The sequence below is a fragment of the Micromonospora sp. HUAS YX12 genome, assembly GCF_040215685.1.
GTDB classification, from domain to species: domain Bacteria; phylum Actinomycetota; class Actinomycetes; order Mycobacteriales; family Micromonosporaceae; genus Micromonospora; species Micromonospora tulbaghiae.
In genome coordinates this window covers 4184279-4645651 of the sequence record NZ_CP157974.1, presented here as the reverse complement: position 1 = coordinate 4645651, position 461373 = coordinate 4184279, and the positions used below count along the sequence as shown (strand labels likewise).

The following is a 461373-nucleotide window of genomic DNA, read 5'->3' as shown; positions in this document are numbered from 1 at the left end:
GCGCGGAGTCGAAGAACTCCTCGTACGGCCGCCCGGCCGCCAGCGACACCGCGTCCGGGTAGTGCTGCGCCACCTCGTTGAGGAAGTTCATCGAGTTCAGCGCCGGGTCGCCGACGCTGCCGTGCAGCGCCGTGACGGCCAGGTCGACGCGCTCCACGTCAGCCTCCGATCCGGGTACGCAGCCGCCGGGCCGAGGCCGGGTCGGGGCAGCCGCTGAGGATGAGGGCGTCGCGCAGTTCCGCCGCGAGCAGCGCCAGCGCCGCCTCGGCGCCGGCCCGGCCGCCCGCCGCCAGCGCCCAGAGCAGCGGCCGGCCCAGCAGCACGCCGTCCGCGCCGAGCGCCAGCGCGCGCAGCACGTCGACACCGCTGCGGATGCCGCTGTCCAGCAGCACCGCGCACCGCCCGTCCACCGCGCCGGCCACCTCGGGCAGCATGGTCGCGCTGGCCGGGGCCGCATCGAGCTGCCGTCCGCCGTGGTTGGAGACCACCACGGCGTCGACGCCGGCGTCCGCGGCGCGGACCGCGTCGCGCGGGTCCAGGATGCCCTTGACCAGCAACGGCACCCGGGTACGCGCCCGCAGCCAGTCCAGGTCCGCCCAGCTCAGCGCCGGGGCGAACACCGCGCCGGTGTGCACCGCCACCGCCGAGACGCCCGGGGTGCCCTGGTGCGCCAGGTCGTCCCGGCCGCCGGGCAGGTTCGCGGCGGTGACGTGCGGCGGCAGCGCGAAGCCGTTGCGCGCGTCGCGCAGGCGCCGCCCGAGCACCGGCACGTCCACAGTCACCATCACCGCCGCGCAGCCGGCCGCCTCCGCCCGGTCGAGCAGGTCGGCCACCAGTGCCCGGTCGCGCAGCCAGTAGAGCTGAAACCACACGCTCGCGCCGGTCGCCGCGATCTCCTCGATCGGGGTGCTGGACAGCGTGCTCGCGACGTAGGGCACGCCCGTCGCGCGGGCCGCCGCCGCGAGCGCCGGCTCGCCGTCGGGGTGCAGCAGCCGCTGGTACGCCATCGGCGCCACCGCCACCGGCAACGCGGCCCGGCCACCGGGCAGCGTCGCCTCGGTGGACGGGTCGTCCACCCCGGCGAGCATCCGGGGCAGCACCGCCACCCGGTCCAGCGCGGCCCGGTTCGCGGCCAGCGCGGTCTCGGTGCCGCTGCCGCCGTCGACGAAGTCCCACACGTCGGCGGGCAGCACGGCCCGGGCCGGCGCGGCGAACTCGGCCAGGCTCGCCGGCGGCACGAACCCGCCGGGGGCGTCACCCATGATCGGCACCCGTCGCCGCCTCGGCGTGCGCCGGGTCGAGACCGAACCGACGGCGCAGGAAGGCGGCGGCCCGCTCCTGGGCCTCCCGGCCCGCGTCGAACACGCCGGGCATGGCGAAGAACCCGTGCACCATCCCCGGGTAGTGGGCCGTCTCGGTGGGCACGCCCGCCTCACGCAGCCGGGACGCGTACCGCTCGCCCTCGGCGCAGAGCGGGTCGTGTCCGGCGGTGACCACGAGCGCCGGAGGGAGACCGCTCAGATCCTCGGCGAGCAGCGGCGACGCGAGCGGGTGGGCCGCGTCACCGGGGTCGGCCAGGTAGTGGCCGCGGTACCACCCCACCGAGTGCCTGTTGAACAGCATCGGGTCCTCGTCGTCGCCGGGCCGGTGCCCGGGCCGCTGGTCGGTGTTCGGGTAGACCAGCAGCTGGGCGGCGAGCCGGGGACCGCCGTCGGCGCGGGCCAGCAGCGTGACCGCGGCGGCCAGGTTCCCGCCCGCGCTGTCCCCGCCCACCGCCAGCCGGTCCGGGTCGGCGCGGAACTCGGCGGCGTGCGCGGCGAGGTGCCGCAGCGCGGCGTGGCAGTCCTCCACCGCCGCCGGGAACGGGTGCTCCGGCGCGAGCCGGTAGCCGACCGTCACGGTCTGGGCGCCGGTGAGGTTGACCAGCCGGCGGCAGATCCCGTCGGCCGTGTCGACGCTGCCGAGCGTCCAGCCGCCACCGAAGAAGTAGACGAGCGTGGGCAGCGGTCCGTCGCCGTCCGGCCGGTGGATCCGCACCGGCAGCGGCCCGGCCGGGCCGGGCACCGTCGTGTCGCGTACCTCGGCGACCGGCTCGACCGCGCCGGAGCCGGCGCGGATCGCGGCGAGGTCGGCGGCGCGGGCCTGGGCGAGGGTCTGGGTGTAGAGCGGCACGGTGCCGGCGGCGGCCCGCGCGGCCCGCCACGCGACCACCTGCGGATCGAGTGTCATCCGGCCTCCCCGGTGGTGACGAAGAGTTTGTCGATGCCGCGCAGGAACAGGCTCCCGCTGTACGTGTAGGGCTGGGTGACGGCGAGCCGGGGGAAGCGCGCGAACAGGCGCGGCAGCGCCAGGCGGCCCTCCAGCCGGGACACCGCCGAGCCGAGGCAGAAGTGCAGCCCGACGCCGAAGGCGAGCGACGGCGGCCCGGCGCGGCGCGGGTCGAAGCGGTCCGGTTCGGGGAACCGGGCCGGGTCGCGGTTGGCGGCGGCGATCAGCAGCAGCACGTTGTCGTCGCGGTCGATCGGGACGCCGCCGAGGTCGACGCCGGCCGGCGCGGAGCGGGCCAGGAAGTGCACCGGGCTCTCCATCCGCAGCACCTCCTCGACGCAGCCGCGGGCGAGCGCGTCGTCGCCCGGCAGCACGGCGGTCACGTCCGGGTGGTCCAGCAGCAGCGGCAGGCCGTTGCTGAACATGTAGACGGTGGTGACGAAGCTGGCGTTGAACAGCACGATCAGGTTGCTGATCAACTCGTCCTCGGTGAGGTCGACGCCGCCCGCGTCGAGCACCTCGACGAGCCCGCTGATCAGGTCGTGGCCGGGCGTACGGCGACGGTGGGCGATCAGATCCCGGTAGTAGACGCGCAGTTCCTCGGCGGCCTGGTTGGCCCGGGCCAGCCGCTCCGGCGTCTTGCCGGAGACGTCCATGTACTCGTCGATCCAGTCGACCCGCTGCCGGTACCAGGACAGGTCGGCCGCGGGCAGCCCGATGAACTCGGCCATCACCAGCGCCGGGACCGGGTACGCGAAGTCGGCGACGAAGTCCACCTCGTGGCCGTCCGCGCCCGCCTCGGCCATGTGGTCCAGGCGTTCGGCGACGATCCGCTCGATCACCGGCTCCAGCGCGCCGAGGCGGCGCGGGGTGAACGTCTTGGCGAACACCGCGCGCATCCGGGTGTGGTCCGGCGGGTTGACGAACATCATCGAGGTGAGGAACGTGCGCAGGATCTCCTGCTCCTCCCAGCCGGGCGGGAAGCCCTTGTACCAGCCGGGGTCGCGCAGGATCTGGTCCACCACGTCGTACCCACCGGCCACCGCGCTGACGGTGCTGTGCTCGGCCCGGGCCGGTACGGCGTTGATCGGCCCGTGCTCGTGCAGGGCCGCGTAGAAGGGATAGGGGTTCTGCCGGCCCTGCTCGCTGTAGAGCCCGGTCAGGATCTCGCTGACGTCCACTGTCTTTCCTCCCCAGGAAACGGCGGCGGGGGCGGCGTCGTGTCGACCGCCGCCCCCGCCCGGTGTCACAGTCCGAGCAGCTTCAGTGGCACGGCGTTCGCCATGACCTGAGCACCCGTGTCGTTCGGGTGGATGTGGTCACCCGAGTCGTACGCCGGCAGCAGCCGGCTCGGCTGGGCCGGATCCCGCATCACCGCGTCGAAGTCGACGACGCCGTCGAACTCGGCCCGGCCGGGCCCGCGCAGCCAGGTGTTGACGGCCTGCCGCGTGGCGTCCTTCTCCGGGGTCCACACGCCCGGCCCGCCGTTGCCCTCGTACGGCATGAGCGTGCCGGCGATGCTGGTCAGGCCGCGCGCCTGGACCTGCCGGTTGAGCTGGCGCAGCGTGGCGATGATCGCCTCCGGGCTGTCGCCGTTCATCCAGATGTCGTTGATGCCCAGGTGGGTGACGACCGTACGCACCCCGGTCTGCGGGAACACGTCCTCGTTGAGCCGGGCCAGCGCGTTCGGGCCCAGCTCGTAGTAGCCGGGGAACCCGCCCGCGCCGGGCTCGGTGCCCTCGTGGTTGAGCCGGTTGCCGGCCAGGCTGAGGTTGAGCACACCCGGGGTACGCGGCTCCGGGCGGGCGTCGATCAGCCGCTCGGCCAGCAGGTCCGGCCAGCGGCGGTCGGCGTTGACGGTGCTGCCGTTGCCGTCGGCGATGGAGTCGCCCAGCACCACCACCGAACCGGGCGTGACCTTACGTTCCACGTCGATGCCGGACAGGAACATCCAGCAGCAGTTGGGCCGGATGGTGAAGCCCGTGCCGTCGGCCGCCGAGGTGAGGTCGGTGGCGCCGATGAAGTTGGTGACCCGGGACTGGCCGTGGAACGTCACCGGCCCGGTGAGCACCGGGAAGTACAGGGTGACCACCAGGTCCTCCTGCTCGGCCACCGGGAAGGCCACCGGGTCGCTGAGCAGCTCGGCGCCCTTGTTGATGGTCGCCGAGCCGGCGCCGGAGAACGTCAGCTGGCGGACGCTCGCCGGGACGATGTCGGACAGGTCGTCGGGGGTGGCGGTGTTCGGCCGGGCGATCGTGGCGCGGCCGACCTGGACGGCCTGCTCGCCGTACAGGTTGGTCAGCCGCACCCGCAGGCGCGGGCCGCCGACCGAGGTCTGCACCGTCATCCGGATGCTCTGGTTGTTCAGGCCGGTGTTGGTCAGGCCCACGGTGTTCCCGCGGGTCACCGCCGCGGCCCAGGTTCCGGCCCACTCGGCGCGCCCGTGCCCGGCGCGGTCGTTCCCGGTCGGGCCGGCGCTCGCGGTGACCGCCGGGGTGGCGGCGATCAGCAGCGTTACGGCGGAAGCTATGACGTGCCATCTCTTCGGGGTCGGCATCGATCCTCCATGGTCGGCAGCCCCGGGCGTGACGCGGTCGGCGGCACCGGCCCAGGCGATGGACCGGAAACTAGCTTCCGGCCGTGACGAGCGTCAATCAACCTGATCGACATGATCCAATGCCCGGGGGACGTGACGCAGCGACGATCGGCTCTGTCCCCCGTGGACCGCGGCTGCCTACGCTCGGGACTGGCGGCGGTGCGGTCGCCGACCCTGGCACCTGCCGTCTTGTCCCGGCCCTGACCTGGCCGGACGCCGCTCGCGGACCATGATGGGGGCTGCCCGATGACCGACCGGCCGAACTACGTGCACGAGGCGCTGGAGCTGTTCGCCGGGTTCGGCGACCGGGAGGCGCTCGTCGGCGGCGGACGCCGCCTCACCTACCCCCGGGTCGCCGCGCAGGTACGCGGCCTGGCCGCCGCGTTGCACCACCACGGGGTACGCCCCGGCGCGGCGGTGCTGGTGATGCTCGGCAACACGATCGACGGTCCGCTGCTGCAACTGGCCCTGCATCTGCTGGGCTGCCGGAGCATGTGGGTCGCCCCGGTGACCTCGCGGCGGGAGGTCGACGAGTTCGTCGCGCTGTCCGCGCCGGAGGCGTTCGTGTACGACCCGCGCGACGCGCAGGCGGTCGACGTCGCGGCGGGCCTGTCCGGCGTACCGGTGCTCTGCCTCGGCCCCGGCGGCGCCGGACCGGACCTGACCGCCGGGGCCGCCGGGCCGGCGGCGGAGCTGCCCGCCGACGTGCCCGCGCCGGAGTCGTTCCTGCAGACCAGCGGCACCACCGGCACGCCGAAGCTGGTGCACCACCGGGAGAGCTTCTACCGGCAGGTGCTCGCGCTCGCCGCCGGCTTCCGGGGCGCCGGGTTCCCGCTGCTGCGGCACCTGTCGCACTCACCGATGTGGCTCGCCAGCGGCCAGATCACCACGCTGTTCAACCTGTTCACCGGCGGCGTGCTGTTCCTGCGCGAACGGTGGGATCCGGCCGCGTTCATCGCCACCGTGGACGCCGAGCGGCTGACCTCCACGTTCGTCACCCCGCCGATGCTCTACGAGGTGCTCGACCACCCCGACCTGCCGGGCGCCGACTTCTCCGCGATGTTCATGTTCAACGTGGGCGCCGGGCCCGCCGCGCCGGCCCGGCTGCGCCAGGCCATCGCCCGCTTCGGCCCGTGCCTGCGCATCGTGTACGGGCTCAGCGAGGCGGTGGTCATCTGCGCGCTGCCCGGGCTCACCGAGGATCCGGAGCACCCGGAACGGCTGCGGTCCTGCGGCCGCCCGTACGGGGACGTGACGGTGGAGATCCGCGACGCCGGCGGGCGGGTGCTGCCGGCCGGCGAGGACGGCGAGGTGTGGGTACGCACCGAGCTGAGCTTCGCCGGCTACCACGGCGAGCCGGAGCTGACCGCCGAGACGCTGGTCGACGGCTGGGTCCGCACCCGCGACATCGGGCACCTCGACGCCGACGGCTTCCTCTACCTGGTCGACCGGTTGCAGGACCGCATCCTCACCCGGCAGCGCAGCTGGCCGATCTACTCCCGCCCGATCGAGGACGTGCTCGCCGGCCACCCCGAGGTACGCGCCGCCGCCGTCATCGGCGTACCGGACCCGGTGGCCGGGGAACTGCCGCACGCGTACGTGGTGCCCGCGCCGGGCGCGTCGGTGACCGGCGAGGAGCTGATCGCGCTCGTGGTCCGGGAACTGAGCGAGACCTGGGCGCCCGGCGCTGTCGAGTTCGTCGACGCGCTGCCGCTGAACCGGTCCGCAAAGGTGGACAAGCGCGCGTTGCGGGCCCGGTACGCGGCCGGACACCCGGCCGGCGCCGACCCGATCGGCAGTCCGGCGTGAACCCGCGCCGGGAGTTGTACACCCTGGTCGGCGCCGACCTGCTGTCCAACCTCGGCACCCGGATCTCGGTGGTCGCCATCCCCTGGCTCGTGCTGGAGACCACCGGCAGCCCCACCAAGATGGGGCTCGTCGCGGCGGCGGAGACGCTTCCGTACATGCTCTCCAGCGCGCTGGCGACCCCGTGGGCGGACCGGTTCGGGGTACGCCGTACCTCGGTGTTCGTGGACGCGGCGAGCGCCGTCGCGATGGCCGTGGTGGCGCTGGCGCCCTGGCTCGGGTTCGGCACGCTGCTGGTGCTGGTGGCGATCGCCGGCGGGCTGCGCGGCATCGGCGACCGGGTCAAGCACGTGCTGTTCAAACCGGCGGCCGAGCGGGCCGGGGTGCCGCTGATCCGGCTCACCAGCGCCTACGACGGCCTGGCCCGCGGCATGACGCTGTTCGGCGCGGTGCTCGGCGGGCTGCTCATCGACTGGGTCGGGCTGACCCGGGCCATCTGGATCGACGCGGCCACGTTCGCGGTCTGCGCGCTGCTGATCGGCGTGCTGGTCCGGCCGCCCGCGCCGGCGCAACCGGCGCCCCGGGAGTCGTACCTGCGGGCGCTGCGCGGCGGCTTCGCGTACCTGCGCACCGACCGGACGTTGATGACCATGCTGATCGTGGTCTCGGTGTCCAACATGTTCGCCAACGCCAGCGTCGCGGTCTGGATCCCGCTGTGGGTCAACGAGGTGCTCGGCGACCCGGCCGGGTTCGGTCTGCTGCTGGGTGTCTTCTCGGCCGGCGCGCTGCTGGGCAACCTGCTGTTCACTGTGGTCGGCACGCGGCTGCCGGCCGGGACGACGTTCGCGCTGGGGCTGACGCTCAGCGGCGCGCCCCGGCTGCTCGCGCTGGCGCTCAGCGACGACCTGGTCGTGGTGCTCGTGGTGACGTTCCTGTCCGGCATCGGCATCGCGGCGGTGAACCCGCTGCTCGGCGCGGCGCTCTACCAGCGGGTGCCGGGCGAGTTGCAGACCCGGGTGCTGGGCATCTCCGGATCGGTGGCGTTCGTCGGCCTGCCCGTCGGCGCGCTGCTCGGCGGCTGGTCGGTGGCGCTGCTCGACCTGACCCCGGCGCTGCTGGTGATGTCGGTGGTCTGCCTGGTGCTGACCGTCGGGCCGCTGCTGCTGGCCCGCGCGTCCCGGCGCCCGGCCGCGGAACCGGCCACGCCCACGCCGGTCTGAGCCGTCGTGTCGGGGGGCGGCGGTAGGGTCGGGGCCATGGCGACCTGGGACGACGTGCGGCGCATCGCGCTGGCCCTGCCCGAGACCACCGAGCGCGGCTCGCACGACGACCTGCCCGCCTGGCGCGTACGCGACAAGATGTTCGTCTGGGAACGGCCGCTGCGCCGCGGTGACCTCGATGCGCTCGGCGACGCCGCGCCGGACGGCCCGATCCTCGGCGCGCGGGTGCCCGACCTGGGCGCCAAGGAGGCGCTGATCGCCGACGACCCGGCCGTCTACTTCACCACGCCGCACTTCGACGGCTACCCGGCGGTGCTGGTGCGGCTCGACCGGATCGCCGCGGACGAGCTGACCGAGCTGATCACCGAGGCGTGGTACGCGCGGGCCCCGAAGCGGCTCGCCACGGCGCACCGGGCGGAGAACGCGTGACCGGCCCGGTGGACGCGATCGTGTTCGACATGGACGGCACGCTCGTCGAGTCGCACGCGGTGGTGCCCGCGGCGTACCGGGCGGCGGTGCGCGCCGGAGGCGGGCCGTCGTACACCGACGCCGAGGTCATCGCCGGCTACTCGATGGGCTCCCCGGTGGACCTGCTGACGCACCTGCTGCGGCGGCCCGCCTCCGGCGACGACCTGGACCGCTACCACGCCGAGCTGGATGCGCTCGCCGGGCGGGTACGCGTCTACCCCGGCGTCGCGGACGCGCTCGCCGAGATCGCCGCCCGGGTGCCGGTGGGCGTGTTCACCGGCGCGAGCCACCGGGCCGCCGAGATCCTGCTCGACCGGGCGGGCCTGCTCGGTCACTTCGAGGTCGTCCTCGGCGGCGACCAGGTCGACCGCCCCAAACCGGCGCCTGACGGCGTGGAGGCGGCCTGCCGTCGGCTCGGCGTGCCGCCCGGCCGCGCCGCGTACGTGGGTGACTCGCCACTGGACGTACGCGCCGCCCGGCACAGCGGCGCGGTGGCGGTGGCCGCGGCGTGGGGTCACCAGTACGACCCCGACGAGCCGGCCGACCTCAGCCTGTCCCGGCCCGGGGAGCTGCTGGCCCTGCTGCCCTGAGCCTCTATCCCCGCGCGGGACGCTCGGCTAGCCTGCCGGGCATGCCATCGACGTTGACCGAGGCGACCGACCCGTGGTGCCTGCGGCCGGGCGAGGCCGCCGAGCTGCTGCGCGGGCACCCGTGGCGCCGGTTCGTGGTGCTGGGTGACAGCGTCGCGGAGGGGCTGTGCGAGCCGGCCGACGGCTACCCCGACCTCCAGTGGGCCGATCGGATCGCGGCCGAGCTGCGCGCGATCCGGCCGGAGCTGGCCTACCTGAACCTGGGCCGGCGCGGGCTGCGCGCGCACGAGGTCCGGGCCACCCAGCTCGCCGGCGCGCTGGCCTTCGAACCGGACCTGGCCCTGGTGGTGTGCGGCGGCAACGACGCGTTCCGGTCCGCCTACGACCCGGACGCGGTCGACGCCGAGCTGACCGCCATGGTCACCGCGCTACGGGAGGCGGGGGCGGACGTGATCACGGTGGGCATGTTCGACGTGTCGCACAGCCCGGCGGTGCCGGACGCGCTGCGCGCGGGCCTGGGCGAGCGGATGCGCCGGCTGTCCCGGCACACCCGGGCCGTAGCCGAACGGCTGGGCACGCTGCACGTCCACCTGACCGACCATCCGCTGGTGGCCGACCCGTCGCTGTACAGCAGCGACGGCCGGCACGGCAGCGCCCGCAGCGACGCCGTGGCCACCGCCGAAACCCTCCGGGTTCTCTCCACCCACCTCCCCCACCCCTGACCCGCCCTCCCCTGCCCTGCCCGACGATCATGAAGTTGACGGCACTGAGCGTCCGTTTTGTCCCCGCCAACTTCATGATCGACAGGATCAAGCCGGCCGGGGACCAACCCGCGGCCCGGATTCGCTCCGTTGACCAAGGAGTTTGTGTCGGCGACGCGCCCTGGTCAGGACACAAACTCCTTGATCAACGCGCTGGGGGCGGGCGGAGCAGGGAGCGAGAGGGAGGGGGCGGCGGTCAGTCGGTCAGGAGGATGCCGGTCAGGAGGACGCCTCGGGCCAGGTTGAGGACCTCGTCGCAACCCGGGTACCCGACCCGGGCGAGCGCGCCGGAGCCCGTACGGGCGAACAGGTACGGGGCGAGGCTGTACGGGACGTCGGCGGTGACCGTCTCGCCGGTCTCGATCTGCACGAAGTCCATCGCCACCCGGTCCGCCTCGTGGTAGCGCTGCAGGATGTTGCCGCCCTCGGCGATCGCCGCGCGTACCCCGTCCGCCCACGCCACCGCTGTCATCTCCCGGCCGATGAGCACGCCGTGCCCGGCCGAGCCGCCGGCCGGCTTGGCGACCAGGTCGGCCTGTTCGGCGAGCGCCCGGTCGAGCTGGTCGGCGGTGAGCGCGACGGTGTGCGGCACGTACCGCCGGATCAGCGTCCGGTCGGCCGCCGGCAGCAGGTCCAGGTCGTCCCAGAGCCAGGCGTAGTTCAGCTTGTTGCTGAGCAGCCAGGCGGCGCTGCTGACGAACATCGGCAGCGTGCCGGCGGCGAGCGCGCCGGCGACCGCGTCCAGCCCGGGGCTGGGGGTGACCCGGTTGGGTACGAACAGCCGGAACAGGGCGTCCACCGGGGCGCCGCCGACGACCAGCCGGTTCTGCGCGTCCAGGGTGGCGGTGGCGACCGGGGCGATGACCAGGTCGATGCCGAACGGGCGGGCCTGGTCGATCAGCGGGGACAGGATCCGGATGAACGTCTCCGGGTCGTCCAGTCCCGGGTAGTCGGCGTCGAAGTCCATCAGCAGCGCCACCCGCGCGCCGTCGGGCAGGCCGAGCGTGTCCCGGATGGCCACGAACCGCTGGTCCAGCAGTGAGGGCGCGGGCCGCGACCCGTCGAGCAGGCCGTGCGCGCGGTACAGCTCGGCGTACCGCTGGATCACGGTGTCGGCGTCGAAACCGCCGCCGAGGCTGCTGTCGATGTTGTACTCCACGATGCACGGCACGCCACCGGAGAACAGCACGTCCGGCCGGTACGCGGCGAGCAACCCCTCGTGCAGTTCCTCGTCCGGGTCGAGCAGCCGGGTCTCCCCGTCCGGCACGTCGAGCAGCAGGCGCAGCTCACCCGCGGTGCGGGCGCGACGCCGGCACGCCTCCAGGATGAGCTGGGCGATGCGGTCGCAGACCTCGTTCAGCTCGCGGAACGCGTCGGCGGTGAACACCGGCGGGCGGGCCAGCCGCCACTGCTTGTTGTACGTGGCCCGGCCGTGGAAGATCTTCTCCCACGCTTCGCCGCCGGTCGTCACCATCGCGGTACGGGTGGACTCGGGCAGGTCGGTCCACGCCTGGCCGAGCGGCGGCCACGTGTAGTTCGGGTCCATCGTTCATCCGTCCTTGAGGGTCAGTTGGATGGCGGCGGTGAGCTGGTCCCGGCCGGGTTGCACGGCCCGGTCCAGGGCGGGCGCGAAGGGCAGCACCGCGCCGTCGGGGCGGGTCACGCGCCGGGGCGGCGCGGCCAGCCGGACCCGCTCGACCACAGTGGCGATGATCTCCCCGGCGATGCCGCAGGAGCGGTTGCCGTCGTCGACGACCACCAGCCGCCCGGTGCGGCCCACCGACTCGACCAGCCCGTCCCAGTCGAACGGGTAGAGCGTGCGGGGGTCGAAGACCTCCACCGACGCCTGTCCGGCGAGTTCCTCGGCGACGGCGAGCGCGTCGTGCACCAGGTGCCCGACCGCCACCACCGTCACGTCGGCGCCGGGGCGGCGGACGATCCCCCGGCCCAGCGGCACGGGCGCCGGGTCGGTGACGTCGGCGCGCAGGTCCAGGGCGCCGGCCGGGGCGAAGACCACCACCGGGTCGTCGCAGCGGATCGCGGAGACCAGCAGCCCGTACGCGTCGGCCGGGGTGGCCGGTACGACTGTGGTCACCCCGACGTGGGCGAACAACGCGTACGGGTGGTCGGAGTGCTGCCCGGCCCAGCCGGTGCGGGAGCCGGAGCCGGGCACCACATAGGTGACCGGCACCGCGCACTGACCGCCGGTCATCAGCGGGAACTTGTGCGCGTGGTTGACGATCTGCTCGAAGACCAGGAACAGCAGCGACGGGATCTGGAACTCGACCACCGGGCGGGCCCCGGCCAGCGCCGCGCCGGTGGCGAAGCTGGTGAACGCCTGCTCGGACAGCGGTGTGTCGCGGACGCGTTCCGGGCCGAACTTCTTCAGCAGGCCGGTGGTGACGTTCGCGGCGGCCACCCGGATGTCCTCGCCGAGCACCACGACCGACTCGTCGCGGGTCATCTCGTCGGACAGCGCCCGGGTGAGCGCCCTGCGGTAGGAGAGCCGGGGCATCAGCCACCTCCGGTCCGGGCGGTGAGCCCGCTGGCGTACAGGTGGTCCAGGGCGGTCGCCGGGTCGGGGTGCGGCCCGGCGAGCGCGTACTCGACGGCGGCGTCCAGTTCCGCCTCGACGGCGGCGTCCACCTCGGCCCGTGCCGCCGGGTCCAGCCGTGCTCCGGCGATGTCGACCGGATCGCGGGACCGGCCCTCGGCCACCTCCTCCGGCGGCCGGTAGTCGAGGCGTACCTGATGTTCGAAGGTGTGGTGGGCGTCGAAGCGGTAGGTGCGGGCCTCGACCAGCTCGGGGCCGCCGCCGGCGCGCATCCGCGCGACCGCGGCGGCGGCGACCTCGCGTACCGCCTCGGGGTCCTGCCCGTCGACGACGGCCGCCGGCATGCCGAAGGCGGCGGCCCGCCCGGCGATGGTGCCGGCGACCGCGCCCTCGACCGGCATGGTGGTGGCGTAGCCGTTGTTCTCGCAGACGAACAGCACCGGCACCCGCCAGAGCGCGGCCAGGTTGAACGCCTCCAGGAGCATGCCCTCGTTGACCGCGCCGTCGCCGAAGAAGGTGGCGCCGACGATGTCGGCGCCGCGCCGCCGGCGCTCCCACACCGCCCCGGTGAGGATCGCGCCGGCGGCCCCGACGATGGCGTTGGCGCCGAGGACGCCGACGCCGAAGTCGGCCGCGTGCATCGACCCGCCCCGGCCCCGGTTGAGCCCGGTGACCCGGCCGCACAGTTCGGCCAGCATCCGGGCCGGGTCGGCGCCCTTGGCCAGCACGTGCCCGTGCCCGCGGTGGGTGCCGGTGACCAGGTCCCCGGCGGAAAGGGCCGCGCAGACGCCGGCCGCGATCCCCTCCTGACCGAGGTACGGGTGGATGCCGCCGACGATCTCCCCGGCGCGGACCAGCTCGATCGCGCGCTCCTCGAAGCGGCGGATCAGCCGGACCGTCCGGTAGAGCCGGAGCGGGTCGGAGCCGGTCACGCCGGACGGCCCTCCTTGACGGCGGCGAGGATGTCGTCCCAGAGGCGGGCGCGGGCGGCGAGCGCGGCGTTCACCGTGTCGGCGCACTCCTGCCACTTGGTGTCGTCGTCGCCGCACAGGTCGGCCAGCATCTGCATGGCCATCGGGGTGTGCTGCTCGCCGTCGACCTCGATGTGCCGCTCCAGATAGTCGACGAACTTGTTCAGCCGGTTGCTGCGCTCGTTGACGGCGACGACCTGGGTGAACATCTCCGGGATGAGGTCCTCGCGGCCGAACGCGAACGCCGCGGCCTGGCAGTGCACCGGGGTGGTCTCGATGATCCGCCAGGTGGTGCCGGCGAACGCGGCGGACGCCGCGGGGACGCCGGCGGCGCCGAGCGCCTCGGTGACCGGGGTGCCGTCGCGCAGCAGGTCGACCAGCTTGTTCACGGCGGTGGTGTCGGCGCCGGCCTCGGTCATGCCCTGCACGTACAGCTCGAAGTGGCTGATGTAGCCCTCGCCCAGCTCGTCGCTCTCCTCGACCATGACGATGTCGTTGATCAGGCGGCGGCTGCCGGTCGGGCCGGTCGGGATCCACGGCACCGTGACGCAGGTGAGCTGCCGCTGCAGCGACTTCAGCAGGGACATGAAGTCCCAGACGGCGAAGACGTGGTGCTCCATGAACGTGACGAGCGCGTCGTGGGTGTCGAGGTTGGCGTAGAGGGGGTGCTTGACCACCACGTCGCGGCGCTCGGTCACCGCCCGCTCCAGCCGCTCGATGCCCGGGTGCGTCTTACCCCAGTCGTACCGTGACATTGTCAGCCTCCCTGCTGGGCGCGGTCGCGCCAGATGACCGGGCAGTAATCGGGGTCCGCGTAGTCCGGCCGGCCCTCGTGGGTGCGGCGGACCAGCACGTCGTGGTTGTACGCGGCGAGCGTGCCGTCGGAGAGCGGATACTCCCGCCAGGCGTTGCCGCCGTCCTGCAGGTGCAGCGAGACGGCCCGGCGGGGCCGTCCGCTGACGTTCGCACCGCTGCCGTGGTAGGTGCGGCAGTGGTGGAAACTCATGTGTCCCTTGGGGATCACCATGGGAATCTTGCGGATCTCGGCGCCGTTGTACGCCGCGTTCTCGGCGAGCATCGCCTCGAGCTGGTCGCGGTCCCGGTCGGCGAAGTGCCGCACCACCGTGTCGTCGGCGCCGATCTCCCGCCAGCGGTGGGAGCCGTCGACCATGGTGATGGTGCCCATCTCCTCGCCGCAGTCGTGGAACGGGATGAACGCGGTGAGCATGTTCTCCGACGACGAGGACGCCCAGTAGTGCTTGTCGAAGTGCCAGGGCACGATGTTCGACGGCTCACCGGCGATCGGCGGCTTCCAGATCAGCGTGGACTGGAAGATCCGGATCTCGGCGGCGCGGGCCAGACGGGCGGCGACCGCACCGATCAGGGGCTTGCGCAGGATGCGGGCGATGCCGTCGTGCTCGTGGTGGACGTAGTCGTTGTGCCGCTGCACGTCACCCTTGGACGGCTCCCAGTAGGCCAGCTTCGGCGGCCGTACCGGCAGTCGCCGGTCGCGTTCCCCGGCGTAGTAGCCGTCGGTGGCGGCGACCAGTTCGTCCACCTCGTCGTCGGTGAGCAGCTTCTTCGACAGGTACCAGCCGTGCTCGGCGTAGTGCCGGACGTCCTCGTCGGAGGGCAGCAGCGCCTCCTCCTCGGCGGTCAGCCCGGGATCGATGGCGGTCATGCGCTCACCCCTCCGGCCGCGGCGGAACTCGCCCCCGCCGCGGCCAGCTCGCGTTCCTTGGCCTCGTAGAGCGCCTTGATGTTGCCGCTGCCGAAGGTGCGCGCCCCGCGCCGCTCGATGAGTTCGAGGAAGAGGGTGCGGCGCACGTGCATCGACTCGGTGAAGATCTGCAGCAGCTGCCCGTCGTGGTCGGAGTCGACCAGGATGCTCAGCTCGCGCAGCCGGTCCACCGGCGCGTCCAGCCGGCCGACCCGCTGCTCCAGCCCGTCGTAGTAGGCGCCGGGCGTGCTGGCGAACCGCACCCCGCGCCCGGCGAGCGCGCCGACGGCGGTGACGATGTCGTCGGTGCGCAGGCCCAGGTGCTGCACCCCGGCGCCGGCGTGCCAGCGCAGGAAGTCCTCGATCTGCCCCGGCCGGGCGCCGGTGTCCGGCTCCAGCAGCACGAACGTGACAGTCCCGGACGGGCTCTGCACCACCTTGGAGTTCATCGCCTGACCGGCGACCTCGATGTGCTCGGTGAAGATGTCGGCGAAGCCGAACACCTTCTCGTAGTGCGCGACGGTCTCGTCGAGCTGTCCCGGCGGCACGCAGATCGCCAGGTGGTCCACCTCGGCCAGCAGCGTGTCCGTCCCGCCGGGCGCGGTCACCGGCTCGATCGCCCCGGGCAGGAACACGCCCGGGTCGCCGCGCCGCTCGACCAGGCGGTGCACCACGTCGCCGAAGCCGCCGACCTCGGCGACCACCACCTCGGCGTCCGCGCCGGTGAGGGTGCGCGGCGGGCTCAGCGCCGTCGCGCCACGGTCCACCAGCTCCGCGTACGCCCCGGCGGCGTCGTCGACGGCGAGCGCCACCACGGCGATGCCGTCGCCGTGCCGGTGCACGTACGTCGCCGCCGGGTGCTCGGCCGACAGGCCGGTGGTCAGCAGCAGCCGGATGCCGGCCTGGGCCAGCAGCAGGGAACGCTGCCCGTCCAGCCCGGTCTCCGGACCCCCCTGCCCGCACAGCCGGAAACCGACGGCGTTGTCGAAGTAGAAGGCCGCCTGCCGGGCGTCCCCCACGTACAGTTCGAGATGGTCTATCCCGTTGATGGTCATGGGCTTCCCCTGTTCCCCCCCGTGATCGCGACCCGGACGGACGCCCGGGACTGGAGTCCGGTCAGCCGGCGTCCGGGGTGGCGGCCCGGCGGGCCGGCCCGGAGAGCCGGCGCAGGAGCAGACTGACGTTCTGGCCGCCGAACCCGAACGAGTTCGTCAGCGCGTGGCCGGCCCGGGTGGGCCGGGGCACGGCGCGGACGTGGTCCGCCTCGCACTCCGGGTCCGGGTCGTCCAGGTGGTAGGTGGGTGGCAGCAGGCCACTGTCGAGCGCCAGCGCGGTGGCGGCGGCCTCCAGCACCCCGGACGCGCCGAGCAGGTGCCCGGTGAGCGCCTTGGTGGAGCTGACCGGCACGCCGCCGGTACCGAACACCTCGGCCAGCGCGATCGTCTCGGCGACGTCACCGAGCTTGGTGCCGGTGCCGTGCGCGTTGACGTACCCGACGTCGGCAGGTCCGACCCCGCCGGCCGTCAGCGCCCGGCGCATGCACGCCGCCGCTCCGGCGCCGTCCGGCCGCGGCGCGGTCGGGTGGTACGCGTCGGTGTTCGCCCCGAAACCGGCGACCTCGGCGTAGCCGCGCACACCCCGGCCGTCGGCGTGCCCGGCGCGCTCCAGCACCAGCAGCGCCGCGCCCTCGGCCAGTACGAATCCGTTGCGCCGCTTGTCGAACGGGCGGCTCGCCTCGGTGGGTTCGTCCCAGCCCCGGGCCAGCGCCCGGGCGTTGCCGAACGTGTCGGCGAACGTGCCGAACAGCGGCGCCTCGCTCGCCCCGCACACCACCACGTCGGCTTCGCCCGCGCGGATGAGGCGTACCCCGTCGGCGACGGCCTGGGCGCCGGAGGCGCAGGCCGTGCCGACCGACGAGCTGTAGCCGCGGATGCCGTGCGCGATGGCGATCCGGGCCGAGGGCATGTTCGGCAGGATGCCGGTGAGCAGGTACGGGCTGACCGCAGCCCGGCCCCGGGCGGCCCGCGCGAGCACCTGGCCCTCCAGCGTGGACATGCCGCCCACGCCACCGACGATCACCGCGATGCGCTCCGGATCGACGTCGCGGCCCACCTCGATGCCGGCGTCGGCGAGCGCCTCGGCGGCGGTGATCAGGGCGAGCAGCACCACCCGGTCGAGCACCTTCGTCTCCGGTCCGGAGGCGACGCTGCGCGGGTCGATGTCCGGCAGCACCCCGGCCACCTCGAGGCTGCCCGCCGCCGGGTGCCCCTCGGGCGGGCGGCGCAGCCCGGACCGGCCGGTGAGCAGCGCGTCGAACGTGTCCGTCACGCCGCGCCCGGCCGGGGTGAACAGGCCCATGCCGGTGATGACGGCGGTCACGACGGCGCCTCGGTCAGGTAGCGCTCGCGCAGCGCCACCTTGCGCACCTTGCCGGTGACGGTGACCGGGATGTCGTCGGCGCGTACCGGGACGATCCGGCGTAGCGTGGCGGCCACGTCCGGGCCGAGCGCGGTACGGATGCGCTCGGTGCGGTCCGCGTCCGGGTCGGCGCCGGCGGCCGGCTCCAGCAGCACGTCCGTGGTGACCGTGCCGTCGTCCGCCTTGACGATCACCACGGTGCAGTCGGTCACGTCGGGGCAGGCGGCGAGGATGCGTTCCTCGGACAGCGCGGTGAAGAACCGTTTCCCGTCGCCGGCCTCGACCGAGTCGACCGCCCGGTCCAGGTGGTAGTAGCGGCCGTCGTCGTCGGCGTACACCAGGTCGCCGGTGAGGTACCAGCCGCGCAGCCGGAACCGGTACGTAATGACCGAGTCGTTCCAGTAGCCGCGGAACAGCGACGGCGAGTCGATGCCGAGCCAGCCGACCTGCCCGGGCGGCAGCTCGTTGCCGTCGGCGTCGAGCACGGCGACCCGGGTGAACCGGTACGGGCGGCCCACGCAGCGGCCGTACCGGTCGGTGCCGGTGGTGTGGGTGATGTGGAACATCGAGTGGCCCATCTCGCTGGAGCCGAGGCCGTCGATGAACACCGACCCGGGTACCCGGGTCACGCCGCCGCGGGTCACCACGTCCCGCGAGCCCACCGCGACCAGCCGCCGTACGTGCGGCTCGTGCGAGCAGTCGCCGGTGTTGAACCACAGCCGCACCGAGTCCAGGTCGTAGCCGGACAGGTCGAAGCGGGCCAGCTCGGCCCAGGTGACCGAGAATCCGAACACGCCGTCCGGGCGCCACCGCTGGATCGCGTCGAGCACCCGCTCGCCGCCCTGCTCGGAGAGCAGGAACATCTCCGCCCGGTTGCCCAGCGCCTGGTTGACCATGAGCACGGTGGCGGTGTGCGGGGCGGGCAGCGCGTTGAGGATGCGTGTGGTGCCCTGCGCCTGCGGCATGGACAGCAGGTGGCGGGTGGCGGCGAACAGGCTGGCGTGCGAGTGCAGCACCGCCTTCGGCACGCCGGTGGTGCCGGAGGTGTGGGTGATCACGATCGGGTCGTCCGGGTGGTGCCGGTAGTGCGCGGGTGCGGCGTCCGGGCCGCCGGTCCCGGCCTGCGCGGGCTCGCCGAGCATCGGCGCGCCCAGGTCGTGCCCGGCCAGCGCCTCGGCGTGCGCGGCGTCGGCGAGCACACCGGCGGCGCGCAGCCGGCGGATGTACTCGGCGGCGATCTCGGGGCGCAACCTGCCGTTCATCAGCGCCGGGATGGCGCCGAGGCGGGTCAGCGCCAGGAACGACAGCACCATGTCGGCTGCGGTGCCGGCCCAGACCGCGACCGGGTCACGTGGCTTCACCCCGCGCTCGTGCAGCCAGGCGGCCCGGGCGGCGACCATCCGGTCGAGCCGGCCCAGGGTCAGTGGGGTCTCGGCCGGGTGGCCGTCGACCTCGGTGTCGAACGTGAGCCCCGGGCCGTCCGGGTCGGCGCCGTGGGCCAGCACCCGGGCGAGCACGTTGCCCGCCCCCAGATCCGCGTCGGCCGCGAGCGCGCCGCGCAGTCCCTTCGTCCTCATTGACGTGTTCCCTCCCCCAGCAGCACCGCGGTCGCCTCGCCCGGCGTACCGTCCGGTGCCAGTTCGATCAGGATCAGCAACGCCTGTGCGGCGTCGCCGTCGTACAGCAGCAGGTCCGCCTCGGCCTCGCCCTCGGCCCGCGCGTCGCCGGCCGGGCTCAGGCACACCACCGGCCCGTCCAGTCCCCAGCGCGCCGCGACGTGCCCGGCCACGCTGTTCGGCACCGACTGGAAGAAGAACAGCGGCCCGATCCGCCCGCCCGCGGCCACCGTGGCGCGTACGTGCGCCGCACCGGCGGAGTCCCCGCCCGCGCTGACCAGCACCACAGCCGTCCGGTTGCCCGGCGGCAGCGGCCCGTCGGAGTACCGCCGCGCGAGGCACCGCTGCGCCACCGCCGCCACCAGCGGCGCGAACGGCGAGTGCACGAACCCCGCCACCCCCGCCGGCGCAGTACCGCCCTCCCCCGCCTCGGGCCACCGCGCCTCCGCGAGCACCACGACCCCGTTGCGCGATCTTGCGGTTGGTGCCCCGGGCGCGGGCGTTGTGCCCGGTTCGCCGGGGCCGTGAGTGCAAGATCGCGGGGGGCCGGGGTGGGGGGCGGGCGTGAGGGGGGTCATGAGGTGCTCACCAGGAGTGCGGTGTCGGCGCCGCCGAAGGCGGCGTTGAGGGTCAGCGCGTGTCCGGTACGGGCGGGGCGGGGGGCGTCGCGGATGACGTCCAGCGGGCACTGCGGGTCGGTGCCGAGCCACCCGGCGGTGACCGGCAGCTTGCCGTGCCGCAGGGCCAGCACGGTGACCAGCAGTTCCAGCAGCCCGGACGCCTCCAGCGCGTGCCCGTGCACCGACTTGGTGGAGCTGACCGGCAGCCGCCCGGCATCCTCGCCGAACACGCCGGTCAGCGCCGCCGCCTCGGAGGCGTCGCTGAACGGGGTGCCGGTGGCGTTGGCGTTGACGTAGCCGATCGCGTCCGGGGGCAGCCCGCCCCGGCGCAGCGCCGCCTGGACCGCGCGGGCCAGCCCGAGCCCGTCCGGGTGCGGCTGGCACGGGTGGTACGCGTCCCCCGCCCGGCCCCACCCGGCCACGCTCGCCAGCGTCTCGGCGCCCCGCCGGGCGGCCGCTCCCGCCGACTCCAGCACCACAGCGGCCACCCCGTCACCCAGCAGCAGGCCCTTGCGGCCGGCGCTGAACGGGCGTACCGCGCCGTCGGCGGCGAGCGCCCGGCCGGCGTCGAACAGCGCGTACTGGTCCGGTTCGACCAGGTAACCGGCCGCGACCACGACCCGCTCCAGGTCGCCCCGGCGGATCAGCGCCGCCGCGTCGGCGACCGCGCTGCTCGCCGACACGCAGGCGGTGGTGTAGATCCGGGTATGCCCGCGCAGGCCGCACCGCGCGGCCAGGTGACCGGCGAGCGCCGGCACCGTCGGCTCGTCCCACCCCGCCGGTACGGGCAGCGAGTACGGCCCGCCGTGGGTGGCCAGGAACAGCGCCGACTCGGCCCGCCCGGCCCGGTCCAGTCCGGCGGCCCGGGCGGCGGTGTCGATCGCGTCGGCCAGCTCGCCGGCGAGCGTGCCGACGTCCGGCAGGGTGGCCGCCACCGTCACCCGGCGGCCGGTGGTGTCGAAACGGCGCACCGGCGCGAACGCCGGGGTGCCGGTGAGCACCCCGGCCAGCAGCGCGTCGGCGCCCCTGCCGAGGGCGCTGAGCGCGTACGTGCCGGTGATCCGTACGGTCTCCCGCTCAGCCATCTGCGGGAGCGGTGAGAGAGCCACGGAGCACCGCGAGCGCGTCGTCGACGGTGCGGATGCCGGCGAGCTGGTCGTCGCTCAGGTCCAGCCGGCGGTCGTAGCGCTGCTCGACCATGTGCACCAGCCAGGCCAGCTCCATCGAGCCGAGCCGGTCCGGCACCTGGTCGGCGGGTCTCGCGGTCAGTTCGGCGAGCATGCTCACCAGGTCAGCTCGCCCCAGGTCGGGCTGACCGGACATCAGGACTTGTCGCTGTTCGCGGCCACCCGGTCGGCGACCATCGTGGTGAACTCGCCGACCGTCATCAGCGCCAGCTTCTCCGACTCGTCGTCGGCGAACTTCAGGCCGTAGCGGTCCTCGACGCGGACCGCGAGGTCGGCCAGGGCCAGCGACTCCAGGTCGACGCCGGAGGGGCCGAGCGTGGTCTCGTCGTCGAGCTCCTCCACGTCGTAGTTCATGTCGGCGAGCTGTTCGACGACGAAGGTGCGGACCTCGTCTCGCATGGGTTCAGACCTCTTCTCCGTGTACCGGCTGACGGTGCCCGGTCGGGACACCGTGTGCGTGTGAACCGGCCGGGTCGGGCGCGCGGGTGGCGCGTTGCCCGGCCGGTCCGGGGCGGGATTCGGGGTGGACCGGACGTCCGGCGGGCGTCCGGTGGGTGTGCGGCTCGTACAGGGGGCCGGTCACGACGCCGCGTCCCGCAGCGCCGGGACGGACCGGACCAGCTTTCCGGTGGTGGTGCGGGGCATCTGGTCGAGCAGGCGCAGCGTGCGGGGACGTTTGAACCCGGCCAGCCGCTCGGCGATCAGCTTGTCGAGCGTCTCCTCGGTCAGCGAGCCGTCGGTCTGGACGTACGCGGTGATGCCGTCGTCCCAGACCACCACCGCGGCGGTGACGCCGGGCAGTGCGGCGACCGTGGCCTCCACCTCGGTCAGGTCGACCTTCAGGCCGCCCACCGACACCTGCGAGTCCAGCCGGCCCTTGATGGTGACCAGACCGGTCTCCGGGTCGACCACGCCCGCGTCGCGGGTGTGCAGCCAGCCGTCGGCCCACCGGCTCGGGTCGGCCGGCCCGACGTACGGGTTGGCCGGGCAGCTCACCCACAGCTCGCCGTCGCGCTCGCGTACCTCGATGCCGGGGGCGGGCGCGATGGCGGGGCGGTGCCGCCCGTACAGGTCGGTGCCGATGACGCCGACCTCGGTCATCCCGTACATGTTGCCCAGCGGCACGCCGTAGCGGTCGGTGAACGCGTTCGCGACGGCGGCCGGCACCAGCTCGCCGCCGGTGGTCATGCGCTTGAGCTGGGGCAGCGGCCCGGCGGGTGTGGTGGAGGCGAGCAGCCCGATGTGGAACGGGACGCCGAGCACGGTGGCCGGGGTGTCCTGGGCGGCGACGGCGGCGAGGATCGCGTCGCCGCTGAGCCGCTCCGGCGGGCACAGCTCGACACCGGCGTGCAGCCCGTAGAGCAGGCCGCCGACCAGGCCGAGCACGTGCACCATGCTGGGCAGCAGGATGATCCGCTCGCCGGGCAGCGCGACACCGTCGATGCGGGTGTAGCGGTGCACCTCGGCGACGAGATCGGCGGCGGTGCGGCCGATCACCTTGGACGGTCCGGTGGAGCCGGAGCTGAGCTGGATCACCGCGTGCGGGCTGCCCGCCGGGCGGCCGGAGTACGCGCTGACCCCGGCGGTGACGTCGACGAAGATCCGCAGCGCGCCTGCGCCGGAGCGGACCGGGGCGACCACCACCTGCGGGCTGAGCCGGCGCAGCGCCTGGTCGACCTCGTGGTCGGTGAGCCGGTGGTCGAGCAGGATCGCCTGGGCGCCGGTACGCCAGGTGGCGAGCAGGTGGGCCACGTACGCCGGCGAGGGCGGCAGGCGCAGCGCGGCGGCGCCTCCGGCGCGCAGCCCGGCCTGGGCGAGCCGGTCCTGGGCCTCGCGGACGAGCCGGCGCAGCGTGCCCTTGTCGACCGGGTCGGGCAGGCGCAGGCAGACGTCGGTGTCGCGTCCGGTGAACAGGATGTCGTCCACCCAGTCCGCCGTCGTCAAGGCAGGATCCTCCGCCACGGGATGTGCAGTCACGACCAGCCACCGTTCCACTGAGGAACTGGGCGGATCCGCCCAGCGGGTACGTCGTTTCGGGGTATGGCGGAACCCTACGACGCCCCTCTTACGCATCGCCAGATGCAAATGGCTAGATCCAAAGCAGCGGCTGGGTGGATTGCTCAGGCTCGATCGGACAGGCAGGATCGGAGCCACGCCGGCAAGGTAGTCCGCCGGCCGCCGGATGCTGTGCGCGCGGGACTCCGCGCGGACGGCGGGGACGGCTACGCTCAGGGCATGTTCCGCGCGGCCCGGCCCGACGACTTCCCGCAGGTCATCCGCCTCTACCGGCAGCTGAACCCGGACGACCCGCACCTGAGCGACGGCTCCGACGAGCGGGCCTTCGCGCGGATCCTGGCCACCGAGGGGCTGCACCTGTTCGTGCTCGACCTGAACGGCGCGGTGGTCGCCACCACGTACCTCAACGTGATCCCCAACCTGAGCCGGTCGGCGTCGCCCTACGCGGTCATCGAGAACGTGGTGGTCGACGAGTCGCGGCGCGGCACCGGCCTCGGCAGGCAGATCATGGCCGGCACGCTCCGGGCCGCCTGGGACGCGGGCTGCTACAAGGCGATGCTCATGACCGGGTCGCGCTCACCCGCGACCCACGCCTTCTACCTGGCCTGCGGGTTCTCCGGCGACGCGAAGACCGCGTACCTGGCCCGGCCGTCGTAACCCGGCCCGGTCAGCGCTCGCCCGCCGGCGGGGGCGCGGCGCCGCGCAGCACCAGCGCGCTGTTGAACCCGTCGAAGCCGCGCGCGCCGACCAGCGCGATCCGGCTGCGCGGCGGGCGGGGCTGCCGCAGGAACGTCAGCTCGCAGCCGGGCGCGGGCTCGTCCGGGGCGGCCGAGGCGGGCAGCATCCCCCGGCGGAACGCCAGCAGCGCGGTGGCCGCGTCCAGCGCCGACCCGCCCTGGTGCGCCCGCCCGGTCAGTGGCTTCTGCGTGGTCACCGGCGGGGTCCGGTCGCCGAACACGGCACGCAGCGCCACCGCCTCGGCCCGGTCGTACGCGGGCACGCCGAGCGCGTCCGGCCAGATCACGTCCACGTCGTGCGGGCGCACCCCGGCGCGCTCCAGCGCGAGCCGCAGCGCGCGGGCGTAGTGGGCCGGGTCGGGGCCGGTGGCCGGGTCGGTGGGCGCGGCGTCGTGGGTGGCGGCCCAGCCGGTGATCTCCCCGTAGACGCGGGCGCCCCGGGCCAGCGCGTGGCCCAGTTCCTCCACCACGAAGACCGCGCCGCCCTCGGCCGGCACGTATCCGCTGGCCGCGACGTCGAACGGCCGGTACGCCCGCTCCGGGTCGGACACGTCGCTGAGCAGGCCGGAGCGGAGCTGGCAGGCGAGCGCGTACGGGCTCAGCGGGCACTCGGTCGCCCCGGCGATCACCACTGGGGTGCCCCGGCGGATGGTGCGCACCGCGTGCGCCAGGCTGTCCAGCCCGCCGGCCGACTCGGACACGGTCACCCCGGACGGGCCCTTGAACTGGTGGCGGATCGACAGCTGCCCCACGCTCGCGGCGTAGAACCAGGCGATCGACTGGTACGCCCCGACGGTGCGGCTCGGCCCGCCCCAGAGCCGTTGCAGCTCCCGCTGCCCGAACAGGTTGCCGCCGGAGGAGCTGGCGAGCGTGACCGCCCACTTGTACGGGTCGGGCGACACCTCGGGCAGCCCGGCGTCGGCGAGCGCCAGCTTGGTGGCGGCGAAGCCGAGGTGGGTCCACCTGTCGGTCTGCACCCGCTGCCGGGTGTCGCTGAACCCGGCCGGGTCGAAGCCGGCCACCTCCCCGGCCACCCGGGTCGGGTACCGCTCCGGGTCGAACAGCGTGATCGGCCCGGTGCGGCGGGTGCCGGCGAGCACGGTGTCCCAGTGCGCCTCGGCGCCGACGCCGCTGGGCGCGACCACGCCGATGCCCGTCACCACGGCCCGCGCGGTCATGCCGGCGTCACCGCCAGACGGCGGAACACCATCGCCGACTGGAAGCCGCCGAAGCCGCTGCCCACCGACAGCGCCACGTCCACCGGCACCTCCCGCGCCTCGTTCGGCACGTAGTCCAGGTCGCACTCCGGGTCGCGGGTGCTCCAGTTCGCCGTGGGCGGCACCACGCCGTACTCGATGGCGAGCGCGCAGGCGGCCATCTCGATCGAGCCGATGGCGCCCAGCGAGTGGCCGACCATCGACTTGATCGAGCTGATCGGCACCCGGTACGCCGTCTGACCCAGCGCCCGCTTGAACGCGGCCGTCTCGTGCCTGTCGTTCTGCCGGGTGCCGGAGCCGTGCGCGCTGACGTACGACACGGCCGACGGGGCGAGCCGGGCCTGCCGCAGCGCGTCGCTGATGGCCACCGCCATCTCCGCGCCGTCGGGGCGCAGCCCGGTCATGTGGAAGCCGTTGCTGCGGCCGGCGTACCCGGCGACCTCGCAGTAGACGTGCGCGCCCCGGCGGCGGGCGTGCTCGGCCTCCTCCAGCACCAGCACCGCCGCGCCCTCGGCGAGGACGAACCCGTGCCGGTCGGCGTCGAAGGGCCGGGAGGCGTGCTCCGGGTCGTCGTTGTCCGGGCTGGTCGCGCCGATGGCGTCGAACGAGGCGACGGTGACCGGGGAGATCGGCGAGTCGGCGGCGCCGGCCAGCACCACGTCGGCCTCGCCGTCGGAGACGAGCTGGTGGGCGTACCCGATGGCGTCGATGCCGGAGGTGCAGCCGGTGGAGACCACCTGCGCCGGGCCGTGCAGGCCGTGCCGGCAGGCCACGTCGGCGGCCAGGCTGCTGGGCACCAGCGCCTGGTAGAGGTACGGCCCGCCGAGCGCGTGGTCGACCAGCCAGTGCCGGCCGGAGTCGCTGACCCGCACGTACTCCTGCTCCAGCGCCATGGTCCCGCCGACGGCGGTGCCGAGCACCACCCCGGCGCGTTCCCGCTGCGCGTCGGTGAGGGTCAGGCCGCTGTCCGCGAGCGCCTCGGCGGAGCAGGCGAGCGCGAACTGCACGTACCGGTCGGCGCGCTGCCGTTCGGCGAGCGTGATCCCGGCGGCGTCCGGGTCGAAGTCGCACTCGGCGGCGATCTGTGAACGGAACGGCGACGGGTCGAAGAAGCTGATCCGCCGGGTCGCGGTGCGCCCCTCGGTGATCGTCTTCCAGAAGCGGTCCCGGGTGGCGCCGCCGGGTGCGACGACGCCGATGCCGGTGACCACTGTGCGCCGGCCGGTCACGACGGCTCCCGTGGCGGCGGTGCCGCGCTCTCGGTGTCGACGTGGCCGAGTTCCGGGCGCGGAGCCAGCGGTCCGAGGTGGAACACCACCTCGGCGGGCTCGTCGCCGGTGTTGCGCAGCCGGTGCCGGACGTCCTTGGGCACGTAGAGCCCCTCCCCGGCGGCGACCGGCACCGGCACGTCGTCCAGGTCGACGGTGATCGCGCCGCGGGCGACGTAGAGGAACTCCTCGCTGTACGGGTGGTAGTGCTCGGCGATCCGCTCCCCCGGCGCGAGCGTGGCCACCCCCATGAAGCCGGAGGTGCTGCCGACTGTCTTCGGGCCGAGCAGCACCCGCAGTTCCCCGCCGCGGCGGCGGTCGGCCGGTACGTCGTGGACGGAGACCCGGGCGGTGGTGGTGTCGGTCATCGCGCGCCTCCCGCGTGCGCCCGCTCGATCTTCTCCTTGATCACGGCGAGCTGGATCGTGCTGTTGGTGTTGATCCGGTTGGTCATGCCGGCGTTGTCGACCGGTGCGTCCGGCTTCATCGCGAAGTCCTGCGTCCAGGTCATCCGGGTGCCGCCGGGGATCTCGTCGTAGCGCCAGTGGATGCGCATGTACTCGAACGGGCCGGTCTCGACGCGCCGGGCGTGCACCTCGCGGGTGGCCGGGTCGGCGGTGCGCTCGCTGACCCAGCTCCACGACACGCCGTTCTCGTCGGGGTGCATGGTGAGCCGGAAGCGCACGGTGTCGCCGTCGCGGTGCAGGATCTCCGCCACCGCGTACTCGGTGAACAGCTCCGGCCACCGGGCCACGTCGTTGGTGATCTCCCAGACCAGCGGCAGCGGCGCGGCGATCTCGACGGCGTTCTCGGTGTGCCCGGGCGGGTCCGCCTTGCGGGCCACCAGATCGGCGACGCCGGCGATGCTGAGCTGCCCGGCCTGTTCGGGGATCTTCACCCGCCACCGGTCGGCCACCACCGCGGACAGTTCGAGCAGCGCCAGCGAGTCCATGCCCAGTTCCTCCAGGCTCGCGGCGGGCGCGCCGGCGGCGGCGTCCGGGTCCAGGCCGCAGTGCGTGACCAGGATGTCGGTGATCTCGCGGGCGAGCGGGCGGTCGGGGGCGACGGTCATCGGTTCCTCCAGGTGGTCGGGCCGGCGGCGGGCGCGGCGCTGACGGGGGTACGGCCGCCCGGCTCGGCGCGCGGATCGGGCACGACGGCCCGCGCCGGGGACGCCCCGGCCGCGCCGTCGGCGGGCGGGGCGCCGGTCGGCGGGGCCTCGCCGGACGGCGGGGTGTCGTCGGCGGGCGGGGCGTCGTCGGCGGGCGGGGTGAGCAGGCGTTCCACCAGGGCGGTGGTGTGCCGGGCGGCGCGGAACGCGGGGTCGCGCAGCACCCGCCGGGCGAACGGAATCGTGGTACGCACGCCGGGGCCGGCCACGTCGAACTCGGCCAGCGCCCGGTCGAGCCGGTCCAGCGCGGCGTCCCGGTCCGGCGCCCACACCGCCACCTTCGCCAGCAGCGAGTCGTAGTGCGGGCTGACCAGGTAGCCGACGTGGCCGTGGGTGTCGACCCGGGTGAACGGGCCGCCCGGCGGCCGGAACCGGTCCAGCCGGCCGGGCGCGGGCGCGAAGCCGCGGTCCGGATCCTCCACGTTGACCCGGCATTCGATCGCCACGCCGTCCAGCCGTACGTCGGACTGGCGCAGCCGCAGCGGGGTACCGAACGCCACGTGCAGCTGTTCCTGCACGAGGTCGATGCCGGTGACCATCTCGGTGACCGGGTGTTCCACCTGGATCCGGCAGTTGATCTCCAGGAAGTGGCAGCGCTCGGCCTCGTCGACCAGGAACTCCACGGTTCCCGCACCGGTGAAGCCGACCGACAGCGCGCCACGCAGCGCCACCTCGGCGACCGTGTCCAGGGTGGCCTGCCGCAGCGCGGGCGCGGGCGCCTCCTCGATCAGCTTCTGGTGCCGGCGCTGCACCGAGCAGTCCCGGGTGCCCAGGTGCACGCCGTTGCCGTGGCCGTCGCAGAGCACCTGCACCTCGACGTGACGCGCGTCGGCGAGGTACCGCTCGACGTACACCCGGTCGTCGCCGAACGCGACCTGCGCGGCGGCGCGGGTGCGGGCGTACGCGCGGGGCAGCTCGGCGGCCGAGCGCACCACTGTCATGCCGCGCCCGCCACCGCCCGCGGCGGCCTTCACGATGACCGGATAGCCCACCTCGGCGGCCACCTCCTGCGCCTCGCCGACGGTGGGCAGCGTCCGTACGCTGCCCGGCGGCAACGGCAGCCCGGCCCGGCTCATCAGCGCCCGCGCCGTCGACTTGTCCGCGAGCGCGGCCATCACCTGCGGCGGCGGGCCGACGAAGACCAGCCCGTTCCCGGCGCAGATCTCGGCGAAGTCGGCGTCCTCGGACAGGAATCCGTAACCGGGGTGGACCGCCTGCGCGCCGGTCTGCCGGGCCGCCTCCACGATCGCGGCCGCGTTGAGGTAGCTGCGGCGGCTGGCCGCCGGGCCGATCCGTACCGCCTCGTCGGCGAGCCGCACCGGCAGCGAGTCGGCGTCGGCGCTGGAGTGCACCACCACCGTACGCACGCCGAGTTCCCGGCAGGCGCGCAGCACCCGCAGCGCGATCTCGCCCCGGTTGGCGATCAGCACCTTGTCGAACATCAGGAGTCCTGTCCGGTGACCGGTTCCAGGGCGATCAGCGGCTGGTCGTACTCGACGGGCTTGCCTTCGTCGACCAGCACCTCGACCACCCGTCCGGCCTGGCCGGCGGTCACCTCGTTCATCAGCTTCATGGCCTCGACGATGCCGACCACCTGACCCGGGCGGACCAGGTCGCCGACCGCGACGAACGGCATCGCCCCGGGCTCGGGGGCGCGGTAGAACGTGCCGACCACGGGTGAGCGCACGGCCGGCCGGTCGGTCGCCGGCGCGGGACGCGCGGCGGGTTCGGCGGCCCGCGCGGGGAGCACCTCGGCCGGTTCGGCGGCGCGCTGCGCCGGGGCCGCCGGGTCGTGCCACTCGACCTCCAGCACCGACTCGCCGCTGCGCAGCCGCACCCGGCGTACCGGCCCGGCCAGGTCGGCCACGAGCTTGCGGGCCTGCCGGCGCAGCCCGTCCAGCACCTGCTCGGCCTCGGCGTCGGCCATCACGCCACCTCCGCCCGGCTACCCGCGGGTGCGGCCGCGGACGGGCCGGCAGCGGCCGAGCGGGCCGCGCCGAAGCGGCGGAAGCGCTGCCTGCGGCGGCGGACCAGGGTGGCCGGGGGCACGGTGAGCAGCGGGGCGAGGTTCGCCGCGACCGCCCGGCGCAGCAGCTCGGCCGCGCCGCCCGGGTCGGCGTGCGCGGCCGGGCGCGGCTCCGGCACCAGCTCGTCGACCACGCCGAGGCGGCACAGGTCGGCGCCGGTGAGCCGCAACGCACGGGCCGCCTGCGGGGCGGCCGAGCTGTCCGGCCAGAGGATCGCGGCGCAGCCCTCCGGGCTGATCACCGAGTAGACGGCGTGTTCCAGCATGAGCACCCGGTCGGCGACCGCGAGCGCGAGCGCGCCGCCGCTGCCGCCCTCCCCGGTGACCACCGCCACCACCGGCGTGGGCAGCACGGTGAGCGCGAGGATGTTCTCGGCGATCGCCGCCGCCTGACCCTGCTGCTCGGCGCTCACCCCCGGGTCCGCGCCGGGCGTGTCCACGAGCGTCACCACCGGCAGCCGCAGCCGCGCCGCGAGACGCATCAACCGCAGCGCCTTGCGGTGCCCGGCCGGGCTGGCCATGCCGAAGTTGCGGGTCACCAGCTCGGCGGTGGTGTGTCCCTTCTGGTGGCCGATCACCATCACCGGCCGGCCGTCGAGGCGGGCGATGCCGCCGACGACCGCCGGGCAGTCCGCGCCGAGCCGGTCGCCGTGCAGCTCCACGAACCCGTCGAACGCCGTCTCCAGATAGTCCAGTGTGGTCGGCCGGCCCGGGTGCCGCGCCGTGCGTACCGTCTCCCAGGGGTCGCGGTCCGGGCGCGCGGTCGCGGCCGGCGCGGTGGCCGCCGGGCGCGGGGCGGGCGGGGTCTCCGGCGCCCGGCGGCCCGCCTCGGCGGCGGCGAGCAGCGCGGCGAGCCGGCCCCGCAACGCGTGCCGGGGCACCACCATGTCGACCTGGCCGTGCCGCAGCAGGTACTCCGCGGTCTGGAAGCCCTCCGGCAGCGTGGCGCCGGTGACCTGGCGGATCACCCGGGGCCCGGCGAAGCCCAGCCGGGCGCCGCTCTCGGCGAGCACCAGGTCGGTGTTGGTGGCGAAGGAGGCGGCCACCCCGCCGTACGTGGGGTCGGTGACCACGCTGACCGTGAGCAGGCCCGCCTCCCGCATCCCCGCGAGGGCCTGGCTGACGGTGGCCATCTGCATCAGCGACAGCGCGCCCTCCTGCATCCGCGCGCCGCCGGACGCGGTCACCAGCACCAGCGGGACGCCGTCGGCCAGCGCCCGCTCGGCGGTCCGGGTGATCAGCTCACCGACCGCGCAGCCGAGGCTGCCGCCGAGGAAGCGGAAGTCCATCACCGCCAGCGCGACCGGGTGCCCGCCCAGCCGGGCGGTGCCGCAGAGCACCGCCTCGTCCAGGCCGGTCGCCGTGCGGGCCGCGCCGAGCCGGTGCGGGTACGGCAGCTCGTCGACGAACTCGATCGGGTCGACGCGTACCGCCCGGTCGGGCAGCGGGACGAACGAGTCCGGGTCGGCCAGCTGAGCCACCCGGTCCGGCGCGTCCAGCCGGGCGTGCGAGCCGCACTCCGGGCAGACGTCCAGGTTGCGGCGCAGCCGCTTGCGGTAGAGCAGCGACGCGCACCCGTCGCACCTCGACCAGAGCTGCTCGTCGCGCGGGGCGGTCGTGGTCACGGTCGCCGCCCGGCGATGTCGTGGGCCGGCGCGTCGTAGCGGTAGAAGCAGTGCGCCATCGCGTCGCGGGGCGAGCGCCAGGTCGGCAGGTACGGCGAGATGTACGGCCGCAGCCGCTCGCTGATCCGGACGAACTCCGGATGCCCGCGGTTGTCCTCCACCGCGCCCTGCGCCGGCGTCTCCGTCTCCAGCAGATGGACGTAGAGGTCGTGCAGCCGGTACAGCGAGCGGTGCCGGACTCCGACCAGGCCGGGCAGCTCGGTCGCGTCGGACTCGGCGAAGATCTCGGCCACCCGGTCCTCGGCCGTCGGCACCACCTTGGCGACGATGAGCGAACGGTCCATTCGCGCCTCCTGCACGTCCCGGTGCGCGGCGAACCGGTCGCGCCGCACGGATTGCCACACGGTCGCGCCGACTGCGTCTACCGGGCGTCAACCGGGCCCCATCGCGCCACAAACATGGTGACGCTGCGTTGACGCAAGCTGTGCGCGAGCTATGGGAAGATCGCCTTCCGGTTTTCGGTTGACGACACTTTTTCGCAGATCACAGGCGTATTACCGAGCCCACTACGGACAGTCAGGTGACCGACCGGCCGTTGACTGAGAGTAACAGGCATTGATATTCTGCGTCTCGGTCAGCCCGGCCACGGTGGAGGTTCCCGACCGCGGCGGAGGCGTTCCGACACCGGCGTCGCGGGCGACGGGCCGGGAGACGGATGTCGGGACGAAGGTTCCGGTGCTGGGGGGTGCGCCGTGTCGGGTGGATCGAGAATGCCGACGGCGGGCGAACCCGCGCCCCGGGTGTCACTGCACCTGCTCGGCGGCTTCCAGCTGCTGCACGACGACACGCCGGTGGTCGTACCCCGGGGGTTGCAGCGCGTCATCGCGCTGATCGGCCTGCGCCCGGCAGCGACCCGCAGTCACCTCGCCGGGCTGCTGTGGCCCGAGACGCCGGAGGAGCGGGCGCTGTCGTCGCTGCGTACCGCGCTGTGGCGGCTGCGGCAGGATCCGTGCTGTCCGCTGCGCACCGACGGCGACACCGTCCGCCTCGGACCCACCGTCCGCCTCGACGTGGACGACCTGGTGGAGACCGCGGCGCTGGTCCGCGAGGGCGCCGTGCCGCGCGGCGCCGCCGGCGCCGGCCGCCACGACCTGCTCCCCGGCTGGTACGACGACTGGGTGCTGCTGGAACGCGAACGGCTGCGCCAGCTGCGCCTGCACATGCTCGAGGAACTCGCCGGCAACCACCTCGCCGCCGGACGGCACGGCGAGGCGCTGGAGGCGGCGCTGGAGGCGATGGCCGCCGAACCGCTGCGGGAGACCCCGCACCGCCTGGTGGTCCGCATCCACCTGGCCGAGGGCAACGCGTTCGAGGCGGTCCACTCCTTCTACGTCTACCGGGATCTGCTCCTGCGCGAACTGCGCCTGGAACCGTCCCCGGCGATGACCGCGCTGCTCGACGACACCCTCGCGCCGATCCGCCGGGCCAGCCGCCCGGAGCCGCCGCCGCGCCGCACGGACCGGACCGCAAAACCGGCACCGCGCGCCCCCACCGCGCCGTCGCCACCACCATCAATGCCCCGGAGTACGCGGTGACGGCGAGGTGACAGCACGACCGGCACCGTGAGGCCAGCACCACGGCGGCGAGAGGGGTCACGATGAGTCGACTGTTGGTGGTCAGCCGGATCGTGCCGGGCGCACAGGGACGGGTGGCGCAGATCTTCGCCGAGGCCGACGCCACCGAACTGCCCCACCTCACCGGCGTCCGGCACCGGTCGCTGTACTACCTGCACGACCTGTGCGTCCATCTGATGGAGACCGTCGACGTCGTCCCCGGGCTGACCGCGGAACTGCGCGACAACCCGCTCTACGAGCAGGTGAACAAGCGGCTCTCCGCGCACACCTCCCCGTACCTGCCGACCTGGCACTCCCCCCGCGACGCCGTGGCCGGCTGCTTCTACAGCTGGGACGCCGCCGCCACACCCGCGCCCGACCGGATCCACTGACCGGCCACGGGCGACGGACGGGGCGCCCCGGAACCACGCACGGCACCCAGGTTCCGGGGCGTCTCCCTGCCCTCCGAAGCCGCTCGACCCCGGTCTCCGGCACACGCTCGGTCATCCTCCGGCCACCGGCCGACACCGCCGGTCCCACCGTCGCGGCCCGGCGCCGGGCTGCCTGTCGTGCGCCGCGCACGTGTGCGAAGCTGCCCCGAGTCTTTCGCCACCGTCGTGCACGTACATAGAAGGAGGTTGGCCATGCCGTCGAGCTTCGGGCAGTGGCTGTTCGTGATACTGGCCCTGCTCATCGGAGTCGGCGCCGGCTGGGTGTTCTTCGGCCGCCGGCCCGGCGCCCCGGTGACGCCCACGGTGGAGAACGCACCCGAGGTGACCGCCACCGTGGACGAGCCGCGCCCGGTCGCGGTGGTCGACGAGCCCCCGGCGACCGCCACGGTGGCCGAGCAGCCCGCGCCCACCGAGACGGCGGCCGCCGAGCCGGCCGTCGCCACCGCCGCCCGTACCGCGGACGAGCCGGAGGCGCCCTCGACGACCGCGTCCGAGCCGGTGTCCTCCCCCGCCGTGTCCGAGTCCGCCGACTCCGAGCCGGCGCTCGTCGCCGAGTCGGAGCCGTTCGCGGTGGAGCCGGAGCGCGCGCCCGTCGCCGTGCCGGCGCAGTCGACGCCCGCCGGCGAGCCGGAGGCAACGACCTCGGCTGCTGATTCGGCCACGGCGGAGGCAGCGCCGTCGCCGGTCGAGACCGCCGAGCAGGTCGAGACGGCCGAGCCGTTCAAGGTGGCCGAGCCGGTCGAGACGGCCGAGCCGGTCGAGGCGGCCGGGCAGGTCGCGCCGGTCGAAGCCGCTGAGACCGCCGAGCCCGGCACGACGGCCGAGCCGGTCGCCGCCGCGCCCGCCGTGGTGCCCGCGCCGCGGACCTCGGCCGAGAACGACGTGCCGGCGGACGCGGCCGGGGACGCGCCGGACGACTTCCGGCGTATCCAGGGCATCGGGCCGAAGATGGCCGCCGCGCTCCAGGACGCCGGGATCCGCACCTACCGGCAGCTCGCCGAGCTGGACGAGGCCGCGCTGCGGCAGACCGTGAAGGCCGCCGGGCTGCGCGCCGCGCCCGGTGTCGCCTCCTGGCCGCAGCAGGCCAAGGTGCTCGCGGGTGCCCCGGCCGACGCCGAGCGGGTGCTGCCGGCGAGCGCCGAGTAGTCCGCAACCGCGTTCCGGGCCGGTGGTGACTGTGGTCGCCACCGGCCCGGCGCGTTCCGCGGGCCGGCCCGGAGCCACGGCAGAGGTGACCGGCGGGGCGTTTATGCCGGAAAGCCGACCGGGCGGGGACGGGCGTCGTTACCGTCGGTGAGGGGCCGGGACGGCCCGCCGCGCGTACCGCCACCCGCAGGAGCATCTCGTGCCCACCGCAGCGCCGGAGCCCGCCGGCCGGCGACCGCCGGTTCGCGATCCGGAGGCGCCGCGCCGGGTGACGCTGCTGGAACTCTTCTTCGACCTGGTCTACGTGGTCGCGCTCGCGTTGATCTCGCGCAACCTGATCGGGTCGGTGACCTGGGAGCGGGCCGCCGAGTCCCTGGTCATGCTGATGGCGATCTGGTGGACCTGGGCGATCACCACGCTGGTCACCGATCTCTACGATCCGCAGCGCACCGAGATCAAGCTGCTGATCGTGGCCGTGATGTTCGGCGCGCTGCTGATGACCACGGCCATCCCGGAGGCGTTCGGCTCCCGGGGGCTGGTGTTCGCCGGCACCTACGTGGCGATCCATCTCGGACGCGGGCTGTTCCTGATGCCCGCCGTGCGCCGGCACACGCAGACGAGCCGCCGCGCCATCCGTATCTTCGTCTGGTTCGCCGTGTCGGCGGTGCCCTGGCTGGCCGGCGCGCTCGCCGCGCACGGCACCGCCCGGCTGTGGTTCTGGGCCGGTGCCCTGGCCATCGACTATCTGGGGTTCCGGCTGGCGTACCCGGTGCCCGGGCTGGGCGCGGTGCCCGACGCCCAGCGCAACGTCACCGCCGAGCATCTGTCGGAGCGGTACCAGCAGTTCTTCATCATCGCGCTCGGCGACGCCGTGCTGGTCGCGGGCACCGTGTTCAGCGCGCACCACTCCGAGGCGGAGAACCTGGCCGCCTTCGCCACCGCGTTCGCCACCACGCTGCTGTTCTGGCGCATCTACGTGCACAAGTCCGGTGAGCTGCTGCCGAACGCCATCGCCCGGTCCGCCCAGCCGGGCCGGTTCCTCAACACCGCGCCGTACACCCATCTGCTGATGGTGGCCGGCGTGGTGACCACCGCGGCGGGCTTCGACCTGGTCCTGCTGGAGCCGACCGGCCACACCCCGCCGGCCTGGCTGGCGGTGATCCTCGGCGGCCCGGCGCTGTTCCTGACCGGCCGGGCCGCGTTCGAGTACGAAGTGTTCAGCCGGGTGTCGTCGTCCCGGCCCGGCGGGGTGCTGGCGCTGCTCACGATCGCCCCGGCCGGGTTCTTCCTCGCGCCGGTCTACGCCTCGGCCGGGGCGATGCTGGTGCTGGCCGGGGTGGCGTGCGCCGACTACCGCCGCAGCCGGGGCCGCCCGCCGGAGGAGCCGATGCCGCCGCACTGAGGTAATCGGAATCGGCCGTGCCGGAGCGGCTGCGCCGTTTGGCGGATCACCCGCACGGGGTACATGGCCTCCACCTCGAATCCACCACAACCCCAGTGGAGGCAACTGATGCGCGGCACCTCGATAGTCGGCGTCCTGGTCGTCATCTGGCTCATCATCGGCGCCATCGCCGCCGGTCAGCGCGGCTACTACGGCAACGACGAAACCAACTGCGCGGAGGCGGGCACGATCCTGGTCACCATCGTGGCGGGCCCGTTGAACTACATCGGCGCCAACCCGAAGGTGGACTGCAAGCTCCCCGAGCCGTCGAAGTAGGCCACCACCCCCGTACTCCTTCCCGGCCCGCGCCCGCCCCGGCGAGCGCGGGCCGTTCCGTGCCCGCGGCGCGTGCGTCACGACCGCTGCGGCGTCCTAGGAGGCTGGGTTTCGCGTGGTTTGCGTGCCGGACCGGTGGGAACGGCAGCGGTTCGCCGACGACGGAACGGAGAACCGGGCATGCGGATCGGCTACAAGCTCGCCTCGGAGGCGTTCGGGCCCCAGGAACTCATCCGGCAGGCGGTCCGGGCCGAGGAGGCCGGCTTCGACTTCGTCGAGATGAGCGACCACTACCACCCCTGGCTGGAGGTGCAGGGGCACTCCTGCTTCACCTGGAGCGCGCTCGGCGCGATCGCCGCCCGCACCACCACCCTCGGCCTCGCCACCGGGGTCACCTGCCCGTCGGTCCGCTACCACCCGGCGATCGTCGCGCAGGCCGCCGCCACCATGGCGCTGATCTCCGGCGGGCGGTTCACGCTCGGGGTGGGCGCCGGCGAGCGGCTCAACGAGCACGTCGTCGGGCAGGGGTTCCCCAGCATCCGGGGGCGGCACGAACGGCTGCGCGAGGCGTTGGAGATCATCCGGCTGCTCTGGCAGGGCGGATACCGCTCGTACGACGGCCGGCACCTGAAGCTGGAGGACGCCCGGATCTGGGATCTGCCCGACCAGCCGCCGGTGATCGCCGTGGCCGCCAGCGGCCGGGAGTCGGCCGGTCTCGCGGCCGAGCTGGGCACCGGGCTGTTCGCCACCGAGCCGAAGGCGTCGATCGTCGACCAGTACCGCAACGCCGGCGGCCAGGGCCCGCGCTACGCCGAGGTGCCGATGGCCTGGGCCGCCGACGAGGAGTCGGCGGTCCGGGCGGCCCGGGAGACCAGCCGCTGGGCGATCACCGGCTGGAAGGTGATGAGCGAGCTGCCCAACCCGGTGAACTTCGACGCCGCCACCGCCTGGGTCGAGGACCACCACATCCGGCAGCAGTTCTCCGTCGGTCCGGACGCGGCGCCGCATGTGGAGAAGGCGCGGACGTACGTCGAGGCCGGCTTCGACCACATCGTGCTCCAGGACGCCGGCCCGGACCCGGACGGCTTCCTGGACTTCTGCGCCCGCGACCTGCTCGCCCGGGTCCGCGCGCTCGGGTCGTAGCCCGCGCCTCAGCCGCCGACGTGGATGCCGGGGCGGCGGGTCGGGTCCGGCTCGGACTTGCGGATGATCTCCCGCACCACGGGTGGGGTGTCGCCCCGGCCGAGGATGAGGTAGCGCAGCAGGTGCGCGATCGGGTTCCCCTCCGACCACTCGAAGTGGCAGTGCGGGCGGACGCCCGTCGCGTCGCGCAACGCCAGCAGGATCGCGGCTATCGCGTTCGGCGCGGCCGGGCTGCTGGCGCGCAGGATCCGGTATCCGCCGGACTCCACGCCGTGCACCCGCAGCACCTGGCTGAACTGGGACGGGTCGCTCACGTCGATCTCCAGGAACAGCACGTCGGCGGCGCCGGGCACCGGGTTCATCGACCGTTGCGCCCGCTCCTTGACCCGGTACTCCTTGACCGACCCGCTCTGCCGCTTGTTGGCGATGAGGTGCAGCCGCCCGTCCCGGGCCACTGATTCGTCGACGAAGCGGCGGGCCGCCCCGTCGAACTCGATCCGCTCGGCGCGCAGCTCGGTGGTCCGGGTGACCCGGGAGATCAGCGACACCGCGACGATCCCGGCGATGAAGAACCCGGAGATGGTGATGCCGTCCGGCTTCTCCACCACGTTCTCCACCAGCGCGTACAGCAGCACGGCGGTGAGCAGCGCGAACCCGGCCGCGGCGGCACGGTTGCGGGCGCGCAGCGCCGCGATGGTCACCGCTATCGCGCCGGAGACCATCATCGCGAGGATGCCGGTGGCGTACGCGCCGGCCTGGGCGTTCACGTCGGCGGCGAAGGCGATCGTGATGGCGATGCTGATCGCGGTGTAGACCAGCACCACCGGGCGCACCGCCCGCCCCCATTCCGGCGCCATGCCGTACGACGGCAGGTAGCGGGGCACGATGTTGATCAGCCCGGCCATCGCCGAGGCGCCGGCGAACCAGAGGATGAGCACACTGCTGATGTCGTAGACGGTGCCGAACGCCTCGCCGAGGTGCTCGTGGGCGAGGAACGCCAGCGCCCGGCCGTTGGCCGGCCCGCCGGGCTCGAACGCCTCGGGCGGGATCAGCACGGTGGTCACGAACGTGGTGGCGATCAGGTAGACCGACATGATCAACGCGGCGGCGGTGAGCAGCCGCCGGGTGTTGCGGATCCGGGCGTCGAGCCGCCGCTGCGCGTCCTCGCCCTCGCCGCGCACCAGCGGCATCATGCTCACCCCGGTCTCGAACCCGGACAGGCCGAGCACCAGCAGCGGGAACGCGAGCACGCTCGTGGCCAGGACGTCGCCGGGCCCGCCGGTGTCGGCCAGCCGGCCGGTCCAGTCGCCGAGCAGGCCCGGGTCGGCCACGACCTCGGCCACCCCGGCGACCACCACCACCGCGTTCAACGCCAGGAAGGCCACCACCAGCGGGATGGCGACCTGCACGGCCTCGCTGAACCCGAGCAGGAACACGCCGCCGAGCACGAGCAGCAGCGCCACGGTGACCAGCACCGCCGCGGTGTCGCCGTGCGGGAACGACGCGGGCAGCACCGGGTTCTCCAGCAGGTGCACGCTGGCGTCGGCGGCGGAGAGCGTGATCGTGATGATCCACGAGGTGGCGACGAAGCCGAGCAGCACCAGCACGAAGACCTTGCCGCGCCAGAACGGCAGCAGCCGCTCCAGCATGGCCACCGAGCCCTGCCCGTGCGGGCTCTCCCGGGCCACCCGGCGGTACATCGGCAGCATCCCGAGCAGCGTGAGCGCCACGATCAGCAGCGTGGCCAGCGGGCTGAGCGCGCCGGCCGCCACGGCGGCGATGCCGGGCAGGTAGGACAGCGTGGAGAAGTAGTCGACGCCGGTCAGGCACATCACCTGCCACCAGGGGTGGGACCGGGTCTGGTGCTCGCGGATCTCCGGGCCGACCGGCTCGACCCGGTGCGCGAACAACCACCGGTGCAGCCGGCCCGCCGGCGCCGTCGGCCGCGTCGGGGCCGCCACCCGTTCCGGCAGCTCCGGTACGGTACGGCCGGCCCGCTCGGCGTGCTCGCCGTGCCGGCCGGCCCGGGCCGCCGCGGCCGCGTGTGCCTCCCGGCGCCGCTCCCGCGTACGCCTGGGCTGTTCCGCGTCCCCCGCCTGCCCCATCTGCTCCCCTTCGTCCCTATGAAGACGGTAGGGGTTGTCCCGGGCGCGACCTGGCCGAACCGGTCAAAGATCCGGTCCGCGGGCCAGCGCGTCGCGCACCGCCGCCGGGTCGGCCACTGTGACGGTGACCGCCGGGTGCCGCGGCCAGGGGCCGGGGGCCAGCGCCGGCACCGGCTCGGCGAAGCGCAGGCAGAGCCCGCCGGCCACGCTGGCGCCGAAGGTCACCCCGCCGTCGGCCAGCGACAGGTGCGGGCCGATCGCCCGCCACCAGCGGTACGGCCCGCCCAGCTCGGCCCCGGTCACGTTGCCCGGTGTGGTGCGCAGCCGCCACGGGCCGAACCGGACGACGAGCGCGTCCGGGCCCCAGTCGAGCCAGGCCGTGGCGGGCCGTACCCCGAGCAGCGCCAGCGGCAGCCGGAACGCCGGGTCGAAGCGGAACGGGAAGCGGAACGGGAAGCGGCGGACCGGGCCCGGCGGGAGCGCCCCGGGGCCGGCCGGTTCGTCTCGCGGCACGGCGGCCACGTACCCGGTGCGGCGGGCTCGACACCCGCGGGCGGCGTTCCCGCGTCCCGCGCCCGGACGGCGGGACGCGGGAACCCCCCGTCCCGGCTACTGCAGGAACGCCCCGAGGGGTGACAGCAGCAGCCGGCCGAGCAGCGCGGCGTTGTCGTCCAGCCGCGTCCGCTCACACTCGCGGGCGTCCGGGTCGTGCCGGCAGCGCCAGATCTTCTGCGCGTTGCGCCAGGCCACGTTCCGGGTGTACTCCACCAGTTCGCCCTGGTACCAGTCGTCGATGTCGCCGTTGACCATGTCGAGCATGAGTTGCCAGTTGTCCAGGTAGCCGCGGCGCAGCTCCGGGATCCGCTCGGCGAAGATCTTGTTGATCTCCAGGTAGTCGCGGTGCTGGTCGCTGCCGTCGATCGGCTCGGACTCCAGGCTGTCGAACGTGGTCACCAGCGCGAACGGCAGGTCGTAGTTGATGTGCGCGTTGACGCCCGCGGCGGCCGACGGCAGCGGCCGGGCGTCCGGGCCGCGCATCCGCTTGAACAGGCACGACCACGCCTTCGGGGTGCTCGGGCTGGAGTCGGTCCAGAACCGCAGCGCCTCGAAGTAGCGGGCCGCGAACTCCACGTCCAGCCGGGCCAGGAACGCCGGGTCGCAGAACCGGTCGTCGTACAGGCCGTCGAGCACGGTGCTGGTGATGACCAGGTAGAGCTTGTTGAAGTCGGCGAGCGGGCAGCTCTCCTCCAGCGGCGGCAGCCGGACCAGCAGATCCTGGAGCTTGGTCAGATGGTCCACGACCGCCGGCACGTCGGCGGGGTGGTCGGCGAGCAACCCGACGATGTCCTGGTGCACAGGCCCCCAGACCGGTTCGGTCATCTCTCCTCCACAACGGCCGGCGCCCCCACGACGCCACCACCCCTGTCCGCGGGACAGCCTGCCAGCCGCCGCCCGCACCGCGGATCCGTCGAACGACGTATTGCCGGCGTACGTCTACTCCGCGCCGTTGCGCAGGAAGATGGCGCTGGCCTGCACCCGCGTGCGTACCTGGAGCTTGTCGAAGATGTGCGAGACGTGGACGCCGATGGTCCGCTCGCTGATGAACAGCCGCTGGCCGATCTCCCGGTTGGTCAGCCCCTCGGCGACGGCGGCGAGCACCTCCCGCTCCCGCGCGGTGAGCGTCGCCAGCTCGTCCACCGCCGGCCCGGCGGGCGCCGCCGCCCGCTGCCGGGGCACCGGCGCGGGGTCCGGCGCGGCGTCCAGGGTCACCCGGGCCCGCGAGGCGATGGTACGGATCTCCGCGGTCAGCGGCACCGCGCCGAGCGACTGGGCCATCGCGTACGCACGGTGCAGCAGCTTGCCCGCGGTGGCCACCCGGCTGCGGCGGGCCAGCAGCGCCTCGGCCTGCCGCAACCGGGAGTACGCGGCCGGGTAGGGGTGATTGCGCCGGTCCCACTCGAGCGCGGAGCGCTCCCACAGCGCGGGATCGCCCCGGCCGTCGTCGAGCCGGCTCAGCTCGGCGTCGCAGAGCGCCAGGAACCCCTCGGCGACGTAGCGCACCGGTGCGCCCGCCTTGGCGCTCTTGCCGGTCACCCGGTCGACCACCTCGCGCAGCCGGCGCACCGCGTTCGGGTCCACCTCGATCGTGCGGCTGGCCGCCGCCTCGGCCTCCGCGCGCAGCCCGTGCCAGGCCAGCGTGGCCAGCACGATCACGTCGTCGGAGCGGCTCTCGGTCAGGCCCCGCTGCACCGCCTGCCGGGCCAGGTCGTGCCGGCCCTGCCACATGGCCAGGCCGGCCCGGAGGATGAGCATCGGCAGCACGTGCCGGGCGCCGCCGCCGGCGAGCACCGTCGCGACCGCCTCCAGGTCACGGTCGGACGCCTCGACGTCGCCGTACCCGACGGAGAGCCGGCACCGGGCCAGCAGCAGCTCGACCGCGTCGGCCCCGGACGGGCGGTGCCGCAGCGCGGCGGCGACGACCTTCTCCGCCTCGGCCCACTGCCCCACCCGGAACAGCCCGTTGGTCGCCACCGCCAGCAGCCGGGTCTCCCAGGTGCGGCCGAGCCCCAGCTCGGCGACCCGGTCGGCGCCCCGGCGGGCCACCACCACCCCCTCCTCGAGGATGTTCAGCGGCCCGGTGAGCAACTCGGCCAGGTGCAGGTACGCGCAGGCCACGTCCTCCGGCCGGCCGGACCGCTCGGCGGTGTCCAGCGCCTGGCGCATCACCGCCAGGCCGGCGGCCGGATCCTCCAGGAACGCTTCGCTGAACCCGAGCGCGGCGCTGGCCATCACCACCTCGGAGGTGGTGCCGGGGACGTCGGCGGCGAGCGCGAGGGCCTCCCGGGCCTGGTCGCCGGCCTCGGCGTAGCGGCCCAGGTGCAGCAGCAGCTCGGCCAGCCGGGCGGCGGCGGTGCACCGCTCCCGCGGCGTGCAGTCGGGCGAGTCCAGCACCCGCCGGTACTCCTGCTCGGCGGGGGCCGAACGGCCGGCCGCGGCCAGGTAGCGGGCCCGGCGGATGCGCAGCGCGCAGACCGGCGGGCCGGACGGGTCGTCGGCCAGCTCCTCCAGCAGCGTGAGGGCGCGGGCGTGCTCACCGCTGTGGTGCGCGGTCTCGGCGGCGTGGCTGAGCAGCTCGGCCCGGTCCACCTCGACCGGCTCGGGCCGCGCCCCGTCCGGCAGGACGCCGGCCGGCTCGGTGGCCAGGGTCAGCGCCGCGGACCAGTGGCGGTGCGCCTCGGCGTACCCGTGCAGCCGTTCCGCCTCGCGGGCGGCGGCCATCGCGGCGGGCAGCGCCCGGGCCGGCTCGCCCGCGTGCCGCCAGTGGTGGGCCAGCCGGGCCTGGTGCAGCTCGGCCGGTACGGCGGTGAGCGCCTCGGCGTATCGGCGGTGCAGCGCGGCCCGCTCGGCGGGCAGCAGCTCGTGGGCCAGGACCTCGGCGACCAGCCGGTGGCGCAGCCGGTAGCCGTCGTCGGCGCCGACGAGCAGGCGGTGCGCGACCGCCTCGCGGACCGCGTCGAGCAGCTCCTCCTCGGGCAGCCGCACCACCTGGGCCAGCAGCCAGTGCTCGACCGGCTCGACGCCCACCGCCACCGCGTGCACCACCGCGTGCGCCGGCTGGGGCAACGCGTCGACCCGGTCGAGGAACACCTCGCGCAGCGTGTCGGACAGGCCGTCGCGGCCGTCGCGCCGGTCGCGGGCCAGTTCCTCCACCACGAACGGGTTGCCGCCGCTGCGCTGCCAGAGCTGGTCGGCGGCCTCCGGCGGCAGCGGCGCGCCGACCACGGCGGCGGCCAGTTCGCCGGTGGCGGACCGGTCCAGCGGCAGCAGGTCGATCACCCGCACCGAGCGCAGCCGGCGCAGCTCGGTGAGCACCCGGCGCAGCGGGTGCGCGCCGCGCAGCGATTCGGCCCGGATCGCGGCCAGCACCGAGAGCTGGAGGTCGCCGAGCCCGGCCAGCAGGTAGAGCAGGAGCTGCCGGGTGCTGCGGTCGACCCACTGTAGATCGTCGAGGACGAGCACCAGCGGCCGTCCGCCGGCCACCACGTGCAGGCCCTGAGCGACGCGTTCCAGCAGTGCGCCCGCGCCGTCCGGGCCGGGGGTCTCCTCGTCGAAGACCTGCAACACCCCGCGGATCGCCGACGTGGTGCGCGCCTGCGCCTGCTCGGTGTCGAGCCGGCGCAACGCCTGCCGTACCGGGTGCAGCGGCGAGGCGTCTCCGATGTCGAGGCAGGTGCCGGTGAGCACCAGGGCGCCGGCCTGCCGCAGCTGCTCGCCGACCTCGGTCAGCAGGCGGGTCTTGCCCACCCCGCTCTCTCCGGTGAGGAACACCGCGCCGGTCTGCCCGGGCCGTAGGTCGTCGAAGAGCGCCGACCGCAGCGTCGCCATGGTCCCGGTACGGCCGACGAGCGGTGCCGTGTCCACGTCGCTGGCCATGGCACGCAGCCTAGTCACAGCTCCCCGCACCGTTCTACGGCCTCGGGGCCGGACTCGTACCTCTCGCGTCGACTACACGACTAATGGTTGCGGGTGCCCGACATACGTCGTCCTACCGATCCCCCGAGGACCCGGTGGTGAAAGTCTGCTGAGGTCGTCGGGCACCACGATCGGGAAAGGGTGGGTGCGATGTTGATCACCACGCCCGCAGGGAGTCGGGAAGCCGTCATCGCGGCGTGCCGGCCGGTGCCCGAGGAACGACGTACCGTGACCGTCCTCTTCGTCGACATCGTCGGCTCGACCCGGCTGGTCGAGCGGCTCGACCCGGAGGACTTACGCGCGTTGCAGCGCGCCTACTTCGGCACCGTCGCCGCCGTGCTGCGCCGCTGGCGGGGCGTGGTGGAGAAGTACGTCGGCGACGCGGTCATGGCGCTGTTCGGCGCGTCCGGTTCGGACGGTCTCGACGCGTACCGGGCGGTGCGGGCCGGGCTGGACATCCAGGCCGCGCTGGAGCGGCGGCATCCGGCCGGCGTCCGGCTGCGCGTGCGGGTCGGGGTGGCGACCGGCGAGGTGCTGCTGGACCTGGCCGGGGTCCGCGACGGCGGCCACGGTGCGGCCAGCGGCGCGGTGATCACCACGGCGGCCCGCCTCCAGGAGCACGCGCCGCCGGGCGGGGTCGTGGTCTGCCCGGTCACCCGGACCGCGGTGGCCGGCCTGGTCGAGCAGCGTCCACTCGCCACCATGACGCTCGCCGGCAAGGCGCTCCCGCTGGACGTGTGGCGGGTGACCGGGGCGGCCGGGAGCATGCCGGCCCGGCACCGCGTCCCGCTCGTGGGCCGCCGCCGCGAGCTGGCGAGCGCGGCCGACGAGGTGACCCGGGCGCTGCGCGAGCGGCGTGCCCGGTGGATCTCACTGGTCGGCCCGCCGGGCAGCGGCCGCAGCCGCCTGCTGCACGAGGTGACCCGCGCGGTGTCGCAGGTGGACGGCGTGCCGGTGCGCCGCCGGGTGACGGCCTGCCCGCCGTACCCGTGCGGGGAGCTGGCGCCGCTGGCCGACCTGGTCCGTCCCCGGCCGGACGGGACGGTCGCCGACGGTCCGGGCGGCGTGCTCGCCGCGTTCCTCGCCGCGCCGGACGACGACACGGTGGCGGCCCGCGCCGTGGTCGCCTGCCGCGAGGCGCTGCTCGGCCTGGCCGCCGGCGCGCCGGTGGTGGTCGCGGTGGACGACCTGGACCGGGCCGCCCCGGCGCTGCGCCGGTTCCTGCACCAGCTCCACGTGGCGGCGGGTGAGCGGGGACTGCCGCTCGCGGTGGTCACCACGTGCGGCTCCGGCTCGGCCGACCCGCTGCCCGCACCGGCGCGGCGGATCCCGGTGGAGCCGCTGGACCCGCTGGACACCGGGCGGCTGCTGCGGCACCTGCTCGACCGGGCCGGGCGGCCGGCCGCGCTCGCCGCGCGGCTGCTTCCGCTGGCCGGCGGCAGTCCGGCGGTCGCGACCGCGTACGCGTCGGCGGATCCGTCCGGCGAGCCGGGTGGCGTACCGGCCGCCGTGCGCCGCCTGGTGGACGCCCGGCTGGACCGGCTCGACGGTACGCACCGGGCGGTGCTGCTGGCCGGCGCCGCCCGGAGTGGCCCGGTCGTGGCCGCCGTGGTGGAGGCGATGCTCGGCTGGCCGGCCGGCCGGGCCGAGCCGCTGCTGCGGGCGCTGGCGGCGGCGGGGCTGGTACGCCCGGTCACGGCCGGCGGCTGGGCGATCGACGCGCTGGTGGCGCGGGTGGCCGCGCTGCGGCTGTCCCGTGCGGTACGCGCGGACTTCGCCCGCCGCCTGCGCGCCGCGAGGGACACCGCTGCCGGCCGGGTGCCGGGAGCGGGAGCCGGCGTCCCGTCCCGGGTCGCCGGCGAGCGGGAGGTCTGCCCGCTCGGGGCGGGACGGCCGCGCCGGTCGGGTGGAGGGGCCCGACCGGCGCCCGTCCCGCCGGACCGGCTCGATCGCTCCGACCCGCTCCGTCCGGTGCCCGGGGATCCGGTCCTCGCCCAGCCCGGACGGGCCGGCGCGGTCCGGGCGGTGCCCGGGCAGCCGGGGCAGCCGGCGCGCGCCGGACCGGCGACGGCCGGCGCGACGCGGACCGTCGCGGACGCGGCGGAGCGGCCGGGGTGGCGGAGCGGCCCGTCACCCGCGGTCACCGGCCCGCCACCTGTGGCTCCGGAGTGGCCCGGGCAGCGGACCGGCCCGCCACCTGTGGCTCCGGCCTGGCCCGGGCGGACCGGTCCGCCCGGGCGGGCGGGCCGGAACCGGCGAAGAACCGAGCCCGGCGGGCACGCGCTCGGGCTGGCCGCATGAGCGTGACGTCCGGGCCGGAGCGGGCACGGGGCCACTCCGGCCCGGACGTCACCCGGCGGGCGGGACGGGCGGGCGGATCAGTCGCGGGCGATGGTGCGGCTGCGTCCCCGGAACTCGGCCACCACCTCGTCGCCGCGCCGCACCGTCACGTCGTAGATGCCGCTGCGGCCGTGCCGGACCCGTTCGGTGGCGTACGCCTCCAGCAGATCGCCCTCGCGTACCGGGCGCAGGAAGCTGATCTCGCCGCCGGCCGCCACGGTGGCCGGGCCGTGGCTGTTGCAGGCGAGCGCGAAGGCGGTGTCGGCGAGCAGGAACACGAATCCGCCGTGCCCGATCGCGTGCCCGTTGAGCATCGACGGGGTGACCCGCATCCGGGCCACGGCCGCGCCGTCACCGGCCGAGACGAGTTTGATGCCGAGCCCTTTGGACGCCACGTCGGCGTCGAACATGTCGTGCGCCGCGGTACGGCCGCCGTCACCGGCCATCTCAGGACTCCCGCCGCTGGTCGACGATGCGGCGCATCTTGCCCATCGAGCGTTCCACCCCGTCCGGCTCGATCACCCGTACCGCCACCGACACCCCGATGGTGTTCTTGACCTGCTCGACCAGCGTCGCGCCGGCCCGCTGCGCCTCGTCGGCGGCGGCGCCCGCCCGGCGCTCCACGTGGACGGTGAGCGTGTCGAGCCGTCCCCGCCGGTCGAGCACGCACTGGAAGTGCGGCGACAGGGCCGGGGTACGCAGGATCAGCTCCTCGATCTGGGTCGGGAAGACGTTCACCCCCCGGACGATCATCATGTCGTCGGTACGCCCGGTGATCTTCTCGATCCGCCGCATCGGGCGGGCGGTGCCGGGCAGCAGCCGGGTCAGGTCGCGGGTGCGGTAGCGGACCACCGGCATGGCCTCCTTGGTCAGCGAGGTCAGCACCAGCTCACCCCGCTCCCCGTCGGGCAGCACCTCCCCGGTGACCGGGTCGATGATCTCCGGGTAGAAGTGGTCCTCCCAGAGGTGCAGGCCGTCCTTGGTCTCCACGCACTCGACCGCCACACCCGGCCCCATCACCTCGGACAGGCCGTAGATGTCGAGCGCGTGCATGTCCAGGCGCTGCTCCAGCTCGCGGCGCATGTCCTCGGTCCACGGCTCGGCCCCGAAGATCCCCACCCGCAGCGAGGTGGCGCGCGGGTCGACGCCCTGGCGTTCCATCTCGTCGACGATGGCGAGCATGTAGCTCGGCGTCACCATGATGACCTCCGGTTCGAGGTCGCGGATCAGCATCACCTGACGCTCGGTCATGCCGCCGGAGACCGGGACGACCGTGCAGCCCAGCTCCTCGGCGCCGTAGTGCGCGCCGAGGCCGCCGGTGAACAGCCCGTAGCCGTACGCGACGTGCACCCGGTCGCCGCGGCGGCCCCCGGCGGCCCGGATCGAGCGGGCCATCAGCTTGGCCCAGGTGTCCAGGTCGGCTCGGGTGTAGCCGACCACTGTGGGACGGCCGGTGGTGCCGGAGGAGGCGTGCAGCCGGGCGACCCGCTCGCGGGGCACCGCGAACATGCCGAACGGGTAGTTCTCCCGCAGCTCCGCCTTGGTGGTGAACGGGAAGAGGCCCAGGTCGGCCAGCTCACGCAGGTCGTCCGGGTGCGCGCCGAGGGCGTCGAACGCGCGCCGGTAGTGGGGCACGTTGTCGTACGCGTGCCGCAGCGAGTGCCGCAGCCGGTCCAGTTGCAGCGCACGCAGCTCGTCGACGCCGATCCGCTCGACGGGATCCAGCTCCTCCGGACGAGGGGTGCGGTCCTGCACGGTGACCTCCTGGTACGAGGGTGGCCCGACGCCGCCCACCGTACGCCCGCCCCCGCCCGCTCCCCCGCGCCTCCCCCCGCGATCTTGCGCTTGCTGCCCCTCGGATGCCGGGAATGTCCGGTCCGCCGGGGCGGAACCTGCAAGATCGCGGGGGCGGGGGCGGGGGCGGGGGCGGGAGGGAGGGGGTTATGCTCCCGGTGGCGGTGGGGCCCGCCGTTCCGGCGGGTGCCGGGAGAACCGCGACGTCGCCAACGGTTCCTGCCAGTGACGAGTCCTGGTGGGAGGTGCCGTGTCCGATCCCCGCGTCGATCCGGACGTCGACCTGCGCGTACCGGCGGACCGGACGGAACTGTCCGCGCACCCGGCGGCGGTGCTCGGCGTGATCGCCGCCGGTGGCGTGCTCGGCGCGCTGGCCCGGGCCGGCACCCAGGCCGCCGTGCCGCACCAGCCCGGCGGCTTCCCCTGGGCCACGTTCGCCGTCAACGTCACCGGCTGCCTGCTCATCGGGGTGCTGATGGCGGTGCTCGCCGCCCGCCCCGCCCGCCCGCTGACCCGGCCGTTCCTCGGCGTCGGCGTGCTCGGCGGGTTCACCACGTTCTCCGCGTACGCGGTCGACGCGCAGCGGCTGCTGACCGACGGCGCGGCCGGTACGGCGGGCGCATACCTGGCCGCGACGGTGCTCGCCGCGCTGGCGGCGGTCGCGGCCGGGGACACGGTGACCGCCCGGCTGCTGGCCGCCCGGGACGGGAGCCGACGGTGACCGTCCTGCTGCTGCGCGTCCGGAAAGCGGCGGACCGATGACGGTCCTGCTGATCGCGCTCGGCGCCGCGATCGGCGCCCCGCTGCGCTACCTGACCGACCGGGCGGTGCAGGCCCGGCACGGCTCGCCGTTCCCGTGGGGCACGCTGGCCGTCAACGTGGCCGGATCGGTGCTGCTCGGCGGCCTGCTCGCGGCACCCGTCGGCGCGGGCGTGACCGCGCTGGCCGGCACCGGCTTCTGCGGCGCGCTGACCACCTGGTCCACGCTCAGCTACGAGACGTTGCGCCTGGCCCGCACCGGGCAGCGCCGCCTCGCGTACGCGAACGTGGCGCTCAGTGTGGTCGCGGGGCTCGGCGCGGCGTTCCTGGGCTACGCGGCCGTCACCGCGCTGAGCGGCTGACCGCGCCGGTCAGCCGCTCAGCGGGCCCGGCGCTCCGGGTGGGCCCGGTTCCACGCCCGCATCCGCTCCGGGTAGCCGGTGCGGGCCGCCTCGTACAGCGGCACCGCGTGCTTCTGGGCGATCTTCCCGGCGACCCGGGGCGAGCCGGTACGGCGGCGGATCCACTCGCCGTCGTGCGCGATGGCGACGACAGTGGTGTCGGTGGCGGTGGTCTCCGGTTCCAGGTAGAACTCGACCCCGCGCCGGCTGGTGACGAACGCCTCCAGCTGCGCCAGGTCCTCCTTGTCCGCCTCGCGGTCGAGCTTCGTGGGCGTCGCCGGGTCGGCGGCCCGGCGGCTGAACCAGCCCATGCCCGCCTCCTCTCCTCGCGTTCGCTCCAGTGCAGCACGCCCGCCTGGCAGGCGGCTGGGGAGCGCGGTGGGAGTCGGCTGGACCGGCTCAGCCGGCCTTCGCCGCCGGGGCGCCGGCCTGCGCGTCCGGGGCGGCGGGACGCTCCCGCAGCACCGGCACCAGCGCGAGCGTGGGCAGCAGGAGCAGCGGCACCACGCCGAGCGCGGACAGCACCCCGAAGTGGTCGCCGAGGAAGCCGAGCAGCGGCGGCCCGGCGAGGAAGGCGGTGTAGCCGATCACGGCCACCACGCTCACCCGGGCCGGTGCCTTGTCCTCGTCGTCGGCGGCGGCGCTCATCCCGACCGGGAAGCCGAGCGACGCGCCGATGCCCCACAGCGCCACGCCGGCCACGGCGAGCGGGCCGGAGCCGGCCAGCACGGCGAGCGCGGCGCCGGCGGACGCCATCGCGATGGTCGCGAACAGCACCGGCACCCGTCCCCACCTGTCGATGGCGATCGTGCCGACGGTGCGGCCGAGCGTCATGCCCACCACGAAGACGCCGAACACGGCGGCGCCGACGGCCTCGTCGACCCCGTACCCGTCCACGAACGCGACCGCGAGCCAGTCGTTGGCGCTGCCCTCGGTGAACGCCATGACCAGCACGAGCAGCCCGATCAGCAGGGTGCGGGGCTCGCGCCAGGCGGCCAGCAGCGCCCGCCGCCGGGCCGCCGGCTGCCCGTCGCCGGCCGCCTCGGCCGGTGCGGCGAGGAACGCCCGGGCGCCGACCAGCGTGCCGGCCAGGACCAGCACCGACAGGACCGGCAGGTGCACCCCGACGGGTACGCCGAAGTGCGCGGCGCCCGCGCCCAGCCCGGCCCCGGCCACCGAGCCGAGGCTCCAGGCGGCGTGGAACCGGGGCAGGATGGTGTAGCCGAGGCGCTTCTCCACCGCCGCGCCCTCGACGTTCATCGCCACGTCGCACATGCCGGAGCCGAAACCGAACGCGGCGAGCCCCAACCCGACGCCGACGACCGATCCGGCCAGGCCGGCGGCGAGACCGGCCCCGGTCAGGCCGAGCGCGACGAGCACCACCGAGACGGCCACCGTGCGCGTCGGCCCGAGCCGCTGGGTGACCAGGCCGGCGGTCGGCATGGCCAGCAGGGAGCCCGCGGACACGCAGAGCAGCAGCAGGCCGAGCCGGCCCGGGCTGAGGTCGAGCGCGTCCTGGGCCGCCGGGACGCGGGAGAACCAGCTCGCCACCGCGAGCCCGTTGAGGGCGAAGACGACGGCGACGCCGTTGCGGGCGGTCAGCACCGCCCGGGGCGCCGGTGGCCGCTTCCCGGCCGGCGCGTCGATGGTGCTGCTCACGGTGCGGTGATCCCTTCCCCCGTCTGGTCCCGACGACAATCGCACACCTGAGAGCGCTTCCACCACAAGCGCCGTCACGGCTTCGCCCATCCGCGCCGGAGCAGGCATGATGCGGACATGGGTACGCCGACCGCACGTCCCGCCACCCTCGACGACGTGGCCCGCGACGCCGGGGTGTCCCGGGCCACCGCCTCCCGGGTGCTCGGCGGCTACGGGTTCACCTCGCCGGACGCCCGCGCCCGGGTGCGGGCCGCCGCCGAGCGCCTCGACTACGTGCCGGACCTCGCGGCCCGGGCGCTGGTGCGCGGGGCCGGGGTACGCCTGGTGGTGGCGGTGGTGGGCCGCGACGGCACGGTGCTGGACGACCCGTACGTGCACCGGGTGGTGAGCGCGGCGTCGCGGGTGTGCGCGCCGCACGGCGTCGGCGTGGCGCTGGAGTGGCTGCCGCTGGCCGACCCGTCCGGGCTGGCCCGGCTCGGCGCGGACCGGGGCGTCTGCGGCGTGATCCTGGTCAACACCACCCAGGCGGCGCTGGACGCGGTGCCGCCGAGGCTGCGCGGCCGGGTCGCCTCGATCGGCCAGGGCTCGGCGACGGTGCCGTCGTTCGACGTCGACAACGCCGGTGGGGCGGGCGAGGTGCTGCGTCACCTGTACGCCACCGGCCGTCGCCGCATCGTCATGGTCACCGGGCCGCGCTGGCTGAGCTGCGCCGAGCGCTCGGTCACCGCGTACCGGGAGCTGATGCGGGAGTCCGGGTCGCCGGAGCGGCTGGTCACCGGCGACTTCACCGCGGCACGGGGCGGCCGGGCGGTGCTGGAGGCGCTGCGCCGGTGGCCGGACGCCGACGCGATCTACGCGGCCAGCGACGCCACCGCGTTCGGGGTGATCGCCGCGCTGCGCGGGCGCGGCGTGGGGGTGCCGCACGACGTGGCGGTGGCCGGGTTCGACGACCTGCCGTACGCGGCGATCAGCAGCCCGCCGCTGACCACGGCGACCCATCCGGTCGACCGGATCGCCACCGCGGCGGCCACGGCCGTGCTGACGCACGCGCCGGTGGCCCCGAGCACCGCGTTCCCGTCGACGCTCGTCACCCGGGAGAGCGCCTGACCGGCCGCCCGGCCCGGTCCCGTCCGGGCCGTCCGGCCCTGGCCGTCGCCCCCGCGCCGTCCGCTAATGGAGGGCGGGGAAGGGAGTTCCGATGCGACGGTGGCGACCCACGAGATGGATGTACCGGGGCGGCCGGCCGAACCGGCTGGCCCGGATGTTGAACGCGCTGTCGGCCTGGCAGTACGGCGCCGGCCTCGCCCCGCGGCACTGGGTGACGATGGAGGTGCCGGGCCGTCGCACCGGCCGGACCGTCTCGGTGCCGATCGTGGTCGCCGACCTCGACGACGAGCGGTACGTGGTGTCGATGCTCGGCGCGGGGGCCAACTGGGTGGCGAATGTGCGCGCCGCGGACGGTCGGGTGGTGCTGCGCCGTCGCGGCCGCGAGCCGGTCCGGCTGGTCGAGGTGCCGGTGGCGCAGCGGCCACCGGTCCTGCGCCGGCACCTGGCGCTCGCCCCGGGCGCCCGGGCGCACGTGCCGGTGGACCGGCACGCCCCGCTCGCCGACTTCGCCCGGGTCGCCGCCGGGATTCCGGTCTTCCGGATCGTGCCGGCGGGGACCCGGTGAAAGCGCCCGGGCACAAAACTCCAGAATATCGAGCGCGACGGTTTCCCGGGGTCGGCCGAATGGGAGCGACGGCCGGTAAGATCGGCGACACGAAGGCGGCTGATCGCTGACTGTCGCGCCCGCCGCGGTCGCCCACACTTGCCGCATGAATACGAGACTCCGCCGCAGCCGGGCATTCGGCCTCGCGGTGTGTCTCGCCCTCGTGGCGATATTGAGCGGCTGCATGCAGCTCAACCTCGGGCTGACCGTGAACGACGACGACACGGTCTCCGGTCAGCTCCTGCTCACCGCGCCGAAGTCCGTGCTCAAGCAGCGGAACCCGGACCCGGCGGTGGCGTTCGCCGAACTGCGGCCGAACATTCCCTCACTTCCGCCCGGAGCGGAGACCCGGTACGAGGACGCCACCTCGTACGGCATTCAGATCACGTACCGGAAAACGCCGCTGGCGCAATTCACGAGCGAAAGCGTGAATCTTGTCCGGGACGACGATCTCTATCGCTTCTCGCTCCCGCTGGACCCGAAGAAATACGGCGGCAAGTTCGGGCAGCAGGATCCGCGCCAGCAGCAGGCGTTCATGACCTTGATGGCGTTCGAGATCTCGGTGACGTTCCCCGGCCGGGTGCTCGACACCAACGGCACCGTCACCGGACGCTCGGTCAGCTGGAAGGTGGTCGCCAACCAGCCGAAGCCGGCCGAGTTGCGCGCCGTCGCCGAGGCGCCCCCGCCGCCCGCCACCAGCCCGGCCGCCGTGGTGACCGGGAACGGTTCCTTCCCCTGGCTGCCGGTCGTCGCCGGCGTGGTCGTCCTGCTGCTGGTCGTCGCCGTGGCGGTCGTGCTGCTGCTGCGGCGACGCTCCCGCGGAGCCGTTCCACCCGCGGCAACGACCACCGGCCCGGCCCCGGCCGGCACCGGCGCCCCGCCCGCACCCGACGCCCCGGCCGCGCCGGCACCTCCCGCCGGTCCGCCGGCCTGAGCCCACCGACCACCGACGGCGCCCGGCGCCGGCGGCCCACCAGCACACCGGGCGGAACCCGGGGTCAGTGACCCGGACGCCGCCGCACCATCCCACCCCGACCGCACCACCGCACCGTGGAAAGAGGGGGATCGCCGTGAACGATCTCTTCACCTGGGCCGCCCTGGGCAGCCTCACCGGCGCCAGCGCCGCCACCCTGCTCGCCACCAACGTCATCGGCGGGCTGATCGGCCCGAGCGGCGACAAGGCCCGCAAGTGGATCGCGCTGGGCGTCGCGCTCCTGCTGTCGTACCTGACCGCCGCGTTCGCCACCGACGCCGGACCGGAGAAGTGGGTCATCGCGTTCTTCAACGGACTGGTGATCTTCTCCGCCGCGCTCGGCGTCAACCAGCTCCCCCCTGGCAACCGGCAGGCGACGCAGGCGTCGCCGACCCAGCTCGCCCAGGGGCACGAGCCCCGCTTCGTCCGCTCCTGGGTCTGAGAGAGGTGACCCCATGATCTTCGGCATCCTCAGCGCGGCCGTCCAGGTCGTCTTCGGCGCCGTACTCGGGCAGCTCGCCGCCGGCACCGTCGGCCTGCTGGTCGGCGCGGTCGTCGGGCTGCTCGTCGGCGCGCCGTTCGGCTGGGCGTCCGCGTCCGCCGGCACGTACGGCGCCGACCCGAAAGGGATCTTCCTCTTCGTCGTCGACCACACCTGGAGCCTGCTCAACACGTTCGCCGGGGCGCTGTTCCTGGCGCTGCACCTGGTCTTCGGTCACCAGCTCGACCGGGTCGTCTCGGCCGGCAGCGGCCGGGTCAACGTCGTCGAGGGCGTCTCCCCCCGGTACGCGACCACGATCGGCACCGTGTGCGCCGGGTCCAGCCCCGGCATCCAGCGGCACGAGGACGTGCACGTGTTCCAGGCCCGGCTGCTCGGGCCGTTCTACCTGCCGCTGGTGGCGCTCAACTACGTGCTGTTCACCATCGCCCCGGTGTGGCTGCTCTGGCACGACCACACCAACGCACCGATCAACCGGTTCACCCGCTACTTCGAGATCGGCGTCTACCCGCACGTCTGGAACGAGGCCATCGCGTACCGGATCCAGGGGACGCCACCGCGATGACCGGCGCGATCGAGGCGGCCGTCGCGGACGTCGCGAGCTGGCTGGCCGGGGCCGCGGGTGAGCCCGTACCGGTCGGTCCGCCGCGCGACGACCCCGGCGGCGGCCTCACGGTCTGGCCGCTGGAACTACGGCCGGCCCGGCAGACCGCGACCGGCGGCGCGACCCGCGAGCCGTACCGGTTCGTGGTCCGCCTGCTGGTCGCCGGCGGCGGGCCGGCGGCGCTGCCCGCGCTGGACCGGGTGCTCGCCGCCGCCACCACGGCGGGCCGGCCCGAGCTCGTGCTGGCCGCCGGCGACCCGGCGCTGTGGCGGGCGCTCGGCGTGGCGCCCCGGCCCGCGCTGCTGCTGGACGCGCCGGCCCGGGTGGACCGGCCGGTCCCGGTCGCGCCGCCGGTACGGCAGCCGCTGCGGCTGCGGCAGCTCGGCATGCGCACGCTCGACGGGCGGGTGGTCGGGCCGCAGGACCAGCCGCTCGCCGCCGTCCGGGTGGAGCTGGTGGGCGCCGCCCAGGCCACCGAGACCGACACCGCCGGCCGGTTCCGGCTGGTCGGCGTCCCGCACGACCCCGACGCGCCGGACGCCCCGGTGCGGATCCGGCTCACCGGCGCGGGGCGCGTCCACACCGCCGAGCTCGACGCGCACGGCGACGGCCTGATCGTCGTCCGCGCCCCCGACTGACGTCCCGAGGAGGACCGATGCCCACCTACTTCTCCCCCGGCATCTACGTCGAGGAGGTGCCCAGCGGGGCCCGCCCGATCGGGCCGGTCGGCATGAGCACCGCCGCGTTCGTCGGGGTGGCGCCCGACCGCGCCGCCCACGTCGGCGAGGCGCTGGCGGTGAACAGCTGGACCGAGTTCCTGCGGCTGTACGCCGACGGCGAGCACCTGGAGAGCACCCCGCTGGCCCGCGCCGTGTTCGGCTTCCTGGACAACGGCGGCACCCGCTGCTGGGTGGTCAACGTCGGCGAGGGCGGCCAGCTCACCGGCACCGGCGGGCGGCGCGGCGGCCTGCAACTGCTGGAGGCGATCGACGAGATCTCCATCCTGGCCGCGCCCGGCTACCACGACCCGGTCTCGCACGAGGCCCTGATCAGCATGGCCGAGCGGCTGCGCACCATGGTGGCGATCTGCGACCCGCCGCCGGAGGTCACCGACGTCTCCCGGCTCACCCGGGTCGCCACGCCGGGCAAGCCGGCCAGGTCCGGGTCGGCCGCGTCGTCCGGGTCGGCCGCGTCGTCCGGGTCGGCCGCGTCGTCCGACAAACCCGCCGAGGGTACGGACGACGGCGAGCCGCCCGGCACCGGCGGCGACCGGCCCCGGCAGTCGGACTTCGCCACCTTCTACTTCCCGTGGATCCGGGTCCGCGACCCGCTCAGCGGCGACCTCGTGCTCACCCCGCCGAGCGGGCACGTCGCCGGCATCTGGGCCCGCACCGACGCGCTGCGCGGCGTGCACAAGGCGCCGGCGAACGAGCCGGTACGCGGCGCGGTCGACCTCGCGTACCGGGTGACCCGGCCCGAGCACGACGTGCTCAACCCCAAGGGCGTCAACGTGATCCGCTTCTTCGCCGGGGAGGGCATCCGGCTGTGGGGCGCCCGTACGCTCGCCGCCGAGGCCAGCGAGTGGCGCTACCTGAACGTGCGCCGGCTGTCCATCTCCATCGAGCAGGCCATCGCGGGCGGCACCCGCTGGATGGTGTTCGAGCCCAACGACTTCACGCTGTGGCGCTCGATCCGCCGCGACATCGGGGCGTTCCTCACCCGGGTGTGGCGCGACGGCGCGCTGCTCGGCCGTACGCCCGAGGAGGCGTTCTTCGTCAAGTGCGACGAGGAGACCAACCCGGCCGACGTACGCGACGCCGGAATGGTGGTGGCCCACATCGGCATCGCGGTGGTCAAGCCCGCGGAGTTCGTGGTGTTCAAGCTGAGCCAGTGGGCCGGCGGCACCGAGACCGAGACGATCGGAGGCTGACATGCCCACCACCGCGACGCCGCAGCCGGGAGCACCCGTCGACCCGTACCGGGCGTACCACTTCAAGCTGCTGATCAACGGCATCACCAACGGGCACTTCACCGAGGTCAGCGGCTTCGAGGTGGCGATACCGGCGCTGTCGTACCGGGAGGCGGGCAACGAGCGCATCCGGGCCGTGCCCGGCCAGGTCGAGTACGCCCCGGTCACCCTCCACTTCGGCCTGACCAGCTCACGCGAGTTGTGGGACTGGGTGAACGCGGCGGCGAAGGGCACCGTCAACCGGCGCAACGTGTCGGTGGTGCTGCTGGACCCGGCCGGCACCGCCGAGGTGCTGCGCTGGAACATGATCAACGCCTGGCCGACCCGGTGGCGGGGCGCGCACCTGAACACGCTGTCGCAGGAGATCGCCATCGAGGCGCTGACCCTGGCGTACGAGGGCCTGGAGCTGGAGGCCGGCGGTGCCGCCGCCCCGGCGACCGCGTGACCGGCTGGCCCGCGCGCTGCGGGCCACCGCCGATCGCCTGTCCGTACCGGGTCCACCGGGCGCACCAGGTCCAGCGGACGACGTGCCGCGCCCTCCCGGTCAGCCGCCCGAGCACTGGCGACGCCTGGTGGCGGCGCACGCTCCCGGCCTCCTGCGCGACCTTCCCCCGCACCCGTCCCCCGTCGAGCACGGACCTCTCACCGGCCCGTCCGCGAACGGCGGCTCGAACCAGACGCGGGTGCGCCGGAGTCCGGCGGGCCGGCGCGCGGTGGGGCGGTTGTGGCGAGGGTGGAAGGCGCTGTTGACCGGCCGCTTCGGCACCTCCCGCTCCCGAACGCGCTTCCCCCACGAGGCCGGTCCCGGTTCGCCGCCGAGATCTTGGTACGAAAGGGCCCCCATAGGGGCCGTTTCCTACCAAGATCCTCAAAGCGTCCCGGTCGGCGGGACGGGGGTTCCGGCAGCTGGGAGCCGGGAGCCGGTGCGGGTCTGTGCCCACTGTGGTGGAACGAGTCGTGACGGTGGCGGTGGGTGGGGCAGCTCGCCGCTAGGCCGCGTCGCCAGTCTGGCGGCGGAGGCCGGCGGCGGGCTGCCGGGATCGGCAGGACCGGACATCGCATCGAACCGCGCCGACGCAGGATCGACTCGGGTGGCGTCCACATGGACCGGCCCGGAGAGCGGATCGGCCCGGCCGGGGAGCGAGCCGGCCGGTGCCGGGTTCAGCACCGGCTACAAGGCAGGGCTGGACGCTGCCTCGGCGCCTGCCCTCTCGCCGGCATGCCGGTGCGTGACCGGATCGCGCGGTCCGGCGGGATCGCCGGGCCGGCCGACGACGGCAGGCGACGCGGACGCGACCGGATCGGCGGACACGCCGGGAAGGGCACGAACGCCGGGCGCAGCACCCAGGTCGGACACGGCCGGATCGACCGATGCAGCCGGGTCGGCGGGCACAGCGTGCACCACCGGCGGCACGGAGACGACGGGATCGCGCGCCACGGACAGGGCCGGATCACCCGGCACACCGACGCCGGGCGGACCGGACCGGCAGTCACCGCCCACGCGGTGGCCTGGCCTCGGCGCGGATCGGGCGGACGCCCTCACCAGGCGCGCTCGGGCCGACCGGAGCCGGGAACGGCACCGGGCCGACGACCTCGGGACGGAACCGTCGCCCGCTCGGGACGACGTACTCCCGCTCCTGTTCGCGGCCGCGTCACCGCACGGGCGGCAGAGACGGGCCGGCCGCGGCGGGACCGGGGACGGATCCGTAGACCACCACCCGGGGCGGGCCGCCGGCTCGCCGTACCCGGACGGGCGCGACCCCGGCGGCGAGTCCCGGGCGCGACAGGGGCAGCGACCCGCGCGGCCCACGTCCGGCAGCCCGTGGCCGGCCCTGCCGGACGACGCCGGCCCGGCCCGGACGCCGAACCCGGCCGGCGCGGGCCGGGCGACCGGCGGCGGAGCACACGCGGACCCGTGGCCGGCACTGCCGGGCGAACCGGTGTGGTGGAGCCCGGCGACGCGGGCCACCTTCTGGGGTGACACGGCCCGGCTGGACCGGGAACAGGCGGGTGACTGATGGAGCGTGTCGCCTTCCTCGTGGACGAGTCCGGCACCCGGGTCGACTGCCTGCTCAACCCGGAGACCGTGCAGGTGACGCGGCTGGCCGGGGTACGCCCGCGCGGCGGGCCGGACGGGCCGCTCACCGGCGCCGGGCTGGCCGACGACCCGCTCGTCTTCACCGGCGGCGGGCGTACCGAGCTGGTGCTGGACCTGCTGTTCGACGTCGACTTCGTGGAGTCCCCGGCCCGGCCCGAGGACGTCCGCGCGCTGACCCGGCCGCTGTGGATGCTCGCCGAGAACTCGGCGGTCGAGCACGGCTGGCTGCGCCCACCGCTGGTGCGCCTGGTCTGGGGCAAGACCTGGAACGTCCCCGGCGTGATCACGGCCATCGCGGAACGCTTCGACGCGTTCACCCTCACCGGTACGCCCCGGCGGTCCTGGCTGCGGTTGAAGCTGGTCCGCGTCGCGGAGGGCGCGGAGGCGGCGCGCGCCGGGTTCGAGGAGGAACTGGCCGCGGCGAGCACACCCGCTGTCGCGCCCGGATCGGCGGTGGTCGCCGCCGCCGACGGCGCGGCCGAGCCGGGCTGGTCCGGGGTGCGCTTCGACCTGCTCGCCCACGACGCGCTGGGCTCGCCGCTGCGCTGGCGGCTGCTCGCCGAGCACAACCGGATCACCGACCCGCTCACCGTGCCCGCCGGCACCGCGCTCGCCGTTCCTGCGGTCGGCGCCGCCACGGCCCCGCCCGACGCCGTCACCACGGGAGGCACCCCGTGACCCGGGCCGCACTGGTGACGGTCGACGGACGGCCGCTGGCCGATCCGGCCCGGCTGCGCGGCATCCGCGTCGCCGCCCGGCTGGACCGGCCGGCCCAGTGCGAGCTGACGCTCACCGCCGCTCCCGGCGCGGGCCCCCTCGACCCCCCGGTACGCCCCGGCGCCACTGTCGACGTCCGCCTCGACGGGCAGGCGGAGGCGCTGTTCACCGGCGAGGTGACAGCCGTCGAGCGGGAGTACGCCGGTGACGGCGCCGCGCTGGCCCGGATCCGGGCGTACGACCCGCTGCACCGGCTGCGCAAGCGGCAGGAGCTGCGGGTGTTCGAGTCGGTGACCGCCGCCGAGCTGGCCGGCGAGCTGTGCGCCGGGCTGGGGTTGACCGTGACGGCCGAGGACGACGGGCCGCGCCTGGACCGGCTGCTGCAGCACCGGCACACCGACCTGGACCTGCTGTGCGAGGTGGCCGGCCGGGCCGGGCTGCACCTGGGCGCCGACGGTGGCCGGTTGCGGCTGTTCACGCTGGACGGATACGGGGAGCCGCTGCCGTTGACGCTCGGCGAGACGGTGCACGCGCTGCGGGTCACCGAGAACCTGGACCGGGCGGGCGGGGAGTGCGCCGTACTCGGCTGGCATCCGCAACGCGCCGAGCCGCTGGGCCGGCGGGCGGACGAGGCGCGCAGCGGGCGGCGGATCCCGCTGCGCCCGGACCCGGGCGACGTGGGCGCGGACGGCGTGCGCACGGCTGTGGACCAGCCCGGGCGCAGCGACGACGAGCTGGCCGCGCTGGCCCAGGCCGGGCTGGACGCCCGGGTGGCAGCGCTCGTCACCGCCGAGGGCACGACCGAGGGCGATCCGGCGCTGCGGCCGGGCCGGCGGATCACGCTGGCCGGCGTCCCGGAGCCGGTCGCCGGGGTGTACGTGCTCACCGAGGTGGTGCACACGGTGGACGCCGACGGGCACCTGACCCGGTTCTCCACGGCGCCGCCCGGCCCGCCGCCGTCCGCCGCGCCCCCGGCGGCCACGGTCACGCTCGGCACCGTCACCGACGTCGACGACCCGGACGGGCTGGGCCGGGCCCGGGTGACGCTTCCCGCTTACGGCGATCTGGACGCCGGCTGGCTCTCGGTGCTCTGCCCGGGTGCGGGCCGGGGCAAGGGGATCGTCGCGCTGCCCGATCCGGACGACACCGTGCTGGTGGCGCTGCCCGGCGGCGAGCCCGCCTCGGGCGTGGTGCTCGGTTCGCTGTTCGGCGCGGTCGAGCCGTACGACGCGGGGATCGTCTCCGGGCGCTCGCGCCGCTGGTCGATGCGGACCGGCACCGGCCAGTCGATCGTGATCGACGACGACGGGCGCACGCTGCGGCTGGCCACCGACGCGGGCAGCTTCGTCGAGCTGCGTCCCGAGCTGACCACCGTGCACGCGGCGGGTGACCTGGTGCTCTCCGCGCCCGGCCGGGCCGTCGTGGTGCGCGGCCGCACCGTCGACTTCCTGCACGCCCCGGCGGCCGAGGACGCCGAGACCGCCGCCGCGCAGGCCCGTACGCTCGCCCGTTCCGCCGGAGGTGGCTGATGCGCTGGATCCACCGCGACTCGCTGATCACCTGCGGCCACGACGGGCGGGTGCGGAACCGCCCGTCCCAGGACTGGGTCACGGTCCGGGGCGTGCCGGTGCTGGTGCGGCCCGACCCGGAGGGGCGCGACATCACCGCCTGCCCCAACTACGGCCCGACGATCAAACCGTGCCTGCAGACCCGCACCGTGACAGTGGGTTACAGCTCGTGGGTCCGGGTGGACCGGCAGCCGGTGGTGCTGTCGCACCTGGACGGCCTCACCGACGGCACCCCGCCGGGCACCGTGCACCACCAGGTCCGCGACGTGCGGCAGGGATTCCTGGGGGCGGACGCATGAGGGCCTTCCGCTTCGTCGGCGCCGGCTTCGACGCCGGCCGCGCCGGTGGTCTCGCGCTCACCGCCGCCGGCGGGCTCGCCATGACCGACGGCGACGAGACGGTACGCCAGGCGCTGTACCTGCTGCTGTCCACCACGCCCGGGGAGCGGCTGATGCGTCCCGGGTACGGGTCGCGGCTGCACCGGCTGGTCTTCGCGCCCAACGACGACACCACCGCCGGGCTGGCGATCCACTACGTGCGGCAGGCGATCCGGCGCTGGGAGCCCCGGGTCGAGGTGCTGGACGTGGACGCCGGTCCCGACCCGGACGACCCGTGGCGCCTGGTGATCCGGCTGGACTACCGGGTCCGGGCCAGCCTCTCCCCCGGCCACCTGGTGTTCTCCGTCGACCTGCTCCCCGCCGACGAGGAACCCGGCGACACCGAACCCGGCGACACCCCTGACGAGGAGGGCCCGTCATGACGCTGCCGGTGCCGCACCTGGACGACCGCGCCTTCCTCGACCTGGTCACCGAGGCGCGGGAACGCATCGCCCGGTCCTGCCCGGACTGGACCGACCTGTCCGCGCACGACCCGGGCATGGCGCTGCTGGAGGCGTTCGCGTACCTGACCGAGGTGATGATCTACCGGCTGAACCAGTTGCCGGAGAAGGCGTACGTCGCGTTCCTGAACCTGCTCGGCGTCACCCGGCACCCACCGGCGGCGGCCTGGGCGGACGTGCGCCTGACCCGCACCGGCCCGGACCGCGGCCCGGTGCGGGTGCCGGCCGGCACCCGCGTCGCGGCGGCCCGCGGCGCCGACCCCCGGCCGGTCGTCTTCGTGACCACCGAACCGGCGGTGCTGCCCGCCGGGGAGACCAGTGTGACGGTACGCGTGCACCACTGCGAGCCGGTCGAGGCGGAACTGCTGGGCACCGGGACCGGGCAGCCCGGTCAGGTGTTCCGGGCCGCCCGCGCGCCGCTGACGCGGACCACCGAGGCGCTGGACCTGCTGCTCGGGGTGGAGGTGCCGGCCGGCTCGGTGGAGCTGGGCGCGGCGGCCCGGGAGCACGAGGGGCGCACGTACGAGATCTGGCGGCCGGTGGCCAGCTTCGCCGGTGTCGGCCCGCAGGCGAAGGTCTACCTGGTGGACCGGGCCTCCGGGGTGGTCACGTTCGCCCCGGCGCTGGACCTGCGCCCGGACGGGGGCGCCCCGGCCGTCGAGGGGGCGGCCGGGGCGACCACAGTGGCGGCGGTGCCGCCGGCCGGGCGGCAGGTGCGGCTCTGGTACCGCTGCGGCGGCGGGCCGGCCGGCAACGTCGCGGCGGGCGTGCTCACCAGCCTGCGCGACCCGCTGCCGGGGGTGAAGGTGGACAACCCGGAGCCGGCCACCGGCGGCCGGGAACTGGAGTCGCTGGAGTCGGTGCTGGCGCGCGGGCCGTACGAGTTCTTCGCCCAGCAGCGCGCGGTGACCGCCCGGGACTTCGAGATCCTGGCCACCGGCTCCGGGGCGGTGGCGCGGGCGCGGGCGTTCACCCGGGCCGCCGTCTACAGCTTCGCCCGGCCGGGCGAGGTCGAGGTGGTGCTGGTGCCGTACGTGCCGGAGGCGGCCCGGCCCGGCGGGCGGCTGCCGGTGGCGGTGCTGCGCGAGCACGAGGTGGAGGAGGCCCGCCGCCGGGTCGAGGCCGACCTGGAGCGCCGCCGCGCCCTCGGTACGGCGGTGCGCGCGGGCTGGGCCCGGTACAAGGCGGTGTCCATCCAGGCCCGGGTGGTGGTGCGCCGCGAGGAGGACGTGGACGCGGTGCGCCGCCGCATCCACGACCGGCTGCACCAGACGCTCAGCCCGCTGCCGACGCCGCTGAACCCGGCCGGCTGGGCGTTCGGCGAGCCGCTGCGCGCCTCCAACGTCTACCGGATGCTGGAGCACGCCGAGCCGGGCGTGCGCTACGTCGAGTCGGTGCGGTTCGTGGTCGACGAGGCGCCCGACGCGCGGGTGCGCACCGTGGCGGTGGACCAGTACCAGGCCGACACCTGGTACGCGGGCGGCGGCCCGGTGCTGTTCCGCTCCACCAACGCCGGGGCGGGCTGGGAACCGGCCGGCCGGTTCGACGACGAGACGGTGGTCCGGGTGGTTCCCGCGCCCGCCCCGGTACGCCCCGGCGTGGTGCCCCGGGCCGGTTCGGTGGCGGTGGTGACCACCCGGGACACCGGAGGCTCCCGGGTCCGGCTGAGCACCGACCTGGGTGAGACGTGGACGCTGCTGACCGACCTCGACTCCGGCGTACGCGATCTGGCCTGGATCGACCGGGACGGCACCGGCGCACTGCTGCTGGCCACCGACACCGGCCTGTACGAGGTGCCGCTGCTGCCCGGCGCGGTGCCGTTGCAGATCCTGGTCGACCCGGCCGACGCCGACCGGGGCTTCTACGCGGTGCGCTCGTTCGTCTCCGAGCGCGGCGCACCGGGGGTGGCTGTCGCCGCGCAGGCCGGATTCGGGGTGTACCTGTCCACCGCGGCCGGACGGCCCGGCACGTTCGCCCACGTCGGTCTCGCCAACGTGGACAACCGGGTGCTCGCCGTCCAGTACGACGGCCCGGCCACGCTGCTGTGGTGCGGCGCGGGCGAGCCGGACCCGAAGAAGCCCGGCCAGGGCTGCCACCGCACCCGGCTGTTCGAGTCGGACGTGAAGTGGCAGTCGATGGCGTCCGGCTGGATCGGCGGCACCTGCCGGGATCTGGCGTTCAGCGGCCCGCTCGCGCTCGCGGCCACGCAGAGCGGCGGCGTGGTCCGGCTGGACACGCTCGCCGGGCAGCCGCAGTGGTCGCCGGTGATGGTCAACTGCGGCCTGCCGCTGCGGGACCGGACCCGGTTCGTCCCGGTCGACGCCATCGCCGCCACCGCGCCCACCGGCACGTCGGGCGCCGGGCGGCTGGTGCTCGCGGGCGGCGAGCGCGGCGTGTTCCGCAGCGGCGACGGCGAGGACTGGACGGCCAGCGCCAACCAGGCCACCGCCGACGTGGTCACCGTCCCCGGCACCTGGCTGCTCTGCTCCGGCGAGCACGACATCGAGGTGGTGCGGCAGGATGCGCCGAGCGGCGATTGAGCGGCTGCTGCCGGCCGCGTACCAGCGGGCCGCCGGCCCGGGCAGTGTGCTGGGCGCGCTGCTGGACGTGATGGAGGCGCTGCACGCCCCGGACGAGGCGGTGCTCGCCGACGTCGACGCGTTGTTCGGGCCGTACCGGACGCCGGACGGGTTCGTGGCGTACCTGACCCGCTGGGTGGCGATGGACCACGTGGTCGCCGCGCCCCGCGCCGACGCGCCGCTGCCGTTGCCGGTGGGCCGGCTGCGGGATCTGGTCGCGCACGGCGCGTTGCTGGCCCGGTGGCGCGGCACCCCGTACGGGATGCGTACCGCGCTGGAGCTGGCCACCGGCGTGACCGGGTTCGTGCTGGACGAGCCGCCGGATCGGCCGTTCCACCTGGTGGTGCGGGTGCCGCCGGCCGCCGCCGACCGGCTCGCGCTGGTCACCCGCATCGTCGAGGCGGAGAAACCGGCAGCGGTCACCGTCGAGGTCGTCGCGTCCCCGGCCGACCCGGAACCCGCCGACCCGGGACCGGCGGATTCGAGCCCGCCCCCCGACTCCGGGCCGTCCGAGCCGGACGATCCCGGGCCCGCCGCCGGGGTGGCGACGGTGCGCGCGGTCGGCCGGGCGCACGTACCCGCACCCCTGCCCCACGATCCGCCCGAGGAGCCGTCATGACCACCGAATGGACAGTCGTCGCCGCCGCCGAACAGTTCACGCTTGATGCCCGCAACGCCGGTGAGCTGACGTTCACCGTGTCGAACCCGGGTACCGCGCCGGACACCGTCGTCTTCGACGTGGCGCCCGGTGAGGGCAGCCAGCGGGCCTGGTTCACGGTGGCCGAGCCGCAGCGGGTGGTGCCCGGGCAGGGGTCGGTGTCGTTCCTGGTCCGGCTCGCCGTGCCGCCCGGCACGCCGCCCCGGCGCTACGACATGACGGGGTTCGCGTACTCGGCGAACACCGCACCGGAGGAGAGTTCCCGTTCCAGCGGCCGGGTCACGTACGACGTGCGGGCCGTCGTACCCCCGAAGCGCGCGCCGTGGCCGTGGATCGCGGCCGCCGCGGCGCTGGTGCTGGTCGTGGCCGGGGTGGTGGCCTGGCTGGTGACCCGCGGACCGGACACCCCGCCCCCGCCGCGGGCCGACGCGGTGACGGTGGAGGCGGAGACGCTCGTCTCCGGCGCCGTGGTGCAGTCCCCCACCGGCGCGAAGGCGGAGGTGGTGGCGCAGGAGAACTGCTGCGACGTGGTGTGGTCCGGCGACGCGCAGCTGTTCTTCCTGGGCCGGGGCGTGGGCGACCGGGTCACCGTGCAGGTGGACGTGCCGTCCGACGGCACCTGGCGGTTCTCCACGGTGCGCACCACGTCGTTCGACTACGCGAACACGATCTGGCTGGTCGACGGCCGGCAGGTCGGCGACACGTTCTTCGGCTTCAGCCCGACTGTGGTCCGCACCGGCGAGGTGGACGTGGGCACCGTGGAGCTGACCCGCGGGCCGCACACGCTGACGCTCGTGGCGGTGAGCAAGACCCAGGGCACCGACAGGTACTTCGCCGGGGTGGACGAGATCCGCTTCACGCCCGTCGTCCGCCCATGAGCACCAAGCAGAAGGTGCTCCTGGTGGCGGTGGCCGTGCTGCTGGTGGCGCTGTACGTGGTGGCGGTGGCCGGGCGCCGCGACGACCCGGGTGACCCGGCGGCCGGGCCGGGGGCGCTGGCCCGGCTGGGGCGCGGGACCGGGACGGTGGACCCGGCGACAGTGACCGTGACGTGCCTGCCGCCGGCCGCCGACCCGGCCCCCACCGCCGACGGGGTGGCCCTCGCGTTCGGCACCGCGTGCCGGCTGCGGGTGGCCGACCCGGGCGCGCTGCGCACGCTGGTGCTGCGCGGCACGACGCCGTTCGAGGTGACCGCCCCCGCACCCGGCGACGCGGACGTCACAGTCACCGACGAGGTCGCCCCCGACGCGGACGGCCCGGCGGTGGCGAAGGTGGCCGTGGACCGGGAGACCGAGGTGCTCCTGCGCTGTCCGGGAGGTGGCGGATGTTCGGTCACGCTGGCCCGGTCCTGACCGGGACGGAGGCCCGGAATGGGTGAGTTACGCAAGCCGTTCCTGGTGCTGGCCCTGCTCGCGGTGGCGCTCGTGGTCGGCGTGGAGCTGGGCGCGGCGGCGCTGACCGGCGGCGGGGACGCGAGCGGCGCGCTGCGGGAGCGCGCCGGGCAGCTCGGCGTCGAGCTGGGCGACGTCGGCGCGGTGTCCGAACCGTCCGGGCGGGGCATCGGCTACCTGGCGCTGATCGACGTGGTGGCGCTCTGGACGACCGGGCTGTTCTGCCTGAGCCTGGTGCTGCCGGACCGGGTGCAGGGCCGGGTGCAGGGCGTGGCCACGCTCGTCTTCTCGATCGTGCTGCTGCTGGTGTCGCTGGTCCTGCTGATCGTCGCGTTCGTCGAGCTGACGGTGATGGTGTCGCTGTTCCTGGCGCCGCCGTTCGGCACGCTGGCGTACCTGGCGGTGTGGGGGTTCTTCCCGGTCGGCGACGCGGCGGTGCTGCTCGGGCTGGCGCTGCTGCTCAAACTGGTCTGGGCCGGGCTGCTGCTCGCCGCCCAGCCCCGGTTCCTGCGCAACAAGGGCCTCGTCACGCTGGCGCTGACCACGCTGCTCTGCACAGTGGTGCTGCAGTTCCTGCACGGCCTGGTGCCGGTGATCCTGGTCAGCATCCTCGACGACCTGGGCGCCGTGGTGTTCGCGGTGGTGGCGCTGATCTGGGCGCTGGTGCTGCTGATCGGGTCGATCCCGGCGATCGTCAAGGCGATCCGGACCACCGCTACCACGTCCGGCCGTACGGTCAGGTGACCGGCCCGCCGGCCGCGAGCGTCGCCAGCCGCGGCAGCTGCTCCGGGTCGGTGAGCGCCGACCCGACCGCCACCACGCGCGCCCCGGCGGCGAGGAAGTCACCCGCGTTGCCGGCGTCGACGCCGCCGGTCGCCACGAACCGGGCCTCCGGCAGCGGCCCGGCCAGCGCGCGGAACCAGGCCGGGCCGAGGCTGACCGCCGGGAACGCCTTGAGCCACACCAGGCCGTGGTCGAGCGCCCGCTGCGCCTCGGTCGGCGTCGCCACGCCCGGCAGGTGCGGCACGCCGAGACCGGCCGCCGCGTCGGCGACAGCCAGATCCAGGCCGGGCGCCACCGTGAACGCCGCCCCGGCCGCCACCGCGTCGCGGACCTGCGCCGGGGTACGCACCGTGCCCGCGCCGACGATCCGGTCCCGCCGCCGTCCGGCCGTCACGGCGGCGCGCAACGCCGGCACCGCCTCCGGGGTACGGATGGGCACCTCCACCACGGCGATGCCGAGATCCCAGGCCAGCTCCGCCAGCCGGACCGTCTCACCGGCCGGCAGGTCGCGCAGGATCACCATCACCCGTGCGTCGCCGAACAGGGACTCGAAGTCGTGCCCGCTCATCTCCCGCTTCCTCCCCTGATTCGTACCGGCGCCTGCTCGGTCCACGCCTCGTCCGGCAACGCCAGCGCCCGCGCGATCGTCCCCGGGTCCGGTGGCGGCGCGGTGTCGCCCGGCACGGCCAGCACCGGCGCGGCGGTGAGGTGACCCAGCCGCAGGCAGGAGCGCAGGTCGAGATCGCGCAGCAGCCCGGAGAGGAACCCGGCGGCGAACGCGTCCCCGGCGCCGACCGGCTCCACCACGCGCACCGGCAACGCCGGCACGAACACCGCCGGCCCGGTACGCGGCAGCGCCGTCGCGCCGACCGGCCCGTCCTTGACCACCACCAGCTCCGGGCCGGGCAGCAGGTCACGGACGGCCGCCGGATCGGCCGCCGACCAGAGCGCGGCCGCCTCGTCCAGGCCGACCAGCACCACGTCGGCGCGGTCGGCCAGGTCGCGCAGGACCGGTGCGGCCCGTCCGGCGGGCCAGAGTGCCGGGCGGTGGTTCACGTCGAAGCTGACCCGGGCGCCCGGCAGCGCACGCCCGGCCAGCGCTGACACGAGCAGGTCACGGCAGGTGCCGGAGAGCGCGGCGGTGATCCCGGACAGGTGCAGCAGCCGTGCCCCGGCCGGCCCGGGACGCCGGAGGTCCGGCACGCCGAGGCGGCTCGCGGCCGACCCGGCGCGGTGGTAGTGGACGCGGGTGCCGTCCGGCCCGGGATCCTTCAGGTAGAGCCCGGTCGGCGCGTCCGGATCGACGGTGACCAGGGAGACGTCCACGCCCGCGGCGGCGACGTCGGCCACCACCCGCCGCCCGAACGGGTCGTCGCCGATCCGGCTGACCCACGCCGCGCGGTGCCCGAGCCGGGCCAGCCCGGCCGCCACGTTGGACTCCGCGCCGCCGACCCCGACCGTCAGCCGCGCCGCGTGCTCCAGCGGCCCGCCGCCGTCCGGGGCGAGCACCACCATCGTCTCGCCCACGCAGACCACCTCCGGCCCGCTCACGGCGCCACCTCGGCCGGCGGCCCCGGCACCGGAGGCAAGCAAGTCGCTCACCGGGTGACCGCCGCGTCCAGCCGGGCCGCCACCTCGACCGGGTCGAGGTGGCCGTCGGCGACGAGCACGCGGTGCCGGTTGCGCCGGGGTTGTCCGGCGGCGACCACGGCCGGGCGGTCGAACGCGTACGCGACGCAGACGCCCGGGTACATCGCGGTGCGCACGAACCACCTGTCGCCCGGCCCCAGACCGGTGAACACGAGCGTGTACGCGCCACCGCCCGGCGCGGTGGCGGACAACGCCAGCCAGGGCGCGGCCGACCCGTTCACCGCCTCCTCGCCTTCCGCCTCGGCGGTACGCACCAGGGGTTCCCCGTCGGCCACCGCCCGCCAGAAGAAGCCGCCGTACCCGGCGCCGCCCGGGCGGCCGTTCGTGGCCGGGCTGCCCAGGTGCACGTCAGCACCGGTGGCGGCGGTGAGCGTGGCGGACAGGTCCAGCCACCAGGCGTCGTCCCCGGCCGGGGTGGCGGTGATCCGCCGGTGCTCGCGCAGCAGTACCCGGCCGTGCCGGTCCCGCCACTCCAGGTCGTGGTCGAGCCGGTCGGCGGCCCGCTCCCGCCAGCCGGTGTGCGCGATCACGCCGTGGTCGTCACGCCAGGTGTAGCCGGTGCCGCGCACGTAAGTCCGGCCGCCCCACAGGTTGACGCCGTCCACGTCCTGCACGGCCAATGACACGCCGAGGTGCCAGACGTGGTCGGCCGGGAGCGCGTCGGTGACCGGCGTGCCGGCCCGGGTCCGCACCGGGTGCAGGTAGGGCCGGGGTCCGTGACGCGGGTCGAGGTCCGGCCGGACCACGTACCGGGCCACCTCGACGCCGCCCACGACCAGCCGCGACTCGGCGCCGGTCCCGGCACGGCGCGGCTCGGCGCCGGTCCCGGCAAGGCGCGGCTCGGCGTCGTCACGGCGCGGCCCGGCAGCGGCGGAGCGGGGTTCGGCAGTCACGACGGGTCCGGGGCGGGGACCGGGTGGCGGGCGTCCAGCGCGTGCAGCGCGGCGAGGGCGTACCCGCCGAGGATCGGCACCGCGACCGGCGTGACCAGCACGCCCAGCAGCACGGCGAGCGTGCAGACGCCGGAGGCGGCGGCCCAGGTGCCGGGACGCTGCGGGCAGGTGCGGGCCACCTCACGGGCGGCCGTCCGCCAGCCCCGGCCGCCGGTTCGCCCGACCGCGACGGCGACCAGGCCCGCGTACCCGAGCAGGACCGCCACCACGACGGCGGTGAGCGCGAGCGCGGGCCCGCCGCCGGGCACCCGGCCGGTGGCGAGCGCGAGCAGGTCCGCGGCAAGCAGCGCGACGGCGGCGAACGCGACGGCGCTCACCGCCAGCCCGGCGGGCAGCGCGCGGCCGAACCGGCGCAGACTGGTCCGGGCGCCGGGCCAGGAGCCGGTGAGCGACCGGTCGTGCAGCGCGGCACTGGCGGTGGCGAGCGCCGGGGCGAGCGTGAGCACCGGCAGCGCGGCGAGCGCCACGGCGAAGCCGAGCAGCGCCAGGTCGGTCGCCTCGCGCAGCGTGTCCCGCCAGTCGGTGGGGGCAGGCACGGCGGTCATCCCTTCAGCCCGCTGGTGTTGATGCCCTCGACGAGCATCCGCTGGAAGGCCAGGAAGAACAGGAACACCGGCAGCAGGGACAGCACCGACATGGCGAACATCGGCCCGACAGCGCTCTGGCTGGTCGAGTCGATGAACAGGGTCAGCGCCACCGGGACCGTGTAGTCCTCCAGGCTGGACAGGAACACCAGTTGCCGGAAGAAGTCGTTCCAGGTCCAGATGAACGAGAAGATCGCTGTGGTGACCAGCGCCGGGCGGCTCAGCGGCAGGATGACGTGCCGGAACACGCCGTACGGGGAGGCGCCGTCGATGGTGGCCGCCTCGTCCAGCTCGCGCGGGATGCCGCGCATGAACTGCACCATGAGGAAGACGAAGAACGCCTCGGTGGCCAGGAACTGCGGCACCAGCAGCGGCAGGTACGGCCAGTCGCCGCCGACGAGTCCGAGGCTGCGGAACAGGATGTACTGCGGCACGATCAGCACGTGCCCGGGCAGCAGCAGCGTCCCGATCATGACGGTGAACCACAGCTTGCGCAGCCGGAACCGCAGCCGGCCCAGGGCGTACGCGGCCAGCAGGCAGGACAGCGCGTTGCCGGCCACCGTCAGCACGCTGACCACGGCGCTGTTGAGGAAGAACCGGCCGAAGCTGATGTCGAAGTTGGTCCAGCCGTCGAGGTAGTTGCCGGGGGTGAACCGTTCCGGCAGCAGGCCGACGTTGTTGACGATCTCGGCCTGCGACTTGACCGAGGTGCCGAGCATCCAGAACAGCGGGTAGAGCACCACCGCGACGATCGCCACGAGCACGACCAGCCGCAGGACGTTCCGGCCGCTACCAGGCCGGCGGCGGGTGGCAGCGAGCGCCGTCACAGCGCCTCCTTTGTTCGCGACTGCGGGGCTCGCAGAACCGGCTCACTCCTCGCGCTCACGCGTCGTCTCCGTCCGAGTAGTGCACCCAGAACCGGCCGGTGCTGAAGAAGACGGCGGTGATCACGCCGATCGCCACCAGGAACACCCACGCCATCGCCGAGGCGTAGCCCATCTCCAGGTCGGTGAAGCCGGAGATGTAGAGCTTCAGCGTGTACATCAGGGTGGAGTCGACCGGGCCGCCGGTGCCGTTGCTGAGCACGAACGCGGCGGTGAAGCCCTGGAAGCCGTTGATGGTCTCCAGCACCAGGTTGAAGAAGATCACCGGGGAGAGCATGGGCAGCGTGACCGCGCGGAACCGCCGCCACCTGCCGGCGCCGTCCACCGCCGCCGCCTCGTACAGCTCGGTGGGCACCTGCTTGAGCCCGGCCAGGAAGATCACCATGGGCGCGCCGAACTGCCAGATCGCCAGCACCATCAGCGTCTGCAGCGCCCAGTCCGGGTCGCTGACCCAGGGCAGCCCCTCGACGCCGAACAGGGCGAGGAACGAGTTGAACGCGCCGTCCCGGTTGAACATGTTCACCCAGACGATGGCCAGTGCGACGCTGCCGCCGAGCAGCGAGGGCAGGTAGAACAGGCTGCGGAACAGCCCGACGCCGCGCCAGGCGCGGTTGAGCAGCAGCGCCACCCCGAGCGCGGCGGCCAGCTTCAGCGGTACGGCCACAAGCGCGAACGTCAGCGTGACGCGGACCGCGTGCCAGTACGACGGGTCCGCGGTGAACATCCGCTCGTAGTTGGCCAGCCCCACCCACCGCACCTCGGACAGCGGGGTGAGGATGTCGTAGTCGGTGAAGCTCAGCCAGAGCGACAGCAGCATCGGGATCGCCGTGACGCCCATCAGTCCGATGAGCCAGGGCGAGAGGAAGACGTACCCCGCCAGACCCTCGCCGAGCCGGGCCCGGCCGGCCCCGCGCCGCGTGCGGCGAGGGCCGGCCGGCCCGGTCCGGTCGGTCCGGGCGGGCGCCGTGGTGAGGGCCACGGGACCGGTCCTTTCGTCGGGTCAGGCGATCGCGGACTTGCAGGCGGTGACGAACTGCTCCGCCGCCTGGGCCGGGGTGGCCCGGCCGTACTGGGCGTTCTCGGCGGCCTTGACCAGCTCGGACTTGACCTTGCTGTGCCCCTTGATCGGCACCTGGGGCGAGGCGCCGAACTTCTGCGCCAGCTCGGACTCGACCTGGATGGACTGCTTCATGGCCGGGTCGGTGGCGGTCTCGCTGACCTTGGCGCGCAGATCCATGTTCGACGGCAGACCGCGGTCGGTGCCGAGCAGCGCCACCGCCTCCGGATCGTTGGCCAAGAAGTTGATCACATCGACGGCGACGTCCTTGTGCTTGCTGCCCTTGAACACCGACCAGTACATCGAGGCCCGCGCCCACTGTGCGCTCGGATCACCCGGGTACGCGACCACGCCCAGCTCGTCCTTGGTGTTCTTCTTCAGGTCCGGCATCTGGTTGACCCACACCCAGGAGGTGGCGGACTTGCCGGTGACCACGAGTTGCTTGGTGATGTCGCTGGAGTTGCCCTCGTGGATGACGTCAGGGGTCGGGGTGGCGCCCCGGTCCCGCGCGCCCTTCCACAGCTCGAACCACTTCGTCACGTCCTCGGCGGTGAAGCCGAGCTCCTTGCCCTTGTACAGGTCCTTGCCCTGCTGGCGCAGCCAGACCCAGAGCGCCTTGTAGTCGGCGCTCGGATCCTGGGTGCCCGGGATCTTCGTCTTCTTCGCCACCTGCTCGGCCCAGGCGATGTGCTCCTCCCAGCTCATCCCGGTGGTCGGCTCGGGCAGCCCGTTCTTGGTCAGCAGCGTCTTGTTGTAGACCAGGCCCTGGGTGTTCTCCCCGGCGGCGACCCCGGCGAGCTTGCCGTCGACCACGCCGTACTCCAGCAGGCTCTTGGGGAACTTCGACACGTCGAGCTTGCCGGAGTCGCGGTAGCTGCTCAGGTCGAGCGTGGTGCTGCGGCCGGCGTACTCGGCCAGGTAGTTGTCGTCGATCTGGAACAGGTCCGGCGGGTTGCCGCCGGCGGTCAGTGTGGCGAGCTTGTCGAAGTAGCCCTGGTTGGCCTGCCAGGTCTTCTCGAACGTCACGTCCGGGTGCTTCTTGGTGTAGAGGGCCAGGGCGTCCTCGGTGAGCTTGGCCCGGGCCTCTCCGCCCCACCAGAAGACGGAGAGCTTGACCGGGCCGCCGTCGCCGCCGGCTTCGTCGTCGCCGCAGCCGGCCGCGCCCAGGGCGAGGGGCACGGCGAGCGCGACGGCGGCCAGGCCGCGGACGAGTCGGCGTCGGGTCAGGGGGGTACGGTGATCCCGCCCGGCGGGTGCGCCGGCGGTGGGGGACGTTGCGGGGTGCATCTGCGCTCACTCCTCGGCTGTGGGAGGCGACGACGTCACCGGCGGCCGTCCGCGGGCCGCCCGGGTCCGCAAGGCTGTGCGGGCCCGGGCCACCTGCTCAGGCTCCGGTGCCGTCCCGGCCGGGCGCGGGGACGGGCCCGGTCGAGTCGCGGACGACCAGTTCGGTCTGGAGCATTACCTGTGCGGTGGTGCGACGGTCGCCGGCCGCCGCGCCCCGGCCCCGGGCGCCGCGTGGCGCGTCGGAGTCGAGTTGCAGCAGCATGTCGACGGCCGTCCGGCCGGCGGCCGCGGTCGGCGTGGCCACCGTCGTCAACTTGGGGCGGGTGAGCCGGCTCAGCGCGATGTCGTCGACGCCGACGACGCTCACGTCGTGCGGCACCCGCGCCCCGATCGCGTCCAGCCCTTCGATCAGGCCGATCGCCATCAGGTCGTTGTAGGCGAGCACGGCGGTGACGCCGCTGCGGCGTACCTGCTCGGCGAGCGCGCCGCCGCCGGTCTCGGTGGGCTGGTTGGGTCCGAGGACTGTCAGTTCCGCTCCCCCGCCCCGGGCGGCGGCGGTCGCGGCGCGGCGCATCTCCCGGGCGGTCCAGGAGCCGCGCGGGCCGCCGAGCAGCGCGATCCGGCGGTGACCGAGCCCGAGCAGGTGCTCGATCGCGGCCCGGGCGCCCTGCCCGACGTCCATCATCACGCAGGGCAGGCCGGCGATCTGGCGGTTTATCACCACCACCGGAACCTCGCGGCTGACCTGCTCGATCAGGCTGTTGCTCATCCGGGGGCTGCACAGCAGCACACCGTCGACCTGCTTGGCCAGGGCGTGGACCAGGTCCTCCTCGGCGACCGGGTCCTCGTTGGTGTCGGCCACGAACACGTGGTAGTCGCGGTGCCGGGCCTGCCCCTCCGCCGCCTTGATCAGCGGCGGGAAGAACGGGTTGGCGATGTCGGCCACGATCAGGCCGATGTTGTGCGTACGGCCGGTGATGAGGGCCCGGGCGGCCCGGTTGGGCCGGTAGCCGAGGTCCTCCGCGCAGGCCAGCACCCGGACCCGGGTCTCCGGGTTGACCAGGTGCGGGGCCGAGAACGTCCGGGACACGGTGGAGATGTGCACACCGGAGGCGCGGGCGACGTCCCGGATGGTGGCTGGCACGGCGGGCTCCCTCGTCCGATGTGGTGGGCGTCACGGGTGCCGCCCATTAATGCAAACGGTTGCGCCCGTGTCAACGGCCCATTGTTGCGGCTCGATTGCGCCGGCGTTCCCGCCACGTGCATGAATGCCCATCAATGCGGATGGATAGGACGGCTTGGGCGGCAACCGTTGACGACGCATCCACCGTCATGGTTTCTTCGGCTGCAAACCTTTGCAGCCGACTGCCGGGGAGGCCGACGTCATGTCACCACCGGCCCGGAAACGGGTCCGCCACGCCCTGGTGGGTGCCGGGGCACGCGCCGAGATGTTCGTCCGTGCCCTCGCGCTCGACCACGCCGACACCGCCGAGCTGGTCGCGCTCGCCGACGTCAACCAGATCCGGATGGACGCCCACAACCGCTGGCTGGCCGAGCTGGGCCACCCGCCGGTGCCCACGTACGCCGCCGCCGACGTCACCGCGATGCTCGCCGAGGAGCGGGTCGACGTGGTGCTGGTGACCAGCGTCGACGCCACCCACGACGAGTACGTGACGGCGGCGCTGCGGGCCGGCTGCGACGTGGTCGTCGAGAAGCCGATGACTGTCGACGCGGAACGGTGCCGGCGCATCCTGGACGCGGTCGCCGAGACCGGCCGGCGCGTCACCGTCGCGTTCAACTACCGCTACAACCCGCTGCACGAGCAGTTCCGGCGGCTGCTGGCCGACGGCGCGGTCGGCGAGATCGGGTCGGTGCACTTCGAGTGGCTGCTCGACGTGCGCCACGGCGCCGACTACTTCCGCCGCTGGCACCGGGACAAGTCCGTCTCCGGCGGCCTGCTCGTGCACAAGTCCGGCCACCACTTCGACCTGGTCAACTGGTGGCTGGACGCCCGCCCGGTCGAGGTGCACGCGTACGGCCGGTTGTTCTTCTACGGCGAGGACGGCCGCCGGCACGGCTACGCCCGCGACTACGACCGGGCGCACGGCTCCCCCGCCGCCGACGGCGACCCGTTCGCGCTGCGCCTGGCCGACCACCCGAGGCTGCGCGAGCTGTACCTCGACGCCGAGGCCGAGGACGGCTACCACCGCGACCGCAACGTCTTCGCCCCCGGCGTGACCATCGAGGACGACCTCGCGGTGCTCGCCCGCTACGACACCGGCGCGACGATGACCTACCACCTCACCGCGTACGCCCCCTGGGAGGGCTACCGGGTCATGGTCAACGGCAGCCGGGGCCGCCTCGAACTGGAGGTGACCGAGAGCGACCACGTCAGCCCGTCCGTCGCCGGTGCCCTCAAGGGCGCGGCGCTGCACGGCGACGAGGCCGCCGTGGAGCAGGGCGCGGCCCGGCTCACGCTGCGCCCGTTCTGGGCGCCGCCGCAGGAGATCCCGGTCGAGGGCTGGACCCGGCGCGGGCACGGCGGCGCGGACGCCCGGATGACCCGGGTGCTGCTCGGCGGCGAACCCGACCCGCTCGGCCGGGCCGCCACCGCCCGCGACGGCGCACTCGCCCTGCTCACCGGCCTGGCCGCCAACCGCTCGCTGGAGACCGGCGCGCCCGTCCGGGTCGCCGACCTGCTCACCCTGCCCTGACCGAGGAGCCCTCGCTGTGCCGATCATCCCCCGCGGCGACCTGCTGCTGCCCGCCGAGCCCGGGCTGCGCGCCCTGGCCCGCGAGCTGTACGCGCTCGCCGCCGAGCAGCCGCTCATCTCCCCGCACGGGCACGTCGACCCCGGGCTGCTGGCCGAGGACCAGCCGTTCCCCGACCCGGCCCGGCTGCTCATCGTGCCCGACCACTACCTGACCCGGATGCTGCTCAGCCAGGGCGTACCCCCGGCCGACCTGGGCGTGCCGAGCGTCGACGGCAGCCCGGTGGAGACCGACGGGCGGACCATCTGGCGGCGCTTCGCCGCGCACTGGCACCTGTTCCGCGGCACCCCGTCGCGACTGTGGCTGGAGCAGACGTTCCGGCACGTGTTCGGCGTCGACACGCCGCTGAGCCCGGCCACCGCCGACGCCGTCTACGACGCGCTCGCCGCGCGCCTGGCCGAGCCGGGCTTCCGGCCCCGGGCGCTGTTCGAACGCTTCGGCATCGAGGTGCTCGCCACCACCGAGTCACCGCTGGACGACCTGGGCCGGCACGCCAAGCTCGCCGCCGACGGCTGGGGCGGGCCGGGCGGCCGGGTGGTCACCACGTTCCGCCCCGACGACGTGGTGGACATGGAGTTCGACAACTGGGCCGCGAACGTGGACCGGCTCGCCGAGGTCTCCGGCGAGGACACCGGCACGTACGCCGGATACCTCGCCGCGCTGCGGGCGCGGCGGGAGGCGTTCGCCGCCGCCGGGGCCACCTCGTCCGACCACGGGCACCCCACCGCCCGTACCCTCGATCTCAGTCCGGCGCAGGCCGCGGCGCTGTACGACAAGGGCCGGCGCGGCCTGGCCGACGCCGCCGACGCGGAGGCGTTCCGGGCGCACATGCTGCTGGAGTTCGCCCGGATGTCGCTCGACGACGGCCTGGTCATGCAGCTGCACCCCGGCGCGGTCCGCAACCACAACCGGTGGCTGCACGCCCGGCACGGCCGCGACGTGGGCGGCGACGTGCCGCAGGCCACCGAGTACGTGCACGGCCTCGCGCCGCTGCTCGACGCGCACGGCAACGACCCCCGGCTCACAGTGGTCCTCTACACGCTCGACGAGGACACGTTCACCAGGGAACTCGCGCCCCTCGCGGGCGGGTACGCGGCGCTGCGCCTCGGCGCGCCCTGGTGGTTCCTGGACTCCCCCGAGGTGCTGCGCCGGTTCCGGGAGGCGGTCACCGAGACGGCCGGCTTCTACAACACCGCCGGGTTCGTCGACGACACCCGCGCGTTCTGTTCCATCCCGGTACGCCACGACGTGGCCCGCCGGGTCGACGCCGGTTTCCTGGCCCGCCTGGTCGCCGAGCACCGCCTCGGCGAGGACGAGGCCGCCGAGACCATCGTCGACCTGGCGTACCGGCTGCCGAAGCAGGTCTTCAAGTTCGGAGGCGGGCCCGCATGACCACAATCGTCGACGTCGAGGTGCACGACGTGCGCTTCCCCACCGCCGCCGGCGGAGACGGCTCGGACGCGATCAACAGGGGCGACTACTCGGCCACGTACGTGGAGCTGACCACCGACGGCGGGCCGACCGGCGCCGGTTTCACCTTCACCAACGGCCGGGGCAACGAGATCACCTGCGCGGCGGTACGCGCGCTGGCCCACCACGTCCGGGGACGCACGGTCGCCGAGATCGCCGCCGAACCGGTGGCGTTCTGGCGCTCGCTGACCGCGGACGTGCAACTGCGCTGGCTCGGCCCGGAGAAGGGCGTGATCCACATGGCCACCGGGGCGCTGGTCAACGCGGTCTGGGACCTGCGCGCCAAGCTGGCCGGCAAGCCGATGTGGCGGTTCCTCGCCGAGGCCCCCACCGACGAACTGGTCGCGACTGTGGACTTCCACCACATCACCGACGCGCTCACCCCGGACGAGGCAGCGGCCATCCTCGACAAGGGACGCGACGGCATGGCCGGCCGGCTGGCCGGGCTGGAACGCGCCGGGTTCCCCTCGTACACCACGTCGGTGGGCTGGCTCGGCTACCCGGACGAGCAGGTGCGCGCGCTGACCCGCGACGCGTACGCGCAGGGGTGGCGCGCGATGAAGATGAAGGTCGGCGGGCGGATCGAGGACGACCTGCGGCGGGCCCGGATCATCCGGGCCGAGATCGGCCCGGACGCGCTGCTGATGATGGACGCCAACCAGGTGTGGGACGTGGACGGGGCGATCGCCGCGATGGGCGTGCTCGCCGAGGTCGACCCGTACTGGATCGAGGAGCCCACGCACGCCGACGACGTGCTCGGGCTCGCCCGGATCGCCCGCGCGGTCACCGAGCTGACCGGCGGACGCTGCCGGGTCGCCACCGGCGAGGTCGCCGCCAACAAGGTCATCTTCAAGCAACTGCTCCAGGCCGAGGCGATCGGTGTGATGCAGATCGACGCCTGCCGGGTCGGCGGCGTGGACGAGGTGCTCGCCGAACTGCTGCTGGCGGCCAAGTTCGGCGTGCCGGTGTGCCCGCACGCCGGCGGCGTGGGCCTGTGCGAGTACGTGCAGCACCTCGCGATCTTCGACCACCTGCGGGTCGGCACCAGCCTGGACGGCCGCATGGTCGAGTACGTCGACCACCTGCACGAGCACTTCACCGACCCGGTCCGCACCCGGGGCGGGCGCTACCTGCTGCCCACCGTGCCCGGCTACAGCGCCACCATGCGCCAGGAGTCGATCGCGCGGTTCCGCTTCCCGGACGGCCCGGCATGGCGCTGACCTCCGACCGGCTCGGCCTGGCCACGCTGCGCCACCTGCCGCCGGAGTCCCGGCCGCTGCTGCGCCCCGGCACCGTACCGGCCGGCATCGTCCACCTCGGCCTCGGCGCGTTCCACCGCGCCCACCAGGCCGTGCACACCGAGGCGGCGGTCGGCGCGGCCGGCGGCGACTGGGGCGTCATCGGCGTCGCGCCGCGCAGCACCGACGTGGTCGACGCCCTGGCCGCGCAGGACTGCCTGTTCAGCGTCACCACGCTCGCCGCCGACGGCGCGGCCACCCGGGTGGTCGGCGCGCTCGCCGGGGTACGGCACGCCGCGAGCGACCCGGACGCGGTGGCCGCCCTGCTCGCCGACCCGGCGATCCGGGTGGTCACGCTGACCGTGACGGAGAAGGCGTACCGGCTGGACCCGGTGACCGCCGCGCTGACAGTGGACGCGGACCTGACCGCCGACCTGACCACCGGCCGTCCCCCGCGCACAGTGCCGGGCCTGCTGGTCCGCGGGCTGCTCGCCCGCGCCGCCGCCGACGCCGGGCCGCTCGCGCTGGTGAGCTGCGACAACCTGCCCGCCAACGGGCGGCGGCTGCGCGGGCTGGTGGAGCAGTGCCTCGCGCTGGCCCGGGTGCCGGACGCGACAGCCGAGCGCGTGCTCACCGCCGTCACCTGCCCCGGCACCATGGTGGACCGGATCGTGCCGGCCAGCACCGACGAGACCCGGGACGCCGCCCGGCGGGCGCTCGGCGTCACCGACCTGGCGGCGGTGGCCGCCGAACCGTGGTCGCAGTGGGTGATCGAGGACGACTTCCCCGGCGGGCGCCCGGCCTGGGAACGCTCCGGCGCGGTGCTCACCGGCGACGCCGGCCCGTGGGAGCGGCTGAAACTGCGGGCGCTCAACGGCGTGCACTCCGCCACCGCGTACCTGGGGGCGCTGGCCGGCGCGGAGACGGTGGCCGAGGCGCTGACGCTGCCGCACCTGGACGCGGTGCTGCGGCGGCTGGTCACCGAGGAGATCGCACCCAGCTTCACCCCGCCGCCCGGCGTGGACGTGACCGCCTACGGCGAACAGGTGCTCGCCCGCTTCGGCAACCCGGCGATCCGGCACCGCACGGCGCAGGTCGCCATGGACGGTTCGCAGAAGCTGCCGCAGCGGGTGCTGCACACCATCGCCGACCTGCGCGCGGCCGGCCGGTCGGCGCGGTGGAGCGCGCTCGTGGTGGCCGCGTGGCTGCGGTTCCTGCTCGGTTACGCCGACGACGGCCGGCCGCTGCCGCTGGACGACCCGCTCGCGGACCGGCTGCGCGCCGCGCTCGCCGCCGGAGCGCACACCCCGGCCGGGGTGGTGGACGCGGTCTTCGCGCTGCGCGAGGTGTTCCCGGCCGACCTGGCCGCCGACGACGAGGTCCGCGCCGACGTGACCGGCTGGCTCACCGCGCTGGAACGGCACGGCGTCCGGGCGACGCTGGCGGACGCCCGGTGACCGGCGGCGGGCTGCCGCGGGTGGCGCTGATCGGGGCGAACGGGCACGGACGCTGGCACCGCCGGACCATCGCGGAGCTGCACGCCGCCGGGCGGCTGCACCTGGTCGCCCTCGTCGACGTGCGCCCGCCGGAGGCCGAACCGGACGCGCCCATCCCCCCGGAGGCGGCCGTCTTCACCGACCACCGGACCATGCTCGCCGCCTCCCTCCCCGACGTGGTGGTGGTCTGCACGCCGCCGCACACCCACCTGCCGATCGCGCTCGACTCCCTCGCCGCCGGGGCGGACCTGCTGCTGGAGAAGCCACCGGTGCTCGACCTCGCCGAACACCGGACGCTCGCCGCCGCGGCCGACGCCGCCGGCCGGGCCGTGCAGGTCAACTTCCAGGCGCTCGGCTCGGCCGCGCTCACCGAGCTGACCGGCGCGCTCGGGCGGCTCGGCCCGGTCACCGGCATCGCCACGCTGGCCGCCTGGCAACGCCCGGACGCCTACTACGCCCGCTCCCCCTGGGCCGGACGACGGTCCGTCGACGGCCGCCCGGCGCTGGACGGCGCGCTCGCCAACCCGCTCGCGCACGCGCTGATGCAGTGCCTGGCGGTCGCCGAATCGGTCACCGGCTCGCCGGTACGCCCGGCCCGGATCGCCGTGGAGCGCTACCGGGTCCGCCCGATCGAGGTCGACGACACCACGGTGCTGCGGCTCACCCCGCACGCCGGGCCGCCGGTGCTGGCCGCGCTCACCCTCGCCGCCGAGGAGCACGTCGCCGGGGAGGTGCTGGTCACCGGCGAGCACGGGCGGGCGGTGCTGGAGTACCCGACCGACCGGCTGCGGCTACCCGGCGACGACGCGCCCCGCCTGGTGCCCGGCCGCCGGGGGCTGCTGGCGAACCTGCTCGACCACCGAGCGGACGGCACGCCGCTGATCGCGCCGCTGGTGCGTACCGAGCCGTTCACCGCGGTGCTGGACGCGCTGCGGGACGCACCCGTTCCGACGCTGCTCGACGGGGACCTGGTGCGCGAGGCGGGCGACGGCCCGCAGCGGGTGCGGATGGTGCGGGGCGTCGGCGCGGTGCTGGCGGCCGCCGCGGAGTCCGGCGCACTGCCCTCCGAGGCGGGCGTGCCGTGGGCGGTCCGCCCGTACGTGGTGGACCTGCCAGTGCAGTGAATGTCCCTCGAGGAGAACGGAACGAGTCATGCGTACCCGAACCGCAGGCGTCGCGGCGCTGACCGCCGCGCTCGTCCTCACCACCGCCGCGCCCGCGCCGGCCGCACCCGGCGGGCCGTCCCGGGCCGCCGAACTGCTCGGCCGCCAGACCCTCGCCGCGAACGACGGCTGGGCCGCCGCGGGCACCGGCACCACCGGCGGGTCGGCCGCCGCGCCGGACCGGGTGCACGTCGTGCGTACCCGGGCCGAGCTGGTCGCCGCGCTCGGCGGTGACAACGCCACAAACGCCGCCGACGCCACCCCGAAGATCGTGTACGTGGCCGGGACAGTCGACGGTTTCGAGGGCCCGGACGGCACGCCGCTGGACTGCGCCGACCTGGCCGACCCGGAGTACTCGCTGCCCGCCTACCTGGCCGCGTACGACCCGGCGACCTGGGGCCGGGTGAACCCGAGCGGGCCGCTGGAGGCCGCGCGCGTGCGGTCGGTGGCCGGCCAGACCCGGCAGACCCAGATCAACGTCGGCTCCAACACCACGATCATCGGACTGCGCGGCGCGCGGCTCACCGGCCTGACGCTGATGATCGACCGAGTGGACAACGTGATCGTGCGCAACATCGAGTTCGCCGACGCCCGGGACTGCTTCCCGGCCTGGTCCCCGGCCGACGGAGACACCGGCAACTGGAACTCCCAGTACGACCAGATCTCGGTCCGGCGCAGCGAGCACGTCTGGATCGACCACAACACGTTCACCGACGGCGACAACCCGGACAGCGCGCAGCCCGTCTACTTCGGGCGGCCCTGGCAGGTGCACGACGGCTCGCTGGACGTCACGCACACCGCCAGCCTGGTCACCGCCTCCTGGAACCGGTTCACCGGCCGGGACAAGGTGATGCTCATCGGCTCGTCGAACACCGTCGGACCGGACGTCGGACGGCTCAACGTCACCGTGCGGCACAACCTGTTCGACGGCACGCTGCAACGGCTGCCCCGGGTACGGTTCGGCCAGGTCGACGTGCACGAGAACCACTACCGGCTCGGCGGTGCCGGCTTCGCGTACGCCCTCGGCGTGGGCGTGCGGTCCGCCCTGTACGCGGAGAACAACTTCTTCACGCTCACCGGCGACACCGGCCCCGCCGACCTGCTGTACGACTGGGGCGGCACCGCCCTCACCGAGCGGGGCAACTGGGTCCGGCAGGGTGACCGGCTGCCCCGGCCGGTGGACCTGCGCGCCGCGTACAACGAGGCCCACGACCCCGACCTCGGCGGCGACGCCGGGTGGACGCCCACGCTGCGCGCCGCCCGGCCGCTGCCGACCCCGCTGGTCCCGTTCGTCGTGGACGCCTGGGCCGGTGCCGGCCGGCTGCCGCTCTGACCTCCGCCGGAGCCCAGCCCGGCGACCGGGCCGGCGTCCCCCCGGGGAGGCCGGCCCGGCGCCGTCACCGGCCCGCCGGCTGACACGCCGCCCCCGATGCGCAATGATCACGTTTGACGGACACCGCCGCCGGGGGAATGAACCGGCGGCCACCGGGGACAACAGGGTCAGAATCAGGCGGTGACAGCGCGAGTGGGCGCCCAGGTCCGGGGACTGGCACGGGACGGAGGGCCGGACGTGACGGGTGGGACATCCGCCGGCGTCGGCCCGGTCCTCACCATCGACCTGCCGGCCGACCCGGCCCGGCTCGCCGCCACCCGGGAACGGCTGCGCGGCTGGCTGCACGCCCAGGGCGTGAGCGAGTGGGACGTCGACACCGTCCTCATCGCCACCGGCGAGGCGTGCGCCAACGCCATCGAGCACGGCTACCGCTTCGCCCGGGAGGGCATCACCACGCTGCGGGCCGAGCTGCGCGGCGACCGGCTGGAGATCGAGGTACGCGACCACGGCGGCTGGCGCGCGGCCGGCGGCGACGACACCGGCGACCGCGGCCGGGGACGGCTGATCATGGCGCGGGTGATGGACGAGGCCACCATCGTCGGCACGCCGGAGGGCACCTGCGTACGCCTGGTCAAGCGCCTCACCGGCGACGTGAGCGGCCCGGCGGCCGCCGGATCTAGCGAAGATCAGCTATAAGGTACGCATGGAGTTCCCCGCCTACCTCGCCACCATGCCGATGCACGCGATCACCGAGATCCACGGTGAGCCCGGCCTGCTGGCCCGGTTCCGGCTGGAGATCGAGGCGTTCGACGAGGCCGCCCGCGACCGGCTGACCGAGGCGCTCGACCTGGCCGCCGACCTGCACCGCGACGACCGGCGGGTACGCGAGCCCTACCTCAACCACCTGCTGCGGGTGGCGATCCGGCTGATGCACCACTACCAGGTGCGGGACGTGGACGTGATCGTCGCCGGGCTGCTGCACGACGCGGTCGAGGACCACCCCGCCGAGCTGGCCGGACTCGACCCCTCGGCCGCCGGGTGCGACGTGACGTCGGCGGCGCTCGCCGCGCTGTCGGACCGGTTCGGGGCGCGGGTCGCCCGGCTGGTCGCGGCGGTCACCAACCCCACGTACGACCCGGACCGGGACCGCGACGAGCAGTACCGGGAGCACGTGGCGGCGAGCCTGGAACGGGAACCCTGGGCGCGGGTGATCAAGGTGTCCGACTTCACCGACAACGGCGTGGGCGTGATCCACACGGTCGGGCCGAAGGTGGCCCGCTCCGCCGCCAAGTACCGCCCGCTGGTGCCGGTCTTCCGCGACCTGGTCGCCCGCCCGGACACGCCGCTGTCCCCTCCGGTCAAGGAACACATCCTCGCCCAGCTGGACCTGGCCGAGGAACGCTTCAGCGCCATCCTCGACCACCCCACCTGACACCTCTCCGCTCCCCTCCTCCCCCTCCTCGCCCCGCCCCGCCCCGCCCCGCCCCGCCCCGCCCCGTCGATCATGAAGTTGACCGCCCAGAGAGCGCTCCCCAATGCCGCCAACTTCATGATCACCCCCTCTCCGGCCCTTGGGCCGCCCTCTCCCGGGCGTTGATCAAGGAGTTTGTGTCGCTGCGGCAGCCTGATCCGGACGCGAACTCCTTGATCACTCGCCCGTTCCGCGAGGCCTGGCCGGGGCAAACGGAGGGGGTGGATTCGCGTCTGGGGGCTGGTCGACAGGACGCCCGAGGGAGGCGCGGGTGGCGGGGTCAGCCGGCGGAGGGTGGTGTGCCGACCCGTCGGCCGAGCACCGCGGCTACCCGGTCGCGCAGGGCGGGCAGCCGGTCCGGGTGGTCGCGCAGCACCACCCGCAGCGTCTCGTGCCCACCGGCGGCGACCGCGCCCAGCACGTCGAGCAGCGTGCCGAGCTGGGCGGGCGGCTCGTCGGCGAGCAGGTCCGCCGCGTCGGTCACGACCACTGTCAGCGGACCGGCGTCGAGGCGGTCGGCGAGCGCGTCGGCGAGGGCGTCCCAGTTGCGGCCGTACCAGCCGGGCAGCTCCAGCGCCCCGGCCAGCGTCTCGTGCAGCCCGGCCCGGGCACGCGCCTGCGTGCCGTGAATCAGCACGCCGCCCGGCAGCGCCCCGCCACCCGCCAGCGCCCCGCCGCCCGGCTGTGGGCCACCGTCCGAGCCGGGTACGACCGCGCCGCCGTCCGGCTCGGGCGGCAGGCCGTCGTACACGAGCCAGGCTGGTGCCTGCGGGGACGCCGCACCCATGGATCCGTCCTTTCCCGACGGCGCCGGCCGGGCGGGGGAATGCCCGGCCGGTGCCGAGGCGGCTCAGAGCCGGTAGAAGTTGGCGTAGTGGTCGGGTGAAAACCAGGTCGCGCCGGTGCTCTTGTTGACCACGATCCGGTACGCGTCCCGGGAGGCGTTGCAGGCGCGCGGGTAGACGTCGTACTCGTAGTAGGTCGCGCCGGAGGGCAACTGGCCCTCGTAGTTGTAGAACCGGCCGCCGGCGAAGTTGCACTGCCCGCCGCTCCACGAGTACCAGCCACGGCTGGTCGGGAAGCTCTTCGCCGACCAGCCGGAACGGGCGGTGCGCGCGTCGGCGCAGCGGGACTGCGTGCAGGAGCCGTAGACGGCGGCCGCGGCGGGCTCGGCGAGCCGGGTGGAGACAGTGGACGGGGCGACGAGCGCGGCGGCGGCCACGGCGGTGACCAGGAAGGACGCGGCGAGGGCGCGGCGTATGCGGGTGACGGCGGCGCGGAACGGGGTCAAGGGATCCTCCTTGAGCGAGCCGGCATGACATCGACCAGCATCGTTTCCTGGTCGCCGCTCAGTCTGTCGAGGATCCTGCCCGCCGTACAGCCCCGATCCGGCGACGGCGCCCCGAACCCCGCGTGAACACACGATGGCGGGTGCGGACGGGCGACCCGAGCCGCCCGTCCGCACCCGCCGCGTGGATCAGTGCGTGAACGCCTGGAACTCGGCGATCCGCACGTTCTGCGCCTGCGGGCTGGCGGTGGCGCAGTCGGTCGCCGCCCGCGGGTCGTCGTCCTGCTCACCGGCGTAGTCCGGCGCGCCGGTGCACTGGTTGGTCAGCACCTCGACGCGCAGGTGCGTGGCCTTGGTGCGCGGGATGTCGAACGACCGCATGATCAGCTCGGGCGCCCGGGGACGCGGCGCCACAGCCGGGAACGCGTCCGGCCGGCTGGTGTAGACCGGCCGGAAGTCTGCCGCGTCGGCGCAGGTCACCGGCCCCGTCGCGGTGCACGCCAGAACCCGGAACTGCCGCACCGCGGAGTACCGGCTCTGGGTGCCGGTGTCGGCGTCACCGGCGACCGCCGGGCGCAGCATGGCGCTCACCTGCACCCGGCGTACCTGCTGGACGTCGCCGGCCAGGTCGACTGTGACCTGCCGGCCGGCGACCGGCGCGCCCAGCGAGGCCCAGTTGGTGGCCTCGTCGTCGTCGGCGATCCGCGGCAGGTTGATCCCGTCGCCGGTGACCGTCGCGCCCGCGGTGGCCGAGGCCAGGTTGGGTCGCAACGACACCGCCAGCGTCCGGCTCTGGCCCGCCTTGACCTTCACCGGGCCGATCCGGGTGTGGCCGTAGCCGGGCGCCCGCACCACGAACTCGTACGTGCCGGGCACCAGGTCCACCCGGTCGGTGAGCGGGGTGGCCGCGTCGGTGTCCGCCACCGGCACGGCCCGCGCCTGGTAGCGCCCGACGAACAGCTGCGCGCCGGCGACCGGCCCGCGCTCGCCGACCGGCAGGAACCGCAGCGCGCCCTCCCGCGCGTACGGCGAGGTGAAGCCCGGCGTGGGGTCGGCGTCGGTGTGGCCGACGCTGGCCGCGGTCTCGCCGAGGCCGCGCCCGGCGAACGCGTTCCAGAGCAGGTCCTGGTTGGCCCCGCCGAAGCGGATCCGGTCAGCGGCGAGCATCGCGTCCCGGGCGTCGACCATGCTGACCTGGCTGACCGACATCAGCAGGAACGAGTCGAAGACCAGCTGGATCCAGCGCCGGTTACCCGGGCAGGCGGTCACGTCGCGGGCGCCGGTGGCGCACGCCTTCTGCACGGCCGGGGTGCCGCTGCCCCACCGGCGCATCATGGCCGCGCGGATGTCGGTGTTGGTGGCGCTCCACAGCTCACCGGAGGCGTGCACCTGGAGGCCGACGAAGTCGTAGTCGACCGAGCTGTAGTTGAGCGGGCTGTCGCTCATGTTGTAGTTGCGGATGCCCGCGTTGGGGTCCTGGGTGCTGTACTCGCCGATGGTGAAGCCGCGCCGGCCGGGTGCGGCGTACCCGTGCTCGAACAGGTACTCCATGGCGAGCTGGTCCGACCAGCTCTCGCTCATGCCCTGCGGCGAGCTGACCCCGGCGCTCGGGCCGGCGATCATGCGGTTGGTGACCGCGTGACCGTACTCGTGGGCGATCACCGACATGTCGAAGTCGCCGTCGACGCAGGGCGCGTAGAACGAGCCCGCCACCGGCTGCCACAGGTACATGTTGGTGGTCGGCGCGACGCCGTCCGGCGGGGTGATCTGGTTGGCGTTGTTGCGCGCCGCGAACGTGGGCGGACCGCCGCTGATACCGCCGGCCTGCGCGTTGCCCTGCTCGGGGTCGTTACCGAGCCCGCCCCGGCCGAGGTTGTCCTGCTGCATGTTCCAGGTCTCCTCGGTGAACCCGAGGTGGTAGGTCCAGTCGTGCATCCGGTTGTGCATGGCGAACAGGTTCGCCCGCGCCGCGTCGATGTCGTTCGCCTGCGGCGAGGTGAACACCTCCGGGTTGCAGCGCTGCTCCTGCCACTGGTTCGTCCACGGGTAGTCGTACCTGCGGTCCGGGCGAGGCGTCGCGGTCTCGGTGCCGACGCTGAACGGGTCGTTGCTGTTCCAGTTCTCCACCGCGATCGCGTTGTTGCCCTTGGTCGTGGTGGTGGACTGACCGGTGGCGGGGTCCACGTCCCACGCCGGGTGGCCGGGCACGCCCACCACCTCGGCGCAGCCGCGCGCCGGCACGGCGCACCACCGCTTGCGGGTGTCGACCGAGGACCTGTCGACACGCGGCGAGTTCGGGAAGACCTCCCACGAGGGGTGGTCGGCGTCGTGGTCGATCAGGTCCTCGCGGACCAGCACGGCGCCGTCGCGGGCGTCCACGTAGGTGGAGTAGGCGGCCGGGTCCGCGCCGGTGGTGTCCGCGCCGAGGATCACCTCCCACGCCGCGCGCGGCCCACGGTCCGCGGTGGGGACCGCGACCAACGAGGTACGCACGACCCGCGCGTCGGCACGGCCGGCGTCGGCGACGGCGGCCTCGCGGGCCTGCTCGGCGCTGATCGTCGCGGGGGCCGGCGTGCCGGCGTCACGGGCCAGCGAGGAGCTGACGTGCCACACCGCTCCGTCGCGTACGCCGATCGACAGCATGCCGTCGACGGCGGCCGGCAGGTCGCCGAAGCGCTGCCGGAACAGCACCGTCGCGCCCTGCCCCATCGGCGCCACCGTCAGCAGCTCCAGCGCGGCGGCGCCCTCGGCGGTCAGCCCCAGCACGTCCCGGTTAGCGGCCACGTACGCCCGCGCGGCCGCGGCCGGGTCGGCGGGCAGGCCGGTCGCGAGCGGCTTGCCGGTCGAGGTGAGCGTGGCGGGCGTACCGAAGCCGGTCCAGCGCACACGCGCGCCGAGCGCGGCGGCCCGGTCCCGCTGCCGCTCGGTGGCGGCGACGCGGCCCTTGCGGTTGTCCTTCGCCTTGGTGTCGTGCCGGTCGCCCGGCAGGTGGTCGGGTGGCGCCTGGGTACGGGTCTGTTCCCGGGGTGCCGCCTGGCCGCCGCCAGCGGCGGTCAGGACCAGACCGGCTGCCAGCAGCAGCGCGGTGGTCCCCGTCAACGCACGGGATGGTGTGCGCACGGTCCCTCCTGTCATCGTCGAACGGCGATGTCCGTTCCGCCATCCGACCAGGACGATCAACCGTCCGACACCATCCGAACATCCATAAATGTTGCTGCGTCGATGAGCCTCCCTGCTCGGCTAGTTCTGAGCTAGGCCAGGTGCGCCGTGCGTACCGGCTCTGCGAGCACCGCGTCGGCCGCGGCCACGTCAGCTAGACGGGTCGCCAGGGTCGCGACGGCGAGCCGATGTGGCAGTGCGACGCTGAACTTCAGGCCGTCCAGCGCCCTGTCGTTGACCTCCGGCAGGCAGACCCGTCCGGCCGCGCCGGGCAGCGCCGCTCGCAGCATGTCGCGGCTGAGGTCGGGGCGCAGCCGGATCGAGGCGTCATCCCAGCGCTGGGTCGGGTCGGCCAATTCGCTGAGCGTGGAGGTCAATGTGGCATTGGCTCGGAAGCCGGCCCAGGTCCACCACCGCACCTCGCCCTCACGATCTCGCACCACCAGCGTGCCGCCCGGATGCACCTGTGAGGCGAAGTCCTCGCGCAGACCGGCCAGCCGGTTGGCGGCACGGCCGGTGAGCGCGACCGGCGGGTCGGCCCCGAGCAGCACGTCCCGCATGGCCCGGACCATCCGGTACGAGCGTCCCTGCGGCACTCCCCCGGCCATCCAGAGCGCCTTCCCTCCGCCTTCCGCCGGCTCGACGAAGCACCGGTGGCGCTTCCAGTCGACGTAGGTGACCCGCCAGCTGCGACCGCCCAGCAACAGCAGTCGCGGTCCCTGCACCTTCGCGGTGAGCAGCGCCGGGTCGGTGCGACCGATCTCGCTACGCCCCGACAGCACGGTGAACTGGGGTGGTGCGGTGAACACCGCCAGCATGTCCATGAAGTGTCGTCGGCCGAAGCGGGCTTCCGCCTCGGGACCGATGAAGAGCATGCCGGAGTCCGAGTCGAGGTAACCCTGGTCCACGAGGTGGCGCACGACGACGTCGGCGGTCTTGTCGAAGGGCGGCAGGTCATTCCACTCCTGCGTCCACGTCTGGTCGCCGATCCGGTGCTCCTGTAGCGATAGGGCCAGTAGCTGCTGGGCGACGATGTGCCGCGGCTCGGGCGGCGGCACTACCTCCTCGACCCACCCCTGACCCCACAGATGGAGCAGGCCGGCCGCCTGCAGGAGTCCATCGCCGTCGAGTGCGAGGAAGAGGCAGTTTCGGCTGCTTCCGGGGCGGCGGCCTGTCCGGCCGATCCGCTGCAGGAAGGCAGCCACACTACGGGGGGCATCGACCTGGATCACCCGGTCGAGGTCTCCGACGTCGATACCCAGCTCAAGGGTGCTGGTGGCGACGATGACGCAGTCGCGTTCCTGCGCGAAAGCCTCCTCCGCGCGACGCCGCTCGTCGACCGAGAGCGAGGCGTGCGACAGGAACGTGGTGACATCGAGCGCCCGCAGCCGCTGGCCGAGGTCCTCGACCAGTGCCCGGGATTCGCAGAAGACCAGCCGCTTCTCGCCTCGGTGCAGTGCGGCGATCACCTTCGCGGCGTTGTGCACCGAGCCGACGTAGTCCAGCTCGACCTCTCCCGCCGGCCGCGCTGTAGCCGTGGTGGGTGCAACGACGCGCGCCGGCCGCCGGTCGCGGCCGGATCCCTGCAACCAGGTCAGCAGGGCCTCGGGGTTGCCGACGGTCGCGGAGAGTCCGACTCGCTGGACCGGCCGGCCGGTGACCCGGCTGAGGCGTTCCAGTACGGCAAGGAGGTGCCAGCCCCGGTCGTCGCCGGCGAAGGCATGTACTTCGTCCACCACCAGGGCCCGCAGGCCGCGGAAGAACTCGTCGTGGTCGACGGTGCTGCTGACCAGCATTGACTCGAGCGACTCGGGGGTGGTGAGCAGGACGTCCGGTCGCTCCCGGAGGATCCGCCGCCGCCGCACCGCCGTCACGTCACCGTGCCAGAGGGCCGCCTGCCGCCCCAACCATCCGGTGTACGTCTCGAGCCGGGGCAGAAGGTTGTTCAACAGGGCCTTGAGCGGGCAGACATAGAGCAGTGAGGTCCCGGACCAGTTCTCCTGCGCCATTCGGGACAGCAGCGGGAACATCGCCGCCTCCGTCTTGCCGCCCGCGGTGGGGGCAAGGAGCAGGGCGTCCTCGCCGTCGAGGAGTGGCCGCACCGCCGCCTCCTGCAGGGGCCGCAGCCCCGGCCACTGCAGCGAGTTCACCACGTGGTGCAGGACGACCGGGTGCAGCAGTTCGGCGGACACCTAGACGTCCAGGGCGATCTCGTCGGCGCTGGTCGCGTTGCGCTCCACGTCGGTCATCTCGGTGGTGGAGAGGGTCAGAGCGTAGTGCTTTCGCGGGTCGAAGTCCGCGAACTGGTCGACGCGGTCGAGCACGTCCCCCACCAGCTTCTTGAGGAACAGCCGCGGCCCCACCCCGACCTTGCCACCAAGCCCGCCGGCAACCGCCCGCGCCAACTCCCCCAGGTAGGCGTCGTCCACCAGGGCGCACACCCGCTCGGGTGCCGCGGACCCGTCCGCGAACAGGTCGCGCACCCGGCCACCCAGCTCCACCAGCGAGTCGACGGTGAACCCGGACAACCGGATCTGTACCGCCCTCGGGTTGTCGAAGCGGGGATCCGTGGTGAAGTCGACCGCGAGCCGCTGGGCGAGCGGAGCGAGCCGCTGCACACCCTGGGGCCCCTCGTAGAAGGCCGGAGTGCCGGTGATCAGGAGGTAGAGGCCGGGGAAACGACCGGAGTGCACCTCGTCGATGAGCTGACGCAGGGCGTTGAGCGCCTTGTCCCGGGCGTCGGAGCGGACCCGCTGCAGCGTCTCCACCTCGTCGAGGACCAGCAAGAGTCCGGGGTGACCGCTGTCGCGCAGCACCGCGAGCAGCCCTTGCAGGAAGCTGAGCGCCGCGAAATGGTCGAGGTCCCCCCGTACGCCGGCGACCCGGCGTGCCGACGCGGCGACGTGCGGCTGGCCACCGAGCCAGGCGAGCACGGCGTCGGCCGTCGCCGGATCACCCCCGAGGCTCGCGGTGCGGTAACCACGCAGCGCGGCGGCGAAGGCGGGTGCGCTGCGGCTGACCTCGGCCAACCGCTGGTCGAGCAGCACCCCCACTGCCCGGTCCAGCGCCTGCGCATCGTCGGGTGGCACCTCCCCTGCCGCGAGGACGTCCTCCTCGAGGGCGTAGAACCAGCCGTCGACGACCGGCCGCAGCGCGCTCGGCGGGAACGTGGCGGTGGTCAGGCGCTCGGTCAGCCGCCGGTAGACGCTCTCCAGCTTGTGCAGCGGTGTCTCGTTCTCGGAGATCTGCACCTCGGCGGTGGCGAGGTTGGCCCGCTTGGCCCGCTCGGCGATCCAGCGCGTGAAGAACGTCTTGCCGGATCCGTACTCGCCGCGGATCGCCTTGAACACCGAGCCGCCTGCGGCGACCGTCTCCAGATCCTCACCTACCGCGCCGACGAACCTGTCCAACCCGACCGCGAAGAGATCCAGACCGGCCGAGGGCACCGCCCCGCGCCGCAACGCGTCGATGACCTCGCGCCGCCGAGCCGGACTGACGCCGTTCACGCCACCCCTTCCGGCAGCCCGAACTGGGTCCGCAGCAACGCGACGTCGAGCCGGACGGTGCGTCCGTCGTCGATCACCGACAGCACCGGGTAGTTGTCGACGTTGAAGATGCGCTGCAGGGTGTTGACGAAGCCGCCGGCACGGGCCGGCAACTCCCCGGCCCGCTGAGCGAGCACGGCGGCAGACAGAACGCCCTTCGCCTCGACGAGTGCCCGCATCGCTGCCGCGATCTTCGCGCGGTCGACCTTGCGGGGGGTCAGGCTGTGCTGTGCCGTGAAGAGTTCGGTCCCGAGCAGCGCAGTCACGAGATCGCCGCCGTCGGCTGCGGGTGCCGCGGAAGGTGACGCCGCTACCGGCATGTCGAACAAGGCCGCCTCTCCCGCGACCGCCGGCGCCTTGCGGCGGGTTTTCACGGGCGGAACCGCAGCGGACGCCGATTTGGCGACAGGTGCGCTCGCCCGCCACCACTCGGGTCGACTCCCCTCCACCGGAGCCCAGCCCTGAGGAACATCGGCCACGTGGGGCAGCAGGTAGGCCAGCAGCGGGATGGTCACCTCGGCCAACGAGGCCCCGCCGTGATAACCGGCCTTGGTGGGACGGTAACGCCGGAGCGGATCCCAGAGCGCGATGATCCGGTTCCCCTCGGCCACCACCCGGGGGCCGCTCAGTTCCACCTCGCCGGCGTCCGCAGGCCCGGGGCCGGTGCGGTGCCGGGCCGAAGCGGCGTCGCCCGCTTTGACGTACTCGCCGCCGCGTTCGAGCACGTGGCCGTGGTCGCTGGTGATGACGACGGCCCGGCCGGAGGATCGGGCGAGGTCCAGCAGGCTCCGCAGGAAGCCGAGGTCGCCAAGCTGCCAGCCGGCCTCGTCGCCCTCCCGGCCGTGGGCCAGCGCGTCATCCACCGTGTTGATCACCACGGCGACCAGGCGCGCCGCGCCGGCCAGCGCCTCGCTCAGGTCGCCGGCGAGCACCTCGCCGGCGCCGCCCCGGGCCGGGCCCTTGTGGAAGATCCGGGCGTCGTCGCCCCACCGCCCCTTGGCGAAGATCTGCTGCTCGGTTGCCTGGGTGCCGAGCCGGAGCGCACCCGCGAACAGCGAGGTCCGCGACACGGCCGTCAGCGTCGGCAGCGCAGCCATGACACCCCGGCGGCGGCCGGCGCCTCCGTGAGCCAGCGGGTCGTACTCGACCCAGTGCTGGGACAGTTCGTCTGCGAGTTCGACGCCGACTGCCGCACTCATTCCGTCGAGCACGACCAGCAACACCGGCCGGTCCGCGCGAACCAACGGATCGATGACCCGGTTGAGCAGATTCTCCACCGTCAGAAGGTCGCCGTCGTTGCCCGGCCCGGCAGTAGCCCAGGCCGCGAGCCGGTTGGCGAAGGCAGCGTCCAGGTCCCGGCGTCGCTGCTGCGCCCGCTCGTGGACCGCACGGAAAGCGCGCTGCAGCTCGGGGTGCACATCTTCGCCGGCCCAGACGTGGTTGAGCGCCAGGTCGACCCAGCCCCACTCCGCGATCTGCCGCTGCACCCCGTCTGCGACGCTGGCCGGTGGCTCGACAGTGGTCCCGAGCCACCGGACGAGCCGCTGGGCCATCCGTACCCGCCGCACCCGCTCCGCCTCCGCCTCCGCAAGGCGGTGCCCGGCCAGTCGGTCGACGGCGATGTCCAGGGTCGGGTCGGCCGGATCCGTAAGGCCGGCGAGGAGCGCCCGCGCCGCGTCGCCCACCCGCCGAGCGAAGCCCGTACGCAGGACAGGGCTGTGAGCGGCACTGCCGGTGGCGTTGAACAGGATGAGCAGTTGCTCGGCGCGGTCCAGGACGGCATGCCCCTGCCGCCGGACGTCCGCGTCGCGGTCGGCCAGCATGTCGCCGACCACCTGCACGGCCGACTCGGCGAGCCCGCGCACCGCCCGATCGTCGTCGAGGTTGCCGACGTACTGTTCGATGCGGCCCTGGGCCCGCACGGCGTCGGGCGTGTCGGTGGTCCAGAGCGCATCGCAGACCAGGCCCAGCGGCAACGCGTCCGCGCCACGGCCGGCAGCGACGAGCGCGAAGAGCGCCCGTGCGGGGCTGCCGAACTGCTCGACCAGCCAGCGCACCAGACCGTCGCGCTCCTCCTGGCGGATCAGGCCGAACGCCTCGACCGCCCCGGGCTCGACGCTCCACCGGAGCAGGGTCGCCACATCGAGATCGTCGGAGGCGTTTCCCCGCCGCTCCAGGCCGAGACGCACGGCGGCCAGGTGACGGAGTGCGACGTCCCGCGTCAGCACCTTGGTGGTGAGCCGGGGCCACCCGCCCGGCGGCATCGCGTCGAGCAGCGCCGGACCGGCCCATCGCTCCGCCTCCAGAGCCATGTCCGGCACCTGGGCCCCGAACGCGTCGACGACCAGGTCCCATGGCTCGACGGTGATCACCTGTTGCCGGAAGATGCGGCTGCGCACCCCGGGGCCGAGAACGGTCCCGGGAATGTCGGTGAGCACCACGAGCACCTCGTCACCACGTTCGGCGACGAGACGCTCCCAGACGGCCAGTGGCGAGACGCACGGCACGACGCGGGCCTGGCGGCCGCCGGGCAGCGGCAACACCGATTCGTGCGGCCAGGCCGGCTCCGCGCGGACCAGCATGATCGGGTACGGGTCTCCGTTACGGTGCCGGTCGAGTTGCTGCGCCACCTTCTGAGCCAGGGCGGCGGGGCTGATCCGCAGCGCCTGGGCGAGCGCCGGTGCCTGCGTCACGACGGCACTCTCCAGGTGACCTCGATAACGGCGCCGGCGTAGTCCCTGGCGAACGCTTGCAACTGCTCCACAGCCCGGTCCATCTCGCTCGCCGAAACCAGGATCCGGCCGTTCGGCAGGGCGTCGCCACCCTTTGATACGTCGCGGACGTCCTCGTCCGTCCCGGAACGGATCTTGCGTCTGTCGTCGATGATCCCCGGCGAGGTCTTGCTGGTGGCGCGCTTGAGCAGTGCCGTCGCCTCGGTCTGAGCGCGGCGCAGCGCCGGGGCCAGAGGTGCGGTCAGTTCATCTGCCTGAGCGACCCGACGGAGTTCGGCGAGAATCGCCTCTGCTTCGGCCGAGTAGGGTTCCGGCAGACCGGCGACGATCTCGAACGTGTCCCAGGGCGCGGCGGCAAGCGCGGCCGCCACCTGGCCGGCGCTGCTGATGCTCTTGCCGGTCCGGTCCGCCGGACCGGCAAGTTCACCGCGCGCGAGCCGTTCGACGGCTTCCTTCGCCGACCGCCCTGTCGCCAGCGCCTCGAGCAGATCCGTTGCCGCACGAGCCGCGGCGAAGCGGCCGGTCTCCCGATCGAGCCGCAGCCAGTTCGCGTGCTGTTCGAGCCGGTTCGCCAACGTTTGCGCGGCCTCCCGGTGCCGGGATGCCGCAGTGGCCAGATCCCGGCCGAAGATCGCCACCAGCCGGCCCCGGCGCAGGGCGAGCGGCTGAAATCCGAAGATGGCTGCGGCGCGTTTCCGGGCCTGGTCCCAGTCGTCCTGGCCGGGCAGGCTCTCCTCCCGCAGGGTGTGATCGGCGCTCACCTTGCCCGGCTCCGGTGCCGGGATCACCTGACTGCCGTGCAGATGGAACGCCCGGTCGGTCTGCTCCGCGAAGGCCGCCACCACGAGCTGTGCGACGACGGGGTCGAGGCCACGCGGTTTCGGCTCGTCGATCCAGCGAAGCAGGTCAGCCACGCGCAACTCGCCGGTGATGCCTTCGGCGGCGGCCTTGTGCTGGAAGTGCTGGACCCACTCCCCCTCGATGACGAACGCCGCCTCGTGCATGGTGCCGAGCCGCAGCGGGTTGGCGATCCGGCGCATGGTCTGCCGGTGCGCCCGCTCCACCTCCACCCGCCCCTCCGGCGACTCGACCGCCCGCTGGACGTACCCGAAAACGGTCTTGACCTCGGGGAGCCGCACCGGCTCGCCCTTGCGGTCGGGGTCGAAGTCCGGGTGGGCGGGGTACTGCTGCTTGAGCATCTGGTCGCCGATGCTGCGCAGGGCGTCGTCGAACGTGGCGCCCATCGGCAACTTCGGTTCCAGCGCCCGGGTCAGCGAGTGCAGGTGATCGTCGAAGCCGAGTTGCACGTCGGTCGGCTGCTTGGCGGCCAGCCCGTACGCCTGGCGCAGAACGCCCTGCATCTTGGCCAGCAGCGCGCTGCGCTGGTTGGTGAGCGCCGCGTGCGCGCGCCGCCGGTCGTCGGGGTTGAGGTGCTCGGCGTGGCTGTCGAAGCGCTGCCCCTCGAGCAGCTTGTCGATGATGACGAGCTTGCCCAGTTCGTTGCGGCGCTCGACGGTCAGCGCGGCCGGGATCCAGCAGACGGTGCGGGCGTTGCTCCGGCTGAGCAGGTCCTGCACCCGTTGCCGGTCGTCGGCCGGCCCGTGACTGCCGTCGTCGAACGGGTAGTCGACGATCATCCGCCAGCCGGACGGGTCGGCCGGCTGGAACGCCTCGTCGCGGATGTCGTTGGGGTCGCGGACGTTGCCGTAGACCAGCTCGATGACGCGCCTGCTGCCCCGCCAGGTCAGCCCGGCCTCGGCGAAGAACGAGTCGCTCCACGGCACCCCGAGCTGCTTCCAGAGCAGCCGCTGGACGATGTGCTTGCGCGCGCCCTCGTTGTCGTAGTGCTTTGCGGTGGCGAGCACGCTGTCGACGTCGACGCCGACGAGTTCCAGCGACACCACCGGGTCGTCGCCTTCTCCGATCCGGATCTCGGGGAACTGGCCCGCCCAGTCGGCTAGCTTGCGGTTGACCTGCGCGACCTCACCACCGGGGATCGGGCTGGTGATGCTGCCGTGGTTGAGCGCGGAGAGACGCCGGCCGGTGAGGTTGCGCAGGGCCGGGACGCTGGGCGCCAGGGCAGCCAGCAGCAACGTCTTGATGAGTCGGTCGTCGCCGGTGAAGGCGCGGACGCGACCGGTTACCTCCGGGCTGAGCTGGTTTCCCCGGCGGGCGGCGTCGAGGTCCTCCTCGGTCAGCCCGTGCTGGCCCAGCAGATGGGGGCGCAGCTTCAGGTCGTACAGCTTCTGGGCCATCTCGAACTCGGCCTTGAGCTTCTCGGTGAAGGGCTGGTCGCCCCCGCTGCTGATCACGTCGTAGAGGTCGCCGAGCGGGACGAGCTGGCCGAGGCGGAGCGTCTCCCGCCGGTCGACCAGAAGCTGCCGCATGAGCTTGAGCGCGGTGCGAGACCGCTGGAGCGCGCTGGAGACGTGCACCAGGGTGGAGATGAAGGCCGGGCTGAACGGGTACGTCGACCGGAACGCGTCGATGTCGGCGCCACTGCCGGAGTCGCTGCCGAGCAGGGTGTCGAAGACCTCCCGGCGTACCTTGGTGGTGCTTTCGAAGGCGCGTGAGATCGCCTCGCCGGCCTCGGCCGTGACCGGCTTGAGCAGGCGCCGGCGAGCGATCTCGGGGAGGTTCCGGTCCTCCAGTCTGATCACGTCGAACCGGCCGCTGGCCAGGTTGAGGGTGTCCTGGTAGCTCAGCTCGTTCGCGCCGACCACCTCTTCGCCGACCAGTTCCCGCAGGTCCCGCTGGCGAGCGATGAAGCTGATCACCGGGATGGGACGGCGGGTGTCGCCACCCTCGACGAAGTTGGTGATCTTCTGAATCTCCCGGGAGACGAACTGCTGGTCGCCGATGGAGTTGGCCAGCCAGAGGATCAGCTCGTCGAGGAAGAGGATCAGGCCGTGGTAGCCGAGTTCCTTGGCGTGCCGGCTGATCTCGGTGAGGCCTCGGTCGAGCGAGATGAAGGCCTCGGCGTCCTCGCGGGCATTGCTGAAGAAGCCCTTGTTCCAGCTGGTCAGCAGGTCGTTGACGAGCTTGCGGCGCAGCTCGTCGCCGTACGCGCCGGCGAACGCCTGGTCCAGCCGCTCCGGTGTCCAGAACGCCTCGGTGTCGCCCCACTCGTCCTCGGCGTCGTCGCCGGGAAGCCCGGCGACGAACTGGGCGTCGCCGATCTTCTCGCGCAACGAGGCGGCCTGCTCGAGCAACGCGTCGGTGCGGTGGACCGCCGGGATCGGCGCCTCCGGGTGCAGCGTCCGCACCCGGTCGACGTAACCGCCGAGCACCCGCTGCTCCAGCGACCGAGCGTCGAGCAGGTGGTAGGGGATGAGCAGGAAGTTGCGGCCGTCCAGCCAGACGCTGTACTTGGCCACGAGCGGGGCCAGCTCGTCGCGGCCGCGGGCGGCGGGCTCACCCCGCAGCAGCGCGTGCAGCACCGCCATGAAGTGCGACTTGCCCGAGCCGAATGAACCGTGCAGGTACGCCGCCTTGGAGGCGTGTCCTTCGACCGCGGAGCGGATCAGCCCGAGCGCCTCGTCGAAGTTGGCCAGCAACCGCTCGGTGACCACATAGTCACGAAGGGTGGTATTGGCGTCGTCGACACTGTCGGAGAGCTTGAGCACGAAGTCGCTCACGCTCGTGCGCTCAGGGATGTCGATGAACTCCCGGAGCAGCGGCGCTGGGGTGGGCGAAGACATGCTGCATACCGTACCGAGCAACCCGGATACGCCTCATCCGGCCACGCAGCGCAAACGACGAGATGGCCCAGATGGCGGATCAATTCGCAACCGGACAACCCCTGCAAGCCAGCATGGGCGCAGGACGGAACAACTGATCATGGGGTGGACAGCCGAAAGCAGACAGGGTAGGACATCTTCAGGGTCTATCGACGCCGCCCGAATCCTGCCCCGCCACAGATGGGGCCCAGGCTCGGCTATTCACGTTCTCACCATGAAGAGGTTGCTGACTGATGCACGTCGACAGGATCGAGCGGTCCATCGGGAAGCTCATCGAGGAGATCTCGAACGGCGAGATCCTGCTTCCCGAGATTCAGCGGGAATATGTCTGGAAGCCGACACAAGTCGCCAAGCTGATGGACTCCATCTATCGCGGCTATCCGTTCGGCTCCCTGCTGTTCTGGGAGACCGACGAGGCCCCGGAGACACGGGACATGTTCATCAGCGGGCCCGAGGCTGCGCCGACGAAGCCGCCGCTGTTCCTTCTCGACGGCCAGCAGCGCCTGACCTCGCTGCACCGGGTGTTCACCGACCACCCGGAGGCGCAGGTCGTCTTTCACGTGGAGAACCAGAAATTCCAGAACCAGAGCGCGGCCACCCGGCGGGACCCGAAATGGGTCAAGGTGTCGAAGGTCCTCGACCAGAAGACGTCGATAATGCGCCTGACCCAGCAACTCCTCGACGCGAAGTCTGCCCTGCCGGACCACGAGATCGAGGAACGCCTGGGCAGGATAAAGGAACTGCGCAACCGCCGTTTCGTCATGGAGGTCCTCAAGGGATTCCCCTACGAGGAGGTCGCGGAGATCTTCGTCCGGGTCAACAGCGGTGGCCGCCGCCTCGGCACCCTCGACCTGGCGATGGCCACCCTGTCCACGCGGTGGAAGGGCGTGCTGGCCGAGCTGCAGAGCGAGTCGGAGTACTGGCTGCGCCACGGCTATGGCCACATCGACGTCAACTTCCTGTCCCGGGCACTGGCCGGGGTAGTCCTCGGCAGAGGTCTGTCCGTGTGGTCCCACAGCAAGCTGCGGCAGACCAATGACACCGACCTCGAGCGGGGCTGGGAGGTCGTAAAGCACGGACTGCGGCGGCTGGTTCCTCTGCTCCAGTCCGAGCTCAAGCTGACCCGTTCCGACCCGCTGCCGTCGATGATCGTGCTGATTCCGCTGGTGGTGCTTCTCGGCGAGCGCAGAGACGACACCATCGACCCGGAAACCTCGAATGGAATCATCTACTGGCTGTTGCTGGCCACCATCCGAACCCGCTACAGCGGTTCCACCGACACCCGGCTCAGCCAGGACATCCGCGCCGCTCGGCAAGAAGACCCGGTCCGTTCCCTGCTGGAAGGGCTCAACGTCGAAAGCTCCCGGGCGGAGGTGACCGAGCGGGCGCTGCGCGGCCGGACCAAGGAGAGCCCCTACTTCTTCCTGAGCCTGCTGGTGGCCCTGGCAAGAGACGCACATGACTGGTGGCATGACGCCGGGATCCTGCCGGATGTCGAGCACGCGCCGAGGCTGGAACACCATCATGTTCACCCGCCGTCGACCCTCGACGACGCCCGGTTCGACAAGGCGATGATCAATGATTTGGCGAACCTCGTGTTCATCTCGGGCCAGGCGAACAAGAAGATCAACGGACGGAGTCCAGCGGAGTACTTCCCCGATCTGAGCGAGGAGGACCTGCGGGCCCACCTGGTGCCCCTCGATGAGCCGCTGCGAACCCCCGACGGGTACCAGCGGTTCCTCAACGCCCGCCGGGCTCTGCTTGTCGATGCCATGAACTCGCTTCTGGACCGGTTCCGTCCGTCCTTCCTCGACGAATTGTCCACGGAGGGTGCCGACCCGAGTGCCGGCCTGTCGCTCGACCTGGCGCTGTACGGCGGGATGCGCGACGGAGGGCGGATCGTCTTCACCGCCTCCGGGGAGGGCTTCGCATGGGTCGGTTCGGCAAGCATGGCAGAGTTGGACAACGCGATCGAGTCCGCGCGGGTCTCGGGGATCGACAGCGACGTGACGATCGCCGACGAATCCGTGCCGGTGGAGATGATCGAGGATTCGTTGCAGATATCCATCGGCCCGTTCCTGGTCACCGGGACGCCGGAGGAATGGCGAGCCGTCTTCGACCGGGAGCTCGACACCTCGCAGCCGCTGTCCCTCCTGCCGCCGATCGATGCGAAGCAGTGGGACGGCAAGCTGATCAGGTTCGCCATCACGAGCACCGACTGACCGCGTCCAGACTGAACTGAGGAACCACATGGCACAGGCGTGGATCGTGCGGGCCGGCCGCGACGAGAACTACGACGCTCTCGCCCTCGACAAGGACCTGATCGCGGTCGGTTGGGCCGCAGCGGGCGATCTGACCGACGCGGACAGTCCCAATGACGTCAAGGCGCGTGTCCGGGCGGCCTACCCGGACGTCGAGAGACGCGCGGTGGAGAGCTATGCGATCCAGCTGATCGCCTTCCGCTCGCGCATGGCTGAGGGGGACGTCGTCCTGTTCCTACGCGCCACGAGCCCCGACGTCGCGATCGGCCGCGTGGTCGGGCCTTATGAGTACCGGACCGACCTACCCTCCGGCATCCGTCACGTGCGCGCCGTGCGGTGGTTCCGCACGGACGTTCCGCGGACGTCCGTAGAGCGTGAGGTTCTCGGTCTGCCGTCGCTCACCACCATCTACCGCATCAACCAGGCGGACAGCATCGCCCGCCTCGAACGACTCCTGGGATCTGCGGCCCCGGTCTCCACGCTGCCGGAACAGCCCGTTCCCACCGACCTCGACCACGACGACATGCCGTTCACGAGCCTCAAGCGCAACCTGAACTACGCGCGTAGCCTGGCCACGGCCGGTCAGCATCTGGCACAACTCAAGGTGGGTGCCTTTGAGGTCTCCGACGTCTTCCGCGCCGCCTGGGTGCAGAGCGTGGCCGCCCTCGACCACTGGGTGCGCCAGGAGATCCGGGCCAGAATGCTCAAACTCGTCGCCCAGCCTTCGCTGCCGAAGCCCAGGGGGTTCGCCGCCTTTCAGATCTCACTCGGTCTGATCGAGGAGGTGCAGCTCGGAAAGAAGACGTGGGTGCAGGCGCTCGATCAGCAGCTACGCGACCAGGGCCACCTCGTCTACCAGAACCCGGACAAGATCCGGGACGGCTTCGCGCTCGTGCACGACGTGAAGGGTTTCTGGGATCGCGTGGCCAAGGTACTCACGCAACAGGGTGGGGACGGTGTCTCGTTCACCGGCAAGGAGGTCCAAGAGCAGCTCAAGCAGATTGTGCAGCGCCGGCACAAGATCGCCCACGAGTACGACGACGACCCGGACACCCCCGGGGGGAAGCGGCCGATCGACGGCGCCGAAACCACCCGGACGATCGACTACATCGAGCAGGTGGCGGCTGCGATCCTGGATGTTCTCAACAACTCCGCCGACCAGCCGTAAGGGTGGAGTCCGCAGCGAAGTGGGCCGCTCGGCGGGTGGACAACCAGCCGCGCGTTCTACCGGGTGCCGGGGCTTCTCGCCTGCCCGGCAGCGCATCTCATGCAGAGACGGTCGAGCCGCCCGTTCTCATCTTGGGGATCTTGACGCTCGAGCCGTTCGCGTACACGACTCGGAAACCGAGGTGACTGGCCAGGGGCGCCCAGCGCGCGGAGGAGGCCAGTTGCTCGGCGCTGTCGACCCTGCCGCTGTTGACCAGCCGATCCAGGATCACCATCTCGAACGCGGCGGACTCGATCCAGTCCACCTGCTTCGTGAAGCCACACACCAGCGATGCGCCGGTCTCATACAAAAAGTCGGTCAGGTACGAGTCGGATCCACGCAGCACCGAGCATCCGCCGATGTAGATGCGCTTTCCGTGCCATCGGCCCGGGATCCATCCAGCGACCTCGTCGAGACTGGTCGAGTGGGACCGCGACAGCCACATGTGCCTGGGCGAACCGTGCAACGCGAAGAAGCCGACCTGGTAGGCCGCGTAACGGGCCGTCAACCATTTCTCCAGGTGGTACCTCAACTGATCCCGCGTGACGGCGCTGCGATGAATGTGCCTGAGACTCCCCAACCGCTCCAGCATGTCCAAGGTCGGCAGCACCGTGCGGCGCTTGGTGAGGTCGTGGTCCCACTCACCCTCGATGCAGAACACGCCCTTCGGCTGCGGCACGCGAATCCTCCTCGCAGAGATCGGAGTCGCTACGCTACGAAACAATTCCGACGAGCGCCATCCTGGAAAGGGTCCGAAATAATTGTCCGGGATCCTCTACAGTGCCGCGATGATCCCCTCTGTCGGCGGTTGCGTCTGCGTCCGCTCCCTACACTGCCCAGCCCGTCCCCGGGGGAGCCTGAAGATCAAGCGGGTTGGCGGCCGCCAAGGCACTGGTCGAACCGAAACCGCAGTTCTTCGACGCGGCCACCACCGCCAAGGCCGACGAGCCCTTCTTGTTCGAAGTCGATCTCTCCAGCTCGCGACCCGTCGCCCCGTGATCAGACGCTGCGTCAACCGGTGAGCGTACGGCCGGCGCACATATGAAAGGGCAGAAACGTGTCGAAGTACGACGGCCTGCGCGATCACCTTCGGACCCGTGCCGGCACGGTCACCTACAGCCTGGACGAGGTGTCGGACCTGGTGCCCGGCGGCTTGCCACCCTCCGCCTACCGCTACGCGGCCTGGTGGGCGAACGGTGACCGCACACACTCGCACAGCCGCTCATGGCAGGATGCCGGCTACACGGCGCACCCCGACCTGACGCTGCGGCGGGTCCGCTTCGTGCCGGCGCCGCGCATCGGCCGCTAGATCTCGATCACCGCGTTCGGGTCCGCCCACACCGAACGCAGTTCCACGATGTCGTTGAGCGGCGAGTGTTTGGCGACCTCGACGATTCCTGTCACACAGGCGCGGATGGTTTCCGGGTCGCGGTCCTCGATGGCCTTATCGAGCCGGGTGAAGAAGCCCTGATGCAGCTCCCGGCGCTCGGCGAAAACGCGGTCCAGATAATCCCGCAGGCCCTGACTCGCCGCGCTGATCCTGGCGATCTCCTTGTCGCGCTCCGCTTCGATGCGGGTGCGTTCGGTCATGTTCGCGTCGACGCGCTTCGCCACGTCGACGATCGCCATGAGGAACTGCGCGGCGTCCGGTGCTGCAGCGACCCAGCCGACCTTTTCACCGGCAGTTCCGCGGGTGTCAGGCATGTGCACTCTCCGGGTCGTAGTCGCGGTACTTGACGACAAGGAATTCACCGCTGGGGTCGAGCGTCAGATCCTCGTTCACGACGGGCGCCGCGCTGACCTCGGCGACGCCCTTGACGACGAGCAGCGCCGTCTGGAGGAGGTGCGCGTGGTCGTCACGAGCGAGATCGAAGCCGCCGGGCTCGCGTTCGGCCTGCTCCAGGCCGTCGATGGTCTCGCCTGCGCGCCGTACGAGATCGGCCAGCACGTCCTGCATCTCGTCGACTCGCTCGTCGATGCCCCGAAGGAGTTCGTTCTGGTGGTGGTATTTGGCGATCGCCGCCTTGACGTCCGCGTCGTACTTGGCGATCGCCGTGTCGGCGTCGGACTTCGACTTGATCATCAGCCCGACGGTGAGCGCGACCGCCGGCACCGCGGTGATGATGTTGAGCCGGAGCGCACCCGCCGCGATCCCTCCGCCCCCGACGACCTTGGCGCCGCCGCCGATCGCTGCGAGGGTGGCCTTCTTCGCCGCGGCACCGCTCAACGCGTTGATCGCCGTGCCGGTGGACGACGTGGCCACCTTCGCCACCGTGGCGTAGGTGGCGGCAGCGAGGCCGTTGCCCGTGGCGGCGGATACGATGCCGGCCATCGCGGCCGCGACCTCACCGGGGCCGGCAACCTCGGGGGACGCCTCGATCTCGCGATTCTCGGGCGCCTCACCATCCTCGACGATTTGGCGTCCACGCATCCGCAACTGGCGCTCGTTGCGTTCGGCGAACGCCTTCATGCGGGGAATCACGGAGTCGAGGGCCGCCTGCTGGTGCTCGCCCAACCCTCTGAGCCTTTCCGAGGTGGAATCGGCGGCGGCCCGGTGCTTCGCGTACTCCTCGTCGTGCTCGCTGGTTATCTCTTCGAGTTTGCCCTTCGCCTGATTCTCGATGATCTTATTTCCGATAAGACTGACCGCCGTCGTTCCCGCAGCGACGGCGATCAGGACTAAAGGGAGCGGCACGGGTCCACCTCAACATTCATCGTTACTTCCGCGGGCGACACCGTAACAAGCACTCTCCGCCAAGCGCACCGGCCGACGGTCCCGACATATTCATCCATCTGGTGCCGTCGTGAGCGTCGCTCGCCACGCCGGCTCGTCATCGCCGGTCAGCAGGAGCACTCCGCTGCCAACGCAGACGGCCGGCCAGACCGGGTCCGTGCAGCGTGACGTCAGCAGGACCGCGGTCACGGCGACACCCCTGGTGGCGAGCCGGTGCCGGTACTCCAGCACCTGCCCGAGGCCGAGCCGGAGCTGATCGGCCTCGTTGTCACCGACCACGCTCTTCGCCTCGGCGATGAACTGGCGTCCGTCCGCGTCCCGCCACGCCACGTCGACGCTCACCCCGGCCAGACCGGCTCCCGCTGCCAGGTCCGAACGGGCCAGGTGGGCGATCAGCGCCCGGCAGAGGCGGTCGTGCTCGCTCACCCCGGCCCGGTAGGCGTCGGCGTCGAACGACCGCTGCGCCGGCAGGTCACCGGTCGGCGCCGCACCGGTGTACGGCCGGTCGAAGCCGTTCCCGCCACCGGTCGGCGCGTCCAGGCCGTCGCCGTCCAGCAACTGCGACGCCCGCCACGCTCGTGCGACGACTTCTGGCCGGTACCGGCCCTCGAACGAGTACGGTCCGGCGGCCACCCAGCAGGACAACAGTCGCATGCCGGCGACGACCGGCGGCTGCCGCAGCAGCCAACGCGCCGTGGCGAGATCTGGACAGGTGACGAGGACCTTGTCCTCCGCAAGAGTCCTCGTGCTGTCGTCCGCCACCTCGATGCCTCGGCGCTGCCACTCCTCCAGATCGACCGCGCCGGCGTCCATTGCCGACACGATTGGCGCGGCGTGCGACCGGAGCCAGATCTCCTCGCCCGTCTCGTACAGTCCGAAGATCTCCAGCACCCCGACCGTCAGCCGCAACATGGCGGGTGCGGCATCGTCCAGGTGGGACAGAATCCAGTACCTGCCGGCGGTGCCGGCGGCTTCCGGTACGACAGTGCGGGCCACCCAGCCGGCGAGCGCCCATGCCTGACGGCCGGTCTCGTCGAGGCCGGCCGTCCAGTCACCGTCGACAGCGCCGGGCACCGGGTCGAGCGGCGACGGCGCGGGAGCCCGGAAGACCCAGGCGGCCAGGTCGGCGGGGAGTCGTGAGCTGCCAGAGACGGGAGCGGCGCACGGCGAGCATCTCGGTCACGTCCGCCACGTCGTCCGCGTTCCACCATCTTCCGCCGGCGTCGGCCTCGGCCAGTTCGGTCATGGGCGACCTCGGGTCCTTCCGGATACATCGGTCAGCGCGTGCGGCGGTGCCGCCGTACGTAGGTGAAGCCATCGGGGAGGGGCCTGTCGACGATAGCGGCGGCGCGTACCGCTTCGCGGTGTGCCTGGATCATGTCGGCGGAGGCACGGGCACCCGCGGGGAGGCGTCGTACGAAACCGTCGACCCAGTGGTCGCGGCGGGAGCGTCGGTCGCTGGTCCGATGGTCGTGCTCGGGGGTGACGCTTGTGACAGTCGGCGTGTATCGCAGCAGGTCCACCGGTTCCTGACCTCGTCGGGGCGGATAGCTCGGCATGCCTTCGTGGTCCAGGCTCCCCGGGATCCGCGTGATGCGCCGGTCGCGGATCAGGTCGTGCACGGCCCGCCGGATCCTTTCGGAGCGGTCCGGCGGAAGACCGAGTTCCACGCAGTTACGCACCAGGGCGTCCTCCGCCAGCACGGCGCTCCCGTCGGGGCTGAGGTGCCCGAGCTTCCGGAGGGTGCGCAGCACCCAGCCGGAATCCGAGAGGTCGGGCACCTTGCTCGTGGATTCCGAGCCGGGGGCGTTCTCCCGCACGACGACTTGGAGGTTGTAGTGGTGGCGGTAGGTGTCTCCGTCGACCCTCTGGGGCTTGTGTAGAAGGTGTGTGCGTGCCGTCAGTGCGCCGTCGGCTGAACCCCATTCGAGGGTCATCTCGGTGCCCGGCAGGAGCGCCGTGGGCCAGACGACACCGTGCAGTTCCCAACGCGGCCCGACCTGCCGGATCAGTACCTCGCTCTCCACCCGCTCGGATCCGGCGTGGTCGACGGTGAGCGCGATCCGCCCACCCGCAGCGGGCATGCCGTTCAAGGGGCCCGGCAGGGGGCACCAGCCGCCGATGATCTGCGCCCGCCCGAGCGCCAGCGTCCAGCGTGGTCGCCGGTCGTCGGGTCCGTCGGGTGGAGCGGACGCGGTAGTGACGTTCGTTGTGTCGGCCAGGCGCTGGAACTCTTCGGAGACCTTGTCCGCGAGCGCCTTCACGTGCGCCGCGCGTCCCTTGCCCCGCCCCGCGGCGAGGGCGGCGACCGCCAGGCGGTGCGCTGCCTCCGCGCCCCGATGCCGTTCCGCGCAGTCGTCACCGGTGGCGAACAGCTTGCCGCGACGCCTGAGCAGCGCGCGGAGGAGGTCCCGGGTCCGCGCCGACACCGGGAAACCGAGCGCCTCGGGTACGAGTTGACGGTCCACGACATACGTGGCGACCGACGCGGCCCGCTGATCGCGGCACACGATCTGGACGTTCGACAGTTCGCCGCCGAGGTCCAGCGCGGCATGGCAGATGGCCTGTAGCCACGCGTCGTGCTCGTTGAGAGCTTGGTCCGCCCCGATGCGCAGCTCGCCGTGCTCGCTGATCCAGGCGAACCCGAACCGCTCCTCAGTGAATGCGATGGAGACGACGCCGACCATGCGTGCCAGCTCGGTCGGTATTTCCTTGAGCAGATCCGGGCAGAGGAAGGTATCGCGTGGGTGGTCGCACGCCGAGACCGTGCTCGGGTCGGTGGCCGCGTCTGCCTCCGTGCATCCGGTGTCGACTGGCGGCGTGGTGGTCGGGCCGGGCAGGTCGACCGGCGGCGCGGTGATCGGCGTGCCAGCCGGGCTCGGCTGGTCGAGCGGTTGCAGACGTTCGCGTACGGCTTGGACGATCGTCGCTGTGCAGGTGACGTGTGACCGCTTCGCACCTGGGTTACGGCACTGTCGCTTGTGTTCTTTGATCGCCCGGTCGACCTGACGGGCCAGTGCCGGATCGGCCCGGCGGACCGCATCAACCGCCTCGGCCAGCGCGTCTACGCGTCCGTTCACGGTCTTCCCGTCCCGGTGGGGGCGCCGCGACCGCCACTCCAGCACCGTGAGTTGAGCCTCCAGGCATCGGGCGCTTCCCCGGGCGTACGATTCGCCGGCACGGCGTAGCCGGGCGATGGTGCTCTTGCCTTCCTGCGCCCGCGTCGCGGCTTCCGCCGACCGGCGGGCTACGACGAGTTCCGTGACGATGTCCTCGGTGGCTGCCGCCCACTGCTCCGCCACTGCCGGATGGGCGAGCGACTCGTCGTGATTCCAGCGGCCGACGTCGGCGACGGCTTCCCGCACGAAGTGAGCACGGTCGAGCTTTCTCAGCCGCTGGACCTCACCGGACAGCTCGGGGAGCGACTCCCCGCGGTGCGTGTAAAGCCAGGACCAGACGTTTTCGGTGGGCGGGCTGGGCTCCGCGCGCTGCTCACCGCGACGGCGACGCGCTTCCGCGAACGCCTTGTCGAAGGCGGAGCGGGCGATTTCCCGCACGACCTGAGCCTTGACGGGCTCGCTGGGCGACTCGCCGCTGACGGGCGCGCCGCGCGCGTGGCAGGCGGCCCGGAACGTCTCGACCGCTTCCTCCCGACGGAGAGCCAGCTCGTCACGAAGCCGCGCCAGGTCGTCCACCTTGCCGCCGGTGACCTCAGCGATGCGTACCTCGATGTCGACCAGCATCTCCGCATACCTGATCGCGGCGATGCCGGCTGGTTCACCGGCCCGCCCCCGGATGAGCTCCCGGTCGGCGGCGGAGAGGGTCTTGCCCTCGGCGACCGATCGATGCAGTGCGGAGAGCCACACCATGTCCCGGGGCAGCGGGCTGACGGCGGACGCGCGTTCCGAGCGCGGCTTGGGCACCTTCACCGCAGGTGTCAGCTCCTCGGACGCCGACCACGGGTGGTCTTGGGCGGACGCCACGAGCGGAGCGCCTCGTCGGTGAGGTGCAGCCGGTTGGTGGTCTCGGCGAGGAACCCGGCGTAGATGTCCGCTGGCGAGGACCCCCACATCGGGTCGAACTCGCCGTGCCACTGGCGTACCCAGGGAAGGATCTCGCGCAACCCCGCGACCAGCGGCAACAGCCGGTCGGCGGCCCAGCCGTCCTCCTGCTCGCGGGCGACGATCAGGGTGGCGAGGGCCTGGGCCTGCTCGCGGTGGTCCCAGCCGGCCCAGCCGACCAGCAGCGACGGGTCACCGTCGCGGCCGGCACCGGGGTACGAGACGAAGCGTTCCTTGGGTACGTCGAGCTTGCCCCGGTGCTTCCAGTAGCTGCCCTTGAGGAAGTCCGCCGAGGTGTACTTCGGCGGCACCGGGATCTGCTTGCGGAACTCCCGCTGCGCCGCCTCGTCGGCCAGCGCGTCCTCGGCCCGCTGCAGGTCCCACACCTCCTCCCAGTCGGCGCGCTTGGCCAGGCCGGAGTCCTTGTAGCGCAGCGCGGCCAGGTGCGGCACGTGCTCGTCGGCGACCAGGTCGGCGATCACCTTGCCGAGGTCCTGGCCGGGTGCGTAGAGGCCGGCGACGGTGAGCACGTCGGCGTCGCGGCGCAGCTCGTCCGCGAGTTGCGCGGTGGTCAGCGGGCGCGGCTGCTCCAGCCCGTCGACGTGGTGATACCACAGCTCCCGCGCCTCGCACCGGTCCAGCAGCCAGTCGCGCAGCGCCTTACGCTGCATCACCTCCCAGCCGTCGGTGGCCCACCGCCGCTTGCACTCCGGCCGCTCGATCAGCCCGATGTTGCGGTTGCCCTCGATGACCGCGATCCGCCGCTCCACGATCGCCCGATATTCGGGCGACCAGTGCGCCGGCAGCTCGGTGATCGGCGTCGACCCGTGCCGGGCGAACCACTGCGTTTCCACGCCCTCGTCGCGCATCTTGCGGGCGAGCACGATCTCGAACGCCCGCTCCCCCAGCTTCAACTCCGGCACCGAACCGGCCGGGGCTGTCAACTCCTCGTCCAGCAGCCCGTAGAGCGAGTAGACCTGCCAGTCCAACTCCTCCTGCAACGCGATCATCCGCGCCCGGACTGAGTGCCACTCGTCGCAAGCGGCGATCAGCCGCTCGCGGGTGGTCACCCCGGAGGCCGCGACCGCGGCCGCGGTGACGGTGGCGAGCCGCTGTGCCAGCCCGTCGATCTCCCGGCTCAGTTCAAGAGGGTACGCCGAAGGCAGTGGAAGATTCTGCAGCTTCGTCCCAGTGAACTCGTAGAACCGTTCCCAGTCCTCGCTAGCAATACCACCACCGATTCCCCCGTTTCCTCGATCAAAGCTGACTCGCTTCAGCCAGAAGCAGCCGGTCGAACTGTTGAGCACACCGAGGATTTGCAGGTGCTCAGCCTCCGACGACGCGTCCGCGAGTTTGATGATAGGGGCGGTTCGGTTAAAAACCTTTCCACCACGGTCCAATACAAAGTGGTTATGCGTACCAACAAATGCAAATGCAATCGATACTGGCGTCCGATGCCGCGCCGCAAAGTACATACCCAGGTCGTACCAGCGAAGCCCCCGCTCGCTGGGCACCTTGCCGAAGTAGAGGCGACGCGCCAAGTTTGTTCGCATACTCCACAGGTAACGCAAAGTCAAAGGCAGGAGAGAACGCTGGGTTCCTTCGACCCGATACGGCATAACGGTGGAGGCTGGAGTTACTAAGAGGAAATCCCGGACGTCATCCCCATTGACTATCGGGACGACATCGACATCCAGCCGCATGCGGCGAAGAAAAGCGTCAGGTAGGAGGAATGCGTCGTCCTCAAGAGTGAGAACTGTCATCCCAACGTCAACACCTTCTCCCGCGAGTGTTTTGGGCGCTGCCTCCAGCAGTCTCATGACGTCGTCTGCACCGCCCCCATACAAGCTCCAGGGATGGGAGGCGAGATCTGCCCGCACCGTGTCAGCGACACTGACCCATTTACTCTGAGAGCCAGGGGAGTTGACCTGTCGAACGATGGCTTGCCAGACGACACCCCGGCGTGGGTCGGCCGGGGCACTTGGTTCGCCGCGGATGCCCATCACGGCGCGGATGGTGCCGGCCCGGCCACGGTTGGTGTTGCGGCCGACCAGGATGACCGTCGGGGTGCCGTGGCCGGGGATGTAGGCGCCGGAGGTGTCGATGACGTGGGTTAGGTTGACCTCGATGGCGAAAAGCTTCTCGATCATCTTTTTACCGAACTCGCGCTTCATGAACGAGTTGGCCGTGATCTGCCCGACGTGCCCCGCACCCTTGCCTTCCCCGTCGCCGGGCTTGGCGAGTTGGAAGAACCGCTGCGCGAACGGCACCGACAGGGCGTACTTGCCGGAGCAGGCGTCGTACATCTCGCGGTATGCCTCATTGAGGCCCTTGTCCTTGACCGTGATGTAGGGCGGGTTGCCGACCACGACGTGATAGCGGCCGGGGCTGAGGATTCCGGAGTGCTCCTGCACGTCCTCGGTCGTGTAGGCGAACTCAGTCATCGAGTCCTCGCCGAACAGCATGGCCTGCCGTCGCTTGATCAGCGAGTCGCCGACGGCGAGGTGCATCGGAAAGGTGTAGCCGGCCGAGTCGGCGAGCGTCTTGACGTTACAGGCGCGCAGGGCTGCGACCAGCAGGCGGAAACGCGCGATGGCGACCGCGAAGGGGTTGATGTCGACGCCGTGGACGGCGTCGAGGGCGAGGCGTACCCGCTCGTGGGGGTCACGGTTGGGGGCGTGCTGCTCCCACTCATTCAGGAGACGGTGGAAGGCGCCGAGGGCAAAGTGGCCCGAGCCGCAGGTCGGGTCGATCATCTTGACCACGTCGTGGCCGAACTCGGCGATCGCCGGGGTGAGGGTCAGGTCGAGGATGAACTCCTCGACGAACTCCGGCGTCTGCAGCAGGGCATAGGTCTTGCGGGCCGCCTCGGAGAGGTCCTGGTAGAGGTCGCCGAGGAAGCGAGTGTCCCACTCCGAGTCGGTGAAGTCGTGGACCAGGCTGCCGGTCTCGCCGCGCTGACGCCAGAAGCCGATCAGTTCCTTGGCCGCGTCGTGGGACAGCGGGATCTGGTAGAGCGCATTGTGCCGCTTGTCGAACAGCGACTTGCCGGCTTGAGTGCTGGCGATGACTTCGAAGCCCTGGTGGAGCCAGTCGCGCAGGGTCTTGTCGGGCTGGTCGCGGAAGAACTGCGCCTCGGCCTCCTCGGCGAGGACCAGGCGGTCCCCCGGGCCGGCGAGGTAGGGGTCGGGCAGCAGCCCGTTGTCCTCGCAGAAGCGTACAAAGACGGTGCCGAGCACCCAGGCGACGGCGGCCTGTGTCACCCGCTCGTCGCGCCACGCCGTCCAGGTGGCGGCGGTGCGGCCGACCTTGAAGGCGTGGTCGTACTCGCCACGCAGCTTGAGGCGCACCTCCTCGACCGACTCGGCCTGCTCCCGCAGGTCCTTTTCCAGGTTCTTGACCTGCTTCTGCAGATCGGACAAGAGCAGCTTCCGGTCGATCACCCGAAGACTCTAACCGTCCCGTCGACGGGACGGGGGCACCCGTAAGTACCGATCTGGTCGACAGGCCGCTACCGAATCAGGCTCGGACGACGGCTCACATCGTCGCGTCGAGAAAAGTGACCACGGCCCGACGGAAGTCGTGCGGGTTCTCTACCCACGGCAGATGACCGGATCCGGGAAGGCTGACCCGCTCGCAGTTCGGCAACGCCTTCGCCAGCGAATCGACGCCCCAGCGGGGACGGATGTCCTCGGGGCCGTCGATGATCAGCACGGGCAGGTCGAGCGCCCGGCACCGCGCGGCGATGTCGGCTTCCCTCAGCTCCCGTTTCACCTCGGCGTTGACGGCCTGATTGCAGTCGCGGTTGATACCCAGCCACGGCGTGGCCATGTCCTCGGCGTGCATCATGGCCGCGTCGGGGTCGGCGAAGTCGGCCGACCACTGCAGGATCGCCCGTTCGCGTTCCTCGGCAGGAGTGAGGGTGCGTGTACCCAGCGCCTCCCACCGGTTCAGATGGGGCCCGAGCCGCCGCCTGAGATTCCGCTCGTAGTGCGGATGCCAGCCGCGATCGGGGTCGATGCCGGTGCCGGAGACGTAGATCAGGTGACTGACCCGCTCCGGGTGTTCGATCGCGTACCGCAGCGCCAGGTGCGCGCCCCACGAATGGCCCAGCACTGCCGTTCGCGGGCCGGCCAGGCGCTCGCGTACCGCGTCGAGGTCGGCGACGAACGGCCGACCGAGTACGGACCGCGCCGCTCGGAACGCCCGCAACCACGCTGGTCCCACCGGATGACACGGGCGCGCCCGTCGAGCAGCCGGGCGACCGGGCCGAGGTAGTCCCACATGCCCGGGCCGCCGTGGCAGAGCACCAGCGGCGACCCGGTGCCGGCCTGGCCGGCCCACAGGCGACAACCGTCTTCGGTACGCACGTCCGCAGTCATCACCGACAGTATGGCGAGTCGCGCGCCGCCGGTGGAGTCTGGACTGACGCCGGGTTACGGCTCGCGCATCCAGAGTTTCGGATCATTCACGAAGACGCCCTTGCCTTGGTGCCGCCAGATCACCCGAAGCGCTTCGAGCCGCACGTAGACCTGCTTCACGGTAGACGGGCTGACGCTGTGCGTCGCGGCGAGCTGCGAGATCGATGGCAGCTTGTCGCCCGGCTTGAGCTTCTTGGCTCTGATGTCGGCGACGATCTGGTCGGCGATCCGGATGTAGTCGGCGGTAATCGGCATGGCTCCCCCTGCGTGGCACGCCAATTCGATCACGCAACGACACCTTGCAACAACTCAACGTTTGGTTCAGGTGACTGGGACAGCTAAGTTGGCAACGCCCCTCCCCTTGCGTGGCAACAAGGAGCAGGGGCTCCCCCGGTCGGGGCGGGTGTGCGTACCCGTCCCGACCCTCCGGACTGTTCCGCCTTCGTACCGCCGATCTGGGCTGCGGGGGCGGAGCGGGCGGGTCGTCCGCGGCCGGCGTGCGGACGGCCCGCCCTTCCAGACCCACCACACCGACCCGCCGCGTCTCCGCCTGCCCCGGAAAGGACCGAAGTGACGCAGTATCGAACCGGCCAGCTCTACGGGACCGGTCTACCGGCCCGGATGACCCCGCACGAGGTGCGCACCCATGCCTTCGATCCCCGTCGGCGGGGCGTCGACCCCGATCAGGTACGCGAGTTCCAGGCCCGGGTCGCCGACGAGCTGACCGAGCTGCACCGGCAGGTACGCCTGCTCGCGCAGGAGAACGACAGGCTCAAGCGCGCCCTGCGGGACTGGCAGACCATGCACGCCCGGGAGTGCCGCCCGCCGAACGACGGCCCCTGGTAACGGTGCGCCCGCAACCCGGCGACCTGCTGCGGGTCGACGGTCGCGCCTCGGTGCAGTTCGGCGGCGACCGCGGCCTGACGTTCCGGGTCGTGTCGGTCGGCCCGGAGGTGCCGCACACCGGCTGGATCTGGCTGACCGGCTACGTGCTCAACCGTCGTGGCACCGCGACGGTCAAGCGGGAGATCTTCGTCCAGACGACCGGCCTGCGTCGTCATGTCGACATCCCGACCCCGGGCCGCGCTCGCGCCGCCCGCCCCTATGCTGCTCGGAATGACCAGGGTGACGGCGAAGCAGCTCGCCACGGCGAGGGGCTGCGTGCTCGGGCTGATGCTCGGTGACGCGGTGGGCGTGACTGGCGGCCATCTGCCGGCCGAAGGCCCGTTACGGGCGACGAGCGCCGGCCAACTCGCCTGCTTCACCATCGAGGGCATCATCCGCGCCGACGTCCGGGGAACACACAAGGGAATCTGCCATCCGCCCAGCGTCGTGTGGCACGCCTACACGCGCTGGGCATCGGTGCAGGGCATCCCTGGGATCAGACCTTGGAGGGACGAGAATTGGCCGGACGGCTGGCTTGCACAAGTCCCCGCATTGGGTCTTCGCCGGGGGTCCGCCCCGGCCACCGTGTCCGCCCTGCAAGCCAGGCCGGTGTTGGATCCCGACGACGACCGTGTCTGGACCAGTCTCGGGGCGCACGGGCTCACCCGTACCCTGCCCGCCGGCCTGATCGAGTGGTGGCATCCGGAGCCCGGTCGGTTTGCTGCGGAGGTGGCTGCTACTACGCACGGTCCCGAGGCGGTGGACGCCGCCGCACTGGGCGCGACGATGATCAGCGCGGTGGCCAAGGGCCATGGTGTCGAGGAGTCGGTGGAGCGGGCGCAACGGGAGTGCCAGAGTTTCCTCCGGGTGCTGACCGGTCGGCCGTTCGCCGAGGCGGCGCAAGCAGCTCGGGAGCATCCGCGTGACCCGGAGGCGCTGACACGGCTCGTCCCCGACGGCCGCGCGCTGTCAGCGCTCGCGGGAGCCGTCTACGTCGCCCTGTCGTTCCCCGACCGGGGGCAACTGCACGACGCCCTGCTGTTCGCCGCCTCCGCACCGCACGGTCGGCATGCGGCAGCGACCGTAGGAGCGCTGCTCGGCGCGCGGCACGGCGTGAACGCGCTCCCGGTCGGACTGGTGTCCCGGCTGGAACTGGCCTGGGTCGCCGATGTGCTGGCACGTGACCTGCTCGCCGAGTTCGTTGACAGGCCGTCAGGCACCGAGTACACCGACGGGAGCGATCCGGACTGGTGGGACCGCTACCCCGGCTGGTGACCCGGACTCCGCAGCGCCATCCACGACGATCATCCCCGCACGAACCGGGCCGAGACGGTAGGAAGGTCGCATGGAGTTCGCCGTCGAGGTTCAACCGCCTGACAGTCCTGGCGGGCTGTCCACCCGCCACCTCGCAGACGGCTCCCGGGTGGTGGAACTCGCCGCCGCGATAGCGGCGATCAGCAACCGGCTGACCGCCGAACTGGAAGGCACGCCGAGTTCCGGACAGGACTGGCTGCTTGACGAGGTGGAGATGACGTTCCACCTCGATTTCCTGCCCGGAACCGGAGTCGTGCTCGTGCGTGACGACACCCGCCACGCCGTCTCGGTGAAATGCAGGTTCACCCGTGCGTCGGAATCCTCGGAGGAGCCGACACAAGCGCCATGAAACGTACGCGTCTCTGGCTGGGAATCCTCGGCCTCGTCAGCACCAGCTACCTGATCTTCGAGCCGGTCGAGCGCCTCACGTTGGCTTGGGCGAGGTTGACGGAGTTCGGGCCGTACGCCTTGATCGCTCTCGCGATCCTGAACCTGGGCCGGGCGGTGACACGATCGGCCCTCGTCCTCGTGGGTCCCGCCATCCTGGTCACGATCGCCGTCGCGCTGGCGTACCGGCCGGAGGTCGGCTCAGCGGATGCCGTCGACCTCGCCGTCGCGCTGGCGTTCTTCGGCGCCGTCGCGTTGGTGATGTCGGCCGTGACGGACGAGCAGTTGTGGACCCGCGTGATGTGGACCGGTCGGGTCGCGGCGCTGGCCGCTCTGCGCGGGCGACTGCGAGCGGTCGCGGTTCTCGGTGAGATACGCGTCGACATGCTTCAGTCACAGCCCCACGGAAAGCCTGTCCTCACCGCGGTGGCAGTGGGAGGCCGAGTGGTAGTGGATGTCCCACGCGAATGGCGCATTCTGGCCCGGCCCCCTGCCGGGCCGCTTCTCCTCGTGCGCGAGATGGGCCGCCGCGATCTACCGGACATGGGCGACGCAGACTTGGAGGTTCGGCTGGTCGGCCTGGGTGGCGCACTCGAGCTGCGCCGCAGCTAATCCCGGCCGGGATGCACGTAGTTCAGGGTCAGGTGCTCCTCCGCTGACGGCGGATCCGGCATGCCGTCGCTGATCTCGAAGAAGTGCGAGAGTTCCCGGTTGCGCGCTGCCTCGTTCTTCGGGGTGGCGGGAAGACCGAGGTGAAGGCTCTGGAGAAGGTCGAAGCGATGCAGGTCGTAGGCGACCGACATGGCCACCCCTTGATTGGCTGCCGCCGCGATGGCGGCCCGGTAGGCGGCCACAGCCAGCAGGAGCAGGGTGAACGGCACCAGCAGCATCCAACGGTCGTTGGCGAAGGCCACGAAGCCCAGCGCACTCATGATCAAGAAGGTGACCGCAAGGTTCGCCGAGGCGTCGACGCCGTCGCTGTCCGAGTCGAACTCGCCAGCGATCTTCTCGTTGAGCAGCGGATAGAGGCGGGGCCACGTCCGGAGTGTGTTCAGGGCGTAGCGCTCACCCGCCACCCGCTCGTTGCGCCGGAGGGTGTTGCCGAGCATCGTCGGCAACACCGGCTCAGCCCCGGGCGGATACGCCATCAGCTTCGCCTCTGCCCGCTCGAGTCGCATCTCTTGGCTCCGTACACGCCGCTGCTCCCGGATCTGCTCCGCGATCGGCATGTTGGCGAGTCGTGCGTCGTCGACGCTGTCGATGCGCTCGTTCACCACCCGGCGCAGCCGGTGCCGACGCCGGGTGTGGAACGCGGTGGCGGCCCGATACGGGAACGCACCCAACCGACTACGCCAGTAACCCTCCATGATGCGGACCAGGCGTATCTGGAACGGCTGGATCACTGTGGTCAGCGTGATCACCAGGAGTGCGAACATCAGCAGACCGCCGGCGTCCGTCTTGAACCTGACGTTCGACAACGCCTCGGGGAACAGCAGCGGGCCGTTGTTGGTGAACGCGTCGATCGTCACGAGCACCCACACGTACGCGACCAGGATGGCATTCGGCAGCAGTCCGACGATCAGCAGACGGCCGAAGTTCGCGGCCGTCGAGGTGAACAGGGCGCCCAGCCACATGTCTCCCCCCTCAGTCCGTACGCAGTGGAGGAGGAGCATGCACGCCCGGCTGGACATGTTGACTCAGGTCCGGGTCGAACTCACGGGGATATACCAGGATCTGCCCGCAGCCGGGGCAAGAATATTCGTTGACGAACACCTTCCGCGTTCCCGCCCCCGCATGCTGCGAACACCGGATGTGGCGGTCGTCCGCGAGCATCAGATCACTCACCCACTGACAACCGGGCGCCCGACAGAGATAGACGAATCGAGGACGACCATTCGGCTCGCCCCTGAGCGACAGCCGAAACCTGGACCAGGCTAGTGGCAGCCGGGAAATGAGGATCAGCAGCAGCCATGATCTCACCCGGCTCCTCCTCGAGTGAGGCTGTCGTGACAGCGAGTTTGCCACGGCGCCCACACCCAGAGGAACGAGCCGATCGGTCGGGTAGCTGACTCGCCTGTCGCAGGGTGACCGCTGTCAGGCGACCGCGGCGCTGCGGTGTGCGTTGACGACCCAGGCGTCCGGCAGCCCGATCCACTCGTTGTCGCCCACCCGCACCACAGTGCCGTCGAGCTTCGGGAGCATCGCCGGGTCGTCCATCGGGCACAGCACCCACACACTCCCCGTCCCGGCGCGCGCCGCGTCGGCCAGCTCGTGCAGCCCGTCCATCGCCCCGTAGCGGGCCAGCACCGCCGCGTCGTGCAGCAGCACCGGCCCGGCGTCGGCGCGCAACTGCGCGCGCAGACGCGGCAGGACGAGCCGCCACGCCTGCTCCACGTACTCACCGAGCTTGATGGCCGCCCGGGAGTTCTCCGGCGCGTTGTCCGCGCCCACCACCGTCTCCCAGGTGGGCTTCGGCCGGGCGTCGACCAGTCCCCGCAGTTCCCGTACGAACTCGGCGGCCACGCTGACCGGCCGGGCGTCGAAGCGGCGGACCAGCTCGTCGCGCGCCGGCACGGCGCGGTTGAGGCGTACCGTCAGGGCCCGGAACCCGCCCGCGGACCGCGCGCCGGTCAGGCGTTCCTCGGCGCGCATCGCCTGGGCCAGCTCCGGGGACTCGGCCGCCCACCGGCTCGGCAGGGCGCTCGCCGACGAGTGCCGCTGGATGATCGACATCGACGACGAGCCGGTGCGGGGTCGCGGCACGAACCGGTCTCCGACGCGGCGCAGGTCGAAACCCGCCTCGGTGAGGAGGCTGTCCAGCCTGTGGTCCATCGGCAGGGGGTCCAGCTCCGGGAAGCGCGCCGAGACGCGCTGCTGCACCTGCTCGGGACTCAGGGCCCGCTGGTTGCCGGCGCCGGGGGACACCACGCCGGCCTGGGCGAGCCGCAGCGCGCGTACCGGGTCGAGGTCGCGCGGATACAGCTCCAGCCGCGCGGTGGCGGCGGCGCGCTCCGACGCCACGGCCGCGAGCTGCACCCGTCGCCGCTCGTCGATCACGTCGGCGGCACCGCCGGGAGCGGTCACCGTGGCTAGGGTACGCATCACGGTGGCCGCGCTCGGCAGCACCTCACTGGCCGCGAGCCGGTCGGCGGCCTTGCCCAGCGCGTCGGCGTAGTCAAGCAGGGCCGGCGCCGCCGGGGTGTCCGGGGCGTCGTCGTCACCGGCCTCCAACGCGACGAGCAGGCGGTCACCGTGCGGGTGCGGCCGGCCGTCGATGTCGGCTCGGCCGTGCCGGCGCAGCAGGAGGCGGGGCTCCTCCTCCAGCGCATCGATCTCGACCGCAGCCCGCACCGCGGCCACCGCTATCGCCAGGCGCAGCTTATGGCCGGTGCGGACCGAACCACGGCTGGTGAGCAGCGCCGCCGCCAGCTCAGCGACGCCCATCACCCGGCCGCCGTCGCGCAGCAGCTCCACCACCTGGGTACGCACGCTGCGCACCACCGGCAGCTCGTGCCAGCGCTTGCGCTGCTTGCCGAGAATCTGCGCGATGCGGCCGGGGGTCACCCCGACGGCGGTGGCCACCAGCGGCTGCTGCGGCCAGAGCGGCAGCGCGGACAGCGTGCCGGTGGCGTCGGGCAGGTTCAGCAGCAGCCGCGTCGCCTCGATCTCGGCGGTGTTGCGCCCGTTGGACGCGGGTACGAGCAGCGTGGCGATCGCGTCGAGACCGACCCGCACCAGGTCGGCGCCGCCGCCGGTGGTCTCGGTCGCGGCCTCCGCACCGGCGGCCCGCCGCGCGGCCGGGGACGTCGGGATGGTCTCCCGCTCCCCCAGCCGGTTGCGCCACTCCTTGACCCGCCGCTGCAGCTCCTTGCGCGTCTTCGCGCCAAGGCCGGGCAGCGTGGCGAAGGTGTTGTTGCCCACCGCGAGCAGCTCGCCGACGGTTGTCGCCTCCACCCGGTGCGCGGCCGACACCGCCCGTGGGGTGAGCCCGGCCGCCTCCAGGACGGTCGCGCGGGTCGCCTTCGCCGCAGCTTCCTCACGAGCCTGCTCCGCGAGCTGCTCGTCCGGCTCCTCGGTCACGGTCTCCGGATGCTCGGAGCCGACCGGGGCGCTGGCGTCGGAGCGGCGGAACACCTGCTGCCACGCGTCGCGCATGTCCTTGAGCGAACCGAAGCGGCGACGGTGGTCGCGGTGCAGCGCCTGCTGGAAGAACTCCACCAGACCGTCGCGCACCGCCGGGTCGAACGCCTCGACCGCGAGCACCGGAGGCCCCTCGGTGAGCTGCGGTTCGGTGCCCCCGTCGCCCCACACCGGCAGCTCACCGGAGGCCATCTCGTGCAGGGTGACCGCGAGCGCGTACCACTCGGCGTGCTTGTCGTAGACCTGCCGGTTCGCCGCACCGAGGAACGGATCCAGGTAGCGGGGTGTGCCGGCGGACAGCTCCTTGACCGAGACTCCGGCCAGGGAGAAGTCGAAGAGCACGAGCTGACGGGTACGGTTCGGCCGGATCCGCACCGCGATGTTGTCCGGCTTGATGTCCCGGTGGTAGACGCCCTCGCCCTCCAGGTAGTCGAGCGCGCCGAACAGGTAGTCGCTGTAGGTCTCCAGCTCGTCGACGGTGAGCCGGCCCTCGTCGCGGAGCTTGCGGGCCAGCGTCAGCTCGCCGGCGTGCTCCAGCACCACCACAGTACGGTCGGCGATGCGCAGCGGCTCCGGCCGGGCCAGCCGGATCACCCGGGAATCGGTCAGCGGGCCGAGCACCTTCGCCTCGTGGGCGAGCCGGGCCGCCTTCTCGTCGGACAGGCCGACCTTGAGCACCTCGTCACGGCCCGTGCGCTCGTTGCGGGCCAGGAACGCCCGGCAGGTCGAGCCGGTGCCGAGCTGCTTACGGACCGTCCACTCGCCGACCCGGTCGCCACCGCGCGCCTCCAGCGGGTCGGTCTGCTCCGGCTCCGGGTCGCCCGGGGGCGGGGCGGTCAGCTCGTTCTCGACCTCCTCCAGCATCTCCACGAAGTCGGCGACGGTGGTGAGCCGCTGCGCCGGCACTGGGGCGGTGGCCGCCTGGATCAGCTCGTCGGCGAACTCGCTTATCGCGTCGGTCTCCGACGAGGGCCGCAGGCCGTTGTCGCGGGCGAGCCGGGACAACAGCTCCTGGCGCTTCGCCGCGGGCGGCTGGCCGGTGAGTATGAGGTAGGCGAGCGCGCCCAGCCCGAACACGTCCATCGCGATCGGGTCGGGTCGTGGTGCGCTCAGCTCGGGCGCGAGATACGCCTCTGCCGACAGCTCGATGTGTGCGGCCGCGTGCGAGGAGAGGGTGACCGGATCGCCGCTGCTGCCCGCGTTGGTGTCCACCGCCCGGGTGGCGGCCTGCCAGTCACTGATCTGAAGCTGGGGGGTGAGCCACGCCTCCTCCTCGCTGCCTCCACGTCGCCGGCGGCCCGGCACGACCAGCACGCTGCGGGCGGACAGCGCACGGTGGTGCAGGTGCCGCCGGTGCGCGTAGGCGATCGCGTCGGCGAGCTGGCGCACCATGGCCACCCGGGTCAGCGGGTCGAGCCGGTCGCCGTACTGCGCGACATAGTGGTCGAGGCGGACGGCGCGAGGATCGTGGCGGAAGATCAGCGCCGGTCCCGCCTCGTGCGACTCGAGCGAGTCGACCCGCACGATTCCCGGGTGGTTGATGCCGTGCAGCACTGTCATCTCACGCCGGGCCGCGCGCTCGATGCTGGCCCGGTCGGCCTGGACGGCGTTGCGTTCCACCAGGTAGATGCGGATCCGGCGGTGCTCGCGTTCCAGCTCGCGGTGCCGGGCGTGGTGATCCTGCCAGGTCGGGCCGAGGTCGTACGGCCGCGACTCCAGCTCCCATGCCCCGACCTGGTAGTGCTTGCGGCTACGCGCTATGCCCACGGCTTCGAGAAGACCGGGCAGGGCTGCGGAGACCTCCTTGCTGAGCCGTTGCCGCTCGTCCTGCGGGGGGCGTTGCAGAAGCGAGCCGATGGTGGGTAGCGACCCCGGCTGGTGCCCCGGGGCGGGCTCGGGACCGTAGACGTTGTGCAGGTGGTGCTCGGACAGCGCGATGTGCAGGCCGGGCTTGGACAGGAACACCGCCGCTTGGACGAACGGCACCCGGATCGGGGCGCCGGGGCGACGGGCGGCGGCGGCCTGGAGCAGACTCTTGAGCTTCTTGGCCTTCTGATCGGCCAGGTGCAGCGGGTTGTCGAAGGTCCGGGTGCGGCTCGGGCTGGTCTGAATCCAGTTCGAGCCGCTGGACGTCAGCCGCCCGGTCAGGCTCTTGATCTCGATCAGGTAGAGCCCACCGGGGCCGGCGACCAGGAGGTCCACCTCGTAGGGGTGCCCGGTCTGGGCGGTGAAGGTGAAGTTCGACCAGGCGCGGTAGGGCTCGGTGTCGGGTAGCAGCGCTTGGACGTGCGCCAGCGCCTCCCGCTCGTGCGCGAACTGCGACGGGGTGATCGTCGTCCACCGGCCTTCCTGCATGCAGGAGATCCTAGGCCCCCGGCTGACCGACCTCGGCCTGCCGCTCGACGGCCACGTGGAGCCCGGCCCTGCCGGTCTCGAGGACACCTGTCAGTCCTGGGTGCCGGCGAACAGCGTCCAGGCGTCGATCTCCGTCGGCGCCAGCGGACGCGCCGGCAGGTAGGACGTCAGGTCGCGGAAGTCCGCCACCGCGTTGTGCACGCACACCGCGAGCGAGAAGTGCAGCAGTTCCCGCACCGCCTGTGCGTCGGGCGCCGTGACGTCGTCGAGCAGCGAGCTGCGGACATCAAGCGCGAACACCACGTGGCAGGCGCCCTGGTCGGCCTTCACGACGCAGTAGTAGCGCCCCGCCTCCGCCAGCCGGTTACGGATGTTCGCCCAGGCCATCGCCCCGGAGATGTCCGGCACGTCGGCGCCGGCCACGCAGGCCATCCGCAGGATCCAGCGGGCCGGGTCGTCCGGCGACACCGCGCCGTAGACCAGCACCAGGCCGCCGCGATGGAAGACGGCGAAGCCCTGCACGTCCGGGGTGAGGTGCAGGAAGTCCGGGGTCCAGACCCGGTCGTACTGCCGCTCGGCGAGGGACCGCAGGAACTGCACGGCCCGGCCGGTGGCGTGGCGAGCGTCAACACCCATGCGTTCTGGTCCTCCCCCGAAGGATCACGGAAGCTCACGCTATGGAGCGGCACGGACACGGATCAAGGCGTGCCGATCGAGTCTGGATGGTCGGTCCCGTGAACGGGACCGAACCCACTCCGAGTCCCACGGATAGGACTACGAGGCGGCTCGTCCGATCGGTCAGCACCGAGCCGCGCGCCGGGCGGAACCACCGTGCGCGCGGCTGCGCGCGTACACCGGCCGGGGTTGTTAGCGTGGATCGCGGACCGCCACGGCGGTCCGGCCACCCCTCGCCCGACGGCCCGCGCGTCCGTTCGACAACGCGGGACGCGGTGCTGCCGTCCGGCGTGGAGGGGGTGCGATGACCGCGGTGCCGGAGGAGCCCGAGCCGCCCGGCGGCCGGCCGAAGCCCGGCGCGCCGGTCGACGGCTGGCGGCGGCGCTGGGCCGGGCGGGCGCGGGCGCTCGGCGAGGCGGCACGCGTGCGGACCCGGCGCTTCTGGGACGGCGCGCAGCCGACGCTGCGGCAGCTCTGGTGGACCGAGGAGCCGGCGACGCCCGTCAGCACGGTCGACCGGCGCGTCCCGGAGCCGCTCGCGGTGCCGGCGCAGGGCCAGGTGTACGTGTTCCTGGTCCGCGCCACCTACACCTGGTCGTCGGACACCGCCCGGCCGGAGCTGTTCGGCTGGTACGTGGACTACTTCCAGCAGCAGGCCACACAGCGCCTGCACCGGCTGGCCGTCCGGTGCGCGGCGGAGGTGCCGCCGAACCGGCCGCGTGACCTGCACGCGGCGTTGACCGCCGCGCTCGCCGACGACGACCCGCCGCCCTGGACGTACGCGCGCGGTGAGGTGACGTTCGCCTGCGAGCCGGACGTGACTGTGCACCTCGACGAGCGGGTGCGCAGGCTGCTCCAGCCGTACTGGGAGCAGCGCATCGCGCTGGAGTGCGAGCGTGACCTGGCCCGGCGCCGCGCCGAGTACGCCGAGGAACGCGACCGGCGCGACCACCGGGAACCGCCGTCCGCGACGCGAGCGGGGGACGAGGACGAGCCGGCCGCCACGACACCGTCGGCCGACGGGCGCGAGCCGACGAGAGCGGCACGAGACGCGCGAGGGATGCCGGGCGAGGCGCGGCGGGCGCGGCGGGGATCACGGCCGGACGGGCCGGTGGAGTCGTTCACCCCGCTGGAGCCGCTGCTCCCCCCACCCGCACCGCGCCCGGCCCCGGGGCAGCGGCCCCGCCCCGGCGAGCCGGAGCCGCCGGCGATCTAGGGCCTGTCCATGAGAGCCGGCGGGCCGGCGACGGAGGTCAGCCCGGGACGGCGGCCGGGTCGGGGCGGGCCTGCCGGGCGGCCAGGTACGCGGCGAGCCCGGTGCCGTCCTCGGTGGCCACGAACGCGCCCCGTGCGTGGACCAGTGTCTCGTCGGCGTGGGTCAGACAGCCCCACACCGTGTCGCCCCACGAGTCGGCGAGCTTGACCTCGGCCGGCTCGGCGCAGGGCTCGCCGCGCGGCCCGCCGATCTGGCAGTGGCCGGGAGCGCCGTCGCGCCGGGCGGCGACCTGGGCGGCCCGGCGGACCGGCGCGGGCCGCCCGTCCGGCTCGACCCGCGGGGCGGGCACGCGCGGTGAGCGGGCGAACAGGATCGTGTTGCCGCCGGGGTCGACGGTGCGGCACTCGCCGCCGGGAGCGTGCTCGACCCGGTGACCCGCAGCGACGAGGCGTTCGGTGGTCGCGGCGACGTCGTCGACGTGGAGGCAGAGCGTGGCCGGGGCGGCGGCGCCCTCGACCAGCAGCAGGGTCAGGTCGCCGCAGCGCAGGCGCGACCGGCCGTCCTCGCCGGGCTGCCCGGTGTAGCCGAACAGCGCGTAGAACCGGCCGGCCGCGTCGGCGTCGCCGACGTTCAGCACCGGGACCTGAGCCTGAACTCCGCTGCGCACCGCGTCACTCTACCCATCAACGATGCCGAAATCACGTCTTGTGGATCAGGTGTTCAGCCGACCAGTGCGGCGTACCGGCCGCGCCGGTCCAGCAACGCGTCGTGGGTGCCGGACTCGACGATCCGCCCGTGGTCGAGTACGGCGATGCGGTCGGCGTCGCGGACGGTGGAGAGCCGGTGCGCGATGGTCACCACGGTCCGTCCTCGGGCCAGCTCGTCGAGGGCCCGCTGGACCGCGCGCTCGGTCTCGGTGTCCAGCGCGCTCGTCGCCTCGTCGAGCACCAGGATCCGAGGGTCGCGCAGCAGGGTCCGGGCGATCGCCAGGCGCTGCTGCTCGCCACCGGAGAACCGGTGACCGCGCGAGCCGACCATCGTGTCGTACCCGTCGGGCAGCGCGGCGACGAGGTCGTGGATGCGGGCGGCGCGGGCGGCGGCCTCGATGTCGGCGTCGGTGGCGTCCGGGCGCGCGTACCGGAGGTTGTCCCGCACGGTGCCGTGCAGCAGGTACGTCTCCTGGCTGACCACGCCCACGACGGCGGCCAGGTCGGCCGGGCGCAGGTCGCGCAGGTCGATCCCGTCGATGGTGATGCGGCCGGCGTCCGGGTCGTGCAGCCGGCTGATCAGCGCGGCGAGCGTGCTCTTGCCGGAGCCGGTCTCCCCCACCAGGGCGAGGCTAGTGCCGGCCGGGACGTCCAGGCTGACGCCCGCGAGGGCGGCGGTGTCGCTGCCCGGGTAGCTGAAGGTGACGCCCTCGACGCGCAGGTGGCCGCGGGCGGTGGCCGGGTCGAGCGGGACCGGGCGCGCCGGCTCGGCGACCTCGACGGGCAGGTCGAGGTATTCGAAGATCCGGGCGAACAGGGCGAGGGACGCGGTGAGCGTGACGCCGACGTTGAGCAGGCCCATCAGCGGCCGGAACAGGTTGCCCTGCAGCGCGGTGAACGCGACGAGCGTGCCGATGGTGAGCGTGCCGGCGGTGCCGGGCAGGCCGGCGCCCAGGTAGATCACCGCGGGGATGGCGGCGAAGACGATGCTCATGGCGGCCATCCGCCAGCGTCCGGCCAGTTCCGAGCGCAGTTCCAGGTCGACCAGGCGGGCCGAGGAGGCGGTGAACCGGTCGACCAGGGCCGGGCCGGTGCCGAGCGTCTTGGCCAGCCGTACGCCGCTGACCGACAGCCCCTCCTCGATGGTCACGGCGAGGTCGGCCAGTTCGCGCTGCCGCTGGGCGGTGATCTCCCGGCGCAGCCGGGCGACCCGGCGGGTGAGCCAGAGCGCGGGCGGCAGCACGACCGCCGAGACGAGCGTGAGGCGCCAGCTCAGCGCCAGCATGGCGATGGTGGTGGCGACCACAGTAGTGAGGTTGGCGGCGATCGAGGTGGCGGTGGAGGTGACCACCGCCTGCATGCCGCCGATGTCGTTGGTGATGCGCGACTGCACCTCGCCGGTGCGGGTGCGCACGAAGAAGCCGATCGACTGCCGCTGGAGGTGGGCGAAGACGTCGGCACGCAGCCGGTGCATCACCTCCTGGCCGACGCGGGTGGAGATCCAGGTCTGCGCGACGCCGAGCACGGCGGTGACCGCGGCCACCGCGACCATGCCCGCGACCAGCCAGGCAAGCAGCGTCAGGTCACGCTCGGGCAGGGCCCGGTCGATCACGGTACGCAGGAGGAACGGCGTGGCCATCGCGATGATCGAGGACGCCACGATGATCGCCACCACGGTGGCGAGCGGGCCGCGGTGGGCGGTGAACAGGCCGCCGATCCGGCGCAGGGACACCTCGCGGGCCTGGGCCCTCTCGGCGGGAGAGACGGTTCGGCCGTCACGGCGGCCGTCGGGGATGCGATCCAAGGGTGCTCCTCATGCGGGGGACGATACTGAGGTTACCTCAACATGAGGGAACAACACGAAAGCCTGTTACCGTATTCCGGTGAACGGCAGCGACGAGAGCCTGGCCGAGACGTTCTGGGCGGTGACCCGCCGGCTGCGGCACCAGACCAAGCGCGCGCTGGAGCCGTGGGAGATCAGCCCCGGGCAGGCGCGGGCGCTCGGCGTGCTGATGCGCCACGGCGCGCTGCGGCCGGGCGCGCTCGCCGAGCACCTGCACATCGCGCCGCGCTCGGCCACCGAGGTGATCGACGGGTTGCAGGAGCGGGGCCTGGTCGAGCGCCGGCCCGACCCGGGCGACCGGCGGGCCACGCTGGTCGCCCCCACCGCCGAGGGCGAGCGGGTCGGCACCGCGATCCGGCAGGCCCGGGCCACCGAGGCGCAACGGTTCTTCGGCGCGCTCCCACCGGAGGACCGGGCCGAGCTGGCCCGCATCCTGCGCCTGCTGCGCGAGGACTGAGACGGACCCGCGACCTGGACCGGCGAGGCCGGGAGGCGGCGGGCGGAAGGCGACTGTCCGCGCCGGAGGCGGCCGGAAGACCGGGCGCGCCGGGAGCGTCAGCGCAGGCCGGCGGCGATCGCGTCGACCAGCAGCGCGCCGAGCGTGCGGGCCATCACGGCACGGGCGGCCTCGACGTCGAGCCCCATCGAGTCGCGCATCATCGACCACGCCGACCAGGTGCCGGCCACCGTCAGCGCATCGAGCAGCTGCTCGCGGTCCGGCCCGGCATGCGCCAGCTCCGGGCCGAACACCGACTCGATCTCCTGGCGTACCCGGGCGATGGCCGTCTCCCGGTTGCGGCGCAACTGCGGGGAGAACGGCTCCCGCAGCGCCGACGCGCGGGCCGAGGGCGCCAGCACCTCCAGCAGCCGGGCGCGCTGGTCGCAGAACGCGGCGATCCGGCCGGTCAGCGGCAGCTCCGGCGGCACCGGCCGCCAGAGCGCGGCCTGCCGCTCGCCGACCCGCCGCCCGGTCGCGGCGAACAGCGTCTCCATGTCCTTGAAGTTGGTCCAGAGCGTGCGCAGCGACACCCCGGCCCGCTCGGCGATCCGTTCCCCGGTGGGCCGCAGGTCACCGGAGTCGATCAGGGCCAGGTGCGCCTCCACGATCGCGGCCCGGGTCCGCTCGGCCCGCGCCGCCCGGCCGTCCACCCGCGCCGGCGGATCGGTCTCCAGCTCGATCATGGGTACGGGCTCTCCTGTTGCTCGTCTGCCGGCGGCCACTCTACGTGCGTGCCGCCGGGCGGCCGGCACCCGGCCGCCCGGCGGCAGCACGGCGGTCAGGACGTCGGCACGGCGTCCGCCGGCGGGTTCGTCGGCGGCTCGGTGAACTCGGTGACCGCGCCGTCGCCGTCGTCGGTGGTGTACGCGGGACCGAAGTACACCTGCGCGCCGTTGCTCACCTTGGTCAACCGGACGCCGCCGTAGCCGGCGTGCACGCCCTCGGCGTACCGGAAGGGGGTCAGGCCCGGCCCGCGGAAGCCGCCCTTGCGCACGGCCTCGACCAGCTTCTCCCGGGTGGGGTCGGGCCCGGCGGCGAGCATCGCCTGGATGAACGTGTACGCCATCGAGTAGCCGTAGATCGCGTTGCCGTCGACCGGGTTGCCCGCGTTGTACCTCTGGTGGATCTTGGTGAACTCCTGGATCCACGGGTTCGCGGTGTCGCCCGCCATCGGCAGGTAGTTGTCGGCGACCATGCCCTCGAGGATCACCTTCTTGTCGCCGAGCTGCGCGGAGAGCGTGGTGTAGTCGGCGCCCACGTTGGACACCACCCACTGCGCCTTGAAGCCCTGCCCGGCAGCCTGGCCCATGGCCAGCGCGGTGAAGCCGGGGATGGTCGCCGAGATGACCACCTGGCAGCCGGCCGCGCGCAGCGCGCCGATGGCCGGGCCGACCTGCTGGTTGGTGGTGGTGTACGTCTGCTTCGCCGCGACCGGGCCGAGGACCTGCTCGACGCCGGCCAGCGAGTCCCGCCCGAAGTCGTCGTTCTGCCCGAAGTGGCAGACCTTCGCGCCGGGGAACTCCCGCTTGACGTAGCTGGCCAGGATCTTGCCCTCGACGGTGTAGTCGGGCTGCCAGCCGAACGTCGTCGGGTACTTGTCCGGCTGGTTCCAGTTGCGGCTGCCGGAGGCGACGAACAGGTCCGGCACCTTCTGCGTCTTGACGAACTCCAGCACGTTCGTGTGCGTGGGCGTACCCAGGCCGCCGAGCAGCGCGAAGACCTTGTCGTCGAGCACGAGCTTGCGGACCACGTTCTCGGTGTTGGCGGGATTGTAGCCGTCGTCCATGACCTTGTAGACGATCTTCCGGCCGTGCACGCCGCCCTTGCTGTTGACGTGCTCGAAGTACGCCTTCGTGGCGGCGGAGATCTTCGAGTAGCCGGGCGCGGCCGGTCCGGTGAGCGGTTGGTGGGTGCCGATGACGACCTCGGAGTCGCTGACGCCGGGGACGTTCTCGGCGGCCTGCTTCTCGTCGTCGGCGCAGGCCGGCAGCGCGGCCAGCAGGGCCAGGCCGGCGGCGGCCGCGAGAACGCGGCGGGTGGTGGGGCGCATGGTTCTCCAATCCGGTGCGACGGTGCGAACGGTGGGTGGAACCGGTGGGTCAGCGGTCCGGCGACCGGCGGCTGGTGCGGCCGCGGCGGACGGCCGCGCGCAGCCGGGCGCCGACGGCGCGCACGCCGCCCTGGAGGCCGCCCGGGGCGGCGAGCATGACGACGATGAGGATCAGGCCGAACACGGCGAGCGCGAGGTTGCCCTCCAGCCGCTGGGCCAGCCCGGCGGAGAGGCTGAGGTGTTCGGTGAGCAGGCCGGGCAGGTCCTGGAGCGCCACCAGCAGCACCGCTCCCCAGACCGCGCCGGCCAGGCTGCCCAGCCCGCCGATCACGATCGCCATGAGCAGGAACAGCGACAGGTCCAGCGGGAACTTGCCGGGTGCGACGGTAGCGGTGAGCATGGCGTACACACCGCCGCCCAGGCCGGCGCAGGCGGCGCTGACCACGAACGCGAGCACCTGTGTGCGGGCCACCGGGATGCCGGCGAGCCGGGCGGCGACCTCGTCGTCGCGTACCGCCCGCAGGGACCGGCCGAAGCGGCTGCGTACCAGGTTGGCCAGCAGCAGCATGGTGAGCAGCGCGGCGGCCAGCGCGATCCAGGCCAGCCAGCGTTCCGGCTGGAAGTAGGCGCCGAGCGCCGCCGGCGGGGTCTGCGCCGGGAACCGCAGTCCCTGTTCGCCGTTGAACACGCCGGTGAAGATCGTGGTGACCGCCGGCACGAGCGTCGCCACGGCCAGGGTCACGCCGGCCAGGTAGGGGCCGCGCAGCCGGGCCGCGGCGAGCCCGACGACGAGCCCGCCGAGCGCGGTCACCGCGACGGCGGCGAGCAGCGACGCGGGCAGCGTCCACCAGCCGCGTACGGCCCGGTCGTCGAGGGCCTGCTGGGTCAGGGCCACCGTGTACGCGCCGGTGGCCATCAGCGCGCCGTGCCCGAGGGAGAGCTGGCCGTTGAGCCCGACCAGGACGGTGTGCCCGGCGGTGACGCAGAGGAACGCGCAGACGCGCGCGACCTGGAGGTTCTGGTACGGCGCGAGCTGGTTGGTGACCAGCACGACGAGCGTGCCGGCGAACACGGCCACGGCGAGGTGGCGCAGCAGCGTGGAGCCGCGCGCCTCGCGTCCGGCGGGCGCGCCGGGGAGCAGCCGCCGCAGCGGGGACGGCGCGGCGGGCGCGACCTCGGTGGGGGTGCTCGTCACACGTGCCTCGCTCTCGCCGTGGAGAAGAGCCCGCCGGGGCGGACCAGCAGGACGGCCAGCAGCAGCACCAGGACGGCCAGCGGGGTGGTGTCCGGTCCCAGGTAGCCGGTGACGTAGGACAGGATCAGCCCGACCAGCAGGCCGCCGACGACGGCGCCGACCGGGCTGTCCAGGCCGCCGACCACGGCGGCGGTGAACGCGACCACGAAGACCAGGTCCATGGCGTGCGAGTGCAGGCCGAGTCCGGTGGGGACGACGAGCATCCCGGCGAGCGCGCCGACGCCGGCGGCGAGCGCCCAGCCCAGCGTGAGCATCCGGCCGACGCTGACGCCGAGCAGCCGGGACACCTCGGGGGCGAACGCGGCGGCCCGCATCCGCAGGCCGACCGGGGTCCGGGTGAACAGCAGCGCGAGCAGCGCCACCACGGTGAGCGCCGCGCCGAGCACCCACAGGTCGTACGGGGACAGCGCGGCAACCCCGCCGATGGTGAGCGCGTCGGTGTCGAACGGCGCCGGGGCGGGCCGGTAGTCGTTGCCGAAGACCATGCCGAGCACCGCCTGGATGACGAGCACCAGGCCGAGCGCGACGATCACCTGGTTGAGCGGGCCGCCGGGGCCGGCGAACCGCATCAGCACCCGCTCCACCAGCGCGCCCAGGGCCAGTCCGGACAGGATCGCGGCGGCCAGGCCCAGCCAGTACGAGCCGGTGGCGGAGACGACTGCGTACCCGACGTACGCGGTGGCCACGGCCATCGCGCCCTGGGCGAAGTTGACCACGCGGGCGGCCCGCCAGATGAGCACGAGCGCGAGCGCGAACGCCGCGTAGACCGCCCCGGCGGCGAGCCCGTCGAAGGTGAGGAACCAGAACCGCTCCATCCGCGCCCCTTCCTAGAATCCGAGGTACGCGTGCCGGAGCTGGTCGTCGTCGCGCAGCCGGGCGGCCGGCGCGGCCGTCACCACCTGCCCGAGCGACATGACGATGCCCTGGTCGGCGACGGACAGCGCAGTGCGCACGTTCTGCTCGACGAGCAGCACGGTGAGCCCCTGCTCATCGCGCAGCCGCCGCAGCAGCGCCATGATCTGCGCGGCGACCTTGGGCGCCAGCCCGAGCGACGGCTCGTCGAGCAGCAGCAGCCGGGGCCGGGCGATCAGCGCGCGGCCGATCGCGAGCATCTGCCGTTCGCCGCCGGAGAGCTGGTGTCCGGCGTGGTCGCGGCGGCGGGCCAGGGCGGGGAACAGCTCGTACACCTCGTCGAGCGCGCGCCGGGCGTCGGCCCGGTCGCGCCGCCACAGCCCGCCCAGGCGCAGGTTCTCCGCCACGGTCAGCTCGGTCACCACGCCGCGCCCCTCCGGCACGTGCGCCAGGCCGCGCCGGACCAGGTGTTCCACCCGGACGCCGCGCAGGTCCTCGCCCGCGTACCGGACCCGGCCGCCGGTGGGACGGAGCAGACCGGAGAGGGTACGCAGCAGCGTGGTCTTGCCGGCGCCGTTGGCGCCCAGCACGGCGGTGACGGTGCCGGCCGGGACGGTGAACGCGACGTCGCGCAGCACCGGCACCGGTCCGTAGCCGCTGCTGAGCGCCTCGACCTCCAGCACGGCGGTCACGACGCGCTCCCCTCGGCGGGCACGTCGGCGCCCAGGTACGCCTCGGTGACCCGGGGGTCGTCGCGGATGCGCTCCGGCGGGCCGGCCGCGATCACCTTGCCGAAGTCGAGCACCACCAGTTCGTGGCAGACGGACATGACCAGGTCCATGTGGTGTTCGACGAGCAGCACGGCGCAGCCGTCGTCCCGTTCGGGCAGCGCGCGGACCAGGTCGGCCAGTTCGGCCACGTCGTCGGCGCCGAGACCGCCGGCCGGTTCGTCGAGCAGCAGCAGCCGGGGCCGGGCGATCAGCGCGCGGGCCAGCGCGACCCGCTTGCGTACCGCGTACGGCAGGGTGGCCGGCGGCGCGTCGGCGTACTTCCCGATGCCCAGCTCGGCGAGCAGGTCCAGCGCCCGGGTGCGCAGCCGCCGCTCGTCGTCGTCGCTGCGGGGCAGGCCGAACAGCGCGGCGGCGAAGCCGGCGCGGGCGGTGTGGCTGGCGCCGGCGACCACGTTCTCCAGCACGGTCAGCCCGGCGAACAGGCCGACGCCCTGGAGGGTGCGGGCGATGCCGAGCCGGGTGAGGGCGTGCGGGCGGGGCCGGAACGGCCGGCCGTCCAGGGTGAGCGAGCCCTCGGTCGGCCGGACGAAGCCGCAGACCACGTTGAACAGGGTGGTCTTGCCGGCGCCGTTGGGCCCGATCACGCCGACGACCCGGCCCGGTGGCACCCGCAGCGAGACGTCGTCGAGGGCGACCAGGCCGCCGAAGCGTACGCCGACGTGGTGCAGCGCCAGGCCCGGTTCGTCGGCGGGGGCGGCCGGTGGGCTCATCGTCACCTCGTGCCGGTCGACGGAGCGCGGAAAAACTAATTACACCGGGAGTGTACTTTTCTCTGCCACCGCGTCAATGCCCCGACGATCACGGCTACCTTCCCCGGGTCACCGGGCTCCTACGTGCACGGTCGATGCGATCATCCCGGCACGCGGTCGCGGGCGCGGCGCAGGAACGTCTGCTCCGCCGCGTTGCCGGTGCCGGCGATCGCCGCGTCGTACGCGGCCCGGGCCTGCGCCGGGCGGCCCAGGCGGCGCAGCAGGTCCGCCCGGATCGCGTGCCACACGTGGTAACCGCCCAGGTCGAGACCGTCCACTGCGGCCAGTCCCGCCGCCGGTCCGCGTACCTCGGCCAGCGCGACCGCCCGGTTCAGCGCCACCACCGGTCCCGGCGCGACGGCCGTCAGCTGGTCGTAGAGCGCGAGGATCTGCCGCCAGTCGGTGGCGGCGGTGGTGGGCGCGTCCGCGTGCACCGCGCCGATCGCGGCCTGGATCTGGTACGGGCCGGGCAGCCCCCGTCGCAGGCACCGGCGGACCAGCTCCTGCCCCTCGGCGATCAGCTCCCGGTCCCACCGGCCGCGGTCCTGCTCGGACAGCGACACCGGCACCCCGTCCGGGCCGGTCCGGGCGTCGCGGCGCGCCTCGGTGAGCAGCATCAGCGCGAGCAGGCCGAGCGCCTCCGGCTCGTCCGGCATCAACGTCACCAGCAGCCGGCCCAGCCGGATCCCCTCGGCGCCCAGCTCGGCGCGGCCCAGCCGCTCCCCCGCGCTGGCCGTGTGCCCCTCGTTGAAGATCAGGTACACCACGGCGAGCACCCCGCGCAGCCGGTCCGGCAGGTCCGCGTCGCGCGGCACCCGGTACGGGATACCGGCGTCGCGGATCTTCGACTTGGCCCGGACCAGACGCTGGGCCATCGTCGGCTCCGGCACCAGGAAGGCCCGCGCGATCTCGGCGGTGCTCAGGCCGCCGAGCAGCCGCAGCGTCAGCGCCACCCGGGCGGGAGCGGCGAGCGCCGGGTGGCAGCAGGTGAAGATCAGGCGCAGGCGGTCGTCGGGCACGGGCCCCTCCTCGGCGGGCGGGCCGGCGGCGTGCAGCAGGGCGGCCTCGGCGTGCCGCGCCTCCCGGGTCGCCTCGCGCCGCAACCTGTCGATCGCCCGGTTCCGGGCGGTGGTGATGATCCAGCCGGCCGGGCTGGGCGGCGGCCCGTCGGCGGCCCAGCGCGTCACGGCGATCGCGAACGCCTCCTGGACCGCCTCCTCGGCGAGGTCGATGTCACCGAGGAGACGGACCAGGACCGCTACCGCGCGGCCGTACTCGGCCCGGAAGACCCGTTCGACGTCGGTCATCCCTCGCCCTGGAACGGGCGGACCTCGATCGGCAGCGTGGTGGCCAGGGCGTAGCGGCGGCCCCAGTCCAGCGCGGCGTCCAGGTCGGGCGCCCGGATGATGGTGACGCCGCCCAGGTACTCCTTGCCCTCGGCGAACGGCCCGTCGGTGACCAGCACCTCGTCACCGGCCGGGCGCAGCACGGTGGCGGTCTGCGGGTCGTGCAGGCCGTTGCCGAACACCCAGCACCCCGCCTCCCGCAGGTCACGGCCGACGGCCTCGACCTCGCGCATCACCCCGGCCAGGAACTCCGGGTCCGGACGGCCCTCACCGGCCGGCTGGTACATGCTGATCAGGTACTGCTTCATCGGCTTCTCCTCGTCACCGGACGGCACCGCGCCGTCCCTTCACCCTCCACACGAACGACTGACGCCCGTTTCGACACGCCGGGCCGGGTGAATCCGGCCGGGAGCGGGGTACGCCCTCGCGTGCGCCGCCACCGGGTCGTCGTCGTGGGCGCCGGGTTCTCCGGTCTGGCCTGCGCGCTCGCGCTGGACGCGGCGGGCGCCGAGGTGCGGGTGCTGGAGGCGCGGGACCGGGTGGGCGGCCGGGCGCTGAGCCGCCCGCTGGCCGGCGGCGGCTGGCTGGATCTCGGCGCGCAGTGGATCGGCCCGGCCCAGGACCGGATGTACGCGCTCGCCGCCGCGTACGGCCTGACCACCTTTCCCTCCCCCGCGCACGGCGCGCCGACGCTGCTGCTCGGCGGACGCCCGGCCGCCGGGGAGCCGCCCGGGCTGTCCGGGCTGCTCGGGACGCTCGACGAGATGGCGGCCGGGCTCGACCCGGCCGCACCGTGGCGGGCGGACGACGCGGTCCGGTGGGACCGGATCACGCTGGGCGGGTGGCTCGACGCGAGCACGGCCGACCCGGTCACCGCCCGGTACGCGGGCCGGCTGCTCGCCGGTGGGCTGCTGGCCGCCTCGCCGGACGAGGTCTCGCTGCTGCACATGCTGTTCTACCTGAACAGCGGCGGCGGCACCGGTTCGCTGCTCGGCATGGCCGGCGGCGCCCAGCAGGACCGCGTCGTCGGTGGTCCGGCCGTGCTGGCCGAGCGGATGGCCGCCGCGCTGCCGCCGGGGAGCCTGTGCCTGCGCGCGCCGGTGGACGGCGTCGCGCAGGACGGCGACGGCGTACGGGTGCGCGCCGGCGGCGAGACGTACCGCGGCGACGCGGCGGTGGTCGCGCTGGCGCCGACGCTGGCCGGGCGGATCCGGTACGACCCGCCGCTGCCACCGCTGCGCGACGGGCTGACCCAGCGGATGCCGATGGGCGTGGCGCTCAAGGTGCACGCGCTCTACCCGGAGCCGTTCTGGCGCGCCGACGGCCGCTCCGGTGTGTCCACCACCGACACCGGGCCGCTCACCGAGACGGTGGACAACTCGGTGCCGGACGCGCCGGGCGGGGTGCTCACCGCGTTCAGCTACGGCGCGCAGGCCCGCGCGCTGCGCCGGCTCCCGGACGACGCGCGCCGGGACGCGCTGTGCGACGCGCTCGCCGCGATCTTCGGCCCGGCCGCCGCGCGCCCCGACGACCTCGTCGAGTACGACTGGTCGGCCGACGAGTGGACGCGCGGCTGCTTCTGCGGCGTCCTGCCACCCGGCGCGTGGTGCGCGTACGGCCCGGAGCTGCGGACGCCCGTCGGCCGGGTGCACTGGGCGGGCACCGAGACCGCGACCCGGTGGAGCGGCTACCTGGAGGGCGCGGTGACCGCCGGCGAGCGCGCCGCCGCCGAGGCGTTCGCCCAGCTCGGCTGAGCACCCTAAGCAGCGATTCTTCGATGCGATCTATTGCAAGACGGGGGTACGCGGGGCGCCCGGGTGCGAGGGCGCCCTACGTTTACGTCAGCGCTAGCTTATATAAGCTCAGTCTGATACAAAGTCGTTGTGCACGCCTTCGACGTCCTCGGCGACCCGGTCCGCCGCCGGATCCTGGAACTGCTCGCCGACGGTGAGCAACCCGCCGGCGCGCTCGGCGAGACCGTGCGGCGCGAGTTCGGCATCAGCCAGCCCGCCGTCTCACAGCACCTCAAGGTGCTGCGCGAGCACGGCTTCACCACAGTGCGGGCCGAGGGCACCCGCCGGCTCTACGCCGTGGATCCCGGCCCGCTGCGCGAGATCGACGCGTGGCTGGACGGGTTCCGCCGCTTCTGGACACCGCCGCTGGCGGCGCTCGCCACCGAGCTGGCCCGGGGCCGCCGCGAACGACGGCTGCGCGAGGACACCACTGACGACGAGAGGACCGATCCATGATCGACGTGACCGGACAGATCAGCGCCGTCGAGCGCCGCATCGGCGCCCGTACGCTCCCCGCCGGGCAGGCGCGGGTGCTCACCATCGCCCAGACGTACGACGCGCCGGTCGCCGACGTCTTCGACGCCTGCACGAACCCGGAACGGATCCCCCGCTGGTTCCTGCCGGTCTCCGGTGACCTGAGCCTGGGCGGCCGGTACCAGCTGGAGGGCAACGCCGGCGGCACCGTCGAGCGCTGCGACCCCCCGCACGGCTTCGCCGCCACCTGGGAGTTCGGCGGCGAGGTGAGCTGGATCGAGGTGCGGCTACGCGAGGCCGGTGCCGGTCGTACCCGATTCGAGCTGGAACACGTCGCGCACGTCGACGACCAGCGGTGGGCCGAGTACGGTCCGGGCGCGGTCGGCATCGGCTGGGATCTGGCGCTGGTCGGCCTGGCCTCCCACTTCGCCACCGACGGCACGGCCGTCGACCCGGCCGCCGCGCCCGAGTGGACGGCCTCGCCGGACGGCCTCCGCTTCGTCACCGAGTCCGGCAACAGCTGGACGAAGGCGAGCATCGAGGCGGGCACCCCAGCAGACGAGGCACACGCAGCAGGCAACCGAGTGACCGTGTTCTACACCGGCACCCCCACTCCCTGACCCCTCCGCCGCCCCTCCCCGCCCTCTCCTCGTCGATCTTGCGGTTTGGGCCCTCAGGATGTCCGGTTGACGGAGTTCGCGGGGTACCGATCCGCAAGATCGACGGGATCTCGCGGCGGCGGTGGGATGTCGGTGGGGTGGGGCAGACTGCGGGGCATGCCGATCCGTTCCGTTGCCGACCTGACTGCCGCGCTCGACACCGGCGAGACGGTCAAATACCTGCACTTCTGGGGGCACCGGCCACGGCGTGACGGCAGCATCGGCGCGAGCTGCCTGAGCCAGTGGTGGCCGGCGGCGTTCACAGTGGACGGCCGGGAGTTCGCCACCGCCGAGCACTGGATGATGTGGCACAAGGCCACCCTCTTCGGTGACCACGCGATCGCCGAGCGCGTGCTGGCCGCCGGGCATCCGCACCGGGCCAAGGCGCTCGGCCGGCAGGTCCGCGACTTCGACGAGGCGACCTGGGCGGCCCGCCGCTACGAGATCGTGGTGGCCGGCAGCGTCGCCAAGTTCGCCCGGCACGAGCCGTTGCGGCGGTTCCTGCTCGGCACCGGCGACCGGGTGCTGGTCGAGGCCAGCCCGACCGACCGGGTCTGGGGCATCGGCCTGACCGCCGACGACCCGCGCGCCGCCAGCCCGGCGACCTGGCGGGGCGACAACCTGCTCGGGTTCGCCCTGATGGAGGCGCGCGCCGCGCTCGCCGGCCGAGGGGGTGACGCCTGACCACGGGCCGGGGGTGCGGGTAACGTGCTGCGGCGTGACCGCGTACTCGCACTGCTCGTTCTGCGGCGTGGCCTATCCGGCGGGCACCGGGTGGCCGCGCGTCTGTTCCTCCTGCGGCGAGACGGTGTGGCGCAATCCGCTGCCGGTGGCGGTGGCGGTGCTGCCGGTCCGCACGCCGCAGGGGCTCGGCGTGGTGGTGGTGCGCCGCGACATCGAACCGGCGCGTGGGCAGCTCGCGCTGCCGGGCGGCTTCATCGAGTACGGCGAGGAGTGGTCCGAGGCGCTCGTCCGCGAGCTGCGCGAGGAAACCGGGCTGCGGGCCGAGGCCGGCGAGGCCCGGCTGTTCGCGGTGCACGGCGCACCGGCGGGCGGCACCATGATGGTCTTCGGCGTGCTGCCCGAGCGGCCGGTCGGTGACCTGCCGCCGTCCGCGCCGACCGAGGAGGCCACCGAGTGGCTGGTGCTCACCGACCCGGTCGAGCTGGCCTTCTCCACGCACACCCGGGTGCTCGCCGACTTCCTCGCCGGGCAACGCCCGCTCTGACCAGAACCCAGGGCGGGCCGCGGAACGGACCGGGCGCGACCAGCCCTGAGATGGGCCGGGTGCGGTCAGCCGCGGGCCGGGACCGGCTGGGGTGAGAACGGCACGGCGGCCGGCGCCTCGGTCTCCGGCTCACCGGCCGGGTGCCGCCACAGCCCGCGCCGCCGCAGGATCGGCAGCACGCCCTCGCCGAACCAGTACGCCTCCTCCAGGTGCGGGTGACCGGAGAGGATGAACTCGTCCAGGCCGAGCGCGTGGTACTCGGCGATCCGGTCGGCGACCTCGGTGTGGCTGCCGACGAGCGCGGTGCCCGCACCGCCGCGTACCAGCCCGAATCCGGCCCACAGGTTCGGCGAGACCTCCAGCCCGTCGCGGGAGCCGCCGTGCAGGTCGAGCATCCGCCGCTGCCCCTCGGACTCGCTGCGCCGCAACCCTTCCTGCACCGCGCGCACGCCGGCCTCGGGGATGCCGTCGAGCAGCTTGCGCGCCTGGGCCCACGCCTCCTCGGCGGTGTCCCGGCTGATCACGTGCAGGCGGATGCCGTACCGCAGCTCGCGACCGGCCTCGGCGGCGAGCCCGCGAATCCAGTCCAGCTTGCCGGCCACCTGCGCGGGCGGCTCGCCCCAGGTCAGGTACACGTCGCTGTGCCGCACGGCCACCGGCCCGGCCGCGCTGGACGACCCGCCGAAGTAGACCGGCGGCGCCGGGTCGGGCACCCGGCCGAGCCGGGCGCCCTCGACCCGCACGTGGACGCCGTCGTGGTCGACTGTCTCACCGCGCCACAGCGCCCGCACCACGTGCAGGAACTCGTCGGTACGCGCGTAGCGGGCGTCCTTGTCCAGGAAGTCGCCGTACGCGCGCTGCTCGGCGGACTCGCCGCCGGTGACCACGTTGAGCAGCAGCCGCCCGCCGGACAGGCGCTGGAAGGTGGAGGCCATCTGCGCGGCGAGGGTGGGTGAGAGCAGGCCGGGCCGGAACGCGACGAGGAACTTCAGCCGCTCGGTCACCTCGGTGAGCATGGCGGTGGTCAGCCAGGCGTCCTCGCACCAGGCGCCGGTGGGGGTGAGCGCACCGGCGAAGCCGAGCTGCTCGGCGGTGCGGGCGATCTGCCCCAGGTACGCCACGCTGGCCGGTCGCGCGCCACCCGCGGTGCCGACCGGTACGCCGTGACCGCCGCCCACGATGTCCCGGCTGTCGCCGTAGACGCCCCGGCCCGGCACCGAGCCCCGACGACCCGGCCCTCGGCGCGCTGCGCCGCCACCTGCTCGACCGCCTCGGCGTACCCGCCGGCTGACCGCGATGGAGCCGCCGCCCACCTGCGATGGATCGACGGCAAGTCCTACTGATTGAATAGGAAAGGCAGCGTCGCCCACCCCGGAGGTCAGTCGTGAGTCAGTCCCCGTCCCCCGCCGAAGCCGTCCACGACGCCGACCGGAGCCGGCAGTGGCTCGCCGGGCGGGCGCACGGGCCGGGTGTCGACCGCGACCGGCTGCTGGAGGTGGGCGCGGCGATGGCCGCGGTGACCGCCGCCGCCACGGAGCGCGAGCCGGTCGCGGTGGCGTCCGCACCGGTCGGCGTCGACCCCGGCGCGCCGATCGTCAAGCCGCTGCCGCCGGAGCTGCTGCGCCCGCTGGACACCAATGCCGAGATGCGCTGGCCGTCGATGGCCGGCCAGGGGTACGTGGTCCCCACCGACCGCTTCTTCGTCCGCAACCACACGCTCACCCCGCACCTGGACGCGACCACCTGGCGGCTGCGGCTGTTCGGCGACGGCCTGCGCGGTGCGCCCACCCGCGACCACCCGGTGGAGTTCGACCTCGACGAGCTGCGCCGGCTGCCCGCCGAGGAGCACGCCGCGCTGCTGGAGTGCGCCGGCAACGGGCGGCGCTACTTCGCCGAGCAGCAGGACGAGCCCGCCCCGGGTGTGGCGTGGGGGCTGGGCAGCGTCGGCGTGGCCCGGTGGCGGGGCGTCCGGCTCGGCACGGTGCTGCGCCTGGCCGGGCTGCACGACGAGGCGGTCGACGTGATGCCCGAGGGCCTCGACCCGGACTACGTCAGCGGCGGGGTCAACCTCGGCCGGGTACGCCGCCCGATGCCCGTCGCCAAGGCCCTGGACGACGTGCTGCTGGCGTACGAGATGAACGGCGAGCCGCTGCCCGCCGACCACGGTTTCCCGGTGCGGGTCGTGGTGCCCGGCTGGGTCGGCATCTCCTCGATCAAGTGGGTGGGCGCGATCGAGGTCTCCACCACCCCCCTGTTCTCGCCGTGGAACACGCAGTTCTACCGGATGTTCGGCCCCGGCCACCCGGCCGACGGCACCGTGCTCACCGCCCAGCCGGTGCGCAGCGCGTTCGAGCTGCCCTGGGACGCCCGGGTGCCGGCCGGTGAGGAGGTGCTGCTGACCGGCCGTTCCTGGTCCGGCAACGGCCCGATCGAACACGTCGAGGTGGACACCGGCGACGGGTGGCGCCCGGCCGAACTGGTCGAGGCCGACCGGGGCGGCGCCTGGCAGCGCTGGACCGCGCGCTGGCGCCCGCCGGCCGCCGGCCGGCACGTCCTGCGCGCCCGCGCCACCGACCGTACCGGCGCACGGCAGCCCGACCGGGCCGCGCCGAACGACCTCGCGTACCTGTTCGACGCCGTGGTGGCCCACCCGGTGACCGCCTGCTGAGGCCGCTCAGGTGGTGCTGAGGTAGGGCGGCGGCACGGTGTCGGTGAGCCACACCCCGTTGGCCGAGCGGTAGAACAGGTACCCGGCCTCGGCCATCGCCGCCGCGTCCACAGTCAGCACCACCACCGCGCCACCCCGGCGCGCGCCGACGCGCCGGGCCGTCGCCACGTCCGGCGACAGGTGTACGTGGTGCCGCCCGCCCCGGCGCAGCCCCTGCGCCCGGATCGCGTCCAGCACGGCCTCGCCGGTGCCGTGGAACAGCCGGGGCGGCGGCGCGGCCGGGGTCAGGCCGAGGTCCACCGGCACGGAGTGCCCCTGGTTGGCGCGGATCCGGTCGGTCCCGTCCGGGCCGCCCTCCACCGCGAACCGCTGCTTGTCGTTGCCCGCGACCACGGCGTCCAGCTGGGCGCGGCTGATCCCCAGCCCGGCGAGCACGTCCGCGACCGGCACCCAGCCGGCCCGGTCGAGTCGCAGCCCGAACGCGTCGGGCCGGTGCCGCAACGCCAGCGACAGCCGCTTGCTCACCCGAACGAGATCCCGGTGTTCCACCCGCCCAGTGTGGAGCCACACCCCTCCCCTGTCGACGCAGTTCCCCCGGCACCCCTTGTCCTCGCCGATCTTGCGGTTTCCGCCCCTCGGGTGCCGGATTCGCGCTCTTTGCCGGGGCCGGAATTCCATGATCGACGAGCTGAGGGGCGGGAAGGGCGGGGAGAGCGGGGGTCAGGCGGCGGCTCGGTCCGGGAGGGGGCGGCGGCGGTGGGACGGGTCGGTCAGGGTGGGCGGGGACCAGGCGCCGTCGGGCTGGTAGAGGTTCGTACCGGGCGGGACGATCCCGTCGATGCGGTCCAGCACCGCGTCGTCGAGCGTCAGCTCCACCCCGGACAGCAGCGCATCCAGCTGGTCCATCGTGCGCGGTCCGATGATGGTCGAGGTGACCGCCGGGTGCGCGGCGGTGAACGCCACGGCGAGCTGCGGCAGCGTGCAGCCCACCTCGTCGGCGAGCGCGACGAGATCCTCGACGGCGGCGTACTTCGCGGCGTTGCCCGGCAGCGCCGGGTCGAACCGGGCCGGGGTGAGCGCCGGCCGGCCGGCGCCGAGGTCGACGGGCCGGCCCTGCCGGTACCGGCCGGACAGGAACCCGGAGGCCAGCGGGCTCCACACCAGCACGCCCATCCGGTAGCGGCGGCAGACCGGCAGCACCGACGCCTCGATGCCGCGCGCCAGGATCGAGTACGGCGGCTGCTCGGTGCGGAAGCGGCCGAGCGCACGCCGCTCGGCGACGTGGTGCGCCTCCACGATCTCCTCGGCGGGGAAGGTCGAGCAGCCGAACGCGCGGATCTTCCCGGCCCGGACCAGGTCGGTGAGGGCGCCGAGCGTCTCCTCGACGTCGGTGGTGTGGTCCGGATGGTGCACCTGGTAGAGGTCGATCCAGTCGGTGCCCAGCCGGCGCAGGCTGTCCTCGACCGCCCGGACGATCCAACGCCGCGAGTTGCCGCCCCGGTTGGGCCCCTCACCCATCGGGAAGTGCACCTTCGTGGCGAGCACCACGTCGTCGCGCCGGCCGCGCAGGGCCTTGCCGACGATCTCCTCCGACTCGCCGGCCGAGTACATGTCGGCGGTGTCCACGAAGTTGACTCCGCGGTCGAGTGCCGCGTGGACGATCCGGGCACAGTCGTCTTGGTCGGGGTTGCCGACCGCGCCGAACATCATGGTGCCGAGGCAGTGGACGCTGACCTCGATGCCGGTGCCGCCGAGGACGCGATAGCGCATGTGAACTCCCTGGGTCGCACCGCGCCGGCCGGGTGGCGCGCGGTCCGGTCACGGTAGGAGTTCGAGTGCGCTGGAGGTCAACCGTCGGCTGGTTCCGCGCTGCCGGCGAGGTAGCCGGCCGCCTGCAACTCGAACAGCTCGCGGTAGAGCCCGCCCTGGGCCATCAGCGTGTCGTGGTCGCCTGCTTGCACGAGCCGGCCGTGGTCCAGCACGAAGATCCGGTCGGCGTGCCGGACGTTGGCGAGCCGGTGGGTGATCAGCACGACGGCCCGGTCCGGGTGCCGCCGCAGGTGCTGGAAGAGGGCGTGCTCGGCACGCGCGTCCAGCGCGGCGGACGGTTCGTCGCAGATCAGCAGCCGGGCGTCGCGGTAGAGGCCGCGGGCGGCCACCAGCCGTTGCCACTGCCCGCCGGACAGGTCCTGCCCGTCCTTGAACTGCCGGTCCAGCAGTGTGTCGTACCCGAACGGCAGCTCGCTGATCATGTCGTGCGCGGCGGCGTCCCGGGCGGCGGTCTCCACGCTGGGGCCGGGCCCGCCGGCGCGGTCGTGGCGGCCGGCCCGGATGTTCTGCCGGGCGGTGAACGGGAACTTCCACCAGTCCTGGCTCATCACCGCGACCTGGGCGGCGGTCTGCCGTGGGTCCAGCTCGGCGGCGTCCACGCCGTCCCAGCGGATCGTGCCGCCGGTGGGCCGGTAGAGGCCGGCGATCAGCTTGGCGAGCGTGGTCTTGCCGGAGCCGTTCTCCCCCACCAGCGCGATCACCTCGCCGCGCCGCACCGTGAGGCTGACCTCGTCGACAGCCGCCGTGTCGGTGTCCGGGTAGCGCAGGCTGACCCGCTCGACGTCGATGCGCTCGAACCCGTCGACCGGCAGGTGCCCGCCCGCCGGGATCCGCCGCGTCGCCCGGTCGAGGAAGTCGCGGTAGTCCTGGTAGTAGAGGGCGTCCTCGTAGAGCGAGTTGGTGGCGAAGACCGCCGTGCGCAGGCTCGTCCGCGCGGACTGGAGCGCGAGCAGCGCGGTGGCCGCCGCCGCGAGCGCCACCACACCGCCCACCAGCAGCGCGCCCAGCACCACGTAGAGCCCGAACGTGGCGATGCCCGTGATGGACAGGCCGATCGCCCGGGTGACCGTCTGTGCCCGGGCCAGGCGCAGCTCGGCGCGGGTCTCCAGGCGCGTCATGAGGTGGTATTCCGAGAGCAGGAAGTCGCGCATCTGGTAGGCGCGGATCTCGGCCGCGGTGTGCCGGTTGGCCATCAGGTCGCCCAGCATCCACTTACGTCGCCGCCGGGTGATCCGGGCGAGCCAGTCGACGTGCTGACGGCGGGCCATCCGCACCGCCGTCACCGCCTCCGGCGCGGCGGCGACCACCAGGCAGGGCAGCAGCAGCGGGTGGATGATCGTCACCGCGGTAGCCGTGGCGATCACGCCGACCACGCCGGTGACCAGGTTGACCGTGTCGTTCACCAGGGAGCCCGCCTCGGCCAGTCCCCGGTCTCGGGCGCGGTCCATCTCCTCGGCGAAGCCGGCGTCGTCGAAGGCCGCCAGTTCCACGGCGGACGTCGTCTCGAACAGCCGCCGCTCCACCGTGAAGTTGATCTGCGGTACGAGCCGGGCCTGCGCCCATCCGGCGACGATGGTCAGCGCGCCGCGCCCGGCGACGGCGGCCGCCGCCAGCGCCAGGGCGGGCAGCGCCGCGCGGATCCGGTCCGGTGTCGGGCCCGCCGCGAACAGCTGGTGGAGCACCCCGGTGGTGGCGAGCAGGCCCAGCGTGGTGAGGACACCGGCGGCGACGTTGAGACCCAGCGAGGCGGCGGTGTCCCGGCGGCTGGTCGCCCAGGCGAGACTGATCGCCTCGCGGATCAGCGCGGGCAACCGGCGCGCCACCGACCAGAAGCCGGTGTGGGCCAGTTCGGTGGCCCGGTGCATCCAGTGCGGATCGACGAGCTCGGGCAGGGTCGTCTCCCCGGCCGGCTCCTCCGGATCGGACGGTGGACGAGGACGGACCGCCCCGGCCATGGCACCCCCTCGACGCGTTCGGGCAGCAACGCTGGATACTACGTTCCGCTGTCGAAAGATGTCATTCAGTGACCGGCGTGTCGTACAGATGTCCCAACGGCGTGTCCCCCAGCGGTGGCCGGAAACACCCCGCACGGTGATCGCCGCCGGGTCGCGTCGCGCGCGACCGGTCCGGGTGGCAGGCTTGTGGGGTTCGCCGGGCGCAGGCCGGCCGACCGCCCGTCGTGAAGGAGAAGATCGACCCGATGGCTGTGGACGTCACCACCACCGACGAATGGCAGGCGCTGCGCAAGCACGCCGAGGCGATGCGCGGCACGCACCTGCGCGACCTGTTCGCCGCCGACGGGCAGCGGGGTGAGCGGCTCACCGGTGAGGTCGCCGACCTGCACGTGGACTACAGCAAGAACCTGGTCACCGACGAGACGATCGCGCTGCTCGGCGCGCTCGCCGAGCGGGTCGGGCTGACCGGCCGGATCGCGGCCATGTTCGCCGGACGGCACATCAACACCACCGAGGACCGGGCGGTGCTGCACACCGCGCTGCGCCTGCCCCGGGACGCCTCGCTCACCGTGGACGGGCAGGACGTGGTCGCCGACGTGCACGCCGTGCTGGACCGCATGTCGGCGTTCGCGCAGCGGGTGCGCTCCGGCTCGTGGCGGGGCCACACCGGCGAGCGGATCACCACAGTGGTCAACATCGGCATCGGCGGCTCCGACCTCGGGCCGGTGATGGCGTACGAGGCGCTGAAGGCGTACCGGGACGCGGGCATCAGCTGCCGGTTCGTGTCGAACATCGACCCGACCGACATCCACGACAAGACCGCCGACCTGGACCCGGCGAGCACGCTGTTCGTCGTGGTGTCCAAGACGTTCTCCACCCAGGAGACGCTCGCCAACGCCGACCAGGCGCGGCGCTGGCTGCTCGCCGGGCTGGACGCGGACGACGACGCGGTGGCCCGCCACTTCGTCGCGGTCAGCACCAACGAGCAGCGGGTCCGGGACTTCGGCATCGACCCGGAGAACATGTTCGGCTTCTGGGACTGGGTGGGCGGACGCTACTCGCTGCCGTCCGCGGTCGGCCTGTCGGTCATGCTGGCGATCGGGCCGGACCGGTTCCGCGAGATGCTGGCCGGCTACCATGCGGTCGACGAGCACTTCCGGTCCGCCCCGGTGGAGCGCAACCTGCCGGCGCTGCTCGGCCTGCTCAACGTCTGGTACACCGACTTCCTCGGCGCGGAGACCCACGCGGTGCTGCCCTACTCGCAGTACCTGCACCGGTTCCCCGCCTACCTCCAGCAGCTCACCATGGAGAGCAACGGCAAGTCGGTACGCCTCGACGGCTCGCCCGTGACGTACCCGACCGGGGAGATCTTCTGGGGCGAGCCGGGCACCAACGGCCAGCACGCCTTCTACCAGCTCATCCACCAGGGCACCCGGCTGATCCCGGCGGACTTCATCGCGTTCAGCCGGCCCAACCACGACCTGGGCGACATGCACGACCTGTTCATGTCGAACTTCTTCGCCCAGACCGCCGCGCTGGCGTTCGGGCGGACCCGTGAGCAGGTGGAGGCCGAGGGCACCCCGCCCGAGGTGGTGCCGCACCGGGTGATGCCGGGCAACCACCCGTCCACGTCGATCCTGGCGCCGAAGCTCACCCCGGCGACGCTGGGCCAGCTGATCGCGCTCTACGAGCACATCACGTTCACCGAGGCCGCGGTCTGGGACATCAACGCCTTCGACCAGTGGGGCGTGGAGCTGGGCAAGGTGATGGCCAACCAGCTCGCCCCGAAGCTCACCGGGCCGGACCCGGACCTGACCGACGTGGACACCTCGACCGCCGAGCTGATCCGCCGCTACCGGGCCGAGCGCGGCCGGAGCTGACCGTATGCCCGTGGCGTCCCGCGTACACCGGGCGGGACGCCACGGGTCAGCGGCGCAGCAGGTCGGCGTGGGCGGCGCGCAGGCGGCTGAGCGCCGGGTCGCCGGCCGGTGCGCGGCGGTCGAGTTCGGCCCACGCCTCGGCGAGCGCGTCGGCCAGCGCCCGCAGCTCGGCGGCGTGCCGCCGGCTGGACTGCCGGTGCAGCTCCTCCAGGCGGCGGGCCCAGCCGGCGCTGATCGCGGCGACGCGTTCGGCGTCGGCGCGTGCCTGGGCGCCGGTGCGGGCGGCGGGCGCGGGCACGATCGCGGCCACCGGCCGGGGATCGCCGTCGCGGGTGACGAGCGTGACGGTGTCGGTCAGCTCGGCCAGGGAGACGAGCTGGGTGAGCCGGGTGCGGACCTCGCGCAGCGGCAGGGCGCGCGGCTGGGGGTACCGGTCGGCCAGGGCGGGGACAGCCATGGACACATGTTCACGTCCGGGTACGACAAATTCCCGGTCAGGCGGTCCACTCCGGTGCCAGCACGGACCAGACCTCCAGGTCGGCGCGGCCGTCGGGCGTCGGTGCGGCCCCGCGCATGACGCCGTCGCGGCGCATGCCGAGCCGTCGTGCGACGGCGACGCTGCGGTCGTTGCCGGCCTTCGTGATCCACTCGACGCGGTGGATGCCGCGCTCCCGCACCGCCCAGTCGATGATCACGCGGGCGGCGCGGGTGACCAGGCCCTGTCCCTCGGCGCCCGGTTCCAGCCAGCAGCCGGCCTCGCACACCCCGCGGGTGGTGCTCAGCGACACGAACAGCACGCCCCCGACGAGCGTCCCGCGCTGCCAGATGCCCCAGATGCCGCCGTCGTCGCGGGCCCAGCGGTCGGCGTACGCCTGGAGGACCTTGCGGGCCGACTCGGCGTCGGTGGCGACGAAGGACGCGCCGACCCAGGGTGCGATGTGTTCGCGGCAGCGGTCGAGGTTGGCCAGGAACTCGTCGGCGTGCCAGGGCGACAGTGGACGCAACTCGGCGTCGTCGGTGAGGGCGTGGGCGAACATCCGAGGAAGCTAGCAGGACCGTCGCGCTTTTGTCGGTCGGTCCCTCTACGGTCTGCGCCGTGAACGCCGTCCAGACGTACCGATATCTTCAGCCGTCCGCGCTGCGCGCCGCCGGTCTCGACCTGCAGACCTGCGGCGGCCCGGCGGCCAACCCGCGCTTCTTCGCCGGGTTCCTCACCGCCCCGGCCGCGGCGGCGGCCGGGCTGCTCGCCGTCGCCGAGGTGGCCCGCACCCGCTACCACCAGCCGGTCAGCCCGGCCAGCCTGGACCCGGTGGTGACCGGCAGCCGGGGCCGCCTGCGCTTCGAGTCGTTCTCCGGCTGCTGCGGGGTGTACGCGCGGATGGACGTCCTGCCGTCCGGGCTGGACGGGGAGATCAGCGGCCACGGCACCACGAACGTGGACGTGAACCCGCCGCTGCGCGAGGCGCTGGCCCGGGTGGGCGGCATCGAGCCGCTGCACGTGGCGGTCGGCCCGGACGACCTGACCGTCTCCACCATGGACGGCGCGGTGGTCGAGCGGAAGGTGCCGCTGCCCGGCCGCTGGCTGCGCGGCTTCGCCGAGGTGCACGTGCTCACCGCCGGCTTCGAGCCGCGCGCCGAGATCGCGGCGGCGGAGGCGGCGGCGTTCCTGCGGCGGCTGCCCGCCGCCGGCGACCGGAGCGTGCTGTGGGCGGTGCCCGCCGGGCGTACGCTGCGGCTGACCTCCCGCCCGGCGCCGGGCGCGGTCTGCCTGGCCGGCGCGGGCCGGCTCGCGGCTCTGCGCGGCGTGCTGCGCCACGCGCGCTCCCTGCGGGTGTACGGCCCGGCGGTGCGGGCCGGCTCCCCCGCCGTGCCGAGCACGTGGGAGCTGGACACCGGGGCGCTGCGGCTGTCGCTGACGCTGTCCCCCGAGCCCTACCGGGGCTTCTCCGGTGAGGGCGCGGCCCTGGCGGCGCTCGCGGGCGACGACGTGGTCGACGACGCGGAGCTGGTCGGTGCGCTGCTCAACTGGGATCCGACGATCGACGTGGCCGCGCTCGCCGACGCCGCCGCGCTGCCCGACGAGCGGGTGCGCGCCGCGCTCGCCCAGTTGGGCACCGCCGGGCGGGTCGGGTACGACGTGGCGGACGGGGCGTACTTCCACCGGGTGATGCCCTACGACGCGGGCCGCGCGGAGCGGGACAACCCGCGGCTGGTCGGCGCACGTGTACTCGTCGAGCGCGGCGCGGTCGAGGGCGACGGCGAGCACGCGACGGTACGCACCGACGCCGAGACCTACCGGGTACGCCGCCACCCGGACGGCGCGTACTCCTGTTCCTGCCGCTGGTGGGCGCGGCACCGGGGCCAGCGGGGGCCGTGCCGGCACGCGCTGGCCGTGTCGATGGTCGCGGCGCCGGTGGAGGCGCTGTCGTGACCGGCTTCGTCGAGGCGGCGGTGCGCGGCCGGATGTCCGAGGTCAGGTCGGCCCTGGCCGGGTTGGACGAGCCGGCCCGGCGGGCGCTGGGCGACGAACTGGTCGCCGTCGTCCGTCGCAGGCGGGACGACTGGTGGTGGCGGGGCGAGGCGGCGACGCTGGCGGTGGCCGCGGTGGGGACGCTGAGCACCCCGACGAAGGTGGCCGCGCTGCTCGGCCGCCGCTCGGTCTGGCTGGCCGGCGTCGACGCCGCGCCGGTGGTCGACGCCGCCCGGGAACGCGGGGTGACCTGGCTGGCCGACGTGGCGCACAAGCTGGCCGACCGGCTGCCCCGGGACCGGATGGTCGCGGGCTGGCCGTTCGTCGCCGGTCTCCTGCTGGCGGAGAAGGCGCCGCCGCCGACCGGGGACGACTTCGTGCGTGGCTGGGCCGCCGCGCAGGGCTCGCCGGCCCCGCGCGGGACGCGCCCACCGACTGTGGACCGGCTGCGCGCGGACCCGTTCCTGGACGCGCTGCTGCCGCGCCTGTTCGAGGTGGACGGCGTGGGCACCGAGCTGGCCCGCGGCGACGGCACGGGCGCGGAGGCGCTGCCACGGGCGCTCGTGGCGCTGGCGGCGGAGGGCCGGCTCGACCGGGCGGTCCTGCTCAACGGCGTCCTCGGCCGGCTGCTGCGCGGCGACCGGCCGGGCGCGCTGCGCCCGTTCCTGGTCCTGCACGACCTGCTGGCGCCGACCCCGGACGAGGTGGCGCTGCGGTCGAACGCCTACCTGCGGCTGCTCGCCGACGGCCCGGGGCCGGTGGCCCGCACCGCCCAGCGGACCTTGCGGGAGGCCGGTGACGCCCCCGAGCCGGAGGCGCTGTGGGAGGCCGCCCGGACGGTGCTGGCCCGGCCGGAGAAGGCGCTGGTCCGGGCGCAGGTGTCCTGGCTCGACCGGCTGGCCCGGCAGCACCCGGATCAGGCCCCGGAGATCGGCGCGGTGCTCGCCGTGGCGGCCGACCACCCGGACGCCGGCCTGCGCGAGCGCGCGCTGACGCTGGCGCAGCGGCACGGCCACCGGCCGGTTGCCGTGACCACAGTGGCCGAGGCCCGCGACGACCTGCCGCCGCCGCTGCCGGCAGCGGCCGCGCCGCCGCCGATCGCCGGGGTGGAAGAGCTGGTGGAGGAGATCGCGGCGTCGCTCGGCCGGCGCTGGCCCGCGCTGACGGCGGAACGCGTCATGGACGGCCTGGTCCGGCTCGGCACCGCCGACCGCGAGCGGCTCGCGGCGGCGCTGCTGCCGGTGGTACGCCGGGAGCGGGTCGGCGCGTACGACCATCCCTGGTCGGTGTTCAACCGGTCGGTGCAGATGCACGGGCTCCTGCTGGCCGTCTGCGGCGAGGCCGAGGCGGCGACCCGCCGCGACCAGTGGAGCACCCTGCTGGCCGAGTCCCGCCCACGCGCGCCGCTGCCGTTCCGGGGTGGTCCGCCGGTTCCGGCCACGCGCCGGCCCGCGCCCGTCCAGCTCGCCTGCACCCGGCTGGCCGAGATCGGGCAGCGTCTGGACGGACGCGACGATCCGGGCCTGCTGTCGGCGCCGACCTCGGTCACCGGGGCGATCGAGCCGGTGGCGCTCTACGAACGGCTGGCCGCGCTGGGTGACCGTCCGGTGTGGCGCTGGGATCTCGCGCAGGCCCTGCTGCGCCTGCCGGCCGGCGTGGACGAGCCGCTGGCCGGACGCGCCGCGGCGCTGCGCACGCCGGCCGGTGACGAGCTGGCCCGCTGGCTGCGCGGCGATGCCGTGCCGGCCCCGGCGCAGCAGGTGGTGACAGTGGGCCGGCGGGCGCGGTCGGCCGGGTACGACTGGGGCTACGACCAGCTGCCCGAGGGGCGGACGCTCGTCGCGCTCACCCCGCCGGACGGCGTCGAGGACCGGCTCGGCCTGCTCACCCTGAAGCCCACGCCGATCGGCCGGTGGACCGACGGCTGGGGCGACGTCTGGCCGGCCGTCCTGCCCGGGCACCGGGGCGTGGTCGCCGCCCACCTGCTGCCCGAGGTGGCCGGCGCGGCGCAGGAGGACACCCTCGGGCACAGCGCGGTCCTGCCGGTGCTGGCCGAGTGCACGGGCGCGGGCGGCCCGGCCCTCGATCTGGCGCTGGCCTACGGGTTGTGCGCCCGCCATGAGGCGGACCGGGTGGCCGCGCTCGACGCGGTGCTGATCCTCGCCGCCGCCGACGACCTGGACGCGCCCGCGACCGGCGGGCATCTCGGCGCGCTGGCGGCCGGCGGGCAGGTGACGCTGACCCGGGCGGTCACCCCGCTGCGCGACGCGGTCGCGGCGGGTGCCCGGCTGAGCGTGTGGCGGCTGCTCGCCGCGGCGTTGCCGCCGCTGCTGGCCGCCCCGACGCCACCCCGGGGCACGCCGGACCTGCTCGCGCTGGCGGCGGAGACGGCGACCGCGACGGGCGTCCGGATCGAGGTGCCCGGCCTGGCCGACGTGGTGGCCCGGGGCGGTGGCAGCCGGCTGGTGGCCGAGGCCCGGCGACTCGCCGGCGCCCTGGCCGCCTGAACCGGCACCCGCCGGCCGGTCATCCGCCCATTCTGCGGCCCACCCGGCCGTCCCGCCGGACAGCGCCCACGGCCGTGCCGACCGCGACCGCCGAGGCTACGGCGGTCAGATGATCAGGTGGGTCCAGTAGGTGAGCCACACCGCGAACAACGCGCCCTGCAGCAGCGCCAGCGCGGCGGTGAGCCAGCCGTCGAGGCCGGGCCGCCGCGCCCAGCGGGCCAGGACGAACGCGACCGGGAAGGCGGCGAGCAGGTAGCGCAGCAGGCTCTTGTACACCGGTGGCCCCATCGACAGCGGCACCAGCACCACGACGAGCGTGTAGAGCAGGTACGGCCAGTCGGCGCGGCGGCGCAGCCCGACGGCCGCCACCGCCAGCATCGCCACGGCGATCCAGACCCGCAGCGCGTCGGCGGAGTGGCCGCCGAACAGCGCGGAACCGGCCACCGCCAGGGGGTTCTGCAGCCGGATGCCCCAGCCGGTCTCCTGGGTGTGCTGGTAGGCGAACCAGTCGCCGCTCTGCCAGCGGCAGAACGCCATGAACGTCAGCCAGCCCGCCGGGACCAGCAGCAGGGGCCAGCCCTGCCGCAGCAGGCGCGGCCACGCCCGGGGTCCGGCCCGCCAGCCGTGCTCGCGCAGCAGCACCAGCGCCAGCGGCACCACCACGAGGAAGCCGACCGAGCGGCTCATCGCCAGGAAGTAGCCGACGACGCCGACGAGCAGCCAGCGGCTCCGCTCGGCGTACCAGAAGGCGGCCAGCGCGAGGCAGACGAACAGCGACTCGGTGAGCGCCGCCTGGAACAGGAACGCCGTCGGCAGGAGCAGCAGGTACCGGACCGCTCGCCGGCCGTCGTCCGGTCCCGCGCCGCCGAGCAGCCGGCCCCCCAGCCGGTACGCGAAGTAGAGCTGGAACACCAGCGCCACGTTGCTGACCAGCAGCAGCGCCCAGGCGGTGTGCCCGCCGAGCAGCGGCGCGAGCGGCCGGGCCAGGAACGGGTAGAGCAGCGGGAAGCCGAAGTCCGGCCAGGGCCGGTCCAGCGGCAGCCGGGCGAGGTGGTCGTAGAGGAAGGAGTCCCAGGCGAACCAGAGCGAGAACCAGCGGTGCGACGAGATCGCCTCCTGCTGGGCCCGCATCCCCGTCTCGTCGGCCGGTGGCGCGCCCGGCACCCCGTCCCACGCGGCGAGCACCAGCACGCCGACCAGGCTGAGTACGAGCTTCGAGCCGACGAAGACGACGAACACGAATCCCCACGGTTCGGGCAGCCTGCGGGCGACCGACGCTGCGCGCGACCACCACCGGGTACGCCCGGAGCGGGCCGCGCCACCGGGGTCGGCCCGCCGCTCGTCCGCCATCGCGCTCCCACCGTTGCGCCGTCGACCGACTCGCCCGGCCGGAAAACCCGGTGGGCGTTCCCCGTCCGGGCCGGCTCACACCCGCCGGGCCGGGACGGATCGGTGCAGCCCGGCAGGTGAGGACGTCGTCAGGGTGGGTAAGCGCGCTGCCGCATCGGCAGGCGGGGGGCGCGTACGGCATGGGTGACGGCGACGGAACCGTGATCATCGGGGCGGGGCCGGCCGGGCTGACCGCCGCGTACGAGCTGCTGCGGCACGGCGAGCCGGTCCGGGTCTACGAGGCCGACGACGTGGTGGGCGGGATCAGCCGGACGGTGGAGCGCGACGGCTGGCGGTTCGACATCGGGGGGCACCGCTTCTTCACGAAGGTGTCCCGGGTCGAGGACTTCTGGCACGAGATCCTGCCGGACGAGGACTTCCTGCTCCGGCCGCGGATGAGCCGGATCTACTACCGGGGCGCGCTGTTCGACTACCCGCTCAGCGCCGGCAACGCGCTCCGCAACCTCGGCCTGCTGGAAGCGGTTCGCTGTCTGGGCTCGTACGGCCGGGCCCGGCTGCGCCCGCCGAAGGACCAGTCGCACTTCGAGGGGTGGGTGTCGGCGCGGTTCGGCTGGCGGCTCTACTCGATCTTCTTCAAGACGTACACGGAGAAGGTCTGGGGGATGCCGGCGGACCGGTTGCAGGCCGACTGGGCGGCCCAGCGGATCAAGAACCTGTCGCTGGCGGCGGCGATGCGCAACGCGCTGCTGCCCCGCCGCAACCGCACGGACGTGACCAGCCTGATCGAGGAGTTCCAGTACCCGAAGCACGGCCCGGGGATGATGTGGGAGCGCTGCGCCGAGGAGGTCGCCAAGCGCGGCGGCACGGTGCGTACCGGCGCCTGGGTGACCGAGGTGCACCGCGATCCGGCCGCGCGGCGCGCCACCGCCGTGACCGTTGCCGACGCCGGAGGGGAGCGCACCGAGCCGGCCGCGCACGTGATCTCCTCGATGCCGATCTCCGCACTGGTGCGGGCGATGCGCCCGGAGGCGCCGCCCGAGGTGCGGGCCGCCGCCGACGACCTGCGGTACCGGGACTTCCTGACGGTGGCGCTCGTGGTGCCGGAGGAGTTCTCGTTCCCGGACAACTGGATCTACGTGCACGACCCGGCGGCCCGGGTGGGCCGGATCCAGAACTTCGGCTCGTGGTCGCCGTACCTGGTCAAGGACGGGCGGACCTGCCTGGGGCTGGAGTACTTCGTGTTCGAGGGCGACGAGATGTGGCGGACGCCGGACGCCGAGCTGGTCGCGTTCGCCACCGCCGAGCTGGAGCGGCTGGGCCTGGTCAAGCCCGGGTGCGTGGAGGCGGGCTACGTGGTCCGGATGCCGAAGGCGTACCCGGTCTACGACGAGCGGTACCAGCGCAACGTCGACGTGATCCGGGGCTGGCTGGCAGCGAACGTGCCGAACGTGCACCCGGTCGGCCGCAACGGCATGCACCGGTACAACAACGCCGACCACTCGATGCTCACCGCGATGCTGACCGCGGAGAACATCGCGCACGGCGCGGAGCACGACGTCTGGACCGTCAACGTGGAGCAGGACTACCACGAGCAGCGCAGCCCGTCGCGGCACGGCACCGGCCGGGACGCGCCGGTCGTCCCGGCCCGGCGGTGAGGCGCCGCGCGTGAGGGTGGTCATAACGGCTGGACGGCAGCCACGGCGGTGCTGCTAGCCTTCTGGGCAGGTCATGAGCGCCAGCGCGAAGCCCCGGCTCGCTGGCCGGCAACCCTCCTCCGCGGTGGGGTGCCCCGGGTGAAGACCAGGCACCGGCAGCCGCCGGTGCAAGCGTGGCCTGGCACCCAGGTCAGCAACAGACCAGGGAGACCGATGTCCGCACCACCTTCCACCCCGTCCGGCGACGTCGCCGCGTACTCGGCCCGCTTCGCGCTGGTCAAGCGCCGTCACGTCGACCTGATGCGGGTGTGCAGCGACGCCTGTCGCCTCGCGCGCTGAGCGAACGCCACCCTCCTTTCCCCGATCCACCCTTCTCCGGCCCGGCCGTCTGTCCGGCGGGCCGGCGCCGACGCGCGCCGCGCGTCCATCCACTCTGGAGAGACATCGTGCGTTTCCGTTCCGTCCTGACCCGTGCCGCCGCCGTCGGCGCGGCGGCCCTGCTCGCCGTCACCGCGCTCACCGCCTGCGGCAACGACGACACGGCCTCGGCCGACAACCCGTACGGCCTGCTCCAGCCCGGTGTGATCCGCGCCGGCACGCTCACCGACGCCCCGCCGAACGTGTTCCTCAAGGACGGCGAGTTCACCGGCTTCGACAACGAGCTGCTGCGCGCCGTGGCCGCCAAGATCGGCCTGAAGGTGGAGTTCGTCGGCACCGACTTCTCCGCCCTGCTCGCGCAGGTCAACAGCGGCAAGTTCGACGTGGGCAGCTCCTCGATCACGATCACCGAGGCCCGGAAGAAGACCGTGGACTTCGGCAACGGCTACGACTTCGGCTACTTCGGCCTGGACGTGCCCGCGGGCTCCCCGATCACGGGCTTCGACCAGCTCGCCGGCAAGCGGGTGGTGGTGGTCCAGGGCACGGTGCAGGACGACTACGCCACCAGGCAGAACCTCGACCCGGTGCGGGTGCCCGACTACAACAGCGCGATCAACCAGCTCAAGGCCGGCACCGCCGACGCCTGGATCGCCCCGGCCGAGATCGGCGACAAGTCCGCCGCCGACAGCAACGGCAAGATCAAGGTCGCGGCGAAGCAGCTCAGCCCCGCCCCGACCGCGTACGCGGTGGCCAAGGGCGACGACAAGCTGCGCGAGGCGCTGAACAAGGGCCTGGACGAGGTGATCGCCGACGGCACGTGGAGCCGCCTGCAGGCCGAGTACTACCCGGGGCGGCCGATCCCGGCCGACTTCAAGCCGGGCAGCGGGTCGGTGGCGGTGCCGTCGCCGTCGGCCGCCTCCTGAACCGGTAACCGAGCACGAGCGGGGCGGACGGAGCGGACATGGATCCACTGAGCACCCTCTGGGAGACGTTCTTCGACTGGGACTCGATGCGCGAGGCGCTGCCCGAGATGCTCACCGTCGGGCTGCCCAACACGCTGACCCTGGCGGTCTCCGCCGCCCTGCTCGGCTCGGTGCTGGGCATGCTGCTGGCCGTCGCCGGCATCTCGCGTACCCGATGGTTGCGCTGGCCGGCGCGGGTCTACACCGATGTGTTCCGCGGCCTGCCGGCCGCGGCGACCATCCTGCTCATCGGCGTGGGCCTGGCGCCGCTCGGCATGCAGGTGTGGGGGCCGAACCCGTATCCGCTGGGCGTGCTGGCGCTGTCCCTGATCGCCGCCGCCTACCTGGGTGAGATCTTCCGGGCCGGCATCCTTAGCGTGGAGGCCGCCCAGCTGGAGGGCGCGCGGGCGCTCGGCTTCTCCTGGGGCGAGGCGATGCGCCTGGTGATCATCCCGCAGGGCGTACGCCGGGTGCTGCCCGCCTGGGTCAACCAGCTCATCGCGCTGATCAAGGACTCCAGCCTGGTCTACTTCCTCGGCCTGCTGGCCAGCCAGCGGGAGCTGTTCCGGATCGGGCAGGACTACGCGGCGAACACCGGCAACCAGTCCGCGCTGCTGCTGGCCGGGTTGTTCTACCTGTTGCTGACCGTGCCGCTGACCCACGCGGTCAACTGGCTGGACCGGCGCCTGCGGCAGGGCCGCCCGGCCGCGCCGCCCGAGCCCGAGCCCGACGCCGAGCCGGCCGACGTCACCCCGTCCGGGAGGGAACCGCGATGAGCACCACCACGACGACCTCGGTCAGCCTGGCCGTCCGCGACGTGCACCTGGCCTTCGGCGCGCACCGGGTGCTGCGCGGCGCGGACCTCGACGTGGCCCGGGGCCGGGCGGCCTGCGTCATCGGCCCGTCCGGGTCCGGCAAGTCGACGCTGCTGCGCACCATCAACCGGCTGATCGAACCGGACCGGGGCGACGTGCTGCTGGACGGGCGCAGCGTGCTGCGCGACGACCCGGACGCGCTGCGCCAGCGCATCGGCATGGTGTTCCAGCAGTTCAACCTGTTCCCGCACCTGAGCGTGCTGCGCAACATCACGCTGGCGCTGCGCAAGTTGAAGAAGCTCGGCGAGGACGAGGCGGTGGCGCTCGCCCGCGCCCAGCTCGACCTGGTCGGCCTGGCCGGCAAGGCGGACGCGCGGCCGGCGCAGCTCTCCGGCGGCCAGCAGCAGCGAGTCGCCATCGCGCGGGCGCTCGCGCTGCGCCCGCAGGTGATGCTGTTCGACGAGGCGACGAGCGCGCTGGACCCGGAACTGGTCAAGGGTGTGCTCGCGGTGATGGCGGACCTGGCCGCCGCCGGGATGACGATGGTCGTGGTGACGCACGAGATGGGGTTCGCGCGCAGCGTCGCCGACACGGTGGCGTTCATGGACGCGGGCGTGGTGCTGGAGGCCGGGCCGCCGGAGGCGGTGTTCGAGGCGCCGGAGCATCCCCGGCTGCGGCGCTTCCTGTCCCAGGTGCTCTGACGCGCCCGGGCGCTTCACCGCGCCCCGGGCGCGGTGAAGCGCCGCCTCAGCCCTTCACCGCGCCGATCAGCACGCCCTTGACGAAGTGCCGCTGGATGAACGGGTAGACCGCGACGATCGGCGCGACGGTCAGCACCACCACGGCCATCTTGATCGCCTCGGTCGGCGGCATGGTCACCCCGCTGCTGGCGCCGGAGGTGTGCGGGGCCTGCCCGGCCAGCAGGTAGCTCTGCAGCACCCGCTGGATCGGGTACATGTCGTTGCGGTCGATGAACAGCAGCGCGTCGAACCAGACGTTCCAGTAGCCGACCGCGTAGAACAGGCCGACCACGGCGATCACCGCGCGGGACAGCGGCAGCACGATGCGCGCGAGCGTACGGAAGTCACTCGCGCCGTCGATGCGGGCGCTGTCCAGCAGCTCCGACGGGATGCCCTGGAAGAACCCGCGCACCACGACCAGGTTGAACACGCTGATCGCCGGCGGCAGGACCAGCGCCCAGATGGTGTCCTTCAGGCCCAGCCCGGTGACCACCAGGTAGCGCGGCACCAGCGGCGGGTAGACCAGGAACGGGATCAGGAAGTACGCCAGCAGCCAGCGGTGTCCCAGCGTGCCCGGCCGGGACAGCCCGTACGCGGCGAGCACGGTGACGGTCAGCGCGATCGCGGTGCCGATCACGGTGACGAGCGTGCTGATCCACAGTGCCCGGGTGACCGCCCCACCGGCGAAGATCGTCTCGTACGCGGACATGTCGACGCCGCGGGGTACGACCACCAGGCCGCCGGCCCGCGCGATGGTCTCCCGGGAGGAGAGGCTGGTCACCAGGATCACCCAGAGCGGGAACAGCACGCCCGCCACCAGCACGGTGAGCGCGACGGCCTTGAGCCCCTGCCCGAGGCGGGTGGGCGGTTCCTGCCACACCGGCCGGCGGGATCGGTCGCCGGCGGCCCGGCGGATGAGCGTGGTCATGACTTCGAGTAGATCCCTCGTTCGCCGAGCATGTGCGCCACCCGGTTCGCGGCCAGGATCAGCACCAGCCCGATGACGGCCTTGAACAGTCCTGCCGCCGCGCCGTATCCGTAGTTCCCGGTGGCGATGGAGAAGTGGTAGACGAACGTGTCGAGCACCTCGGCGGCCTGCCGGCCGACGGCGTCGCGTTGAAGCAGGAACTGCTCGAAGCCGACCGAGAGCGCGTCGCCCAGGCGCAGGATGAGCAGCAGCACGATCACCGGGCGCAGGCCGGGCAGCGTGATGTGCCACAGCCGCCGCCACCGGCCGGCGCCGTCCGCGGCGGCGGCCTCGTAGAGGTTCTGGTCGATCGTGGACAGCGCGGCGAGGAAGACGATCGTGCCCCAGCCGACGTCCTTCCACACCGCCTCGACGGTGACCAGGACGATGAACGTGTCCGGGTCGGTCATGACGTTCCACGGTTGCAGCCCGGCCTCGCGCATGCTCTGGGCGAGCAGCCCGGCGCCGCCGAGCATCGCGACGAAGAACGTGACCACGAGCACCCAGCTGAAGAAGTGGGGCAGGTAGACGATGGTCTGGATGAGCCCGCGCAGCCGGCTGGACAGCAGGTTGTGCAGCGCTATCGCCAGCAGGATCGGCAGCGGGAAGAAGAAGACGAGCTGGAACGCGGTGATCGCCAGCGTGTTGCGGAACGCGTCCCAGAACGCCGGGTCGTCGAACAGCAGCTGGAACTGCCCGAAGCCGATCCAGTCGCTGTGCAGGAACGCCTGCCACGGGTTGTCGCCCAGGTAGGGGTTGTAGTCCTGGAAGGCGATCACGTTGCCGGCGATCGGCAGGTAGCTGAAGATCAGCAGGATGAGGAAGCCGGGCGCCACCATGGCGAGCAGTTGCCAGTCCCGGCGCAGCCGGGTGCGCAGCGGCACCCGGCGGCGGGACGGGCGGCGGCGGGGCGGGCGGCCGGGTGGGGCCGGCGCGTCCGGCCGGGCCCGCTCGGGCCCGGCCAGGACGGCCGGCTCGTTCACCGGCCCGCCTTGGGCAGCGAGTCGGCGAGCAGCTTGCGGGCCTCCTCGCCGCCGTTCGCCTTCCACTCCGCGACGATGGCGTCCACGTCGGCGAGCGGGCGGCGGCCCCGCAGCACGTCGGTGAACTTGTCCTCGGTGGGCACCTGGTTGGCCTTGTAGGCGGCGGGCATCTCCAGCTTCACCCCCGCCCAGGGGTTGGGCTCCAGGTGCTTCACCATCTGGTTGGAGTAGGCGAGCGCGTCCGGCACGAAGCGCGGGGTGTCCGGGAACGGCCCGATGGTGGGGTTGCGGCCGCTGATGAAGAAGTACTGGTTGGCGATCTCCTTGAACGCCAGGTCGGTCTTCACCGGCCCGTTCGGCGACGGGGTGTGGTGCTTGCCCGCGACGCCGAAGTCCCGTAGCTGGGCCTCCTGGCTGCCGAGCGGCGCGGAGCACCAGTTGATGATCCGCAGCAGCTCCTGGACCCGGTCCTTGCCGAGACCCTTCTTCACGAACGTGTAGGAGATCGGCTCGTCGTCGCCCCAGACCAGCGGGTCGCCGCCGGTGGCGGAGAAGATCGGCACCGGCTGGATGTCCAGCGCGCGGTTGGTCTTCTGGTGCTCGGCCTGGGCGCCCTGCCAGAAGCCGAAGCCGTCCTGGAGGAACACGATCGCGCCGTTCTTGGCGAACAGCTGCTTGGCGTCCGCGCCCCTGCTGGCCACGATGTCCGGGTGGACCAGGCCGTCCGCGTAGATCTTGGCCATCACCTCCAGCGCGCGGCGGAACTCCGGGGTCTCGTACTTGAACTCGGGGGTGCCGTCGGACTTGACCCGCCATCCGCCCTTGTGGCCCGGTACCCGGTGGAACATCTGGATCATGGCGAAGACGTCGTTGAACGCCCACACCTTGCGTGCCGGGTCGGTCACCTGCCTGGCCGCGGCGAGCAGGTCGTCGAGGTTCGCCGGCACGGCCAGGCCGCGCGCGTCGAGCAGGTCCTTGCGGGTGAACAGCGCCCAGGGGAACGGCCCGTCCGTGGGGTTGGGCACGGACATGATCCGCTCGTTCCAGACCGCACGCCGCCAGGCCCCGGTGGGGAAGCTCGCCAGCATCGGGTACGCCGCCGCGGCGTCGCCCTTCAGGTGGTCGGTCAGGTCCTCGAAGAGCACCTTGATCGCCTCGGCGAAGCGCGGGATCTTCTCCACCTCCCACCCCGGCACGCACAGCAGGTCCGGCACGTCCCGCGCGCCGAGCATCGCGTTGAGCTTGTCGGCGTACGTGACGCCGTCCTGGATGGTGAAGTTGACCGGCGTGCCCAGCTCGGCGTTCACGGCCTGGAGGTAGGCGCTCTGCGCCACGCCGGGCGGCGCCGGGCCCCAGGCCGGGGTCATCGCGGTGACCTGCTTGCCGCTGGTGCCGGGCTTGCCGGTGACGGCGTCGACGAGGCTCGCCGGATAGCGGGTGTAGCCGTCCGGCACCGGGCGGGTGCCCACGATGTCCGGCTTGACCGCGCCGGGCAGATCCTGGCGGGTGGGCAGCAGGCCGGAGACGGCGTCGAGGTTCTGGGCGGCGCCGGAGCCGGCCGGCTTCTCCGAGCAGCCGGCGAGCAGCGGGCCGGTGGCGGTGGCGGCCACGCCGAGGCCGACCAGGCCGAGAAAGCGGCGGCGGGAGGAGCCCGGGTCGGGGTGGTGCGCGGTCATTGGTCCCCCTTCGGGAAGGGAAGCGCATCGGATTAGTTCGTATGGATGGTCAACAAACTAATCACGTCGATGAGCTTGCACAAGGGCGGACCGGATCGACACGGCGGTCAGGCCGGGCAGCGGTCGGACAGCGCGTAACGGGTGAGCACCACGTCGCCGATCTGGCGCACCTCGACCACCCGGGCCCGACGGCCCGGGTGCCACGGGAAGCGGCCGTCCCCGACGAAGCGCGGCGCCCGCCGGTCCCCCACGAAGAACGGCGCCACCACCAGGTGCAACTCGTCGGCCAGGCCGGCGGTCAGGAACTGGCGGTGCACCGAGCCACCGCCCTCCACCATCAGACGCGTCACCCCACGCCCGGCCAGGTCGGCCACCACCGCCTCCGGAGTGGCCGGGTCACCGGCGTCGACCACAGTCGACACCGCGCCCACCTGCTCGCAGGCCTTGTCCACCACGCCGCTCGGGCAGTACACCAGCTTGAGCCCGTCACCGGCGGTGAAGAACCGGGCGCCCGGATCGAGGTCGCCGCTGCCGGTCACTGTCACCTTCACCGGCGACGGCGGCAACCCGCGCGCCACCCGTTCGGCGCGCCGGCGCTCGCTGCGCACCAGCAGGCGGGGATCGTCGCGGCGCACGGTGGCCGCACCCACCATGATCGCGTCACACCCGGCCCGTGTCGCGTCGACCCGGTCCAGGTCGTCGTCGTTCGACAGCAGCAGCCGCTCGGCGGTCGCGTCGTCGATGTAGCCGTCGATCGACATCGCGCAGCTGAGCAGCACGTACGGGCGGGTGGTCACGGCACGAACGGCAGGTCGAGGGCATGGTCGGCGCGGGTCACCTTGGCCGCCAGATAGCCCGCGTTCGCCGGCGACAGGTGCACGCCGGTGGAGACCCGGCCGGCCACCGTCACGCCCAGCCGTTCGAGCTGGGCCGCCTTGTCCGGGTTGTTGCTGAGCAGGGACACCCGGTCCACGCCCAGCGCGGCGAGCATCTGCGCGGCCACCGTGTAGTCGCGCTCGTCCGCGCCGCGCCCGAGCGCCAGGTTCGCCTCGTACGTGTCCAGGCCGCCGTCCTGGAGGGCGTACGCGTCGAGCTTGGCGTACAGGCCGATGCCGCGCCCCTCCTGCCGCAGGTAGAGCAGGTAGCCACCGGCCTGCGCGATCCGCTCGACCGCCTCGCGCAACTGCGGCCCGCAGTCGCAGCGCTGACTGCCGAACACGTCCCCGGTGAGGCACTCGCTGTGCGGGCGGACCAGCGGCGGGTCGGCGTCGGCGTACTCACCGAGCCCGAACGCCAGGTGCTCGCGGCCGTCGACGAGACCGTGGAAGGTGTGCACGCGGGCCGTGGTCACATACCCGTCGGGGAACCGGAGCGGAACCGTCACACGGGTCCGGACCGTCGCGGTGGGCAGCGTTTCGTCCATGGTTCTCCTGTCTTCCGGTCGCCGGGCGGACCCGGCGACGCACACCTCGCTCCCCACCGTAGGCGGGATCACCGACGGTTGCCGGGCTCGCGCCGCGGCATCCGCCGGGCCAGCAGCACCGCGGCGCCGGGCAGGCTGGCCACCAGGACCAGCGCGCCGTACACCGTGCCGGTCGCCACACCCTGCGCGGCGGTCAGCCCGGCCGAGGCGAACGCCCACGCGGCCACCCCCTCGCGCGGCCCGAATCCGCCCACGTTCAGCGGCACCGCCATGGCCAGCAGCGCCAGCAGCGTCAGCGGCAGCAGGTGCGACAGCGGCGCGTCCGCGCCGGCCGTGCGGGCGGCCACCACGAACGTCGCCAGGTGACCGGCGAACACCACCGTCGAGGCGATCACCACACCGAACCAGGTCCGGCGGCCCAGCACCCCGGAGCGGACGTCGGCGAGCGCGGTCCGGGCCGCCCGGGCGAAGCGGGACGCCCCGGATCGGGGCACCGCGCGGGCGGCGAGCACCAGCGCCAGCGCGACCACTGCGAGTACGGCGGCCAGCACCGGCAGGTACTGGCGCACCGGCGACGGGAACGCCGCCAGCAGCGCCACCGCGATGACCACCTGCACCACCTGTCCGGCGGTGCGCTCCCACACCACCGCCCGGACGCCGCGGGCCACGTCCCCGGCGTCGCGGCCGTGCCGTACCGCCCGGTGCACGTCGCCGAGCACGCCACCGGGCAGCGTGGAGTTGAGGAAGACCGCCCGGTAGCAGTGCGCCACCGCGGCGCGCATCGGCAGCCGTACGCCCAGCCCGCCGGCGACGAGCGACCAGCGCCAGGCGCAGCAGACGGTGGTGATCACGCCGATGCCGAGCGCGGCGGCCAGTGCCGGCGCGTCGATCAGCCGCAGCCCGGCCAGGAACGGTCCGGTGCCCACCGAGGCGACGAGCGCGGCGAGCACCGCGAGCCCGAGCAGCGGGCGTACCCATGCCCGGCCGGTCCGGGCCCGGCGCGGGGCGGGCGTGACGGCCGGTACGGGTCCGGCGACGGCGACGTGTGACAAACGGTCCTCCCTTGGTCCCACCGGTTGTCACGTGCCGACGGCCGGTACGGTTCAGCCGGCGAGCAGGTCGGCGTGATGCAGCACCACCTCGAGCCGGCCGGCGGCGGCCTCGATGAGCCGCCACTTCTGATACGTCGCGGCGGGCCCGGACAGATGCGGTCGTTCCTCGACCGCTGCGTCGACCCAGCCGGTGAGCCATTCGGCGGCCAGTTCCGCCTGCTCCGGGCCGAGCCGCCACGGGGTCGGCCGCACGAGCGTCTCGACGCCGTGGCGGCGGAACGCGGCCACCGTGACGTCCACGGCGTCGGGTCCGAGCAGGATCCGGCCGTCGACGGTGCGGCGCTGGTGGGCGTTGAACGCGGCGGTCAGCTCGGCGTCGAGCGGGTCCGGCGGGGTGAACTCGGCCCGTCCGGTCACGGTGAGCGCGAACAGCGTCGGGTGGCCGGCGCAGGCCGCCACCATCCGCTCGACCTCCTCGGCGGTGAGCATGTCCAGCAGCGCGGACGCGGTGACCAGGTGGGCGTCGGCCAGGTCGGCGGCGGTCAGCCGGGTGATGTCCGAGCCGAGCGCCGTCACCGTGACCTCGGCGCCGTCGGCGGCGGTGAGCCGTCCGGCCCGGGCCAGCGCCAGCAGGTCCGCGTCGCGTTCGTGCAGCACCCAGCGTTGCGGACCGGGCAGCCGGGGCGCGAGCCAGCGGGCCATCGAGCCGGTGCCGCTGCCCAGGTCGTGCACGACGAGCGGCCGGCCGGCGGGCAACCGGTCGCGGACCGCGTCGGCCAGCTCGGCGCTACGGGCCGACGCGTCGGCGGGCTCGCGCAGCCGCAGCCAGTCCGCGAAGCCGGGCGGGAGTGAGGTGGTCATGCCGCAGTCGCCTCCTTGAGCGCCGTCGCCAGCCGGTCCACTGTGGCCGGCCAGCCGGTGAGGGTGTGCCGCCGCTGCCGGGCGGCGCGGCGCAGCCGATCCCGCAGGCCCGGATCGGTGAGCCAGCGGCGCAGCGCCGCGGCGGTCGCGCCCGGGTCGCCCGCCGGCACCAGCAGGCCGGGCCGGTCGCCGCCGGGGGCGTGCCCGAGCGTGTCCGGCAGGCCGCCGGTGTCGCTCGCCAGCACCGGTACGCCCCGGGCCAGCGCCTCGGTGACCACCATTCCGTACGTCTCCCGCCGGGAGGGCGCAACCAGCAGATCGGCGGCGGCGTACGTGGCGGCCAGGTCGGGGCCGGTGCGCGGCCCGGTCAGCCGCACGCGGCCGCCGAGACCGGTGGCGGTGAGCCGCCCGCGCAGCCGGTCGGCGAACGCCCGGTCCCGGTCCGGCGGACCCACCCAGTCGCAGGTCCAGTCCAGGTCCGCCACCTCGGCGAGCGCGGCGGCGAGCACGTCGTGGCCCTTCACCGGGGTGACCGCCGCGACGCAGAGCAGCCGTCCCCCGCCGGGCGTGCCGGGGGCGACGGGCGCCGGGTCGACGCCGGGCGGGGCGACCGTCAACCGTTCGGGGCGCAGCCCGTAGCGGCCGAGCAGCCGATCGCGGGTCCACTCGCTGGTGGCGACGACGGCGGTGGCCGCCGCCAGCGACCGCGCCTCCGTCTCGCCCTCGATCGGCAGGTGCACCAGGATCACCAGGCGCAGCCGCGCGGCGTGCGGGGCGAGCACGTCCGGCACGGTCGAGGCGACCAGGCCGTCGAGCAGCACCGGCACGCCGTCGGGCAGCCCGCCGAGCAGCCCGGCCAGGCCGGCGCGTTCCCGTGGTCCCGGGTGCGGCCAGCCGCCGGGTACCTGGTGCTCGCGTACCGTCCAGCCGCGCGCGGCCAGGCCCCGGCAGACGTGGCGGTCGTAGGCGTTGCCGCCGCTGGGGTCCGCCGGGTCGTCGATGTCGCCCGGCAGCACCACGTGGACGACTGTCATCCGGTCAGAGCGACCGCTCGTAGCTCGCCCACGCGATGTGCGACTCGTGCAGGGTGACGGTGATCCCGGCCAGACCGCGCGCGCCCTCCCCCAGCCGGCCGGCCGCCACGGCGTCGGCGAGCCGGTCGGCGATCGTCCGCGCGAGCACCTCGGTGGTGGTGTTCACCCCGGCGAAGGCGGGCTCGTCGTCCAGGTTGCGGTAGTTCAGCTCGGCGAGGACGGCCTTGAGCTGCTCGGTGGCCAGCCCGATGTCGACCACGATCCCGTCGTCGTCCAGCTCGGCGCGGCGGAAGCCGGCGTCGACGACGAACGTCGCCCCGTGCAGCCGCTGCGCCGGGCCGAACACCTCGCCGCGGAAGCTGTGGGCGACCATCATGTGGTCCCGGACGGTCACGCTGAACACGTTCACTCCTCGCCGTAGGTGATGAGATGACACAGCGCCGGCAGCTCACCGGAGGCGAGCCGGTCCAGCACGTCGGGCAGGTCGTCGAAGCGGGACCGGCCGGTGAGCAGCGCGTCGAACGCCGGGTCGGCCAGCAGGTCGAGGGCGAGCGCGAGCCGGTCGGCGTAGCTGCGGCCGGCCCGCCGGGGTGACACGGTGCCGACCTGGCTGCTGCGGATGCCCAGCCGTCGGGAGTGGAACGCGCCGCCCAGCGCCAGCGTGACCGGCCGGTCGCCGTACCAGCTCAGCTCCAGCACGGTGCCCTCCGGGCGCAGCAGCTCCAGGCCGCGTTGCAGCCCGTCGGCGGTGGCGCTGGCGTGCACCACCAGGTCGCGCTCACCGGTCGCGCCGGCGGGCACGGCGAAGCCGGCACCGAGCGCCGCGGCCACCTCGGCGCGGGCCGGGTCGGCGTCGACCAGCTCGACGTGTACGCCGGGGAAACGGGCCAGCAGCGCGGTGACCGCGCAGCCGACCATCCCGCCGCCGATCACCGTGACCCGGTCGCCGACGAGCGGGGCGGCGTCCCAGAGCGCGTTCACCGCGGTCTCCACGGTGCCGGCCAGCACCGCGCGCTCCGCCGGCACACCGTCCGGCACGACAGTCACGGCGCCGGCCGGGACCACGTACGCGCTCTGGTGCGGGTAGAGACAGAAGACGGTACGCCCGAGCAGCCGCTCGTCGCCGGCCTCGACCGTGCCGACGCTCAGATAGCCGTACTTGACCGGGGCCGGGAAGTCGCCCTCCTGGAACGGCGCCCGCATGGCGTCGTGCTGGTCGGCCGGGACGCGACCGGTGAACACCAGCGTCTCGGTGCCGCGGCTGACGCCGGAGAAGCGGGTGCGGACCAGCACCTCACCGGGGCCGGGCGCGGCGAGCCGGACCGGCCTGATCTCGCCCTCGCCGGGGGCGCGGAGCCAGTACGCGTGGGCGTCGACCGTCACGAACTCTCCTCTTCCCCGCATTCCGACCGAGTTGTCGATCATAAACACGGAAGCGGGGCGTCCACGGTTCGAACCGCCCGCGACCTGATGCTCAGGCGGCGCGCCGGCGCTGTTCCGTACGCCAGGTCTCGGGCTCGGCCCGGCCGGTGTGCCGGTCGCCGGCCAGTTCCATGGCGCGGTGGGCCGCGGTCAGCGCGTCACACGGCGCGGTCTGACCGTCACACAGCAGGCTCTCGCACCGGCCGGACTCGTCGGTCCGGTGGGCGGCGGCCACGTCGTACGCGGCCCGCCAGAGCAACGGGTCGGTGACGCCCCGTGGCAGATCGGCGTCCTGACTGGACCGGTTGCGGATCGTGTCGGGCACCGCGTCCCCCTTTGCGTCGTCGCTACCGTCCCAGTGACCGGTTGAGCGCAGATCAAACCTCTCACCTGCGCACACGTCGCGGCCAGCGGTGTACGTCACGCCGGATAGGAGCGCGTCTCGGCTGCCTTGACCGCCGCCCAGACCGGCCGGCCGGGGATCAGTCCGAGGTGGGCCGCGGCGGCGGGCGTGACGTCGGCGGCGACCTCCACCGGCCCGGCCAGTTGCACGCGCAGGTTGTCGCCGTGGCGTTGCACGCCGGTCACGGTGGCCGCCCAGACGTTGCGCGGACTGCCCTCCGGCCGGGACGGGTGCAGCGCGACGGCGGACGGCGGGTACGCGACGAACGCCTCACCGTGGACGGTGTCGGCGGTGGTGAGGGTCAGCTCACCGACGGTGACGGCGTGTCCGTCGGCGCGCCCGCGGTGCAGGTTGAGGCCGACCAGCCGGGCCACGTAGTCGGTGCGTGGCCGCGCCGTGACGGTGGCCGCGTCACCCTCCTGCACCACTCGTCCGTGCTCCACGATGACCAGTCGGTCGGCGAGCACCAGGGCGTCGAGGGGGTCGTGGGTGACCAGCAGTGTCGCGCCGGGGTGTGCGCCGAGGTGGCGCTGGAGTTCGGCGCGGGTGTCCAGCCGGGTCCGCGCGTCGAGCGCGGCGAGCGGCTCGTCGAGCAGCAGCAGCGCCGGGTCGACGGCGAGCGCGCGGGCCAGCGCGACCCGCTGCGCCTGCCCGCCGGAGAGCTGCCGGGGCCGGCGCCGGGCCTGGTCGCCGAGGCCGACGCGGTCCAGCCACTCCTGGGCACGGGCGCGGGCGGCGCGCTTGCCGGCGCCCCGGCGGCGCGGCCCGAACGCCACGTTGTCCAGCGCGCTGAGATGCGGGAACAGCAGGTAGTCCTGGAACACCACGCCGACCGGCCGCCGCTCCGGTGGCGTCCACACCCGGCGGCCGGGCCGGTCCAGGTCGGCGCCGTCGAGCGTGAGGTGCCCGCCGGTGAGCGGGTGCAGCCCGGCGAGCACCCGCAGCGCGGTGGTCTTGCCGGCACCGTTCGGGCCGAGCAGCGCCACCACCTCACCGGCGGCGATGCGCAGCCGCACGTCCAGGGCGAACCCGTCCCGCTCGGCGACCAGGTGCGTGTCCAGCAGCGCGGTCATGTGCTGCCGGCCCAGCGGTCGCGCAGCGCGGCGAGGATGACCACGGAGACGGTGAGCAGGATCAGGCTCAGCACGATCGCGGCCTGGAGGTCGGTCTCCAGCGCCAGGTAGACCGCCAGCGGCATGGTCTGCGTGCGGCCGGGATAGTTGCCGGCGAACGTGATGGTGGCGCCGAACTCACCGAGCGCGCGAGCCCAGCAGAGCACCGCGCCGGCCGCCACGCCGGGGGCGACGAGCGGCAGCGTGACCCGGGTGAACGTGGTGAACCGCCCGGCGCCGAGCGTGGCGGCGGCCTCCTCGTACCGGGGGTCGGCGCCACGCAACGCGCCCTCGACGGCGATGACCAGGAACGGCATGGCCACGAACGCCTCGGCCAGCACCACCCCGGCGGTGGTGAACGGCAGCGTCACGCCGAACGTCTCGTCCAGCCACGACCCGATCAGCCCGCGCCGGCCGAAGACCAGCAGCAACGCCACGCCGCCGACCACCGGCGGCAGCACCAGCGGCACCGTGACCAGCGCCCGGACCAGCCGCCGCCCGGGGAACTCCACCCGGGCCAGCAGCCACGCCAGGGGTACGCCGAGCGCCACGCAGAGCAGCGTGGCGACGGTGGCGGTCTCCAGCGACAGCCGCAGCGCGGTCAGCACACCCGGTTCGGTCAGCCGCCGGGGCAGCGTGGTCCAGGGCGCCCGGAGCAGCAGACCGGCGAGCGGCAGGACGAGGAAGGCCAGTCCGAGCCCGGCGGGCACGAGCAGGGCGATCGGCACCCGCTGCCGGCGTACCGTGCGGCTCATGCGCCGGGCGGCGCCTGGAACCCGGCGGCGGTGAGCACGGCGAGCCCGGCGTCGGAGCGGACGAAGTCGACGAAGGCGCGGGCGCCGGCCGGGTTGCCGGCGGCGCGCAGCACCACGATCGGGTAGTCGTTCACGGCACGCGCGGACTCGGGGAACTCGACCGCGTCGAGCCCGGGTGCGGCGCGCACGTCGGTGCGGTAGACCAGCGCGGCGTCGACCTCGCCGAGGCGCAGCTTGGCCAGCGCGCCCTTGACGTCCTGTTCGAGCGTGGCGGGCGTGAGCCGCACACCCGCCGCGTCGAGCGCGGTGCGCGCGGCGGCGCCGCAGGGCACCTGTTCGGCGCAGAGCGCCACCTTGACACCGGGGCGGGCGAGGTCGGCCAGGCCGCCTACCCGGGCCGGGTTGCCCCGGGGCACGGCGACGACGAGCTGGTTACGGACCAGCACGGCCGGGTCGCCGGCGGCGTCACCGGCGTCGGTGACCGTCTTCATGGTGGCCGGGGAGGCGGCGGCGAACACGTCGGCGGGTGCGCCCTGCGTGATCTGGGTGGCGAGCCCGGAGCTGCCGCCGAAGTTGAACGTGACGGTGCTGCCCGGGTGGGCGGCCTCGTACTCCTCGCCGAGCCGGGTGAACGACTCGGTGAGCGAGGCGGCGGCGAACACTGTCACCGGGCCGGCGCCGCCGGGCCCGGCCGGTTCGTCCGCGCCGCCGCACCCGGTCGGGCCGAGTGCCGCCACCAGCGCGGCGGCGAGCGCGACGCGGATCCGCCGTACGGTCACGGGCTGGTCCTTCCCCTGGGGGTGGAGGCGCGCTCGACCACGACGGTGGTCGACTTGATCACCGCGACGGCGACGGAGCCGACCTGGAGGCCGAGGTCGTCGACGGCCTCGCGGCTCATCAGCGACACCACCCGGAACGGCCCGGCCTGGATGTCCACCTGGGCCATCACGGTGTCCTTGACGACGGCGGTGACGATGCCGCGCAGCCGGTTGCGGGCCGAGGACAGCTCGGGGTGGCCGGGGGCGCGGACGAACGCGGCCACGTCGGCGCCGTCGAGCACCCGGTGACCGTGCTCGTCGCGGGTGGCCGGCAGCTTGCCGGCGTCGATCCAGCGGCGGACCGTGTCCGCGCTGACCCCGAGCAGCTCGGCCGCCTCGCCGATCCGGAACACCGTCACGCGCTCACCCTAGCGGGCCGCAGGTGCGGGCCGGAAGGGGCATTCTCGCTCGCAGCCGCGAGCCTCCGGGCGGATCGTGGCCCGGAACTGCGGCTCAGCCGGCCGGGGCGATCCGGACCCGGCGCAGCAGTTGGGCGTTGAGCGCCACCACGATCGTGGAGGCGGACATCAGCACCGCGCCCAGCGCCGGGCTGAGCGCGATCCCCGCCCACGAGAAGACCCCGGCGGCGAGCGGGATCGCGACCACGTTGTAGCCGGCCGCCCAGGCCAGGTTCTGCCGCATCTTCCGGTACGACGCGCGGGACAGCCGGATCACACCGCCGACACCGCGCGGGTCGGAGCCGGCGAGCACCACCCCGGCGGACTCGATCGCCACGTCGGTGCCGGCGCCGATGGCCAGCCCGACGTCGGCGCGAGCCAGCGCCGGGGCGTCGTTCACGCCGTCGCCGACCATCGCCACCGTGAGTCCACGACCGCGCAACTCGGCCACCGCCTTGTCCTTGTCGGCGGGAAGCACCTCGGCGAAGACCTCGTCGACGCCGGGCCGGAACCCGAGGTCGGCGGCCACCGCCTCGGCGACCGGGCGCGCGTCGCCGGTGATCATCACGATCTTGCGTACGCCGAGATCGCGCAGCTCGGCCACGGCGGCCCGCGCCTCCGGGCGGACCTGGTCCTCCATCCCGAACGCGGCGACCACCTCCGGCGGGCCGCCCTCGGGCAGGCGGACCAGGTGCAGCACCGCGGCGCCCCGGCCCGACCACTCCTGCGCGGCCCGGGCCAGGTCGTCCGGCACCGGGGCGTCGAGTTCGCGCAGCAGCGCCGGCCCGCCGACCGCCCAGTCCACGCCGTCCACCGTGGCGCGCACACCCCGGCCGGTCAGCGCGCGAAAGCCGTGCGCCGCCGGACGCGCCGTCCCCGCGTCCCGGCCGGTCGGACCCGCCTCCTGCGCGTCCGGGTGCCGGGCGGGGCCGGCCGGGCGCGTCGCGCGCGCGTCGGCGGCGGCGACCAGCGCCCGGGCCAGCGGGTGCTCGCTGTCGGCCTCCACCGCGGCGGCCAGGGCCAGGGCGGCGCCGGAGTCCATCCCGCCGGCGGTGGCCACGCCGGTGACCGTGTGCCGGCCGGTGGTGAGCGTGCCGGTCTTGTCGAACAGGACGGTGTCGACGGTGCGCATCCGCTCCAGCGCGAGCCGGTCCTTGACCAGGATGCCGGCGCGGGCCGACAGCGCGGTGGACAGCGCCACCACCAGCGGGATCGCCAGGCCGAGCGCGTGCGGGCAGGCGATCACCAGTACGGTCACGGTCCGTACCACCGCCTGGTCGGGGTCGCCGAGCAGCGCCCAGACCGCGAACGTGGCCAGGCCGGCGAACGCCGCCAGGTAGAACAGCATCGCGGCGAACCGGTCGGCGAGCACCTGCGCGCGTCCGCCGGAGGCCTGCGCCTCGGCCACGAGCCGCCCGATGCCGGCCAGCGCGGTGTCCGCGCCCACCGCCTCGACGCGTACCCGCAGGGTGGAGTCGGTGGCGACGGTGCCGGCGACCACCCGGTCCCCGGCGGCCCGGGCCACCGGCCGCGACTCCCCCGTGATCATCGACTCGTCCAGCTCGGCGGCGCCCTCGACGATCCGGCCGTCGGCCGGCACCCGCCCGCCGGGACGCACCAGCACCAGGTCGCCCACCCGAAGCTCGCCGACCGGCACCGGATGCGGCCGCCCGGCGTCGTCCAGCCGCTCGGCTTCGTCGGGCAGCAGCGCGGCCAGCGCACCCAGCGCGCCGCGCGCCTGCCCGACCGCCCGCATCTCCTGCCAGTGGCCGAGCAGCATGATGGTGACCAGCGCGGCCAGCTCCCACCAGAAGTCCAGGTCGAACAGGCCGATGCTGGTGGCGGCCGAGGCGAGGTACGCGACGACGATCGCCATCGAGATCAGCAGCATCATCCCGGGGGTGCGCTCGCGCAGCTCACGCAGGCCGCCGGTGAGGAACGGCCAGCCGCCGTACGCGAACACCACGGTGCCGAGCACCGGGCCGACCCAGCGCACGCCCGGGAAGTCCAGCGAGTAGCCGAACCAGTCCATCACCATGTGGCTGGTGGCGACGATCGGCACGGTGAGCGCCAGGCTCAGCCAGAACCGGCGGCGGAACTGCTCCGGGTCGTGGCCCGCGTGCGCGCCGTGCCCGCCGCCGTGGTCGCCGCTGTCGTGGCCGCCGTGGTCGCCGGGTGCGTGCTCCATCAGGCGTCACCTCCGCCGACCACCATACCCCCTGGGGGTAATCGGTGGCATCCGGTCGAGGTGTGGTCAGCGCTGAGGGTGGGCGCCCACGCTCGGCCGGTCTGCCGGAGGGCGGCCCTGCCAGGGCCAGCGGCCGTCCAGCTCCACCTCCAGCGAGAAGCTGAGGAACGTGCGGACCAGCACGATCAGCGCCAGCACGCCGACGCTCGTGAACGTGGGCGACACCGCGACCGTACGGATGATGTCGCCGCCGACCAGGAACTCCAGGCCGAGCAGGATGGCCCGGCCGACCCCCTGCCGGTACGCCCGGTAGTGCGCGACCACCTCGCGGGTCCGGGCGCAGCGCACCGCGAACACCGCCGTGGCGACCGCGACGCCGACCGCGATGACGAGCACCCCGGCCAGGTCCAGCAGCGCCCCGACGTGCTGGACGATCTCCTTCGTCGGCACCCGGCACCCCCGCACCAGCCTGGCGTACGGCCGGTCGCGGGGGCGGGGTTTCCGCGCCCCCGCCACCCGGTGGGCGGGAGCGCGGACGGGGTCAGTCCTGGGCCTGCCAGCGGTAGAAGACGGTGGCGACCGAGTCCTGCGGCCCCTGCCACCGGTCCGGCCGGTACGGCTCGATGTACGGACCCAGGTCCTGCATCACCTTGCCGAAGGCCGGCTTGTCGCCGTGCCGGTCGCGGGTGGCCTCGGCCGCCGACGACTCCTGTTCGAGCAGGTGCACGTAGACGTCGTCGATCGAGTACAGCCAGCGCCCGGTGACGCCGAGGTCGGCCGGCAGCGACCCGGCGTCGGACTCGGCGAAGACCCGTGCCACGTCGGGTTCGGCGCCGGGCTTGATCCGCCCGACGATCACGGTGAGCGTGGTGTCGGCGGGCGGCTCTCCCTCGGGCGCCCAGTGGTAGAACTCCTTCGCGACCGAGTCCGACGGGTTCTTCCAGTAGCGCGGGTACGGCGTCACGTACGGGCCGATCTCCTCGGCGATCTTCTGGAAGGCGGGCAGGCCACGGGTCTGCCCGGAGATCCGCGGATCCTGCTCCCGCTCGATCACGTGGATGTAGAGGTCGTGGTGCGACAGCAGGTACCGGCCGATGACACCCAGGTCCTGCGGCCGGGTGGCCTGGTCGTAGTGGCCGAACACGCCGCCGACGATCTGCTCGCTGCCGGGGACCATGTGACAGACGATCACGTTGCGGAAGACCATGACTGCTCCTTGGTGGTTGCGACGGGGGCGGCGGCGCGAGGCGGCGGCGCCGTCAGGCGGTGAAGGTGACCGGCAGTTCCAGCAGGCCGCGGAACGGCGAGGCGGCCGGGAGCCGGCGCACCTGCGCGAGCGGTACGCCGAGACGCAGTCCGGGCAGCCGCCGCAGCAGCGCGCCGAGCGCGAGTTCGGCCTCCATCCGGGCCAGCGAGACGCCCAGGCAGTAGTGGACGCCGTGGCCGAACCCGAGGTGCGGGCCCCGGACCCGGCGCAGGTCCAGCCGGTCCGGGTCGGCGAAGTGCGCCGGGTCGTGGTTGGCCGCGTTGATCGCCACCCCGACGATCGCGCCGCGCGGGATGCATACGCCCTGGTAGTCGACGTCCTCGGTGGCGATGCGCGGACTGGCCACGGGCAGCGGCCCGTCGAACCGGAGCAGTTCCTCGATGGCGGCGGGCAGCAGGCGGGGCGTGGCGCGCAGCAGTTCCATCTGTTCGGGATGCGTCAGCAGGGCCAGCACGGCGTTGCCGAGGAAGTCGGCGGTGGTCTGGTGCCCGGCGAACAGCAGCAGGAACGTGGTGGTGACCAGTTCCGCCTCGGACAGCGTCCCGTCCTGGTCGACGGCCTTGATCAGCGCGCCGATGATGTCGTCGGCCGGGTCGTCGCGCTTGGCGCGGACCAGCCCGGCCAGGTACTGGTGCAGCCGGAGCTGGGCCTCCTGCACCGCCGCCCGCTCCTGCGCCGGGGGGCGGCTGGTGGAGCCGGAGGTGCGGATGACCTGGGTCCAGTCGAGCACCCGATCGTGGTCGGCCGGCGGCACGCCGAGCAGCTCGCAGATGACTGTCATCGGCAGCGGGATGGCGAAGTCGTGCATCAGGTCCGCCTCGCCGTGCGGCGCCATCTTGTCGATGAGCTGGTCGACGATCGACGCCACCCGGGGGCGCAACGCCTCGATCCGCCGGGGCGCGAACGCCTGCGACACCACCCGGCGCAGCCGGGTGTGCTCGGGCGGGTCGGAGTTGAGCATGTTGCGGTTCAGGCCCTCGGAGTTCGGGCCGAAGATCTTCAGGTAGTGCTGCTCCGGGCCGTACAGGTCCTTGGACAGGCGCGGGTCGGTCAGCGCGGTGCGCGCGTCGTCGAAGCGGGTGATCAGCCAGGAGTCGAAGCGCGGCGAGCCGACCGGGCAGACCGGCCGGTCCGCGCGCAGCCGGGCCAGCGTGGGGTACGGATCGGCCGCGAACGCGTCGGTGTAGAGCTCGCTCGCGGGCACCACGTCGTCGGTCATCGCCCCTCCCCCGGTTCGCCGGCCACGCTGTGCAGTACCTGGTAGGTGTGCCGGTCGGCGGACTCGCGCAGCTCGCGGATGATGCTCAGCAGCCGGTCCCGGTGCGCGCTGCGGCCGAACGCGTCGAGCCGCTCGCGGTCCGCCCAGTCGCTGATGATCAGATAACTGCGCGGGTCGTCGGCGTCGCGGACCAGGTCCTGGTGCAGGCAGCCGTCCAGCGTGCGGATCTCCTCGGCGGCGGTGAGCCACTCCGTCTCGAAGCGCTCCTCGCAGCCCTCCCGGGTCCGCATCGACAGCACGGTCCGGACCCGGCTCACCTCGCGCTCCCGAACACCAGGTGCAGGTGCTTGCGCAGCGCGTCGGGGTCGACCGGCGCACCCCGGAACCCGACGTGCCCGTCCGGCCGGATCAGGTACAGGCCGGTGCCGTCCAGCCCGTACGCGGCGCGGAAGCGGCGTTCGGCGTCGCGCACCACCGGCGGGTCGAGCAGGCGCGGTTCGCCGGCGTCCGGGTCGAGCAGCAGGTACGCGTCGAGTTCCCCGCCGGCCAGCCGGCGCGCGTCGGCGCACAGCCCGGTGAACGCGGCCAGATCCCCCGCGCCGGCCGTGCGGTCGGCGTAGAGCAGCAGCGTGTGCCGGGTGCCCCGGGTCAGGTCGCGCAGCCGCAGCGGGTGGCCGACGCCGCGCCGGCGCAGCCCGTCCACGTCGGGCGCACGGTCGCCGGGGCGGGGTGCGTCACCGAGCGCGGCCGGATCGGCGACCGTCTCCCCGACGAGCGGGCTGCCGGCGTAGCTGAGCAGCATGGACATCTCCTGGAGGAACTGGCGTTCCAGGTCGGCGCGGTCCACCTCCTCGGTGCCGGCCATCCGTACCGCCCGGCCGACGATCTCCTCGCCCTCCGGCCGCCGCTCGGTCTCGTAGCTGTCCAGCAGGCCGGGCGCGGCGAGCCCGCGTACCGCCAGGGCCAGCTTCCAGGCCAGGTTCCAGGTGTCCTGGATGCCGGTGTTCATGCCCTGGCCCCCGGCGGGCGGGTGCAGGTGGGCGGCGTCCCCGGCGACGAACACGCGGCCGTCGCGGTAGCGGTCGACGATGCCGTGGCTGATCCGGAACACCGAGGACCAGCGCAGGTTGCTCGCCCGGGTGCCGGGTGGCGCGAGGCGGTCCAGCGCGGCCTGCACGTCGGAGATGGTCGGTTCGTCGAGTTCCTCGCTGAACCCGGGCGGGGCGTCGCGCCCGCCGGTCTGGGCGAAGAACCGGGGCGGCGCGAGGGTGGCGATGCGGTAGCGGTGCTCGCCGCGCAGCGGTACGCAGACGAGCATCCCGTCCATCTGCCCGTCGGTCATGTGCAGGAACCGCAGCAGGTGCCCGTCCGGCATGTCCCAGTCCACGTCGACGTCCACCAGCATGAACAGCTGCGGGAACCGGCCGAGCCCGCCGGTGAAGGTGAGCCCGAGCCGCTCCCGTACCCGGCTGTGCGCGCCGTCGGCACCGACCAGGTACGCCGCGCGTACCGTCTCGGTGCCGCCGTCGGCGGTCCGGACGGTGGCGGTCACGCCCTCGGCGTCCTGGGTGAAGTCGACCAGTTCGGCGCCGCGCTGCGGGCGCACCCCGAGGGTGGCCAGCCGGGCGGTGAGGATCCGCTCGGTCTCGTACTGCGGCAGCCCGAGGTGGGCGTACGGCAGGCCGGGCAGCTCCCAGCTCATCCGGTGGGTCTGCTCGCCGTTGACGAAGACCATGTTGCCGGTGAGCCAGATGCCGGCGTCCATGGCCTCCCGGACGACGCCCTGCTCCTCCCAGATCTCCATGGTGCGGCAGTGCACACCGATCGCCTTGTCGGCGTGGCCGGGCGGGGTGACCTGTTTGTCGATCACCAGGCAGTCGATGCCCCGCCGGGCCAGTTCGACGGCGGCGGTCAGCCCGGTGGGCCCCGCCCCGACGACGAGTACGTCTGTTGTCCTGTGCACGTCGGCCTCCCAGCCCGTGGTGGGGTGTCGGCGGTCGTCCGCGTCGGGCACGACGTGGAACAGCCGACGCCGGATGTCGAGAAGGAACGGTGCGATCGGTCCGGCCTGCGCCGAGGCGTGGGCCGGGTCGCCGATCCAGGCGAGGAACGGCGCGGCGCCGTCCCACTCGGCGAAGATGTGGTGGATGTCCGAGCCGGGCCGGCGCAGCAACTGTTCGCGGCGGTAGCCGGGTATCGCGGTCATCCGCCGGACCACCTCGGGGTAGCCCCGGTGGAACTCGGCGAGCCGGTCGAGCGGCACTGTGAGCTCGACGTCCACGTAGACCGGGCCCGTTCCGTCCCGGGTCTCGCGCATCAGCGGGTACTCGGGGCCGTCCGCCGGCTCGGTCAGCGGCCGGAGCAGGCCGGCCAGGCGGGCCGCCACCGGCCCGCGCCGGTACGCGCGCAGCGCCGCCTCGTCGGCCCACTCGGTGACGACGACGAAGCCGCGCGGGTCGAGGGCGTCGCGCAGCAGCTGGTGCCGCAGGTTGCCGGCCAGCGCGCCGATCTGCCCGGCGACCGTCTCGAAGGCCGGTCCGACCGCGGGCTCGCAGCCGGTGCGCGCGCGCAGCCGGAGCATCGTCCTGATCATGCAGCCCCCTCGAACGGTGCCGTCGTCGTGCCGCGACCCTGCCGCAGCGCGCGTCACCCGCTCGTCACCGTCGACCCGCCGCAGGTCCGGTCCCGGTGACGCCGCCGGGACGGCGCACGCTTATTGCAAAAGTTTGGCAACAAGCCTCGACAGGACCGCCTAGCGGTAACTATCGTGAGCGGCATGGCTCCTTACGACTTGCATGTGCGCGCCTGGCAGGAGAGCTGGGACCGGCAGCAGGCGGCGTACCTGCCCGACCGGGAGCACCGCTTCGCCGCGATGCTCGACGCCGTCGAGGCGGTCGCCGGCGACCGGCCGCCACGCGTACTCGACCTCGCCGGCGGCACCGGATCGATCAGCCTGCGGACGCTGGCCCGCCGTCCCGACGCCGAGGTCACGGTGCTCGACCTCGACCCGGTGCTGCTCACCCTGGCCGAGTCGGCGCTGGCCGGGCGGGCCACCGTGGTGACCGCCGACCTCAACCGGTCCGGCTGGGCCGCCGCGCTGCCGCACCGCGACTACGACGCCGTGCTCACCGCCACCGCCCTGCACTGGCTCGACGGTCCACGCCTGACCGAGCTCTACCGCGAGATCCGCGACGTGCTGCGCCCCGGCGGCGTGTTCGTCAACGCCGACCACATGCCCGACGACGCGATGCCGACGCTCACCGACCGGCTCGGCGAACGCGCGCGGGCCCGGCGGGACGCCCGGCACCGCGCCGGCGCGGCGCTGTCCTGGTCGGAGTGGTGGGCGCGGGCCGCCGACGACCCGGTGCTCGGGCCGCTGGTGGAGAAGCGGCGGCAGATCTACCCGACCGGGCACAGCCCGGAGTGGAACCCGCCGGCGGCGTGGCACCTGGACGCGCTGCGCGCGGCGGGCTTCGCCGAGGCCGGCGTGCTCTGGCGCGGCGGCGGGGACGCCGCGGTGGCCGCGCTGCGCTGACCCCGGCCGGCAAGCGGCGCGGCGGTCAGGCGAACAGCCGGGCCAGTTCGGTACGCGAGCGCACGCCGAGCCGGTGGAAGACGTTGCGCAGGTGGTGGTCGACGGTCCGGGTGGACAGGCACATCCGGGCGGCGATCTCCCGGTTGGTGGCCCCTTCCGCCACCAGCCGGGCGATGTGCAGTTGCTGCCCGGTCAGCAACTGCTCCGGGCCGTGCCGCACCGGCCCGACCGACTCCCCCGCCGCGCGCAGTTCCTCCCCCGCCCGGTCGGCCCAGACGGTCGCGCCGAGCAGCGTGAACGCCTCCCGGGCACGATGCAGGTGTGCGCGGGCGTCCCGGGGCCGGCGCCGGCGGCGCAGCTCGCGGCCGAACAGCAGCTCGGTGCGGGCGCGCTCGAACCGGTCGGTGTCGGCCGGGTGCAGCCGTAGCGCCGCGTGGAACTCCCGTTCGGCCTCCGGGCCGCCGCGCGGCGCGAGCAGTGCCCGGCAGCGCGCGGCGAGGGCCCGCCGCGACGGGCTCGCCGTGCTGCTGGCCCAGTGGTCGAACACGGCCAGCGCGGCGGCCGGCCGCCCGCAGTCGTGGGCGGCGGCCTCCACCAGGTACGGCGTGGCCATCACCTGGACCAGCACCTGTCCCCGCCCGGTGCCGGTACGGGCCAGCGCGGACAGCCGGGCCACCGCGTCGGCGTACCGGCCGTCGATCAGGTCCAGCACGCCGAGCGCCCAGCGAGCGTACGCGTCCGGCCGGCTCCCCGGCGCCGCCCCGTCACCGATCTCGGCGATCCGGGCCAGCGCGGCGTCCCGGTCGGCGCGCACCGCCGCCAGCACGGCGAGGATGCCGAGGTGCACCTGGGCGCAGACGTGCTGGCCGCCGGCGCGGGCGGCGCGCACGCCCTCGCGGGCGGTCTCCGCCGCCGCCTCGTGCCGGCCCAGCCAGTATTCGGCGACGGCCCGCAGCTCCAGCGCCCGGGGCAGCAGGGACAGCTCGCCGCGCGAGCGGGCCACCTCCACCGCCCGGCCGGCGAGCCGGTGCGCGGGACCGTCCACTGCGACCAGCAGGGCGGCCGCGGCGGCGCAGACGAGCGCGCCGGGGGTGAGCGCGGGCCCGGTCAGCCGGCCGCCGAGGACGACGACCCGGCGCAGCGCCGGACCGCCGCGCGCGTGGTCGCCGCGCAGCGTCGCCCCGACGCCCGCGGCGAACGTGGCCAGCAGGTCGAGCTCGGGCGGGTCGCCGGGCCGCCGCAGCGCCTCGGCCCGGCGCGCCACCTCGGCGTACCGGTACTGGTCGCCGGTGACGCAGATGGCCTCGCCGGCCCGGACCAGCGCCAGCAGCGCGGCCCGCCGGTCGGCCGGCGCGACCGCGTCGGCGGCGGCCAGCAGCGTGGCGACCGCTGCGGCGGGCGCGTCGCAGCGCAGTTGCATGTCGCCGCGGAGCAGGTCGGCCCGACCGTGCGCCGGTCCGGCGGTCAGGCGGCGCAGCAGTCCCCGGGCCTGGTCCGGGTCACCGGCGGTCCAGGCGCACCGCGCCGCCGCGACGGTCAGCTCGGCGGCGCGGCCGGGGTCGGGGCTCAGTTCGGCGGCGCGGCGCAGCACGACAGCGGCGGCGGCGCGGTCCGGCACCTCGTCGACCGCCGCCGTCAGCTCGGCGGCGAGTACGTCGGACGGACAGTCGGCGGCGGTGGCGTGGCGCAGCGCCCGGCCCAGCGCGCCCTCGGCGAGCGTGCCGGCCAGCAGCAGGTGGGCCGCGCGCAGGTCGGCGAGCGGCGCGACGGCGGTGATCATCGTGCGGGCGAGCGGGTGCGGGAACGTCACCCCGGCGGGCCCGGTGCGCAGCAGGCCGGCGGCCTCGGCGGGGGCGAGCGCCTCGACGGTCAGGCCGGCCGCCCACGCGGCGCGGACCAGGGTGCCCGGGTCGTCGCCGGGGTCGAGCGCGGCGAGCAGCACCATCCGCCGGGTCGGGACCGGCAGCCGGTCCAGGCGGGCCCGGTACGCGGCGGCGAGCGCGCCGTCCACCGGCGGCGCGTCGGGCAGCGGCGCCTCGCCCCGCCACTGGGCGGGGGTGAGCGTGGCCGCCAGGTCGGCGAGCGCGGCCGGGCTGCCCCGGCTGAGCGCGGCCAGCGCGGCGGCCACCGCTGCGGGTGGCCGCTCCCGGAGCCCGGCGAGCATCGTGTGGCACTCGTGGGCGTCCAGCGGTCGCAGACCGTGGGCCGGTACGCCGTCGACAGTGGCCGGGGCGGTCGCGGTCAGCAGCAGTGCCACCGGCAGCCGGCGCAGCCGGCGCGCCACCACGGCGAGCGTCCAGGCGCTCTGCGGATCGCCGGTGTCGAGGTCGTCCACAGTGCAGAGCAGCGGGCGGTTCCCTGCTACGGCGGCGAGCAGGGAACGCACCGCCGCGGCCAGGGCCAGCCGCTGCTCGGCCGGGCACCCGTCGCCGCCGAGCGCGCGGCGCAGCAGCCGGCGCTGCCGCACCGGGAGCGCCGCGTCCGCGTCCAGCACCGGGTCGAGCAGGCGGTGCAGCCCGGCGTAGGGCAGTGTCGCCTCGTCGGCCAGGCCGGCGCCGGCGAGCACCGCGCGCTTCCCGGCCCACCTGCGGGCGTACGCCAGCAGGGCGCTGCGCCCGGAGCCGGGCGGCCCGTGGAACAGCAGCGCGCCGCCGTCGTCGCGGTCGAGGAGGCGGCGGATCGCGTCGCACTCGTCGTCCCGGCCCCACAAGGCTATATGCACTGTCGATGCAGAAACCATGCATGCAGTGTCACCTATGGGCAACCCGTCGGAAAAGAGGCGGACACGCTTCCGGGGTGGTCGCCGCGGCGACCACCCCGGAAGCGCAGGGGCTCAGGAGCTGGGGCAGGTGTTGCGGTACTCCTGGATCGCCGACCCGGTCGGGCCGGGGCAGAGGAACTGCTCGTAGCGGGTGTCGTCGTCGACGAACCGCTTCAGCCAGGCCACCATCTGCTTCGCCGTCGGCGTGTTCGTCGTCTGCGGGAAGAAGTGGCTCGCGCCGTTCAGCTCCAGGTACGCCTTCTCCGACGAGGCCGGGATGCTGTTGTAGAACGGGATCGAGTGGGTCGACACCGGCGCGACGCTGTCGGTCTCGCCGCCGATGATGAGCGTCGGCACCCGTACCTCGGACCAGGTCTTGTCCAGGTTCCACGGTGCGAGCGGGACGGCGGCCTGCAACGACGGCCTCGCCGCCGCGGCCTCCAGGCTGCCGCCGCCACCCATCGAGTGCCCGGCCACGGCGAGCCGGGAGGAGTCGATCCGGCCGCGCACCGAGCTGCGCTGGGTCAGGTAGTCCAGCGCGGCCAGGAGCTGGCGGCCCCGGCTGTCCGGCTGGTCCAGCCGGGTGTTGGTCTCGATGCCGATCACCACGAAGCCGTGCGAGGCGATCCGCGGTCCGAGCCAGCTCAGGCTGGACCAGGAGGCGGTGTAGCCGGGCGAGATGGCGACTGCGCCGAAGGTGCCCTCGGCGGTGCTGGTCGGGTAGTAGATGACGCCGCCGCCGAAGCCGGTCACGCTCAACGAGGAGACGTTGATCGACGAGGTGGCGAACGGGCCGCGGCTGGCCTCCAGGATGGCGCTCGTGGGCGCCGGGCCGCGCTCGTAGGGGCTGGCCGCGCTCGCCGCGGCCGGGACGGCGAGGGCGCCGCCGGTGGCGAGCAGTGCCGCCACGGCGAGGCGGGCGAGGGCACGGACGGGGGTACGGGAACGGGTGGTGGTGGGCACGTCGGTCACTCCTTGCGCCGGAATTACATCGACATGCGTCAGCATCCGCGTCCGGGTCGCCGGTGCGCATCGGCGAAATCACCGGTCCCCGGGCGGTGACCGGGCCGTGACATGCGCGGCGGACGATTGGCCCCATGCACTCGACCCGACGGCGCCTGACCCGGCGGCACCTGCTCGGCGCGACCGCGGCGGCAGGTGCCGCCGGACTGGCCACCGGCTGCGAACCGGAACGCCCGGCGTCCGACGACGCGCCCGCCCTGGATCCGGCCAGTTGGGACAGCGTCCGCGCCCAGTTCGCGCTCGACCGCTCCCGGGCGCACCTGGCCACGTTCGTCTTCGCCCCGCACCCGGCTCCGGTACGGGCCGCCGTGGCCACCCACCGGGCCGGCCTCGACCGGGACGCCTCCGGCTACCTGGCCGCGAACGAGCAACGGCTGGACCGCGCGGTGCTCGCCGCGGCGGCCGGGCACCTCGACGCCCGCTCGGACCACATCGCGCTCACCGACTCCACGACCATGGGCCTCGGCCTGGTCTACAGCGCGATCCGGCTGCGACCGGGTGAGGAGGTGCTGACCACCGAGCACGACTTCTACGCCACCCACGAGTCACTGCGGTTGCGCGCCGAACGCGACGGCGTCACCGTGCGCCGGGCCCGCCTCTACCGCGACGCGGCCACGGCCGGGGCGGACGAGATGGTCGCGGGCCTGACCGCGGCGCTCACCCCCCGTACCCGCGTGGTGGCGCTGACCTGGGTGCACTCCAGCACCGGTGTGAAGCTGCCGGTCCGCCGGCTGGCCGAGGCGGTACGCGAGCGCAGCCCGGAGGCGTTGCTCTGCCTCGACGCGGTGCACGGCTTCGGCGCCGACGCGTCCACACCGGAGCAGCTCGGCTGCGACGTGCTCATCTCCGGCTGCCACAAGTGGCTGCTCGGGCCGCGCGGCACCGGCCTGGTGTGGGCCGCCGAGCGGGCATGGGCACGGATGACGCCGGTGGTGCCGACCTTCGACGGGCGGGCCATCGGGCGTTGGCTGGCCGGCGGGACCGGCGGAGCGCCGGTCCCGCCGGGCCCGGCGCACACGCCCGGCGGCTACCACAGCTTCGAGCACCGGTGGGCGCTCGCCGACGCGTTCGCGTTCCACCGGAGCATCGGCCCGGCCCGGGTCGCCGACCGGACCCGGGAGCTGGCCGGCCGGCTCAAGGAGGGGCTGGCCGGGATCCGGGCTGTCCGGCTGGTCACGCCGCGCGCCGCCGACCTGTCCGCCGGGGTGGTCTGCTGCGAGGTGCCCGGCGTGCCGGCGGACGAGGCGGTGGGCCGGCTGCGTTCGGCGGGCGTGGTCGCCAGCAGCACCCCGTACCGGCCGTCGTACCTGCGCTTCGGCGCGACGATCGCCAACGGCGAGCAGGACGTGGAGGCGGTGCTGCGGGCGGTACGCACGCTGGTCTGAGGCGGCCGGTCAGGGGCCTTCGCGTGGCCGTACCGCCGGCGTCCAGGTGACGTCGTAGCGCTCGGCGGCCACCGCCTCGGCGAACGCGGTCGCGGCAGCCGGTGAGCCGGCGATACGCCAGTCCTCCTCCTTGTCCACCTCGAACCAGATCAGCCCGATCAGGTTCGGATAGCGGGGCAGGGCGCGGAACGTTTCCCGGATCCACCGCGCCTTGTGCACGGCGGCGTCGGCGGCGCCGGTCTCGGTGACCACGAGCGGCTTGCCGGTGAACTTGCGGATCTCGGCGATCGTCGGGCCGAAGATCTGGTCGAACGACCAGTACGTCTTGATGAAGGCGCCGGTGCCGTAGTAGCCCGTGACGCCGACCCAGTCGACGTACTCGTCGCCCGGGTAGAGGCCGGTGAGCCCGGCGGTCGTCTTGTCCCAGCGGGCGTTCGGGCTCCACACCCAGGTGACGTTCGTGGCGCCGGCCTCGGCGAAGACGTCGTGCACGTGCCGCCAGGCCCGGACGTAGTCGCCGGGGCGGTTGCCGTTGGCCCGCTCGCACCAGGGGTACCAGTCGCCGTTCATCTCGTGCGCGAAGCGGATCGCCACCGGGTAGCCCAGCGACCGGACGCCGTCGGCCCAGGAGCGCAGGTAGGCGTCGAAGTCGCCGCGCGCGATGCGGGCCAGCCGGTAGTCCGGCTGGGTGGCGCGCAGCCGGTCGATCTGCCGGTCGGTCAGGCCGGTGCGGCGGGCCGCCCGGTCGATCGTGTGGTCCCACGGCTCCCAGCCGAGCATCGGCATCATGCCCCGCTCGGCGATCCGGTCGAACAGGCTCCGATCGAACGCGGCCGACTCCCAGTCGGCGCCGAAGAGCATCACCTGCGGCGAGCGCCCGGCCGCCTCGGCGAACCGGTCGACCGGCGCGAAGTCGTACGGTCCCTCGTCGGTCATCACCCCGAAGAACGCCTGCCCGTCCGGGGGGAACGGGCCGCCGCGCGGGCTCGGCACGACGGCCGCCGGCACGTCGGCGGTCGCCTGCGGCGTCGCCGGGGCGGGCCGCTGCGCCGAGGCGTCCGTGCCCGGCTCACGCCACGCGCCCGGCGCCACCACGAAGGCGTACGCGAGCAGCAGCAAACCGGTCAGCGCCAGGCCCACCCGGGGCAGCGTCGGCCTCAGCACGGCACACCGCCGTCGGTCACGGGCCGGGGCACCACCTGGGGCTCCCGGGCCAGGTCTGCGGTCCGGTCCCGGCGGGCCCGCAGACTCTCCACCCAGGAGATCAGCGGCGGCGCGAGCCCGGTCAGCAGCGTCAGCACCGGCCAGACCCGCAGCAGGGGGTAGTCGTGGTCGAACGCGAAACTCGCCGCGAGCAGTCCGGCGGCGGCGAGCGCCCAGCACAGGTGCAGCCGGAACGTGCGCGGCGACTCGACGGTGCGCAGCGCGCCCTTGGCGGTGACCACGAAGCCGAGCTTGCGGCGCAGCAGGGCGCCCACGGCCGCGGCCACGTAGACCGGTCCGGCGAACAGCGCGAGCGCCATGCCGGCCATGCCCACCTCCTCCCGCTCGTGCGGGGCGATGTTGAAGCGGCGCAGCCACAGCCAGAGCAGGAACCAGGCGCCGATGGTGGAACCCCACAGCGTCGCCCAGACCTGCGGGTCGAGGCGACCCGCGTCGACGCCGGTCAGCAGGTACAGCGCGGTTGCGGCGTTGCCCAGCAGCAGGCTCACCGCCACGCTCGGGTAGTAGAACTGGAGCAGCCGGTACTGCCAGCGACGGCGGGACGGCAGCTCGCGCGGCATGCGCAGCTCGCGCCGGAGCAGGATCTCGCAGATCCCGGCCGCCCAGCGCTTCTGCTGGTTGAAGTAGTCCGCCCAGGAGGTCGGCCCCTCGCCGAGCGCCACCACGTCCGGGGTGTAGACGCCCTTCCACCGGTTGCCGGTGGCCGGGTTGACGGCCGCGTGCACCCGGATGCTGGTGAGGTGGTCCTCGATGATCGAGTCCTGGTAGCCGCCGATGGTCCGCCAGGCCGCCGGCCGGTAGAGGTGCCCGGTGCCGGTCAGCAACGGCGCGTCCAGGCCGTTGCCGCCCCGGGCGATCAGCCCGTTGTAGAGGTACTGCTGGACCGAGGCGCCGTGGGCGACGAAGTTCTGGTGCATGTTCCCGTACACCTGGGGGGTCACCACGAACGCGACGTCCGGGTCGCGGAAGTAGCCGAGCGTGCGTTCCAGGAAGTTCGGCAGCGGCACGTGGTCCGGGTCGACGTTCGCGACCACGTCGTAGCGGTGTTCGTGCTCGGCCCGCCAGGCGTTGTGGTTGCCGGACTTGGTCCGGGCCCGGAACTCGCCGCCGGGCCGGTTGTACTCGGGCCGGCCCTTGCGGGTGAAGTGCCGTACGCCCACCCGCGCCGCCATCGCCCGTACCGCCGGGTCGTCGCCCTCGTCGAGGATCCACACGTCGACGTGCCCGCAGTAGACGATCTCGCGGAGCCGGCGCAGCGTCCGCTCGGCGACCTCGAGCGGCTCCTTGCTCGGCACGATGGTGGTGAGCAGCGCGACCCGCAGGCCGACCGGCGGGTCGACCGGCACCGGATCCCGGGCGTGGAAGGCGAAGACCCAGACCACCACGTTCTGCGCCAGGCGGATCAGCTCGACGCCGACGACGACGCAGAACGCGAGGCGAGCGGCGACGGTCTGCCAGCCGCCGAGCCCGACCACGCCGGGGCCGGGCACGTGCTGGGGCAGCAGCAGCCAGCCGACGAAGACCAGTCCGGCGGCGCTGTTGACGAGCACCAGCAGCGTCAGCACCAGCCGCGCGGCGACCGAGGCGGTCGGACGGAACTCGACCGGCGCGTCGGGGCGGCGGGGCGGGCGCAGCGGGCCGGCGGTGGCGCCGCAGCGCGCGTAGGCCAGGCGGGCGCGGACGTTGCGCTGCCGGCGGTCCGGATCGGCCGGTGCCCCGGGCGGGGCGGGCGCGATCGGGCGGGCGCCCGGTGTCCCGGCCGTTGTGGCGCGGGACGGGCGTGTGTCAGCGGCGACGGCCACGTTTCCCCCCATGGTCAGCATCCGGCTCAAAAGCCGAACTGAATGCTAAGCCGACAATCAACTACAGAAGGTGTGAATCAGGCAGAGATCGCCCGTTCGTCGACGGTCACGACGGGAGCTGCGCCGCCACCCCGAGCAGCGCGACGAGCGCCAGCACGGCGAGCGTGCCGGCGGCACGCGCCCGGGACAGGGCGACCCCGCCGAGCACCGCCCACGCCGGCACCGTGAACAGCAGGTTCGCCGCCGACCAGACCGGCACTGCCTGCGCCAGCGCCAGCAGGGCGAGCGCCGGCACCAGCGCCCAGGCGGTGCAGATCGCCGCGGGGTACCGCAGCGGGAGGCTGAACAGGGCCAGCCCGGCCAGCACACCGCCGAGCGCGGCGACGCCGAACAGTTCCCCGGGCGTGGCCGCGAGCACTGCGGCCACGGGCCGCGCGCCGGACGCCAGGTGCCCGCCGCCGCGCAGGGCGGAGCCGAGCAGCGCGGCCACCGGGAGCAGCCCGAGGGCCACGGCGGCGAGCCACCGGAGAGCACCGCGGCGACGGAACGCCAGCACGACCCAGCCGTGGCCGGCGAGCAGCAGCAACGCCACCGGCTGGCACAGGCCCAGCAGCAGCACCGCGCCCGCGTAGGGCACGAGCCGGCGCGCACACGGCCGGTCGAGCGCGGGCACCAGCAGCCAGGTGGCGAGCACGGCGGCGAACATCGCCGGGGCGTACGGCTGCGCCTCCTGCGCGTACCGGATCGAGGTCGGCAGCACCGCGAAGACCACCCCGGCCGACAGGCCGGCGGCGGGCGTGGCGATCCGGGCGGCGAGCGCGCCGACGAGCGCCGCGGCCCCGACCATGGCCAGCAGGGACGGTACGCGCAGCGCGAGGTCCGCCGCGCCGAACAGCGCCGCCCAGCCGCGCATGAGCAGGTGGTACGGCCCGAGCGCGACCTCGTCGCCGGCCAGCGCGGCGCCGATCCCCGGCCAGTGCGACGTGGCCGCGCGCCGGGTCGCCAGTTCTCCGGTGCTCGGCCCGGATGTCGTGATCCGGGCGGCGCCGAGCGCGCCCATCAGGACCGCCGGCACCAGCCACGCCGCGATCCGCCAGCGGCGCCCGCCGGGCGCGGCGCGGCCGGCGGCCCGGCGCGGCCGGTCCTCGCCCCACGGATCCTCGACCGCTGCGTCCCCGAGCCGGGGCAGGACCATGGTGTCCGCGTCCATCATCGTTGACTCACGCATCCCTGTGGGTGCCGGCGACCGGGATCCAGCCGGCCGGGCGGCGAGACGCGACCCGCGCGTGGCGGGCGGCACCGTCCCGGGTCACGGGCTGGATGACATCCTGGAGCCTACTGAGTCAAAAACGACATAACGCCAATATGAGCCGAAAGGGTCCGCCGACCGCCCCGTGGACGACCGGCGGACCCGGCTCAGCGGAGGCCGGTCGTCGTCCAGCGGGGCGAGTCGGCGGTGATCGCGGCGGTATCACCGGTCAGCGTCGTCCGAGCCTGGGCGTCGCGCCGGGCGCTCGTGCCGACCCAGACGTCGACCTCCCCGGGCTCCACCACGCGGGTGAGCGTGCGGTCGGTGAACGCCAGCCGGGTGGTGGGGACGGTCAGATCGACAGTGACCGAGGCGCCCGGCTCCAGGCGCACCCGCCGGTAGCCGAGCAGCTGCGCGACCGGCCGGGTCACCGAGGCGACCAGGTCGCGGCCGTAGAGCTGCACCACGTCGTCACCGGCGACCGGGCCGGTGTTCGTCACGCGCACCGACACCCGCAGCGCCCCGTCGGTCGGCACCTCGGCCGGCACGGTCAGATCGGTGTACGCGAACGTGGTGTAGGACAGCCCGTGCCCGAACGGCGCCACCGGCGTCGCCGGCAGGTTGGTGCCGTTCATGCCCTCCCCCAGCTCGGGGTGCAGGTACGAGTACGGCTGCGCGCCGGCCGAGCCGGGCAGGCTGACCGGCAGCCGGCCGGACGGGTTGACCCGCCCGGAGAGCACACCCGCGATCGCCCCGGCGCCCTCCTCGCCCGGGAAGAACGTCTGCACCACCGCCGCGCACCGGGAAAGCGCCCAGCCGAGCGCGTACGGGCGGCCGGTGAGCAGCACCAGGACGACCGGGGTGCCGGTGTCCAGCACCGCCTCGACGAGCTGGCGCTGCACGCCGGGCAGCTCCAGGTCGTCCCGGTCGCAGCCCTCGCCGACGGTGCCGCGGCCGAACAGGCTGGCGTGGTCCCCGACGACGAGGACCGCCACGTCGGCGGCGGACGCGGCGGCGACCGCCTCGTCGAACCCGGACCGGTCCGCCGAGTCCACCTCGCAGCCGGCCGCGAAGGTCACCCGGCCGGCGCCGAACTCGGCGCGCACCGCCTCCAGCACGGTCGGCACCTCGAAGCCGGTCTCCACACCCGGGTGGTGGGCCAGCACGTGGTTGAGGAAGGAGTAGCAGCCGAACAACGCGCCCTGCCGGTCGGCGTTCGGCCCGACGACCGCCACGCGGCGGCCCGCCGGCAGCGGGAGCACGCCCTCGTTGGCGACCAGGACGACCGACTCCTCGGCGAGCCGGCGCGCGATCGACCGGTGCTCCGGCGAGTCGAGGTCGACCGCGCCCGGCGGCTCGTCGTCGAACGTCGCGTCGAGCAGTCCGAGTTCCTGCTTCTGGCGCAGGACGCGCAGCACCGCCCGGTCGACCAGCGCCTCGTCGACCTTGCCGGCCCGCACCGACTCGGTCAGGGTCAGGTAGGCGTCGCCGGTGGGCAGCTCGATGTCGAGGCCCGCGCTCAGCGCCTGCACTGCCGCGTCCGCGTTGTCGGCCGCGACGTGGTGCAGCAGGTTGAGGAAGGCGACCCCGTAGTAGTCGGCCACCACCGTCCCGTCGAAGCCCCACCGGTCCCGCAGCAGGTCGGTGAGCATGGTCGGGTCGGCGGCGACCGGCACGCCGTCGATCTCGGCGTACGAGTGCATGACGCTGCGCGCGTCGCCGTCGAGGAGCGCCATCTCGAACGGCGGCAGCAGCACGTCGGCGAGTTCCCGGGGACCGGCGTGCACCGGGCCGAAGTTGCGCCCGGCCCGCGAGGCGGAGTAGCCGGCGAAGTGCTTCAGTGTCGCGAGCACGCCCTGCGACTGGAGTCCCCGCACATACGAGGTGCCGATGGTGCCGACGAGGTACGGATCCTCGGCGATGCACTCGTCGACCCGGCCCCAGCGCGGATCCCGGATCACGTCCAGCACCGGGGACAGTCCCTGGTGGATGCCGAGCGCGCGCATCGAGGCCCCGATCGCCGCCGCCATCTCGGTGACCAGGTCGGGGTCGAACGCGGCGCCCCAGGCCAGCGGCGTCGGGAAGGTGGCCGCCTTCCACGCCGACAGGCCGGTCAGGCACTCCTCGTGCACGATGGCCGGGATGCCCAGCCGGGTGCCCGTCACCAGATCCCGCTGGAACTTCCACAGCCAGGCCGCGCGGGCCGCGGCGTCGACCGGGCGGGTGCCGTAGGCGCGGGTCAGGTGACCCAGCCCGTGGCGGGAGAAGTCCTCGAGCCGGCCGGTGTCGGCGAACTCGCCCTGCAGGGGCGCGACCGCCTCACCGTCCTCCTTCTCCCAGAACCCGACGAGCTGCGCGACCTTCTCCTCGATCGTCATCCGAGCGAGCAGTTCCCGTACGCGCGTCTCGGCGTCGTGCCCGTCCGGCCGGTCGTGGTCCGAACCTGCCTGAGCCGGTACCGGCCCGTCCACCACCGCGTGGACCTCTGTCATGGTGTGCCTTTCCACTGGTTGTGCTGGTACCGCTGCCGCTCAGCCCTTGACCGCGCCCTGGAGACCGCCCACGATCTGCTTCTCCGCCAGGGTGAAGAACAGCAGCGCCGGCAACATCGCCAGCGACGTGAAGGCGAGGACCCCCGCGGTGTCGGTGGTGTACTGGCTGGAGAAGTTCTGCACGCCCAGCGGCAGGGTGTGCAGGTTGACGTCCCCGAGGACGAGCAGCGGCAGGAGGAACGCGTTCCAGCTCGCCACGAACGCGAGGATGCCGACGGTGACGACCGCGGGCCGCGACAGCGGCAGCACGATCCGCCAGAGGAAGCCGAGCCGGCCGGCGCCGTCGATGGCGGCCGCGTCCTCCAGCTCCCGCGGGATGGCCGACAGGAACGGCCGCAGGATGACGATCGTCAGCGGCAACGAGAAGGCCACCTGCGGAAGGATCACCGCGTAGTAGGAGTTGATCAGGTTCAGGTCGCGCAGCATGAGGTACAGCGGCAGGATCGCCGCGCCGGACGGGAACAGCAGGCCGAGGGTGAAGAAGGTGTAGAGCCCCTCGCGGCCCCGGAACGTGTACCGGGCGAGCACGAACGCGGCGGCCAGGCCGAGCACCACCACGCCGAGCGTGGTGCCGAGGGCGACCACGGCGCTGTTGAACGCCTGCTTCCAGAAGTCGCTCTGCGTCAGCACCCGGTAGTAGTTGTCCCAGACCCACGGGTCCGGCAGGCCGGCCGGGTCGTCCACGATCTGCGGCGTGGTCCGGAAACCACCGACGATGACGTACACGACGGGTGCGATCGACACGGCCGCGACCGCGAGCGCGAGCGCGTACGTCAGCGGCGTGTTCCACTGCACCGGCCGGCGCCCGGCCGAGGGGGCGGGTACGGAGTTCACGGCCACTGTCACTTCCCCTTCCGGGTGATGGCGCCCTCGATGTCACGGCGGAGCAGGAAGCGCTGGAACAGCAGCGCCGCGACGAAGGAGACGGCGAACAGGATCACGGCCACCGCGTTGCCGTAGCCCCACAGCCGGGCGAAGAAGCCGTTGTCCACCATGTACGTCGCCATGGTGGCCGAGGCGCCGAGTGACCGCACCGCGGGCACCGAGGTCACCCAGATCATCTCGAAGGCCTGCAGTGATCCGATCATCGACAGGAACATCCAGATCCGGATGGTGGGGCCCAGCAGCGGAAGCGTGACGTGGCGCTGGATCTGCCACCAGCTCGCGCCGTCGATCTCCGCGGCCTCGGTCAGCTCGGGCGGGACGTTCGACAGGCCGGCGAGCAGCAGGATGATGGCGAAGCCGACGTACTTCCAGGTGAGGACGAACAGGATCGTCCAGATGACGATGTCGAGGTCGGCGAGCCACGCCTGCACCAGGCCGCCCAGCCCCAGTGACCGCAGCAGCGCGTCGACCGTCCCGTTGTCGGTCAGCAGCAGCTTCCACATGATGCCGACGGTGACCTCGGCGAGCACGTACGGCACGAACACCAGCAGGCGGAACGCCGAGCGCCCGCGGAAGCGGCGGTTGAGCAGAAGGGCGATGCCCAGCGCGATCGGTCCCTGGATCAGCAGCGACCCGAACACGATGATCGCGTTGTTGCGCAGCGCGTCCAGGAAGATCGGATCCTGGAAGGCGAGCGTGTAGTTGCGGAAGCCGACGTACTCGGTGGGCGGGCCGACACCGCGCCAGCGGAACAGGCTGTAGTAGAACGCGAAGCCGATCGGCACCAGCACGAACATCACGTAGATGACGATCGCGGGCGTGGTCAGCCCGATGATCTCGTACCACTTGCGACGGGTCTCGGCGCGGCGGGAGGCGGCCCGTGCGCCGGGCCGGAGGCCCGCCGGCGGCGCGGTCACGCCGCCGGCGGGCATACGGGTCTGCGATGCGGACGTCACTTGCTTGCGGCCGCCTTCATGGCCGAGACGACCTTCTCAGGTGTCCCGTTGCCGGCGAAGATCGCGACGATCGCGTCGTTCATCGCGTTGCCGACGGTGCTGCCGAAGGCGGTGTCGAGCCAGAGCTGCACGTAGGTGGCCGAGGAGGTGGACTCCAGGATGGACTTCAGGGCCGGGTCGGTGACGCCGTCGGCCGCGCCCTTGGCGACCGGCAGGCCGGTGCCGGTGGCGGCGTAGCCCTTCTGCACCTCGGGGCTGACGAGGTACTTGAGGAACTCGACGCACTCGGCCGGGGCGTTCTTGGAGCAGGCGAACCCGTCGCCGCCGCCCAGGGCGGCCTTCGGGTCACCGGCGGAGCCGGAGATCGCCGGCACCGGGAACCAGCCGAGGAACTTGCCCAGGGCCGCCTTGTCGGTGGCGACGGTGTCCAGGGTGCCCCGGTTCCAGTCGCCCATCAGCTCCATCGCGGCCTTGCCGTTGGCGAGCAGGCCGTTGGCGCTGGTCGGGTCGTTCTGGCCCGGCGTGGCGATGAAGTTGTTCTGGAACGGCTTGGTGTCGATGAACGCCTTCAGGTCCTGGCCGGCCTTGACGAAGCACGGGTCGTCGAAGGTCCGGTCGGTGCTGGCCTTCTTCAGCGTGTCGACCGAGCAGGCACGCAGCGCGAAGTTGTACCACCAGTGCGCGGCGGGCCACTTGTCACCGGCGCCGAGGGCGATCGGGACGACGTTGATGGCCTTGAGCTTGGTGACCGCGGTGTTGAGTTCCTCGAAGGTGGTCGGCGGCGCCGTGATGCCCGCCTTCGCGAACATGTCCTTGTTGTACCAGATGCCCTCGATGCCCATCCGGTACGGCAGGCCGTACTGCTTGCCGTTGACCTGCCAGATCTCCGAGGCGCTACCGATGTCGGCCACCTCGTCCTTCACCTGGTCGGTGATGTCCTTGAGGTAGTCGGCCTCGACCTGCTCGCGCATCTCGCCGCCGCCCCATGCCTGGAAGACGTCCGGCGGGTCGTTGCTCAGCAGCGCGGCGGGGAGCCGGGTGCGCTGGAGCTGGTTCGTCTCGATCGCCTCGATCTCGATCTTGACGGTCGGGTGGGCTGCGGAGAAGTCCTTGGCGACCTTCTCCCAGTACGTCTTGCCGGGCCCGTCCTGCGAGGCGTTGTGCCACCAGGTCAACGTCACCGGGTTCTTGTACAGCTCGCTCTCGGCGGCCTTCTCCTCCTCGCCACCGCCACTGCACGCGGAGGCCAGCAGAGCGCTTGTCACAAACAGTGCCAGGACGGCACCAGCACGGCGCTTCATCGCCATAGATGTCTCCTCGACCACTTAGCCGGGTTACCTGCGGGGGAGTTTTACAGGGCCGTAACGTGAAGTCAATCGGTATCGATAACGTTTTCGACATCGTCTTCGATCGCCCCGGGAGAGCCCTCTATCATCGTCGGCGTGGTGTTCGAGCAGCGCGTCAAGATGTCGGACGTGGCACGTACGGCCGGCGTCTCGGTGGCAACCGTATCGAAGGTTGTCAATGGCCGGTACGGCGTCGCGCAAGCCACCGTCGAGCGCGTCCAGCAGGTCATCCACGAACTCGGGTACGAGGCCAGCCTCGGGGCGCAGAGCCTGCGCAGCCACCGCACGAACGTGCTGGGCATCCTGGTCGCCGAGTTCGAGCCGTTCTCCACCGAGCTGCTCAAGGGCGCGTCCCGGGAGGTCGCCGGCAGCGGCTACCAGCTGCTCGCCTACTCCAGCGGTGACGGCGAGGGCGCGGCCATAGGGTGGGAGCGGCGGTCCCTCGCGCGACTGTCCGGCACCCTCATCGACGGCGCGGTGATCGTGACGCCGACAGTGGTAGAGACCAAGCACGGCTTCCACGTGGTGGCCGTCGACCCGCACACCGGCCCGTCCGGCCTGCCCACCGTCGACTCCGACAACTTCGCCGGCGCGGTGCTGGCCACCGACCACCTGCTGTCACTCGGCCACCGGCGGATCGCGCACATCAGCGGCCGGCCCGACCTGGAGTCGGCCCGCCTGCGCGAGGCCGGGTTCCGCAAGGCGATGGCCGACGCGGGCGTGCCGGTGGACGAGCAGCTCGTCCGGGTCGGCGGCTTCCGCACCGAGACCGCCGCCAGCACGGCCGCCGAACTGCTCGCGCTCCCCGACCGGCCGACCGCGATCTTCGCCGGCAACGACCTCTCGGCCATCTCCACAGTCGACGTCGCCCGCGGCCTCGGCCTCGGCGTACCGGACGACCTGTCGGTCATCGGCTTCGACAACATCCCGGAGTCGGCGCTCGTCGACCCACCGCTCACCACGATCCGGCAGCCGCTGCAACGCATGGGCGCCGAGTCGCTCCGCCTGCTGATCGACCTCATCGCGGGCGTCGAGCGGGACACGCACATCCAGCTTCCCACCGAGCTGGTCATCCGCGCCTCCTGCCGCCCGCTGCGCTGAGGCGCCACCTCACCCTTCCGATCCGGGTGATTGACGGACTGCTATCGACGTCCGTAATGTTTCGGGCTACTTCCGGAAGGCAGACCGGAAGTTTCGGAAGCCCGCACCGTCCGTCCACCCGGGCGCCCGCCGGTCCGTTCCACGCCGCGGCGTTCCCGGCACCGCCACCGCCGGCCCCCGGCCGCGCGCACCCTCCCGAAAGGAACGACCATGAAGCTGAGACGCTGGCTCGCCGCCGGCGCTGTCGCCGTCGCGACCGCCACCGCCCTCAACGTCGTCCCCGCGACGGCCGGACGGCCGTACGACCCGGCCGCGCAGAGCCTGCGCGAGCTGGCCAAGCGCCACGGCCTGTACGTGGGCACCGCCGTGGACATGGCCGCCCTCAACGACACCGCCGAGCCGCGGTACCGCGAGCTGGCCGCGTCCGAGTTCTCCACGGTCACCGCCGAGAACGTCATGAAGTGGGAGAGCCTCGAACCCACCCGGGGCACCTACAACTGGGGTCCGGCCGACGAGCTGATCGACTTCGCCCGCAAGAACAACCAGCGGGTCCGGGGCCACGTGCTGGTCTGGCACAACCAGCTTCCCGCGTGGCTGACCAGCGGCGTCGCGGACGGCTCGATCAGCAAGGCCGAGCTGCGCCAGATCCTGCGCAACCACATCACCGCGGTGGTCACCCACTTCAAGGGCAAGATCTGGCAGTGGGACGTGGTGAACGAGGCGGTCAGCGACCCCTGGGACACCCCGTCCACCCTGCACTACAAGGGATTCTGGGCGCAGAACCTCGGGCCCGGCTACATCGCCGACGCGTTCCGCTGGGCCCGCGCCGCCGACCCGAAGGCGCTGCTGTTCTACAACGACTACAACATCGAGGCGTTCGGCTCCGGCAACCCGGCCGACGACAAGACGCAGTTCGTCTACGACATGGCCCGTGACCTGCGGGCCAAGGGCGTGCCGATCGACGGCGTGGGCGCACAGGGCCACCTGGGCACCCAGTACGGCAACTTCAGCACGCTCCAGGTGGCCGCGGCCCTGCGCAAGTTCGCCGGGCTCGGGCTGGCCACGGCCCTCACCGAGGTGGACGTGCGCAGCCAGATCACCGAAGGGGTGGAGGCCGGCGACTCCGCGGAGATCAACCCGAGGTTGCAGGCGTCCGCGGCGAACTTCAGCGTGCTGATGCAGGCCTGCCTGGCCGAGCGGCACTGCCTGTCGTTCACCCTCTGGGGCTTCACCGACAAGCACTCCTGGGTACCCGGCGCGTTCTCCGACCCGCCGGAGGGCCTGGCCACCGTCTACGACGAGAACTACCAGCCGAAGCGGGCGTACCACGAACTGAAGGCCGACCTGATCTTCTCCGGTCCGCCCTACGTGCTGCCGCGCATCCCGCAGCACCCGCGCCGCTGACCGTCGCGCGGAGGGGCCGGCCTGCGGGCCGGCCCCTCCGTCGCGGTGCGCCACCGGGGTGCGCGCTCACGCCGCCCGGCGCCGGCCCAGTTCCGACTCCAGCCGTCCGATGAGCGTCTTGCGGGCCTTGCCGCCGCGCTCCCGGCGCAGCGCCGCGCCGAGCTGACGGGTGTCGAGGTCGCGGACCAGCTTGACCGCCTCGGTCACCGGCAACTCGTTGATCTGCTCGGCGGCCGTGGCGTCCCGGCGGGCCCGCTTCGCCGGGCCGGTGTTCGGCACGTACTGGCGGCCGGAACGCGAAGCGCGGCGCTTACGGGTGTCGGTGGCGCGCCGCTCGTTCTCCGACAGCTCCTCCCACGCCTGCTTTGGCAGGTAGCGGCGCGTTTCGCCGCCGTTGCGGGCGCGCGTGTCACCGCTGCGGGTCTGCCACTTCTCGCCGCCCCAGCGTTGCAGCGAGCGCTGCCGTGCGTCCTTCGGGCCCTCGAATCCCCCGCCGGCCTTCTTGTACTCGTTCGTCAGCAGCTGCGACTTACGGGCCGACCACTGCCCCGGCCGTCCGCCCTTGTCGGAGGCGCGGATCTCGGCCTTGAGGCGCTCCCGCAGTTCCGGCTCGGTGTACTTCGCCATGACGCAGCGTTACCCGGACCGGCAGCGGCCATGCCGGTCAGCCGGAGGCCGGCCGATAGACCAGATCCATCGTGTCGGTGCGGCCGGACCAGTCCAGTCGCAGCCGCCAGCACCCGGCGGCCGGCAGGTCGACGATGGACGGCCCGGGTCCACCCTCCACCCGGCGGACGACAGGAGCATCTGTCCCGTCGAGCGTCGCGGTGATCACCAGGGGCGTCCGCTGCGCCGGCTCGGACCGGCCGGGCTCGGGGCGGGCCACCCAGAGGATCTTGTTGTTCGCGCCGTCGCCGCGCGCGTGCACCAGCGGGTACGCGAACAGGATCGCGACGATGCCGCCCCGGGCGCCGAAGACGTGCCGCACCCGGGTGTCACCGGTGAACCCGGCGTCCGCCCAGTCCGGCAGCCGGCCGGTCTCCAGCCGCTCGGCGCAGGCGGCCGGCCCGGCCGGTTCCGTGGCGGCCGTGGTGGCCGGGCCCGTGGCCGGCGCCCCGGCCGGGACCGCGGCCGGGCCGGTGCAACCGGCCAGCAGCAGGACCGGCACCAGCAGGACTCTTCTCGGAACGGACATCCGGCCTCCCCCGTCGACGACTCTCGTCATCAGGACACCGCCCGGCGCCCCGAGGTTCCCGCCGCGCTCACTCCACCGAGGACGCCACGTCCAGCGCCTGCTCCCGGGTGAGGGCGCCCTCCAGCCGGTAGCTCACCCCGGACCGCTCCCAGATCAGCGTGGCGGCGGACAACCGCGCGGTGGCGACGCGTTCCGTCCCCGACCGGTCCACGTACGCCAGCGCGTGCGGACCGCCCACCCAGATCGCGAACTCGCCGCCGACCTGGGTGAGCGTCACGTCCGCCCCGGCGGAGCGCTTGTGGAACACGATGTCGAGTGAGCCGTCGAACGCGTCCAGCCGCACCGTCCCGCCCCGGTAGAGCAGGCTGACGACCCGGTGGGCGCCGGCGCCGTCCGGATCGGCGACGAGCACGCGTTCCGGCGGGCCGAGGCGGGCCGGCACCCGGATCGGGAAGCGGACCTGCCGCTGCGCCTCGGCGAGCGCGACCTCGTGCTGCGCGGGCAGCGGCGAGGGCGTACCGGTGGGTGGCGGCGCGGGCGCGGTGTCGACGACGACCCCGGAGATCCGCAGCAGCCCGGTCACCGCACCGGCGAGCGCGGCCCGCCCCGGCGGCAGCGCCGCCACGAGCAGGGCGGCGAGCGCGGCGGCCAGCACGTACCGCCACCGGCGGCGCGGCGCGGGCGCGTCGAGCCGGGCGCGGACCCGCGCGGTGAGGTCGGGCGTACGCGCCGGCTCCAGCCAGCCGGTCAGCTCACGCAGCTCCCGTTCCAGATCAGCCACGGTGCGCCACCTCCCGGTCCAGCAGGGCACGCAGCTTCGCCAGCGCCCGGTGGGTCCGTGACTTCACGGTGCCCCGGGGCAGCCCCAGCACGGTCACCGTCTCGTCCTCGCCGAGGTCGAGCAGATAGCGGCAGACGATCACCTCGCGGTCGCGCCCGGGCAGCCGGCGCAGCGCCTCGACCAGCGCGGCCCGGCGCTCGGCCGCCAGCACGGCGTCGAGCCCGTCGTCGGCGGTGACCGTCGCGACCGGGTCCGCCGCCGCGCGCAGCGTCAGCCCGTCGCGCCGGGTGCGCGTCCGGTGCAGGTTCCGGGTCTCGTTGGCGACGATCGCGAGCAGCCAGGACCGGAACGACGCCTCGCCCCGGTAACGGGACAGCTTCCGGTACGCCTTCACGAACGCCTCCTGGACCACGTCCTCGGCGTCCGGGCCGGCGCCGAGCAGCACCGCCGTCCGGTACGCGGACGCGGTGTGCCGGGCGACCAGGGCGTCGTACGCCTCCCGGTCGCCGGCGCGTACGCGGGTGACGAGTTCGTCGTCGTCCAGGGCAGCCTCCGTCGGTCCGCTTCCATGACACCGCTCGCGCCGCCCGGGTTCCACCGGGAGTTTGGCCGGGTGCCGGGGCGGAAAGAGTGGCGGGATGAGCTGGGCGAAGAGAGCCGTACCCGCAGCCGTCGCCGCCGTCGCCGCGCTGGCGGCGCGGGACCTGCTGCAACGCGACCACGCGCTGCGCCGCAACTTCCCGGTGCTGGGCCGGGCCCGATACCTGATCGAGTCGATCGGCCCGGAGCTGCGGCAGTACATCGTGGCCGGCAACGACGAGGAGCGGCCGTTCACCCGCGACCAGCGGCGCTGGGTGTACGCCTCGGCCAAGCAGGAGAACAACTACTTCGGTTTCGGCACCGACAACGACATCGAGCACACCTCCGGCTATCCGATCATCAAGCACCGCACGTTCGGCCGGACGGTCCCGCCGTCGGCGCCGACCGCCGGGCACGACGTGACGCTGCCCTGCGCCAAGGTGCTCGGCGCGGCACGCGGCCGGGCACACGCGTTCCGGCCGGAGTCGGTGGTGAACATCTCCGGGATGAGCTTCGGGTCGCTGTCCGGCAACGCGGTGGAGGCGCTCAACCGGGGCGCCGCGCTGGCCGGCTGCCTGCACAACACCGGTGAGGGCGGGCTGTCGCCGTACCACCGCAACGGCGGTGAACTGGTCTTCCAGCTCGGCACCGCGTACTTCGGCTGCCGGGACGAGCAGGGCCGGTTCAGCCTGGAGCGGCTCAAGGACCTGGTGGCGTCGGCGCCGGTCCGGGCGCTGGAGATCAAGCTCAGCCAGGGCGCCAAGCCGAGCCTCGGCGGTCTGCTGCCGGCGGCGAAGGTGTCCGCCGAGATCGCCGCCACCCGGGGCATCCCGGAGGGACGCGACTGCGTCAGCCCGTCCCGGCACGCCGAGTTCTCCGACTGCGACAGCCTGCTGGACTGGGTGGAGCTGCTCGCCGCCGAGACCGGGCTGCCGGTCGGCATCAAGTCCGCCGTCGGCGACCTGGGGTTCTGGGAGGAGCTGACCACGCTGATGCGCGACACCGGCCGCGGCGTGGACTTCGTGACCGTCGACGGCGGCGAGGGCGGCACCGGCGCCGCGCCGCTGATCTTCAGCGACTCGGTCTCGCTGCCGTTCCAGCAGGGCTTCTCCCGGGTCTACCGGACCTTCGCCGAACGCGACCTGCACGAGAGCGTGGTGTTCGTCGGCGCCGGCAAGCTCGGCCTGCCGGACAACGCGGTGGTGGCGTTCGCGCTCGGCGCCGACATGGTCAACGTCGGGCGGGAGGCGATGCTGGCGATCGGCTGCATCCAGGCGCAGAAGTGCCACACCGACACCTGCCCGACCGGCGTCGCCACGCAGAACGCCTGGCTGGCCCGGGGTCTGGACCCGGCCCGCAAGTCGGTCCGGGCCGCGAACTACATCCGTACGCTGCGCCGCGACCTGGTCAAGGTGGCCGAGGCGTGCGGCGTCGAGCATCCCGGGCTGATCGGCACCGACTCGGTGGAGATCCTCGACGGCCGGACCTCCTCGATCCCGCTGGACCGGGCGTTCGGCTACCGGCCGGAGTGGGGGATGCCGTCGGCAGCCGACCGGGCGGAGATCGTCCGGCTGATGACGGCCGAGGCGCCGCAGGGCGGCAGCGCGCCGCCCTCCCCCACCGCCGTCGGCTAGTCCGGGCGGCGGAAACTCGGTCGGCCGCCGCACCGCCGCCGCGTACAGTCCGCCGCATGGCTGTGGACACGAGGCCGGCGGTACGCGCCGGCCGCTTCCGGCTGCTCCCGCTGGGTGTGGTGTTCCTGACCGTCGGCCTCTCCACCGCCGTGGTGCTGCCGTTCCTGTCGCTGTTCCTCGACCGCGAGGTCCGCGCCGACCCGGTGCGGGTCACCGTGTTCCTGGTCGTCGCGCCGCTGTCCGGGGTGGTGGCCTCCGCGCTCGTCGGCCGGCTGTCGGACCGCCTGCCGATCCGGCGCGCGCTGCTCGTCGGCGCCGCGCTGGCCGGCGTGCTGGGCGCGGGCCTGACCGCGTACGTCCGCGACTACTGGATCCTGCTGGGACTCACCGCGACCGCCACGGCGCTGGCGAACTCGCTGTTCCCGCAGTCGTTCGCGTACACCCGGGCACTGTTCGACAGGGACGATCCGGCGCGGGCGGCGTTCGGCGTCAGCCTCATGCGTACCGTGTTCTCGCTGGCCTGGGTGGCCGGGCCGGCGCTGGCCGCGGTGCTGCTCGACGTCGGCGGTTTCCGCTTGGTCTACGGCATGGCCGCCGTCATGTACGCGCTGGCCGCGCTGGTGGCCGCGTTCCGGCTGGAGGAGCTGCCGCTGCCGGCGCGGCCGGTCGCGGGCGATCCGGACGGCGCCGCGCCCGGCCCGCCCGGCGCGTCCCGGCTGCGGCTGGCGTCGACGGCGCTCGCGTTCGTCCTGCTCCAGTGCCCGCTGACGCTCGCCGTGCAGGCGTTGCCGCTGTTCATCGACACCGAACTGGACGACGACCCGGCCCGCGCCGGGCTGGTGCTGGGCCTGTGCGCGGCGCTGGAGATCCCGCTGATGCTCGGGCTGGGCGCGCTGACCGCGCGGGTCCGGCTGCGGACGATGGTCCTGCTCGGCGCCGTGTGCGGGATCGCCTACTACGCGACCGCCGCGACGGCGCCGGGCGTTCCGGTCCTGTTGCTCGCGCAGCCGGTGAACGCGCTGTTCATCGCCGCGGTGTCCGGCGTCGGCATCGCCTACGTGCAGGATCTGCTGCCGGGCGAGCCGGGCCGGGCCACCACGCTGTTCACCAACACGTTCCCGATCGGCGCCATGCTCGCCGGGCCGCTGCTCGGGATCTCCGCGCAGGTCGGCTACCGGTGGGCGTACGGCATGAGCACCGCGCTGTGCGCGGCCGGGCTGCTGGTGCTGCTGGTGACCCGGCCGCGGCCCCGGGCCTGACCGGCGCGGCGGTCAGCGCCGCCGCACCAGCACCACGTGGTCGATCAGCTCGCCGGTCTGCCCGTCCGGGCCGGTGGCGGTACGGCGCGCCGCGCCCAGCCGCTCGGTGTCCCAGCCGTCCGGGTCGAGGTTCATCGCGGCCAGGATCTCCTCCGGTTCGGCGAACCGGTGGTGGCCGGTGTCGGGCCCGGCCCAGGGCGGCGGCGCGCCGTGCTCGACGACGAGCAGCCGGCCGCCGGGCGCGACCGCCTCGGCCGCCGGCGGCAGCACCTTCTCCCGGGGCAGCACCAGCGGCGACTGGAAGAACTGCGCGGACACCAGGTCGTACCGGCCGGGCGGGAAGCCCTGGGTCAGGTCGTGCCGGACGGCGGTGATCCGCTCCGCCACCCCGGCCCGCCCGGCCTCCACGGTGAGTCGGTCCAGCGCGACGGACGAGATGTCCACGGCGGTGACCCGCCAGCCCTTCGACGCGAGCCACACCGCGTCGCCGCCCTCACCGCTGCCCAGGTCGAGCACGGTGCCCGGCGTCAGCGCGCCGGCCACCTCGGCCAGGACCGGGTTCACCCGGCCGCTCCAGATCCGGTCCCGCTGGCCGTACCGCTCGTCCCAGAACCGGGCCGGGTCGGTGTCCGCCGCCGGATGCTCGTGGTGGTGCCCCGTCATGTCTGCCTCCTCGCCGCCGGGCCTCTGGTGTCCGGGCCCCGCCATCGTGCGCCGCCGCCCGCCGGACAGCAAGGAACCTTGCCGTTCCGGCAAATCACTGAGCGACCGCAGGATTAGCACACCGCGCCCGTGGGCAGACATTTGTCATCAGGCACACGAACGAGGGAGCTGACGGCATGGCGAAGGGCGACATCGACACCTACCAGCAGGACGGGCAGTGGAAGAACCGCCCGGAGGGCAACGAGCGCGCGACCAGCCGCCACGACACCAAGGCGGAGGCCGAGGCGGCCGGCCGGGAGATGGCGGCCGAGCGCGGCACCGAGCACGTGATCAAGAAGCAGGACGGCACGATCGGCGAGAAGAACACGTACCCCCGCAGCCGCGACCCCCGGGAGATCCCGGGCTGAGCACGCAGCGCAGGCGATTCACGGCGCCGGATCCGCTCGGGTCCGGCGCCGTATCGCGTACCGGCGGGTAGTGAGTGGCTGGCTAAAAACTTTTGTTCGGTTCCTACAACGGTCCCCGCTCAGGCTTCGGCCGTTACGACATGGCGCCGCCCGCGCACAGGCGGAAAGGTGAGGCGAGCCGGGGGCATCGCCGCGCCCGGCGCGCAGGAGTGGGTCAACCGAAGGGGACGGTCACGTGTTCACCCGTGTCGCCATCGTCAACCGTGGTGAGGCCGCGATGCGGCTCATCCACGCGGTCCGGGAACTGGCCGCGGAGACCGGCAGCCGGATCGAGACCGTCGCGCTGTACACCGACGTCGACCGTACCGCCACCTTCGTCCGCGAGGCGGACGTCGCCTACGACCTGGGCCCCGCCTCCGCCCGCCCGTACCTCGACCTCAAGGCCCTGGAGCGCGCGCTGGTCGAGACCGGCGCGGACGCCGCGTGGGTGGGCTGGGGTTTCGTGGCCGAGGACCCGGCCTTCGCCGAGCTGTGCGAGAAGATCGGCGTGACGTTCGTCGGGCCGAGCCCGGACGCCATGCGCAAGCTCGGCGACAAGATCGGCGCGAAGCTGATCGCCGAGGAGGTCGGCGTGCCGGTCGCGCCGTGGAGCCGCGGCGCGGTGGAGAGCCTGGAGGACGCGCTGCGCGCGGCGGCCTCGATCGGCTACCCGCTGATGCTCAAGGCGACCGCCGGTGGCGGCGGGCGCGGCATCCGGGTGATCCGCAGCGACGCCGAACTGGCCGACGCCTACGAGCGCACCAGCCAGGAGGCGGCGCGGGCGTTCGGCAGCGGCGTGGTGTTCCTGGAGCGCCTGGTCACCGGCGCCCGGCACGTCGAGGTCCAGGTGATCGCGGACGGTCAGGGCACCGCGTGGGCGCTCGGGGTACGGGACTGCTCGGTGCAGCGGCGCAACCAGAAGGTGATCGAGGAGTCCGCCTCGCCGGTGCTGAGCCCGGAGCAGACCGCGGAGCTGAAGGCGTCGGCGGAGCGGCTGGCGGTCGCCGTCGGTTACCGGGGCGCGGCCACAGTCGAGTTCCTCTATCACCCGGGCGACCGGCTGTTCGCGTTCCTGGAGGTCAACACGCGCCTTCAGGTCGAGCACCCGATCACCGAGTCGACCACCGGGTTCGACCTGGTCAAGGCGCAGCTGCACGTGGCCGGCGGCGGCCGGCTGACCGGTGAGCCGCCGGTCGAGCGCGGGCACGCGATCGAGGCGCGGCTCAACGCCGAGGACCCGGACCGCGACTTCGCCCCCTCCCCCGGCCGGATCACCCGGCTCGACCTGCCCGCCGGGCCGGGTATCCGGGTCGACACCGGGGTCAGCGAGGGCGACACCATCCCGGCCGACTTCGACTCCATGATCGCCAAGATCATCGCGTACGGCCGGGACCGCGACGAGGCGCTGGGCCGCCTGCGCCGGGCGATGGCGAACACCACTGTGGTCATCGCCGGCGGCGCGACGAACAAGAGCTTCGTGCTCGACCTGCTCGACCAGCCCGAGGTGATCGACGCCAGCGCGGACACCGGCTGGATCGACCGGGTACGCGGCGAGGGCCGCCTGGTCGCGCACCGGCACTCCGCCGTGGCGCTCGCCGCCGCCGCGATCGAGGCGTACGAGGAGGACGAGACCGCCGAACGGCAGCGGCTGCTGTCCACCGCGGCTGGTGGACGCCCGCAGGTGCAGCACCGCAGCGGCCGGCCGCTGGACCTGAAGCTGCGCGGCGTGACCTACCGGATGCGGGTGGCCCGGGTCGGCGCGCACCGGTTCCGCGTCGGTGTCGAGGCCGGCGGCGACGTCCGCACCGCCGACGTCGAGCTGGACCGCTTCGACCGGCACACCGGCCAGATCGCCGTCAACGGCGCCCGGTTCCGCCTGCTCACCGACACCCACGGCCCGGTCCACCTGGTCGAGGTGGACGGCGTGACGCACCGGATCAGCCGCGACGAGGGCGGCGTGCTGCGCTCCCCCATGCCGGCGCTCGTGGTCGCCACGCCGCTTCAGGTCGGCGCGGAGGTCGAGGCCGGCGCGCCGGTGCTGGTGCTGGAGGCGATGAAGATGGAGACGGTGCTGCGGGCGCCGTTCCGGGCCCGCCTCAAGGAGTCGTCGGTGGCGGTGGGCACCCAGGTGGAGGCCGGGGCGCCGCTGCTGCGCCTGGAGCCGATCGCGGAGTCCGGCACCGAGGCGGCCGCCGGCCCGGCCGGACCGGCGGTCGAGCTGGACCTGCCCGCGGCGCCCGCGGACGTGCCGGCCCGGTCCCGGGCCGAGCGCGGCCAGGAGGACCTGTGCGCCCTGCTGCTCGGCTACGACGTGGACCCGCACGACGAGCGCCGGGTGCTCGACGACTACCTGGACGCGCGGCGGGCGGCCACCGAGGCCGGGCACCGGCCGCTGGCCGAGGAACTGGAACTGGCGAACGTCTTCGCCGACCTGGCCGAGCTGAGCCGTAACCGGCCCGGCGACGACGGGCCGGGCGGGCACGTGCACAGCGCCCGGGAGTACTTCCACACGTACCTGCAGAGCCTCGACGTCGAGCGGGCCGGTTCCCCGGAGTCGTTCCGGGCCCGCCTGGCGAAGGCACTCGCCCACTACGGCGTCACCGAACTGGACCGCTCCCCCGAGCTGGAGGCCGCGGTCTTCCGGATCTTCCTGGCCCAGCAGCGGGCCGCCGCCGATGCCGCGGTGATCGCCGCGCTGCTGCGCTCCTGGCTGCGCGAGCCGCCGCCGGACGAGGCGCTGCGCGAGCCGGCCGGGCTGGCGCTGGAGCGGCTCGTCGCGGCCACCCAGGTCCGCTTCCCGGTGGTCGCCGACCTGGCCCGGGGCGTGGTGTTCGCCTGGTTCGCCCAGCCGCTGCTGCGCCGCAACCGGGCCCGGGTCTACGCCCAGGTCCGCACCCACCTGCGGCACCTCGACGCACAGCCGGACGCGCCGGACCGCGCCGAGCGGATCGCCGAGATGGTCCGCAGCACCGAACCGCTGGTCCGGCTGCTCGGCCAGCGCCTGGTCCGCAACGACGTGGACAACGCGGCCATGCTGGAGGTGCTGACCCGCCGCTACTACGGCAACAAGGCGCTCACCGAGGTCCGTACCCGCACCGCCGGTGGTTGCACGTTCGTGGTGGCCGGGCGGGACGGGTCGAGCGTGGTCTCGGCCGCCGTACGCTTCGACGCGCTCGGCGACGCGCTGCGCGGCCTGGCCGAGGTGGCCCGGGACTGCGAGGCCGTCGACGCGGACGTCTACCTGGCCTGGGAGAACCAGCCCGAGGACCTGGACGCCACCGCCGCCGCGCTGCTCGACGTGGTCAACGCGCACCCGCTGCCGCAGCAGGTACGCCGCCTCACCACCACCGTCGCCGGGCGCGGCGGCGCGGTGATGCACCACCACGTCACGTTCCGCCCGGCCGAGGGCGGCGGGATGGCCGAGGAGCGGCTGATCCGCGGCCTGCACCCGTACATCGCGCAGCGGATGCAGCTGGAACGGCTGCGCGAGTTCGACCTGACCCGGCTGCCGTCGCTGGACGAGGAGGTCTACCTGTTCCAGGCGGTCGCCCGGCAGAACCCGTCCGACCAGCGGCTGGTGGCGTTCGCGCAGGTACGTGACCTGACCGAGCTGCGGGAGCAGGACGGCCGCCTGGTGGCGCTGCCGACCACCGAGGACACGGTGGCTGCCTGCATCGACTCGATCCGCCGGGCGCGGTCGCGGCGGCCGTCGAAGTCGCGGTTCCCGACCAACCGGATCGTCGTCTACGTGTGGCCGCCGAGCGAGCTGACCCGCGAGGAGATGGAGCTGATCGCCGGGCGGGTACGCCCGACCACTGTGGGCGCCGAGCTGGAGGAGATCCTGTTCATCGCGCGGCAGCGCGACCGCCGTACCGGCGAGCTGACCAAGGTGGGCGTGCGGATCACGTTCGACGTGACCGGGCACGCGCGGCTGACGGTGGGCGAGCCGCCGGCCGAGCCGGTCGAGCCGCTGGACGACTACCGGCTGAAGGTGCTGCGGGCGGCCGGGCGCAACACGGTCTACCCGTACGAGCTGACCGGCCTGCTGGGCGACTTCGCCGAGCACGATCTGGACGCGGACCACCGGCTCGTGCCGGTGGACCGGCCGAAGGGCCGCAACACCGCGGCGATCGTGGCCGGCGTGGTCACCACGCCGACGACACGGCATCCGCAGGGCGTGACCCGGGTGGTGCTGCTGGGCGACCCGACCAAGTCGCTGGGCGCGCTGTCCGAGCCGGAGTGCCGGCGGGTGATCGCCGCGCTGGACCTGGCGCAGCGGATGGGCGTGCCGCTGGAGTGGTACGCGCTGAGCGCCGGCGCCCGGATCTCGATGACCTCCGGCACCGAGAACATGGACTGGGTGGCCGCGGCGCTCAAGCGCATCGTCGAGTTCACCCAGGACGGCGGTGAGATCAACATCGTGGTGGCCGGCATCAACGTCGGCGCCCAGCCGTACTGGAACGCCGAGGCGACGATGCTCATGCACACCAAGGGCGTGCTCGTCATGACGCCGGACTCGGCGATGGTGCTCACCGGCAAGCAGTCGCTCGACTTCTCCGGCGGCGTCTCCGCCGAGGACAACTTCGGCATCGGCGGCTACGACCGGGTGATGGGCCCGAACGGGCAGGCGCAGTACTGGGCGCCGGACCTGCCGGCCGCGCGGGACGTGCTGATGGCGCACTACGACCACACGTACGTCGCGCCGGGCGAGCACGCCCCGCGCCGGGCCGTCACCATGGACCCGGTGGACCGGGACGTCTGCGGCTACCCGCACGCGGTGGCCGGCAGCGACTTCGCCACGGTGGGCGAGATCTTCTCCGCCACCGCGAACCCGGACCGCAAGAAGCCGTTCGACATCCGTACCGTCATGCGGGCCCTCGCCGACCAGGACCACCCGGTGCTGGAGCGGTGGGCCGGCATGGCCGACGCGGAGACCGCTGTGGTGCAGGACGTGCACCTCGGCGGCATCCCGGTGTGCCTGCTCGGCATCGAGTCCCGCTCGGTGCCCCGGCACGGCTTCCCGCCCACCGACGGCCCGGACACCTACACCGCGGGCACGCTGTTCCCGCGCTCGTCGAAGAAGGCCGCGCGGGCGATCAACGCGGCCAGCGGCAACCGGCCGCTGGTCGTGCTGGCCAACCTGTCCGGCTTCGACGGCTCACCCGAGTCGATGCGCAAGCTGCAACTGGAGTACGGCGCGGAGATCGGCCGGGCGATCGTCAACTTCCGCGGCCCGATCGTGTTCTGCGTGATCTCGCGCTACCACGGCGGCGCGTTCGTGGTCTTCTCCAAGGCGCTCAACCCGGACATGACGGTGCTGGCGATCGAGGGGTCGTTCGCCTCGGTGCTCGGTGGCGCGCCCGCCGCCGCCGTGGTGTTCGCCGGCGAGGTCGCCGCCCGCACCGCCGCCGATCCCCGGGTACGCGACCTGGAGGCGATGGTCACCGCCGCGGCCGGCACCGAGCGGGCGACGCTCACCGCCGAGCTGGACGAGCTGCGCTCGTCGGTGCGGGCGGAGAAGCTGGGCGAGGTGGCCGCCGAGTTCGACCGGGTGCACAGCATCCAGCGCGCGGTCGAGGTCGGTTCGGTCGACGCGGTGATCCGCGCCGCCGAGCTGCGTCCCCGCGTCATCGAGGCGATCGAGGCGCGCCTGCGCTGACACGTTCCACCGCCGGACGGCGGGCGGGCCCGCGGGTCCGCCCGCCGTCTCGCGTGCGCCGGTGCTTGACGGCCACCGGCCGCGTGACGTCCTCAGTTGGTAATGGGAGCCGTGCCCGTCAGCGCGCCGGAGGCGGCGCGGCGGCTCAGGCGGCGCAGCGGTCGCAGGTGCCGAAGATTTCCAGGGTGTGCCCGACGTCGGTGAAGCCGTGCTGCGCGGCGACCTGGTCGGCCCACCGTTCCACGGCCGGTCCGGCCACCTCCACGGCCCGGCCGCAGCGGCGGCAGACCAGGTGGTGGTGATGCCGGCTCTGGCTACACCGGCGGTAGAGGTGCTCGCCGCCGGGCAGCCGGGCCGAGTCGATCTCGCCGTTGTCGACGAGCATCTGGAGCGTCCGGTACACCGTGGTGAGGCCGACCTTCGCCTGCCGCTGGACGAGCATCTGGTGCAGTTGCTGCGCGCTGTGGAAGCCGTCCAGCTCCCGCAGCAGCGCCAGCACCTCGGTGCGCTGACGGGTGTTGCGGGTCGCCCCGGTCGTCGCCTGGGTCACCGTCGCCTCCCTCGTCCGGGCGCCCGCCCGGGACCTCGTCCGGCCGTGGCCGCGCCCGGCGCGCCACCTGACACCCGGAACCATTATGCCTTCCGGGCGCACCGCCGATCCCGGGTCCGCGACGGTCCGCGCGGGCCGGGGTGTGACGTGCCCGACCGCCCCGGCCGGAACTATCCGGCGTACCGCGCCGACAAACGGTACGAACACCGGATCTTCGAGGGGACGACGTCATGCCCAGCACCACCAGCCGCCGCTTCCTGCGCGCGGCGGCCCTGATCGGCGTCGCCGTGCTCGCCGCGTCGGCCACCGCCTGCGGATCCTCCGGCACGCCGTCCGCCGCCCCGCCGGCGTCGGACTCGGCATCAGCCTCGGCGTCGCCGAGCGCGGCGGCGGGCGTGCTCACCGTCCGCGACCCGTGGGTGAAGGCCGCCGACAAGGGCATGACCGCCGCGTTCGCCACGCTCGCCAACGACGGCGGCACCGACGTCACGATCACCAAGGCGGCCACCGCGATCTCTCCGATGGAACTGCACGAGATGACCATGAAGGACGGCAAGATGGTCATGCAGGCCAAGGAGCGCGGCATCGTGATCAAGGCGCGCTCCAGCATCACGCTGGAGCCCGGCGGCGACCACCTGATGCTGATGAACCTCGCCAAGCCGGTCAAGGCCGGCGACGAGCTGAGCTTCACGCTCACCTTCGCCGACGGCCGGACCCAGACGTTCACCGCGGTGGCGAAGCCGTTCACCGGCGCCCAGGAGTCCTACGCCCCCGGTCACGGTGAGTCCCCGATGCCGGAAATGAGCATGAGCCCGGCGTCATGAGCGACAGTCCCGCCACGGCCCGCCGGCTGAGCCGGCGTGGCCTGCTCACCGGCGGCGCGATGGCCGCCGGGGGCGCGCTGGCCGGCGCGGGCGCCCTCGCCGCCGTCCGCCCCGACAACCCGGGGGTACGCCCCGCCGAACCGGTTCCGGTGGCGCAGGTCGGCGGCGCGGTCGAGCCGTTCCACGGCGCCCGGCAGTCCGGGGTCACCACCGACCCGCAGGCGCACGCGGCGTTCGTCGCGTTCACGCTGCGCCCCGGCACCGACCGGGCGGCGCTCGGGCGGATGCTGCGGCTGCTCTCCGACGACGCGGCCCGGCTCACCCAGGGCCGCCCGGCGCTGGCCGACACCGAGCCGGAACTGAGCGTGCTGCCGGCCCGGCTGACGGTCACGTTCGGCTTCGGTCCCGGTCTCTACGCCGCCGCCGGGCTCGACGACCGCCGGCCCGCCTCGGTGGCCGAGCTGCCCGCGTTCGGCATCGACCGGCTGCAACCACGCTGGTCCGGCGGGGATCTGCTGCTCCAGATCTGCGCCGACGACCCGCTCACCGTCGCCCACGCGCAGCGGGTCCTGGTCAAGGACAGCCGTCCGTTCGCCGCCGTCCGCTGGGTGCAGCAGGGCTTCCGCCGGGCGGCCGGCGCCGAGCCGGGGCGTACCCAGCGCAACCTGTTCGGGCAGCTCGACGGCACCGCCAACCCGAAGCCCGGCACGCCGGCGGACACCGCGGTGTGGGTGACCGAAGGACCGGACTGGCTGCGCGACTCGACGACGCTCGTGGTGCGGCGGATCAGCATGAACCTGGAGACCTGGGATCTGCTGGGCCGCACCGACCGGGAACTCGCCGTCGGGCGGCGCCTCGACACCGGCGCGCCACTGACCGGCCGGGCCGAACACGACGAGCCGGACTTCGCCGCGCTCGGCCCGGACGGGCTCACCGTCATCCCCGACTTCTCGCACCTGACCCGGGCCCGCGTCACCGACGACCGGCAGAAGATCCTGCGCCGGCCCTACAACTACGACGGTGTGCCGACCGCCGAGGGGAACGCGGACAGCGGGCTCGTCTTCGCCTCCTACCAGGCCGACATCGCCCGCCAGCTCCTGCCCGTCCAACGCCGGCTCGCCGAGCGCGACCTGCTCAACGAGTGGACCACCCCGATCGGCTCCGCCGTGTTCGCCGTACCGCCCGGCTGCCCCGAGGGCGGCTGGATCGGCCGGCAACTGCTCGGCTGACCACCACAGGAAGGCGCGTCATGCGTACCCGTTCCGTCACCGCGCTGCTCGCCGCGGTCCTCACCGCGCTGCTGCTCGTCCCGGCCACGCCCGCGGCGGCACACAACTCGCTCCAGGAGGCCACGCCCGCGCGCGACGCCCGGCTCACCGCCGCGCCCACGCAGGTCACGCTGCGGTTCCTGCAAGGGCTGAACCCGTCCTTCACCACCATCACGGTCAGCGACGCGGGCCGGCGCACGGTGGCCACCTCCGCACCGGCGGTGGACGGCGCCACCGGCACGGTGACGATCGACGAGCCGCTGGGCAACGGCACCTACACCGTCGCGTACCGGGTGGTGTCCCGCGACGGCCACCCGGTCCAGGGGTCGTACCGCTTCACCGTCGCCGACCCGGCCGCGCCCGCGCCGCCGGCGGCGGCTCCCCCGTCGACCGGCACGGACACCGCAGCGGGCGCCACCGCGTCGAGCGGTCCGTCGGACGCGGGCCGGCCGGAAGCGTCCGGCCCCAAGTCCGGCGACGGCGGCCCGCCGGTCGCGCTGCTGGCCGGCGGGGCGGCCGCCGGTCTGCTCGTGGTCGCCGGGATCGTGCTGCTCGTCGCGCGCCGAGGACGCGCTCGCGCCGGTTCCGGCGGCGTTCGCTGACGCCGGTACGGCGGAGCGGGCCGCTGCACCCGGTACGGCGGACCGGGCCGGGCTGAACGGGCCGCGACCGGCTCAGCGGGCCGGGCCGGCTCAGCGGGCCGGGCCGGCTCAGCGGGCCGGGCCGGCTCAGCGGGCCGGGCCGGCTCAGCGGGCGGGCGGCGGGCCGACGCTGCGGCGCGGCACCAGCGTCGGCGCGATCGTCTGCCGCAGCGGCCCGGCGGTCTGCGACTCGATCTGCGCCAGGAGCAGGTCCAGGCTGGCCGCGGCGACCGCGTCGAAATCGGGCCGCACGGTGGTCAGCGGCGGGATGAAGTACGCCGCCTCGGGCACGTCGTCGAACCCGACCACGCTGATGTCGTCGGGTACGCGGCGGCCGTGCTCGTGCAGCGCCCGCAGCACGCCCAGCGCCAGGTGGTCGTTGGCGGTGAAGACGGCGGTGACCTCCGGCATCCGGGCCAGCATCTGCCCGCACCGGTAGCCCGCCGCCGCCGACCAGTCGGCCGGGACCAGCGGCGGGATCTCGGCGCCGGCCTGCCGCAGCGCCTCGCGCCACCCCTCGATCCGGCCGGCGCTGTCGAACCAGTCCGACGGGCCGGACACGTGCCACACCGTGCGGTGCCCGGCGGCGAGGAGGTGCTCGGTGGCGGCCCGGGCGCCGGCGACCTGGTCGACTGTGACCAGCGGGATCGGCCGGCGCGGGTCGCCGTCGACTGTCACCAGCGGTACGTCCTGAGGCAGCCGTTCCAGCGCCTCCCCGGCGGACTCGACCGGCGCGATGACCACTATGCCGGCGACCCGGTGTGCCAGGTGCCGTTCCACGGCGGCCGAGATGGAGCGGTGGTCGAGGTCGCGGACGCTGCCGACGCTCACCGCGAAACCGGCCTCGGCGGCGGTCTGCTCCAGCGCGGCCAGCAGCGACGCCGGGCCGTAGAGCGTGGTGTTCTGCGCGACCACGCCGATCACCTGGGACCGGCCGGTCACCAGCGCGCGGGCCGCGCGGTTTGGCCGGTAGCCGAGTTCGGTGATGGCGGCCTGCACCCGCAGCCGGGTCTGCTCACGCACGTTGGGATGCCCGTTGAGCACCCGGGAGACCGTCTGGTGCGACACCCCGGCGAGGCGGGCCACGTCCGTCATCGCAGGACCGCGCACGGCCACCTCACTTTCGCCACTGCCCGCGGCCACACCGGTCGATCTCGACCGGACCGGCCCGGGTGGCGACAGTCTACGCCAGCGGTCCCATCGGTATCGGCACCGTCGATCGACCGTTCCCGCCGTGGCGCGGCGATATCGCGGAATCGGCCGACGGCTCATTCCCTTCCGTTACGCAGCGGCGTGAACAGGCAGCTCGGAAGCGGTGGAATTGAGCCCGGGGTGCGGCATTTCCGGCGATTGCCGGTGCCCCACCCCGGGCTATTGAAGATGTGTCAACGGCCGCGAATGGTGACCGTTGTCACGGTGTTGTCAGCGAGAACTGCCGCACCGTCACCGCGCCACCGAGCGATTGGGTGGCGTAGTTGAAGAAGCCGAACCGGTACCCCATGAAGAACTGCCACGCGTTGTTGAGTGTCAGCGCGTTCCCGAGCGGTACGAAGTTCACCCCGTCCGTGCTGTAGGAGAACCGCGCCTGCCGCCCCGAGCCGGGCCGGATGTCGGCGTTGGCCCGCAGCCAGATCCGCCCGCCGGACACCGCCGCGCCGGCGATCTCCGTACCGGTGCTGGTGGTGTTCCAGTTGTTGGAGCCCATGGTCAGGCCGTTCGTCATCACCACCCGGGTGGCGCCGTTGTCACGCCGTACGCCGATCCAGGCCGAACTGTCCCGCAGCATCGCCAGGCCGGCCCGGTCACCGTCGCGCATGCCCGAGTAGTCCAGCTCGATCGTGCCGGTCGAGGTGGGGCCCTGGATGCGGTGGGTGAGCGTGTTGCGGGCCCGGTACAGGTCGTTCGTCACGCTGGCGGTCTGCAATCGCAGGCCGTTGTTCACCGACCACCGGCTGTTGTCCGGGTTGTGGTTCCACTCGTACTGCACGCCGAGCGTGGTGCCGGAGAACGTGTCGGTGCCGGTGAGCGGCTTGACCGGGCGGGTCGGCAGCGGGTTGGGGTAGCTCGCGCCCCAGGCGCCGTTGACGGTCTGCACCTGGGGCCAGCCGTCGGAGGTCCAGGTGATCGGCGCGAGCGTCGGCATCCGGCCGCCCGGGTACGCGTCGGTGAACGCCATGTAGTACCAGGCGCCGGTCTGCGTCTGCACCAGCCCGCCCTGGTGCGGCACGCCGCCGCCGGAGATCGGGCCGGGCAGGTTGAGCAGCACCTGCCGCTGCTCGTACGGGCCGAACGGGCCGTTCGTGGACTTCAGCACGTACTGGCCGTTGGCCGGACGGGTCAGCCAGATGTAGTACGCGCCGTTGCGCTTGTAGAAACGCGCGCCCTCCAGCGTGCCGATGCTCGACGGCGTCTGGTAGACCTGCTGGGCCCGGACCTGGCTGCGCCCGTCGGCGGAGAGCTGGGCCACGCTGATCGTGCCGTTGCCGTACGCGACGTACATGGTGTCGTTGTCGTCGATCAGCATGCCGGCGTCGTAGTAGCAGTTGGGGATGGTGGCCAGGCGGCTCCACGCGCCGTCGACGGCGCCGGCGGTGTAGATGTGGGTCTGCGCGAAGTCGATGCAGCCGGCCCAGTAGAAGGTGCGGTTGCTCGGCCGGTAGTTCAGCGTCGACGCCCAGATGCCGTCCACGTACGCGTGCTCGCTGCCGCTCAGGTCGTACTTGGAGCCGAAGTCCAGCCGCGGTACGGAGTGCCCGGCGAACTCCCAGTTCACCAGGTCCCAGGAGCGCAGCACCGGCGCGCCGGGCGAGTAGTGCATGGTGGAGGCGGACATGTAGTAGACGTCGCCGACCCGGATGATGTCGACGTCGGCGAAGTCCTGCCAGACGGCCGGGTTGGTGAAGTTGCCGCCCGGGTTGCCCGGGTTGTCGCCGACGCGGACGAGCTGCCACTGCTGGTTCGCGCCGTTCCAGTCGTCGTACTGGACGATGTTGCCGCCGTCGGCGGTGGAGGCGTTCTGCACCTCCATCACCTTGTTCGAGTTCCGGTTGATCAGCCGGACGTACCCGCTGTCGGAGTCGGCCAGCCGGAACTGCTGGTTGGTGCCGCCGTGGTCCGTCCACTGCACCACGGCCGCGCCGTTGGCGGTGGACGCGCCGGTCACGTCGAGCACCTTGCCCGAGTGCCGGGAGCGCAGCCGGTAGTAGCCACCGCCGGAGTCCACGAACTGCCACTGCTGCCAGGCGCCGTCGTTGCGCGTCCACTGGGTGATCCGCGCGCCGTCGTTGGTGGCCTGGTTGTACAGGTCCAGCGCCTTGCCGCTGTTGCGGTTCACCAGCACGTAGTACGCGCCGGTGTCCACTGTGGCGGCCGATACCGGCGCGGGCACGGCGCCCACCACCACGCCGCCGACAAGCAGCGCCACCACCCCGGCCAGCAGCCGGGACAGGCTTCCACGTCCACGGGACAGTCGAGCCGTCACCACGATCCTCCTTCGTCGACCGGAGCCCGGGCGCGGCGGCACGCGCCGACGACGGCAGCGTTATCGCTAACAGCGATGCCCACCCAGGCGGGAGTCGGATCCCAGGCAACTGCGGCGCAGATCGCGCCCGGAACGGCCCGCGAGCGGTGCCGGTGACCCTATCCATCGACTGTGAGCGATAACATGCCGTTCGTCAAGGCGTAACACGCCGCCCGCCGAGCGGGCCGGCCCGGGCGGCCGGCAGCGGCTCAGAAGCCCCGGGCGAGCCGGTAGTACGCCTGGTTCCAGCGCAGCTCGTCGGCGAAGCGGTGCGGGCGCGTCTCGGCGTCGATGACCACCAGCTCGGTCCGGGCCATCGCGGCCAGGTCGCGCAGCTCCTCCACGCCGACGGCCTGGGAGAGCACCGTGTGGTGCGGCGCGCCGGCGGTGATCCACGCCTCCGCCGAGCCGGCCAGGTCGGGCTGCGGGCGCCAGACCGCGCGCGCCACCGGAAGGCGGCGCAGCGGGTGCGGCGGCGGCACCACGTCCACCGCGTTGGCGACCAGCCGGAACCGCTCCCCCATGTCCGCCATGCCCAGCACGACCGCCGGGCCGGGCGCGGCGTCGAAGACCAGGCGTACCGGATCCTCCCGCCCGCCGATGCTCAGCGGGTGCACCTCCGCGCTCGGCACGTCGGCGGCGATGCTCGGGCACACCTCCAGCATGTGCGCGCCGAGGATCAGCTCCTGACCGAACGTCAGGTCGTAGGTGTAGTCCTCCATGAACGAGGTGCCGCCCGGCACGCCGACGGCCATCGCCTTGAGCGTGTGCACCAGCACCGAGGTCTTCCAGTCCCCCTCGCCGCCGAAGCCGTAGCCGTCGGCCATCAGGCGCTGCACCGCGATCCCGGGGAGCTGGCGCAACCCGCCGAGGTCCTCGAAGTTCGTGGTGAACGCCCGGAACCCACCGGCGTCGAGGAACGCGCGCAGGCCCAGCTCCTGGCGCGCCGCGTACCGCAGCGAGTCGTGCCGGTCCCCGCCGGGCCGCAGCTCGGGGGCGACGCGGTAGGTGTCGTCGTACTCCTTGACCAGGTCGTCGACCTGGGCCTCGGGCACCTGGTCGACGGCGGCGACCAGGTCGTTGACGCCGTAGGTGTTGACCGAGACGCCGAAGCGCAGCTCGGCCTCGACCTTGTCCCCCTCGGTGACCGCGACGTCGCGCATGTTGTCGCCGAAGCGGGCCAGCCGCAGCGTCCGTACCGCCGACCAGCCGATCGCGGCGCGGGCCCAGGCCGCGACCCGCCCGACGACCCGGGGGTCGGTGACGTGACCGGCGACGGTCTTGCGCGCCACCCCGAGCCGGGTCTGGATGAACCCGAACTCCCGGTCGCCGTGCGCGGCCTGGTTGAGGTTCATGAAGTCCATGTCGATCTCGTCCCACGGCAGCGCCACGTTGGCCTGCGTGTGCAGGTGCAGCAGCGGCGTGCGCAGCGCGTCCAGCCCGGAGATCCACATCTTAGCCGGGGAGAACGTGTGCATCCAGGCGATCACCCCGACCGCGCCCTGCGCCGCCGCGTCCCGGCAGGCCGCGAGGATGTCCGCGCTGGAGGTGAGGACCGGCTTCCAGACCACGCGTACGGGGATGTCCGGCGACTCGTCCAGGCGCGCGGCGATCTGCCGGGACTGCTCCGCGACCTGCCGCAGGGTGTCCTCGCCGTAGAGGCCCTGGCTGCCGGTGAGGAACCAGACCTCGGGCTGTGGGTGAGTTGCCATGTTGTTGCCTTCCGCGCTAGGAACCGTCACTTGAACCGGATGCCGATGAGGCGCTGGAGGAGGATGAACGCGAAGAGCAGGCCGCCGATCACGATCTTGGTCCACCAGGAGTTGAGGCTGCCGTCGAACGTGATCAGGGTCTGGATCACGCCCAGCACCAGGACGCCGAGCACGGTGCCGAAGACGTACCCGGAGCCGCCGGTGAGCACGGTGCCGCCGATCACCACGGCGGCGATCACGTCCAGCTCCATCCCGACGGCGATCAAAGGCGCGCCGGAGAGCGTGTAGAACGACAGCAGGATGCCGCCGATCGCCGAGCAGAGCCCGCTGATCGTGTAGACGGCGATCCGGGTCCGTGCCACCGGCAGGCCCATCAGCAGCGCCGACTGCGCGTTGCCGCCGACCGCGTACACGTTGCGGCCGAACCGGGTGTACGCCAGCACGTACGCCGCGATCAGCACCACCGCGAACGCGATCAGCACGCTGATCGACACGAAGTTGCCGGCCGGGTCGCCGATGCGCTGCTGCGACATCGAGGTCCAGAAGCCGTCGGTGATGGAGATGGAGGCGTCGCTGATGAACGTGCACATGCCCCGGGCGAAGAACATCCCGGCGAGGGTCACGATGAACGGCTGGATCTCGAAGAAGTGGATCGCGCAGCCCATCAGGAAGCCGAGCGTCGGGCCGATCAGCAGCGCGATCACCAGCACCAGGGCCGCGGGCAGGCCGTCGCGCAGCAGCGCGGCCGACACCATCGCGGTCATCGCCACCACCGAGCCGACGGACAGGTCGATGCCGCCGGTGAGGATCACGAACGTCATGCCGACCGCGACGACGAGCAGGAACCCGTTGTCGATGAAGACGTTGAAGACGACCTGGACGTTGGAGAAGGCGCGGTACTGGGACACGCCGATGCCGTACATGACCAGCAGCAGGGCGAGCGTGGCCAGCACCGGGACGTGCCGGCGGGGCAGGCTGGGCCGCCAGGAGCGGCCGGTGGTCAACGACGTGCTGCTCATGCCGGCACCTGCTCCTTCTCCCGCTGCGGGGCCGCCGGGCCGGGTTCGTCCCCGCGCCGCCGCCGGCGCAGCCGGGCCCGGAACGCCGGGGCCTGTACGAGGCAGACGGCGATGACGACGACCGCCTTGAACAGCAGCGACGTCTGCGGCGAGATGTTCATGGCGTACACGGTGGTGGTGAGCGTCTGGATGATCAGTGCGCCGAGGACGGTGCCGCCGAGGGAGAACCGGCCGCCGGCCAGCGAGGTGCCGCCGATGACCACGGCCAGGATCGCGTCGAGTTCGATCCACAGGCCGGCGGCGTTGCCGTCGGCGCTGGAGACGTTGGCGGTGACCATGAAACCGGCGAGCGCGGCGCAGACGGCGCTGATCACGTAGACGAGGAAGACGATGCGCCGGGACCGGATGCCGGCGAGCCGGCTGGCCTCGGCGTTGCCGCCGACCGACTCGACGATCAGCCCGAGCGCGGTGCGCCGGGTGAACGCGGCCACGAGCAGCGCGGCGGCGAGCGCGATCAGGATGGCCAGCGGCAGCGTCAGGAAGTGCCCGAGCCCGATCGCCCGGTACGGACCGGAGTTGATGGTGATGATCTGGCCCTCGGTGACGAGCTGGGCGATGCCCCGCCCGGCCACCATGAGGATCAGCGTGGCGATGATCGGCTGGATGCCGATGACCGCGACCAGCACCCCGTTCCACGCGCCGAGCACGAGCGCGGCGCCGAAGGCCAGGGCGAGCGCGGTGGCCACCGTGGCCGGGCTGTTCTGGTCGGCCGCCCCGCTGATGTACAGGCAGGCGATCGCGCCGCTGATCGCGCAGAGCGAGCCGACCGACAGGTCGATGCCGCCGGTGGCGATGACGAGCGTCATCCCGAGCGCGACCAGGATCAGCGGCGCGCTCAGCCGGAGGATGTCGATCGGCGTGCCGTACAGGTGGCCGTTCTTGACCTCGACGGCGAGGAAGCCGGGACGGTAGACGGTGTTCGCGGCGATCATGACCACGAGCACGAGCGCCGGCCAGAACAGGCGGTGGCCGGTCAGCGGGCGGAGGCGGTCGGCGACGGCGGTCATCGGGTCACCTCCTCCCGGGGCGTTCCACTGGCGATGGTGCGCATGACGCGGTCGGCGTCGAGCGTGTCGTCGTTGTCGAGCTGGGCGACCATCTCCCGGTCGCGCATGACCGCGACCCGGTGGCTCAGGCGCAGCACCTCCTCCAGCTCGGCGGAGATGAACAGCACCGCCATGCCGCCGTCGGAGAGCTGCACCACCAGCTTCTGGATCTCGGCCTTGGCGCCGACGTCGATGCCGCGGGTCGGCTCGTCCAGGATCAGCAGGCGCGGTTCGGTGATCAGCCAGCGGGCCAGCAGCACCTTCTGCTGGTTGCCGCCGGAGAGGTTGCGCACCGGCAGCTCCGGGTTGGCCGGGCGGATGCTCAGCGCCTCGACGTACTTGCGGACCAGCTCGTCCTGGCGGCGGCGCGGGATCGGCCGCAGCCAGCCGCGCGCGGCCTGCATCGCCAGGATCATGTTCTCCCGGACCGACAGCTCGGGGACGATGCCCTCGGCCCGGCGGTTCTCCGAGCAGAACCCGACGCCCTGGGCGATGGCCTGGATCGGGTTGCGCACCGGCGCCCGGCCGCCGCCGAGCCGGACCTGGCCGTGGTCGGCCCGGTCCGCGCCGAAGATCAGCCGCGCCACCTCGGTCCGGCCGGAGCCGAGCAGGCCGGCCAGGCCGACCACCTCACCGGCGTGGATGCGCAGGCTGAACGGGGCGACGGCACCGCGCCGGCCCAGTTCGGCGGCGTCCACGAGCGGGGCCTTGCCGCCGGCGTCGACGGTGGCGCGCTTCTGGTGCTCGTCGAGCCGCTCCAGCACGTCCAGCTCCTGCCCGATCATCTTTTCGACCAGGCTGAACTGCGGCAGCTCCTCGGTGCGGTACTCCCCCACGAGCCGGCCGTTGCGCAGCACCGTGATCCGGTCGGCGATGCCGTAGACCTGGTCGAGGAAGTGGGTGACGAACAGGATCGCGATCCCCTCGTCGCGCAGCTGCCGCATGATCCGGAACAGCTGGGCGACCTCGCCGGCGTCCAGGCTGGACGTCGGTTCGTCCAGGATCAGCACCCGGGCCCGCACGTCGATCGCCCGGGCGATGGCGACCATCTGCTGCACCGCCAGCGAGTACGAGCCGAGCGGCGCGCTGACGTCGAGGTCCAGGTCGAGGCGGGCCAGCAGGTCACGGGCCCGGCGGCGCATCTCGCCCCAGCGCACGGCGCCGAACCGGCGGGGCTCCCGGCCGATGAAGACGTTCTCCGCCACCGACAGGTTGGTGCAGAGGTTGACCTCCTGGTACACGGTGCTGACACCGGCCGCAGCGGCCTGCATCGGGCCGGTGAACGAGACCTGCTCGCCGCCGAGCGTGACGACGCCCGCGTCGGTCCCGTAGACGCCGGTCAGTACCTTGATCAGGGTGGACTTGCCGGCGCCGTTCTCGCCCATCAGGGCGTGGACCTCGCCCGGGAACAGCCGGAAGTCCACGTCGTGCAGCGCGCGGACCCCGGGGAAGGTCTTGCTGATACCGGTCATGGTCAGGACCGGACGGCTACCCGTCATCCCATCGGACCTCTTCTTCGGCGGTGGTGGTACGGGGGCCGCCGTCGGTTGCGACGGCGGCCCCCGGGTGACTCAGTACTTGCGGTTGGGCAGCGCCTCCTTGGCCTGCTCCTGGGTGAACGTGGTCTCCTCGGTCTCGATCCGGGCGGGCACCTCCTCGCCGGCCTTGACCTTCTTGACCAGCTCCATCAGCTGTGGGCCGAGCAGTGGGCTGCACTCGGCGATGAAGTTGAACTTGCCGTCCGCGAGGGCCTGCATGCCGTCCTTCACCGCGTCGACGGTGATGATGGTGATGTCCTTGCCGGGCGTCTTGCCCGCCGCGGTGATCGCCTCGAGCGCGCCCAGGCCCATGTCGTCGTTGTGCGCGAACAGCACGTCGATCTTCGGGTTGGCCTTGAGGAACTGCTCCATGACCTGCTTGCCGCCGGCGCGGGTGAAGTCACCGGACTGCGAGGCGACGATCTTCAGGTTCGGGTTGGCGGCGATCGCCTCGGCGAAGCCCTTCTTCCGGTCGTTGGCCGGCGCCGAGCCGGTCGTGCCCTGCAGCTCCACGATGTTGACCGGGCCGGACGCCGCCTTCTTCTGCTCCACCAGCCACTCGCCGGCGAGGCGGCCCTCCTTGACGAAGTCCGAGCCGAGGAACGTCTTGTAGAGCGACTTGTCGGCCGAGTCGACCGCGCGGTCGGTCAGGATGACCGGGATCTTCGCGTCCTTGGCCTCCTTGAGCACGGTGTCCCAGCCCGACTCCACCACCGGCGAGAAGGCGATTACGTCGACCTTCTGCTGGATGAAGTTGCGGATCGCCTTGATCTGGTTCTCCTGCTTCTGCTGCGCGTCGTCGAACTTCAGCTCGATGCCGGCCTCGGCGGCCGCTTCCTTGATCGAGGTGGTGTTCGCGGTGCGCCAGCCGCTCTCGGCGCCCACCTGGGAGAAACCCAGGACGATCTTGTCGTTGCCGCCGCCGGCGTCACCGCCGGTGTCGCTGTTGCCGCAGGCCGCCATGCTGCCGGCGAGCAGCACGCCGGCGAGCGCGGCGATGACCCTGCGGGCCGTGCTCCTGGTACTCATCGGTTCTCCTCCGGGGTTGGAAGTTCCGGACGCGCGGCGGGAGCCGGTGCGGCCGGGTGTGGTGGTGGGGTGGACGCGCGGCGCCCGGTCCGGGGTCAGGGCGCCGGCGGGCGTTGGCCGTAGACGTTCTGGTAGCGGTCGTAGAGCGAGTCGATGTCGGCCGGCGCGATCGGCACCGGCTGGCCGAGCGCCCGGGCCAGGTGTGCGGTGCGGGCGACGTCCTCGCACATCACCGCGGCCTTGACCGCCGCCCGCGCGTCGCGGCCGATGGTGAAGACGCCGTGGTTGCGCATGAGCACCGCGGGCGAGCGGTGCCCGGACAGGGTGCTGACGATGCCCTTGCCGATGTCGTCGCCGCCGATCAGCGCGAACGGCCCGATCGGGATCTCCCCGCCGAACTCGTCGGCCTGCGCGGTCAGCCAGCACGGGATCGCCTCGCCGCGGGCCGCCCAGGCGGTGGCGTATCCGCTGTGGGTGTGCACGACGCCGCCGACCTCGGGCATCGCGCGGTAGACGTAGGCGTGCGCGGCGGTGTCGCTGGACGGGGCGCCGTCGCCGTCGACCACCGCGCCGTTGAGGTCGCAGACCACCATGGCCTCGGCCGTCAGGTCGTCGTAGTCGACACCGCTCGGCTTGATGACCATCAGGTCCTGACCGGGTACGCGGGCCGACACGTTGCCGGCGGTCCAGGCCACCAGGTCGTAGCGGGTCAGTTCGCGGTGCAGGCGGGCCACGGTTTCGCGCAGCGCGGTGACCTGGCTGTTCATCCGACCACCTCCAGGGTCGCGGCGGTGCGGTCCGCGGCGGCGTCGGCTGCCGCGTTGCGGATCGCCCGCAGGCGGAGCATGACGTCGTTCGCGCCGCGACCGAAGTGGTCGTGCAGGGCGCGGTACTCGGCGTACAGGGCGTCGTACGCCCGCACGTTGCCCGGGACGGGCCGGTAGACGGCCTCGTCGATGCGCCCCATCGCGGCGGACGCCTCGTGGATCGTCGGGTACGCCCCGGCGGCCACCGCCGCGTGGATGGCCGAACCGAGCGCCGGGCCCTGGGCGGAACCGATGATGCTCAGCGGCCGGTTCGTCACGTCGGCGTAGATCTGCATGAGCAGCCGGTTGGAGGTGAGCCCACCGGCCACCACCAGGTCGTCGACCGGCACCCCGGCCTGCGCGAACGCCTCGACGATCATCCGGGTGCCGTACGCGGTGGACTCCAGCAGGGCGCGGTAGACGTCCGGCGGCCGGGTGGCGAGCGTCAGCCCGACGATCATCCCGCTCAGGTCGTGGTTGACCAGCAGGGACCGGTTGCCGTTCCACCAGTCCAGCGCCACCAGGCCGTGCGCGCCGACCGGCTGGGCGGCGGCGGCCTCGGTGAGCCGCTCGTGCGAGTCGAACCCGGCCGGGGCGGCGTGCCGCACGAACCAGCCGAAGATGTCCCCCACGCCGCTCTGCCCGGCCTCGAAGCCCCAGGCGCCGGGGCTGATGCCGCCGTCGACCACGCCGCACATGCCCGGCACCTCCGCCGGGTGGGTGCCGTTGAGCACGTGGCAGGTGGAGGTGCCCATGATGGCGACCAGCCGGCCCGGCCGCAGCGCCTGGGCCGCGGCGGCGGTGACGTGCGCGTCGACGTTGCCGACCGCGACCGCGATGCCCTCGGGCAGACCGGTCCAGGCGGCGGCGCGGGCGCTGAGGGTGCCGGCCCGCGCGCCCAGCGGCAGCAGCGGACCGTCCAGCTTGGTCACGAAGTCGGCGAAGCCGGGGGCGAGCGCGGCCAGGTAGTCCGGCGACGGGTACCGGCCGTCCTGCCGGATGCCCTTGTAGCCGGCGGTGCAGACGTTGCGCGTCTCGGCGCCGCACAGCTGCCAGACGATCCAGTCGGCGGCCTCGACGAAGCGCTCGGCGCGCCGGTAGACCTCCGGGTCCTCCTCCAGGATCTGCAGGCCCTTGGCGAACTGCCACTCCGCGGAGATCTTGCCGCCGTAGCGGCCGAGCCACGACTCGCCGCGTTCGGCCGCCAGCGCGTTGATCCGGTCGGCGTGCGGCTGCGCGGCGTGGTGCTTCCAGAGCTTCACCCAGGCGTGCGGCCGGTCGCGCAGGTCCGGGATCTCGCACAGCGGCGTGCCGTCGGCGAGCGTCGGGAGCACGGTGCAGGCGGTGAAGTCGGTGCCGATGCCCACCACCCGGGACGGGTCCACGCCGGCCTCGGCGAGCGCGGCCGGCACCGCGTGGCGCAGCACGTCGCGGTAGTCGTCCGGGTCCTGGAGGGCCCAGTCCGGGGGCAGCGCCGGGCCGCCGTCGGGAAGCGCGGTCTCGATGACCCCGCGCCGGTACTCGTGCACCGCCGTACCGAGTTCGGCGCCGTCACGGACGCGGACCACCAGTGCCCGCCCGGACAGCGTGCCGAAGTCGATCCCGATCACGTACCGGTCGGACGCGTCCACTTCGCTCATTTGCACCTCCGCCGTGTCACGGAGATAGTGTTAGCGCTCACATATACATCCGTCAAGACACCTCCGGGCAACAGCTGCGTAACGAGGATCGGCCCCTCCCGGACCGCTCCGACCCGGCGGCACGGACCGGCACGACCGCCGCCGGAGGAGATCCACACGGGCGCGTCGCACGGTCGGCCACAGGGACCGGACGGACGTCGTGTTAGCGACAACAATCGATGCCTTAGTCGATCGCCGAGCGGGCAAGGTCGACGCGGTGGGCCGGAGAGCCGGGAGGGCACCCGGCGGGCTCGTACAGGGCCGCTCAGCGGCCCTTTTCCCGGCCTCGGCACCCACCCGGACGAGTGCAGGCAGAGCCGGGGCGGCCACGCTTGCTATTTACAGCGTTTGATGTCAGCGATAACATTCTCGCCATCCCTGCTTCGTGGCGCCGCCGTCCGGGAAACCCCGGCGCCGCAGCCGGGCGGCGACGCGGACGGCGACCCCGTCGACCGCCGGACCCACCACCCACGAGCGCCCGCCGGTGACCGGCCGGCCCCTCTCCACTGCCGTGCCGCGTACGTCCCCGTGCACCACGGGCGACGCCGCGCGATCGGCGGGCCGCTCCCAACCGGACGCCGGCACGGCCGGCGCCCGGCGACCGAGGAGGATCAGTGCGCAGATGGACCCGACGGACGCTCGCCGTCCTGGGCGTCGCGGCGGTGGCGCTCGCCGCCACAGTCACCGACCAGGCCGTGGCCCCGCGTCCCGCCCGGGCGCTGGACAACGGCGTCGCCCGTACCCCGCCGATGGGGTGGAACACCTGGAACACCTTCGGCTGCAACATCAACGAGACCCTCATCCGCCAGACCGCCGACGCGATCGTCAGCAACGGGCTGCGCGACCTCGGGTACAAGTACGTCGTCGTGGACGACTGCTGGTTCGACCCGAACCGGGACGCGCAGGGCAACCTCCAGGCCCACCCGCAGCGGTTCCCCAGCGGGATGAAGTCGCTCGGTGACTACCTGCACGCCCGCGGCCTGCTGTTCGGCATCTACCAGGTGCCGCTGGACAAGACCTGCGCCCAGGTCGGCGGCGCGTTCCCCGGCGCCACCGGCAGCCTCAACCACGAGTACCAGGACGCGCGGCAGTTCGCCGCCTGGGGCGTGGACTACCTCAAGTACGACTGGTGCTCCGGCACCGGGACGATCAACGACCAGGTGGCGCGGTTCGGCATCATGCGCGACGCGCTGGCCTCCACCGGCCGGCCGATCGTCTACAGCATCAACCCCAACAGCTACCACGCCAAGACCGGGCCGCAGCGCAACTGGAGCGACGTGGCGAACCTCTGGCGGACCACCGAGGACATCACCAACGCGTGGAACACCGGCCAGACCAACGGCTACCCGATGGGCATCCAGAACATCGTCGACGTCACGGTGCCCCTGGCCGGGTACGCCGCGCCCGGCGGGTTCAACGACCCGGACATGCTCGAAGTCGGCAACGGCGGCATGAACGACACCGAGATGCGCAGCCACTTCGCGCTCTGGTCGATGCTCGCGGCACCGCTGATGATGGGCAACGACGTACGCTCGGCGAACGCGGCCACGCTGGCGATCCTGCGCAACGCGAACCTCGTCGCGATCAACCAGGACACCCTCGGCCGCCAGGCGGTCCAGGTCTCCTTCGACGGCACCCGGCGGGTGCTGGCCAAGCCGCTGGCCAACGGCGACGTGGCGGTCGCCCTGTTCAACCAGGGCAGCTCGACCACGACCGTCTCCACCACGGCGGCGGCGGTGGGCAAGAGCGGCAGCTCGTTCACGTTGCGCGACGCGTGGACGAACGCCACCTCCACCAGCACCGGCGCGATCTCCGCCAGCGTGCCGGCGCACGGCACCGTGGTCTACCGGGTCAGCGGCGGCGGCACCACCACCCCGCCGCCGGTCCCGACCACGTTCCGGCTGCGCGGCGAGTCGTCCGGCCGGTGCCTCGACGTCGACAACGCCGGCACCGCGAACGGCACCGGGACGCTGATCTGGGACTGTCACACCAACGCCAACCAGCAGTTCACCGCCAACGGGCAGGCGTTGCAGGTGCTCGGCAAGTGCCTGGACGTGCCGACGAACGCGACGGCCGGTACGCGGGTGCAGATCTGGGACTGCAACGGCGGCACCAACCAGCAGTGGACGATCAACGGCAACGGCACGGTGAGCAACGTGCGCTTCCCGTCGATGTGCCTGGACGTCGACAACGCGGGCACCGCGAACGGCACCCGGGTGATCGTCTGGACCTGCCACGGCAACGCCAACCAACGGTGGAGCCGGGCGTGAGCGGCTACGGCCGGTGAACGGCGGTCGGCCGGACGAAGGGGCGAGCGTCCGGCCGGCCGTCACCGGGCGCCGGCGGCCCGGCGCTTGTTCCAGATGTCGAACGCCACCGCGACGAGCAGCACCAGGCCCTTCACCACCGACTGGACGGACTGGTCGACGCCCATGAGCTGCATCCCGTTGCTCATCACCGCCATGATCAGGCCACCCACCATGGCGCCGACCACGGTGCCGACGCCGCCGGTGACGGCCGCGCCGCCGATGAACGCCGCCGCGATCGCGTCCAGCTCGAACATGTTGCCCGCCGCCGGCTGGGCCCCGTTGGACCGGGACGAGTAGATCACGCCCGCCACGGCGGACAGGAAGCCCATGTTGACGAAGATCCAGAAGTTGACCCGCTTCACCCGTACGCCGGACAGCATCGCCGCGGGCAGGTTGCCGCCGATCGCGTACACCTGACGGCCGAACACCGTACGGCGGGTGAGCAGGCCGTAGACGAGCACGAGCACTGCCAGCACGATCAGCACGATCGGCAGGCCCCGGGCGTGGGCGAGCTGCCAGGCGAACCACATGACCACGGCGCCGACCACCACGATCCGCAGGACGAACAGCGGGAACGACTCCACCGGCTGCTCGTGGCGCACCCGGGCGACCCGGGTCCGGAACACGCTCACCGCGTACCCGGCCACGGCGAACGCGCCGATGAACAGCGTGAAGGCGTCGTAGCCCTGGCCGCCCAGCAGTCCGTTGAGGAAGCCGGCGGCGACCCGCTGGTACTCCTCCGGGAACGGCGACAGCGAGATGTTGTCCAGCACGCGCAGCGTCAGGCCACGGAACAGGAGCATGCCGGCCAGGGTGACGATGAACGCCGGGATGCCGGCGTACGCGACCCAGAGCCCGTGCCACGCGCCGACCGCGACGCCCACCGCGAGCGCGGCCAGGACACCGGCCCACCAGGGCATGCCCTCGCGGATGACGAGCACCGCCGAGACCGCTCCGGTGAGCGCCACCACCGATCCCACGGACAGGTCGATGTGCCCGCCGATGATCACGATGACCATGCCGATCGCGAGCACCAGGATGTAGGAGTACTGCAGGACGATGTTCGTCAGGTTGCCGGGGCTCAGCGAGACGCCGTCGGTGAGGACCGCGAACAGTGCCACGATCACCACCAGGGCGATGTAGATGCCGCTCTGCCGCAGGTTGCCCAGGATCAGCGCGCGCGGGTCGCTGGTGCCGGTGTGCAGGGTCGCCGCCGCGCCGGTGTCCGGGGTGGCGATCTTCGAGGCGGGGGGAGGCTTCGTGCTGGTCATCGGACGAGATCCCTGTCCTTGGTCATGAGTTCCATCAGGTTCTCCTGGGTGGCCTCGGCCACCGGCGTCTCCCCGGTGATCCGGCCGGCTGCCAGGGTGTAGATGCGGTCGCACATGCCGAGCAGCTCGGGCAGTTCGGAGGAGATGAGCACGACGGCCTTGCCGTCGGCCACCAGCCGGTTGACGATCGTGTAGATCTCGAACTTCGCGCCCACGTCGATGCCCCGGGTCGGCTCGTCGAGGATCAGCACGTCCGGGTCGGTGAACAGCCACTTCGCCAGCACGACCTTCTGCTGGTTGCCGCCGGAGAGCTTGCCCACCACCGACATCACCGTCGGCGCCTTGATGTTCATGTCGCGCCGGCCCCGCTCGGCGACCTGGATCTCACGGTTGCCGTCGATCCAGCCGCGCCGGGCCAGCTTGCCGAGCGCGGCGGCCGAGACGTTTGCCCGCACGTCGTCGATGAGGTTGAGGCCGTAGTGCTTGCGGTCCTCGGTGGCGTACGCGATGCCGTTCGCGATCGCCTCGGCCACCGTCCGCGCCCGTACCTCGCGGCCCCTGACGAACAGCCGGCCGCTGATGTCCCGGCCGTACGCCCGGCCGAACACGCTCATCGCCAGCTCGGTGCGCCCGGCGCCCATCAGGCCGGCGATGCCGACGACCTCCCCGGCGCGCACGTGCAGCGAGGCCCGGTCGACGACCAGGCGGTCCTGGGTCGGGTGCCGCACCGACCAGTCCTCGATGCGCAGCACCTCGTCGCCGGGCGTCACGCTGCGGGTCGGGTAGAAGGCGGCCAGGTCGCGGCCGACCATGCCGCGGATGATCCGGTCCTGGGTGACGGCGCCGTCGGACATGTCCAGCGTCTCGACGGTACGGCCGTCGCGGATCACGGTGGTCGAGTCGGCGACGGCGGTGATCTCGCCGAGCTTGTGCGAGATCATGATGCAGGTGATGCCCTGGTCGCGCAGCCGGCGCATCAGGTCCAGCAGGTGCGCCGAGTCGACGTCGTTCAGCGCCGCGGTCGGCTCGTCGAGGATCAGCAGCCGTACCTTCTTGGACAACGCCTTGGCGATCTCCACGAGCTGCTGCTTGCCGACACCGAGCTGGATGACCGGGGTGACCGGGTTCTCGTGCAGCCCGACCGACCGCAGCAGCGCCGCGGCCTCCGCGTTGGTCCGGTGCCAGTCGATGAGACCGCCGCGGCCGCGGCGCTCGTTGCCGAGGAAGATGTTCTCGGCGATCGACAGGTAGGGCACCAGGGCGAGTTCCTGGTGGATGATGACGATGCCGCGGGCCTCGCTGTCCTGGATCCCCCGGAACCCGACCGGCTCGCCGTCGAAGACGATCTGGCCGTCGTAGCTGCCCGCCGGGTAGACGCCGGACAGCACCTTCATCAGGGTGGACTTGCCGGCGCCGTTCTCACCGCAGATCGCGTGGATCTCGCCGCGCCGTACGGCGAGCGAGACGTCCTGGAGCGCGGTCACGCCCGGGAAGGTCTTCGTGATGCCACGCATCTCGAGGATGTGATCGCTCATGGGTATCCGTCCTGCTCGTGGTCGTGGTGTCCGGAGCGGACGGGCCCGGTGGCGCGGGCGGCCGCCGGGCCCGTCGCCGCGGGTCAGCCGGCCCGGCCCGCGGCTACCTCCTGCTCGGTCAGGTAGCCGGAGTCGATCAGGACGGACTTGATGTCCTCCTTGTAGACGGTCTGCACCGGTAGCAGGAACGCGGGCACGACCTTGACGCCGTTGTTGTACGCCTTGGTCTCGTTGGCCTTCGGCTCCTCCTTGCGCAGGAACGCCTCGGCGGCGATGACCGCCTGCTCGGCCAGCAGCCGGGTGTCCTTGAACACCGTCGAGCCCTGCACGCCGTCGTTGATGAGCTTGACCGAGGCGACCTCGGCGTCCTGGCCGGTCACCACCGGCATCTTCTTGGCGCCGCCGCGGTAGCCGGCGTTCTGGAGCGCGGTGATGATGCCCCGGGACAGGCCGTCGAACGGCGACAGCACGCCGTCGACCTTCCTGCCGTCGTTGTAGCTGGAGGTGAGCAGATCCTCCATCCGCTTCTGCGCGGTCTCCTGCTGCCAGCGCAGGATGGCGGCCTGCTCGATCTTGGTCTGCCCGGACTTGACCTTCAGCGTCCCGGCGTCGAAGTACGGCTTGAGCGTGTCCATCGCCCCGTTGAAGAAGAACCCGGCATTGTTGTCGTCGAGCGAGCCGGCGAACAGCTCCACGTTGAACGGGCCGGTCGCGGTGCCCTTGGCGCCGTCCTTGGTGAGCAGGCCGAGCCCGACCAGGAGCGCGTTGGCCTGCGCCACGCCGACCTTGTAGTTGTCGAAGCTGACGTAGAAGCTGACGTTCGGGCTGTTGCGGATGAGCCGGTCGTAGGAGATGACCGGGATCTTCGCCGCCGCGGCGGCCTGGAGCTGGCCGCTGAGCGCGGTGCCGTCGATCGGTGCGATGACCAGCACGTCCGCGCCCTGGGTGATCATCTGGTCGATCTGCTGCGACTGGGTCGGGATGTCGTCCCCGGCGTACTGGAGGTCGACCTTGTAGCCCTTCGCCTGGAGCTTCTCCTTCACCGAGTTGCCGTCGGCGATCCACCGCTCCGAGGTCTGCGTCGGCATCGAGACGCCGATCGTCAGGTCGCCGGGCTTGGCCGAGCTGGTGTCTCCGCCGCCTCCCGCGCCCTCGCCGCTGCAGGCGGCCAGGCTGATCGCGAGCGCGGCACCGCTGAGTGCGGCCAGAAGTCGTCTGCGCACGAGCGTCCTCCCTGTCGTGGCGGTCCCTGTGACACAGGTAACCCTCACGGGGAGTGTTAACGCTCACAAGTTGCCCCGTCAACCAATCGCGCGAAATGCGCATGTCTCTTTCTCGTAACAGAGACGGCAGTCCAGGTCGGACGGGACGACGTGGCGGGGGCACCGCGGGGGCGACGTCGCGTCGCCCCCGCGGTGGCAGGCTCAGGTCGCGGAGCAGGTGGGCGTCATGCCCGATCCGCTGCCGTTGCCCTGGAATCCGAACTCGGTGCTCTGACCGGCGCCCAGCTGGCCGTTGTAGCTCACGTTCGCGAACCGCACCGTGCCGCTGCTTCCGCTGGCCGTCGCGCTCCAGGTGTTGGTGATGCTCGCGCCGCCCGGCAGGGTCATGGTGACGGTCCACCCCCGGGTGCCCGACGAGCCCGCGGTCACCTTCACCGTGGCGACGAACCCACCGGTCCAGGAGTTCAGCGACACCGAGGCCGAGCACCCGCCCTGCCCCGGCGGTGGCGTCGTCGGGTTGTTCGGCGGCGGGGTCGTGGTCGGCGGCGGGTTGTTGCCGCCGGCGTTTAGCGCGTCCAGCACCGCGTTGTACGCCGCCTTCTTGTTGCCCGCGCAGTCGAACAGCAGCGCGTTGTCCGAGCCGCGCCACGAGTCGCAGTCCCGTACGCCCCACACCGTGATGCCGGTGCAGCGCGACACCGCCAGGCAGGCGCGGGTCACCGCGGCGTAGATGTTCGCCTGGTTGCCGCCGGTCATCACGTCCAGCTCGGTGATCTGCACCTCGACGCCCAGGTCGGCGAAGCGCTGGAGGTTGGCCTGGTAGTCGCCGGGGATCGTGGTGCCCAGGTGCGACTGGAAGCCGACGCAGTCGATCGGCACGCCGCGCGACCTGAAGTCGCGGACCATGTTGTAGATGCCCGTCGACTTCGCGTTGATGCCGTCGGTGTTGTAGTCGTTGTAGCAGAGCTTCGCGCCCGGGTCCGCGGCGCGGGCCGCCCGGAACGCCGCCTCGATCCAGTCGTTGCCGGTGCGTTGCAGGTTCGAGTCGCGGCGCCCGCCGCTGCCGCCGTCGGCGAACGCCTCGTTCACCACGTCCCAGGAGTGGATCTGCCCGCGGAAGTGCGTGGCGACCTGGGTGACGTGGTTGATCGCGGCGTTACGCAGCGCGCTGCCGGTCAGGCTCTGCGCCCACGACGGCTGCTGGGCGTGCCAGAGCAGCGTGTGCCCGCGTACGGACATCCCGTTCGCGCGGGCGTGGCTGACCAGCCGGTCGCCGCCGCCGTAGCTGAACCGCCCCTGCTGCGGCTCGGTGGCGTCCCACTTCATCTCGTTCTCGGCCACCACGGAGTTGAACTCACGGTTCAGCACCGTGGCGTACGTGTTGTCGGACAGCTTGCCGGTGGCGACCGCGGCGCCGAAGTAGCGGCCCTTCTCGGCCGCCGCCGCGCGCAGCGTGGTGCCGGCGCTCGCGGCCGGCGCCAGGGCCACCGCCATCCCGGCGGCGAGCGCGCCGGCCAGGATGCCGGTGGTCAGCAAGGCTCTCTTTCGTCTCATGCGGATTCCTCTTCCGGGGGTTGCGCGATGGTGGTGGTGCGACTCCTCGACCCCCGCCTCCGGTGGCGGTGGTGTCGAGGTACGACCAGCGCGGCTCGCCCGGTGAGCCTTGCGGCGCTCATGCCCTGCCATCGACTGTGAGCGATAACATCCCCCGGCGTCAACCCCTGCGGGGCACCCCGGTCCTAGGGGTACACGTCCTCGTGCGCCTTGCGGTAGTCGACGATCTCGCCCAGCCGGCCGGCGGCGGCGTGCGTCACCCACGCCGGGTTGCCCAGCAGCGCGCGGCCGAGCGCGACCAGGTCGAACTCCCCGTCCGCCAGCCGTGCGGCCAGGCCCGCCACCGACTCCGGGCCGTCCGGGCGCAGGAACTCCCGCCGCAGCCCGACCGAGCCCACGGTGATCGACGGCAGGCCGGTGAGGCGCTTCGCCCAGCCGGCCAGGTTCAGCGCCGAGCCGGCGAACGCCGGCTGCCAGAAGCGGCGTTGCGAGGCGTGCAGGACGTCCGCGCCGGCCTCGGCGAACGCGGTGAGGATCTGCGCCAGCTCGGCTGGGGTCTCGGCGATCCGCGCGTCGAACGCCCGCTCCTTGAACTGGGAGAACCGCACGATCACCGGGCGGCCCGCCGGCACCTGGGCGCGTACCGCACGCACCACCGCTGCCGGGAACGCCGCACGCCGCGCCGGTGAGCCGCCGAACGCGTCGGTCCGGCGGTTCGTGTACGGCCACAGGAACTCGTCCAGCAGGTAGCCGTGCGCGGCGTGGATCTCGATCGCGTCGAACCCGGCCCGCACGGCGACCCGGGCCGCGTCCGCGTACGCCGCCAGCAGCACGTCCGCGTCGGCGGCGGTCATCGCGTGCGGCGCCGGGCGGCCCGGCTCGCGTACCCCCGAGGGGGTCCACGCCGGACGGCCGTCCACCGGTTCGCGCAGGCTGCCCAGGTGCCACAGCTGCGCGGCGATCCGGCCGCCGGCGGCGTGCACGGCCTCGACCACGCCCCGCCAGCCGGCCTCGGCCGCGCCGGCGGTCATCCGGGGCACGGTGTCCTCGTGCCCGGCGCTGGGATGGTCGACCAGCACGCCCTCGGTGACGATGAGGCCGACGCCCGCCGCGGCGCGGCGCCGGTAGTAGCCGGCCATCTCCGGCGTCGGCACGCCACCCGGCGCGCGGTTACGGGTCATCGGCGCCATCACGAAGCGGGACGGCAACGGCAGTCCGGCGACGGTGACGGGTTCCAGCAGCGGCGCCACCGGCGATCCGGTGTCCAGGGTCGCGTTCATGACCCGACGCTAGGAGTTGACACCGGTGTCAAGGGCAAGCGCTCAGGCGGCCGGATCCCGGGTGTCCTCGGTCACCGTCATGTCGGACACCACGTCGTCGAGCACCGCGACGGCGTGCGCGAGCCGTGCCATCTCGGCGGTCATCCGGGCCCGCTCCTCGCGCAGCCGGTCGGTGAGCCACGAGGTGCGGATCTCCGGATCGGTCACGCAGGGCAGCAGCTCGGCCATCCGGCGGCTGCTCAGCCCGGCGTCGAACAGACGCTGGATGAGCCGGACCCGGTCCACCGCCGACTCGGCGAAGACCCGCTGCCCGCTCGCGGTGCGCACGGCGGCGAGCAGGCCCTGCTGCTCGTAGTACCGGATGGACCGGGCACTGACCCCGGTACGCGCCGACAGCTCCCCGATCCGCATCGCGCCTCCCCCGCTCGCCGCACGTCCATCATCGAGCATGCCGCGCCGGTCAGGACAGCAGCTCGACGTACCCGTCGGTGCCGTGCACCCGGATCCGCCCGCCGTCGCGGATCAGCCGGGTCGCGTCCGGCACCGCCACCACGGCCGGCAGGCCGTACTCCCGGGCGATCACCGCGCCGTGCGTCATCAGCCCGCCCACCTCGGTCACCAGGCCCGCGGCGCCCACGAACAGCGGCGTCCAGCTCGGGTCGGTGTGCGCGGTGACGAGGATGTCGCCCGGCTCCAGGCCTGCGTCGGCCAGGTCCGTCACGACCCGCGCCCGCCCCTCGACGACGCCGGCCGAGACCGGCAGCCCGACCAGGGCGCCCGTGGGCACGTCGTCGCGCCGGTACGAGCCGTTCAGCGCCTCGCCGTCGCAGGTGAGCACCCGGGGCGGAGTGAGCGCCTGGTGCGCCCGGAACTCCTCCCGGCGCCTGCGGATCAGCGCGGCGTCGACCCGGCCGGTGGCCGCGACCTCGCGGAACTCGTCGAACGTCAGGTAGAAGACGTCCTCGGCAGCGGTGAGCACACCTGCGCGCGCCAGCCGCCCGGCCTCGGCCATGAGCGCCTGCTTGTAGACGGCGTACCGGCTCACGATGTCGTACTTCGGGTACTCCCGGTAGCCGGCGAACGTCCGTACCCGCTCGATCATCGCCCGCGTCTCGGCGGCCCTGCGCTCACCGCCGGGCAGCGCGCGCAGGCGGTCGAGCACCTCCCGGGCCTTCGCCTCGGCCCGCTCCCGGCCCTGCGCGAAGCGGCGCGCGGCGGCGCCCGGGGCGAAGTTGCGGACGTTGTCCAGGATCAGCGGCACGAGCGTGGCCGGGCGCTCGCTCCACCGGGGCCGGGTGATGTCGATCTCGCCGACGCAGCGCATGCCGTACCGGTCGAGGTAGCCCTCGATGGCCTCGCGCGCCTCCGGGCCGCCCGGCAGTTTCAGCAGGTCGTCCAGGAACCCGTCGTCGGCGGCGTCCCGCAGGAACGCCACCACGTCGGGGTACGCGCGGATCACGTCGGCCACGTCGAGCAGCGCCAGCCCCATCTCGGAGGTGACGTTGCCGGGCGCGGACAGCGTGAGCATGTCGGCCGCGTCGCGTTCGCCGAGCCACTCCCCCAGCTTGTCGTCGAGCCACCAGGTGGCCTGCATCCCCGCCATGATCGCCTGGCCGCTCAGCGGATCGGTGAGCACCCGCTTGTGCTCGGCGAACGCCTCGGTCAGGAAGTCGAACAGCTCGGGTCCGGACCGGGTGCCGAGGTCGCGGCGCAGCGCGGCGACGGACGCCTGGCTGCGCTCGACGAGCGTGGTGACGATCGCCGGGTCGGTGTCGATCGGCTGTGGCGGCCCGCCCGCTGGCGGGCCGGCCGGGGCCGGGTCCGGCGCGGCCGGCACGACGTCGCGGGCGAGGACCGTCTCCAGCGCGTCCCGGGTGAGCGGGTCGGTCCGGCCGATCATGTCCAGGAACGCGGCACGGCCCGCCGGCGTGGCCAGGTGCGGCGTGGCGTCGACGAACAGCCGGCCGCCCGCCTCGTGCATCGGCGCCATGGCGGTGAGCCGCCACATCGACCGGCCCAGCGGCTTCATGGCGTCGGTCATCATCTGCTGGTGGCCGACCGACAGGTAGACGTGGAACCGCCCGTCGGCGGCGGCCGCCGGCACCGGGAACAGCGTGGTGATCGGCCGGCTCTGCAGGATGTGGACGTCGTCCCCGGTCAGGGCCCACTCGATGTCCTGCGGGCGGCCGAAGCGCGCCTCGATCCGCCGGCCCAGCGCGGCGAGGCGTACCGCCTGCGCGTCGGTCAGCGCGGGAGACGCCTGCCGGGCCGGGTCGACCGGCGCCTCCCGGGTGCCGCCGCCGGGCGCCGCGTGCACCGCCCGCGACTTCGCGCCGATCGTCCGGCCGACCACCGCGCCGTCGCGCACCGTGAAGACGTCCGAGTTCACCAGGCCGGAGACCAGGGCCTCGCCGAGACCGAAACCGGCCTCGACCGAGACCACCGTCCGGTTCCCGGTGACCGGGTCGGCGGTGAACATGATCCCGGCCGCGTCCGGGAAGACCATCCGCTGCACCACCACTGCCATGTCGACGGCCCGGTCGTCGATGCCGTGGCGCCGCCGGTAGGTCACCGCCCGCTCGGTGAACAGCGAGGCCCAGCAGCGGCTGACGTGCCGCAGCACCTCGGCCGTGCCCACCACGTTCAGATAGGTGTCCTGCTGGCCCGCGAACGAGGCGGCCGGCAGGTCCTCCGCGGTCGCGCTCGACCGCACCGCGTACGCGGCGTCCGCACCGAGCCGGGACAGCGCGGCGGTGACCGCCGCCGCGACGTCGCCGGGCAGCGCGGCCCGCTCGACGGCGCGGCGCACCTCGGCGGCGGCCGCCCGGATCGCCGCCGGGTCGTCCGCGTCCGCGCCGGCGAGCCGGTCCAGCGGACCGGCCAGCGACGGCGTCCGCGCCACCAGCCGGAAGGCGTCCGTCGTGACGCAGAAACCACTGGGTACGCGCACCCCGTCGATCCGCGTCAGCGCCCCCAGATGCGCGCCCTTGCCGCCGACCGCGCCGATCCGCGTCTCGTCGGCTTCGTGCAGTTCCCACACGTACCGCCCGGTCATGCCGTGCCCCCGTTTTCGCAGCTCAACCCGCATCGGCCGATGATTCTGCGGCATGACCGGGGGCCTTGCGGCAAGACCCGGGATGCGATATATATTGATGCTGGCGAGGAGATCTTTCTCCTTGCCTTTCGTTTTGTGGTCCCACGACCCTGCTCGATCCGCTGCCGTCACGTGAGTCAGATCTCCCCGCTCCGGGTGGAGTGCCGGGGGCGCGACGGGGCAAGAAGCGACCACGGGGCCGCGGCACGTCGCGGCCTGGACGAGCGGGATCGGGTGGGTTGGGGGAGACTCGGGCGATGAGCGGCGCTGACACCGACCCGCGTACGGGCGCCGACGTCTTCGCCGTCGACGGTGAGATCGGGCCGGACCTGGCGCGGATCGACTGGTCGGCGCACCCCCTGGGCCCGCCGGACACCTGGCCGCAGAGCCTGCGGACCGCGGTACGGATCCTGCTGTCCTCCCGGTTCTCGATGTGGATGGCCTGGGGGCCGCAGCTCAGCTTCTTCTGCAACGCCGCCTACCGGCGGGACACCCTCGGCCGCAAGTACCCGTGGGCGCTGGGGCGTCCGGCGAACGAGGTGTGGGCGGAGATCTGGGACGACATCGGCCCCCGCGTCGACACCGTGCTGCGCACCGGCGAGGCGACCTGGGACGAGGGCCTGCTGCTGTTCCTGGAGCGGGCCGGCTACCGGGAGGAGACGTACCACACGTTCTCCTACAGCCCGCTGCGTGCCGACGACGGCAGCCTGGTCGGGATGCTCTGTTTGGTCAGTGAGGACACCGAGCGGGTCATCGGTGAGCGGCGGATGGCCACGCTGCGCGACCTCGGCTCGGACCCGAGCGTCATCCGCACCGAACAGGAGACGCTCGCGTTCGTCAGCCTCCAGCTGGCCCGCAATCCGCAGGATCTTCCGTTCACGCTCACCTACCTGTACGACGGCGACGGCGGCGCCCGGCTCGTGGAGGCGACCGGGCTGCCGGTGGGCCACCCGGCGGCCCCGGCCACGCTGTCCCTCGGCGACCCCGCCGCCCCGTGGCCGGCCGGCGCTCCCACCGAGGGCGAGTCGGTGCGGGTCGCGCTCGACGGCCCGGCCTTCACGGACCTGCCCGCGGGTGTCTGGCCCGCCGCGCCGGCCGAGGCGCTCCTGGTGCCGCTGCGGCAGCAGGGCGGGGCGCCGTACGGGTTCCTGGTCGCCGGGCTGAACCGCTACCGGGCGCTGGACGACGGGTACCGCGGCTTCGTGGAGCTGACCGCCGGGCACCTGGCCACCGGCATCGCCAGCGCCCGCAGCTACCAGGCGCAGCAGCGGCGGGCGGAGGAACTCGCCGAGCTGGACCGCGCGAAGACCGCGTTCTTCTCCAACGTCAGCCACGAGTTCCGTACCCCGCTCACCCTGATCATGGGACCGCTGGAGGAGCTGCGCGGCCGGTTGCAGGGCGCCGACGAGCGGGTCCGCGCCGAGCTGGACGTCATCCGGCGCAACGGGCTGCGCCTGGGCAAGCTGGTCAACAGCCTGCTCGACTTCTCCCGGATCGAGGCCGGGCGGATGCAGGCCCGCTACGAGCCGGTGGACCTGGCCGCGGTGACGGCCGACCTGGCGAGCGCCTTCCGGTCGGCGATCGAGCGGGCCGGCCTGTCCTTCGAGGTGGACTGCCCGCCCCTGCCCGAGCCGGTGCACCTGGACCGCGGCATGTGGGAGAAGGTGGTGCTGAACCTGCTCAGCAACGCGCTGAAGTTCACCTTCGACGGCACGATCCGGGTGGAGCTGCGCGACGAGGGCGACTCGGCGGTGCTGCGGATCTCCGACACCGGCGTCGGCGTACCCGCCGACGAGATGCCGCGCCTGTTCGAGCGGTTCCACCGCATCGAGAACGCCCGCTCCCGTTCCGACGAGGGCAGCGGGATCGGCCTCGCGCTGGTCAAGGAACTGGTCACGCTGCACGGCGGCGACATCGACGCGGACAGCACGGTGGGCCGGGGCACGACCTTCACGATCCGGCTGCCGTTCGGCGCCGCCCACCTGCCCGCCGACGCGCTCGCCCCGGCGGGCGCCGGCCGGACGCCGGCGTCGGCCGAGCCGTTCGTGCAGGAGGCGCTGCGCTGGCTGCCCGCCGACCCGGGCGCCGCCGCCGGCGGGGACGACCCGGCCGACGGGCCGGTCCAGCCGCCGGCCGTCGGGACGCCGGCCCGCGTCCTGGTGGCCGACGACAACGCCGACATGCGGGAGTACCTCACCCGGCTGCTGCGCTCGGCCGGGCACGAGGTGCAGGCGGTCGCCGACGGGCGGGCCGCGCTGGACGCCGCCCGCGTGCACACCCCCGACCTGGTGGTCAGCGACGTGATGATGCCCCGCCTGGACGGCCTGCAACTGGTCGCCGCGCTGCGCGCCGACCAGCGTACGGCCGGCACTCCGGTGCTGCTGCTGTCCGCCCGCGCCGGTCAGGAGGCCTCGATCGAGGGGTTGGAGGCCGGCGCCGACGACTACCTGGTCAAGCCGTTCCCGGCCGCCGAGCTGCTGGCCCGCGTACGGGCGAACGTGGAGCTGGCCCGGCTGCGCAACCACCACGCCCGCTGGCGTACCGCGCTCGTCGACTCGTTGCAGGAGGCGTTCTTCGTCTGCGACGAGGACGGCGCGGTCGTCGAGATCAACGCGGCGTTCACCGGCATCCTCGGCTACGGGACCGAGGGCCTGCCCTATCCGGCCGTGCACCCGTGGTGGCCGGACCGGGAGGCCGAGCCCGAGGCGCACCGCCAGGTGGCGGCCGCGTTCTCGACGCTCGTGGGGCAGACCCGTGGCACCTACACCGTGCCGGTGACCCATCGCGACGGGCACCGGATCTGGATCTCGGCCGCGTTCAACCAGGTCGACGACCCGGACAGCGGCCGCCGGATGATCGTCGGCACGTTCCGCGACGTCACCGCCGAGCACTACGCCGTGCAGCGGGAGACCGCCCTGGCCGCGCTCAGCATGCGGCTGTCGCAGGCGGACGACCTCACCGACGCGCTGCTCGGGGTGCTGGACGAGATGCGCAGGCTGTGGCGGGCCGCCGGGGTGCTCACCGCCGTCTTCGGCGACCTGCCCGCCCCCGACGTGACCGCCACCGACCCGGCGGCACGCTGGGACACGTTGCCGCAGGAGCGCCGGCAGGCGTTGCTCGCGCTGCGGGACACCCCGCTGCTGACGCCGGTGGCGACGCGTACGCACGGCGCCGGCATCGCCGTCGAGCACCCGCACGGCACCATGGCGCTCTGGATCGACCTGGGCGAGAAGCGGCCCTTCACCGAACAGGACCAGACCCTGCTGGCGCTGCTGGCCGGCCACATCGGTCAGGGGCTGCACCGGGTGCACCAGCTCGACCCAGCAGCGGGAGACCGCGCTGGCCCTGCAACGGGCGATCCTCGGCCCGGCGCAACTGCCCGCCGGATTCGCGGTCCGGTACTCCCCCGCCGCGATGCCGCTCAAGGTCGGCGGCGACTGGTACGACACCGTCGAGCTGCCGGACGGGCGCATCGGCATCGTGGTCGGCGACTGCGTGGGGCACGGTCTTCGGGCCGCGACGGTGATGGGGCAGCTGCGCAGCGCCTGCCGCGCCCTGCTGTTGCAGGATCCGAGTCCGGCCCGCACGCTCGTGGCCCTGGACCGGTTCGCCGCGCTGCTGCCGGGCGCCTCCTGCGCCACCGTCTTCTGCGGCGTGCTGGACCCGGCCACCGGCCAGATGCGCTACTCCAGTGCCGGTCACCCGCCGGCCATCGTGGTACGCGCCGACGGCACTCCCGAACTCCTGCAGCACGGCCGGTCCCGGCCGCTGGCCGTGCGTCCGGGCCAGGAACGCCCGGAGGCGGAGGCGGCGGTGCCGCCGCGCGCCACCCTGATGCTCTACACCGACGGCCTGGTCGAACGCCGCCGCCAGCCGATCACCGCCGGGATCGCCCGCGCCACCGACGCCATCCAGCAGGGGCACCACGCGCCGGTCGAGGTCCTGGCGACCGAGATCATGGACCGGCTCACCCCCGACGGCGGCTACCACGACGACGTGGCCCTGCTGCTCTACCGCCATCCCGGGCCGTTGGAGCTGGAGTTCCCGGCCGAGTCGACCCGGCTGGCCGAGGTCCGCACCGCGCTGCGGGGATGGCTGGACCGCTGCGGGCTGGCCCCGGCCCACGCCTACAACATCCTGGTGGCGGCCGGTGAGGCGTGCGCCAACGCGGTCGAACACGGGCACCGCGACGATCCGGGCGGGCGGATCCGGCTGCGCGCCGCCGCCACGGCCGGTGACCTGCGCCTGAGCATCACCGACAGCGGCCGGTGGCGGGACCGGAACCGGCCCCCCGACCCGCACCGCGGCCGAGGACTCGTGCTCATGCGCGCACTGAATGACAGCATCAGCGTCACCCCTGGGGCCACCGGCACCACAGTCGACATGCAGGCGAGGATCAGGCCATGAGCACGTCCCTGACGCTCACCACGAGCGACCGTCCCGACGGCGCCCGCGTGCTGGCCGCCGTCGGTGAGATCGACATGAGCAACGCGTCCGCCTTCGCCGACGCGCTGGCCGAAGCGGTACGCCCCGACGGCGAACCTCTGGTCGTGGACCTCACCAAGGTGGAGTACCTGGACGGCGCCGGGCTGGCCGCGCTGTTCCCGCACGCCGGCCGGATCGCGCTGATCGCCGGCCCGCTGCTGGAGCCGCTGCTGACCATCTCCGGGCTGGCCGATCTCACCACGGTCCGCAGCGCCTGACGCCGCGGCGGCGTCAGGCGCAGTCGCGGCGTCAGGCGCGGTTGCGCACGATCACCAGCGGCGAGTGGGCGTGGTGCAGCACCGCGTGGCTGACCGAGCCGAGCAGCAGCCCGCCCAGCGCGCCCCGGCCGTGCGCGCCGACCACCACCAACTGGGCGTCCTTCGACTCCTCCACCAGCACCCGGGCCGGGGCACCGCGCATCGACCGCTGCCGCACCGGCACGTCCGGGTAACGCTCGGCCCAGCCGGCGATCGACTCGGCGACGACTCGCCGGGAATCCTCGGCGAGCGCCTCCGGGTCGTACACCAGCGGCAGGATGTCGCCGGGGCCGATCGGGGTGGGGTACAGCCAGGCGTGCACCACGATCAGCGGCGCGCCCCGGCGGGCGGCCTCCTCGTACGCGAACCCGACCGCCGCGGTGGACAGCTCGGAGCCGTCCACGCCGACCACGACCGGGCCGTCGGCGCGCGCCTCGCCGCGCGTCACCAGCACCGGGCAGTGCGCGCGGGCCGACACCTGGAGCGTCACCGAACCGATCAGCAGGCCGGCGAACCCGCCCAGACCGCGGTGGCCGAGCACGGTCAGCGCCGCCTCGCGGGACTCGGCGACCAGCACCGCCGCCGGCGCGCCGTCGACCACCACGCCGGTGACAGGTACGTCCGGGGCGACCTTGCCGGCCTCGGCGACCGCCTCGGCGACGACGCGTTCGGCCTGGTTGCGCAGGCCGGCGCCGGCGGGCGCACCCGGGGCCGGGGTGAGCGGCGCGCGGGTCAGCGGCCAGATGAAGGCGTGCACCACCCGCAGTGGCCGGTTCCGGTCGGCGGCCTCGCGGGCGGCCACCCGGACCGCGTCCAGCGAGGCGGCGGAGCCGTCCACGCCCACCACGACCGGGCCCTGCGAGTGGATCGTCATGACGTCCTCCTTCACTCGTCCTCAGCCTGCCCGTCCGGCGGCCGGCCCGGCAGGGCCGGCGGTCCCGGCCCGGGGGCCGTTGGTCCCGCGAAAGCGGCGGGCCAGCCGCAGCACCAGACCGGGCAGCACGCCGATCGCGGCGCAGGCGAGCAGGTCGGGCGCGCTGAGCGGGGACGTGCCGAGCAGCTCCCGCAGCGGCGGCAGCAGCACGCCCGCCACCTGGAGAGCCGCGGAGACCGCGACCGCCACCGGCAGCGCGAGGTTGCGTTCACGCGCGCCCGGGGTACGGGTGGCGCGTACCGCCAGCGCCACGCCGAGCTGGGCCAGGCCGAGCACCACGAACACCACCGACTGCCACGGCCGGTCCGCCGCCGCGGCCCACACGCCGGCGCCGAGCGTCGCCGCGGCGATCAGCGCGCCGGTGAGCAGCACGTCCCGGCCCAGCCCGGCGCCGAGCACCGACTCCTGCGGCGAGCGGGGCGGCCGGCGCAGCGTGCCCGGCTCGGCCGGTTCCGCGCCGAGCGCCACACCGGGAACGCCGTGGGTGAGCAGGTTGATCCAGAGGATCTGCGCCGGCAGCAGCGGCACCGGCAGGCCGAACAGCGGGCCGAGCAGCATCACCGCGATCTCGGCGACGCCACCGGCGAGCGCGTACCGCAGGAACCGGCGGATGTTGTCGTAGATCCGGCGGCCCTCGCCGATGGCGGTCGCCACGGTGGTCAGGTCGTCGTCGACGAGCACCAGGTCGGAGGCCTGCCGGGCCACCTCGGTGCCGCCGCCCATCGCCACGCCGATGTCCGCGCGGCGCAGCGCCGGGGCGTCGTTGACGCCGTCGCCGGTCATCGCCACCACGTGCCCCTGGGTCTGGAGGCCGGCGATGATGTCGAGTTTCTGTTCCGGCTGGGTCCGCGCGTACACCCGGGTCTCGGGGTGGGCGCGGCCGGGGTCGCCGTCGTCGCCGTTCGCCAGCGGGTCGCCGTCGCGCCAGAGACCGAGCCGCCCGCCGATGGCGGCGGCGGTCGCCGGGTGGTCGCCGGTGATGAGGACGAGCCGGATGCCGGCCTCCTCGAAGCCCGCGGCGATGCCGGGCGCCGCCGCGCGCAGCGGGTCGCCGACCGCGACCAGCCCCAGCGGGCGCAGGCCGGTCGGCCGGGCCGGGTCCGGCAGGGTGTCGGCAACCGCCGACGCCACCGCCAGCACCCGCAGCCCTTCGGCGGCGAGCCGGTGCGCGGCGTCGGCCAGCTCGGCCAGTTCCCCGGCGTCGGCGTCCACCAGCGGCGCGGCCAGCAGGTTCTCCGGCGCGCCCTTGCAGACCACCAGGTAGCGCCCGTCGCAGCGGCGGTGCACCGTGGTCATCCGGCGCAGATCCTGGTCGAACGGGGCCTCCGCCACCCGGGGCCAGGCGTCGCGGGTGGTGTCCGGGTCCAGGCCGCAGCGGGCGCCGAACGTGACCAGCGCCGCCTCAAGCGGGTCACCGATCGCGGTCCACTCCGGCCGCTCGCCGGTCGGCGGCGTCACGGTGGCGTCGTTGCAGAGCAGCCCGGCGCGGGCGAGGGCGCGCAGCTCGTCCGGGGCGCTCACCGGTTCGCCCCGGTGGTGCACCTCGCCGTCGGGCGCGTAGCCGGTGCCGGTGACGGCGTAGCGGTCGCGGCCGGGTACGACGGCGTACTGCACCGCCATCCGGCCCTCGGTGAGCGTGCCGGTCTTGTCGGAGGCGATCACGGTGACCGAGCCGAGGGTCTCCACCGCGTGCAGCCGGCGGGGGATGGCCCGGCTGCCGGCCATCCGGCGCGCGCCCAGGGCGAGCGCGAGCGTGACGACAGCGGGCAGCGACTCCGGCACGGCCGCCACCACGAGGCTGACGGCGGTGACCGCCATCTGCGTGACCGGCCGCCCGTCGAGCACGCCGATCGCGAAGACCAGCCCGGAGAGCACCACGGCGGTCAGGCCGAGCACCCGGCCGAGCGAGGACAGGCGTCGCTGCAACGGAGTGGGCGCCGGTCGGGTCGCCGCGACCAGGGCGCTGATCCGGCCCAGCGCGCTCGCCGCGCCGGTGCGCACCACGGTCCCGGTGGCGCGTCCGGTGGTGACCACGGTGCCCGCGCTCGCCTCCTCCCCCGCGACCCGGGCCACCGGCACCGACTCGCCGGTCAGCGCCGACTCGTCCAGGTTGAGGCGTACCGCGTCGGTGAGGTCCAGATCGGCGGGCACCACGTCGCCTGCTTCCAGCCGGACCAGGTCGCCGCGAACCAGGTCGGCGGCGGGCAGCACGAGGTCACGGCCGTCGCGGACCACGCGCGCGGTCGGTGCGGCGAGCCGGTCCAGCGCCGCGACGGCCCGGTCGGCGCGTACCTCCTGCACCACGCCGATCGCCGTGTTGATCAGGACGACCAGCACGATCACCGCGGTGTCCGGGTAGTCGCGCAGCAGCGTCGTCACCACGGCGGCGGCCAGCAGGAGCGCCACCAGCGGGTCGGTGAGCTGGCGGAACACCCGGCCGGCCAACCCGCGCTTGCGCGGGGCGGCCACGGTGTTCGGCCCGTCGGCGCGCAGCCGGGCGGCCGCCTCGGCCGAGCCGAGCCCGGTCGCGGGGGCCGGAGAGATCTCGGTGGGCGTCGTCGCTGTAGCGGGCCCGCCGTTGATCACCACATCGTCCTCCATGTCGTCGCCGCCCGCGCCGGGCAACCTCAGCATGCCGCGCGAGCGGGCCCGGTTCGCAGGGCCGAGGGCCTGTCGGACCCGGGACCAACGGCCCCCGCGGTACGGGGCAGCGCGGCGCCCGGCTCGCCGGTAACGTCGGCGCGGTGAGCCGGACACACAGCGCCACCGGGCCGAGACCTCCGTCCCGTCACCGGTGGATCCGCTGGGCGCTCGCGGTGCTCCTCCTCGCATCGGCCGGATGCGGGAAGGGGTTCGGCGAGGAGAGCGGCGACACGCTGGCGCGCGACGCCGCGGCGGTGGAGGCCAAGCAGCTCAACACGGACCTGGGGCACCGCAACCGGGTACGCGACGCCGGGTCGATCGCGGCCACGGAGATCGTCCGGGAGGCGGGGGACGCCACGTCGGGCGGCGACACGACCGTCCGGCGGGAGGCGCTGGCCTGGTCCGGCCGCACCGCCGGGGACGAGCGGGCCACTGTCGACGTCCGGTTCGTGGTGACAGTGCCGGAGCGGCCGCCGGTGTCGATCGGCGGCGCGAGCAACACCGCCGGCGAGGCCACCCGCTGCTACCGCTACGAGTTCCAGCTCTACCGCTACACGACGTACCGCGAGATCGGCTGTCCGAGTGGCGCCGCTCCCCCGCCACCCACCGCCGCGCCGGTGCCGAGGGTGCCCGAGGACGGGCGGCAGCGGCTCACCGCCGTGCTGCGCACCGCCACCCCGGACACGCTGGCCGGCGCCGTGCGGGCGGCCTTCCCGCAGGACTGGATCACTGTCGACACGACGGTGCACGAGGGCGCGCTCGTCGCCGCCGTCGGCGTACCGGCCGAACGGGACTGCCTGCTGCTCGTCCGCACGCCGGCCGGGAAGATCGAGACCCCGGGGTACGACCGGATCTGGCTGGAGCCGGGCGAGACGGGCTGCAGGACGGGCCTGTACGTCTCGCCGCCGCGCTGACGGACCGGTTTGCCGCACGGCGGCCGGGGCACCTGACGGTCATGACTGATCCGGAGCAGTTCCAGCGGCAGCAGGAGGACGCGCTCGAGCGCGGGCAGGTGTTCCAGGACGCCGAGGGGCGGCGTACCCGGGATCCGGGCGCCGGGGCGGAGAACGCGGAGAGCGAGGCCGACCGCAACGCCGAGCACCTGGCGCGCGGCGAGGTGGGCCCGGGCGTCCCGGAGGACTGACACCCGGCGAACGGGTGTCAATGTAGCGTTGACGGATGACCCTGGCCCGACTGTCCGAGATCGCCGCGGCCCGGGTCCGGCTGGACGAGCGCGAACTGGACCTGATCGACCGGGCCCGGCACGACGGCGCCACCTGGGCCGAGATCGCGCGGGCGCTGGGCCTGGGCAGCCGGCAGGCCGCCGAGCAGCGCCGGCAACGCCTCGTGGCGGCCCGGCGGGACCGCCTGACCCGGCTCGACCCGGCCGGCTCCCCCGACGTGCCGGCGCTCCGGGCGGCAGTCGCCGACCTGCACCGCTGGATCGAGACGGACCGCTCGTGGGACGGCCGTCTCCCCCGCGCGGCGTTGACGCGCCGCACCTGCGCGCTCGCGCTCGACGCCCCGGCCGGACCGCTGTACGCGCTGGCCGCGCACCTCGCCGACGACCTGGCCGGGGCCGGGCGCCGGCTGCCGGTTCCGGTGCGCGACGCCGCCCGCCGGATCACGACAGCCCTGTCAACAGCGCATTGACGCAAGGCTGAAGTGTTGCCTCGGTCCGGCTCATGTCCCGAGGATGAGTCCTCCAGGCTCAACTCTCGGGGGACTCATGCGCCGCAACGCGTTCCTGTTCGTGGCCGTCTCGCTGCTGTCCGGCCTCGGAGGCAGCGCCATGGCCCTGGTCTCCGGCATCTGGATCCTGGACCTCACCGGCTCCACCGGCCTCGCCGCGCTGGCCGGTCTCTGCGTCTACGCCCCGACGCTGGCCGGACCGTGGCTCGGCGGCCTGCTCGACCGGGTGCCCCGGCGCCCCCTGGTGATCGGCGTCAACCTCGCGCTCGCCGCCGCGCTGCTGAGCCTGCTGGCCGTACGAGGGCCCGGCCAGACGTGGCTGATCTACGCCGTCTCGCTCACCTACGGCATCGGCTACGTGCTCGTCGACGCCGGCGAGACCGCCCTGCTGCCCGCCGCGCTCCCCCCGGCCCGGCTGGCCGACGTCAACGGCTGGCGATCGAGCGCGCAGGAGGGCATGAAGCTGGTGGCGCCGCTGGCCGGGGCGGGTCTGTACGCGTGGCGGGGCGGGCACGTCGTCGCGGTGCTCGCCGCCGCCGTACCGGTGCTCGTGGCCGCCCTGTACGGCGCGTTGCGCCTGACGCGGACCGTTCCCGCTCCCCCGGCCGCACGCCCGGCGGGAGTACGGGACGGGCTCGCCGCGCTCCTGGCCCGGCGGGCGGTACGCGTACCCGTGGCGCTCGCGGCGGTGTCCATCGCGATGTCCGGCTTCACCACCGCGGCGCTGTACGACGTGGTGGTGACGGACCTGGCGCTGCCGTCGACGTTCCTCGGTGTGCTCGCGAGCGCACAGGGCGCCGGGTCGCTGCTCGCCGGGCTGGCCGTCGGCCGGCTCGTCCGCCGCCGCGGCGAGACCGCGGTCGGTGTCGCGGGCGCGGTCCTGTTCTCGGCCGGCTGTCTGGGTCGCTGCCTGCCGTGGTGGCCGGGCACCGTGGCCGCCTCGGTGGTGGCCGGAGTGGGTCTGCCGTGGACGCTCGTCGCGGCGGTCACCGCCGTGCAGACGTACACGCCACAGGCGATGCTGGGGCGGGTCGCCGGGACGGCGAACACGGCGATGTTCGGCCCGATCACGCTGGCCATCCCGCTCGGGTCGGCGGCGGTCACCGCCGGCGGCCGGCCGCCGCTGGTGGTCGCCGCCGGGGTGTGCCTGGCCGCCGCGCTGGCGGCGACCAGGGGTGGAGGCCGCCGAGGCGCCACCACCACCGCGCCGGAGGCCGGGGCCCGGGTCCGGGCCTGACCGGATGCGGCCCGTCCCCAGGGTGACGGGGACGGGCCGTTTTTCGAAACCCGCAGGCAACACGGATGGGCGCGGATTCCCGGCCACCAGCGGCGATCCATGCCGGATCCATCGGGCTGCGGCCGGACGGGATTCCCGCTCTCGGGACACCGCGAACCGCTTGGCGGGACGACCGCAACTTCCGAGCAGATCTTCCAACGTTTGCGGATCCGGAACAACGGCCGTCAGCCCGCCCTCGGCGGGCATTGGGAGGGCAACCACGGCGACCGGTGACCCGCCCTGGTGTGGGGCGGCCGGTTCCGGGTAGGAGCGGGCGTGGGCGACTGGCGGCGGCTGCTGATCCCCGACACCCCGCTGTGGGAGATCGCGCTTCGCGGCAGCGTGGTCTACCTGACGATCTTCGTCCTGCTCCGCGTGCTGCTCAAGCGGGAGAGCGGCGGCACCGGCGTGACCGACCTGCTGGTGATCGTGCTGATCGCCGACGCGGCGCAGAACGCGATGGCCGACGACTACCGTTCCATCACCGACGGCGTGCTGCTGGTCGCCGTGATCATCGGATGGGCGTACCTGCTCGACGTGCTGTCCTACCGCTGGCCCGCGGTCGCGCGCCTGGTCAACCCCGGTCCCCTGCTGCTCGTCCGCGACGGCCGCATCCTGCACCGCAACATGCGCCGCGAGCTGATCACCGAGGACGAGCTGTTCAGCCAGCTCCGTCGGCACGGAGTCGAGCGCCTGGACCAGGTCAAGGAGGTGCGGATGGAGTCGCAGGGCCAGTTCAGCGTGATCATTCGCGCGAAGCGGCGCGGCGGCTGAGCCGGGCCACGGGCGAGCCCCGGCCCGTCGCGGCGCGACGGACCGGGGCTCGGGAAGGTACGGCGGATCAGGCCAGGTCGAAGCGGTCCAGCTCCATGACCTTCGTCCAGGCGGCCACGAAGTCGCGGACGAACTTCTCCCGCGCGTCGTCGCTCGCGTAGACCTCGGCGAGCGCCCGCAGCTGCGAGTTGGAGCCGAAGATGAGGTCGACCGCGGTGGCGGTCCACTTCACCTGGTCGGTCGCCAGGTCCCGGATCTCGTACACGTGCTCCTCGGACTCCGCCGCCTTCCACCGGGTGCCCGGGGAGAGCAGGTTGACGAAGAAGTCGTTGGTGAGCACGCCGGGCCGGTCGGTGAGCACGCCGTGCGCGGCGCCGCCGACGTTGTTGCCGAGCGCGCGCAGGCCGCCGACCAGGACGGTCATCTCCGGCGCGGTCAGGTTCAGCATGTACGCGCGGTCGACGAGCAGCACCTCCGGCTGGGTCTTCTCGCCCGGCCGCAGGTAGTTGCGGAACCCGTCGGCGCGCGGCTCCATCACCCGGAACGACTCGACGTCGGTCTGCTCCTGCGTGGCGTCGGTACGACCCGGGTGGAACGGCACCGTCACCTCGACACCGGCGTCCCGCGCCGCCTGCTCGACCGCGGCCGAACCGGCCAGCACGATCAGGTCGGCGAGCGAGATCTGGGCACCTCCGGCGGAGTTGAACTCCTGCTGGATGCCCTCCAGGGTGGCCAGTACGGTGGCGAGCTGCTCCGGCTGGTTGACCTCCCAGTTGCGCTGCGGCTCCAGCCGGATCCGCGCGCCGTTGGCGCCACCGCGCTTGTCGGTGTAGCGGTAGCTCGCGGCCGAGGCCCAGGCGGTGGAGACCAGCTGGGCGGTGGTGAGGCCGGACTCCAGCACCTTCGCCTTGAGCGCGGCGACGTCGGCGTCGTTCACCAGCTCGTGCGCGACGGCCGGCACCGGGTCCTGCCAGAGCTGGGCCTCGGGCACCCACGGGCCGAGGAAGCGGCTGACCGGGCCCATGTCACGGTGCAGCAGCTTGTACCAGGCCTTGGCGAACGCCAGCGCGAACTCGTCCGGGTTCTCCAGGAAACGGCGGGAGATCTTCTCGTACGCCGGGTCGACGCGCAGCGACAGGTCGGTCGTGAGCATGGTCGGCTTGTGCTTCTTCGACGGGTCGTGGGCGTCCGGGACGATCGCCTCGGCGTCCTTGGCGACCCACTGCTTGGCTCCACCCGGGCTGGTGGTCAGCTCCCACTCGTAGCCGAAGAGGATCTCGAAGAACCGGTTGCTCCACTGGGTCGGACGGTCGGTCCAGGTCACCTCGAGACCGCTGGTGATCGTGTCGCCGCCCTTGCCCTCGCCGTACGTGCTCAGCCAGCCCAGGCCCTGCGCCTCCAGCGGCGCGCCCTCCGGCTCGGGGCCGACGTGCCCGTCGGCGGGGCCGGCGCCGTGGGTCTTGCCGAACGTGTGGCCGCCGGCGATCAGCGCGACGGTCTCCTCGTCGTTCATCGCCATCCGGCGGAACGTCTCGCGGATGAAGTGCGCCGCGGCGAGCGGGTCGGCGTTGCCGCGCGGACCCTCCGGGTTGACGTAGATCAGGCCCATCTCGGTGGCGCCGACGCCGGCCACCATCTCCTTCTCGGAGGCGTAGCGCTCGTCGCCGAGCCAGGCGTCCTCGGGGCCCCAGAAGATCTCCTCCGGCTCCCAGACGTCCTCGCGGCCGAAGCCGAAGCCGAAGGTCTTGAAGCCCATCGACTCCAGGGACACGTTGCCGGCGAGCACCAGCAGGTCGGCCCAGGAGATCTTCTGGCCGTACTTCTGCTTGACCGGCCAGAGCAGCCGGCGGGCCTTGTCCAGGTTGGCGTTGTCCGGCCAGCTGTTCAGCGGGGCGAACCGCTGCCCGCCGTCGCCGGCGCCACCGCGGCCGTCCTCGATGCGGTAGGTGCCCGCGGCGTGCCAGCTCATGCGGATCATCAGGCCGCCGTAGTGGCCGAAGTCGGCCGGCCACCAGTCCTGCGAGGTGGTGAGCACCTCGGTGATGTCCCGCTTGAGCGCCTCGACGTCGAGCTTGGCGAACTCCCTGGCGTAGCTGAACTCCGGGCCCAGCGGGTTGCCCTTGGAGGAGTGGGCGTGCAGCACCGACAGGTCGAGCTGGTTGGGCCACCAGTCGCGGTTGGTGCGCGGACGACCGCCGGTCTTCGGGGTCGGCGAGTCGATCGCCGGGTTCTCGCTCTCGCTGCCGTGCGCGGTCACGGAGTCGTGCGCGACCGGGCAGCCGGCCGCCTCCTTGGCGTCCACGCCCTGCGGGCTGACGGGCCGGTTGTCCTGGCTGTCGCTCATCTGCTTCCTTCCGAACTGGCGGATCACTGGGCGGTGCGGTCGGCCGCGCAGCCGGGGCAGGTGCCCCAGTAGACGACCTCCGCCTCGTCCACCACGAAGCCGTGGTCGTCGGAGGCGGTGAGACAGGGGGCGCGGCCGACGGCGCACTCGACGTCGGCGATGGCGCCGCAGGAACGGCACACGACGTGGTGGTGGTTGTCCCCCACCCGCGACTCGTAGCGGGCCGTGGCGCCGGCCGGCTGGATGCGCCGGATCAGCCCGGCGTCGGTGAGTGCCCGGAGCACATCGTAGACCGCCTGGTGGGAGACGGTGGGCTGCTCGGCGCGGACCAGGGCGATCACCGTGTCGGTGTCGACGTGCGGGTGGTCACGCAGCGCGGCCAGCACCGCCAGGCGGGGCCGGGTCACCCGCAACGAGACCGCCCGGAGCTGCGTCTCGAAGTCGGCCGTCATGCGACGACCTTAGTCCGGTCTTTTGGAATGAATCAAGTTTTTGCCCGGGTGTGTCGGCAGTCACACCACCGCGGTCCGGGCACGCGAAAACGGGGGTGCCGCGCGCCTGACGCGCGGCACCCCCTCCCCGGAAAAGGGTTCAGGCGGCGGAACAACTCGCCGTCGGTGTGTTGCTGTTGCCGTTCTTGTAGAGCGTGATGCCGAAGTTGTTGCCGTTGCCGTTCGGGCGCGCGGTGAGCGTGCCGCTGGTGCCGCTGACGGACGCGTTCCAGCTGTTCTGGAGGCTCTGCCCGCCCTGGGTCTGGATGCTGACCACCCAGTTGCTGGTGCCGCTGACCGAGAAGGTCACGTTGAACCGGTCGCCCCACTCCTCGGCCCGGCTGACGCTGACCGTGCAGCCGCCGTTGTTCGGCGGCGGGGTGGTCGGGTTGCCGCCACTGGTCCCGCCGACCGTGATGTTGGAGTTGCCGCTGCTCTGGAAGCCCTCGGTGGCCATGATCTGGTAGTCGTGCGTACCGAGGTTCATGCCGTAGCGCGACCAGGCGTCGAAGTGGTTGCCGGAGGTGATGGTGCCACCCACGCGCTTCGACTGCCGGACGCTCCAGTACTGGTAGAACGTCCGGGTGCCCTCGATCGAGGGAGCGTTGACCCGCTGGGTCCGGTAGACGTCGTACGTGCCGCCGTCGGAGGACACCGAGCCCATGTAGCCGCTGCCCGGCGGGCGCCAGCTGCCCCAGCTGTCCACGATGTAGTACTCGACCAGCGGGTTGCGCGTCCAGCCGTAGAGCGTCAGGTACGCGTTGCCGGACGGGTTGAAGCTGCCGGAGTAGCTGACCGTGCGGCGCGAGCCCGGGTTCCAGCCCTTGCCGGCCACGAAGTTGTTGATGTTGCTCCACTGGGTGCTGTACTGACCGCCGTTGCCCATGGTCATCGAGACGTTGCCACTGTCTTTCCAGAAGGAATAGAAGTAGCCGTTGTGCGTGCCGGTCGAGTTCGACGTGACGGTCTGCGCGTACGCCGGACTCGACACGACAGCCGTCGTCCCGGCGGCGATCAGCGCCACGGCGCAGGCGCCGCCGAGGACCATCTTGAGGCGTCCGCGCCTGCGGATGCCCGTACGGACGGGGGCGTCTTTCATGGACGGGTTTCCTCCCTGTGACGGCTGGCGGGCGGCCAGCCGGGTGGCGCGAGCAGCGGTGCTCGCCCGCCCGCGGACGGCGGGACCGGGGCGACAACCGCGCCACGGTGGTGGTCGGACATCGACGTCAATCGAGATGCGCCGATGGCCACAGTATTGGAGGCCCGGTTCATCCTGTCAACAAGTTCCGGAAATGTTGTGGTAACCGCGCACCGAGCCCTGAACGGGCGTTCCAGCTGCCGGAAAGGGCGTCCGATCAGCACGGACGGGCCGGCGACAGCGGCTCTGCCACTGCGTGAAGCGATGGATTACCGAAACTTTTCGGGCTTGTTCCGGACCAACATCCTCGCCGTGTCCGGGATGCCGCCACGCGTTCGTCCGCGTCGACGCCGACGGTGGGCAGCGGCGTACGCGTCGTCCTGCGGGCCTGCCGCCAGGAGCGGTGGGAGTGGATCGAGAGCCAGGTTCGCCGCCCGGACCGGGTCAGGGAGTCGTGCCCATGGCCACCCCGAACGCCCCGCAGCAGACCACGCCGAGGACGGCCAGCAGGACCAGCATGACGCTGTAGTTGGACCACAGGCCGAACCGGGTGACGTCGGTGCCGTACCCGTCGTGGACCCGGTTACGCCACCCGCCGAAGCGGAACGCGAGGTGGTGCACGGCCCCCGGCTGCACCGCGAGCGTCGTGGTGACGAGCGGGACGCCCATGAAGTCGGTGTAGCGGACGTCGCGTGAGCCGGCCGGCACCGCGACGTGCCATGTCCCCTCGCCGGGGATCGCGACCACCTGGCGGTCGATCTTGAAGCGGCTGGTCACCGGCACGGGGACCAGGTACGGCCCGCGGTTCACCGAGACGACGAGCACTCCGCAGCCGGGCGGCGGGGCGATCGGATGCGGGTAGGCGATCAGCGGGCTGACGCCGCCCGGCATCGGCGGGTACGGCTGCGAGGGGAGGTAGGACACGGCTGGATTCTGGCACGACCAGACCAACCGTCGATCTCCCCCGGTCAGCCCGCCGCCGCGAGCACGGTGCAGTCGCGTACGTCCGGGCAGTGCCTGAGGATGCGCTCCTCGGACAGCGCGGTGTAACCGGAGATCTCCCGTTCGGGCGCCGACGGGGTGCCCTCGGCCACATCCGGACCCGGCTGGGCGGGTCCAGCCCGGCGTTGGGCTCGTCCGGGACAGTGGTGGCACCTGTCGGCGCGTGTCAAAGTGACGGCGCACGGCTACGCTGCCGTCCATGCGGGACGCCGTCCGGGTCTGGATCGTCGCGGCGGCGGCGCCTGCGGACGAGCTGGCCCGGTATCGGGCGGTGCTCGACGCGGACGAGCGGGACCGGGCCGCGCGGTTCGGCACCGGGGCGCTGCGGGACCGGTTCACGGTGGCGCACGGCGCGCTGCGCGTCCTGGCCGAGCGAGCCACCGGCGCGCCACCGGCGGCCCTGACCTGGCGCCGTGGCCGGTACGGCAAACCGGCGCTGACCGGCCCGTGGAGCGGCCTGCACACGAGCCTGTCGTACTCCGGCGGTCTCGTGGCGGTCGCGCTCAGCGAGGGCCGTCCGGTCGGGGTGGACATCCAGCACGTCGCGCCGGGCGGGGATCCGGTGTCCGCGTCCGCGCGCTTCTTCCACCCGTCGGAGGCGCGGCATGTCGCCGCCGGGCCGGACCAGGCCGGGTGGGCGCTGCGGTTCACCCGGCTGTGGGCCCGCAAGGAGGCGGCCGTCAAGGCGGCCGGCGGCCGGCTGTGGCCCAACCTCGGCGTGCCGGTGCACCGGGGTGACCTGGTCGAGTGCACCGAGCCGGCCGGTCCGCACCGGCTCACCGACCTGCCCACGCCCGCCGGGTACGCGCTGGCGGTCGCGCTCGCCGGTGACCGGCCGTACGCCGTCGAGTGCCGCACCGGCCTCGATCCCGATCGGTGACGATCGCCGTACCCGTCGACACTCGACGATGTCCCCTGCTCTGATGACCCCATGCCGACGCGCATGATCGACTCGTGGGACGCCCGGTGCTGGAGCACGACGCGCCGGCCGGACGCGCCGGTCACCGAGCAGCTCGTCGAGGGAGATGGTGACGCGCGTGGCCGCTCCTCGCGGGATACCGGTTGCCGCGACCCTAGACTCACCGCCGCCGATGTGTCCACGTGCGACGGTCGCGGTCACCCCTCGGGCGCGCCGCAGCCGTCCTCGCGTACACCGGCGAGCATGTCGGTGGTGGTGTGTGCCCGGATGCCGGGCGGCACCGGGTCGGCGAACCGCGCGACGACCGCCCGGACGTGGCTCTCGGCGGCCTCGGCCAGGCCGTCGTAGACGGCCGCGAACAGATCCCGGGCCGCCCGGCGCGGCCATCCGGCGGGCAGCAGTTCCAGTGGCAGCCGCGGGTCGAGCGTGGGAAACCGCCGGTACGTGTCCATCACCTCGGTCCGCGCCCGTACGGCGGCGGCGCCGCCGACGGATCCGAGCCGCGACACCAGCGGCGTCCACCGGCGCAGGAACGCCTCGTAGTGCCCGCTGATCGCGTCGACGTCCCAGGCGTCCACCGGAGCGCGCTGGCCGATCGCGTCCAGCGCGTCCTGCCGTCCCCGGAACACAGTGACCGCGCCGAGGGCGAGCTGCGCGAGCCGGGCGCGCGCGGGCCCGGCCAGCTCGTACGGCGAGATCCACAGCCCGTCGTAGAGCGGCGCGAAGCCGAGCCAGCGCAACTGGCCGCGCAGCGCCCGGCGCTGCGTCCCGTGGTCCTGCGGCAGCGAGAAGGCGACGATCGTCCAGCATCCGTCCCACGCCTGCGTCTCGGCGGTGGAGGCGATGATCCAGTTCCCGCCGGCGGACAGGTCGGCGGCGGCGGCGCGGCTGAGCCGGTAGAAGCTGTTGCGGCCCTGCCGGGCGCCCTCCAGCACGCCGCGGCGGGCCAGCCGGCTGATCGCGGTACGGGCGCCGGCGCTGGTCACACCGGCCTCGCCGAGCAGCGCGACGATCGCCGCGGACGGCAGCGCGGCGCGGGTGCGCAGCGTGTAGTCGGTCAGGAGCGTCACCGCGACGCTCTGCGGCGAGGTGCCGGCCTGCCGCCGGGGCAGCCGCGGCGCCGGCCCCTCGTCCGGGTAGATCTCCTCGATGTCGAACGGGCTTGCCACACGCGCTCCGGGCTCGGCTCAGGGACGGTGCACCGACTGTAGACGAACGCCGCCGCAGCTCATTGGAGCGCGTCGATTGACACTTCGCCGTCCGGCCGGAACACTATGTGCCACACGAGGGAGCCGGGCCGGGCGAGCCACGTCAGTGGGTGAGGCGCGACACCGCGGCGGCCCGGGTCGCCGGCGCGGGGCGCATCCGCCCGATCCCGCCCGCACAGGGCGATCGAAGGAGTCTCCGTGAGAATCAGAGCCAAGATGGTGGTGGCCCTGGCCGCGTCGCTGGCGGCGGCCGGCCTGGTGATCCCCGCCGTCCAACCCGCGTACGCGGCGTCGCTGACCGAGGTGACCAGCTTCGGCGACAACCCCGGCCGGATGCGCATGCACGTCTACGTGCCGGACGCCCGCCCGGCCCGGCCGGCCACCGTGGTGGCCATGCACGGCTGCGGCGGTTCCGGCCCCGGCTTCTACTCCGGCAGCGAGTTCGCCGGGCTGGCCGACCGGTACGGGTTCATCGTGATCTATCCCAGCGCGACCCAGCAGGCCGGCTTCGGCAACTGCTTCGACACCTGGTCCGACGCGGCCAAGCGGCGCGGCGGCGGCAGCGACCCGGTGTCGCTCGTCTCGATGGTCCGCTATGTCCAGCAGCAGTACGGCGCCGACCCGGACCGGGTCTACGCCACCGGCAGCTCGTCCGGCGGCATGATGACCAACCACATGCTGGCGCTCTACCCGGACGTCTTCAAGGCCGGCGCGGCGTTCATGGGCGTGCCGTTCAACTGCTTCGCCGGCGCCGCCGACTATCCCCCCGGGTCCAGCCAGTGCACCGGCGGGAACATGAACCGCACCCCGCAGCAGTGGGGTGACGCGGTCCGCCAGGCGTACCCCGGCTACACCGGGCCCCGTCCCCGGGTGCAGTTGTGGCACGGCACCAACGACACGCTGGTGCCGTACTCGCTGCTGCAGGAGACGATCGAGCAGTGGACGAACGTGTTCGGCCTCAGCCAGAACCCCACGTCCACCGACACGCCGCAGTCCGGCTGGAACCGGAGGCGCTACGCCGACGGCACCGGCACCGTCCAGGTCGAGGCGTACAGCATCCAGGGCGCCGGGCACAGCCTGCCGTCGGGCGGCATGGCCGCGGCGGCGGTGGCGTTCTTCGGCCTGACCACCTCGCCCAGCCCGACCGTCTCGCCGAGCCCGACCGTCTCGCCGAGTCCGACCGTCTCGCCGAGCCCGACCGTCTCGCCGAGCCCGACCGTCTCGCCGACGCCGGGTCCGACCACACCGCCGCCCGGCACCGGCGCCTGCTCGGTGCGCATCGAGCTGAACGCCTGGAACAACGGGCTGACCGAGAACATCACCATCAGCAACACCGGCACCGCCGCGGTGAACGGCTGGTCGCTGGTGTTCACGCTGCCCGGCGGCCAGACCATCACCTCGGGCTGGAACGCGTCCTACTCCCCCGCCTCGGGTCAGGTGACCGCGCGCAACCTCGCGTACAACGCGGTCATCCCGGCCCGCGGCTCGACCACCATCGGCTTCCAGGCCACGCACACCGGCAACACCGCCCGGCCCGGCTCGTTCAGCCTCAACGGCTCACCCTGCACGATCGCCTGACCGGCACCCCGCACTCCGGCGTTTCTTCCCACGGCGCCGGGGACGGCCCCGCGACCCGAGAGGTCGCGGGGCCGTTTCACGCGTACGCCACGCCTGCCACGGCATAACGTTGAACCGAACGGTTCAGTGTCGTACGGTGAACCTCGTGGTTCAGCAAGAGACGCTCGACAGGGTGTTCGCCAGCCTGGCCGACCCCACCCGACGCGACATCCTGATCCGGCTCGGCGCGGGCCCGGCCACCATCAGCGAGCTGACCGAGCCCACCGGGATGAGCCTCACCGGCATGCGCAAGCACGTGCGCGCGCTGGAGGACGCGGGCCTCGTGGTGACGCGCAAGGTCGGCCGGTCCCGGCAGTGCCGGCTCAGCGAGGCTCCGCTGGACTCGGCGATGGCCTGGATCTCCTTCTACCGACGGCTCTGGGCACGTCGCCTCGACGGCCTCGACGCCTATCTCACACTCACCACGGAGGACCGCGACCATGACGCTCCACATGCGGGTGACACGACACCTTCCGGGCACCCCTGACGAGGCGTTCGACGCCTACACCGACGCCGGCAAACAGAAGATCTGGTTCGGCATCCTCGACGAGCAGCCCGGCGTCGTGGAGATCGACGTCGACCTGCGGGTCGGCGGGAGGCAGACCGCGGTCTGGGGCCCCTCCCCCGACATGCTGTTCCGTGAGACGCAGACGTTCCTGGAGATCGACCGCCCGCACCGGCTGGTCACCGAGTCGGCGGGCACCGGCCCGGACGGCACGACCATGACCACCCGCATCGAGGTCACCTTCGAGGCGCGCGACGGCGGCACGCTGATGACAGTGGTGCAGAGCGGCTTCCCGACCCCGCAGCTGCGCGACTTCTTCGTCGGCGAGGTCTGGACCGGGGCGTTCGCCCGCATCGAGGCGTACCTGATCCGAGAGCACGCAGCGGAGACCTCCCGTGGCTGACCTGTCCCGCACCGCCGTCGTCGCGCTCGCCACCGCCGTCGCGGTGGTCGTCAACCTGATCGTGTACGCCATCGGCCGGGCGGCCGGCGGCAGCTTCCTGTTCACCGCCGACGGCCGGCAGGTCGAGGTCGACGCGGTGACCGTCGCGGGCTTCAGCGCGCTGCCGCTGGCGCTCGGGCTCACCGCCGTCGCCCTGCTGGCGTCCCGGTTCGCCTGGGTGGTCCGGGCGGCGCTGATCGTCGGTCCGGCGCTCGCGGTGCTCACGATCGCCACCATGACGCTGCCCGCCGACCTGGACACCACCAGCACCATCACGCTGGCGGTGTGCCACCTCACGCTCGCCCCGATCATCGTCGTCGCGGTGACCGCTCTCAGCCGGCGCGCGCGCCGCGCCACCGCGGGCCCGGTCGCCGCCTGACGCCGGTCGCGCCCGCCCCGCCGGCCGCACCAGCTCTCCGGCGGCGAGCGCCAGCGCGTCGGCACCGCCCGGGCGCTGATGACCGAGCCCTCGGTGCTGCTCGTGGACGAGGCCAACCTGCAACTGGTTGCCCGGGGCGACCACGCGCTGGCCCGGGCGCTGGCGTCGGCGGGTAACAGCGAGACGCCGGCGACCTCCAGCCGGCTGCCACACGACAGCCTTGAGGCGCCGTTGCGCGCCGCGCTCACCGAGCACGGGGCGAGCGACCCGGACCGGATGGCGGAGCTCGTCCAGTCGGTCGCGTACGCCCTGAGCCGCATGATCGAGAACGGTCTCGGCCTTCCGGTCGCCACCGGCCTCGCCCGCGAGCTGCTCACCCCGTACCTCCGCCCGGACGCGGCCTGACCCCCACCACCGCCACGGGGTCGCGGCCCTGACCGCCGCCCCGGCGCCGGAGCGGCTCCCGGACGGCGACCGTCCCTCCGAACCGGACGGTGCCGGCCCGGCCGTCCGGATGATCGAAGCCCGCCGCCGACCGGTCGCCGGTCGGCGGCACTGCCGTTCCCGCCGGAGGCCCGAACGATCGAGCGACGCATCGACAAACCTTGCCGGCTTGCGTTCCGCCTAGTGGAACAGCAGCTCAGAGGCAATACGCCGGTCTAAGTTACCGATCAGTAGCCCGTTGACGGAGACCGGCGTCACCCCTACCGTTCCACTCAATCGAACGGCGTACGGTTCACCCGAACGCCCTCGGCCCCGCCGAGTGCGGCCCGAAACAGGAAGCCCGAGGCATGCCTGACGACAAGCTTCTCGCTCTTCTCTCCCCCACCCGGCTCGGTCGTCTCACAGTGCGGAACCGGGTCTTCGTCCCCGGCCACACCACCAACTTCGGACTGAACAATGTGCCCACCCGCCGCCACGTCGCCTACCACGCGGAGCGGGCGCGCGGCGGCGCCGGCCTGATCATCACCGAGGCGATCCGCGTGCACCCCACGAGCGCGGGCCGCAGCATCAGCCTCGGCAGCTTCGACGACTCGTCGATCCCGGCGTACGCGGCGGTGACCGAGGCCGTGCACGAGCACGGGGCACGCATGTTCGCCCAGATCATGCACGCCGGACGGCAGGCGAACGGCGACGCGACCCGTACCGCCGCCTGGTCCTCGTCGCCGGTGCCGTGGGCGGCCGGTTCGCACGTGCCGCACGCGATGGGACGCCGGGACATCGCCGTCGTCGTCGCCGCGTTCGCCGCCGCCGCGCGGCGGATGCGCGCGGCCGGCTTCGACGGCCTGGAGGTGCACGCGGGCCACGGCCACCTGCTCCAGCAGTTCCTCTCGCCGCACACGAACACCCGCGACGACGCGTACGGCGGCAGCCTCGACAACCGGATGCGCCTGACCCGCGAGGTGCTGACCGCGGTGCTCGCCGCCGCACCCGACCTGCCCGTCGGACTGCGGGTCAGCGCCGACGAGTTCCTGCCCGGCGGCCTCGACCCGGCCGCGGTGCTGGAGATCGTCGGAAAGCTGCGCGCCGAGTTCCCCCTCGCCTACGTGCACGTCAGCCACTCCGCCTACCACGGCAGCTGGTCACTCGCGACGCAGATGGCGGACATGAGCTTCGGCCACGCCCCGTTCCGGCACCACGCGGCGCTGTTCAAGCAGGAGTTCCCGGACCTGCCGGTGCTCGCGGTGTGCCGGCTGGACAGCCTGCCGGAGGCCGCCGAACTCGTTGCCGCAGGCGAGGCCGACCTGGTCGGACTGGCCCGCCCGCACATCGCCGACCCGCACCTGGTCCGCAAGGCCGAGCAGGGCCGCCAGCACGAGGTACGCGACTGCCTGGCCTGCAACCAGGGCTGCATCGGCCGGCTGGAGACCAGCCTGCCGATCTCCTGCGTGGTGAACCCGGAGGTCGGCGCCGAGCGGGAGTGGGCCGACGCCTGGCCGGAGCTGCCCGGACCGTCCGGCGCGCGGGACGTCCTGGTCGTCGGCGGCGGTCCGGCCGGCCTGGAGGCGGCGCTCTCCGCGCACCGGGCCGGGCACCGGGTGACAGTTGTCGAGGCACGCGACCGGCTCGGCGGGCAGGTCGAGGTGGCCGCGCGCGTACCCGGCCGGGAGCGGCTCGGTCTGCTCACCCGCGACCTGGCCCGCGACGTGGCTGCCGCCGGCATCCCGGTCCGTCTCGGCCACCGCGCCGGCGTCGAGGACGTGCTGTCCGGCGGCTACCAGGACGTCGTCCTCGCCACCGGCTCCCGGCCCGCCCGCCGCGACCTGCCCGGCGGCCCGCCGGTGGTCGACATCTGGCAGGCCGTCGACCACCTGGCCGACCCCGGCTACCGGCCGGACGGCGCCGTCGTCGTGCTCGACGACGAGGGCACCTGGTCGGCGGCGTCGGTGGCGGAGGCGTTCGCCCGGCGGGGCGCCCGCGTCCACCTCGTCTCCCCCACCGCCACGGTGAGCGCCAAGATCACCACGTACTCCCGGCTGGCGCTGCTCAAGCGCTTCGCGGACCTGGGGATCGCGGTCCACCCGATGCGGACCGCCCGTGCGGCGGGCGCCGGCGCGGTGGCGCTCGGCGGCCCGCTCGCCGGCGGCGAGACGATCGTCGAAGGCGTCACCACAGTCGTCGACGGCGGCTCGGCGCAGGCCGCGGACGAGTTGTACCGGCAGCTCGACGCGCTGCCCGACGGCCCCCGCATCCACGTCGTCGGCGACGCGAACGCGCCCCGCACCGCCTTCGAGGCCGTCTACGAGGGACGCATGGCCGGCGCTTTCCTCGGCGCCTTCGACACCGCGTCCGCCGAACGCGTGCGGTACGCCCACTGACCCGTCCACCCCGGTCGCGGCGCACCGCGGGCCGGACCTCCCCCACCTGCAGAGGAGACAAGGCATGTTCGATGTCGAGGAACGCCTCACCCTGGATGAGCGTTCCGCGGTGGACTTCGTACTCGGCCTGCGCAAGCGCTGGGCGGACACCGTCTACCCGGCGCTGCGCGAGGAGTACGGCGCCACCGGGGCGTCGGCCACCACCGTCGCAGACGCCGGTCAGGTGCTGCGCGGTCTCCCGCTCTACCCGTGGTTCAGCCACCTGGAGCGGGTGCAGCAGAAGATGCTGTGGAAGGTCGCCGGCGACGCGGTGCTCAGCCGCCGCGAGGAGCTGACCGACCAGCTCACCTCGCTGCCCGAGCAGCCGAAGGGCTCGCTGGAGCTGAACCCCGACCTGGACCTGCCCGACTGGTACACCGACTACGACATCCACATCCAGCCCGGCAGCTTCTTCTCCGACGACATGTCGGCCTACGTGTACGAGTTCGGGGCGCGCATCGTCATGCTGCGCGACAACGACGGCTACAAGTTCCACACGCTGTTCGCCACGACCGCGCTGCCCGAGCTGCCCGCGGCGACCCGGATCGTCGACATCGGGTGCGGCTTCGGCAAGAGCACCCGCCCGCTGCCCGCCAGGTACCCGACCGCCCAGGTGATCGGCGTGGACCTGGCCGCCCCCGGTCTGCGCCTGGCCCACGCCGAGGCCGAGGCGACCGGAGTCGCGATCGACTACCGGCAGGCCGACGGCCGGGCCACCGGCATCGAGCCGGACAGCTGCGACGTGGTCACCGGCACGATGGTGCTGCACGAGATGCCGGCCGCCGCGATTCGGGAGACGATCCTGGAGGCCGCACGCCTGCTCAAGCCCGGCGGCTCGCTGCGCTTCCTGGAGTTCATGCTCACCGGCGACCCGCTGCGCGACGCCACCGTCTACGAGCACGCCGAGCGCAACAACGAGCCGTTCTTCCACGACCTGTTCGGCTCGGACCTGGTCGAGGTCTGCACCGAGGCCGGTCTGACCGACGTGTCGTGGACCCCGTTCGACGAGCGCCGCAACGGCGTCCAGCCGCAGGGCTGGGGCGACCGTCCCGAGTGGCACTTCCCCTGGGCCGTACTGGCCGCGACCAAGCCGGAGGCGTGATGAGCACCGAGTTCGACTACTTCGGAGACCCCAAGGTCGGCAAGCTGCTCGACCTGGTGCTGCAGCTCTCCACCGAGCTGCACGTGACCCGCCAGCGGGTACGCGTCGTCGAGGCGCTGCTGACCCGCTCCGGCGCGCTCACCGCGGGCGCCGTCGACGGGTTCGTCTCCACCGAGGAGGAGCAGAAGGTCCTCGACCGGGAGCGGGACGAGCTGCTGGCCCGCCTCATGCGCATCCTCACCGAGCACGGCCCCGCGGAGCACCCGCTGCGGGACCAGTGGGAGGCGGCGCTGAGCGAGAAGACCGGCTGATGAGCACACCGGACGCGCCCGCCCTGATCGACAGGTACCTGCAACTGTGCGAGGACCGCGAGCTCGACGAAGCGGGGCGTTTTCTCGCGGCGCGGGCGCGGTTGGTCTTCCCGGGTGGCCGGGTGTACTCGTCGCTGCGGGAGATGGCGGCCGCGTCGACCGGAACCTACCGGTGGGTGCGCAAACACCGGGACCGCTACCTGGTGGGTGACGCCGACGGGCGGGTCACCGTGACCTCGCTCGGGCGGCTGTACGGGGAATGGCTCGACGGCACTCCGTTCGAGGACATCCGCTACGCGGACGTGTTCGTGCTCGACGGCGGACTGATCGTCGAGCAGCACGTCTACAACGATCTGGCCCTGGTCGCGTCGCTACGCGACGCCTGACCGACAAACGGTCGCGCAGCAGCGCGACAGCTGATTCCCCATCTCCGCCGCTCCGGCGGCGGAGATGATCTCCCCCGACTCATGACGAGGTGTGTGCATATGAAACGAAAGTGGGCTCTGCTCCCGGCGGCGGTGGCCGCCGCGCTGGTCCTGTCCGCGTGCGGTGGCGGCTCCGACGACGGCGCCGGCGGCGAGGGCAAGGAGGCGAAGCTGACCATGGCCATCGCCTCCGCCGTGATCGGCCCGAAGGAGGAGGTGGCCGTCTACGCGGTCGCCAAGGAACTCGGCTACTTCGCCGAGGAGAAGCTGACCGTCGAGACGATCAACGCCGACGGCTCGGTCGCCGCCCTCCAGGCGGTCGCGTCCGGCAGCGGCGACATCACCCCCGCCGACGCCGGCTCGGCGCTCGGCGCCGCGGAGAAGAACGTGCCGATCAAGGCGATCGGCGGCCTGGTGCAGAACTGGCCGTGGGTGATGGCTGTGAAGCCGGACTCCCCGATCACCGGCGGCGCGGACCTGCGCGGCAAGAAGATCGGCGTGATCAGCCTGGCCTCCGGCTCGGCCCCGTACGCCCGCGCCTACGTCAAGGCCGCCGGCCTGGACCCGGCCAAGGATGTCGAGCTGCTGCCGGTGGGCGTCGGCGCGCAGGCCGCCGCCGCGCTCAACGACGGCAAGGTCGACATGCTGGCGCTCTACACCCAGGCGTACGCGGTCATCGAGAACGCCGGCACCGAGCTGAAGTACCTGCCCAACCCGGACGTGTTCAGCGGCATCCGGTCGCTGACCTTCAGCGTCGGCGCCCGGGACTTCGACGCCAAGAAGGACTCGTACGAGCGGTTCCTGCGCGCGGCGTACAAGGCGATGCTCTTCTCGGCGAAGAATCCCGAGGCCGCCATGAAGATCGGCTACAAGGTCTTCCCGCAGATCCTCGCCGGCAAGTCGGCCGACGAGCGCCTCAAGGCGGACACGGAGAGCCTGACCGCCTGGCTGAAGACGGCCACCCCGGCCAGCGGCGACCCGGAGCAGTTCGGCGACTGGGGCGCGATCAGCGACGAGGAGTGGGCGAAGACCCAGGCGTACACCAAGGAGGCCGGGCAGATCACCGGCGAGGTCGACCTCAAGAAGCTGTGGGACCCGAGCCTGCTCTCCGGCGCGAACAACTTCGACAAGGCCGCGGTGCTGAGCAAGGCCGCGAACTACACCGCCTAGGCAGCGGACAGCGGAAGGGATTTCGATGGCCATCAAGGCGACGGCCCGCCGGGCGCAGACGCAGGCTCCGGCATCGGTGTCGGAAGACTCCTGGATCGAGATCGACGGGCTGGACAAGGAGTACCGGCCCCGGAAGTCGGCACCGACCCAGGCGCTGAGCGACATCAACCTGACGGTACGTCGCGGCGAGTTCATCTCGGTCGTGGGACCGTCCGGGTGCGGCAAGACCACTTTGCTGAAGATCCTCGCCGGGCTCAGCCCGAAGTCCGGCGGCGCGGTACGGATCGCCGGGCGGGACGTGACGAAGCCCCTTCCCGAGGTCGGGATGGTGTTCCAGGCACCGACGCTGCTGCCGTGGCGCACCATCTTCGACAACGTGATGGTGCCGGCGGAGATCCAGAAGCTGGATCCCCGCCGGCACCGGGAACGCGCGCAGCAGTTGCTCGAGATGGTCGGTCTCAACGGCTTCGAGCAGAAGTACCCGCACGAGCTCAGCGGCGGCATGCAGCAGCGGGCCGGCATCTGCCGGGCACTCGTGCACGACCCGGCGGTACTGCTGATGGACGAGCCGTTCGGCGCGCTCGACGCGATGACCCGCGAGTACATGAACGTGGAGCTGCTGCGCATCTGGCAGGAGAGCAACCAGACGATCGTGCTGGTCACGCACTCCATCCCGGAGGCGGTCTTCCTCTCCGACCGGGTGGTCGTGCTCAGCCCCCGGCCGGGCCGTATCGCGGAGGTCATGGACATCGACCTGGAGCGGCCGCGTGACCTCGGCGTCATGTCGTCCGACCGGGCCGGGGTCTACGTGGAGCGGATCCGCCGACACTTCAACGCCGCCGGCGTTATCGACTGACGAGGGACAGCCATGGCAACAAGCAACCTGGTCCGCGAGCCGGCCCAGCCACCGGCGCCGTCCGCCCGGCCCGCCCGGCGCAAGTTCGACCTCCGCGAGAAGCCCCAGCTCTGGCTGGTCCCGGCGGTCTTCGTCGTGGTCGTGCTGGCCTGGGAGTACGGCGTCCAGCTCATCGGCGTCGACGAGTACGTCCTGCCGCTGCCGTCGAGCGTGGTCGAGTCGCTGTGGCAGCAGCTCGGCGACGACCAGTTCTGGGGTCACTTCTGGGTGACCACCCAGGAGGCGCTGCTCGGGTTCGTGATCGGTGTCGGGGCCGCGCTGCTGCTCGGCACGTTCATCTCCCAGATCAAGATCGTCGAAGCCACCCTGATGCCGTACATCGTGGCCTTCCAGACCGTCCCGAAGGTCGCCCTGGCCCCGCTGTTCGTGGTCTGGTTCGGCTTCGGCCTGACCAGCAAGGTGGTCATGGCCGCGGTGATCTCGTTCTTCCCGATGCTCGTCAACGTCATCGAGGGCCTGCGGGCGGCCGACGCCGACAAGATCCAGATGCTGACCGTGTTCGGCGCGAGCAAGACCCAGATCTTCCGGATGGTCCGGCTGCCCAGCGCGCTGCCGTTCATCTTCGCCGGCCTGGACATCGGCATCGTCTTCGCCATCCTCGGCGCGGTCGTCGGCGAGTTCATCGGCGCCAAGGAGGGCCTGGGCTACCTGCTGCTGCAGACGAACTACAACTTCGACATCGCCGGCATGTTCGCCGTCCTGGTGGTCCTGTCGGTGATGGGCCTGGTGGCGCACTTCGTGATCCGGCTGCTGCGGAAGCGCCTGGCCTTCTGGGCCGAGGACACGAAGGTGATCGGCGCGTGACGACAGCTGACGGGACCGTCGTCACGCGTGTGGAGCACCGGCCGGGCGTGGTTCACGCCCGCCCGGCCGGTGGCCGAACGGGAAAGGCAGGACACGAGACATGAACACCGATCCGAACCGGTTCGACGGGCGGGTGGCACTGGTCACCGGCGCCGCCCGCGGCATCGGCGCCCGCATCGCCGCCACCCTGGCGCAGCGCGGTGCGACCGTGGCGCAGGCCGACCTGCTCGACGACTGGGCGGAGGCCGAGCTGACCGGCGGCGCGCACACCCGGCACCGGGTGGACGTCCGGTCGGCCGCCTCCTGCGCCGGCCTGGTGGCCGAGGTCCTGGACTCCCACGGCCGCCTCGACCTGCTGGTCAACAACGCCGGGATCGTCCGGCGCGGACCGGCTGCGACGATGTCCGAGGAGGACTTCAGCGCAGTCCTGGACGTCAACCTGACCGGCACGTTCCGGATGTGCCAGGCCGCGTACCCGGCGCTGCGGCAGGCCGGCGGCGCGGTGGTGAACATCGGCTCCACGAACGGGCACATCGCGGTGCTGAACACGCTCGGGTACTGCGTCAGCAAGGCCGGCGTGATGCACATGGCGCGCGTGCTGGCCCTGGAGTGGGCGCCGGACCGGATCCGGGTCAACGCTGTCGGACCCACGATCGTGCCCACCGACATGACCGCCGACGTACGCGGCGACGACGCGTACCTGGCCGACAAGATGGCCTCGATCCCGCTGGGCCGGATGGCGCTGCCGCAGGACGTCGCGAATGCGGTCGCCTACCTGCTCAGTGACGCCGCCGCCATGACCACCGGGCAGACGATCTTCGTCGACGGCGGCGTCACCATCCACTGACTCTCCCCTCTCCGACCCCTTCTGTGAGGACCACCATGCCCAAACCGCATACCGCGGCCGCTCTGGCGGCCGTCGACAAGCACTTCGACGAGTTCGTCGAGGAGCTCCAGCAGCTGTGCCGCATCCGCAGCCGCCGCCAGGAGCCGGAGCAGATGGAGGCCACCGCCGAGTTCATCGCCGGGTCGGTCCGCCGCTGGGGCGGCGAAGCCGAGATCATCCCGTGGGAGCAGTCGTACCCGTACGTGCTGGCCGAGGTGCCGGGCGAGGGTGACAAGGCGCTGCTGCACTTCACCCACTACGACGTGGAGGTCGAGCCGGCCGGTGACGACGCCGACTGGATCAGCCCGCCGTACGCGGCGGAGATCCACGACGGCCGGCTGTACGCCCGGGGCGTGGCCGACGACAAGGGCGTCGTCATGTCCCGCATCCACGCGGCGGCGGCCTGGAAGCTGGCCGGGCTGACCCCGCCGGTGACCAACCGGATCATCTTCGAGGGCAAGAAGTGGCTGCACAGCCCGGGTCTCGGCTCGTTCGTGCAGGCGCACGCCGACCGGCTCGCCGGCGACGCCGCGCTGTGGGAGAACTCCTGGCTCGACGGCGAGGACCGGCTGCTGCTCAAGCTCGCCGAGAAGGGCGTGCTCTACCTGCGGCTCACCGCGCAGACCCTGCCGCGCGACCTGACCAGCCAGAACACCGCGCTGCTGCCGGCTGCCACGGCCCGGCTGGCCGCCGCCCTGGCGCAGTTGCAGCGGCCCGACGGCACCGTGACGATCCCCGGTTTCGCCGACGACGCCCGGCCGCCGACCGACGAGGAGCGGGCGCTGCTGGAGCAGGTGGCGTTCGACGGGGGCTTCCTGCGCAAGCGGGCCCAGGTCGACCGGTTCACCGGTGACCTGGACGACCAGGGCGCCGCGGTCGCCATCCGCACCGTGCCGACGCTCACCGTCGCCGGTTTCGCCGGCGGCGACATGCGCGACGACGTGACGCTCGGCATCCCGTCGACCGCCTCGGCGAAGCTGGAGATCCGGCTGGTGCCGGGCCAGGATCCGGACCGGGTGCTCGGCTGCATCCGCGACCACCTGGCCGCGACCGGCTTCGGTGACCTGCGCATCGAGGTGATGGCGACCAGCCGGCCCAACCTCACCGACCACCGCGACCCGTTCGTCGCGCTGGTCGCCGACGCGGCCCGCCGGGTGTACGGGACCGAGCCGGTGATCGAGCCGTACACACAGTGGATCGGCAACCAGGGCGTGATCGCCGACCGGCCGATCGTCGGCGTCGGCGTGTCCCGCGCCGACTCCGGTGTGGACGGCCCGAACGAGAACATCCGGCTGGACGACTACAAGGCCGGCATCAAGCACGTCATCGAGGTCATGGCGGCGCTGGCGGTGGCCGGGTGACCCGGGCCCGCGGCGTGGCCCGCCGCGCCTACGTCGACGTGCCGTGGGGTCAGGTGCACTACCGGCACGGCGGCGACGCCGACGCCCCGGTGCTGCTGATCCTGCACCAGTCCCCGCTCTCCTCGGCCACCTACGACGCGGTGATCGAGCCGCTGGCCCGCCGCGGCCTGCGGGTGATCGCCCCGGACACGCCGGGCTTCGGGATGTCCGACGCGCCGCCGCGCCCGTGGTCCATCCCGGAGTACGCGGCCGGGGTGTGGCAGTTCGCCGACGCCCTCGGACTGTCCCGGGTGCACCTGCTCGGGCAGCACACCGGCGCGATCGTCGGCGCGGAGGCGCTGATGTCGGCGCCGCAGCGGGTGCACCGGCTGATCCTCCAGGGCATCCCGCTCTACGACGAGCAGGAGCGGGCGGAGAAGAAGCGGTCGTACGCGCCCGGCTACGTGCCCGCCCGCGACGGCGGGCACCTGACGGTGATCTGGGACCGGGTGTACGGCCTGTACCCGCGCCTGACCCCGGAGGAGGCGGACCGCCAGGTCACCGAGTACCTGCTTACCGGCCCGGACTACGCCACCGCGTACCGGGCTGTGTTCGACCACCACGTCGACACCGCCGCCCTGGACGCGCTGCCCATCGTACTGCTGCACGGCGCCGACGACCTGCTGGACCGGATGACGCCGCAGGTGCGGGCCGCGCTGCCCGGCGCCGAGCTGGTCACCATCCCCGGTGGCACCGACTTCGTGGCCGACGAGCAGCCGGAGGCGTTCGCCGACGCGGTCGTCGCGCAGGTGCACGCCGACCTCGGACGGGAGGTGCCGGCATGAGCGCCGGCACCCCGGTCACCGAGGCGAAGGTCGTACCGGCGAACACGCTCTACACGGCCACAGTCGAGGTCTCCGGCGGCCGGGGCGGCAGCGCCCGGTCGCTGACCGGGTCGCTGCGGGTCGACCTGACCCGTCCCGCCCAGCGTGGTCCGGACGCGCCCGGCACCGACCCGGAGGAGCTGTTCGCGGCCGGCTACGCGGCCTGCTTCGACAGCGCGCTCACGGTGGCCGCCCGGCAGGCCGGCATCCGGCCCGGTCCGACCACGGTCACCGCCTCGGTCTCCCTCGGGCAGACCGAGGACGGCCGGTACGCGATCGCCGTGGTGCTGGACGTGTCCGCGCCGCAGTGCCCGCAAGCTGAGCTGGAACGCGCGGTGGAGCTGGCCGACCGGATGTGTCCCTACTCGAACGCCCTGCGGGGCAACACCGCGGTGGCGATCCGGATCGATGGCCACCGCTGACCTGACCCGGCCCGCAGCGGTCCGCCACCCGGCGGATCCGCAGCGGCCCGCCGGCCCGATGGCCCTGGCCGTCGGGCTCGGCGCGGTCTACCTGATCTGGGGCTCGACCTACCTGGGCAACCGGGTGGCCCTGGACAGCATCCCGCCGCTGGTCGCCACCTCGGCCCGGTTCCTGGCCGCCGCGCTGCTGCTGTTCGCGGTGGCGGCGCTGCGCCGGGGACCGGCCGGGCTGCTGCTGCCCCGGCGGCAGTGGGGCGGGGTGGGCGCCAGCGGGCTGCTGATGGTCGGTGCCGGCAGCGCGCTGCTCGCCCTGGGCCAGCAGTACGTGCCGACCGCGCTGACGTCGCTGCTGGTGGCCGGCATGCCGCTGTGGGTGCTGGTGCTGCGGCTGGGCACCGGCGCGCGGCCGTCGCCGCTGGCGGTGGTGGGCGTGCTCGGCGGGGTGGCAGGGCTGGCGCTGCTGTTCTCGGTGCCGACGCAGGGGTGGCACCTCGGCGGGATGCTGCTGGTGGTGGTCTCCACGATGGTGTGGGCGCTGGGCTCGACGCTGTCGCAGCGGCTGCACATGCCGGCCGACCACCTGGTCGGCACCGGCTGGCAGATGCTCGTCGGCGGCGTCGCGGTGGCGGTGGCGAGCGTGGTCAGCGGTGAGCTGGGGCGGTTCCGCCCGGCCGAGGTGACGGGCCGGTCCTGGCTGGCGTGGACCTACCTGATGCTGGTGTGCACAGTGGTCGGCTTCAGCGTCTACACGTGGCTGCTGCGCAATGCGCCGATCCAGCTCGCGTCCACCTACGCGTACGTCAACCCGGTGGTGGCGGTCCTGCTCGGCATGATGGTGCTGGACGAATCGTTGTCCGGACGACAGGTGCTCGCCGGTGCCGTGGTGCTCGCCTCGGTGGCGCTCGTCATCGCGCGGGAGCGACCCCGGCAGGCCGGCGGCCTCCCGCCCGGGAAGACCCCCGTCGCGCCCGCCTGACACCCGGCGACCCCGCCCACGTACGTCGACACTGGAGGAACAGAGATGATCACGACAACGGTCGTCGAGAGCAGCGCCGGCCGGACCCGCTCCGGTCTGGGACGCGCCCTCGACATCGTCAACATCATCGCCGAACGGGCACCGGACACCCTCGGCGTGTCGACGATCGCGCGGGAACTGGGCCTGCCGAAGGCGGTCGCGCACCGGATCCTCAAGGAGCTGGTGGCCGACAACTTCCTCACCTTCAACGAGGAGACCAAGCGGTACCGGCTCGGCACCGGCGCGCTGGCGGTGGGCCTGGCCGCGCTGCGCGCCCTGGACGTGCCGGACATCGCGCGCCGGTACCTGGTCCGGCTGGTGCGCGACAGCGGCGAGACCGCCACGCTGTCGGTGCGGCAGGGCTGGTCGCGCGTCTACATCGACCAGGTGCTCTCGCCGCACGAGGTCCGGATGTCGGTGTCCCTGGGCACCAGCCACGCGCTGCACTCCGGGTCGTCGTCGAAGGCGATCCTGGCGGCGCTGCCGGACGCCGAGGTCGACGACTACCTCGGCCACCACCCGCTGGACGCGGTCACGCCGGCCACCATCACCTCCACCGCCAAGCTGCGGGCCGAGCTGGCCCGGGTCCGGCGCCAGGGGTACGCGGTGAGCATGGGCGAACGGCAGAACGGCGCCGGGAGCGTGGCCGCGCCGGTGCGCTACGCGACCGGGCAGGTGTTCGGCTCGATCTCGCTGTGCGGGCCGCAGAACCGGTTCACCCCGGAGGTGTGCGCCGCGCACGGTGCGCTGGTCGCCGCGGCGGCGGCGGAGATCTCCGCCGAACTGGGTTTCCGGCCGCCGGCGCAGCGTGTCGCCGGCCGGACGGGTCAGGAACAGAAGTGGGGAGGTGGAACAGGTGAGTGACGGACCGCTGACGGGCCTGCGGGTGCTGGACGTCTCGACGATCCTCGCCGGGCCGCTGTGCTGTCAGATCCTCGGCGACTACGGCGCCGACGTGATCAAGATCGAGCACCCGGCCATGGGTGACAGCATGCGCGGCCACGGCAAGGCCAAGGACGGCCATCCCCTGTGGTGGAAGGAGATCTCCCGCAACAAGCGGCTGGTCGGGCTGAACCTGTCCGCGCCGGAGGGCGCGGCGCTGCTGCTGCGGCTGGCCGAGCGCGCCGACGTGCTGGTGGAGAACTTCCGGCCGGGCACGCTGGAGCGCTGGGGCGTCGGCCCGGAGGAGCTGCACCGGGTCAACCCCGGTCTGGTGATCGCCCGGATCACCGGCTTCGGGCAGACCGGCCCGTACGCCTCCCGGGCCGGGTTCGGCACGCTGGCCGAGGCGATGAGCGGGTTCGCCCACCTGACCGGTACGGCCGACGGCCCGCCCACGCTGCCCGCGTTCGGGCTGGCCGACAGCATCTGCGGCATCGCCACCTCGTCGGCGGTGATGATGGCGCTGTGGCACCGGGAGCGCTCCGGCGGCCGGGGCCAGGTCGTCGACATGAGCCTGCTGGAGCCGATCATGACCGCTGTCGGTCCCGGCCCCACCGTCTACGACCAGCTCGGCGTGGTGGAGCAGCGGCAGGGCAACCGCTCGACCAACAACGCGCCGCGCAACACGTACCGGACCAAGGACGGCTCGTGGGTGGCGATCTCCACCAGCGCCCAGGCCATCGCCGAGCGGGTGCTGCGGCTGGTGGGCCACCCCGAGGTGATCGACGAGCCGTGGTTCCGTACCGGCGTCGGGCGGGTGGCGCACGCGGACCTGCTCGACGAGTACGTGGGCTCGTGGATCGCCGAGCGGACCCGCGACGAGGTGGCGGCGGCGTTCGCCGAGGCCGGCGCCGCCGTCGCCCCGGTCTACAGCGCCAAGGACATCGTCGAGGACCCGCACGTCCGGGCCACCGAGATGATCACCACGGTCGACGATCCGGACCTGGGCCCGATGCGGATGCACAACGTCATGTGGCGGATGTCGGAGACGCCGGGCCGGATCCGGTTCACCGGTCGCTCCCCCGGCGCCGACACCGACGCCCTGCTCGTCGAGGAGCTCGGCTGCGACCCGGCCGAGATCGCCGACCTGAAAGCCCGTGGCGTCGTCGCCTGACGACGCCGACAGCCGAAACGCGAGGAACCCCGTGGGCACCACTGCCAGAACCGCCGACCGCCTGCTCGACGCCGTGCAGGCCGGCGTCACGATCTACGACCTGGGCCGGCGGCTGACCGCCGGCATGCCGCAGTCACCGAACCACCCGGCGTTCGGGCTCACCCTGCCGCGCCGCCACGGCGACATGGTGCGGGCCGACGGCGGCTCCGCCGCCAACGACCTGCTGGTGATGGGCACGCACGTCGGCACGCACGTCGACGCGCTCGCGCACGTCTCCCAGGACGGCCGGCTGCACGGCGGCGCCGACGCCGCCGCGGCGCAGGTCGGCGGCCGGTTCGACGAGCTGGGCGTGCACACGGTCGCGCCGATGGTGCGCCGCGGCGTGCTGCTGGACGTACCCGCCGCGCTGGCCGTCCAGAGCTGCGAGCCCGGCTACGAGATCACCCCCGCCGACCTGGACGCCGCGGTGTCCCGGCAGGGCACGCCGGTGGGCCCGGGCGACGTCGTGCTCATCCGCAGCGGGTGGGGCCGGCTGTTCGACCACGAGGACCGCAGCGTGTACGTCGGCAAGGACTCCGGCGTTCCCGGCGTCGGCGCGGACGGCGCGACGTGGCTGGCGCAGCGTCAGGTGCACGCCGCCGGCGCGGACACCATCGCGTTCGAGTGCCTGCCGCCGGGCAAGGGCCACAGCTCGCTGCCGGCGCACCGGATCCTCCTCGTCGAGCACGGCGTCTACCTGATCGAGACGATGGCGCTGGAGGAGCTGGCCCGCGACGAGGTGCACGAGTTCACCTTCGTCATGGCGCCGCTGCCGCTGTACGGCGCCACCGGCTCCCCGGTGCGCCCGCTGGCGGTGATCAGCCGTGGCTGAGCCGACCCTGGGCCGCCACCTGGCCGCCTTCGCCGCCGACACCGCCGCCGAGACGCTGCCCGACGAGGTGGTCGCGAGCGTCCGGGCCCGCGTCCTGGACGTGCTCGGGCTATGCGTGGCGGCCCGGCCGCTGCCGACCAGCCAGGCGGCCCTGGACTACGTCGCTGAGCAGGGCGGCCGGGGCCAGGCCACCGCTGTCGGACTGGACGAGAAGGTCCCGGCGGCGCTGGCCGCGTTCGCCAACGGCGTGCTGGCGCACTCGCTCGACTACGACGACACGCACCTGCCGTCGGTGCTGCACCCCAGCGCGTCGGTGGTGCCGGCCGCGCTCGCCGCCGCCGAGGCCTCCGGGGCGTCCGGGCGGGAGACCGTCGCGGCCATCGCTGTCGGCCTGGAGGTGTGCGTCCGGCTCGGCATGGCCGGTTACGACCCGGCGGCCGGCAACTCCGTCTTCTTCGAGCACGGGCAGCACGCCACCTCGATCTGCGGCACGCTCGGCGGCGCGGTCGCGGCGGCCCGGCTGCTGAAGCTGGACTCCGACGGCGCGCTCGACGCGCTCGGGGTGTCCGCCTCGATGGCGGCCGGGCTGATCGAGTCCAACCGCAACGGCGGCACCGTCAAGCGGATCCACTGCGGCTGGGCGGCGCACGCGGCGGTCAGCGCCGCGCAGCTGGCCCGGCACGGCGTGACCGGGCCGCCGACCGTGCTGGAGGGACGCTTCGGCTTCTTCCAGGCGTTCCTGCGCGGTGAGTTCGACGGCGACGAGATCGTCCGCGGGCTCGGCACCGATTGGGCGGTACCGGGCATCTTCTTCAAGCCGTACCCGGCGAACCACTTCACCCACGCCGCCATCGACGCGGCGATCGCGCTGCGCGAGCGCGGGTTGCCGCTGGACGAGATCGAGTCGATCACGCTCGGCGTGCCGACGCCGACGGTGCGCACCATCGGCCAGCCCATCGAGCGCAAGCGCGCACCGCAGACCGGCTACGAGGCGCAGTTCAGCGGCCCGTACGCGGTCGTCGCCGGCCTGGTCGGCGGCGGCGGTCTCGGCGTGGACCTCGCCGACTTCACCGACGCCCTGGCACACGACCCGCAGCGGCGGGCGCTGATGGCGCGGGTCGACGTGGTGGGCGACGAGCGGTGCGACGCGATCTTCCCGCACCAGTTCCCGGCCGTGCTGCGGGTGGTCACCCGCGACGGACGGGAGTGGGTGCAGGAGGTGCTCGCCAACCGGGGCGGTCCGCAGCGTCCGCTCAGCGACGCCGAACTGGCGGTCAAGTTCCGCACCAACGCCGCCGCCCTGCCGGAGGCGACCGCCGACCGCATCACCGAGGAGGTCCACCGGCTGGACCGGGCCCCCGACGTCCACGGCCTGATGGGCCTGATCAACCGCCGCTGAACCGAGCACGAGGAGCAACACCATGAGCACCTACGACCTGCTGCTGACGAACGTCCGCGCGGTCCGGCACGACCGGCCCGAGACCGAGCTGATGGACATCGCCGTCACCGAGGGGCGGATCAGTCGCGTCGCCCCGCAGATCGACCGGGCGGAGGCCGCCCAGGTCGTCGACGGCGGCGGCCGGCTCGCCTTCCCCGGTGTGGTCGACGCGCACCAGCACTGGGGCATCTACAACCCGCTGAGCGAGGACGCCGTCTCGGAGAGCCGCGCCTCGGTGCAGGGCGGCGTCACCACGGCGCTGAACTACATGCGCACCGGGCAGTACTACCTCAACCGGGGCGGCCGGTACGCCGACTTCTTCCCCGAGGTGCTGGCCGCCACGGAGGGCCTCTCCTACATCGACTACGGCTTCCACCTGGCGCCGATGTCGCGGGAGCACATCGGCGAGGTGCCGTCGCTGGTGGAGGAGCACGGTGTCACCTCGTTCAAGATCTTCATGTTCTACGGCAGCCACGGCCTGCACGGCCGTTCCGCCGACCAGAACTCGTTCCTGATGATCCCGGAGGGCGAGCGGTACGACTACGCCCACTTCGAGTTCGTGATGCGGGGCGTCCAGGCGGCCCGGGAGCGCTTCCCCGAGCTGGCCGACGAGATCTCGCTGTCGCTGCACTGCGAGACCGCCGAGATCATGAGCGCGTACACCAAGCAGGTCGAGCAGGACGGCACGCTGCGCGGGCTGGAGGCGTACCACGCGTCGCGGCCGCCGCACTCCGAGGGACTGGCCGTGTCGATCGCGTCGTACCTGGCGCACGAGACCGGGCTGCCGAAGATCAACCTGCTGCACCTGTCGTCGGAGAAGGCTGTCGACGCGGCGCTGCGGATGGCGCGGGCGTTCCCGCACATCGACTTCCGCCGCGAGGTGACCATCGGTCACCTGGTGGCCGACATCGACACCGCGCACGGCCTGGGCGGCAAGGTCAACCCGCCGCTGCGCCCGCGCGCGGACGTCGAGGCGCTCTGGGGGTACGTCCTGGACGGCAAGATCGACTGGGTGGTCAGCGACCACGCCTGCTGCCGGGACGAGGTCAAGTTCGGTGAGCCGCGCGACGACATCTTCGTCGCCAAGTCCGGGTTCGGCGGCGCCGAGTACCTGCTGCCCGGCCTGGTCACCGAGGGCAACCGGCGCGGCCTGTCGTACCAGCGGGTGGCGGAGCTGACCTCGTGGAACCCGGCCCAGCGCTTCGGCCTGCGCAACAAGGGCGCGCTGGTGCAGGGGTACGACGCCGACATCTGCCTGGTCGACCCGCACTCGACCTGGACGGTGCGCGCCGAGGACTCCGAGTCGACGCAGGAGTACACGCCGTTCGAGGGCTTCGAGCTGACCGCCCGGGTCACCGACACCTTCGTCCGGGGACAGCACGTGCTCGTCGACGGCAAGGTCGCCGGCGAGCCGGCCGGCCGCTACCTCGCCCGCCCGCAGCGGTAGGGGGAGCGACTGATGGCGGTGGCGCGCAGTTACCTGTACCTGCCGGGCGACCGGGCGGACCTGCTGGACAAGGCGGCCGGGCGGGGCGCGGACGCGCTCGTGCTCGACCTGGAGGACGCGGTCACGCCGGCTCGCAAGGCGCAGGCCCGGGAGACGGTCGGCGGGTTCCTGGGCGCCGCCGCGTCGTCCGGCCCCGAGCTCTGGGTGCGGATCAACAGCGACCGGGTCGAGGCGGACGTCGAGGTGCTCTCCCCCGCCGCGGCCGGGGTGTGGGTGCCGAAGGCCGAGCCGGAACTGCTCGCCGAGGTCGACGCCGCGCTGACCCGGGTGCAGCGGCGGCTCGGCCCGGACGCCCCGGCGTTCCGGGTGGTGGCGCTGATCGAGACCGCCCGGGGCGTGCTCACCGCGCCGCGGGTGGCCGCCGCGCCGCGGGTGCTGCGGCTCGGCCTCGGTGAGGCGGACCTCGCCGGTGAGCTGGGGTTGCAGCCCGGACCGGACCGGGCGGAGTTCGCCCCGATCCGCGCCCAGGTCGTCCTCGCGTCGGCAGCCGCCGGCATCGCCCCCGCGGTGGGGCCGGTGGAGACGACGCTGCGCGACCCGGAGCGGCTGGAGCGGACCACCCGGGCGCTGCTGCGACAGGGCTTCCGGGCCCGAAGCGCCGTCCACCCGGGGCAGATCGCGACGATCAACGAGGTGTTCACCCCCACCGAGGCCGAGGTGGCCTCGGCCCGGGCCGTGCTGGAGGCGCTGGAGCGCGCCGAACGCGGCGGCTCCGGGGTGGCCACCGACGCCGACGGCCGGCTGCTGGACCGGGCCGTGGTGCGTGCCGCCACCGAGGTGGTACGCCGCGCCGAGGCGTCCGCCGGCTGACCCCGCGGGCGGACCGGCCGCCGGGCGGGGCACCCCGCCCGGCGGCCGGTCCGCTCAGACCACGGCGGGCTGGGCCTCGGTGGCCATGACGAGCGCGCCGAGCAGCGCGGCGTCCTGCGCGAAGTCCGACAGCACGATCTCCGGCGGGTACGGCAGCGTGCGGGTGAGCCGTTCGGTCAGCAGCTCCCGCACCAGGTCGTTGCCGGCGACGCTGCCGACCAGCACGATCCGCTGCGCCAGCTCGTCCAGCGCCCGGCCGGAGAACGTCGCCTCCAGCATCGGTTCCAGGCGGGGCGGCCAGCTCAGGTCGGTCAGTCCGTAGGCGATCTCGCCGGCCGCGCCGTGGCGGCCGCGGCAGCACCTCGCCGTTGACGGTGACCGCCGCGGCCGCCCCGGTGCCCAGCCCGACGACGAGTCCCGGTTCGGCGTCGCGCAGCGCCCCGAGCCGCAGCTCGGCGTAGGCGGCGGCCTTCAGGTCGTTCGTCACCCGCACGTGCGCGAGGTTCAGGTGGGCGCGGACCGACTCGGCCAGCCGCAGCTGTTCCCAGCCGGGCACGTTCGGCGCCAGTTCGATGCCGTCGTCGTGGACGACGCCGGGCGAGGCGATGCCGGCCGCGACGATCCTGCCGCCGGTCTGCTCGGCGAGTTCGCACGCCCGGTCCAGCGCCCGGGTGGGGGCCTGCTGCGCGCCCTGCTCGGCGATCGTGGGCAGGCGTTCGGAGGCGAGCAGCCGGCCGTCGGTGTCGCCCACGCCGATCGCCATCTTGGTGCCGCCGAAGTCGATGCCGAGCAGGCGCGGATCTGCCGGTCGTTCCATGGTGATGTCAGATCGCCCTTCGGGCCGTCGGTCCAGATCACGTGGTCGCCGCGACACGACGTCCGCGACCACGGCCAGCTGCGTCTGCCGCCCCGTCACGGGCCTACCCTCGCCGCGACCGCCTCGGCGAGAGCCGCGTCGGCACGGGTCAGCCGCTCGCGCAGCCCCTGCGCCCGCTCCTGCACCGCGTCGAGCATTGTAGACAGTCGTCCGACCTGGTCCCGGACGGCCGCCTCGCCGGGGCCGTCGCCCTGGGCGCGGCGCAGCACGAGTTCGGGGCGGACCGCGGCGGCCAGCCGGCGGGGCGAGATGTCCAGGTCGGTGCCGGCGAACGCGCAGGAGCCCAGCGGCGAGCGGTTCATCTCGTCCAGCAGGCCGGCGTACGCGGCGGCCTCGCCGGCCAGCGCCTCGGCATAGCCGGCGAAGACGTGCCCGATGCTGGTCGGCTGGGCCGGGCGGCGGTGCGTGTAGCCGGTGATCACCACGTCGGCGTGCCGGTCCGCGCGGTCCAGCACGGTACGGCCGGTGGCGAGCAGCGCGTCGAGCACCTGGAGCAGCTGGTCGCGCAGCACCATCCGGAAGACGCCGGCGTCGAGGTCGTTGCGGCTGCGCGCGAGCTGCACGCTCAGCTGCGACACCTCGATGCCGGCCGCGGCGGCGAGACGCTTCTCCAGCGTGTAGTAGATGTCCTCGACGCTGCCCTCGTACTCCAGCTCCTCGGGCCGGTCACCGGCGAGGGCGACCAGGCCGCGCAGCATCGTCGCGGCGGCCTCGTCGGAGATCAGGCCCTGCTCGGCGAGCATGACGACGTGGGCCTTGCTGGCCGTGACCATCGCCGGGTAGAGGTGGGCGACGTGGTGGTCGAACACGACGCGGAGGTGATGCTGTTGGTAGACGGTCAGTGACGGGCTCATGGAGGCCTCCCGAGGTGGTGCGTGGTCCTGGGGCGTAACTGTCATCCGGCCGGCTGGTCCGGCCGGTCGGCGCCGGGCGGTCCCGGCAGCGGCGCGGCGAGCCACGCCCCGACCAGCTCGCGCAGGCGTGCGCCGGCGGTGACGCGGATCCGGCCGCCGGCCTCCTCGCCGGCCAGCGAGACGTGGCTCGACCAGCCCTGCCGGGGTCCGGCCGCGACTCCACCAGCACGTACGGGTGCGGGGTGGGCAGCTTCGGCTTGGGCGGCAGGTCCGGCGCCGCGTCCAGGCGCACCGCGGCCGGGTCGAAGGCGAGCACCGCGGAACTCTCGTACGCGCCGCCGTGCCCGCGGGCGGGCAGCTTCCCGAACATCCCGGCCGTCTCGTCCGGGCCGACGAGCTGGAACCAGTTCACCAGCATCATGCTGGCCCGGTGCCGCCCGGACACCCACTCCATCGCGGCCCGGACGGTGGACATGTTGGCGTCGTGCCCGTTGACCACGAGCACCCGGGTGAAGCCCGCCTCGACGATGCCGGCGAGCACGTCGGCGAGGTAGCCGACGGCGATCTCCGGCCGCAGCGCCACAGTACCCGGCCACGGCCGGGTCTGACCGGGGCAGGCGGCGTACGGCGTGGCCGGGAAGAGCACCGCCCGGGCGGACCCGGTGGCCAGTTCCCCGGCGAAGCCCTCGGCCAGGATCAGGTCGGTGCCGATCGGCACCCTGGAGCCGCTGGAGGAGATCGCCGACTTCCGCGCCTGGACCGTGCGGAACAAGACCCAGCAGCTCGACGCGCTCATCGAGTCCCTGCTGAACATCCCCAGCGGTGGCACCGGTGGCAGCGCGAGCGAGCCGGGCGCGTTCAACCTGGTCCCGGTCACCACGATTCCGAAGGCCGCCACCGCGCCGACGGTGGACGGCCACGGTCACGACCACGAGTACACCGGCGAGGTCATCGACATCTCGACCCGCTGGGAGGGCACCGCCGCCCCGGCGTCGGACATCTCCGGCACCGCCCAGCTCACCCACACCGACGACGCCCTGTACGCCATCCTCACCATCACCGACGACGTGCTCGGCACGGTCCTGCCGCCGGAGGACTGCAAGCGTCCGCGGCGTAACGACAACATCGTGCCGGGTGTGGAGATCGCCTCGGCACCACACCACAGGTGCGTCGGTGGTGACCAGCAACCCGTACACGGGTTACCGGATCGAGGTCAAGATCCCGTTCAGCGTGCTGCCGGACGCCGTCGACCCGAACCGGATGGGCCTGAACATCCTGGTCAACGACTCGGACACGCAGGACCTGACCGCGCAGACCCGGGTCGGCTGGTCGACCTGGAGCGGCGTACGGGCCGACCCGTGGCGCTGGGGCAACGCGACGCTGCCGGACCTGGCGGCGAAGCCGTCGGCGCCGAAGGCTCCGATCATGCCCGACACCGCGGCGCTGAGCGTCGACTCGCCGCAGACCCTCCTCCAGTCCGTCTCGGACGGGGTGGCACCCGGCGGTTACGCCAAGCTGCCGGACGGCACCGTGAAGATCAAGAAGGTCACCCGCACCGCGAGCAAGGTGTCCGTGCGGCTCCAGGTGAAGAAGGCCGGCACCGCCCGGGCCTTCGTCTGGGACGGCACCCGGGTCGTGGCGGAGACCACGGCGGCCCTGCGCAAGGACGGCACCCTCGTCCTGCCGCTGAGCGGGTCGCTTCCGGCCGGCACCTCGCTGCTCGTCTCGTACGAGCACGGCGGCGCCACCACCGCTCTGGCGAAGAAGATCTGCTGAGCGGACGCTGATCGCGTCGACCTGACGCACACGATGGGCCGGGCCGGCCGGCCCGGCCCATCGTGTGCGTCCGCGTCACCCGGGCCGTGCCCCGCTCAGCGAACCGGCGCCGGACCGGTAGCGGCCGGCGACACCTCGGCCGGCTCGCCCCACCAGCGGCGCGACGCCAGCGCCGCGAGCCCGGCGCCGGCGGTGTTGAGCAGGACGTCGTCGACCGAGGACACCCGGTCCAGCCGCAGGACGTACTGCGCCACCTCGACCACGGCCGAGCAGCCGGCCGCGAGCGCCAGGATCCGCGGCACCGACGCCAGCGCCGCGAACCGCAGCGGGGCGAGGAACCCGAGCGCCGCGAACACCAGCAGGTTGCCGACGATCTGGACCGTCACGGTCAGCGGCCCGCTCGCGAGGACGGTGAGCAGATCCCGCAGCGGCACCAGGCTCACCCGGCCGGGGACCACGCCGGCGCCGTCCCCCGGCAGCATGATCATCCAGACCCACGACACGGTCCCGTAGACGATGCCCACCTCAGCCAGCGACCTCCGCCACGCCGGCCCCGCGCCGCCGCGCCGCCGGGCCAGGAGCCACACCACGAGCGCGGCCGCCGGCAACGCGGCCACCGTGAGAAGCACGACCCCGTTGATCGTGCCGAACCAGCCGTGCCACCCCTCGATCACGCCGCCTCCGCCCGTGTCCGCCGGGCCCGCACCGGGCCCGCGGTCCGCTCAGGGTGCCACGGCCGCGCCGACCGGTGTCCCCGGCCCGGACGACATCGCGTACGCGGCGCCCGCGCCCGCTGTCACCGGATTCGCATTGCACCACCGGGCCGGTCTCGAATCCCGTCGATCGCCCGTTTCCCGGGCCGCCATTTTCGGCACGGCCGGAATGGTGTCGGCCGTTTCGGGGCTCACGGTCGTTTCGCCTCACCCATTCCCCGTGGGCGCCGGAGTCTCCGTACGGGGCGACAGCGAACATATTCGCAGATGAGCCGTGGTGTGGCGGGCGGTGAACACGTACCCGCATCCGCCCAGCCGCCGAGCCAAGAAAGACTCACCTCAACAAAGGTAAGCCTTATCTTCGTTCATTCGGGATTCGGCGCGGAGACGGCCACTTGTGGCCGCCAACCCCGCATTCCGTTGTTAAGGTGAGCATGATCCTCACTCGCGGCCGACGGGTTTGAGGACCGGGTCGCACGGCAAATACCAGATGGCGTTCGAGCACCACGAGGCCGGCTGTTCGTGTCCGCCCGCCCGCATGACTTGGAGGCACCATGAAGACCCTGTTGCAGTCTCCGCCGGTACGTGAATGCGCCGCCACCGCGTGCAGCTTCAACGACAACGGCTGTCACGCTCCCGCGATCACCGTGGCGGCGTCCGCCGACGCGGCCTCCTGCGCGACGTTCGTCGAGTCGTCGCTCAGCGCCGGGATGAAGGAGGTAACCGGCGCGGTGGGCGCGTGCGCGCGGGCCGAGTGCGTGTTCAACACCAACCTCGCCTGCACCGCCGAGTCGATCACGGTCGGCCCGGGCGCCACGGTCAGCGACTGCCTCACCTACCAGCCCGCCTGACGAACCGGACAGCACGCCCGTACGGGTCACGACGCCTCACCGTCGTGACCCTACCGCGTCTGCGGCACCCGACCCGCCGTTGCACAGGTAAGCCTTACCTACTACCGTCTGACCTGGGCCGACTTCACCCCCTTCCCGGCCGAGGAGACAGACATGGCGTTGCACCCCGCGGGGCGTCCCGCCCCGCCGGCCGGTGTCGACCCGGTCGCCGCAGGGCCGTCGGCGGGCGGTACGGGCACCTCCACGCCCCGCGACGCCGTCGCCGCCCGGTGCGTGCTGAGCGCCGCCTCCTCCCTGCGGCTCACGCTCGGCGACGTCACCGCCGACCTCCTCTCCGCCCACGCCGTGCTCCCCGACGGCACGATCGTCCTCGCGGTCGACGCGATGAGCCGCACCGGCGGCCTGCTGGTCGCCGCGCGCGGCCACAGCGGCGCGGTACGCCTCGACGTGACCGACCTCGCCCCGGTCGCCGTGCGCTCCCGGGTGCGGTCCCGGCTGCGGATCCTCGGCACCGCCCGCCGGTTCGACCCGGCCGCCCTCGACTCCTGCGACCCGGCCACCGTGATGTCGCTGCTCGGCCTGCCCCCGGTGGAGCTGTGGGCGATCGCGCCGGACGAGGTCGTCCTCGACCGGGCCGCCGAGCCCGTCGCGGTGGACCTCGGCGCGTACCGCGCCGCCCGCCCGGATCCGATCGCCGTCGACGAGGCCGCCCACCTCGCGCACCTGACGCGGTGCCACCGCGACGTCCTCGACCGGCTCGGCGCCCTCGTCGACCCCGCCGTCACCGCCGGTTCGACGCGGGTCGTCCCGGTCGCGCTCGACGCCGAGGGCATCGTGCTGCGCGCGGAACGGCCGGACGGTCACGCCGACACCCGGTTGTCCTTCGCCCGCCCGGTCACCGCCGGTTCCGGCCTGGCCGAGGCGCTGCGGACGCTGCTCGGATAGGGCGTCAGCCCGCCACCGGGAAGTTGGATCGGAGGAGTGCCTCCGGGTCGTGGCGGCGCTTGACCGCCCGGAGCCGGTCGAGGACGGCGGGAGTGAAGGCGTCGGCCACCGTCTCGTCCCGGTTGAGGAACGTCACCGGCTTGCGCCCGCTGACCGGCAGGGCGCCGGCGAGATCCCGCTGGCGCGCCGTGACCGCCGCCGGGTCGGTGGCGACGCCGAACAGGTAGAGCGCGTACGGCTCGGTGAGCGGGCCGTGCGGGCTGTCGGAGGCCCGGGCGAGGGCGCCGCCCAGGTGCCGGAGCTGGACGCTCAGCAGCGGGGAGATCGGGTCGGCCAGCAGTGCCTCGGCCGCGTCGTCGTCGAGGCGGGTCAGCAGTTCGGCCCGGGAGATGCCCGGGCTGGGGTCGGTCGGTTCGGCCGTGATGCCGCCGAGTTCGGTGACCGGCATGACCCGCCCGCTGTCGGAGATCGGCGTCGCCAACCGGTCCAGCGGCGTGAGCAGGCTCCGCGCCCCGGTCTCGTCGCCGAGGTAGGTGACGTCGAGAGCCACCATCGGCTCGGCGCCGGGGAAGTGCAGCAGGTCCATCCAGACGGTCAGCTCGTCGGGCGCGGTGGCGGTGATCCGCCGGAACGCCCGCAGCACGTCCCGCGCGTGCGCCGCCGGCCACAGCATCCGTCCGCCGAACAGGCTCGGCGCGGGGTGCAGCGCCAGTTCGAGCGCGGTGACGATCGCGAAGTCACCGCCGCCGCCGCGCAGCGCCCAGAACAGGTCGGGGTCGGTCTCGGCGGTGACGCGCCGGTGCCGCGCCTCGGCGTCCACGACGTCGAACGCGGTGACCGCGTCGGACACCCAGCCGTACGCGCGGCCGAACCAGCTCAGCCCGCCGCCGAGCGCCACCCCGGTCACACTGACGACCGGGGAACTGCCGGGCAGCCCGGTGAGCCCGTGCGGCGCGGCGGCGGCCTGGAGCCGGCCGGACGGCACACCCGCGCCGATCCGGGCCCGGCGGCCGTCCGGGTCGATCTCCACGGTGTCCAGGCGGCCCGTGCGCAGCAGGATCGCGCCGTCGGCACGGCCGCTGGCGCCGTGCCCGTTGGGCTGCACGGCGATGCCCAGTCCGGCCGAGCGGGCGTACCGGACGAGCGCGGCGACGTCGTCGGCGTCGGCGGCCTCGACCACGGCCACCGGCGACTGCTCGACGGCCAGGTTCCAGGCCCGGCCGGCCACGTCGAACCCGGCGTCCCCCGGCAGCAGGACCCGGCCCCGGACGGCGGAGCGCAGCGGGTACGGGGCGTTCATGATCGTGTCCATGAGCCCACACTAGGGTCGGAAAAGACCCGGACTAAGGTGCATTCGCATGACGGATTCGTGGGCCAATCCGGCGCGCCGGCTCGGCAGCGACCTGCATCTGGAACTGGCCGGCTCCGGTGGCCGCCGGTCCGCGCTCACCAGTGCCCTGCGGGAGGCCGTCCGGGACGGGAGGCTGGCCGCCGGTACTCTCCTGCCGCCGTACCGTTCCCTCGCCGCCGACCTCGGCCTGGCCCGCAACACCGTCGCCGCCGCGTACGCCGAGCTGGTGGCCGAGGGATGGCTGGTCGCCCGGCAGGGGTCGGGGACGCGGGTGGCGCCGCGCACCGAGCCCGCCCGGGCTGCCCGCGTCCCGAGCAAGACGCCCGCGCGTCCGGCCCCGGCCGTGCACCACCTGCGGCAGGGCCAACCGGATGCCGCCTGCTTCCCGCGCACCGCGTGGCTGGCGTCCGCGCGCCGCGCCCTGACCGCCGCACCGAACGAGGCGTTCGGGCCGGGCGATCCGCAGGGCCGCCCGGAACTGCGCCGGGCACTGGCCGGGTACCTGGCGCGGGCCCGAGGTGTCCGCACCACCCCGGAACAGATCGTGGTGTGCTCCGGCTTCGCGCACGCGCTGCGCCTGCTCTTCGGTGGCCGGGTGCTGCGCGGGCCGCTGGCGGTGGAGTCCTACGGGCTCCCGTTCCACCGCGCGGTCCTGGCGGAGGCAGGCACCCGTACCGTCCCTCTCACGCTCGACGCGGACGGCGCCCGCACCGAGGAGCTCACGGATCTCGCCGGGGTACGGGCGGCGCTGCTCACGCCCGCGCACCAGTTCCCCACCGGTGGCCCTCTGCATCCCGGGCGGCGTCTCGCCGCGCTGCGGTGGGCGGAGGCGCGGGACGGGCTGATCCTGGAGGACGACTACGACGGCGAGTTCCGGTACGACCGGGATCCGGTCGGCGCGGTGCAGGGCCTGGACCCGGACCGGGTGGTCTACCTCGGCTCGGTGAGCAAGAGCCTCTCCCCCGCGCTGCGTCTGGGCTGGATGGTGCTGCCCGAGCGGCTCGTCGGCCCGGTGCTGGCCGCCAAGGGTGAGCGGGAGGCGTGGGCGGGCGTGACGGACCAGCTCACCCTCGCCGACTTCCTCGACTCCGGCCGGTACGACCGGCACGTCCGCCGGATGCGGCAGCGGTACCGGGCGCGCCGCGACCGCCTGGTCGCCACGCTCGCCGCCCGCGCCCCGCACGTCACGCCGACCGGCGTCGCCGCCGGGCTGCACGCCGTGCTGCGCCTGCCCCCGGGCACCGAACGCACGGTGGTCGAGGCCGCCGCCCGGCAGTCGATCGCGCTCGACGGACTCGCCGGCTTCCGCCACCCGGACGCCACCATGCCCGCCCCCGACGGCCTCGTGGTCGGCTACGCCACCCCGCCCGAGCACGGGTACGGGGCCGCGCTGGAGGCGCTGTGCCGGATCCTTCCCCCGGACCCGTTCCCCCACCGGCCCGGTGTGCCGGCCGGGCCGGCGGGCACCAGCGGTGTCAGGCGTTGCGCGGGCGGTGGGCGACGGTGAGGACGTGGGTGGTCGGCCAGTCCAGCGGCCGGCCGTCCAGGTCGGTGAGGGACGCGACCGGCGCGATCCGGTTGTCGATCACCCAGTCGTTGCGGACCGGCGCCGAGGCCGGGCCGATCTCGAAGCCCGCCTCGGTGAGCAGCTCCGTCCAGTCGGCGAAGCTCAGGCCGCAGAACTGCTCCTTCGTCTCCGACAGCCAGTTGTCCGTGTAGTCCTTGCGGGTCAGGTAGTCCATCGCCGCGCCCAGGCCGAGGCGTACCGCGCCACCGGCGAGCGGCTGGTACGCGAAGCCGAACGCGAAGTCCACGGCGAACTGGTCCAGCCGCGCCCGCGTCGACAGTCCCGAGACGTACCGCCGGACCTCGGCCGAGGTCAGGTCGGCCAGGTCACGGCGGGGCGAGGCGGGGTTGTCGCCGTCGTCGGTACTCAGCCGCAGGATCACCTGCCGGCCGGGGTCGTCCGGTCCGCACACGTCGCTGTTGATCCAGACGCCGCCGGGCACCGTGTGGTCGTGGATGCGGCGGGCGAACTGGAGCAGCGACTCCCGCTGCCGCCCGTACGACCAGATCTCGTGGGTGAGCGCGAAGGTGAGCGTGGTGTCCACCGACCGGTCCTTGAACACCGCGCCGCCGAGGACGTTGCGGTGGAAGAAGTAGACGTTGGCGTTGCGGAACACGCCCTGCGCCTTCTTGTGCAGGCACTCCTGGTAGAGGTGGCGGGCCACCTCCACGCCGATCAGGTCGCTCTCCCGCAGCGTGGCCTCCCGGTCGGCCAGCTCCAGGACCGCGCCCGCGCCGCAGCCGATGTCCACGATGCGCCCGGGCTGCACGTACCGCCGCACCGAGTCCCACTTGCGTTGCGCGGCCGAGGCGAACGCCTCCACGTACGTCCGGTAGTCGCGGGTCACCGTGAGGCCGCCCTCGTCGCCGACCAGCGGGTCGTTCACCACCGACCGGATCGCCTCGACGAGGCGGTAGCGCTCGAACACGTCGATCGTCGCCGGGTGGGTGAGCGTACGCCAGCTCTCGTCGCCGGCGGCCAGGCGCAGCAGCACGTCCCACGGCCGTTCGGGCGTCGCAGGCAGGTCCGGATCGGCCTCGACCTGCGCGATCGCGAAGCCGAGCCGCTCGTACAGCTTGGCGACCTCCGGCGTGGAGCAGGCCACCACCGTGTCGGCGGGCGCGAGTTCGAGCCCGGGGGCCACCGCGATGCTCTTGAGCGTGACCTCCGCGAACGCGTCGGTGTACGCGGTGTCGAAGATCGGCACGGCCAGCGAGCGCAGCCCGGTCAGCACGCTGAACCGCTCGATCGCGGCCTCCCGCCGGTGGTACGCGACGGGGTTGCGCCGGGTGTTCTCGTGGTTGGCCGACGTCACCGCCCAGACCACAGTGGCCTCGTCGCCGGCGAGCCGGCGCAGGTAGTCGGCCTGGAACCGGGTCAGCAGGTGATGCCGCCCCGGGAACAGCACGAAGCGGGTCGGCAGGTCGGTCATCGGCACCTCGACTGGGCGGTGGAGCGGTCGGTGATCATACCGGGACGCGCCAGGAACGCCACAGATGGCCGTACCGGCCGTCGGTGGCCAGCAGCTCCTCGTGCGTGCCCTGCTCCACGATCCGGCCGTGGTCGAGCACGACGATCCGGTCCGCGGCGACCGCCTGGCTGAGCCGGTGCGCCACGATCAGCGTGGTACGCCCCCGCGTGGCGGCCAGCGCCGCACGGTCCAGGTCGCGGGCCCCGGCGCTGCCGGCCTCGGCGGTCGCCTCGTCCAGCACGGCGACGGCGGGCGCGGTCAGCACCAGCCGGGCCAGGGCCACCTGCTGGGCCTGCGCGGCGGTGAGCCGGTGACCGCCCTCGCCCACCGGTGTGGCAAGGCCGTCCGGCAGGGCGCGTAGCCAGGTGGTGGCGCCGACCCGGTGCAGCGCGTCGAGCAGCTCGGCGTCGGTCGCGTCCGGGGCGGCCAGGCGCAGGTCCTCGGCGAGCGGCCCGGCGAAGACGTGCACCTCCTGGCTGACCAGTGCGACGTCGCGCCGGGAGGTGGCGTCGGCGGCCCCGGTCAGCGGCATGCCGTCGAGGCGTACCGATCCGTCGGTGGGCGCGATGATCCCGGCGGCGATGCCGGCGAGCGTGCTCTTGCCGGCGCCGCTGGCGCCGACGAGCGCGACCCGCTCCCCCGGCGCCAGGCGCAGCTCGACGTCGGCGAGCACCAGCGGCCCGTCGTCGTAGTGGTGCCGGCGCACCGTGACGTCCAGCGCCGCCGGGCTCCGTGGGCCGGAGGGCTGGGCGGCCGGGCCGGACCCGGAGGCCGGGCCGGACCCGGAGGCCTGTGCGGTGTCGGGCAGGCTCGCCACGCCGACCAGCCGGGCGAGGCTCGCGCCGGCCTGCAACACCGAGTCGGACTCCAGCAGCAGCAGGCCGATCGGGTTGAACAGGCGGTGGAAGTAGAGCGCGGCGGTGGTCGCCGCACCGACGGTGACCAGGTCGTCGCGGACCAGGAAGAACCCGGCCACGAGCACCGCGGCCAGGCCGAGGAACTCCGACCTGTTGATCCGCAGGCCGAAGCGGGTGTGCAGGTTGAAGATCTCCAGCGACAGGTCGCGCGCCACGCCGGAACGCTCGGCGATCGCCGCGACGTGCGCGTCCTCGGTCCGGTACGCGCGCACCGTCGCCGCGCCGCGCAGCGCGCCGGCCATCGCCTGCGTCCGCTCGCCGGTGGCGACCCGTTCGCGGGCGTAGTAGGGCGCCGAGCGGCGCAGGTACCAGCGCAGCGCCAGCGCGTACGCGGGCGCGGCCACCAGCCCGGCGAGGCCGAGCCGCCAGTCCAGGGCGACCAGCCCGAACACGGTGAGCACGACGGACAGCAGCGCGCCGACGAACGCCGGGCCGCTCACCGCGATCACGTTCGTCACCACCGCCACGTCGTCGCCGACGCGGGCCAGCAGGTCACCGGTGCCGGCTCGCTCCAGCGTCGCCGACGGCAGGTGCAGCGCCCGGTCGAGGACGCGCTCGCGCAGCCGGGCCAGCACCGTCTCGCCGAGCCGGGACGCGAGCGCGGCGCCGAGCGCCGTGAGCAGGCCGGTGAGCACGGCGGCGCCGGCGATCACCGCCACCCGGCCGGCGATCCGGGAGACCGGCGCGTCGGCGATGACGTCGTCGACCAGGCGGCCGAGCACCCAGGGCGCGACCAGGCCGCCGGTGGCGGCGGCGACGAGCACCGTCGCGGCGGCGGCGCTGAGGCCGGGCCGGTCGCGGAACTGGGCGCCGAGCGTGGTCCAGGTCTGCCGGGCGGACGCGACCGGCAGCAACGTCCGGCCGGGGGTACGCGGGTCAGCGGTCACCGCAGTGTCTCCTCGCGGTAGCGGGCGTCGGAGGCCAGCAGGCGCTCGTGCGTTCCCTCGGCGGCCACCCGGCCGTCGGCGATCACCACCACCCGGTCGGTGATCCGCAGCAGGGCCGGGCTGCTGGTGATCAGCAGCGTGCCCCGGGGCGGCACCCGGCGCACTTCGGCCAGCCCGTCGGCGAGCTGCGCCTCGGTGGCCGCGTCGACGGCGGTGGTGGGGTCGTGCAGCACCAGCACGGGCGGGTCGGCGTGCAGCGCCCGCGCCAGCCCGAGCCGCTGGCGCTGTCCACCGGAGAGGTTCGCGCCCCGCTCGACGAGCCGGTGGCCGAGGCCGCCGGGGTGCGCGTCCACCACGTCCTCGGCGGCGGCGGCCCGGACGGCGGCGTGCAGCCGCGCCTGATCGGTACGGGCGCCGGCGGCGAGGTTGGCCGCGACCGTGCCCTCGAACAGCGTCACGTCGTGCGGCTCGACCAGCACGGTGCCGCGCAGCGCGTCGACGTGCAGCTCGTCGGTGGGTACGCCGTCGACACGCACGGCTCCCCGGCGCGCATCCGGCGGCACCCGCCCGGACAGCAGCGCGACCAGCGCCTCGGCGTCGGCCGGGTCGTAGGCGAGCACACCGACCACCTCGCCGGGGCCGACGCGCAGGTCCACCCCGTCCAGTCCGGCGTGCCCGACGGCGTCGAGGGCCAGCCGCGGCCCGTCCGGCTCTGCCGGGGCCGGCGCGTCGCCGGGCCGGGTCAGCGGCTCGGCGCCGAGGACGCGCGCCACCCGGGCGGCGGAGGCGCGGGCCATCGCGAACAGCTGCACGCACCAGCCCATGGTCTGCACCGGCTCGGCGACGAACTGCGCGAGACCGACCACTGTGACCAGCTCGCCGATGGTGAGCCGGCCGCGCAGGGCGAGCCAGCCGGCCACCCCGGCGACCGCCGCGAGGAACAGGCCGTTGGCGGCGGTGGTGAGGCCGAGGTGCAGCCCCTTGGTGTTGGCGGCGCGCAGCGTGACCGCGAGCGCGTTGCGGCTGGCGGCGGCGTACCGGCCGGCGGCGTGGTGCTGGGCGCCGATCCCGCGCAGCACGCGCAGGCCGGAGACGAGGTCCACCGCGAGCGCCGTGGTCTCCGCGAGGGCCTCCTGCTGGGTGGCGCTGCGCCGGGACAGCAGCGGCGCCATCCGCTGCAGCACCAGGACCAGCACCGGTACGCCGACGAGCACACCGAGCCCGAGTGGGACGTCGATGACCAGCAGCGCGGTCGCCGCGACGGTGAGCGCGGTCACCGCGGCGACACCGAACCCGGCCACCCGCACCACGAGCGCGGAGAGTTCGGCGTCGGAGGCGGCGACCGAGAGCAGTTCGCCGTCGCGCAGGCCGGAGCGGTGCCCGCGCGGGTCGAGCGCGCGCTCGGCGATCTCCACCCGCAGCAGGTGCGCCTCCCGCTCCACCGCGGCGAACGCCTGGCGGGCACCGTTGCGGTAGGCGAACGCGAGCACGGCGAACAGGGCCGCGAGGCCGGCGACGGAGTACGCCAGCGCCCACGGGTCGCCGGTCACCACGGCGCGGTCGATGATGAGGCCGATCGCCACCGGCACGAGCGCCTCGGCGACCTGGTGCAGGCCGAGCAGCGTCACGCCGATCAGCACCGGCCGTCGCTGGCGGCGCAACGCCTGACGCAGCACGTGCCGGGCCGTGACGGCGCTGCCGGCGGGGAGCGGGGACACGAGGGGATGCCTCCAGTGATCGAAGTGAGGACAGCCTAACCTCAGCCGTGGTGGCCGAGTCGGGTGGCACGGCTCACCACTGTCTCCACCAGCGGGGCACGGTGACCGCCGGTAATGTTGATCAGGCCGAGAGTGCACCCATATGTCCGCTGCCCCGAGGAGCGACCATGCTCGATCACGCGTCCGGCCGCATCGACATCGCCCGCCTTCAGGAGACGCTCGACGGACCGTGGGCCGAAGTCCGTCAGGCTCACCGCAAACACCTCGACGAGCGCTTCCTCCCGGTCTACGGGGAGACCGGCGACCAGGCGCGCGAGCGGATCACCCGGCTGCTCGGCGAACTCCCGGTCGAGCTGGGCATCGCCGCGGGCTTCCCGGCCGAGTACGGCGGCCGGTCCGACGTGGGCGCCTCGATCGTCGCCACCGAGATGCTGGCGCAGGTGGACCTGTCACTCATGGTGAAGGCCGGCGTGCAGTGGGGCCTGTTCGGCGGCGCGGTCGCCGCCCTCGGCACCAAGCGGCACCACGACGCCTACCTGCGGGACATCGTCGAAGGACGGATCTTCGGCTGCTTCGCGATGACCGAGACCGGCCACGGCTCGGACGTGCAGCAGTTGCGCACCACCTGCGTGTACGACCCGCAGACGCAGACCTTCGACCTGCACACGCCGCACGAGGCGGCGCGCAAGGACTACATCGGCAACGCGGCCCGGGACGGCCGGATGGCGGTGGTCTTCGCCCAGTTGGTCAGCGGTGGGCGCCGCCACGGGGTGCACGCGTGGCTGGTGCCGATCCGCGACGAGCACGGCAACCCGATGCCCGGCGTGACCATCGGCGACGCCGGACCCAAGGCCGGCCTGCTCGGGGTCGACAACGGACGGCTCAGCTTCGACCACGTACGGGTGCCGCGGGACATGCTGCTGGACCGGTACGCGCAGGTGGCCGCGGACGGGACGTACTCCAGCCCGATCGAGGACGACTCCCGCCGCTTCTTCACCATGCTCGGCACGCTCGTGCGGGGCCGGGTCAGCGTGGGCGGCGCCGCGTCGGCGGCCACCAAGGCGGCGCTCGCCATCGCGGTGCGCTACGGCGACATCCGCCGCCAGTTCAGTGACGCCGAGGGCGACCGCGAGGTGCTGCTCAACGACTACCTGGCCCACCAGCGCAAGCTGCTGCCCGCGCTGGCCACCACGTACGCGCTGCACTTCGCCCAGACCGAGCTGGTCGCCGCGCTCGACGAGATCCAGGGCGGCGACGGGCCGGTCGACGAGCACCGGCAACGGGAGCTGGAGTCCCGGGCCGCCGGGCTCAAGGCGGCGCAGACCTGGCACGCCACACGCACCATCCAGACGTGCCGGGAGGCGTGCGGCGGGGCCGGCTACCTGTCGGAGAACCGGCTGCCCAGCCTCAAGGCCGACACCGACGTGTTCACCACGTTCGAGGGCGACAACACGGTCCTGCTCCAGCTTGTCGCCAAGGGGCTGCTGACCGGCTACCGGGACGAGTTCGGCTCGCTGGACGGCTGGGGCCGCGCCTCCTTCGCCGCCGAGCAGGTACGCGAGATGGTGCTGGAACGCACCGCCGCGCGGGCGCTCATCGCGCGGCTGGTCGGCGCCGTGCCGGGCCGCGACGACGAGGTCGCCGTCACCGACCGGGGCTGGCAGCTCAAGGTGTTCGAGGACCGGGAGGAGCACCTGCTCGCCAGCGCGGTCCGCCGCCTGCGCGGCGGCGCCTCCACCAAGAAGGACCGTCCGTTCGACATCTTCAACGACGTGCAGGACCACGTCCTCGCCGTCGCCGCCGCGCACGTCGACCGCGTCACGCTGGAGGCGTTCGTGGCCGGCATCGACGCCACCGCCGACCCGGCGGTCAAGGAGCTGCTGTCGCGGGTCTGCGACCTGTACGCGCTGAGCGTCATCGAGGCGAACAAGGGCTGGCTGCTGGAGCACGGCCGGCTCACCCCGGCCCGGTCGAAGGCGATCACCGGCGTGGTGAACGGGCTGCTCAAGGAGCTGCGCCCGTACATGCGCACGCTCGTGGACGGGTTCGCCATCCCTGATGCCTGGCTGCACGCCGCGATCCTGCGCGAGGAGCCCGCACGGCAGGAGACGATGGCCGCCCACGACGCCGCCGACCCGCAGGCGGCCGGCGCCGAGTCGACGGCCGCCGCCGCCGATTCGCCGGCCGCGGCCCCGTAGCCGTTCGGCCGGTGACGCCGGCGTCAAGGCTCCCGGTCAGCCTCCGGGGGCCGGTGCGGGGCGCGTCCGTGCCGGTGGACCGGGTGTCCCGGCCGGTTCGCCGCCGGTGGTCCGCGACGCGGCGTACCCGCCGGCGCCGATCGCCAGGTACAGCCCGCCGAACAGCCAGAACGCGGCGAACAGGAAGCCGCGTTCGGCCATCGCGAGGATCATGACGAGCGCGCCGGCCAGGGCGGTCACCGCGTATCCCGCCCGGATGCCGTACGCGCAAAGCGCGCCGGCCGCGAGTGGTCCGGCGATCCACAGCGCCGCGCCCACCCAGCCGACACCGACCGAGCCGCCGGCCGACGCGACCGCCACGAGCACCCCGGGCAGCGCCACGAGACCGCCGGTCAGGTAGCGCCACCACCGTCCACCGGCTCCTCGCCGCACGGCCCACGGCACGATCGCCGCCGCCCAGGCCACCAGCGCGAGCGGGAGGTAGTACAGCCCGATCTCGCCGGCCGCGCAGGCGGACACGGTCAGAACCGTCGCGGCGGCGAGCCGCGCCGCGCCGCGGACCCGGCCGGGCAGCACGAGCGGCGCGGCCACCAGGAGCGCCGGCAGCAGGGTGAGCATCGCGATTCCGGCACCGAACCGCCGTACGACGCCCTGCTCGCCCGGCTCGGCCTGGAGCGGGTCCACCGGCACCGCGGACGGCAGCAGGAAGCTCACGCACACGGCGATCAGCACACCGGCCGCCAGCGCGACCAGGGACAGCGTCCGGGCAGCCCGCTCCGCGCCGTCCTGGACGGGCAGGCCCAGTTCCTCCCGCGCCTGGCCCGCCACGGCGTCGGGACCGCCGAGACCGGCGAGGATCTCGGTGAGATCGCGTCCACCGTCCAACGCGTCGGCGATGTGCGCGCGGACGTCCGCGGCGATCTCGTGCGCCGCGTCCGGCGGGATCTCCGACAACTCCGCGCCGAGCGCCCGCAGATAGGTCTCCGCCGCCTCCGGGAGGCCGTCGTCGCTCATGTCTCCTCCGCCATCAGCTCGTCCACGTGCGGCTGGATCTCCCGCCATACCGCCGTGAACATCCGCAGGTGCGCCCGCCCCTGATCGGTGATCGTGTAGTACCGCCGGGCGTGCCCCTGCTCGGGCGTCACCCACCGGGTCTCCACGGTGCCCGCCTGCCGCATGCGGGCGAGCAGCGGATACAGGCTGCCCTCGCTCGCGGTCAGGCCACGGACGGCGAGCCACTCGGCCAGCTCCAGGCCGTACATGTCGCGTCGCGAGAGCAGCGCGAGCACGCAGTACTCCAGCACGCCCTTGCGGATGTTCGTGGTGATCCGCTCACGCGCGCCGTCCATGCTTCGCAAGATACCTTGTCATGCAAGATATCTGGCGCGAGGGGTCCGCGGCAGGCCGCGCACGGCGTACCGCGGACCGGCGTCGCGGGTTCGTCAGAGAGTCTTGTACGAGCCGAAGGTGCCGCGCGTCGTCCAGCCCCGGAAGAGGCCGAGCCCGTACCCGTGCCCGCTGCATTCGGCGGCAGGCATCGACCGACGTGCATTGACACATTTCGTTACGGCGGTGATAGTAACTGCAAAAGCTCCCGCCGGTCCCTCCGCGGGGACGCATCGCGGCGGCGCCACGTCGACGTGGCCGGCACACCGCCACCACCACCATCCAGGGAGCGCTGTCACGACGTCCCCTGGAGGGCGCATGAGAAGACGATCGAAGATCTACGCGGGGCTGGCGGCCGCCCTCGTCCCGCTCGCCTCCGTGGTCGTGGCGCTCGGCGCGACACCCGCGGGCGCCGCGATCGGCGGCTCGGGACCTTACCCCGCCGACTACGAGACCTCGTCGAGCCTGCCCAACCACACCGTCTTCCGGCCCCAGACGCTCCCGTCCGAGCGCCTTCCCGTCCTGGTGTGGGGCAACGGCGCCTGCTCGGCGAACGGCCTGTCGCAGGGCAACTTCCTGCGCGAGATCGCCTCCCACGGCTTCCTCGCCATCGCCAACGGCGCACCGAACGGCTCCGGCTCCACGAACTCCCAGATGCTCACCCAGTCCATCGACTGGGCGGTGGCGGAGAACTCCCGGTCGGGCAGCAGGTACTACAACCGGATCGACACCACGAAGATCGCCGTGGCCGGGTTCTCCTGCGGTGGCCTGGAGGCGTACGCGGTCTCGAACGACCCGCGCGTCACCACCACCGGCATCTTCAGCAGCGGCCTGCTCAACGACGCCGACGACTACCAGCTGCGGAGACTGACCAAGCCGATCGCGTACTTCGTCGGCGGGCCCAGCGACATCGCGTACCCGAACGCGATGGACGACTGGGGCAAGCTGCCGGCCGGGCTGCCCGCCTTCATGGGCAACCTGAACGTCGGGCACGGCGGCACGTACGACCAGCCCAACGGCGGCGAGTTCGGCCGCGTCGCGGTGCTCTACCTCAAGTGGCGCCTGAAGGGCGACGTCAGCGCCGGCGCCAGCTTCGTCGGCCCGGACTGCGGTCTGTGCCGCAGCCAGTGGAGCGTCCAGCAGAAGAACCTGACGCTGGACGGCCCGCCGCCCACCACTCCCCCGCCCACGACCCCGCCGCCCACAACCCCGCCACCCACGACGCCGCCGCCGACCACGCCGCCGCCGGGCGGGGCCACCTGCACCGCCGTCTACGCCGTCCAGGACCAGTGGAACGGTGGCTTCGTCGCCAACGTGACGGTCACCGCCGGGAGCACCGCGCTGACCGGCTGGCGCGTGACTCTCACGCTGCCGGGCGGCGCCGCGATCAGCTCGCTGTGGAACGGCGTGCCCAGCGGCACCAGCGGCACCGTCACCGTGGCCAACCAGAGCTACAACGGACGGCTGGGCGCGGGGCAGACCACCACCTTCGGATTCCAGGGCACCGGGACCGGCGGCGGCGCCACCGCCACCTGCGCCGGGAACTGAACCACCTCGGCGGGGCCGGCTCCGGACGCCGGCCCCGCCGACGTGGGTTGGGCCAGGGTTCCGCCGGACGGTTGCCACCAGCAGTTCGGCACCCCGTCGCGCCGCCATCGCCCTCCCCCGCCCGTCCCGCGTGGCCCCGACGAGCCGGTCGGCGGCGGAGTTGCGTACGTCTGCGGTCAGACGACGGCGGGGACGCGGGAACGCGTGATGCCGCGCAGGCGAACGGCGTCCTCGCGGGGAGGCGCCCCGAACTGGCGGCGGTACTCCCGGCTGAACTGCGACGGGCTCTCGTATCCGACCCGCGCGCTCACGCCGGTGACGTCGTGGGGATGCGTGGCGAGCAGGAGCCGCGCCTCCTGCAACCGGATCTGCTTCTGGAACCGGATCGGGCTCATCGCCGTCACGGCCTGGAAGTTGCGGTAGAAGGCCGACACGCTCATCCCGGACAGCCGGGCCAGCTCCTCCACCCGGAACGACTGCGCATGGTGGTCGCGGATCCACCGCACCGCCCGGGCGACGTGGCTGAGGCTGCTGTCGGCCAGGCCGAGCTGCCGGACGGCCCCGGTCTGTTCCCCGGTGAGCAGGTGCCACAGGATCTCCCGTTTGACCAGGGGCGCGAGCACCGCGACGTCCCGGGGCCGGTCCAGCAGCCGCAGCAACCGGATCACCGCGTCGCCGAGTTCGTCCGGCGCGTCGCTGACCACCAGGCCCGAGGGCGTTGCGCCGGGCACGGGCGGAAGGTCGCCCGGCGCCGCCTGCAACAGCAACTCCGCGACCGTGGGCGGGTGCAGCACCAGCCCGAACCCCAGCGCCGGCGAGTCGGCGCCGGCCCGGGTGAAGCGGCCGGTGACCGGCAGATCGACCGACGCGACGAGGTACTGACCGGCGTGGTACTCGTACACGCGGTCGCCCAGCGCCATCCGCTTCGCCCCCTGGGCGATGAGTGCCATGACGGTGCCGGACATCGACGTGGCCGGCGGACTCTGCCGCTCGACCTTCGAGATCAGCACTCCGTCGATGGCGGTGCTCATGTCCGGCCGCGCGTGACGGGCCAGCAGCGTTCGCAGCTCAGCCAGATCCACCCGCCGATTAAAGCACGACCGATCCTCTCGGGGCGAGTAGGATCAGGCAAGTCTTCGCGAGCATCTGTCTAACGTTCTTGCTGCTCAAGCTGCTTCCATTGGGGAGTCGGATTTCCGGGACGAGCCCGGATATGACAATTCAGGAGGCACTGCGATCACCGTCCGCCACGGGTTCCACGCCACCATGACCGCCCGGCCGGGTAGGGCTGACGACCTGGCCGGGCTGCTGCTCGGCGCGCCGTCCCTGCCCCATCCGGACTGCCTCGTCTTCCTCGTGTCCCGCTCGGCCTCCGACCCCGGCGTCGTGCACGTCGTCGAGGGCTGGACCAGCGCCGAGGCACACCGCCGGTTCTTCGCCGGAGCGGAGGCCCAGGATCTCGTCGCCAGGCTCCAGCCGCTGCTGGCCGGCGAGCCGGCGTACACGGACGCGGTTCCGGTCGGCGGGAAGGCGCGTTTCTGAACCGGCTGCCGCCGCCGGCCCGCCCCGATCCCCGTCACCGGAAGGACCCTCTGATGAACTCCCCTCGACCGGACCTCGACCCCGAGTTCCTCGCGCCCGTGGCCGAACTGCCGTCCATGCCGCCCCTGGGCCCCGAGGTGATCGAATTCGTACGCCGGCTCCCCCAGCCGCCGATCGAGACCCACCTGCGCGACCGCGCGGTGCGACGGCGTGAGGTCACCGTTCCCGCCGCGGACGGAACGCCGATCCCGCTGTCCGTCCTCAGCCCGGCCGAGCAGGCGACCGGGGCGCCCTGCGTCTACTGGATCCACGGCGGCGGGATGATGTGGGGAGACCGCTTCTCGAACATCGACGTCCCGCTGGAGTGGCTCGACCGGTTCGGCGCGGTCGTGGTCACCGTCGACTACCGGCTGGCCCCGGAGGCCACCGGCACGACCCTGGTCGACGACTGTTACCACGGCCTGCGCTGGGTGGCCGGCAACGCCGCCGCCCTCGGCATCGACCCCGGCCGTGTCGTCGTGGCCGGCGCCAGCGCCGGTGGCGGCCTGGCGGCCGGGGTCACGCTGATGGCGCGCGACCTCGGTGGACCGGCCGTCGCCGCCCAACTGCTGTCGTGCCCGATGCTCGACCACCGCAACGACACCACGTCCAGCCGGCAGTACACCGGCCCGGACGGCGTGTGGACCCGGGAGATGAACGAGTTCGGGTGGCGCAGCGTCCTCGGCGACCGGACCGGCGAGGAGGTCTCCCCCTACGTCTCCCCCGCGCTCGCCGGGGATCTGTCCGGCCTGCCGGCCACGTACATCGACGCCGGGACGGCGGAGGTCTTCCGCGACGAGGACGTCGCCTACGCGACCCGGATCTGGGCCGCCGGAGGCCGGGCCGAACTGCACATGTGGGCCGGCGGCTTCCACGGTTTCGCGGCGCTGTTCCCGCACGTGCGCGTCTCGGCCGCGGCCCGGCGGGCGCAGGCCGACTGGCTCGCCCGGGTCCTGGACCCCCGCCCCGGGCACCGGGACTGACACCTGGGACGCACGGCCGGCGCGAAGCGCTCGCGCCGGCCGTGCCCCGGCAGGGCTACGTCACGGGCAGGGGCCGCCGGCGCAGACGTCGATCACCTTGCCGGTGAGCAGGAACACCGCCTTCTGCCGCTGGGCGCCGGGCTGGGCGCGCGGGAACTCGTGCGAGTCCTCGCCGTACTCCGGTCCGGCCGGTGCGAGGTTGGTCGGCGGCGGCGCGTACGCGGCACCGCTGTTCCAGACCACCATCGCCGAGCCGGCGTACGGGTACCTGCGGATCGGCGCGATGCCCCAGAACGGCCGCACGTCCGGCGACCAGCCGGGGGCGAGCGCCGGGGTGTGCAGGCGCGCGCCGATGGTGCGCGCCTGGACCTCCGCCGCGGCGGTCGAGACCTGCTGGTCGGCGAACGCCACGTGCATCAGCACCCGGTGCGCCGGGGTACGCGGCAGCGGCCGGTCGGTCATGTGCTGGGCGTATCCGTTGGCCTCGGACCGGTCCCACAGCATCTGGAGCAGACCGAAGATGATCTGCTGGTCGATCCGGTCCGGGTAGTAGCCGTCCATGACGGTCTGGAACGGGGCGAAGTCCACACTGCGTTGCAGCAGCGTGGAGTAGTTCATCGCGGGCACGCCGAGCACCGAGCGGGTCCAGTCCTGGGCGATGGCGGTGAGCGCGCCGCCGTTGATGCCGCCCTGGCTGTTGCCGTCGTAGTGCAGCCCGCCGGCCACGTCGATCAGCGGTCGCCCGGCGCCGTCGCGGAACGCCGGGTGGGCGGCGAAGCCGTTGCGGTGGATCATCGTCCGGCCCAGGAACAGGAAGTTCAGGAAGCTCTGCTGGAGCCGGTCCGCCACCGCGGGGAAGGCGCTGAGGTCGGTGAAGGCGCCCGCCACGTACGGGACGTCGGCGGCGGCCATGCCGATCCAGCTCGTCGCGCAGAAGGTGAAGTCGTACGTCTGCGACATGGTCTTGACGTTCCCGGCGTTGATCTCGGTGGGCCGGCCGAGCAGGCCGTGGCCGTAGAGCGAGAGGTGGGCCGGTCGCGCGGCGGACGCGCTGCGCGGGATGTTGCAGACGAAGTCGGCCGCCACGGTCGTGCCGGACGGTGTGGGCAGCGCGTTGCGCGCCGGCGGGGTGCCGTCGCCGCCGGGCGGCCCGTAGTGCAGCCGGGAGCCCGGCCCGCCGTCACCGGTCAGGTAGGACGGTACGGCGACGGTGCCGGTCACCTGCCGGGCGATCAGCGGATCCTGCTCCGGCGTGTAGTCGGTGACCTGGGTGACGGTGAACGCGGGCGCGCGGCGGCCGAGCGCGGCGAACGCGCTGTCCCGGACCGCCAGCATCCGCCCGGTCAGGCCCTGCCGGCTGGCGACCGTGAAGTCCCAGGCCAGGTAGAGGCTGTGCCGCTCGACGCCGGCCCGGCTCAGGTCGGCGAGGATCCGCTTCATCTGCGGCGCGCGGGAGTCCCGGCGATCGAGGCCGGCGCCGGTCACGTACGCGCGGAACGCCTTCGGCGCCGGGATCAGCGCGCCGTCGCCGTCGCGCATGCCGCGCAGGCCCACGACGTACCGGGCGCCCTCGGTCAGCGCCACCGCCGGCCGGATGATCAGCGCCTGCCGGTCCGGGCTGCCCGCGGCGTGCGCGTCCAGTTCCGCCCAGTACGGCGTACGCCTGCCGGTGCGGGCGTCGAGCAGCACGATCGGCGCGTCCGGCGCCAGCGAGCGGCCGACGTCGGTGACCGGCGCGATCCGCGTCCGCGCGACGTCGAGGCCGGGTACGCGCGCCAGGATCGGCGAGCCGGGGCTGAACCCGTCCTGCCGGTTCCACTCGGCCGGGTCGATCGGCACGCCGAGCACGTTGGCGGGCATCGCGGAGGCCGCGAACCGGACCCGCTTGCCGGTCGGGGCGCTGCGGTCCGGGACGGTGAAGTAGTCGTTCGGGAACGGCAGCAGGCAGGCCGCCGGGTCGATCGGGTCGCAGGACCGCTGCCCGGCCGGGGCGGGAGGCGCGGACGGCGCCGCGGCGGCGCCGGAGCCGAGCAGCACGGCCGATGCGGTCACCAGCGCGGACACGGCGAGACGGAGCCGTCTGGGGGTGGGCACGCGTGTCTCCTTCGACATCGGACGGTGGTGTTCTTCCTACGCTCGCGCACAGATCTCGGCAAGGGCCGCACATTCATCAGGTCCAGGTCGAGCCGGCCGGCGGCGCGCCGAGGGCGGCCGACAGGTCCCGGGCGGCCCGCTCGATCCCGCCGGCTGCCGCCAGCGCGAACACGAACCGGTCCGGCCGCAGCACCACCAGGTCGGCGCCGTGCCGCCGCAGTCACCCGCCGAGCACCCCGTCGGCGTCCACCGCGTCGGCGTCGACCCGCAGCTCGTACCCCCGGGGGTGGCTGCGCAGGACGCGCGCCGGCTCGCGGTGGGACCGTTGCGGCTCCACGGCCCGGCGCAGCCCGGCGACGTACGTGCGCAGCGTGGTCTGCGCGCTGGCCGGCGGTCGTGCGTCCCAGAGCGCGTCGACCAGCCAGTCGGCGGCGACGAACCGGTTCGGCCGCAGCAGGAACAGGGCCAGCAGTGCCTGCTGCTTCGGCCCGCCGAGGGGCACCACCCGCCCGTTCCGGACCACCTCCGGCGGGCCCAGCACGCGGAACTGCACAGTCACGTCGACGACGACCCCATCGAGCCGAGTATGGCAGCGCCCGGTCCACTCCGGACACCGACGATCGGTCAGGGCACGGTGAGCGGCGTGCCTGCTCTCCGCACCTCCCCCATGAAGTGCAGAATCTCCTCGTGGTTCGTCGACATGACCGCGGTCATGGCGCCGGTGCGGTAGTAGATGTCGACCCGGATCGGTTCCGGCTCCAGCGAGACCGGCTCGTCGGCGCGCATCCGGGCGAGGACGCCCGGCACGTCGTACGCCAGGGTCACGTCCGGGCGGTGGAAGTACTCGACGCCGCCGATCTCGACGACGGGGAGCCCGTCCGGTTCGCAGACCGGCTGGGTCAGCAGGTCGTAGCGGTACACCTCGTCGAGGAACGGGCGGACGTCGGCCGCGAGCTGCCGCGAGACCACCTCCTCCCACCACAGCTCCAGCGCGCGCCGCCCGTCCGCCTCGGTGAAGAGGTAGCCGATGGCGGCCGCGTACGCCGGCGCGCCGCCGCCGTGTCCGCGCATCGCGGCCTCCCGCAACGGGATCGCCTCCCGCGCCGAGGTGGTGTCCGCCCAGTCGGCGAGGCTGTTGAGGACCCGGGACTGCTCCCACCCGGCCAGCCGCCGCAGCGGCAGCCAGCAGTGCCGCAGGACGGCGTTCTCGGCCATCACGCGGGCCCAGAACAGGAACCGCTGCATCACCGCGTTGTCCTCGAACGTCATGGTGCGGTGGGCGAGCACGTACTCGAAGTCGTCGTTGTCGCCGCGCAGCGCGACGATGCCGTACAGCTCCTTGTTCTCCGCGTACTCGGTGTTCGGCAGCAGCATGATCGGGTAGACGGCGATCCGGGACACGTGCTGGGCGAGTTCGTCGTACCCGGCCAGGAACGACTCGACCGTGTCGCCCGGCGCGCCCCAGATCAGCTCGGCGTAGCAGTCCAGCCCTTCCCGGTTGAGCCACCGCACCAGGTCACGCCAGTCGTTGACCTTCATGTTCCGCCGGCGCATCAGCGTCAGGGCGTCCGGGTTGAGCGACTGGAGGGCCAGCGTGAAGGAGCTGCGCAGCCCGGCCTCCTTCATCCGCCGCACGATCTCGTAGAACACCTTCGACTTGTTCTTGGCCCACGAGCTCTCGAAGGCCAGCGGGAAGCCGTGACGCCGCTTGATGTCGATGAGGTCGTCGACGAGTTCCAGGTCGATCGGCAGCATGCCGAAGTTGGCGTCGCAGGCGACCACCGTGTGCACGCCGCACCGGGCGAACAGTTCCAGCTCGGCGCGCAGCCGTTCCCGGGAGAACGCGCGTACCCGCTGGCCGACCGCGCCGCCCCAGTAGCAGAACGAGCACTTGTACGGGCAGCCGCGGTTGGTCTCGAACAGCGCGACGTCGTACCGGAACCGGCCGTCGGCGTCGAGCAGTTCGACGGCTCCGGTGAGGAACGGCGACGGGATGATGTCGAGATCCTCGATCCGGGGCCGGTCCGGGTTGGTGACCACGCCGCCGTCGGCGCGGTGCCAGGAGATGCCCAGCACCTCGCCGAGGTCGTTCGCGGGCGCGCCGGCCAGCCGGGCGCGGAGCAGGTCGAGGAAGGTCAGCTCGCCCTCGCCGTTGACCACCACGTCGATCTCCGGGTAGAGCCGGAACACGCGGGCGGCCTGTGCGCTGACGTGGGTGCCGCCGAAGAGGACCCACCCCTGCGGGTTGAGCTGCTTGTAGGTGGCGGCGAGCGCGCCGAAGGCGCGCTGGTTCCAGCCGAAGACGGAGAACCCGACCACGTCGGGCAGCGGGCCGGCGAACAGCCGGGCGGCCATCTCCCCGTGCGTCACCCGCCCCCGGAAGTTGCAGATCTCCACCGACACCCGGGCGTCCAGCTCGGCGTCGCCGGACACCATCGCCTTGAGGTACGCCGAGGCGAGCGGCAGCGACTCCAGCGGCATGTCCCAGACGCCCTGCTGCACCAGGACCACCCGAAGGCGCCGGTCCGCACCGCCGGCGCCCGTCTGGCTGTGCTCCACCGATCCGCCGCCCTACTTGCGGTAGACGGTGATGTGCCGCTCGTCGGAGTCGCGCAGTGGTCGTCCGTCCCAGTGGCCCCAGCGCGACTCCATGGTGAGCCCGCCGAGGCGGGCCATCAGGTCCATCTCGGACGGCATGACGGTGCGGATGCGCATCGGGAAGAACCGGATGCCGTCGGGCCGCAGGACCGCGAACTGGATCGACGAGCACTGGGAGATCCGCTCGCGCCGGGTGAACGTCATCACGACGTGGTCCTTCTCCACCCGTACGGTCTGGGTGCGCTGGTTGCGGTCGTACCGCGCCGGGTCGGGTATCGACGTCTGGATCACGAACCGCCCACCCGGCTCCAGGACGTCGGCGACCTTCTGGAAGCAGCGGATCTGCTCCTCCTGGTCGGTGATGAACGGCAGGGTGTCGAAGACCGCGTACGCCAGGGAGAACTTGTACGGCAGCGTGAAGTCGGTGAAGTCCTGCACGTGCACGTGCACCAGCTCGCCGCCGGGTTTGGCGCGCAACTGCGTCAGCATCCCCTCCGACGCGTCGATGCCGTGCACCTCGATGCCCTTGCGGGCCAGCGGGACGGCGACCCGGCCGGTGCCGACGCCGAGTTCGAGGACGGGACCGCCACCGGCGTTCTCGGCGAGCCACTCGATCGTCTCCTCGGTGTCACCCGGGTCGCCGGCCCATCCCGTCCCGTCGAAGACGTCGGCGACCGCGTCCCCGTAGGTGAAGATCTCGAAGCCTTCCACCGTGTTCTCCTCCACGCCGGTCATTGGGGTACCGGCGAATCGTGGCGGACGAGTGCGCCTGACGCTGCGCTGTTCTGAGCACGAAGTGAGAGCAACTCGATTGGCGTGACGGTGGCGCCGCCGACGGTTCAGCCGGTATGCTGCCGAACCTTCGGCGCCCCCTGTCCATTCGCAACCGTCTAATGAGCAGGCCGGTCGCGACACACCCGGCGACCGTGGCGTGGACGACGGCGGATTGCTAGGCTCGGGCCACGCTTTCGATCGGACGACAAATCTCCAGGAGACGTGAATGGCTGTCGGTCGCTTGGCGGCGGTAACACTGGATTGTTCCGAAATCGCCCCGCTGGTGGCCTTCTACCGGGAAGCGGCCGGCCTCGAGCCGGTGCACGAGTCGGAGTCCGGCGCGTTCCTCAGCAACGGTGACGGCGTCGCCGTGGCGTTGCAGCGGGTGGAGAACTACCGGCGTCCGGAGTGGCCCGGGCAGACGGTTCCCCAGCAACTGCACCTCGACCTGGCCGTCGACGACATCGAGGCGGCCGAGACCGAGTTGCTGCGCCTGGGTGCGACGAAACCCGCCGACCAACCCGGGGACGCGAAGTGGCGGGTCTTCCTCGACCCGGCCGGTCACCCGTTCTGCGCCTCGGTTTGGGACTGAAAAAGAACCACGGAAGGAATGAGACAAGGTGAGCACCGCGACCGCTTCATTTACGCTCGACTCCTGGGACGAAGACGAGTGGCAGGAGACCCCCGACGGCATGAAATTCTCGCGGGCCTCGGTCACCAAGACGTATTCCGGTGAACTCGAGGGCACCAGCCGCGCGCAGTTCCTGTTCGCCTATGGCAAGGGCGGCGCCGGATACGTCGGCCACGAGGTGATCGAAGTGTCGATCGGCGGTTCCAAGGGCAGTTTCATGCTCCAGCACCAGGCCGTCGGGTTGATGAGCGACGAGGAGGGCGGCGCCGAGTGGCACATCGTGCCGGGGACCGGCACCGAGGGGCTCGCCGGCATCCAGGGCACCGCCACCATGCGCAAGCTGGAGGACGGCAGCCACACCTTCACGCTGAACTACGAGCTCCTCGACGAACTCGTCTGACGTCCTGAGATCGAGGCGGAGGGCCGTTACCGGGAAACCGGGAGCGGCCCTCCGCTTCGGGCGGTCACGGCACGTCCGCCGCCGCCGTAACGGGCCGCGCGGCGTCCAGCAGCATCCTGCTCGCCTCGTGGCGCGGGTTGCCGAACACCTGCTCGACAGTCCCCTCCTCGACGATCCGCCCGCCGCTGAGCACGGCGACCCGGTCCGCGTTGCGGGCGATCACACCGAGGTCGTGCGTCACGATGAGCACCGCCAGGCCCAGCGTCCGCCGCAGCGAGTCGAGCAGGGCCAGGACCGAGGCCGCCACCTGGGCGTCGAGGTTCGACGTGACCTCGTCGCAGACGAGCACGTCGGCCCCGGCGGCGAGCGCACGGGCGATGGCGACGCGTTGCCGCTGCCCGCCGGACAGCTCCCGCGGCAACCGCGACGCCAGCTCCCCCGGCAGGCCGACGAGCCCCATCAGCCGGCGGGTCTCCGCCGTCACCGCCTCGGCCGTCATCCCACCGGCCAGGCGGACCACCCGGCCGATCGCCGCGCCCACCGGCCGCCGCGGGTTGAGCGACCCGCCGGAGTCCTGCGGGATGAGCTGCAGGCGGCGCCGCTGGTGCACCGGCCGGCGCCCGAGCGTCGGCTCCAGGACCTCGCCGGACAGCGTCACCCGGCCCGAGCTGGGGCGCAGCGTTCCGACGACGGCCCGGGCGAGCGTCGTCTTGCCGCAGCCCGACGTGCCGAGCAGGGCCAGCGCCTCGCCGGCGCGCAACCGCAGGGACACGTCGTCCAGGACGACCCGCCCGCCGCGCGGCACGGTCAGCCCGGACACGGTCAGGACCTCCGCGCCGCGCTCCGGCGTGGCGGCGCGGCGGCGCATCTCCGTCGGCAGGTCCGGCACCGCGGCGAGCAGGTCCCGGGTGTACGCGGCGGCCGGGCGGGTGAGCACCCGCGCGGTCGGTCCCTCCTCCACCACGACGCCGCCCCGCAGCACGATCAGGCGATCGGTCATCCGGGCCGCCGCGGCGAGGTCGTGGGTGACGAACACGACCGCCAGCCCACGGTCGGCGGAGAGCCGGTCCAGCTGGTCGAGCACCTGCTTGCGCACCAGCCCGTCCAGGCCCGTGGTCGGCTCGTCCAGCACCAGGCCGCGCGGGTCGCCGGCCAGCAGCCGGGCCAGCGCCAGGCGTTGCTGCTGGCCGCCCGAGAGCTGGTGCGGGTACCGGCGCAGGAAGGCCCGGTCGCCGGGCAGGCCCACCTCGACCAGCCCTCGGCTCACGGCCGTCTCGGACCGGTCCGCGGCCAGTTCCCGGATCTGCGCCCGGACCCGCAGCGTCGGGCTCAGCGCCGACGGCGGATCCTGCGGGAGGTACGCCAGCACCCGCCGCCGGACCCGGCGCACCGCGGCGCCGGATGCCGTCAGCACATCGTGCCCGTCGACCACGACCGTGCCCGCGGCCACCCGCAGTCCGCGCCGTACCGCGCCGACGAGGGCCATCGCCAGCGTCGTCTTGCCCGCCCCGGACTCGCCGACGACGGCGACCCGCTCGCCCTCGGCGACGCGCAGCGACAGGTTCTCCAGGACGGCCCGGCCGGAGGTGTCCTCGACCCGCAGCCCACTGATCTCGATCATCGCAGCACCCGCCCGACGATCCGGTCGATGCCGAGGTTCGCGGCGACGGTGAGCACACCGAGCAGGATCGCCGGCACCGCGACGCCCCACGGGGTGAGCTGGATGCCCTCGACGTTCTGGCTGATCATGGCACCCCAGTTCGGGCCGCCGGAGCCGAAGCCGAGGAACGCCGCCGCCGCCGTCAGCGTGACCGCGATGGCGAGGCGGGTGCCGAAGTCGGCGAGCACCGGCCGGACGATGTTCGGCAGGATCTCCCGGACGATCACCGACAGGTGCGAGTCGCCGCCGGCGTAGGCGGCCACCACGTAGCCGTCCTCGACCGCGCGGAGCGTCTCGGCCCGGGTCACCCGGGAGACGAACGGCGTGCCGGTCAGCACCACCACGATGATCATCGTCGTGGCGCTGTACCCCCAGCCGTGCAGCAGCACCAGCAGGATCAGCACCGGCGGCAGGCCCAGCAGCAGGTAGTCCAGCCGGGACACCACGGCGTCGGTGACCCCGGCGAAGTAGCCGCCGAGCAGGCCCAGCACCAGTCCGAGCACTGTGGCCAGGATCGTCGCCACCACCGGCACGGCCACCAGCGGCCGGCCCCCGGCCAGCACCCGGTCCAGCACGTCCCGCCCGGCGCTGTCGGTGCCCAGCGGGCTGCCCGCCGTCGGGGCGCTGTAGGGCAACCCGACGATCCGCTCCGGCTCGCCGGCGAACAGCGGGCCGAACAGCGCGATGCCCAGCACGACCAGCACCACGGCCGCGGCCGTCCCGGCGAGCAGCCACCGCGCCGCCCTCATCGGGCGGCCACCCGCAGCCGGGGGTCGACCGCGAGGACGAGCAGGTCGGCCACGATGAACGAGACGAGGATGATCGCGGCGAGGAGCAGCCCGACCCCCTCCAGGACGGCGGTGTCGTGGTTGCGGACCGCCGCCACCAGCGTCTGCGACAGGCCCGGGTAGTTGAAGACGACCTCGACCACTGTGGTGCCGCCGAACAGCCCGGACAGCAGCCACGCGAACGTCTGCGCGCACGGCGGCACCGCCGCGGGCAGCAGGTGCCGCGCCACGACCACCCGCTCGGGCAGCCCGGCCAGCCGGGCCGCCTCGACGTGGGGCATCGCGTCCGCGTCGATGACCGTCGCCCGCACGATCCGGCTCGCCCACGCCGCGCCGAACAACGTCAGCGCGGCCACCGGCAGCACCAGGATCTCCGGCCGGTCCAGCGGTCCGCCGCCCAGCGGTGGCAGCGAGATCGCCGGCAGCAACGGCCACAGGTCGGCGAAGACCAGCACGAGCAGACCGGCGGTGACGAACTGCGGGATCGACACCGCCACCACCGCGACGGCCGACACCGCCCGGTCCACCCGTCCGCCCGGCCGCAGCCCGGTGAGCAGCCCCAGTCCCATCGCCAGCGGCACCGTCACCGCCGCGGTGAGGCCGACCAGCAGGCCGGTGGCGGCCAGCGGCTCGGCCACGACGTCCACCACCGGCCGGTGCATCGAGGTGCTGGTGCCCAGGTCGAGGCGCAGCGCCGCGGTCCCCCACTCGACGAACCGCACCGGCCAGGGCCGGTCCACACCGAGCTCGGCCCGGCGCTGCTCGACCTCCTCGATGGTGGCGTCGGGCCCGAGTGACGCCGACGCGGCGTCACCCGGGAGCACCTCCGAGCCGGCGAAGAGCACCACCGCCACCGCGAACAGCGTGGCCACCGTCGCCAGCAGCCGTCGGGCCAGGAACCCGAGCGCGGTCACGCCGGCCCGGTCGCCCGGTCGAACAGCTGGACCGACTGCATCGTGCGGACCCCGCTGATCCCCTTACGGGCGGCGTCCAGCTGCTCCTGGAAGCCCCACAGCAGGTCGCCGCCCTCCTTGTAGAACTCCTCCTGCAACGCCTTGAACGCCTCCGCGCGGGCGTTGTCGTCAACGGTCGCCTGGGCCTTCGCCAGCCGCGCCTGGTAGGCGGCCGACGTGCCGGTGACGTTGAACGGCGCCTTGCCGTGGGTGACCGCCGACAGGTGCACGGCGGCCGGCCGGTTCACGTAGTAGAACGCCTGGAACGGGTGCGTGGCCAGCGTGGTGAGGTCGGCGTAGTAGGCGTCGGGCGAGATCTCCTGGAGGGTCAGCTCGACACCCGCCTCCTTGAGCTGCTGGGCCATCAGCCGGCTGGCGTTGAGCATGCCGGGGACGATCTCGCCGGTCCGCAGCGTCAGCTTCGTGATCCCGGCCTCGGTGAACAGCCGCTTCGCCTGCTCCAGGTCACGGGCGCGCGCCGGCAGGTCGGCGTAGCCGGGCAGGCTCTTGCCGACCACGTCGTCGGCGGTCGAGCCGAGCCCGAGCAGCGCGTTGTCGACCAGCGCCTGCCGGTCCACCGCGAGCCGGACCGCCTGGCGGACCCGGACGTCGTCGAACGGCGCGAGCTTCTGGTTCATCGCGAACGACAGCGCGTTGGCGTTCGCCGGACCGCCGCGTACGACGGTGAGCTCGCTGTTCGCCGCCTCCGTCTTCGCGCCGGTGGAGCTGATGCTGACGGCGTAGTCGACCTGCCCCGCCTTCAGCGCCGACAGCCGGGCGCCGGCGTCGAGGATGCCGACCACCTGGAGTTCGGCGACGCTCGGCTTGCCACCCCAGTACTGCTCGTTGGCGACCAGCCGGGTCGTGGTGCCGTTGCGCTCGGCCAGCCGGTAGGGGCCCGATCCGATCGGCTTGCTGAACTCGGTCATGCCGGCCGGGAAGACCGGCGAGAAGACGACGAGGACGGCTTCCTTGAAGTCGCCGCGCGGGGTCAGCAGCGGCACGGTGACCGTGCGGTCGTCGACGGCTGTCACCTTGGCGAGGTCGACGTTGGCGTAGACGGAGGCCCGGTTGCTGGGCTTCGCGCCCAGCGTACGGATGCTGTGCACCACGTCGGCGGCGGTGACCGGCTTGCCGTCGTGGAACGTCACCCCGGAGCGCAGGTTGATCGTCCACACGCTGCCGTCGGCGTTGGGCTGCACCGACTCGGCGAGCTGGTACTTGTACTCGCCGTTGTCGAGCACCATCAGCGAGTCGTACACGTGCCGCATGACGATGAGCGTCGCGCCGATGCTGGTCAGCAGCGGGTTGCCGGCCTCGGCGTCGGTGACCGCGTTCGGCGCGCCCACCTTCAGCACCGCCAGCGACCCCCCGCCGGCCGCCGCCGGCGACGGCTCCTCGTCGTCGCCGCAGGCCGACAGCAGCGGCACGCCGGCCACCGCGGCGCCCGCGACGAGGCCCATCCGGAGCAGCGCGCGGCGATTGAACGGCGAGTCGTACGGGGTGGGCGACATGGTTCCTCCACAAAGAGTCGTGCCGGTGAAATCGGATCGCAAGACGTCTGCGGATCTGACGGTCGCCGATCATCGGCACGGGTGTCTGCTCAATAGGGCGCGGTGTCAGGTGGCCGTCGGGGCGGACATCAGCGCCATCAGTTCCGGGGTGTACAGCTCCCGCAGCGACACGATCCCGGCCACCGCGTCGAAGTAGCGGGTGGTCAGCTCGGGGCTGCTGCCGACGGCGCGCAGCAGCGCGCGGCGCTTGTCCCGGGCCTCGGCCTGGGCCACCAGCAGGGTCGCCTGGTAGTTCTCCATCAGCCGCTGCTCGCGTTCCCGGTCGTACTCGGCCAGCGCGGCGTCGAGCCGTGTCCGGTCCTCCAGGTGCTCGCCCACCGACTCGGCGAGCAGGTCGGCCTGCATGAACGCGTCGGAGATGCCGCGCGCGGTCAGCGAGTCCTTGTGGTGCCCGGCGTCGCCGGCGAGCGCCCAGCCGGGGCCGTGCGCGCGGCGGAAGAAGTTCTGCTGGTCGCCGGTGCCGTGCACGGCGCCGAGCCGGCGGCCGCGCTCCATCTGCTCGTACAGCCGTGGCGCGTTGGTCCGGACGTTGTCGAGGTAGGCCGCGCGCGCGTCGTGCCGGACCTCGTCGAAGCGCTGCTGCGGGTAGTAGGCGGCGATGAGCACGGCACCGTCGTTCGTCGGCACCGCGGACACCCAGCCGGTGTCGCCCTCGTACATCTCGAAGTGCGTCTCCGGCCCGTCCCAGAACGCGTAGTACGCGCAGGTCAGCGGCGGGTGGGCGGTCGTCGTCGGCGCGTTCACGAGCCCGGCGACGGTGGAGCGCATCCCGTCGGCGCCGACGACCAGCGCGGCCCGCTCGTCGCCGCGGTCGGTGCGCACCCCGACGACCCGGTCGTCCTCCCACAGCAGGCCGGTGACCCGGCAGTCGTCGCGGAACTCGGCGCCGGCGTCGACCGCGGCGCCGGCCAGCAGCGGGTCCAGGATCGAGCGGCGGGGCGCGTACGCCGCGCGGATGCCGTCGATGCCGCTGCAGCAGCCCTCGACGCGCACGTCACCCAGCTCGTAGACGACGTGGTCCAGCGGCGGGCAGCCGGTGGCCCGCAGCGCGTCCAGCAGGCCCCAGCGGGCCAGCCGCGCGACGCCCGGCTGCTGGATGTACAGGGTGGAGAGCTTGTCGGCCGGGAAGGCGCTGCGGTCGAGCAGCAGCACCCGGTGGCCCTGGCGGGCCAGGAGCATGGCGGTCGGCGCGCCCGCGCAGCGGGCCCCGACGACGACGACGTCGTACATGATCGTTCAACCTCCATCGGCGGTACGGGCGAGGACCACGGCCGTGTTGATGCCCCCGAAGCCGAAGCCGGTGGACAGCGCGTACCGCAGCCGGGCGGGCTCGGGCCCGGGGCCGGCGAACCGGATCCGGGCATCGATCGGTCGGGCCAGGTTCGGGTTGGGGTGCACGAAGCCGCCGGTGAGCTGCGCGACTGTGGCGACGGCCTCGACCACCCCGGCCGAGCCGAGGCAGTGACCGGTCAGCGCCTTGGTGGCGTTCACCCACGGCCGGCCGGCGGCGGCGCCCAGCACGTCGTGCAGCGACGCGAGTTCCGTCTCGTCGCCCAGCCGGGAACCGGTGGCGTGGGCGTTGACGTAGTCCACCTCGTGCGGGGCCAGCCCCGCGGCGGCCAGCGCGGCCCGGATCACGCGGGCCTGCCCGGCCGCGTCGGGGTCGGCGAGCCGGTTGGCGTCCAGGCCGAGCGCGTACCCGGCCACCGTCGCCAGGACCTCCGCACCGCGCCGGGCCGCCGCGGCCGGGTGTTCCAGCACCAGTGCCGCGGCGGCCTCGCCGGGCACGAAGCCGCGCCGGTCGTGGTCGAACGGCCGGCAGGCGGCGGCCGGGTCGCCGCCCGGCTCGGCGAGCGCGCCGAGCACGGCGAAGCCCCGGTGGTGCATCGGTGTCAGCTCGGTGACCGCGCCGACCAGGACGCAGCAGTCCACCGCGCCGGCGGCGACCAGCCGGGCGGCGTGCACGATGCCGACGTTGCCGCTGGCCGAGGCGCCGCCGACGGTGAACCCCTCGCCGGTCGCGGACAGCACCTCGCTGAGCGTCCCGATGTGGTCGGTGTCCTGGACGTGCAGTGCGAACCGCGCCGGCAGGTACGCCGGCCGTTCCTGCCAGGTCCGGTACAGCTCGTGCGTGTACCGCGCGGTCAGGTTGTGCCCGGCCACCACGATCCCGACCCGGTCGCCGGGGATCCGGGCGCCGGGCAGGCCGGCCCCGGTCCACGCCTGGAGCGCCGCCGCGACGGCGGCCCGCACCGGCCGCGGCGCGCGGGCCGCGGCGCGGACCGCCCGGCGGCGCAGCGGCTCGGGCACGCCGGCCACCGCGTCGTCGAACGACCACCCGGTGATCGGCGCGGCCGGGCCGTCAGCGGTGCCGACGACACCGCTGCGGCCCGCCCGCAGCGCCGTGGTGAACGACGGGACGTCCGCGCCGATCGCGCATACGATCCCGGTGCCGGTCACCGCGACCGTGCTCACATGTGCGTCCGCAGCAGCTCGACGATCCGGTCGAGGTCGTTGACGTCGCGGAACTCGGAGATCGGCACCACGATGCCGAGCCGCTCCATGGCCAGCGTCACGACCTCGGCCCGGTCGATGCTCGTGCAGCCGAGGTCGCTCAGCGTGCGCCCGGCGGTGACGCTCGTCGGGTCGACGTCCGGGACGACCTCGACGAGGCTCGCCTTCACGACCTCGAAGACGGTCATGCCGGTGACACCCGCGCCCCGGAGCGGTCCCGCCGGGTGAACCGGTGGCCCCGCGTGGTCTCGGTCGCCATCCGGTTGTGCGGGTTGCCGTTGTGTCCCGCGACGAGCACCGAGCCCCAGCGGTCCAGCGACACGGCGCCGCCGTACTCCTCGATGACGTCGGTGTCCGGGTACACGTCGACCGACACCGGCACGTACCGGCCGGCGAAGCCGAGCCGCATCTCCTCGGTCCGCCCGGCGTGCGGCAGCGACGCGTGCATCAGCGTGGACCAGAACATGATCGCCTCGCCGGGCCGCATCACCATCGACACCGCCTTGGACTCGTCGGGCTTCCAGTCCGGGTCGATCTGCAGCTCGCGGTAGTCGTAGCCGAAGAAGCCGCGGCGTACCCCGTCCTTGTCGGTGCTGTTGATGGAGGACGGGTCGTAGTGCATGCGCTTGGTCTCGTCGTAGAACATCGTCCGGTGGGTGCCCGGGATGAACTGCAGGCACCCGGTCTCCTCGTTGGCCTCGGTGAAGGCCGTCCAGACGGTGATCGTGCCGCCGAAGTCCTTCGCGTCGCCGGGCCAGAGGATCTGCGGCTTGCCGGAGGCGTTGGCGAACGTGTCGGCCTGGTGCCAGTCGGTGCCCTCGTCGCCGGGGTACTTGGGGAAGAACTCCGACCGCCAGCACTGCACGTCCGGGCCGAGCACGCTGACGACGCGGTCGACGATCCGCGGGTGGCAGATGTGGTCGGCCAGGAACTCGTTGTCCAGGTGCCGGTCGTAGTTGGAGATGTTGGTGTTGCCGGAGAGCGCGGCCTCGTCCTGGTAGACCGCGTGCGAGCGGTCCAGCAGGCGCAGCCGTTCCCGCCGCCACCGCCGCTGCATCTCCTCGACCTCGTACACCGGGAACGGGCCGAAGTACCCGTTGCGGTGGAAGTCGGCCAGCTCCTCGTCGGTGAGCGTGTAGTCGTCCTCCATGTCATCCTCCTACCTGTTGCAGGGAATGGTGGCGTCGGGACGCGTCCACCACCTCGGCGAGGCACCCGACCGTGGGCTCCTCCATCTCGGCGCCGGTCAGCGCGATGCCGAACCGGTCGTTCACCATGGCCACGATCCGGGTGAGGGCCAGCGACGTGGCGCCCAGGTCGAACAGGTCGCCGTCCACCGGCACGTCGCGGCGCAGCACCTCGTCGGCGATCGCCTTCACCCCGGACACGGCGTCGTCGCCGGCCGGTCCGGCCGCTTCGGCCAGGCGGTCCAGGACCGCCACGTCGGCCTTGCCCTGCACCGTGAGCGGGATGTCGGCGACCACGTGGAAGCGGGACGGCCGCAGGTAGCCGGGCAGGTCCGCCACGGTCGCGGCGAGGTCCGCCTCGGTGAGCGTGGCCGGGTCCGCGCCGGGCGGGGGCGTGACGTAGGCGACCAGGCGTACGTCGCCCTCGCCGAAGTCCTGTGCGGTCACCAGCGCGGTGCCGACGCCGGGGTGGGCCAGGACCGCCGCCTCCACCTCGCCCGGCTCGATCCGGTAACCGCGTACCTTCAGCTGCCTGTCGACCCGGCCGAGGTAGACCAGGTCGCCGTCGGTCCGCACGGCCCGGTCCCCGGAGCGGTACCAGCGCTCACCGCCGGACTCGGCGAAACGCTCGGCGGTCAGCTCCGGCTGGTGCAGGTAGCCCCGCGCCAGCCCGGCGCCCGCCACGTACAGCTCCCCCGGTGTGCCGTCCGGCACCACCGCGCCGGTCTCGTCACGCAGCTCGATCCGTACGCCGGGCAGAGGCCGGCCGATCGGGCTCACCGACGGCCGGTCGAGGTCCGCCGCGACGATGCGGCGGGCGGTGGCGTGCACCGTCACCTCGGTGATGCCGTACATGTTGACCAGCTCCGGCCGGTCGTCGCCGCGCCGGGCGATCCACGGCGCCAGCACCCCGACGTCGAGCCGTTCGCCGCCGAACACCACCAGGCGCAGCTCGTCCGGGCCCTCGTCGGCCAGGTAGGCGGCGGCGAGCTGGCGGAACGCCGACGGGGTCTGGTTGAGCACGGTGACCTGTTCGCGCCGCACCAGGTCCAGCATCAGCGCCGGGGTCCGGGCCACGCGCCCCGGTACGACGACGAGCCGGCCGCCGGACAGCAGCGCGCCCCACAGCTCCCAGACGGAGAAGTCGAAGCCGATCGAGTGGAACAGCGTCCACGTGTCGTCGCTGCCGAAGCCGAACCGTTCGGCGCCGTGCTCCAGCAGCGCCACGACGCTGCGGTGGGTCACCTCCACGCCCTTCGGCGCCCCGGTGGAACCCGATGTGTGGATGACGTACGCGGGGTCGTCCGGCCCGGCCTCACCGGCGGGCTCCCGCGCGGCGTCCGTGCCGCCGGCCCGGTCCGCCGTGCCGGCGCCGGCCGTGACCTCGACACCCGTGCCGTCGCCGTCGGTGTCGTCGTCGCCGGTGTCGTCGTCGTCCTCGCTGTCGTCGGCCCACAGCACCGGGCCCGACCACTCCGCGAGCGAGTCGGCGGTCCGGGTCACCGCCACCGTCACCGGTACCCGGCTGCCGGCCAGCACCGCCGCGACCCGCGCGGCCGGATGCTCGGCGTCCACCGGCACGTAGGCGCCGCCCGCCTTGACCACCGCCAGGACGGACACGACCAGGTCGACCGAGCGGTCGACACACACTCCGACGTGGACGCCGGGGCGCACCCCGTACCCGCGCAACCGCTCGGCCAGCTCACCGGACAGCCGGTCCAGCTCGCTGTAGGACAGCCGGTGGTCGCCGCAGGTCACCGCGATCCGGTGCGGCTGTTCCGCCGCCCGCCGGGAGAAGATCGTGTGCAGGCAGTCAGTAACGGGCATCGGTCACCGCTCCGTCTTGGTGGCGTACATGCCCCAGTGCTGGGGCGTGAGCGACAGGTCGGACAGGCTGGACTGGACGAACATCCGTTCCCAGCCCCCGCCGCCCTTCTCCTCCGGGATCCACTGGCGGGTGAACACCTCGCGGGTGGCCGGGTCGCTCATCGCGCGGACGCCCATCAGCGTGTAGTACGAGCTGAGCGACTTCAGGTGGATGAAATGGTGGATGCGGTCGGACCGGCCGAACGCCTCCTCGTACAGGTAGATGGTGGCGTGGCCGGCCAGCGCCCGGTTCCAGCTCTCGCACAGCGCCCGGGCGAACGCGCGCCCCTCGGCCCGGAACTCGTAGCGCAGCTCGCCGGTGCGGTGCATGAGGATGCCGCAGGTGGCGGAGTTGAGCTGGTCCTCGACCGGCACGTCGGTCTGGAGCTGCGCGGTGGGTACGGTGAACGTGGCGGCGCCGTCGGTGGTGCGCACCGAGTCCGGCGTCTCGTCCGACGTGCCGTACATGCCGAAGGCCGACGGGATGAGCACCGTCTCGTGCAGTTCGCCGTCGAGGAACATCCGGTCCCACGTGCCGCCGCCGCGCGCGGGGTCGATGCGCTGGCGCATGATGATGTCCCGCCAGCCGGCGTCGCGGCTGCCCATCTCGATCAGCGTCTCGTACGCGTGCAGCGACTTCAGGTGCATCAGCCAGTGGAGGCGGTCCTTCGTGCCGAAGGTCTCCTCGTAGACGAACACCGTGATGATGCCGGCGTAGTTGGTGTTGAGGTACTCCGACAGTTCCCGGGCGAACTGCCGGGCCTCGGAGCGGAACTCGGCACGCAACTGACCGACCCGTTCGACGATCACGCCGGCGTTGCCCGAGTGCAGGATCGCGGCCCGGTCGATCGAGGTCTGGGCCTGGGCGGTCGGCAACACGAACGGCGGACTCGATGTGGTGGTCATCGGAGACTCCTTCGCTTCGGCTGGTTCGGTGGGCGCCCGGACACGCTAGTCAGCATCGGAGCAGCCGCTCTGCTCACTACTGGCCACCGGCGGACAGTGCCGGCGCAGGACGTCGGCCGCCCCGCGCATCAGCAGTTCGGCGACGACGTCGACGTGCCGCAGCCGCCAGTCGGCCAGTTCGGTGCCGCGCACGTACCTGTTGAAGGCGCCCATCGCCGGTCCGGTGTGGACCTGGTAGTTCGCCCGCTCGGTGGTGTCGCCGCGCAGCGCCACCTCCGTGGCGTGGGCGAAGTACCACTTGAACGCCAGGGCCATCCGCCGGCGCGGGTCCGCCCGCTCCACCTCCGCGGCCCGGCCGGTGGCCCGGTAGTGCCGCTCGGTCTCCCGCCACACCTGGGCGAACGGCCGGCGGAAGGTGGTCCGTTCCACGGCGTCGCGGATCGCGGCGGGCACCTCGTCCCAGGTGTCGTAGCGGTGGTAGAGCTGGAGCAGCTGGGTGGCCCGCGCCGCGAACATCGTGCCGCGGCGCAGCACCTGCACGCGGGAACCGAACTCGAACGTGTCACCGGCCGGCGCGTACGCCGTGTCCTGGATCCCGGCGCGCGCCAGCAGATCCTTGACCTCGGGTGACGTCCCGGCCTCGGGGGTGGCCTGGTTGATCGACCCGGTGACCACGAAGTCGGCGCCGAGCACGAACGCCGCGGCGACCGCCTCCGGGGTGCCCAGCCCGCCCGCGGCGCCGACCCGGATCCGTTCGGGGTAGCGGTGCCGGAGCATCTCCGCGTCACGCAGCAGGACGAGGTCCGGCACGAGGGTGAGCGCGGACCGCGCGTCGGTGTGCCCGGCCGAGTCGGCCTCGGCGCACAGGTCGCCGCTGACCGGCAGCCGCGCCGCCGCGGCGGCCTCACCGGCGGACAGCGCGCCCCCGGCCACGAGGGCGGCGAGCATCGCCGCCGGCGGCGGGGCCAGGAACGCGGCCGCGACCTCGGGCCGGGACACCTTCGCCACGACGTGCCGGACGGCGACCGGGGTGCCGTCGGCGCTCAGGTGCGCGCCGGCGAACCGGAACCGCACCAGCGCCGCGGTGACGCCGGTGTACCCGGCCGCCTCGACGTAGCGGACGTCGTGCCGGACGTACAGTTCCGCCAGCGCCGACTCCAGCGCCGGGTTGTCCGGCATCGCCAGCAGGTTCATGCCGAAGCGGCCCGGACCGGGATCCGCGGTGAGCGAGCGCAGGACCGCCTCGACCTCGTCGCGGTCGAAGCCGCCCGCGCCGAAGAAGCCGAGCAGGCCGGCCTTGCCCAGGCGGGCGACCATCGCCACCGAGCTGATCCCGCGGTACATCGAGCCGGCGAGGTAGGCCCGCGTGACGCCGTAGTCGGCGCGGAACCGGGGACAGCCGAGCGCCGCCGGTCCCGGGTCGCCGCCGCCGGCCACGGCCGGCGCGGCCGCGAGCACCGGGCGGAACAGGTCCGTCAGCACCCGGCCCGGACCCAGCTCGCGCACCGTGCGCACGCCGCGGCCGACCAGGTACGCCATGGTCTCGCGCCACCGCACCGGGCGGCGCAGCTGCACGGCGAGCAGGTCGGGCAGCAGCAGCGGGTCGTGCGGCCGGGCGGTGACGTTGGAGATCACCGGCACCCGCGGCGGCGCGAAGCGGACCTGCGACAGCACCTCGGCGAACTCGGCCGCGGCGGCGCGCATGTACCGCGAGTGGAACGCGGCGGCCACCGGAAGCGGGACGCAGCGGCCCAGACCGGCGGCGGTGACCGCCCGCGCCGCCGCCGACAGCGACTCACGCGGGCCGGAGAGCGTCACCTGGCCGTCGGCGTTGTCGTTGGCCACGTCCACGTCGTCGACACCGGCGTCGGCGAGCACCCCGGGCAGCCGGTCCAGCCGTTCGCCGAGAACGGCGAGCATGCCGCCGCCGGCGGCCCGCGACATGATCTCGCCGCGGCGGCACACCAGGCGCAGCGCCTCCTCGAAGTCCAGGCAGCCGGCCGCGAACAGGGCCGCGTACTCGCCGAGGCTGTGCCCGGCGAGGTAGTCCGGCGGCGGCTCCTCGTCGCGTGCCGCCAGGTAGGCGAGTGCGCCGACGACGAACAGCGCCGGCTGCGCGTACCGGGTGTCGCCGAGCAGGGCGTCGTCCCGGCACAGCCGGGCCACCGGTACGCCGATGATCCGGTCGGCGGCGGCGCACTCGGCCGGGAAGCGGTCGAACAGGTCACCGCCCATGCCCCGGCGCTGCGCGCCCTGCCCCGGGAACACCCAGGCGGACTTCGGTCTGGTGGACACGACTTGGACTGTCCGGCCCGCCGGACGCACTGGCTGCCCAGAGTTGAGCAGCACGCCCGGTCCGGGGCCGCTTAGGTTGCGGCGACAGGGCCGGCCTTCGGAGCGGGGAGCGCATGAACGAGCAGACCGCCATCCCGGACCGCGTGGAGATCGTCCTGGACGTCCTGTCGGGCGTGCTGCCGGCCGGCGTCACGGCGGACGCCGACACGGACCTGGGCGACCTGGGACTCGGTTCCCTCGCCGCCGCGCGGCTGCTGCTGGAGGTCGGCGCCGCGTTCGGCACCGAGCTGCCGACCGACGCGCTGCGCCGCTGCGCCACCGCCCGCGAGCTGGCCGAGCTGGCCGCCCGGGCCGCGCCCGCCGGCGCGGGGCTGCGTCCCGAGGTACGCGCCGAGCCCGGGCGGCGGCACGAGCCGTTCCCGCTCACCCCGCTCCAGGAGGGCTACCTGCTGGCCAAGGCGACCGGCGGGCCCGGCTGCCACCTCTACCGCGAGTACGACGTCGCCGACCTGGACGTGGACCGTCTGCGCGCGGCGTGGGGGCGGCTGGTCGGGCACCACGAGGCGCTGCGGCTCGTGCTGACCCCCGACGGGCGCCAGCGGGTGGCCGAGCGGCCGCCGGACTGGACCATGCCGGTCGGCGCCGACGCCGAGGACGTACGCCGGCGCCTCTCCCACCACTCGTACGGCCGGGCCGACGAGCCGCTGTGGACGGTCGAGGTGACCCGTGCCCCGGACGGCGGCGGCGTGCTGCACCTCAGCGTCGACGCGGTGATCGTCGACGGCGCCGGGCTGGAACTGCTCGTCGAGCAGCTCTGGGCGCTCTACGACGACCCCGGGCGCGAGCTGCCGGCTCCCGGCGCCACGCTGCGGGACCTCGGCGTGGCGCTCGCCGCCCACCGCGACGGCGACGGGTACCGCGCCGGTCTGGAGTACTGGGCCGGCGCGCTGCGCGACCTGCCGCCCGGACCCGCCCTGCCCACCTCCGGCGCCGAGCCCGGCCCGGTCCGGGTGCCGTACACGGCGACGCTGACGCGGCGCGAGTGGGCCGCGGTGACCGCGTACGCGGGCGAGCTCGGCGTATCCCCGACCGCTGTGGTGCTCACCGCCTTCACCGAGGCGCTGCGGCGGGCCGGCGCCGACGCGGCGTTCTCGCTCGTGCTCACCACCAACAGTCGGCTCTGGCTGCCCGCCGACGCGGCCGGTGTGCCCGGGCCGTTCACCTCGACCACCGTGTTCGTCGCCGAGGCCACGACCGGGCGGCCGTTCGCCGAGGCCGCCCGGGCGGTCCACGACCGGCTGCGCCGCGACCTCGAACACGCCGACGTGCCCGGCGTGGCCGCGCTCCGCGAGCTGCGGTCGCGCCGGCTGCCGGTCCCGGCGCAGCTCCCGGTGGTGTTCACCAGCCTGCTCGACGTGGGCGGGACCGGCGCCGACGGCCGGTACGCGGTCAGCCAGACCACCGGCGTCACGCTCGACGCGCAGATCGGCGAGCGCGACGGCGAGCTGCGGGTGCGGTGGGACGTGGCGGAGGACGCCTTCGGCCCGGGTGTGATCGCCGCGACCTTCGCCTGGTTCGTCAACACGCTGCGCTGGCTGCGGCCCGTCCCCGACGACGCCGGCCAGCCCCTCAACGACCTCCAGCAGGCGTACTTCGTGGCCCGGACCACGGGCGGCACCGGGCCGTGGAGCGGCTGCCAGGTGGTGCACGCCTTCGCCGTCGACCGGCTCGACCTGTCCCGGCTGGAGTCGGCCTGGCTGGGCCTGCTCGCCGCGCACGAGCCGCTGCGCACCGTCGTCACCCCGGACGGACGGCTGGTCACCCGCGACGACGTGCCGGACCGGTGGCACATCCCGGTGACCGGGCCGGACGAACCGGGCGGCGCGCCGTCGTCCGACGCGGTGCAGCGGGACATGGTGGGCCGGGCCTTCCCGCTCGGCCGGCTCCCCCAGGGTGAGCTGCGCGTCCAGGTGGACGAGGCCGGCGCCGCGACCGTGCACGTGGCGCTGGACCTGCTGGTGGCCGACGGCCGCAGCATCCACCTGCTGCTGCGCGAGCTGATGCGCCGCTACGCCGGCCCGGGCACGCCGGTGGCCGGGCCGCCCCGCGCGCCGCAGGCGCCGCCGGACCCGCACGCCCGCCGGTACTGGCAGGACCGCCTGGCCGATCTTCCGCCCGGCCCGCCGATCGAGGCGCACGCCGGGCCGCGACGGCGGCGTACCGCCCGGGTGCCGGGCTGGACGCGGATCCGGCGGCTGGCCCGGGAACGCGGCCTCGCCCTGGACGCGCTGCTCATGGCCGCGCTCACCACCGCGCTCGGCACCTGCCACCACGACCGCTTCGCGGTGCCGCTGGTGCGCTGGACGCCGCGGTCCGAGCCGTTCCGGCCCGCCGAGCTGACCGCGCTGAGCTGGCTGGCCGCCGGCGAACCGGGCGAGGGCCTGCTCGACCTCGCCGAGCGCTACGACCGGCAGATCACCGCCGACGCGGCGGCGGACGGCGCCTCGGGCCTGGCCGAGCTGCGGCGGCTGGTGCTGCGGCGGATGCGCGACGGCGGCGCCGGCTATCCGGTCGTGTGCACCGGGCTGCTCGAACTCGGCGACGTGCCGCTGCCGGACGGTGTGACGGCCGGCCCGTGGCTGACGTGCACGCCCGACGTGGCGCTGGACTGCATCGCGATCGACGAGGGCGACGACACGCTGCGGCTGTTCTGGGACGCCACCGAGGGCGCGATCGACGACGACCTGGACCGGATCTTCGGCGCGTACCGGTCGGCGCTTGCCGAACTGGCGGACCTCGGCGACGTCCTCTACGGGTGGAACGACACCGCCGTCGAGTTCCCGCACGCCGGGCCGGTGCACCTGCTGTTCGAGGCCCAGGCCCGCGCCCGGCCCGAGGCGGTCGCCGTACGCGGGCGCGGCGGGACCATGTCCTTCGGTGAGCTGAACGCGGTGGCGAACCGGATCGCGGTCCGGCTGCGCGCCGCGGGCGTCGGCGCCGGATCGGTGGTCGGGATCAGCGTCGCCCGGGGGCCGCTCATGGTCGCCGCCGTGTACGGCGTGCTCAAGGCCGGCGGCGCCTACCTGCCGGTGGAGCCGTCGCTGCCGCCGGCGCGGGCCGCGCTGATGCTCGCCGACGCGGGCGCGGTCGCGCTCGTCACGACCGGTGACCTGGACCCGCCCGCGCCGGGCCGGCCGGACGGGATCGCCGTGGTCCACGCCGACCGGGTCGGTTCGGCAGCCGTACCGGACCCGGAGCCGTGCACCGGCGAGGACGACCTCGCGTACGTCATCTTCACCTCCGGCAGCACCGGGCGGCCCAAGGGCGTCGCGGTCACCCACCGGGCCGTGCACAACCTCCTGCACTGGGCGCGCCGGACGTTCCGCTTCGGACCGGAGGACACCGGGCTGTGCGTGACGTCGCTCGGCTTCGACCTGTCCGTGTTCGACATCCTCGGGCTGCTCGGCTACGGCGCCTCGATCTACGTCGCCGACTCCGAGCAGCAGAAGGACCCGGCGCTGCTGCTGGACGTCCTGCTGCGGGAGCCGGTCACGTTCTGGAACTCCGCGCCGACCACCCTGGCGCACGTGGTACCGCTGACCGCCGCGCACCGCGGCGGGCCCGGCACCACCGACCTGCGGCTGGTGTTCCTCAGCGGGGACCACACGCCGCTGTCCCTGCCCGGCGAGCTGCGGGCCTGCTTCACCGCCGCCGAGATCGTCAACCTCGGCGGGGCGACCGAGGCCACCGTGTGGTCGAACTGGTACCGGGTCGGGACGGTCGACCCCGGGTGGCGCAGCATCCCGTACGGCCGGCCGATCGACAACGCCCGCTACTACGTCCTGGACGACGACCGGCGCCCGTGCCGGCCCGGCGTCGAGGGCGACCTCTACATCGCCGGGGAGGTGCTCAGCGTCGGCTACCACAACCGGCCGGACCTCACCGAGGACCGGTTCGTGCCGTGCCCGTTCGGGCCGCCCGGCGACCGGATGTACCGCACCGGCGACCGGGCGGCGTTCCTGCCGGACGGCAACCTGACCTTCCTGGGCCGGGCCGACCACCAGGTGAAGATCCGCGGGTTCCGGGTCGAACTCGGCGAGATCGAGCACCGGCTGCGCGGCCATCCAGGCGTCAAGGACGCGGTGGTGGTCGCCCGCGAGGAGGGCGGCGAACGCAAGCTGGTGGCGTACCTGCTGTCCTCCGGCGGCGCCGCCCCGGCCGTACGCGATCTGCGGGCCTTCGCCGCCGAGACGCTGCCCGACTACATGGTGCCGAGCCACCTGGCCGTGCTGGAGCAGTTCCCCGCCACCGACAACGGCAAGCTGGACCGCGCCCGGCTGCCGTGGCCGCTGCCGCCGGTCACGCCGCCGGACCCGCCGGGACCGGCGGACACGCCGCACGCGCCGGGCGTCCGTCAGGTGCTCACGGAACTGTTCGCCGACCTGCTCGGCGAGACCGTCGACCCGGCGGCCGACCTGTGGGACCAGGGCGCCACGTCGTTCACCATGGTCCAGGTCTCGGCCCGGCTGCACGAGCGTCTCGGCACCCGGGTGCCGGTGGCGGCGCTGCTGGAGAACCCGACGATCGACGGCATCGCCGCGCACCTGTCGCCCGGCCCGCCCGCAGCCGTACCCGCGGACCCGCCCCCGGCCACCGCGCCGCCGCAGACGGTCGACGTGCTCTCCCCCACCGAACGGTCCGCCTTCGCCGCGGCCCGGCTGGACCTGCGCGACGACGGCGAGGCGGTGCCCCTGTCCGGGGAGCGCCCCGGGCGGCGGCGGTACCGGCGGCGGGCCTCGCGCCGCGACTTCCTCGACCGGCCCGTGCCGCTGTCCACTGTGGCGGACCTGCTGGGCCTGCTGCGCCCGCTGCCGGACGGCGACCGGACGCGGCGGCTGTACCCGTCGGCCGGCGACACCTACGGCGTGCAGGTCTACGTCCACGTGCCCGGCGACCGGGTCACCGGGCTGCCGGCCGGCGTCTACTACCACCACCCCGACGAACACACGCTGCGCCGCATCGGCGACGGAGCCGCCCTGGACCGCACCGCGCACTTCGTCTACAACCGGCCGGTGTACGACCGGGCGGCGTTCCAGCTCCTCCTCGTCGGGCAGACGCGGGCGATCCGCCCGCTCTACGGCGACGACGCCGAGCGGTACCTCGCCCTGGAGGCCGGCTACCTCGGCCAGGTGCTGATGGACGCCCAGGCCGGCCACGGCCTCGGGCTGTGCCCGGTCGGCGCGGTCGCCGAGGCGCCGGTCCGCGCCGCGTTGCGGCTGGACGACGACCACGTGTTCCAGCAGGCGTTCCTGTGCGGGCCGGTGACGCGCGACGACGAGGCCGAGACGCCCGCCGCCCCCACCGCCGGTCCGCCACCCGCCGGGCCGCACGAGATCGCCGTCGTCGGGGTGGCCGGCCGCTACCCCGGCGCGGACGACGTCGGGACGCTCTGGCGCAACCTCGACGCCGGCCACTGCGCGATCGCGCCGCCCCCGCCCGGGCGGGGCGCCGGACCGGCCGGCGGCTACCTGTCCGGCCTGGAGACGTTCGACAGCATGGTCTTCGGGATCGCACCGGCCGAGGCCGCCGTCCTCGACCCGCAGGTACGCGTCCTGCTCGAAGTGGTGTGGGCGTGCCTGGAGGACGCCGGCCACACCCCGGCGTCCCTCGGCCGGGTCGGTGTCTTCGTCGGTGTGATGTGGCACGACCACCGCCTGGCCGGCACCGACCGGTGGCGCGACGGCGACCCGGCCCGGATCTCCGGCACCGGCTCCGAGATCGCCAACCGGATCTCCCACACCTTCGACTTCCGCGGCCCGAGCGTCGCCGTGGACACCTCCTGCTCCTCGGCGCTGACCGCCCTGCGCCAGGCGGCCGAGAGCCTCGACCGGGGCGACTGCGACGCCGCGGTGGTCGGCGCGGTGAACCTGCTGGCGCACCCGTACCACGTGGCGGTGCTGCGCGGGCTGGGCCTGGTCGCCGAGACGCCGCACCGGGCGCTGGACGCCGCCGCCGGCGGCTGGTCGCCCGGCGAGGGCGCCGGCGCGCTGCTGCTGCGCCGGCTCGGCGACGCGCGCCGCGACCGCGACCGCGTCGACGCCGTGGTGGAGAGCACCTGGGTGGGGCACAGCGGCGCGACGAGCCGGTTCGGCACGCCCGACGCGGCCACCCTGGCCGGCTCGCTCGCCGAGGCGGTGAGCCGGGCCGGGCTCACCCCCGCCGACATCGGGTACGTCGAGTGCGCGGCCTCCGGGGCCGCCCTGTCCGACGCCGCCGAGATCGAGGCCGTGGGCCGGTTCCTGGCCGCCGCCGCGCCCGGTCCCGAGGGGGTACGCGTGCCGATCGGCACCCTCAAGCCGAACCTGGGCCACGCGGAGGCCGCGTCCGGGCTCGCGCAGCTGACGAAGGTGCTCCTCCAACTGCGGCACCGCCGGCTCGTACCGACCCTGGTGGCGGAGACGCCCCAGCCGCTCGTCGACCTCGGCGCGCTGCCGGTGCGGTTCGTCCGCCGGTCCGAGCCGTGGACCGGCGCCCCGCTGCGCGCGCTCGTCACCGCGGTCGGCGCGACCGGCACCGTGGGGCACGTGGTGCTGCGGTCCGACGAGGAGGAACGATGAGCAACCGGTGGATCAAGGGCCCGGCCGACCCGGACGCCCCGATGCTGCTGTACTGCGTCCCGCACGCCGGGGGCGGCGGCTCGTTCTTCCGGCCGTGGCGCGCCGCGCTGGAGCCGTACCTGGGCGTCTGCCCGGTCGTGCTGCCCGGCCGGGAGTCCCGGCTGTCGGAGCCGCCGTACACCAGCATCGAACACGTCGTGCCGCCGCTGGCCGCCGCGATCAGCGCGCACGCGGACCGGCCGTACGCGTTGTTCGGCCACAGCATGGGCGCGGTGGTCGCCTACGAGACCGCCCGGCGGCTGTCGGCCGGGCCGGGTGGCCCGGCGCGGTTGTTCGTCTCCGGCCGGCGCGCGCCGCACCTGCCCGCCCGCCGGCCGGACCGGCACACGCTCGGCGCGGACGAGTTCCTGCCAGCGGTAGCGGCGCTGGGCGGCACGCCGGACGAGGTGCTGCGACGGCACGACCTGATGGCGTTGTTCCTGCCGGGGCTGCGCGCCGACTTCGCGGTCAACGAGACGTACCGGCAGTTGCCCGGCCCGCCGCTGCGCTGTCCGGTGTCGGCGTTCACCGGCGACGCCGACCCGGAGGTCGACGTGGTGGAGATGCGCTCCTGGGCCGAGGTCACGTCGGCCGGCTTCAGCCTGCGGGTGTTCAGCGGCGGTCACTTCTATCTGGCCGGCCCGCCCGCCGAGCTGGCCGAGGCGCTCCTGGCCGATCTCGCCGTGCGGTCCTGAGCCGGCACTGAGACGACGGAACGGGACGGGCCCGCGCCCGTCCCGTTCCCGTTCTCCGCGCTCAGGCGGACAGCGAGGCCACGACCTCCTGCGTCGCCTGGAGCAGGATCCGCGACATCGTGCGCAGCTCCTCCTCGGTCATCACCAGCGGCGGCACGATGACGATGGTGTCGCTCGGCGCCGAGTGGATGATCATGCCGAGCTCCCGGCACCGCTCGGTGATGCGGGTCGCGACGCCCAGCTCCATCGGGAACGGCTCGCGCGTCTCCACGTCGGCCACCAGCTCGACGGCGGCCAGCAGGCCGCACTGGCGGACGTCGCCGACGTGCGGAACGCTGCGGAACTTGTCCAGCTCCTCGGCCAGGACCACGGCCTGCGCCTGGCCGTGCCGGATCAGGTCGTCCTTCTCGAACAGGTCCAGGCTCGCCAGCGCCACGGCGACGGCGAGCGGGTTGCCGGAGAACGTGTGCCCGGACAGCAGCATCTTGCCGTCGCCGCGGAACGCGTCGAACACGTCCGCCGACGCCATCGTCGCCGTCAGCGGCATGTACCCGCCGGTCAGGCCCTTGCCGACGCAGAGGATGTCGGGCGACACGCCGTCGGCCTGGCAGGCGAACATCGGGCCGGTACGGCCGAAGCCCACGCCCAGCTCGTCGGCGATGAGCAGGACGCCGTACCGGCGGGCGATCTCGGCGACCCGGGCCAGGTGACCGTCGCGCGCCACGATCATGCCGCTGACGTTCTGCACGCGCGGCTCCACGAGCACGGCGGCGACCTCGTCGCCTTCGCGCTCCAGCACCTCCTCCAGCGTGTCCGCGCAGGCCAGGTTGCAGTTGTTGTTGCACAGCCCGCAGCGGTACGCGTACGGCTGGGCGAACGAGCTGGTCTCGCGCAGCAGCGGCTGGTAGAAGTTCTTCAGGATCGTCATCTGGCCCACCGACAGCGCGCCGATGGTGTCGCCGTGGAAGGCCCCGCCCATGGACACGAACTTGTTGCGCTGCGGCGATCCCTTGAAGACCCAGTAGGAGTACGCCATCTTCATCGCCGTCTCCACGGCGCTGGAGCCGGACTCCAGGAACAGCACCTTGTCGATGCCCTCCGGGGCGAGCCGGACCAGCCGGTCGGCGAGTTCCGCCGCACCCGGGTGGGTCATGCCGTAGAGCGTGGTGTGCGCGATCTTCGCCGCCTGCGCGGCCAGCGCCTCGTTCAGTTCCCGACGCTGGTGGCCGTGGATGTTCACGCCCAGCGACGAGCCCGCGTCGAGATAGCGGTTGCCGTCGCTGTCCACCAGGTAGACACCCTCGCCGTGGGTGATCACCAGGGGCTTGGCGTTGAGGTAGGCGTCGGTCGGGGTGTACGGGTGCCACACGCGCTGCTGGTCCAGCGTGCGCAGGCGTTCGGTCTCCGTGGTTTCGAGGTCCATGCGTCGGCGCTCCGTCATCGAAGGGAACCAGGACAACAGCACGCAGTCCACCGGAAGAGGGCCGGTGACGTCTGCGCAGTAGTGCGCAGGGTGGCCGGTGCTCAACTCTGAGCAGAGGTGTCGCCATGGCCCCGAAATGCTCATCCGGAGCCGGCGCCGACCGGTGCGGCCGAACGCTGGAGAGGGGACGCCGACGTGACGACCTCCGAACAACCGGACCTGATGTCGCCCGCCGCACGGGAGACGGCCTACGACACCTACGCCGCGCTGCGCGACACCAACCCGGTCTCCCGGGTCCGGATGCCCACCGGCCAGGACGTCTGGCTGGTCACCGGCTACGACGAGTGCACCAGCTTCCTCACCGACTACCACCGCTTCAAGACCAGCCCGACCGTGATGCCCGAGGGCATGGAGGCGCCGGCGCTGCCCGAGGCGGTGGTACGGCTGCTCGGCGGCAGCATGGGCAGCGTCGACCCGCCCGAGCACACGCGGCAGCGCCGGCTGGTGCAGCAGGCGTTCACCCCGCAGTACGTCGAACGGCTGCGCCCCGGCGTCCAGCAGATCACCGACCAGCTGGTCGATGGGCTGCTCGAACGCGAGGGACGGACCTTCGACCTGGTCGAGGACTTCGCGGTGCCGCTGCCGCTCACCGTCATGTCCGACATGCTGGGCATCCCCCGCGCCGACCGGGACCGGTTCCGGCTCTGGTCGGAGCTGCTGCTGTCGCTGGATCCGACCTCCGCGCAGTCCGCGCCGCAGGGCATGAACCCGGCCCAGGTGATGGCGGAGATCGAGGAGTTCGTGCGCTACCTGGACGCGCTGATCCAGCGCAAGCGCGCCGAGCCCGGCGACGACCTGATCTCCGGAATGGCCCTGGCCGAGGCCGACGGCGAGCGGATGAGCGACGACGAGCTGCTGAAGATGGTGGCGCTGCTCGTGGTCGGCGGCCTCGGCACCACCCAGCACCTGATCGGCAACATGGTCCTGGCGCTGTTCCGCAACCCCGACCAGCTGCGGCTGCTGCGCGACAAGCCCGAGCTGGCGCCGGGCGCCGTCGAGGAGATGCTGCGCTACCACGGCCCGATCGAGATCAGCTTCCCGCGGTTCGCCGCCGAGGACACCGAGATCGGCGGCGTGCCGATCAGCCGCGGCGAGATGGTCATCGGGGTGCTCGCGGCGGCCGACCGCGATCCGGGCCGCTACCCGGAGCCGGACCGGCTCGACATCGAACGGACCCCGAACCGGCACCTCGCCTTCGGCCGGGGCGCCCACATGTGCCTGGGCGCGCCGCTGGCCCGCGTCGAGGGGCAGGTCGCCATCACCACGCTGCTCGCCCGGATGCCCGACCTGCGCCCGGCGGAGAGCCTCGACGAGACGCCCTGGCGGCCCGGGCTCACACTGCGCGGGCTGACCGCGCTCACGGTCGAGTTCTGACCGGGCCGGCGCGACCGGCTCCCACTGCGGTTCGGCCGGCCGGCCGGTGAGCATCCCGACCGAACCGCAGAGGGAGGAGACGACGTGGCGAACGCCATCGTCGCTGACGGGCTACGCAGACAGTTCGACAAGGTGACCGCGCTGGACGGCCTGGACCTGGTGGTGCCGGAGGGCACCATCACCGGGATCCTCGGGCCGAACGGCGCGGGCAAGAGCACCGCCGTCCGGCTGCTCACCACACTGCTCGCCCCGACCGCCGGCCGGGCCGAGGTGGCCGGGTTCGACGTGGTCACCCAGGCCGCCGAGGTACGCCGGGTGATCAGCCTGTCCGGGCAGCACGCCGCCGTCGACGAGAACCTCTCCGGGTTCGAGAACCTGGAGATGCTGGGCCGGCTGCTGCACCTGGGCTCCCGGCAGAGCCGGCAGCGGGCCGACGAGCTGCTGCAACGCTTCGACCTCGTGGACGCCGCGGGGCGCCGGGCGAAGGAGTACTCCGGCGGCATGCGGCGGCGCCTCGACCTGGCCGCCGCGCTGATCCGTACGCCACGGGTGCTGTTCCTGGACGAGCCGACCACCGGCCTGGACACCCGGAGCCGGACGGCGCTGTGGGACACCATCGGTGAGCTGGTCTCCGGCGGCATGACGCTGCTGCTCACCACGCAGTACCTCGAGGAGGCCGACCGGCTGGCCGACCAGATCGTGGTGATCGACCACGGCCGGGTGGTCGCCGGCGGCACGCCGGACGAGCTGAAGCGGCGGGTCTCCGGCACCAGCCTGGAGATCACCCTCGGGCCGGACGCCGACCTGGCCGCCGCGCAGGCGGTGCTCACCTCGCTCGGCACCGGGCCGGCCAGTGTGGACCAGGCCGCCGGCCGGATCGCCGTACCGGCCGGCGACGGCGTGGACACGCTCCTGGCCGGCGCGCGGCTGCTGCGCGAGGCCGGCATCCCGGTCCGGGACGCCGCGCTGCGCACGGCGACGCTGGACGACGTCTTCCTCGCCCTCACCGGCGGCCCCGGCCGGCGGACCGGCGACGAACCCGTCAAGGAGACCGTGGAGGAGAAGCAGTGAACGCCGTCGTACTGGCCTTCGGTGAGGGCGTCGTCGTCGCCAAGCGCAACCTGCGGATGATCCTGCGCGTACCCGAGATGCTGCTCAACGCGGCCATCGCGCCGGCGATGATGACGCTGCTGTTCGGCTTCATCGTCGGCGGCGCGATCGACGCGCAGGGGGTGCCGTACCGCGAGTACCTGCTCGGCGGCATCTTCGTGCAGGCGGTCCTCTTCGGCGCCGTCAACACCGGCACCGCGATCGCCGCCGACCTGCGCAACGGCATCGTCGACCGACTGATGTCGATGCCCATCTCCCGGTCCGCGGTGCTCGTCGGCCGCACCACTAGCGACCTGGTGAACAGCGGTGTGGTCATCACCGTCACCGCGCTGCTCGGCCTGGTCGTCGGGTGGCGCAGCCGCACGTCGGTGCCCGAGGCGGCGCTGGGGTTTCTGATCCTGCTGGCGTTCGCGTACGCGCTGTCGTGGCTGATGGCCGTGGTGGGGCTGGCGTCCCGGGCACCGGAGGCGGTCAGCAGCACCGGCTTCACCATCGCCATTCCGCTGGGCTTCCTCTCCAACGCCTACGTGCCGATCGACTCCATGCCGGGCGTCCTGCAACCGGTCGCCGAGTGGAACCCGGTCTCGGCGATCGTCCAGGCGGTCCGGGTCCAGTTCGGCAACGTCGACCCGTCCACCGCGCCGGACGTCTGGCCGCTGCAACACCCGGTCGCCGCCTCCGGGCTCTGGATCGGCGCTCTCCTGGCCCTGTCGATCCCCCTGGCGATCGCCCAGTTCCGCAGGTCCGCCGGGCGCTGAGGCGCCCCCGTGAGACGACGACTCCGCCCGCACGCCGATGGCGCGGGCGGAGTCGTCGTCCGTGGGGGCCTACTCCACCAGGACGCGGTCCGGCGCGCGGCGGCGCAGCCGGCTGGAGCGCCGCAGCGACCGCAGCCACATCAGGGTGCCGCCGCCGTCGAGCAGGAACGACAGCATCGCCAGCGCGAGCACGTCCGCCCAGGTGAACTGGCCGGTCATCTCGTCGCCGCGGAAGAAGCCGACGACCCGGACCAGGTAGAACCACAGCAGCGGGATCGTCGCGGTGAACAGGACGGCCAGGGCCACGACGCGGCCCAGGACCCAGACGACCGCGTAGATCCGGATGGTGCGCATCTCGCCGCGCCCGACCCCGGACTGGTCGATGAGCCGGCGGCGCAGCACCCGCCGGACGAGGTTGCGCAGGTAGGCGCCGGTGTCGGCCATCAGGCTCCGGGTGTCCAGCGCCGTCGTGATCAGGTAGTAGAAGTCGGTACGCAGGAACAGGAACGTCTGCCAGAGCAGCCGGATGAACGACGTGAACAGCACGCCGGCCACCACCAGCCGCACCGGCTCCGGCAGGCCGAGGACGCCGACGTCGTTCAGCCACAGCGTGATGAACAGCAGCGCCGCGCCGATCACGTCGACGAGCGGTCCGACCAGCACCGCGACGAAACGCTCCCGCTTGGACGCCATCCACATGCCGGACAGGTCGGTCTGCGCGACGATGGCGTACATCTGGTTGCCGACCGTCATGCGGGCCGACGTGCCGGCGGCGCGCGCCCCCACGACGTGGGCCAGTTCGTGCAGCCACACGCCGATCACCGCGATGCCGAGGACGACCAGCAGGTAGGCCCAGAAGTGGGAGTGGAACATGAGGCTGGACGGTCCGGGCACCAGCCCCGGCCGGTCGACGGCCATCGCGACCGCGACTCCGACGACCACCCCGCAGACGGCGAGCACCGGCCGGCTCAGCAGGCGCCGCGCGGCCTGCGGGGACAGCCACTGCAGATGGCCGGCGCGTGGTGGCCGGGCCGGGCCGGCGTCCGGCGGCGGGTCGTGCGCGCCGGCCGGGGCGAGGAACCCCTCGTCGGCCAGCGCCTGGAGGAACGCGTCGGCGTCCGGTGACGCCGCGTGCGCCGCCTCGAAGCGGCCGACGGCCTCACCGACTGTGGCGCCGTCGCGCAGCCACTCCAGCAGGTCGAGGCCCTCGGCCGGGATGGACAGGTAGACCTGACGACTGTCGTCACCGATCACGGCGAAGTCACCGTCTCTGCGGGCGGTGTACGGCCGGACCAGGACCGGTGCGTCGAGGGCGAACTCGGTCACTGTGGGACCTCTCCTCTGACGGTGCGGGACTGGGCGCAGGGGCGGGGGTCCGGCAGCCGGACCCCCGCCCCCGTGTCACCGGGTTCAGTTCAGCGCGGGCGCGCACGGGGCGACGGTGCTGGCCTTGATGGACTCCAGCTTGCGCACCGGGAGCGACTTCTTGGGCGCGGTCTCCTTGGTCATGGGAACACCTCCTCTCCACCTCTCGTCGGAACGGGGGGCACCCGCCGGCCGGCTTCGGCGGGAGATCGTGTGCCGAGGGCGTCGTCGCCGGCGACGAAGCGCGCGGCGAGGTCGACGAGGCCGTCCTCGGCGTGGAACAGCGACAGGTGGTCGCCGTGCGGGGCGACGTGCAGGACGGACCCGGCGATCCGGGCGGCCACGGCCCGCGACCCGGCGGGGTGCGCCGTGTGGTCGTCCTCGCTGGTGACGACGAGCGTGCGCGTGGTCAGCCCGGCGAGGTACGGGCGCAGGTCCGTGCCCATGATGGCGCCGTTGAGGCGGCAGTAGCGGCGCAGCAGCTCGGGTGTCGCGTACGGGTACGTGACCAGGTGCGCCAGCCGTGGCGGGGCGACGCCGAGCATGGTGTTGGTGAGCACCGCGTGCACCGCCGCGGCCTGTTGCGGGCTGCGGGCGGCCATCGCCATCAGGGCTTGCAGGTTCTGCTGGTGGTCGGTCTTCGGGCTCTCGTCGCCGAGGTCGAAGTCGCCGTGCCAGAGGCTCAGCGACGACACCCGCTCCGGCGCCCGCGCGGCCGCGACGACCGCGAGCACCGCGCCGCCGCACAGGCCGATCAGGTGCGCGCGGCGCAGCCCGAACCGGTCCAGCACCGCGAGGAGGTCGTCGGCCTGGGCCACCGCACCGGTGTCGCCGGTGAACCCGTCCACGTCCGCGAACAGGCCCCGGGTCTCGGGGACGAGCACGTGGAAGTCGCGGGACAGCCGGTCGGCCCAGCCCTCGGCGAGCCGGGCGGGCATCCCGCACGCGGACACCAGCAGCACCGGCGGCCGGTCCGGGTCGCCGGCGGCGTACGTGGGCAGCACCGCCCCGTCGCCGGTACGCACGTCGGTGCGCCGGAATCGGCAGGTGAAGTCCCGCTCGCGCGCGTCGGCGACCACCCGCGGCTCGTCCGCCGCCGCCGGTGCCGGGTTCGCGTCGAGGTCCAGCAGGTCGCTCACCACCCGCTCGAACGGGCCGAGATCGGCGGCGGCGGTCACCGGCGTCGGCGCCGGCACGTCCAGCCGCTCGCACAGCCGGGCCAGCGCGGCGGCGGTGGCGGGGTCGGCGCACCGCACCCGTACCGGTGGCGGCAGCACCCGCAGCAGCGGGCCCGCCGCCAGCAGCGCGGCGGCCGTGCCCAGCCCGGGCGTCACGCGCCCGCTCCGATCCACTCGTAGGTGCGGTGGTAGGCGCGGGCGCCGGTGCAGGCGAGCAGCGTACGCGCGCCGGTCACCCGGTCCAGCACCTCGGCGTACCGCCCCGGGTCGATCCGCTTGTCCGCCACCGGCACGAGGCAGTCCGCGTTGTCGGCGAGGATCCGCTTGTACTCGTCGAACGTCAGCTCGCACCGGCCGGCGAGGTGATCGCCGATGCGCATCCGGCCGACCTCGGCGGTGGACCGCGCGTCGACCAGGCCGGAGTAGAACTCGGCGGCGCAGCCGGAACCGTACGAGTACATCCCGACCCGTACCGGTTCGTCGGGCCGCAGGTGGTCGATCAGGCTGGCCAGGGCCAGGTAGACCGACCCGGAGCAGAGGTTGCCGACCAGCCGCGGGTACTCCAGGCCGGGCGCGACGCGGCGGGCGAAGTCCGCGTCGGCATCGGGCAGCCGGTGCTCGCGGGCGAGCTTGCGGTGCGCCGCGCGGACGATGCCGGCGAACGGCGTGTGCATGGCCAGCCCGGCGAAGGTGGTGGCGAAGTCGACGTCCGCCACCTTCTCCGCGTAGTGGGCGTAGGCGTTCGTCAGGCAGTCCAGGTAGGCGAACAGCGAGCGGTCGGCGTCGGCGACGTCGAACGTCGGGCCCGGCCGGGCCGAGTCGAACGTCTCGTAGCTGTGCGTCCCGAACGCCCCGAGGTCCACGTCCAGCACCCGCGGGTCGTCGCCGAGCAGCACCGCGGCGGCGCCGGTGCCCATCGCCGGCTCGGTGTACGAGGCGTTCTCGTTCACCAGTGACACGTCCGTCGCGATCACCAGCGCCTTGGCGCCCGGCGACAGACCGGCGGCGAGGTAGCCGCAGGCGAGCTGGAGCGCCCCGGTCGCGGCGTAGCAGGCCTGCTTCACCTCCAGCACCCGGCAGCGGCGGCTCAGCCCGAGGTGCCGGTGCACGTACGAGGCGATCGACTTGCTCAGGTCCACGCCGGACTCGCTGGACGTCACCAGCAGTTCGATCCGGTCGCGGTCGGCCTCGTCCATCGCGTCGAGGATCGGCTTGGCGGCGTTCACCGCGTGCGTGACCGGATCCTCGAACGGCAGCGCGACCGACTTCGCGGTCATCATCAGGTTGCCCAGGCGGGCCGCGTCCAGACCGCGCCCCTCGAACAGGACCGGCACCGCGACGGAGGCCACCCCGCAGTACACGTTCAGGGCCTCGATGCCCACGTTCATGCCGTCACCTCGCAGAGGTACGCGACCAGGTGGTCGATGTCGGGCAGGTCGCTGAAGCTGCCGAGCGGCTCGTCGACGCCGAGCCGCTCACGGAGGGCCAGGATGATCTCGACCCGGTCGATCGAGTCGGCGCCGAGGTCGCGCAGGTGCGCGCCGCCGGGGATCCGGTCGCCGGGCACCGCCGGCAGGATCTCGGTGATCACCTCGTGGACCACCCGCCGGACCGCTTCGTCGCTCGCGCTCACGTCGTCGCCTCCGTCCGGGTCTGCTGAAGGGCCACCGCGAGCGGCCGTCCGGTGTCGCGGTCGGCGAGCACCACCCGGACCGTCTCGTCGGCGCCGGTCACGTCGCCGCCCGGCCGCCGGGACACCCGCACCCGCAGCACGGCGCCCACGTCGGCGTTGCCGAGGTAGCTCATCCGCTGGTCCAGCACGACCCGCCGGAGGAAACCGGCGTCGGTGCCGCCGCGGTGCCGCCACAGCCGCAGCGACGCCCAGTCCACGATGGAGAAGTAGGAGGCGAAGTAGAGCAGCCCCACGCCGTTGAGGTCGCGGCTCGGATCGACCGGGTAGTCCAGCGCCAGCCGGTCCAGCGGGTCCGACGGGTCGGGCTCGGCGCCCAGGTCGCGCAGTTCGGCGTACGCGCGCCGGGGCGAGTGCCGCGCGGGCAGCACGGGCAGGTGCCCGTGGCGGAACCCCGGTGGGGACGCGCTGCGCAGGTCGCCGTTGCCGCCGGACGGTCCCCGTACCACCCAGCGGTTGAAGTTCTGCGCGTACAGGCATGCCGGGTCGGGGTGGGCGTAGAACTCGTCCGGGTCGACGACCCGTCCGGGCCGGTCGCCGCGCCGGATCTCGTGCAGCGTCAGCACCGACTCGCTGCCGGAGGCGAAGGACCGCGAGTCCACCCGCAGCACGTCGCCGAAGGTCATGCCGCGCACGTGCAGGTCGGCGCCGCCGCGCAGGTGGATGTAGTGGAACGCCAGGTACGTCGGCATCCCGTCGGCGTCGCGGGCGGTGTAGACGTTGGTGTCGCAGAGCGCGCTGACGGTGTCCCAGGTCCAGTCGCCGACCTGGCCGACGAACAGCGATCCCGGCCCGCACATGCCGGGCCGCACCACTGTCGTACGGGTCGTCGCGTCGGGACCGAGCAGTTCCAGCTCGGGAGTCAGGACGGTCACCACCCCTCCCCTCCGGCGCCGCGCAGGAAGTCGGTCAGGATCCGGTTGCACTCCCGGGGGCTGGTCAGATACGGGAAGTGGCCGGCGTCGGCGATCTCCTCGTAACGGGCGCCCCGGATGCCCTGGTGCAGCAGCCGCGCCGTCTCCGACGGGATGACCGTGTCGTGCCGGCCCTGCACCACGAGCGCCGGCAGGTCCAGCTCGCCGAGCCGGTCGCGGAGGTCCGGCCGGGCCGCGAACACGTCGAGGTAGCGCAGCCCCGTCTGGGGGTCCATGCTCTCGCAGCGCAGCAGCAGGGCCTCCACGGCGGCCCGCTCGTGCCGCAGCCGGTCGGCGCCGGACCCCTCGATGGTGCGGTCGAGGTCCTGGGCCGCCACCACGGCCAGCCGGTTGATCTCACCGACCCGGTTGCCGATCTTGTAGGAGCTGCCGAGCAGGATCAGCGAGGCGGTGTCCTCCGGGTGGTTGAGGGCGAACGTGAGCGCGACCAGGCCGCCGAACGACGCGCCGGCGACGTGGACCGGCCCGTCGACCCCGATCTCCCGCAGCACCCGCAGTTCGAGGGCGGCGATCCCGTCGAGGGTGAGGTCGGCCGAGGCGGTGCTCGCCCCGACGCCGGGGTGGTGGACGCTGATCACCTGGTACCGATCGGCCAGCGCCTCGAACTGCCGCGCGAAGACGCCCGCGCCGATGTTGAACGGGTGGGCGAGCAGCAGCGGCGGGCCGTCGCCGGCGGTGAAGACCTCCACCTGCGCGCCGGCCACCGGCACCACCCGTCGGCGTACGGCCGGCTGGTGTTCCCGCAGCACGGTGCCGTTGTCGTCGGCCGGGGCTTGGTCGCGCAGCGCCTGCCGGACGTCCTCGGGCACCCGGCCGGCGGGCTGGTAGACCGCCCGGGCCGCCTCCCCCGCCGTGCGGACCCCGCCGGTGACCAGTTCGGGAACCTCTCCCGGTGCGGCGGCCAGCGCGGCGACGGCGGCCACCACCGCCTCGGCGTCGGCGGGACCGAAGCCGACCGGCACGGCGAGCCGGACGGTGCCGGCGAGCGGCCCGCCGGTCGCCAGGTGCGGGCCGCCCCGGACTCCGGCGCCGGTGTAGAGCCAGGCCAGCCCGGACATCGTGGGGTGCTCCTGACCGGCCAGGCCGGGCATCCGGGCGAGGTCGAGCAGGACACAGTGGGCGCCGTCGACGTCCACGACGGGCAGGCCGGCCGCCCGCAGCCCGTCGCGGAGCACCGCGACCGCGGCGACGCGCCGCCGGACCAGCTCCGTGACACCGTCGCGGTCCGCGAGCGCGGCCCGCAGCGTCATCCGGGTGGCCCGGTCCACCTCGGAGCCGCGCCGCGCGACGTGCTCGCGCAGCCGCGCCGCCAGTTCCGGGTCGCGGGTGGCGACCAGCCCGCCGGCGGTGACGCCGAAGTCCTTGGACAGGCTGAGCGTCGCCGTGTCGGCGACGGCGAGCATGTCCCGCACCACGGTCCAGGGATCCCCGCCGGGGCCGGCGAGCTGGACGGCGTTGTCGACGACACGGCTGGCGTCCAGGACGAGCGGCACCCCGTGCGCGGCGGTGACGCGGCGCAGCTCCCGGAGGGCGCCGGGCTCGACGGGTACGCCCCCGGAGGCGTTGTTCGCCGCCTCCACCACCACGAACGACACCGACCCGGCGGGCCGGCGGGTCAGCTCCGCCGCGAACGCCTCGACCGTCTCCGGGTCGAGCCGGCCCACCCCGACGGCCACCGGTTCGTAGCCGAGGTCGGCCAGCGTGGACAGCCAGGTCGGGAAGGCCGCGGCGTGCAGCACGACGCCGCGCGGGCCGGGGTGGCAGCGGCAGAGCAGTTCCTCGGCCGTCCGCCCGGACCGGGTCGGCACCACCTCGGGCATGGGCAGCCAGTCGTGCGCGGTGAGCTCCGGCGGGGCGGACCGCTCGGCGAGCAGCCGCGTCCGGGCGGCGACGAAACCGTCCGCCCGCTCCGCCCAGGAGTCGGTGAGCAGGTCGAAGGGGACCAGCTCGGTCGGCACGGCCAGCGCGTTGTACCCGTGCGCGGCCAGCAGGTCCGCACGTCCCGGCCGCAGCGCCGGGTCCGCCGGCGGTGCCGCGCCCTCCGGCGGCGCGGCGGTGCCCGACGGTACGGCGTTCTCTTGCGGCGCGCCGGCGTCTTGCGGTGCGGGATCGGCGGGGGCGCCGTCCACGAGGTCCGGATTGGCGATCATCAGGATGATGTCGGTGACCGACGTACGGTCGCCGGTCGCCGGCTGGCACAGGTAGATCGGCGTGTTCTCCGGCCGGAACTTGTTCTTGAACTGGAAGTTGCCGGGCCCGAACACCCCCACCGAGTGCAGCTCCGCCAACGCGTCCGCCACCGCCGGGTCGGCGTTCGGCGACTCGGTGATGGCGACACCGAAGCTCGCCCCGAAGCTGAACGACGTGCAGCCCTCGGCGGCGGTCAGCTCGATGATCCGGACGATCGCCCACTCCAGGCCGCCGGCGGGCATCTCGTCGGCGTAGAACTCCAGATCGAGCAGGTATCCCCGCTCGGACGGGATCCGGGTCACGATGACCGCGTTGACGAGGGTGTCGTCCACACGGGTGAGGAAGACCCGGTGCCGGGGGTCGAGCGTGCCGCCGCCGATCTCCTCCCGGACCACGCCGACGTACGGGTTCACCATCTGCTTGCGGCGGCCCCAGGAGTCGATCAGACCGACGATCTGCCGGTCGGTCTCCGGCGACGCGCCGGCCCGGTACTCCTCGATCCGGCAGTCACCGGCCCGCTCGAACCGGTGCAGGAGGCTGCGCAGCCGCTGCATCCGGCCGCCCCGTACGGTGAACGAGGCCAGGTCCGTCAGGCGTTGCACCGCCCCGAACGGGGTGGCGGTGACCGGTTCCCCGGCGACCTCGGTCAGGTGGGCCAGGGACAGGAAGTTGGGCCGCAGGCCGTGGCGCCGCGCCCACGCGATCCACTCCGCGACGAGGTCGTGGAAGTGGTCGTGGTGCCCGACGAAGCTCCAGGCGAACACGTCGTCGCCGCGGACCGAGAAGTTGACGTAGCCGGCCCGCGCCGAGTCGACGAACGCGTACGGGGCGATGTCCCGGCCGGCCAGCCCGCCCTCCTTGGCGTGGCGGCGGTCGAGGTCGGCCAGGAGGTCACGCAGCGCCGGGCGGCCGGGCAGGGTCCGCTTGCGGACGACGACGGGCTCGCCGTCGACCTCGGTGCCGCTCTCGATCGTCCGGCCGGTGGCCCGTGGACCGGTGTCGGGCGCGGCCCGGACGCCGGTCCCGGCGGACCGCCCGGCCAGGAACGCGGTGAGGTCGGCCATCGTCGGGTGGTCGAACAGCAGCGTCTTGGGCAGCGCGCCGTAGCGCTGTTCCAGGGCGCCGACGACGCGCAGCATGTCGAACGAGGTGAGGCCGCTGTCGGCGAACGTCCGCCCGGGCTCGACGGGACGCTCCAGCACCCCGGCCACGATCTCCTCGACGCCGTCACCGGCCGGTGTGACAGGGCGTGGTGCCCGCGTGCCGGCGGCCACGAGCGCGGCCACCGCCTCGACCGTGTCGTGCTCGTACAGGTCGGCGGCGGTGATCTCCACGTCGAACGTCGCCACCACCAGCCGGGCCAGCTCCATCCGGAAGATCGAGTCGAGGCCGAGGTCGGCGAACGCCCGGTCGGCCGTGATCTCCGTACGGTCGGCGCCGAGCACCCGCGCCACGCAGTCCCGTACCGCCTCGGCCACCTCCGCGGGCGCGGCCGGAACCGTGCCGGCGGGCGCCTGGGCGACGGCGGCTGCCGGCCGTTCGGCGCGGCGCGGCTGTTCGGCGGGGCCGTGCGGTTCGACGAGGCCCTGCGGATCGGCGGGGCCCGGCCGGTCGACGCGGTCGTGCGGTTCGGCGGGGCTCGTCCGCGCAGGTGCGGCCGGTAGCGCAGCGGCGGCGGGTGGCGCCGTAACGGCGGGACCGGCTCCGGCCGGGCGGGCGAGGACGCCCACCGGCGACGCGCCGTTCGGCGAGTGTCCGCCGTTCACCGCCCCCGCGTCGGCGGTCGCGCGCCGGCCCGCGCCGTTGCGACGCATCGCCGACGGATCACGCAGCACGATCCGGTCGGCGGCGGTGCGCCGGACCGGGGCGGGCCGCTCGGCCGGAACACGCGAGCCGGGCAGGTCGGCCGGAGCACGCGGGGCGGGCGGCTCCGCCGGGGCGGGCCGGGCCGGTGCGGCGGCGCGGGCCGGGCCCTCGTCGAACCAGAACGGCCGGGGGTCCAGCGGCGGCGCGGGGACGGAGATCCGGGCCGGCCGGTGCTCCCAGGTCGCCGCCCAGTCGACGTCACCGCCGGCCAGCCAGGTCTCGGTCTCCGCGTCGAGGCGGGGCGGCGCCTCGCCGCGCAGCACCGCCACCGCCTCGGCCGCGTCGGCGACCACCGCGGCGAACCGGTGGGCCAGGGCGTCGCGTCCCACCTGGAGCGTGTACGTGGCACGGGCCATGTCGGTGCCCGCCGCGAGGTGGTCCGCGACCCGTCGCCGGTACTCCGTCAGGGCCGCGGGACCGGACGCGGACAGCACCAGGCGCCAGGGGCCCGCCGCCGGGGACGTCGGCAGCGGCGGCGGCGACTGCACCACCACGTGGGCGTTGGTGCCGCCGAAGCCGAACGAGCTGACCCCGGCGACCCGGTCGCCGGTCCAGGGCAGGTCGCGGTCCAGCACTGTGAAGGGGGTGCCGTCCAGCCGCAGGTACGGGTTGCGCCGGTGCTGGTGCAGCGTGCGCGGCAGCCGTTCGTGGCGCAGGCTCAGCAGCACCTTGAGCAGCCCGGCGATGCCGGCCGCGGCCTCCAGGTGGCCGATGTTCGTCTTCACCGTCCCGACCGCGATCGCGGCGTCCACGCCCTCGAACGCCTTCTTCAGCCCTTCGATCTCGATCGGGTCACCGAGCCGGGTGCCGGTGCCGTGGGCCTCGATGTAGCTCACCCTTGCCGGGTCGACGCCACCGGCCCGGTACGCCCGGCTGACGACCTGCGCCTGCGCCTGCGGGTTCGGGGCGGTCAGCGACGGCCCGCGGCCGGCGTGGTTGACCGCGCTGCCCCGGATGACGGCGATCACCTGGTCCCCGTCGGCGACCGCCGCGCGCAGCGGCTTGAGCAGCACGACGCCGCAGCCCTCGCCGCGGCCGTACCCGTCGGCGGACGCGTCGAACGTCTTGCACCGGCCGTCGGCGCTGAGCATGCCCGAGGACTGGAACGCCACGAACAGGCCGGGGCTCAGCAGCACGTTCACCCCACCGGCGAGCGCCGTCGAGCATTCCCCGGCCAGCAGCGCCCGTACCGCGCGGTGCACCGCGACGAGCGAGCTGGAGCAGGCGGTGTCGACGGCTTCGCTGGGGCCGCGCAGGTCCAGCAGGTAGGAAACCCGATTGGCCAGGATGCAGTCGGCGAGGCCGCTCGCGGTGTGGGCCTCGACCGGCACGTCGTGCGCGCGCAGCAGATCGTCGTAGTCGCAGGCGGACACGCCGACGAAGATCCCGGTGTCGGTGCCGGCGAGGTCCGCCGGCCGGTAGCCCGCGTCGGCGACGGCCTGCCAGGCGGTCTGGAGGAACAGCCGCTGCTGCGGGTCCATCAGCGCGGCCTCGCGCGGCGCGATGCCGAACAGGTCGGCGTCGAACGACCGTACGTCGTCGAGGAAACCGGCGCGGACGCCGGCGGTGGCGGGGTCGGCGAGCAGGTCGGTGCGGTCGGCCGGGACCTTGCGGACGAGGTCGTCACCGGCGGCGAGGTGCCGCCAGAAGGCGTCGAGGTCCGGCGAGCCGGGCAGCACCCCGGCCATCCCCACCACGGCGACCGCGTCGGCCGGCAGATCCGCCGGGGGCTCGGCGGCGCCCGTCCCGGACCGGTCCGCCGCGGGCCCGGCGTCCACGGTGGCCGGGGCCGGGCGGGCCGGGAGTACGGTGCGCAGGTACGCGCCGAAGGCGGCGAGCGTGGGGTGCTCGTAGAGGACCGTGGGCAGCAGGTCGACATCGAAGCGCTCGTTCGTCTCGTTCACCAGGCCGGTCAGCGAGATGGAGTCGAAGCCCAGGTCGAGCAGTTGGATGTCCGGGTCGACCTCGTCCGGTTCGACGAGCAGGAACCCGGCGGCGAGCGCGCGCAGCTCCGCGTCCAGGTCCAGCTCCGGCTCCGGGGCCGGGCCGCTTTCCGGTACCTCCGGCGCGACGTCGGCGGGGCGCTGCACCGCCACCACCGGTTCGGTGCCGGACACGACGCGGTCGAACGCCCGTACCGCGTCGGCCGTGGGCAGCGGGGCACTCCCCCAGCGCCGCGCGAACAACCGGCGGGTGGCGTCGTCCACGGCCATGCCGCCGTCGGCCCACAGCGGCCAGCAGACGGACACCGTGCCGGGCCGGCCCACGGCGAACTCGTCCAGGAACGCGTTGGCGTAGGCGTAGTCGACCTGCCCGAGGTTGCCGGTGCGCCCGGCGATCGACGAGCACAGCGCGAAGAACTCCAGCGGTTCGGTGCCGAGCGCGTCCACCAGGTACCGCAGGCCGAACACCTTCGGGGCCAGCACCGCGTCGACGGCGGCGGCCGGCTTCGTCAGGGCGCGGACGTCGTCGTGCACGCCGGCGGCGTGGACCACCCCGTCGATACGCCCGTAGCGCCGGCGGATCTCGGCCACCGCACCGCGCACGTCGGACTCGGCAGTCACGTCCGCGCGGACGAACGCGAAGGTCTCGTCGGCCGGCGCGGTCCGGCCGACCAGCACCACCGCCGACGGCGCGCGGGTCGCGGCGAGATGGACGGCGAGGTGCCGGCCGACCGCGCCGGTGCCGCCGACCACGACGTACACGCCGCCGGCGCGCCGGACGGCCGGGCCGGGCCGGAACGGCACCATCCGGCGTACCTCACGGACGCCGCCGCTCCAGCGGACGTCGTCCACCCGCTGCTCCGGCGGCCCGGAGACGTGCCACAGGTCCGCCTCGGCGGTCACGCCACCCCGGACCACCGCCCCGGAGAAGCCGCTGTGCTCCAGGGCGAGCGTGCGCAGCGCCGCCGTCACGGCGGTGTACGCGGGCCGCTCGTCCGGGCAGCCGACGACGATCCGCAGCGACGCGGCCGGATCCGGGGTGAGCACCTCGACGGCGGTCCGCAGGACCGTGTGCAGGCTCTCGCGTACCTCGTCGGCGAGCCCGCCGGCCCGAGCGGGCAGGTGCACCACGACCACGTCGGGGTCGGCCTGGTCGTGGCGGCCGCCGAACGTCGGGCCCGCGCCGACGACCCGGACACGGGCCGGTGGCCGCCCGCCCTCCGGGGGCGGCTCCGCCCGCCACTGCGGCCGCAGGTACACGCACGGGTCGCTCTCGGGCACGCCGGTCTCGGGCACGCCGGTCTCCCGCGCCGCCGCCTCCGGTACGACGCTCCCCGGCACGGCGTTCTCCGGCACCGCCGCCTCGGGAACTGCCGAGATCGGCGACGGGGCGGCCCGGCCGTCGACGGTCCGGTCGTCGGCGGTCCGGTCGTCGGCGGTCCGGTCGTCGGCGGTCCGGTCGTCGGCGGTCCGGTCGTCGGCGGTCCGGTCACCGTCCGGTACGGACGGCGCCGCCGGTGGCCGTGCGGTGCCGGCCGGCTCGGGCAGCCACAGCCGCTGCCTGTCGAACGGGTACGGCGGCAGCGACACCCGTCCCGGCCGTACCGGCCAGCGGCCCGCCCAGTCGACCGGGACACCGCGTACCCACAGCTTCGCCGACTGGTCGAGCCGGCCGCGGCGCAGCAGGTCGGCGGCGATCTCGGCGCCGCCGTCGCCGTCGAACAGCGGATCGGTGCCGGCGGTGCCGGTGGTGACCTCGCCGGCCCGCAGCCGGCGGACCAGCTCGTCGATGTCGGAAACGACGACGGCGAGCCGGTGGTCGAACTCCGCCCGCCCGACCTGGGTGCTGTACGCGAGCTGGTCGAGGCGCGGGCGCGTCCGCTCGGCCAGGTCGGCCACGGCGGCCGTCAGCGTGCGCAACTGCTCCGGGGTCCGCGCCGACAGCACGACGACGTGCGGCCCCGGCTGGACCGGCGCGGGCGGCGGCGCGGGATGCTCCCGGACTACGAGGTGCGCGTTCGCGCCGCCCGCTCCGAACGAGCTGACCCCGGCGCGGCGCGGCGCGGTCCACGGCTGCGCACTGGTCGGCAGCAGGAACGACCCGGACAGGTCGATGCGGGAGTTGACCGTGGACAGGTTCGCGCAGGGCGCGATGGTGCCGTGCGCGAGTTGCAGCAGCACCTTCGTCAGGCCGGCGATGCCGGCGGCGCCTTCGAGGTGCCCGATGTTGGCCTTGACCGAGCCGACCGGGATGCGCCGGCCGTCCGGCAGCGCGGCGCCGAGCGCCCGGCCGAGGCCGGCGATCTCGATCGGGTCGCCGAGGGCCGTGCCGGTGCCGTGCGCCTCCAGGTAGCCGACGTCGCCGGGTGTCACACCGGCCGCGGCGAGCGCCCGGACCACCAGGTCGGCCTGGGCCGTGGGGTTGGGCACCGTGTAGCCGCCGGTCCGGCCGCCCGCGTTGACGAAGCCGCCCTCGATGACGCCCCAGATCCGGTCGCCGTCGCGCAGGGCCGCGGACAGGGGTTTGAGTAGTACCGCGCCGACGCCCTCGCCGGGCACGAACCCGTCGGCGCGCTCGTCGAACACCTTGCAGGCCCCGTCGGCCGACAACATGGTCATCGACGACAGCGCGATCAGGTGCGCCGGGTGCAGGACCAGGTTGACGCCACCGGCGACGGCCGCGGAGCACTCCCCGCGGCGCAGGCTCTCGCAGGCCAGGTGGACCGCCGTCAGCGAGGAGGAGCAGGCCGAGTCGACGGCGAAGCTCGGCCCGGTCAGGTCGAGCGTGTACGACACCCGGTTGGCGATCGACCAGTACGCCGAGTGCCCGTCGGTGTAGCGGCCCTCCGGCCAGCCCTGCGCGGCGGCGATGCGGCCGTACGAGCCGTACATGGTGCCGACGAAGACGCCGGTGTCACGCGGCAGCGCTCCCCCGAGGGCGCCCGCGTCCTCCAGCAGCAGCCAGACGGTCTCCAGGAACAGCCGCTCCTGCGGGTCCATCGCGGCCGCGTCCTTCGGCAGGATGCCGAAGAAGCCGGGGTCGAACCGGTCGACGCCGGTGAGGAACCCGGCCCACCGGCTGTACGTGTGCCCGGGCCGGCCGCGGCGCGGGTCGAAGTGTTCGCGCCAGTCCCACCGCTCCGGCGGCACCTCGCTGATCGAGGTGGTGCCGGTGACCAGGTTCTGCCAGAACCGTTCCAGGTCCGGCGCGCCCGGGTAGCGGCCGGACAGGCCGACGACCGCGATCGCGTCCGCGTCGCCCCGGGCGGCGAGGGCCGGGGCGGCCGGGACGGCAGGGGCGACCGGGGCTGCCGACCGCTCCGGTTCCGCCGCGTGCACAGGCGCCGGCACGGCGTCCACCGCTGCGGTGCCGAGCGTGGCGGCGAGCGGGCCCGGCCGTTCCCGGGCCAGGTGGTCGGCGAGCTGCTCGATCGTCAGGTGCTCGAACAGCAGGGTGGCCGGCAGGTCACCGAGGTCGGCCGAGAACCGGCGTACGAGGTGCTGGCCGACCAGCGAGTCGACGCCGAAGTTGTCGAACGTGACGTCGTCGTCGAGCTGGTCGGGGCGGTACTTGAGGACCTCCGCGAAGACCGCGCGGACGTAGTCCCGGGCGGCGCGGGCCGGCACCCGGTCCACCGGCGCCCCGGCCGTCGCCACCAGCACGCACTGCTCCTGCTCGTCGTCGGGGACACCGGGCATGCCGAGGATCCGGCCGGTCAGGCCCGCCTCGGCGAGCGCCGCGCGCCACCCGGCCGGTGCCAGCAGCGGGGAGTGCGGCAGCCGCCGGTGGGCGTCGGTGAACCGCCACCAGCCCGGCAGCAGACCGAACGTCGCGGTGAGGAAGTCGGAGGCGCGGGTGACCTCGTTGAGCAGCAGCACGCCGCCGGGGCGCAGCAGGGACCGGGCATGGCGCAGGCTGCGGACCACGTCCTCGGTGGCGTGCAGCACGTTCGTGGCGAGCACGACGTCGTACGAGCCGGCCGAGAAGCCCTGCCCGGCCGGTTCCCGTTCGATGTCGAGGACGCCGAACCGCAGGCCCGGATGGCGTCCGCCGAAGCGGTCCTCGGCCTCGCGGAGGAACGCGGTCGAGAGGTCGGTGAAGTCGTACCGTACGCCCGGACAGGCGTCGAGGACGAACGCCGAGCCGGCGCCCGTGCCGGCCCCGATCTCCAGCACGCGCCCCGGACCGTCCGTCCGGTCGAGCACGGCGGCGGCCTCGGCCGCCACCAGCCGGTGGTAGAAGTCCGCGGCCCGCTGGCCCCGGTAGACGGCGGCGACCAGATCGGTGCTGCCACCGGGAAAGAGCACCTCGGTCGGTGAGGTCCGGCCGTCCAGGACGCCGGGCAGCGCGTCGACGCACCGGGCCAGCAACGCCACGTGCGGGGCGAGGTCGGGGTGCCGGGCGAGCACACCGGCGGTGGACAGGCCGGCCGGGGGCCCGGACACGGCGGCGACGACGGCGGCCTCCAGCGGCCCCGGGGCCGGCACGGAACGGTCCCGGAGCCGGTCGCGCAGCAGGTCGCGGGCCAGCCCGTCGAGGGTACGGAAGGCCGCGCTGGACCGGTCCAGCGACGGGTCCGTGTCCCCGGCGGTGTCTCCCGTGGCGGGCGGGGCCACGACGGCGTCGGCGGCGGACGTGGACGGGTGGACGCCGAGTGCGGCGAGCCCGTCCCTCGTGCCCTTGAGGACTGCCACCTGCGGGTGCGGGCCGGCGAGGATCCGCTCCAGCCCGGCGACGCCCTCGGCCGGCTCGATGGAGCCGATGCCCAGCGCCGCGAACCGGGCCGCGTATCCGGGATCGGCGACCACGCCGACGCTGCCCCACCAGCCCCAGTTGACCACGCGTACCGGTTGTCCGCGGCGGTGCAGCGCCAGCCCGTACGCGTCCTCGAACGTGCTCGCGGCGGCGTAGTTGGCCTGCCCCGGGGCCGGGGCGAACGACAGCGCCGAGGAGAACAGCGCGAGGAAGTCCAGCGGTTCGCCGGCCAGCGCGTCGGCGAGCACGGCGACGCCGGCGACCTTCGGTCGCAGCACCTCGGTGAACGCCGTCTCGTCCATCGCGGACAGGGCGCGGTCACGGAGCACCAGCGCGGCGTGGAACGCGCCGTCGACGGGGCCGAACCGCTGTCGCGCCTCGGCCACCGCGCGGCGGACCGCGGCCGCGTCGGTGACGTCGGCGCGCAGGTAGACGGCCTGCCCGCCGAGCGCCTCGATCTGCGTCACCAGGGACCGGACACGCGCGTCCTCCGGGGACCGGCCGAGCCACACGAGCCGGGCACGCCGGGTCCGGGCGAGGTGACGGCTGACTTCGAACCCGATGCCGCCGGTGCCGCCGACGACGAGGTAGACACCGCCGTCGCGCAGCGGCGCCGCGCCCGCCGGCCAGGCCACCGGCTCCAGGCGGCGGACCAGGCGGCGGTCACCGCGCAGCGCGACGAACCGGTCGGTGCCGTGTTCGCGGCGGATCGCGGCGGCCGGGGTGGCGTCGCCGGGACCGGCGTCGACACAGGTGACCCGCCACTGCGGGTACTCGGCGGCGATCGAGCTGGCCAGGCCGGAAAGGCCGGCGGCGTGCGGGTGGACCGGCTCGCCGGGCAGGCCGGCCACCCCGGACACGACGAAGGTGAGCGTCAGCGGTCCCCGGTCCGCGCCCAGCTCGAGCAGGCGGCGCAGCAGGCGGAACGCGTCGAGCGTCGCGGTGTCGTCCTGCGGCGGGGCGTCCGGACCGGCCGTGCGGGCGAGCACGTACACCGTGTCGTACCGGCCGGTGGGCAGCTCGCCGAGCGGCAGCCTGTCGTCGGCGCCGAGGGCGGCGGCCAGCGCGGCGTCGCCGGGGGTGTGCACGGCGAGGATCCGCCCGGCAGGCGGTTCTCCCGAGGGTGCGCCCGCCGGCCGCCAGGCCGGCACGTACAGCAGGTCCGGTGCCCCGGCGGCCGGTGGTGCCGTCACGGCCGGCCGGCTCTCGGGAACGGAGGGCGTGGCGCCGGGCTGGTCGTAGGGACGTAGCGCCACACCGTCGAGCCGGGCCCGGACGTCGCCGGTCAGGTCGGTGACCACCACGTCGAACCGTCCGCCGTCCCGGCGTACCACGTGGACGCGGGCGGTCGCCGGCAGCCGGTCCGCGACGACTGCCGACTCGACGGCGAACGGGACGAGCATCCGGTCCGCGGGATCGACCAGCCCGGCGACCGCCTGCAACGCCCCGTCGAGCAGCTGGACGTCGCCGTCGGGGCCGGCGGTGAGCGTGCCGAGCGCCTCGCCGGCGCCCAGCCGCAGCTCCGTCAGCACCCGGAAGGACGGCCCGTAGCGCAGACCGGCCCGGGCGAACCCCGCGTACAGGTCGTCGACCGGACGGCGGCCGGGGCAGCGGGCCTCGACGGACGGCAGGTCCACCCGGCCCGGCGGGGCCGGGTCGGCGGCGCGGCGGGTGGCGACGGCGTGCGGCGTCCCGCCGACGGTGAGGGTGATCCGGTCGTCCCGGGTGACGACCGCCGTCACCGGCTCGGTGACCACGACGGGCCGCAGCCAGGTCACGTCGGCGGCGCGAGCCCCACCGCCGGTGGCCTGGCGCAGGAACGCCGCGCCGGGCAGGACCGGGACGCCGTGCAGCGTGTGGTCGGCCACGAGCGGGTCGGCCGGCGTGAGGACCGTCTCCCGCCGGTCGCGGCCGGTCCAGAAGCGGTCGCGGGCGAAGGGGTAGGTGGGCAGCGGGATGCGGCGGCCGGCCGGCATCGTCGTCCAGTCCACGTCCGCGCCGGCCACCCAGCGCTCGGCGAGCGCGACCAGGTCGGCCGGCGCGTCGGGCGCGGGCGGCCCGCCGGCCAGCTGCCGGACCAGGTCGGCGGTGTCGGCGGCGACGAACGCGGCCCGGACCGCCAGGTGCGCCCGGCCCCGCGCGAGGGTGGCGGCGACGTCGTGGACGTCGGCCGGGTCGGTACGCAGGCGCCGGGCCAGCCGGTCCGTCAGGTCACGCAGCGCGGACGCGGTCCGGGCCGAGACCGGCACCACCACCGGCCCGGTGCCGGTGCCCGCCGTCGCGGCCGGCGCCTCGGCGACCACGAGGTGGCAGTTGGTGCCGCTGAAGCCGAACGAGCTGACGCCGGCCACCAGCCGGTCGTCGTGCCAGCCGGTGAGTTCCCGCACCACCGGCAGCCCGGGGATCGGCTCGGTGGCGTGCGGGGTCGGTGGCAGCTGCCGGTGCCGCAGGCTGAGCAGCACCTTGATCAGGCCCGCCACGCCGGCGGCCATCGTGGTGTGGCCGATGTTCGCCTTGACCGAGCCGATCCGGCAGTGCGGGCCGACGACCTGGCCCAGCGCCTTGACCTCGATCGGGTCACCGAGCGCGGTGCCGGTGCCGTGGGTCTCGACGTACCCGACCTCGACGCCGGCCCGGGCGTGGACCTCACGCAGCAGACGGGCCTGGGAGACCGCGCTCGGCGCGGTGATGCCGTTGGTACGGCCGTCGCCGTTCACGCCGCCCGCGAGGATGACGCCGTGGACGTGGTCGCCGTCGGCGAGCGCCCGGTCCAGCCGCTTCAGGACGACCACGCCGACGCCCTCGCCGAGCACGATGCCGTCGGCGGCGGCGTCGAACGGCAGGCACCGGCCGGTCGGCGACAGCATCCCCGTCTGGCTGGTCCAGACCTGCATCTGCGGCGTGCACATGACGGCGACGCCGCCGGCCAGCGCCGTGTCGCAGTCGCCCGAGCGCAGGCTCTCGCAGGCCAGGTGCACCGCCGTCAGCGACGACGAGCACGCGGTGTCGATCGCCATCGTGGGCCCGGTCAGATCGAGCAGGTACGCGATCCGGGCGGGCAGGATCGAGCTGGCCCCACCGAGGAACGCCTCGCTGGTGTCGCCGCGGCCGTGCCGCTCCAGCAGGCGGGGATAGTCGCCCGCGCCGCAGCCGACGAAGACACCGCACCGCATCGGCCGTCCGGCGTACCCGGCGTCCTCCAGCGCGGCCCACGCCTGCTCCAGGAAGATCCGCTGCTGCGGGTCCATCGCCTCGGCTTCGAGCGGCGAGACGCGGAACAGCCCGGCGTCGAAGGCGTCCACGTCGTCCAGCAGCGCCGCCCATCGGCTGCGGGTCCGGCCGGGGACGGCGGGATCCGGGTCGTAGAGTTCCGTCAGATCCCAGCGGTCGGGCGGAACCTCCCGGATGGCGGACCGGCCGGCGGCGAGGTTGTCCCAGAACGTGTCGAGGTCCGGGGCGTCCGGGAACCGTCCGGCCATGCCGATCACCGCGATCGCGGCAGGCGCGTCCGCGACCGGCGACGTGTCCGGTGCCGGCGTCGCGGCCGGTGCCGGCGTCGCGGCCGGTGCCGGCTCTTGGAGGGAAGGCGACACCGACGGTGGCCGGACGGCGAACGTCAGCGGCGGCGGCTCCGACGCCGTGGCGGGGACGGTCCCGGGCGCCGGGGCAGTCGCGGGCACCGCGGCGGGCGCGGTCAGAACCAGTGGCGGCGGGCCCGCGGCGGCCGGGACCGGTTCGTCCACGACGGACGGTGCCGGGGGCGCGGTGGCCTGGGCGCGCAGCGAGGCGGACTCGGCCAGGTTGCGCCGCACCGCCTGGGCGAGGTCGGGCACCGTGGGGTGGTCGTACACGGCGGCCGAGTCCAGGTCGGTGCCGAACCGGCGGTTGAGATCCCGCACCAGCTCCACGGCACCGATGGAGTCCAGTCCCAGGTCGGCGAAGGTACGCGACGGCAGCACCTCGTCCGGGCGCAGGTACAGCAGGGCACCCACGATCTCCGTCACCGCGTCGCTCACCGTTTCGTCGTCCGGGCCGGTGGGCGACGCCTGCGCGGCCGGCGTCGCCCGGCTACGGAACTCGTCGACCTTGGTGAAGTGCTCCCGCACCAGGGCGGCGGACTCCGCGCCGAGGACGTTGCCGTGCATGCGGACCTCGCTGGCGATGACCTCGGGCAGCCGGTCGAGGATCCGGCCGGCGAGTTCGTTCTTGAGCGACCGGATCACCGCCGGTGGCTTGTCCGCCATGGACCGGGCCAGGTCCAGCGCGGCCGGAACGACCTCCTGCGGCGGCAACACGGTCACGCCGGCTCCGCGCCGGCTCAGCTCGGCGCCGGTCATCGACCGCCCGGTCAGCATCATCTCGGCGGCCAGGGCGGGGCCGAGGCGTTGCTCCAGGATGTAGGTGGCGCCCATGCCCGGGGTGAAGCCGTAGCGGGTGAAGTTCGCGCTGTACACCGACGTGTCGCCGAGCACGACCACGTCGCCGTAGCAGGCGAACGCCAGTCCCCCGCCGGAGGCGTGCCCGGCGGCGGCGGTGACGACCGGCCGGGTGCAGCGCAGAATCCCCTCGTAGACGAGCGCGGCGTCGGTGAAGGTGCCCTCGCCCTCGGCCAGCGCCCGCAGAGCCTCGGGAGTGCCGCCCATGCTGAAGACCGAGCCGTGGCCGGTGATCACCACCGCGCGTACGTCGTCGCGCCGCTCGATCTCCGCGAACGTGTCCCCCAGTGCCGCGAGGAGCCCGTCGGTGAACATCGGCGCGCGCATCGACACCAGCGCGACGCCCTGGTCCAGGACGCGGAACTCCAGTTCCGGCCCGTCCGGGACGACCACGTCGCCGTCGGCGACCGGTGGCGGGCTCGCCGCCGGCGCGACGGCGTCGCCGCCGCCGGTCCCGGCTCGGACCGCGTCAGCCGTGCCGGCGCGGGCGGCGTCCCAGCCGCCGAGCCAGCACGGTTCCTCCGGCAGCGGGCAGGTCGGCAACGGGACGCGGCGGGGATGCCCGTCCGGGTAGCAGGCGGACCAGTCGACAGCGCCGCCGCCGACCCAGTGCCGGGCCACCTCGTGCAGGTCACCGGCCCGGAACGCCGCCACCGGATCGCCGGTGGCGGGCACACCGGTGGTCACCACGTCCCCGGCGTCCTCCCCCCGGGCGAAGCGCTCCAGCGCGCTGCGCAACGCGTCGGTGCCGGACGCCACGACGGCGATGCGTACCGCCTGCGGCGCCCGTCCCACCTGTGTCGTGTAGGCGATGTCGCGGACGCCGCGGTCCGCGGCGAGTTCGTCGAGGCGCGTGGCCACGCTCAGCCGGCCGATCGCCTCCACCCCGACCAGGTCCGCCAGCCGCCCCGGGTCCAGCCCGAGGTCGCCGAGGGTCGCCGACGGTTCCAGCGCCTCCTCGGGTACGCCGAGAAGGCCGGCCACCGCCGCGGCCGGGCCGGTCGACGCCGGCAGCCCGGCCGCCATCGCGGCCGCGTACGCCCGCAGTGTCCCGGCGGTCGACGCGGAGAGCACCACGAGCGCCGGCCCGTCCGGCGCGGGGGGTGCGGCGGCGGGGGCGAACTCCTCGACCAGCACGTGCGCGTTGGTGCCCCCGGCGCCGAACGCGCTGACGCCGGCCCGCCGCGGGACGCCGGGCGGCGGGGTCCACGGCTCCAGCGTGCGCTGGACCCGCAGGGGCACGGCGGCGAAGTCGATGTGCGGGTTGAGTTCCTCGGCGTGCAGCGACGGCACGAGCGCGCGGTGCCGCAGTTGCAGCAGCACCTTCGTCAGGCCGGCTATCCCGGCGGCGCCCTCCAGGTGCCCGATGTTCGACTTGACCGACCCGATCGCGCAGGCCCCGGCCGGCAGGTCCGCACCGTCGAACGCCTGCCGGAGTCCCTCGACCTCGATCGGGTCGCCGAGTGCGGTACCGGTGCCGTGGGCCTCGACGTAGCCCACTGTGGCGGGGGTCCAGCCGGCCGATTCCAGGGCGGCGCGGACGAGCGCGGCCTGCGAACCGGGGCTCGGCACGGTCGCTCCGGCGGTACGTCCGGTGTGGTTCACCGACGTCGCGCGGATGACGCCGTACACGTGGTCGCCGTCGGCGAGCGCGCGCGACAACGGTTTGAGCAGCACCGCGCCGACCCCCTCGCCGGGCACGTAGCCGGTGCCGTCGGCGCCGAACGCCCGGCACCGGCCGTCGGTGGACAACCACTGCCCCTGCGCGAGCTGGAGGTACTTCTGCGGGTGCACGGTCACGTTCACCCCGCCGGCCAGCGCGAGCGTGCACTCGCCCCGCCGGATGCTCTCGACCGCGAGGTGCACGGCGGTCAGGGACGACGAGCAGGCGGTGTCGACGGCCAGGCTCGGCCCGGTCAGGTCGAAGGTGTGCGAGACGCGGTTGGCGATCGCGCAGTGCATCGCGGTCGGGGCGACGCCGTCGGTGGCTCCGCCGACGAGCTGGTAATGGTTCCACATGACGCCCGCGTAGACGCCGACGACCTCGCCGTGCAGCGTCTCGGGCGGATGTCCGGCGTTCTCCAGCGCGTGCCAGCAGGTGGTGAGGAACAGCCGTTCCTGGGGGTCCATCCGCTCGGCGTCGCGCCGGGACACCCCGAAGAAGGCCGGCGCGAAGCGGTCGACGCCGTCGAGGAACCCGCCCCACCGGCCGTACGTGCGTCCGGGGGTGCCCTTCTCCGGGTCGAACAGCGCCGCGTGGTCCCAGCGCCCGGCGGGCACCTCGGTGATCGCGTCGACCCCGCCGGCCAGGTTGCGCCAGAACGCGTCCAGGTCGTCCGCGCCGGGGTAACGCCCGGCCACGCCGACGACCGCGACCGGGTCATCGGCCGGCCCTCCCACCGCCGGTCCGGCCACGGCCGGTCCGCCGTCCGACAGGACAGCCGGGCGCGAGACGGGGGCGGTTCCGGCGGCCGGCACGAGTTCCCGCAACCGGTCCGCCTGCCCGTGCAGGACCAGGACCGCGTCGTAGGGACCGCGCAGCACGTCGCGCAGGACGCCGAGCGCGGTATCGGTGGGCATCGGCTCCTGGCCGGTGCGCTCGGTCGAGCGGCGCAGTGCGTCGGCGGGCGCACGCATGCCGCCCTCGGCCCAGTACGGCCAGCCGATGACGACGGTCCGGCCGCGGCCCCGGCGTTCGACGTGCCGCAGGCCGGCGTTGGCGTACGCGTAGGCGGCCTGGCCGGGGTTGGCCACGTCGGCCGACGCGGAGGAGAAGGCGACCAGGAAGTCGAGCGCGTCACCGGCGGTGGCGGCGTCGACGTGGCGCAGGCCGTCGAGTTTGGGGGCGGCGACGGCGGCGAGGTCGCCCGGGTCGCCGCGGAAGAACAGCCCGTCCCGGGTGACGCCGGCGCAGTGCAGGACTCCGTCGATCCGGCCGAACCGCTCCCGTACGCCGGCCACCGCCGCGTCCACAGCGGCGGCGTCGGTGACGTCGGCGATCGCGACGTGCACCTCGGCGCCCGCCGCGCGGCACCGGTCGACGAGCGCCGCCGCGGGCGCGGTGCGTGACAGCAGAGCGATCCGGGCCCGGTGCCGGTGCGCGAGGTGCGTCGCGAGGACGGCGGCGAGACCGCCGGATCCCCCGGTGACCAGATAGACACCGCCGTCGCGGAACGGCTCCCCTCCGGTGGCCCCGGCGGCCGGGTCCACCTCGCGCCAGCGCCGCACGAGGCGCCGGCCGCCGACGTAGCGGACCTCCGGCTCGGCGTCGGCCGTCCGCAGCTCCGCGCGTACCGCGGCGGCGAGGTCGCGGGCGTGCTCGACCTGGACGAACCGGCAGCGCAGGCCGGGGACCTCGGCGGTCACGGTACGGGCCAGCGCCGCGGTCGCCGCCTGCTCGGCCGTCGGCTCGCCGGCGTGCACGACGAGCAGGTCGCGCGGCCCGGCGTCGACGAGGGCGGTGGCGGCCCGCCACAGGTCGGCGGCCGGGTCGTCGGTCAGCAGGACGACGGCGGGCGGCAGGTCACGAGCCTCACGGAGCCGGTCGACGGAGTCCACGTGGGCGGCGGCGAGCCCGGCGGGGAGCGCGCCGCCCACGACCAGTGCCTCGGGGGTACGGGCGGCCGGCGGCGCCGGATCCGCGGGCACCCAGGCGTCGACGAAGGACAGCACCGCCGAGCCGGAGGACACATCGTCCGGCGCCGGGGCCGCGTCGGCCCGAGCCGGGTCGGACGACGGAGGGACGGCCGGGGCCGGCCCGGTGGACAGGTGCGCGGCGAGCGCGTCGATGGTGGTGTGCTCGAACAGCAGCGTCGGGTAGAGCTTGCGGCCCACGAGGTGCTCGACCCGCTCGGTGAGCCGGAGCAGCGCGACCGAGTCGAAGCCGAGGTCGTAGAACCCGGCCCCGGTCGCCACCTCGGCGGGCGGCCGGCCGAGCATGTCCGCGACGGTGGTGCGCAGCGTGTCGGTGAAGCCGTTCGCGGCACCGGGCGAGGGTGCGGCCGGCTGCCCGGGCGCCGTCGCCGACGGCTCGGCGGTGGGCCGGACCTGCGCGGCGTCGGCCGACACGTCGGCGAGCAGCCGGCGCACCAGGCCGGATTCGCGGATGCGCTTGCAGGTGAGGCCGGTGAAGCCGGCCAGGAACCGGCCGTGCTCGTCGCGGATCGTGTAGTCGGTGGTGATCACGTCGCCGGACGGCGCGAGCCGTTCCGGGCGCGGTACGTGGACGTGACACGTCGGCGGCAGCGGCTCGGGTGCCCGGAACTCGCGGACGAACATCGGCACGAACGGGTCGTCGGTCGGCATCTCGACCTGCCCGAACCCGGCCAGCGTCGAGGCGTCCAGCGAGGCCGGGTGCAGGTGGAACCCGGCGGCTGTGGCCCCCGGGTGCTGCTCGCGGGTCAGGTCGGCCAGGAGCACGCCGCCGCCGACGTGCAGGGTGCCTCGGCAGCGCATCGCCGGGCCGTGGCGGATGTGCTCCCGTACCGCCCGCTGGTAGAGCACGTCCACGTCGTCGTGCCGGTCCGCGGCGGCCCGCAGCGCGTCCAGGTCGAGTGGCGCCGGGACCGGCTCGTCGGTGAGGCAGACCAGCCCGTGCGCGTTGTCGTGCCAGCCGGACACCGGGTCGTCACCGCGCAGCCAGCGGCTGCGTACGGTGAACGGGCGCCCGGCGTCCTGCGGCTCGCCGATGGTGAGCACGACCTCGCGGTCGAAGCCGTCGGTGGTGACGATCGCCTCGGCGAGCACGGTGTCCCGGACGCAGAGCCGGCGGTGGTCCCAGCCGGCCGCGACGGCGGTGCGGTAGACGAGGTCGAAGAAGACGACGCCGGGAAGCACCGACACCTCGTGCAGCCGGTGGTTCCGCATGACGAAGTCGTCGTGGGTGAGCCGGAACCGGCTCTGGACGTCGGCCATCGGGAACCTGCCTCCGGTTCTCTGGTCAGTCGGTGGTGACGAGTTGCAGCCGCAGCAGGGACGCCGTGAGCGGCTCGCCCGCGTCCGGCCGGGCCGGGGGTGGCGCCTCGGCCGGCGCGTCGCCGTCGAGCCACAGCCGCCGGCGCCGGAACACCGGCCGGGGCAGCGGCGTCCGGCGGACCGGTCCCGGCGGCGCGCCACTGAGCACGAGGTGGGCGTTGGTGCCGCCGAGACCGAACGAGCTGACGCCGGCGACGCGTTCTGATCCGGCGGGCCAGCCGACCGGTTCCGTGGTGGGGTGCAGCGGCGAGCGGTCGAAGTCGAACCGGGGGTTCGGCGTGTCGCAGAACAGCGTCGGCGGGATCGTGCCGTGCTCCAGGGCGAGCGCCACCTTGAACAGCCCGGCCATGCCGGCGGCGCTGAGCAGGTGGCCCAGGTTCGACTTCACGCTGCCGATCTCGATCCGGCCGCCGGCCCGGTCGCCGAAGACGTCGTTGAGGGCACGCAGCTCGATCGGGTCGCCGATGAGCGTGCCGGTGCCGTGCGCCTCGAGCATCGCGATGTCGGCGGGCCGCCGGCCGGCGGCGGCCAGCGCCTGCCGGACCACGTCGGCCTGGGCGGCGGGGCTGGGGGTGGTGACGCCCATGGTGTGCCCGTCGTTGTTCACCGCGACGCCGTCGATCACGGCGTGGACGCGGTCGCCGTCGGCGAGCGCGGCCGCCAGCGGTTTGAGCAGCACCACGCCGCAGCCCTCGCCGGGTACGAAGCCGTCGGCGCGTTCGTCGAACGTCCAGCACCGGCCGGTCGGGGACAGCGCCCGGGCGGCGCTCAGATCGAGGTACGTCTCCGGGTCCAGCAGCACCTCGACGCCGCCGACGACCGCCAGCTCCGACTCCCCCCCGAGCAGGCTGCGGCACGCGACCTGCACCGCGACGAGCGACGACGAGCAGGCGCTGTCCACGACCAGGTTCGGGCCGCGCAGGTCGAAGTGGTGTGCGACGCGGGCGGCGATGAAGTTCTGGTCGGAACGCAGGACGTCGGTGCGGATCGGGACGCGCCGGCCGTAGTCGGACAGCCGCGCTCCGGCCACGACGGCGACGCGCCGGCCGCGCAGTTCGTCCGGGGCGTACCCGGCCTCCGCCAGGCACTCCGCGGTGCCCTCCAGGAACATCCGGATCGCCGGGTCCAGGCAGCGGGCCTCGTCGTCGCCCATGTCGAAGTAGCCGGGGTCGAACCACTCGATGCCCTCGACGAAGCCGCCCCACTTGCTGATCGACCGCCCGAGGCCGGGCTCCGGCGAGTACCAGCGGCGGTGGTCCCAGCGCTCGGCCGGCACCTCGGTGACCGCGCAGCGCCCGTGGAGCAGGTTGTCCCACAGCGTCGCGACGTCGGTCGCCCCCGGGAACCGGCAGGCCATGCCGATCACGGCCACCCGTCCGTCCAGGTCCGCCCGCGCCCCGCCGCCCACCGCCGCCGCCTGCGCCGCCGTCGGCACAGGCTCATCAACGGGTACGGGCGCAGTCACGGGCTCGGGCGCCGTCAGCGACTCGGCCGCAGTCACCGGCTCGGGCTCGGGATTCGCGGCCTGCACGCCGAGGTGGGCGGTGAGCCGCTCCAACGTGGGGTGCAGCAGCAACGTCGCCGGGTCGAGATGGGTGCCGAGCCGCTCCTCGATACGGACCAGCAGCTCGCCGAGCAGCACCGAGTCCACGCCCAGGTCGCCGAACTCGACGGTCGGGTCGAGGTCGCGCTCGGGAATGCCCAGCGCCGCCGAGAAGATGCCCACGAGCCACCCCGGCGGGACCGCCGGCCCACCCGACGCCACCGGGACGGTGGCCGTGCCCGTAGCCGTGGCTGGCGCCGTTCCCGTGCCCGTAGCCAGGGCTGGCGCCGGGGCCGGGGCTGGGGTCGAGGCCGTCGCCGAGACCGGGGCGGGCGTACCGGCAGCCGGAACGCCCGTCACGGCGGTGGGTGACGCCGGGGCCGGGCGGCGCGGGCGCAGCCGTAGCAGAGCGTCCGGGTCGGGGGCGTCGCCCAGCGGCGGGCACGGCAGCACCACCGCGCCGGCCGGCAGGGCGAGCACGCGGTCGACGACGCGTAGTCCGGCGGCGTCGTCCAGCGGGGCGAGACCGGCCGGCGCGCACGGGTTGGGGCGTCCGCTCGTGGACCCGGTCTGTGCCCACTGCGGCCAGTCCACCGAGCGGAACTCGGTACGGCCGGCGGCGATCCGGGCGCGGACCAGCTCGTCGACGGCGATGTTCGCGGCGGCGTAGTCGGAGACCCCGGCGGCCAGCCCGGTCACCGTGGCGCAGACCGAGGAGAACACCAGGAAGAAGTCGAGCGGGTCGGCGGCGCACAGCGCCGCCAGGGTCTCGAAACCGTCCAGTTTGGGCGCCATCACCGCGCGTACGTCCGCCAGATCCTTGTGCAGGAACGCCGGGTTGCCCCGGCTCTCCACACCGGCGCAGTGCACGACGCCCCGCAGCGGGCCGAGTTCGGCGCGGACCTGCCGCAGGAACTCCTCGACGCCGGGGAACCCGCCGGCGTGCTGGAGCACGCGCACGCCGCGGGCGCGCAGGTCGTCCGCGACCCCGGTGTCCGCGTGGACGCCGACCAGGGCGATCGACCGGGCGCCGTGACCGGCCAGGTGCCGGGCGACGAGCGCGCCGACGCCCCGGGTGCCGCCGGTCACCAGGTACGCCCCGGCCGGGTCGCAACGCAGCGGCGCATGGGGTGCCGGTACGAGGTCCAGGCGCGGCCGGTACCGACGGCCGCCGGCGTACCGGACCTCGCCGTAGGCGTCGTCCCGTACCCATTCGGCCCGGATCCGGGCGGCGAGGTCGGTGTCTTCGCCGGGGCGGTCGGTGTGCAGCACGGTGGCGGTGACGCGGGCGTACTCGGCGCCGAGGACCTTGACGAAGCCGGCCGCGCGGACGTCGCCGACGGCCGTCTCCAGGATCCGCACCGGCGTGGCGGGACGCTCGGCCAGCAGCCGCTGCACCATCCGTACCCGGGTCTCCCAGCCGGGCCCGCCGGGCAGGCCGACCAGCCCGCCGACGTCGGGCACGCGGGACAGCACGGCGGCGAGGTCCGCCACGTCGTGCACGGCCAGGCCGCCGAGGCGGGCGACGAGATCGGGACTGCCGCCGACGCACAGCATCACCCCGGCCACCGGCGACGCGGCCGATCCGGGATCGGGGTCCGGCTCCCACCCCTTGACGTAGAGCGGCACCTCGGCGGCCGCCGGCTCGACGATCGGCGACGGCGACGGCGTCGCCCCGACGGCCGGCGCCGGCTCGGCGATCGGCGCATGCGTGCCGGACGGCCCGGCGCCCGCCGGTGCGTCCTCGGGCACCCAGCAGCGCATGCGGGCGAACGGGTACGCCGGCAGGTCCACGACGGTCCGGCCCGGCTCGTGGAGCGCGGCCCAGTCGACGGCTCCGCCGGTCACCCAGTGCCGGGCGAGGTCGGTCAGGCTCGCGCCGGCCGGCGGCGCGGCGTCCGGGTCCGGCGCCACGGGGGCGCGCCCGCGCAGCACGGCGGGGTCGGTGCGGTAGCCGGCGAGGCGTTCGCACAACGTCGCGACGTCCTCGACCACGACCGCCAGCCGCTGCCGCAGCGGCTCCCGGCCGACCTGGAGCGTGTAGGCGATGTCGGCGAGGGCCGGCCCGTCGTGCGCCAGCAGCGCGGCGGCGTGGTCGGCGGCCGAGCCGGCATGCTCCCCGGCGGCGATCCGCCGGACCGCCGCGACGAGGTCCGCCGTGCTCGGTCCGCGGTCCCGGCGCAGGTACGCGACGAGCCGCCGCACCACCTCGTCGAGGCGATCCTCGTCGTAGGCGGACAGGACGACGAGCTGCGGGCCGGGCAGTGCGGCCGGCCGGGTACGGGCGGGTGGCGCGGCGACGATCGCGTGGGCGATGGTCCCGCCGGCGCCGAACGAGCTGACGCCCGCGACCCGGGGTCCGGTCCACTCGGCCCGCTGCCGCTGCACCCGGAACGGCACGGCGTCCCAGGGGATGTTCGGGTTGAGTTCGTCGGCGTGCAGCGACGGCGCGAGCACGCCGTGCCGCAGTTGCAGGATGACCTTGGTGAGACCGGCGAGCCCGGCGGCGGCCTCGGTGTGCCCGATCGTCGACTTCACCGAGCCGATCGGGATGCTGCCGGGCGGCAGGCCGGTCCCGGCCGCGTCCCGGTACGCCCGGGTCAGGCCGTCGATCTCGACCGGGTCGCCGAGCGCCGTGCCGGCGCCGTGCGCCTCCACGTAGCCGATCTCGGCGGGTCCGGTACGGGCGTCGCGCAGCGCCCGCCGTACCACCTCGGCCTGGGCGACCGGGCTGGGCACGATGTAGCCGTTCGTCCGTCCGGCGTGGACGACGGCGGTGCCGCGGATCACGGCGTGCACCGGGTCGCCGTCGTCGAGCGCCCGCCGCAGCGGCTTGAGGATCAGCGCGCCGACCCCCTCGGCCGGTACGAACCCGTCGCCACCGGCACCGAAGGTCCGGCTGCGCCGGTCGCTCGCGGTGAGCTTCATCCGGTGCTGCTGGATGAACTTGTTCGGGTGCAGCGACAGGCTGACGGCGCCGGCCACCGCCAGTTCGGCCTCGCCGCGCCGCAGGCTCCGCACGGCGAGGTCGAGCGCGACCAGCGCGGAGGAGCACATCGTGTCCACGGTCAGGCTCGGGCCGTGCAGGTCGAAGCAGTACGACACCCGGTTGGCGATGCCGCCGAGCGTCGCGCCGGAGTCCTGCGGGACGCCGCGCAGGGTCCGCTCCGCCCCGAACAGCGGATACTCGTTCCACATCGCGCCGGCGTACACGGCGACCGAGGAGTGGTGCCGCTCCCGGAGCCGGGCGCGGGTGTACCCGGCACTCTCCAGCGCGGCCCAGGTCACTTCGAGGAACAGCCGCTCCTGCGGGTCCATCAGGGCGGCGTCGCGGGGGGTGATGCCGAACAGCAGCGGGTCGAACCGGTCGACGTCGTCGAGGTACCCGCCGTCCATGAGGTGGGTCGGCCATCCCGGTCGCGCCCGGTCCGGCGGGTGCGGGGTGACGCAGTCGCGGCCGTCGACGAGGTTGTCCCAGAACGCGTCGAGGTCGGGCGAGCGCGGATAGCGTCCCGCGACGCCGATCACCGCGATCTCCGTCTCGTGCTCCTCCCCCGGCTCCCGCGCCCCGGCGACGGCCGGGGCCGGCCCGACGGCCGGGGCGGGCGGCGCCGCGGGTGCGGTGGGTACGGCGGGTGCGGCGGGTGTGGCGGGTCCGGTAGGTCCGGCTGGCTCGGCGGGAACCGCGCCGGCGGGCGCCGTGCGGCCGGCCGCCGCCAGCGCCGCGGCGACCTCGGCGAGGGTGGCGTGCTCGAAGAACAGCGTCCGCGACCGTTCGCCCAGGTCGCTCTCCAGCCGGGCGGTCAGCCGCGTGACGAGGAACGACGACAGGCCCAGCTCGGTCAGCGGCAGGAGCGGGTCGACGGACTCGGCGGGCAGGCCGGACACCTCGGCGTACACCTCGACCAGGTAGGCCCGCAGCGACCCGGCCTCATCGCGCGGCCGGGCGGCGGGCGGGGCCGGCGGCGCCGCACCGAAGGGGTAGCCGGGCAGCGGCACCCGCGGGCGTGGGCCCGGCCAGTACCGCCGCCAGTCGACCAGGCCGCCGCCGACCCAGTCCGCGGCGGCGTCGGCGTCGGTCGGCGCGGCGGCCGGCTCGAACGGCACCCCGGCGACGCCGTGCAGCACCCCGTCGCGGGCCTCGCCACGCAGGTAGGCGTCGAGTCCGCCGACCAGGTCCGCGACGCTCGCGCACCGCACGGCGAGCCGGTGCGGCAACGGCATCCGGCCGACCTGCGTGGTGTACGCCACGTCGGCGAGGTCGAGCGCCGGCTCCGTGGTGGAGACGTGCTCGCGCAGCCGGTACGCGGACCGGCGTAGCCGCTCCGGATCGGCGGCGGAGAGGACAACGGCGTGGGCTGGATCGGTCTGTTGCGTCACGGCACCTGCCCGCCTGGGAAGGGTCGACGGCCGTGGATCCCGGCCGAGACATCACGCTAGGCAGTCGTACCGGCTTCGCCTGCTCAACGTTGAGCAGGCCGGTTGCTTCCGGCGCCCGCTCAACCGTGAGCAGACACGCCGTCGGCCGTCCCCGTAGAAACGGGCCGGAACCGGCGATCTCACCTGAGGAGCGAACCGATGACCACGACGGTCGAGCCGTACCGCGCGCTGAACCAATCGTCGCTGCCGCTGGAGCGGGTGCTGCACACGCTCAACTCCGGCTTCATCCTGCACCGGGTCGGCCAGATGGCCTACGGGTTCGCCGCCGAGGGGCGCCAGTTCAGCGTGGACCTGCTGCAGTACATCAACACCTCGCAGGAGGGCGTGGCGACCTCGTTCGCCTTCGAGGAGGTGTTCGGCGGCCGGGACCGGATGCACTGGTTCATCCACCTGAAGTCCCCGCAGGACTACCGGATCCTGCTCAACATGGTCGACCACGACCTGGAGTTCCGCCGGATCTCCGACGAGGACCGGCTGCCGCACAAGGGCGGCGGCAACTGGGACCGCATCTTCGTCCACCGCAGCCTGCACGAGGACGTGCTCGTACCGCAGCACGGGATGGACCACGACGGCGACGACGCGGAGCCGGCGACCTTCGTGCCGCCCGCCTCGTCCCAGCTCAACCAGCCGCCGGAGCAGCAGATCAACTCCGCGACCGCGGGCGCGATCGTCATGCGGACCTCGGACGTCAAGTACGAGTACCGCGAGGAGGGCCGGATGTACGCGGCCCACTGGCAGCACTTCGTCAACGAGCGGCTCGCCGGCCGGGTCACCGCGACGCTGTACGAGCAGACCTGGGGCCAGCAGGACCACCTGTTCCAGCTGATCCACCTGCGCAGCGTCGACGACTACCACGAGCTGGCCGAGCTGGAGCGGAGCAAGGAGATGGCCAGCGAGGTGTTCGGCCGGCGCCGGCTGCACGAGTCCAAGGGCGGCGGCACCTGGGACCGGCTGTTCATCGAGGGCAGCATCCGCGACACGCTGCTGCTGCCGCAGGTGCCGAGCGGCGCGGCCTGAGCACCGATGGCGTACCGCACGATCGAGCTCCGGCGCGAGCCCGGGCTGTTGCGCGTCACGCTGGCCCAGCCGGAGCGGCGCAACGGCATCGACGACGAGACGCTGCGCGAGCTGCACGCGGCGCTCGACGAGGCCGAGGGCGACGCCGGCTGCCGGGCGGTGGTCCTGGCCGGGCGTGACGGCGTGTTCAGCACCGGCATGGACTTCCAGAGCGCCGCCGGTGACGGTGGCGCCTCCGACGGCGGCGCGGCGTTCTTCGCCCTGCTGGAACGCTTCACCACCGTGCCGCGGGTGGTGATCGCCCAGGTGGACGGGCAGGTCGCCGGTGGTGGTGTCGGGCTGGCCGCCGCCAGCGACTTCGTGCACGCCACCGCCCGCAGCACGTTCGCGCTGCCGGAGGCGCTGTGGGGGCTGCTGCCCTGCTGCGTGCTGCCGTTCCTGGTGCGGCGGGTCGGGTTCCAGAAGGCGTACGCCGCGACGTTGAGCACGCAGGCGATCCCCGCGGCCGAGGCGTACCGGATCCATCTCGTCGACGAGGTCGCCGAGCGTCCCGAGACGGTGCTGCGGCAGCTCCTGTTCCGCCTCAACCGCCTCGACCCGGTGGTCGTCGGCGACGCCAAGCGGTACTTCCGGGCGTTCTCCGGGGTCGACGACCGGTTGCGCGAGCACGCGGTGACCGAGTTCGGCCGGCTGATGTCGGCGCCCGCGGTACGGCAGCGGATCACGGAGTTCGTCGCGCACGGCCGCTACCCCTGGGAACGGTGATCGCCGTGCGCGCGTGGGTCTTCCCGGGGCAGGGCTCGCAGCACCCCGGCATGGGCGAGGGTCTCCTGGACCGGTTCCCCGCCGAGTGCGCCACCGCCGAGCGGATCATCGGCGTGCCACCGGCGCGGCTGTGCCGGGACGCCCGGGGCGAGTACCTCGGCCGCACCCGGTACGTGCAGCCCGCCGTGTTCCTGGTCAGCGTGCTGGCCGCCCGGGCCGCGCTGGCGGACGGCCGGCCGCCACCCGAGGTGGTGGCCGGGCACAGCCTCGGCGAGTACGCCGCGCTGCATCTCGCCGGCTGCCTGGACTTCGACAGCGCGCTGAGTCTGGTCGTCCGCCGTGGGCGGCTGATGGAGAGCGTCACCGGCGGCGGCATGGTGGCGGTGCTCGGCCTGCCGCTGTCGCGGGTGACGGAGCTGCTGGCCGAGATCCCGGACGTCGACCTGGCCAACCACAACCTGCCCGACCAGTTCGTGCTGGCCGGCAGCACGGCGGGCGTCCGCACTGTCGTCGACGCCGTGCGGCGGCTCGGTACCGGCCGCTGCGTGCCGCTGGCGGTCAGCGTGCCGGCGCACTCCCGGTTCATGGCCGGCGCCGCGGAGGCGTTCGCGGTGGCCCTGCGCGACGTCGCGCCGGCGCCGCCGTCGATCCCGGTGGTGAGCAACGTGACCGGGTTGCCCCATGTCCCGGGCGAGATCCCGGGCACGCTGCTGCGGCACTTCGTCGAGCCGGTCCGGTGGTGGGACACGATGTGCCTGCTGGCCCGGTCGGGGGTGACCGAGCCGGTCGAGGTCGGTCCCGGTGAGGTGCTGACCAAGATGTGGCGCCGGGCCGCCGGGAGCCTGCCGGCGCCCGCTCCAGGCGGGCCGCTCGCGGTGGCCGCGCCCGTCCCGCCGCCCGCGCCGGTCCCGCCTCCGATGGCCGCGCCGGTGGCGCGCGGTCACGACCCCGGGCTGCCGCCGGCCGCCGCGTCGCGTCCGCGCCCGGCGGGCTCGTCCGGGCTGCGGGCCGACTACGGCATCCGGTACGCCTGCCTGGCCGGGTCGTCGCCGTTCGGCGTCACGTCACCGGCGTTCCTCCGGCGGCTGTCCGAGGCCGGGCAGCTCGGCTTCTTCGGCGCCCAGGGTCTGGCCCCGGCCGAGATCCGGGCCGCCCTGGCCGAGCTGCGCGACGTCCGCCGGTACGGCATGGCCTGGCCGTCCGGTGGCGACGAGCGGGCCCTGTGCGACCTGTACCTCGCCCACGACGTCCGCCATGTGGAGGTCACCGGCCCGCTCGCCGTGGTGTCGCCGCAGCTCGTACGGTTCCGGCACGGCGACGGTCCCCGGCAGGTCATGGTCCGCGCCCCGGATCTGGCCACCGCGGTCCGGTTCCTGCGCCCCGCCGACCCGGCGACGGTACGGGCGCTGGCCGCCGCCGGGCACCTGGACAGCGCGTCCGCGGGCGCGGCGGCGCGGGAGGCGGTCGCCACCGACGTGGCCGTCGAACGGGACGCGCACGCGCTGGTGCCGGTCCTGGTGGCCCTGCGCGACCGGGAGGCGCCGGGGACGCGGATCGGGGTGGCCGGGGTGGGCACCCCGGCGGCCGTGGCCGCCGCCTTCGCGCTCGGGGCCGACTTCGTCGTCACGACGACGGTGAACCAGTGCACCGCCGAGGCCGCCACCTCGGACGCGGCGAAGGATCTGCTCGCCGCGCTCGACGTCACCGACATCCGCGAGGCGCCCGATCCGGACCTGTTCGAGCTCGGCGCGCGGTCTCCGGTGGCGCACCGGGGCACGCTGTTCGCCGCTCGTGCCGAGGAGCTGTACCGGATGTTCCTGCGCTACGACCGGCTGGCCGACGTCGGTCCGCGGCGGCTCGCCGAGTTGGAGCGGACGCACTTCGGCCGTCCGCTGGACGAGGTGCGCGCCGATCTCGGCGTCGCGGGGCGGGACGACCGGCACGTGCTCGCGTCGGTCTGCGCCGCCTACTGCCGGGAGGCCACCACCGCAGCCCTGCGCGGCACGGCGGGTCAGCGGCTGAACTACCGGGTGCCGGCCTCCACCGACGTCGGGGCGTTCAACCGGCTCGTCGCGGCGGAGCCGCTGGCCGACTGGCGGGCCCGGCACGCCGAGCTCGTCACCGAGCGCCTGCTCCGCGAGGCAAATTGACCTAAATCCTTAAAAAGGCCAGCCGGTTCCCATTCCGCTGACAATCACCCCCTACGAACCGAACCGAGGTCACAAAATGCCTGGTCATTGCTCTGCGTAGACACCTGCCACCCAATTAGTTACGATGGCGGCGGGCATTAATGCTGCTCAATCGAGCAGTATGTGCAACCCTCGCCCACACCCTTCGGAAGGCCCCTTGCATGCATTTGCTTCACTGGATGAACGCGTCCCGAACGTGGAAGGAATCAGACACCACAGATCGATGGACATCGCGGGTCGCACCATGCCTCCACCCGGTTTAACGTCCCTCACCTGCGACTACGTGGTGGAACCGCTCCCCTGCCGGGCACCCGGCACACCGAGGGCGACCGACGGGACGAACGGCCGGCACGAGCCGTATTGCAATTACGACAGGAAGCCGACACCGCGCTGACAAATTACTTGCCGGCGTTGCGGCTGCACTGTCAACGATTGATAGCGTCACGCATTCACCAGCGAATGTTCAGGAACCTGACAACACGCCCGAGCACCGACATCGGGCGCCAGGAGGCCTCCTTGCGAATCGCCGGCGCCACTACCAGTTTGCGTAACGAGCTGAATCGGCTGATCCGGGACGATCCGACTTTCGCCGTCCGCACCCATGTCCCGCGAGGCGGGGCCGCGTACAACTCCGGCGACCACGATCTGCGGATGTACCTCGTGGAGGTCGGCCAGTTCAAGACCATCGCGTCCTCCGCGGACGGCAAGCAGTGCCTGCTGTCGATCCACACGCGGGGCGACATGTTCGGCGAGCTCGGCCTGCTCGGCGGACCACGCCACGACACCGCCCGGGCCATGCGCGACAGTGTGATCAGGAGAGTCAACTCGGCGAAGCTGTTCGACCTGCTGAGCAGCGACGAGCAGCTCAACTGGCACTTCACCCGGTTCCTCATGGCCAAGCTGCTCGACCAGCAGCAGGCCATCACCCAACTGGTCACCATGGACAGCGAACACCGGCTGGCCGCGACCCTGCTGCGACTGGCCCGCAAGGTGGGCCGGCGGCTGAACCTCGGCATGCAGATCGACGCGAAGATCACCCAGGAGGAGCTGGCCAGCATGGTCGGCACCACCCGGTCCCGCGTCGGGCTGTTCCTCAAGCACTTCCGCGCGGCGAAGCTGGTGGATCAGCTGCCCGGCGGATATCTCCTGATCAACGAGCCGGCGCTGACCCGGTACGTGGAGTGCGGACAGTACGAGCCCGCCCGGTGGGGCGCCGACCCGATCCGGCCGGTGAACGGCGCGCGCCTGCTGCGCGGCGACCGGGAGCTGTCCGCGTGAGCGCCGTCCTGGTCCTCCTGCACGGAGCCGCGCTGCTCGTGGCGCTGCTGCTCGTCGGCGGGATCGGACGAGCCGTGGCGCGGCTGTTGCGGCAGCCGCCGGTGATCGGGGAGATCGTCGCCGGTCTCCTCGTCGGCCCGGCCCTCGTCCTGTTCGCCGGTCACGACGGGCTGGCGGCGGTGCTGCCGGAGGACGTACGCGCACTCCTGCGCCTGGTCGCCGAGGGCGCCCTGGTGCTCTTCCTGGTCGGCCTCGCGCGTGAGCTGCGGGTCGGGCCGGCGCGCGACGACCGCAGGCTGGCCTGGGTGACCGCCGGGGCGATCGTCCCGGCGCTGGTCTGCGGTGTGCTCGTCGCGCTGTGGGTCCAGTTCGTCGCCGGCCCGGCCGTACGCGGCGACGCGCCGGTGCCGGCCTTCGTGCTGGGCGTCGCGGTGACGCTGTCCATCACCGCCGTACCGGTGCTGGCGCGGCTGCTGACCGAGCGGGGCCTGACGGAGACGGCAGCCGGGGCCCTCGCGCTGGCCGCCGCCGTGGTCGTCGACGTCATCGGCTGGCTGCTGCTGTCCCTGGCCGTCGGGCTGGGCGCCGGGGGCCCGGCGACCTTCGGCCGCGCGATGGCGGTCCTCGCCGGAGCGTTGCTGCTGGCCGGCGGGATCCGGTGGGTGCTGCGCCGCGGCCGGGCGGCACGCTGGTGCGGCCGGTGGCCCGCCGCCAGTGCCGTGGTTCTCGGCGTGGTGGCTCTCGTGGTCGGCTTCGGCGTCCATCTCCTCGGGCTGACCGCCGTGTTCGGCGCGATCCTGGTCGGCCTGGCGGTGCCGCCCGGCGAGCCCTGGGACGCGCCGACCGGCGCCGTGTCCCGGCTCGGGCGGTCGCTGCTGCCGATCTTCTTCGTGAGCGCCGGGCTCACCGCGCTGACCGGCGCGGTCGGCAGCACGCCGTGGTCGCTGGTGGTCGTCGTGCTCGCCCTCGGCCTCGTCGGAAAGATCGGCGGCGGCTATCTCGGCAGCCGGCTCGGCGGCTGCTCCCCCGCGGAGGCCACGCGGATCGGCATCCTGCTCAACACGCGCGGGCTGACCGAGCTCATCGTGCTCCAGGTCGCCTTCCAGGCCGGCATCCTCAGCCCGCCGCTGTTCCTCGCCCTGCTCATCATGGCGCTGGTCACGACGCTTCTCACCGGCCCGCTGCTGTCGTTGGCGGACCGGTTCGGGCGGGCCGCCGACGCCGACGCCTCGGGCGCCGTGTCCGGCTCGTCAGTGGTGAGCCCTCGATGACGGGTACGCGGTCAGGCCGCCGCCATGTCGCGCAGCTTCAGCACCGAGCGCCAGTTGCGGGTCGTCCCGACCACGCCGGTCTTCTTCTCCACGAAGGCGTTGCTGAGCTTGCTGCGCCCGTACCCGTCGGGGACGTGCACGAACACGTCCCGGCCGAGCAGCGTCAGCGTGCCGGTCTCGCCGGGCGGGGCGGCGAGCGCCGCCTGCTTGTCCGCGCCGGGGTCGCTGCTGAGCATCGTGACGAGCAGCTTCGTGTGATCGGTCTGCACGTCGAGGTACGGGTTGGCGGCGATCATCGCGTCGAGTTCGGCCAGGCTGCGCAGCAGCACCGGCACGTCGCGGCCCCACCGCTGCTTGATGCCCCGGTCGATCTCGGCGAGGATCGCGGCCTCGTCGGTCTCGGGGCAGCCGAACACGACGTTGCCGCTCTGGATGTACGTCGCCACGCCGTCGAAGCCGCAGGTGACGAAGACCTCTTTCAGCTCCGTCATCACCATCGAGCTACCGCCACCGATGTTCACCGCACGCAACAGAGCGACGTATCTCGTCATGACCCGGGATGGTAACCGGCCGGGCCGATCGCGGGCGCTCAACTCTGAGCAGACACGCCCGGCCCGGGGCCGTACAACGTCAGGGACCGCGACGGTGAGGGATCCACGAAGAGGAGAGGCCCGAGGATGATCACCACGGCGGTCGGCATCGAGGATCTCCACGTCTACCCCGGGCGGGCGTACGTCGACGTGCCGAGCCTGTTCGAGGCGCGCGGCCTGGACCCGTCGCGGCTGCCGAACCTGATGATGCGTCACCGGTCGGTGAGCCTGCCCTGCGAGGACCAGGTGACCCACGCCGTCAACGCCGCCCGGCCGCTGGTCGACGCGCTGTCGCCGGAGCAGCGGGAGGCGATCGAACTGGTGGTGGTGGCCACCGAGTCCGGGCTGGACTTCGGCAAGCCGATCAGCACCTACGTCCACGACCTTCTCGGCCTGCCGCCGCGCTGCCGGTCGTTCGAGGTCAAGCACGCCTGCTACGGCGGCACCGCGGCCCTGCAGAGCGCGGCGGCGATCATCGCCGCGAGCCCGGCGCCGGACGCGCGGGCGCTCGTGGTCGCCACCGACATCGCCGGCGTCGCGGCGGCCGGCAGCTACTTCGAGCCGTCGGAGGGCGCCGGCGCGGTCGCGATGCTGGTCAGCCGTACGCCCGACGTGCTGCGGCTCGACCTGGGCGCCAGCGGGTACCACACCCAGGAGGTGATGGACACGCTGCGGCCCCGGCCGGACGTCGACGTGGTGAACTCCGACCTGTCGCTGCTCGCCTATCTCACCTGCCTGGAACGCTGCTTCGCCGCCTACCGGGACCGCGTCGAGGGCGCCGACATCGTCACCACGTTCGACCACCTCGTCTTCCACATCCCCTTCGCCGGGATGGTCAAGGGCGCCCACCGTACGCTGCTGCGCAAGACCAAGGGCATGGCGCCGGCCGACATCGACCGGGACTTCGCGGCGCGGGTGGCCCCGTCGCTGTCGTACACAAGCCAGATCGGCAACCTCTACTCCGGTTCGCTCTACCTCGCGCTGTGCTCGCTGATCGACCACGCCGACTTCACAGTGGCCCGCCGGATCGGCCTGTTCTCCTACGGCTCCGGCTGCGGGTCCGAGTTCTTCAGCGGGGTCGTCACGGAGCGGGCCGCCGGCCGGCTCGCGGCCCGCCCGCTCGCCCGCGCCGTCGAGGAACGCCGCCGGCTCACCGTCGCCGAGTTCGACGAGTGGAACCGGCACACCGCCGACCGGGCGTTCGGTGTCCGCGACGCCGTCCTGGACACCGGCCCCTACCGGTCCGTCCTGGACAGTCACGTGGCCGGCCGGGGCCTGCTGCTGCTCGACCGGATCGAAGACTTCCACCGCGTGTACCGGTGGAGTTGAGCGCGCCATCCGAGGGAGGACCCATGAGTGTGCCCACGTCCGCGGTCGTCGTGCCCGACCTGCTCCGGCACCGCACCGGCCTGATGCCCGAGCAGGAGGCGATAAACGTCCGCGGCAAGACGGCGATCACCTACGGCGACTGGGACCGGCGCTCGAACGCCGTCGCCCGCGCGGTGCTCGACCGGCTCGGCGGCACCGGCCGGGGCGCCCGGGTGGCGCTGCTGTTCGGCGGCGACGACTGGATCGACTACGCGGTCGCCTACCTCGGCGTGCTCAAGGCCGGCGCCACCGCCGTACACGTGAACGACACGATGCCGGCGGTGGAGCTGCGCCGCCGGTTCGACCAGTGCGCGGTGGCCGGCGTGATCCGCGGCGCGGCGCTGCCACCGTGGCGGGACGACGCCGGACGCTGGTCGGTGGTCGTCGCCGACCTCGACCAGGGCGACACAAGCACCGTCGACACCGGCGTCACCCCCGAGGACATCTCCGACATCCTCTACACCTCCGGCACCACCGGCCCGGCGAAGCCGTTCACCAACCCGCACGGCAACCTGACGTACGGGCGCGGGTCCGCCGCCCTCGGGCAACTGGTCGACCCCGCGCCGCTGCTCGCGCCGATGCCCCTGGGCACCACGTCGAGCGCGACGACTGTCGCGGTGCTGGCCACCACGACGCCGTCACCGCTGATCGTGTGCTCCCCGGACGACCCGGAGGAGATCGCCCGCCTGCTCGCCGCGCACGGCTGCGCGACGCTCATCCTGACCCCGTGGACCGCGATCCGGCTCGCCGCCATCCGCCCGCAGGACCGCTACGACCTCGGCTCGGTCAAGACCATCGGCAACGCGTCGGCGATCATGCCGCCGCGCATCGCCCGCGACCTCCTCGCCGCCATGCCGAACGCCACCATCGCCAACGCCTACGCGCAGTCCGAGGCGGTGCCGGCGATCATCCTGGGCAACGTCGACCCGGACCGGCCGATGTGGCTGGGACGCCCCGGACGCGGCACCGAGATGCGCGTCGTCGACCCGCAGGGCGAGCCGCGGCCGCCGGGCGAACTCGGCGAGGTGTGGCTGCGCTGCGAGGCGCCCAAGCGGCTGTACCTCGACCAGGCCCTCAACGACCGCGTCCACGCCGGCGGATGGACCCGCACCCGCGACCTCGGGCGCGCCACCGCCGACGGCGAGCTGTTCCTGTTCGACCGGATGACCGACGTCATCACCACGGACAGGAAGCTCGTGTCGTCGCTGGAGGTCGAGGCCGCGCTCTACGACCACCCCTCGGTACGCGAGGCCACAGTCATCGCGCTGCCCGACCCGGAGCACGGCGAGATCGTCGCCGCCGTCGTGGCCGCCGACCCGGCCCTGGACGACGCGACGCTCGCCGCGTTCCTCTCCCAGCGGCTGGAGCCGCACCAGGTGCCCGCGCGCATCCACCGCCTCGACGCGCTGCCCCGCGGCGGCACCGGCAAGGTGCTCAAGTTCCAGTTGCGGCAACGCTTCGGCGGCTGACCGTCGCGGTGGCCGCCGGCGCACGGCCTCCGGCACGTACCCTGTCGGGGCTGGTGACGGCGCGAGCCGGCTGCCTCCGGCCACCTCGGCCACCGGGGTGATCGGGCCCTGAGCGGTGGCCACGGACAGACATCGAGGTGGGAGATGCCGCAGCTGGACCCGGTCACGGCGCAGCGCGCGGAGGCCGTCGCCGTCGCGGCCCTCGCCGTCGTCGTGACCATCGCGGCCGGGTACCCGTGGTGGTCGCTGCTCGCCCTCTTCCTCGTCTTCGACCTGCCCATGCTCGGCTACCTGCGCGGGCCGCGCGTCGGCGCCGTCTGCTACAACGCGGCGCACTCGTACACGCTGCCGGCGGTACTCGGCGCGGTGGCCGTGGCGTCGGCCGCGTCCGGCGACCGGATCGACTGGCTCGGAGTCCTGGCCGTCGCGTGGGCGTTCCACATCGCCGTCGACCGCGCCCTGGGTTACGGCCTCAAGACGACCGAGGGGTTCGAGCACACCCACCTCGGCCGGATCGGGAGGGCCCGCCGCGCCGGGCCGGCCGCGGGCGGAGACTGACGGCCCGGTCACGGGCCCGTCGGTGGGCAGTTCCCGCTCGTCAGCCGCACCGAGTACTCGCGGTCGTCGGACGTGATCCCGGACGGTACGCCGTCGAAGTACGCCTCCACCTTCTCCCAGCCCCGGCGCTGCTCGTAGTGCAGGTGCGGGGCGCCGGAGTTCCCGGTGCTGCCCACGCGTCCGAGCTGGTCACCCCGGGCCACCCGCTGACCCGCCTTCACCGACGGCGGTTCGAGCAGGTGCAGGTACTGCGTCTCCCACTTCCCACCGTGGTCGATCTTGACCCAGTAGCCGCCGCCGCGGCCCCGCGGCCCGTCCGGATCCTCCGGGGTACGACCGCCCAGCGAGCCGTTGATCCCCGCCACCGTGACGGTGCCGGCGGCGGAGGCGAGCACCGGCCGTCCCCACGCGTCCCCGGAGGTCGGGAAGAGGTCGACGTCGTAGTCGTCGTGCCCCGGATAGGTGGACAACCGCCACGTCTCGCCGCAGGGCACCGGGAGCTGGAAGTCCGGTCGCGGGCCCGGTGGCCGCACCAGCGGCACCACGACCGCTGCACCGGCGGCGAGCACCGCGAGGACGCCGATGATCAGCAGGACGCGCGGGATGCGGCGGCGCGGGCGGCGGGAACCGTGGGGACGCTCGGTGGTCATCGTTTCGAGCATGACAGGCCGTGTCCGGAGGCAGACACGGGTCTGCCGATCAGCGGCGCACTGGTTAGTCTCATGGCGCTCGCCACGACTAGGAACGGTGGAACGGCGTGACGGACCATCAGCAGGTGCCGGTGTGGACCCTGGCGACGGAGCCCGGGAAGACCTCGCGGGCGGCTGAGCTTCCCGTGGACCACAAGGGCATGTCACCGGAGCGGCTCGCCGGGCTACGACAGGCGCTCGCCGCGTTCCTCGACACACCGCTCGTCACGGTGGAGGCGTACCCGCTTCCGGCAGCGACGGACGTTCGAGGCGGACGCCTCCTGGACGCCGCCTCGCCGCTCGCAATGGAGCTCCGGAGGCTGTTGCGAACGCCGAGCGGTGCGGCCTCGGCCGGCGCTGCGGGGTCGACGGAGACGCTGTACCGCATGGTGGTGCCGAGGTCGGTGGCCTCTCAGCTCGGTGACGGTCTCGTCCGGCCCATGTCGTCCACAGCCGTTGCGGGTGGCATCTACGGCGACATCCTCGGCAAGACGGGCATCGTGAAGAAGGCCACCTTTGTGCCGGTGGCTGCGGACGCGTCACGGCCGGGCGTCACCGGGGCGGTGAGCGGCACCGCGAAGGCGGCGACCGCCGCCGGTATCGTCACCGCCGCGGCGTCGTTCGTGCTGCTCGCCGTGGCCACCGCCGCGAGCGTGTACGCCGAGGAGCAGCGCCGCAAGGCCATGGAGCGAGTCACCGAGCTTCTCGAGGAGCTGACCGCCGAGAACCTCGACGCCGAACGCGACCGCCTCCACGGTGCGACGGCGGCCGTCGAGCGGGCGACCGCGCTCCTGCTGGACAAGGGTGAGGCGGGGCACTCCCTCGGCCTGGACGCCGCCGTACACACAGTCGACACCGCCATCGCCGCCGCCCGGCGCCGGGCGGGCGCATGGCGGGCGAAGGTCGCGGCATTCTCCTCCGACGGTGTCGAGGTCGCCGACCTCGTCAAGGCATTCCCCGGGATCGACAAGCCCGACGGCGCCTTCCTCGTCGAACTCCGGCTGGCCGCACTGGCCATCGCCACGAAGCGACGGGTCGCGGTGCTCCAAGCAGTGGAGCACGCCCAGAAGTCGCCGGAGCTCAGCTTCCGCCGCTTCACGGCGATGCTCCAGGACGAGCAGCGGAGCGTGGACGAACTCCAGGACCAACTGCACGCGCTCCTCGGCGCCCTCGCGGACCTGCGGCTGCGCGCGCCCACCAAGAGCTTCACGGATCGCCTGCTGACGCAGGGCGAGGTGAACGACCTACTGGCCTGGCCGGGCCGGCTGCGCCGGCTTGCGGCCGAGGAGACCGTGTCCGTGTCGGATCTTCCCGATGTCGAGATCGGCCTCGTCGAGAAGGAGGACGGGAAGGTCCTGGTGCTGCCCACCCGGGCGATACCACGCGACCGGGTCGCCTGAGCCCCTCCCCCGTCCACTGCGGTCGCTCGGGCAAGACGCCAGGTTCTACCCGCTCAGCCATCGCGCGACGAGCCGGTGATCCGCGTCGGTGAGGCCGCGGCGTGCGTCGACGCGGTGCAGGAGCGCGGACGCGCTGTGGTTCCCTGCCACCCACCTCCGCTCGGCGTCGGTGATCTCGTCGTCCAGCCAGACGAACCGGCGGCCTGCGCCCCACTCGACCAGTCGGCGCGTCTTCCAGTGCAGCCGGCCACCGTCGTCCTCGTCGTCCGGCCAGTCGACGACCGGCAGCGGGGGCAGACCGAGCCGCGGCGCGAGCACCTCGTTGGCGTCGTGCATCCAGGTCGTGGCCCACACGAGATCACACGGCAACGCCGCGAGCCGGCGGCCGTGTCCTGCGTCGAGACCGGCCAGCAGAGGGTTGACGCCGTCGTCCGACGCCCCGGCGGAGCCGCCGAAGGGCAGGAGCGTCCCGTCGACGTCCAGGAACAGCAGCGGACGATCAGTCATCGCCTGCCGTACCGAGGGGTGCGCGGGTCCGGTCGTCCGTCCGGGCCTCAGCTCAGCTCGATGACGGGCCGGGTCAGGATCTCGTCGGCGTACCCGTCGTCGGAGGCGGACCACCGGCCGAAGTCCTCGTCGCGGTACGCGGTCGCGAGGGTGAGCCAGCCCAGGAAGAAGCCGCTGCCGCCACAGGTGGCACCGCCGCCGTCGCCACCGCACACGACGGTGCGCTCGGTCGTCGCCTCGTGCCGGTAGGGATCCTGCCCGATCGCCAGACCCCAGAGGTTCTCAACCCGGTGCGGGCCGGTCTTGTGGTCGTACGGATAGCCGTCGCCGGGGCAGTCGTCGCCCCAGCGGAACAGGGTCGTCGCGCCGGCGCCACACGCCCACTCCCACTCGTCCGGGGTGGCCGTCCGCAGGCCGAGGCTCGCGAGCCCGGCCATCGCCTCGTCGTAGGAGACCTCGCGGGTCGCCCGGGCGCGCACCACCTGCCCGGTCCGGTCGAACTCGACGGTCAGCCCGCCACCCGATTGGAAGGTGCTCACCCCGACGAGCCGATCCCCGGCCGACGCCACCAGTTCCCGCACCCGGGGGTCGTCCGGCGCCAGCGGAACCGGGCACGGGTCGAACGCGTCCACCGCGACCAGCATCGCCGGCATGTCGACGCCGCGTGCGGGCGAGGTCATCTCCTCGACGTACTCGGTCAGGGACGGAAGCCCGAACTCGGCGGCGCTGTCGGCGTAGTCGGCGGCCTGGCGCGGGTCGGGCCGGAACCGGCCCGCGTCGTAGCCGAGCGCCGGCCGGCCGCCGGGTACGAGCGCGAACCGCATCCCGCCACGGCCGAACAGCGCCGTCCGGTGTGACCGCCCCGCGTACGCCGTGTTCTGCACGCCGACCACTGTCAGCTCGTGCCGCTCGGCGATGTCCTGGACGATCCGGCCGGCAGCGCCGTCGGAGAGATCGTTCCACTGCGCGAAACTGAGATCGGCGTACGACACCGCGAAAGGATAGCCGCGGGCTCCGACAAGACCGGCCGGCCCGCCTCCACCTCGGAGACGGGCCGAAGTCCGAACTCACTCCCCTGCGCTCATCTGGTCCGCTCGATCACGGCGGTGAGGCGGAGCCCGGCGGTCGACACCGTGCCGCTCGCCCAGAAGGACGAGGTTCCCGGGATGTTCGCCAGGGCGTCCAGGCTCGGGTCGTTGCCGTCGACCTTCGGCCCGTACGCGACGCTCCATCGCCCGCCGGTGTAGCGCAGCAGCAGCGTGCCCGGGTACTCGACGTACGGCGGGATCGGATTCGTGCCGCTGATCCAGACGTTGCCGTTCGCGTCGCCCGCGACCGCGTACGCCCAGCCTGCGGGCGCGGGTCCGGCCACCCGCTGCCACGTCCGGCCGTCCCAGTGCAGGATGACCGGCTTGGGGACGGAGTCGTAGTCCTGGGTGCCGACCGCCCAGGCGTCGGTCGACGACCGGGCCCACACGCCGGTGAGCCGGGCGCTCGGGATCGGCGGCAGCGGCGCCACCCGCCACGATCCGCCGACGCGCTGCGCGATCATCGGCTCCGGATAGGGCGCGTCGGCGACGTACCGTTCACCAGCGGCGAACACGCCACCGTCCGCGGTGCGCGAGACCGCCCGCAGGACACCGTCGAGTCCCTCCGCCCCCGATACCGTGACCCGGCCGAACTGACCGGTGCCGCCTTCCACGACCAGCGGCCGGCCGCCGTCGTGACCGACGAACACCGCCCGTCCGCCGCCGGTGGCGGCCACGTCCAGCAGCTGCGAGGTCCCGGCCGGGGCGGGCCACGGCGCGTGCGCCGTCCAGGTCGCGCCGTCGAAGTGCCCGGCGTACGACTCGCCGAGGCGCCGGGCGCCCACCGTCCAGACGTCCCGGGCGTTCGCCGCGTCCACCTTGTACAGCAGATGCGCCTGGTGCGGCAGCCGCCGTTCCGTCCACGTCCGCCCGTTCCACCGCAGCAGGGCGTACGGCTGGTCGATCGAGTACCCCGTGTAGGTCGACGCCTGGTAGCCGACGGACCAGGCGTTGTTCGGGCCGGTGGCGGCCACGTCGGTCAGCCGGCTCTCGTGGATCAGCGCGGGGACGGTCGCCGTCCACGTCGAAGGGGTGGCGGCTGCGACCGGCGTGACCGGCGCGAGCAGCACGCCTGCCGCCAGAGTGGACGCTGTCGCCGCCGACAGTCCGTACCGTGCCAGTGATCCCATGGTGGCCCTCTTCCCCGATTGGTCGCCGGACCTCAGCATCGCGCTCCGCGACGCCGCGCGTACGCCCGGCTGCCGTCCCGTAAGAGAGTGGTAAGAACGGTCCCTCCGAGGGGGAATCGACGGTGGCCAGGGCGGCGTCGCCAGCGGTCAGGCGGCGCGGCGGGCGCGGCGACGGGCTCGGAGGAAGGCGGTGTCGCCGCGTCCCTGGCCCCACCAGGACCACGGCACGCCCGTCATGTACCGGCCGATCGACGCGAACACCGGCGCGGCCTCGGCGTCGCGGCCGGTGCGCGCCAGCCCGTACGCCAGGTAGTTGGCGTCGTTGAGCCAGTCGGCGTGCCGGGTCGCCGGCTGGTGGAACCACCGGGACAGCGCGTTGTCGAGATCCGACTGCATGACCGGATCCTGTCGCCACCGCTCGCTGATCTCGTCGGCGGTGCCGCCTTCGGGTTCGCGGTCCTGCTCCCACAGTGCCCACTCCGCGGCGGCCCGAACCGGCAGCACGAGCAGCGGCGAGCCCGTAGGCGCCGCTGCGGCGACCGAGCGGGCGAAACCGAACATCGCCTCGTGCGAGCCGCTCCATTTCCGGCAGTGGTAGACCAGCCGGCGTACGTGGCCCTGCTGATGCCACGGATCCCGCTTGGTCAGCTCACGCCACGCCTCCTCGAACTCGTCCAGTGGCGCACTCTCGTCGATCATGAGGTCCAGGCGGTTCACCCACGGCGTGGGGTCCTCCGGCGCGAGCCGCATGGCGAGATCGTTCACCTGCCGGGCCAGGTCCAGCAGGCGGCTGAACTCGGCCCACTGCTCTGGAGCGACGGTGGCGGCCCAGCCGCCGCCGCGCACCTCCCACGCCCGTGCCATCAGGGAACGAGCACGTACGAGCTGGGCATCCGGATCGGCGGGCGCGCGTGATGCCCAGCGATCGGTCCAGGCGGCTGCGGTGTCGACCCGGCCGGTCGTACGGTCGATCCGGGATCCCAGCCCGCCAGCGGTCGATTCGGCCAGCACACGGACGTAGCGTGCCCGGCGGTCGTAGTCGTCCCGGGTGGCGGCGAGAGCCTTCTTGGCCGGTCCGATGTCGGAGCCGTACCGCGCCTGCGTGCACGCCTCGCGCAGCACGGCGTCGTCCTGCGCCCGGTTGGGGTCGATCTGGCGGGTGAGCAGCCGCCACACGGTCGAGATCATGATCAGGGATGGTAGATGTCGCGGGCCCTGCCGGTGAGCCCGTCAGCCGGCTGCCGTCCCGGCGGGGCGGAGCACCGCGTCGAGCCAGCGCAACTGCCGCCGGACGTGGACCGCCTCCCCGCCCTCGTGGCCGTTGAACGGGTACGTGTGCATCTCCCGTGGCGGTGCGGCGGAGCCACCGGCGGCGGCGTACTGGTTGTAGGCGGCGAAGCCGGTGCTCGGTGGGCAGACCTCGTCCCGCAGGCCGATCCCGAAGTGCGCCGGGGCGGTGGCCCGCCGGGCGAAGGTGACCCCGTCGACGTAGGACAACGTGTGCCGGACCTGCTCCTCCGCCTCGCGGTGCACCGCCAGGTAACGGGCGATCTCGCCGTAGGGGGAAGCCTCGGTGAGTTCGATGGCGCGCTGGATGTCACACAGGAACGGGGCGGTGACCAGGAGCGCGGCGAGGCCGTCGACGAGGCCCGCTACCGCGAGCGCGAGTCCACCACCCTGGCTGTTGCCCACCGCGGCGACGCGGGCCGGGTCCACCCCGGGCAGTACGCGGACGGCGTCGATCGCGCGGACCGCGTCGGTGATCAGACGGCGGTAGTGGTAGTCGTCCGGGGCCAGGATTCCCCGCGTGGCGGGGCTGGGCCCGCCGGGCGCGTCGTGCGGGTCCGGGGTGTCGCCTCGGCTGTACAAGCCGGCCTGTCCCCGGTTGTCCACCAGCAGGTGGGCGTAACCGGCCACCGGCCAGGTGAGCCGCTCGCCCGGCAGGCCCCGGCCGCGTCCGTAGCCGGGGTACTCCACCACTGCCGGCAGCGGCGTCGGTACGCCCGCGGGGCGGGTGTACCAGGCCCGGACCGGTTCGCCGGCGAAGCCGGCGAACGTCACGTCCCACACGTCGACCAGCCGCAGGCCGGTGGGTTCGGGACGGACGGCGACGAGCACCGGGGTGGCCGCGGCGGCGGCGCGGGTGGCGCGCCAGAACCGGTCGAAGTCGGCGGGCTCGACGACGGCGGGTGCGTAGCGACGGAGCTGGTCGAGGGAGATATCAATCGACGCTCTTGACACGTTGATAACGATACCCATAAATTTCCGAAAAGCTTACGGCGCATTACCGGAAAGTTCCGGCCGACGGTCAGGTGGGAGGATGAGCTTGGCATCCCCGACCCCGCGCGGTCGTCGTACGCCCTGGCGGCGGGCCCTGCGCCGGGACTGGCAGCTCTACTCGCTGGCCGTCCTGCCGCTGCTGTTCTTCCTGACGTTCCGCTACCTGCCGATGCTCGGCAACGTGATCGCGTTCCGGCGCTTCCAGCCGGGCGGCAGCCTCTTCGGCGAGTACTGGACCGGGCTGCGCTACTTCCGGCTGTTCTTCACCGACCCCACCTTCTGGAACGTGTTCACCAACACGCTCGTGCTGGGCGCGCTGACCCTGGTGTTCTGCTTCCCGCTGCCGATCGTGCTCGCACTGCTGCTCAACGAGGTGCGCAACCGCGCCCTCAAGCGGTTCGTGCAGTCGGTGTCCTACCTGCCGCACTTCCTGTCGATCGTGATCGTGGCCGCCATGGTCCTCCAGCTGCTGTCGGTGGACGGCGCGGTGAACCAGCTGCTGCGCGCCGTGGGCGGCGAGCCGGTCCCGTTCATGCAGCAGGCCGGATGGTTCCGGACGATCTACGTCTCCTCCGAGGTCTGGCAGACCGTCGGCTGGGGCACCATCCTCTACCTCGCCGCGCTCACCACCGTCGACGGCGACCTGTACGAGGCGGCCCGCATCGACGGCGCCAACCGGTGGCGGCAGACCTGGCACGTGACGCTGCCGGGGATCCGGCCGACGATGGTGACCCTGCTGATCCTCAACATCGGCACCTTCATGGCCGTCGGCTTCGAGAAGATCCTGCTGCTGTACAACCCGCTCACCTACCCGACGGCGGACGTGATCTCGACCTACCTGTACCGGGTGGGCATCGTCTCCGGGAACCTCAGCTACGCCGCCGCGATCGGCCTGTTCGAGTCCGTGATCGGGCTGACGCTGGTGCTGTCGGCGAACGCGATCTCCCGGCGCACGGTGGGGACGAGCCTGTGGTGAGCACGCAGGCCCGTACGCGGGCACCCGCGGCCCGGCCGCGTGGCCCCCGGCACACCCGGGGCTACCGGGTCTTCCAGGTGGTCAACGCCGTCGTGCTGACCGGCGTCGTGGTGGTGACCCTGTACCCGTTCCTCACCATCGTGGCCCGCTCGCTCAGCGACAACGCGTACATCGTCGCGGGTGAGGTGAACCTCGTGCCGCGGGGGTTCAACCTTACCGCGTACCGCGTGGTGACGTCGGACCCGACGTTCTGGATCAGCTACCGCAACACCGTCTTCTACACGATGGTCGCCACGCTCATCTCCGTCGTGCTGACCACCTGCTACGCGTACGTGCTGTCGAAGAGGCACCTGCGGGGCCGGACCGCGCTGGTCGGGATCGCCGTGTTCACCATGTTCTTCACCGGCGGCCTGATCCCCAACTACGTCCTGGTCACCAGCCTGGGGCTGAAGAACACCGTGTGGGCCATCGCCCTGCCCAATGCCATCAACGTGTTCAACCTGCTGGTGATGAAGGCGTTCTTCGAGGGCCTGCCGGTCGAGCTGGAGGAGGCCGCCGCCGTCGACGGCCTGAACACGTACGGCACGCTGCTGCGGATCGTGCTGCCGCTGTCGAAGGCGATGGTCGCCACGATGGTGCTGTTCTACGCCGTCTCGTTCTGGAACTCCTGGTTCGCCGCGTTCCTCTACATGGACCGCCAGGACCTGCTCCCGGTGACCGTCTACCTGCGCAACCTCATCGCGGGCGCGACCGACGCCACGCAGACCGGCGGCGGCCTCGGCAGCGCCGGCGACGTCGTCCAGTCCGCCGCCACCATCCAGTCCGTGACCATCGTGCTGACGATCCTGCCGATCCTCGCGGTCTATCCCTTCATCCAGCGCTACTTCGTCTCCGGAGTCATGCTCGGCGCCGTGAAGGGATAGCCGCCCACGCCCCCCCACCACCGGAAGGAAGAATCCATGGCCCAGCTGTCCCGGCGCCAGGTGCTGCTCGCCACCGGCGCGGCCGCCGTCGTCTCCCTGGCGGGTTGCGGCGACGACACCCCCGACAAGAAGGACCTCGACCGCAACCGTGCCGGCGCGATGGAGAAGTACGGTGCCGGGGACCAGTTCAAGGCCACCGAGCCGGTCACGTTCTCGATCCTCTACAACAACCACCCGAACTACCCGCTCAAGCCGGAGTGGCTGTTCTGGACCGAGCTGGCCGGGCGGACGAACGTCAAGCTGGACCCGGTCGCCGTGCCGCTGAGCGACTACGAGCAGAAACGCAGTGTGCTGGTCGGCTCCGGCGACGCCCCGCTGATCATCCCGAAGACCTACCACCCGCAGGAGAACTCGTACGTCTCCTCCGGCGCCATCCTGCCGGTCAGCGACTACCTCGACCTGATGCCGCACTTCAAGGACAAGATCGAGCGGTGGAAGCTCCAGCCGGAGATGGACACGCTCCGGCAGGAGGACGGCAAGTTCTACCTGCTGCCCGGGCTGCACGAGAAGCCCTGGCAGGACTACACCCTCGCGGTCCGCACCGACGTGCTGGAGCAGCTGAAGATCCCGTCCCCCACCACGTGGGACGAGGTGTACGCCATGCTCAAGGCGATGAAGGCGGCCCACCCGGACGTCATCCCGTTCTCCGACCGGTTCGGCAAGCCCAACCCGGCGGGCAACCTGCTGAACATGCTCGCCCTGGCACACGGCCTGCCCGGCGCCGGCTGGAACTACCAGCCGACGAGCTGGGACGCCGGGGCCGGGAAGTACGTCTTCACCGGCGCCTCGGACGGCTACCGGCAGGTGGTGGAGTACCTGCACAAGCTGGTCGCCGAAGGGCTGCTCGACCCGGAGACCTTCACCCAGACCGACGACCAGGCCCGGCAGAAGCTCGCCAGCGGCAAGTCCTTCGTGATCAGCACGAACGCGCAGACGCTGGTGAACGACTACCGCCCGGACATCGCGAAGATCAACCCGAACGCCCGGCTCGGCAAGATCCTCTTCCCGGTCGGGCCGGCCGGCCCGGTCAACGCGGCGAGCCGGCTGGAGAACGGCGTGATGATCTCCAGCAAAGCCCGGGAGGGCAAGAACTTCGTGGCCATGATGCAGTTCGTCGACTGGCTCTGGTACTCCGACGCCGGCCAGGAGTTCGCCAAGTGGGGCGTCGAGGGCACCACGTACACCAAGGAGGCCTCGGGCAAGCGCACCCTCGCCCCGGACGTCGACGTCATCGGGCTCAACCCCAAGGGCAGCAAGCATCTGCAGAAGGACTTCGGCTTCTACAACGGCGTCTTCGCGTACGGCGGCAAGCTCGACCTGGTGCAGTCGTTCTTCTCGCCGGAGGAGCTGGAGTTCCAGAAGGAGATGAACGCCCGCAAGGCCGCGCCCTGGGTGACTCCGCCACCCGCGCCGCTGAGCGACTCCGAGCGGGAGCAGACGACGCTCTGGGCGACCGCGCTGAAGGACCACGTCACCCAGAACACCCTGAAGTTCGCCCTCGGCCAGCGGCCGCTGAGCGAGTGGGACGCCTACGTCTCGGAGCTGAAGGGCAAGAACGCGCAGGCCTACATCGACCTGGTCAACAAGGCGTACGAGCGGTACCGCAAGAGCCACGGCTGACCGGCGATGCGCGGCACCGTTCCCGAGCGGCCCACCGGCCGGCTGACCGACGCCTGGCGTACCTGCGTGGGCACCGGCCGGTTCGACCTGGCCCTGCGACGCGACTATCAGGACTCGCTGGCGCTGGTGCAGCGGGACATCGGTTTCCGGCACATCCGCGGGCACGGGCTGCTCAGCGACGGCGTCGGCGTGCACCGCCCCTACGAATACCAGGGCGAGCGCCGGGTGCGGCACGTCTTCACCTACGTCGACCAGGTCGTCGACGCCTACCTCGCAGTGGGCATCCGGCCCTTCGTGGAGCTGGGGTTCATGCCCTCGGCGCTCGCCTCCGGCGACCAGACGGTGTTCTGGTGGCGGGGCAACGTGACGCCTCCCCGGTCGTACACCGAATGGGGTGACCTGGTCCGCGCCACGGTGGCCCACCTGGTCGACCGGTACGGCCTCGACGAGGTGCGCGGCTGGCCCGTCGAGGTGTGGAACGAGCCCAACCTGGCGGCGTTCTGGTCCGGCGCCGACCAGGACGCCTACCACCGCCTGTACGAGGTGTCGGCCCGTGCCGTCAAGGACGTCGACGCGGCGCTCCAGGTCGGCGGCCCGGCGCTGTCCCCCGGCGCCGACGAGTGGCTCAAGCCGTTCGCCGAGTTCGTCACCGACCGCGACGTGCCGGTCGACTTCGTCAGCCGGCACGCCTACACCTCCGGCCCGGCGCGGCACCTGCCGTTCGGCACCCGGCAGACCCTGGCCCCGGCCACCGAACTGCTGGAGCAGTTCGCCGCGCCCCGCCGGCACCTGGCCGGCACCGCGCTGGCCGGCCGCCCGGTGCACATCACCGAGTTCAACTCCTCCTACCGGCCGGACAACCCGATCCACGACACGGCCTTCCACGCCGCCTACCTCGCTCCGGTGCTGGCCGGCGGCGGGGACCTGGTCGACTCCTTCTCCTACTGGACCTTCAGCGACGTGTTCGAGGAGGAGGGGGTGCCCACTGCGCCGCTGCACGGCGGCTTCGGCCTGCTCACCCACCGGCAGATCAAGAAACCCACCTACCACCTGTACGCGTTCATGGCCCGGCTCGGCGACGAGGTGCTCGCGCGCGGGCCGGACCACCTCGTCACCCGGCACCCCGACGGCCGGGTCGCGGTGCTGGCCTGGGCCCCGGTGGACGTCACCGGCCGGGAACCGGCACCGGAGCGGCACAGCCTGTCGCTGTCGGTTCCGATCGGCCCGCCGGGCACCGCGTCGGCGTTCCTGCTCCGCTCGTCGGTGAGCGAGGACGCCGGCAACGCCTGGGCGGCCTGGCGGGAGATGGGCAGCCCGCACTCCCCCCGGCCCCGGCAGCTCGACGCGTTGCGGGAGGCCGCCGAGCCGGCCCGTACCCATCGGGCCCTGCCGGTCACGGGCGGGCGGGCCGACCTCGACCTCGACCTCGCCCGGCACGAGGTGACCCTCGCCGAGCTGACTCCGGTGGTGGACGAGACCCCGCCGTGGTGGGACGACGACCGGCTGCTCGACCGGCCCGGGGAGCGATCATGAGCAGCCACCCGGCCGGCGGGCTGCGGGAGTTCGGCGACGGGCCGCTGTCGCGAGCCGCCGCCGTGGTCCACATCCTGCTCGTGACCGAACTGCTGCTCCTGGTGAGCATGCTGCCCGGCCTGGCCGTGCTCGTGCTGCTCGAACGCGACAGCAGCAACCTCCCACTCGTCGCCGCCGCCGCGCTGCCGGTCGGCCCGGCGGTCTCGGCCGCCCTGTACACGCTGCGGCACCAACGCCCCGACCTGACCGATCTCCGTCCCGCCGCCGTGTTCCGCCGGGCCTACCGGACCAACCTGCCGGGCGCGTTGCGCGTCTGGGCACCGACGCTGCTGTGGCTGGCCGTCATCGTGGTCAACCTGGCGAACCTGCCCGCCGCCGCCGTCCCCGGCTGGTGGGCCGTGCCGCTGGTGGTGGTCGGTGCGGGCGTGGTCCTGGTCGGGCTCAACGCGCTGGTGATCGTCTCACTGTTCACCTTCCGCACCCGCGACGTGCTCCGGCTCGCCCTCTACTACGTGGCGCGCAAGCCCGGCGTCACGTTCGGCAACGTCGTACTCCTGGCCGCCGCCGCCGGTGTCACAGCGGTGTTCTCCGAGGCGGTGCTCGCCCTGCTGGCCGCGCTCCTGGTGCTGGCGCTGCTGCGGATCGGTGACCCGATGATCGACGACATCCGGGCGGAGTTCACCGCATGAGCGTTCCGGTCACCGGCCGGGCGTCGGCCGACGCCGGCGAGTCGACCTGGCACGCCGCCTGGCTGCCGCCCGCGGCGTTCCGCGAACTCGGCTCCCGCGGGGTGCTGGTGCACGGCGACGGCCTGCTGGTCGGCACCGTCCTCGACGAGGTGAGCCGGGCCTGCGCCCGGTACGGCGGACGGGTCTGGCACGGTCCACCGTGGGAGGTGGACGCCGACCTGGTGCTGGCCCTGCGCGAGGCCGGCCCGGTGCCGAACGCGGCGGCGGAGGCGGCCCGCCTCGGTGCGACACCGGCGGTGAACGGCACTGGTGACGGCGCCCTCGGCGACGAGGGGTACCTGCTGGCGCGGGTGGACGGCGTGACTGTGGTGCTGGCCGACGCGCCGGCCGGCCTGCTGTACGGGATGTTCCACGTGGTCCGGCTCGGCGCGGCGGCCTTCGACGACGACCTTCCGGCCCGGCGGCACCGGCCGGCGCTGGACCGGCGCATGCTCGACCACTGGGACAACGTGGCCGTACACCCGGTGTCGGGCCAGGTCGAGCGGGGCTACGCCGGCGGCTCCCTGTTCTGGCGCGACGGCGCCGCCCGGCGCGAGCCCGCCCGGCTCCGCGACTACGGGCGCCTGCTCGCCGCCTGCGGCGTCAACGCGATCTCGGTGAACAACGTCAACGTGCACGACACCGAGGCGCGGTTGCTGACCGACCGGCTCGGCGACGTCGCGGAGATCGCCGAGGTGCTCCGCCCGTACGGCATCCGGGTGCATCTGTCGGTGACCTTCGCCGCGCCGGTGGTCCTCGGCGGCCTGCCCACCGCCGATCCGCTGGACGACCGGGTCCGGGCCTGGTGGGCCGCCGCCACCCGGCGGGTCTACCAGCGGATCCCCGACTTCGGCGGCTATCTGGTGAAGGCCGACTCCGAGGGCCGGCCCGGCCCGTTCGCGTACGGGCGCGACCACGCCGACGGCGCGAACCTGCTCGCCGAGGCGCTCGCCCCGCACGGCGGCGTGGTGCGCTGGCGGGCGTTCGTCTACGACCACCGCCAGGACTGGCGGGACCGGTCGACCGACCGGGCCCGGGCCGCGTACGACCACTTCGCGCCGCTGGACGGGCGATTCGCCGGCAACGTGATCCTCCAGGTGAAGTTCGGCCCGATCGACTTCCAGCCACGCGAACCGGTGTCCCCGGTGCTCGCCGCGATGCCGGCGACCCGGTTGGCGGTGGAGGTGCAGGCGACGCAGGAGTACACCGGCCAGCAGCGGCACGTCTGCTACCTCGCACCCTGGTGGAGCGAGGTGCTGCGGTTCCGGCCCCGGGGCGAGGCCGGCGGCACGATCGCCGACGTGGCGGCCGGGCGGGCGGGCGCCGGTGGCGGCCTGGTCGCCGTGTCCAACGTGGGCGACGACCCGTTCTGGACCGGGCACCCGCTGGCCCAGGCGAACCTGTACGCCTTCGGCCGGCTCGCCTGGGATCCGCTGCAGGATCCCGCCGCGATCCTCGACGAGTGGATCGACCTGACCTGGCTGCCGGTCACCAAAGGCGATCCGGAACCGGTGCGGCGCACGATGCACGCGATCATGGACGACTCCTGGCGCACCTACGAGCGCTACACCGCCCCGCTCGGCGTCGGCTTCATGGTGCGGCCCGGCCACCACTACGGCCCGGACGTGGACGGCTACGAGTACACCCCGTGGGGCACGTACCACTTCGCCGACCGCGACGGCGTCGGGGTGGACCGGACCCGGGCGACCGGGACCGGCTTCACCGGCCAGTACCCACCGCCGTGGTCGGAGGTGTACGAGTCACGCGAACGCTGCCCCGACGAACTGCTGTTGTTCTTCCACCACGTCCCCTACCGGCACGTGCTGCACAGCGGCCGTACCGTGATCCAGCACATCTACGACACCCACTTCGCCGGGGTCGAGGAGGTGGCGGCGATGCGGGAGCGGTGGCGGCTCGTCGCCGGGGCGGTCGACCCGGCCGTCCACGACCGGGTCGCCGAGCGCCTCGACGAACAGCTCCGCAGCGCCGTCGAGTGGCGGGACCAGATCAACACCTACTTCTTCCGCAAGTCCGGGATGCCGGACGCCCACGGTCGCCGCATCCACTGAACCGGCACGCTCACCAGGGGTGCACGGTGCCGTCCGCCAGCCGGTTCACCGGCAGGTAGGCCGGCGCGTACGGGTAGCGGGCCGCGGCCTGCTCGTCGATGTCCACCCCGAGCCCCGGGGTCTCGGCCGGATGCAGGTAGCCGCCGTCGAAGTGGTAGCCGTGCGGGAACACCTCGTCCGTCTGTTCGGTGTGCCGCATGTACTCCTGGAGGCCGAAGTTGGGGATGGCGAGGTCCAGGTGCAGCGCGGCGGCCATGCAGACCGGGGAGAGGTCGGTGGCGCCGTGCGAGCCGCTGCGGACGTGGTGCAGCGCGGCGAGGTCGAAGATGCGTCGCAGATGGGTGATCCCGCCGGCGTGGACCACAGTGGTACGAATGTAGTCGATGAGCTGTTCCCGGATGAGCTGGGCGGCGTCCCAGATGCTGCTGAAGACCTCGCCGACCGCGATCGGCGTGGTGGTGTGCGAGCGGATGAGCCGGAAACCCTCCTGGAGGTCCGCCGGGACCGGATCCTCCATCCAGGTCAACGCGTACGGCTCCAGGCTCCTGCCGAGCCGCGCCGCCTCGATCGGGGTGAGCCGGTGGTGCACGTCGTGCAGCAGCCGGAGGGTGGGGCCGAACTCCTCACGGACCCGGGCGAACACACCCGGCACGTGGGCCAGATATGCCTCCGTCGACCAGGTCGTCTCGGTCGGCAGCGCGGCGTCGGCGGGCTCGTAGAACATCTTGTCGGCGCTGACGCCGTACGTCCGGGGCAGGCCGGGCACGCCGCACTGCACCCGCACCGCGCGGTAGCCGAGGTCGACGAAGCGGGCGACCTCGGTCAGCACCTCGTCGACGGTCTCGCCGTTGGCGTGTCCGTACACGGTCACGCCCTCGCGGGACCGGCCACCGAGCAACTGGTAGACCGGCAACCCGGCGACCTTGCCCTTGATGTCCCACAGCGCGGTGTCCACGGCGGCGACGGCGCTCATCGTGACCGGCCCGCGCCGCCAGTACGACCCCTGGTAGAGGTACTGCCAGGTGTCCTCGATCCGGGCCGGATCCCGCCCGATCAGCAGCGGCACGACGTGGTCGCGCAGATAGGACGCGACGGCGAGTTCCCGGCCGTTGAGGGTGGCGTCGCCGACTCCGGTGACGCCGGCGTCGGTGACGACCTTCAGGGTCACGAAGTTGCGGCCGGGACATGACACGATGACCCGGGCATCGACGATTCTCATCCGGTCTCCCCTGCGGTCGGCGCGCCCGTCACCACAGAATTATCCATCATCATCGATTGATGATGGGGCCGGTGCGGGGCCGGGCCGGTCAGGCCGGTTCGGGTACGCCCCCGGGCTCCCCGTCGTCGGGCATCGGCTCGACCGGCGCCTCGGGCAGTTCGCCGGGCGTGTCCGGGAGGAGTTCGCCGGGGTCGTCCGGCACGTCCTCACGCGGGTCGATCGGCGGGTACACCTCGGGATCGAGGTCGGGGTCGGTCATCGGCTCAGTATCCGACGCCACCGCCGGGACCGCTCGCCGGCGTCTGATCGAGCGCCGTCACGGGCTCTCACCGTCGCCGGCCGAGGGCGCGGACGACCGGTCCGCCGGCTTGCGCAACCACAGCCACACCCCCGCCAGCAGGCACGCCGCGCCCCCGACCGCGACCGCCGACTCGGCCAGCTCGGAGAGATCGTCGAGGAACGGGAAGGTGTGGGAGGCCGCCATCGCCAGAAACCCGATCAGCAACAGGACGCCGGCGAGGATCCGCTGGAGAATCACGCTCCTCATTGGACCACGGCGTGTCCCGCAGCCCGCAGGCGGCGTGGCGCCGGCGCACGGCCACGCCACCGCCGGGCGCACCCCCGACGGCGAGCAGGTTTCGCCGGAGCCGCGCGCGGAGATTGTCGGCGCATGTCATCGCTGTCCACGCGGGCTCGCGGCGCCCTCTCCCGCGCCGCCGGCAACCCGGCTCTGGAGCGCCTCACCCGGGCCGGCTTCGTCGGCTACGGAATCCTGCACCTGCTCTTCGCCTGGGTCGTCGCGCGGGTCGCCTCGGGCGGGCCGACCGCCGACGGCGACCAGTCGGGCGCGATGCAGGAGATCGCCGACGAGCCGTTCGGGCTGACGCTCATCGCGGCGATCGTCGTCGGGCTGGTGGCCATGGCGGCCTGGCAGGTGCTGGAGATGCTCCGGGAGCGCCGGCTGATCGAGCGGATGGCATCGGCCGGCCGCGTCGCGTTCTACCTCTACCTCGCCGTGAGCGGGGTCAAGGTGCTGCGCGGCAAGAAGTCGTCGAGCGCCGACACCCAGCAGGACACCGCGGAGGGTCTCCTCGCGTCGAGCGGCGGTCGCGTCGCGGTCGTCGCGGCCGGCCTGGTCCTGGCCGGGATCGGCGGATGGCTGGCGTTCGTCGGGCTCACCAGACGTTTCGAGAAGCACCTGCGGGTCGGCGAGATGGCCGCCGGGACGCGGCGGCTCGTGCGCCGGCTCGGCGCGGCCGGTTTCGTGGCGAAGGGCCTCGCGTATGGGATCGCCGGCGCGCTGTTCGTCATCGCGGGGTGGCGGTACGACCCGGACAAGGCGCGTGGACTCGACGCGGCGCTGCGGACGCTGGCCGGCGAGGCGTACGGCACCGCTCTGCTGCTCGTGATCGCGCTCGGCTTCGCGGCGTACGGCGTGTTCGCGCTGACCGAGGCGCGCTACCGCAGGATCTGACCGGCCGGCGCAGGGCTGGTCGTCCCGGCGGTCCGGGAGGAGCGCGCCGGCGAGGGACGCCCGGTGAAGACCGGGTATCCCTCGCCGGGCGGCCACGTGCCGGTCAGCGGGGCCGGGAGCCGGTCAACGGCGGAACGGCCCGGTGACGCAGTACGTGATGCCGCCGGAGGACGAGCCGGTCGTGCCGCGCTGCGACGGGAAGTACAGCCGGTCCCCGGCCGGGGTGAACGCCGGCCCGGTGATCTCCGAACCGCCCTGTCCGGTGATCCGCAGGAAGACGGAGATCTTGTCGTCCGGCGTGATCATGCAGATCTCCATGTTGCCGCCGTCCTCGGCGACGTACAGGTCACCGGCCGTGGACCCGGTGATGTTGTCGACGCCGGTCAGCGGAGCGGTGCCGGGGCTGACCAGGTTGTCGTCGTAGGCCAGCTCGTACGTGCCGGCGGCCAGGTTGACCTGCCACACGCGGTTGTCGCCCTTCGTGGTGAACCAGACGGTGTCGTCCGCGTAGTGACAGCCCTCGCCACCGTTGAACGTCTTCGCGCCGGACACCTGCTGCCGGGTCGGGGTGGGCGAGCCGTCCGGGTCGGGCACGGTGGCCCAGGTGAACGTGCCGGAGGTGGCCGTACCGGCGCGGAAGACCTGGAGGGTTCCGGCGGACAGGTCGCCCCAGGTGGTCGGCACGAAGCGGTAGAACTTGCCGTCGGTCTCGTCCTCGGTCAGGTAGACGACCCGGCGGACCGGGTCGGCCGCGGCCGCCTCGTGCTTGAACCGGCCCATCGCGGGACGCGCCACGGCGGTCCCACCCAGGGGGTACGTCTCGAAGACCCGGCCCAGGGACACCTCCTCGCAGGAGAGCCAGGTGTTCCACGGCGTCTTGCCCCCGGCGCAGTTGCTGTTGGTGCCGGAGAGGATCCGCGACGCCCCGACCACGGCGCCACTGGAGTTGAAGACCAGGCGTGAGGCGCCGCCGCCCGCACCGGCCGCCACCTCGGAGTTCGACACGTAGATCCAGCCGGCGCCGTTCGGGAACACCGCGCCGCCGTCCGGGGCGTCGTGCCAGGTGTACGACGTCCCCGGCACCGTCCGGCGGGACCGCGCGACGATCGAGCTGGTGAAGCCGGCCGGCAACTGGATGCCGTTGGCGTCGGCGGCCTGAAGCCCACCGTAGGGCCCCGCCGCGTTCTGCGCCGGGGCTCCGTACGCCGCCGACCACGCCGTGAACGGCAGGGCGACGGCGCCCGCACCGACAACAGTGGCCCGCAACATCGCTCGACGATCCATGGAACCTCCTCGGTAGGTTCCCCAGATCTGACCGTGCGGAGCTTACGCACTCCGATCTGTTGCATGAACGTCGATGGACGGCTCGGTGTGCGACGTCGCGCCCGCGCCGCTACGGACGCAGATCCGTCCGTGCCTTGCCGGTCGAGGGGTCGTACGGGTAGGAGAGGTGCTGATGGGTCATCAGCCACGCCCCGTCGCGTCGCTGGAAGACCCGGGTGCCCCGGGACCAGCTCTCCGCCGGCGGACCACCGCTCGGGCGTACCGAGACGCGGTTGAGGCCCCACGCGACGGCGAGGTCGCCGTCGACCACGATCGTCAGGTCGGGCACGTCCCAGGCGACTGCTCCGTCACCTGACGCCGCCAAGCCCGCCGCGCAGACCTCGCGGACCGCGTTCACGCCGACGTACCGCAGCGGCTGGTCGTGCTCGTACGAGACCACGTCATCGGCGACGGCATCCATCAGGGCATCCAGATCCTTGGCCGCGGTGCCCTCGAACCAGCGCTGGTGGAGCCGGCGCACCTCCGCCTCGGCGGCGTCCGCGTCCGGGGCCGGCTCGGCGGTGGGCTCGGCGAGCGGGAAGGAGTGGTGTTCGTGCGTGACGACCCACCGGCCATCCCGCCTGCGCAGGCCGAGCGTCAGCCGCAGGCGGTTCTGCGGACGTGCGGCGAAGTCGGCCGGCGTGCCGCAGCGCAGGAGCGCGTACGCGAAGGCCACGTCCTCGCCTGCGACGACGTCCAGCGACTCGACCTCGAACGACGCGCCCTGCGCCTGCCACCTGAAGAACGGCGGCCAGATCTCCCGGTAGGCGTCCAACCCGCGCACGCCCTCGTACGGCGGCGGCACGTCGAACATCACGATGTCCTCGGCATGGCCGGCCAGGACGCCGGCGAGGTTCCCGTCATGAACCGCGGCGGCCCAGCGCTCGACCACGGCCCGGATCTGCTCTTCGTTGCTCGGCATGTCGGTTCTGCCCTTCGTGGCTGGTGAACCCGTCAGGACTACAACCCCGGCCGGACCGCGAACTCATCGCCTCCACGCGAACTTTCCGGCAGCCGATCCGGTAGGTGGAAGGCAGGCAGGCATGCGTCGAGGAACGAGACGACCTCGGCCACCCGGCGCCCCCGCAGCACGAGCAGGTCCAGCCCCGCCGGCAGGTAGGCGGCAGCCGCGTCGTTCCACAGGTACGTCCCGAACGCGAGCTGCCCGTTGGCACTCGTCGGCAGGAACCGCCACCTCCGCCCGCCGGTCACCTCGGTCAGGAAACCACGGAGCTGCTCATGGCCCTCGTACCAGACGCTCAGCGGCGGCATCGAGTACCGCGCGTCCTCCGTCAGCATCGCCACGATCGTCTCGACGTCGCCGGACTCCCACGCCGCGGTGTACCGCCTGGCCACCTCCCGCTGCCCCGCGTCGCCCAGCTCGGCGAGGATCCGCTGCTGAGTGCCGGACGGCGTCAGCCCGGCGACGATCCGGCGGGCCCGCTGCATCGCGCTGTTGACCGCGGCGACGGTGGTGACCAGCATCCCGGCGGTCTCCTCGGCGGAGTAACCGAGAACGTCACGCAGCAGCAGAACGGCACGTTGCCGCGGCGGCAGATGCTGCAACGCGGCGACGAACGCGAGTTCGATGCTCTCCCTCGCGATCGCGTGGGTCTCCGGATCCGGTTGAACGGACGGGGCAAGGGGGTCCGGATACGGTTCGAGCCAGGTCACCTCGGCCCGGGACACGCCCTGGGCGGTGAAATCGGTGGGCAGTTCACGCCGCCCGCGCGCGTCGAGGAGAGAAAGCGCGCGGTTGGTGGCGATCCGGTAGAGCCACGGCCGGATCGACCCACGATCCTCGAACCGGTCGACAGCCCGCCATGCCCGGTCCATGGTGTCCTGGACCGCGTCCTCCGCGTCGTGGAAGGAACCGAGCATCCGGTAGCAGTGCGCACGGAGTTCCTCCCGCAGGGGTTCGACCAGACGGCTGAAGGCCGCGCCATCGCCCGCGCGTGCCGCCGCCAGCATCCTCGTCGTCGCGTCCTGGCCCGACGGACCGGTTTCCGCCCGTGGTTCGCCCTGGCTCACCCGCTTGAATCTACCGCCGGGCACCGATCGCACCCGGGACGCTGCCCGGTGAGGGCCGTCAACCGCGGGCTCGTGGCCGGCGTCCTGCCGCCGGGGCCGCGCAATCCGGCCCCCTACCGATCTTCCTGGCTGCCCGCCGACGTGCTGACGGACGATCGTAGGATCGGATGCCGATATCGGTTCCGTCACTCATGACGGACGCAGGAGGTGGACCGGGTTGCGGGAGTTCCAGCGGGGTGCGGTGCGGCTGCACATCCTGCACCACGCCGCCGATCAGGAGATCCACGGCGCGTGGATGACCGAGGAACTGGCCTCCCACGGCTATCGGATCAGCCCCGGCACGCTCTATCCGACGCTGCACCGGCTGGAGGCCGACGGGCTGCTGGTCTCCGAGCAGCGGGTCGTCGAAGGGCGTACCCGCCGGGTCTACACGGCGACCGAGGCCGGGAAGAAGGCCCTCGCCGAGGACCGGAAGGCCCTGGCGGAGCTTGCTCGTGAGATCCTCGGCGACGACGCCGCCAAGTGACGCGAGACAGCGGTTCCTACGGCCACCGGCGTCCGTCGACCACGCGGCGGACGCCGTAGGCCGCGGCGCCGACAGCCAGCACTCCCGCCCCGGAGATCACTGAGGCGATCGGCAGGGCGAAGGCCAGCGCCAGGCAACCGGCCAGTCCGAGGAGAGGGATGATCCGGGGCGGACGGTTCTCCGACCGCGACAGGGTCCAGGCCGAGGCGTTGGCGATCGCGTAGTAGACGAGCACGCCGAAGGAGGAGAAGCCGATCGCGGAACGTAGGTCCGCGGTCGCCGCCAGGACCGCAACGACGGCCCCGACCAGCAGCTCGGCACGGTGAGGCACCGCGAACCGGGGATGCACGGCCGCCAACGCGTGCGGCAGATGACGGTCGCGGGCCATGGCCAGAGTGGTACGGGAGACACCGAGGATCAACGCCAGCAACGAACCGAGCGCCGCCACGGCGGCACCGGCACGCACCACCGGCACCAACTGCTGCACCCCGGCGGCCTCGACCGCGTCGGACAGCGGTGCGGCGGAGCCTGCCAGCCGCTGCGGCCCCAACGCCAGCAGCACCGCGACGGCCACCACCGCGTAGACGGCGAGGGTGATGCCGAGCGCGAGCGGAACGGCGCGCGGGATGACGCGAGCCGGATTCCGGACCTCCTCGCCGAGGGTGGCGATGCGCGCGTACCCGGCGAAGGCGAAGAACAGCAGGCCCGCCGCCTGCAGAACCCCGCCGACGGTCGCGTCCGCGCCGACGTTCAGCCGGGCCACGTCCGCCGTCCCTGAGCCGAGGGTGGCGACCACCACCACGGCCAGCACCACCAGGACAGCAGCGACGATCACTCGCGTGAGCAGTGCGGACCTCTCGATCCCGACGTAGTTCACCGCCGTCAGCGCCACCACGGCCGCCACCGCCACCGCATGCGCCTGATCGGGCCAGACGTAGAGGCCGACGGTCAGCGCGATCGCCGCGCAGGAGGCGGTCTTGCCGACCACGAACGCCCAGCCGGCCAGGTACCCCCAGAACTCACCCAGCCGCTCCCGCCCGTAGACGTAGGTGCCACCCGAGGCTGGATAGCGGGCGGCCAACCGCGCCGACGACGTGGCATTGCAGTACGCCACCACCGCCGCCACCGCCAGACCCACCAGCAGACCCGAGCCGGCCGCCCGCGCCGCGGGCGCGAAAGCGGCGAAGATCCCCGCACCGATCATCGACCCGAGCCCGATCACCACCGCATCGGACGTCCCCAGCCGCCGTCGCAGATCCCCCGACGCCGCCGCCGTAGTCGGCGACCTGTCCACGTGACCTCCTCCGGCGAGCCTGCACCCGTCCGCACACTACGGGATCAAATATCGGGTGGCGATATCGACTGACGAGTCGCTGCCTGTCCAGCGCAGGCTCAGCCGCCGGCGGCCGCGCGACCCGGGCAACGTGGGTCGTCACCTGGTCCGAGTGGACCTCGGGTCGAGGTCATGGCCGGCCTGCTGCGCGCTCGCCATGTGCGGGCGCTGGGGCTGGATCTGCTCCTGGCACGGCAGCAGTGCCATGGTCAGGGGGCCCGGTTGCGGTGCTCGCCGCGGTCACTCCTGCCCTCCCCACGAGCCGCATGCCGACGGCGGCGAGAAGGCATGCGGTGGTGACGGCGGCGAGCAGGCTGCGGTAGCCGCCGTGCGGCAGGAGCGCGGCGGCAAGCAGGGGCGCGGCGGCTTTGGCCGTGGTGACGAAGGCGGCGAGACGTCCGGCGATGGTGGCGTAGGCGGTGGTGCCTTGACATCCTCTTCGCCCTGAAGGACGGAGATTCCTTCCACGCTGCGCGTGGACGGCGCGGCGTCTGGGTGGGTTACCGCTTCACCGCGCGGCGCCGGGACGCGTCCCGGTCTTACCTGCGCTCCACGGTCGTTTCCGTTGTCCGCCTGTCCGGCGGCCAACACGTTCAGCGCCGCGTTCACGTCCCGGTCGTGGGCTGCTCCGCAGGGGCAGTCCCACGCTCGGATGTCCAGGGCCATCTTGTCGTTGATGCGTCCACACTTCGAGCACATGCGGGTGGACGGGAAGAACCGGTCCACCCGGCCGAAGGTGCGCCCGTGCCGGGCGGCCTTGTACTGCAGCATGGCGATGAAACTGGCCCACCCGGCGTCGTGGACGCTCTTGGCCAACCGGGTCCTGCCGAGACCGGTCACGCACAGGTCTTCGACGTACACCGCTTGGTTGTCGCGGATGATCTGCGTCGAGAGCTTGTGCTGCCAGTCCCGGCGGGTGTCGACCACCTGCGCGTGAGCACGGGCGACCTTGACAACGGCCTTCCTGTGGTTGGCCGAGCCCTTCTGCTTGCGGGAAAGGGCCTGTTGCAGCCGCTTGAGCCTGCGGGCCGCGCGGCGCAGGAACTTTGGTGCGGCCACCTTCGTACCGTCCGAGAGTACGGCGAAGTGTGTCAGGCCCAGGTCGATACCCACCTGCGAGTCCAGCTCGGGCAGCGGCTCGACGGTGGTCTGCACGACGAACGAGGCGAAGTACCGCCCGGCCGCGTCCTTGATGATCGCCACGCTGGACGGGGCCGAGGGCAGCGTCCGTGACCAGCGGACCGCGAGGTCGCCGACCTTCGGCAGCCGCAGGCGGCCGTTGTCGAGAACCTTGAACCGGGAGTTCTTCGTGAACCGGATGGCCTGCCGGTTGTCCTTGCGCGACCGAAACCGCGGCGGCGCGACCGTGCGTCCCTTGCGCTTGCCCGAGATCGAGGCGAAGAAGTTACGGTAGGCCGTGTTCAGATCCGCGAGTGCCTGCTGCAGCACCACGGCCGAGACTTCACCCAGCCACGCCCGCTCCGGGGTCGCCTTCGCCTCGGTGATCAGACGGCGGGACAACTCGGCGTCCGAGACGTACGGCAAGCCTTGTTTCCGTGCCTGCTGACGCAGGCGCAGCCCGTCGTTGAACACCACCCGCGCGCACCCGAACGCCCGAGCCAGCTCGATCTGCTGGCCGGGCGTCGGGTAGACGCGGAACTGGTAACGAAGCTGCACAACAAGCACCGTATCAACTTGGTCTATGGCTGAAGCTTCAGGCATCCGTACTGGCAGGCACTGCGTTTTCGCGATGCATGTCTACTTGGTCCTCGTGACGAAGTTTCGGCATAAGGTGTTCGCCGGCCGGCACCTGACCCGGATTGAGGCGATCATGCGATATGTCTGCGCCGACTTCGAGGCCGAGCTGGTGCAGTTCAACGGCGAGAACAACCACGTCCACCTGCTCGTGAACTTCCCGCCGAAGGTGGCGGTGACCCGGCTGGTCAACAGCCTCAAGGGCGTGTCCTCGCGTCGCCTGCGGCAGGAGTTCCCCGACCTGGTGCACCACTACTACCGGGCCAACAAGCTCTGGTCGGGCTCGTACTTCGCGGGCTCCGTCGCCGGCGCACCACTGAGCCTCGTGAAGCAGTACATGGACCAGCAGAACCGTCCCGGTCAAGGCACTGCTCAGGCCTAACGGGCCTCCCAGCGCGGGCCCTCACCCCCGGCCAAAAGGCCGGAGCACTGGCCCACATTCCGGTAGCGATCGGCCAGGAGGGCCGGGGTGGCGAGGCTGGCGATGCCGAAACCCAGCCCGAAGCCAGTGACAGCGACGACGGCTCCGACCCGGGTTCCGGCGGCGAGGGGCATGGCCGAGACGGCGGCGGCCTGGATGGCGAACACCGCAGCGACGATGGTGGTGACCGGTAGCCGGCGACGTGCGCCGGTGAGGACGAGTCGCCCGGTGACGGAAAGCACGCCCAGCAGGCCGGCGGCGGTGGCGGCGAAGGTGGCGGGGTGGCCGCGGCTGGTGAGGTAACCGACGAGGTGGACGCCGATGGTGCTGGTGGCGGCGCCGTGGACGATCAGGGCTGCGGCGAGGACCCAGAACCGCGCGTCGCGCATCGCGGCGCGCGCCGCGACGCGCCGCAGGGTGTGGCCCGGCCGCGCCGCGGGGGCGGACGCGGTGACGTGCGGCGGTGTGCGGACGGTGAGGGCGTGCAGAGGGATGGTCACCGTGCCGTGGATGGCGGCGAGTGTGAGTAGCGCGTCGCGCCAGCCGAGGTGGGCGACCAGGTAGCCGGTGAGTGGCATGAAGATGGTGCTGGCGAATCCTGCGACGACGGTGACTGCGAGCAGGGCGGTGGGGCCGCCGGTCGGGGGTGAACCAGGAGACGACGACGGCGAAGGCGGGTTCGTAGAGGACCATCGCGCCGGTGATTCCGATGCCGATCATCACGGCGTAGAGCTGTTCGATGGTCTGGACCTGGGACCAGGCGATCAGGAGTGCGGTGGCGGTGATCGAGCCGATGGTCATGAGGGCTCGTCCGCCGTGCCGGTCGAGCCACCTGCCGACGGGGACGGCCATCACCGCGCCGGCGAGGACGCTGGCGGTCAGCGCACCGGTGACGGCGGTGGTCGACGCCTCAAGGCTGGCGGCCATGGGGCCGAGCAGGACGGCGTACGCGTAGTAGAGGGTGCCGTAGCCGATGGTCGAGGTGATGGCGAGGGCGGCGACGATGCGCCACCCGTGGCGCCCGCCGACCGTGGGGCCGGCGGGCGCCGTCGTGGTGGTGGCCATCAGCTGGCGCAGCAGCCGCCGGTCTGGTCGCTGGTCGGGGTGTCGAGGCTGATCAGGTCGAGCGGTGCGGAGAGCAGGCCGCCGGAGATTCCGGTTGCCAGCCCTCGTGTGGCCGGCTGGGCTGCGGGCGCGGGTCCGCAGCAGCTGTCGGTGCCGGTGGATTCGGCGGGGTTGCTGTTGCAGACGCCGGTTTCGGGCAGGTCGAGCTGGACGTCGCGGGCCGCGTCCCAGTCGCCGGCGAGGGCGGCGACGACGGAGCGGACCTGCTCGTAGCCGGTGGCCATGAGGAACGTCGGGGCGCGGCCGTAGCTCTTCATGCCGACGGCGTAGTAGCCGACCTCGGGGTGGGCGAGTTCGTCGGCGCCGTGCGGGGGGACGGTGCCGCAGGAGTGCTCGTTCGGGTCGATCAGCGGGGCGAGGGCGCGGGTGGCGCCCATGATCGGGTCGAGGTCCAGGCGCAGCTCGGCGGCGATGGAGTGGTCGGGGCGGAAGCCGGTGGCGGCGACGATGCGGTCCACGGTGATGGACTCGTCGGTGCCGTCGTTGTGGCGGACGACCACGGCGACGCGGCCGTCGGCCGGGGTGAGCGCGTGCACGGAGAAGCCGGTGAGCAGGCGGATCCGGCCGGCGTCGACGTGGTCGCGCAGCCGGGAGCCGAGTGCGCCGCGGGCGGGCAGGGCGTCGGCGTCGCCACCGCCGTAGGTGCGGGCCGGGGACGCGGAGCGGATCGCCCAGGTCACCTCGGTGCCGGGCTCGGCGGCGGCCAGCTCGGCCAGGGAGAGCAGGGTGTTCGCGGCGGAGTGGCCGGCGCCGACGACGAGCGTGTGCCGGCCGGCGAAGCGGCGCCGGTCGGTGCCGAGCACGTCTGGCAGTGCGTGCTCGAGGAACGTTGCCACGTCCTTCTCGCCTCGGGCGGGGAGGCCGGAGGCGCCGAGGACGTTGGGGGTGCCCCAGGTGCCGGAGGCGTCGATGACCGCGCGGGCGAGCAGCTCGTCGCCGTCGGCGAGACGGATCAGGAACGGCGTCTGTTCGCGGCCGGCGGTGCGCAGCCGGTCCAGGCCGAGGCGGCTGATCGCCTCCACACGAGCGCCGTAGCGCAGGTGGGGCTTGAGCTGCGGCAGCTGCGCGAGTGGCTGGAGGTAGTCGGCGACGAGGTCCGCGCCGGTGGGCAGGGTGTCCTCGGCCGGGGCGACCCAGTCGGCGTCGTCGAGGAGTCGGCGGGCGGCCGGGTCGACGTTGTAGCGCCACGGGGAGAACACCCGCACGTGCCCCCACTGCCGCACGGCCGCGGCGGCGGTGTCGCCGGCCTCCAGGACAAGGAAGGGAAGGCCACGCTCGTGCAGGTGGGCGGCGGCGGCCAGACCCACCGGGCCCGCGCCGATCACCACGACGGGCAGCTCGTCCAGGACACTCATCGGAAACTCCTCTGTGTTGAGAACTGTCGAATCAAGAAGGCGCAGTGGTGCGGCGGCGGGCGGAACCGAGCGGGGTCAGGTGACGGCGGGGCTGCGTCGCTCGAGCAGCACCACGTCGCGCCACCGGCCGTGGTGCCGGCCGACCCGCTCGCGGGTGCCGATGACGCGGAACCCGGCCCGCTGGTGCAGGGCCAGGCTGGCGACGTTCTCCGGGAAGACGCCGGACTGGATGGTCCAGATGCCGGCGGCCTCGGTGGAGGCGATCAGCGCGTCCAGCAGCAGCCGGGCCACACCACGCCCGTGGGCGGCGGGGTCGACGTAGACGGAGTGCTCGACCACCCCGGCGTAGACCGCCCGGCTCGACGTCGGCGACACCGCCACCCACCCGATGACGATGTCGTCCGCGTCCACAGCCACGAGGCGGTGATCAGGCAGCCTGGCCGCGTCGAACACGGTCCACGTCGGTGCGGTGGTCTCGAAGCTGGCGTCGCCACCGTCGAGGCCGGCCTGGTAGATCGCGAGAACCCGGCCGGCGTCGTCCGCGGTCATCGGGCGGACGCTGATGTCGGCCATCAGCAGGCTCCCTTCGGGTTGGGGGCCGGGCGGCCCATGACGACGTCTGCGGCGGACGGGAAGCAGCCGACACAGGCGTCGTTGATGCGGTAGTGCCGGGCGGTGCCGACCGGCTCGACGAGCACGAACCGCACGTCGGTCAGGATCTTCAGGTGCTGGGAGACGGTGGACTGGGCCAGGCCGACTGCGGCGACGATCTCGCCGACGCTCATCGGCTGGGCGCGCCGGGCGAGGTATTCGACGATCTGCACCCGGGTCGGGTCGGCGAGGGCCCGGAACCACGAGGCGTAGGTCTGCGCGGTGTCCCGGTCGAGGAGGTCGCCCACCGTCACTCCCTCTATCGTTTATCGCCGATTGACGATGGAAGTCTAGACGGTGCTGTCGCGGCGAGGCGAGCGGTCGCGACAACGAGATGGGCGATTGCGCTGAGGGTGGCGGGGTCGACCTTGTCGGGGGTGTCAGCGGGGCTGTGGTAGCCGCCCATGCCGGCACCGATGCCGACTGCGGCGAATCCGGCCCCGCCGTAGCGGCGGTTGTCCGACGCCACCGGAGCCGCCGCCAGGGGGATGCCGGTGTGGCGGCCGGCCTGGTCGAGCAGGGCGAGGAGGCGATGGGCGGGACCACCGGCCTCCACCGCGGCCGCCCCGTCCAGGCGGCCGGCGCCGTCGACGTTGATGACCGTCGGCTCGGCACCCGCAGCGCGGAGTTGACCGGCGTGGTGGGCGGAGCCGAGAGCGCCGACCTCCTCCCCGTCGAGCAGTGCCACGGACAGTCCCGCACCGACCGGCAGCGCGGTGGTGAGAACGCGGGCGGCCTCGAGGACCACGGCGACGCCGGTGGCGTTGTCCGAGGCGCCGGGCAGGCGAAGCCCGGGGTGGTCGCCGACGCCGTCGTAGTGCGCGGTCAGCAGCAGGTCGGCGCCGGCCGGGACGGGCCTCCGGAGGCAGGCGTGGATGTTGACGCCGGTGACGTCGTCGCGGCGCAGCGGCGTCGCGCCGGCCAGCCAGCCGCCCCCCGCGGTGGCGGCGGCGAGGACGGCGTGGTGGGTGTCCGGGTCGAGGGTCAGCACCGGCAGCGGCCCCGGGTCGGGGCCGGCGAGCATGGTGAACTGCCAACCCTCGGCGTCGACCGGGCGCCGGACCAGCAGCCCGGCGGCGGCTTGGGCGTCGCGGTAGGCGTCGAACAGGCTCATCTCGGCCGGCACGACCAGCCACCGCCCTGCCGGGTCGTCCTTGCCGGCGACACCGAGGGCACCCCGGCGGATGTCGGGAGCGTCGGCGGAGACCGGGTGAATCGCGACCTGCCGTCCGAACACCAGCCCCTCGGTGCCGCCCCCATCGCCCCAGGTGACGGTCGGCGCCTCGTACACCTGCGGCACGGCGCGGACCGGGAACTCCTCGGTGCGGACGTCGGCGCCGAGGGCGGTGAACCGGCCGACGAGCCAGGCGCGGGCCGCCGCCCCGCCCGTCGAGCCGACCCGCCGTCCGGCTAGTGGAGCGGAGGCGAGGGTGGCGACGGTGGCGGTCATCCGGTCGACACTGAGCTGCTCAAGCGGGTCTGCGAGGTGCGTTGAGCCGGTCATGAGCAGCAGCCCTGTCCGGCGGCGACGGCATCGGCCCTGACCTCGGTGCCGCAGCACGAGTCAGCCGCCTGGGCGGCCTGCCGGGTTCCGCAGCACGGGTCACCGCCAGCGGATTCGCCGGCAGGCGGGAGGATGCCGCCGACGGCCTGGGCGGGGCTGCCGCAGCAGGCGCCGGAGCCGGTGATCCGCAGGGCTGCGGCGGGGTCGCCGGTGAAACCGCCGGTGGAGGCGTTCTCGCTCATGTCGGTTCCTCTCCTCAACGAGGGCTGATCAGCGTGTAGACGGCGGCGCGGGTGGTGTCGTAACGGCGCTCGGAGCGCTGCGCGGGGGTGGACACCTGGGCGCAGGAGTCGCAGAAGCGGACACCGGGCAGGGATCTGCGCGAGCGGCGGGTGGAGCCGAACATGCTCGTCCTCACTTCCTCGGAACGCCTGTCTTGACGTTCGTCGAATCAGAGACTTGCACGCTGATTAGAGAGATGTCAACCTAGAAGCATGTCGAAGCAAACGGGGTCTCTTCCGGTCGTCGATCTCAACGCCGACGCGCCGTGCTGCCCCCCGCTGGCGCAGCGCCGGGTTCCGGCGGAGACGGCCGCGGTCCTCGCGCCCGCGTTCAAGGCCCTCGGTGACCCGGTGCGGCTGCAGCTGATGTCGATGATCGCCTCCGCCGAGGACGGCGAGGCGTGTGTGTGCGACCTGACGCCGGCGTTCGACCTGACCGGGCCGACGATCTCGCACCACCTCAAGACGCTGCGCGAGGCGGGCCTGGTCGACGCCGAGCGGCGAGGCACCTGGGTCTACTACCGGGCCCGACCGCAGATCCTGCGCCAGCTCGCCGCACTGCTGTCGATCGAGCCGGCGGCCACGCCCAGAGCCTGACGTCGCTCCCCCATCGCCGTCATCCGCCCGCACCGTCCGTGGCTCGATCGGCGCGCACGGGCGGCGTCGAACGCTCGGCACCGGCGGCCGCGGGACGTACCTGACGGGGAGGACGCGGACGCCGGTCCACGCGTGCGGCGAGGGCCGCCATGACGTGCGCGGCGTCGCGCCCGACGCCGCGCAGGGTGTTCGAGGCGAAGGATCGCTGGAATTCCAGCCCCAGGTAGAGCAGACCGGGATGGGTGGTGGAGATGCCGCCCGCCTGCCGGGGTACGCCCTGGTTCAGTACGCCGAGTGGGGCGAGGTAGTCGAGATTCGGGCGGTAGCCGGTGGCGAAGATGACGGCATCGACGGATTCCGCGGTGCCGTCGCTCCAGACGACGCCGTCAGCGGTGAAGCGGGTGAACATCTCCCGCCGGGGAAGCTCACCTGAGGTGACGGCGTCGCGATAGCGGCCGGTGTCCAGCACGGCGGCATGCCGGATGAGCCGGGTGATGACCGGGCGCGGAAGCCGGTCGGCGCCGGTGACGCGCAGCCAGTGGTGCAGATCCCGGCCGCGGATGCGCTGCGGCAGGAACCGGACCGGTTCGCGCGTCGCCAGCGTCACCCGGGCGTGCCCGGTCAGTTCGTGGGCGACCTGGACAGCGGAGTTGCCGGCCCCCACGACCACCACCCGCCTGCCGTCGTATGCCTGGGGCCGGCGGTATCGGGCGACGTGCCGCAGATCCCCGGTGTACTCGCTCCGCCCTGGAAGGGTGGGCAGGTAGGGGTTGCCGAAGGAGCCGGTGGCGGCGACGACTCCGACAGCGGGCAGTTCGTCTCCGGTGTCGGTGCGGACGAAGTATCCGCCACCGCCGCCCGGACGTACGGCGACGACTCGGGTACGGGTACGGATCTCGACGTCCAGGGCATCGGCGTAGCGGCGGAGGTAGTCGACCACCTCGTCGCGGCGGGGGTAACGGTCCGGGTCGCCGTCGAAGGGCATGCCGGGCAGGGTGCTGTAGCGGGCGGGCGAGAACAGCGTGAGGCTGTCGTAGTAGTCAGGCCAGGAGCCCACCGGTTCGGCACCGGAGTGCAGGACCACGGGTCGCAGGCCGGCATCCAGGGCGGCGCGGGCGGCGGCGAGGCCGGACTGACCGCCGCCAACGATGATCACGCGATCTTGATCGTTCACACCACGATCATATCGTCGTTTCGTTGAATGACAATATGATAGTGACGAGGAAGGGTGTGACCATGAGCCAGACCGCCGCCGACCAGCCGACCGGGCCACAGCGCCCCGTTTCGGGTCTCGCGCCGCAGACGCAGGAGTTCCTCAAGGCCCTCGGCAGTCCCACCCGGCAGCGGATCATGACGCTGTTCGCCCGCGGCGCCGAGATGTCCGTGGGCGAGGTGGCCGAGCGGACCGGCATCAGCCAGGCCACGGCGTCGCAGCAGCTGACGCTGCTGCGACGCGGCGGCGTGGTCACCTCGCGGCGAGACGGCAAGACGGTCTTCTACCGGGCTGACCGTGACGGCGCCATCGCCGCCCTGACGGATCTGCAGTCCTACCTGGCGACCTGCTGCTGATCAGCCGGCATCAACATCAACCCTGGTGGCATCCGGGCATCCACGGGGCCGGCTTGACTCGGCCAAGTATCTCAGCGATAGTTGACTCAATGAACGCTGAGCCTTTTCCCCTCGACGGGCGAGCCCGCATCCACGCCGCCCTCGGTGACCCGGCGCGCCTGGCGATCGTCGACGCGCTCACCCTCGGCGACGCCTCCCCCGGGGAGATCGCACACACGCTCGACATGCCGACGAACCTGGTCGCCCACCACGTCAAGGTCCTCACCGACGCCGGCCTGGTCGTCAAGGGCCGCTCCGAGGGCGACCGGCGCCGCACCTACCTGCGGCTCCGCCCGGAGACGCTGGCCGCTCTCGCCACTCCCCGGCTGGCTGGTGTGGGCCGGGTGGTGTTCGTGTGCACCCACAACTCGGCCCGCTCACAACTGGCCGCCGCGCTGTGGAAGCAGCGCGCCCACGGCGACGTCGCCTCGGCCGGTACGAAGCCCGCCACCCGGGTGCACCCCCGCGCGGTGGCCGTGGCCCACCGCCACCACCTCGACCTCGACCCGACCGGCACCGCCCACGTCGCCGATGTCGTCCGTCGCGACGATCTGGTGATCGCCGTCTGTGACAACGCCCACGAGGAACTGACCGGCCCGCTCCGCCCCCGCCTGCACTGGTCGGTCCCGGACCCGGTGCGCGTGGACACCGACGAGGCATTCGAGGCCGCCTACGCCGACCTGGCCGACCGCGTCGACCGGCTCGCCCCCGCCGTCCTGCCCGGAGGCCCCCGATGACCGACATCACCGCCCACCCCCACCAGGAGATCACCCTCGACCAGCAGGTCGCCCTGCGCACGGCCGCGACGCGACTCGCCGAGGAGTTCGACGGCATCTACGGCACCGAAACCATCGAGCGGTTCCTGGAGACCAGCTACGACCAGTTCGCCACCGCCGCCACCATCGCGAACCACCTGCCGCTGCTCGCCGAGCGTTTCGCCCGCCAGCGGCTACGGGCCCTCGCCCGGGTCGAGGGACACCACCGCGACGGCCGCCCCGTCGTGCTGTTCCTGTGCACCCACAACGCCGGCCGCTCCCAGATGGCCTTGGGATTCTTCACCCACCTGGCGGGCGACCAGGCGATCGCCTGGTCCGGTGGCAGCGAGCCCGGCATCGAGATCAACCCCTCCGCGACCGCGGCGATGGACGAACGGGGCATCGACATCTCGGACGAGTTCCCCAAGCCGTGGACCGACGAGGTGGTCCGGGCCGCCGACGTCGTGGTCACGATGGGCTGCGGAGACGCGTGCCCCGTCTTCCCCGGCACCCGCTACGAGAACTGGACCGTGGACGACCCCGCCGGGCTCGACCTGGCCGACGTGCGGCCGATCCGCGACGAGATCGAGCGCCGCGTCCGTCGCCTGCTCGGCGAGCTGAACGTCCCCGCCACCCGATAACCGATCTGCCCGACGATCCGGGACAGCAACATCATGGGAGAGAGACTGATGACCATCGCACCTTGGCGGCGCCTGCTGGCCGAGTTCGTCGGCACCGCCCTGCTGGTCACCGCCGTGGTCGGCTCCGGCATCATGGCCGCCACCCTCTCCCCCGGCGACATGGGCCTGCAGCTACTGGAGAACTCCACCGCCACCGCGTTCGCTCTCGGCACGCTGATCCTGATCTTCGGCCCGGTCTCCGGCGCGCACTTCAACCCCGTCGTCTCCGCCGCCGACTGGTTCCTCGGCCGCCGCGCCGGCACCGGTCTCACCGCCCGAGACCTGGGCGGCTACGTCGTGGCGCAGGTGCTGGGTGCGATCGCCGGGTCCGTGCTGGCGAACCTGATGTTCGACCTCGCCGCCGTCGACTTCTCCGGCAGGGACCGCGCCGCCGGTCACCTCTGGCTGGGTGAAGTCGTCGCCACCACCGGCCTGATCCTGCTGATCTTCGCCCTCGCCCGCTCCGGCCGCGCCCCGGTCGCCCCCGCCGCCGTCGGCGCCTACATCGGCGCCGCCTACTGGTTCACCTCGTCGACCTCGTTCGCCAACCCCGCCGTCACCATCGGCCGCGCGTTCACCGACACCTTCGCCGGCATCGCCCCCACCTCCGTACCCGGCTTCGTCGTCGCGCAGCTTGTGGGACTCGCCGTCGGTGTCGGCCTGCTCGCCGCCCTCTACCCCGACGCGGGCGCCGCCGCCGACCAGGTCGTCGTCCCCCGGGACGAGGACACGGCCGTCGGCCGCCGCCCATGACGACACCGCACCCACCGGGCACCAGCGGCGGGCCTGACGCGGGCTTCGTCAACCGCCGCCGTGACCCCGGCCGCTACCGGACGCTCGACCGCAACAGCCACCCGGCCCACCTGTTCCCCGACCACAAGCCGGTCAACCGGCCCGCACACCGCATGGAAGGCACCCGATGAGCGACAAGCCCAGCGTCCTGTTCGTCTGCGTCCACAACGCCGGTCGCTCCCAGATGGCCGCCGGCTGGCTGCGCCACCTCGCCGGCGACACCGTCGAGGTCCGCTCCGCCGGCAGCGCCCCCGCCGGCCACATCAACCCCGCCGCCGTCGAGGCCATGCGCGAGGTCGGCATCGACCTCACCGACCAGACCCCCAAGCTCCTGAAGTACGAGACCGCGGAGTCCTCCGACGTCATCGTCGCCATGGGCTGCGGCGACGCCTGCCCCGTCTTCCCCGGTAAGCGCTATGAGGACTGGAAGCTCGAAGACCCCGCCGGCAAGGGCGTCGACGCCGTCCGGCCGATCCGCGACGAGATCCGCGCCCGCGTGGAGAAGCTCCTCACCGAGCTGCGCCCCACCGCCTGATCATCATCGGTTCCGGACCCGCCGGATACACCGCCGCCGTCCACGCCGCCCGCGGCCGACCTCACGCCCCTCGTGATCGAGAGCAGCCACCTCGCGTACCCGGACCGGCGGGCGCACCCGCAGCTCGTACCGCTGCTCGTAGGCCCGTGGGTAGTAGTCCACGACGTGCCCGGCAGCGGGCTGTACCCGGCCGGATGTCGGGCAGCGAGCAGGCGCCCACCAGCAACTCCCGGCGGTTGTCCGCCTGGCGTTTCCTGCGGTCGCTGCCGTGGATCGCCGGCCGGTCCTCGACGCGTACGTGGCCGCTCGGCATCGCCCGGCGGGTCACGGTGGACCAGAGATGTACGCGGGCAGCCGGGAACTTCCTGACGTACCTGACCGACTACTCGACCGGGAGACGGCAACCGGGCAGCCCAAGGCTCGACGGGCACGAGCCACCCCGAACCAGAAACCTCCATTTCCGATCGGAGTAGTCGATGTCCGTCACCGACCTGTCCGGCGTTCCCGCGCCGGATGTCCCCGCCGCTGCGCAGACCGCTCGTTCGAGCCGCGAACCCACGCCCTTCGCCGCGCTGCTGACCCGGCTGCACTTCTACGCCGGCATCCTGGTTGCCCCATTCCTGCTGGTCGCCGCCCTGACCGGCCTGGCGTACACCATCACCCCGCAGCTGGACCAGGCGCTCTACGGCGACCAGCTGGCCGTGGCCGCCGTCGGTGACCAGCCGAAGACCCTCGCCCAACAGGTCACCGCCGCCCGCGCCGCGCACCCCGACGGCACCATCGCCACAGTGGCGCCCGGCGCCGGCGACCGGACCACCCAGGTGGTGTTCTCGCTCGAGGAACTCGGCGAGAAGCAGCACACCGTCTACGTCGACCCGTACACCGGCGAGGTCACCGGGCAGCTCACCACCTGGTTCGGCTCCACCCCGGCCACGACCTGGCTCGACGACCTGCACCGCAACCTGCAGCTCGGTGAGATCGGCCGGCACTACTCCGAAATCGCCGCCAGTTGGCTGTGGGTCCTCGTAGCGTGTCGCTGCTAAGTTCTGGTGTGTCTTGTTGGGAGGTTGGGTCGGCAGATCTTCCCCTTCCCCTCTGCCGGTCAGGACTCCCATGTCGTCGCAGAAGAAGCGGCCGGTCACATTGACTTCGGCTGATCATGAAGCACTGTTGAAGGTGACCACTACGGGTGTGCACCCGGCCTCGATGATCAGGCGGGCGCAGGTGCTGCTCGCGTTGGACACCTCGGCTGGCGAGGTGGACCCGGGTGAGGTGATCGCGGCTCGGCTGGGTGTCTCGGGCGAGACGCTGCGGCTGGTCGCGAAGCGGTTCGCCGAGACCGGCGGCGATATCTGGGCCACGGTGGGCCGCACGAAGCGTGCCGCGCCGCCGGTGCCGTCCCTGGTGACCGGGGAGGTCGAGGCGAGGCTGATCGCGCTGGCCTGTACCGCCCCGCCGACCGGGCATGCCCGGTGGAGCCTGCGGCTGCTGGAAAAGAAGGTCGCGCTCATCGACGACATCCCCGACCTGGACCACTCCACCATCGGCCGGATTCTAAAAAAACGAAACTTCGCCCTCATCTGAAGAAGTGCTGGAACATCCCGCCCAAGCAGAACGCGGCGTTCGTGGCGGCGATGGAGGACGTGCTTGCGGTCTACGCACGCCCGGCCGACCCGGACCGGCCGGTGGTGTGCATGGACGAGAAGCCCTACCAACTGCTGGCCGATGCCCGGGAGGCGGTCCCCGCCGTGCCCGGCCATGACCGCAAGGAGGACTCCGAGTACGTCCGCCACGGGACCTGTTCGATCTTTTGCTGGGTCCAGCCCCTCGCCGGCTGGCGCCATGTGGACGCCCAGCCCCACCGCACCCGGATCGACTGGGCCCGCCAAGTCCGCCGGCTCCTGACCGTCGACTTCCCCGACGCCGAGACCATCGTGCTGGTCATGGACAACCTCAACACCCACAACATCGCCTCGCTATATGAGGCCTTCGAGCCCGAGGAAGCCTTCGCGCTGGCCCAGCGACTGGAGATCCATCACACCCCCAAACACGGCTCCTGGCTCAACGTCGCCGAGATCGAACTCTCGGCACTTTCTCGCCAGTGCCTGGACCGCCGCATCGAGAACATCGACGTCCTCAACACCGAACTCGCCGCCTGGCAGGCCGACGTCAACGCCAACCAACGTCAAGTCCAGTGGCACTTCACCACCGACGACGCCCGCATCAAGCTCCGCCACCTGTATCCCAAGTATTAGCAGCGACGCTCTACTCGTTGTCGGCGGCGTCATCCTGTGGTGGCGCCGCCGCAGCGCCACCCGCGCCCGGACGACACACCTGCTCGTACCGGACCTGACCGCCCGCAAGGGAGTCCGCCGCACGCGGGGCTGGCACGCCACCACCGGTGTCTGGCTCGCGGTCGGCCTGCTGTTCCTCTCCGCCACCGGCCTGACCTGGTCCCGGTACGCCGGCGCGAATTTCGGCGCCGGCCTGGACATCCTGCGCGCCGGCACCCCGGAACTCTCCACCACCCTCGACGGCGTGCCCCCGCCCGGGAGCGGTGGTGAGCACCAGCACGGTGGCGCAGCACCCGGCACGGCGGACAATCCGGCGTCCTACGACAACGTGCTGACCTCCGCGCGCAGCGCCGGACTCTCGGGGCCGGTGGAGATCAGCCCTGCCGCCGAGTCCGGCCTGGCATGGACCGTCGCCCAGGTCGACAACACCTGGCCGGTCGCGAAGGACCGGATCGCTGTCGACCCCACCACCGGCGCGGTCACCGCCCGCAGCGATTTCGCCGACTGGCCGCTGCTCGCGCAGCTCAGCAGCCTCGGTATTCAAGCCCACATGGGACTGCTGTTCGGGCCGATCAACCAGATCCTGCTCGCCGCACTCGCTCTCGGCCTGCTCTGCGTCATCGTCTGGGGCTACCGCATGTGGTGGCAGCGCCGCCCCACCCGCGCCGACCGCCGCGCACCGCTCGGCGCACCGCCCGCCCGAGGTGGGGTCCGAGGGCTTCCGTGGTGGGCGCTGCTGCTCGGCGTACCGGTCACCGTGGCGCTCGGCTGGGCACTGCCCTGGTTCGGCGTCACCCTGCTCGGCTTCCTCCTCATCGACATCGCCCTCGGCGTGCTCGCCCGCCGGCGCCGCCGGACCATGCCCGTCTCACCCGCCCCGGCCGGTAGGTGACCCCGGGCCGCTGTCCGGCCGCCACGCGTGACCGCCGCCCCGTCCCGGCCACTCGGCCGCGACGCGGTACGGGTCGCCGGTGCGGAAATCCGGCGGCTCGTGTAGCAGGAAGTCGCGGTGGCTGATGTTCCAGGCGTACGCGCCGGCCATGGCGAACACCAGCACGTCGCCGACGCCCACCGGCCCGGCGTGCGTCGAGCGGGACAGCACGTCCTTCGGTGTGCACAGCTGCCCGACCACGGTGACCGGCCCGCCGTCGGTGCACGGGCCGTCACCGCCGTACCGCCGGTGCACGGTGAACGGCTGCGCGTGGCCCTTGGCCGCCGGTGTACGAAGGTGGTGGGTGCCGCCGGCCACCACCGCGAACCACTCGCCGTAGGAGCGTTTCACGTCGATCACCTCGGTCAGGTACGCCCCGCAGTAGGCGGTGACCGACCGGCCCGGCTCGACGCGAAGCCGCACCCCCGGGTACGCGTCGCACACGCCGGCCAGCGCCCGCCCGTAGCCGGCCCAGTCGAAGCGGGCCGCCGGGTCACCGTAGTCGACCGCCATGCCGCCGCCGACGTCCACCTCCCGGGCCCCGACCTCGCTGACCGACCAGCGGACCACGGCTTCCGCCACCGTGGCGGCGAGCGGCGCGTCCAGTCCGCTGGCCAGGTGGACGTGCACGCCGTGCACCTCGACCCCGGCCGGTGGACGGCGGGCGCAGGCCACCGCCTCGGCCGGGTCCATTCCGAACGGGCTGGGCCGCCCGCCCATCACCAGGCTCGCCCCCGGCGCGTCCAATGGCAGGTTCACCCGCAGCAGCACCCGTGCCCGCACCCCGGCGGTGACCGCCAGCGCGCCGAGGCGGCGCAGCTCGGCCGGGGACTCGACGTGGATCCGGGCCACCCCGGCGGCGAGTGCCGCGGCCAGGTCCGCGTCGGTCTTGCCCGGACCGGCGTACGCGGCCGCCGCCCGCTCGGGCAGCACCTGGGCGAGGCGCCGCAGCTCGCCCCGGCTGGCGGTCTCGAAGCCGTCGACGACCGGCGCCAGCGTGCGCAGCACGTCCGGCTCCGGGTTCGCCTTCACCGCGTACAGCAGCTCGACCTCCGGCGGCAGGGCGGCGCGGATCGCCCGCGCGTGCCCGGCCAGCGCATCGAGGTCGTGGACATAGACCGGCCGCGTCACGCCCGACCACCCAACGGGTTCGGCACCGGCACGAACGGCGCGGCCCGGTCCGCGTCTCGCCGCCACCGCACCAGCAGGTTCGCCTTGGCCACCAGCTGCTCGCCGACCAGCAGCGCGCGCAGCTCGGGCGGCTCGTCCAGGTCGGCTGCCATCGCGGCGACCACGTCCCGCACCTCCCGCCACAGGGCCGGTTCGATGCCCGGCCGGGCGTCGGCGAGGGCGCCGCTGATCCCGGCCAGGTGGTTGACGAACAGGCAGTAGACGACGCGCTGCCGGGCCTGCCGGGCGTCGTACCCGACCTGCCGGGGCAACCCTCGCGGCCAGCTCGTCCACCGGCTGGTGTCCAGCTTCACCCCCTCCAGGTCGCGCAGCAGCATCCGCGCCGGGTGCCCGTCGGCGTCGCGTACCACGACGACGTTCTGGAGGTGCGGCTCGTGCACCACGCCGTGCCGCAACCACGCACCCAGCACGGCCGGCACCAGCAGCCCGACGTAGCGCCGCCACCACGCCACCGGGTCGGCCACCGGCAGCGGCGCGGCGGCCAGCGCCGCCGCCAGCACCGCGGTCTGCCCGGGCCGCAGGTGGGCGCGCAAACCGGTGCGCAGGATCGTCCCGTACGCCTCGTCCGCGCCGGCCGCGTCGACGGTCCGGTACGCGGGTTCGGCGAGCAGCGCCACGCCGTCGGACAGCGGTATCCCGGCGAGCAGCCCGGTCAGCGCTACCGCGGCGGTCAACTCGTACCGGGCGTTCTTGCGCAGGCAGTTGGTGATCCGCACGTGCAGGCTGGTCTTGACGAACAGGTCGGCGTCGGGAGAGTAGAGCGTGCGGACGCTCGCGGTCGGGCGCACCGGCACCCCGGCCGGGCCGAGCCGGCGCACCCGGGGATGCGTCGGCGGCACCAGCGCCACCTGCCACGGGTGCACCGGCAGCACCCGGTGCCCGGCCGGTGGGCACGGTGGTTCCAGGGCGGCCAGCATCGGGTCCACCGGCCCGGCCTCGGTCACCAGGTCGTCCGGCACGGCCAGCCAGTGCAGCCGGAACGCGGTGCGCAGCTCCGGCGCGTACGCCCGCCAGTCGTCCGGGTCGCCGCTGCGCCACTTGGGTGTGGGGTGGTGCGGGTGGCCGAGGACGAGCGACTGCTCGGACGCCACATAGGCGTCGACCGCCGGGTCGCCGGTGGGCGTGGGGTCGGCGGCCGGCCGCCCGGCCAGCAGGTGGGCCACTGTGTCCCGGCTGGCCCGCACCTGGCCGAGGAACTCGGGATTGTCGTGGCCGGTACGCGCGGTCAGCTCCGCGGCGACCAGCCCGGCCAGCCCTTCGGCGTCCAGGTCGCGCCACGGGCCGCCGTCGGGCCGGTGCCGCACCGGTCCGGTGTAGCGATGCGTGCCGACCGGGGACAGCCGGGCCGCCGTGCAGCGCAGCGTCACCCCGGTGGACGGCAGCCGGACCTGCACCACGTCGCCGGTGATGGCGACGTCACCGGCGGGGCCGGCGACCTCGCGGGCCAGGCAGCCGAACACGGCGTGCGCGGCGGCCAGGTCCGCCCGGTGGGTGTGCCAGGCCGCCCGGGGGCGCAGGCCGGTGCTCGTCATCGCGTCTCCCGCAGGTAGTTCGGACCGGTGTGCCGGTAGAACTTGTTCACGTCGGCGCATCCGAGCCGCTGCTTCGGTAGCAGGGTGCCGGCGGTGACCATCGCCTTGACCGGCAGCCGGTCGGCGCGCAGCACCCGTTCGGTGAACTCACGCGCCGCCGGCCCGTCGCCCCACCGGTCCCGGGCCGCGATGAGTCTCGGGGTCAGCGCGGCGGCCGGCGTCGGCACCGGCACCCCGCGGGCGGCCAGCGCCAGCAGCGGCGCGGCGGCGGCCAGGTGAAGGGTGATGGTGACGAACACGTCAGCCAGTTCGCCGGGGCCGGTCACCCACATCCGTTGGTCCCGCAGTGTCACGGTGCCGCGGTGGCGCGGGTCGAGGCGGGCGCCGTCGTCGTCCTTGTAGAGCAGCCCGATCGTCCCGTCCGGCGCGAGGAGCAGGTGGATGTTCTGCGGGTGGGCCTCCAGCGCCACGCCGTACCGGAGCCACAGGCAGACGTGCCAGTCGAGCAGCAGGTCCAGGTAGGCGTCGAGCACCGCCTGTGGACGGCCGCCGCCGATGCGCTCCAGCACCGTGCCGGACTCCGGGTCGGGCGCGGCGAGGGCCGCCACCGGCACCACCCGGATGCCGGCCAGGTCCCGGGGGAACCGGCGGAGCAGGAAGGCCCGCCGGTCGTCGTCGCCGGCGTGACCGAAGGTGCGCTCGTCGGCGTGCCGGATCCGGCCCGCGAAAGCGGGTTCGGCCGCGGCGATCCGGTCGAGCAGCCCGGCCACCGCCGCGCCGTCCGCCAGCGTGGCAGGCCGCAGGCCGCGTCGGTTGCGCGCGCCCAGCGTGGCGGTGGGCAGCGGTAGCTTCAGGTGCGTGTACGGGTCGTCTGCGAGCGCCACCGTACGCATGGAGAGCGTGGGCCGCACGGTCACCACCGGCCGGTCGGTCACCGGTAGCGCGTGCCGCGCCGCGGTGAGCGGGTGCACCGGCAGCAGCACGTCGCCGGCCCGGTCCGCGGCCGGCCACCACGCCGGCAGCGGACCGGTGAGCCGTACCGCCGTCCGGGGGGCGACGTGCCAGCGCAGCGCGAAGCGGGGTGCGTGCTCCGGGGCGTACCGGGTCAGGTCGTCGTCGTCGAGACCGTACCGGCAGCGGTCGGTCGGGTAGACCGGATGCCCGGCGTGCGCGGCGAGCACGTCGTCGAGCAGCGCCGCCGGCATGCCGGCCGGCGTGGTCGCCCGTTCGGCGGCCACGGCGGCGAACACCGCCGGCCGGGACCGGGCGGCGAGCCGGCGGGCCCGCAGGTCGGCGTGGCACTCGCCGGTGAACGTCTGCCAGCCGGCCTCGGCCTCCGGGTCGCCGACCGGGGCGAGTACCGCGAGCAGAGCGTCGAGGGTGTCCACCCGGCGTTCGCGGCCGTCGGCGTCGCGGACGTCGAGCGTGGCGGCCGCGCAGCGCAGCGTCGCCTGGAAACCGTCGGCGCGGACCGGGATGCGCAGCAGGCCACCGGCGTGCGGCACCTCCCACCGGCCGGTCACGGTGAGCCGGCCGCGCCGGAGCAGGCCGATGTGGTCCTCGCGCAGCAGCGCGTCGAGCACCCGGACGAAGACCTGCCGCTCGCTGTCGTCGGTCATCCGGTGATCGTCCAGCTCAGGTCGTCCCGGAACGCGGTGAGCGCGGCCCGCACGGTGTCGGGGTCGGTTCCGATGCCGTGCAGCGCGGCCAGGTAGTCGCGGTTGGTGCCGGTGTGCTCGGCGACCCGGCCCACCTCCCGCATCGGACGGCACGACAGCCGTACGCCGTCGTGGACGGTGTCCACGGCCCCGGGCGCCGCGGTGAGCCGGCCGGACCGGTCGGCGCAGACGTACTCGACCCGGGCGTGCCGGCCGGGCGCGGCCGGGCCGGGCAGGTCCAGCGCGGCCAGTGGCTCGCCGAGGTGCAGCCGGATGACGTGGGCGAACAGCGGCACCCCGAGCAGGTCGGCGAGGATCAGGTCCATCCGATCACCGATGAGCCGGTCGTTCACCTCGATCAGCCGGATTCCGTCCGGCCGCACGACGTACTCGGTGTGACATGCGCCGAAGCCGACGCCGAGCGCGTCGAGCAGTGCGCGGAGCCCGGCGTCGTGGGCGGGAGGTGGGGGCGCCCAGTCGAGGCTCACCTCGGTGAAGGTCGGCGGTGGGCCGAGGCCGGTGCGCCAGCCGCCGAGCACCGCCAGCGATTCGCCGTCGCCCAGCGTGTCGTAGGTGCGCAGCTCGCCGGCCAGGTGTTCCTCGACGACGAGGGCCACCTCCGGGCGCCGTCGCCGGATCGCGGCGACATGGGCGGCCAGCTCGCGCCGGTCGGTCACGAGGTAGGCGTCCTCGCTGGCCACGCCGTCGCGGGGCTTGAGCACGGCGGGGAAGATGTCGGCCGGGACGACGGGGGTGGCGCCCGGGTCGACGGTGACCACCCGGACCGGGTCCAGTCCGGCGGCCGCGAGGGTGCGGCGCATGACGGCCTTGTCCTTGCAGCGCCGGGCCGCCTCCGGGTCCTTGCCCGGCAGGCCGAGCTTGCCGGCGGCGACAGCGGTCGCCTCCTGAAGGTGGTCGCTGTTGGACAGCAGCGCGGCGGGCGGCTCGGCGGCGGTGGCCGCGATGATCGCGGCCGGGTCGCGGACCGCGCAGTGCCGCACCGGGACGCCGGTGGGCCACTCGCCGGGCCGGTCGGTCAGCACCGTGGTCGCAAGGCCGAGCGCGTCCGCCGCCGGGAGGAATCCCTCCAGGACGGCGTCGGTGGGGTTCAGCGCGGTCACGTAGAGCCGCATCCGGCCTCCTCGACCGATCGGTGATTTAGGGAAGCCTACCCTAAATAGCCGGTTTGTTGGGGATGGCCGGTGTCAGCTCCGACGCGCCAACCGGTCGGCGCGCCACAGCAGGCCGGCGGCAACCAGGCCACCGATCAGGACCGCGGCCGCGCCCACCGTCTGGCCGGTCCGCAACGCCTCGGCGAAGGCGGCGGTCACCACCTCCCGGTCCGGGCCGGCGGCCGCCGACGTGGCCGGGAACGAGCCGGCGCCGGCCAGCGCAGCCGGCAGCAACGCGCCGAACCGGGCGTTGAGCACCGCGCCCAGCACCGCCACCCCCAGACTGCTGCCGACCTCGGTCATGGTGCCGTCCACACCGGCCCCGGCACCGGCCTTGTGGGTGGGGATCGCGCTCATCACCGCCTCCACGATGGCCGGGTTCGCCAGCGCGCACCCCGTACCCATGACCAGCAACCCGGCCAGCAGGGCGCCGTAGCCGTCGGACGGACCGTGCGTGACCAGCGCCAGACCGCCGGCCAGCAGGGTCATGCCGACCGCGATGGCGGCCGGCAGTCCGAGCCGACGGATCACCAGCGCGGCCGCGCCGCTGATGTTGAGCGCCACGATGGACAGCGCGAACGGCGCCATCCGCAGCCCCGCTTCCCAGGCCGGGTAGCCGCGGACGAACTGAAGCTGCTGGGTGAGCAGGAACAGCGCCCCGGTGGCACCGAACGTGATCAGGACAACGCCGCAGACCGCGCCGACGAAGCGGCGGTCCCGGAAGAAATGCATGTCCAGCATCGGGTGGGCGCATCGCCGCTCCCAGCCGACGAACAGCACCAGCAGCAGCACTCCCGCCGTGCCCACGCCGAGCACCGGCGCCGAAGCCCATCCGCGCCCGGGGCCGGAGATGATCGCCCAGACGATCGCGGTCAGGCCGGCGGTGGACAGCGTCACCCCGCCCAGGTCGAGGCGCCCGGCGGTCGAGTCCCGCGATTCCGGCACCAGCACCCGGCCGGCGAGCAGGCAGACCAGCACGACCGGGACATTCAACAGGAAGATCGCACCCCAGGGCAGGTGGGCCAGGACGAATCCGCCGATCGGCGGCCCGGCGGCGAAACCCAGCGCGCTGGTCGCCGCCCAGATGCCGATCGCCCGGGACCGCTCGGCCCCGTCGAAGACCTGCATGGCAACGGCCAGGGTGGCGGTGGCGAGCAGCGCACCGCCCACACCCATGCCAGCGCGGGCGGCGATCAGCTGCTCGGCAGTGCGGGCGAGCCCGGCCGCAGCCGAGCCGAGACCGAACAGCACCAGCCCGACAAGCAGCATCCGCCGCCGCCCGTACCGGTCGGCGGCGCTGCCGGCACTCAGCAGCAGCCCGGACAGCACCAGCGCGTACGCGTTGATCATCCACTGGACGTCGGCCGTGCCCGCGTCCAGTTCGACCGTGAGCACCGGCACGGCCACGGTCAGCACCGTGTTGTCCAGCACCACCACGAGCTGGGCCAGGCAGAGCACCGCCAGGATCAGCCAGCGGTGCGGCACGGCGGCCGACGGCACGGCGGCCCGGTCCGCGCTCCCGGTCGGCAGCGCGCCCGGCGCCGGGCCGACGCCCGCGGGGCCGAGCGTCACGGTGCCGGCACCAGCACCGGTACGGGACGGGCGGGCGGGTCGGCCCTGGTGCCGGCGATCAGCGTCGCCGCAGGGAACCGGCGCTGGTGCGTCACGCCCACCGCCACCCCGGCCGCGACAAGCACCAGCGACGCCGGCGCGACGGCCGGGTAGCCGAACCGCTCGGCGGCGGCGAGTCCGAGCGAGGCGGCCACGAACGAGCAGACGATGCCGAGGTACTGCGTGACGTAGAGCGAGGTGAGGATCCCGGTTGGGCCCATCACGTGGCCCGCCAGTACGCGAGCGCTGTGAGCTGGTGCCTGCCGACACCGAGCGTGCGCCGCAGGTGCCGTGTGATGCTGCGGGTGCTGGCCGCCTCGCAGGCCACCCAGTAGTGCGTGGTCGCACCGGCGGGCACCGCCGCGCAGACGGTGTCGACCAGGTGCCGGCCGTCGTCGCGGCGGGGCACCCACGTCACGTCGTGGTGGGCGCGGGCGCGCAGGGCCAGCGCCTTCTCCCCCTCGTGGGCGTACTCCAGCCAGACCGTCGCCGGAATGTCCGCGCCGGCGTCGAGGAGGCTGTTGACCGCCGGCAGCGAGGCCGCGTCGCCGACCAGGTAAAGGTGCTCGGGCGCCGGGTCGGGCAGCGCGAACGCACTGCCCTGTACGGTCGCGTCGATGGTGTCGCCCTCCCGCGCGGTGGCCGCCCAGCGGGCGGCGCAGCCGTCATGCACGGCGAACTCGAGTGTGAAGCGCCCGGTGGCCGGGTCCGGGTCGACGAGTGTGTAGGCCCGTTGGTGGGCCCGTCCGCCGTTGTCGAACCAGAGCCGGATCCACATCGTCGGGTGCGTGCCGCAGGCCGCCAGCAGCCCGCCGTCGTCGAGGAGCAGGCGCTGGTAGTGCCCGTCGACCGACTCGGTGCCCAGCACGGTGAGCCGGAAGTCCCGGCCCCCCATGGCCTTGAGCACCAGGCCCTCCCAGTTCCGTTTCACGAGCCCCTCCAGGTAAGGTCCACCTTAGTTAGGCGAGGGTAACCTAAGTTGACCACTTGAGGGAACCGCACTCCCGGGGCTGGCGGGTGGCCCTCGCCGATACGACCGCGTGCTGACACCTCCGGCGTCCCGGGCGTCTCCGGCGTCTGCCGGCGCGCGGCGGTGGTCCGGACCGACCGGGCCGCCGGCGACCTGATCCCGCCGCCCACCGAACCGCTGACCCCCGGCACCCGCCGGAGCCCCGAGGAGGAGACGACCGTGATCTACCAGGAGAAGATTCCCGACCTCGGTGACCTGGCGCTGGAGCCGGTGCGCCCCGGCCGGGACGCCGCTCTGCTGCACGGCTGGGTCAGCCTGCCCCGCAACGCGTTCTGGGGAATGGGCGGACACAGCCTCGAGGACGTGCGCGAGATCTACACCTTCCTCGACGGGCTGGACACCCATCACGCGTACCTGGTCCTGCTCGACGGCGAACCGGTGGGGCTGTTCCAGACCTACCGGCCCGAGGCGGACCCGGTCGGCGATCGCTACCCGGTGCAGCCCGGGGACGTCGGGATGCACCTGTTGCTCAACCCGCCCCGGCGCTACGCCCGCGGCCTCACCACCGCCGTCGGTCCGGCCCTGGCCCGGTTCCTCCTGCGGGATCCCGCCGCGCGGCGCATCGTGGTCGAGCCGGACGTGCGCAACGAGGCCGCGCTGCGACGGCTGCGAACCGAGGGCTTCACATTCGCCTCCGAGATCGACATGCCGGACAAGCGGGCACAGCTGGCGTTCCTGACCCGCGAGCGGTTCGAGGCGGACCACCCGCCGGCCTGATCCGGGTGCCCCGGGCGGCTCACCGGTACGACGGCGGCGCCAGCCGCCGGTGCGGCCCAGCAAGGTGAAGGACCCTTCTGGGCCGGCAGCGCCGTTCTGCCGCGAGCGAACCGGCTTGTCTTGTCGCGGGGCGCTCCAGAGGATCGGTGGATGGATCTCCATACTGCGGAACGGCGGCTCCAAGCCGCTCAGCGCGCCGCCGATGTCGAGTCCCTCGACGCGCTTCTGCACCCCCGGGTCGTGGGTGCCGGACCGGATGGCACGGTCTTCACGAAGGACGATGACCTGGAGAGCTACCGCTCGGGGGCCCTGCGAATCATCGGCCTGGTGGAGGAGTCGCTCGACGTCCAGGAAGACGGTGAGACCGGGGTGACCCGCACGGTCGCTGCGGTGGATGCGGTTCAGGGCGGTGCCGTTGTGTCCGCGCGATTGCGCTACACCCGGCTGTGGGTGCGTGAGAACGGCAACTGGCGGGTGCTGGCCGCCACCTTCGTCCCGGTCCAGTGAGCGCCTCGACTGCCGTGGGTCGACGCATCCGTCAACCTGCCGGTGGCGGGAGCGACTCGCGGTCGCCCCCGCCCGTCGCATGACCGGTCAGCCCTTGCGCCACTTCTGGTTGGCCGTGCCCGCACAGTCCCAGAGATGGAGCCTCGCGCCGTCGTTGCCGTTCCAGTCCTTGATGTCGACGCACTTGTTGGCCTGAAGGTTGACCAGGTCTCCGGCGGCGTTCAGGGTGAACTGCTGGGCGCCGGTGCCGTTGCAGGTGTAGAGCTGCACCACCGCCCCGTTCGCGGTCGACCCGGCGTCGATGTCCATGCACTTGTCGTTCTGGCTCTTCAACGCCGTGCCGGTGAACGTCCACTTCTGCGCGTTGGTGTTGTTGCAGTTCCACATCTGCAGCGGCGCGCGGTCGGCGAAGTTGGAGTTCGGCACGTCGATGCACTTGTTGTTCCAGTTGCTGACCACGGGCACCCCGGTGGCCGGGTTGCCGCCGCCGCCGGTGAACGGGCTGAGGATCAGTCCAGCCGAACGCGGGTCACCGTCGTGCACCAGCGACTCGAATCCGCCGACGTCGTCGAAGGCGAACGCGTACGCCCGGCCGTCGGTCATGTTGGCGTGGATCAGGCGGGCGTACTGGTTGGTGGGGTTGTTGCGGTAGAAGTCGGCGGCGTTGGTGCTGGGCTGGGTGTCGATGGTGCCGAGCGTGCCCCGGTTGAGGGCGGCGCAGAGCGTACGCGAGATCGGGCCGACCACCTGGTCGTTCGGCGCGGGCAGGTCGCCGTCGCAGCCCCAGACGCTGGCCGAGGAGGGCCGGTTGAAGGAGGCGACCACCTGGCCGCTGCCGTTCGTGAAGGTCATGGTGTTGCCCGAGGTGCGGCCGTAGTACCGGATGGCCGGCTGGTCGGCGAAGGGCGCCACGGTCAGGGTCTTCGTGGTGTACGCGTTCCACGCGGAGGCGATGTAGGAGTCCAGGTAGGTGGCGCTCAGCAGGCCGGCCCCGGCCGCCTTGCCCGGAGCCAGGACGCGCAGCACGGTCCCGTCGGAGCGGGTGTGGACGGTGCCGGCCCAGCCCGGCTGCGCCCGGATCCCGTCGATGACCGCGTTGCGCCCGTTGGCCACCACGTCGCCGGTGCGCTTGGTGACGCCGTTGGCGCCGGTCACGGTGACCGCGTGCGGGATCGCGAACATGTCGACCTGGGAGCTGTTGAGCCACAGCCCGGAGTCGTTGTAGGTGAACTCGCTCCAGTCGAAGAGGATGTCGCGGTTCGCGTCACCGGCCGCCCAGGGCGCGGGCTGCACCAGCCCGTCCGGGGTGAGGAAGAACTTCAGCTTCTGCCCGAGGGCGAAGTAGGCCCGGCCGGAGAAGCCACGCGGGAACTGGATCGTGGTGCTGCCGCCGTTGCCGGGGCCCGGTATGGAGACGTCCGGCGCGGGCGCCGGCGGGATCTGCCCACCGGTCCACGGCACGAAGGCGCCGCCGGAGGTGACGTAGCCGAGCCGGCCGGAGGACAGCTGGACGCCGATGACATAGAGGTAGACCGGGTCGCTGCGACCGGTGGTGTTGGTGACGGTGACAGGCAGCAACGCCGGTCCGACCGCGTGGGCGGGCGTGGCGACGACGGCGCCCGCGAGCCCGGCGAGCAGGGCGGACGCGGCGGCGAGCAGCTTTCTTCGGAGACGCATGGCGACACCTCGCTGGTGACAGGGACGGGAGAGCGCTCTCTCAGAAGGGTGCAATTGTTAATATTATTTGTCAATAGGTGACTGCCGATGGATGCGAGGCCGTCACGGTCCGTCGTCAGTGGACCGTGGGCAGCAGTCCCTCGGCGCCGCCCGCGGCAACGGCTCCATCGGCGTACCGGGATCTCACCTGCTCGAACAGCAGGTCTCGTTCGCCCGCCCGGAGCATGGAATCGGGTGTCGGCGGCACCTTCTCGGCGGGCGTCTATGATCCACTATGGACAGCTCGGCTACGGATCGGATGGATTCATGAAACGTGCACTTTCGATGCTGACGGCGCTGGTGACCGTCGGGGCGGGCCTGACGGTCGGCGCCCCCGCCGCCCAGGCGGCCGGCTCCTGCTCGGGGACCATCACCTACAGCCAGGTGCAGTCGTCGGGGCTCGGTGAACTGGTGATCTACTACAACAGCAGCAACGGCGGCACCAACAGCGCCTGCTTCTACCATCGCGGCGCGGCGTACGGAAAGTCGGCACCCACCTTCGTGCAGATCTACCGCTGCGCGGAGCGTTCGAACGAGGGCGCGCACTGCACCCGTTCGGGAGGCGCGGACACCGATTCCGGTGACTTCAGCTATCACGCCGGCCCGGTCGCCGTCACCGGCACGGCGAACTACTGCGTCGAGGCGGTCGGCTACATCGGATGGGCTGGTCAGCGCCACCAGATCTACAGCCGCCGCCAGGGTTGCTGACTCCGCTCCGGACCGGGGCAGGCACAACCTGGACAATGCGGTGGAACACGGATTGAGATCCTTCTAGAGCTGTCAAATGCAGCCCGCCGTGACCCGGCGGGCTGCTCGATGAGCTGGAGTCGGCGGCGGCGAGGGAGAGCCAGGCCCCAGTGTTGACCGGCAACCCCGCTCCTGTTGGAGCACGGCCGGTCCTGCGGGCGCTCGCCGGGCCCGAGCGCGGCCGTCAGCCGGGCCAGCCCGTCGTCGACGCGCCGCAGCCGTTTCAGCCGGAGGCGGGCCCGCGCCGGGTCCTGGTCGGCCGCCGGCAGGTGCCGGGCATGTGGCGTACGCCGCCGACACGGTGATCTTCGGGTCGTCGATGACGGCCGGCGCGGCCGTGCTCCCGCTTCGGCCGCCGCCGCGCCTCCTGAACCTCGCAGCCGGGTCCGGCCCGGCGTCGCGATCCGAAATCGGGTTCCGCAGGGCCCAAGGTCCTCTCATCCGGGTCGGACGGGACTTCTACCGAGGTGCACTGCGGGCGTTGACTGAAGCGGGAGCAAGAGAAGGAGCAGGCGATGGGACAAGCCGGCGCACAGGCCGTGAATGGCCAGATCGGGGCGGTGGACGTCTGGTTCGCGGCAGGTGAGTCCTACGCGTTCACGGTGCGGGGACACCAGATGCTGGTGGATCAGCCGCCGGAGTCGGGCGGCGGCGACGCGGCGCCGACGCCGGTGGAGTTGTTCGTGGCCTCGCTGGCCACCTGTGTGGCGTTCTATGCCGGCCGGTACCTGACCCGGCACGGCTTGGACCGGGACGGCCTCGGGGTATCGGTCACGTACCGGATGGCAGCGGGCCGGCCGGCGCGGGTGGCAGACATCCGGCTGTCCCTGCGGCTGCCGCGCGGGTTTCCGCAGGCACGCACGCAGGCGCTGCTGGCGGTGGCGTCGCACTGCACGGTGCACAACAGCCTGACCTCCCCGCCGGCAGTCACCGTCGACGTGCTCTGACCTTTACGATAATGAGTTCCGCTTCGATTGTCACCGACTGTCGCGCGTGGTTGACCGCGAACGTTCCAGCTCATCGAGAGCACCCAGCTTGTGGGCAGCGGCCTGCGCACCGGGCCGGCGCCGGGACAGCGCAACGGCTCCCCCTCTTCCAGACCAGGTCGAGGCACCTTTCCGACATCGCCGAACCGGTCGGTCGACTCACGCGAAGGCGGACTCACCCGACCCTGTTGACGCACCGCCCGACTACGTGGTGTGCTCCCCAGGTAACTCTATCGGCAATGATGGTCGTTTCAGGTACCTGAGGAGGATCATGTCTCTCACCGTCCCGTCAGCCCTGCTCGAAGCCGCCGAGGCCGGCCCCGTGGACGACGATGCGTTCGTCGCCTGCGTCCGCGACTCCCTCCCGTACGCCTGGGAAACCGTCAGCCGGGTGGTCGCGGAGCTGGAGTCCTCCACGGAGGACTTCGCCGACAACGTGGTGCCACCGCCCAGCGAGGCGGAGCGAGGACAGCTCCTGCGGGCTCTGGCCAGCGATGCGATCCGCTCGGGTCTCGAGCGCCACTTCGGGGTGAAGCTGGCCTTCCAGAACTGTCACCGGGTGGCCGCGTTCCGGTTGAGCGCCGTCGACTCCGACGTCTACCGCAGGTTCGTCTCGACGCGAGGGCAACTGCTCAACCAGTCACCCGAGCTGCGTGACTGCTGATCACCGCGACGCCGGGTGGCCCGGCGGGCAGGTCCAGACACACCTGTTCCTGCTCGCCGGGCACCGTGCCGGCGGCAGCCACGCCGAGGCGCTGTCGGACGCGCACCGTTACGGCCTGGCGGCGGAGGACGCCGGCTACGCCGGCGTCTGGATCGCCGAGCACCACTTCATCTCCTACGGGGTGTGCCCATCGGCGACGACCTTCGCCGCGCACCTGCTCGGGACGACCCGCCGGATCGCCGTCGGCACCGCCGCAAGTGTGCTGTCGGTCCGGCACCCGGTGAGCCTGGCCGAGGAGGCCGTGCTGCTCGATGAGCTGTCCGGCGGACGTTTCCGTCTGGGGATCGCGCGTGGCGGCCCATGGGTCGATGTCGAGGTCTTCGGCACCGGCGAGGATCGTTACACGGGCGGCATGGCCGACGCAGTGGAGATCCTGCTGAGGTGGATGTCCGGTGCGGCGACGGTGGCCGGCAACTCACGCTTTCCGTTCCGGCCGGTGCAGGTGGTGCCTCGACCCCGACGGCCGATCCCGACGTGGGTCGCGGCAACGTCACCGGCCACCGTCGACCTCGCCGCCCGCCACGGCCTGCCGCTGCTGCTGGGCCTGCACGCAGACCTCGACGAAAAGCGGGCGCTGCTGGCTCGGTACGCGCAGGTCGCAGCCGAACACGGTCGGGACGGTTCGCGGGCGCCGCACGGCAGTGTTCATCTGGCCCACGTCGAGGACACCGATATGGCAGCGGCCCGCACCGTACGCGACGAACTGCCCGGATTGCTGGCCGGCACCCGGGAGTACGTTCGCCTCGACGGCACCCGGGGCGGTCCACCCGACATCGACGCCTACGTTCGGAAGCTGATCGCCGAACACCCGGTCGGCTCCCCGCGAAGGTGCCGGGCGGCCGTCGCGGCGGCCGCCGCGCTTCCCGGTGTACGCCACCTGCTGTTCCTGGTCGAGGTGACCGGCGACCGGGCAACGACCCTGCGCACCATCGCCCGGCTCAGACGCGACGTTCTGCGCGGTTGACGCTGACGATGGCGCTCAGGTGGCGCAGGCGCCGCAGGTGCCGAAGATCTCCATGGTGTGGCCGACGTCGGTGAAGCCGTGCTGGCTGGCGACCTGGTCGGCCCACCGCTCCACGGCCGGCCCGGCGACCTCGACCGTGCGGCCGCACTCGCGGCAGACCAGGTGATGGTGGTGGCGGCTCTGGCTGCACCGTCGGTACAACTGCTCTCCCCCCGGCAGCTTGGTGGAGTCGAGTTCGCCGGTGTCGACAAGCATCTGCAGTGTCCGGTAGACGGTGGTCAGGCCGACGCGCGCCTGCCGATCCAGCAACATCTGGTGAAGCTGCTGGGCGCTGTGGAAGCCGTCGACCTCGCGCAGCAGTGCCAGCACGTCGGCGCGTTGGCGGGTATTGCGGATCATGCCGGTCGCCTCGCTCACCGTTTCTCGTCTCCGTTCGTCTCCGCGGCCCATTCGCTGCGAGCGGTCGTCGTGGGCGACCGCTGCGAGCCATCTGGCATCCGTACCCATTATGCATTGCGCATATATGCAGTTTTCTCGCTGACCCTGACGGTGCCGCACCGACGCCATCCGGGCAGTCAAACGTGGCACGGGCTGGGATCCGGCATACCTGCCGTTTCTTCGACCGACGTGCCCGTGTGACGCCGACGTGCGGGTTGGTCACGGCCTGGCCACAACGCCTTGTGCACTTAGTGACAATGGCTTTCTTTGAGCGGAGGATCCCCTTCGATCACGCCCGTCACCTGGCGCTCACTCTGGCCACGCATTGGCGCACCGTGACGAAACAATCACTGTAAGATACGGCCGTCGAAGCTGGGAGGTGATCCGCCTGAGCACCACCGATCCCGCCGCACCCCCGCGGCCCGAGCCGCAGACTTCCACCGTGCCGAGCGCCGAGCCGGAGGCGCCCGACCGCGAGCGGTGGGTCGGCTCGACCGAGGTGCTGTGCTTCCTCCTCATCCTCGTCGGCGTGCTGCACCGGCAGATCGGGGCACTGGTCACCGATCCGCGGCTGCAGACCTGGCTCACCGTGTTCGTGTCGGTGATGGTGCAGGCGGTGCCGTTCCTCGTCTTCGGCGTGGTGCTCTCCGCCGTCATCGCGGTGTTCGTCCCCCGCTCGTTCTGGGCGCGGGCCCTGCCCCGCCATCCCGCGCTCGCGGTGCCGGTGGCCGGCATGGCCGGGGTGGTGCTGCCCGGCTGCGAGTGCGGATCCGTGCCGATCGCGGGGTCGCTGATCCGCCGCGGTGTCACCCCCGCCGCGGCGCTGGCGTTCCTGCTCGCCGCGCCGGCGATCAACCCGATCGTGCTCACCGCCACCGCCGTCGCGTTCCCGCGCAACCCGGAGATGGTGGTCGCCCGCGGCGGCGCCAGCCTCCTGGTCGCCTTGATGATGGGCTGGTTGTGGCTACGGCTGGGCCGCACCGACTGGATCCGCCTGCCGCACCGCGCCCACCTCGACGGGCTGCCCCGGATGGCCGCGTTCTGGACCGCCTGCCGGCACGACGTCATCCACGCAGGCGGATTCCTGGTGGTCGGTGCCATGGCCGCGGCGACGATCAACGTGGTCGTACCGCAGCAGTTCCTGCACGACCTCGCGGCCCGGCCGGTGCTGTCGGTGCTCGCCCTCGCCGCCCTGGCGGTGCTGCTGTCGATCTGCTCCGAAGCCGACGCGTTCGTCGCCGCCTCACTGTCCCAGTTCTCCCTGACCGCCCGGCTGGCCTTCCTCGTGGTCGGTCCGATGGTCGACCTCAAGCTGATATCCATGCAGGCCGGCATCTTCGGTCGGCGGTTCGCCGTCCGGTTCGCCCCGGCCACCTTCGCCCTCGCCGTGCTCGTCGCGGCCGGACTCGGGACGGTGATCTGGTGAGTCGCGGAACCCAGGCGGTGGTGCTGGTCTTCCTCGGCGGCGCGATCCTGCGCGCCAGCCTCACCGACCTCTACCTGCGCTACGTCAAACAGGGACTGCGCCCGTTCCTCATCGCCGCCGGTCTGCTGCTCGTCATCACCGCGCTGGTGGCGCTCGTGCAGGAACTGCGCCACCTCAACGGGCCCGAGGGGCAGCCGGACGACGACGGCCACGGCCACGGCCGTTCCGGTCCCGCGGTCGGCTGGTTGCTGCTGCTCCCCGCGCTCGCCCTGCTCTTCGTCGTCCCGCCGGCGCTCGGCGCCGACACCGCGGCCCGCGCCGGTTCCGCCCTGACCGACGACCGGGACGTCGCCTACCCGCCGCTGCCTCCCGGCGACCCGGCCGAGCTGTCCCTGCTCGAGTACGGGTATCGAGCCGTCTACGACCACGGGCGCACGCTGCAGGGCCGGCGCATCCAGTTGACCGGCTTCCTCGCCCCCGGCCCGGACGGCGAGCCGATGCTCGCCCGCATCATGCTGTCCTGTTGCGCCGCCGACGGCATCCCCGTCAAGGTCGGTCTGCGCGGTGACGTGCCCGAGGGGCCGGCGAACACCTGGATACGCACCACCGGCCGGTGGATCCCGCACACCGCCAAGGATCCCGTCAACGACGCCGACCTGCCCTACTTCCAGGTGGAGACCTGGGAGAAGATCCCCGCGCCCGTCGAACCGTACGAGTAGGACGCGCACGGGCAGGCCGGCACCCTGCCGGCCGTCGTCACATCCTGCGGCGTCATCGACGCTGCCGCTGTTGGGCACGCCCGTCATCTCCCGGCCGAGGCGCAAGGAGAGTGGGTCCGGCCGGCGCGCAGCGGGTGGCCCGTACCCGACCGGTGACGGCAACCGTCACCAGGACGCCTTGCGGACGCCCGGCAGCTCACCACGCAGGGCCAGATCCCGGAACCGGACCCGGGACAGCCCGAAGCGGGTCAACACGCCTCGCGGACGGCCGTCGATCTGGTCCCGGGAGCGCAGCCGGACCGGGCTGGAGTCGCGCGGGAGCCGACCGAGCGAGCGGACCGCGTCGGCGCGTACGACCGGGTCGGTGTCCGGGTGGGCGATCAGCCGCTTCAGCTCCGCCCGGCGGTCGGCATGCCGGGCGACCAGGTCCTCCCGGCGGGCCTGACGGTTGCTCAGGCTCTTCTTCGCCATCAGCGGGCCTCGCGGAACTCGACGTGCCGGCGCACGACCGGGTCGTACTTGCGCAGCACCAGACGGTCCGGGTCGTTGCGGCGGTTCTTACGGGTGACGTACGTGTAGCCGGTACCGGCGGTGCTGCGCAGCCGCACGATCGGACGGACATCGGTCTGCTTGGCCATCAGAGCTTCACTCCCCGGGCGCGCATCTCGGCGACGACCTTCTCGATGCCCTTACGGTCCACGGTCTTCAGCGCCCTGGCGGTCAGGGTCAGCCGCACCCAGCGGCCCTCGGACGGCAGCCAGAAGCGGTGGCTCTGCAGGTTCGGGTTCCACCGGCGACGGGTGCGCCGGTGCGAATGGGACACGGCGTTGCCGAAGCTCGGCTCCGCCCCGGTGACGTCACAGCGTCGGGACACGACTCAACTCCTCCTGGTTCGATCGAACGATAACGACAGCGGTTTTCGTTTTTACATCAGCCGATCGGACGACGTTCAACCGGGGTCTTCCACCACCTCGACCGACATGGCGGATCCGAGCCGGTAGCCGACGCCGCGGACGGTGGCGATCACCGGCAGGTCGGCGCCGAGCTTCACCCGCAGGCGCCGCACGTGGACGTCGACGCTCCGGATGCCGGTGAAGGGGTGCCCCCACACCCGATCGAGCAACTGGTCCCGGGTGAACACCCGCCGGGGATGGTCGGCAAGGTGCCGGAGAAGGTCGAACTCGCGCCGGGTGAGAAGGATCTCGCGGCCGTCGCAGTAGACCGTCCGCGCGTGCGGGACGACTCGCAGGAGGTGCGCGCCCCGCGCGGCAGAAGGCTCCACCCCGCCCTCGGCCTGACGGGCGGCGATGCGACCCACCAGCCGCAGCAGGCGGGTCGCGTCGGCATCGTGAGGTCCCGCCGAGCCCCTCAGCCGGATGGTGACCACCACGCCACCGTCGTCCTCCATCGACACCCCCACCCATCGGTCGTCCATCACGCGCCTATAATGACAACCGTTTTCAGCTCGTGTCGAGAGGATTGTGATGTCGACGTCACCGCTCGCACCCGCCGACCCCGGCGCTACGACGGCCGCCACTGGGCCGTCGTTGACCGTGCTCAGCGGCTTCTGGCCGTCCGCGACGTACGCCGTCGCCCGCACGCTGCTGGCGGCGGACCCGGCGCTGGTGCTGGTCCGGCACGATCTCGCCGACCTGGCCGCCGGCACCGTGCACCGAATCGTGCGCGACGCTGCCGGCGTGCTCGAGGACGAGCGGATCACCCTGGCGCACGGATGTGTCTCCTGCACGCTGCGGGAAGACGTGCTGCCCACCCTCGCCCGGCTGGCCCGCGCCCAGCCGCACCGCGACCTGCTGCTGATGCTGCCCGAGGTGGTCGAACCGGAGGCGGTCGCCGCCGTCTGCGCGCACTGCCTCGTCGACGGCGCCCCGATCACCGACCTGATCCGGGTCGACTCCTACGTCACCGTGGTCGACGCCGAGCACCTGCTCGACGGCCTGGCCAGCACCGAGGACCTGAAGACCCTCGGCATCGCGGCCGCCGCCAACGACGACCGGGCGCTGGCCGACGTCGTGGTCCGGCAGATCGAGTACGCCGACACCCTCGTCCTGTGGGGCGAGTCCCGCGAGGGCGCGTACGACACCGGTCGCCTGTCGGTGCTGCTGCAACGCATGGCGCCGTGGGCGGCGCAGGTCCGCGTCGACGGTGACCTCGTCGATGCCGGCAGGCTGACCCGGCACCTTCGCCACACCCACCGGCACCGGCCGGAGACCCCGGGCATCCTCAACCGAGGCCTGCAGGGCTACACCCTCGGCGCGCACGAGCCGGAGTCCGACTGCGGAGTCGTCTCCGCCGTCTTCCGTGCCCGCCGGCCGTTCCACCCGCAGCGCCTGCACGACGTCCTCGAAGAGGTCAACGCCGAGATGATCCGCTCGCGCGGGTACATCTGGCTGGCCAGCCAGCCCGACACCGTGGTGGCCTGGGAGTTCGCCGGCGGCGGCCTGGCCATGGGTTCCCTCGGGTACTGGCTGGTGAGCCTGCCGGAGCAGCACTGGGAGCACGTGGAGGACCAGCGTCGCCTCGCCGCCGCCCTCGACTGGGATCCCTACTACGGCGACCGGCACCAGCACCTGGTCTTCATCGGCCTCGACATCGACCCCGTCGACCTGCACCGGACCCTCGCCGGGTGCCTGCTCACCGACGCCGAGCTCGCCGACGGCGAACAGACCTGGCGCACCTACCCCGACCCGTTCGCCGGCTGCTTCCCCCTCGGGACGGAGGAGCTGGCCGACACCGACACCGACACCGACACCGACACCGACACCGAAGGAGCGCAACCCGCATGAAGCCCGGCATCCACCCCGAGTACCGCCCCGTCGTCTTCCGAGACAAGGGCGCGGACTTTGCCTTCCTCACCCGCTCCACCGCCACCAGCGACCAGACGATCGAGTGGACCGACGGCGACACCTATCCGGTGATCGACGTGCAGATCTCGTCCGCCAGCCACCCCTTCTGGACCGGGACGCAACGCCTGCTCGACACCGCCGGCCGGGTCGAGAAGTTCCGCCAGAAGTACGCCCGCCACGGATCGCCGCGACCTCGATGACCGAGGCGCGCATCGACTGGGCGGCGCACACGACCCGCCTCGTCGACGCCGCCGCGGCCGACCGGGACTGGTACCGGACCGTCGCCCACGGGCTGGTCGGACCGACGGTTTCAGTTCTTGTCTTCATGGCCGTGTCGAGCGAGCACGCGATCGCCGAGGAGCACGACCACGTCCACGGGGACGGGTGCGGCCACTCTCCAGTGGTGCACGGCGAACACTGACCCCGTTCCAGCCGGCCTCACCCGCCGGTCCGCAGCCGTGGCGCCCGGGTGACCGGCCGGACGACGGTTGTTCCGTTGCCGCCACGCTCACCAGCAGCGTCGGTGACGGTGCAGCCCTGGACACCGGCAAGTCGCACCGTACGATCGGCGAGGGTGGCGTCGGCGGCGTCGTGGCTGGCGTAGACCACCGCCGCGCCGGCACGGACCCGTTCGGCGAGCAGGTCGTGGACGTGTCGCCGGCTCGTCGCGTCGAGGGCGACCGTGGGTTCGTCCAGCACGTAGACGTCGGCGACCTGGACGAGGGCCTGGGCGACGAGGGTGCGCTGGCGTTGCCCGCCGGACAGTTCGCGCAGCCGCCGCCGGGCCAGGTGGGCGAGGTCCAGCCGCTCCATGATCGTGCTCACGGCGGCGCGGTCGTCGCGGTTCAGGCGTCGGCGTGGCCGGAACCGGCCGATCCGGACGCACTCGGCGACGGTCAGCGGGAGCGCGTCGATGCCGCTGGTGCGCTGCGGGAGCAGGGCCAGCCGGCAGCCGGTGCGGCGCCGGATGCTGCCCTCGGCCGGCTCCTCGACACCGGCCAGCAGGTGCAGCAGCGTGCTCTTGCCGGAGCCGTTCGCGCCGGTCACGGCGACCGTGGAGGCGGCTTCCACGCGCAGGCTGATGCCCCGCAGGACGGGGGTGCCGGCGTACCGGAAGCCCATGTTGTCGACGGTCAGGATCTCGGTGTCCAACGCTTCCCCTAAATGGTATCGGTTTTCAGTTGCACTATAGTCGAGCCGGTGATGGCGTCCTTGCTCGAACCGTTCACTGTGTCCTTCGTCGTCCGCTCGCTGATCGGCGGCGTCCTGCTGGCGGCGGTGTGCGCCCTGGTCGGCGTGTGGGTGATCGCCCGCGGGATGACCTTCCTGGGCGAGGCGATGAGCCACGGCATGCTGCCGGGTGTCGCCATCGCGTCGATCTTCGGCGGCAACCTCGTCGTCGGGGCCGCCGCGAGCGCGTTCGCCATGGCGGTCGGCGTCAACGCCCTGCGGCACAGCCGCGAGTTCGGGCGCGACACCAGCATCGGGCTGCTGTTCGTGGGGATGCTCTCGGTCGGGGTGATCGTCGTCTCGCACTCGCGGTCCTTCGCGACCGACCTGACCGCGTTCCTGTTCGGCGACGTGCTGGCCATCCGGTGGCCCGACCTGCTGCTGCTCGCCGCCGCGGTCGTGGTGGTCGCGGCGGCCTCCGCCGTCTGCTACCGACCGTTCCTGGCGCTCACCTTCGACCCGCGTAAGGCCCGGACCCTCGGCCTGCGCCCCGAGATCGCCAACGCCGTCATGCTGGCCCTGCTCACCATCACGATGGCGGTCGCCTTCAGCGTCGTCGGCACCCTGCTCGCCTTCGGGATGCTGATCGCGCCCTCCGCGGCGGCGATGCTCGTCGCGCGGCGGCTCCCGGCGGTGATGCTCACCAGCTTCGGCATCGGCTCGGCCGCGACGGTGATCGGCCTCTGGGTCTCGTGGTACGCGGCGACCGCCGCCGGGGCCACCATCGCGGCCGTCGCCGTACTGATGTTCTTCGGCATTCTCGGCGCGCGCCGGGTCACGACCGCGGTGCGACGCCGTCCGTCACCGGCCTTCACGCCCACCCCCAAGCCTGCATCGGAAGGAAGTTTGTGATCATCGGTACTACCAGACGGTTCTTCGGCGTGGCCGCCCTCTGCCTCACGGTCGCGGTCTCCGCGTGCGGCTCGCGAGGACAACAGTCACAGAACGTCGAGGAGACGCCACACGGCTACGTGGAAGGCGCCGAGGAACTGGCCGAGGCGCAACCGGCCATCGCGTACGCGGCCCGCGGCGCTCAGCGGTTGCGTCTGCTCGACCTGAGCACCGGATCCGAGAAGGAGATCGGGCTGTCGGTCGGCGCCGAGCGGCTCACCGAGGACGGCCGCTTCGTCTACGTCGACGGCGGTGACCGCACCCTCGAAATCGTCGACGCCGGGGTGTGGACGGTCGACCACGCCGACCACGTCCACTACTACCGGGCACCGTCCCGGTCGGTCGGCGCGCTGTCGCTCGACGCACCGGTCCGGACGGTCGCCGGCTTCGGAGGCCACACCACGGTCGGTACCGCCGACGGCAAGGTGACGGTCCTCGACCGACGGGAACTCGAGGCCGGCAAGGTAGCCGAGCTGGCCACGATCGACTCGAAGAGCTCCACGCCGCTGGCCGTACCGTACGCCGGGAAGCTCCTCGTCGCCGTGGGCGACGACCCCCGGCGTCCGGCCGACCGGATCGTCGCCATGGACGCGAAGGGCCAGCCGACCGGCGCCTTCGAGGCGCCCTGCGCGGCGCCCCGCGGGTGGGCCGTACTGCGGGGCGGCGCCGTCATCGCGTGCGAGAACACCCTCGTCCGGGTCAGGCAGAACGGCGACGAGCTGACCGCCACGGTGCTGGCCTCCCCACGGACGCCGGTCCCGCCGGACGGGTTGGGCTACCGGCCGCGCAGCAACGAGGCCGCGGTGGCGGATCGCACCGGCATCTGGTCGGTGAACGCCGCCAAGGCCACCCTGCGGTACGTGCCGGCCACCGGCCGCCGACTGGTGGCCGCCGCGTCCCCGGCGGACGGCAGCACGGTGCTCGCCCTCGACGCCGCCGGCAAGCTGATCAGTTACGACCTCGGAACCGGCAGGGTTCTCGCCGAGAAGCCACTGCGTGCCGCCGGGCTGACGCTGGACGCCGACCGCGCCTACCTGGCCGATCCGGAGAGCCGGGTCATCCACGAGATCGACTACCGCGACGGGCTGCGCACGGCCCGCACGCTGAAGGTGGCCGAACGACCGGATCTCACCGTGGAGGTCGGCCGATGAGGCGACGGAGGCTCCTCACAACGCTCGTCGTGGGTGCCCTGCTGACCGGCGGTACGGCCTGCACCTCACCCGACGACTCCCGCATCGTGGTCACCACGAACATCCTCGGCGACGTCGTCACCGAGATCGTCGGCGACGAGGCAGAGGTCAGCGTGCTGATGAAGCGCAACGCAGACCCCCATTCCTTCGCCGTCTCGGCCCGCGAGGCGCACACCATGCAGACCGCCGACCTGCTCGTCTACAACGGACTCGGGCTCGAAGAGGGCGTCCTGCGCCACGTCGAGGCGGCGAAGGCCGAGAAGGTCCCGACCGTCGAGGTGGGGACCAGGATCAACCCGATGGAGTACCAGGACGGCGACGCCGCGGGACTTCCGGATCCGCACTTCTGGACGGATCCGACCCGAATGGTCACCGCCGTACGGCTGCTCACCGACGAGATCGTCGAGCACGTCGACGGCGTGGACGCCCGCGTGGTGCGGGAGCGCGCGGACGCGTACGCGAAGAAGATCGGTGAGCTGGAGGCGGACCTCGCGCGGCGATTCGCCGCCATCCCGGCCGAGCGCCGGGTCCTGGTCACCAACCACCACGTGTTCGGCTATCTCGCCGACCGCTACGACTTCCGGGTCATCGGCGCGATCATCCCGAGCGGCACGACGCTCGCGTCGCCGAGTTCGTCGGATCTCGCCTCGCTGGTCACCGCCATCCGGACCCACCGGGTGCCGGCGATCTTCGTCGACACCTCACAGCCGGCCAAGCTGGCCGAGGTGCTCGTCTCCGAGGCCGGCGTCAGGGTCGAGGTGACCGCCCTGTACTCGGAGTCGCTCAGTGATAGCGACGGTGGGGCCCCCAGCTACCTGGCGATGATGCGCTTCAACACCGAGGCGATCATCGGCGGCCTCTCCGGCTGAGACACGCCCGGTTGGGACACCCCGGCGTCAAGCCGCCAAGCACCCGTGTATGGTATTTGGAAATGGTTGTCATTTGCAGTTGAGGGAGAAGTACGTGAGGCATCGTGGAATCAGCGGCGCAGCCGCCCTGGTGGCGGCCACCCTGGCGCTCACCGCGTGCGCGTCCGGTTCGGACGAGGGCACCGCTCCGCCGGCCGGATCGTCCGCCGCGCCATCGGTGAAGGAGCCGGTGGCGATCACCTACGACGGCGGCATCTTCGTGCTCGACGGCGAGGCGCTGAAGGTGGCGCACAACGTCACCCTGCCCGGCTTCAACCGGGTCAACCCGGCCGGCAACGACACGGGCGTGTTCGTCTCCACCGAGTCCGGATTCCAGGTCCTCGACGCGGCTGCCGGCAAGATGACCGATGTCAGCTACCCGGGCGCCAAGCCGGGCCACGTCGTGCGGCACGGCGACCGCACCATCCTGTTCACCGACGGCACCGGCGAGGTGCACAGCTTCGACCCGGAGAAGCTCACCGACGGCAAGCCCGAGGGACGCACCTACAAGACCGCGCAGCCGCACCACGGCGTGGCCGTGGAACTCGCCGACGGCACCCTGGTGGTGACCCTCGGCACCGAGGAGTCCCGCTCCGGCGCCATCGCCCTGGACAAGGACGGCAAGGAGATCGCCCGCAGCGAGGAGTGCCCCGGGGTGCACGGCGAAGCCGTCGCCCAGGGCGAGGTCGTGGGCCTCGGCTGCAACGACGGCGTACTGCTGTTCAAGAACGGCGCCTTCGTCAAGGTCAAGAGCGACCGGGCGTACAGCCGGATCGGCAACCAGGCCGGCAGCGAGGCCTCGCCGGTCCTGCTCGGCGACTACAAGATCGAGCCCGACGCCGAGCTGGAGAACCCGGGGCAGTTCGCGCTCATCGACACCACCACGAACTCCCTGAAGGTCGTGCCGATGCCCGAGGGCGTCAGCTACAGCTTCCGCTCGCTGGGTCGCGGCCCGAAGGGCGAGGGCCTGATCCTCGGCACCGACGGCAAGCTGCACGTCATCGACCCCGTCAGCGGCAAGCTGACCACCTCGTGGCCGGTGGTCGGCGCGTGGAAGGAGCCGATGGAGTGGCAGGAGCCGCGCCCGGCCCTGTTCGTCCGCGGTGACGACGCCTACGTCACCGAGCCCGCCACCAAGAAGGTGCACCGGCTCGACCTGACCACCGGCACGGTCGCCGGGTCGGTGACGCTCGACGCGACCCCCAATGAGATCAGCGGCACGCTCTCGGCGCACTGACGTCCCGCTCACCGGCGGTGGAGACGAACCTCGTCCCACCGCCGGTGGCATTTCCGGCGCCGGGCGGCCGGCTTCTCCTGCCGGATCGGCAGAATGCTTCCGGCAGGATCCGCCTGATCCCCGACCCCGGAGCCACCCTCGGGCGTCGACTCGGCAAGGACGGGCGCGGCCGGCTCGCGTGACAGCGAGCCGGCCGCATCGTCACGGTGTCCGCTCCGTGAGGCGTGAGGCGTGAGCGGGATGATCAGACGGTGAGCGTCCAGGTGTTGAGGTAGCCGGTGTCGGCGGAGTAGACGTCGCGTACCTGAAGCCGCCAGGTGCCGTCCGCCGCCTCCGAGGAGAGGTTGACGGTGTAGGTGGCGTTGACGTTGTCGGCGCTGTCCGAGCCGCTGCTGTTCTTCAGCCGGTAGCTGGTGCCGTCCGGTGCGAGCAGGTCGATGACCAGGTCACCCCGGTAGGTGTGGACGATGCTGACCGCGACGGTTGCGGTCGCCGAGGCGTTGCGACCGCAGCCGGAGATGGCGATGGCGCTGGTCACGGCCGAACCGGCGTCGGGGATCGTCACATCCGTGCCGTTGGTGCCGGTACAGCCGGTCGGCGGGGGCGGCGGTGGGGTGCTTCCGTTGACGACGTAGAGCAGCTTGTTGGGCGAGCCGCTGCCGGGGTTGGTCACCACGTTGCTGGTGGCGTTGTTCACCAGGTAGTCGCGGACCTGCTGCGGGGTCCAGGACGGGTTGGCGCTCGCCACCAGCGCCGCCGCGCCGACCACGTGCGGGGTGGCCATCGACGTGCCGCTGATCGTGTTGGTCGCCGTGTCGCTGCTGTTCCAGGCGGAGGTGATCGACGAGCCGGGTGCGAAGATGTCCAGACACGTGCCGATGTTGGAGAAGGACGAGCGGGCGTCGCTGCTGGTGGTCGAGCCGACCGTGATCCCCTCGGCGGTGCGCGCCGGTGAACTGTTGCAGGCGTTCGCGCCGTAGTCGTTGCCGGCGGCCAGGCCGTAGGTGACGCCGGAGGCGATCGAGTTGCGCACCGCGGCGTCCAGGGTGGTGTCGACGCCGCCGCCGAGGCTCATGTTGGCCACCGCGGGCTTGACCGCGTTGGCGGTGACCCAGTCCACGCCGGAGACGACGCCGGCGGTGGTGCCGCTGCCCGAGCAGTTGAGCACCTTGACCGCGACCAGCTGCACTCCCTTCGCCACGCCGTAGGCCGAGCCGCCGACGGTGCCGGCGACGTGCGTGCCGTGCCCGTTGCAGTCGGTGTTGTTGCTGTCGACGGTGTTGGTGCCCCAGGCGGCCCGGCCGCCGAAGGTGCTGTGCGTGGTGCGGATGCCGGTGTCGATGATGTAGGCGTGTACGTTGCTCGCCGTATTCGGGTAGGTGTAGGAGCTGTCCAGCGGCAGGTTGCGCTGGTCGATGCGGTCCAGGCCCCACGACGGCGGGTTGGTCTGGGTGGCACTGATCGAGACGGTGTGGTTCTGCTGCACGTAGGCCACGGACGGGTCGGCGGCGATCCGCGCGGCGGCGCGCGCGTCGACCCGCACTTCGAAGCCCCGCAGCGCGGCGCCCCAGGTACGGGCGACCGCGCCGCCGTGCCGGCCGGTCAGCCGCCGGGCGGTGTCTGCGACCCGGGCCCGGGTGACCGAGGCCTCCTTGAACACGACGAGGTAGCTGTCGGCAACGGCGGTGGCGCCGCCCGCCTCTCGCACCACGCCGACCGGGTCGGCCGCCATGGCGGGGGTGGCCGCCATCAGCATCGTCAGGGCGGTCACCCCGACGAGCGCGGACTTGCACGATGGACGCATCTGCATTCCTCCTCCGGCCGGCGCCGGACCGTCCGTCCGCGGTAGCAGAGTGATCGATCGGCGCCGATTGACGACGATCATAGGAGTCGCCGCTCCGACCAGGGCATAGCAGATGATGGATATTTCGAGGTTATGGGCCGGCGTCGGCCTCGGCATACGCGCAACCCCGCCCGGTTCGCACCGAATGGCGGCCTTCTTGTCGCCTCGATCGACGACACGTGTCCACTTTCTGCCGTCACGGGCCTTCGAGCATCTACAGTAACGGGCATGAAAACGGTTATCGCCTGGATGTACCCGGAAGGTCAGTCGTGAAGATCGCTTTCGTCGGCAAGGGTGGCAGCGGCAAGACGACCCTCGCCGCCATGTTCGCCCGCCACCTCACCGGCCGGGGCCCGGTGCTGGCCATCGACGCCGACATCAACCAGCATCTGGCGGCAGCCCTCGGCGCGCCTGCCTCCGTCGCCGCGCAACTGCCGCCGCTCGGGGAGCACCTGCCCGAGATCAAGGAGTACCTGCGGGGCACGAACCCGCGGATCGGCTCCGCCGCCGAGATGGTGAAGACGACCCCGCCCGGCACCGGATCCCGGCTGCTGCGGGTGGTGGAGGACAACCCCGTCTACGCCGCGTGCGTCCGGGACGTCAACGGCGTGCGCGTCGCGGCAACCGGGGCCTTCACCGCCGAGGACCTCGGTGTCTCCTGTTACCACTCCAAGGTCGGCGCGGTGGAACTGCTGCTCAACCACCTGCAGGACGGGCCGGGCGAGTACGTGGTGGTGGACATGACCGCGGGGGCCGACTCGTTCGCCTCAGGGTTGTTCACCCGCTTCGACCGCACCTTCCTGGTCTGCGAGCCGACCCTGCGCAGTGTCGGTGTCTACCGGCAGTACGCCGGCTACGCCCGCGACTACGGCGTCGCCCTGTCCGTGGTCGGCAACAAGGTCGAGGACGCCTCGGACGTGGACTTCCTGCGCGAGCACGTGGGCGAGGACCTGCTCACCTGGGTGAGCCGCTCGGCCTACGTACGGCGCGCCGAACGCGGCGCGGTCGAGCCGTTGTCACAGCTGGAGGCGGCCAACCGGGCGGTCCTGGCTCAGCTCGCCGCCGCGGTGGACGACACCGTGCAGGACTGGGACGCCTTCGCCCGGCATGCCCACGAGTTCCACCGCCGCAACGCGGTCGCGTGGGCCAACGACCGCGCCGGTGTCGACCTCACCGCCCAGATCGACCCCGACTTCCGACTGGGCCCCGCCCGCGCCGGCGCGCCGTCGGCGGCAACCGCCTGACATCGAGGGTGTGCCCGCCGAGCGGGGTCACTCCACCAGCGGTGGTGAACACCAGCCCACCCGGAGCGGCAGATGGGAGTCGGATGCTGTCTGCCGGCAGGGCCGGCAGGCAATACCCTTGACCATGAGCACGGCTTCCGCCGGCACGGCAAACGCTCGGGCTCGACCGGTCCGCGCTCGCTGCTCGACTCGAGAGGCACGCCTATGTCCGGTACAACCGAACCCGTCACGTACCTCATCGTGGACGGGGAGAACATCGATGCCACTCTCGGCAACAGTGTTCTGGAGCGCCGGCCGGCCCCTGCGGAGCGACCTCGGTGGGAGCGTCTGCGGGACTTCGCGCGGGACACGTGGCAGCAGCCGGTGAAGGCGCTGTTCTTCCTCAACGCCTCGGGCGGCGGTCTGCCGATGCCGTTCGTCCGGGCCCTCCTGAGCATGGAATACCGGCCCATTCCGCTCGCTGGATCATCGGATCAGAAGGTGGTGGACATCGGCATCCAGCGGACGTTGGAGGCTATCGCCCGGCGCTCGGGCAATGTGATGCTCGCCAGCCACGACGGCGACTTCCTGCCGCAGGTCGACGAACTCCTACGGGGTGATCATCGGGTCGCGATCGTCGGGTTCAAGGAGTTCCTCAACGCCGGCTTCGCCGACCTGCCGGGCCTGCAGGTATTCGACATCGAGGAGGATGCGGGCTGCTTCACCAACGTCCTTCCTCGGGTTCGCATCATCGACCTCGAGAGCTTCGACCCTGAGCGCTTCTTGTAGGCCGGACAGCATCCGCGGGCCGGCCGCAGTCACCTTGGCTGCGCCTACCGCGCAATTAGTGAACACCCGCAGCGTTCACTCTCCTTGATGCCCTATGCGCATCTTATGCAGAAGCGGGCGAACGGCCGCGCGGCGAGCCGTTCATCGCCGATCGGCTGCCCGCATCGTTCGCAGACGCCGTAGGTCTCCGCGTCCACCCGACGCAGCGCGTCGTCGACGTCGGCGATCCGCTGCCGCGCCCCGGCCAGCAGCGCGGTCAACTGGGCGCGTTCGAAGCCGATGGTGGCGCCCTCCGGGTCGTGCTCGTCGTCGGCATTCGAATCCCGCGATGCCAGGAACAGCGCCTCCAGATCCTGGGCCAGCGTCGCCGCCTCAGCCTCCGCCCTCGCTCGCAGCCGTAGCAGTTCATCCCGGACCATACGCGCAGCCTAACGGCCTCCGGCCCGCACAGACGGGCCATGGAGGAACGCGCACGGGTGGCTGCATCTGATTGCCTCACTACCGACTGGTGCTCGCTTTCAGACTCACCACCCAAATCCATCCGGGCGTCGGAGTGATCCGATTGCAGCGAGTGCATTTTCAAGAAACCCGTTTACGAATACGACACTTGTGACTGCTGCTTACCCTCCGGCGTTGACGTCGGTGAGCAGCCGGGTGGCGAGCGCGCGTATCTCGTCCTTGAGTTCGTGCGGCCGGTCGATCGTGAACGGCCAGCCGAGCCCGGCGAGCATTTGTGCGGCACCGTCGAGCCGTTCGGCCCGGGTGGTGAGGCGCACTCCGCCGGGCACCTCGGTGAGTGTGCCGACCGACGGCGGGATCCGTCGCCGCGCCTGCTCCAGGCTGGTGTGCAGTACCACGGAGATGTCGTGCGCGTACGGCACGGCTGCCAGCCCGGCAAGTACCTGCGTGGCCGGATCGAAGCCGGCCGGGATGTCGAACCCGCCCTGGGCGGGGCGGGCTGTCCCGATCCGGTCGAGCCGGAACGTCCGCACGCCCCGGCGGTGGTGGTCGTGACCGGTGACGTACCAGCGGCCGGCGTGGAAGACCAGCCCGTACGGGTCGAGCTGCCGCTCGCCGGACCGGCCGCGCCAGGTGGTGTAGGTGATGCTCACCGGCTGCTGGTGCCGGGCCGCTTCGGCGAGCACCAGCAGCACCTCGATGCCGGGCGGGGCGGGCTTGCGGATCGGTGCGGTGAAGTCCACGGTGTCCAGCAGCGAATCGATCCGCCGGGCGAGGACGGCCGGCAGTACCCGGCGGATCTTCGCGGTGGCGCTCTCGGCGGCCGCGCCTTCGGTGGTGACCAGCCCTGCCCGGGTAGCGGCGACGAGCCCGAGCAGGACGGCAACCGCCTCCTCGTCGGTGAGCATGAGTGGCGGCAACTTGTATCCGGGCGCGAGCCGGTACCCGCCGTAGCGACCGCGCCGGGCCTCGACCGGGATGCCGAGGTCGGCGAGGTGCGCCGCGTAGCGGCGGACCGTGCGCTCGTCGACGCCCAGCCGACCGGCCAGGTCAGCCACGGTGAAGCCGCCACCGGCCTGGAGGATCTCCAGCAACGCCAGTACGCGCGCGGTGGGCCGGGCCAATGATCTGACTCCTAATCCGGGCGGGTTCTGTCCGGTATTGATCGTAGCGTGTGATGCATGACGACATTCGTACTGGTTCCCGGGTTCTGGCTCGGCGCGTGGGCCTGGCGCCCGGTCGCCGCCGCCCTGCGTGGGCACGGCCACGAGGTGTACCCGCTGAGTCTGACCGGCCTGGGCGAGCGCGCCCACCTGGCCCGGCCGGACACCGACCTCGACGTCCACGTCACCGATGTGGTCAACCTGCTGCGCTACGAGGACCTGCACGACGTGGTCCTCGTCGGGCACAGCTACGCCGGCGCGGTCGTGACGACCGCCGCCGCCGACCGCATGACCGACCGCATGGCCCAGCTGGTCTTCGTCGACACCGGCCCACTGCCCGACGGGGCGGCGAACGACGACTTCAACCCACCCCAGGAGCGTGAACGCAACGCGGCGGTGGTCGCCGAACACGGCGATGGCTGGCGGCTGCCACCCCCGCCGTGGGCCGAACTAGCGGCGACAGCAGCAGATGTGGATGAATCGGTCGTCACGCTGCTCGCTGAGCGATCGGCCGCCCAACCGTGGGCGACCGCCACCACCCCGGTGCGGCTCACCGGGGCGTGGGAGAAGCTGCCCCGCCTCGGCGTGCTGTCGAGCTTCACCGCCGAGCAGGCACGCGAGATGGCCGCCACCATGCCGCTGTGCCGGCACCTGGCCGGCGACTCGTGGCGGTACGAGGAACTGCCGACGTGGCACTGGCCGATGCTCAGCCGCCCGGCCGAGCTGGCCCAGATCCTGCACCAAGCCAGGCCGACGGCATAATCGCTACCGAGGGCCGGCTCAGCCGAGCCGGCCATCGGCCACGTCAGCCAGGATCAGCCGGCTCTCTAGACACTCCTCCTCTGCGCAGCAGATAGGTGTCCATCACCCAGCCACAGGCTTGCCGAGCAAGGGCGCGCCGCGCCCAGATCTCATCGGCGACTCGGTCGAGGTCGCCCGCGACAAGCTGCTCGTGCGCCGATCCGAGGTTCGCGCCCCACCAGATCCGCCAACCGGCCGGGTCGGGTAGACGCCGACAGGTCAGCGTCCCGTCAAGCATGACGAGCAGGTTGTCGCCGCCGGCGGCGGCGTCCTCGAGAAGGCGCCGGCCGGTCGTGATCGTGATCGACCCGCCGATCGTGTTGAGTACCAGGCCGTGCCGGGCCGCGAGCAGTTGGACGCTGCTGAGTCCCGGCACGACCTCCACCTCGACGTCGACGACTCCCCGTTCGACGATCCGGTGGGCCAGCCTGATGGCCGAGTCGTACAGCGTGGGGTCGCCCCAGACCAGGATGGCGGCGTCGCCGGGATGGTCCAGCAGCGTCTGCTCCCAGCGGACCGCCCGGGCCTCGTGCCAGGTCCGGACAGCGCCCTCGTAGTCGGGCGGGTCGGTGCGGTCGCGTTCGGGGTCGGGCACGGAAACGAGGCGCCGCTTCTTCCTCACATGTCGCGCGCAGATCGCCTCGCGCATCGCGATCAGGTCCGCCGTGCCGGGATGTTGCTCGGTCTTGTCGGCGACGAGGAAGTAGTCGACCTCGTTGAGCACCCGGGCGGCCTGGGCCGTCACGAGCTCGGGGTCTCCCGGTCCGAGCCCCACAAGCGCGAGGCGCCGGGTCATGCGTCGTCCTCCAGGTCACCCTCGATTTCGAGGTACACGCGTGCCATCTCGGCCATCACTGTGGTGTCCGGCTCGGCCCACAGGCCGCGGTCGGCCGCCTCGGTGAGCCGTTCGACGATGCCGCGCAGCGCCCACGGATTGGCCCGGCGCATGAACTGCTGGTTCGTCTCGTCCAGGACGTACTCCTTGGCCAGCGACTCGTACATCCAGTCGTGTACGACGCCGGCCGTGGCGTCGAAGCCGAACAGGTAGTCGACGGTCGCCGCGAGCTCGAAGGCACCCTTGTAGCCGTGGCGCTGCATCGCGGCGATCCACCGCGGGTTGACCACCCGCGAGCGGAAGACGCGGTTCGTCTCCTCCTGCAGGCTGCGGGTGCGTACGGCATCGGGGGTCGTCGAGTCGCCGACGTACGCTCTCGGTTCGGTCCCGGTAAGCGCGCGGACCGTCGCGATCATGCCTCCGTGGTATTGGAAGTAGTCGTCGGAGTCGGCGATGTCGTGCTCGCGGGAGTCGATGTTCTTGGCCGCCACCGCGATGCGCTTGTAGCTGCGGCGCATCTCGTCGCCGGCGGCGACGCCGTTCAGCGCTCGGCCGTAGGCGAAGCCGCCCCACGCGGTGTAGACCTCGGCGAGGTCGGCGTCGTCGCGCCACGTGCCGGACTCCACCACCTGCAGGATTCCGGCGCCGTACGAACCCGGCTTCGAGCCGAAGATCCGCGTCGTGGCGCGGCGCAGGTCGCCGTGCTCGGCCAGGTCCTGACGGGTGTGGGCGCGGACGAAGTTGAGCTCGTCCGGCTCGTCCAGCTGCGCGACGAGCTGCACCGCGTCGTCGAGGATCTCGATGACATGCGGGAAAGCGTCCCGGAAGAAGCCCGAGACGCGCAGGGTCACGTCGATGCGGGGACGGCCCAGCTCGTCCAGGCCGATGACCTCCAGGCCGTTGACCCGCCGGGAGGCCGGATCCCACATGGGACGAACGCCGAGCAGCGCGAGAACCTCGGCGATGTCGTCACCGGAGGTGCGCATGGCGGAGGTTCCCCACACCGACAGGCCGACCGAGCGGGGGTGCTCGCCGGTGTCCGCCAGGTGGCGGGCGACGAGCGACTCGGCCATCGCCTGGCCGGTCTCCCAGGCCAGCCGCGAGGGCACCGCCCTCGGGTCGACGGTGTAGAAGTTGCGCCCGGTGGGCAGGACGTTCACCAGACCGCGCAGCGGGGACCCGGACGGGCCGGCCGGGACGAAACCGCCGTCCAGGGCGTGCAGCACGTTGCTCAGCTCGTCGGTCGTGGCCGCCAGGCGGGGAACCACCTGCTCGGCGGCGAACCGCAGGACGTTTCGCACCGCCGGATCCTGATGCACGGACTCGACGGCCGCGACGTCCCAGCCCGCCTTCTCCATCGCGCTCACGAGGGCTCGCGCCTGGGTCTCGACCGCGTCGACCTCGGCGAGTGGGGCGTCCTCGGTCAGGCCGAGCGCCGCGCGCAGCCCGGGTAGCGCCTTCTCCTGCCCACCCCAGACCTGGGTCGCCCGCAACACGGCCAGCACGAGGTTGACGCGGGCCTCACCGACCGGCGCCTGCCCCAGGACGTGCAGGCCGTCGCGGATCTGCACGTCCTTGATCTCGCACAGCCAGCCGTCGACGTGCAGCAGGAAGTCGTCGAACTCCTCGTCGCCGGGTCGCTCCTCCAGACCCAGGTCACGATGCATCTGGGCGGACTGCATGAGCGTCCAGATCTGCTGGCGGACCGCCGGGAGCTTGGCCGGGTCCATAGCGGCGACGTTGGCGTGCTCGTCGAGTAGCTGCTCGAGCTTGGCGATGTCGCCGTACCCCTCGGCACGCGCCATCGGCGGAACCAGATGGTCGACGATCGTGGCGTGGGCTCGGCGCTTGGCCTGTGCCCCCTCGCCGGGGTCGTTGACCAGAAACGGGTAGATGAGCGGCATGCTGCCGATCGCCGCGTCGGTGGCGCAGGCGGCCGACAGCGCCGCGTTCTTGCCCGGCAGCCACTCCATCGAGCCGTGCTTGCCGAGGTGAACCACCGCGTCCGCGCCGAAGCCGTTCTCGAGCCAGCGGTAGGCGGCCAGGTAGTGGTGCGAGGGCGGCATGTCCGGGTCGTGGTAGATCGCGACCGGGTTCTCCCCGAAGCCGCGCGGCGGTTGGATGAGGATCACCACGTTGCCGGCGCGCAGGGTCGCCAGCACGATGTGGCCGGAGTCGTCGACGAACAGCGAGCCGGGTGCCTCACCCCAGGTTGTAGTCATCGCGTCGCGCAGCGCGGCGGGCAGGTCCGCGGTCCAGCGCAGGTACTGGTCGTGGCTGATGCGGACGTGGGACTCGGTCAGTTGAGCCTGGGTGAGCCACTCCTCGTCCTGACCACCGGCGGCGATGAGTGCGTGGATCAGCGCGTTGCCCGACGTGGTGTCGGGATCTTCGCCCTCGACCATCGGCAGCGGGTCCAGGCCCGGGATCTCGCCGGGCGAGCCGAGGTCGTAGCCGGCCGCACGCATGCGACGCAGGAGCCGGATCGCGGAGACGGGGGTGTCCAGGCCGACGGCGTTGCCGATCCGGCTGTGCTTGGTCGGGTAGGCCGACAGCACGAGCGCGACCTTGCGCTCGGCGGGTGCCAGGCGCCGGAGCCGCGCGTGGTTCACCGCGATGCCGGCGACCCGGGCGCACCGCTCGGCGTCGGTCTCGTAGCGGGGCAGGCCGTCGTCGTCGACCTCCTTGAACGAGAACGGGACAGTGATCAGCCGGCCGTCGAACTCGGGGATGGCGATCTGGGTGGCGGAGTCCAGCGGGGTGACGCCGTCGTCGGAGGCCTCCCACTCGGCCTTCGTCGAGGTCAGCGCGAGTGCCTGCAGCACGGGGACGTCGAGTGCCCGGAGCCGCTCGACGTCCCACGACTCGTCGTCCCCGCCCGCGCCGGCCGCGGCGGGCCTGGAGCCCCCGGCTGCGAGCACGGTGACGACGATCGCGTCGAGGGTGGCGAGCTCGTCGAACAGCTCGTCGGGGGCCGCGCGCAGCGACGACACGAAGATCGGGACGCCGGTGGCCGTACCGGTGGCGTCGACCGCGTCGGCCAGGTCGTGGGCGAAGCTGTGGTTGCCACTCACCTCGTGGGCCCGGTAGTACACGATGCCGACGCGCGGCAGGTCGCCGGCCGCCGGGCGGGACACCCCCCACTCGGGCAGCACCGCCGGGGGCTCGAAGCCCTCGCCGGTCAGCAGCACGGTGTCGGAGAGAAAGGCGTGCATCTGCCGCAGGTTCTCGGGGCCGCCTTCGGCGAGGTAACGGTGCGCTTCGGCGCACACCCCGATCGGGACGGTCGACAACTCCATCAGGGCGGCGTTGGGCGTGCGTTCACCGCCGAGCACCACACAGGGACGGCCGGACGCGTGGACGCGCGCGGTGAGGTCGCGGACGTCCTCGGGTGACCCGAGCACACGCAGCACGACGAGGTCCGCTGCGGCGACGAGCGCGTCACGGCGCTCGCCGGTGGCCCGGACGGGGTTCAGCCAGGAGTAGCCCGCGCCGCTGGTACGTGCCGAGAGCAGGTCGGTGTCCGAGGTCGACATGAGAGCGATGCGGGTCATGCTTCTCCTTCGATGGGCGCAGGCGTGCGCGGAATGCGCAGGTCGTCGACGGGCCGGCCGGCGCCCAGGTGCTCGCGGACCAGCCGCTCGGCGCCGTCGGGGCGCACCGGGCCGTACCAGGTGCCGTCGGGATGCACCACGGCCACCGGCCCGTGGTTGCACGGGAACAGGCAACCGGTCTGCGCCATGAGGACGTCTGCGTCGGTGAGTCCGGCCATCACGAGGGACCGGAGAATCTCGCGGTACGTCTCGTCCGCCCCGCGGGCGCTGCACCGCGGGCCGCGGCAGACCAGCAGGTGGTGCCGGTACCGCGGCGGCTGCTCCCATGCCGGTGACGAGAGCGGTGCCTCGCCTCCGGTGACGGTGCGCCCGCCGAATTCGATCACCGGCGGGTCGGCCTGCTGCCGGCGCCAGTGGCCGGCGACCCGGCCGATCCAGGATCGGGCATACGGAAGGTCGTCGGTGCTCACCGGCTCCAGCCGGACGGCACGGACGCCGTCGGCGTGCAGCCGATCGAGCAGGTGGGTCAACGTCGGGTCGCCGCCTTGCAGGAACGCCAGCTGGGCGCCGGCGGCTCGCGCACACCGGTGCAACTGGTCGGCGCGGGCGGCGTCCTGCAGCAGTGTCGCAACGTGTATGAGCGCGCTCACGGCTGCCGCTTCTCCATCGCACGGTCCGTGACGTCGTACCGCTCCACGGCGGACGCAGGTGCGCGCACGTGTTCCCCTTACGAGGTCGGGGGCTGTTTCGCGAAGCCCGGTAAGACCCGACGGCGGGTGCCGTGAGGGCCAGCAGGTCTTCGGACTCGGGATCGTCCGGACGGAGCGCCTTCCCAGACCGGTCGGTCCAGTGGCCTCGTGCTCCGCCCGTCACCCACACCGCTGCGCGTCAGTCCCGGATTCCCACCGGGTTCCCTGGCTCATCGCTGAGTTCGACTGGCGAGAGGACCGTAGCAGCCCAGCCGTCGGGCAGGGAACAGCCGGATCCTGGCACCATGACGCCGTGACCACACGTACCCGACGCGACCTGTGCCCAGGCCTGCTACGCCCGTGGATCGCCGAGGACGGCGCACTGGTCCGCGTGCGGTTGCCGGGGGGAACCCTGCCCATCGACGCGCTCGTCGCGCTGGCGGACGTGGCCGAGCAGCACGGCGACGGTGCGATACGCCTGACCAGCCGCGCCAACCTCCAGCTGCGGGGCTTGCACCACGACGGCGGGGTTCTGCCGGAGACGGTCGTCGACGCGGTGATGGCCACGGGTCTGATCCCGTCGCCGTCCCACGAGCGGGTGCGCAACATCATGGTCTCGCCGCTGACCGGGCGGGTCGGTGGACGGGCCGACCTGCGGCCGGTCGTACGCAGGCTGGATGAACTGGTGTGCGCGGAGGCCGGTCTCGCCGAGTTGCCCGGCCGGTTCCTGTTCGTCCTGGACGACGGCCGCGGCGATGTGGCCGGCCGGAACCTCGACCTCGGCCTGGTCGCCGTCGACGCCGGCCGTGCCCGGATCCGCGCCGGCCGTTCGGCGTGGGGCGAGGTGGTGACCCTCGACCGGGCCGCGCAGGCCCTGACGACGCTCGCCGCTCGTTTCCTCGAGGCCGCCGGAGCGCAGCCGGGATCACCGTGGCACGTCGACGAGCTGCCCGCAGGCGGTGAAGCCCTGCTGGGCGAGCGGGTCGAGGCCCTGCCCGGCACCCGGGTGGCCACCGGCCCGCCGGCCCTTGGCAGGATCACCCAGGACGACGGCCGCCACGCGCTGCACCTCGCCGTGCCCGGCAGCGGCCTGGACCGGCGCCTGGTGGATGAGATCGTCGCCTGGGACACCCCGCACGTCATCGTCACGCCGTGGCGCACCCTGATCGTGCCTGACCTGGAGAACGCATGACCCTCGCCCCACCGACACGCCGCTACGACTACGTGACCGACGGCGGGCAGATCTACGTCGACTCGTTCGCGACCATCCGCGCCGAGGCCGACCTGTCGGGCGTCCCGGTCGACGCGGAGAAGGTCGCGGTCCGGATGATCCACGCGTGCGGGCAGACCGACCTGGCTCGCGACCTCGTCATCCACCCGGCGCTGGTCGCCGCGGCCCGCTCGGCGCTGGAGTCGGGCGCCCCGATCCTCACCGATGCGCACATGGTCGCCGCGGGCGTGACCCGGGCCCGGCTGCCGCGCGACAACGAGGTCCGCTGCCTGCTGCGCGACGCGCGCGTCCCCGGCCTCGCCCGCGCCTGGTCGACCACGCGCTCGGCCGCCGCCGTGTCGCTGTGGGCCGAACACCTCGAGGGCGCCGTCGTCGCGTTCGGCAACGCGCCGACCGCGCTGTTCCACCTGCTGGAGATGCTGCGCGACGGCGCACCGCGGCCGGCGGCGGTCATCGGCACTCCGGTCGGCTTCATCGGGGCCGCCGAGGCCAAGCAGGCGCTGATCGACCTTGCCTGCGACGACCCGGAGCTCGACGTGCCGTACCTCGTCGTCACCGGCCGCCGCGGCGGCTCGGCGATGGCCGCCTCGGCCCTCAACGCCCTCGCCCAGGAGCGCGAATGAGCGAGCGTCAGCGAGCGGATCATCAACGCGGCGCCGTCATGAGCGGCCGGTTGTACGGCGTCGGCGTCGGTCCCGGCGATCCCGAGCTGATCACGCTCAAGGCCGCTCGGATCATCGGTGCGGCGGCCGTGGTGGCCTACCACCAAGGCGTCGGCAAGAGTTCCAACGCACGGCGGATCGCGGCTGGTCTCCTGCCCAGCGGCGTGGTCGAGGAGGCCCTCGTCTATCCCGTGACGACACAGGCGACCGACCACCCGGACGGGTATGCCGGCGCGATGGCCGACTTCTACGCCGAGTGCGCCGATCGCCTGCGCCGCCACCTGACCGCGGGCCGCGACGTCGTCGTGCTGTCCGAGGGTGACCCGATGCTGTACGGGTCGTTCATGTACCTGCACGACCGCCTGAGCGAGGAGTTCGAGACGCACGTGGTCGCCGGCGTGCCGGCGTTCGCGGCCGCCACGGCCACCACCGCGCTCCCCCTGGTACGCCAGACCGACGTGCTCACCGTGTTGCCGGGCACCCTGCCCGAGCCCGAGCTGGCACGGCGCCTGGCCGACACCGACGGCGCGGTGATCATGAAGCTCGGACGCACTTTCGCGAAGGTCCGCTCAGCGCTGGAGCAGGCTGGACGCATCGAGGGTTCCTGGTACGTCGAACGCGCCTCGATGGACGCCGAGCGGGTGCTCCCCGTCGCGGACGTCAACCCCGCGACGGTCCCGTACTTCTCGATCGTCCTGGTGCCCGGCGACACGCGTCCCGGCGTCGCACGCTACGACCGGCCCGAACGCGAGCCGGTCCGGGCGGCGCCCGGCGCGGAGGTCGTCGTGGTCGGTCTGGGGCCCGGGCCGGACGAGTGGCTCTCCCCCGAGGCCTCGCACGTGCTGGCCGAGGTGGGCCACGTCGTCGGGTACGGACCATACGTCCAGCGTGTACCGCAGCGGCCCGGGCTGGTGCGGCACGCCTCCGGCAACAGCGTCGAGGTGGACCGCGCCCGCGAGGCGCTCGATCTCGCGTTGGCCGGTGAGCGGGTCGCGGTGGTCTCCGGCGGCGACGCCGGCATCTTCGGCATGGCGTCGGCCGTGTTCGAAGCTGCCGAGGACCCGCGCTACGCCGGCGTCGCGGTCCGCGTGGTGCCGGGCATCTCGGCGGTCCAGGCGGTCGCGGCCCGCGCCGGCGCGCCCATCGGCGCCGACTTCGCGGTGCTGAGCCTGTCCGACCGGCTCAAGCCGTGGGAGGTGGTGGAGAAGCGGCTGCGCTCCGTCGCCGAGGCCGACCTGGTGCTCGCGCTGTACAACCCGCGCTCGCGCTCGCGCACCGCGCAGCTGGCGCGGGCCAAGGCGGTGCTGCTGGAGCAGAAGCCGCCGGGCACGATCGTGGTCGTCGGGCGCGACATCGGACGGACCGGCGAGAGCCTCTCCGTGACGACTCTCGGCGAGCTGGACGCGGAGTCCATCGACATGAGGTGCCTGGTGCTCGTCGGCGCCTCGGCCACCCGTGTCACCGGGAGCGGCCAGGTCTGGAGTCCTCGTTTCGTGCGGTGATCAAGGACGGGCGGGGCGCTCGCGGCCGGCCGCGTACAGAAACGACTCGCCGCCGCGGACATCCGGCCCCAGCGCCGGCCCGACGAGGATGACTGCTGCCTGGCGCAGTTGCGCGGCCTCCACCTGCGCACCGATGTCGGCCAGCGTCCCGCGCAGCACGAGTTCACCGGGCTGGGTCGCCCGGGACACCACCACGGCTGGGCACGTCGCGCCGTAGTGCCCGGCCAGCTCGGTGGCCAGCTCCCGGGTCCGGGTGACGGCCAGGTGCAGCGCCAGTGTCGCGCCGGTCGCCGCGAACGCGGCGAGTTTCTCCCCGTCGGGCATCGCCGTCGAGCGGGCCTGCGCACGGGTGAGCACGACGGATTGGGCCAGCTCGGGCACGGTCAGCTCGGCCCCCACGATGGCGGCGGCCGCGGCGTAGGCGGGCACGCCGGGGGTGATGTCCCACGGCACCTGGGCCGCGTCGAGCCGACGGGTCTGCTCGTGGACGGCCGAGTACAGCGACGGGTCTCCGGAACACAGTCGGACCACCTCCAGACCTTCGGCGTGCGCCCGGATCAGCTGAGCGGTGATCTCGTCGAGGTCGAGGTGCTGGGTGTCGACCAGGCGGGCGTGCGGGCGGCAGTGTCCGAGCACTTCCGCGTCCAGGTAGGTGCCCGGGTACAAGCAGACGTCGGCAGCGTCGAGCAGCCGCACGGCCCGCAGCGTGAGCAGGTCGGCGGCGCCGGGCCCGGCTCCGACGAAGTGAACGGTCATGATGCTCCCTTGGTGACGGACCACTGGCTGACCGCACGCCCCGGCGACCAGCCGGTGAAACGTCCGAGCGGTTCGGCTCGCTCGACGTGCAGCCGTACCAGCTCGCCGCCGTGGCGGTGGTAACGCTCCAGCAGGACAGCGTCGGTCTCGGCCGTGACGCCGTGCACGACGAGCCGCCCTCCGGAACGCAGCGCCGCCCAGCAACTGTCCAGCACGCCCGGCGTCGTCGCGCCTCCGCCGACGAACACCGCGTCGGGACGTCGCAGGTGGCGCAGTGCGTCGGGTGCCCGGTCCTGGACGACTTCGAGCGAGGGCACCCCGTGACGCTGCGCGTTGGCACGAACCAGGGCGGCCCGATCGGCACGTGGCTCGATCGCGACCGCGCGGGCTGTGGGCCACGAACGCATCCACTCCACCCCGATCGATCCGCTGCCGGCGCCGACATCCCACAGCAGTTGCCCGGGGGCGGACGACAACCGCGCCAGTGCGCTGGCGCGCAGGTCGCGTTTGGTGATCTGCCCGGTGTGCTCGAACGCCTCGTCAGGCAGCACCCCACCGGTCGCCCACCCCGGCCCGGTCCCCTGGACCTGCACGGCCACGATGTTCAGCCTCGGCACGCCGGCGACATTCCAGCTGTGAGCGACCGCCTCCACACGCGACTCAGCCGGCGACCCCAGGTCACCGAGCACGACCATCCGCGAGTCGCCCCAGCGGTGTTCGGTGAGCAACCCCGCGACAGCCGCGGGCGTCGACTCGTCACTGGACAGCACCAGCAGCCGGCGGCCCGCGGCGAGGGCCGGCACGAGCAACCGGAGATCCCGGCCCACCAGGCTGATCACCGTCGTGGTCTCGGCCGGCCAGCCCAGCCGTGCACGCGCGAGAGCGACCGATGACACCGCCGGCACGACCGTCACCCGTTCGGCGCCGAGGACATCCAGCATCGTCGTGCCGATGCCGGATACGAGCGGATCCCCCGAGGCGAGTGCGACGACCGGTTCACGGCAGCCCTCCAGCATGCCGGCGAGGCGTTCCCGGAGCGGGGAGGGCCAGACGACCCGGTCCTGCCCCTTGACCGCGGGCATCGACTCGAGGTGCCGGCGGCCGCCCAGCAGGGTCGCCGCGCTGCGTACCAGTGCTCGGGCCGGTTCGGCCAGACCCGCCCAGCCGTCGGCTCCGAGCCCGACGACGGTGACGTGCGCACTCATGGGGGTGAACCTTAGCCCGGTGTGTTCCGGACCCGGGCCCCTGCCCGGACCGTCCGGACAGCGTCTAGGGTGGCTGGCAAGGTTCGAGGTGCCCCACAGCTGACGGCTACGGGGAGAATCTGGGAAGCCGGTGAGAGTCCGGCACAGGGCCCGCTGCGGTGACCCCGGCACAGACCGGGGAAGTCCGAAGACCGGCCTCGATCCGACCCGCGACGCGACCGCGACGCGGAACGCCATGGCAGATCGAGCGGGAGCCCTACATGCCAGCGCAGTACCCCTTCTGTGCCGTCGTCGGCTCCGACGACATGACCCTCGCCCTCACCCTGGTCGCCATCGACCCGCTCATCGGCGGTGTCCTGGTCCGTGGGGAGAAGGGCACCGCCAAGACCACCACCGTCAGGGCACTGGCCCACGTGCTGCCCCCCGTCCGGGTCTTCGAGGGCGACCGTTTCTCGGTTGATCCGGACGACCCCGCCGCGGCGTCCCCCGACGGACCGTTCGACCTGACCACACGAGTCGTCGAGCGCCCGGTTCGGCTCGTGGAGCTGCCGATCGGCGCCAGCGACGACCGGGTGACCGGCTCCCTTCAACTCGACGCCGCGCTGCGCGACGGTGTCGTCGCCTTCGAGCCGGGTCTGCTGGCTCGTGCCCACCGCGGCCTGCTCTACGTCGACGAGGTGAACCTGCTGCATGACCACCTGGTCGACCTGTTGCTGGACGCCGCCGCCACCGGGCGGGTGAGCGTCGAGCGCGACGGCATCTCCGTCGAACACGCCTCTCGGTTCGTGCTGATCGGCACGATGAACCCCGAGGAGGGCGAGCTACGCCCGCAGCTGCTGGACCGCTTCGGCCTGACCGTCGAGGTGGCCGCTCCGCGCGACCCGGCGTTGCGGGCGGAGGCCGTTCGCCGCCGGCTGGCCTTCGACGCCGACCCCGACACGTTCACCGCTGCCTGGGCGCACGCGCAGGCACAGCTGCGCGCCCGTCTGGCCGACGCGCAACGCTCGGTGGCAGCGGTGACGCTCGACGATCAGACGCTGACGGCGATCGCCGAGATCTGTGCCGCGTTCGACGTCGACGGGCTCCGCGCCGACCTGGTGACCGCCCGGACGGCCGTCGCGCACGCCGCCTGGCAGGGACGCGACCAGGTGACCCGCGCGGACATCCGCGTGGCGGCCCGGCTTGCCCTGCCGCACCGGCGTCGGCGCAACCCGTTCGATGAGCCGGGCCTGGACGAGGAACGTCTCGATCAACTACTCGGCCGCGACGATCCCGGCCCCGAGGATGACGGCCCGGGTGACGGCCCCGGCGGAACGCCGCACGACGATCGGGCCGAGCAGGCCCCGGGCGGCACGTCGGAGTCCCTTCCGCGCTCCGGCGCGGAGCCCGGCCGCCAGGCACCGCCGGCGGATGCGGCGAGCGGGACGGTCGTCCCGGCCGGCCAGCCGGTACGCGCCCGGCTGCTCGTCGTGCACGGTACCGGTGAGGGGCAGTCCGGACGCCGCTCGCGAGCGCGCACCCCGCAGGGCCGCGTCGCCGGGGTGAGACGCGACCGGTCCACCTCCGGTCGGCTTCACCTGCCCGCCACGATCGCCGCCGCCGCACCGCACCAGGTCTCCCGCGGCGGTCTCACCGCCGGCCGGGGCCTCGTGCTGTCCTCCACCGACCTGCGTCGGGCCGAGACCGTCGGCCGGGAATCCAACCTCGTCCTGCTCTGCGTCGACGCGTCCGGGTCGATGGCCGCTCGGCGCCGCATGGAGCAGGTCAAGACAGCGGTCCTCGCGCTGCTGCTGGACGCCTACCGTCGCCGTGACAAGGTGGCCCTGGTGACGTTCCGCGGGCACACCGCGGACGTCGCGTTGCCGCCGACCGGCTCGGTCGACGTCGCCTCACGCCGTCTGGCGCAGCTGCCCGCCGGCGGACGAACCCCGCTCGCCGAAGGCCTTGAGCAGTCGGCGGAGGTTCTGCGCCGGGAGGCGCTGCGCGACCCGTTGCGCCGTCCCTTGCTCGTGGTCGTCACCGACGGGCGTGCCACTGCCGGGCCGGATGCGCTCGGCCGAGCCCATCGCAGCGCCCGGCACCTCGCCGCGTCCGCCGTGCAGAGCGTCGTCGTCGACTGCGAGACGGGCCGTTTCCGGCTCGGGTTGGCGGCTCAGCTCGCCGCCCACCTGCGGGCCGAGCACATGCCACTCGGCGAGGTGACTGCCGACGGTCTCACCGGCGTGGTGCACGCCGCGACCGCACGGCGCGAGCGGGTGGCCTGATGCCGCAGGGCAAGCCGCTCATCGTTCCCGAAGACGGGCTCAGCACGCGGCAGCGTCGCAACCGCCCGCTGCTCATGGTCCACACCGGTAACGGCAAGGGGAAGTCGACCGCCGCCTTCGGCCTGGCGATGCGGGCCTGGAACCAGGGCTGGGACATCGGTGTCTTCCAGTTCGTGAAGTCCGCCAAGTGGCGCATCGGCGAGCAGACCGTGCTCGAACGCCTCGCCCGCCTGCACGAGGAGACCGGTGAAGGCGGCCCGGTCGAGTGGCACAAGATGGGCTCGGGCTGGTCGTGGAGCCGCAAGAGCGGCACCGACGAAGACCACGCCGCCGCCGCGGCCGAGGGCTGGGCCGAAGTCAAGCGGCGCATCCGGTCCGAGCGGCACCGCCTGTACGTGCTGGACGAGTTCACCTACCCGATGCAGTGGGGCTGGGTGGACGTCGACGATGTCGTCGAGACCCTGGCGAACCGCCCGGGAACCCAGCACGTGGTCGTCACGGGCCGCCGCGCGGACCCACGCCTGCTGGAGGTCGCCGATCTGGTCACCGAGATGCAGCATGTGAAGCACCCGATGGACGTGGGCCAGAAGGGCCAGCGGGGCATCGAATGGTGACCCTGCCACGGGTCCTCGTGGCGGCACCGGCCTCCGGGCACGGCAAGACGACGGTCGCGACCGGGCTCATGGCCGCGCTCGCCGCCCGCGGGCACGTCGTCTCCGGCCACAAGGTGGGGCCGGACTACATCGACCCCGGTTACCACGCCCTCGCCACCGGTCGACCCGGCCGCAATCTCGACCCCCACCTGGTCGGCCCCTCGCTCATCGTGCCTCTGCTGCTGCACGGCGCGCGGAACGCCGGCGTCGCGGTCGTCGAAGGCGTCATGGGTCTGTTCGACGGCCAGATCGGCGGCGACGGGTTCGCCTCGACCGCGCACGTCGCGACGCTGACCCGGACACCGGTCGTCCTCGTCGTGGACGTCTCGCACGCCGCACGCAGCGTCGGCGCGGTCGTGCACGGCATGGCGACCTTCGAGCCCGGCGTCACAGTCGCCGGCGTCGTACTCAACAAGGCGGGCTCCCCCCGCCATGCCGCCGAGGTCGCCCGGGCCGTGGAGTCCGTCGGCGTCCCCGTCCTGGGCATTCTCCGGCGTGACGAGGGAGTCAGCGCCCCGTCGCGGCACCTCGGGCTCGTTCCGGCCGCCGAACGCGACACGGCGGCCGATTCGCTCGGCCGGCTCGCTGAGCAGGTCGCGGCGCACGTGGATCTGGACGCCGTCCTGGAGATCTCGCGCACCGCACCGGACCTCGAGGCAGCACCCTGGGAGCCCAGCCGACAGGTCTGCCGCTCCGCCTCGACGGCTCCCGTGGTGGCGGTCGCGGCCGGCCGCGCGTTCACCTTCCGCTACACCGAGACCACCGAGCTGCTCGAAGCCGCGGGATGCGCCGTCATCCCATTCGATCCCGCGACCGACCCACACCTGCCCAGCGGCACTCGGGGGCTGTACCTGGGCGGTGGCTTCCCGGAGGTGCACGCCGCGGCGCTGAGCGCGAACACGCGCCTGCGCGCCGAGTTGCGCCAGGCCGTGCTGGACGGCGTCCCCACCGTCGCCGAATGCGCCGGTCTGCTGTACCTGTGCCGCACCGTCGACGGCCGCCCCATGGTCGGGGCGCTCGACGCGGACGCCGTCATGACCCCGCGCCTCACCCTGGCCTACCGGCGCCCCGTCCTGGCCGACGACCAGCTCCTCGGGCCGGCCGGAGCCGCAGCGACCGCGCACGAGTTCCACCGGACGACCGTCGCCCCGGTGCACGGCGACCGTCCCGCCTGGACGGTCGACGCCGGGCCCGTCGGTTACGCCGGCCCCACCCTGAGCGCGTCCTACCTGCACGTGCACTGGGCCGGTCACCCTCACCTCGCCCAAGCCTTCGCCGACGCCGTCGCGTCGCAAGCCCGCCCCGCCCCGCGCGCCTCGGTGCCGGCCGAGCCGGCATCGGTGGTGTGCCCGCCGCCAGCGCACGAGGAGGCCGGGACCGGCGGTGACCTGCTCCACCACACGGACGACAGGAGCCCGCTGCCTCGGCCCGACTGGCTTGACCGGTCACTGCGTGACGGTGTCGCCGCCTGCACCAGCTACCCCGACCCCACAGTGGCGCAGCGGGCAGTGGCACGGCGCCACGACCGCCGCACCGAGGACGTCCTCGTCACCGCCGGGGCCACCGAGGCGTCCTTCCTGCTCGCCCGCGCCCGGCCGTGGCAGCGCCCGGTCGTCGTGCATCCGCAGCTCACCACGCCGGACGTTGCCTTGCGCGCCGCCGGCCGCACCTCGATCCACGTCCTGTGCCGGCCCGGGAACGGGTTCGCTCTCGAGCCGGATTCGATCCCCGCGGACGCGGACCTCGTCGTCATCGGCAATCCCGCCGACCCGACGGGCCGGCTGCACCCGGCTGCGACGATCCGTGCGCTGTGCCGGCCTGGACGGGTGGTGGTGGTCGACGAGTCGTTCATGGATTTCGTCCCCGGCCAGCCGGACGGTCTGGCCGGGCACCGGGTCACGGGACTGCTGGTCATCCGTACCCTCGCCAAGCTGTGGTCCATGCCCGGCATCCCCGCCGGTTACGTCATCGGCGACCCCGCCGTACTGGCCGACCTGCGCGCGCAGCAGCCGCCGTGGTCGGTCAGCACCCCCGCCCTGCACGCCATCGCGGCGACCGCCGGTCCCGAGGCAGCACGCGAGGCCGTACGGCGAGCGCGCCGGACCGAGCAGCACCGGCGGATCCTCGTCGACGGGCTCAGCGAGCTCGGCGTCGAGGTCACCGCTTCCAGTGCCCCGTTCGTGCTCGCGCGGCTGGGGTCCGCCGCCCGGATCCTGCGCGGCCAAGGAATCGCCGTGCGGCGCGTCGACACGGTTCCCGGTCTGGACGACACCTGGATCCGCATCACAGTGCCCGAGCCCCCGGTCACCCGCCACCTGATCGCCGCACTGGGAGTCCACACCGCATGGAGATGAACGTCACCGGACGCCGCGTCCTCGTCCTGGACGGCACCGATCACGCCGTTCCGATCGTCGCGGGGCTGCTGCGCGACGGCGCCGATGTGACCGTCCATGCCGCCACAGCCTGCGCCGCCCTGGAGGATCTCGCCCAGCGCGGCCGGCTCGGGTTGACCAACGACCCCGCCGACGAAACAACCTTCGACCTGGTCATCCGCTCCGTGCCGCGACCGCGGCCCCAGCCTGCCGCCGCGACCACGGGTACCGGCCGCGTGACGCTCGTCGGCGCAGGGCCGGGCGACGCCGGCCTGGTGACGGTCGCCGGACGAGCCGCGATCGAAACCGCCGACGTCGTCGTCGCCGACCGGCTCGCCCCCTGGGAGTCGCTGGCCTGGGCACCTCCGGGCGTGCAGGTCATCGACGTGTCCAAGATCCCGTTCGGGCGCTCGACCAGCCAGGAGGACATCAACCGGCTCCTCGTCGAGCACGCGAAGGCCGGCAGGCACGTCGTACGGCTCAAGGGCGGTGACTCGTACGTGTTCGGCCGCGGTTTCGAGGAGGTCCAGGCGTGCACCACCGCCGGCGTCCCGGTCACGGTGGTGCCCGGAGTCACCTCCAGCGTCGCGGCACCGGAGCTGGCCGGTATCCCGGTCACCCACCGCGGCCTCGCCCAGGGATTCACGGTGATATCCGGCCACGTCCCACCCGGCCACCCGGATTCCACGCTGGACTACGCGGCTCTGGCTCGATCCGGTACCACGCTGGTCGTGCTGATGGGTGTGCGGACCCTGCCGGCCATCACCGAGGCCCTCATGGACGGCGGGCTGTCTCCCGACACACCGTGCGCCCTCGTGGGCGACGCCAGCCTGACCAGCCAACGGGTGATCCGTAGCACGCTCGCCCGCATCGCCACCGACGCGGCAGCGATCGGCCTCGGTGCCCCGGCCGTCGCCGTCATCGGTGACGTGACCGCCCTCGAACCGTGACCACGCAGTACGCACGCACCCGGCGCCACACCCTTCAGGTGGGCTCGCCGCTCTGTTAGCCTCGTGTCACCTTGCTGGCGGAAGCCGGTGTGAATCCGGCGCAGTCGCGCTACTGTGACGCCGCTCGCGGCGAAGCCAGACCCTCCAGCCAAGGCGAACATCCGTCGATGGGACGCTGCATCCCCAAGGAGTGTCACATGCCTCAGGCAACCACGGCCGTCCCGGCCGCCCTTCCCCGCATCCCGGTCTCCGCCCTCGCTCCGTGGGCGGTCTTCTTCTCCCTGCTCGCCCTCGTGGTGCTGTTCTTCGTGGGCGCCGAGCAGGGCGCTTTCTCGGTCATCGAGGGCACGATGGTGCACGAGTTCGTCCACGACGCCCGGCACGTCATGGGCTATCCCTGCCACTGATCCCCGCGCCTCGTCCGGCCCGGATTCCTGTCCGGGCCGGGAACTCGTTCTCTCCTCATCGACATCGCCGGCAGTTCAGGCTGCCCGCGGTGCTGCCCTCACGATCGGGATCCGCATGACCCCCCGTACCTTTCTGCTCCGTGGCTTGATCGCCGGTCTCGTCGCCGGCTTCGCGGCCTTCCTCATCGCCTACGCCATCGCCGAACCCCAGATCGACACCGCCATCGCCATCGAGGAGGCCGGCTCAGCCGCAGCCGCGCACAGCCACGACGCCACGGCCGCGGACGACCACCACGGCGAGGCCGCCGATGTCTCCCGCGACACACAGTCGACGTGGGGCCTGGCCACCGGCACCATCCTGCTCGGCACGGTCCTGGGTGGTGCCACCGCGCTGGCCGCGGCATTCGCGCTCGGCCGGCTGGGATCCCTGTCGCCGCGGTCCTCCACCGCCCTGGTCGCGGCCACCGGCTTCGTCGCGACGGCCCTCGTGCCCTTCCTCAAATACCCGTCCACCCCACCGGCGGTCGGTAGCGGCGACACCATCGGCGAGCGCACCGCCCTGTACTTCGGATTCTGGACGATCAGTCTCGTCGCCGCGATCGCGGCCGTCATGCTGGCCCGCCGTCTGCTGGCCCAGCTCGGCGCCTTCGCAAGCGTCGTCGTCGGCTGCGCCGTCTACCTCGTCGTCGTGGTCATCGCCGGCCTGATCCTGCCGACGGTCAACGAGGTCGGCGACTTCCCAGCCGACACACTCTGGTATTTCCGCCGCGAGTCGATCCTGACCATCGCCGCCCTGTGGGCGGTGCTCGGCGTGGTCCTGACCGGCCTGGTCGGTCGCGACGCGGACCGGGTCGCCGAGGCTCAGCGCCGCCGCGAACTCGCCGCCTCCCTCTAGCTTGATTTTTAACCCGTGCGGCGTGGCCGGGGATT

General features: G+C 73.4%; 392 protein-coding genes, 12 pseudogenes and 4 riboswitches (2 of these 408 only partly in view). Of the genes and pseudogenes, 183 read left to right on the top strand and 221 right to left on the bottom strand.

The window, feature by feature from the left end:
- From ABIH81_RS22145 to ABIH81_RS22125, 5 genes are all read right to left on the bottom strand, one after another.
- Positions 1 to 157, bottom strand: the 5' end (the start) of a protein-coding gene (locus ABIH81_RS22145) for a PLP-dependent aminotransferase family protein (RefSeq protein ID WP_349876808.1). Its footprint begins 1187 nt before the window's first position; only the first 157 of its 1344 coding nucleotides appear in the window; the start codon lies at positions 155 to 157; its stop codon lies beyond the left edge, outside the window.
- A gap of 1 nt (position 158) precedes the next feature.
- Positions 159 to 1262 (bottom strand): alpha-hydroxy acid oxidase, encoded by a 1104-nt coding sequence (locus tag ABIH81_RS22140; RefSeq protein WP_349876807.1) that lies wholly within the window; start codon positions 1260 to 1262, stop codon positions 159 to 161.
- Positions 1255 to 2229, bottom strand: coding sequence for an alpha/beta hydrolase (locus ABIH81_RS22135; protein WP_349876806.1), 975 nt, complete (start codon positions 2227 to 2229; stop codon positions 1255 to 1257). Before ABIH81_RS22135 ends, ABIH81_RS22140 begins: the two co-directional genes overlap by 8 nt.
- A complete protein-coding gene (locus ABIH81_RS22130; protein ID WP_349876805.1) occupies positions 2226 to 3449 on the bottom strand; it encodes a cytochrome P450 in 1224 nt (407 codons plus the stop codon). Before ABIH81_RS22130 ends, ABIH81_RS22135 begins: the two co-directional genes overlap by 4 nt.
- Positions 3450 to 3514: 65 nt before the next feature.
- Entirely contained in the window at positions 3515 to 4798 is a 1284-nt protein-coding gene (locus tag ABIH81_RS22125) for an SGNH/GDSL hydrolase family protein (protein ID WP_349881176.1), read from the bottom strand.
- Between the two features lie 312 nt (positions 4799 to 5110).
- Here ABIH81_RS22125 and ABIH81_RS22120 point away from each other — a divergent pair, with 312 nt between their 5' ends.
- The 5 genes from ABIH81_RS22120 to ABIH81_RS22100 are packed head-to-tail and all read left to right on the top strand — an operon-like array spanning position 5111 to position 9670.
- Positions 5111 to 6673 carry an AMP-binding protein gene (locus tag ABIH81_RS22120; RefSeq protein WP_349876804.1) on the top strand — a complete coding sequence of 521 codons (1563 nt, stop codon included), beginning with the start codon at positions 5111 to 5113 and terminating at the stop codon, positions 6671 to 6673.
- On the top strand, positions 6670 to 7890 hold the full coding sequence (locus ABIH81_RS22115; protein ID WP_349876803.1) for an MFS transporter: 1221 nt from the start codon (positions 6670 to 6672) through the stop codon (positions 7888 to 7890). Before ABIH81_RS22120 ends, ABIH81_RS22115 begins: the two co-directional genes overlap by 4 nt.
- Positions 7891 to 7926: 36 nt before the next feature.
- The gene (locus tag ABIH81_RS22110; protein ID WP_349876802.1) at positions 7927 to 8319 is read left to right on the top strand and encodes an MmcQ/YjbR family DNA-binding protein; all 393 of its coding nucleotides are present in this window, start codon (positions 7927 to 7929) and stop codon (positions 8317 to 8319) included.
- Positions 8316 to 8948, top strand: coding sequence for an HAD family hydrolase (locus ABIH81_RS22105; protein WP_349876801.1), 633 nt, complete (start codon positions 8316 to 8318; stop codon positions 8946 to 8948). Before ABIH81_RS22110 ends, ABIH81_RS22105 begins: the two co-directional genes overlap by 4 nt.
- Positions 8949 to 8989: 41 nt before the next feature.
- The gene (locus ABIH81_RS22100) at positions 8990 to 9670 is read left to right on the top strand and encodes an SGNH/GDSL hydrolase family protein (protein ID WP_349876800.1); all 681 of its coding nucleotides are present in this window, start codon (positions 8990 to 8992) and stop codon (positions 9668 to 9670) included.
- A gap of 235 nt (positions 9671 to 9905) precedes the next feature.
- On the opposite strand, the gene ABIH81_RS22095 is transcribed toward ABIH81_RS22100, so the two are convergent.
- The 13 genes from ABIH81_RS22095 to ABIH81_RS22035 all read right to left on the bottom strand — a co-directional run bounded on the left by ABIH81_RS22095 (position 9906) and on the right by ABIH81_RS22035 (position 22739).
- The gene (locus ABIH81_RS22095) at positions 9906 to 11255 is read right to left on the bottom strand and encodes a hypothetical protein (RefSeq protein WP_349876799.1); all 1350 of its coding nucleotides are present in this window, start codon (positions 11253 to 11255) and stop codon (positions 9906 to 9908) included.
- Between the two features lie 3 nt (positions 11256 to 11258).
- Positions 11259 to 12224, bottom strand: coding sequence for a transketolase C-terminal domain-containing protein (locus tag ABIH81_RS22090; RefSeq protein ID WP_349876798.1), 966 nt, complete (start codon positions 12222 to 12224; stop codon positions 11259 to 11261).
- The gene (locus ABIH81_RS22085) at positions 12224 to 13195 is read right to left on the bottom strand and encodes a thiamine pyrophosphate-dependent dehydrogenase E1 component subunit alpha (RefSeq protein WP_349876797.1); all 972 of its coding nucleotides are present in this window, start codon (positions 13193 to 13195) and stop codon (positions 12224 to 12226) included. Before ABIH81_RS22085 ends, ABIH81_RS22090 begins: the two co-directional genes overlap by 1 nt.
- Positions 13192 to 13989, bottom strand: a complete 798-nt coding sequence (locus tag ABIH81_RS22080) for a DUF3050 domain-containing protein (RefSeq protein WP_091417773.1) — start codon at positions 13987 to 13989, stop codon at positions 13192 to 13194. The genes ABIH81_RS22085 and ABIH81_RS22080 overlap by 4 nt, the downstream gene beginning before the upstream one ends.
- A 2-nt stretch (positions 13990 to 13991) precedes the next feature.
- On the bottom strand, positions 13992 to 14915 hold the full coding sequence (locus ABIH81_RS22075) for a phytanoyl-CoA dioxygenase family protein (protein WP_349876796.1): 924 nt from the start codon (positions 14913 to 14915) through the stop codon (positions 13992 to 13994).
- On the bottom strand, positions 14912 to 16009 hold the full coding sequence (gene hppD / locus ABIH81_RS22070; protein ID WP_349876795.1) for a 4-hydroxyphenylpyruvate dioxygenase: 1098 nt from the start codon (positions 16007 to 16009) through the stop codon (positions 14912 to 14914). The genes ABIH81_RS22075 and hppD overlap by 4 nt, the downstream gene beginning before the upstream one ends.
- Before the next feature lie 61 nt (positions 16010 to 16070).
- Positions 16071 to 17333: a beta-ketoacyl-[acyl-carrier-protein] synthase family protein gene (locus tag ABIH81_RS22065; protein ID WP_349876794.1), complete on the bottom strand. Its 1263-nt coding sequence runs from the start codon at positions 17331 to 17333 to the stop codon at positions 16071 to 16073.
- The gene (locus tag ABIH81_RS22060; protein WP_349876793.1) at positions 17330 to 18949 is read right to left on the bottom strand and encodes a class I adenylate-forming enzyme family protein; all 1620 of its coding nucleotides are present in this window, start codon (positions 18947 to 18949) and stop codon (positions 17330 to 17332) included. Before ABIH81_RS22060 ends, ABIH81_RS22065 begins: the two co-directional genes overlap by 4 nt.
- Entirely contained in the window at positions 18946 to 19446 is a 501-nt protein-coding gene (locus tag ABIH81_RS22055; protein WP_349876792.1) for a beta-ketoacyl synthase chain length factor, read from the bottom strand. Before ABIH81_RS22055 ends, ABIH81_RS22060 begins: the two co-directional genes overlap by 4 nt.
- Before the next feature lie 116 nt (positions 19447 to 19562).
- Positions 19563 to 20693, bottom strand: a complete 1131-nt coding sequence (locus ABIH81_RS22050; RefSeq protein WP_349876791.1) for a beta-ketoacyl synthase N-terminal-like domain-containing protein — start codon at positions 20691 to 20693, stop codon at positions 19563 to 19565.
- Positions 20686 to 20931 carry an acyl carrier protein gene (locus ABIH81_RS22045; RefSeq protein WP_349876790.1) on the bottom strand — a complete coding sequence of 82 codons (246 nt, stop codon included), beginning with the start codon at positions 20929 to 20931 and terminating at the stop codon, positions 20686 to 20688. The genes ABIH81_RS22050 and ABIH81_RS22045 overlap by 8 nt, the downstream gene beginning before the upstream one ends.
- Positions 20931 to 21194 carry an acyl carrier protein gene (locus ABIH81_RS22040; protein ID WP_349876789.1) on the bottom strand — a complete coding sequence of 88 codons (264 nt, stop codon included), beginning with the start codon at positions 21192 to 21194 and terminating at the stop codon, positions 20931 to 20933. The genes ABIH81_RS22045 and ABIH81_RS22040 overlap by 1 nt, the downstream gene beginning before the upstream one ends.
- 180 nt (positions 21195 to 21374) lie before the next feature.
- Positions 21375 to 22739 carry a fatty acid--CoA ligase family protein gene (locus ABIH81_RS22035; RefSeq protein ID WP_349876788.1) on the bottom strand — a complete coding sequence of 455 codons (1365 nt, stop codon included), beginning with the start codon at positions 22737 to 22739 and terminating at the stop codon, positions 21375 to 21377.
- Positions 22740 to 23030: 291 nt separating this feature from the next.
- Between ABIH81_RS22035 and ABIH81_RS22030 the strand changes: the two genes are divergently transcribed.
- Positions 23031 to 23468 carry a GNAT family N-acetyltransferase gene (locus ABIH81_RS22030; protein ID WP_349876787.1) on the top strand — a complete coding sequence of 146 codons (438 nt, stop codon included), beginning with the start codon at positions 23031 to 23033 and terminating at the stop codon, positions 23466 to 23468.
- Positions 23469 to 23478: 10 nt separating this feature from the next.
- Here ABIH81_RS22030 and ABIH81_RS22025 read toward each other — a convergent pair whose 3' ends face one another.
- Genes ABIH81_RS22025 through ABIH81_RS21990 form a run of 8 tightly spaced genes read right to left on the bottom strand, consistent with a single transcriptional unit; the run spans position 23479 to position 31199 of the window.
- The gene (locus tag ABIH81_RS22025) at positions 23479 to 24726 is read right to left on the bottom strand and encodes a beta-ketoacyl synthase N-terminal-like domain-containing protein (RefSeq protein ID WP_349876786.1); all 1248 of its coding nucleotides are present in this window, start codon (positions 24724 to 24726) and stop codon (positions 23479 to 23481) included.
- Complete coding sequence (locus tag ABIH81_RS22020; protein WP_349876785.1) at positions 24723 to 25994, bottom strand: beta-ketoacyl-[acyl-carrier-protein] synthase family protein; 1272 nt, start codon at positions 25992 to 25994, stop codon at positions 24723 to 24725. Before ABIH81_RS22020 ends, ABIH81_RS22025 begins: the two co-directional genes overlap by 4 nt.
- Positions 25991 to 26401 carry a cupin domain-containing protein gene (locus tag ABIH81_RS22015; protein WP_349876784.1) on the bottom strand — a complete coding sequence of 137 codons (411 nt, stop codon included), beginning with the start codon at positions 26399 to 26401 and terminating at the stop codon, positions 25991 to 25993. Before ABIH81_RS22015 ends, ABIH81_RS22020 begins: the two co-directional genes overlap by 4 nt.
- Complete coding sequence (locus ABIH81_RS22010; RefSeq protein WP_349876783.1) at positions 26398 to 27105, bottom strand: SRPBCC family protein; 708 nt, start codon at positions 27103 to 27105, stop codon at positions 26398 to 26400. The genes ABIH81_RS22015 and ABIH81_RS22010 overlap by 4 nt, the downstream gene beginning before the upstream one ends.
- Positions 27102 to 28646 carry an acetyl-CoA carboxylase biotin carboxylase subunit gene (locus tag ABIH81_RS22005; RefSeq protein ID WP_349876782.1) on the bottom strand — a complete coding sequence of 515 codons (1545 nt, stop codon included), beginning with the start codon at positions 28644 to 28646 and terminating at the stop codon, positions 27102 to 27104. The genes ABIH81_RS22010 and ABIH81_RS22005 overlap by 4 nt, the downstream gene beginning before the upstream one ends.
- The gene (accB, locus tag ABIH81_RS22000) at positions 28646 to 29131 is read right to left on the bottom strand and encodes an acetyl-CoA carboxylase biotin carboxyl carrier protein (RefSeq protein ID WP_349876781.1); all 486 of its coding nucleotides are present in this window, start codon (positions 29129 to 29131) and stop codon (positions 28646 to 28648) included. The genes ABIH81_RS22005 and accB overlap by 1 nt, the downstream gene beginning before the upstream one ends.
- On the bottom strand, positions 29131 to 30855 hold the full coding sequence (locus ABIH81_RS21995) for an acetyl-CoA carboxylase carboxyltransferase subunit alpha (RefSeq protein ID WP_349876780.1): 1725 nt from the start codon (positions 30853 to 30855) through the stop codon (positions 29131 to 29133). The genes accB and ABIH81_RS21995 overlap by 1 nt, the downstream gene beginning before the upstream one ends.
- Positions 30852 to 31199, bottom strand: coding sequence for a TcmI family type II polyketide cyclase (locus ABIH81_RS21990; protein WP_349876779.1), 348 nt, complete (start codon positions 31197 to 31199; stop codon positions 30852 to 30854). Before ABIH81_RS21990 ends, ABIH81_RS21995 begins: the two co-directional genes overlap by 4 nt.
- A 408-nt stretch (positions 31200 to 31607) precedes the next feature.
- Between ABIH81_RS21990 and ABIH81_RS21985 the strand changes: the two genes are divergently transcribed.
- From ABIH81_RS21985 to ABIH81_RS21960, 6 genes are all read left to right on the top strand, one after another.
- A complete protein-coding gene (locus tag ABIH81_RS21985) occupies positions 31608 to 32450 on the top strand; it encodes a BTAD domain-containing putative transcriptional regulator (RefSeq protein WP_349876778.1) in 843 nt (280 codons plus the stop codon).
- A gap of 62 nt (positions 32451 to 32512) precedes the next feature.
- Positions 32513 to 32860, top strand: a complete 348-nt coding sequence (locus ABIH81_RS21980) for a TcmI family type II polyketide cyclase (protein ID WP_349876777.1) — start codon at positions 32513 to 32515, stop codon at positions 32858 to 32860.
- A 252-nt stretch (positions 32861 to 33112) separates the two neighbouring features.
- Entirely contained in the window at positions 33113 to 34066 is a 954-nt protein-coding gene (locus ABIH81_RS21975; RefSeq protein ID WP_349876776.1) for a helix-hairpin-helix domain-containing protein, read from the top strand.
- A 199-nt stretch (positions 34067 to 34265) separates the two neighbouring features.
- The gene (locus ABIH81_RS21970; RefSeq protein WP_349876775.1) at positions 34266 to 35468 is read left to right on the top strand and encodes a low temperature requirement protein A; all 1203 of its coding nucleotides are present in this window, start codon (positions 34266 to 34268) and stop codon (positions 35466 to 35468) included.
- A gap of 108 nt (positions 35469 to 35576) precedes the next feature.
- A complete protein-coding gene (locus tag ABIH81_RS21965) occupies positions 35577 to 35783 on the top strand; it encodes a hypothetical protein (RefSeq protein WP_013286658.1) in 207 nt (68 codons plus the stop codon).
- 180 nt (positions 35784 to 35963) lie between these two features.
- On the top strand, positions 35964 to 36926 hold the full coding sequence (locus ABIH81_RS21960; RefSeq protein ID WP_349876774.1) for a TIGR03557 family F420-dependent LLM class oxidoreductase: 963 nt from the start codon (positions 35964 to 35966) through the stop codon (positions 36924 to 36926).
- 8 nt (positions 36927 to 36934) lie between these two features.
- On the opposite strand, the gene ABIH81_RS21955 is transcribed toward ABIH81_RS21960, so the two are convergent.
- The 4 genes from ABIH81_RS21955 to ABIH81_RS21940 form a co-directional block, all read right to left on the bottom strand.
- On the bottom strand, positions 36935 to 39031 hold the full coding sequence (locus ABIH81_RS21955) for an amino acid transporter (protein WP_349876773.1): 2097 nt from the start codon (positions 39029 to 39031) through the stop codon (positions 36935 to 36937).
- Positions 39032 to 39094: 63 nt separating this feature from the next.
- Positions 39095 to 39544 carry a hypothetical protein gene (locus ABIH81_RS21950; protein WP_349876772.1) on the bottom strand — a complete coding sequence of 150 codons (450 nt, stop codon included), beginning with the start codon at positions 39542 to 39544 and terminating at the stop codon, positions 39095 to 39097.
- 96 nt (positions 39545 to 39640) lie between these two features.
- Positions 39641 to 40411 carry a DUF5995 family protein gene (locus tag ABIH81_RS21945; protein WP_349876771.1) on the bottom strand — a complete coding sequence of 257 codons (771 nt, stop codon included), beginning with the start codon at positions 40409 to 40411 and terminating at the stop codon, positions 39641 to 39643.
- Between the two features lie 114 nt (positions 40412 to 40525).
- Positions 40526 to 43465: an AAA family ATPase gene (locus ABIH81_RS21940; RefSeq protein ID WP_349876770.1), complete on the bottom strand. Its 2940-nt coding sequence runs from the start codon at positions 43463 to 43465 to the stop codon at positions 40526 to 40528.
- A 267-nt stretch (positions 43466 to 43732) separates the two neighbouring features.
- On the opposite strand from ABIH81_RS21940, the gene ABIH81_RS21935 reads away from it, so the two are divergent.
- Positions 43733 to 45805 carry an adenylate/guanylate cyclase domain-containing protein gene (locus ABIH81_RS21935; RefSeq protein WP_349876769.1) on the top strand — a complete coding sequence of 691 codons (2073 nt, stop codon included), beginning with the start codon at positions 43733 to 43735 and terminating at the stop codon, positions 45803 to 45805.
- Positions 45806 to 45882: 77 nt separating this feature from the next.
- Here the strand turns inward: ABIH81_RS21935 and paaI are convergent, their stop codons facing one another.
- Both paaI and paaK read right to left on the bottom strand, forming a co-directional pair.
- Positions 45883 to 46290 (bottom strand): hydroxyphenylacetyl-CoA thioesterase PaaI, encoded by a 408-nt coding sequence (gene paaI, locus ABIH81_RS21930; RefSeq protein ID WP_349876768.1) that lies wholly within the window; start codon positions 46288 to 46290, stop codon positions 45883 to 45885.
- 1 nt (position 46291) lies between these two features.
- Positions 46292 to 47599: a phenylacetate--CoA ligase PaaK gene (gene paaK / locus ABIH81_RS21925; protein WP_349876767.1), complete on the bottom strand. Its 1308-nt coding sequence runs from the start codon at positions 47597 to 47599 to the stop codon at positions 46292 to 46294.
- Positions 47600 to 47888: 289 nt separating this feature from the next.
- Here paaK and ABIH81_RS21920 point away from each other — a divergent pair, with 289 nt between their 5' ends.
- Positions 47889 to 48359 carry a CrcB family protein gene (locus ABIH81_RS21920; RefSeq protein WP_349876766.1) on the top strand — a complete coding sequence of 157 codons (471 nt, stop codon included), beginning with the start codon at positions 47889 to 47891 and terminating at the stop codon, positions 48357 to 48359.
- 37 nt (positions 48360 to 48396) lie between these two features.
- Positions 48397 to 48759 carry a CrcB family protein gene (locus tag ABIH81_RS21915; protein WP_349876765.1) on the top strand — a complete coding sequence of 121 codons (363 nt, stop codon included), beginning with the start codon at positions 48397 to 48399 and terminating at the stop codon, positions 48757 to 48759.
- A gap of 17 nt (positions 48760 to 48776) precedes the next feature.
- On the opposite strand, the gene ABIH81_RS21910 is transcribed toward ABIH81_RS21915, so the two are convergent.
- Both ABIH81_RS21910 and ABIH81_RS21905 read right to left on the bottom strand, forming a co-directional pair.
- Positions 48777 to 49109 (bottom strand): hypothetical protein, encoded by a 333-nt coding sequence (locus ABIH81_RS21910; protein ID WP_349876764.1) that lies wholly within the window; start codon positions 49107 to 49109, stop codon positions 48777 to 48779.
- Between the two features lie 88 nt (positions 49110 to 49197).
- On the bottom strand, positions 49198 to 50457 hold the full coding sequence (locus tag ABIH81_RS21905) for an MFS transporter (protein ID WP_349876763.1): 1260 nt from the start codon (positions 50455 to 50457) through the stop codon (positions 49198 to 49200).
- A gap of 117 nt (positions 50458 to 50574) precedes the next feature.
- Here ABIH81_RS21905 and ABIH81_RS21900 point away from each other — a divergent pair, with 117 nt between their 5' ends.
- The 17 genes from ABIH81_RS21900 to ABIH81_RS21820 all read left to right on the top strand — a co-directional run bounded on the left by ABIH81_RS21900 (position 50575) and on the right by ABIH81_RS21820 (position 66805).
- The gene (locus tag ABIH81_RS21900) at positions 50575 to 51564 is read left to right on the top strand and encodes a LacI family DNA-binding transcriptional regulator (protein WP_349876762.1); all 990 of its coding nucleotides are present in this window, start codon (positions 50575 to 50577) and stop codon (positions 51562 to 51564) included.
- Between the two features lie 91 nt (positions 51565 to 51655).
- Positions 51656 to 52129 (top strand): nitroreductase family deazaflavin-dependent oxidoreductase, encoded by a 474-nt coding sequence (locus ABIH81_RS21895; RefSeq protein ID WP_349876761.1) that lies wholly within the window; start codon positions 51656 to 51658, stop codon positions 52127 to 52129.
- Positions 52130 to 52274: 145 nt separating this feature from the next.
- The gene (locus ABIH81_RS21890; RefSeq protein ID WP_349876760.1) at positions 52275 to 53102 is read left to right on the top strand and encodes a DUF3153 domain-containing protein; all 828 of its coding nucleotides are present in this window, start codon (positions 52275 to 52277) and stop codon (positions 53100 to 53102) included.
- Between the two features lie 136 nt (positions 53103 to 53238).
- On the top strand, positions 53239 to 53583 hold the full coding sequence (locus tag ABIH81_RS21885; protein WP_349876759.1) for a hypothetical protein: 345 nt from the start codon (positions 53239 to 53241) through the stop codon (positions 53581 to 53583).
- A 13-nt stretch (positions 53584 to 53596) separates the two neighbouring features.
- Positions 53597 to 54205: a glycine zipper family protein gene (locus ABIH81_RS21880; RefSeq protein WP_349876758.1), complete on the top strand. Its 609-nt coding sequence runs from the start codon at positions 53597 to 53599 to the stop codon at positions 54203 to 54205.
- The gene (locus ABIH81_RS21875; RefSeq protein ID WP_349876757.1) at positions 54202 to 54882 is read left to right on the top strand and encodes a carboxypeptidase-like regulatory domain-containing protein; all 681 of its coding nucleotides are present in this window, start codon (positions 54202 to 54204) and stop codon (positions 54880 to 54882) included. Before ABIH81_RS21880 ends, ABIH81_RS21875 begins: the two co-directional genes overlap by 4 nt.
- A gap of 17 nt (positions 54883 to 54899) precedes the next feature.
- Complete coding sequence (locus tag ABIH81_RS21870; protein WP_349876756.1) at positions 54900 to 56174, top strand: phage tail sheath subtilisin-like domain-containing protein; 1275 nt, start codon at positions 54900 to 54902, stop codon at positions 56172 to 56174.
- A gap of 1 nt (position 56175) precedes the next feature.
- Complete coding sequence (locus tag ABIH81_RS21865) at positions 56176 to 56658, top strand: phage tail protein (RefSeq protein ID WP_013286679.1); 483 nt, start codon at positions 56176 to 56178, stop codon at positions 56656 to 56658.
- Between the two features lie 1572 nt (positions 56659 to 58230).
- Positions 58231 to 58989, top strand: coding sequence for a hypothetical protein (locus ABIH81_RS21860; RefSeq protein WP_349876755.1), 759 nt, complete (start codon positions 58231 to 58233; stop codon positions 58987 to 58989).
- Complete coding sequence (locus ABIH81_RS21855; protein WP_349876754.1) at positions 58986 to 60557, top strand: contractile injection system protein, VgrG/Pvc8 family; 1572 nt, start codon at positions 58986 to 58988, stop codon at positions 60555 to 60557. Before ABIH81_RS21860 ends, ABIH81_RS21855 begins: the two co-directional genes overlap by 4 nt.
- The gene (locus ABIH81_RS21850) at positions 60557 to 60895 is read left to right on the top strand and encodes a hypothetical protein (protein ID WP_349876753.1); all 339 of its coding nucleotides are present in this window, start codon (positions 60557 to 60559) and stop codon (positions 60893 to 60895) included. The genes ABIH81_RS21855 and ABIH81_RS21850 overlap by 1 nt, the downstream gene beginning before the upstream one ends.
- The gene (locus ABIH81_RS21845) at positions 60892 to 61356 is read left to right on the top strand and encodes a GPW/gp25 family protein (RefSeq protein WP_349876752.1); all 465 of its coding nucleotides are present in this window, start codon (positions 60892 to 60894) and stop codon (positions 61354 to 61356) included. The genes ABIH81_RS21850 and ABIH81_RS21845 overlap by 4 nt, the downstream gene beginning before the upstream one ends.
- Positions 61353 to 63974 (top strand): putative baseplate assembly protein, encoded by a 2622-nt coding sequence (locus ABIH81_RS21840; protein ID WP_349876751.1) that lies wholly within the window; start codon positions 61353 to 61355, stop codon positions 63972 to 63974. The genes ABIH81_RS21845 and ABIH81_RS21840 overlap by 4 nt, the downstream gene beginning before the upstream one ends.
- On the top strand, positions 63955 to 64632 hold the full coding sequence (locus ABIH81_RS21835; RefSeq protein ID WP_349876750.1) for a phage tail protein: 678 nt from the start codon (positions 63955 to 63957) through the stop codon (positions 64630 to 64632). The genes ABIH81_RS21840 and ABIH81_RS21835 overlap by 20 nt, the downstream gene beginning before the upstream one ends.
- Positions 64629 to 65549 carry a hypothetical protein gene (locus tag ABIH81_RS21830; protein WP_349876749.1) on the top strand — a complete coding sequence of 307 codons (921 nt, stop codon included), beginning with the start codon at positions 64629 to 64631 and terminating at the stop codon, positions 65547 to 65549. The genes ABIH81_RS21835 and ABIH81_RS21830 overlap by 4 nt, the downstream gene beginning before the upstream one ends.
- Positions 65546 to 66022, top strand: a complete 477-nt coding sequence (locus tag ABIH81_RS21825; RefSeq protein WP_349876748.1) for a hypothetical protein — start codon at positions 65546 to 65548, stop codon at positions 66020 to 66022. Before ABIH81_RS21830 ends, ABIH81_RS21825 begins: the two co-directional genes overlap by 4 nt.
- A gap of 18 nt (positions 66023 to 66040) precedes the next feature.
- Positions 66041 to 66805, top strand: coding sequence for a hypothetical protein (locus ABIH81_RS21820; protein WP_349876747.1), 765 nt, complete (start codon positions 66041 to 66043; stop codon positions 66803 to 66805).
- Here the strand turns inward: ABIH81_RS21820 and ABIH81_RS21815 are convergent.
- The 8 genes from ABIH81_RS21815 to ABIH81_RS21780 all read right to left on the bottom strand — a co-directional run bounded on the left by ABIH81_RS21815 (position 66798) and on the right by ABIH81_RS21780 (position 74403).
- Positions 66798 to 67412: a bifunctional 4-hydroxy-2-oxoglutarate aldolase/2-dehydro-3-deoxy-phosphogluconate aldolase gene (locus tag ABIH81_RS21815; RefSeq protein ID WP_349876746.1), complete on the bottom strand. Its 615-nt coding sequence runs from the start codon at positions 67410 to 67412 to the stop codon at positions 66798 to 66800. The two genes, ABIH81_RS21820 and ABIH81_RS21815, sit on opposite strands and share 8 nt — an antisense overlap.
- Positions 67409 to 68395, bottom strand: a complete 987-nt coding sequence (locus ABIH81_RS21810; protein ID WP_349876745.1) for a sugar kinase — start codon at positions 68393 to 68395, stop codon at positions 67409 to 67411. Before ABIH81_RS21810 ends, ABIH81_RS21815 begins: the two co-directional genes overlap by 4 nt.
- Before the next feature lie 47 nt (positions 68396 to 68442).
- Positions 68443 to 69387 (bottom strand): PmoA family protein, encoded by a 945-nt coding sequence (locus ABIH81_RS21805; RefSeq protein WP_349876744.1) that lies wholly within the window; start codon positions 69385 to 69387, stop codon positions 68443 to 68445.
- Positions 69384 to 69983 (bottom strand): hypothetical protein, encoded by a 600-nt coding sequence (locus ABIH81_RS21800; protein WP_349876743.1) that lies wholly within the window; start codon positions 69981 to 69983, stop codon positions 69384 to 69386. The genes ABIH81_RS21805 and ABIH81_RS21800 overlap by 4 nt, the downstream gene beginning before the upstream one ends.
- A 5-nt stretch (positions 69984 to 69988) precedes the next feature.
- The gene (locus tag ABIH81_RS21795) at positions 69989 to 70858 is read right to left on the bottom strand and encodes a carbohydrate ABC transporter permease (protein ID WP_349876742.1); all 870 of its coding nucleotides are present in this window, start codon (positions 70856 to 70858) and stop codon (positions 69989 to 69991) included.
- 55 nt (positions 70859 to 70913) lie between these two features.
- Positions 70914 to 71894, bottom strand: a complete 981-nt coding sequence (locus ABIH81_RS21790; protein ID WP_349876741.1) for a sugar ABC transporter permease — start codon at positions 71892 to 71894, stop codon at positions 70914 to 70916.
- Between the two features lie 21 nt (positions 71895 to 71915).
- Entirely contained in the window at positions 71916 to 73259 is a 1344-nt protein-coding gene (locus ABIH81_RS21785) for an extracellular solute-binding protein (RefSeq protein WP_349876740.1), read from the bottom strand.
- A 97-nt stretch (positions 73260 to 73356) separates the two neighbouring features.
- Positions 73357 to 74403 (bottom strand): LacI family DNA-binding transcriptional regulator, encoded by a 1047-nt coding sequence (locus ABIH81_RS21780; RefSeq protein WP_013286697.1) that lies wholly within the window; start codon positions 74401 to 74403, stop codon positions 73357 to 73359.
- A 241-nt stretch (positions 74404 to 74644) separates the two neighbouring features.
- On the opposite strand from ABIH81_RS21780, the gene ABIH81_RS21775 reads away from it, so the two are divergent.
- The 8 genes from ABIH81_RS21775 (at position 74645) to ABIH81_RS21740 (ending at position 84163) form a co-directional block, all read left to right on the top strand.
- Positions 74645 to 75973, top strand: coding sequence for a Gfo/Idh/MocA family oxidoreductase (locus ABIH81_RS21775; RefSeq protein ID WP_047892448.1), 1329 nt, complete (start codon positions 74645 to 74647; stop codon positions 75971 to 75973).
- A gap of 16 nt (positions 75974 to 75989) precedes the next feature.
- Entirely contained in the window at positions 75990 to 77423 is a 1434-nt protein-coding gene (uxaC, locus tag ABIH81_RS21770) for a glucuronate isomerase (protein ID WP_349876739.1), read from the top strand.
- Positions 77420 to 78721, top strand: coding sequence for an enolase C-terminal domain-like protein (locus tag ABIH81_RS21765; RefSeq protein WP_349876738.1), 1302 nt, complete (start codon positions 77420 to 77422; stop codon positions 78719 to 78721). Before uxaC ends, ABIH81_RS21765 begins: the two co-directional genes overlap by 4 nt.
- Positions 78712 to 80196, top strand: coding sequence for a mannitol dehydrogenase family protein (locus ABIH81_RS21760; protein ID WP_349876737.1), 1485 nt, complete (start codon positions 78712 to 78714; stop codon positions 80194 to 80196). The genes ABIH81_RS21765 and ABIH81_RS21760 overlap by 10 nt, the downstream gene beginning before the upstream one ends.
- Entirely contained in the window at positions 80193 to 81359 is a 1167-nt protein-coding gene (locus ABIH81_RS21755) for a Gfo/Idh/MocA family oxidoreductase (protein ID WP_349876736.1), read from the top strand. The genes ABIH81_RS21760 and ABIH81_RS21755 overlap by 4 nt, the downstream gene beginning before the upstream one ends.
- A gap of 28 nt (positions 81360 to 81387) precedes the next feature.
- Entirely contained in the window at positions 81388 to 82731 is a 1344-nt protein-coding gene (locus tag ABIH81_RS21750) for a polysaccharide lyase family 1 protein (protein ID WP_349876735.1), read from the top strand.
- 180 nt (positions 82732 to 82911) lie between these two features.
- Positions 82912 to 83427, top strand: coding sequence for an ATP-binding protein (locus tag ABIH81_RS21745; RefSeq protein ID WP_349876734.1), 516 nt, complete (start codon positions 82912 to 82914; stop codon positions 83425 to 83427).
- A 7-nt stretch (positions 83428 to 83434) separates the two neighbouring features.
- On the top strand, positions 83435 to 84163 hold the full coding sequence (locus ABIH81_RS21740; protein WP_349876733.1) for an HD domain-containing protein: 729 nt from the start codon (positions 83435 to 83437) through the stop codon (positions 84161 to 84163).
- A gap of 319 nt (positions 84164 to 84482) precedes the next feature.
- On the opposite strand, the gene ABIH81_RS21735 is transcribed toward ABIH81_RS21740, so the two are convergent.
- The 7 genes from ABIH81_RS21735 to ABIH81_RS21705 all read right to left on the bottom strand — a co-directional run bounded on the left by ABIH81_RS21735 (position 84483) and on the right by ABIH81_RS21705 (position 98627).
- On the bottom strand, positions 84483 to 84989 hold the full coding sequence (locus ABIH81_RS21735; protein WP_349876732.1) for a barstar family protein: 507 nt from the start codon (positions 84987 to 84989) through the stop codon (positions 84483 to 84485).
- 63 nt (positions 84990 to 85052) lie between these two features.
- Positions 85053 to 85493 carry a ribonuclease domain-containing protein gene (locus ABIH81_RS21730; protein ID WP_349876731.1) on the bottom strand — a complete coding sequence of 147 codons (441 nt, stop codon included), beginning with the start codon at positions 85491 to 85493 and terminating at the stop codon, positions 85053 to 85055.
- 186 nt (positions 85494 to 85679) lie between these two features.
- A complete protein-coding gene (locus ABIH81_RS21725; protein WP_349876730.1) occupies positions 85680 to 88589 on the bottom strand; it encodes a M36 family metallopeptidase in 2910 nt (969 codons plus the stop codon).
- A gap of 152 nt (positions 88590 to 88741) precedes the next feature.
- Complete coding sequence (locus ABIH81_RS21720) at positions 88742 to 90841, bottom strand: DEAD/DEAH box helicase (RefSeq protein ID WP_349876729.1); 2100 nt, start codon at positions 90839 to 90841, stop codon at positions 88742 to 88744.
- Complete coding sequence (gene brxD / locus ABIH81_RS21715; protein ID WP_349876728.1) at positions 90842 to 92155, bottom strand: BREX system ATP-binding protein BrxD; 1314 nt, start codon at positions 92153 to 92155, stop codon at positions 90842 to 90844.
- Positions 92152 to 94887 (bottom strand): BREX-2 system phosphatase PglZ, encoded by a 2736-nt coding sequence (gene pglZ, locus ABIH81_RS21710; protein WP_349876727.1) that lies wholly within the window; start codon positions 94885 to 94887, stop codon positions 92152 to 92154. Before pglZ ends, brxD begins: the two co-directional genes overlap by 4 nt.
- Entirely contained in the window at positions 94884 to 98627 is a 3744-nt protein-coding gene (locus ABIH81_RS21705; RefSeq protein WP_349876726.1) for a DUF499 domain-containing protein, read from the bottom strand. The genes pglZ and ABIH81_RS21705 overlap by 4 nt, the downstream gene beginning before the upstream one ends.
- Before the next feature lie 272 nt (positions 98628 to 98899).
- On the opposite strand from ABIH81_RS21705, the gene ABIH81_RS21700 reads away from it, so the two are divergent.
- Complete coding sequence (locus ABIH81_RS21700; protein WP_349876725.1) at positions 98900 to 100888, top strand: DUF262 domain-containing protein; 1989 nt, start codon at positions 98900 to 98902, stop codon at positions 100886 to 100888.
- 28 nt (positions 100889 to 100916) lie between these two features.
- The gene (locus tag ABIH81_RS21695) at positions 100917 to 102095 is read left to right on the top strand and encodes a hypothetical protein (protein WP_349876724.1); all 1179 of its coding nucleotides are present in this window, start codon (positions 100917 to 100919) and stop codon (positions 102093 to 102095) included.
- 97 nt (positions 102096 to 102192) lie between these two features.
- Here the strand turns inward: ABIH81_RS21695 and ABIH81_RS21690 are convergent, their stop codons facing one another.
- The gene (locus ABIH81_RS21690) at positions 102193 to 102813 is read right to left on the bottom strand and encodes a hypothetical protein (protein WP_349876723.1); all 621 of its coding nucleotides are present in this window, start codon (positions 102811 to 102813) and stop codon (positions 102193 to 102195) included.
- A gap of 194 nt (positions 102814 to 103007) precedes the next feature.
- Between ABIH81_RS21690 and ABIH81_RS21685 the strand changes: the two genes are divergently transcribed.
- Both ABIH81_RS21685 and ABIH81_RS21680 read left to right on the top strand, forming a co-directional pair.
- The gene (locus ABIH81_RS21685) at positions 103008 to 103133 is read left to right on the top strand and encodes a hypothetical protein (protein ID WP_349876722.1); all 126 of its coding nucleotides are present in this window, start codon (positions 103008 to 103010) and stop codon (positions 103131 to 103133) included.
- A gap of 58 nt (positions 103134 to 103191) precedes the next feature.
- Positions 103192 to 103443 (top strand): hypothetical protein, encoded by a 252-nt coding sequence (locus ABIH81_RS21680; protein WP_349876721.1) that lies wholly within the window; start codon positions 103192 to 103194, stop codon positions 103441 to 103443.
- On the opposite strand, the gene ABIH81_RS21675 is transcribed toward ABIH81_RS21680, so the two are convergent.
- The 8 genes and pseudogenes from ABIH81_RS21675 to ABIH81_RS21640 all read right to left on the bottom strand — a co-directional run bounded on the left by ABIH81_RS21675 (position 103440) and on the right by ABIH81_RS21640 (position 113605).
- Positions 103440 to 103838: a hypothetical protein gene (locus ABIH81_RS21675; RefSeq protein WP_349876720.1), complete on the bottom strand. Its 399-nt coding sequence runs from the start codon at positions 103836 to 103838 to the stop codon at positions 103440 to 103442. The two genes, ABIH81_RS21680 and ABIH81_RS21675, sit on opposite strands and share 4 nt — an antisense overlap.
- Positions 103831 to 104829, bottom strand: coding sequence for a hypothetical protein (locus tag ABIH81_RS21670; protein ID WP_349876719.1), 999 nt, complete (start codon positions 104827 to 104829; stop codon positions 103831 to 103833). Before ABIH81_RS21670 ends, ABIH81_RS21675 begins: the two co-directional genes overlap by 8 nt.
- A gap of 90 nt (positions 104830 to 104919) precedes the next feature.
- Positions 104920 to 105942: a hypothetical protein gene (locus ABIH81_RS21665; protein ID WP_349876718.1), complete on the bottom strand. Its 1023-nt coding sequence runs from the start codon at positions 105940 to 105942 to the stop codon at positions 104920 to 104922.
- A gap of 203 nt (positions 105943 to 106145) precedes the next feature.
- Positions 106146 to 108797 carry a hypothetical protein gene (locus ABIH81_RS21660; RefSeq protein WP_349876717.1) on the bottom strand — a complete coding sequence of 884 codons (2652 nt, stop codon included), beginning with the start codon at positions 108795 to 108797 and terminating at the stop codon, positions 106146 to 106148.
- Between the two features lie 8 nt (positions 108798 to 108805).
- Positions 108806 to 112372 (bottom strand): BREX-2 system adenine-specific DNA-methyltransferase PglX, encoded by a 3567-nt coding sequence (gene pglX / locus ABIH81_RS21655; protein WP_349876716.1) that lies wholly within the window; start codon positions 112370 to 112372, stop codon positions 108806 to 108808.
- A gap of 94 nt (positions 112373 to 112466) precedes the next feature.
- Positions 112467 to 113213, bottom strand: coding sequence for an alpha/beta hydrolase (locus ABIH81_RS21650; RefSeq protein ID WP_349876715.1), 747 nt, complete (start codon positions 113211 to 113213; stop codon positions 112467 to 112469).
- Positions 113171 to 113311 (bottom strand): annotated as a pseudogene (locus tag ABIH81_RS21645) (alpha/beta hydrolase); the annotation flags it as partial. The pseudogene ABIH81_RS21645 and the gene ABIH81_RS21650, both read right to left, overlap by 43 nt.
- A gap of 54 nt (positions 113312 to 113365) precedes the next feature.
- Positions 113366 to 113605 carry a winged helix-turn-helix domain-containing protein gene (locus tag ABIH81_RS21640; RefSeq protein WP_349881175.1) on the bottom strand — a complete coding sequence of 80 codons (240 nt, stop codon included), beginning with the start codon at positions 113603 to 113605 and terminating at the stop codon, positions 113366 to 113368.
- Positions 113606 to 113920: 315 nt separating this feature from the next.
- Here ABIH81_RS21640 and ABIH81_RS21635 point away from each other — a divergent pair, with 315 nt between their 5' ends.
- From ABIH81_RS21635 to ABIH81_RS21615, 5 genes are all read left to right on the top strand, one after another.
- On the top strand, positions 113921 to 114196 hold the full coding sequence (locus ABIH81_RS21635) for a DivIVA domain-containing protein (RefSeq protein ID WP_349876714.1): 276 nt from the start codon (positions 113921 to 113923) through the stop codon (positions 114194 to 114196).
- A gap of 2 nt (positions 114197 to 114198) precedes the next feature.
- Positions 114199 to 114534 (top strand): hypothetical protein, encoded by a 336-nt coding sequence (locus ABIH81_RS21630; RefSeq protein ID WP_349876713.1) that lies wholly within the window; start codon positions 114199 to 114201, stop codon positions 114532 to 114534.
- Positions 114467 to 115510 carry an ADP-ribosylglycohydrolase family protein gene (locus tag ABIH81_RS21625; protein WP_349876712.1) on the top strand — a complete coding sequence of 348 codons (1044 nt, stop codon included), beginning with the start codon at positions 114467 to 114469 and terminating at the stop codon, positions 115508 to 115510. Before ABIH81_RS21630 ends, ABIH81_RS21625 begins: the two co-directional genes overlap by 68 nt.
- A 70-nt stretch (positions 115511 to 115580) precedes the next feature.
- A complete protein-coding gene (locus tag ABIH81_RS21620; protein ID WP_349876711.1) occupies positions 115581 to 115898 on the top strand; it encodes a hypothetical protein in 318 nt (105 codons plus the stop codon).
- Positions 115895 to 116548: a hypothetical protein gene (locus tag ABIH81_RS21615; RefSeq protein WP_349876710.1), complete on the top strand. Its 654-nt coding sequence runs from the start codon at positions 115895 to 115897 to the stop codon at positions 116546 to 116548. The genes ABIH81_RS21620 and ABIH81_RS21615 overlap by 4 nt, the downstream gene beginning before the upstream one ends.
- On the opposite strand, the gene ABIH81_RS21610 is transcribed toward ABIH81_RS21615, so the two are convergent.
- The 3 genes from ABIH81_RS21610 to ABIH81_RS21600 all read right to left on the bottom strand — a co-directional run bounded on the left by ABIH81_RS21610 (position 116545) and on the right by ABIH81_RS21600 (position 123067).
- Positions 116545 to 117570 (bottom strand): hypothetical protein, encoded by a 1026-nt coding sequence (locus ABIH81_RS21610; RefSeq protein ID WP_349876709.1) that lies wholly within the window; start codon positions 117568 to 117570, stop codon positions 116545 to 116547. The two genes, ABIH81_RS21615 and ABIH81_RS21610, sit on opposite strands and share 4 nt — an antisense overlap.
- 460 nt (positions 117571 to 118030) lie before the next feature.
- The gene (pglW, locus tag ABIH81_RS21605; protein ID WP_349876708.1) at positions 118031 to 122431 is read right to left on the bottom strand and encodes a BREX system serine/threonine kinase PglW; all 4401 of its coding nucleotides are present in this window, start codon (positions 122429 to 122431) and stop codon (positions 118031 to 118033) included.
- Between the two features lie 90 nt (positions 122432 to 122521).
- Positions 122522 to 123067, bottom strand: coding sequence for a hypothetical protein (locus ABIH81_RS21600; protein WP_349876707.1), 546 nt, complete (start codon positions 123065 to 123067; stop codon positions 122522 to 122524).
- Positions 123068 to 123410: 343 nt separating this feature from the next.
- Here ABIH81_RS21600 and ABIH81_RS21595 point away from each other — a divergent pair, with 343 nt between their 5' ends.
- Positions 123411 to 124322 (top strand): hypothetical protein, encoded by a 912-nt coding sequence (locus ABIH81_RS21595; protein WP_349876706.1) that lies wholly within the window; start codon positions 123411 to 123413, stop codon positions 124320 to 124322.
- A gap of 37 nt (positions 124323 to 124359) precedes the next feature.
- Here the strand turns inward: ABIH81_RS21595 and ABIH81_RS21590 are convergent, their stop codons facing one another.
- On the bottom strand, positions 124360 to 124989 hold the full coding sequence (locus ABIH81_RS21590) for a VOC family protein (protein WP_349876705.1): 630 nt from the start codon (positions 124987 to 124989) through the stop codon (positions 124360 to 124362).
- 53 nt (positions 124990 to 125042) lie between these two features.
- The gene (locus ABIH81_RS21585; protein WP_349876704.1) at positions 125043 to 126833 is read right to left on the bottom strand and encodes an ABC transporter ATP-binding protein; all 1791 of its coding nucleotides are present in this window, start codon (positions 126831 to 126833) and stop codon (positions 125043 to 125045) included.
- 79 nt (positions 126834 to 126912) lie between these two features.
- On the opposite strand from ABIH81_RS21585, the gene ABIH81_RS21580 reads away from it, so the two are divergent.
- Positions 126913 to 127329, top strand: coding sequence for a MarR family transcriptional regulator (locus tag ABIH81_RS21580; protein WP_349876703.1), 417 nt, complete (start codon positions 126913 to 126915; stop codon positions 127327 to 127329).
- Between the two features lie 98 nt (positions 127330 to 127427).
- Here ABIH81_RS21580 and ABIH81_RS21575 read toward each other — a convergent pair whose 3' ends face one another.
- From ABIH81_RS21575 to ABIH81_RS21540, 8 genes are all read right to left on the bottom strand, one after another.
- Positions 127428 to 128054, bottom strand: a complete 627-nt coding sequence (locus ABIH81_RS21575) for a TetR/AcrR family transcriptional regulator (RefSeq protein WP_349876702.1) — start codon at positions 128052 to 128054, stop codon at positions 127428 to 127430.
- Between the two features lie 95 nt (positions 128055 to 128149).
- Positions 128150 to 129421 carry an ABC transporter substrate-binding protein gene (locus ABIH81_RS21570; protein WP_349876701.1) on the bottom strand — a complete coding sequence of 424 codons (1272 nt, stop codon included), beginning with the start codon at positions 129419 to 129421 and terminating at the stop codon, positions 128150 to 128152.
- 49 nt (positions 129422 to 129470) lie between these two features.
- Complete coding sequence (locus tag ABIH81_RS21565) at positions 129471 to 130616, bottom strand: branched-chain amino acid ABC transporter permease (RefSeq protein WP_349876700.1); 1146 nt, start codon at positions 130614 to 130616, stop codon at positions 129471 to 129473.
- Positions 130613 to 131491: a branched-chain amino acid ABC transporter permease gene (locus tag ABIH81_RS21560; protein ID WP_349876699.1), complete on the bottom strand. Its 879-nt coding sequence runs from the start codon at positions 131489 to 131491 to the stop codon at positions 130613 to 130615. Before ABIH81_RS21560 ends, ABIH81_RS21565 begins: the two co-directional genes overlap by 4 nt.
- Positions 131492 to 131503: 12 nt before the next feature.
- Positions 131504 to 132220: an ABC transporter ATP-binding protein gene (locus tag ABIH81_RS21555; RefSeq protein ID WP_349876698.1), complete on the bottom strand. Its 717-nt coding sequence runs from the start codon at positions 132218 to 132220 to the stop codon at positions 131504 to 131506.
- Entirely contained in the window at positions 132217 to 133029 is an 813-nt protein-coding gene (locus tag ABIH81_RS21550) for an ABC transporter ATP-binding protein (protein WP_349876697.1), read from the bottom strand. Before ABIH81_RS21550 ends, ABIH81_RS21555 begins: the two co-directional genes overlap by 4 nt.
- Before the next feature lie 140 nt (positions 133030 to 133169).
- A complete protein-coding gene (locus tag ABIH81_RS21545; RefSeq protein WP_349876696.1) occupies positions 133170 to 134375 on the bottom strand; it encodes an RNA polymerase sigma factor in 1206 nt (401 codons plus the stop codon).
- On the bottom strand, positions 134372 to 134722 hold the full coding sequence (locus ABIH81_RS21540; protein ID WP_349876695.1) for a YciI family protein: 351 nt from the start codon (positions 134720 to 134722) through the stop codon (positions 134372 to 134374). The genes ABIH81_RS21545 and ABIH81_RS21540 overlap by 4 nt, the downstream gene beginning before the upstream one ends.
- Here ABIH81_RS21540 and ABIH81_RS21535 point away from each other — a divergent pair.
- From ABIH81_RS21535 to ABIH81_RS21515, 5 genes are all read left to right on the top strand, one after another.
- Complete coding sequence (locus ABIH81_RS21535) at positions 134693 to 136168, top strand: NAD(P)/FAD-dependent oxidoreductase (protein ID WP_349881174.1); 1476 nt, start codon at positions 134693 to 134695, stop codon at positions 136166 to 136168. The two genes, ABIH81_RS21540 and ABIH81_RS21535, sit on opposite strands and share 30 nt — an antisense overlap.
- A 129-nt stretch (positions 136169 to 136297) precedes the next feature.
- Positions 136298 to 136663 carry a metalloregulator ArsR/SmtB family transcription factor gene (locus ABIH81_RS21530; RefSeq protein WP_349876694.1) on the top strand — a complete coding sequence of 122 codons (366 nt, stop codon included), beginning with the start codon at positions 136298 to 136300 and terminating at the stop codon, positions 136661 to 136663.
- Positions 136660 to 137301, top strand: coding sequence for an SRPBCC family protein (locus ABIH81_RS21525; RefSeq protein ID WP_349876693.1), 642 nt, complete (start codon positions 136660 to 136662; stop codon positions 137299 to 137301). The genes ABIH81_RS21530 and ABIH81_RS21525 overlap by 4 nt, the downstream gene beginning before the upstream one ends.
- A 156-nt stretch (positions 137302 to 137457) precedes the next feature.
- Positions 137458 to 138024, top strand: coding sequence for an NADAR family protein (locus ABIH81_RS21520; RefSeq protein ID WP_349876692.1), 567 nt, complete (start codon positions 137458 to 137460; stop codon positions 138022 to 138024).
- 34 nt (positions 138025 to 138058) lie between these two features.
- On the top strand, positions 138059 to 138568 hold the full coding sequence (locus ABIH81_RS21515) for an NUDIX domain-containing protein (protein ID WP_349876691.1): 510 nt from the start codon (positions 138059 to 138061) through the stop codon (positions 138566 to 138568).
- Between the two features lie 65 nt (positions 138569 to 138633).
- Here ABIH81_RS21515 and ABIH81_RS21510 read toward each other — a convergent pair whose 3' ends face one another.
- A complete protein-coding gene (locus ABIH81_RS21510) occupies positions 138634 to 139785 on the bottom strand; it encodes an LLM class flavin-dependent oxidoreductase (protein ID WP_349876690.1) in 1152 nt (383 codons plus the stop codon).
- A 167-nt stretch (positions 139786 to 139952) separates the two neighbouring features.
- Between ABIH81_RS21510 and ABIH81_RS21505 the strand changes: the two genes are divergently transcribed.
- Positions 139953 to 141236, top strand: coding sequence for a sulfite oxidase (locus ABIH81_RS21505; RefSeq protein ID WP_349876689.1), 1284 nt, complete (start codon positions 139953 to 139955; stop codon positions 141234 to 141236).
- A 6-nt stretch (positions 141237 to 141242) separates the two neighbouring features.
- On the opposite strand, the gene ABIH81_RS21500 is transcribed toward ABIH81_RS21505, so the two are convergent.
- From ABIH81_RS21500 to ABIH81_RS21490, 3 genes are all read right to left on the bottom strand, one after another.
- Complete coding sequence (locus ABIH81_RS21500) at positions 141243 to 141785, bottom strand: RNA 2'-phosphotransferase (protein WP_349876688.1); 543 nt, start codon at positions 141783 to 141785, stop codon at positions 141243 to 141245.
- 171 nt (positions 141786 to 141956) lie between these two features.
- On the bottom strand, positions 141957 to 143006 hold the full coding sequence (locus tag ABIH81_RS21495) for an aldo/keto reductase (protein ID WP_349876687.1): 1050 nt from the start codon (positions 143004 to 143006) through the stop codon (positions 141957 to 141959).
- A gap of 77 nt (positions 143007 to 143083) precedes the next feature.
- A complete protein-coding gene (locus tag ABIH81_RS21490) occupies positions 143084 to 145021 on the bottom strand; it encodes an ABC transporter ATP-binding protein (protein WP_349876686.1) in 1938 nt (645 codons plus the stop codon).
- A 245-nt stretch (positions 145022 to 145266) separates the two neighbouring features.
- On the opposite strand from ABIH81_RS21490, the gene pgi reads away from it, so the two are divergent.
- Complete coding sequence (pgi, locus tag ABIH81_RS21485) at positions 145267 to 146901, top strand: glucose-6-phosphate isomerase (RefSeq protein WP_349876685.1); 1635 nt, start codon at positions 145267 to 145269, stop codon at positions 146899 to 146901.
- Positions 146902 to 146947: 46 nt separating this feature from the next.
- On the opposite strand, the gene ABIH81_RS21480 is transcribed toward pgi, so the two are convergent.
- Positions 146948 to 147358: a type II toxin-antitoxin system Phd/YefM family antitoxin gene (locus ABIH81_RS21480; RefSeq protein WP_349876684.1), complete on the bottom strand. Its 411-nt coding sequence runs from the start codon at positions 147356 to 147358 to the stop codon at positions 146948 to 146950.
- Between the two features lie 37 nt (positions 147359 to 147395).
- Complete coding sequence (locus ABIH81_RS21475) at positions 147396 to 147938, bottom strand: GNAT family protein (RefSeq protein WP_349876683.1); 543 nt, start codon at positions 147936 to 147938, stop codon at positions 147396 to 147398.
- A 59-nt stretch (positions 147939 to 147997) separates the two neighbouring features.
- Between ABIH81_RS21475 and ABIH81_RS21470 the strand changes: the two genes are divergently transcribed.
- Together ABIH81_RS21470 and ABIH81_RS21465 are read left to right on the top strand one after the other, a co-directional pair.
- Positions 147998 to 149332, top strand: coding sequence for an SWIM zinc finger family protein (locus ABIH81_RS21470; RefSeq protein WP_349876682.1), 1335 nt, complete (start codon positions 147998 to 148000; stop codon positions 149330 to 149332).
- Complete coding sequence (locus tag ABIH81_RS21465; RefSeq protein ID WP_349876681.1) at positions 149329 to 151878, top strand: hypothetical protein; 2550 nt, start codon at positions 149329 to 149331, stop codon at positions 151876 to 151878. Before ABIH81_RS21470 ends, ABIH81_RS21465 begins: the two co-directional genes overlap by 4 nt.
- Positions 151879 to 151983: 105 nt before the next feature.
- On the opposite strand, the gene ABIH81_RS21460 is transcribed toward ABIH81_RS21465, so the two are convergent.
- Positions 151984 to 153228 (bottom strand): hypothetical protein, encoded by a 1245-nt coding sequence (locus ABIH81_RS21460; RefSeq protein ID WP_349876680.1) that lies wholly within the window; start codon positions 153226 to 153228, stop codon positions 151984 to 151986.
- Between the two features lie 179 nt (positions 153229 to 153407).
- On the opposite strand from ABIH81_RS21460, the gene ABIH81_RS21455 reads away from it, so the two are divergent.
- The 5 genes from ABIH81_RS21455 (at position 153408) to ABIH81_RS21435 (ending at position 157739) form a co-directional block, all read left to right on the top strand.
- Positions 153408 to 154883 carry an NAD(P)/FAD-dependent oxidoreductase gene (locus ABIH81_RS21455; protein WP_349876679.1) on the top strand — a complete coding sequence of 492 codons (1476 nt, stop codon included), beginning with the start codon at positions 153408 to 153410 and terminating at the stop codon, positions 154881 to 154883.
- 69 nt (positions 154884 to 154952) lie between these two features.
- Positions 154953 to 155063, top strand: a riboswitch (SAM riboswitch).
- Positions 155064 to 155096: 33 nt separating this feature from the next.
- On the top strand, positions 155097 to 155222 hold the full coding sequence (locus tag ABIH81_RS21450) for a hypothetical protein (protein WP_349876678.1): 126 nt from the start codon (positions 155097 to 155099) through the stop codon (positions 155220 to 155222).
- Between the two features lie 107 nt (positions 155223 to 155329).
- Positions 155330 to 156184 (top strand): ABC transporter substrate-binding protein, encoded by an 855-nt coding sequence (locus ABIH81_RS21445; protein ID WP_349876677.1) that lies wholly within the window; start codon positions 155330 to 155332, stop codon positions 156182 to 156184.
- 38 nt (positions 156185 to 156222) lie between these two features.
- Positions 156223 to 156999, top strand: a complete 777-nt coding sequence (locus tag ABIH81_RS21440) for an amino acid ABC transporter permease (protein ID WP_349876676.1) — start codon at positions 156223 to 156225, stop codon at positions 156997 to 156999.
- A complete protein-coding gene (locus tag ABIH81_RS21435) occupies positions 156996 to 157739 on the top strand; it encodes an amino acid ABC transporter ATP-binding protein (RefSeq protein ID WP_349876675.1) in 744 nt (247 codons plus the stop codon). The genes ABIH81_RS21440 and ABIH81_RS21435 overlap by 4 nt, the downstream gene beginning before the upstream one ends.
- A 46-nt stretch (positions 157740 to 157785) precedes the next feature.
- On the opposite strand, the gene ABIH81_RS21430 is transcribed toward ABIH81_RS21435, so the two are convergent.
- The 21 genes from ABIH81_RS21430 to ABIH81_RS21330 all read right to left on the bottom strand — a co-directional run bounded on the left by ABIH81_RS21430 (position 157786) and on the right by ABIH81_RS21330 (position 177949).
- A complete protein-coding gene (locus tag ABIH81_RS21430; RefSeq protein WP_349876674.1) occupies positions 157786 to 158706 on the bottom strand; it encodes a carbohydrate ABC transporter permease in 921 nt (306 codons plus the stop codon).
- Positions 158703 to 159728 carry an ABC transporter permease subunit gene (locus ABIH81_RS21425; protein WP_349876673.1) on the bottom strand — a complete coding sequence of 342 codons (1026 nt, stop codon included), beginning with the start codon at positions 159726 to 159728 and terminating at the stop codon, positions 158703 to 158705. The genes ABIH81_RS21430 and ABIH81_RS21425 overlap by 4 nt, the downstream gene beginning before the upstream one ends.
- On the bottom strand, positions 159725 to 161404 hold the full coding sequence (locus tag ABIH81_RS21420; RefSeq protein WP_349876672.1) for an extracellular solute-binding protein: 1680 nt from the start codon (positions 161402 to 161404) through the stop codon (positions 159725 to 159727). The genes ABIH81_RS21425 and ABIH81_RS21420 overlap by 4 nt, the downstream gene beginning before the upstream one ends.
- A 107-nt stretch (positions 161405 to 161511) precedes the next feature.
- Positions 161512 to 162201, bottom strand: coding sequence for a dihydrofolate reductase family protein (locus ABIH81_RS21415; RefSeq protein ID WP_349876671.1), 690 nt, complete (start codon positions 162199 to 162201; stop codon positions 161512 to 161514).
- A complete protein-coding gene (ribA, locus tag ABIH81_RS21410) occupies positions 162198 to 162827 on the bottom strand; it encodes a GTP cyclohydrolase II (protein WP_349876670.1) in 630 nt (209 codons plus the stop codon). The genes ABIH81_RS21415 and ribA overlap by 4 nt, the downstream gene beginning before the upstream one ends.
- 68 nt (positions 162828 to 162895) lie before the next feature.
- Positions 162896 to 163792 (bottom strand): lysylphosphatidylglycerol synthase transmembrane domain-containing protein, encoded by an 897-nt coding sequence (locus ABIH81_RS21405; protein ID WP_349881173.1) that lies wholly within the window; start codon positions 163790 to 163792, stop codon positions 162896 to 162898.
- Positions 163793 to 163930: 138 nt separating this feature from the next.
- Positions 163931 to 164740: a class I SAM-dependent methyltransferase gene (locus ABIH81_RS21400; RefSeq protein ID WP_349876669.1), complete on the bottom strand. Its 810-nt coding sequence runs from the start codon at positions 164738 to 164740 to the stop codon at positions 163931 to 163933.
- Positions 164737 to 165774 carry a glycosyltransferase family 4 protein gene (locus ABIH81_RS21395; RefSeq protein ID WP_349876668.1) on the bottom strand — a complete coding sequence of 346 codons (1038 nt, stop codon included), beginning with the start codon at positions 165772 to 165774 and terminating at the stop codon, positions 164737 to 164739. The genes ABIH81_RS21400 and ABIH81_RS21395 overlap by 4 nt, the downstream gene beginning before the upstream one ends.
- Positions 165775 to 165778: 4 nt before the next feature.
- Entirely contained in the window at positions 165779 to 166177 is a 399-nt protein-coding gene (locus ABIH81_RS21390; protein WP_349876667.1) for a 6-carboxytetrahydropterin synthase, read from the bottom strand.
- 2 nt (positions 166178 to 166179) lie between these two features.
- Complete coding sequence (locus ABIH81_RS21385; protein WP_349876666.1) at positions 166180 to 167157, bottom strand: zinc-binding alcohol dehydrogenase; 978 nt, start codon at positions 167155 to 167157, stop codon at positions 166180 to 166182.
- 91 nt (positions 167158 to 167248) lie between these two features.
- The gene (locus ABIH81_RS21380; RefSeq protein ID WP_349876665.1) at positions 167249 to 167521 is read right to left on the bottom strand and encodes a hypothetical protein; all 273 of its coding nucleotides are present in this window, start codon (positions 167519 to 167521) and stop codon (positions 167249 to 167251) included.
- Positions 167522 to 167616: 95 nt separating this feature from the next.
- Positions 167617 to 168672: an ABC transporter ATP-binding protein gene (locus ABIH81_RS21375; RefSeq protein WP_349876664.1), complete on the bottom strand. Its 1056-nt coding sequence runs from the start codon at positions 168670 to 168672 to the stop codon at positions 167617 to 167619.
- Positions 168669 to 169466 (bottom strand): ABC transporter permease, encoded by a 798-nt coding sequence (locus tag ABIH81_RS21370; RefSeq protein ID WP_349876663.1) that lies wholly within the window; start codon positions 169464 to 169466, stop codon positions 168669 to 168671. The genes ABIH81_RS21375 and ABIH81_RS21370 overlap by 4 nt, the downstream gene beginning before the upstream one ends.
- The gene (gene modA / locus ABIH81_RS21365; RefSeq protein WP_349876662.1) at positions 169463 to 170245 is read right to left on the bottom strand and encodes a molybdate ABC transporter substrate-binding protein; all 783 of its coding nucleotides are present in this window, start codon (positions 170243 to 170245) and stop codon (positions 169463 to 169465) included. The genes ABIH81_RS21370 and modA overlap by 4 nt, the downstream gene beginning before the upstream one ends.
- The gene (locus tag ABIH81_RS21360) at positions 170242 to 170643 is read right to left on the bottom strand and encodes a MerR family DNA-binding transcriptional regulator (protein ID WP_128139013.1); all 402 of its coding nucleotides are present in this window, start codon (positions 170641 to 170643) and stop codon (positions 170242 to 170244) included. The genes modA and ABIH81_RS21360 overlap by 4 nt, the downstream gene beginning before the upstream one ends.
- Positions 170644 to 170737: 94 nt before the next feature.
- A complete protein-coding gene (locus ABIH81_RS21355; RefSeq protein ID WP_349876661.1) occupies positions 170738 to 172870 on the bottom strand; it encodes a heavy metal translocating P-type ATPase in 2133 nt (710 codons plus the stop codon).
- 66 nt (positions 172871 to 172936) lie between these two features.
- A complete protein-coding gene (locus ABIH81_RS21350; RefSeq protein ID WP_349876660.1) occupies positions 172937 to 173320 on the bottom strand; it encodes a DUF1622 domain-containing protein in 384 nt (127 codons plus the stop codon).
- 91 nt (positions 173321 to 173411) lie between these two features.
- On the bottom strand, positions 173412 to 174077 hold the full coding sequence (locus ABIH81_RS21345) for a TcmI family type II polyketide cyclase (protein WP_349876659.1): 666 nt from the start codon (positions 174075 to 174077) through the stop codon (positions 173412 to 173414).
- 52 nt (positions 174078 to 174129) lie between these two features.
- On the bottom strand, positions 174130 to 175356 hold the full coding sequence (locus tag ABIH81_RS21340; RefSeq protein WP_349876658.1) for a cytochrome P450: 1227 nt from the start codon (positions 175354 to 175356) through the stop codon (positions 174130 to 174132).
- Positions 175353 to 175673, bottom strand: coding sequence for an antibiotic biosynthesis monooxygenase family protein (locus ABIH81_RS21335; RefSeq protein WP_349876657.1), 321 nt, complete (start codon positions 175671 to 175673; stop codon positions 175353 to 175355). The genes ABIH81_RS21340 and ABIH81_RS21335 overlap by 4 nt, the downstream gene beginning before the upstream one ends.
- Positions 175670 to 177949 carry an FAD-dependent oxidoreductase gene (locus ABIH81_RS21330; protein WP_349876656.1) on the bottom strand — a complete coding sequence of 760 codons (2280 nt, stop codon included), beginning with the start codon at positions 177947 to 177949 and terminating at the stop codon, positions 175670 to 175672. The genes ABIH81_RS21335 and ABIH81_RS21330 overlap by 4 nt, the downstream gene beginning before the upstream one ends.
- Positions 177950 to 178132: 183 nt before the next feature.
- Between ABIH81_RS21330 and ABIH81_RS21325 the strand changes: the two genes are divergently transcribed.
- Complete coding sequence (locus ABIH81_RS21325; RefSeq protein ID WP_349876655.1) at positions 178133 to 178891, top strand: class I SAM-dependent methyltransferase; 759 nt, start codon at positions 178133 to 178135, stop codon at positions 178889 to 178891.
- Between the two features lie 25 nt (positions 178892 to 178916).
- Here ABIH81_RS21325 and ABIH81_RS21320 read toward each other — a convergent pair whose 3' ends face one another.
- Both ABIH81_RS21320 and ABIH81_RS21315 read right to left on the bottom strand, forming a co-directional pair.
- Positions 178917 to 181631 (bottom strand): LuxR family transcriptional regulator, encoded by a 2715-nt coding sequence (locus ABIH81_RS21320; RefSeq protein ID WP_349876654.1) that lies wholly within the window; start codon positions 181629 to 181631, stop codon positions 178917 to 178919.
- Between the two features lie 93 nt (positions 181632 to 181724).
- Positions 181725 to 182615, bottom strand: coding sequence for an alpha/beta hydrolase (locus ABIH81_RS21315; protein WP_349876653.1), 891 nt, complete (start codon positions 182613 to 182615; stop codon positions 181725 to 181727).
- A 134-nt stretch (positions 182616 to 182749) separates the two neighbouring features.
- Between ABIH81_RS21315 and ABIH81_RS21310 the strand changes: the two genes are divergently transcribed.
- On the top strand, positions 182750 to 184060 hold the full coding sequence (locus ABIH81_RS21310) for an aminotransferase class V-fold PLP-dependent enzyme (protein WP_349876652.1): 1311 nt from the start codon (positions 182750 to 182752) through the stop codon (positions 184058 to 184060).
- 9 nt (positions 184061 to 184069) lie between these two features.
- Here ABIH81_RS21310 and ABIH81_RS21305 read toward each other — a convergent pair whose 3' ends face one another.
- The 7 genes from ABIH81_RS21305 to ABIH81_RS21275 all read right to left on the bottom strand — a co-directional run bounded on the left by ABIH81_RS21305 (position 184070) and on the right by ABIH81_RS21275 (position 193993).
- Positions 184070 to 185224: a glycosyl hydrolase gene (locus tag ABIH81_RS21305; RefSeq protein WP_349876651.1), complete on the bottom strand. Its 1155-nt coding sequence runs from the start codon at positions 185222 to 185224 to the stop codon at positions 184070 to 184072.
- The gene (locus tag ABIH81_RS21300; RefSeq protein ID WP_349876650.1) at positions 185218 to 187098 is read right to left on the bottom strand and encodes a glycosyltransferase family 2 protein; all 1881 of its coding nucleotides are present in this window, start codon (positions 187096 to 187098) and stop codon (positions 185218 to 185220) included. The genes ABIH81_RS21305 and ABIH81_RS21300 overlap by 7 nt, the downstream gene beginning before the upstream one ends.
- Before the next feature lie 94 nt (positions 187099 to 187192).
- Positions 187193 to 188299: a glycosyltransferase family 39 protein gene (locus tag ABIH81_RS21295; RefSeq protein WP_349876649.1), complete on the bottom strand. Its 1107-nt coding sequence runs from the start codon at positions 188297 to 188299 to the stop codon at positions 187193 to 187195.
- Between the two features lie 203 nt (positions 188300 to 188502).
- Complete coding sequence (locus ABIH81_RS21290; protein ID WP_349876648.1) at positions 188503 to 190827, bottom strand: glycoside hydrolase family 3 N-terminal domain-containing protein; 2325 nt, start codon at positions 190825 to 190827, stop codon at positions 188503 to 188505.
- A gap of 39 nt (positions 190828 to 190866) precedes the next feature.
- Complete coding sequence (locus tag ABIH81_RS21285) at positions 190867 to 191733, bottom strand: carbohydrate ABC transporter permease (RefSeq protein WP_349876647.1); 867 nt, start codon at positions 191731 to 191733, stop codon at positions 190867 to 190869.
- Positions 191730 to 192728: a sugar ABC transporter permease gene (locus ABIH81_RS21280; protein ID WP_349876646.1), complete on the bottom strand. Its 999-nt coding sequence runs from the start codon at positions 192726 to 192728 to the stop codon at positions 191730 to 191732. The genes ABIH81_RS21285 and ABIH81_RS21280 overlap by 4 nt, the downstream gene beginning before the upstream one ends.
- Positions 192725 to 193993 carry an extracellular solute-binding protein gene (locus tag ABIH81_RS21275; RefSeq protein WP_258544822.1) on the bottom strand — a complete coding sequence of 423 codons (1269 nt, stop codon included), beginning with the start codon at positions 193991 to 193993 and terminating at the stop codon, positions 192725 to 192727. The genes ABIH81_RS21280 and ABIH81_RS21275 overlap by 4 nt, the downstream gene beginning before the upstream one ends.
- A gap of 177 nt (positions 193994 to 194170) precedes the next feature.
- Between ABIH81_RS21275 and ABIH81_RS21270 the strand changes: the two genes are divergently transcribed.
- Both ABIH81_RS21270 and ABIH81_RS21265 read left to right on the top strand, forming a co-directional pair.
- On the top strand, positions 194171 to 195175 hold the full coding sequence (locus tag ABIH81_RS21270; protein WP_349876645.1) for a LacI family DNA-binding transcriptional regulator: 1005 nt from the start codon (positions 194171 to 194173) through the stop codon (positions 195173 to 195175).
- Positions 195176 to 195385: 210 nt separating this feature from the next.
- Entirely contained in the window at positions 195386 to 196579 is a 1194-nt protein-coding gene (locus ABIH81_RS21265) for an endo-1,4-beta-xylanase (protein ID WP_349876644.1), read from the top strand.
- 66 nt (positions 196580 to 196645) lie between these two features.
- Here ABIH81_RS21265 and ABIH81_RS21260 read toward each other — a convergent pair whose 3' ends face one another.
- The 4 genes from ABIH81_RS21260 to ABIH81_RS21245 all read right to left on the bottom strand — a co-directional run bounded on the left by ABIH81_RS21260 (position 196646) and on the right by ABIH81_RS21245 (position 199153).
- The gene (locus tag ABIH81_RS21260; protein WP_349876643.1) at positions 196646 to 197206 is read right to left on the bottom strand and encodes a DUF5872 domain-containing protein; all 561 of its coding nucleotides are present in this window, start codon (positions 197204 to 197206) and stop codon (positions 196646 to 196648) included.
- A gap of 37 nt (positions 197207 to 197243) precedes the next feature.
- The gene (locus ABIH81_RS21255) at positions 197244 to 197774 is read right to left on the bottom strand and encodes a hypothetical protein (protein WP_349876642.1); all 531 of its coding nucleotides are present in this window, start codon (positions 197772 to 197774) and stop codon (positions 197244 to 197246) included.
- A 67-nt stretch (positions 197775 to 197841) separates the two neighbouring features.
- Complete coding sequence (locus ABIH81_RS21250) at positions 197842 to 198555, bottom strand: hypothetical protein (RefSeq protein ID WP_349876641.1); 714 nt, start codon at positions 198553 to 198555, stop codon at positions 197842 to 197844.
- The gene (locus tag ABIH81_RS21245; protein ID WP_334458787.1) at positions 198548 to 199153 is read right to left on the bottom strand and encodes an RNA polymerase sigma factor; all 606 of its coding nucleotides are present in this window, start codon (positions 199151 to 199153) and stop codon (positions 198548 to 198550) included. The genes ABIH81_RS21250 and ABIH81_RS21245 overlap by 8 nt, the downstream gene beginning before the upstream one ends.
- Positions 199154 to 199193: 40 nt before the next feature.
- Here ABIH81_RS21245 and ABIH81_RS21240 point away from each other — a divergent pair, with 40 nt between their 5' ends.
- Both ABIH81_RS21240 and ABIH81_RS21235 read left to right on the top strand, forming a co-directional pair.
- On the top strand, positions 199194 to 200768 hold the full coding sequence (locus ABIH81_RS21240; RefSeq protein ID WP_349876640.1) for an FMN-binding glutamate synthase family protein: 1575 nt from the start codon (positions 199194 to 199196) through the stop codon (positions 200766 to 200768).
- A 56-nt stretch (positions 200769 to 200824) separates the two neighbouring features.
- Complete coding sequence (locus tag ABIH81_RS21235) at positions 200825 to 202027, top strand: sugar efflux transporter (RefSeq protein WP_349876639.1); 1203 nt, start codon at positions 200825 to 200827, stop codon at positions 202025 to 202027.
- Between the two features lie 12 nt (positions 202028 to 202039).
- On the opposite strand, the gene ABIH81_RS21230 is transcribed toward ABIH81_RS21235, so the two are convergent.
- Complete coding sequence (locus ABIH81_RS21230; protein WP_349876638.1) at positions 202040 to 202690, bottom strand: class I SAM-dependent methyltransferase; 651 nt, start codon at positions 202688 to 202690, stop codon at positions 202040 to 202042.
- Positions 202691 to 202866: 176 nt separating this feature from the next.
- Between ABIH81_RS21230 and ABIH81_RS21225 the strand changes: the two genes are divergently transcribed.
- Positions 202867 to 203097 carry a DUF2188 domain-containing protein gene (locus ABIH81_RS21225; protein WP_071094595.1) on the top strand — a complete coding sequence of 77 codons (231 nt, stop codon included), beginning with the start codon at positions 202867 to 202869 and terminating at the stop codon, positions 203095 to 203097.
- A 235-nt stretch (positions 203098 to 203332) separates the two neighbouring features.
- Positions 203333 to 208795, top strand: coding sequence for a carboxyl transferase domain-containing protein (locus ABIH81_RS21220; protein WP_349876637.1), 5463 nt, complete (start codon positions 203333 to 203335; stop codon positions 208793 to 208795).
- A gap of 145 nt (positions 208796 to 208940) precedes the next feature.
- On the opposite strand, the gene ABIH81_RS21215 is transcribed toward ABIH81_RS21220, so the two are convergent.
- Positions 208941 to 209345: a transcriptional repressor gene (locus ABIH81_RS21215; protein ID WP_349876636.1), complete on the bottom strand. Its 405-nt coding sequence runs from the start codon at positions 209343 to 209345 to the stop codon at positions 208941 to 208943.
- A 230-nt stretch (positions 209346 to 209575) separates the two neighbouring features.
- On the opposite strand from ABIH81_RS21215, the gene ABIH81_RS21210 reads away from it, so the two are divergent.
- From ABIH81_RS21210 to ABIH81_RS21200, 3 genes are read left to right on the top strand one after another with little or no spacing between them, the layout of a single operon-like run.
- On the top strand, positions 209576 to 210169 hold the full coding sequence (locus ABIH81_RS21210) for a copper chaperone PCu(A)C (RefSeq protein WP_349876635.1): 594 nt from the start codon (positions 209576 to 209578) through the stop codon (positions 210167 to 210169).
- Positions 210166 to 211398, top strand: coding sequence for a Dyp-type peroxidase (locus ABIH81_RS21205; protein ID WP_349876634.1), 1233 nt, complete (start codon positions 210166 to 210168; stop codon positions 211396 to 211398). The genes ABIH81_RS21210 and ABIH81_RS21205 overlap by 4 nt, the downstream gene beginning before the upstream one ends.
- Before the next feature lie 20 nt (positions 211399 to 211418).
- A complete protein-coding gene (locus tag ABIH81_RS21200) occupies positions 211419 to 212039 on the top strand; it encodes a copper resistance CopC family protein (protein WP_349876633.1) in 621 nt (206 codons plus the stop codon).
- A gap of 144 nt (positions 212040 to 212183) precedes the next feature.
- On the opposite strand, the gene ABIH81_RS21195 is transcribed toward ABIH81_RS21200, so the two are convergent.
- From ABIH81_RS21195 to araB, 9 genes are all read right to left on the bottom strand, one after another.
- Positions 212184 to 213173, bottom strand: coding sequence for a LacI family DNA-binding transcriptional regulator (locus tag ABIH81_RS21195; RefSeq protein WP_349876632.1), 990 nt, complete (start codon positions 213171 to 213173; stop codon positions 212184 to 212186).
- Between the two features lie 316 nt (positions 213174 to 213489).
- The gene (locus ABIH81_RS21190; RefSeq protein ID WP_349876631.1) at positions 213490 to 215559 is read right to left on the bottom strand and encodes an RICIN domain-containing protein; all 2070 of its coding nucleotides are present in this window, start codon (positions 215557 to 215559) and stop codon (positions 213490 to 213492) included.
- Positions 215560 to 215807: 248 nt separating this feature from the next.
- Positions 215808 to 217310 (bottom strand): L-arabinose isomerase, encoded by a 1503-nt coding sequence (gene araA, locus ABIH81_RS21185; RefSeq protein WP_349876630.1) that lies wholly within the window; start codon positions 217308 to 217310, stop codon positions 215808 to 215810.
- Positions 217311 to 217336: 26 nt separating this feature from the next.
- Positions 217337 to 218329 (bottom strand): galactofuranose ABC transporter, permease protein YjfF, encoded by a 993-nt coding sequence (gene yjfF, locus ABIH81_RS21180; protein ID WP_013286824.1) that lies wholly within the window; start codon positions 218327 to 218329, stop codon positions 217337 to 217339.
- The gene (locus ABIH81_RS21175; protein ID WP_349876629.1) at positions 218326 to 219396 is read right to left on the bottom strand and encodes an ABC transporter permease; all 1071 of its coding nucleotides are present in this window, start codon (positions 219394 to 219396) and stop codon (positions 218326 to 218328) included. Before ABIH81_RS21175 ends, yjfF begins: the two co-directional genes overlap by 4 nt.
- The gene (locus ABIH81_RS21170) at positions 219393 to 220934 is read right to left on the bottom strand and encodes a sugar ABC transporter ATP-binding protein (protein ID WP_349876628.1); all 1542 of its coding nucleotides are present in this window, start codon (positions 220932 to 220934) and stop codon (positions 219393 to 219395) included. The genes ABIH81_RS21175 and ABIH81_RS21170 overlap by 4 nt, the downstream gene beginning before the upstream one ends.
- A 72-nt stretch (positions 220935 to 221006) precedes the next feature.
- On the bottom strand, positions 221007 to 222002 hold the full coding sequence (locus tag ABIH81_RS21165) for an ABC transporter substrate-binding protein (RefSeq protein WP_349876627.1): 996 nt from the start codon (positions 222000 to 222002) through the stop codon (positions 221007 to 221009).
- A gap of 95 nt (positions 222003 to 222097) precedes the next feature.
- On the bottom strand, positions 222098 to 222769 hold the full coding sequence (locus ABIH81_RS21160; RefSeq protein ID WP_349876626.1) for an L-ribulose-5-phosphate 4-epimerase: 672 nt from the start codon (positions 222767 to 222769) through the stop codon (positions 222098 to 222100).
- Complete coding sequence (gene araB, locus ABIH81_RS21155; RefSeq protein WP_349876625.1) at positions 222766 to 224448, bottom strand: ribulokinase; 1683 nt, start codon at positions 224446 to 224448, stop codon at positions 222766 to 222768. The genes ABIH81_RS21160 and araB overlap by 4 nt, the downstream gene beginning before the upstream one ends.
- Before the next feature lie 653 nt (positions 224449 to 225101).
- On the opposite strand from araB, the gene ABIH81_RS21150 reads away from it, so the two are divergent.
- The gene (locus tag ABIH81_RS21150; protein ID WP_349876624.1) at positions 225102 to 226757 is read left to right on the top strand and encodes a ricin-type beta-trefoil lectin domain protein; all 1656 of its coding nucleotides are present in this window, start codon (positions 225102 to 225104) and stop codon (positions 226755 to 226757) included.
- A gap of 59 nt (positions 226758 to 226816) precedes the next feature.
- Here ABIH81_RS21150 and mmsB read toward each other — a convergent pair whose 3' ends face one another.
- The 7 genes from mmsB to rph form a co-directional block, all read right to left on the bottom strand.
- Complete coding sequence (gene mmsB, locus ABIH81_RS21145) at positions 226817 to 228067, bottom strand: multiple monosaccharide ABC transporter permease (RefSeq protein ID WP_349876623.1); 1251 nt, start codon at positions 228065 to 228067, stop codon at positions 226817 to 226819.
- A complete protein-coding gene (gene mmsA, locus ABIH81_RS21140; RefSeq protein ID WP_349876622.1) occupies positions 228064 to 229602 on the bottom strand; it encodes a multiple monosaccharide ABC transporter ATP-binding protein in 1539 nt (512 codons plus the stop codon). The genes mmsB and mmsA overlap by 4 nt, the downstream gene beginning before the upstream one ends.
- A gap of 83 nt (positions 229603 to 229685) precedes the next feature.
- Positions 229686 to 230825 carry a multiple monosaccharide ABC transporter substrate-binding protein gene (gene chvE / locus ABIH81_RS21135; protein ID WP_349876621.1) on the bottom strand — a complete coding sequence of 380 codons (1140 nt, stop codon included), beginning with the start codon at positions 230823 to 230825 and terminating at the stop codon, positions 229686 to 229688.
- Positions 230826 to 231026: 201 nt separating this feature from the next.
- A complete protein-coding gene (locus tag ABIH81_RS21130; protein WP_349876620.1) occupies positions 231027 to 232379 on the bottom strand; it encodes an endo-1,4-beta-xylanase in 1353 nt (450 codons plus the stop codon).
- Positions 232380 to 232564: 185 nt separating this feature from the next.
- Positions 232565 to 233659: a 12-oxophytodienoate reductase gene (locus tag ABIH81_RS21125; protein ID WP_349876619.1), complete on the bottom strand. Its 1095-nt coding sequence runs from the start codon at positions 233657 to 233659 to the stop codon at positions 232565 to 232567.
- Positions 233660 to 233701: 42 nt separating this feature from the next.
- Positions 233702 to 234070, bottom strand: coding sequence for a MerR family transcriptional regulator (locus tag ABIH81_RS21120; protein ID WP_302907416.1), 369 nt, complete (start codon positions 234068 to 234070; stop codon positions 233702 to 233704).
- Between the two features lie 49 nt (positions 234071 to 234119).
- Complete coding sequence (gene rph / locus ABIH81_RS21115; protein ID WP_349881172.1) at positions 234120 to 236714, bottom strand: rifamycin-inactivating phosphotransferase; 2595 nt, start codon at positions 236712 to 236714, stop codon at positions 234120 to 234122.
- Positions 236715 to 237010: 296 nt separating this feature from the next.
- On the opposite strand from rph, the pseudogene ABIH81_RS21110 reads away from it, so the two are divergent.
- The 4 genes and pseudogenes from ABIH81_RS21110 to ABIH81_RS21095 form a co-directional block, all read left to right on the top strand.
- A pseudogene (locus ABIH81_RS21110) lies at positions 237011 to 239593 on the top strand (ATP-binding protein); the annotation flags it as partial.
- Positions 239594 to 240167: 574 nt separating this feature from the next.
- Positions 240168 to 240713: pseudogene (locus ABIH81_RS21105) on the top strand (PP2C family protein-serine/threonine phosphatase); the annotation flags it as partial.
- A gap of 69 nt (positions 240714 to 240782) precedes the next feature.
- A complete protein-coding gene (locus ABIH81_RS21100) occupies positions 240783 to 241160 on the top strand; it encodes an ATP-binding protein (RefSeq protein WP_349881171.1) in 378 nt (125 codons plus the stop codon).
- A complete protein-coding gene (locus ABIH81_RS21095) occupies positions 241157 to 241456 on the top strand; it encodes an STAS domain-containing protein (protein ID WP_349876618.1) in 300 nt (99 codons plus the stop codon). The genes ABIH81_RS21100 and ABIH81_RS21095 overlap by 4 nt, the downstream gene beginning before the upstream one ends.
- Before the next feature lie 31 nt (positions 241457 to 241487).
- Here ABIH81_RS21095 and ABIH81_RS21090 read toward each other — a convergent pair whose 3' ends face one another.
- Positions 241488 to 242369 carry a universal stress protein gene (locus tag ABIH81_RS21090; RefSeq protein ID WP_349876617.1) on the bottom strand — a complete coding sequence of 294 codons (882 nt, stop codon included), beginning with the start codon at positions 242367 to 242369 and terminating at the stop codon, positions 241488 to 241490.
- Between the two features lie 21 nt (positions 242370 to 242390).
- Complete coding sequence (locus tag ABIH81_RS21085; protein ID WP_349876616.1) at positions 242391 to 245063, bottom strand: cation-transporting P-type ATPase; 2673 nt, start codon at positions 245061 to 245063, stop codon at positions 242391 to 242393.
- A 110-nt stretch (positions 245064 to 245173) separates the two neighbouring features.
- Here ABIH81_RS21085 and ABIH81_RS21080 point away from each other — a divergent pair, with 110 nt between their 5' ends.
- The 5 genes from ABIH81_RS21080 (at position 245174) to ABIH81_RS21060 (ending at position 248814) form a co-directional block, all read left to right on the top strand.
- Complete coding sequence (locus ABIH81_RS21080) at positions 245174 to 245986, top strand: hypothetical protein (RefSeq protein ID WP_349876615.1); 813 nt, start codon at positions 245174 to 245176, stop codon at positions 245984 to 245986.
- Positions 245987 to 246027: 41 nt separating this feature from the next.
- Positions 246028 to 246216, top strand: a complete 189-nt coding sequence (locus tag ABIH81_RS21075; protein WP_278090764.1) for a ribonuclease — start codon at positions 246028 to 246030, stop codon at positions 246214 to 246216.
- A gap of 35 nt (positions 246217 to 246251) precedes the next feature.
- Positions 246252 to 246725, top strand: coding sequence for a hypothetical protein (locus ABIH81_RS21070; protein WP_349876614.1), 474 nt, complete (start codon positions 246252 to 246254; stop codon positions 246723 to 246725).
- Positions 246726 to 246801: 76 nt separating this feature from the next.
- Positions 246802 to 248001 (top strand): MFS transporter, encoded by a 1200-nt coding sequence (locus ABIH81_RS21065; RefSeq protein ID WP_349876613.1) that lies wholly within the window; start codon positions 246802 to 246804, stop codon positions 247999 to 248001.
- A 315-nt stretch (positions 248002 to 248316) separates the two neighbouring features.
- Positions 248317 to 248814, top strand: a complete 498-nt coding sequence (locus ABIH81_RS21060; protein ID WP_349876612.1) for a YetF domain-containing protein — start codon at positions 248317 to 248319, stop codon at positions 248812 to 248814.
- Between the two features lie 67 nt (positions 248815 to 248881).
- Here the strand turns inward: ABIH81_RS21060 and katG are convergent, their stop codons facing one another.
- The 5 genes from katG to ABIH81_RS21035 form a co-directional block, all read right to left on the bottom strand.
- On the bottom strand, positions 248882 to 251158 hold the full coding sequence (gene katG / locus ABIH81_RS21055) for a catalase/peroxidase HPI (protein ID WP_349876611.1): 2277 nt from the start codon (positions 251156 to 251158) through the stop codon (positions 248882 to 248884).
- 23 nt (positions 251159 to 251181) lie between these two features.
- Positions 251182 to 251610 carry a Fur family transcriptional regulator gene (locus tag ABIH81_RS21050; RefSeq protein WP_302907400.1) on the bottom strand — a complete coding sequence of 143 codons (429 nt, stop codon included), beginning with the start codon at positions 251608 to 251610 and terminating at the stop codon, positions 251182 to 251184.
- A gap of 139 nt (positions 251611 to 251749) precedes the next feature.
- Positions 251750 to 252748 carry a glycoside hydrolase family 11 protein gene (locus ABIH81_RS21045; RefSeq protein ID WP_349876610.1) on the bottom strand — a complete coding sequence of 333 codons (999 nt, stop codon included), beginning with the start codon at positions 252746 to 252748 and terminating at the stop codon, positions 251750 to 251752.
- Positions 252749 to 253231: 483 nt separating this feature from the next.
- The gene (locus ABIH81_RS21040; protein WP_349876608.1) at positions 253232 to 253711 is read right to left on the bottom strand and encodes a hypothetical protein; all 480 of its coding nucleotides are present in this window, start codon (positions 253709 to 253711) and stop codon (positions 253232 to 253234) included.
- Positions 253712 to 253755: 44 nt separating this feature from the next.
- On the bottom strand, positions 253756 to 253881 hold the full coding sequence (locus tag ABIH81_RS21035) for a hypothetical protein (protein WP_349876607.1): 126 nt from the start codon (positions 253879 to 253881) through the stop codon (positions 253756 to 253758).
- Between the two features lie 107 nt (positions 253882 to 253988).
- Between ABIH81_RS21035 and ABIH81_RS21030 the strand changes: the two genes are divergently transcribed.
- Entirely contained in the window at positions 253989 to 254669 is a 681-nt protein-coding gene (locus tag ABIH81_RS21030; RefSeq protein ID WP_349876606.1) for a 4'-phosphopantetheinyl transferase superfamily protein, read from the top strand.
- 236 nt (positions 254670 to 254905) lie between these two features.
- On the opposite strand, the gene ABIH81_RS21025 is transcribed toward ABIH81_RS21030, so the two are convergent.
- A complete protein-coding gene (locus ABIH81_RS21025) occupies positions 254906 to 255877 on the bottom strand; it encodes a PaaX family transcriptional regulator C-terminal domain-containing protein (protein WP_349876605.1) in 972 nt (323 codons plus the stop codon).
- Between the two features lie 237 nt (positions 255878 to 256114).
- Here ABIH81_RS21025 and ABIH81_RS21020 point away from each other — a divergent pair, with 237 nt between their 5' ends.
- From ABIH81_RS21020 to ABIH81_RS20910, 23 genes and pseudogenes are all read left to right on the top strand, one after another.
- A complete protein-coding gene (locus tag ABIH81_RS21020) occupies positions 256115 to 257494 on the top strand; it encodes a PHB depolymerase family esterase (protein WP_349876604.1) in 1380 nt (459 codons plus the stop codon).
- A gap of 145 nt (positions 257495 to 257639) precedes the next feature.
- Positions 257640 to 258020, top strand: coding sequence for a metalloregulator ArsR/SmtB family transcription factor (locus ABIH81_RS21015; protein ID WP_349876603.1), 381 nt, complete (start codon positions 257640 to 257642; stop codon positions 258018 to 258020).
- A complete protein-coding gene (locus ABIH81_RS21010) occupies positions 257974 to 258441 on the top strand; it encodes an SRPBCC domain-containing protein (protein ID WP_349876602.1) in 468 nt (155 codons plus the stop codon). Before ABIH81_RS21015 ends, ABIH81_RS21010 begins: the two co-directional genes overlap by 47 nt.
- Positions 258434 to 258859, top strand: coding sequence for a DUF6069 family protein (locus tag ABIH81_RS21005; protein ID WP_349876601.1), 426 nt, complete (start codon positions 258434 to 258436; stop codon positions 258857 to 258859). The genes ABIH81_RS21010 and ABIH81_RS21005 overlap by 8 nt, the downstream gene beginning before the upstream one ends.
- Before the next feature lie 18 nt (positions 258860 to 258877).
- Positions 258878 to 258985 (top strand): annotated as a pseudogene (locus ABIH81_RS21000) (ATP-binding cassette domain-containing protein); the annotation flags it as partial.
- A 665-nt stretch (positions 258986 to 259650) separates the two neighbouring features.
- A complete protein-coding gene (locus ABIH81_RS20995) occupies positions 259651 to 261678 on the top strand; it encodes an FAD-dependent oxidoreductase (RefSeq protein ID WP_349876600.1) in 2028 nt (675 codons plus the stop codon).
- Between the two features lie 64 nt (positions 261679 to 261742).
- Positions 261743 to 262819 carry a class I SAM-dependent methyltransferase gene (locus tag ABIH81_RS20990; protein ID WP_349876599.1) on the top strand — a complete coding sequence of 359 codons (1077 nt, stop codon included), beginning with the start codon at positions 261743 to 261745 and terminating at the stop codon, positions 262817 to 262819.
- Complete coding sequence (locus ABIH81_RS20985; protein ID WP_013286888.1) at positions 262819 to 263130, top strand: hypothetical protein; 312 nt, start codon at positions 262819 to 262821, stop codon at positions 263128 to 263130. Before ABIH81_RS20990 ends, ABIH81_RS20985 begins: the two co-directional genes overlap by 1 nt.
- Positions 263130 to 263516, top strand: coding sequence for a hypothetical protein (locus ABIH81_RS20980; RefSeq protein ID WP_349876598.1), 387 nt, complete (start codon positions 263130 to 263132; stop codon positions 263514 to 263516). The genes ABIH81_RS20985 and ABIH81_RS20980 overlap by 1 nt, the downstream gene beginning before the upstream one ends.
- Before the next feature lie 99 nt (positions 263517 to 263615).
- The gene (locus ABIH81_RS20975; protein ID WP_349876597.1) at positions 263616 to 264725 is read left to right on the top strand and encodes an ABC transporter substrate-binding protein; all 1110 of its coding nucleotides are present in this window, start codon (positions 263616 to 263618) and stop codon (positions 264723 to 264725) included.
- A gap of 25 nt (positions 264726 to 264750) precedes the next feature.
- Entirely contained in the window at positions 264751 to 265581 is an 831-nt protein-coding gene (locus ABIH81_RS20970; RefSeq protein ID WP_349876596.1) for an ABC transporter ATP-binding protein, read from the top strand.
- A gap of 12 nt (positions 265582 to 265593) precedes the next feature.
- A complete protein-coding gene (locus ABIH81_RS20965) occupies positions 265594 to 266445 on the top strand; it encodes an ABC transporter permease (protein ID WP_349876595.1) in 852 nt (283 codons plus the stop codon).
- Positions 266446 to 266545: 100 nt separating this feature from the next.
- Complete coding sequence (locus ABIH81_RS20960) at positions 266546 to 267292, top strand: SDR family NAD(P)-dependent oxidoreductase (RefSeq protein ID WP_349876594.1); 747 nt, start codon at positions 266546 to 266548, stop codon at positions 267290 to 267292.
- A gap of 35 nt (positions 267293 to 267327) precedes the next feature.
- Positions 267328 to 268692 carry a M20/M25/M40 family metallo-hydrolase gene (locus ABIH81_RS20955; protein WP_349876593.1) on the top strand — a complete coding sequence of 455 codons (1365 nt, stop codon included), beginning with the start codon at positions 267328 to 267330 and terminating at the stop codon, positions 268690 to 268692.
- Positions 268689 to 269516 (top strand): alpha/beta fold hydrolase, encoded by an 828-nt coding sequence (locus tag ABIH81_RS20950; protein ID WP_349876592.1) that lies wholly within the window; start codon positions 268689 to 268691, stop codon positions 269514 to 269516. The genes ABIH81_RS20955 and ABIH81_RS20950 overlap by 4 nt, the downstream gene beginning before the upstream one ends.
- Positions 269513 to 269977 (top strand): Ohr family peroxiredoxin, encoded by a 465-nt coding sequence (locus ABIH81_RS20945; RefSeq protein WP_349876591.1) that lies wholly within the window; start codon positions 269513 to 269515, stop codon positions 269975 to 269977. Before ABIH81_RS20950 ends, ABIH81_RS20945 begins: the two co-directional genes overlap by 4 nt.
- Positions 269964 to 270953 carry an EamA family transporter gene (locus ABIH81_RS20940; protein ID WP_349876590.1) on the top strand — a complete coding sequence of 330 codons (990 nt, stop codon included), beginning with the start codon at positions 269964 to 269966 and terminating at the stop codon, positions 270951 to 270953. Before ABIH81_RS20945 ends, ABIH81_RS20940 begins: the two co-directional genes overlap by 14 nt.
- A 45-nt stretch (positions 270954 to 270998) precedes the next feature.
- Complete coding sequence (locus tag ABIH81_RS20935; protein WP_349876589.1) at positions 270999 to 271856, top strand: IclR family transcriptional regulator; 858 nt, start codon at positions 270999 to 271001, stop codon at positions 271854 to 271856.
- Complete coding sequence (locus ABIH81_RS20930) at positions 271849 to 273048, top strand: CoA transferase (RefSeq protein ID WP_349876588.1); 1200 nt, start codon at positions 271849 to 271851, stop codon at positions 273046 to 273048. The genes ABIH81_RS20935 and ABIH81_RS20930 overlap by 8 nt, the downstream gene beginning before the upstream one ends.
- Positions 273049 to 273079: 31 nt before the next feature.
- A complete protein-coding gene (locus tag ABIH81_RS20925; protein WP_349876587.1) occupies positions 273080 to 273919 on the top strand; it encodes a cyclase family protein in 840 nt (279 codons plus the stop codon).
- The gene (locus ABIH81_RS20920) at positions 273912 to 275318 is read left to right on the top strand and encodes an MmgE/PrpD family protein (protein ID WP_349876586.1); all 1407 of its coding nucleotides are present in this window, start codon (positions 273912 to 273914) and stop codon (positions 275316 to 275318) included. The genes ABIH81_RS20925 and ABIH81_RS20920 overlap by 8 nt, the downstream gene beginning before the upstream one ends.
- Before the next feature lie 22 nt (positions 275319 to 275340).
- Positions 275341 to 276804, top strand: a complete 1464-nt coding sequence (locus tag ABIH81_RS20915; protein WP_349876585.1) for a dihydroorotase family protein — start codon at positions 275341 to 275343, stop codon at positions 276802 to 276804.
- Between the two features lie 12 nt (positions 276805 to 276816).
- On the top strand, positions 276817 to 277674 hold the full coding sequence (locus ABIH81_RS20910; protein WP_349876584.1) for a CoA ester lyase: 858 nt from the start codon (positions 276817 to 276819) through the stop codon (positions 277672 to 277674).
- A 54-nt stretch (positions 277675 to 277728) separates the two neighbouring features.
- Here the strand turns inward: ABIH81_RS20910 and ABIH81_RS20905 are convergent, their stop codons facing one another.
- The 5 genes and pseudogenes from ABIH81_RS20905 to ABIH81_RS20885 form a co-directional block, all read right to left on the bottom strand.
- Positions 277729 to 277953, bottom strand: coding sequence for a hypothetical protein (locus ABIH81_RS20905; RefSeq protein ID WP_349881279.1), 225 nt, complete (start codon positions 277951 to 277953; stop codon positions 277729 to 277731).
- Between the two features lie 139 nt (positions 277954 to 278092).
- Positions 278093 to 278437, bottom strand: a pseudogene (locus ABIH81_RS20900) (ROK family protein); the annotation flags it as partial.
- Positions 278438 to 278586: 149 nt separating this feature from the next.
- On the bottom strand, positions 278587 to 279405 hold the full coding sequence (locus ABIH81_RS20895) for a lyase family protein (RefSeq protein WP_349876583.1): 819 nt from the start codon (positions 279403 to 279405) through the stop codon (positions 278587 to 278589).
- 247 nt (positions 279406 to 279652) lie between these two features.
- Positions 279653 to 280201, bottom strand: a pseudogene (locus ABIH81_RS20890) (creatininase family protein); the annotation flags it as partial.
- 126 nt (positions 280202 to 280327) lie between these two features.
- A complete protein-coding gene (locus ABIH81_RS20885) occupies positions 280328 to 280453 on the bottom strand; it encodes a hypothetical protein (RefSeq protein ID WP_349876582.1) in 126 nt (41 codons plus the stop codon).
- Positions 280454 to 280581: 128 nt separating this feature from the next.
- On the opposite strand from ABIH81_RS20885, the gene ABIH81_RS20880 reads away from it, so the two are divergent.
- Positions 280582 to 281181 carry a sugar-binding protein gene (locus tag ABIH81_RS20880; RefSeq protein WP_349876581.1) on the top strand — a complete coding sequence of 200 codons (600 nt, stop codon included), beginning with the start codon at positions 280582 to 280584 and terminating at the stop codon, positions 281179 to 281181.
- 95 nt (positions 281182 to 281276) lie between these two features.
- Here ABIH81_RS20880 and ABIH81_RS20875 read toward each other — a convergent pair whose 3' ends face one another.
- The gene (locus ABIH81_RS20875; protein ID WP_349876580.1) at positions 281277 to 281855 is read right to left on the bottom strand and encodes a VanZ family protein; all 579 of its coding nucleotides are present in this window, start codon (positions 281853 to 281855) and stop codon (positions 281277 to 281279) included.
- 593 nt (positions 281856 to 282448) lie between these two features.
- Between ABIH81_RS20875 and ABIH81_RS20870 the strand changes: the two genes are divergently transcribed.
- A complete protein-coding gene (locus ABIH81_RS20870; protein ID WP_349876579.1) occupies positions 282449 to 282745 on the top strand; it encodes a DUF1540 domain-containing protein in 297 nt (98 codons plus the stop codon).
- 153 nt (positions 282746 to 282898) lie between these two features.
- Positions 282899 to 283690 (top strand): DUF2470 domain-containing protein, encoded by a 792-nt coding sequence (locus ABIH81_RS20865; RefSeq protein ID WP_349876578.1) that lies wholly within the window; start codon positions 282899 to 282901, stop codon positions 283688 to 283690.
- A gap of 4 nt (positions 283691 to 283694) precedes the next feature.
- On the opposite strand, the gene ABIH81_RS20860 is transcribed toward ABIH81_RS20865, so the two are convergent.
- Positions 283695 to 285002 (bottom strand): FAD-binding oxidoreductase, encoded by a 1308-nt coding sequence (locus ABIH81_RS20860; protein ID WP_349876577.1) that lies wholly within the window; start codon positions 285000 to 285002, stop codon positions 283695 to 283697.
- A 46-nt stretch (positions 285003 to 285048) separates the two neighbouring features.
- On the opposite strand from ABIH81_RS20860, the gene ABIH81_RS20855 reads away from it, so the two are divergent.
- On the top strand, positions 285049 to 286548 hold the full coding sequence (locus ABIH81_RS20855) for a PLP-dependent aminotransferase family protein (RefSeq protein WP_349876576.1): 1500 nt from the start codon (positions 285049 to 285051) through the stop codon (positions 286546 to 286548).
- Here ABIH81_RS20855 and ABIH81_RS20850 read toward each other — a convergent pair.
- Genes ABIH81_RS20850 through ABIH81_RS20840 form a run of 3 tightly spaced genes read right to left on the bottom strand, consistent with a single transcriptional unit; the run spans position 286517 to position 291601 of the window.
- Positions 286517 to 288040, bottom strand: coding sequence for a class I SAM-dependent methyltransferase (locus tag ABIH81_RS20850; RefSeq protein ID WP_349876575.1), 1524 nt, complete (start codon positions 288038 to 288040; stop codon positions 286517 to 286519). The two genes, ABIH81_RS20855 and ABIH81_RS20850, sit on opposite strands and share 32 nt — an antisense overlap.
- A 34-nt stretch (positions 288041 to 288074) precedes the next feature.
- Positions 288075 to 289883, bottom strand: coding sequence for an ABC transporter ATP-binding protein (locus ABIH81_RS20845; RefSeq protein WP_349876574.1), 1809 nt, complete (start codon positions 289881 to 289883; stop codon positions 288075 to 288077).
- Entirely contained in the window at positions 289880 to 291601 is a 1722-nt protein-coding gene (locus ABIH81_RS20840) for an ABC transporter ATP-binding protein (RefSeq protein ID WP_349876573.1), read from the bottom strand. Before ABIH81_RS20840 ends, ABIH81_RS20845 begins: the two co-directional genes overlap by 4 nt.
- Before the next feature lie 167 nt (positions 291602 to 291768).
- Between ABIH81_RS20840 and ABIH81_RS20835 the strand changes: the two genes are divergently transcribed.
- Positions 291769 to 293799, top strand: coding sequence for an acyl-CoA dehydrogenase (locus ABIH81_RS20835; protein ID WP_349876572.1), 2031 nt, complete (start codon positions 291769 to 291771; stop codon positions 293797 to 293799).
- A 36-nt stretch (positions 293800 to 293835) separates the two neighbouring features.
- Here ABIH81_RS20835 and ABIH81_RS20830 read toward each other — a convergent pair whose 3' ends face one another.
- Together ABIH81_RS20830 and ABIH81_RS20825 are read right to left on the bottom strand one after the other, a co-directional pair.
- Positions 293836 to 294813: a hypothetical protein gene (locus ABIH81_RS20830; RefSeq protein ID WP_349876571.1), complete on the bottom strand. Its 978-nt coding sequence runs from the start codon at positions 294811 to 294813 to the stop codon at positions 293836 to 293838.
- Positions 294810 to 295148, bottom strand: a complete 339-nt coding sequence (locus ABIH81_RS20825; RefSeq protein ID WP_349876570.1) for a PadR family transcriptional regulator — start codon at positions 295146 to 295148, stop codon at positions 294810 to 294812. The genes ABIH81_RS20830 and ABIH81_RS20825 overlap by 4 nt, the downstream gene beginning before the upstream one ends.
- Positions 295149 to 295503: 355 nt before the next feature.
- Here ABIH81_RS20825 and ABIH81_RS20820 point away from each other — a divergent pair, with 355 nt between their 5' ends.
- The gene (locus ABIH81_RS20820) at positions 295504 to 296733 is read left to right on the top strand and encodes a cellulose binding domain-containing protein (RefSeq protein ID WP_349876569.1); all 1230 of its coding nucleotides are present in this window, start codon (positions 295504 to 295506) and stop codon (positions 296731 to 296733) included.
- 176 nt (positions 296734 to 296909) lie between these two features.
- Here ABIH81_RS20820 and ABIH81_RS20815 read toward each other — a convergent pair whose 3' ends face one another.
- A complete protein-coding gene (locus ABIH81_RS20815; protein ID WP_349876568.1) occupies positions 296910 to 297815 on the bottom strand; it encodes an AraC family transcriptional regulator in 906 nt (301 codons plus the stop codon).
- Between the two features lie 184 nt (positions 297816 to 297999).
- On the opposite strand from ABIH81_RS20815, the gene ABIH81_RS20810 reads away from it, so the two are divergent.
- Together ABIH81_RS20810 and ABIH81_RS20805 are read left to right on the top strand one after the other, a co-directional pair.
- Complete coding sequence (locus ABIH81_RS20810; protein WP_349876567.1) at positions 298000 to 298275, top strand: antibiotic biosynthesis monooxygenase; 276 nt, start codon at positions 298000 to 298002, stop codon at positions 298273 to 298275.
- A gap of 53 nt (positions 298276 to 298328) precedes the next feature.
- Positions 298329 to 299297: an alpha/beta hydrolase fold domain-containing protein gene (locus ABIH81_RS20805; RefSeq protein ID WP_349876566.1), complete on the top strand. Its 969-nt coding sequence runs from the start codon at positions 298329 to 298331 to the stop codon at positions 299295 to 299297.
- 60 nt (positions 299298 to 299357) lie between these two features.
- Here the strand turns inward: ABIH81_RS20805 and ABIH81_RS20800 are convergent, their stop codons facing one another.
- The 4 genes and pseudogenes from ABIH81_RS20800 to ABIH81_RS20785 form a co-directional block, all read right to left on the bottom strand.
- Positions 299358 to 301391, bottom strand: a complete 2034-nt coding sequence (locus ABIH81_RS20800; protein WP_349876565.1) for a hypothetical protein — start codon at positions 301389 to 301391, stop codon at positions 299358 to 299360.
- A 241-nt stretch (positions 301392 to 301632) separates the two neighbouring features.
- Positions 301633 to 301944 (bottom strand): annotated as a pseudogene (locus tag ABIH81_RS20795) (winged helix-turn-helix domain-containing protein); the annotation flags it as partial.
- Positions 301945 to 302015: 71 nt separating this feature from the next.
- Positions 302016 to 303950: a KedN5 family methylcobalamin-dependent radical SAM C-methyltransferase gene (locus ABIH81_RS20790; RefSeq protein ID WP_349876564.1), complete on the bottom strand. Its 1935-nt coding sequence runs from the start codon at positions 303948 to 303950 to the stop codon at positions 302016 to 302018.
- A gap of 12 nt (positions 303951 to 303962) precedes the next feature.
- A complete protein-coding gene (locus ABIH81_RS20785; RefSeq protein ID WP_349876563.1) occupies positions 303963 to 304700 on the bottom strand; it encodes a class I SAM-dependent methyltransferase in 738 nt (245 codons plus the stop codon).
- Positions 304701 to 304989: 289 nt separating this feature from the next.
- On the opposite strand from ABIH81_RS20785, the gene ABIH81_RS20780 reads away from it, so the two are divergent.
- Entirely contained in the window at positions 304990 to 305355 is a 366-nt protein-coding gene (locus ABIH81_RS20780; RefSeq protein WP_349876562.1) for a VOC family protein, read from the top strand.
- A gap of 28 nt (positions 305356 to 305383) precedes the next feature.
- On the top strand, positions 305384 to 305794 hold the full coding sequence (locus ABIH81_RS20775; protein ID WP_013287019.1) for a DUF3224 domain-containing protein: 411 nt from the start codon (positions 305384 to 305386) through the stop codon (positions 305792 to 305794).
- Between the two features lie 64 nt (positions 305795 to 305858).
- Here ABIH81_RS20775 and ABIH81_RS20770 read toward each other — a convergent pair whose 3' ends face one another.
- From ABIH81_RS20770 to fabD, 11 genes are all read right to left on the bottom strand, one after another.
- Positions 305859 to 307415: an ABC transporter ATP-binding protein gene (locus tag ABIH81_RS20770; protein ID WP_349876561.1), complete on the bottom strand. Its 1557-nt coding sequence runs from the start codon at positions 307413 to 307415 to the stop codon at positions 305859 to 305861.
- Complete coding sequence (locus tag ABIH81_RS20765) at positions 307412 to 308203, bottom strand: ABC transporter permease subunit (protein WP_349876560.1); 792 nt, start codon at positions 308201 to 308203, stop codon at positions 307412 to 307414. Before ABIH81_RS20765 ends, ABIH81_RS20770 begins: the two co-directional genes overlap by 4 nt.
- A complete protein-coding gene (locus tag ABIH81_RS20760) occupies positions 308200 to 309156 on the bottom strand; it encodes an ABC transporter permease (protein WP_349876559.1) in 957 nt (318 codons plus the stop codon). The genes ABIH81_RS20765 and ABIH81_RS20760 overlap by 4 nt, the downstream gene beginning before the upstream one ends.
- Positions 309153 to 310709 (bottom strand): ABC transporter substrate-binding protein, encoded by a 1557-nt coding sequence (locus tag ABIH81_RS20755; protein ID WP_349876558.1) that lies wholly within the window; start codon positions 310707 to 310709, stop codon positions 309153 to 309155. Before ABIH81_RS20755 ends, ABIH81_RS20760 begins: the two co-directional genes overlap by 4 nt.
- 105 nt (positions 310710 to 310814) lie before the next feature.
- The gene (locus ABIH81_RS20750; RefSeq protein ID WP_349876557.1) at positions 310815 to 311999 is read right to left on the bottom strand and encodes an NAD(P)/FAD-dependent oxidoreductase; all 1185 of its coding nucleotides are present in this window, start codon (positions 311997 to 311999) and stop codon (positions 310815 to 310817) included.
- A gap of 6 nt (positions 312000 to 312005) precedes the next feature.
- Positions 312006 to 313244 (bottom strand): beta-ketoacyl synthase N-terminal-like domain-containing protein, encoded by a 1239-nt coding sequence (locus ABIH81_RS20745; RefSeq protein ID WP_349876556.1) that lies wholly within the window; start codon positions 313242 to 313244, stop codon positions 312006 to 312008.
- On the bottom strand, positions 313241 to 313471 hold the full coding sequence (locus ABIH81_RS20740; protein WP_349876555.1) for a phosphopantetheine-binding protein: 231 nt from the start codon (positions 313469 to 313471) through the stop codon (positions 313241 to 313243). Before ABIH81_RS20740 ends, ABIH81_RS20745 begins: the two co-directional genes overlap by 4 nt.
- Entirely contained in the window at positions 313468 to 314433 is a 966-nt protein-coding gene (locus tag ABIH81_RS20735; RefSeq protein WP_349876554.1) for a chlorinating enzyme, read from the bottom strand. The genes ABIH81_RS20740 and ABIH81_RS20735 overlap by 4 nt, the downstream gene beginning before the upstream one ends.
- Before the next feature lies 1 nt (position 314434).
- Positions 314435 to 316297, bottom strand: a complete 1863-nt coding sequence (locus ABIH81_RS20730; protein ID WP_349876553.1) for a non-ribosomal peptide synthetase — start codon at positions 316295 to 316297, stop codon at positions 314435 to 314437.
- Between the two features lie 3 nt (positions 316298 to 316300).
- A complete protein-coding gene (locus ABIH81_RS20725; RefSeq protein ID WP_349876552.1) occupies positions 316301 to 317242 on the bottom strand; it encodes a DUF6039 family protein in 942 nt (313 codons plus the stop codon).
- Between the two features lie 45 nt (positions 317243 to 317287).
- The gene (fabD, locus tag ABIH81_RS20720) at positions 317288 to 319537 is read right to left on the bottom strand and encodes an ACP S-malonyltransferase (RefSeq protein ID WP_349876551.1); all 2250 of its coding nucleotides are present in this window, start codon (positions 319535 to 319537) and stop codon (positions 317288 to 317290) included.
- 113 nt (positions 319538 to 319650) lie between these two features.
- On the opposite strand from fabD, the gene ABIH81_RS20715 reads away from it, so the two are divergent.
- Both ABIH81_RS20715 and ABIH81_RS20710 read left to right on the top strand, forming a co-directional pair.
- Positions 319651 to 326154: an amino acid adenylation domain-containing protein gene (locus ABIH81_RS20715; protein WP_349876550.1), complete on the top strand. Its 6504-nt coding sequence runs from the start codon at positions 319651 to 319653 to the stop codon at positions 326152 to 326154.
- Complete coding sequence (locus tag ABIH81_RS20710) at positions 326151 to 326888, top strand: alpha/beta fold hydrolase (protein ID WP_349876549.1); 738 nt, start codon at positions 326151 to 326153, stop codon at positions 326886 to 326888. The genes ABIH81_RS20715 and ABIH81_RS20710 overlap by 4 nt, the downstream gene beginning before the upstream one ends.
- A 61-nt stretch (positions 326889 to 326949) precedes the next feature.
- On the opposite strand, the gene bioA is transcribed toward ABIH81_RS20710, so the two are convergent.
- Positions 326950 to 328311, bottom strand: coding sequence for an adenosylmethionine--8-amino-7-oxononanoate transaminase (bioA, locus tag ABIH81_RS20705; protein ID WP_349876548.1), 1362 nt, complete (start codon positions 328309 to 328311; stop codon positions 326950 to 326952).
- A 195-nt stretch (positions 328312 to 328506) separates the two neighbouring features.
- On the opposite strand from bioA, the gene ABIH81_RS20700 reads away from it, so the two are divergent.
- The 3 genes from ABIH81_RS20700 (at position 328507) to ABIH81_RS20690 (ending at position 331613) form a co-directional block, all read left to right on the top strand.
- Positions 328507 to 329745, top strand: a complete 1239-nt coding sequence (locus tag ABIH81_RS20700) for a cytochrome P450 (RefSeq protein ID WP_349876547.1) — start codon at positions 328507 to 328509, stop codon at positions 329743 to 329745.
- Positions 329746 to 329829: 84 nt separating this feature from the next.
- The gene (locus ABIH81_RS20695; RefSeq protein WP_349876546.1) at positions 329830 to 330816 is read left to right on the top strand and encodes an ATP-binding cassette domain-containing protein; all 987 of its coding nucleotides are present in this window, start codon (positions 329830 to 329832) and stop codon (positions 330814 to 330816) included.
- A complete protein-coding gene (locus ABIH81_RS20690) occupies positions 330813 to 331613 on the top strand; it encodes an ABC transporter permease (RefSeq protein ID WP_349876545.1) in 801 nt (266 codons plus the stop codon). The genes ABIH81_RS20695 and ABIH81_RS20690 overlap by 4 nt, the downstream gene beginning before the upstream one ends.
- A 69-nt stretch (positions 331614 to 331682) precedes the next feature.
- Here the strand turns inward: ABIH81_RS20690 and ABIH81_RS20685 are convergent, their stop codons facing one another.
- The 7 genes from ABIH81_RS20685 to ABIH81_RS20655 form a co-directional block, all read right to left on the bottom strand.
- Positions 331683 to 332939 carry a hypothetical protein gene (locus ABIH81_RS20685; protein WP_349876544.1) on the bottom strand — a complete coding sequence of 419 codons (1257 nt, stop codon included), beginning with the start codon at positions 332937 to 332939 and terminating at the stop codon, positions 331683 to 331685.
- A gap of 179 nt (positions 332940 to 333118) precedes the next feature.
- A complete protein-coding gene (locus tag ABIH81_RS20680; RefSeq protein WP_349876543.1) occupies positions 333119 to 334312 on the bottom strand; it encodes an alpha/beta hydrolase in 1194 nt (397 codons plus the stop codon).
- Positions 334309 to 335544, bottom strand: coding sequence for a hydroxymethylglutaryl-CoA synthase (locus ABIH81_RS20675; protein ID WP_349876542.1), 1236 nt, complete (start codon positions 335542 to 335544; stop codon positions 334309 to 334311). The genes ABIH81_RS20680 and ABIH81_RS20675 overlap by 4 nt, the downstream gene beginning before the upstream one ends.
- Positions 335541 to 335789 (bottom strand): acyl carrier protein, encoded by a 249-nt coding sequence (locus ABIH81_RS20670; RefSeq protein ID WP_349876541.1) that lies wholly within the window; start codon positions 335787 to 335789, stop codon positions 335541 to 335543. Before ABIH81_RS20670 ends, ABIH81_RS20675 begins: the two co-directional genes overlap by 4 nt.
- A complete protein-coding gene (locus tag ABIH81_RS20665; RefSeq protein WP_349876540.1) occupies positions 335786 to 336721 on the bottom strand; it encodes an LnmK family bifunctional acyltransferase/decarboxylase in 936 nt (311 codons plus the stop codon). Before ABIH81_RS20665 ends, ABIH81_RS20670 begins: the two co-directional genes overlap by 4 nt.
- Positions 336718 to 356886, bottom strand: a complete 20169-nt coding sequence (locus tag ABIH81_RS20660) for an SDR family NAD(P)-dependent oxidoreductase (protein WP_349876539.1) — start codon at positions 356884 to 356886, stop codon at positions 336718 to 336720. Before ABIH81_RS20660 ends, ABIH81_RS20665 begins: the two co-directional genes overlap by 4 nt.
- 25 nt (positions 356887 to 356911) lie before the next feature.
- Positions 356912 to 362869, bottom strand: coding sequence for an SDR family NAD(P)-dependent oxidoreductase (locus ABIH81_RS20655; protein WP_349876538.1), 5958 nt, complete (start codon positions 362867 to 362869; stop codon positions 356912 to 356914).
- 198 nt (positions 362870 to 363067) lie between these two features.
- Between ABIH81_RS20655 and ABIH81_RS20650 the strand changes: the two genes are divergently transcribed.
- From ABIH81_RS20650 to ABIH81_RS20630, 5 genes are all read left to right on the top strand, one after another.
- Positions 363068 to 363946 carry a DUF6039 family protein gene (locus tag ABIH81_RS20650; protein ID WP_349876537.1) on the top strand — a complete coding sequence of 293 codons (879 nt, stop codon included), beginning with the start codon at positions 363068 to 363070 and terminating at the stop codon, positions 363944 to 363946.
- Between the two features lie 6 nt (positions 363947 to 363952).
- The gene (locus ABIH81_RS20645; RefSeq protein WP_349876536.1) at positions 363953 to 364711 is read left to right on the top strand and encodes an enoyl-CoA hydratase-related protein; all 759 of its coding nucleotides are present in this window, start codon (positions 363953 to 363955) and stop codon (positions 364709 to 364711) included.
- A gap of 5 nt (positions 364712 to 364716) precedes the next feature.
- Positions 364717 to 366861 carry an acyltransferase domain-containing protein gene (locus ABIH81_RS20640; RefSeq protein WP_349876535.1) on the top strand — a complete coding sequence of 715 codons (2145 nt, stop codon included), beginning with the start codon at positions 364717 to 364719 and terminating at the stop codon, positions 366859 to 366861.
- Between the two features lie 690 nt (positions 366862 to 367551).
- On the top strand, positions 367552 to 368178 hold the full coding sequence (locus ABIH81_RS20635; RefSeq protein ID WP_349876534.1) for a Crp/Fnr family transcriptional regulator: 627 nt from the start codon (positions 367552 to 367554) through the stop codon (positions 368176 to 368178).
- Positions 368175 to 369449, top strand: coding sequence for a cation:proton antiporter (locus tag ABIH81_RS20630; protein WP_349876533.1), 1275 nt, complete (start codon positions 368175 to 368177; stop codon positions 369447 to 369449). The genes ABIH81_RS20635 and ABIH81_RS20630 overlap by 4 nt, the downstream gene beginning before the upstream one ends.
- A gap of 11 nt (positions 369450 to 369460) precedes the next feature.
- Here ABIH81_RS20630 and ABIH81_RS20625 read toward each other — a convergent pair whose 3' ends face one another.
- The gene (locus ABIH81_RS20625; RefSeq protein WP_349876532.1) at positions 369461 to 370000 is read right to left on the bottom strand and encodes a DUF1697 domain-containing protein; all 540 of its coding nucleotides are present in this window, start codon (positions 369998 to 370000) and stop codon (positions 369461 to 369463) included.
- Positions 370001 to 370126: 126 nt separating this feature from the next.
- On the opposite strand from ABIH81_RS20625, the gene ABIH81_RS20620 reads away from it, so the two are divergent.
- The 3 genes from ABIH81_RS20620 to ABIH81_RS20610 all read left to right on the top strand — a co-directional run bounded on the left by ABIH81_RS20620 (position 370127) and on the right by ABIH81_RS20610 (position 373434).
- Positions 370127 to 371368 (top strand): hydroxymethylglutaryl-CoA synthase, encoded by a 1242-nt coding sequence (locus tag ABIH81_RS20620; RefSeq protein ID WP_349876531.1) that lies wholly within the window; start codon positions 370127 to 370129, stop codon positions 371366 to 371368.
- A 23-nt stretch (positions 371369 to 371391) separates the two neighbouring features.
- Complete coding sequence (locus ABIH81_RS20615) at positions 371392 to 372876, top strand: class I adenylate-forming enzyme family protein (RefSeq protein WP_349876530.1); 1485 nt, start codon at positions 371392 to 371394, stop codon at positions 372874 to 372876.
- A 144-nt stretch (positions 372877 to 373020) separates the two neighbouring features.
- Positions 373021 to 373434, top strand: a complete 414-nt coding sequence (locus tag ABIH81_RS20610; protein WP_349876529.1) for a DUF4260 domain-containing protein — start codon at positions 373021 to 373023, stop codon at positions 373432 to 373434.
- Between the two features lie 8 nt (positions 373435 to 373442).
- On the opposite strand, the gene ABIH81_RS20605 is transcribed toward ABIH81_RS20610, so the two are convergent.
- On the bottom strand, positions 373443 to 374084 hold the full coding sequence (locus tag ABIH81_RS20605) for a M23 family metallopeptidase (protein WP_349876528.1): 642 nt from the start codon (positions 374082 to 374084) through the stop codon (positions 373443 to 373445).
- A 107-nt stretch (positions 374085 to 374191) separates the two neighbouring features.
- Between ABIH81_RS20605 and ABIH81_RS20600 the strand changes: the two genes are divergently transcribed.
- Positions 374192 to 375523 (top strand): hypothetical protein, encoded by a 1332-nt coding sequence (locus ABIH81_RS20600; RefSeq protein ID WP_349876527.1) that lies wholly within the window; start codon positions 374192 to 374194, stop codon positions 375521 to 375523.
- Positions 375524 to 375568: 45 nt separating this feature from the next.
- Here ABIH81_RS20600 and ABIH81_RS20595 read toward each other — a convergent pair whose 3' ends face one another.
- From ABIH81_RS20595 to ABIH81_RS20575, 5 genes are all read right to left on the bottom strand, one after another.
- Positions 375569 to 376030 (bottom strand): HAD domain-containing protein, encoded by a 462-nt coding sequence (locus ABIH81_RS20595; RefSeq protein WP_349876526.1) that lies wholly within the window; start codon positions 376028 to 376030, stop codon positions 375569 to 375571.
- 47 nt (positions 376031 to 376077) lie between these two features.
- Entirely contained in the window at positions 376078 to 377022 is a 945-nt protein-coding gene (locus ABIH81_RS20590; protein WP_349876525.1) for a hypothetical protein, read from the bottom strand.
- Positions 377023 to 377111: 89 nt separating this feature from the next.
- Complete coding sequence (locus ABIH81_RS20585; protein ID WP_349876524.1) at positions 377112 to 378248, bottom strand: hypothetical protein; 1137 nt, start codon at positions 378246 to 378248, stop codon at positions 377112 to 377114.
- Positions 378249 to 378395: 147 nt separating this feature from the next.
- Positions 378396 to 379436, bottom strand: a complete 1041-nt coding sequence (locus ABIH81_RS20580) for a DUF4034 domain-containing protein (RefSeq protein ID WP_349876523.1) — start codon at positions 379434 to 379436, stop codon at positions 378396 to 378398.
- Positions 379437 to 379478: 42 nt separating this feature from the next.
- Positions 379479 to 380507 (bottom strand): acetylxylan esterase, encoded by a 1029-nt coding sequence (locus tag ABIH81_RS20575; protein WP_349876522.1) that lies wholly within the window; start codon positions 380505 to 380507, stop codon positions 379479 to 379481.
- A 61-nt stretch (positions 380508 to 380568) separates the two neighbouring features.
- Between ABIH81_RS20575 and ABIH81_RS20570 the strand changes: the two genes are divergently transcribed.
- From ABIH81_RS20570 to ABIH81_RS20545, 6 genes are read left to right on the top strand one after another with little or no spacing between them, the layout of a single operon-like run.
- The gene (locus ABIH81_RS20570; RefSeq protein ID WP_349876521.1) at positions 380569 to 381504 is read left to right on the top strand and encodes an ABC transporter permease subunit; all 936 of its coding nucleotides are present in this window, start codon (positions 380569 to 380571) and stop codon (positions 381502 to 381504) included.
- Positions 381501 to 382427 carry a carbohydrate ABC transporter permease gene (locus ABIH81_RS20565; protein ID WP_349876520.1) on the top strand — a complete coding sequence of 309 codons (927 nt, stop codon included), beginning with the start codon at positions 381501 to 381503 and terminating at the stop codon, positions 382425 to 382427. The genes ABIH81_RS20570 and ABIH81_RS20565 overlap by 4 nt, the downstream gene beginning before the upstream one ends.
- A gap of 36 nt (positions 382428 to 382463) precedes the next feature.
- Complete coding sequence (locus ABIH81_RS20560) at positions 382464 to 384107, top strand: extracellular solute-binding protein (RefSeq protein ID WP_349876519.1); 1644 nt, start codon at positions 382464 to 382466, stop codon at positions 384105 to 384107.
- A 6-nt stretch (positions 384108 to 384113) separates the two neighbouring features.
- The gene (locus ABIH81_RS20555) at positions 384114 to 385640 is read left to right on the top strand and encodes a xylan 1,4-beta-xylosidase (RefSeq protein WP_349876518.1); all 1527 of its coding nucleotides are present in this window, start codon (positions 384114 to 384116) and stop codon (positions 385638 to 385640) included.
- The gene (locus tag ABIH81_RS20550; RefSeq protein WP_349876517.1) at positions 385637 to 386329 is read left to right on the top strand and encodes a hypothetical protein; all 693 of its coding nucleotides are present in this window, start codon (positions 385637 to 385639) and stop codon (positions 386327 to 386329) included. Before ABIH81_RS20555 ends, ABIH81_RS20550 begins: the two co-directional genes overlap by 4 nt.
- Complete coding sequence (locus ABIH81_RS20545) at positions 386326 to 388437, top strand: alpha-glucuronidase (protein WP_349876516.1); 2112 nt, start codon at positions 386326 to 386328, stop codon at positions 388435 to 388437. The genes ABIH81_RS20550 and ABIH81_RS20545 overlap by 4 nt, the downstream gene beginning before the upstream one ends.
- Before the next feature lie 10 nt (positions 388438 to 388447).
- On the opposite strand, the gene manD is transcribed toward ABIH81_RS20545, so the two are convergent.
- The 3 genes from manD to ABIH81_RS20530 all read right to left on the bottom strand — a co-directional run bounded on the left by manD (position 388448) and on the right by ABIH81_RS20530 (position 390203).
- Complete coding sequence (gene manD / locus ABIH81_RS20540) at positions 388448 to 389656, bottom strand: D-mannonate dehydratase ManD (RefSeq protein WP_349876515.1); 1209 nt, start codon at positions 389654 to 389656, stop codon at positions 388448 to 388450.
- Positions 389657 to 389744: 88 nt separating this feature from the next.
- Positions 389745 to 389915: a hypothetical protein gene (locus ABIH81_RS20535; RefSeq protein ID WP_349876514.1), complete on the bottom strand. Its 171-nt coding sequence runs from the start codon at positions 389913 to 389915 to the stop codon at positions 389745 to 389747.
- Positions 389916 to 389972: 57 nt separating this feature from the next.
- The gene (locus ABIH81_RS20530) at positions 389973 to 390203 is read right to left on the bottom strand and encodes a hypothetical protein (protein ID WP_349876513.1); all 231 of its coding nucleotides are present in this window, start codon (positions 390201 to 390203) and stop codon (positions 389973 to 389975) included.
- A gap of 123 nt (positions 390204 to 390326) precedes the next feature.
- On the opposite strand from ABIH81_RS20530, the gene ABIH81_RS20525 reads away from it, so the two are divergent.
- Positions 390327 to 391130, top strand: coding sequence for a DUF1206 domain-containing protein (locus tag ABIH81_RS20525; protein ID WP_349876512.1), 804 nt, complete (start codon positions 390327 to 390329; stop codon positions 391128 to 391130).
- 123 nt (positions 391131 to 391253) lie between these two features.
- Here ABIH81_RS20525 and ABIH81_RS20520 read toward each other — a convergent pair whose 3' ends face one another.
- From ABIH81_RS20520 to ABIH81_RS20510, 3 genes are all read right to left on the bottom strand, one after another.
- On the bottom strand, positions 391254 to 392414 hold the full coding sequence (locus ABIH81_RS20520) for an alkaline phosphatase PhoX (RefSeq protein WP_349876511.1): 1161 nt from the start codon (positions 392412 to 392414) through the stop codon (positions 391254 to 391256).
- A gap of 109 nt (positions 392415 to 392523) precedes the next feature.
- Entirely contained in the window at positions 392524 to 393375 is an 852-nt protein-coding gene (locus ABIH81_RS20515; RefSeq protein ID WP_349876510.1) for an SgcJ/EcaC family oxidoreductase, read from the bottom strand.
- A gap of 38 nt (positions 393376 to 393413) precedes the next feature.
- A complete protein-coding gene (locus ABIH81_RS20510; protein ID WP_349881170.1) occupies positions 393414 to 394424 on the bottom strand; it encodes a sigma-70 family RNA polymerase sigma factor in 1011 nt (336 codons plus the stop codon).
- A 277-nt stretch (positions 394425 to 394701) separates the two neighbouring features.
- On the opposite strand from ABIH81_RS20510, the gene ABIH81_RS20505 reads away from it, so the two are divergent.
- On the top strand, positions 394702 to 395010 hold the full coding sequence (locus tag ABIH81_RS20505; RefSeq protein WP_349876509.1) for a PadR family transcriptional regulator: 309 nt from the start codon (positions 394702 to 394704) through the stop codon (positions 395008 to 395010).
- Positions 395011 to 395026: 16 nt separating this feature from the next.
- Here ABIH81_RS20505 and ABIH81_RS20500 read toward each other — a convergent pair whose 3' ends face one another.
- A complete protein-coding gene (locus tag ABIH81_RS20500; protein ID WP_349881169.1) occupies positions 395027 to 396214 on the bottom strand; it encodes an APC family permease in 1188 nt (395 codons plus the stop codon).
- A gap of 369 nt (positions 396215 to 396583) precedes the next feature.
- Positions 396584 to 398020, bottom strand: a complete 1437-nt coding sequence (locus ABIH81_RS20495) for a transposase (protein ID WP_349876508.1) — start codon at positions 398018 to 398020, stop codon at positions 396584 to 396586.
- Between the two features lie 25 nt (positions 398021 to 398045).
- On the opposite strand from ABIH81_RS20495, the gene tnpA reads away from it, so the two are divergent.
- Positions 398046 to 398480, top strand: a complete 435-nt coding sequence (tnpA, locus tag ABIH81_RS20490) for an IS200/IS605 family transposase (protein WP_349876507.1) — start codon at positions 398046 to 398048, stop codon at positions 398478 to 398480.
- Here tnpA and ABIH81_RS20485 read toward each other — a convergent pair.
- From ABIH81_RS20485 to ABIH81_RS20450, 8 genes and pseudogenes are all read right to left on the bottom strand, one after another.
- Complete coding sequence (locus ABIH81_RS20485; RefSeq protein WP_349876506.1) at positions 398477 to 399097, bottom strand: MFS transporter; 621 nt, start codon at positions 399095 to 399097, stop codon at positions 398477 to 398479. The two genes, tnpA and ABIH81_RS20485, sit on opposite strands and share 4 nt — an antisense overlap.
- 112 nt (positions 399098 to 399209) lie before the next feature.
- A pseudogene (locus ABIH81_RS20480) lies at positions 399210 to 399446 on the bottom strand (MFS transporter); the annotation flags it as partial.
- Between the two features lie 137 nt (positions 399447 to 399583).
- Positions 399584 to 400999, bottom strand: coding sequence for an FAD-dependent oxidoreductase (locus ABIH81_RS20475; protein ID WP_349876505.1), 1416 nt, complete (start codon positions 400997 to 400999; stop codon positions 399584 to 399586).
- A 75-nt stretch (positions 401000 to 401074) separates the two neighbouring features.
- A complete protein-coding gene (locus tag ABIH81_RS20470) occupies positions 401075 to 401572 on the bottom strand; it encodes an N-acetyltransferase family protein (protein ID WP_349876504.1) in 498 nt (165 codons plus the stop codon).
- Positions 401572 to 401913 carry a metalloregulator ArsR/SmtB family transcription factor gene (locus ABIH81_RS20465; RefSeq protein WP_349881168.1) on the bottom strand — a complete coding sequence of 114 codons (342 nt, stop codon included), beginning with the start codon at positions 401911 to 401913 and terminating at the stop codon, positions 401572 to 401574. The genes ABIH81_RS20470 and ABIH81_RS20465 overlap by 1 nt, the downstream gene beginning before the upstream one ends.
- Complete coding sequence (locus ABIH81_RS20460) at positions 401910 to 403100, bottom strand: M28 family peptidase (protein ID WP_349876503.1); 1191 nt, start codon at positions 403098 to 403100, stop codon at positions 401910 to 401912. Before ABIH81_RS20460 ends, ABIH81_RS20465 begins: the two co-directional genes overlap by 4 nt.
- A gap of 50 nt (positions 403101 to 403150) precedes the next feature.
- Positions 403151 to 403396, bottom strand: a complete 246-nt coding sequence (locus ABIH81_RS20455) for a hypothetical protein (protein WP_349876502.1) — start codon at positions 403394 to 403396, stop codon at positions 403151 to 403153.
- Positions 403397 to 403410: 14 nt separating this feature from the next.
- Positions 403411 to 403560: a hypothetical protein gene (locus ABIH81_RS20450; protein ID WP_349876501.1), complete on the bottom strand. Its 150-nt coding sequence runs from the start codon at positions 403558 to 403560 to the stop codon at positions 403411 to 403413.
- An 88-nt stretch (positions 403561 to 403648) separates the two neighbouring features.
- Between ABIH81_RS20450 and ABIH81_RS20445 the strand changes: the two genes are divergently transcribed.
- The gene (locus ABIH81_RS20445) at positions 403649 to 404032 is read left to right on the top strand and encodes a metalloregulator ArsR/SmtB family transcription factor (RefSeq protein WP_349876500.1); all 384 of its coding nucleotides are present in this window, start codon (positions 403649 to 403651) and stop codon (positions 404030 to 404032) included.
- Between the two features lie 19 nt (positions 404033 to 404051).
- Here ABIH81_RS20445 and ABIH81_RS20440 read toward each other — a convergent pair whose 3' ends face one another.
- Positions 404052 to 405206, bottom strand: a complete 1155-nt coding sequence (locus ABIH81_RS20440; protein ID WP_349876499.1) for an NAD(P)/FAD-dependent oxidoreductase — start codon at positions 405204 to 405206, stop codon at positions 404052 to 404054.
- A 62-nt stretch (positions 405207 to 405268) separates the two neighbouring features.
- Between ABIH81_RS20440 and ABIH81_RS20435 the strand changes: the two genes are divergently transcribed.
- From ABIH81_RS20435 to ABIH81_RS20385, 11 genes and pseudogenes are all read left to right on the top strand, one after another.
- Entirely contained in the window at positions 405269 to 405601 is a 333-nt protein-coding gene (locus tag ABIH81_RS20435; RefSeq protein WP_349876498.1) for a metalloregulator ArsR/SmtB family transcription factor, read from the top strand.
- A gap of 89 nt (positions 405602 to 405690) precedes the next feature.
- On the top strand, positions 405691 to 406377 hold the full coding sequence (locus ABIH81_RS20430; RefSeq protein WP_349876497.1) for a helix-turn-helix domain-containing protein: 687 nt from the start codon (positions 405691 to 405693) through the stop codon (positions 406375 to 406377).
- A complete protein-coding gene (locus tag ABIH81_RS20425; RefSeq protein ID WP_349876496.1) occupies positions 406374 to 407036 on the top strand; it encodes an arsenate reductase ArsC in 663 nt (220 codons plus the stop codon). Before ABIH81_RS20430 ends, ABIH81_RS20425 begins: the two co-directional genes overlap by 4 nt.
- Before the next feature lie 48 nt (positions 407037 to 407084).
- Positions 407085 to 407792: pseudogene (locus ABIH81_RS20420) on the top strand (MIP/aquaporin family protein); the annotation flags it as partial.
- Positions 407793 to 407824: 32 nt separating this feature from the next.
- Positions 407825 to 407998, top strand: coding sequence for a hypothetical protein (locus tag ABIH81_RS20415; RefSeq protein ID WP_349876495.1), 174 nt, complete (start codon positions 407825 to 407827; stop codon positions 407996 to 407998).
- A complete protein-coding gene (locus ABIH81_RS20410; protein WP_349876494.1) occupies positions 407995 to 408402 on the top strand; it encodes an arsenate reductase ArsC in 408 nt (135 codons plus the stop codon). The genes ABIH81_RS20415 and ABIH81_RS20410 overlap by 4 nt, the downstream gene beginning before the upstream one ends.
- A gap of 248 nt (positions 408403 to 408650) precedes the next feature.
- Positions 408651 to 408737, top strand: a pseudogene (locus ABIH81_RS20405) (RNA polymerase subunit sigma); the annotation flags it as partial.
- Between the two features lie 141 nt (positions 408738 to 408878).
- Positions 408879 to 409445, top strand: a complete 567-nt coding sequence (locus tag ABIH81_RS20400) for a PepSY domain-containing protein (protein WP_349876493.1) — start codon at positions 408879 to 408881, stop codon at positions 409443 to 409445.
- 133 nt (positions 409446 to 409578) lie between these two features.
- Positions 409579 to 409986: a helix-turn-helix domain-containing protein gene (locus tag ABIH81_RS20395; RefSeq protein WP_349876492.1), complete on the top strand. Its 408-nt coding sequence runs from the start codon at positions 409579 to 409581 to the stop codon at positions 409984 to 409986.
- Positions 409875 to 410657 carry an IS630 family transposase gene (locus tag ABIH81_RS20390; protein ID WP_349876491.1) on the top strand — a complete coding sequence of 261 codons (783 nt, stop codon included), beginning with the start codon at positions 409875 to 409877 and terminating at the stop codon, positions 410655 to 410657. The genes ABIH81_RS20395 and ABIH81_RS20390 overlap by 112 nt, the downstream gene beginning before the upstream one ends.
- The gene (locus ABIH81_RS20385; protein WP_349881167.1) at positions 410644 to 411588 is read left to right on the top strand and encodes a PepSY domain-containing protein; all 945 of its coding nucleotides are present in this window, start codon (positions 410644 to 410646) and stop codon (positions 411586 to 411588) included. The genes ABIH81_RS20390 and ABIH81_RS20385 overlap by 14 nt, the downstream gene beginning before the upstream one ends.
- Here ABIH81_RS20385 and ABIH81_RS20380 read toward each other — a convergent pair.
- The 7 genes from ABIH81_RS20380 to ABIH81_RS20350 all read right to left on the bottom strand — a co-directional run bounded on the left by ABIH81_RS20380 (position 411565) and on the right by ABIH81_RS20350 (position 419722).
- Positions 411565 to 412758 carry an alanine racemase gene (locus ABIH81_RS20380; protein ID WP_349876490.1) on the bottom strand — a complete coding sequence of 398 codons (1194 nt, stop codon included), beginning with the start codon at positions 412756 to 412758 and terminating at the stop codon, positions 411565 to 411567. The two genes, ABIH81_RS20385 and ABIH81_RS20380, sit on opposite strands and share 24 nt — an antisense overlap.
- Entirely contained in the window at positions 412755 to 414350 is a 1596-nt protein-coding gene (locus tag ABIH81_RS20375) for an IucA/IucC family protein (RefSeq protein WP_349876489.1), read from the bottom strand. Before ABIH81_RS20375 ends, ABIH81_RS20380 begins: the two co-directional genes overlap by 4 nt.
- Entirely contained in the window at positions 414347 to 415969 is a 1623-nt protein-coding gene (locus tag ABIH81_RS20370; protein ID WP_349876488.1) for an IucA/IucC family protein, read from the bottom strand. Before ABIH81_RS20370 ends, ABIH81_RS20375 begins: the two co-directional genes overlap by 4 nt.
- Entirely contained in the window at positions 415966 to 417141 is a 1176-nt protein-coding gene (locus ABIH81_RS20365) for a siderophore biosynthesis protein (RefSeq protein WP_349876487.1), read from the bottom strand. Before ABIH81_RS20365 ends, ABIH81_RS20370 begins: the two co-directional genes overlap by 4 nt.
- Before the next feature lie 72 nt (positions 417142 to 417213).
- The gene (locus ABIH81_RS20360; protein ID WP_349881166.1) at positions 417214 to 418710 is read right to left on the bottom strand and encodes an MFS transporter; all 1497 of its coding nucleotides are present in this window, start codon (positions 418708 to 418710) and stop codon (positions 417214 to 417216) included.
- 38 nt (positions 418711 to 418748) lie between these two features.
- On the bottom strand, positions 418749 to 419015 hold the full coding sequence (locus ABIH81_RS20355) for a hypothetical protein (RefSeq protein ID WP_349876486.1): 267 nt from the start codon (positions 419013 to 419015) through the stop codon (positions 418749 to 418751).
- Entirely contained in the window at positions 419012 to 419722 is a 711-nt protein-coding gene (locus ABIH81_RS20350) for a siderophore-interacting protein (protein ID WP_349876485.1), read from the bottom strand. Before ABIH81_RS20350 ends, ABIH81_RS20355 begins: the two co-directional genes overlap by 4 nt.
- Before the next feature lie 258 nt (positions 419723 to 419980).
- On the opposite strand from ABIH81_RS20350, the gene ABIH81_RS20345 reads away from it, so the two are divergent.
- Together ABIH81_RS20345 and ABIH81_RS20340 are read left to right on the top strand one after the other, a co-directional pair.
- Positions 419981 to 420538, top strand: a complete 558-nt coding sequence (locus tag ABIH81_RS20345) for a GNAT family N-acetyltransferase (protein WP_349881165.1) — start codon at positions 419981 to 419983, stop codon at positions 420536 to 420538.
- A gap of 150 nt (positions 420539 to 420688) precedes the next feature.
- Positions 420689 to 421045 carry a nuclear transport factor 2 family protein gene (locus tag ABIH81_RS20340; RefSeq protein WP_349876484.1) on the top strand — a complete coding sequence of 119 codons (357 nt, stop codon included), beginning with the start codon at positions 420689 to 420691 and terminating at the stop codon, positions 421043 to 421045.
- 87 nt (positions 421046 to 421132) lie between these two features.
- Here the strand turns inward: ABIH81_RS20340 and ABIH81_RS20335 are convergent, their stop codons facing one another.
- Positions 421133 to 422722 (bottom strand): beta-1,3-glucanase family protein, encoded by a 1590-nt coding sequence (locus ABIH81_RS20335; protein WP_349876483.1) that lies wholly within the window; start codon positions 422720 to 422722, stop codon positions 421133 to 421135.
- A gap of 324 nt (positions 422723 to 423046) precedes the next feature.
- Here ABIH81_RS20335 and ABIH81_RS20330 point away from each other — a divergent pair, with 324 nt between their 5' ends.
- From ABIH81_RS20330 to ABIH81_RS20315, 4 genes are all read left to right on the top strand, one after another.
- On the top strand, positions 423047 to 423469 hold the full coding sequence (locus ABIH81_RS20330) for a hypothetical protein (RefSeq protein ID WP_349876482.1): 423 nt from the start codon (positions 423047 to 423049) through the stop codon (positions 423467 to 423469).
- 554 nt (positions 423470 to 424023) lie between these two features.
- The gene (locus ABIH81_RS20325; RefSeq protein WP_349876481.1) at positions 424024 to 424455 is read left to right on the top strand and encodes an OsmC family protein; all 432 of its coding nucleotides are present in this window, start codon (positions 424024 to 424026) and stop codon (positions 424453 to 424455) included.
- A 310-nt stretch (positions 424456 to 424765) separates the two neighbouring features.
- On the top strand, positions 424766 to 425158 hold the full coding sequence (locus ABIH81_RS20320) for an SCO5389 family protein (RefSeq protein ID WP_349876480.1): 393 nt from the start codon (positions 424766 to 424768) through the stop codon (positions 425156 to 425158).
- Positions 425148 to 426182, top strand: coding sequence for an LLM class flavin-dependent oxidoreductase (locus ABIH81_RS20315; RefSeq protein ID WP_349876479.1), 1035 nt, complete (start codon positions 425148 to 425150; stop codon positions 426180 to 426182). Before ABIH81_RS20320 ends, ABIH81_RS20315 begins: the two co-directional genes overlap by 11 nt.
- A 15-nt stretch (positions 426183 to 426197) precedes the next feature.
- Here the strand turns inward: ABIH81_RS20315 and ABIH81_RS20310 are convergent, their stop codons facing one another.
- Positions 426198 to 426632, bottom strand: coding sequence for a transcriptional repressor (locus ABIH81_RS20310; protein ID WP_349881164.1), 435 nt, complete (start codon positions 426630 to 426632; stop codon positions 426198 to 426200).
- Between the two features lie 430 nt (positions 426633 to 427062).
- Between ABIH81_RS20310 and ABIH81_RS20305 the strand changes: the two genes are divergently transcribed.
- Together ABIH81_RS20305 and ABIH81_RS20300 are read left to right on the top strand one after the other, a co-directional pair.
- The gene (locus tag ABIH81_RS20305; protein ID WP_349876478.1) at positions 427063 to 428046 is read left to right on the top strand and encodes a permease; all 984 of its coding nucleotides are present in this window, start codon (positions 427063 to 427065) and stop codon (positions 428044 to 428046) included.
- On the top strand, positions 428043 to 428765 hold the full coding sequence (locus ABIH81_RS20300) for a TIGR03943 family protein (protein ID WP_349876477.1): 723 nt from the start codon (positions 428043 to 428045) through the stop codon (positions 428763 to 428765). Before ABIH81_RS20305 ends, ABIH81_RS20300 begins: the two co-directional genes overlap by 4 nt.
- Positions 428766 to 428930: 165 nt before the next feature.
- Here ABIH81_RS20300 and rpsN read toward each other — a convergent pair whose 3' ends face one another.
- From rpsN to ABIH81_RS20280, 4 genes are all read right to left on the bottom strand, one after another.
- Positions 428931 to 429236 carry a 30S ribosomal protein S14 gene (gene rpsN, locus ABIH81_RS20295; protein WP_349876476.1) on the bottom strand — a complete coding sequence of 102 codons (306 nt, stop codon included), beginning with the start codon at positions 429234 to 429236 and terminating at the stop codon, positions 428931 to 428933.
- Positions 429236 to 429403, bottom strand: coding sequence for a 50S ribosomal protein L33 (gene rpmG / locus ABIH81_RS20290; protein ID WP_018783846.1), 168 nt, complete (start codon positions 429401 to 429403; stop codon positions 429236 to 429238). Before rpmG ends, rpsN begins: the two co-directional genes overlap by 1 nt.
- A complete protein-coding gene (rpmB, locus tag ABIH81_RS20285) occupies positions 429403 to 429639 on the bottom strand; it encodes a 50S ribosomal protein L28 (protein ID WP_349876475.1) in 237 nt (78 codons plus the stop codon). The genes rpmG and rpmB overlap by 1 nt, the downstream gene beginning before the upstream one ends.
- Positions 429640 to 429714: 75 nt before the next feature.
- Positions 429715 to 430203 (bottom strand): winged helix-turn-helix domain-containing protein, encoded by a 489-nt coding sequence (locus ABIH81_RS20280; protein WP_349876474.1) that lies wholly within the window; start codon positions 430201 to 430203, stop codon positions 429715 to 429717.
- 43 nt (positions 430204 to 430246) lie between these two features.
- Here ABIH81_RS20280 and ABIH81_RS20275 point away from each other — a divergent pair, with 43 nt between their 5' ends.
- Genes ABIH81_RS20275 through ABIH81_RS20265 form a run of 3 tightly spaced genes read left to right on the top strand, consistent with a single transcriptional unit; the run spans position 430247 to position 432050 of the window.
- The gene (locus tag ABIH81_RS20275; protein WP_349876473.1) at positions 430247 to 431569 is read left to right on the top strand and encodes a GTP-binding protein; all 1323 of its coding nucleotides are present in this window, start codon (positions 430247 to 430249) and stop codon (positions 431567 to 431569) included.
- Positions 431566 to 431829, top strand: a complete 264-nt coding sequence (locus ABIH81_RS20270; RefSeq protein WP_349876472.1) for a type B 50S ribosomal protein L31 — start codon at positions 431566 to 431568, stop codon at positions 431827 to 431829. The genes ABIH81_RS20275 and ABIH81_RS20270 overlap by 4 nt, the downstream gene beginning before the upstream one ends.
- On the top strand, positions 431826 to 432050 hold the full coding sequence (locus tag ABIH81_RS20265; RefSeq protein ID WP_349876471.1) for a hypothetical protein: 225 nt from the start codon (positions 431826 to 431828) through the stop codon (positions 432048 to 432050). The genes ABIH81_RS20270 and ABIH81_RS20265 overlap by 4 nt, the downstream gene beginning before the upstream one ends.
- A gap of 17 nt (positions 432051 to 432067) precedes the next feature.
- Here ABIH81_RS20265 and aztA read toward each other — a convergent pair whose 3' ends face one another.
- Complete coding sequence (aztA, locus tag ABIH81_RS20260) at positions 432068 to 432781, bottom strand: zinc ABC transporter ATP-binding protein AztA (protein WP_349876470.1); 714 nt, start codon at positions 432779 to 432781, stop codon at positions 432068 to 432070.
- Positions 432782 to 432793: 12 nt separating this feature from the next.
- Here aztA and aztB point away from each other — a divergent pair, with 12 nt between their 5' ends.
- From aztB to aztD, 4 genes are all read left to right on the top strand, one after another.
- A complete protein-coding gene (aztB, locus tag ABIH81_RS20255; RefSeq protein ID WP_349876469.1) occupies positions 432794 to 433711 on the top strand; it encodes a zinc ABC transporter permease AztB in 918 nt (305 codons plus the stop codon).
- Positions 433708 to 434901, top strand: coding sequence for a hypothetical protein (locus tag ABIH81_RS20250; protein WP_349876468.1), 1194 nt, complete (start codon positions 433708 to 433710; stop codon positions 434899 to 434901). The genes aztB and ABIH81_RS20250 overlap by 4 nt, the downstream gene beginning before the upstream one ends.
- A 29-nt stretch (positions 434902 to 434930) precedes the next feature.
- A complete protein-coding gene (aztC, locus tag ABIH81_RS20245; protein WP_349876467.1) occupies positions 434931 to 435809 on the top strand; it encodes a zinc ABC transporter substrate-binding protein AztC in 879 nt (292 codons plus the stop codon).
- A gap of 94 nt (positions 435810 to 435903) precedes the next feature.
- On the top strand, positions 435904 to 437085 hold the full coding sequence (gene aztD, locus ABIH81_RS20240; protein ID WP_349876466.1) for a zinc metallochaperone AztD: 1182 nt from the start codon (positions 435904 to 435906) through the stop codon (positions 437083 to 437085).
- 244 nt (positions 437086 to 437329) lie between these two features.
- Here the strand turns inward: aztD and ABIH81_RS20235 are convergent, their stop codons facing one another.
- Positions 437330 to 438889, bottom strand: a complete 1560-nt coding sequence (locus ABIH81_RS20235; RefSeq protein WP_349876465.1) for a S8 family serine peptidase — start codon at positions 438887 to 438889, stop codon at positions 437330 to 437332.
- 308 nt (positions 438890 to 439197) lie between these two features.
- Here ABIH81_RS20235 and ABIH81_RS20230 point away from each other — a divergent pair, with 308 nt between their 5' ends.
- Together ABIH81_RS20230 and ABIH81_RS20225 are read left to right on the top strand one after the other, a co-directional pair.
- Positions 439198 to 440172: an ATP-binding protein gene (locus ABIH81_RS20230; RefSeq protein ID WP_349876464.1), complete on the top strand. Its 975-nt coding sequence runs from the start codon at positions 439198 to 439200 to the stop codon at positions 440170 to 440172.
- Positions 440173 to 440376: 204 nt separating this feature from the next.
- Positions 440377 to 440940 (top strand): NYN domain-containing protein, encoded by a 564-nt coding sequence (locus ABIH81_RS20225; RefSeq protein ID WP_349876463.1) that lies wholly within the window; start codon positions 440377 to 440379, stop codon positions 440938 to 440940.
- Between the two features lie 92 nt (positions 440941 to 441032).
- On the opposite strand, the gene ABIH81_RS20220 is transcribed toward ABIH81_RS20225, so the two are convergent.
- Complete coding sequence (locus tag ABIH81_RS20220; protein WP_349876462.1) at positions 441033 to 441359, bottom strand: TraR/DksA C4-type zinc finger protein; 327 nt, start codon at positions 441357 to 441359, stop codon at positions 441033 to 441035.
- A gap of 201 nt (positions 441360 to 441560) precedes the next feature.
- Positions 441561 to 442523, bottom strand: a complete 963-nt coding sequence (locus ABIH81_RS20215; RefSeq protein ID WP_349876461.1) for a YafY family protein — start codon at positions 442521 to 442523, stop codon at positions 441561 to 441563.
- 57 nt (positions 442524 to 442580) lie between these two features.
- Here ABIH81_RS20215 and ABIH81_RS20210 point away from each other — a divergent pair, with 57 nt between their 5' ends.
- Positions 442581 to 443324, top strand: a complete 744-nt coding sequence (locus ABIH81_RS20210; protein ID WP_349876460.1) for an alpha/beta hydrolase — start codon at positions 442581 to 442583, stop codon at positions 443322 to 443324.
- Between the two features lie 43 nt (positions 443325 to 443367).
- On the opposite strand, the gene cobF is transcribed toward ABIH81_RS20210, so the two are convergent.
- Genes cobF through ABIH81_RS20195 form a run of 3 tightly spaced genes read right to left on the bottom strand, consistent with a single transcriptional unit; the run spans position 443368 to position 448402 of the window.
- Positions 443368 to 444159 (bottom strand): precorrin-6A synthase (deacetylating), encoded by a 792-nt coding sequence (cobF, locus tag ABIH81_RS20205; RefSeq protein WP_349876459.1) that lies wholly within the window; start codon positions 444157 to 444159, stop codon positions 443368 to 443370.
- The gene (gene cobN, locus ABIH81_RS20200) at positions 444156 to 447752 is read right to left on the bottom strand and encodes a cobaltochelatase subunit CobN (protein WP_349876458.1); all 3597 of its coding nucleotides are present in this window, start codon (positions 447750 to 447752) and stop codon (positions 444156 to 444158) included. The genes cobF and cobN overlap by 4 nt, the downstream gene beginning before the upstream one ends.
- The gene (locus ABIH81_RS20195; RefSeq protein WP_349876457.1) at positions 447749 to 448402 is read right to left on the bottom strand and encodes a (2Fe-2S) ferredoxin domain-containing protein; all 654 of its coding nucleotides are present in this window, start codon (positions 448400 to 448402) and stop codon (positions 447749 to 447751) included. Before ABIH81_RS20195 ends, cobN begins: the two co-directional genes overlap by 4 nt.
- 122 nt (positions 448403 to 448524) lie before the next feature.
- A riboswitch (cobalamin riboswitch) is annotated at positions 448525 to 448707 on the bottom strand.
- A 47-nt stretch (positions 448708 to 448754) separates the two neighbouring features.
- On the opposite strand from ABIH81_RS20195, the gene ABIH81_RS20190 reads away from it, so the two are divergent.
- Genes ABIH81_RS20190 through ABIH81_RS20180 form a run of 3 tightly spaced genes read left to right on the top strand, consistent with a single transcriptional unit; the run spans position 448755 to position 451836 of the window.
- Positions 448755 to 449633: a sulfite reductase subunit beta gene (locus ABIH81_RS20190; RefSeq protein WP_349876456.1), complete on the top strand. Its 879-nt coding sequence runs from the start codon at positions 448755 to 448757 to the stop codon at positions 449631 to 449633.
- A complete protein-coding gene (locus tag ABIH81_RS20185; RefSeq protein WP_349876455.1) occupies positions 449630 to 450295 on the top strand; it encodes a precorrin-8X methylmutase in 666 nt (221 codons plus the stop codon). Before ABIH81_RS20190 ends, ABIH81_RS20185 begins: the two co-directional genes overlap by 4 nt.
- A 38-nt stretch (positions 450296 to 450333) precedes the next feature.
- Positions 450334 to 451836, top strand: coding sequence for a precorrin-2 C(20)-methyltransferase (locus tag ABIH81_RS20180; RefSeq protein WP_349876454.1), 1503 nt, complete (start codon positions 450334 to 450336; stop codon positions 451834 to 451836).
- On the opposite strand, the gene ABIH81_RS20175 is transcribed toward ABIH81_RS20180, so the two are convergent.
- Together ABIH81_RS20175 and cbiE are read right to left on the bottom strand one after the other, a co-directional pair.
- On the bottom strand, positions 451837 to 452592 hold the full coding sequence (locus ABIH81_RS20175; RefSeq protein WP_349876453.1) for an SAM-dependent methyltransferase: 756 nt from the start codon (positions 452590 to 452592) through the stop codon (positions 451837 to 451839).
- Entirely contained in the window at positions 452589 to 453797 is a 1209-nt protein-coding gene (gene cbiE / locus ABIH81_RS20170; RefSeq protein WP_349876452.1) for a precorrin-6y C5,15-methyltransferase (decarboxylating) subunit CbiE, read from the bottom strand. Before cbiE ends, ABIH81_RS20175 begins: the two co-directional genes overlap by 4 nt.
- Before the next feature lie 69 nt (positions 453798 to 453866).
- A riboswitch (cobalamin riboswitch) is annotated at positions 453867 to 454012 on the top strand.
- 45 nt (positions 454013 to 454057) lie between these two features.
- Here cbiE and ABIH81_RS20165 point away from each other — a divergent pair.
- The 7 genes and pseudogenes from ABIH81_RS20165 to ABIH81_RS20135 all read left to right on the top strand — a co-directional run bounded on the left by ABIH81_RS20165 (position 454058) and on the right by ABIH81_RS20135 (position 461338).
- On the top strand, positions 454058 to 456061 hold the full coding sequence (locus tag ABIH81_RS20165; protein ID WP_349876451.1) for a VWA domain-containing protein: 2004 nt from the start codon (positions 454058 to 454060) through the stop codon (positions 456059 to 456061).
- Positions 456061 to 456675, top strand: coding sequence for a cob(I)yrinic acid a,c-diamide adenosyltransferase (gene cobO / locus ABIH81_RS20160; protein ID WP_349876450.1), 615 nt, complete (start codon positions 456061 to 456063; stop codon positions 456673 to 456675). Before ABIH81_RS20165 ends, cobO begins: the two co-directional genes overlap by 1 nt.
- A pseudogene (locus ABIH81_RS20155) lies at positions 456669 to 457982 on the top strand (cobyrinate a,c-diamide synthase); the annotation flags it as partial. The gene cobO and the pseudogene ABIH81_RS20155, both read left to right, overlap by 7 nt.
- A 51-nt stretch (positions 457983 to 458033) precedes the next feature.
- A complete protein-coding gene (locus ABIH81_RS20150; protein WP_349881163.1) occupies positions 458034 to 459068 on the top strand; it encodes an aminotransferase class I/II-fold pyridoxal phosphate-dependent enzyme in 1035 nt (344 codons plus the stop codon).
- 248 nt (positions 459069 to 459316) lie between these two features.
- Positions 459317 to 460036: pseudogene (cobA, locus tag ABIH81_RS20145) on the top strand (uroporphyrinogen-III C-methyltransferase); the annotation flags it as partial.
- Between the two features lie 79 nt (positions 460037 to 460115).
- Positions 460116 to 460177: riboswitch (cobalamin riboswitch) on the top strand.
- A gap of 56 nt (positions 460178 to 460233) precedes the next feature.
- Positions 460234 to 460443: a CbtB-domain containing protein gene (locus tag ABIH81_RS20140; RefSeq protein ID WP_349876449.1), complete on the top strand. Its 210-nt coding sequence runs from the start codon at positions 460234 to 460236 to the stop codon at positions 460441 to 460443.
- A gap of 115 nt (positions 460444 to 460558) precedes the next feature.
- Entirely contained in the window at positions 460559 to 461338 is a 780-nt protein-coding gene (locus ABIH81_RS20135) for a CbtA family protein (protein ID WP_349876448.1), read from the top strand.
- A gap of 8 nt (positions 461339 to 461346) precedes the next feature.
- On the opposite strand, the gene ABIH81_RS20130 is transcribed toward ABIH81_RS20135, so the two are convergent.
- Positions 461347 to 461373, bottom strand: the end of a protein-coding gene (locus ABIH81_RS20130; RefSeq protein ID WP_349876447.1) for an NF041680 family putative transposase. Its footprint extends 1437 nt past the window's final position; 27 of the gene's 1464 nt are visible here — the last part of the coding sequence; its start codon lies off the right edge, out of view — the gene reads right to left on this strand; its stop codon occupies positions 461347 to 461349.

Bases quoted from the DNA above. Each gene is read 5' to 3' on its own strand.
- ABIH81_RS22140 (WP_349876807.1), bottom strand. From the start codon at position 1,262: ATGGGTGACGCCCCCGGCGGGTTCGTGCCGCCGGCGAGCCTGGCCGAG.
- ABIH81_RS22135 (WP_349876806.1), bottom strand. From the start codon at position 2,229: ATGACACTCGATCCGCAGGTGGTCGCGTGGCGGGCCGCGCGGGCCGCC.
- ABIH81_RS22120 (WP_349876804.1), top strand. From the start codon at position 5,111: ATGACCGACCGGCCGAACTACGTGCACGAGGCGCTGGAGCTGTTCGCC.
- ABIH81_RS22110 (WP_349876802.1), top strand. From the start codon at position 7,927: ATGGCGACCTGGGACGACGTGCGGCGCATCGCGCTGGCCCTGCCCGAG.
- ABIH81_RS22100 (WP_349876800.1), top strand. From the start codon at position 8,990: ATGCCATCGACGTTGACCGAGGCGACCGACCCGTGGTGCCTGCGGCCG.
- ABIH81_RS22095 (WP_349876799.1), bottom strand. From the start codon at position 11,255: ATGGACCCGAACTACACGTGGCCGCCGCTCGGCCAGGCGTGGACCGAC.
- ABIH81_RS22090 (WP_349876798.1), bottom strand. From the start codon at position 12,224: ATGCCCCGGCTCTCCTACCGCAGGGCGCTCACCCGGGCGCTGTCCGAC.
- ABIH81_RS22080 (WP_091417773.1), bottom strand. From the start codon at position 13,989: ATGTCACGGTACGACTGGGGTAAGACGCACCCGGGCATCGAGCGGCTG.
- ABIH81_RS22075 (WP_349876796.1), bottom strand. From the start codon at position 14,915: ATGACCGCCATCGATCCCGGGCTGACCGCCGAGGAGGAGGCGCTGCTG.
- hppD (WP_349876795.1), bottom strand. From the start codon at position 16,009: ATGACCATCAACGGGATAGACCATCTCGAACTGTACGTGGGGGACGCC.
- ABIH81_RS22060 (WP_349876793.1), bottom strand. From the start codon at position 18,949: ATGAGGACGAAGGGACTGCGCGGCGCGCTCGCGGCCGACGCGGATCTG.
- ABIH81_RS22050 (WP_349876791.1), bottom strand. From the start codon at position 20,693: ATGGCTGAGCGGGAGACCGTACGGATCACCGGCACGTACGCGCTCAGC.
- ABIH81_RS22045 (WP_349876790.1), bottom strand. From the start codon at position 20,931: ATGTCCGGTCAGCCCGACCTGGGGCGAGCTGACCTGGTGAGCATGCTC.
- ABIH81_RS22040 (WP_349876789.1), bottom strand. From the start codon at position 21,194: ATGCGAGACGAGGTCCGCACCTTCGTCGTCGAACAGCTCGCCGACATG.
- ABIH81_RS22030 (WP_349876787.1), top strand. From the start codon at position 23,031: ATGTTCCGCGCGGCCCGGCCCGACGACTTCCCGCAGGTCATCCGCCTC.
- ABIH81_RS22025 (WP_349876786.1), bottom strand. From the start codon at position 24,726: ATGACCGCGCGGGCCGTGGTGACGGGCATCGGCGTGGTCGCGCCCAGC.
- ABIH81_RS22015 (WP_349876784.1), bottom strand. From the start codon at position 26,401: ATGACCGACACCACCACCGCCCGGGTCTCCGTCCACGACGTACCGGCC.
- ABIH81_RS22010 (WP_349876783.1), bottom strand. From the start codon at position 27,105: ATGACCGTCGCCCCCGACCGCCCGCTCGCCCGCGAGATCACCGACATC.
- ABIH81_RS22005 (WP_349876782.1), bottom strand. From the start codon at position 28,646: ATGTTCGACAAGGTGCTGATCGCCAACCGGGGCGAGATCGCGCTGCGG.
- accB (WP_349876781.1), bottom strand. From the start codon at position 29,131: ATGGCCGACGCCGAGGCCGAGCAGGTGCTGGACGGGCTGCGCCGGCAG.
- ABIH81_RS21990 (WP_349876779.1), bottom strand. From the start codon at position 31,199: ATGGACCGTTCGCTCATCGTCGCCAAGGTGGTGCCGACGGCCGAGGAC.
- ABIH81_RS21980 (WP_349876777.1), top strand. From the start codon at position 32,513: ATGAGTCGACTGTTGGTGGTCAGCCGGATCGTGCCGGGCGCACAGGGA.
- ABIH81_RS21975 (WP_349876776.1), top strand. From the start codon at position 33,113: ATGCCGTCGAGCTTCGGGCAGTGGCTGTTCGTGATACTGGCCCTGCTC.
- ABIH81_RS21965 (WP_013286658.1), top strand. From the start codon at position 35,577: ATGCGCGGCACCTCGATAGTCGGCGTCCTGGTCGTCATCTGGCTCATC.
- ABIH81_RS21960 (WP_349876774.1), top strand. From the start codon at position 35,964: ATGCGGATCGGCTACAAGCTCGCCTCGGAGGCGTTCGGGCCCCAGGAA.
- ABIH81_RS21955 (WP_349876773.1), bottom strand. From the start codon at position 39,031: ATGGGGCAGGCGGGGGACGCGGAACAGCCCAGGCGTACGCGGGAGCGG.
- ABIH81_RS21945 (WP_349876771.1), bottom strand. From the start codon at position 40,411: ATGACCGAACCGGTCTGGGGGCCTGTGCACCAGGACATCGTCGGGTTG.
- ABIH81_RS21940 (WP_349876770.1), bottom strand. From the start codon at position 43,465: ATGGCCAGCGACGTGGACACGGCACCGCTCGTCGGCCGTACCGGGACC.
- paaI (WP_349876768.1), bottom strand. From the start codon at position 46,290: ATGGCCGGTGACGGCGGCCGTACCGCGGCGCACGACATGTTCGACGCC.
- ABIH81_RS21915 (WP_349876765.1), top strand. From the start codon at position 48,397: ATGACGGTCCTGCTGATCGCGCTCGGCGCCGCGATCGGCGCCCCGCTG.
- ABIH81_RS21910 (WP_349876764.1), bottom strand. From the start codon at position 49,109: ATGGGCTGGTTCAGCCGCCGGGCCGCCGACCCGGCGACGCCCACGAAG.
- ABIH81_RS21900 (WP_349876762.1), top strand. From the start codon at position 50,575: ATGGGTACGCCGACCGCACGTCCCGCCACCCTCGACGACGTGGCCCGC.
- ABIH81_RS21895 (WP_349876761.1), top strand. From the start codon at position 51,656: ATGCGACGGTGGCGACCCACGAGATGGATGTACCGGGGCGGCCGGCCG.
- ABIH81_RS21890 (WP_349876760.1), top strand. From the start codon at position 52,275: ATGAATACGAGACTCCGCCGCAGCCGGGCATTCGGCCTCGCGGTGTGT.
- ABIH81_RS21880 (WP_349876758.1), top strand. From the start codon at position 53,597: ATGATCTTCGGCATCCTCAGCGCGGCCGTCCAGGTCGTCTTCGGCGCC.
- ABIH81_RS21875 (WP_349876757.1), top strand. From the start codon at position 54,202: ATGACCGGCGCGATCGAGGCGGCCGTCGCGGACGTCGCGAGCTGGCTG.
- ABIH81_RS21870 (WP_349876756.1), top strand. From the start codon at position 54,900: ATGCCCACCTACTTCTCCCCCGGCATCTACGTCGAGGAGGTGCCCAGC.
- ABIH81_RS21865 (WP_013286679.1), top strand. From the start codon at position 56,176: ATGCCCACCACCGCGACGCCGCAGCCGGGAGCACCCGTCGACCCGTAC.
- ABIH81_RS21860 (WP_349876755.1), top strand. From the start codon at position 58,231: ATGGAGCGTGTCGCCTTCCTCGTGGACGAGTCCGGCACCCGGGTCGAC.
- ABIH81_RS21850 (WP_349876753.1), top strand. From the start codon at position 60,557: ATGCGCTGGATCCACCGCGACTCGCTGATCACCTGCGGCCACGACGGG.
- ABIH81_RS21845 (WP_349876752.1), top strand. From the start codon at position 60,892: ATGAGGGCCTTCCGCTTCGTCGGCGCCGGCTTCGACGCCGGCCGCGCC.
- ABIH81_RS21840 (WP_349876751.1), top strand. From the start codon at position 61,353: ATGACGCTGCCGGTGCCGCACCTGGACGACCGCGCCTTCCTCGACCTG.
- ABIH81_RS21835 (WP_349876750.1), top strand. From the start codon at position 63,955: ATGCGCCGAGCGGCGATTGAGCGGCTGCTGCCGGCCGCGTACCAGCGG.
- ABIH81_RS21830 (WP_349876749.1), top strand. From the start codon at position 64,629: ATGACCACCGAATGGACAGTCGTCGCCGCCGCCGAACAGTTCACGCTT.
- ABIH81_RS21825 (WP_349876748.1), top strand. From the start codon at position 65,546: ATGAGCACCAAGCAGAAGGTGCTCCTGGTGGCGGTGGCCGTGCTGCTG.
- ABIH81_RS21820 (WP_349876747.1), top strand. From the start codon at position 66,041: ATGGGTGAGTTACGCAAGCCGTTCCTGGTGCTGGCCCTGCTCGCGGTG.
- ABIH81_RS21815 (WP_349876746.1), bottom strand. From the start codon at position 67,412: ATGAGCGGGCACGACTTCGAGTCCCTGTTCGGCGACGCACGGGTGATG.
- ABIH81_RS21785 (WP_349876740.1), bottom strand. From the start codon at position 73,259: ATGCACCCCGCAACGTCCCCCACCGCCGGCGCACCCGCCGGGCGGGAT.
- ABIH81_RS21775 (WP_047892448.1), top strand. From the start codon at position 74,645: ATGTCACCACCGGCCCGGAAACGGGTCCGCCACGCCCTGGTGGGTGCC.
- ABIH81_RS21765 (WP_349876738.1), top strand. From the start codon at position 77,420: ATGACCACAATCGTCGACGTCGAGGTGCACGACGTGCGCTTCCCCACC.
- ABIH81_RS21760 (WP_349876737.1), top strand. From the start codon at position 78,712: ATGGCGCTGACCTCCGACCGGCTCGGCCTGGCCACGCTGCGCCACCTG.
- ABIH81_RS21750 (WP_349876735.1), top strand. From the start codon at position 81,388: ATGCGTACCCGAACCGCAGGCGTCGCGGCGCTGACCGCCGCGCTCGTC.
- ABIH81_RS21740 (WP_349876733.1), top strand. From the start codon at position 83,435: ATGGAGTTCCCCGCCTACCTCGCCACCATGCCGATGCACGCGATCACC.
- ABIH81_RS21735 (WP_349876732.1), bottom strand. From the start codon at position 84,989: ATGGGTGCGGCGTCCCCGCAGGCACCAGCCTGGCTCGTGTACGACGGC.
- ABIH81_RS21705 (WP_349876726.1), bottom strand. From the start codon at position 98,627: ATGTCTTCGCCCACCCCAGCGCCGCTGCTCCGGGAGTTCATCGACATC.
- ABIH81_RS21700 (WP_349876725.1), top strand. From the start codon at position 98,900: ATGCACGTCGACAGGATCGAGCGGTCCATCGGGAAGCTCATCGAGGAG.
- ABIH81_RS21695 (WP_349876724.1), top strand. From the start codon at position 100,917: ATGGCACAGGCGTGGATCGTGCGGGCCGGCCGCGACGAGAACTACGAC.
- ABIH81_RS21675 (WP_349876720.1), bottom strand. From the start codon at position 103,838: ATGCCTGACACCCGCGGAACTGCCGGTGAAAAGGTCGGCTGGGTCGCT.
- ABIH81_RS21640 (WP_349881175.1), bottom strand. From the start codon at position 113,605: ATGCCGATTACCGCCGACTACATCCGGATCGCCGACCAGATCGTCGCC.
- ABIH81_RS21625 (WP_349876712.1), top strand. From the start codon at position 114,467: ATGACCAGGGTGACGGCGAAGCAGCTCGCCACGGCGAGGGGCTGCGTG.
- ABIH81_RS21620 (WP_349876711.1), top strand. From the start codon at position 115,581: ATGGAGTTCGCCGTCGAGGTTCAACCGCCTGACAGTCCTGGCGGGCTG.
- ABIH81_RS21615 (WP_349876710.1), top strand. From the start codon at position 115,895: ATGAAACGTACGCGTCTCTGGCTGGGAATCCTCGGCCTCGTCAGCACC.
- ABIH81_RS21610 (WP_349876709.1), bottom strand. From the start codon at position 117,570: ATGTGGCTGGGCGCCCTGTTCACCTCGACGGCCGCGAACTTCGGCCGT.
- pglW (WP_349876708.1), bottom strand. From the start codon at position 122,431: ATGCAGGAAGGCCGGTGGACGACGATCACCCCGTCGCAGTTCGCGCAC.
- ABIH81_RS21600 (WP_349876707.1), bottom strand. From the start codon at position 123,067: ATGGGTGTTGACGCTCGCCACGCCACCGGCCGGGCCGTGCAGTTCCTG.
- ABIH81_RS21595 (WP_349876706.1), top strand. From the start codon at position 123,411: ATGACCGCGGTGCCGGAGGAGCCCGAGCCGCCCGGCGGCCGGCCGAAG.
- ABIH81_RS21575 (WP_349876702.1), bottom strand. From the start codon at position 128,054: ATGATCGAGCTGGAGACCGATCCGCCGGCGCGGGTGGACGGCCGGGCG.
- ABIH81_RS21570 (WP_349876701.1), bottom strand. From the start codon at position 129,421: ATGCGCCCCACCACCCGCCGCGTTCTCGCGGCCGCCGCCGGCCTGGCC.
- ABIH81_RS21560 (WP_349876699.1), bottom strand. From the start codon at position 131,491: ATGGAGCGGTTCTGGTTCCTCACCTTCGACGGGCTCGCCGCCGGGGCG.
- ABIH81_RS21550 (WP_349876697.1), bottom strand. From the start codon at position 133,029: ATGAGCCCACCGGCCGCCCCCGCCGACGAACCGGGCCTGGCGCTGCAC.
- ABIH81_RS21545 (WP_349876696.1), bottom strand. From the start codon at position 134,375: ATGACCGACGTCGAACGGGTCTTCCGGGCCGAGTACGGCCGCGCGGTA.
- ABIH81_RS21540 (WP_349876695.1), bottom strand. From the start codon at position 134,722: ATGAAGCAGTACCTGATCAGCATGTACCAGCCGGCCGGTGAGGGCCGT.
- ABIH81_RS21525 (WP_349876693.1), top strand. From the start codon at position 136,660: ATGATCGACGTGACCGGACAGATCAGCGCCGTCGAGCGCCGCATCGGC.
- ABIH81_RS21520 (WP_349876692.1), top strand. From the start codon at position 137,458: ATGCCGATCCGTTCCGTTGCCGACCTGACTGCCGCGCTCGACACCGGC.
- ABIH81_RS21495 (WP_349876687.1), bottom strand. From the start codon at position 143,006: ATGCGCTATCGCGTCCTCGGCGGCACCGGCATCGAGGTCAGCGTCCAC.
- ABIH81_RS21490 (WP_349876686.1), bottom strand. From the start codon at position 145,021: ATGGCCGGGGCGGTCCGTCCTCGTCCACCGTCCGATCCGGAGGAGCCG.
- pgi (WP_349876685.1), top strand. From the start codon at position 145,267: ATGGCTGTGGACGTCACCACCACCGACGAATGGCAGGCGCTGCGCAAG.
- ABIH81_RS21480 (WP_349876684.1), bottom strand. From the start codon at position 147,358: ATGGCTGTCCCCGCCCTGGCCGACCGGTACCCCCAGCCGCGCGCCCTG.
- ABIH81_RS21475 (WP_349876683.1), bottom strand. From the start codon at position 147,938: ATGTTCGCCCACGCCCTCACCGACGACGCCGAGTTGCGTCCACTGTCG.
- ABIH81_RS21460 (WP_349876680.1), bottom strand. From the start codon at position 153,228: ATGGCGGACGAGCGGCGGGCCGACCCCGGTGGCGCGGCCCGCTCCGGG.
- ABIH81_RS21455 (WP_349876679.1), top strand. From the start codon at position 153,408: ATGGGTGACGGCGACGGAACCGTGATCATCGGGGCGGGGCCGGCCGGG.
- ABIH81_RS21450 (WP_349876678.1), top strand. From the start codon at position 155,097: ATGTCCGCACCACCTTCCACCCCGTCCGGCGACGTCGCCGCGTACTCG.
- ABIH81_RS21440 (WP_349876676.1), top strand. From the start codon at position 156,223: ATGGATCCACTGAGCACCCTCTGGGAGACGTTCTTCGACTGGGACTCG.
- ABIH81_RS21435 (WP_349876675.1), top strand. From the start codon at position 156,996: ATGAGCACCACCACGACGACCTCGGTCAGCCTGGCCGTCCGCGACGTG.
- ABIH81_RS21430 (WP_349876674.1), bottom strand. From the start codon at position 158,706: ATGACCACGCTCATCCGCCGGGCCGCCGGCGACCGATCCCGCCGGCCG.
- ABIH81_RS21420 (WP_349876672.1), bottom strand. From the start codon at position 161,404: ATGACCGCGCACCACCCCGACCCGGGCTCCTCCCGCCGCCGCTTTCTC.
- ribA (WP_349876670.1), bottom strand. From the start codon at position 162,827: ATGGACGAAACGCTGCCCACCGCGACGGTCCGGACCCGTGTGACGGTT.
- ABIH81_RS21400 (WP_349876669.1), bottom strand. From the start codon at position 164,740: ATGACCACCTCACTCCCGCCCGGCTTCGCGGACTGGCTGCGGCTGCGC.
- ABIH81_RS21395 (WP_349876668.1), bottom strand. From the start codon at position 165,774: ATGACAGTCGTCCACGTGGTGCTGCCGGGCGACATCGACGACCCGGCG.
- ABIH81_RS21375 (WP_349876664.1), bottom strand. From the start codon at position 168,672: ATGACCGCGCTGCTGGACACGCACCTGGTCGCCGAGCGGGACGGGTTC.
- ABIH81_RS21370 (WP_349876663.1), bottom strand. From the start codon at position 169,466: ATGAGCCGCACGGTACGCCGGCAGCGGGTGCCGATCGCCCTGCTCGTG.
- ABIH81_RS21355 (WP_349876661.1), bottom strand. From the start codon at position 172,870: ATGGAGCACGCACCCGGCGACCACGGCGGCCACGACAGCGGCGACCAC.
- ABIH81_RS21345 (WP_349876659.1), bottom strand. From the start codon at position 174,077: ATGGTCTTCCGCAACGTGATCGTCTGTCACATGGTCCCCGGCAGCGAG.
- ABIH81_RS21340 (WP_349876658.1), bottom strand. From the start codon at position 175,356: ATGACCGACGACGTGGTGCCCGCGAGCGAGCTCTACACCGACGCGTTC.
- ABIH81_RS21330 (WP_349876656.1), bottom strand. From the start codon at position 177,949: ATGATCAGGACGATGCTCCGGCTGCGCGCGCGCACCGGCTGCGAGCCC.
- ABIH81_RS21325 (WP_349876655.1), top strand. From the start codon at position 178,133: ATGGCTCCTTACGACTTGCATGTGCGCGCCTGGCAGGAGAGCTGGGAC.
- ABIH81_RS21320 (WP_349876654.1), bottom strand. From the start codon at position 181,631: ATGGTTTCTGCATCGACAGTGCATATAGCCTTGTGGGGCCGGGACGAC.
- ABIH81_RS21310 (WP_349876652.1), top strand. From the start codon at position 182,750: ATGCACTCGACCCGACGGCGCCTGACCCGGCGGCACCTGCTCGGCGCG.
- ABIH81_RS21300 (WP_349876650.1), bottom strand. From the start codon at position 187,098: ATGGGGGGAAACGTGGCCGTCGCCGCTGACACACGCCCGTCCCGCGCC.
- ABIH81_RS21295 (WP_349876649.1), bottom strand. From the start codon at position 188,299: ATGATGGACGCGGACACCATGGTCCTGCCCCGGCTCGGGGACGCAGCG.
- ABIH81_RS21290 (WP_349876648.1), bottom strand. From the start codon at position 190,827: ATGACAGAGGTCCACGCGGTGGTGGACGGGCCGGTACCGGCTCAGGCA.
- ABIH81_RS21265 (WP_349876644.1), top strand. From the start codon at position 195,386: ATGAAGCTGAGACGCTGGCTCGCCGCCGGCGCTGTCGCCGTCGCGACC.
- ABIH81_RS21260 (WP_349876643.1), bottom strand. From the start codon at position 197,206: ATGGCGAAGTACACCGAGCCGGAACTGCGGGAGCGCCTCAAGGCCGAG.
- ABIH81_RS21255 (WP_349876642.1), bottom strand. From the start codon at position 197,774: ATGTCCGTTCCGAGAAGAGTCCTGCTGGTGCCGGTCCTGCTGCTGGCC.
- ABIH81_RS21240 (WP_349876640.1), top strand. From the start codon at position 199,194: ATGAGCTGGGCGAAGAGAGCCGTACCCGCAGCCGTCGCCGCCGTCGCC.
- ABIH81_RS21235 (WP_349876639.1), top strand. From the start codon at position 200,825: ATGGCTGTGGACACGAGGCCGGCGGTACGCGCCGGCCGCTTCCGGCTG.
- ABIH81_RS21230 (WP_349876638.1), bottom strand. From the start codon at position 202,690: ATGACGGGGCACCACCACGAGCATCCGGCGGCGGACACCGACCCGGCC.
- ABIH81_RS21225 (WP_071094595.1), top strand. From the start codon at position 202,867: ATGGCGAAGGGCGACATCGACACCTACCAGCAGGACGGGCAGTGGAAG.
- ABIH81_RS21210 (WP_349876635.1), top strand. From the start codon at position 209,576: ATGCCCAGCACCACCAGCCGCCGCTTCCTGCGCGCGGCGGCCCTGATC.
- ABIH81_RS21205 (WP_349876634.1), top strand. From the start codon at position 210,166: ATGAGCGACAGTCCCGCCACGGCCCGCCGGCTGAGCCGGCGTGGCCTG.
- ABIH81_RS21200 (WP_349876633.1), top strand. From the start codon at position 211,419: ATGCGTACCCGTTCCGTCACCGCGCTGCTCGCCGCGGTCCTCACCGCG.
- ABIH81_RS21195 (WP_349876632.1), bottom strand. From the start codon at position 213,173: ATGACGGACGTGGCCCGCCTCGCCGGGGTGTCGCACCAGACGGTCTCC.
- araA (WP_349876630.1), bottom strand. From the start codon at position 217,310: ATGGCAACTCACCCACAGCCCGAGGTCTGGTTCCTCACCGGCAGCCAG.
- yjfF (WP_013286824.1), bottom strand. From the start codon at position 218,329: ATGAGCAGCACGTCGTTGACCACCGGCCGCTCCTGGCGGCCCAGCCTG.
- ABIH81_RS21175 (WP_349876629.1), bottom strand. From the start codon at position 219,396: ATGACCGCCGTCGCCGACCGCCTCCGCCCGCTGACCGGCCACCGCCTG.
- ABIH81_RS21170 (WP_349876628.1), bottom strand. From the start codon at position 220,934: ATGACGGGTAGCCGTCCGGTCCTGACCATGACCGGTATCAGCAAGACC.
- ABIH81_RS21165 (WP_349876627.1), bottom strand. From the start codon at position 222,002: ATGAGTACCAGGAGCACGGCCCGCAGGGTCATCGCCGCGCTCGCCGGC.
- ABIH81_RS21160 (WP_349876626.1), bottom strand. From the start codon at position 222,769: ATGAACAGCCAGGTCACCGCGCTGCGCGAAACCGTGGCCCGCCTGCAC.
- araB (WP_349876625.1), bottom strand. From the start codon at position 224,448: ATGAGCGAAGTGGACGCGTCCGACCGGTACGTGATCGGGATCGACTTC.
- mmsB (WP_349876623.1), bottom strand. From the start codon at position 228,067: ATGACCAGCACGAAGCCTCCCCCCGCCTCGAAGATCGCCACCCCGGAC.
- mmsA (WP_349876622.1), bottom strand. From the start codon at position 229,602: ATGAGCGATCACATCCTCGAGATGCGTGGCATCACGAAGACCTTCCCG.
- ABIH81_RS21130 (WP_349876620.1), bottom strand. From the start codon at position 232,379: ATGAGACGAAAGAGAGCCTTGCTGACCACCGGCATCCTGGCCGGCGCG.
- ABIH81_RS21125 (WP_349876619.1), bottom strand. From the start codon at position 233,659: ATGAACGCGACCCTGGACACCGGATCGCCGGTGGCGCCGCTGCTGGAA.
- ABIH81_RS21120 (WP_302907416.1), bottom strand. From the start codon at position 234,070: ATGCGGATCGGGGAGCTGTCGGCGCGTACCGGGGTCAGTGCCCGGTCC.
- rph (WP_349881172.1), bottom strand. From the start codon at position 236,714: ATGACCGGGCGGTACGTGTGGGAACTGCACGAAGCCGACGAGACGCGG.
- ABIH81_RS21095 (WP_349876618.1), top strand. From the start codon at position 241,157: ATGAGCACGTCCCTGACGCTCACCACGAGCGACCGTCCCGACGGCGCC.
- ABIH81_RS21090 (WP_349876617.1), bottom strand. From the start codon at position 242,369: ATGACGATCCACTCGCAGGGCCCGGTCGTGGTGGGCGTGGACGGCTCC.
- ABIH81_RS21085 (WP_349876616.1), bottom strand. From the start codon at position 245,063: ATGCTGAGGTTGCCCGGCGCGGGCGGCGACGACATGGAGGACGATGTG.
- ABIH81_RS21075 (WP_278090764.1), top strand. From the start codon at position 246,028: ATGACTGATCCGGAGCAGTTCCAGCGGCAGCAGGAGGACGCGCTCGAG.
- ABIH81_RS21070 (WP_349876614.1), top strand. From the start codon at position 246,252: ATGACCCTGGCCCGACTGTCCGAGATCGCCGCGGCCCGGGTCCGGCTG.
- ABIH81_RS21065 (WP_349876613.1), top strand. From the start codon at position 246,802: ATGCGCCGCAACGCGTTCCTGTTCGTGGCCGTCTCGCTGCTGTCCGGC.
- katG (WP_349876611.1), bottom strand. From the start codon at position 251,158: ATGAGCGACAGCCAGGACAACCGGCCCGTCAGCCCGCAGGGCGTGGAC.
- ABIH81_RS21050 (WP_302907400.1), bottom strand. From the start codon at position 251,610: ATGACGGCCGACTTCGAGACGCAGCTCCGGGCGGTCTCGTTGCGGGTG.
- ABIH81_RS21045 (WP_349876610.1), bottom strand. From the start codon at position 252,748: ATGAAAGACGCCCCCGTCCGTACGGGCATCCGCAGGCGCGGACGCCTC.
- ABIH81_RS21030 (WP_349876606.1), top strand. From the start codon at position 253,989: ATGCGGGACGCCGTCCGGGTCTGGATCGTCGCGGCGGCGGCGCCTGCG.
- ABIH81_RS21010 (WP_349876602.1), top strand. From the start codon at position 257,974: ATGACGCTCCACATGCGGGTGACACGACACCTTCCGGGCACCCCTGAC.
- ABIH81_RS20995 (WP_349876600.1), top strand. From the start codon at position 259,651: ATGCCTGACGACAAGCTTCTCGCTCTTCTCTCCCCCACCCGGCTCGGT.
- ABIH81_RS20990 (WP_349876599.1), top strand. From the start codon at position 261,743: ATGTTCGATGTCGAGGAACGCCTCACCCTGGATGAGCGTTCCGCGGTG.
- ABIH81_RS20985 (WP_013286888.1), top strand. From the start codon at position 262,819: ATGAGCACCGAGTTCGACTACTTCGGAGACCCCAAGGTCGGCAAGCTG.
- ABIH81_RS20980 (WP_349876598.1), top strand. From the start codon at position 263,130: ATGAGCACACCGGACGCGCCCGCCCTGATCGACAGGTACCTGCAACTG.
- ABIH81_RS20975 (WP_349876597.1), top strand. From the start codon at position 263,616: ATGAAACGAAAGTGGGCTCTGCTCCCGGCGGCGGTGGCCGCCGCGCTG.
- ABIH81_RS20970 (WP_349876596.1), top strand. From the start codon at position 264,751: ATGGCCATCAAGGCGACGGCCCGCCGGGCGCAGACGCAGGCTCCGGCA.
- ABIH81_RS20965 (WP_349876595.1), top strand. From the start codon at position 265,594: ATGGCAACAAGCAACCTGGTCCGCGAGCCGGCCCAGCCACCGGCGCCG.
- ABIH81_RS20960 (WP_349876594.1), top strand. From the start codon at position 266,546: ATGAACACCGATCCGAACCGGTTCGACGGGCGGGTGGCACTGGTCACC.
- ABIH81_RS20955 (WP_349876593.1), top strand. From the start codon at position 267,328: ATGCCCAAACCGCATACCGCGGCCGCTCTGGCGGCCGTCGACAAGCAC.
- ABIH81_RS20945 (WP_349876591.1), top strand. From the start codon at position 269,513: ATGAGCGCCGGCACCCCGGTCACCGAGGCGAAGGTCGTACCGGCGAAC.
- ABIH81_RS20940 (WP_349876590.1), top strand. From the start codon at position 269,964: ATGGCCACCGCTGACCTGACCCGGCCCGCAGCGGTCCGCCACCCGGCG.
- ABIH81_RS20935 (WP_349876589.1), top strand. From the start codon at position 270,999: ATGATCACGACAACGGTCGTCGAGAGCAGCGCCGGCCGGACCCGCTCC.
- ABIH81_RS20915 (WP_349876585.1), top strand. From the start codon at position 275,341: ATGAGCACCTACGACCTGCTGCTGACGAACGTCCGCGCGGTCCGGCAC.
- ABIH81_RS20910 (WP_349876584.1), top strand. From the start codon at position 276,817: ATGGCGGTGGCGCGCAGTTACCTGTACCTGCCGGGCGACCGGGCGGAC.
- ABIH81_RS20905 (WP_349881279.1), bottom strand. From the start codon at position 277,953: ATGCTGGAGGCGACGTTCTCCGGCCGGGCGCTGGACGAGCTGGCGCAG.
- ABIH81_RS20895 (WP_349876583.1), bottom strand. From the start codon at position 279,405: ATGAGCCCGTCACTGACCGTCTACCAACAGCATCACCTCCGCGTCGTG.
- ABIH81_RS20885 (WP_349876582.1), bottom strand. From the start codon at position 280,453: ATGGCGTACAGGGCGTCGTCGGTGTGGGTGAGCTGGGCGGTGCCGGAG.
- ABIH81_RS20870 (WP_349876579.1), top strand. From the start codon at position 282,449: ATGAAGACCCTGTTGCAGTCTCCGCCGGTACGTGAATGCGCCGCCACC.
- ABIH81_RS20865 (WP_349876578.1), top strand. From the start codon at position 282,899: ATGGCGTTGCACCCCGCGGGGCGTCCCGCCCCGCCGGCCGGTGTCGAC.
- ABIH81_RS20860 (WP_349876577.1), bottom strand. From the start codon at position 285,002: ATGGACACGATCATGAACGCCCCGTACCCGCTGCGCTCCGCCGTCCGG.
- ABIH81_RS20855 (WP_349876576.1), top strand. From the start codon at position 285,049: ATGACGGATTCGTGGGCCAATCCGGCGCGCCGGCTCGGCAGCGACCTG.
- ABIH81_RS20850 (WP_349876575.1), bottom strand. From the start codon at position 288,040: ATGACCGACCTGCCGACCCGCTTCGTGCTGTTCCCGGGGCGGCATCAC.
- ABIH81_RS20835 (WP_349876572.1), top strand. From the start codon at position 291,769: ATGCTCGATCACGCGTCCGGCCGCATCGACATCGCCCGCCTTCAGGAG.
- ABIH81_RS20830 (WP_349876571.1), bottom strand. From the start codon at position 294,813: ATGAGCGACGACGGCCTCCCGGAGGCGGCGGAGACCTATCTGCGGGCG.
- ABIH81_RS20825 (WP_349876570.1), bottom strand. From the start codon at position 295,148: ATGGACGGCGCGCGTGAGCGGATCACCACGAACATCCGCAAGGGCGTG.
- ABIH81_RS20820 (WP_349876569.1), top strand. From the start codon at position 295,504: ATGAGAAGACGATCGAAGATCTACGCGGGGCTGGCGGCCGCCCTCGTC.
- ABIH81_RS20810 (WP_349876567.1), top strand. From the start codon at position 298,000: ATGACCGCCCGGCCGGGTAGGGCTGACGACCTGGCCGGGCTGCTGCTC.
- ABIH81_RS20805 (WP_349876566.1), top strand. From the start codon at position 298,329: ATGAACTCCCCTCGACCGGACCTCGACCCCGAGTTCCTCGCGCCCGTG.
- ABIH81_RS20780 (WP_349876562.1), top strand. From the start codon at position 304,990: ATGGCTGTCGGTCGCTTGGCGGCGGTAACACTGGATTGTTCCGAAATC.
- ABIH81_RS20770 (WP_349876561.1), bottom strand. From the start codon at position 307,415: ATGATCGAGATCAGTGGGCTGCGGGTCGAGGACACCTCCGGCCGGGCC.
- ABIH81_RS20765 (WP_349876560.1), bottom strand. From the start codon at position 308,203: ATGAGGGCGGCGCGGTGGCTGCTCGCCGGGACGGCCGCGGCCGTGGTG.
- ABIH81_RS20755 (WP_349876558.1), bottom strand. From the start codon at position 310,709: ATGTCGCCCACCCCGTACGACTCGCCGTTCAATCGCCGCGCGCTGCTC.
- ABIH81_RS20750 (WP_349876557.1), bottom strand. From the start codon at position 311,999: ATGTACGACGTCGTCGTCGTCGGGGCCCGCTGCGCGGGCGCGCCGACC.
- ABIH81_RS20740 (WP_349876555.1), bottom strand. From the start codon at position 313,471: ATGACCGTCTTCGAGGTCGTGAAGGCGAGCCTCGTCGAGGTCGTCCCG.
- ABIH81_RS20735 (WP_349876554.1), bottom strand. From the start codon at position 314,433: ATGGAGGACGACTACACGCTCACCGACGAGGAGCTGGCCGACTTCCAC.
- ABIH81_RS20730 (WP_349876553.1), bottom strand. From the start codon at position 316,297: ATGCCCGTTACTGACTGCCTGCACACGATCTTCTCCCGGCGGGCGGCG.
- ABIH81_RS20725 (WP_349876552.1), bottom strand. From the start codon at position 317,242: ATGACCACCACATCGAGTCCGCCGTTCGTGTTGCCGACCGCCCAGGCC.
- ABIH81_RS20715 (WP_349876550.1), top strand. From the start codon at position 319,651: ATGAACGAGCAGACCGCCATCCCGGACCGCGTGGAGATCGTCCTGGAC.
- ABIH81_RS20710 (WP_349876549.1), top strand. From the start codon at position 326,151: ATGAGCAACCGGTGGATCAAGGGCCCGGCCGACCCGGACGCCCCGATG.
- bioA (WP_349876548.1), bottom strand. From the start codon at position 328,311: ATGGACCTCGAAACCACGGAGACCGAACGCCTGCGCACGCTGGACCAG.
- ABIH81_RS20675 (WP_349876542.1), bottom strand. From the start codon at position 335,544: ATGAACGTGGGCATCGAGGCCCTGAACGTGTACTGCGGGGTGGCCTCC.
- ABIH81_RS20660 (WP_349876539.1), bottom strand. From the start codon at position 356,886: ATGGCCGACGTCCAGAGCCGGTTCCGGCTCACCCACGACGACTTCGTC.
- ABIH81_RS20650 (WP_349876537.1), top strand. From the start codon at position 363,068: ATGACCACGACGGTCGAGCCGTACCGCGCGCTGAACCAATCGTCGCTG.
- ABIH81_RS20645 (WP_349876536.1), top strand. From the start codon at position 363,953: ATGGCGTACCGCACGATCGAGCTCCGGCGCGAGCCCGGGCTGTTGCGC.
- ABIH81_RS20635 (WP_349876534.1), top strand. From the start codon at position 367,552: ATGTACCTCGTGGAGGTCGGCCAGTTCAAGACCATCGCGTCCTCCGCG.
- ABIH81_RS20625 (WP_349876532.1), bottom strand. From the start codon at position 370,000: ATGACGAGATACGTCGCTCTGTTGCGTGCGGTGAACATCGGTGGCGGT.
- ABIH81_RS20620 (WP_349876531.1), top strand. From the start codon at position 370,127: ATGATCACCACGGCGGTCGGCATCGAGGATCTCCACGTCTACCCCGGG.
- ABIH81_RS20615 (WP_349876530.1), top strand. From the start codon at position 371,392: ATGAGTGTGCCCACGTCCGCGGTCGTCGTGCCCGACCTGCTCCGGCAC.
- ABIH81_RS20610 (WP_349876529.1), top strand. From the start codon at position 373,021: ATGCCGCAGCTGGACCCGGTCACGGCGCAGCGCGCGGAGGCCGTCGCC.
- ABIH81_RS20605 (WP_349876528.1), bottom strand. From the start codon at position 374,084: ATGACCACCGAGCGTCCCCACGGTTCCCGCCGCCCGCGCCGCCGCATC.
- ABIH81_RS20595 (WP_349876526.1), bottom strand. From the start codon at position 376,030: ATGACTGATCGTCCGCTGCTGTTCCTGGACGTCGACGGGACGCTCCTG.
- ABIH81_RS20585 (WP_349876524.1), bottom strand. From the start codon at position 378,248: ATGGGATCACTGGCACGGTACGGACTGTCGGCGGCGACAGCGTCCACT.
- ABIH81_RS20580 (WP_349876523.1), bottom strand. From the start codon at position 379,436: ATGATCTCGACCGTGTGGCGGCTGCTCACCCGCCAGATCGACCCCAAC.
- ABIH81_RS20575 (WP_349876522.1), bottom strand. From the start codon at position 380,507: ATGGGTATCGTTATCAACGTGTCAAGAGCGTCGATTGATATCTCCCTC.
- ABIH81_RS20570 (WP_349876521.1), top strand. From the start codon at position 380,569: ATGAGCTTGGCATCCCCGACCCCGCGCGGTCGTCGTACGCCCTGGCGG.
- ABIH81_RS20560 (WP_349876519.1), top strand. From the start codon at position 382,464: ATGGCCCAGCTGTCCCGGCGCCAGGTGCTGCTCGCCACCGGCGCGGCC.
- ABIH81_RS20555 (WP_349876518.1), top strand. From the start codon at position 384,114: ATGCGCGGCACCGTTCCCGAGCGGCCCACCGGCCGGCTGACCGACGCC.
- ABIH81_RS20550 (WP_349876517.1), top strand. From the start codon at position 385,637: ATGAGCAGCCACCCGGCCGGCGGGCTGCGGGAGTTCGGCGACGGGCCG.
- ABIH81_RS20545 (WP_349876516.1), top strand. From the start codon at position 386,326: ATGAGCGTTCCGGTCACCGGCCGGGCGTCGGCCGACGCCGGCGAGTCG.
- manD (WP_349876515.1), bottom strand. From the start codon at position 389,656: ATGAGAATCGTCGATGCCCGGGTCATCGTGTCATGTCCCGGCCGCAAC.
- ABIH81_RS20535 (WP_349876514.1), bottom strand. From the start codon at position 389,915: ATGACCGACCCCGACCTCGATCCCGAGGTGTACCCGCCGATCGACCCG.
- ABIH81_RS20530 (WP_349876513.1), bottom strand. From the start codon at position 390,203: ATGAGGAGCGTGATTCTCCAGCGGATCCTCGCCGGCGTCCTGTTGCTG.
- ABIH81_RS20525 (WP_349876512.1), top strand. From the start codon at position 390,327: ATGTCATCGCTGTCCACGCGGGCTCGCGGCGCCCTCTCCCGCGCCGCC.
- ABIH81_RS20520 (WP_349876511.1), bottom strand. From the start codon at position 392,414: ATGGATCGTCGAGCGATGTTGCGGGCCACTGTTGTCGGTGCGGGCGCC.
- ABIH81_RS20515 (WP_349876510.1), bottom strand. From the start codon at position 393,375: ATGCCGAGCAACGAAGAGCAGATCCGGGCCGTGGTCGAGCGCTGGGCC.
- ABIH81_RS20510 (WP_349881170.1), bottom strand. From the start codon at position 394,424: ATGCTGGCGGCGGCACGCGCGGGCGATGGCGCGGCCTTCAGCCGTCTG.
- ABIH81_RS20500 (WP_349881169.1), bottom strand. From the start codon at position 396,214: ATGATCGGTGCGGGGATCTTCGCCGCTTTCGCGCCCGCGGCGCGGGCG.
- tnpA (WP_349876507.1), top strand. From the start codon at position 398,046: ATGGCTGAAGCTTCAGGCATCCGTACTGGCAGGCACTGCGTTTTCGCG.
- ABIH81_RS20485 (WP_349876506.1), bottom strand. From the start codon at position 399,097: ATGCCACTCACCGGCTACCTGGTCGCCCACCTCGGCTGGCGCGACGCG.
- ABIH81_RS20475 (WP_349876505.1), bottom strand. From the start codon at position 400,999: ATGAGTGTCCTGGACGAGCTGCCCGTCGTGGTGATCGGCGCGGGCCCG.
- ABIH81_RS20470 (WP_349876504.1), bottom strand. From the start codon at position 401,572: ATGGCCGACATCAGCGTCCGCCCGATGACCGCGGACGACGCCGGCCGG.
- ABIH81_RS20460 (WP_349876503.1), bottom strand. From the start codon at position 403,100: ATGACCGCCACCGTCGCCACCCTCGCCTCCGCTCCACTAGCCGGACGG.
- ABIH81_RS20455 (WP_349876502.1), bottom strand. From the start codon at position 403,396: ATGAGCGAGAACGCCTCCACCGGCGGTTTCACCGGCGACCCCGCCGCA.
- ABIH81_RS20450 (WP_349876501.1), bottom strand. From the start codon at position 403,560: ATGTTCGGCTCCACCCGCCGCTCGCGCAGATCCCTGCCCGGTGTCCGC.
- ABIH81_RS20445 (WP_349876500.1), top strand. From the start codon at position 403,649: ATGTCGAAGCAAACGGGGTCTCTTCCGGTCGTCGATCTCAACGCCGAC.
- ABIH81_RS20435 (WP_349876498.1), top strand. From the start codon at position 405,269: ATGAGCCAGACCGCCGCCGACCAGCCGACCGGGCCACAGCGCCCCGTT.
- ABIH81_RS20430 (WP_349876497.1), top strand. From the start codon at position 405,691: ATGAACGCTGAGCCTTTTCCCCTCGACGGGCGAGCCCGCATCCACGCC.
- ABIH81_RS20425 (WP_349876496.1), top strand. From the start codon at position 406,374: ATGACCGACATCACCGCCCACCCCCACCAGGAGATCACCCTCGACCAG.
- ABIH81_RS20415 (WP_349876495.1), top strand. From the start codon at position 407,825: ATGACGACACCGCACCCACCGGGCACCAGCGGCGGGCCTGACGCGGGC.
- ABIH81_RS20410 (WP_349876494.1), top strand. From the start codon at position 407,995: ATGAGCGACAAGCCCAGCGTCCTGTTCGTCTGCGTCCACAACGCCGGT.
- ABIH81_RS20400 (WP_349876493.1), top strand. From the start codon at position 408,879: ATGTCCGTCACCGACCTGTCCGGCGTTCCCGCGCCGGATGTCCCCGCC.
- ABIH81_RS20375 (WP_349876489.1), bottom strand. From the start codon at position 414,350: ATGACGAGCACCGGCCTGCGCCCCCGGGCGGCCTGGCACACCCACCGG.
- ABIH81_RS20370 (WP_349876488.1), bottom strand. From the start codon at position 415,969: ATGACCGACGACAGCGAGCGGCAGGTCTTCGTCCGGGTGCTCGACGCG.
- ABIH81_RS20365 (WP_349876487.1), bottom strand. From the start codon at position 417,141: ATGCGGCTCTACGTGACCGCGCTGAACCCCACCGACGCCGTCCTGGAG.
- ABIH81_RS20340 (WP_349876484.1), top strand. From the start codon at position 420,689: ATGGATCTCCATACTGCGGAACGGCGGCTCCAAGCCGCTCAGCGCGCC.
- ABIH81_RS20335 (WP_349876483.1), bottom strand. From the start codon at position 422,722: ATGCGTCTCCGAAGAAAGCTGCTCGCCGCCGCGTCCGCCCTGCTCGCC.
- ABIH81_RS20330 (WP_349876482.1), top strand. From the start codon at position 423,047: ATGCTGACGGCGCTGGTGACCGTCGGGGCGGGCCTGACGGTCGGCGCC.
- ABIH81_RS20325 (WP_349876481.1), top strand. From the start codon at position 424,024: ATGGGACAAGCCGGCGCACAGGCCGTGAATGGCCAGATCGGGGCGGTG.
- ABIH81_RS20320 (WP_349876480.1), top strand. From the start codon at position 424,766: ATGTCTCTCACCGTCCCGTCAGCCCTGCTCGAAGCCGCCGAGGCCGGC.
- ABIH81_RS20310 (WP_349881164.1), bottom strand. From the start codon at position 426,632: ATGGGCCGCGGAGACGAACGGAGACGAGAAACGGTGAGCGAGGCGACC.
- rpsN (WP_349876476.1), bottom strand. From the start codon at position 429,236: ATGGCGAAGAAGAGCCTGAGCAACCGTCAGGCCCGCCGGGAGGACCTG.
- rpmG (WP_018783846.1), bottom strand. From the start codon at position 429,403: ATGGCCAAGCAGACCGATGTCCGTCCGATCGTGCGGCTGCGCAGCACC.
- ABIH81_RS20270 (WP_349876472.1), top strand. From the start codon at position 431,566: ATGAAGCCCGGCATCCACCCCGAGTACCGCCCCGTCGTCTTCCGAGAC.
- ABIH81_RS20265 (WP_349876471.1), top strand. From the start codon at position 431,826: ATGACCGAGGCGCGCATCGACTGGGCGGCGCACACGACCCGCCTCGTC.
- aztB (WP_349876469.1), top strand. From the start codon at position 432,794: ATGGTATCGGTTTTCAGTTGCACTATAGTCGAGCCGGTGATGGCGTCC.
- ABIH81_RS20235 (WP_349876465.1), bottom strand. From the start codon at position 438,889: ATGCGTCCATCGTGCAAGTCCGCGCTCGTCGGGGTGACCGCCCTGACG.
- ABIH81_RS20225 (WP_349876463.1), top strand. From the start codon at position 440,377: ATGTCCGGTACAACCGAACCCGTCACGTACCTCATCGTGGACGGGGAG.
- ABIH81_RS20220 (WP_349876462.1), bottom strand. From the start codon at position 441,359: ATGGTCCGGGATGAACTGCTACGGCTGCGAGCGAGGGCGGAGGCTGAG.
- ABIH81_RS20210 (WP_349876460.1), top strand. From the start codon at position 442,581: ATGACGACATTCGTACTGGTTCCCGGGTTCTGGCTCGGCGCGTGGGCC.
- cobF (WP_349876459.1), bottom strand. From the start codon at position 444,159: ATGACCCGGCGCCTCGCGCTTGTGGGGCTCGGACCGGGAGACCCCGAG.
- cobN (WP_349876458.1), bottom strand. From the start codon at position 447,752: ATGACCCGCATCGCTCTCATGTCGACCTCGGACACCGACCTGCTCTCG.
- ABIH81_RS20185 (WP_349876455.1), top strand. From the start codon at position 449,630: ATGACCCTCGCCCCACCGACACGCCGCTACGACTACGTGACCGACGGC.
- ABIH81_RS20180 (WP_349876454.1), top strand. From the start codon at position 450,334: ATGAGCGGCCGGTTGTACGGCGTCGGCGTCGGTCCCGGCGATCCCGAG.
- ABIH81_RS20175 (WP_349876453.1), bottom strand. From the start codon at position 452,592: ATGACCGTTCACTTCGTCGGAGCCGGGCCCGGCGCCGCCGACCTGCTC.
- cbiE (WP_349876452.1), bottom strand. From the start codon at position 453,797: ATGAGTGCGCACGTCACCGTCGTCGGGCTCGGAGCCGACGGCTGGGCG.
- ABIH81_RS20165 (WP_349876451.1), top strand. From the start codon at position 454,058: ATGCCAGCGCAGTACCCCTTCTGTGCCGTCGTCGGCTCCGACGACATG.
- cobO (WP_349876450.1), top strand. From the start codon at position 456,061: ATGCCGCAGGGCAAGCCGCTCATCGTTCCCGAAGACGGGCTCAGCACG.
- ABIH81_RS20140 (WP_349876449.1), top strand. From the start codon at position 460,234: ATGCCTCAGGCAACCACGGCCGTCCCGGCCGCCCTTCCCCGCATCCCG.
- ABIH81_RS20135 (WP_349876448.1), top strand. From the start codon at position 460,559: ATGACCCCCCGTACCTTTCTGCTCCGTGGCTTGATCGCCGGTCTCGTC.